The organism is Pectobacterium aroidearum (assembly GCF_015689195.1).
Classification (GTDB): Bacteria; Pseudomonadota; Gammaproteobacteria; order Enterobacterales; family Enterobacteriaceae; genus Pectobacterium; species Pectobacterium aroidearum.
The window spans coordinates 2,649,243-3,110,615 of sequence record NZ_CP065044.1; the positions used below are offsets into that span (position 1 = coordinate 2,649,243).

Below are 461,373 nucleotides of genomic sequence, written 5' to 3' on the forward strand. Positions count from 1 at the left end.
GACTGAACCCGATTAACCAGTTTAAGCAGATGTTTTCGATGCGTAAGCTGGTGGAAATGCTGACCAATATCCTGAAAGCCGTAGTGATCGGTACGGTCTTTTATAAAGTGGTGGTGCCGGAGCTGGAAGCGCTGGTCGAATTAGCCTATGGCGATCTACACGGCTTTTGGCAAGGGGTGAAAGCGCTGCTGACGCGTATTGCCCGCACCACGCTGACGGCGCTTTTAGTGCTATCTGCACTGGATTTCGGCCTGCAAAAGTATTTCTTTCTCAAACAGCAGCGTATGAGCCATGAGGATTTACGCAACGAGCACAAGGATTCCGAAGGCGATCCCCACATGAAAGGCCATCGTAAGTCGCTGGCACACGAACTGATGAACGAACCCGCCGCCCCGCGCCCCAAAGCCAAAGTCGAAGACGCCGATATGCTGCTGGTGAACCCAACGCACTATGCGGTGGGACTTTACTATCGTCCCGGCAAAACGCCGTTACCGCGCATCTTGTTTAAAGGGGAAGATAGTGCGGCGCAGGAACTCATCGCTCAGGCGAAAAAAGCAGACATTCCGGTGATTCGCTTCATCTGGCTGACCCGTACGCTGTATCGCACCACGCCGGAAGGCCAGTACATTCCGCGCGAAACGCTTCAGGCCGTAGCGCAGGTGTATCGCGTTCTTCGCCAGCTCGAAGACGAGCAAAAACGCGATATTATCGAGATGGAGTGAATGTAAAACAAAGGCATCGCGTTTCTGTCTGCACCGAGCAATGTTTCGTGCGCATCAGCCAACGTGGATTTCTTCAACTCTCCCAGTGTGCGCCCGACATGGGGCGGCTCACTCGCCGCCGCCCCATGGCCCCAGGCTTTTCACGGAAATCTCGTCGCTACGCGATGCTTTCGGCGTTCGTGACTGCTATTCGGGTTCGCCAGTGACGCGCTCCATGCGCGGCACTGACTTTCGCGGCGTCCTGCCGCTCACCCGGCAGTCACGCTCGCCTCAACGCGATTTTTTACGTGAAGGGAAAAACAAAAAACGAATACGTTGATAGCTATAGTCATTTATTCTAAGCAACGTCAATAAATCGTCTCTGTCGCCACCTGACTCAGGTAGTGCGCTTCCCCCTGACGCAGTTCCGTCATCATGAAATCCAGGAAAGCCTGCTGCTGGGGCGCATGGGCTTTCCCTGCCAGCGTTTGGATCTGAAGTGAGCGCTGGTCAAGCTGCCTGATATTCAGCGGTTTCAGGCGCATCGGTTCCTGTAAGCACTTGTACATCACGGAATAGAAACTACAGGCGGTAACCGCACCCGGCGTGCTCATCGCATAGTAATAAAGCGTGGTGAAGTTGTTGCAGCACAGCGTCGGTTCCAGAAAGGTGCCGTTCATGCGGCACGAGAGGTCGAACAGCTGGCGTAGCGTGGTCGAGGGTTCCGGCAGCGCCAACGGGAAAGGATGCAAATCGGCCAGTTGAATAGACTGCTGCGCCAGCGGGTGATCGTCGGACATCAGCAGCATCAGCGGCGCAGGCAGCGCCAGTTCCACATTCACGCCCTGCTCGGGCGCCAGCGCAAACTGGAGCGCGATATCCACTTCACCATTGCGAATCATCTGCGACACCTGCATCGCCGAGTCCACCTTCAGCGCAAAGGTGGTATCCGGGTCATGCTGACGAAAACGCGCAAACAGCGTCGGCAGCAGATCAAACGCCATCCCTTCCGTACAGCCGATGCGCAGCAGCGCTCGACGGCTGGCTTTCAGCCCCTGAATTTCCGCCACGGCGGCATCCATGTCCATCATGCTCTTGCGCACATGGTTTTCCAGAATGCGCCCGGCATCATTTAACACCATGCCGCGCGCATGACGCTCGAACAACGGCACGCCAATGCGTTCTTCCAGCCGCTGGATTTGACGGCTGATCGCAGAAACAGCCACAAACAAGTGCTGACTAGCGGCGCTGAGCGAACCGGTGGTGGCAACCACCAGAAAATAACGAATCTCGGTGCTGTGCATGACGGCGTTCCTTCCAGACATCGCGGGGGGATTGGCAGGTTTATATTAAAAGCAAAGCTTAATTGCAATTTTTATTATTGTTGCAAAGCTCATTTTTTCTTTAAATATCGGTAACTTCGGCACATTATCCAGCAAGGAAAGGCATGACCAGCGCAGACCTTATTCGTATCGCCTGTGAACGTTTCGATCGCGGAGAATTTAAACAGACGCTGGCACGGCGCATTGCCCATGCCAGCGAGAGTCAGAAAGCGGGTAACCAGCTCGCGCTGAACCGCTATCTGACGGAAGAAATCCAACCCGCGTTGCAGGCAATGGGGTTCAGCGTAAGACAGATTACCTCGTTGGATGAAGGCCATCCCCCTTTTCTGCTGGCCGAACGCATTGAAGATCCCAGCCTGCCGACCATGCTGTCTTACGGCCACGGCGATGTGGTTTTCGGTGATGAAGAAAACTGGCGCGATGGGCTCAAACCATGGGAATTGGTGGAAGAAGGCGATCACTGGTACGGACGCGGCAGCGCCGATAACAAAGGGCAGCACAGTATTAACCTGATGGCGCTGGAGCAGGTGTTTCAGGCTCGCGGGCAGCGTCTGGGCTTTAACTGCAAACTGTTGTTCGAGATGGGAGAAGAAATTGGCTCACCGGGGCTTGCCGAGCTGTGCCAACAGCACAAACAGACGCTGGCGGCCGATCTCTTTATCGCCTCCGACGGACCACGCCTCAGCGCAGAGCGCCCGACGCTGTTCCTCGGCTCTCGCGGCTGCGTGAATTTCCGTTTGCGCATCAAGGCACGCGATCAGGCCTACCATTCTGGCAACTGGGGCGGTTTGCTGAGCAATCCAGGCACCCAATTGGCGAACGCTTTAGCCAGTCTGGTGGATGGACAAGGCCGGATGAAGATCGACACCCTGCTGCCACCGCCGTTGACGCCCGCGCTGCGGGAGATTCTCAGCACCATCGATCCCGCTGGTGGCGAGGACGATCCAGCGATTGATGAAAACTGGGGCGCAGAGGGACTCACGCCTGCCGAGCGGTTATTTGGCTGGAACACGCTGGAAGTGCTGTCGTTCATTACCGGCAACCCGCGTAAGCCGGTGAACGCGATTCCCGCCGACGCGACAGCGATTTGCCAACTGCGCTTTGTGGTCGGCACCGACTGGCAGAATCTGGCACAACATGTGCGTCAACACCTTGACCAACATGGCTTTGCGCAGGTGGACATAGAGGTGCTTAACACCTCTCCGGCGACGCGCTTTAACCCGGAAGATCCGCTGGTGAACTGGACATTGGCATTGATGCAGCAAATCAGCGGTAAACAACCCGCGTTGCTACCAAATCTGGGCGGATCGCTACCGAATGACGTCTTCGCCGACATCCTCGGCCTGCCAACACTGTGGATTCCCCACTCTTATCCGGCATGCGGCCAGCACGCGGTCAACGAACACCTGCTGAAATCCGTCGCCCGCGAAGGATTAGCGATCATGACCGGGTTGTTCTGGGAACTGGGGGAGCAAGGACAGGCACTATTAGAAGAACACCGCGAATATGCGAATCAGAGGTGATGTTTAGAACCTGATCGTCATGCCGTATAAACGAAAAGTGGCCGTATTAAACGGCCACTGAACATAATTTATCTTTCATCACAGTAGCATCAGAGAATAGCACTTAACCCTTTTCTCTCAATTACCTCAAGTATTCGTAACGCCGCCCCAGTTGGTGAGCTTACTCCACGTTCCCACTTCTGAACGCTATTAGCCGACATATTAATGATACCCGCCAGTTGGCTTTGACTAATTTTTTCACGCTCACGAATGGCTCGAACTCTACTTGCATCCATGCTGGCGCGTGATTCCGTCTTTCGACTTTCCGCAACCAAGCGGTTGATAGCCTCAAGATCGACGTCGCTGACCGTACCTGCGGCATGTTGGCGCTGAATCATGCTCTGTATATTTAACAAGCGCTTATCAACCATTTATCACCTCAACAAGCTCTTTGTTTTTAAGGTCTATTTCAAGATCGGCATCAGATTTGTTTTTAAACACCGTTGACGCAATTTTAAAAGCAGCCAATACATCATCGGGGATTTCTTTCCCGCGCGTTGATACCGTGTTTTTCTCCCATCCCTCAAAGAAAAACACGTTACCTGCACGATGATAAGCCACTATTGTTCGTGCGCCACCACGTTTACCCAGACCAGTAGCAATTCGTTTCTTATACACACCGCCACCTAGACCCCCTTTATCTGGATTATCAATAATATCAGTCGCAATATCACGTAACTGCTGATCGGTTATGCCTGATTTTCTACGAGATTTATCGTAGTGACGCGCAACAAAAATCCTTTTTTGTCCCATTCTTTTCCCATAAAAGATTGCCCGATATTACTATGGTAATCACTACCATAGTAATATCGGGCAATCACGTCAATCAATGCAGGTATCGTTTACTCGGCGTGCGTGCCTTTCTTCATCCACTCAGGTTTCTGGAACGCGTGGAACATGGAGTTTTTATCTTCAAAGAACGCGGCGAATTCCGGAGATTGAACGGCGGCTTTCAGGTCCTGAGCAAACGGTTTGTCGGCATCTTCTGCACGCACGACAATCATGTTTTTCAGATCTTCCGGCAGCACATCTAACTGAATTGCGTCAGACAGATTCAGACCAGCAGAAATCGCGAAATTGGCGTTAATCAGCGAACCGGTTACGCCACCCAGCGCGCGCGGCAGCTGTGCGGCTTCCAGCGGTTTAAAGACCAGACCTTTCGGGTTTTCAGTGATATCACGCAGCGAGGCTTTAGTCGGTGTAATCTCTGGATTGATCTTGATCAGGCCGTATTTTTGCAGGAAATCCAGCGAACGTGCCAGATTGGACGGATCGTTTGGCAGCGTGACGATATCGCCCGCTTTCAGCTCATTCAGCGAGCGGACTTTATTGGAGTAAAAGCCCATGCTGGCCGTCGGTACGGTGATCACTTCCGCCAGTTTCAGCCCTTTATCCGCACTGAAGCGGTCAAGGTAGCGGCGGTTTTGGAACAGGTTGGCGTCGATACTTTTGTTCGACAATGCCAGGTTCGGCTGGATGTAGTCGCTGAATTCGCGCACTTTTACGTCGTAGCCTTTTTTCACCATCTCCGGTTTGATCGCTTTCGTGACCATATCACCGTACGGCCCCGGCGATACGCCGATGGTGATTTCTTTGCCTGAATCTGCTGCGTAAGCCTGAGAAATGCCCAACGCCAGCATGAGTGGAATAAGTTTTTTCAATCGCATCGTCGCGTTCCTGTCTGTCCGATTTAGTCAGTGTTTACCGTTTTGCTAACGGCATTCTCGTTATTGTTATATAGAGCGCCAGCACAGGGCTAAGCTCGAGATACCGGGAGCGGCCACAGTGTGAGGTATCCCTACGGGAACCTCATCACCGTGTTTCTCCCTAAATCCATACTCTTATGCCCTGTGTGGCATCGCTCATTATTTTTTTCTATTTTTATAACGTTATTCCCTGGTGTTGGATAACGTTTTACTGCTCACATGTTTTACTAAAAAAGCTTACTAAAAAATCGTTAATCAACATCCGTTAAAACAAAAAGGTTTCCTGTCCGTAGCAATATTTGTCATACAGTTCAGGGTTGATATCGAAGCCGATTCCCGGCTTATTTGGCACCGCAACACAGCTGTCTTTGTCTAATTCGACAAATGGAAGCATGAAGTCTTCATGCCAGTAGCGGGAAGACGGTGGAATATCGTGCGCGTAGATAAAGTTCGGCAGTGTTGATACCGCAATGTTGTGCGCTTTACCGACTGCCGTATCCAGCATGCCGCCGCACCACACCGGAATATTGTGCGCCTGACAGTAATCATGAATCAGCTTGGTTTCGGTAATACCACCGACACGAGCGACTTTAATATTGATAATCTTGGCGCTACCCAGCTCTATTGCCTTACGCGCGTCTTCTACCGACGCAATACTTTCATCCAGACAGATAGGCGTATTCACTGCGGCCTGAAGTTTACGGTGGTCGATAATATCGTCATGTGCCAGCGGCTGCTCAATCATCAGCAGATTGAATTTATCAATCCGCTTAAAGAAATCGATATCGTCCAGCGTGTAGGCGGAATTGGCATCCACCATCAGCGTAATATCACCAAACGTCTGGCGCAGCGCCGCAATATAGTCGTAGTCTTTTCCCGGCTTGATTTTTATTTTGATGCGTTTGTAGCCTTCCTTCAGGAAATTATCGACCACGCTGACTAATTTATCCGGCGTTTCCTGAATACCGATGCTGACACCCGCTTCGACTTTATCCCGTACGCCACCCAGCAGTTGATGTAGCGGTACGCCTTTTATTTTCGCGTAAGCATCCCAAATACCGCCTTCGATTGCCGCTTTGGCGCAGTTATTACGCTTTACCGGCGCGAAAATATCGCGCACCTGTGATGGGTGCTCAATATCTCCGGCCTGCTTAACCATCGGGATCAGGAAGTCACGCATAATATGCCACGCGGTGACGTTGGTTTCTTCGTTATAAAACGGCAGAGAAATTGCCGAGCAATCGCCGTAACCAATATGTCCACCCGCGTGAACTTCCGCGATGGAGAAGTGTTTCTCCGTCTGCGTCGCAAAGCTGGTAGTAAATGGCGTTTTCAGCGCCATTTTCATTTTTCTTAATACAATTTTGTCTATTTTCATGACATCTCTCTGCTGCCCTGAATACCCTATTCTGTCGTGGTTTAGCGGCGTTCGCGCTTATTCGCCCGTCGTGATAGCAAATCACCCAGCGTTTGTACAATCTGCACCAGCACCACCAACGCAATCACGGTCACGACCATCACTTCGGTTTCATAACGGTAATAGCCGAAGCGGATCGCCAGATCGCCCACACCGCCGCCGCCGACAATTCCGGCCATCGCCGAGTAGCCAATCAGGCTGACCAGCGTGATCGTCAGACCGCGTAATAACCCCGCCAGCGCCTCCGGCAACAGCACAGTGCCGATGATACGCGTTGGACTGGCACCAAAGGCCTCCGCCGCTTCCACAATACCCGGATCGACTTCACGCAGCGCGGAATCCACCAGTCGAGCATAAAAGGCAATCGCCGCCACGGACATCGGCACGGCCGCTGCCACTGGCCCTATCGTGTTCCCCAGCAGAAACTGGGTTAATGGCAACAGCAGCACCAGCAAGATCACAAACGGAATCGAACGGATAATATTTACCAGAACGGTCGAAACCAGATAGATAAAACGGTTCTGCCAGAATAAATGACGATCGGTCACATAAATCGCGATACCTAACGGTAGGCCGAATATCACCGCACAAAGCGTTGAAATACACACCATCGTGAAGGTTTCACCGAAGGCGAAAACTAATTCACCAAATAACTCAGCCATTGATGACCTCCACCCCAAAGGTATTCTGTCGAATATAAGCAATAGCGGCGGCGAGGTTATCCGCCGTCGGATCGTCACGGTATGAAATCTGGGCGATAATATGCCCCAGCGCGCGATCGTTAATGTATTCAATATTGCCGTGCAGAATATTTACCGATACCTGAAACTGCTGTGCCACATCGGATAATATCGGTTGTTCTACCGAATCATCGGCGAAGAGTATTTTCAGCAAGACGCCTTTATTATTCTGCTTAAAGCGTTCAGGTAATTCGACCGGACTGGTATGGCTAACCAGCTGTTTGGTGTAGGCATGCTGAGGCGAAGAGAAGATCGTAAAGACGTCGCCCTCTTCCACAATATTGCCGCCCGTCATCACCGCCATGCGCTGACAAATGCTTTTAATCACGCTCATTTCATGGGAAATCAGCACGATCGTGATGCCTAATCGAATATTGATACTTTTCAATAAAGCCAGAATTGAGGCTGACGTTTCCAGATCCAGTGCCGAGGTGGGTTCATCGCACAGCAGCACTTCGGGATGGTTAGCAATCGCGCGGGCGATGCCAACACGCTGCTTCTGCCCACCGCTCAGTTGCGCCGGATAAGATGTCCCTTTGTCCTGCAACCCAACCAGCGCCAGAATTTCCGGCACGCGTGAGGCAATCTCTTCTTTGCTCTTCCCCGCGGCACGCAGGCTGAACGCCACGTTGTCATACACATTACGGGTGTGCATCAGATTAAAATGCTGGAATATCATCCCGATACGCTGCCGATGCTGACGCAGTTCGCGGCCAGACGCATCGCTAATCAGCGTATCGCCCAGAAACACGCGTCCTTCAGTTGGACGCTGCAATAAATTGATTGTCCGCAGCAGCGTACTTTTCCCCGCGCCGCTGGTGCCGACAATCCCAAAAACTTCACCCTGTTGAATGGTCAGGTTGACGTTGTTTACCGCTCTGGACTGTGCTGCTTTGCCGGCGGGAAAATCAACGCTCACGTTTTCTAACCGAATCATTACCTGACTCACTCCTGCTGACTGACTATTTTAAGAGATATAACGGTGGCATACGCAAGGTAAGCCTGTTTGATGTAGGGAAGCCTGTGTTTGTGGGTAAAGTCATTTCTCATTAGCGGGCGTTAAGCCTATCCCACGGAACTGTTTCACTTGTTATGTTGAACAGAGATAGGCTCTTCATCGCCTTTTTGCATTGAGGAATAACCGGGCTATTTATGGCTGCCATTTTTGTTATAATTAGATTAATTCTTTATAAATCAATAAAATATTAAAAAATATTCGTCTGTTTAAGTTAGAGAGAAATGAGCTTTGCGTCAATGATAAAAAAAGCAAATCACCTTTCTGTTTTTTAGAAACTTTTTTATGTCTTTTTCTTCTATATAGGTTACCGCTGCCTTCGGTTATCGCCATACCCATCACGACATCACCAAACATAACAAATCATGATAATTCGTTGATAAGCATCTCAAAATATATCCTGAAACATTACTATCACAATCAGCGCCTAGCCTGATCCCGCACTGAAAACGTTTATCTTCCCGATTAAGGATGCCACCATGCGTTATCGCTCTATGCTGCTACCGGCGACCAAAACATTACCCGCGCTCAATATCTTATCGGCGTTCAAACGGCTGCCTGTTGCTGGCCTTTTTCTGTTCCCCCTCTATGGCGTGGCGGCTCCGGCTCAGCCAGATAACGCGAGTATCAGCGCCATTGTCGATACCACCACGCAGGCCAGTAACCGTCCTCACGTGATTGAACTGGAACAATCCATTCAGGCTGCGCTGCGCAAAGCGATCCAGGGAGAGGCGCCACAGCTTACCCGAGCGCAGTTAGAGCAGGCGAGAGAAACGCCACAAATGGCGGATATCGATTGGCTCAACAACAGCGGTTATGACTTCGCCGTGAAAGCCAACCAGCAGGCGGGCATTGCGCTACTGGAATCCTTCTCACACCTTTCCACCGATGTGTTACAACAAAACACCGCTATTGTGACGCGCATTAATCGCGAAGCCACCACCGGGCAGCGCGAACAGGCACTGGTGGATGCAGAGGGTCAGGGGTATCTCTATTATCTGGCTGATGCGCTGGGCCCACGCTTGGGCAAGGTCTTCATTAACGCGTATAACCACGGTGAAATACGCAAGGCAGCCGTTTTACTCAAGCTATCCGCCGTCAGTACGTCCGCGGCTAAACAGCATTTTAACTATCCGCGCCCTTTCCTCCAGCCGAACAACACCATTCATCTGGTGCCGGATACCGCCGTGATTGGCGATAATAAGCCCTACACGGCTTCCGGCGGCGCATTCCCGAGCGGGCATACCAACACCGGCTACACCGATGCGTTGCTCTTAGCGGAAATGATCCCTGAGCGTTTCGTCCCGTTAATCGATCGCGGCGCGCGCTATGGCTATTCACGCATCGTACTGGGCGTACATTATCCACTGGATGTAATCGGGTCACGGATGCTGGCCGAACGTAACGTGGCGCATTACCTCAACGATCCACAGTATCGCCGACTGTTTGAACAGGCGAAGACGGAGTTGCGCAGCGCGCTAGAGAAGGCCTGTGGTACGACGCTGAGCGCCTGCGCCAAGAGCGCTCCACAGGACGACCCCTACGCCGCGCCGGAAATGAAGACATTTTATCGCTACACGATGACCTACGGCCTACCGGCGCAACCCGGTAAAGCGTCTCCGATTAGCGTTCCCGAAGGTGCAGAAGTCCTGCTCGAGCCCGTGCTTCCACATCTCTCCGCCGCCGAGCGAAAAAACCTGATGGTGAAAACCGCGCTGGCTGACGGTTACCCACTTTCCGGTGCGCCGGGCGACAAAGGCACGCAAAATTTCTGGCAGCGCCTCAACTTGCATGACGCCGTGCAGTCAGCACAGCGCCGCTAACGGATCCCTCTTCTTCGCGTTTTCTAACGCGGGGAAGAGGAACGCCACAGGCAGATAATATTTAATTACGGAAATTCATTATCATTATTATCTTCACTCGGTGTCGTTTCACTTTTTTTAAAAATTAATGATTCTTTTTTTTAAAACCGCCCCTCTATGAAGAAATGATAACTCTACAGTCGTACCTTCATAGCGCATCTTCACGATTATTCCACGCTTTTAGCTGTAACGGTAACTTTCCAGGCAGGATAATATTTTAATGGTTATTTGCGTATCAGCATAGAATAGCGATCGCTTTGTAAATCAATGTAAATCGACGCTGTTACAAGTCCCCTAATGCCATTTTTTAATTTTAGTTCACCTCAATATAAACCTTATCTTTTCTCCGTCGATATAGAAATACCGCTCCTTATTCGGGAGTCATTTAGAGGTACTTATGAGCATTAAACTTAAATTAATTTCGGTTATGTTGTTAATGGCATTATTGCTTTTGGTTGTCTCTTTGATTGGGTTATTTGGCATGAATAATACCAACCAGTCGATGAAAACCCTGTACCAGGACAGGCTGATCGCACTGGGCTATCTGGATAATATCACCAGACAGGTGAACAACGTGATGTTTGAAATCGCCAGCATTGACCTCTCTCAACCGAACAATGTGAAGACCGGGCTAGCGCACATCGAAGACGCACAGAAAATTTATAATGAGCAATGGGACTTATACAGTAAGACGTATTTAACGGGCGAAGAAAAAATATTAGAAGAACAGTTTGCAGTATTATATAAGCAATACAATGATAAAGTCGTTGTTTCCGCCATCAATGCAATACATAAAAATGACAAAGATGCATTAGAATATATTATCAATCACACATTAAAAAGCTAATACGCGCCGCTACAAAAAACAGCAGACCAGTTGATTAAATTACAATCTGATGTGGGTCAGACACTCTATTCCGAATCACAAAGTAGTTTCAGTAATCTATTATTTTTCGTAGTCATTACGCTTCTTGTCGGCGTCGTTATCGTTGCCTTATCCGGCTGGCGGTTGATTATGTCGATTGCCGTACCGATAAAAAATGCGGTGGATTTAGCAAGAAAAGTCGCAAGCGGCGATCTGACGCATCGCATCGCGATTACCTCGCGCGATGAAATGGGACAATTGCAAACCGCACTGCGGGAAATGGTGCTGAACCTGACGGATATCGTTGAGCGTGTACACAGCAACGCAGACATCATTGCAACTGCATCAAGCCAGATCAGCAGTGGCAACATCGACCTCTCCTCCCGAACCGAGCAGCAGGCCAGTTCGCTGGAAGAAACGGCGGCGTCAATGGAGCAGATGACCTCCTCTGTTAAACAGAACGCCACTCATGCTGCCCACGCCAGCCAACTGGCAACGACCGCCTCGCAGCGCGCCGTTGATGGCGGCAAGATGATGGGCGATGTGACCAATGCCATGCAACAGATGGTGTCATCCGCAGAAAAAATCACCAATATCATCAGCGTGATCGACGGTATTGCGTTCCAGACCAACATTCTTGCACTGAACGCCGCCGTGGAAGCCGCTCGGGCGGGCGAACAGGGACGAGGCTTTGCCGTCGTCGCAGGCGAAGTCCGCACGCTGGCACAGCGCAGTGCCAGCGCGGCGAAAGAGATCAAAGAACTGATCGGGACGTCCGTCGAGCAGGCAAACCTCGGTCACACCGTCGTCATAGACGCAGGCGGCACGATTCAGAGCGTCGTAGAGGACATCAAACGGGTTGCATCGCTGGTGACCGAAATTTCCACCGCCAGCCATGAACAAAGTCTGGGCATAGGACAGATTAATACCGCGATTTCGCAGATGGAAACGGTCACGCAGCAGAACGCCGCACTGGTTAACGAGGCCGCCGCTGCCGCCGGTTCATTGTCCGAACGTGCAGGTGAACTCAGCCACGCCGTTGCGGCGTTCCGCATCTAACCTTCCCGCATTTTACTGCACCCGCGTAATCGGTTATCTCGGCGCGCGGGTGCTGTCGGTTAGCGTTAAGACATCGCTCAACGTGGTTAAAAACACATCGGCGTGTTCTTCCTGAAACACCAGCGGCGGGCGAATTTTCAGCACGTTCGCCGCGGGCCCTGTCGCGCTGATCAACACGCCGCGCTGGCGCATCGCATTCACCACCTGCAATGCAGATTCACTTGCTGGCGTTTTGCTTTCACGATCGTTGACTAGCTCTACACCGATAAACAGGCCGTAAGCCCGAATATCGCCGAGCAGTGGAAAGTCCTGCGCCAATTGCTGTAACCCTTGCCGCAGATAATGCCCCACTCGCTGAGCGTTCTGTTGCAACTGCTCTTCCCGAATCACTCTCAGTACCGCGTGCGCCGCCTGACAAGAAACCGGATTGCCGCCGAACGTATTGAAATAACGAACTTCTCGCCCGAATGCCTCGAACAATGCGGAACGCCCAACCAGCCCGGCGATAGGATGCCCGTTGCCCATCGGCTTCCCTAAACTCACCAAATCCGGGACGACACCGTGACGCGCAAAGCCCCACATTGACTCCCCGGTGCGACCAAAGCCCGGCTGCACTTCATCCGCGATAAACAATCCGCCAGCCTGGCGAATCAGCGCCGCCGCCTGTGCCATTTCGCCTTCCGGCGCACAGAACACCCCGTCGCTGGAAAAAATGGTATCCACCAGCAGCGCGGCAGGACGAATACCTTCCTGCTGCATCTGTGCCAGCGCCTCACGAATACTGGTAAGAAATGCGCCGGGCTGACGATAGGAATCTGGTGCGGTAATCAGCTTCACATGATTACCGCGCGCCACGCCATCCCCCAACGACGGCGACAGCTCCGCCAGCGCACTGGTCACGCCGTGGTACGCCCAGCGCGTCACCAGGACGCCCGTTCCCCCCGTGATGTGGCGGGCAATGCGCAACGCCAGATCGTTGGCCTCACTGCCGGTACAGGTCAACATCACGTTATTTAGCTCGGCGGGAAATTCGCTGAGTAAATCTTCCGCAAAATCGACAATGGCTGAGTGCAAATACCGCGTGTGGGTGTTGAGCTGAGCGCTTTGCCGTGCCATCGCCTCCACCACCACCGGGTGACAATGCCCGACCGAGGCCACATTGTTATAGACATCCAGATAACGTTTCCCCTGATGATCGAACAGCCACACACCCTCGCCGCGCACAACATGCAGCGGTTCTTCATAAAACAGGCGGTAACCGCTGCCCAATACCCGCTGACGACGTGCCAGCAACGCTTCTGTCGTTGTCATTTCAGGCGTGATATCTCTCTGACTCATAGCATGTCCTCCGGGCAAACCTGCTGTAGGCGAGTCACAAACTGCGCATGGGAATAGGTCGCGATGCGCTGCAAACTGTGCCAACAGCGCGGAACATTACGCAGCAGATATTCCCGATTGTCGGGATAGCGTGATGCTCGCCACTGGGCAATCGTCAGGGTCAGCGCCATGCGGGTCGCAATCAAATCCGGCAACAGTGCGATCTCCTCCGGTGCTAACGGCCTGTGCTGGTGATACGCGGCAATAAACGGCACCACATGTTCCAGCAGATCGGCGCCATCGCCAACCTGATACGCCAGCGCTGTCGCGACTTCGCAGATTAACGGGGCGAATACGGCGTCGCCAAAATCGATAATGCCGGTCACTCGTGTCGGTGACGCCCCATCGACCAGCACATTATGCGGATTCAGATCGTTATGAATGACCTGACGGCGCAACGTCATCAATTCGGGCGCGACGCGGCTGTCATAGCGATCAAAAATGCGCCGAAGATGCTGATGCTGCTGTCGTTCAGAAATAAAATCGAGGTAAGGACGCACCTGCTCTGCACGGCTGATATCCCACAGCAGCGAACGGTTCGCCGCCGGATGCGTAAAGCCGTGAAGCGCATTATCCAACTGCGCCAGTGTGCTTCCCAACTGCGGCATCAATGCCGTGGAAGGCTCAGCTAGGTACTGCGGCGTACCTGCCAGATAGCTCACCAGCCGCACGCGCAGCAGTACGCCACCCATTTCAACGCACGTTTCCGCCTGACCCGCGAGAGTCAGCCTGATTCGCGGCACGGGCAGCTCAGGTGCCTGCTGAGCAAGATGCAGCAGCAGCGCAGTCTGGAAATCGCTGACGTCGGCAGGTTCCGCCGCGTTGATCACCTTCAGCATATAGCGTTCATCTGGTGTGACCGTCAGGCAGAAATTCATATCGCGCTCTCCCTGAAGCAGCGCCATCTGCCCGGACAAACCATATTCTTGCTGGGCAATGGCCAGCGCCTGCTGGCAGGAAACCTGCGGCACGGCCTGCGTCATCAGGTCGTCGCTATGCGATACCGCCTCGGCAAACACCGGCTGATTGGACGCAGAAGATTGGAACATGGGAGAAAATGTCGTGAGCCGTCCGTCAGACATGCTGCCCTCCGTTAACGTGGATTTCCGCGCCGTTGACATAAGACGCACCGGAGGTGCAGAGAAAATAGATCAGGCTTGCCACCTCTTCGGGTTTACCTAAGCGTTGCATTGGCACCTGCCGTTCAATGATGTCATCCGTGCCGGGTGACAGAATCGAGGTTTCAATTTCCCCCGGCGCAATCGCATTCACGCGAACGCCATGCTGACCAAAATCAAACGCCATTTCCCGCGTCAGCGCGGACAGCGCCGCTTTTGAGGTGGCATAGGCAACACCAGCAAAAGGATGAACGCGCGATCCGGCAATTGAGGTCACATTAATCACACAGCCCTGTGATGCTTTTAGCTCGTCAAACAGGCCGTTTGCCAACAGTGCGCAGGAAAACAGATTGACGTTGAAGACCCGCAGCCAGGTCGCATAGTCCGTGTCGCGCACGCCCAAACGCTGCCCGCCTTCCCCCTTTGGAGAAATCCCTGCGTTATCGACCAACGCATCCAACCGTCCACCCAGTTTTTCCTTAATCAGCGGCAGCGTCTGTTGCAGGCTGTCGATATCTTCCAAATCGAGATGAATGTGGTTAAGCAACTTTTCCGCCCACGGGCACTCTTCCGCCCAGTTCTGACGCGACGCGGTAAAGATCCGCCACCCCGCCGCGTGGAAATGCTTAACGGTGGCATGCCCGATTCCCCGGCTGGCACCGGTCAGCAAGAGTGTTTTTTGTGCTGTCATACCGAACCTCCTGAGTCTTTGTAGACGATGCATCAAAACGGTGTTTGATGCATCATAAATTGAGTTTTAAAAAAAGCTGAAAAAATTTCAGCAAAAAACGATCGTTCCCCTTGACGAAATGCGCTCTTAAACACATTTTTATGCCGAATCAGAGAGCGTTTCGTGCGCGACAGCACTGCCATTTCATGCAACTTCGTAGCACGCGCCCGACGCAGGGCGGCTCAATCGCCGTCGCCCTGCGAACCCTGGCTTCCGGCTAAATTATGCCGCTGCGCGGTGCCATCGGTGTTCATGAGCACTATTCGAGCCACCAGTGACGCGTTCCCTACGCGACACTGGCTTTCGCGGCATCCATGCCGCTCACTCGGTACTCATGCCCACCGCTGCATAATTTCTTACGCCGGATAACTACTCCCCATTGTGCTGTGTATTACGTGTGCAAGAAACGACACACGAAGGGAGAAATAAGCTATCAACGCGCACGAAACACACCACCAACACTAAACAAGAATTACGGGGCACACCCTAGCGTGGTGTGGTTACCACCTTAGCCCCCACTCCGTAAACGCTCCGAGCGGCGGCGCAGGATTTCCATCACGATCAGCAGGATAAGCGCAGCACCCACCATCATGGTCGCGGCAGCGGCGATCGTCGGGTCGAGGTTCTCGCGGATGCCAGCAAACATCTGTAGCGGTAGCGTACGCTGGCGCGGGCTGGCGAGAAACAGCGTGACGATCACTTCATCAAACGACGTCGCAAAGGCAAAAAGCGCCCCGGAAAACACGCCGGGTGCAATTAGCGGAAACGTCACCTTGCGAAAAGCCAGCAGCGGCGAAGCACCTAGACTCGCGGCAGCGCGCGTCAGGTTGTGATCGTAGTTCTTCAATACCGCCGTGACCGTAATCACCACGAACGGCACGCCCAGCATCGCATGTGCCAGTACCAAACCCAGATAGCTGTTCAACAGCGACAGTTTGGCAAAGAAGAAAAACATCCCTACCGCAACAATCACCACCGGTGCAATCATCGGTGAAATCAGTACCGCCATCACCAGCGATTTACCGCGGAACTCACCGCGCACCAGCCCGACGGATGCCAACACGCCGAGTACCGTCGCCAATAGCGTCGCTAGCGGAGCAATCAGCAGACTGTTGCCCAGTGCACCCAGCCACTCGCTGGAGTTAAAAAACTCTCGATACCAGCGCAGGGAAAACCCCGTCAGCGGATAGCTCAGAAACGAACCGGCATTAAACGAAAGCGGAACAATCACCAACACAGGGACAATCAAAAACAACAGCATCGCCGCCCCGTAGAAATTAAAGAAGGTATTCCACAGACGGATAACCACTTCACCCTGCTGTCTCATTTGCTATCTCCCAATATAAAGTTACGGATATCGAGCCTAGTGCGCCGCGGCTTCCGCATTGGTGCGCGTTACCCGGATGTACACCACGTACAGTAGCGTCACGATAATCAGCAGTTGTGTCCCTAACGCGGCCGCCATTCCCCAGTTCATGGTGGTGTTAGTAAAGAACGCGACAAAGTAGCTCAGCATCTGGTCGCTCGGCCCGCCTAACAGCGCTGGCGTAATGTAGTAGCCAATCGCCATCATAAAGACCAGCAGCGCTCCTGCCGTCACACCGGCGTAGGTTTGCGGCACATAAACCCGCCAGAAGGCGATAAACGGATGCGCACCCAGTGAGACCGCCGCCCGCACATAGTTCGGGGAAATGCCTTTCATCACCGCGTACAGCGGCAGAATGAAGAACGGTAATAGGATGTGGGTCATCGAGATGTAGACACCGATACGGTTAAATACCAGCACCAGCGGTTCATCGATAATGCCGATATTCATCAGCGAACGGTTGATCAATCCACCGGACTGCAACAGCACAATCCAGCTCGCGGTGCGAACGATCAGTGATGTCCAGAACGGCAGCAGCACCAAAATTAGCAACAGATTGGCGCGATTAGAGGGCTGCTTCGCCAGCCAATATGCCAGCGGGTATCCGAGCCCCACGCACAGCAGTGTTACCACGCCCGCCATCAGCAGCGTGCGCAGCAGCACGTCCACATACAGCGCCTGATCGGCTGGCTGTGGGACGATTTGCTGCGTGGTGGCATCAACTTTATGGTCAAACACCGCCAACAGGTAATAGCTGGTAAAAGGCCGCGCCGCACGATCGAACGTTTTCCAGGTCGCTAATTCTCCCCACATCGGCTGCTCACGGATCAGTTGATCACGCACGTCGCTGCTGCCCTCTATGGGCAGCTTGCGCAATGTGCGGGTAATCAGCGTGCGGTATTCCGCGCCTTCATACCCTAGCCGTTTGGTAATCGTGCTTAACTTACCGCTGCTGCGGGCATCGCGCAGATCGCCGACCAGCGCCCGAAAGACGGTTTCATCCGGCACATCGTTGCCCGACCATTGCCGCATCGCGGCAATGGTCTGTGGCATATTGTCGCGCAATTCCGGATTGGAGACGCTTTTCCCCAAAATCGAGGTGATCGGGAAGAGAAAACTCACCACGATAAACAGAAACAGCGGTGCAATCAGCAGCAGAGAGCGTTTTTTATAGGCTTTCTGCGCTAGCCACAGTTGCTGCTTCAAGGTCGAATTTTCCTCGTTTCCGCCAGACGGCACAGCGGCGGCGATATCGCTCTGGGACATAGGCTCTTTCTCCATCATCACGTACGGTCAATCACTACGGCCTTACTGCGCGGCCCAGGCGTTAAAACGTTGCTCCAGTTCTTCACCGTGGTCGATCCAAAACTCTGTATCTACCTGCAAGGCCTGTGCCAAATTCTCAGGCGCAGTCGGAAGATTGGCGGCGACAGCTGGCGTTAGCAGACTGGTGGTTTTGATGTGCGTCGGGCCATAGGGAATGTTCTCGGCGAATACTTTCTGGTTTTCCGGCTGGTTGGCAAACGCAATAAACTGCTCCGCCAGTGCCTTATGCTTGGAGCCTTTGACGATTGCCCAGCTATCCAGATCGTAAATGCTGTCGGCCCAGACAATCTTGAAATCATGCCCTTCTTTCTGCGCCGCTGAGACGCGACCGTTATACGCGGACGTCATCACCACATCGCCCGACACCAGCCATTGCAGCGGCTGGGCACCAGATTCCCACCACTGAATATTGGATTTGATCTGATCCAGTTTCTTAAAGGCACGATCGACGCCCTCTGGCGTCGCCAGCACCTTATAAAGATCGTCACGTTTCACGCCATCAGCCAACAGCGCGATTTCCAGCGTAAATTTGGCGCTTTTACGCAGCGCACGCTTTCCGGGATATTCTTTTACATTCCAGAAATCAGCCCAGCTTTTCGGTGCCTGCTTCAGCTTCTGCGCGTTATAGGTCAAGACGGTTGACCACAGGAAAATTCCCGCGCCGCACTCGGTGACCGCCCCTTTGACAAACTGGGATTGATCGCCCAGCTTTGACCAGTCCAGCGGCTCAAATAATCCCTCGTTACAACCACGCATCAGCTCAGGACCTTCGACTTCCACGACGTCCCAGCCTACCTGCCCGGTTTCCACCATCGCCCGGATACGCGCCATTTCACCGTTGTACTCACCGGCTTCGACCGTACCTTTACCCGCAGCGGCGAACGGTTTGTAAAATGCCTTATCCTGCGCGTCCTTGTTTAATCCGCCGAATGAGATCACCGTGACGGACTCCGCCTGCGCCTGACAGGCCATCGTCACCAGAAAAGCCGTGGCCGCAATTTTCTTCAGCGCCTGACGTCCCTTTGCTTTGGGCGTGTTATTGAATGTGAACCTGTTATTAAATGTGAACATCATTTCGCTCCTGGAGTGGTAGTCAACGTAAAGGTCAAATGCGTATCACTATTAGCGCACGCTATTTCTTGCGCATCATTTTTGATGCATCATGTATCAAAATAATCATGCCAAAAAATATGAGCATAAATTGTGCCAATTCAAAAATTTTATTGATGTTTTACTACAGCGGCGGCGGGAACGGGGATGAGAAGCATCAGGAGGAGACGACCATCCTTTACACCTGATGAGACTTCGCCATTTTTGCCATATTGTGGTGCACGCTGATATTGCCTTGCACCACCTAAACGCATTGCGCGTTTGGTATCCGCGTGCCGATATCGACTATCGACACGCGTTTCTTACCGATGATCTAAGCGATGTGTTACCGGGAAAGATCGACACAGAGGTATTTCATTTCCAGATAGTCTTCGATACCGAATCGTGACCCTTCACGCCCCAGCCCAGACTGTTTCACGCCACCAAACGGCGCGACTTCGTTCGAAATCAGGCCGGTATTGATGCCGACCATGCCGTAGTCCAGAGCTTCCGGCACCGTCCACTGGCGCACGGCATCACGCGTGTAGACATAGGCTGCCAGCCCAAACTCGGTATCGTTCGCCATCGCAATCACCTCCGCTTCATCGCTGAAATGGAACAGCGGTGCCACAGGTCCGAATGTCTCTTCACGGGCAAAACGCATGTCGCGCGTCACCCCGCCGACGATGGTTGGTGTGAAGAACGTGCCACCCAGCTCATGGCGTTTGCCCCCCAGCAGCAGCGTTGCTCCGTGCGATAGCGCATCGGCAATATGTTGCTCAACCTTGCTAATCGCATCGGCATCGATCAGTGGTCCCTGCGTCACACCCGGCTGCGTACCCTCACCGACCTTCAACTTGCGCACTTCCTCTACCAGTCGTTCGACCAGCGCAGGATAAATACCCTCTTGCACGTAGATGCGGTTGGCGCAGACGCAGGTCTGCCCGCTGTTGCGGAACTTGGAGGCCAGAATGCCTTTCACCGCCAGATCCACATCGGCATCATCGAACACGATAAACGGCGCGTTGCCACCCAGTTCCAGCGACAGCTTTTTCACCGTTGGCGCGCTTTGCGCCATCAGGATGCGACCGACTTCCGTGGAGCCGGTGAAGCTCAGTTTGCGCACCACTGGACTATCGCAGAGCACCTTGCCGACCGACTGCGCGTCACCGACGATGACCTGCAACACGCCGCGCGGAATACCGGCCTGCTGCGCCAGTTCCGCCAACGCCAGCGCGGTAAACGGCGTCTGTTCAGCAGGTTTGACGATCATCGTGCAGCCCGCCGCCAGCGCGGGCCCGACCTTACGGGTAATCATCGCCGCCGGGAAATTCCACGGCGTAATCGCCGCACACACGCCGATGGGCTGCTTGATGACCAGCAGGCGCTGTTGCCCTTGTGGCGATTGCAGCACGCTGCCTTCAATACGTTTGGCCTCTTCCGCAAACCAGTCGATAAAGCTGGTGGCGTAGGCGATTTCACCCCGTGCTTCCGCCAGCGGTTTGCCCTGTTCCGCCGTCAGCAGCGCAGCCAGATCGTCCTGATTATCCATAATCAGGCGCGCCCACGCCTGCAACAACGCGGCACGTTCTTTCCCCGTCTTTTTACGCCACTCAACCAGCGCCTGTTCAGCTGCGGCAATCGCCTGCTCAGTTTGTGACACCGTCACTAACGGTACACTACCCAGCACCTCACCCGTCGCCGGATTCGTGACATCCAGACGTTCACCGTTGTGGCTGTCTTGCCACTCGCCGTCAATCAGGCAGTGTTGGCGGAATAACGCTTGCTGTTTTAGCGGTATAGTTGCTTTCTGTTGCATAGTTTCTCTTCTATCGTGTAAATACGCGCGTCAGGATGCTCATGGCCTTACTGAACTGATCGTCAGGCACCGTTAACGGATACAGGAAACGAATCACGTTGCCATGTACACCGCAGGTCAGCAGCAGCAGACCAGCTTCCAACGCACTTTTCTGAAATTGACGGGTCACCTCCGCCGACGGTTTTCCGGTGTGCGGATCGTTAAATTCCGCCGCCACCATCGACCCCTGCGCACGAATCGCTACCAAGGCCGGACACTGCGCTTTGATTTTCTCCAGCGTTTCCACCAGCGCAGCACCCAGACGCTGTGCCCGCTGGCACAATTTCTCTTCTTCAATCACGTCCAATACCGCCAGCGCGGAAGCCACCGACAGCGGGTTCCCCGCATAGGTGCCGCCCAGCCCACCCGGCGCAGGTGCGTCCATGACATCAGCACGACCGACGACGCCGGAGATCGGGAAACCGCCGCCCAGACTTTTTGCCATCGTGATCAGATCCGCTTTCTCCGTGTAATATTCCATCGCGAACAGCTTGCCGGTACGGGCAAAGCCCGTCTGAACTTCATCAGCAATCAGCAGGATGCCATGCTCATCGCACAGTTTACGTAGCCCGCTAATAAAGGCCGGTGGCGCGACGTTGAAACCACCTTCGCCCTGCACCGGCTCCAGCAGAATGGCGGCCACCTGATCGGCGGCGATATCGGTATGCATCAGACGTTCAACGCTTTCCAACGCCTGCTCAACGGTAATGCCGTGCTGTTCACTGGGGTAAAGCGCGTGGAAAATGGAGCCGGGGAACGGCCCGAATCCTGTAGAGTACGGTGCCACTTTGCCCGTTAGCGTCATGGTCAGCAGTGTGCGGCCGTGAAACGCGGCGTTGAAGGCAATCACGCCGGGGCGTTTGGTGTAGGCGCGAGCAATTTTCACCGCGTTTTCCACCGCTTCGGCTCCGGTGGTAAAGAACGTAGTCTTTGCCGCGCCTTCAATCGGCGCCAGCGCATTGATGCGTTCGGCAAGGGTAACGTAGCTGCCGTAAGGCACAATCTGGTAGGCCGTATGGGTAAAGCGATCCAGTTGCTCGCGCACCGCAGCAACAATTTTCGGATGACGGTGGCCGGTGTTCAGTACCGCAATCCCGGCAGCGAAATCGATAAATTCTCGACCTTCAACATCCCACAGGGTGCTATTTTCCGCACGCTCAGCATAGAAGTCACACATGACGCCCACACCACGCGGCGTGGCGGCCAGACGGCGTTGATTCAGTTCGCTATTCTTCATGGTCTGCTCCGGTATCCCAAACACATCGGTTAGTCGTTGAACGATGGTGAGTCGAACGATGATTGTTAGTGTAGTTGCAAGATGATGATGTCATTTAGACGCGAGATGGTTCTATAATCCAGTGCCAGTTTTGAATATTTGAAGGATCCACTTTTGCGCTCACTTCTGACCGACTTATTGCTTCAGCGTTTAGCCAACCAGCAAGACGGTGCGCTAAACAAGCGTTTGTACGACTGCATTCGGCTAGCGATTCTTGATGGCGCGATTGCCGCTGGCGAGCGTCTGCCGTCGTCGCGCGATCTGGCGCAGCAGCTATCGCTGTCACGCAATACCGTACTGACCGCTTACGAACAGCTCCTGGCAGAAGGCTATATTGATGCGCGCAAAGGAAGCGGGACATTCGTCACGGAACAGTTGCCCGATGGCAATATGCAACCGGTGAGCAGCGACAGCGCCGGAGAAATCCGTGAACCTAAACATGAATTATCGCGTCGCGGTATGCATCTGCTGGGTTATGCCGGCGCCTCCGCCCGCCAATGGGGCGCGTTTATGCCGGGCATCCCGGATATCGCCAGCTTTCCTCACGATTTGTGGCGACGGATTCAGACGCGACTGACGCGCCGCGTTCGTCCCGAACAGCTTTCCTATTCACCGATTGGTGGCTGTCCCGAACTGCAACTCACTCTGGTGGATTATCTGCGCGTCGCCCGCTCCGTCAAATGCACGCCGGAGCAGATTCTGATTACCGAAGGCACGCATCAGGCGATGGATCTGCTGGCTAAAATGCTGTGCAACCCCGGCGATTTGGCGTGGATTGAAGATCCCTGTTACTGGGGGATTCGCAATGTTCTGACGATTAACGGCCTGCGAGTCGCCCCCGTTGATGTCGATGAACAAGGGCTGGCACCGCCGGAAACGCTGGCACCCGACGCCGTTCCACGCCTGATTTGCGTGACACCGTCACATCAATATCCACTGGGCGCGGTGATGAGTCTGGCACGGCGTCAACGCCTGCTGGCACTGGCGCAGGAGCACGGTTGTTGGGTGGTGGAGGATGATTACGATAGCGAATTCCGCTTCTCCGGCAGCCCGATCCCCGCGCTGCAAGGGCTACAGGCGCAATCACCGGTGATCTACATCGGCACATTCAGCAAAACACTCTACCCCGGTCTGCGTGTCAGCTACATGGTGCTGCCTCCGCTGCTGGCGCAGTCGCTAAAGACTGCACATTCCGAACTCTATCGCGGCGGTCACTGGCTCACACAAGCGACGCTCGCGCAGTTTATCCACGAAGGCCACTACGCCGCACATATCCGCCGTATGCGCCTGCTCTACGCCCGACGCCGCGCGCTATTGACGTCGTTGATTGAACAACATCTGGGCGCGGATTACGTTGGAGACAACAGCAACGCCGGGCTGCATATGCTGCTCAGCCTGCCTCCTCATATCGACGATGTCGTGCTAAGCGCGGCAATCTTGCGCCGTGGCGTGATGGTTAAACCCCTCTCCAGCTACTACCTGCAACCGACGCAACAGCGTGGTTTATTACTGGGCTACGCCAGCGTGGAAGAGAGCCAAATGACGCAGGCGTTTTCCGTGATTGTGGCCTGTATTCAGGCGCTGAATACGCGCCATTCCGACGTCTGATCGCCCTCGTTTTCATCTGAGCCAGCACGCACCGTTACGGTGCCATTTGCGTCAACACGCCCCATCACAGGGCATCTGTGGTAGTGAACGATCGCGTTTTAGTGCATTGCGCGCGGTATTTTCTGTTCGCTTAGCATCCGGCATGGTTTATGCATTCTTATGAATAACAGTGACTGCCGGAGAGTGAAAAATGAGAAATTATGTCAGCTTCAGGAATGTTCAGAAGACCTATGACGGCGACCGCCTGATCGTCAAAAACCTCAATCTGGATATCCGTGAAGGTGAATTTCTGACCCTGCTTGGGCCATCCGGCTCGGGAAAAACCACCAGTTTGATGATGCTCGCCGGGTTTGAAACCCCGACGCAGGGCGAAATTCTGCTGCGCGATGCGCCGCTGCACCATCTTCCACCACACCAGCGTGACATCGGTATGGTATTTCAGAACTACGCCCTGTTCCCACATATGACCGTGGCAGAGAATCTCGCCTTTCCATTGTCCATCCGTCGCCTGAACCGCGCCGACATCAAAGAGAAAGTGGATCGGGTTCTGGATCGCGTGAAACTCACCAGCCTGGCCGACCGCTACCCCGCGCAGATGTCCGGCGGCCAACAGCAGCGTGTGGCGCTAGCCCGCGCGTTGGTTTTCGAGCCTAAACTGGTGCTGATGGATGAACCGCTGGGCGCGCTGGATAAACAGCTGCGCGAGCATATGCAGTTGGAAATCAAGGAGCTGCATCAGTCGCTGGAGTTAACCGTGGTGTACGTCACCCATGACCAGAGCGAAGCGATGACGATGTCCAATCGCGTCGCCGTGTTTAACGATGGCGTGATTCAGCAGATGGATAGCCCCAGCGATATCTACGAAAAACCGGAAAACGCCTTTGTGGCGCAGTTTATCGGCGAAAATAATACGCTGCTCGCCACACGCGCCGAGGCCGAAGGCGCATTCTACCGGGCAACACTGGACGACGGCACGTCACTGCGTGCGCTGAAAGTCCGCCCCAGTTCGCCGGGTCGAAAAATTACGCTTTGCATCCGTCCGGAACGCGTTCACGTCAACGCGCCCCACGTCGACGACGGCATGCAGCAGGTCAAAGCCCGCATTCAGCAGTTCATCTATCTGGGCGATCACGTCCGGATGATGACGGAAGTGGCTGGCCAACCGCAATTCATGGTGAAACTCCCCGCCAGCGAGATTCAGCCGCACTGGAAAGCCGGCACCGAAGTCAACTTGTCATGGCAGCCAGAGCACCTGCGCGCGCTGGATAGCATCATCACGCATTAACTGACAAAAGCACGGATATGAATCGCACGCAGTGCGCAAAAATGGGCGCACTGCTTTTTACCTCACCCCGTCACTCTTGCTCTCTGACCATCAGTATTAACCATAATCACCTTCCCCACGCCCCTTCATATACAATTTGAATAATGACCGATATTCTCTAAGGTTATTTAGACTCGATAATATACCTACTAAAAAAGCATTTTGTGGATAAAGAATTTAGCATATACGTCATAATATTTTCGGAAAAATGAATATTTTTAAATAAACTGAAGGAAAATCCCGGTAAAGAATAATATAAAAACCACAATAGAAGGTGCAATAAAATCGCAGGAAATACAACCATAAGTAAAATGATTAAAGGATTTCTCATTATGCTTTCAGCATATAATACCCCCCCCATTATAAAAACATTTTACCGCCCCATAGAGGTTGCTATTCGTTGGAGTCAATTAATGTCATCAGAGTCTGAAATACTTGATAAATTCGATAATAACCCGCTCACTTTCTTACATTCCTCTACTCAAACATGGCCAAACCTATCATTAAACCACGAAAGAGTGATTGATGGACTCATCAATGGAGAACTGCGGCATAGCAAACGCGGAATTACTAGTTCAACCCCCATAGACTTAAGCGATCCCGATTTATCAATTCGTCATGTCGATCTAAAAAACTGGATGATGTCATATTATCCAAATGAGAAACCCGACTTTTTGTTCTCTCCAGAGGAAAAAATCCCCGCGATAACTATAAATATAAATTCGGTGCAAATTCTTTTAGCCGAATTAGAGGTGATGCGTATAAAGAACAACAATCTTGAAACCCAGAATAATAATATACAAAACGATTACCTTTCACTAAAAGCTACTTGCGCATCAGCGATGTTGAATTCAACACAGTCCGCACTGGGAGAACGGAGCGAAAGTACATATCTGACAGTGATTGGGGCGTTAATTAGCTTATATAATCAACATTCACCTTCAGGCCAGGCATATACGCTTTTTACCTCTCAGGATGCGGTGATTTCCGCTTTAATTGCTCACTATGGCGATAAAAGGGGCATTTCCAAAAGCACGCTTGAAAACAAGTTCGCTCAGGCAAAACGTCTGCTCAATAACTCATAGTTTTTACCCTTACCGGGGTCTACTCCACCCCAGCTAAGGTGAAAACCACATACTCTTTTTACATAGTAGATGTCCGCATCATTCTATTACGTCTGAGGGATAATCTACTATCATGCATAAACAAGCTCGTTTTGCATTAGCGTATCTTACGCCATTCCATACCCAGCAGATCTCATCGCCCCGTAGAAAACCACGACCATCATCTTTTGCAAGTAGTCTGTGCAACATTCTCATTCTGCTGTGGACCCTCACATTCAGCACCTCAGGAATCGCCTTAACAATTGCAGAAACACGCCATCTGATCGACCGCACTGGATTTGGCACAACCCCACAGGATATTGAACGTTTCAAAGAGATGACGCGGGAACAAGCCGTGGATTATCTGCTAAGCACACTCGATGCGCCTTTTTACACTCTTCCCCCGGCTTTCGTACAGAAACCTTATCCAGATTACTGGCAGGAAGGCTGGCGAGAGCAAAATATGATTTTCTTCCGTATCAACGAAATTAACCAGTTGCAGGCGTGGTGGGTACAGGAAATGATTCTGACACCCACTCCATTTGCCGATCGCCTCACGCTGTTCTGGCACAACCATTTCGTTTCCCGGTTTGACAGCACCCTCATCACCGCCCCTTTTTTCGATCAGCTCACTCTATTTCGGCAGGTCGGTAGCCAGAGCTTTCGCCTTCTGATACGAAAAATACTCCAAGACCCCATGATGCTCAGCGGGTTGGATAACACCTCTAATACACGCCAGAATCCTAATGAAAATCTTGCAAGAGAATTGATGGAGCTCTTTACCCTGGGAGAGGGTAATTACAGTGAAAATGACGTCAAACAAGTGGCCCGCATTCTGGCCGGGCATGGTGTCAACGCCATGCAGCAATGGCGTTATCGATTTGACGCCAATGCGGCGGTATCTGGCGAAAAAACGCTGCTAGGCAAGAGAATTCAAGGAACACCCGATGAAGAACTCGATCAGCTTGTTGATGTTTTATTGTCGCAACCCCAAACGGCAACGCGTTTAGCAGGAAAGTTTTACCGCGCCTTTATTTCGCTAGAGGATGACCCAGAAACGGTATCCGGATTAGCACAAAATTTACGCAATAATGACTATGCGATGAAACCGTTCATACGTGAATTGTTGCTCAGTCCCGCTTTTTGGCACGAACGCAATCGTGGAGCATTGGTCAAATCCCCGCTGGATCTTATCGTCGGTTTTTCTCGCACGCTGTCGCTGGTGTTGCCTGATCAACACATCCTACTTGATTATCTTCAGACTCTGGGACAAAGCCCCTTTATGGCTCCCTCAGTGGCGGGATGGGAAGAGGGAATGGCATGGCTTGATGGCAAGACACTGGTCGATCGTACCAGAGTGTTAACCCGACTGTGGTCTGCTGTAGAAAATCCGCCGCCTGACAATGATGGGTTAATCGTGCGTTTTTCATCCGAAAATCGTGGGCTACCAGCTCGCTTTATCGTCACCGCCAATGGGCAAAAGCTTGCCAGAATTACTGCAAAGATCGGGGCAGATACCCGGCAAGAACAAGCTTCCAACGAGCCAGGAAATCTGAAACCCATGTGGGAAACCGTCGCTATTCCCTTACCCAGCGGATCCGCAACATTGGAAAATGTCACCATTACGATGGATGCAGATGAACCCGACACCCATTTATTTATCAATTGGATTTCCTTCAAGGGTTATCGTTTTTCTCCCCATCAAGCCAGTTGGATCATCCCGAAGGGTTCCTCCTGCCTTGCAGACTCACCGTTAGGATCTTTTTACTGCAACCTGAGTTTATCTTTTGACCTTACCACACCGATCGGGAGCGAAGAGGCCAGTCTGATCGATCGGAGCACCCCACTCAACGCCAACATCGAATACGGTACAGGTCGCCTAAAGCCGCAATTTAGTCAATCGGGAAGCGCGCTACCCACTAGTGTCACACCTTATGCCCGTATATCTCCTCATTCACTACTGGCTATCTCGCCTTTTAGACAACCCGTCAGTTGGGATAACAGTGCCGTGACCTTAAAGGCACTGACACTTGACCCTGCATTTAATCTGAAATAGATAAGGATATCCGCTTATGTCAGCACCGTTTATACCGTCACGGCGTTTACTTCTCGGTGGGCTTGCCGCAGGGATATTAACAACCATGCTTCCCCTGCGCGGGTTCGCCAAAAGCACCATTCCTATTAATAAGCATTTGATCGTCATTGAATTATTTGGGGGAAATGATGCGTTAAACACGTTGGTTCCCTATCGGGATCCGCTCTATCGACATTATCGCCCTATGCTAGCGTTAAAAGCGCACGAATATGCGCCTTTAAACGACGATTTAGCTTTTAACCTCGCCTGGAAAAAACTCGCTCATGTATTTCAAAAGGGGGAGTTAGCGGTAATACAAGACGTGGGTTATCCGTCGCCCAATCTGTCTCATTTCAGTTCCGCCGCAATATGGGCCAATGGCGCTGATACCCCGACGCTGAAATCAGGATGGGCTGGTCGCGTTCTGAGCACCTCTTCACGTGAGGAGCGGTATCATGATACCGATGGCATTATTCTCTCTGGCGATCAGTCTTTACTTATCCATCCGACGATCCAGGCGCTGACGCTTCAGGATAGTCGCGCCCTGCTTAGCACCGATTTAACCCTGGCCTCCTCCCAAACCAATGATAACCGCCCTCCCGCAGCACAACACATCCTGCGGTTAATGGAGAGTACCAGCACGATAAGTCGACGAATTCAAAATAAGCTGCGCAATCAGAACCATTTCACTCGTCGATTTACCCACGACGGCTACATTGAACCGCAAAATGCCCAAGCGGCAACAATACTCTGGCTTATAGAGAATAATGTCCGTTCACCGCTGTACAAAATCAGTTTGTCTGGCTTCGATCTGCATAGCAATTTGCGCGGTGAACATGAACGCCAACTCAGCAAAGTAGAAACGTTAATGCTGGGGCTACGGCAAGGACTCATCGATATTGGCGCCTGGCAGGACAGCCTGATTATGGTGCACTCAGAGTTCGGACGTCGGCCAAAAGAAAATGCATCGGGCGGAACCGATCACGGCACCTGTGGGCCAATGTTGTTATTGGGTGGTCAAGTCGAGGGGGGTATCTGGGGAGCCCGCAGCCCACTTGATAAGTTGGATAGCGATGGCAACCCTTATTTCTCTACCGATTTCCGCTCGATATACGCCGCCGTCGCCGAACGTTTTTGGAAACTTCCAGTGACTCAGGCTGGGGGAACGCCGCTCTCTCCTCTGAATATTCGCCTTTAACCGATCGCCTTATTTCTACGGGACACCCTTGTATGAAAAAAACCATGGCACTGAACCATCCGACTACGATCACCGATAGCGATAACTGGCAAATGCTGGCAAAAATCCGGCAATCCTGTCGTGATAATATCCGTATAAGCGGAGGCCTCCCCGCCGGACAAGCCGATATTCTCGTGTGCCTCACGCTGTATAACGAACCGGCTCCCATGCTTGCCGATACGCTGGCAGGGCTGGTTCGTAATCAGCAAGAGTTAACCACAACGTTTGCCAATCGTCCGCCCAACATCATCATTTGCATCCTACTTGATGGCACCGACAGCGCTCACCCATCAACCGTCTCGCTTTTAGCCTCGCTGGGATTACTGCCAGTGCAAACGCCCACATCGGACAAGCAGAGCAATTCATTGACGCTTCAGGTCAGCGAACAGTCCACCTCTCATATTCTGCGCTGCTGTGATCAATCTGGGATAGCTGAAAGCGCGGAGCAGAACATGACGCTACTTCTTGCCAACAAGCGCCATAATGCAGGAAAGCTGGATAGCCATGCCTGGTTTTTTTGGGGTGTAGGGCGTGTCGTTAAGGCAGAATTTGCCATGCAGATCGATGCGGGATCGGTCACTGAGTCAGCATGTTTGATACAGTTACTACAACATATGTGGCGAGATCCTTATTGTGGGGCCGTCACAACGCGCGTGATGCTCCCGGTTCCCACGGATGCAAACCTGGCACAAAATTGGCAATACGCCGATTTTATTTGGGAAAAAGTCAGTGATTGGGCCATCGGCAGTGCTCTGGATTATCTGGAAGTGGTTCCTGGACAATGCAGTATGATTCGATGGAGCCAATTTTGTGAAAATCACGGACATCCGCACGCGCCGATTGAGGCCTACCTGCGTGGGCTAATTCCCCAAGGTTTATTAGAGCGTAACCTGTTTCTAGCGGAAGATCGGGTTATGGGGTTTGAACTGGCCACACACCATCAAGGGAGCGGGGTACGTTATGAGCAAGGTGCCGTTGTACGTTCAGACCCAGCGCCTACTTTCATAGAACTTCTGCGCCAGCGACGACGTTGGGTCAATAGTACCCTTGCCGCTCGCTTACACTCGTTATCCCGATTGCCCGAGGTGATAACGCAGTCCTCTCTTTCGCCAATGCGACGCTGCAATGTTACGCTTTCTTTACTTTGGGGAATGTTACAGTTTATTTCTCAATTTATGATGCCCTCATTTAGCGCCATTTTGCTCGCGGCAGGTGTACACACATTTGTCAGCCGTATCCTGCCAGACGCCAATCCGTCACTTAACACCACTGCAGCCATAGGGGCGGCACTGCTTTTTATTGTCATCTGGATCGGAACGCTCTGTATGAACCGTAGAGCCACGTTGAATAATGAGGCTGGCACGTGCTACCACATCGCTGCGATGTCGGTACTCGGAGGATTACTGGGAGCGGCATGTATCCTGGCACTGTTGGAAACCTCCATAACGAACGTCAGCCTCATGGGCGTGGCTCTGTTACTGCTTTGCCTTGCCATTGGCCTGCATTCATGGAGTTATCTACGGCAGTTCCTACGCTGGATGCCCCTTTACCTCATTCTATTACCGATTTTCAGCGTCTATCTGACAACCTACTCTATCGCCAACATTAATGATGTCAGTTGGGGAACCAAAGGCTTGACCACTCATCAGTCTGGGGATAATAAACAAAAATCGTGGGCGGCCACTCGCGACAAACTGCTATTTATCTGGGGTGCCGGTTCACTGACCGTCGTGTTACTGTTCTTGCTGGCACTCCCTAACACGCAATGGATGTTCATTATCCAATGCGCTGCCATGTTTTTCTGTGTTCGTATAATACTGTCATCCATCACCAGCATCGGTGCCAGTCTCACCAAACGATTGCGCATGCGGCGTAAACACGCATCTGTTCCCTTTGTCGATAGCGTTGAATATCCCGTCTCCTCTTTGCTCCCTATCGTCAGGCCGGTTTTCCCACCTTTCGAGTCCTTCTCGTCGATCATAGAAGAGAGTCTTACCCGCGGTAATGTCACCAACAATGGCCCCTATGTTCGCCAATTAGAAAGTCGGTTAACTGAATATCAATCGGTTCCCACACGCGTATTCTGTAACGGTGAGCAGGCATTAATTACCCTGTTACTGGCAGCAGACATTAAGGGCAAAGACGTTATTGTTCCCTCATTTACCTTTGCTGGCACGCCTCATGCTGTCGTTATGGCCGGGGGAACGCCAGTTTTCGCTGATATTAAAAGCCAGGATTGTCCGCTGCTGGATCCCAACGATGTCATACGTCGCATCACTGCGAATACTACCGCGATTGTTGCCGTAGACGTGTATGGCTATGCCAGCGACTATGCTGTTTTACAACAAATTGCGCGAACCCACGGGCTGCGGCTGTTTATCGACAGTGCCCCTGCTTTTGGCACCACGGTTAATGGACAACGAATCGGAGGCTTCGGCGATGCGCAAATTTTCAGTTTTCACGCAACGAAGTCATATAACACCATTGAAGGTGGCTGCCTATGCAGTCATGACGCGGAGCTCATCAAACGTGCCGAAGCGATTCGCAATTTCGGGCAGGATGCATCTGGTATCTGTGTACTTCCTGGATTGAATGGCAAGATGAGTGAACTCAACGCGATTATCGGGCTGGCACAACTCCCTTATCTCGAATCCCAATTAACATGCCGTCGGCAAGCGGCGTCGCGTCTGATTACAGGTATGACTTCCATTCCCGGCCTGACCCCCTGCTTACCCCCCGAGGGGCAATCCCCTGTCTGGCAATATCTACCCATTTACGTAGATGCGAAGCGTTATGGTATGAGCCGTAATGACCTGCAACACGCGCTGCATGCACAAGGGATCATGGTACGCAGCTATTACGCACCAGCCTGTCATCTCATGCCCGCCTATGCAGGGAAGCCGCAGGCCTCACTCCCACAAACCGAACATCTGTCTGCATGTGTTTTAGCATTGCCAATTTACAACGACATGACGGAGAAAGAATGCGAACTCATCATTACCTCACTCAGAGCATTAGCCCTTTCTCCCCTCACTCACCACGTTGCTGAAGGAGTACACGCATGAAAAACACGATTCTGGTTGCTGGCGCAGGTGGCTACATCGGCATACCGCTATGCCATTTATTAATTAATCAGGGATACCGCGTGGTGGCCTTCGATCGCTTTTACTTCGGCCAGCCCGTATCAGAAATGCCACAATCTCCAAAATTCCATACGCTACGTGGCGATATACGCCACATCACCCCCGATATATTGCACAATGTTGAAGCCGTCATCGATCTCGCGGGATTAAGCAACGATCCTGCCGCACAGATATCGTCCACGCTCACCCATGCCATCAATTACGACGGCGCTTGTCATCTCGCCAATACGGCAAAAAAGGCGGGTGTTCAGCGCTACATCTATATGAGTTCCGCCTCGGTTTATGGTCGTTCTGGTGCAGAATCAGCAGATGAAGAAATGGAGTGCAAACCACAGAGCCTCTACGCGGAACTGAAACTCAATGTGGAACGTAAACTTCTCCAGTTGCGCGATACCACTTTTCACCCGGTCATTCTGCGCAATGCCACAGTATTCGGTCTCGCACCTCGCATGCGTTATGATCTCTCCGTCAATATCATGACGCGTATGGCCGTGCGGGAGAAATTCATTACCATTGATGGTGATGGCCTCCAGCACCGTCCGTTTATTCACGTTCAGGATGTCGCACGTGCCGTACTACTCGCCTTACAGCTTGATCTCCCACTTTCAGTGCCCCCCGTTTTTAATATTGGTGGCGACTCGTTAAATCACACCATCAACAGCATTGCTGCCATCATCACCGAGGAAATTCCCGAGGTGAAAATCGTTCATCACCCTCTATCTCTGGATACCCGTGATTATCAACTCTGTTTTTCCCATGCGAGAACTACGTTAGGTTTTTTACCTACACACAGCATTCGTGATGGAGTAAGAGAAATTGTTCATGTGCTAACTACCGATCAACTGGCGGGAACACAGCCGACCTGCTTTACCGCACAGTGGTACACGGATTTAATTGAGTGGGAGAAACGCTTACAACCTTTGCAGCTAGATGGGCATCTTTTTTAGGTTTATACAGATAACATTGATGGCGGCGGGGTTGTAAAACAATCCCGCCGCACAGTCACACCAACGCGGAGGTAACAATTAAAACGAAGAAAATAATTATCTTTATACTGAATAATTTTATTTAGGTAGTTAATGCGTAACTAATCACAACTCAAAAATATCCTGTTTATTAATGACAGAATATCGCTGGAGTTTTTTCCTGATATCTATTTAAACTCAATGCAGTTTCAAGTGCGATCCCTTCCTATTTCAAGTTTCAGGTACGTTATTCAATAATAACGTTTTATTCTGTAACACGAATTATTTAGGGCATATTCTAATGGATAGAAATCTCAATATAAGGGAATCGGTATGGATACGCCGCACTTCTTTGCCCTGTCTGGAAAAACCGCGCTCATCACCGGAGGATCGCGTGGGCTAGGGTTGCAAATTGCCGAAGCGCTCGGTGCACAAGGCGCTCATATTATCCTCTCAGCGCGCCACGCCGATGAATTACAGACCGCGCAGTCACACCTCTCCTCGCTGGGTATTCGTGCCGAATGGATTGTCGCCGACAATACGCAAGACAGTGATATTGAACGCCTCGCCGAGGAAGCCATCGCTAAAACAGGTCAGGTAGATATTCTCGTCAATAATGCCGGTACCGCATTTGGTTCCCCGGCGGAAGACCATGCGATTGCTGACTGGGATCGCGTCATGAACCTGAATATCCGCAGCCTGTTTTTATTAACGCAGAAAATCGGTAAAGGCAGCATGATCCCCCGCCGCTATGGAAAAATTATTAACGTGGCATCGCTTGCTGGTTTACAGGGTAATCTGCCCGGCTGGCTGGAAGGCATCGCCTACAGCACCAGCAAAGGTGCCGTGGTGAATTTTACCCGAGCATTAGCGGGCGAATGGGGAGAATTTAATATCACCGTCAATGCGCTCGCGCCCGGTTTTTTCCCTTCAACGATGACGCAGAACCTGTTGAATCGCCTTGGCGTCGATGAGCTGGCGCAAAAGTCCCCACTGCGACGCATTGGTGATGATGAAGACTTAAAAGGTGCTGCGATCTTATTTGCTTCCGACGCCAGTAAATATATTACGGGCCAAATACTTTCTATTGACGGAGGTATGAGCGCCATATAAATCCCTCCGCATTATTAGCTCTACCCTAAATAATTCGAGTTTCAGGCAGGTGGAAAATCTGCCGGCAACAGATTTGAACGCAGCTAACACCCATGCAGCGTGAAGTATGACGGATATAGATTCATGTACGGTGTTTTTCAGTCGAGCTAATTACAGGAGTAATAGCGATGAAAAGTTGCTTTGATGGATGGTCACCACAGGTTATTGATAGTGAAGATAAAGCGGCCGTTATTGCACATCTCGAAAAATATCGATTTGCCATCGTTACCAGCGAATGGGAATATGATGATACTGACTTCCAAAAAATATCAGCGCTTTATTCGCTGGGGGAGATTTATCAGTCAGCCTTTAACCGTCAGGAACATAAAGAAGGCGTTTCCACATCTGGGGTAAATCAGATTGGCGGGCTCTCACACGGCACGCATATGGTTTTCAATAGTACCTCACATCTTTCTCTTCATACCGATGGTTCTTATATCCCGATTGGGAGCATAAAAACGTCGATTCTTCTGTGTAAGCAGCATGCCAGCCAGGGCGGTGAAACCGTGCTGTTCGACAGCGTTTCCGCCTTTCAGCAGCTTCAGGCTGAACACCCTGATTTAGCGAATATTCTCCTCGAAGAACAGATTTTCCGTCGCCGTTCAACCGGCACACAGTCAGGGAAACAGTTCGCCCATATCGGCCCGGTTTTTCGTCGCGATCGCGACGGTGGGTTTATTGGTGGCTTTACGCTGGATGTGACCGCCGACTGGGAGTATTCGCGCGGCATCAACCCGCGCGTTGTCGAGGCCGTCGAGTATCTATCACAACTGGCCGCTGAAGGTAGCCGCTATCACCTGACATTCCCTCTTTATCGCGGGCAGGCGTTGATCATGCGTAACGATAAAATCTCTCACGGACGTCATGCCTACACGGACGATCCCGCCCATCCGAGAACGCTGCTGCGCGGTATGTTCACCCGCGAACCGACCCTGATCGCATAATCAAGGAGAGAGAATGACCGATCGTTCAATGACAGAATCTGTCTTAGCGGCACGTTGGAATGGCTGGCTGACGTGCCCGCAAGAGCACCTCCACGCTCGGATGCGGGATGAGTTAGCCGAGACGCCGATCAGCGATAAAACGCTGGCAGCCATGCTGGCCTTCGTTCATGAATACCGACTCAACGGCGTAAACTGGAGTGCTCAGGGTATACGCGGAGACGAAGTTCAGGATCAACTACAAGGCCTCCAGCACGATGCACCGCCGTATTTTGCGCTGTTTTGCGAGAAAATTGCCCTTGCTGAAAAATATAAATGGGTCGGCGGCAGCGTGGATGCAGACGTTCTGGCAGCACAAACCCGCTATCAGAAATTTGCTATCGTCTCCACGCCCAGAGCGGGCACCCACCTGCTCCGCACGCTGCTAGGTTCCCACCCGAACATTGAAATGCACGGTGAAGCGTTCAACCGCTTTGGTCAACATTTGTTGCCCTATTCCGTTAAAGACACCGCTATTGAAGCGATCCTGCATCGACACCTGTTCAAACCCTATTTTGAATACGTCGAGGCGGTTGGTTTCGTGCTGTTTCGGGATCTTGATACTACCTGGGGTGATGCGCCGATTTGGCCTGCCTTGCAGGCGATCCCCGACCTGAAACTGATCCTGCTGGAAAGACAAAGTCGGCTACAGCAATTCGTGTCGCTGAAGAAAAGCCTGCGCGACCGTATCTGGTACGTCGGTCAGCATGACAGCCGCCCGGTTTCTCACGATAAAATAGCGGTATCGCCCGATGAATTGACGGCGTTCATCGATAACAATCTGGAAAATCAGGCTCTATTTTATCAGGCTTTTCAGCATCACGACATCCTCAGCCTTGACTACGAAACGCTGATGTCAGCACCCGATCGTGTTGCCAGCACGGTACTGTCCTTTTTGGGAATTTCCGATTTCAGGCTCTGCGCCGGCACAGGGAAAAAAGAGACCCGATCTATTGATACGATCGTGAGTAACGTTGACGACCTCAGAACCACGCTGACAGGGACAAAATATGAATCCTACCTCTAACTCATACTGGCCGCCTTATACGGCTCTCGCAGAGAAAGACGAACGCCCGCTGATTCATCGTGGTGAAGGGGTTTATCTCTACGATGAACGCGGCCAGCGCTATTTTGACGGGATGTCCGGCTGCTATAACCACTGTCTGGGGCACTCTCACCCTGAATTCATTGCCGCCCTGCAACAGCAACTATCCACACTGATTCATGCCTGCAATATCTATTCAAATACCCAACTCCCCGCCGAACTGGCCGAGAAACTTGCTGCGAAGCTCACCGGTACGGGTCTGAGCAAGACGTTCATCGTCGGGATCGGCAGCGAAGGCGTTGAAAGCGCACTAAAAATGGCCTGGCAATATCAGGTCAACCGCTCCCGTCCGGCGCGAACGAAAATCGTGGCGATCAACGGCGCGTACCACGGCTGTACACTCGGCGCGATGATGGCGACAAGACGCCCGTTTATCAATGAAGGCATTTTACCGTCTCTGCTCGACAGCAATACAATCACGATGCCCCCGCCTGAACATCTCAGCGACATCCGCGTCTGGGAAACACTGCTGGAAGAACAGGAATCGAGCATCGCTGCCGTCATTATTGAACCGATTATGGCAATGGAAGGCACTCGACTCCTGCCGGGGGGCTTCCTGCAACAGCTCTCGCGGTTAACAAAGAAACACGACATTCCGCTGATCTGTGACGAGGTCTACTGCGGCGTTGGCCGCGCGGGGACATTCTGTGAATCAGTCTCACAAGGCGCACAGCCTGACATCGTCATTTTCAGCAAGTGTCTCGGCGGTGGCGTTCCTATCACCGCCGTACTCGCCACTGAAGCCATTAGCGACAGCTTCACCGGACAAGCGCCGCCGTTTTTCCGCCACGGTCATACGCAATCCGGCAACCTGCTAGGCTGCCGCGCGGCGCTATTTGTCATGGATTATCTGGAGGCACATCACCTCTACGATGCGGTCACGGCAAAGGGAAGGACGCTCCTCCAACTCGCCAAACAGCATTTCCCTCAAACCGAGGGACTGATCAGCCTGCAAGGCAAAGGCCTGATGCTGTCGATGACATTTGCCTCTCTCGAACAGTGCGGCCGCGCGCAGGCGGCGATACGTCAACAGGGTGTCATCGTTGGCGCAGCAGGCCCGTACTTAAAATTGGCACCGGCCTTCACGATTTCAGCCAATGAAACCGAGGAACTGATTCAACGTATGACTACCGCACTGGGAAGCCTCTGATGGGCGTTAGCCGCCGCTATCAGGTGTGATTAACACCCATCAGATATAATTAACGACAGGGAGTGAAAAATGTCCGACTATTTTGATCTTGAACGTATCATCCACGGCAAACGACATGAAACCCCGTTCCAGTGGGGTGAATTAACCCAGATATGGCGTAACAGCAGCATCGCCTCGGCGCTTGCCCATGAGTTCCCAACCGATGGATTTAACTACCGTGAACGTAACGGCGGTTACTTTTATCGTCGAACGCTGATTCCTTTAGCCTCCGGCAAAGTGAGCGATGCCACCACGCTCTCTGACGCCTGGCTGGGAATGTGTAACGAGCTGACCTCTGACGCTTTTACTGCCGCCCTGTCCGCCTTCTGCGGAGCCGACCTTTCCGAACTCAAAATGGAAGCGGTGGCTTTTCGCGGCGGCCGGGACACCCACTATCTCCCCCATGTCGATGCGTCGCTGAAACGCGGATTCCGCCTGATTATCTATTTCAACGCCGAATGGGAAGAAAGCTGGGGCGGCGCCTTTCAGATTCTCAACCCAGACAACCATGCTGACGTCTGTCATTCCGTCCTCCCGCTCATGGGCAACGCCAGCGTCATCATCCGCAACGGGTTTTATGAAACCTGGCATGCCGTCGTGCCACTAACCGGTGTTTCCGTCAAAACACGTAATGCGCTGAATATTACCTATTACGAACCCGGCACGACGAGTACGGCACAGTGAAGAAGCTTATTTTCCTCTACGGGCCACCTGCGGTGGGGAAACTCACGATCGGTCGCCTGCTGGCGGAGAAAATGGGGGCAACGCTATTCCATAATCATCTGACGTATGATTTAGCGATGGCGGTGCTCCCGCCTGATAGTGCATTTAGCACGCTCAGGCGCTTCGCTTGTCAGCTCAGGCTCTATGCCATCGCACTGCTTTTTGCAGAGGATGAGCGCGACCTGATCACGACCTTCTGCTATGAGGGAGCCAAAGACGACGGGTACATTGAGGCGATAAAGACACTGTGCGCGGAACAGGGCGTTACGCCATTTTTCGTGCAGCTCCGTAGCGACGAAGCGCATCTCTTAAATCGAGTGGAAAACGCGGATAGACAGCAGTTCGGTAAAGTAAATACGCAGGATAAGCTCAAAGAAATTCTGAAGAATTACAACTACGCGGATACGATCGATGCCGTCCATCATCGTTCACTGCACACTTCTGCGCTGACACCTCACGAGGCCGCAGAGCAACTGCTCGACTGGTTTTCTTCATATTGAAGCAATAAAAAGTCCGTTGCCCCTAAACCGGGGCAACGGGTATAGCACTAGTCTCGAATCTTGCGGTACACCCACAGCACGACAATCGCGCCGACAATCGCCACCACAAAACTGCCGAAGTTAAAGCCATCGACCCGGCCGAACCCAAAGAAAACGCTGATATAGCCGCCCACGACCGCACCAACAATCCCGAGCAACACCGTCAGGATAAAGCCGCCGCCGTCTTTACCGGGCATAATCCACTTAGCCAGAATCCCCGCAATCAAGCCAAAAATAATCCAGGACAGAATCCCCATACCTACTCCTCGCGTTTTCGTTTCACCACACCCGACGTTACCACTCATTGGCAAATCGGACAGTTAAGCAAGTATAGGTGAGGATTGAGGAAATGGTGGTTGGGTGCTACGTAGCTATCTAACACCTATCCAGTGATTGGATGGGGTAAGTGTTTATTCAAACCACTTTTCATATTACTTCTATACTTTAGTCGGACTACTTAAGTCACGGAAAAATGGTGAATCAGATTTTATAAATGGATTGACCCGTTGCGCTTATTACCACATACGGCAGCGCTTGGTAACAGGCTATTTTACCAAGCCGCCAAGCACATTGCTATTAAAAAATAAACCGTCCACTCAAAAAGGCAGAATATGATGGAGTTATTAATTGCATTAGATGTATTGAGAAAACAGGGCCATAAAGAACTCTGGATCTCTACTAATAGTCCCGTAGGGCGCATTCTCGCTGGGGGTCCTTATTCCAATATGGCTAATTGGAATAATCCGACCATTAACAGGACAGACGGCACCATTCTGGCACAGCGAGTGGCGCTTCCAGATGACTGGGAATTAGTTAATGGCCATCAAAAAATTGAAACAAGGGCTGGATCCCTCCCCAACCCGGTTTGGATCACACCAGAGCAGATCTACGAAGAAATCGCCAACATAGAAAGAATCAAGAAAGAACGAGATGAATTGATACGCCACCAAGAAAGCCAACGTGAAACCACAGGTAAACTTCGACTCTGAGCACCCAATGACCCCTACTTCGCATACAAATACACCGAAGCCCGCGATACGCCCAGGTACTGTGCGATGGTTTCCATCGATTTTTTGACTTCCAGCAGGCCGCTGTCTTTCAGTTCCTGAAGCAGGATTTTTCTGTCTTGCGCTTTTAGCGCCCGTGGCGTGGTGGCAAGCCGGGCGGCGAAATTGTCGATGTGTTGTCGGATTGCCGCTGCGCCGTTTGGTTCCAGATGCTCGGTCACAGAATCGGAAGCAAGTTGGGTGAACTGCGCTAGCGTATTCTGCATGCCACGAAATAGCGTCATGTCGACGTTCAGGCACAGCGCCGCGACGTAGTCACCGTCTGCATTTTTGATGCCGACCGAGGTGCTTTTTACCGGACGCCCATCGGCAAACTGGTTGGCGTAGTTCGCCAGAATGTTAGGAAATTCAGGCGAGGCGATGCGGGCAAGACCCAGTTCCGTCGCAGGAGCACCCACCTCCCGGCCAGAGAGGTTATTGTGAATGGAAAGTATCGCGTGTTCCGGGTTCTTCAGATCGTGCACGACCACTTCACAAAATGGCGCAAACGTCTCGCTCAGCCCTTTCGCGATGGCCTCTAACTGCGTCAGCAACAGACCTTCTCCAGATGCCGCCATATTCCTCTCCCCTACCAATATTTGCGCCAGCGCATTTTCTGGCGCTGAGTGTACTGTAAGTACACCCGATTTAGTACCGCGCCTTATCCCTACTCATTCTGCTCTTTTTCAGCAGCACACGATGAGTCTCACAGCAGCGAGAAGCTAAACATAAATCAAGTTAGACAATTTATCTAATTTTATATATTTTGTTTATTACGCATTCGACAGCATCGGGGTCAGCGGCCTCGGTATTCACAATCACGATTAGCAGGTGATCCAGACATGAGTGACTTACGCCTCCCCACTTTCGACGATGTGGTAGCCGCAGCGGAACGTATTGCTGGCTATGCCAATAAAACGCCGGTAATGACATCACGCACGGTCAATGACGTATTCGGCGCAGAGGTTTTCTTCAAGTGTGAAAACCTTCAGCGCATGGGCGCATTTAAGTTTCGCGGTGCCATGAACGCGCTGTTGCAGTTCTCCGACGAGCAGAAAGCCGCTGGCGTCGTCACGTTTTCTTCCGGTAACCATGCACAGGCCATTGCCCTTTCCGCCAAATTACTTGGTATTCCAGCAACAATTGTCATGCCGCACGATGCACCGGCAGCAAAGGTCGCCGCAACGCGCGGCTACGGCGGAAACGTGGTGGAATACAATCGATATACCGAAGATCGTGAGCAGATTGGTAGAGATCTCGCCGAAAAACATGGCCTGACTCTGATTCCCCCTTACGATCACCCACACGTTATTGCCGGGCAAGGCACGGCGGCCAAAGAACTGTTGGAAGAAACCGGTGAGTTGGATGCCCTGTTCGTCTGTCTGGGCGGCGGCGGGCTACTAGCGGGTTCGGCGCTTTCTGCCCGCCAGCTATCACCACATTGTAAAATTTATGGCGTCGAGCCTCTCGCGGGCAACGACGGACAGCAATCTTTCCGCAGCGGAAGCATTGTGCATATTGATACGCCCAACACCATTGCCGACGGCGCACAGACCCAGCATCTGGGCAACCATACCTTTCCTCTGATTCGCCAGAACGTCGACGATATTCTGACCGTGACGGATGACGACCTGATTGATGCAATGCGGTTTTACGCTGAACGCATGAAGATTGTCGTGGAGCCAACGGGTTGCCTCAGCTTTGCGGCAGCACGCAATCTCAGAGAATCGCTACGCGGTAAACGCATCGGCATTATTATCAGCGGCGGAAACGTCGATATCAGCCGCTACGGCGCTTTTCTGACCGGCAATGCTTGAGGAAAGCACCATGATTTTTATTTCTGAAGCAGAATCGGCATCACTCATCAGCCATGAGCTGGCCTATGATGCCGTTCACGAGGCGCTGCTCGCCGCCAGCGAACCGGAAGCTCGCAGTTTTCCAGTGGTACACGGCCAAGGCTCCGATCCAGGTAACACTTTCAGCATCAAAGCGTCCGCCACAAGTGAACTTGCCGGGCTAAAAGTCGGTTCGTTCTGGCCGGGAAACCCTGCTAACGGGCTGCCCCGTCATAATTCCCTGATTTTGCTGTTCGATCAGCAAATCGGGAAAATCGCTGTCGCGATTGAAGCCGGAAAGGTAAACGCCTTTCGTACCGCCGCTGCCAATGCCGTTGCCGCCGATTTGCTGGCAAGACCTGATGCCTCGGTTTTGGCCGTGTTCGGCACCGGCAATCAGGCGTGCTATGAGTGCGCCGCGCTGGCAAGAATTCGCCCGATTCGTACCGTGCTGATTGTCGGGCGCGATAGCCGCAAATCCGCAGAGATGGCACAAGAACTCAAGGCCGCCGGGCTGGATGCGCAAATCATCGATGCGGAAAGCGCGTGCCGCGCAGCGGATATCATCGTGACGGCAACGCCATCCCGCGCGCCGCTGTTTAACGCTGACTGGGTTAAAGCCGGAACGCATGTCGTCAGTATGGGATCGGACGCCGTCGGCAAGCAGGAACTGCCGCCAGAACTGTTTACCGCTGGCCGCCTGTTTTGCGATCTGCCTTCCCAGTCTCGCATGATAGGTGACTTCCAACACGCGCCAGCCCATGTGACGCTGACGGCCATCGGCGACGTGATTAGCGCAGGTGCAGCGGGACGACAAACGCCGGACGACATCACCGTGTTTGACAGTTCCGGCTTGTCCATTCAGGACTTATATATCGGCCAGCGCATTCTTGCCGCCTGGCAGCAGGCTCAACGAGACGAAGGTGCACAATGAACAATATTGCATGGCTTAACGCGCTGGAAACGCCCTTTTTACTGATTGATGAGTTCCGCTTTCAACGCAATATCGACAGGCTTTATCAGCGAACGGAAGCGTTGGGCAGCCGGGTTCGGCCGCATCTCAAAACGCTACGCTCGATTGAAGCAGGTCGCTATCTGCTCAAAGATGCCAATTCACCCGCGACGGTTTCGACGCTGGCAGAAGCGGACGCCTTTGCCGAGGCGGGTTATACCAACCTGCTCTATGCCGTGGGGATCGCCCCGCACAAACTGCCGCGCATCGCTAACTTAATCCGTAACGGCGTGAATATTCATATTCTGCTGGATAGCGCGGAACAGGCGCAGGCGGTGGTCGATTTTGCTCGCGCCAACAGCGTGACGTTTTCAGTCTTTATTGAGATCGACTGTGACGGGCATCGCGGCGGCATCCCGCCGGAAAGCGACGAGTTACTTGCGCTGGCGAAACAGATCGACGGCAACGGTGCAACACTCACAGGCCTGCTGACGCACGCGGGAGAATCGTACGCTTGCCGCACAGACGAGGCGATCAGGGCGGCCGCGCGTGCAGAATGTGAAGCCATCAACACCGCCGGACGGCGTGTTCGCGCGCTGGGGATTGCCTGCCCTGAACTCAGCGTCGGTGCCACGCCGACGGCACATTTTGCCGAAGATCTCACCGGCGTGACCGAAGTCAGAGCGGGCGTGTTCACCACGTTCGATCTGGTAATGAAAAATGTCGGGGTGTGCACATTGGACGATATCGCCCTGTCGGTTGTCAGCACCGTCATTGGTCACAACCGTGAAAAAGGCTGGGTGTTTATCGATGCAGGCTGGATGGCGCTTTCCCGCGATCGCGGCACAGCATCTCAGGCAAAGGATTACGGTTACGGGCTAGTTTGCGACCTGTACGGCAGCCCTTACAACGACCTCTGCGTGACGATCACCAATCAGGAACACGGCATTATCACGCTACCTGTCGACAGTGGACTTTCGGTCGATCATTTCCCCGTCGGCACGCGGTTGCGGATATTGCCTAACCACGCCTGCGCGACAGCCGCGATGCATCAACACTATCAGGTGCTGAAATCGCACAGGAATGCGCAGGAAACCTGGCAGCGCATTACCGGATGGTGATGACCGGCTACATGCAATCGCTCATCCCGCCCGATCTGTACGCGTCGGGCGGTGATTTCACATCACTCACGTTTATCTCTGCCCGCCGTCAACGCGTTCAGTTCAGTTGCTCGTCCCTAACGTCGGCTCGCAGTTCACCGGAAAATTCACCGAATGGGCGATGTAGCAGGCGTCATGCGCTAGTTCATGCAACTGGGCATATTGCTCAGCGGTAGGCTGCTTTTCGCCGCTGAATGTTACCTGCGGACGCAGCGTGACGTCCAACATCGCCGTTTTTCCTGCCGCATTCACGCCCATCGTGCCCACCGCGTGATCCTGATAATCATCCACGCAGAAACGTTTTTTGGCCGCAATGGAAAGAAACCACAGCATATGGCAACTGGACAACGAGGCCACCAGCGCCTCTTCAGGGTCGACTGCGTCTTCCAGCGAAAAAGGTAGCGGGACAACATGCGGTGACGACGAGGCACGCAGCGTAATACCGCCATCAAACCGCCACTGATGCAATCGGCTGTAGCGGTTATCAATAAAATCTTGCCCATCGCGCTGCCAGCAGATTAAAGCACGGTATTCAGACATGGCTCAGTTCCCTTTGTTATGGTTTTCCAGCCCTCGCAGTAGCGCCGCGAGGTTATCATCAAGCGCAGCCAGGACATCGGCAGGCAGTACCGAGAGCACCTGACGCTCGTTCTCAATGTGTGCCTCAACGGCACGGTTAATCAGTTCAAGCCCCGTACCAGTGAGTTGCACAAGCGTACTGCGCGCATCCTGTTCATTCTGCACGCGTTCGATAAATCCACGGGTTTCAAGACGCTTTAGGCGGTGAGTCATGGTACCCGACGTCACCATCAGCGTGGAGAACAAATCGGTCGGACTCAGGCAATGCGGCGCGCCCGCACGCCGCAGCGTCGCCAACATATCAAATTCCCAACTGCTGAGATCGAATCGGGAAAAACAGGATTCCAGACGCTGATCCATGAGCACGGCACAGCGTCGGAGACGTCCAATCGGTCCCATCGGGCTGGCATCCAGATCAGGCCGTTCGCGCCGCCACTGTTCAAGAATGGCATCGACCGCGTCGTATTCGCGCTCACGAGTTTGATTTTTCATTTATCTTGACTTCAAGGTAATTAATCAACACTATCATAATATCTTGAATTGAAGGTAAAGTCATGAACACTACATCCTCACCACACTATTGGCGTGACGTTCTACTCACGGCGCTGGCTCCCGCGATTTGGGGGTCTACCTACATTGTGACATCCGAACTCCTGCCACCGGATCGTCCCTTCACGGCAGCGCTTATCCGCGTGCTGCCTGCCGGTCTATTACTGCTTTTATTCACCCGCCGCTTTCCTGCCCGGCAAGACTGGTGGCACGTCGTCGTGCTCAGCGCTCTGAATATGGAGTTGAAAGCGGGAAGCCGCCAAAATTTTGCGGCTCACTATTTTTAGTGGTCTTTCGGAACCTCGATAACACCATCTGCAATCCCCTGAGCCAGTCGCTCCATCCATTTCGCAAAGCGAAAATATCCAGAATATTGCAGGCAAATATAGTCCATCTTCACCTTTGATGTGCTGTCTATCACCCGTTTAAACGCCTCCATGTAGTCATAACAACCCTGCAATAATTGCGCATCACTATCCTCTGTCAGAGGAAACTGGTCGGCGTAGTCATGAACTATTTTCGCTAATTGCCGCTGTTCTGCCGTCAGGTCGATCATTTTTATCCTCGCATTTGTGGCCCGGTCTTTAATGAAGCTTTTTTTCGACAGTATTATCTGCCCGAGTTTCAGATCCCACTGGCGTTTAACTCTGGTAGATAATTGTGGCGCTACATTCCAGCGGGCACCGCTTTCAGTGTGGACTGTCACCGTTTGCCCCTCTTCAGCCCGGAAGCTGACCACATCCCCGGGCAGATGTCCGGTAAAAGGTTTTGATACACGCGCCTTTTTGCAGGGCTGACAGGATAACCTGTTCCGGGATCCGCATATTATTCCTTATGATTCCGTGAAAATGTCCGGTAAGCCGTTGGTCGTGAGACCGAAAATAACTCAGCCAGGTCGCTAATCGAGTACTACCCGGTTTCATGCATCCGTCACAGCTCTTTCTGTTGTTTCTCAGACAGTTTGGGCGGCTTCCCCCGCAGTTTCCCTTTCGCTCGGGCAATCGCCATCCCTTCCCGGGTACGCAGGCGTATCAGATCGCCCTCGAACTCAGCGAAAGTGGCCAGCACCTTAAAGAACATTTTCCCCACCGGGTCTTCCGGATCGTAGAGGCTGGCTCCCAACGCCAGCTTCACGCCTCTAGCCTGTAATGCATCCGCAATTTCACGCGCATCAGGTACCGTTCGCGCCAGACGGTCAAGTTTCGGTACAACCAGGGGGTCACCGCGGCCAGCACTTGCTCCAGCCCTGGTCTCTGCTGGTATGACCCTGTCAGCCCTTTGTCGGTGTAAATCCGCGCCGGAGAGACGCTGAGTTTCACCAGCGCCTCCTGCTGGGCGGTCAAATCCTGTTTGTCAGTGGAGCAACGGGCATAGCCAATCCGTATTTCAGTCATAAAGTGTACGTTTAAGGGGCCATGAAAGAGATTGATACCGCACCAGTTATATGAGACAACGTCGCAGCGATTTTCTCTGAAGTGCAAATTTAATTTTTACCGTCCGCAGAGCGATCCACTTACGGACATATTCAGTGCGAGGTCAGGATGACATCCCGTCGTAAAGATAAAGGCAAAAGACTCTCCGTTTTAACGGATGCAGAAAAATTCGCACTGTATGGTCTGCCTGATTTTGATGAAGGCCAGCAACTGAAGTATTTCTCGCTCACCGCAGAGGAGCTGGCAACCAGTCGCCCCGGAATACTGGCACAGATTTATTGCATCCTGCAGATGGGTTATTTCAAGGCCAAACACGCTTTCTTTCATTTTTCTTTCACCGAAGGACGTGTATGTCGCTGTCGATGGGCAAAAATTCAGCGTCGAACGTCCGACGATCAAAGCCCGTGCATCAAAAAATATTTTGGACCTGGGAAGAGCGTGGTGGCTTACCCCCTATTGTGCAACCATATTCCACTAAATAGTTACCTCATCGGTGCCCATGAGTATGAAGCACACCACGTTTTCGATATCTGGTACAAGAATACCCGCGGGTATTGTACCCACGGCGATAACTGGCGACATGCACAGTATTAACTGGGCTAATTTTGCCATTCTTCACTGGTTCGGGCTGCGTTTTGAACCCCGCTTTTACCTCGACAGAGAACATGCTGAAAGAGCTATACTGCGCGGGCGATCCGGAACGTTATAAAAAATGTCTTATCCAGCCTGTAGGTCAGATAAATCAGAAAGTTATCATCGATTAAAAACCTCACCTGGACCAGATTGTCGCCACGCTGGGAATGAAAGAAATAACTCAGGGTGTCCTGACCCGTAAATTGTGTACCTATTCAGCAGAAAACCCGACAAGGAAGGCCTTGTTTGAGTTTGATAAACGAATCCGTAGCCTTTACATCCTCCGGTATCAGTGAAGGGAAAGAGCTCGATCTGGACGCGATGATTGAGGGGCTGACATTGTCATCAGGCTGAAAGCATGGGGACTGGCGACGGTTAGCTGCTCCCCGCTTACACAATCCATCCGATTTTTCTAAAACATAATCACAGGAGACCCTATGTGGTACTTACTGGCTATATCTCTACTCATACTTCAGTTCAATAAAAAACTATCCGTAGCCCTGCTAGTGGTTACCGCAGTAGTTGGAGGATACACACAGGTTCTTGACTGGCAGGCCCTCGCATTTTTGGCTGTGTTAACCTTCATCGCCGGTGTTTACTACAAATTTAGCGACAAAACACTGCGCACCATACTGGAAATCCTGCTGCTGCTGGCATCAGTTGGGTTGATGTTGCATCTGATACCCGGTTTCCATAACCTCAGAGTGCTGGATGGCGTCAGGGTGGGCCCAGAAAGCGCACCATTCACGATGTATTACAACTTTGATAAAGCGCTGGTGCCGTTTGTATTGCTTATCTGCCTGAAGTCTCTGTTCACCACTGATACTCGTCCACATACTAAGCCCTGGTACTGGCTGATGTTAGTCATTGCCGTACCGTTATTGCTGATGGTGGCAGTGGCGGTTGGTGGGTTGAAGATAGAACCTCACCATCCCGAATGGCTGTTCCAGTTTGTGCTGGCCAATATATTCTTCGTGTCACTGGCGGAAGAGGCCCTTTTCCGGGGTTACCTTCAGCAGCGTTTGTCTTCGGTGATGCATCCCGTACTGGCGCTAATAATCGCGTCGCTACTGTTTGGTGGGCTACATTACGCTGGTGGTAGTTTGATGGTCATCTTTGCTACGCTGGCCGGTCTGATTTACGGATTAGCATGGATGTTGAGCGGGAGATTATGGGTAGCGGTGTTGTTCCATGTCGGGCTGAACCTGTGTCATTTACTCTTTTTCACTTATCCGGTGTTGCAGCGACTGCCGTACACAAGCTGAAGTGCTGGCCAGATAAGCGCATCCTGACTGTGTATCTGGCTAAATAGTTCAGGAGGGTTTAATTCAGCCTCCTGAGTATCATTAACGGAACCCATAAGCAGGTAAGCTTTCGTGCTGATAAAATTTTGGCGGCTTCCCGCTTACAACCCCAATATCGGTGTTTTTCAGGCACTGCTGTTCGTCGCCGCTTACCGGCTGGCAACTTTTCATCGGCGGATTAATGCTGGCGCCGGTCGCATGGCTGGTTGATGCGCCGCTACCCGCGTTAACCCTGTCGCAGTGGGCCGCCTACGCCTATCTCTGCCTTGCGGGTGCCGTACTCGCTTATGGGCTCTGGTTTCGTGGCGTGACGCGCCTGCCGACGGTGGCCGTGGCATCATTGGGGTTGTTGAGCCCACTTACCGCCGTAGTGCTAGGCTGGGCGTTACTTTCCCAGTCGATAACTGGCACAGCGTTCTTAGGTTTGGCGATCGTACTAGCCAGTGTCTTTGCCGTGCAATGGACGACGTCGCGGAGCAAGTAACCGACTGAGCTGCCGGTGGTGAGTGCTGTCGGCAGCTCTTTTTACCCTTTTCCAGATCAACTCGAATGCGTTTTTATCAATTCCGCCATATCCGATGCAGAGCATATTACGAATATCATCACGCCAGAGTCTGAAACGCCTATTCAACCAAATTTACCTGCACTTAAAAATAAATTTTCTTTTTTTATAACCACGCCATTCATAAATTTATCCAGATAAACCTATCTCGCCTTATTCTTATGATGGATTTTCATACAAAATGAGGGCGAAGATCAATAACTATGCTTATAGCGTTATCGATATATTGACGATAGGCCATAAAAAACATAGAGTCATACCTCTACGGATAGAATAAATGGATGCTTCATGAACAATCAATCAAAATCCTTCCCTGAAAATTGTTTTTATTCCTGCAACATTCTCATTAGATATTCACTTGTTTTTTGATTATAACGTTTTTTCTTCCCCATAAAATAAAGAACAACAATGAATTCCCATACAGGAACTTTACTTGGCAAGTAGCTAATATGAAAAAACTAATAGACTTAAAAGAAAACTTGATTCCATTTATTGCGGAAAAAACACCATCTACTGTTATATGGAAAAATAAATCCTTACCTCTCGACTCTGAAGCGATAAAATCCAGCACAAGTTATCTTATCTCAGAAAGCGAAAAAATATCTATTTTTACCGGAAGAGAGCTTTCCCATAATGAGAAAATTTTTTATGCTGAACGGTATGGCGGTGGAGCGATATCTTATAATGGCGGAGGATCTCGATGTGGTTTCGATGGAACATGGCAAGTAAAAGGTATTGGCGCAAATCCACTACTGGGCCAAGGATCCGTTCATATCGATGGAGAGCTAACACTTACCGAAGCAATTCGTGAAGTATTATGGGGAAGTGTAATGGAGAAATTACTTCCTTTTGGCGCAGTTCCAACCATAGCTTTATTACTAACAGATAAATACCCCGATGGGCGCGTAAATCCTGGAGTGTTATCTTTCCCATTAGCTTTACTTGTTAGAAAACCCGCTATTCGGCCAGCGCATTTTTGTCGTGCACCTTACTATCGTTGTCATGAATCAATGCGTTCACAAAAACATGATGCGGAGAGAATTGAAAATGTGATAGGAGAGGTTATTAATTGTCTTCCACAGCCGATAGAAATAACAGAAAACCAATGGTTAAACATGCCAAAAGATGAAAAGGCAATTTGTGGACTTGCCGAATTATCGAAGAGACTTGCCACACAAATCGCGTTTTGTCAGTCACGCCATTTGTCGATCATGAGTTCGCCATCGAACTGTGATATGGAAGGAAGGTTTCTTGATTTTCATGGCGTGACCAGTATCTTTCCGACAGAAAGACAAGAACCAGGTTCCAGTTTTGTACAGTTGGCAAGGTCAAATGAAGATCCACCACTACTCCTTCAGGGATTATTAGACATTTGCTTTTATCTATATAAATATAAATTCGATTCTACTTTCCTTTTTAGCGCTCAAAAAACCATTTCCGAAACGTTTAATTACAATTACAATAAAACTTATTGGATAGAAAGTTTATGCATCGCTGGTTTTGAAAGAGAGTTCTTACATTCTATTTACAGTAACCCTGATTACGCCTCAATAGGGACAGATTGCCAAAAAATAATCAACATGTCCCCAGGTATATTCTCATTAAAATTAGGTATTTGCCAGGCAGGCGAACATCCTGCAATACCAATGCTATATAATTTAATCGAAGAGTCTGGCTCATTAATAAATAACTCATCACAAAACAAAAAAATGGTAAAAACTCATTCAAATAGCGCCTCTGAAAAATTCAAATATCTTTGCCATGATTACTTTAATTATAAATCATCCAGCAGCGAATCTATTAAAGATGTAATAGGGAAAATGAAACTAGAACTATCCAGACGGTTGCAGGCAAGAAAATTCATGGAGCGAAAATCAATTCAGCACGAAATATTAGAATTGGGAAAAAACATTAACGAAATATCAAAAAACATAGAAGAATATGAATCTCAATTTGTAAAAAAAACATTGAACATACTTAAATAGCCTGATGAGATAAAAATGGAATTTATAAAAAAAATCAGTAACGAGAAAATTAATACGTCAGATTATGAAAAACTGGGGTTTGCTGTAGCATGTATGTTGATGAACAGAAACTACAGTTTGTATCATATCAAAACACTTCAACAGTGGACGCAGAAAGCAATATCTCATAATCAATTTAAAGTTTTTTTTAACAATACTAATCACCCAATAGGTTATATGACATGGGCATTCCTGAGAGAAGACACTCTCTCACGGTTATCTCAGGACCCACTGTTTCTGCTGCATGATTCCGAATGGGATGAAGGCGGAACACTATGTATTATGGATTTTTGTTGTAAACCCGGCAGTGCCATTTATTGCATTAACGATTTAAAAAAATTACCGCCGATAAATACCGCAAAAAAAGTTGTATGGCGATCAAGAAAAACAGGTAAAATCCTTTGCAAGGATAATACTCGAATGCATGGATGATACTTGTTAATTCAAGAAGTATATTATTATAAAAAAGCCACTTTGATTAAAGTGGCTTAAGTAATCAATATTAAATAATCATTAAAAATTTTTTTAATAAAAGATATTAATTCGACCCTCTCCCCCCCAAAATTGGTCCTTCATTGCTATTAATACTACTGCCCCAAGGAATCCCAGAAGGCCCGACGGAACCTGGAGTTCGTTCTCCAGCCAGGTAATTTCCTACCGCGCCACCGACTATAGTACCAATAACTGCACCAGACGTACCGCCAACTGCGCCAAGACCAGCACCTATGGCACCACCGACAGTTTCTGGAGAAACTGTCAGCGTACCGTCGCGATCGCCAGCACCAGAAATATAAAAACACTCTTCTTGTGTAAGATTTCTCATAAACATCCTTTTCATTAAAAAATTATTTTTTCTCACTAAAAAAATGAGAAAGAATTTGATAAAACACAGCAGCAGTACTGGCTATAAATACGTATCGGATTACTCGCTCCATTTCAAAATAATCAGCCAGCATTCCCATTATAAAAACAAAAATGAAAATGAAAAACATTAAAAAAAACCTTTTCATAACGCTCCTTCATATGATTAATGACATTAAAGTAACTTTCATACCCCCCCCAAAAAAATCAGACTAAAGGAATAACCCTTTCGGCTAGAGAAATAGTCGATGGGCGATGAGAAATAATAACTCTAGTTATTTTTAACTCTGCAATTTCTTTATTAATGATCGCTTCATTTTCTAAATCCAAGTGGCTAGTTGCTTCATCCATAAAAATTACACTTGGCCGACGATACATTGCTCGAGCGATTAAAATTCGTTGTTTTTGCCCACCAGATAAATTACCGCCTAATTCTCCGATTAAAGTTTCATATCCCATGGGCATTTTTTTAATATCTTCATGGATATTACAACGGCTCGCACATTCTGTCATCCATTCGAGAGCGATATCAGGCGTAAACCCTGCTATATTTTCTGCAATAGATCCTGCAAGCAGCTTATCATCCTGCAACACACAGGCAATACATTGGCGATAATTATTAATACCGACATGGCTAATATCTAGATCATTAACCAGCAAGTTACCTTTTTCTGGTTCCAGAAGCCCACACATCAATTTCATTAGCGTGGTCTTACCCACTCCTGATGGCCCGATAATGGCGACGCTTTCTCCTGCTTGAATACTAAAGCTTAAATCTGAGATTATTGGTTTTGAAAGATTATCATAACCATAATGGAGATTACGGACTTCAATACTTACCGGCTCTCCAGAAGAAAATAATTGGCGAGGTGATATTTGTTTTTCTTGCGGTGTTAATACAATATCTGCCACTCTTTCATTATGTAAACTAAGCATCCGTAGATTTAATGCCATGTCGATGAGTCTACCTGCCCTTTCAGAAAACTGGCCACGGTAAGCATTGAATGCGACGAACATGCCGAGTGTCATTTGATTATTTATCACCATCGATGCGCCTAACCAAAGTATAATAATTTGATCACAAGTTGCAATAAATGTATTAACACCGCCAAAAAACATATTTAATTTTGTTAATTTTACGCCTGCGTTAATTGTATCGACATTTAAATTTGACCAACTCTGTGTTCGAGACTCGGATAAACCTAATGTTTTAAGGGTAGCGATACTGTACAATGTTTCCATAAAGTATGATCCTGCTTTAGCACCTTTTACCAGTTGCTCTTCGGAAACCTGGCGATAATACGAGTAGGTTAGCAACCGTAAAGCTACATATAGCGTGGTAAACCCAGACACAACCCAAACTAACCAGCCACCATAAAGTAGCATCATTATAAAAACACTAATCGACATTATGCTATCTATAATGCTATTAACAATGTTGGTAGTGAGTGTGGTACGGATCACATCCAAAGAACCAAATCTTGATTGAATATCGCCTAACTTTCTTTTCTCGAAATAAGAAAGCGGTAGTTTCATTAAATGTTCAAACACACCTGATTTCCACTGAATATCAATAAAGACGCCCATGACAATGGAAATCCAAGATCGCAGTGTTGATACACAAGCTCGAAATAAAATGAAGAAAAGAAGGCCAATACATATTAATGAAAGCAAATCATGATCGTTAGCGATAATGACGTGATCCATGACTAATTGTGTACCTACAGGTAACAACAAATTAACCGCCTCGATCACAATAGAAAGAAAAAATATTTTGGTTAATGAACCTTTCAACCCAGAAATATTTTTCATTAGCGTGCTGAGACGCAATTTGCTTTCCTGCGTTGCAGGGGAAAATTCGTTATTCGGCAATAACTCCAGAGCGATCCCTGTAAAATGTTTTGATAGTTCCTGTAATCCCATAACTCGGCGACCAAAAGCGGGATCATGAATCGTAACACACCCACGTTGGACACTGACCAAAACAACAAAATGATTCATATCCCAGTGTAAAATACACGGTTTTCTCAGTGCATTGAGTTCATCAATACTTAACGATAACGCTCGGGTTTGCAGATTAAGGTCACCTGCAATTTCAATAAGTCTGGCGAGAGTCGCACCACGGGAAGATAACCCGTACTTGCTTCGTAAATTAAATAAATCAACATTTAAGCCATAGTAGTGACACACCATTGCCAGGCTTGCCAAACCGCACTCTGTGACTTCTGTTTGCAATATTTTTGGTACACTTTTCCGAAATTTTAAATTTAATTTATTTTTAATTACACTAATTAAATCATTACTCATGAACAGGACCTTCAAGGCTCTTTTTTATGTCATAGAAAGGTGAAAACATCCATTGATAAAGAGGTCTTTTTTCAAGGAATAGCGTTGATTTCGCCCTCATACCATTCGATAATTTTAATTTTTTATTTTGATATTTAAATGTATTCGTATCCAAAGAAACCATGATTTTGTAATAGGCTTCTTTAGGCTCTGTAGTTTGGTATGCGGGTGAACTATTATAGGTCATCATTTCCTGGGATGATGCAGGTACATATGCAATGCTTTCAATATCCCCATGAAACTGGCCAAATTTCTCAAATGGAAACGCATCATAACGAATATTAATAGCATCGCCAACTGAGATGTAGGGAATACTATTATTAGGCACCCATAGCACCAAATTATAAACGGGATCTATTTTTGGAATTAATTGTGCCAGACTATCACCAATACTTACCATCTGCCCTGTGGTCACACTAAGGGATTCAATCCTTCCATCAGACGGAGAACTGATGATTAGCGTTTCACTGACATCAACTTCAGCAAGATTTTTTTTAAGCTCATTTTTTTGAAACTGAAATTGAGATATTTGATTATCGAAATCTGCGGCTTTAGTAACAATATCACTCTCCAGGCTGGCGATTTGCAGAGATTCCTGGATATTGCCACTATATAAATTTTGAAAGATGTTTTGTTGCTGATAATAAGAATAGGTTTGATTAATTAACTGATCTTTCGTAATTAACCCTCTTTGCTGATATTCCTCGTAGGACTGCATGTTTTTCTTTGCAAACTCAACACCTTTATAAGCATTATCCAAAACCTTACGCGACTGCGCATAGGCAATCTCATATTTAATCTTCTGATTTCTTATATTTTCAATGGCTATTTCTTTATTAGACTCTAACTTGCTAATAATAGCATCTATCTGTAATAGTTGATTATTCAACGCTATTCTTGTTGTGGCACTCACTTTACCAGAATTTGTAACACGACTTACATCAAGTTGGTAAATCGATTGCCCTTTTTTAACTACATCTCCTACATTAACAAACGATTCTGAAATGAATCCCTGCTGTGGAGAAAATAGATTAACAGGACGGGGAGTCGTTACAATTTCACCATAAATGTTAATTTTTCTGGTGTAATTACAAAAAATCAAAAAGAGCACCAAAACAATAACAAAAAAGAGGGATAACGTGGCGATTATCCAGGCAGGCGTTCCCGATATTAATAATGCTTTACCTATCCATTTTGTACGCTGGTGTTCAACGGCTTCCTGCCGAAACAGATCCTGCATGTAAGCCACTTCCCTTGTGAAATCAAAAAAAACTAATCCATCTCATGATTATAATTAATTATTATTTTTATGTCACTCGAATTAATTTTTAACCAGTAATATGTATCAACGAAATGATTGATTTTAAATCAGGATAGCGCGTCAATGAAATGTGCTGTTTTTTTCATCATTGAGAAGCATGCCCATCGTCGAAATAGAGGAAAAGTTAAAACGCAGAGGGAAAGGAAGAGATTAAAACGGCGGTGCCATTATAACACCGCCATTTTCTATCATGTCTAGCGGCGGTTACGCACGAGCTGGTAGCGACGCGTCAGATACTCGACCGGTGCGCTCCAGATGTGAACCAGACGGCAGAACGGAAACAGAACGAACAGCGTCAGCCCCAGCACGATGTGCAGCTTGAAGATCAGCGCAACCCCAGCCAAATGTGCAGACGCCCCGCCCTGGAAAAACGCCACGCTTTGCGCCCAGCCGACCAGCTTCAACATTTCACTGCCGTCCATATGCTGTGCAGAGAACGGGATGGTCAGCAGCCCCAGCCCCGCCTGAATCACCAGCAAAGACAGAATAAGAATGTCGCCAACGCTGGACGTGGCACGAATGCGCGGGTTGGTCAGACGGCGTTTTAACAACAGTACGCCACCGACAAACGTCAGCAGACCTGCCGCACCACCGCCAAACATCGCCATTTTCTGTTTTACTTCCATTGGCAGGAAGGCTTCGTACATCCAGTGCGGCGTCAGCATACCGAGGAAGTGCCCGGCAAATACGCCCAGAATCCCCAGATGGAACAGGTTAGACGCCAGACGCATCCCTTTCTTATCCAGCATTTGGCTCGAACCGGCACGCCAGCTGTACTGACCGTAGTCATAACGCAGCCAACTGCCAATCAGGAAAATAGCCATCGCCAGGTAAGGATAGATGTCAAAAAAGAATATGTTGAAATAGTTCGTGATTGCACTCATTAGCGTTGCCCTCCCGCCGATGTAGCGTCAAGATTCAGATATTGCGGCACCACCGCGCCAGCGAAGCGGCGTTGGTGTTGCGTTTGTTGGGCCGATGCGCAGCCTTCTTCACCGAGGAATTTAACCTGTTCCTCTTCCCACACGGCATCCAGCGCCTGCGGCGTATCGTCGCGCGCTTCGTCAGCGACCTGACGTGTGACATCGTCACTTTTCAGATCGCTACCGGACAGCGCCAGCAGCAGATCGAACAGCACAGCATAGCTGCTGTCACGCTGCTGCAAACGCGCGCCAATCAACGCCAGAATTGGCGCGATGTCGACTAAACCCGCGCGGCTCTGCGCGGGCTCCAGACGAGAAAGGTACTCAAGATACAGCGGCAGGTAGTCCGGCAGCTCACGGCAATCCAGCGCCAAGCCGGCATCCTGATATTGCTGCATCAGATCGACCATCGCCTGACCACGGTCACGAGATTCACCGTGAACATGCTCGAACAGCAGCAGCGAGGTTGCACGACCGCGGTCAAACAGGCCGCTGTACTCCGCCTGTTTGTCCAACAAATCTTGCGCACACAAGGTATTGATGAACTGCATCAGTTGATGGCTTTCACGCAGCGGTAAAGCATCGGCCTGCTCTACCGCCTCGATCAGCTCAGCCCGGTTTTCCCACAGTTCGCTATCGGGGTAGTCCAGCAGGCGGGCAATAATCCGCAGGCTAATCATGGTTCGTCTCCCGCATGACTTTGCTGTTCATATCGCGCGTTTTGCTGCTGACATCAATCGCATCAATACGCTTGCTGTTGAACAAGTTGAACTTGGTATCGCTGCCGTGGCAGCCATCGCCAAAGCTGAAGCCGCAACCTTTGCTTTCCGGGAAGGCTTCACGCGCCAGTTCACGATGGCTTGATGGGATCACGAAACGGTCTTCGTAGTTAGCAATCGCCAGATAGCGGTACATTTCCTGCGCCTGAGCTTCCGTCAACCCAACCTGTTCCAGCGCACTGGTATCAATCTTGCCTTCTACGCTTTCCGCACGTTTGTAGTGACGCATCGCCAGCATACGTTTCAGCGCCAGCAAGACAGGCTCGGTATCCCCTGCGGTCAGCAGGTTCGCCAGATATTGCACCGGAATGCGCAGGCTTTCGACGTCCGGCAATACGCCGCTGTGCGCCAGTTGGCCTGCATCCGCCGCAGACTGAATCGGAGACAAAGGCGGGACGTACCAGACCATCGGCAGCGTGCGGTATTCTGGGTGTAGCGGCAGCGCCAGCTTCCAATCCATCGCCATTTTATACACCGGCGACTGCTGTGCCGCTTCAATGACGCTGTTTGGAATGCCGTCTTTCAGCGCTTGTTCAATCACTTTCGGATCGTGCGGGTCAAGGAACACGTCTAGTTGGCTTTGGTACAGATCTTTATCGTTTTCCACCGACGCCGCTTGTTCGATGCGGTCGGCATCATAGAGCAGCACGCCCAGATAGCGGATACGTCCAACGCAGGTTTCCGAGCAGAGCGTCGGCTGACCGCTTTCGATACGCGGGTAGCAGAAAATACATTTTTCTGATTTGCCGCTCTTCCAGTTGAAGTAGATTTTCTTATACGGGCAACCGGTCAGGCACATACGCCAGCCGCGACACTTGTCCTGATCGATCAGGACGATACCGTCTTCGCCACGTTTGTAGATCGCGCCGCTTGGACAGGTCGCCACACACGCTGGGTTCAGGCAGTGCTCACACAGACGCGGCAGGTACATCATGAACGTGTTTTCGAACTGGCCGTACATCTCTTTCTGCATATGCTCAAAGTTTTTATCTTTGGCGCGTACGCTAAATTCCCCCCCCAGATCGTCTTCCCAGTTCGGGCCGTTCTCGATTTTCTTCATCCGCTGGCCGGTAATCAGCGAGCGCGGGCGGGCGACAGGCTGATGCTTACCTTCCGGCGCTTTACGCAGGTTCTGATAGTCGTAGTCGAACGGCTCATAGTAGTCGTCGATTTCCGGCACATCCGGGTTAGCGAAGATTTTGGACAACACGCTGACGCGGTTACCCATACGCGGCTCAAGCTTACCGCTGATTTTACGGATCCAGCCGCCCTTCCATTTTTCCTGATCTTCCCAGGCATGGGGATAGCCCACGCCCGGTTTGGTTTCGACGTTGTTGAACCAGGCGTACTCCATCCCTTCACGGCTGGTCCAGACGTTTTTACAGGTAACGGAGCAGGTGTGACAACCGATGCATTTGTCCAGATTCAGCACCATGCCCACTTGTGAACGAATTTTCATCAGGCTTTCTCCTGCTGTACCGATTTTTGTACTGTTTGTTGCTGAACCGTTTGTTGCTGAACATAGTCCTGGCCTTCATCATCCAGCCAGTCGATGCGTTTCATTTTACGAACCACGACGAATTCATCGCGGTTTGACCCGACGGTGCCGTAGTAGTTAAAGCCATAAGCCAGTTGGGCATAGCCACCGATCATATGGGTCGGTTTCGGGGTGATGCGGGTCACCGAGTTGTGAATACCGCCGCGCTGTTGGGTCACTTCCGAACCTGGCAGGTTAATAATGCGTTCCTGCGCGTGGTACATCATCGTCATACCCGCAGGTACACGTTGGCTAACTACCGCACGTGCCGTCAGCGCACCGTTGGCGTTAAACGCTTCTATCCAGTCGTTATCCGCAATGCCCAAATCGCGGGCATCCTCTTCGCTCAGCCAGATAATCGGGCCACCGCGACCCAGCGTCAGCATCAACAGATTGTCGCTGTACGTGGAGTGAATGCCCCATTTCTGGTGCGGCGTCAGGAAGTTCAGCGCTTTTTCCGGGTTGCCGTTAGGTTTCTTATTCATTACAGGTTCTGCCGCACGAGTATCGACCGGCGGACGGTAGACCAGCAGGCTTTCACCGAAGGCGCGCATCCACTCATGGTCTTGATACAGTTGCTGGCGGCCGGACAGCGTACGCCACGGAATCAGCTCATGAACGTTGGTATAACAGGCGTTATAGGAAACGTGTTCGTCTTCGAGGCCAGACCAGGTCGGGCTGGAGATAATCTTGCGCGGCTGCGCCTGAATATCGCGGAAGCGAATTTTCTCGTCTTCTTTATTCAGTGCCAGATGCGTGTGGTCACGCCCCGTGAATTTGCTCAGCGCTTCCCATGCTTTCACCGCTACCTGACCGTTGGTTTCCGGGGCCAGAGACAGAATTACTTCTGCCGCGTCGATCGCCGTTTCAATCTTCGGACGACCTGCCGCCGCACCTTCCGCTTTGGTGTAGTTCAGCTTTTTCAGGAAATCGACTTCGGTCTGCGTGTTCCAACCGATGCCTTTACCACCGTTGCCCAGCTTGTCCATCAACGGACCGAGCGAGGTGAAACGTTCGTACAGGTTCGGGTAATCGCGCTCCACGACCATCAGGTGCGGTGCCGTTTTGCCCGGAATCAGATCGCATTCGCCTTTTTTCCAGTCATCCACGCCAAACGGCTGTGCCATTTCCGCCGCCGAGTCGTGCTGAATCGGCAAGGTCACCAGATCGGTTTCCTGACCCAGATGCCCCTGACACACGCGAGAGAAGGCTTTCGCGATACCTTTGTAGATTTCCCAGTCGCTTTTGGAATCCCATGCGGGATCGACGGCCGCAGACAGCGGGTGAATAAACGGATGCATATCCGAGGTATTCATGTCGTCTTTTTCGTACCAGGTTGCCGTTGGTAAAACGATGTCGGAGTACAGGCAGGTGCTGGACATACGGAAATCAAGCGTCACCACCAGATCCAGTTTGCCTTCAACACCCTGATCGCGCCATTCCACTTCTTCCGGCTTCACACTGCCCGCCGTACCCAGATCTTGCCCCTGAATACCGTGCTCCGTACCCAGCAGGTACTTCAGCATGTATTCGTGGCCTTTACCGGAGGAGCCCAGCAGGTTAGAACGCCAGATGAACAGGTTGCGTGGGTAGTTTTGCTCACTATCCGGCTGTTCAGCGGCAAATTTGATTTCGCCTGATTTCAACGCGGCAACGGTATAGTCCTGCGGCGTTACACCCGCGGCCCGCGCTTTCTCCGCGATATCCAGCGGGTTAACGTTCAGTTGCGGCGCAGACGGCAGCCAGCCCATACGTTCAGCACGTACGTTGAAGTCAATCATGCTACCGCTAAAGCGGGATTTGTCCGCCAGCGGTGACAACAGCTCCTGCGGCGCGACGGTTTCATAACGCCATTGGCTGGAATGGTTATAGAAGAACGACGTGCTGTTCATGTGGCGCGGCGGACGCTGCCAGTCCAGACCAAACGCTAGCGGCGTCCAGCCCGTTTGCGGACGCAATTTTTCTTGTCCGACGTAGTGCGCCCAACCGCCACCGCTCTGACCGACACAGCCGCAGAAAATCAGCATGTTGATGATGCCGCGGTAGTTCATGTCCATGTGGTACCAGTGGTTGATACCCGCACCGACGATGACCATAGAGCGCCCGTGCGTTTTATCCGCGTTGTCTGCGAATTCACGTGCAATACGGATGATGTTCTGACGAGAAACGCCAGTAATCTTCTCGGCCCAGGCAGGGCTGTACGCTTTGACATCATCGTAATCACGCGCGCAGTTGTCGTCGCCCAGACCGCGATCCAGACCGTAGTTCGCCATCGTCAGGTCATACACGCAGGCAACCAGCGCTTCGCTACCGTCAGCCAGCGTCAAACGCTTAACCGGCAGTTTGTGCAGCAGAATTTCTTGTAGCTCAACATTGTTGAAATGCTCGCTGACCGCGCCACCAAAATACGGGAAGCCGACATCAACGACATCGTCGTGCGACCCCAGCAGGCTCAAGCGCAGCTTCACTTCTTCACCGCTCAGACCGTCGCGCTGTTCCAGATTCCATTTGCCCTGATCGCCCCAACGGTAGCCGATCGACCCTTGTGGTGCCGTCAGGTTGCCGCTTTCATCGTCAATCGCGATGGTTTTCCACTGCGGATTGTTGTCCTGACCGAGGTTGTCCACCAGATCGGAGGCTCGCAGCATACGACCCGCCGCGTAGTAACCGTCTTCGCGCGGCTCCAGCAGCACCAGCATCGGTAAGTCCGTGTATTGGCGCACGTACTCGCTGAAATACTGACTTGGTTTGTCGAGGTGGAACTCTTTGAGAATAACGTGGCCCATTGCCAGCGCCATCGCGCTGTCGGTCCCTTGCTTCGGGTTCAGCCACTGATCGCACAGCTTGGCGATTTCCGCGTAATCCGGCGTGACCGCCACGGTTTTGGTGCCTTTGTAGCGGACTTCCGTAAAGAAGTGGGCATCCGGGGTACGGGTTTGCGGAACGTTAGAACCCCAGGCAATGATGTAAGAGGAGTTATACCAGTCGGCAGACTCCGGTACGTCAGTTTGTTCGCCCCACGTCATCGGTGACGCAGGCGGCAAGTCACAGTACCAGTCGTAGAAGCTCAGGCATACGCCGCCGAGCAGAGAGAGGTAACGCGCACCAGCGGCGTAGGACACCATCGACATCGCAGGAATCGGGGAGAAACCGATAATACGGTCTGGGCCGAAGGTCTTGGCGGTGTAAACGTTAGAGGCGGCGATCAGCTCGTTGACTTCGTTCCAGTCAGAACGAACGAAGCCGCCACGGCCACGAATTTGTTTGTAGTATTTGGTTTTTTCGGGGTCGTTGACGATGGATGCCCAGGCATCCACCGGATCGCTGTGCGTCAGTTTCGCTTCACGCCACAGTTTCAGCAGGCGCTTACGCATCATTGGGTATTTCAAGCGGTTAGCGCTGTAAAGATACCAGGAATAGCTGGCTCCGCGCGGGCAACCGCGAGGTTCATGGTTAGGCAGGTCCGGGCGGGTACGCGGATAGTCAGTCTGTTGCGTTTCCCACGTCACCAGACCATTTTTCACATAAATCTTCCAGCTACATGAACCGGTGCAGTTTACTCCGTGGGTAGAACGCACGATTTTGTCATGCTGCCAGCGACTGCGATAGCCGTCTTCCCAGTCACGATTGGTATTGAGGGTCTGGCCATGACCATCGGAAAACGGTTCGGCCAGTTGTTTGAAGTAACGTAACCGGTCAAGGAATTTGCTCATCCGGACTCTCCTGCTGCGAAGCCTGCTGGCCCCTGTCGTTATGAAATGCTCGTAGCAGACATCTGTTTTTGCTTACGACACATCGCTCAAGTTGGCGCTAGGGTATCCAGCAACCACGTCGCCAAATTTGATAACGATCAAGAGTGTCCCCCGGTGAAAAACGGAGTACATCAGCAACTACCACTAAAGAATTATCACGAAAAAATAAGACAATATATTGATTTATAAAGATAAAAATAAAACCATTAATTTTGTGTTTATACTGAATTCATACACACGACTATTTAGAGGTAGTAGTCGGAAAGCGACGAAGAATCGTACAAATTCAGTAAAGGGGGTGCCAGATACGGCGCAAAAAAAACGCCTCCCCGAAAAGGAGGAGGCGTCGTAGTCACATTTTTATGTTTTATGCAGGTATTGCGAATATTTCGTGCGCGACAACACTGTCATTTTCATGCTACTTCGTAGCACGCGCTCCTTGACCTGTGGCTATTTGGCGCTAATTGTGTCGCTACGCGATACCTTCGGCGTTCGTGGCTGCAATTCGGGCCACCAGTGACGCGTTTACTCGCCCCATAAATGGAGCTCGCCCTTCGGGCCAGCACAAGTGCTGTTCAAAAACGTCTCTGACGTTTTTGTCAGACGCGGCACTGGTTTTCGTCGCATCCATGCGCCTCACCCGGCAACCACGCCCACCTCAGCACAATTTTTTACGCCGGGAAAAACGAAGGCAGTGGATATTTCGGAAATGTAGGCCGCTAACTTTTCTTTCTGGCATAGAACAGCCACGTCACCAGAATGCACACGACATAGCACACCACAAACACCTTCATCGCCCCCGTGGGTGAGCCAGTTAACTCCAGCGACATCCCGAAGGCTTGAGGAATGAAGAACCCGCCGATCGCGCCGATAGCCGAAATAAAGCCCAGCGCCGCCGCCGTGTCCGTCGCCGCGGTACTCTGTGCATCCGCATCGCTCCCGCCTTGTGATTTAACGCGATCCGCCGTTAATTTACGGAAAATCACCGCGATCATCTGGAAGGTTGAGCCACTTCCCAAACCTGCCGTCAGGAACAGCATCATGAAGATGCCAAAGAACATCTCGAATGAACCCGTAGAGTTCGCACTCGGCAGAGACAGGAACAGCAACACCGAGAAAATCGCCATCAGTATGAAGTTAATCAGCGTAACTTTCACACCGCCAAAACGATCAGATAGCATACCGCCAACGGGACGCGCCAACGCCCCCAGCAGCGGCCCGAAGAACGCGTAGTACAGAATCACAATGTCTGGGAACTGCGTTCTGGACAGCATGCCGAAACCCGCAGAAAAACCGATAAATGAGCCAAACGTGGACAAATACAGAAAACTGAGCACCCACAGGTGCATTTGCTTCAGAACTGGCAACTGCTTGCGTATTGACGCATTAGGAGCAGGAAGATCGTTCATGCCAAACCAGGCCGCGGTTGCAGCAATCACCAAAAACGGTACCCACATCCATGCCGCATGGTGCAACCAAATCTGATGGCCGTCTGGCTGAACAACACCATTGCCGGAAAATCCCAAAATTGGCAGGAAAATCACCACCGGCACCAGCAGTTGCATCACGCTCACGCCGAGGTTACCCAAGCCGCCGTTAATGCCTAGCGCGCTGCCCTGCCGTGATTTGGGGAAGAAGAAGCTGATGTTAGCCATGCTGGAGGCAAAGTTTGCGCCCGCAAAACCACACAGCAGGGAAATCGTCACGAAAATATTGTAAGGCGTGTGCGGGTCTTGTACGGCAAACCCGAGCCAGATACAGGGGATAATCAGAATGAAAGTACTCAGCGTCGTCCAGCGGCGACCACCAACCAACGGGATAACGAAGGAGTAAGGTACACGCAACAGCGCGCCGGAGACGGAAGGCAGCGCGGTCAGTAAAAATAACTGATCTGTGGTAAAACGAAACCCGACCTTGTTTAGGTTAACGGCTACAGTGCTGAATATCATCCAGACACAAAACGACAACAGCAAACAGGGAACAGAGATCCAAAGGTTACGCTGTGCTATCCGTTGGCCGCCAGATTGCCAGAATTTTGTATCTTCAGGGTTCCATTCCCTGATCAGCGTACTTTGCGATACTTTTTCGGGTGATGAAGGCTGCGTCATAAAAACCTCGATAAATAAAAACGCGGTAGAATTAAGGCGCAACATTAGGGATTACACCGCAGGTAAAGTTGATGCAAATCAACGCGCTGTCAGGTAAAAAAACCGTGTAAAAACAGCCACACTCCTTAATGAGTAATAAAAATAGAAAAATAAGCAGCGATAATTCAATCTGTTATATCTCCATTTTTTCTGACTGTCATATCCCCTTTCAAGGCATGGATATTCAGTGGTACTCACTAGTAGGTATAGGGTTATCATGCAGGATCGGGAAAAATGCCAAAAGGGTTATCCTTCCCGGTACTGATTTTCTACTCCTCCAGCAGAGGTCGCTGTTTATGTTGAAACGTTTCCTGCTGCCGCTGTCGCTCGTCAATCAGGTTGCACTATTGATGCTGCTACTCGGTTTGCTGGGTATTGCAGGTATGTCGGTTTCCAGTTGGATGTCTCAGAGCATCCAGGGGAACGCGCACGCCATTAATAAAGCGGGCTCGTTGCGCATGCAAAGCTACCGCCTACTCTCGATGGTGCCACTCTCTGCCGAGAATGAAATTTACCTGCAAGAACTGGAAGAGGACGAAATCAGCAGCGATCTGCAACAGGCGGTACGCCGGGAAGGGCTCAGCGAACAATTTACCGCGTTGCGTGTTTTCTGGCTGGAGAATCTGCAACCGCATCTGCGACAGGCAACGCATTCTTCCGATGCGTCGGCAGATGTCGCCCGCTTCGTGAGGCAACTGGACGATCTGGTTTCCGCCATCGATCATAAGACAGAACAGCGATTAATGATGGTCACGCTGGTGCAGCGCGTCTTCATCGGCATCATGCTTATTCTGCTGATTACCACATTCTTTTATCTGCGTCGCCGTCTGTTGACACCGTGGCGGCGCTTGGTGTCGATGGCGCAGGCCATCGGTCACGGCGATTTCACCCAGCGCGTTACCATTAACGGTCATGATGAAATGAGCACGCTGGGACAGGTGCTGAACAGCATGTCAGATGAACTGTCCGCCATGTACCACAGTCTCGAGCAGCGCGTGGCAGAAAAAACCGCCGACCTGCAACAGAAAAACGATCTACTCTCTTTCCTTTATCGCGCCAGTCGACGCCTGCATACTGGTGCGCCGCTGTGCAGTCGGCTAATGCCGATTCTGAACGAACTGTCATCGCTGACGCCGCTTCGCAATATTCAACTACGGCTGTATGAAGATAACAATCAGGAGCAGTTTCATCAGTTCAGTGATTTCAGCCAGTCGCAGCCGGATCACTGTCCGGACAACAGCTGCCAAAGTTGCGGTATGCAGGTAAAACGTGAAGAGATGCAGGGGGAGCCTCACTGTTGGGATCTGCACGATAAACACGGGCAGTACGGCGTCGTACTGGCCACCCTGCCGGGCAATACCGCACTAAGCCGCGATCAGAATCAGTTACTGAATACCTTATTGGAACAGTTGACCAGCACGCTGGCGCTCGAGCGGCAATCCAACCATCAACAGCAACTGATGCTGATGGAAGAACGCGCCACGATTGCCCGCGAACTACACGACTCTATCGCGCAGTCTCTCTCCTGCCTGAAAATTCAGGTGAGCTGCCTGCAAATGCAAGGCGGTGATTTGCCCCCGGCTTCACAGCAGCTGTTGACGGAAATGCGGGAAGAGTTGAACACCGCCTATCGCCAACTGCGTGAACTCCTGACTACGTTCCGACTGAAACTGTCGGAATCCGGCTTACTTGCCGCGCTGCGGGCCTCAGTCGATGAATTCAGCAAACGACTTGGGTACCCCATCGAACTCCATTACCGTCTGCCGCCGCAGTCGGTCTCCGCGCATCAGGGCATTCACGTCCTGCAAATTGTGCGTGAAGCACTGAGCAATATTTACAAACATGCGCAGGCCACACAGGTCGATATCACCCTGCAACTGCGTCAGGGCTACATCGAACTCAGCGTGGCCGATAATGGCATCGGCATTCCTGATGATGCCAGCCGCGCCAACCACTATGGACTTATTATCATGCGCGACCGTGCACGGGGTTTGCACGGCGAATGCATTGTTCGACGCCGGCCATCGGGGGGCACTGAAGTGAACGTCAGCTTCCTCGCCGAATACCGTCACCGGCTGCCATTAACAGGAGAAACTCATGATTAACGAAGATGCTGCCACCCTACTGCTGATTGATGACCATCCCATGTTGCGCAATGGCGTGAAGCAACTCATCAGCATGGATCCGGAATTACAGGTAGCAGGTGAAGCCAGTCACGGCGAACAAGGTGTTGAGCTCGCGGAGCAGTTGGATCCGGATTTGATTTTGCTCGATTTGAACATGCCCGGCATGAATGGCCTGGAAACGCTGAATCGTCTGCGGGAAAAATCGCTGTCTGGTCGTATTGTCGTATTTAGCGTATCTAACCACGAAGACGATGTTGTCAACGCCTTAAAAAATGGGGCCGATGGTTACCTGCTGAAAGATATGGAGCCAGAAGATTTACTGGCTGCGCTGCATCAGGCCGCTTCAGGAAAAATGGTGCTGAGTGAAACACTGACGCCGATTCTGGCCGCCAGCCTGCGTGAAAGCCGTCACAGCAGCGACCGGGATATTCAGCAGCTCACGCCGCGCGAACGCGATATTCTGAAACTGCTGGCTCAAGGATTGTCCAATAAAGTCATTGCCCGCAAACTCACGATTACCGAAAGCACCGTTAAGGTTCACGTCAAACACCTGTTGAAGAAGATGAAGTTAAAATCACGGGTTGAAGCGGCCGTCTGGGTATTACAAGAAAAAGTGATTTAATTAAATTGTCATAAAAAACAGCTATTGTCAGCGGTACGGATAAGGCGCTCTGGCGCCCTACCGTCCGAGATTATCCTCGCGCGAGCGAGGATGCAGCTACAGTTGGTGCAAATCCCACCAACGCCCCACAAAATGTAAACAGTTGCTAAACGAAACCGGCATTTATAGCCATTATCCTAATTAATGTGACGTTGCTCTCGTCTAAACTAGTTTGTAATCGCATTTTTCGGCTTTTACACCGAGTTTAACGTTGAGGAACAACATGAAGAAGGTCAATAAGGAGCGATTTATCGGCCTGGAATGGTTACGATTTTTGCTCGGCTGCTATGTGATGATCTATCACACGGTCCACGTTTATCCCCAGCGTGAGCGCATTCCTTTCTTAAGCGAACTCACCAGCATGGGATTCTTCGCGACCAGCACGTTCTTTGTTCTGTCGGGTTTTTTACTCGCGCATGTCTACATTAAAGACGGGCGTCTGCGTGAGCCGGTTCGTCAGTTCTGGGCCAAACGCTTCTTTAATCTTTACCCTATCCACATCATTGCCCTGCTGTCTTCTATTGCCGTCGTCACGCTCATGCAATGGCTGGCCGTGCCGCCGGAAGGGCAAGTCGCCAGTGCGCGTTTTGTTATTTATGACACCAACGACCCCGCTGCCGATCCCGAAACGCTGCGCCATTACATGACGAATGCGCAGTTGGCGTTCAACGGGTTATTGCAGGTACTGATGTTGCAGGCATGGAATCCTTACTTCCTGACCTTCAATGCCCCGTTATGGTCGCTTTCTACTCTGTTCTTTTTCTATCTGACCTTCCCGCTGCTGGCCCCGCGTCTGCTGAACAGCCGGCATCCGTGGTTGTGGATGGGGATCGTCTGCCTGTTGTACCTGCTGCCGCCGATTTGGGTTATCTGGCAACAGCAGTTCGGCATGCCGTACACCGGGTTATTGCAGCGCGGGCCGATCTTCCGTCTGCCGGAATTTTTGGCCGGGATTTTGGGGTATGCGCTATTCCGTCATTATCGTCAGAAAGATCGCTTGCCGCTGACCAAAGGCCAGCGCTCTGCACTCGCTCTCTTTATCAGTGTAAATTTCCTTGTCGCCACCTGGCTGTTCACAAAAGGTGAAGCCTATTGGTACTTCCTGTTGCATAACGGCTTGCTCCTGCCTGCTCAGGTCGGTTTGGTCTGCCTCAGCGCGTTGGCGCGTGAGCCTGACAGCGCGTGGCTGCGACATTGGTCCCCGCGTCTGGGTGCAGCATCGCTCTCGATCTTTGCGCTGCACGTTCCGCTTTTCAATCTGTTCCGTACGCTGGAACAGCTGGTGCGCGGTAATCCGATGGCCTGCTTCAGCGATTGGGATCAGTGCATTGCCGCCGCCGGTCAGGTGCAGCTTTCCATGACGGGCTATATTATTTTCCTGCTCACGACCGTGACGCTCTGTGTGCTCTTCCAGGAACGGATCGTGCTGCGCGTGAGGACGTTCCTGACCTCGCGTTTCCTGAACACCAACAGTACTTCACGAACGCAACGCGCCGCGTAGCATCAGTTCTCGCACACGCCTCTCTGGCCTGAAATCGCTCGGGCCAGAGAAACCTGCCCACATGACACATGCCTTTCTATCAGCCCCAAAATGTGACAGACATCGCGTTATAGCTGTTAATCATCAATAGCAACTTTTATAACTATTTACATTCTAATCAATTACCGTTTTCGGGTAGAGCATCACTTCGATTCCTGTTAATGTTTGCCGTTCCGGGCTAAACCGGTTCGTTTTCAACGGCTGTACGTCTCTGACGGACATCTCAATACATGTCACCACTGTTTACTTGGCAATAATGACACTATCCAAACACGCAATCTCTTCCCTCAGCCTGGTTATCGCCCTCTCTGCTGGCATTACACAGAGCCGCGCTGACACCATTTGGCTGAACAACGGCGACAAGCTCACAGGGAAAATCACGCTGCTCGACGGCGGTAAACTCTTTATCAACACCGACTATGCCGGCTCTATTTCTGTAGCCTGGGACAAGGTGAAAACCTTTGAATCCGATCATGGTCTGGTGATTCAAGGCGAACGCTACGAGAAAGGCGTCCTGTATCCGACGATCAAAGCGAGCGAAAACCGTGCCATCGTCGCGAACCCGTCACTTGCTAACGAAGCCGCAGGCCCGCAAACATTACCGCTTTCCGAGATCACGTCCATCGTCGCGCAGAAGCCGCTGGTGACCGATTTCGCCTGGAAAGGCAACATTGATGCCGGCATGTCGCACAAGAAAAGTTCGACTGAAACGGATAACTACGATGTGACGCTGAACACCAAAGCGCGTCACGATACGTGGCGACACAACCTTGATGCCAGTTACCATTTGGCAAAAGAGGATAAAGTCGAGAGTACCAAGAATGCGGCTGGCGAATATGCGCTGGACAAATTCGTAGATGAGAACTGGTTCTGGCAGGGCCGTTATCAGTACAAACGCGACTGGATCGAAAGTATTAAAATCAACCGTTCCTTCGGTCTCGGTCCCGGTTATCAGTTCTGGGATAACGATTTAGGCGCGTTCTCTCTGACCTCACTGGTCAACTCCCAAACGTTTGTGTACCGCGATCAGGGCGATGATGATTTCTACTCTGGTGCAATCAAATGGGCGTACAACCGCTATATGTTTAGCAAATCGGTTGAAGCCTTCACCAACGGTGAATTGGGGCGTTCATTTGATGGCACTGCGCCAATCTATCTGAAAGCGGATGCAGGTCTGCGTTTCAAACTGACAGACTGGTCTTCGATGACCATGAAAGTGTCACGTACCCGTATTGAAAGTAATCAGGGGAATGTTGACGACACGCTGTACACCATGGGTGTTGGCGTCGGCTGGTAATTCGGTCACTTCATAAGTCTCAAGGTGAACGGTGATGTTGTCGTTCACCTCAATTCTCACGCTCATCGCGCCGTTATTGTCCGTTCCCTGCTGCCGCAGAACACGACTGTTGCAGAATACGCACCCGCTGCGCCAGTTCGCTCACGCTTGCATCTTCCGTACCGTGATTTTTCAGCTCCTGCTCCAACGCAAACAGATATTGTGCATTGGTGCCGAGCGGGCCGCTCGCTCGGGCAATCAGCGGGGCAACGCTCTGAATACAAGTATCATTTTCATTCAAAGGGTGTTCCGGTTCGGATACAAACACCAGCGCCGTCAGCGGTGCGCCGTTTTTCCGATGCAGCTCACACCAGAGCGGACGATAGCAGCCCGTCAGCATTTCACGCTTCCACAGCAGCTCCAGATCTTCACGCAGAGACGCTTCCGGTAAACGGAAAGCCAGACCTGTCGTTTGTCCACCGGGCTGCAACGCCAGCATCCGTCCCGGCTGGGTTACCGTGCCGCGACCAATGGTGAGGCGCAGGCAAAAGGCACGCTGCCACCCTGTCAGCGTAGCAAGGCAGGTTTCTTCAGCGTCAAAAACCGGGTTCCACATCAGCGAACCGTAGCCAAATACCCAGACCGGACAGCTATTGGGCCGGAGCGCCAGCATCCTGTCCAACGAATCAGCCCGCTGTTGCGGCGTGAGCAGTAAGGTTTCCTCAATACAACCAAAAGACGTTCTACAATCTGCTTTCTGCAAAAAATCGCGTGTTAACACTACTTACCACCCCCAACCTTACTCTTTTTCTGCTCGTCAGATCGGCTTTCGCCCTGCGTTTAAAAACCTAACTGCTTCATCTGCTTAATTTTACAACACCATCAATATTGAGGTTATTCATTTATGGCTTTGCGATCAAGTTTGATAGTGGTCACAAAAACTAAAAAAGTTCGTGATAATGTTTCATCCACGCGATATTCCGATTTTATATCAACTAATCGGCAACGCGCCGCCAGACTTGACGTTTTCCTGATACAAACCTCATTTTTGTGACGTCAGCAACCTGCCGAAAATCGTACGTTTGCCGCTTACACGCCAGCGCTCGCAGAATATCGACGGAGACAAGATAATAACGGCCAGACATCAAATGATAACAATTATCATCTCGTGTTATTATCTTCTTTATTTTGGCATCGACTACCCACGGAGACACTGAATGGCAACGCCGCGTCAGCCTGTTTTAGTTCAGGTTAAACAGATCCACGATATTTCCCCTCATTTGCGCTGCATTACTTTCCAGCATGACGCGTTGCGCGATTACCCAGCCGAACGCTATGGCGCACATATTAAACTTTTTCTGCCACAGGCGGGACAGCAAAAACCGGTTCTGCCAGCCATTGGCGAACGCGGCCCGGTCTGGCCGGAAGGCGAAGCCCGCCCTATCGTTCGCACTTATAGCGTCCGCGCACTGCGGCCGGAAGAGGCGGAGCTGGATATGGTTTTCGCGCTGCATGATCACGCTGGTCCTGCCGTCGTTTTTGCCCGTCAGGCCAAACCCGGTGACTGGGTCGGTATTTCACAACCCGGCGGCCCGCTCCCTATGCTGCCGCCTGCCGCCGCTTATTACCTGGCCGCGGACCCGTCGTCGCTCCCCGCACTGATGGCGCTGTTAGAGAACCTGCCTGACGACGCCCAGGGACATGCCGTCATTCGTGTCGACAGCGAGGCAGATAAGCTCGATATCGTTAAACCATCACAGCTTCAACTGCATTGGATCGTCGGCGGAACAGACGCGACCGATACGCTGTTGCAACGTTTTCAGGCGCTTCCAACGGCTGAAAATGCATTTTACTGGTTAGCGGGTGAGGATCGTATCGTGGTTCAGCTTCGTCGCCATGTGCGTCGTGAACGTGGGTGTGAACGAAATCAGATGTATGCAGTGCCTTATTGGCGAGAGGGGTTAAATGAAGAGGATTATCATCATAAACGCCACGATATCATGGACAATCCTGACGAATAACCACAAAAAATACATTTGATATTATTATGATAGGGAGAAGATACACAAATTCTCCCTTTTCATTTGAATTTCATCTCAAAGCGTAAAAATCCGTAAAACTCCCCGCATTACGCCGACAATCTGTTATCATATTGTTCGTTTCATTACGTTATAACTACTTTTTAGTAACCTTTTGCTGTTCATTACCGTTTTATGCCCTGAATAATTCGAGTGTCCGGTATGCTAGCTTGAAGTATGACGGGGATATTTTGCCGTATCATTCCTCTGGATAAGGAGAACTCCCGCAATGAAGTCTCATGCTGAGGTGGTCAAAACTCGCCATCATGAATACTCACTCATTTTTCCTGTTATTGCGCTGGCCGTGCTCTACATGTGGGGCAGTTCACAAGATTTCATCGCTATTCTCGGCATCAACGCCCTTGCGTTAGCCGGAATACTTTTCAGCGCGTTCAGCGTGGTACGTCACGCCGACGTGCTCGCGCACCGTCTGGGTGAACCCTACGGATCGCTGATCCTCAGCCTGTCCGTCGTCATTCTGGAAGTCAGCCTGATTTCAGCGCTGATGGCAACCGGTGACGCTGGCCCAGACCTGATGCGTGACACCCTCTATTCGATTATCGTGATTGTCACCGGTGGCCTGGTGGGCTTCGCCCTCTTACTCGGCGGCCGCAAATTCGCTACACAATACGTCAATCTCAGCGGCATCAAGCAGTACCTGATGGCGATCTTCCCCTTGGCTGTGATTGTGCTGGTTTTCCCCAGCGCGTTGCCAGATGGTAATTTCAGCGTAGTGCAATCGCTGATTATTGCCGCTATTTCTGCGGCGATGTACGGCGTGTTCCTGTTGATTCAAACGCGTACGCACCAAAGCCTGTTTGTGTATGAGCACGAAGACGAAGGCGATGGCGATGACCCTCATCACGGTAAACCATCCGCACACAGTTCGCTATGGCACACTGGCTGGCTTCTGATTCACCTGATTGCCGTTATCGCGGTAACCAAAATGAACTCCATGCCGCTGGAAGCGCTGCTGACCGAAATGAACGCGCCGACGCAGTTTACGGGCTTCCTGGTTGCGTTGTTAATCCTCTCGCCTGAAGGGCTGGGAGCGATCCGCGCCGTCCTGAAAAATCAGGTGCAGCGTGCCATGAACCTGTTTTTCGGCTCCGTGCTGGCAACCATTTCACTGACGGTCCCTACCGTTACGATCATCGCCATGATTACCGGCCGTACGCTGAACTTCGGTCTGGATATGCCGCACATTGTCGTGATGCTGTCGGTGCTGGTGCTATGCCACATTACGTTCTCCACCGGTAGAACCAACGTATTAAGCGGCAGCGCACACCTGGCGCTCTTCGCCGCCTATCTGATCACCATCACACTGTAACCCCTCTGCCGACGCGGTTTTCGCCGCGTCGGCCCCGCAAGACTTCACTTCTCTTGATGTATATCTGGATCTTCTGAGCGTGTCCGGCGTATCGTAAGGCTGTCGTCGACGGACCGACAGGCCCGCCATATTGATCTATTTCCTTACTTTGGTTTCTGCTTAGATGAAAACGCACGGAATTAACGGTGTCAGGCCATTCAGCGCGCTGATTGACGCGTGTTGGCGCGAAAAATATACGCTGCAACGTTTTACCCACGACATTATCGCCGGCGTTACCGTCGGTATCATCGCTATCCCTCTGGCGATGGCACTGGCCATTGCCAGCGGCGTGCCTCCGCAGTACGGGCTCTATACCTCGGCTATTGCCGGGATCGTCATCGCCGTCAGCGGCGGTTCACGCTACAGCGTGTCAGGTCCGACGGCCGCCTTCGTCGTTATTTTGTATCCGGTTTCGCAGCAGTTCGGGCTATCCGGTCTGCTGGTTGCCACCTTGCTTTCCGGTGTGTTTTTACTGCTGATGGGGGTCTGCCGCTTCGGCCGCCTGATTGAATACATCCCGCTCTCCGTGACGCTGGGGTTTACCTCTGGGATCGCGATCACCATCGGTACCATGCAAATAAAGGATTTCTTCGGTTTGCAGATGGCCGTCGTCCCCGAGCATTACGTTGAAAAAGTGGCGGCGCTGGCGCAATCGCTGCCTACTCTGCATCTCGCGGATACGCTGATTGGGGCAACGACGCTGTTGGTTCTTATCCTCTGGCCCAGACTCGGTATTCGCTTGCCCGGCCATTTGCCCGCCCTGCTGGCAGGCGTCGCGGTGATGGGGATCATGTCGCTGCTCGGTGAGAATGTGGCCACCATCGGTTCACGGTTCAGCTATATGCTGGCGGATGGTTCGCAAGGGCAAGGGATTCCGCCTATCCTACCGCAGCTCATTCTGCCGTGGGATATTCCGTCGCCGGATGGCAAGACAATGACGCTGGATTGGCAAAGTATTTCTGCGCTGCTGCCTGCCGCATTTTCTATGGCGATGCTGGGCGCGATTGAGTCGCTGCTGTGCGCGGTCGTGCTGGACGGGATGACGGGCAAAAAACACAATTCTAACGCGGAGCTGATGGGCCAGGGTTTCGGTAACATCATCGCGCCCTTCTTTGGCGGTATTACCGCGACCGCCGCGATTGCCCGCTCCGCCGCTAACGTGCGCGCAGGCGCGAACTCACCGATTTCCGCCGTGGTTCACGCACTGTTGGTGTTACTGGCGCTGCTGATACTTGCGCCGTGGCTGTCTTATCTGCCGCTGGCGGCAATGGCATCACTGCTGCTGATTGTCGCCTGGAACATGAGCGAAGCGCACAAGGTGGTGGATTTACTGCGCCACGGGCCAAAAGATGACATCATCGTGATGCTGCTGTGTATGTCGTTGACCGTGCTGTTCGACATGGTGATCGCCATTACTGTGGGCATCGTGCTGGCATCCCTGCTCTTCATGCGGCGTATCGCGCAGATGACCCGTCTGAGTGAACTACCGGACACCAAAATACCGGACCATCTGGTGCTGCGCGTTAACGGCCCGCTGTTTTTCGCCGCAGCAGAGCGCATCTTCAACGATCTGACCGTGCGCAGCGAAGGCTATCAAAATATCATCTTGCAGTGGGATGCCGTGCCGGTGCTGGATGCCGGCGGGCTCAATGCGTTCCTGCGCTTTAGCGAAACGTTGCCTGAAGGCAAGCAGCTCATCATCACCGACATCCCCTTCCAGCCGTTAAAAACGCTGGCGCGGGCGAAGGTTCATCCGATTGAAGGGCGGCTTAGCTTCTACGGTTCATTAGCGCAGGCGATTGAGGCGACGACGACTCGCCCCAACGTAGCAAAAACAGAGTAGAAATACCGTGCAGGCTCCGCCGTACTAGTGCTGTACGGCGGGCATATTGAAGCGGACGGACAGACGTTCGTCCCTTAGCGTTAAATCCAGCGCGGCGTCACATTCGCCGCTAATGGTGCTCAGTTGCTCGTTCGTCAATGAATAAGGCAGTTGGATATCAAACGCGTTCAAGCCTTGCTGACGAGCCAGCGTAATCAACCTGATAATGTTGGTTTCGTCACTCACCTGCGTAGAAAGTACCTGTAGCGCAAGCATCTTCAGCCGCTCTTTCGGCGCACTTTGCCGAGACGGCGCCATCTTGGTCACCATCCCAAAAATCGGCATCACGCCGTACATCGCATCCATAAAGCGCCAACGTTTTTTGCACAGTGCCGCCAAATAATCCGTATAGTCCAGACAGAGTTGCTCACTGGAACTTGTAGACTCAGGGGATTTTTCCATATTCCCACCTCTCCTCTTCGCCAGTGTTGTGTGGCGTACTACCCTGACGGGTATAAAACCATAGCCTGTGTAGTAGTTAATTCAGGTATATTGTCACGGTTCGCCCCCTTTTGACTAGCGTGTTGAGGAGACCTAATTGTGACAACTTTTTCTTCTGCTCCCGTGTTAATTACCGGCGGCGCGCGGCGTATTGGGCTGGCACTGGCGCGTTCGTTTCTGGCGCAGTCGATTCCGGTCATCATCAGCTATCGTACGCCTTATCCCGAACTGGAGGCGTTACAGCAAGACGGCGCGATTTGTCTGGCCGCCGATTTTTCCACCACAGAAAATATCTATGCGTTTGCGGAGCAAATCCAGTCGCTCACGCCGCGGCTGCGCGCCATTATTCACAATGCCAGCCGCTGGGAACCAGAAAGTGCCACAATACCGCCAGAACAAACGCTGGCCGATATGCTGCAAATTCATGTCTATACACCCTACTTGCTCAACCAGTTACTGGAACCTTGTCTGCGTGGGCAAGGCACCGCGGGTGCGGATATTATTCATATGACGGATTACGTGGTAGAAAAAGGCAGCGATAAACACATCGCCTATGCCGCCAGTAAAGCAGCGCTGGATAACATGACGCGATCGTTTGCCCGTAAATTGGCACCGGAGGTGAAAGTCAACGCGATCGCCCCCGGTTTAATCCTGTTTAATGAACAGGATGACGACGCCTATCGTCAGCAGGCGCTGGACAAATCCTTGATGAAAATCGCCCCCGGCGAAGAGGAGATCGTCCAATTGGTGGCCTACCTGCTCAACAGCCGCTACGTTACCGGGAAAACGCTGGGCGTTGATGGTGGCCGGGCTTTGCGTTAACGCACTGAGTCTCACTGTGAGGATAAAAACATCACCACCAGCGACGTTCGCCAGCAGTTGACTGCACATTTGACGCGCCTATGGCGCTATGGACTGGTGCTGTCGCGTAGCCATGAAGTTGCCGAAGAGCTTGTCCAGTCTACCTGCGTTCGGGCGCTCGAAAAGAGCACGCAATTTATACCCGGCACGCGTATCGACAGATGGCTGTTCTCCATTCTCCATTCAATATGGATTTCCGAACTGCGTGCCCGCCGCGTGCGTCAGGGACAGGGGTTTATCGAAAGCGAAGCATTGCTGGCCCCGGATACCCATGAGCAGGATGACAATCGCCTGCATTACCAGAAAATAATGCAGCGCGTCAGCGCGCTTCCCGAAGCACAGCGCAACACCGTCTTTTTAGTTTATGTCGAAGGGTTTTCCTATCAAGAAGCGGCAGATACGCTATCGGTGCCGATCGGCACCATCATGAGCCGACTGGCAGCCGCGCGGGGTACGCTGGCTAAATCCATTGATACGTTGCCCTCGGCAAAGGAGAAACTGCCTTGAACACTATGCGTTTTACGCCTCCCTACAGCGACGAGGCCATCGTTGCCTGGCTGGATGGCGAGATGAATGAAGCCGATGCGCAACGATTCAAGGCATTACTTGAGGGAGATGCACAGCTTGCCGAGCGCGTCGCCGAACTGATGAAAAGTCAGCTTGATTTTGAAGCCGCCTTCGCCCCCTTGCTCAATAAAGCGCCTGAAGCAGCCATGCAGGCCAGACTTGAGACGTTAATGACGAACGCGCCGACATCAGCGCCCCCGTCACCTCATGCTGGTGTCAGCCGCCGCTCGCTTATTGCGGCATCACTCAGTTTTTTGCTGATTGGATCGGGGTTAGGTTACCTCGCGCGTTCGCCCCGGATGATTCTCAGCGACAGCGAGAAAATTCGCGATCTTGAGGCGCAGTACATGTCACTGTACCGCGCGGAAACCCTACTCGATGCGGATAATACCGCACAGACCTTGCAACGAGGACTCTCGCGCACGGCTCAGGACATGGGATTGCATCTCAATGAGCAACAGCTGACGCTTCACGACGCAGAGTTGAAAATGGTGCGTCTGCTGCGCTATGACAATATACCGATTGCGCAGATTACCTGGATGCATGCCGAATATGGACCGATGGCGCTGTGCATTTCCCCCGAGCGTCAGGCAACGTCCACGGCGCTTAACAATGAACAACGTCATGATATGCAGGTCGTCTGGTGGTACGCTCACCACTATCAGTTCGTCTTAATTGGCCGTAGCCCTGTTGCCTCAATGACAGAAAGTGCGCGCAGGTTACAAACGTCGCTGACATAGCCCGTGAACAGCCTTCCACACACGGACGACTCCACGTGTGGAAGGCCACTATTTATACGGCGTATCGGGTTAGACAGAATTTCGGGCTTTCGCCCGGATTTCAATATTAATCGCGACGCGATCGTCCACCACTCCGGTAAACCGATCCATGTTAAACGAAGAGCGCGAAATCGCGGTGGTAGCATGAAGAGACAGCACACCGTCATGCGATGACGTTCCGCCTTGTTCTTCAAGTGTGGCTTCCAGAATGACCGGACGTTGGACGTTTTTTACCGACAGTGAACCAAAAACCCGGAAGTGCCCCTGCCCCAGCGCCACAACCCTACTGCTGGTGAACGTAATATCGGGATAGTGTTCAGCATCAAAAAACAGGCTGCTTTTTAACTGATAGGTCAACAGGCCGTTGGAAGCCTGTAGCGTCGTGATGGGGATTTTCACATCAATACGGTCATTCATTTCCTTTTCAGCATCCAGTGTAATGTTGCCCGTCACGCCGTCGAGAGAGGCTTGTGACGGGTGCCCAAATGCTTGCCACGAAAGCCCAATAACGGTGTTATCAGTAGCAACGGTGTAGTTGAGCGGCATAGCATGTAACAGTGGGCTGATGAGCAGCCCACTGGCCAATACGGGAAGGATGCGTGTCATAACAGGATTCTCCTCAGAATAAACAACGCGTAAACGCTCAGGAGGAAGAATTTATTCGGTCAATCCTTATTATTTTTTTCGGTACGGAAAAAAACATCGGGCACTCATGGTGGACGGGCTTTGCGCTACAGTCCCGCCCAATAAGATCGCTGGCGCTATGTCACGCTTTGTTCTTCGCTCGCCCTTTGCGCTGGTACGCTTTATTGTCGGCGACATACGTCAGGTAGGCCGCACGCGTCATCCCACCAACATATTGAGCAAACGCATCGTAGGTGGTATCGGGCGGCAAATCGAACTCAGCCAACACCTGTTCCCATGCTTCACGGTGTTCTGGATTGAGTAGCGTTTTATCGTAGTGAGGGAAACCGCTATCGGCAAAGCATTCGGCCGACACGCTGCTATAGGCACCATTGTTCATGTAGCTGCGTCCGGCCCTGAAAACCGTATCCTGACTGGCTTTATTGACCGAACAAGGCCCCCATGACAGGCGATAGTCGCTTTTCTGTGCGCTGATACTGGATCCATAGCCCACCGGGAACAGAATGTCTTCTTCCGCCAATATCTTCGATCCCACAAATTCATAGTTACCGCGCAGAAAGGCGTCATCCATAACGATCCAGCATTTTTCAGACAAGGGCGACGCCACAATCTCCGACAAGGCGGGATTACGCACCGTGGTGCGAAACAGATAAGGCCGGACAAACAGCGGCATCGTCATCACATCATGCCAAATGCTGTGTTCAGCAAACAGCGCGTCCTTTTGCATCTGACGAAGGTTACCAATAACCAGAACATAGCCATCGGTATGTAAGTCTATTTCAACCCGAAAAATGTCGCCTGGAACCGTTTTATGCTGCTGGTTTTTCATCCTCATCAGCCGTTCCAGCTTATCCGCGTAATCAGTCGGTACACGCTCGGGGTAAGATTGTAGCCAGTCGACAAGCTCCTCTTTGCTGACCAAATGCCGACATTCCGGCAGCGGTAGTCGAATAGAGTTTCGGTAATTGCTGGCGTTGATGTAACCGTAGTTTCCCGAGTTCAGCGTTCTGACGCCCGCAGAAAACACAACGCCATCCGCCTTCACACTGGAAACGCTGGTGTAAGTCAGCTTTTTCTCTTTACCACGCGTCGTTCTCGGCAAAATCACCTCACGTCCACGCGTATGAATAATGACATCGTCTTCCTGATAATTTAGCACGGTGGCGGTAATGCGCTTGCGGATCGTGTCGCCATCAAAGCAGATAAAATAGTCATCGCGTACGGTCAAAATATCCCATTCAGACGATAACGGTTCCAGCCCAAAATAAGGGCGTAAGGCTTCCTGCATCCAGCTGTTTATCTGGTCAATCGGTTTCATCTTCAGCGCGGTTCCCAGTGGAATAATCGGTAATGGTGGCGTGGCCGTTCTTGATAAACGACGAAAATCCGGTGCGATATCGCCCCAAAAAGCACGCACCGCAGCTTATCTAATTTGGACAAGCAAACAAACACTTAACACCCATTTACGCTTCATATCTCGTTTATCATCTATCATCAGGCTATGCTATCAGCAGTGAGATGGGGATGACGTAGATACCATGCATAAGATTGTTTTTATAGAAGATGATACTGAAGTAGGAAAATTGATCGCGGCCTACCTCGGCAAGCATGACATTGATGTTCAGGTTGAAGCTCGAGGCGATCAGGCATTGGCCTTTATTGAACAACAGCAGCCCGACCTTGTGTTGTTGGACATCATGCTGCCCGGTAAAGACGGTATGACCATCTGTCGGGAATTGCGGCCACAGTATACCGGCCCAATTGTGCTGCTGACGTCGCTGGACAGCGATATGAATCATATTCTGGCGCTGGAAATGGGCGCCGATGATTACATCCTGAAAACCACACCGCCCGCCGTGTTGCTCGCCCGCTTGCGCCTGCATTTACGCCAGTACGCCACCGCGCCACAGGTTGTGGCGGAAAACGCCGCGCCTGCGGCATTACAAGTGCATAAATCACTGCACTTCGGCCTGCTTTGCATCGATCCGGTCAATCGCGAAGTGACATTAGGACAAGAGCACATCGTGTTATCCACCGCGGACTTTGATCTCCTCTGGCAACTGGCGACCCACGCCGGTCACATCATGGATCGGGATGCGCTGCTGAAAAACCTGCGCGGCGTTACCTATGACGGCATGGACCGCAGCATTGACGTAGCGATTTCCCGCCTGCGTAAAAAACTGTACGACAACCCGCTGGAGCCGTTCCGCATCAAAACGGTGCGTAACAAGGGGTATCTGTTCGCCCCCAATACCTGGGAGAGCGTCACGCTATGAGAAAGCTGTTCGTCCAGTTTTTTCTATTGCTGTTCGCCTGTTTTGTCGTCATGACGTTACTGGTCGGGCTGGTCTATAAAGTCACGGCCGAACGTGCCGGGCGTCAGTCCATGGATGACCTGATGAAAAGCTCGCTGTACCTCATTCGTAATGAGCTGCGCGCGATCCCGCCTCGCGACTGGCATAAAACCATCAACCAGCTTGATTTAAACCTGTCGTTCAAACTGCACATCGAACCGGTGAGCAAATATGCGCTGAGTCCCAAGAATCGCCAGCGTCTGAATCAGGGGGAGATTATCGCACTGGATGACGAATATACGTTTATCCAACGCATCCCCCGCAGCCACTACGTGCTCGCTGTCGGCCCTATTCCGTATCTGTTCTTCCTGCACGAAATGCGGCTGCTGGATTTACTGCTGGTGATGCTGATTGGGCTGTCGCTGGCGCTGCCGGTTTTCCTCTGGATGCGACCACACTGGCAGGCGATGCTAAAACTGGAGAATGCCGCACAGCGCCTGGGGGATGGTCATCTGGAAGAGCGCATTCACTTCGATAGCACCTCAAGCCTGTTCCGGCTTGGCGTCGCCTTCAACCGCATGGCCGATAACCTGAACCAGCTCATCAATAGTAAAAAACAGCTGATTGATAATATTGCACACGAGCTGCGTACGCCGCTGGTCAGGCTGCGCTATCGGCTGGCCATGAGCGACAATCTGACGGAAGACGAACAGCAGGCGCTAAACCGGGATATTGGCCAGCTTGAAGCGCTGATTGACGAGCTGCTGACCTATGCCCGACTCGACCGTCCGCAGGTGACGTTGCACCTTGCCAATATCGATATTCCCTCGTGGTTACAGGCAAAAGTTGACGATTTTCGTCTGATCCACCCTGACAAACATATTTCGCTGGACATGCCCCCTTCAGCACAGATTGGCGCACTCGATTTGCGCCTGATGGAACGGGTTCTGAACAACCTGATCGGTAACGGGTTGCGCTTCTGCCATAGCCGATTACACATCAGCCTGACGTCCGACGCCGAGCATATCGCCTGTCTGCAAGTCGAAGATGACGGCCCCGGTATTGCGCCCGAAAGCCGGGAAAGCGTGTTTGAACCGTTTATCCGTCTGGAAGCGGGTATCGAGAACAGCAGCGGCGGGTGTGGACTCGGGCTGGCCATTGTTCATGCTATCGCCCGCGCCTACGAAGGCAGTATTACCGTGGATGAAAGCCCACTCGGCGGCGCTCGTTTCCGCTTTTGTTGGCCAGTAAAAACCACGACAGCGCAGACGACCATCGCCATCCAGCACTAGCACAGAGGCGGCGGTAACCCCGCCGTCTCTCCCCTGTTACCCTCGTTTTCCCAGCTTGTACATTAGGTTACACGCCGAAACCAATCACTCACTGAAGCCGCTCTCTGTTTCTCCTATTCTCTCTTCACCGGCCCAACCGAGGGCTACGAAACGTGAATGAGATAACGAGGAAATGATGATGAATAAAGTATTAGTTATGATCGCAGGTGCGGCACTGGGTCTGTCCTCTGTAGCGTTTGCCGCGGATACCGTAACCACCGCACCAGCTCAGCCAACGGCGACCACGTCTGCTCCGGCTAAAGCCGTTCACCATAAAAAACAGGTGAAAAAAGCGAAACCTGCCGCTGAACAAAAAGCGCAGGCTGCCAAGAAACACGTGAAGAAAGCGAAACCAGCTCCTGCTCAAAAAGCGCAAGCTGCCAAGAAACACGTGAAAAAAGCTAAACCAGCGCCTGCTCAGAAAGCGCAAGCTGCCAAAAAACACGTGAAGAAAGCGAAACCAGCTCCTGCTCAGAAAGCACAGGCTGCCAAGAAACACGTGAAAAAAGCGAAAACTGCAAAACCTGCTACCACCACGCCAGCCGCGTAATCAATAAGTACCCGCTCCTTCCCCACGGGAAGGAGCCACTTTCGGTCAGTCCCAATTTGAATCAAATCGCTAAAGGATGACCAAAATAGAGCAACTATCAAACACTCGGTTTACCGGGTGTTTATTTCATCGGGGGACGGGAAAATGATGCGTCGTTATTCATTTGAAATTATGTTGTCCCTCGTTCTGCTTTGTGGCCTTATCACCCTGAGTTTTTTTCTCTAACCGCCAGTATTCCTCTCTCCTCCGACTATCCCCGTATTTTCAATATCGAAGCCATACGTAAAGAAAACCTCACGTCGTTTTGATAACAAGTCTCATTAACAGTATTATTTCTTGGTGTAATTTAATAATTTCTGTTCCCATCTGACAGGTCAAACCAGATAAAAACACCACCCAAACCAAATAATATCAATATCTTATAAATATACACCTGAGCTGAAATGACAAATAAGCCAATAACAATTGAATTATCGAAATCTTAAACTACAATTTCGAAATCAATAATAATTAACATTGGAACTCGAATTAAATTTATTATTAAAAATAAAGCACACTAACTACAAGGTTTAATTTCCTAAAATATCATGACATGAAAAACAACGCCGCACTGCGGTCTTGTTTGTCATTTCATGGTGCTAATGAAGCATTACCCATATAGTCATTTAAACTAATGAGGCCTCTATTGATTAAAAGACAATAATATATTTAGTCGAATATGGATTGACTTTCAAAACCACACAATTAATTACATACCTTTAAGGAATTTACATTCATCATAAGACGAAATGGACGCGTTATAACTCCATCATGCACAGGTTTTAAATGAAAGAATTAAATACATCTATTTTTCGCATCACAAAAATACTTTCTCCACACAGCAATATCGCAACCCCAACCAAAGTTATTAAAGGGAAACGGCTCTATTTCTTTTATCCATCAGGGGAGCAAGTTATTTACTTCCTGGATGAAGGAACATTCTTAATGAAGCAATCCATCGATGATAAGGTTATTTCTGTTATCTTATCACCCGCTATCGTTGGCTGGTCCATGGTGACACTTGATGGTGGCGAACTTTATCTGGAAAGGGTCGATTATGGGAAAATTCGTAGTATTCCTTTCAATACCGCCATGCGCATCATTACGGCTTATGAGCGTTTCGATGATGTCTTAACGATTGTTAATACCGGCTTTCATGCACTGATCGATCACTGTATTGGGAATCATGGCGATTCACTTTCTATCGTGCATAAAATGCTACGTTCGCTGAATCAACTTCCCCCCGATGTCAAACTCCGCTTTTCTGCTCTGTCCTATATTTCTCAACGAACATCACTATCAAAAAGCACGATAAAACGGGGGCTTAAACAACTACAACAACAAGGTTTACTCACGTTAGAACACGGTAAATTACGCCACCTCACTGAATGTAATTAAATAATCACTTATCACGACGGGTCACCTGACCCGTCACGTCTCTTCAATACCGTCTTCCAACGTTTACTGATAGGTTAGGGTAAATGTTGCATCCGCATTTGCAGAACCGGCCGTGACTGGCGTACCAATCGCAACATACTGCCCGTAAAACACCAGCGGCACGCGTGCAGCGTTTGCCGACAGCGCATAAACGGGTGTCGGTTGGCCAAGTGGCAACCGACGGCGTTCGCTATCCAGTATCGCCACGGCAACATTCGTCGCACTGCTACTGGCATTAAGCGCGAGCAGCGTACTATCCTCCGCTGGCGCGCTGCCATGAAACGTGATCTCGACGCCAGATGCCGCGACACCGCAGTTCTCCAGCACAATCTCGAAACGCGTAGGATTAGGGCTTTGCGATCCTACCGCAAACTGCTTACTTGGCCAGGTACCGAGTTCAACCGTTTGTTCCTGCGTCCCTGTGCTGACGCTACAGCTGTTCGCCAGCAGCGTCGCCGTGAGCCGCATATTGGTCAGCCCGAGATCGGCACGGACTGGCTGCACAGCACACGTCATAAAGAGCAGAGAAACCCAGCCGAAACGCGCGGCCCATGTTACTCGCGTACGCACCGCGCCAGCCATCACACCCTGAGATCGGTTCATCGATTCCCCCTTTTAGTAAAAATCGACGCGCAGATAAGCATTTGCTGTCGCGACGCCTTCCTGGGGCTTAGTCCCCGTCACGCTGACCGGATACGCAGTAATCGCCACATTGGCACTTGCTGCCTCATCCAGTGTAAAAGGAATCACGCTCGCTATATCATTGGGCGTCAATGGATTACTTCCACTGTCTGTAACAATAAAGCCGACGTCAGGATTGTCAGAAACCACCATATTGCCAGACGATTTATCAGCCTGAAGACGCATCGACATACTCGCCTGCGCATCGATACCGTTGCAGGCGATACCAATCGTCCGCGTCACCGGTGGAACCCCCTCCGGTTTTTCACCCGCCGTTTTAAACGCCCCTGATGAAATTCCGCCAAAATCAATGCTGATGATCTGACCCGCATTCAAAACGCAACTTTGAGGAACCGTGACCGAACCGCTCATGTAGCCAACCACCAGTGGCGACCCCACGCTTTGCCCACTACCTCCCTGATTGCCATAGAGGTAAAAAATGGGTGTCATCGGGATATTGGAAATCCCGACAAACTTGCGTTTGATACGGAAATTTACCTGAACCCGACTGCCCGTTGTCGCATTCCCACCGCACAGCCCATCACAGTTGTTGCTCACATCGGTAAACGGCACATTATGAAAAATGCCCGCCGCGGTGCGGTTATAAACAAAAATACGCGATGCCACCTGGAGATAATCATTGCCGGTAATATCAAACCAGTTCACGCCGCTTTCCGTTGATGCCAAAACCAACGATGGGCCGGACCGGGCGGAATAGTAGACCGTATCTCGGTTATTACATGGACCACTTATCGCATAGGAACCTGCATCGGTTTTTTCATTCCACCCGGTAACATATCCGACATTGTTCTGAGTGGAAGCCAGCGCGTAAGTGTAGTCATACGTTAAAGGTGAACCGCTTGAGGTCGTGCACTGTACCGCGCTGGCTTGGCTGGCAATCCCCAACAAGCCAGCCACGCTAACACCGCGCCACCACATCGTGCTCCGCGTCGCGCCACTTTTATTTTTCGTTAATAATTTCATTGACATACCGCCTTCGTATAGGATACCGGTTGGTTTTCACTTCCGTCTGGAAGAGCGTAGCGAAGTGTGCAGTGCTGCTGTGAACTACTTCCCCATGCAACCTTCAACTCGCCTTCAGGGGCTAACCCAGACAGAAAGACCTGCCCATCGTCACCAACAATACTGGTACTATCGCTGTCTACGCGGGAGACAAGCGCACCAAAAGGAATCGGTCGGCCATCACGCTGCTGTAACGAAATCAGCGCACGCCCACCTTGATAAGCCGTAAAGCTGGCACGAACTATCGCCCCTCGCGTCGGTACAAGGTTGGCTACCGTATTGTTGATTTCAGTGTTTTGATTTAACGAGTTGACGTCGAGGGCAATGCGGTTATTGCGATAAACGCTGGCGTAAGGAATAACGGCATAGCCACGCCAGTCAGTCTGGATACCGGTGGTATTCTCCACTTTGACACGGCTGGTACCGGGAACCTTAATCAATACGTTGGTATCGCCCAGCGGCTGACTAAACGTGACCCCATCGGCATGCGCCACCACACCGCCGCTTACCCCATAGTTAAGCTGACGGGTGTTGCGCGTATAGTTGTAGTTGGCGTTGCTGTTGCCATAGGTGCCCTGATAGCCAAGCCCCGCGTTCCCACTATTCCCAATGCCGCGATTACCATACCCTTGGGAGACGTTGTAGTTAAGATTGCCATCCGACAGCATCGTGCCACTGAGCCCTACCTGCTGTAACGTGCGCCCTTGATTGTCCGACGTCATGTTGTAGGAAGCGTAAGCCGTATTCTGTGAACGCCGCAGGTTAATCCCTTCACGGTGTCCACTGAGCCACTGACTCAGTGGAACAGAGAGGTTAAAAGCAAACAGCTGGTTCCGTTCTTCCAGTCCTTGATTCTTGTTATAGCTGTAACTCAGGTTATAACTCACACCGCGGTACACATTGCTGTAGCCGACCTGCAACAGATCGTTTGTACCCTTGGTATGCCAATAATCCTGTCGGCTTCCCGTTAAAAATAAGGACCCCATTCCCTTCCCTAACTGCTGGGTGATATTCATCTGCATCCTGCTTTTTTTCGCGTTATTCAGGTTGTAGTAGTCGCGTACCACAGGTTGAACATCGGTAAAGTCGACCGTATAACCACTCATGTTTTTATAGCTGGCTTCATCCAGCGTAAAAAAACCTTTGGTTGAATAGCGATAACCCAGGATCTGAAAATTCGTCCCCAGATCATTCAGCGATTTGGCATACAGGAAACGCAGTGACTGCCCTTTATGATCGCTACCATCCGACAACGTGCTATAAGCCTGCGTGAGATCGGCTGAAAATGCGCCCCAGTCGCCGAGGTTTTTCCCTGAACCTAGCGTCAGTGCCTGATAATCTTCAGCCAGTTGTGTGCCGCCATACAACGTCACCCCAGCCGAACGCCCCCAGATCAGCGTCCCCTGACCAAACAAGGGCTGATCCTGTTGTGGATTATTGCTACGGTATTTACCGACCATTGCGGAATATTTCATCCGGTTCTCACGCTGGAGCAGCGGCACGGCGGAATACGGCACGACAAAGCTGTTCGTCGAGTTATCGCTCTCAGTAATGGTTACCTGTAAATCGCCGCTGGATGACGTTGGGTAAAGGTCGGTAATTTCGAACGCACCAGGCGCAACATAAGCCTGATAAATCACATAGCCATTTTGTCGGATGGTGACGCGGGCGTTGCTTTTGGCAATCCCCCTGATCGTTGGTGCGAACCCTCTCAGGCTGTCCGGCAGCATCGCGTCATCGGACGCAATCTGTACGCCGCGAAATCCCAAACTATCGAAAACCTCGCCTACTGTATTGCTGTCACCGAGAGTCAATTCGCTGCGCCAGGGAATGATGGCACGCTGTAAATAAGTACTGACGTGCTGGAATTCGTTATAGCGCTGGTTTGCATAGCGGGAATAACGCCAGGTAGAGTAATCGCGCAACCGCCAGCCGTTCCAGTTCACTCCGCTATCAAGATTGAGAAAATAGCTGTCACTGCGAGCATCGCCGTGCGTATTACTGCCCGTGAACTGGTAATTAAATAACGCTGACGTGATGCCCTCATCCCACTCCTCCGGTGGAATATATCCTCGCCCGGCATTTTTTAGCGCAATTTGCGGCAAGCTGATGTTCAATCTCTGGAGTTCAAAGTCAAAGCGCACGCTGGCATCGGGAATCGACTGAGGCACGTTGATGCACGCGGAAGCCGGTTCATCACGTAAAGAAGGAAACGACTGCAGATTGACATTAAGTTGTTCCAGCAACGCTATCGGCAGGCAAGGCTCAAGACCCGTATCGTCACTGGACGGTTTATCGGATGGCGTGCGTAGTTGAAACGCAATATCACGAGAAAACGCATATTCCGCATTAACATAAATCTCTACCCGATAGATACCCGGTGGTTGCCCTTCACCTTTATCAAAGCGAGAGAGATCGGCAATAGCCGAAGGATCATCCGATAAAAATGTCGGATTAAAGAAAGTCTCAGCATCACCAGCGAGTGGGAATGCCATGTACAGCATCACGGCCGGGTACCAACGCAGGTATGGACGGACTGCGCGATAAGGGGCGGCGGAACGCTGCTGTTTCGTCGGTTCTGAACGCATACAAAAGTTCCTCATCTATGATGATGAAAAGCGCAGGCAATCGCTGCAATGCAGCTCGACGCCAGCCTGTACCTCACCGTTTCATAGCCCTTTACCTGTGACGCGCGGCGTCATGGCTCCGTAATCGTTAATGGTCTGGAAACTCACCGCACCGGATGCTCCCCCAGACAGCGTCAGTGATGTCGAACCTTTTGGCGGCACCATCGTGTTGGGAAGTTTCTGGCTGCCAGACTGGAGGTTGACCAGCGTAATAAAATAAGGAGAGGGGTTGGTGATCGTGAGCGCCGAGCCTGACTGCTGGAAACGCAGCGTCGCGGGTGCGCTATCGGCCCCCGTTGGAAGATTAGCGGGTCTAACAAAAAGTTTAATGCGAGATAATACCGCTAGTTGCAACGCGTTCTTATCCTCCAGCGATCGTTTCTCAACTGCCGGGATCGCTTTGACATTGACCCAATAAACGGATTCGCGATCGGTAGGCAAAGATGTGCCAACATGCATCAATCGCAATGTGTTCTCACCTTTGGGTTTCACCACAAAAAGCGGAGGTGTTGCGAGGAAATCTTTGGTTTTATTCCCGTCTTTATCTTCTACCCAGGATTGAATCAAAAAGCGGTTATTTTCATCACTGTTAATAATCGAAAGTGAAGCCTGATTGACCTCTGCGGGATAAATCACCCGCGTAGCGCCCAGCGCAATCCCACCCGCCTGTGCCTGTTGAGCAATAAATGAAGAAAAAGACAGTAGTCCAAATAAGAAAGATCGGAATAAAAGAGATGTATTCTGCACACACCACCTCACAATAACGTGTTGTTGAATGGGGTATAAGGACGGCCATCCTTGGCTTTATGGCCTCCTTGCTAACCGTTCTTATTGATAATCGATGGTGAACGTGGCATCGGCATCTGCCGCGCCCGGCGTCGGCGTAGCCTGCGTCGCTTTATAGCGTGCATTAAACGCCAGGACGTTGCTGCCATCGTTCAGTGTGTGCGTTGCAGAATAAACGGCGCCGTTTGGCGTCAGAACCGCACCAGTACGATCGGAGATTTCAATCCCCACGCCGCCTGCTGCGCCAGAGGCTCCACCACCAATGTTGCTGACGGCCAAAACGGTGTTGTCATTCGAATCAGCCGTACCGGTAAAGGCGACAGCTGCGGTGGTGGATACGGTGGAATCACAATCTTCGAGGTTGATGGTGAACGGCACTTTGCCAGAGTAGGTTCCCACGCCGGTAAAACGCGCGGTACGGTATTGGCCCAGATTCACAATCTGATCGGCCGTATTGGTACTGACTGCACAAGCCGCGTTAACGATCTCACCTTTAAAATGAACCGTTCCACCTGCAACGGTGGCCGCAAAAACGGTCACACTGGATGACAATAATGAGGCGCCAATCAAGGTATTGAGTAGAGATTTATGCATAACTTATATTTCCTGATAACAGATAAAAGTTAACGATCGCCTTAAAAACAATCGTGGCTCTGTCGCTAAAGCGACATCTCGATCTTTTTCCTCAGTGCATCAGTCAGGGTCTCTTCTGACGTCCTTAGACGCAGAAAAACGTCAGGCTAAGATGGCCTGCACACGTTCCGTCGTGATGCGTTAATAAATATTTTTCATGATGGTTAATTTGTAAAAGTTGGTTGCAGCCTGATAGAAAAAGTAAAAAACCAGCATTAAAAACCAACAAAATAAAAAATATTGAAATTTAAAATCACAAAATAAAAACAATCAGGAATATACGTTTATTTTTTTATTCAGCAGTGAATCCTCGCATAAAAAATACAGGCGCATGAAATGGGCCAAATGAGCCCGTATGTTTATTTTTTATGATGTTTCATGGTTGATTTCACAACGTAAAGCGGACCACTGCGATAAAAACGCGAATGCGTCATCGAGAGATAGGAAATAAAAAAACGGATCACACAGGAGAAAGAAAAAACGATGGTATTGAGGGTAAATAGCTAATGGAGAAACGATAGACATTGCGATGAAATACCCAATCACGCAGGGTAAAAGCGCTCAACCTTCGAGTGATGTAATTAACTGATTTAAAAAATGATTATTCACACTGGATGAACATCACTCAACAAAGGTTTAGGTGCAATAAAGTTTTATCATTTGATGCCGTTTATACCATTACACACCAGGCAATACCGAGAACACCATAATGAAAAAAATCCTGCAAAAAACAGCCATCTTGCTCTGCATTGTGGCTGCAACACCGTATACCTTCGCTTCATCCTCTTCGTCGACAGGCATCATTCGCTTTGTCGGTGCCATCGTCGAGCCCGTTTGCGATGTTACGACACAGTCAAGCAATGTGACTATCAGTTGTGAACGGCAAGGAAGAGTACAAACGCTACAAATGAAAAACGGCTCACACTATGCGGCTTTGCCACAAAGCATCGGTTCCGTGAGCGCAAAAACCTTAAGTTCAAATGTACGTATCGTGACCGTCAGCTACGAATAAGGCTGATGGCACTGCGAGATGTCATTTACTGATGTGAAAACGCTACGCCACGTAAGACTGCGGCGTAGCGTTTAACATATGAGGACATGGTGAAACAGTCGCAGAACGGTTTTTCGCAAATAATCTCGCCCCGCAACAACCCTTTTGACGTTCGTTAATACCCTGCCCGCTACCGTGCCGTGATGTCATACCGCACCTTTTACACTCAATAACATTTTAATTTTCAGTCCCTCACCAACAAATACATCTATAGTTAATCCAACGCGCTATATTTAGCGCCTCAAGATGGCTTTTATCATAAGGTTTATTCACTACATGCGCATATCAGCCTGGTTGTTATGTTCATTATCATTTATCGCCCCGCTAACTTGGGCTGAATCCTCATCCACAGATACCGACGCGCAGAAGCAGCAGCAAATTTTATTTTTCAATCACGACGATCGGGATGTGGTTCCTGATACGGCTGTCTGGCCGTGGCAGGCTATTGGGCAGTTGGAAACCGCCAGCGGTAACCTCTGCACTGCAACGCTGATTTCCCCGCATCTGGCGCTGACGGCCGGGCATTGCGTGGTCACGCCACCGAAAGGCGAGATCGATAAACCCGTCGCGCTACGCTTTCTGGCGACAGAAAATGGCTGGCGTTATGAAACGACGGAAATTGAGGCACTGGCGAATAAAACCCTCGCCAAAAAATTGAAAGCTGACGGCGAAGGATGGATCGTTCCGCCTTCAGCCGCACCGTTGGATTACGCCCTGATTCGGCTAAAGCAAACGCCGCCGGGAATTCGCCCACTCCCGCTTTGGCAAGGCAGTCGCCAAGAATTGATGCAGACGTTAAAGGATAACGGTCAGCGCGTCACGCAGGCTGGTTACCCGGAAGATCATCAGGAGACGCTTTACCGCCATCAAAACTGTTTGATCACTGGCTGGGTTCACACCGCCGTGATGGCGCACCAGTGTGATACGTTGCCTGGCGATAGCGGTTCCCCTCTGATGCTAAATTCAGCGACAGGCTGGGTGCTTATGGGCATTCAAAGCTCTGCGCCCGATGCCAGTGAACGCGATCGCGCCGATAACCGAGCCGTTTCCGTTACTGCGATTCGTCAGCAGTTAGAAATGTTGGCAAAACAACGTTAACGACTAGCAGATACGCCAGGTAGAAACCGTTATTCAGGGGTCACCTGGCGTCCCCGTCTTCCCATCCGCGTCACAGTATAAAAAAATATCTGTTCTATTCTTATCAGAGATATAGGTTATTCATCCATATTGTTACTGTAACAACGGAACAACAATTATCAGGATGCTATTTTTACCTTATTGAAAATGCCATTTTTTATAATTAGATTCTCATTTATTCGCAGAGCGTTTTCTCAGCTAAACGGTTTATCTGGACTCATAAGCCATGGGAAAATATCATGAATTTACAGCGGGCGTTGAAACATGAAAACATGACTTAAGACAAAAAATCGCCTGAACCTTAACGGAAAGATAAAGGTGGTATAATAAGTTACCTCAATTTTTAACCTCTATGTTATTGTGTCGCCGTTAAATTAAATTGATGTCGTCGCGATTATTATTGCGGAAAGGAAGAGTCTACATGTTAAAACATTTGAGCCATGACGAAAAAATACGCATGCAGACTCTCGACGAATTACAAAAAACCGATATATCTCAAGACGATATTCTTCACAAGCTCACAAAATTAGCCTGCCAACTGCTCGAAGCCCCGACGGCCCTAGTGACGCTAACCGGCACCAAATCTCTGCACGTTAAAGCAAAAACCCATTTCCCATTGGATGATATGGATAAAATCGGTTCATTCGACCATTTTACCGTACAAACGGGTCAGGCCTTTATCTGCCCTGATGCTATTCATGACGAGCGTTTTAAGGAAAGTCCTTACGTAAAAGGGACGCCGTTTATTCGCTCCTATGCGGGTGTTCCGCTTAAAACCAAAGAAGGTTACGCCATCGGAACATTCAGCATTATCGATTATGTTCCGCGCACGTTCAGTAAAATCCAGCTGCGGTTACTGCATGATTTAGCCGCCATCGCGATAGTATTAATGGAATACCGCAACGCGATTGGACTGATTGATGCCGTGACCCTATTGCCCAACCGCCAGCGCCTCATTGACGACATCAGCCGCATTACCGACATCCACGAGCGCTACCTGCTTATTCTGATTGATACCATCGACATTTCTTACGCCTATGAAATGGGATGCGCGCTGGGTATGCCGACGGTAGAAGGTCTGCTGAAAGATATCGGTATCTTCCTGCGCCTCAGTTTGAGCTCGCCAGAAAATATTTACTGCGCCGCGGTAGGACGTTTCGCCCTGCTGGTGAAGTCGGAAAATAAAGATCAGGTTCTGGCGGAGCTCGATGCCTGTGCCGAGCGGATTCATGAAAGCATCACCAGCCATATTCCGCTCAAGCTGGAATTTTTCGTTGGATATACCGAATTCCAGATCCCGGCCAATGATCCTCAGCGAATCCTGCGTGAATCTATGAGCGCGCTGCGTGCCGCTATCACGACCAATACTCGTCAGTTCGCCTACAACCAAGAGGCCGATAAGGCACAGCAAATCGCGTTTACCTTGCTCAATGAATTGGCCGACGTGTTACAGAACAACAAACCGGGTCTCTATCTGGTTTACCAGCCGAAATTAAGTATCAAGACCAACACCGTTATTGGCGCCGAAGCGCTGATTCGCTGGCGTCACCCTGATTTGGGTGAGATTTACCCTGACCAGTTTATTCCGCTCGCGGAAGGCACCACGCTGATGCGACCATTGACGGACTGGGTTACCCGAGAAGCGGCATGCCAGGTGAAGCAGTGGCGTCAGCAGGGGCTACACTTCCCGGTGTCAATTAACGTTTCTGCCAGAAATTTCTCCGAGAATGATTTTATCCCACGCCTCATCACCATTCTGGAGAGCCACGGTCTTACCCCTCAGGATATTGATATCGAGTGCGTCGAAACGCAGAAAATCATCGAAAGCACCGAAACGCTCGCCACCATTCAAACGCTGCAACAACTCGGATTTACCATCGCGCTTGATGATTTTGGCACGGGATATAGCAACCTAAGCTATCTGCGTAATATCCCCTCTACGGTGATAAAGCTGGATAAATCGCTGATTAAAGATATAAAAACAGACCATAAAAGCCGCGTCATTGTGGAATCGATTATCAGTATGCTGCACAAACTGAACTATATTGTGTTGGCGGAAGGCGTAGAAAATAAAGAAACGCTCGACTACCTGGCCTGTTTTGGGTGTGATGAAGTACAGGGCTACTATTTTTCCCGGCCCATTCCCCCCGAGGCATTCACCACCTGGTTAACAACGCGCTCGTCACAAACCTCGACATAACATCCCCGTCAGCGGGCTATTCAACAAACGGTATGGAGAACGCGCATGACTCTTCTTACTTCGCAGGATGAGCTCGCTATCAGAAACGCCATGGCGCTACTCGAAGCCCCCTCTTTTGCCATACAGGCGGCGAGTCTGGTTGGAAAACCGATTGAATGGAGCCTATCGAAATTACCCGCCCTGGTGAAAAACAAAATACAGGATGTGGTTCACACGGCGTTGTACAAAGCGGTAGACGCTGCGCTCTATACGCTGGACGATGCGCCCGCTCGCGTGGCGTCGCCAAAGACACATAAACTGGCCGTCGCCGCTTCCGGTGCGGTCAGCGGCTTTTTTGGTGCAGCCGGTCTGCTGGTCGAACTGCCTATCAGCACGACGATCATGATGCGTTCCGTGGCGGACATCGCCCGCAGCGAAGGTTTCTCCCTCAGCGATCTTTCCGTTAAAGCCGCTTGTGTGGAAGTTTTCGCGCTCGGTGGAACACAAGAAAGCGATGATGCTGCCGATTCGGCCTATTACACCTCACGCACCGTTCTGGCTGATATCACCAAACATGCCAGCCGCGAATTAATCGGCATTGCTGGCAAAAAAAGCGCAGGGAAAGCCTCTGCAAGAATGAGCACCTCACAGGCAGGAAAAACGCTGGCAAAGCTGATTGATGCCGTCGCCACCAGACTCGGTGTGACCATGACAGAGAAAATGGCCGCACAGATTGTCCCGGTGATTGGCGCTGCCAGCGGCGCCGCCATCAATACGCTGTTTATCCACCACTACCAAAACATGGCGAAAGGCCATTTCATCATAAAACGTCTGGAACAGACCTATGGTGAAGAGGCAATCAGGTCGGCTTATCTGGAGCTAAAAAACAACCGTCGCGACCTGATCGAATAACAAGAGATTAGCCTTCGACCTGCTCCATCGCCTGCAATACGCGCTTATCCGAGATCGGGAACGGCGTCCCGAGCTGCTGGGCAAAGTAGCTGACGCGCAGTTCTTCAAGCATCCAGCGCACCGCTTTCACGTCCTCATCGTCACGTCGCTCCGCTGGCAGCTTGTTCCACCACTGCTGCCACGCCTGTTGAACCTGCTCCACCTTCAACATCTGTGCCCGATCGCGGTGGACATCCTGTGCCAGTTTCTCCAGACGTCGTTCTATCGCTTGCAGATAGCGCAGCACGTCCGGCAGGCGCTGCCAGCCGTTTTCGGTCACAAAGCCACGGAACACCAGACCGTTCATCTGACTCTTGATATCGCTTAACGCCAGCGCCATCGCCATGTCTACACGCCCTTTCAGACGTTTATTAATGGTGAAAACGGCTGTCAGGATTTGCTCAACCTGTTTGGCGATATCCACCACCGTATCGTTCAGCTCCGCACGCACTTTTTCATGCAGTTGCTGGAAGGCTTCTTCCTGCCAGACCGGACCGCCGGATGTCTCAATCAGTTTATCCACCGCGCAGGCGATACAGTCATCGATGAGATCCAACACTTTGCCGTACGGGTTGAAATAGAGACCGAGCTTCGCCTTGTTCGGCAGCTTTTCATGCAGATATTTGATCGGTGATGGAATGTTCAACAGCAACAGGCGACGTAGTCCCTGCCGCATCACCTGCTGTTGCTGGTGCGGCGTATCGAACAGACGAATTGCCACGCTATCCTTTTCATCCACCAACGCCGGATAGGCTTTAACCGAGTAACCGCCGCGTTTCTGCTCATAGCAGTCCGGCAATGAACCAAAGCTCCAGACGTGCAGACCGCGCTGCTCCAGCCCATCATCCGCCACGGATGATAGCGTCTGCTGCACTTTATCTTTGAGCTGATCCTTCAGGGCGTTCAGGTCTTTGCCTTCCCGCTGCGTCCGATTCTTCTCATCGATGACGCGGAACGTGATTTTCAGATGATCGGGCACCTGATCCCACTGCCATGCCTCGCGCGGCACCGTCACACCCGTCATCAGCCGTAGCTCACGCTCCAGCGCATCCAATAGCCCTTTCTCTAGTGGCGTGGTGCGCGCTAGAAACGCTTCGGCGTAGTTCGGCGCGGGAACAAAGTTACGGCGTAATGGTTTGGGCAAGGATTTAATCAGCGCGATCGTCAGTTCGCGCCGCACGCCGGGGATCTGCCACTCGAAGCCCTCTTCACGCACCTGATTGAGGATGGGCAGCGGAATATGCACCGTGACGCCATCCGCATCCGCACCCGGCTCAAACTGATAGGACAGCCGTAATTTCAGACTGCCCTGATGCCAGAAATTCGGATAATCCAGCGCGCTCACCTTCTCCGCGCCGTCTTTAATCAACATGCTCTTTTCAAAATTAAGCAGGTCGGCATTATCCCGGCTGGCGACTTTCCACCACTTGTCAAAGTGGCGCGACGAGATGACATCGTGCGGCAAGCGCTGATCGTAGAAAGCAAACAGCGTCTCGTCATCCACCAGAATGTCGCGGCGACGCGATTTGTGCTCTAAATCTTCTACTTCCGCCAACAGTTTGAGGTTAGCGCGGAAAAAGGCGTGATGCGTTTGCCAGTCGCCTTCCACCAGCGCATGGCGGATAAACATCTCACGCGCCAGCGTTGGATCGATTTGGCTGTAGTTCACCTTGCGCGCCGCCACAATCGGCAGCCCGAAAAGCGTCACCTTCTCCTGCGCCATCACCGTGCCCTGCGCTTTTTCCCAATGGGGCTCGCTGTAGCTCCGCTTAATCAGATGCTGGGCTAGCGGCTCGATCCACTCGGGTTCAATACGCGCGGCAATACGTCCCCACAGGCGGCTGGTTTCCACCAGTTCAGCCACCATCGTCCACTTAGGCGGCTTTTTGAATAGCCCCGATCCGGGGAAAATCGCAAACCGGGCGTTACGCGCGCCGCTGAACTCCTGTTTCTCAATATCTTTCTGCCCGATATGTGACAGCAGCCCGGTGAGCAGCGAGCAGTGAATACTCAGGTAATCGGCCGGTTCGCTGTTGACCGGCAACCCCAGTTCTTTCACCACCTGACGCAGCTGTGTGTAAATATCTTGCCATTCGCGCACACGCAGGTAGTTAAGGAAATCGGTGCGGCACTGACGGCGGAACTGACTGGAAGACAGCGTTTTCTGCTGCTCACGCAAGTAGTCCCACAGATTGACGAAAGCCAGAAAATCGGAGTCTTTATCGGCAAAACGGCGGTGTTTCTCATCCGATGCCTGCTTCTTATCCAACGGCCTTTCGCGCGGATCCTGAATCGACAGCGCGGCAGTGATGACCATCACTTCACGCACACAGCCGGTTTTACGCGCTTCCAGCACCATTCGCGCCAAACGTGGATCGATCGGCAATTGCGCCAACTGCTGCCCCTGCGGCGTCAGGCGGTAATGCCCATTTTCCGCCAACGTAATGGCACCTAGTTCTTCCAGCAGCCGTACGCCGTCCTGAATATTGCGTTTATCCGGTGCTTCAACAAACGGGAACGCAGCGATATCGCCGAGCCCCAGCGACGTCATTTGCAGAATGACGGAAGCCAGATTGGTACGCAAAATTTCAGGATCGGTAAATTCAGGCCGCGACAGGAAATCCTGCTCGGAATAGAGGCGGATACATACCCCGGCGGCTACACGACCACAGCGCCCTTTACGCTGATTCGCCGATGCCTGTGAAATTGGCTCTATCGGCAGGCGTTGGACTTTGGTACGGAAGCTGTAGCGGCTGATACGCGCCGTGCCCGGATCGATCACATAACGAATTCCCGGCACGGTCAATGACGTTTCCGCTACGTTGGTCGCCAGCACGATACGGCGGCCATGATGTGACTGAAAGACGCGGTTCTGCTCCTGATTCGACAGACGCGCGTACAGAGGGAGAATTTCGGTATGCGGCAAGTCCAGACGGGTCAGCGCTTCTGCGGTATCGCGGATTTCACGTTCACCGCTCATGAAGACCAGAATATCCCCCGGCCCTTCGCACGTCAGCTCGTCTACCGCATCAAAAATGGCCTGTAGCTGATCGCGTTCGCTGTCGTCGGCATCTTCCACCACAGGACGATAGCGCACATCCACCGGATACGTCCGCCCGGACACTTCGATGATCGGGGCGTTATTAAAGTGGCGGGAGAAGCGCTGCGGGTCGATAGTAGCCGACGTAATAATCACTTTTAAATCAGGGCGCTTTGGCAACAGCTGGCGCAAATAGCCCATGATGAAATCGATATTCAGGCTGCGTTCGTGCGCTTCATCGATGATCAATGTGTCGTACTGCATCAACAGGCGATCCTGCTGAATTTCAGCCAGTAAGATACCGTCGGTCATCAGTTTGACCAACGTATTGTCACTCACCTGATCGTTAAAGCGGACTTTATAGCCGACGCTGCCGCCCAGCGGCGTTTCCAGCTCGGCAGCAATGCGGTCAGCGACGGTTCTGGCCGCCAGACGACGCGGCTGCGTATGGCCAATCAGGCCGTGCACGCCACGCCCCAGTTCGAGACAGATTTTCGGTAACTGCGTGGTCTTCCCCGACCCCGTCTCGCCCGCGACGATAATCACCTGATTATTACGCAGCGCTTCCAGTATCTCGTCTTTTTTCTGGCTAACGGGAAGCTGTTCAGGGTAGTGAATCGCCGGACGGCTTGCCCGTCGATTCTCGACTTTCTGACGCGCCGCGACAATCTCCCCCTCAATTTCCTGCGCGATCGCAGCCTGAGCCTGCGGGCTGCTAACCTTCGCGGCGCCCTGCAAGCGGCGGTGCAGACGCTGCCGATCGCGAAGCATTAGCTCACTTAACTGCGTAGATAATGCACTGAGAGGTGATTTCACGTTGCTCTTCCTTAATCGTTTCTCTAATTCTTTTCTCTGCCGGGACAATACGCGTCGCCGAATCTGGCTCAATTGAGCCTACCTGATTTCAAAACACGGCATGTTTAAACCGTGGAAATGCTTAAACCGTGGGGATTTTTAAGTCGTGGATAGTAACACATTGTCATAAGCGGCTCTAATCACCCCGCGCAGTCTTATTCAAACATCGTCTTATTCAAGAAAATCGAATAAAGACCTCGAATATTTGCACTTTTCACTTTCCAGAGCACCGCATAAGATGTGACACATCAAAGGGCGTTATGTTGTCGCCCACTTCAATCACTAAAGGAATTGGCAATGAGCAAAGTATTGGTTCTGAAATCAAGCATTCTGGCAGGTTATTCTCAGTCAAACCAACTGGCCGACCACTTCACCGCCGAGTGGCAGTCTGCACATCCAAACGACAGCATCACCGTACGCGACCTGGCCGCTCAACCGATTCCGGTTCTTGATGGCGAATTAGTCGGCGCACTGCGTCCTTCCGATGCTGCACTGACCCCACGTCAGCAAGAAGCGCTGAAACTGTCCGACGATCTGATCGCCGAGCTGCAGGCGCATGACATTATCGTGATCGCCGCGCCAATGTATAACTTCAACATTCCTACCCAGTTGAAGAACTACTTCGACCTGGTTGCCCGTGCTGGCGTCACGTTCCGCTACACCGAGCAAGGCCCAGAAGGTCTGGTGAAAGGTAAACGCGCTATCGTCTTAACCAGCCGTGGCGGTATCCATAAAGGCACAGCAACCGACCTGCTGGAACCGTACCTGCGCGTCTTCCTGGGCTTCCTGGGTCTGACTGACCTTGAGTTCGTGTTCGCAGAAGGTTATGGCTACGGCCCGGATGTGGCGCAGAAAGCGACCGAAGCAGCGAAAACCCAGCTGTCTCAACTGGTCACTGCATAACGAATCGTTATTCATATCATTGTTACCGACCTTGCCATTATATTGCTTTAATTGGCTTAATTATTGCGCGCCCTCCGGCGCGCTTTTCTTTATCTCATCACCGGCTGCATTATCCGATTTTTCGAGCAATTGCGTCGCTTCTTTATCCGCTTTGATGTGAATTTCATGCTCGATCTTCACGTTCATATTGATAGTGATGGGCTCTTTGGGCGCAGCCACTTCGATACGCGGCACACATCCTGTCAGGAAAACGACCGTGCACCATGCCACCAGCAATGTCTCGCTCTTGTTCATTGTTCTGCCTTGAATTTATTCATTTGCCTGTTGTTCCAGCGTATCCCGCAAGTTATCGCCAAAACGTAAGCTGCGCCATAGCTGGAAGATATTCTCCTGATGGCGATAGTTAAGAATAACCTGTCGATTCGCACTGAGCTGCGGATTTTTCCCCTGCACCTGCGAGGCTAATGTCAGTTCACCCTGATTACTCAGGTCAAGCGTGGCATAGGAACGCCCGATCTCCAGATAGCGCAACCAGCCAATTGCCGCACCGCCTGCCAGATTTTTACTCGCTAATTCATCGGCCAGTTGGTTATCCAATCGCAGCGTCAGGAAACCATCATTGGTAATGCGTCCACCTTCAATCAACATGGTGGGGTGATTAAAATTCAACGGAAGCGTGCCGCTCACGCGCCCGGACAGCGCGAACTGCTTTTGCTTCAACACCGTCAGCAGTTCGCTGAGATCCACGCTCTTAACGGTAAATAACGCGGGTTCCCGCTGTGGCCAACGCAGCGTCGATAGCCCAATATGCCCATCCAATACGTCCATATCCGCCTGAGACATAATCAGCGGTCGTCGTTCGCTGTACGGGTAAAAACCCTGAAGATCGACGCGGATATTGCTCATGCGAAACAGGTTATCCAGTACGTCAATTCGCAGCGTGACGGGCTGCCTGACGCCCAGTTGCCAGCGCTGATCTTTCAAGCGGTAAGGCAGAACAAAGTTTACGCCGCTGACTTCACCATCCTGTAACCACAGCCCGCCATTTTTCACAACCCAATGCCCACCCGCGCTGAACCCTTCTTTACGTGCAGCGGAGAAGGCCGCCTGTGCGTAAAACTGTCCGGCGCGAATGTTCATTTTCAACTGTGGGGAAAGCAGAGGCTGAAACACCTTAAGCGGCTGCGTCGGCCACCATGCACCACCTCGCAGTCGCTCACCATCCCAGCGCCCGCGCAGCCTGACCGGGCCGATATCCTCAGCCTGAAGCTGCCCCTGTAGCTGGAAATCATCCGGGCTGCGCCCCTGCATCGCCAGCGTTAACAACGAAGGAGGCAGATAGCCACCGTTGCTGAAATGTGTCCGCTCTGAGGCCAGTTGCAGCGCCCCTTGAAAGTACTCACCAGAACGGGCGCGCTGCCAGCGGATCGGCTCCGTAATCGTCAGCCGAGGCTGGTGCACCGTCACAATGCCATAACCCAATTGATCCAGACCGCTCGACAGTTGGCTGACCTCGAGCAAGGTGTCCTGCCACTGCCCACGCCCGGCTACGTCCCACTGACCTTTCAGCGGCGGCAGGTGGCCATTGCCCCAATAACGCCATTGCCATTGCCCTTGATCCGGCCAGAAATCCTGCGCCTGACCGTCAAGGTGCAGGTTAAAACGTCCCCAGTATGCTTCTCGCGCTTTCACAATCGCCTGTAGTCGTCCATTCACGCCGGTCGCACTGACACGAACGCCCGCCAGCGGCCAGCGCGCCTCTTCCAGATAAACCTGCGGCGCAGGCGTTCCCCAGGCACGCAGCAGCGCCCCCGGTAAAAGAGCGAGTTCAGGATTGAGGATCGAACCTTGCAACACCCCCGGTAGCGTCGCCGTCAGGGAGAGCGCCGGTAAATTAGCCTGCCCGGTAAGCTGAAAGCGCAATTCGCTGTTGAGCAGGCCAATCTTGCCCGGCCCCAGCACCAGTACAGCGTTCGCCTTGCCGTTATGTCCTTGCGTCAACATATTCAAACGCGCATTAATCGTGGTGGCATCCAGCCCTTGTCGCCAATGCTGTAACGTCATGGCGACCTGCCCTGAAAGTGGCTGATCGGCATAAGGCCAACGCCAGACGCCGTTAGTGACCTGAATTACCTCATCCGTCAGTTGCCACGGCAGCGATATCAGCGGCGTGTCATCATTCGCCGCATTCAGCACTAATTCACCAGCTTGATGATGCCAGTCCAGCAGGAGCGAAAGTGGATCCGGCGTCTGTCCTGAATCCAGTTTTCCGGTAAGTCGTCCCTGTATCGGCGCGGCATCCAGCGTATCGGCCAACGTCATGTCACCGCTGACCTGTAGACGTACAAATCCCGCGGGCGTGGCGAGCATACCTTCATGCAGGGTCAGCTGTGTCTCATTCAGTTCAGCCCTAACCACCAGTTGATCGCCCTGATAATCCAGCGTTTGTCGCCGTTTACCGTCACTACTGAGTCGCACCTGCCCGGCATAATCCTGCCAGGGCAGCAGCGTAAACGCTTTTATCTGAATATCGGCAGCAGGCAATCGCTGTTGCCACTGCGCCAGTTGCGCTGGGGATTCGGAACGGCTACTCGCTGGCACATGCTGCAGACAATCGCTGTTTAACGTCACGGCATCAATCGCAACATGCCATCGCCAGCCATGCCAACGCAGCGTCATATTCCGTACGTCAACGAGCTGGCACTCGCCAGCCATAATGCTGAACCCCGCGCTATATGGCCCACCGCCCTGCCAGCCAGGCACCCCATTCACGGCCAAAGACATCTCCGCGGGCAGCCAGATTGTGGCGATGCGTGGCAGCCACTGCGGCAGCGTTCGCCAGGAAAGAAACAGCAGCGCGACAAGCAGGAAAGCGATTGGAAGTGCATGTTTTTTAATCATTAGCGCGAATTAAGCATCCTGTTCAATAGCGGCAAAAATTCGTCCTATCTGTCTCTGTCGTTTATTCATTCACAAATCGCTCTTTTTGTTAACAAACAATCCTATCCAACTCACATTTACCACCATTGAGCGTACATGCTCATTACCCTTTCGTGGTAAAATGTTTAATTGAGGTTATATTTTGTAATGAACCACGTTATCTCATCATGAACAAAGCGTTTCGGGGTGAACATCAGGATTATCTCCGTCTGTCCGAACCGCCTTAAAAAAAGCAATGAGCAACCTGAACCATTACTGCTATCCACTCATTCATTTCCGTGGATACGCCTCAGTTAAATCAGTATTCGGACACAGCATATCAAGGACTGCTTCATGCGTAATAACACCCCTGTCACCGACCGCCAGCTCACTCTTTCTGAAAAAACCAGATTGATGTCGGTCACTACGCCAGAAAGCCATATTACCTACGCAAACAAAGATTTTATTGACGTCAGCGGCTATAGCACCGATGAGCTAATGGGGCAGCCCCATAATCTTATCCGACACCCGGATATGCCACCAGCCGCCTTCGCGGATATGTGGAAAACGCTGCGTGCGGGCAATATCTGGACAGGAATAGTGAAAAATCGGTGTAAAAATGGCGACCATTACTGGGTAAAATCCAGCACTACACCGTTGAGAAAAAGCGGGGAAATTACCGGTTATATGTCGGTGCGAACCGCCGCGTCGCCCGAAGAAATTCGTCAGGCCGAAGCGCTCTACGCCAATGCAAACGAAGGTAAACTGAAATACCGCACCTTCCATCACGGCCTGCTCATTTATACCGGGCCATTACGCATCCTAAGCCTGTTTAAAACCATGCCGCTACGCTGGCGCATCCGCAGCTACTTTCTGCTTTTTAGCCTGATCCCGTTGATCGCCGCCTATTCCCTGCTGGCGGGAACGGCATTGGCTTCCGTACTCTTTCCGCTGCTCATCGCCTGCTGTTTTGTCAGTGGCGAGCTTCTGGTGCACCATATCGCTCGCCCCATCGAAAAAATCCTGTCTCAAGCCATGCGTTCCGCTGCTGGTCAGGCAGACAACCTGACGCAGCTTAATCGCGTGGATGAAATTGGCATGCTAATGCGGGCCGTAAATCAGTCTGGTATGAATTTCCGCACCTTCGTGGACGATGTGAACACCAATCTGAGTGAGTTGAAAAACGCCTGTAATGAAATCGCGCAAGGCAACCAGACGTTGGCACAGTGCTGCGAGGAAACAGAAGAAAGTCTGCAACAAACTGCCGCCTCCGTGGAACAACTGACGGCGACGATAAAAAGCAATGCGGAAGCCTCACTTCAGGCTTCGATATATACGCAGGATGTCAATCAGGCGGTAAATTCTGGAGAACAGGCCGTCAGCCAGGTCTCTACTACCATGGAGACGATCACGCGTTCCAGCGAACGTATTACCGATATCGTCAGCGTGATGGATAACCTCGCGTTCCAGACCAATATTCTGGCCGTGAACGCCGCCGTCGAAGCCGCACATGCCGGGGAACAAGGTAAAAGTTTTGCGGTAGTCGCCAGTGAAGTTCGCTCGCTGGCACAGCGCAGCGCTTCCTCTTCCAGTGATATTTCGACCATCATTGACGAAACGCTGAATAGTATTCGTACTGGCGAACAGCAGGTTTCGCATACACACAAATCCATGAGCAATATTCTGCTTCAGGTTCAGCATGTCACCAACTTGATGAATGAGATCAGCCTCGCAACACAGGAACAATCTCAGGGGCTGGAACAAATCAATGAAGCAGTAAACCGCATTGATGAACTCACACATCAGAATACTGCACTGGCCAGTCAGTCACACTCGGCCACCGATCATCTGCAACAGCAGATATCAAGCATGGTACAGGCCGCGTCTGTCTTCAGCCTTTCCCGCTAAATCTCGTCTTCACGGGCGCTCACGTCAGAGCGCTCGTCGCCCCTCTTCTCGCCATTTCACCGTTATCTAGCATTCGTTGCCGCAGTGCAAATTCGCAGAGTCATAATATACTTAACAAACGAATGCTTTTGGTCATCGGCACGTGCGTTTATCGCGAGTCGGGTTAGATAACTACTTTCTCGCAGAAAAAATAACGGGCGAAATTAGTGACAATATATAAGTCTACCCGCTAATTATTTCGCAAATATTGCCGTTAATTAAATAGCATCAACCGCCTTTCTGTTCGCTAATAGATCTAAAAACATCATATTTATGCTTGCTTATACTAAAAGGATTAATAAATGCGTAAGAATTTTCCGGTCAGTGATATTCAGTATTTATTAGATGAAAAAGCCAAGCTAATGTCGGTTACCACTACCGATAGTCATATCACTTATGCAAATGACGATTTTATTGATGCCAGTGGTTACGACTTTGAAGAAATCCTCCACCAACCTCACAATATCGTGCGCCACCCAGACATGCCTCCGCAGGCGTTTGCCGACATGTGGGCGACGCTAAAGGCAGGTAAAATCTGGACTGCCGTCGTCAAGAACCGCCGCAAGAATGGCGATTACTATTGGGTAAAAGCCAGTACGACACCGCTGATGAAGGAAGGGAAAATAACAGGATATATGTCGGTACGAACTCGGGTTTCACAGGAAGAGATTCGGCAAGCTGAAGTACTTTACCGTCAAATGAATGAGAATAAATTAAAAAACCGCCGACTCTTTCAAGGGCTGCTGATTTATAAAGGACCACTAAAATTTCTTAGCTTATTTAACGTCATTCCCGTACGCTGGCGGATAAGAAGCTACGTATTCCTTTTTATGCTATTTGCGCTGCTTTTCTTACTTGCTACCCTTCCACTCACTACGCCGCTATTAATTTTTGCTTTGGTGCTACTCACTAGCGCGGCCATAACCAGCGAATTATTAGTTCAGCATTTGGCAAAGCCGCTGGAAAAAATTCTACGCCAGGCCATTAATTCCGCATCCGGGCAGGCAGACAACTCGTTTCAGCTTAATCGTGTGGATGAAGTCGGCATGTTACTACGCGCTGTCAATCAATCCGGTATGAACTTCCGCACGTTTGTCGATGATGTCAACGGCAAGCTGGTCGAACTGCGCCACGCTTGCGGCGAGATCGCCTCCGGGAATTACACACTGAGCCAGCGCTGTGAAGATACCGCCCAAAGTCTACAATCCACCGCGTCATCAATGGAAGAACTGACAGCGACGATTCAAAGCAACGCCTCTGCTTCTCAACTCGCGACGCGCTGTGCGAACGATGCCAATCAGGCCGTCGATGCCGGGGAGAAAGCCGTCAGCCAGGTCACAGACACCATGGCAGTCATGACGCGTTCCAGCAAAGAAATCACCGACATCATCAGCGTGCTGGATAATCTGGCGTTCCAGACCAACATTCTGGCGCTCAATGCCGCCGTCGAGGCCGCTCACGCGGGAGAACAGGGTAAGAGCTTCGCCGTGGTCGCAGGGGAAGTGCGTATTCTGGCGCAGCGTAGCGCCGCCGCCGCCAAAGACATCGCGGAAATTATCGATACCACGATCGCCAATATTCACACCAGCGATAAATTGGTCAATCACACCAGCCAGTCGATGAACAATATATTGACGCAGGTGCAGCAGGTTACGCAGCTTGTGAATCAAATAAGTCTGGCGACACAGGAACAATCGCAAGGGCTGGGGCAAATTAACTCAGCCGTGAACAATATTGATGAATTGACGCGTCAGAATACGATTTTGGCAACGCATTCCAGTTCTGCCATTAACAGCCTGGAACAGCAGATCTCCACGATGTCTGAAGCCGTGTCAGTTTTCAGTACGCCTCGCTAAACCCGCTCTTACTCTATTATTGCCCCGTCAATTTCAAACCGTTACTGTCAGTCAGGTAACGGTTTGTCACCGCCCTATTTTCTGATAGCTTAATCTAAGGATTTTTCGGAGAAACTATCAATGAAACTGGCAATTTACAGCACCAAGCAGTATGACCGTAAATATCTGGAGCAGGTCAATCAGCAGTTTGGCTATGAGCTGGAGTTTTTTGATTTCATGCTGACATCGCGCACCGCGAAAACAGCCGCGGGCTGTCAAGCTGTCTGCATCTTTGTGAACGATGACGGTGGTCGCGAGGTGTTAACCGAGCTGGCAGAGATGGGCATTAAAACGCTGGCGCTACGTTGTGCAGGCTTTAACAACGTCGATTTGGACGCGGCGAAGGAACTGGGCATCAGTGTGGTGCGCGTTCCCGCGTATTCCCCTGAAGCCGTCGCCGAGCACGCCGTCGGATTGATGCTGACGCTTAACCGCCGTATTCACCGCGCCTATCAGCGTACTCGCGATGCGAACTTCTCTCTGGAAGGGTTGATTGGATTCAATATGCACAACCGGACGGCGGGCATTATCGGCACCGGAAAAATCGGCATCGCCACCATGCGTATCCTGAAAGGTTTTGGCATGCGCCTGCTGGCCTTCGATCCCTATCCAAACCCGCAGGCATTGGAATTAGGGGCAGAGTATGTCGATCTGAAAACGCTGTATGCCAACGCGGATGTCATCTCCCTGCACTGCCCGCTGACGCCGGAGAACCATCACCTGCTGAATCAGGCAGCCTTTGCACAAATGAAAAACGGTGTCATGATCGTCAATACCAGCCGTGGTGGACTGATCGACTCACAGGCGGCTATCGACGCGCTGAAGCAACAGAAAATTGGTGCACTGGGTATGGACGTTTATGAAAACGAACGCGATCTCTTCTTTGCCGATAAATCCAACGATGTGATTCAGGATGATGTTTTCCGCCGCTTGTCCGCGTGCCATAACGTACTGTTCACCGGACATCAGGCATTCCTGACGGAAGAAGCGCTGATCAGCATTTCTCAAACCACGCTCCAGAACCTCAAAGACATCAGCCAGAACATGCCTTGTGCAAATCTGGTTACATCTTTACCTTGTATACCCTAAATAATTCGAGTTTCAGGAAGGCGGCAAGAGAAGGAATCCCGATGAGCTTACTCAGGTAAGTGATTCGGGTGAGTGAACGCAGCCAACGCACATGCAACTTGAAGTATGACGGGTATATTGCGGCAGTGCTGACTGCCGCACACTTACCCCGCCGGACAGCTTCCATTCATCAGCGACTGTTCGCTACAGCGCTTACCATTGGCTAACTGGCAGGCCCCTACGCTCGCACCGTCAAGCTGCCGTGAGATCCCCATTGTGCCGCCAATCAGCGTACAGTTGACGTCAACCGGAGAGCTGCTTTTCAGCAACACGACGGCATTCTTATCATCATTTTGCGTGGCATCTTGCTGGGTAGCCGCAGCGTTCTCACTATGATTACTGCATCCTGCCAGTAACAACACAGCGGCAGTACACAGCCATGGCAATAATTTCATGTTTTGGCCTCAGATCGGGTGGAGAGTCGGCTCTGACACCACATTTGGCATCAACACCTATCGAATAGATTTTTCAGACAAGGACTATATCTATCACACCTCGGGACGACAACACAGGGTTCAATGCGGGTAATCGGGAAAAGATCAAGGAAATGGTGGGTTATATGGGAAGTGGGGCAACTATAAAGCACAAGCATTATGGTCTGCCCCCAAATGTTTTTGTTTTGATAATGTCCCCTTCTTTATGAAGGGGACATATTTTTCCATTTTAAAGATACAAGCTTAAAAAATCCGCAATCAGTTCCATCTCTGCCAGTCTTCAAAGAAGACTTTGTGCGCTTTTTCTTCATCTTCCAGGAGCTCTTCTACCCCTGTTCGAATAATACAGTCACTTTGAGGATATGCTGAACAGGTTAATATAAATCTAACTTTCTGCTCATCGCTTAGAAACGTACCATCCGATTGATCAACGAGACCGCTAATCAGTAGCGCAGCACATGAAGAGCATGCTCCAGCACGACATGAATAAGGTGAATCAACACCAGCCTCTTCAAGTGAATCTAAAATATAAACATCATCAGGAGCCTGAATTACAGCCCCTGTGGTTAAATCTCTAATTGTATAAGTATGTCCCATCACTTTTATCCTTTTATAAAAATTGAAATTTTTTACCGTGCACAGAAACACTTCGCGCGATTACATCCAGGCCGTCTTTTATTTGAGTCATCGGCGTGACGCTCTTTATCAACGGTCTCCTCTTTTTTATTAACGTCTTCTGACGCATGTTCATTTTTCAAACGTTCATTGTTTTCTTTTTCCATTTTTCCCTCTTTATTAAATTGATTAGTGAGCATGGTGGAAATTTCCGCTCAGCCAATGACAGCTGTCACAGCGCGAGAGATATATTACGTCTAATGCCTATTTTTTTATTTTAAAGCACTTTACTAATCAGACGGTTGCAGGGCAGCATCGGATGCTCGGTTTGCGTTACCGAGCGAGTGAGCGGGTACATAAATGTACAACAGTATTCGATAGCAACATTACGATGAGGGATAAGGGAAATGCTCAGAACGCAAACGTGATTAATCTATACTTATTACATAATCGCCTCATATTAAAATCAAAAATATAATTTCACATGAAATAATTTTCATTATCACCAATATTTTTAAAACACTCTAGCCACTAGCAAAACACCTAAATATTCTTATTTTATTTTTTGATATACTTTCATCTTATTCATACAAAGAGAATGGCACTCTCCCTTGCCAAAGAAAATAAAATAACCTAGTATCACTTTACTGCCCTGTGAAAAATATTAATAGGGCAACACAGCAATTGAATTATCCATTAAATTAAATGAGGTGAAATAATGTCAGATCAACTTTCTGGTGGATGGACTGCTTTCCGTGATTTGAATGATGCTGATAAATCACTTTTTAAATCTACCGTACATTTGCTGGGTGTGGCTTACACACCGCTATTTGTTGCAACACAGGTGGTATCCGGCACGAACTACTCGTTCCTGACGAAAGGCACGGTAACGACCCCAGAAGCCCCGCTAAAAATTGTCAAAATTCATATTTATAAGCCACTGAGCGGCGATGCGCACATTACTAAAATTGAAGAAGTCTTACCGCAATAAATAGTTCATAGAAAAAATGACACTACGGCTAGGTTGCTTATCTCACTAGCCGTAGCGTTGTTTATATCTTCTACTTCCCTGCTTTGCCAGAACCACCTCCTGCCTTGCCTGAATTTCCGCCTGAAGATGAAGGAGCATTACCTCTATTTCCGCCCGATGGATTTCCGGTTGTGCTAGGCCAGTTTCCTCCCTGTTGAGGGTGACTGGACGATGATCCCCTTGATGTGCCTTTACTCATGATATCTTCCTCTCTTGGTTAAAGACTCCTCTATCAGGATAGTCATAAGCGGCACCGTTGCCAAAAATGGCTTCAGTTCGCGATAACATACAAACAGAATCGGTATTCTGTTTGTATGTCATCACTTTGAAAAAGTCAGTAAAAGTAGCGATCCCCCCTCGTCCATAGAGCCATTGTGGAACGCTGGTGTAAAACGATCTGGTATTCGTCGCCGTAATCCGTACCATACACGCCAGATAGCTGACCAGCTCACGCTTTATCGCTGGTTTTAAAGCCTTTTTCAATAACGTCTTTCAGTGCGCGGCACTCGAGATTCAGATCCGCAAACATCTGTTTCAGCCGGCGGTTTTCATCCTCGAGGCTTTTCATCTTTTTGATATCAGAGGCTTCCATACCGCCAAACTTCGCTTTCCAGTTGTAGTACGAAGCCTCAGAGATCCCGGCTTCGCGGCAGACATCTTTAACGGTGCGTCCGGCTTCGACGGACTTCAGAACAGCGATAATCTGATGTTCGGTGAATCGGGCTTTGTGCATGGCGATCTACTCCAGGGACATAATCAGTATGCCGGAAGATCTCTAAAAATGAATGGTCCGGTTTACCGGGATGCTTACGTAACTTGCTCAGTCTGTTCTCAATTGACTCAATCTGGGCAATGTTGCGATCAAGCCCTTGCTCAGCCTTGATGAACTTATCGTAAAGCTCAATGCGCGCTTCGATTGATTCCGCATTCTGCAAATCCTCCATGATTTTGTTCAGCGTTTTCGTCACTGACAGCGCACGGGCGCGGGTGAAAATCAGCTCATCACGCAACTCAGTTTCTTGCACCGCCTCAAAAAGCTCATCAGCGTCCAGATATTTTGCATAGGCAGAATGCTTGCGCGGGATTTGATTGCCAGGCTGGAACGCATTAGCTGGAACACCATAATTCCCGCCCAGCTTGTTCCCTTCCACTAGCATCCCGTTGCGGTTCCGTTTCAGGCTGCTGATCGCTGATGTCGCTGTCGTCTGCGTTTGCTGATTCCTCGCTATCGTTATCGCCAGAATCATCGCGCTTTTTCTCGCTTTTGCAATTCGTGCCTTTCTCTTTGCGAATCTGCGAATCACTTTTTTGCGAACTGCGAATTTGCGAATTCTGCTCAATAAAATCCGTCGCAGCCTTTATCGTAATATGACGCTTCGCAGAGCTATACGGAACTTCATTCTGAGCACACCACTCTACTGGGGAGATTCCCGTTGCTGAGTATGCCGTTGCATAATCGGCCAGCAGCTTTTTCCAATCGTACTTTGCCATAGCGTCCTACTGAGTAAGCATTATCGAGCCACCTCTGGGAAGTGACTCTGGAATGCCTTACTCACCGCACTCCGGTTGTGGCTTAACACATAGTACAGTTAGCCTTTGGCCTGAATCTTTTTCTCAATGTGTTGATCGGTGACTTGTGTCATGTACTTGCCTTTTGTTGGGACGATGAAAGCACCGACGGATGCTGACCGGTGCTTTTCATACTGTACTTCATCATTACAATTAGATTGTGATAACTGTTATTATCTTAAATAGATGATGCATAAGTATACTCAATAAGGAATGCAAACTATGGGATGGAAAAAAAAAGCAATATTCAGTGTCCTGATAACAGTGGTTTCGCTATCAGTGTATAAATATTACTCTCAGTTCATTGGACCTTCATGTGACGAGATCACTTATGAGCAAGTAGTAACTAATGTACAAGATGATCTAATCGAGCATCGCATACCACGTTGGCTAAAACTAAGACCAACCTCTCCCGACATTGCTCCACCTGATATCATCTTTGATAAAGAAAACACATCTAGAACAGTAGATGTTTATCTATTACCAGTAACCGTATCCTACCCAAAAAAATCTCATCAGTTGTTTGCTATGTATGAATGCAAAAGCGGTTCTGTTGAATATAGCGTCAAGAACTGAGCAAGTTTATAAACGCTGACCACGCCCAGAAATATCAAGTGTGCCAGGGATTTGAATTTCATAAGGAGTACCGTTGAATTTATCAAGTACTCCTGTTGACCACTCTCCTAACCTGTCACGATGGGTACTGGGATTGGCATCATAAAGATCATTATAAGCACGAATCCCACCATTATAACTCCATGCACCATCGGGTGAAATACTAAGAACCCCTTCTGTTTTTAGCGTAATATTGCCAAGATAGGAAGCAGGGATAATGCCGTCTAGCACAGTATTACGATTGAAATCACTGCTAATATCAAATCGACCAATAAAACCTTGATTGATAATATTCATGATCGGTGGGATTTGACTAACATCAATAGAAAGTCCTACGTCATTTATATTAATAGATTTATTAGTTCCATTACCAAACAAATAATGTCGGAAAGCATCTACTGGGGTAAACAACCCGTCTAAAAGTTCTGGAGAATCGTTGCCACCAAGTAATCCGAATAAATACTCAGACATATCACGATATGAATCATAACCCAATAGCATTTCCTCCACCCCAGTTTTAATAACACAATTGCTATTAGGGTATGCCGCACAAGTCAATACAAAATATTTCTGTTGCTCTTCGTCTAAAAAAGAAGCATCACGCTGATCAACACTCCCACTAATAAGTAGAGCTACACATGATGAGCATGACCCAGCACGGCAAGAATAGGGTAAATCAAGCCCTGCTTCTTCAGCAGCATCGAGTATATAAGTATCGTCAGAACATTCAAACTCAACATTACCTGTCAAATCTTTAATTTTATAAGTAGCCATACTCATTATCCTTTTATTTAAATAAAAATTTATCGTGCGCAGTGGCATTTCTTTCTATTACATCCGTTCTTCCTTTTGGCATTATCGGTGGGAATACTTACCGATTCATTTTTTTCCTCCTTCGTATCGAGTTTTTTAGAGTCTTGCTCTGATTGAACGTATTTATCTTTCAACATTTTTTCCTCTTATTGTAAAAAACTCTCTATCGCGAGTTTTGGTTTAAATTTTTCTCGTATAGCATCCAATTGTCTATTAACCTGCTCAATCGCCGTCAGTAACGGGTCAATCCAGTAAACGGCCTGCCCATACGTCAATCGGCACCCGGAGGCTGCGGTACTAACACTGGCTGCGTCAACTCCGCTGGCAGTGGCACGCATTGCGCTGGCACGTAGACGGTGCGCGTAGTCGAGCAACCCAGTAACGACATCATCAGACACACACTCACGACTAGCAGGACTACGTTTAATAATTGTCCTGTAAACAATCTGCTTTTCATTAGAATTCGCTTTAATAATTGCGCCGTGTTGATTCGCGTTGCGCGCGATTTCATTATAACGATGGAACTGAAGCGACTGCCCGGCGATAATAGCTTGCTGGCTTGTACTGATATCTTCCGACTACTGCTTATCCCGCTGCGCAATATCCTTATCCCACCGCAATCCTTGCACATACCAACCTGCGCCGAACGCAGCAGCCACCCCACCGCATAACAGCAGCGCTTTCATTTTCGTGGTTAACATGGTTTCTCTGTTAAAAAGTGAGAGGATTGATGAGGGTGAGGAATTCAGATTTCACGTAGCATCGCCAAAACAGCCCTAAAAAGGCTAATTTTTAGACAAATCAATCTGTTTTAGGACAAAGTGCCGAATTCCTATCATCGCAATACATAGCAAAATAATGCTATCGGCCTGTCTATCTGATCCACTTCCACCAATCAGCGCCCCCATGCACGAAATAGAAAGTGCCGAATACATTAGTTTGCCGACTACCCCATCTTTAACTTGATCACTGAACACGCACCACCCAGACCACAGAAGAATGGTGACGTAGGCGATGGTGAAAATCATTGGGCACCTCCACCAAATCGGGATCGGATAAGCCCCCACAGGTCGGCAGCTTCAATGGCCTTGATAACAGCGGCAATCAGCGAACCGCCGAACGCCCCCAGAAGAAAGCCAATGCCGCCTGCCGACGAAGGATTGATATTGAAATAATCGCCAACAATGCCTGTCAGATAGTGGGCGCAGGCGCTACCCGTGAAAACAAAGATCGCGATCCCACGTGCCGTTCTTAAGTCGCTCTGGAATGGTACAGATATCAGTGCACCAATGAGCCCGGCTACCGCCCATTGAAATTGCTCCCACAGTCGGGACAACCATTCCATTACGCTGCCCCTTGGTATTGCTATCAAGTTTGGTGTCATAGCGGTTTTTGGCATACGCTGGGCCGTTGTAAATTCGGGCGAAGGTTGCCCAATCCCGACTTTTCAGCGCCGATAGCAGTTTGTTATCCGCTTTAATAAAGCGCACGAACGTATCGAGTTGGCCGGCCGCTGTGTATTGGGCGTTAATGAAAGCCTGTAATGTCGGGTAGCCGCAAGTTTTCCAGTGGTAACCCATGACCTGGAATGCTCCCCATGATGCAGATTGCAACGCGCAGCCGCGATTAATAACTGTCGCAGCCCGGTCCATATCTTTATCCTCTTTATCGGTGGACTGATAACTACCAGGTTTACGAGCCACCAGATCAGGATGTTTCGCTAATTCAGCATTTGCCCGATCACCGCCGAAATGTTTCGTCAGTTGCTGATACATGACGTGCGGCTCATATTGCACTTTTACCCGACCATCCGGTAAAAATCCGCTGCCATTACTTTCTACTTCCGTCACAGCTTTAACCGTAGCAACCGGAACCCCCAAACCACTCGCGGCGACCCGGTAATCTAAAAGGGTGAGAATTTTGGACATAACACGCTCTATGTGCAGGAAATAAAAAAGCCTGCTGGGCGAACCATGCAGGCTTGAGGACTGACCAATAAAAAACCGGAGCAGCTTTTTAAGGCATACTCCGGTATCTTTCGCGAATTTAGCGCGTATCTGATGTGGGGTCAATCTGGCTCATGCTATTAATCAATTTCGTTATGAATTCTCTCGCTCAGGGTACTAACCGCCTGAGACTCTTCAACATACAACCAGCGCATACAGCGTTTAACCAGATCCAAATATTGTGGCCATTCACCGGCGGCTATCACAGCCCCTATGATAGCCAGCGATTTACGCAGATGCTCGAACGTCGGCGCAATATGCCCGTTACCACCACATTCATTACACACCACAATGGCTGGGCGTAGCGTTTTCCCCGTGCCGTTACAGCGTGGGCAGACATTCAATTGCGCCGCCTGGCGTTCCGACCATTCCCGTAACGCTTTACGCTCATAACCAATTCGCTCATTTAGCTCGGCGATTTCTATCCCCGCGCTGATGTAATCAGCGTGGCTCACCTTCTCGCGGCAGCGCTGCCTTTCAAGTTGCTTAATCTCTGAGCGCAAAGCATCAGTATTCTTGCGCGCCTGCGCTGCTTTAGCGCCGTATCTGCACAGTAGCCCGGCGATATGATCGATTTGCGCGGGAAGATTACGCTCAAGCACTATGCTTAGCGCCAACTGACAGGCAGGGACTGAGTACATAAGGTGAGTTCGAGTTTTTACCCAGTTAGAAATCGCAACTCGAATACGTTGTTCTGCCTGGCTATCGTGACGATATTTTGCCATTAGCACATCAAAGCCAATGGAATGGTATTGCTGTGTGACGGCAAAAGCACCAACGATCTGATCCTTGGAAAGAATACCTTGCCCGCGCTCAACATTTAGTGATTCAATGCTCATACAGCGCGGATCACGCATTCTGATAAGTTGCTCTATAGCTATGGCCATTTGGTCAGTCCTTCTTATTTTAACATTAAAAAATCGATTTCAGTGTAATCAAAACCAAGATATTTTAAGCTAATTAAATGATTTTTATTTTACTGATTTATTTAAAATACAAAAATCAGTTGCAAATGGAGATAATTGAATTGAGAAACACTTCATGGATTTTTAAGTTTATTTGTTACTCCTCCTTGGCTTTATCTCTATTTTTCTTATGGAAATGGATCGAGTTATCCAATCAACAGAATCGAGACCTAGTAGAAACAATAAGCAATGGAATTATAAGTGGAATAGTTACATCCTTGATTGTAGTAATATTTTCTTTCTTATGGCGTTCCAATATCACTCCTTGGTTAGAAAACATCCTATATAAAGACACTAAAGTAGAAGGAATTTGGGAGGGTATGCTAATTCCCTATATTGGAATTGATCAAATTGATAAAAGACGACAAAAAATAGTCATGGGGATAATATCAAAGAGAAAGATGGGGAGTAACGTAAATAGCAAAACAGAGATCAAAAAAGAAACAGGAGTTTCAGCATTACTAATTGACAGCAAGGGAAAAGAGGAAAAAGTTGATGCGGAATTGATTTTAAAAAATGATGGGAATGATAGAGAAGAAAGCAATCACGAATCATCAACTATAAAAATATCTATCGCTGTCGTACCTATTGAAATTAGGGCGGAAATAAAAAGATCAGGACATACAATAACCGCAAATATTATTGAAATAGGAGGGGCAAGTCAAATACATACATACTCAGTGAAAGGATCATTCAAAAACCTTATCTTTACGGGCGAATATGAGAATGATGATCCTTCCAATATAGATAGAGGTAGTTTAAGTTTAATGCTTATAAAGAACGGTCGTGTTTTTGAAGGTTTTTTTTCTTCATATGCAGATAATGAAAATAAAATGCACCCTTTTAAATGCATTTTACAAAGACAAAAAAAATAAATACTCTAACTACCTACTATATAGGATCATTGATGCCCTACTCAGTGAGGCATCAATGATCAGTTAGCACCTGTATAGTTATTCTCAGTTACTCCCTCCAACAAATCTCGTCGGAGGATCACCAATATCAGATGCAATTCCACTGGCAAGAGACTTGTACGTATTTCCCTTAGCTTTCATCTCAATCCACACACAGTGAGAAAAAGCCAGAAACAGATCTGGCACACCAGCACGAACACCCAACCGCTTTGCATCACGCGCTGCCTTCGGTCCACGTTTTCCCTCATTTGGGATATGCAGTAGATAATCGCCGATGCCAACACCATCAACAACGATATTATCTACCCACTCAATCTATAAGATTGCAGCTCGATAACTAACTGGGCTTAAAGTGAAATTCAGCTCCACCGCCCCTTTCTGGGTAAAAAGTTGGTATGTCTTATTCTTTACATCAAAATTATAAACACGATAAATAAAATACTTTTCTTCACAAGCTTTTGATACTTTCACTTCATTTTCAGAAATATAAAAAACCGTATTTTTACCACCCATAGTTGTTTTAACTTCAATATATTTCTCATTCCCATCAGAATCGAAGGAAAGGATATCATATCCAGCCGCACAGTTCATTTCCGATACTTGTTTAACTTTCTCTGCAAGATCTGCCCTTCCTGCTTTTATCAACTCGTTTTTTTCATAATGCAAAACCAACAACTCCCCCTGACTTCCTAAGTTCGAATTCCTTTCATCTGCTGCCGCTCGATCAATCTCTGATATCTCTCGTTGACTTTTATAAACGGTCGACGTTCTCTCTTTATATTTCCTGTTGTTTTCTTCCTCTTTAAGAAAAAAATTCGCAGGATCAAAATCATCGGCATCACTAACTAATGGAATGCTATGTACAAGATTGCTCGAATCAAAAAGATCATTTAATTTTCTACTAATAACCGAGTTTATTAACCGCCATTTAAAATGCACTGGATTAGAACTATTTCCGTTATGCCACTCATATCGAAGAAGTCCTAAATATGAGTACTTATCTTTCTTATTATATCTCAAAAATAGATGAATATTGCTAGTATTGTGATCATGTCCAATAAGACGTTGAACAAATTCATCGTTGATACTCATTTTTGTCTGGGTTTTCCAATTCAGTAAACCATCATCTGACAAAGAATCCCCATATGGATTACCTTCATGTGGTTTTTCCAAAGTTACAATAAAAACAACATCTTTATCAATTTTTACTATTCCAGACACTCCCCACTTCCCTGATTGTGGAGTGAACTTATAATTGGGCTCAAAAAGGTTACAAATTTCTTCCCTGTTGTATTTATTATTAACAGATAAACTTTCATTAGCAGTCTTAAGGATTATTTCAAATCCTAAATTTCTCAAAACTGAAAAGCTTATTGAATCATCCCCCCCACTAAATTCTGAAGATACTAATGGTCTATTTATAATGTGTTTCACTGAAAACCCTAAAACTTGTTTAGGTGCATACCGTTTCCCATCATAAATCAGATCATATGTACTTGAGTGTTTATAGCAATAATTTTCAAAACTTATATTAGGAAATTGATTTAGCGTTTGAATGACATGAGAATCAGTTAACTTAGAAAGAAATTTCTCAAAATCTGATACTCTACCAACTTTATCTTTTTTTATATTTATCACCTTATTGGCATCTAAATAAATAGAAGTGCAAGCCATAATGTATGTAGCCATATCAATATTTATCTTAGATATATAAGATCTTTGATGGGGGGTACCTTCAATAGTTATCGGCGGATAGTCTTTTCCCTTTATAGCAACCAAATGATTTTTATGTTCGGATTTTTTAGAAATTCTCATCGGGTTTTTAAGAGAATAAAACACAACGGACACACTGTAGTCATTATACCCATTAATTATTTCGTGCTTCGCGTTAGTTTTTGCAAAGCCGATATCACTAATGTAACCAGCATGACAAACAAAAATCACATCGTTTTCTCTTACGAGATTTAATGTTTCTCTATACCCATTCTTAGTCCCAATACCAACGACAGAATGTAGATATCCGCCAGGAATTTCCTTATGATAACTCTCATTATTTGTCACCCAAAAATATTGTCTTTCTTGACTGCCTTTTTTATTTTTCATATTCACTCTTATAATATTATTGTTAATATTGATTTCTTAATGTGTAATATAATGAGCTGAGAAATATTTCCTCCTTCTCCCCTGCCCGCCAATCATACGACACACGCCCATCAATCACATCGTGACAAGATGAACAGCCATAGACAGCCCAGAAATCGTCACCTTTATACCCCATCCCATGCGTAGGGCTGGGAAGATGGCACAATACCGTTGTTTCGAGATTAGCGTTACAGATGCCAGAGATCTGCAACCTACAAGCCTGCCCTCGGGCAGACTCACGTAGCGCTTTGCTTCTGAAAGCAGGAAATTTTTCTCATCATAATCAAAAGTTCATCAGTTGGCTAACAGCTTGTTCCATTTCATATTGATCAGCAAAATACTGGCTCAACGTCTCGTTCCAGATCACGCCAAATACGCCGCGGTAAACCTTGTCGAACTTCTCTTGCCCCATATTGACGAATGCAATGCTCCAACGCTGTTTAAGCGTGCCACCATCAGGATTAAGTGCCAAATCATAGAATCCGGCCTTTACCATGACGTGATTCAAGTAAGCATCTTTGGTTTTAACCGCTTCAGGATCAAAACGCTGGCGGCGTTGGGCTGCAATCCTTTCCAATACCCGCACCGCAATGCCCTTCGTCACGTTGTCATAGAGCGATAAATCGCCCGCTTCCTGCGCCAGCTCCTTGGCAACTTCCTGGGCTATCCATGCCTCCGATTTGCTGACAAACGCCCATTCTGGTTCCCAGTACGCAAAACCCAGCTCAAGTAATTTCCAGAATTTACGATGATGTTTGATATTACGCCGGTCGCCGATAGGTGTGAGCAAGATCGGAGTGCCGATTGGCACCCCTTTCATTACGTCACGATCGTGATCGGTACAATACTTGATGCCGCTGCCGGGCAGCAGAACGCCCAGCGCTTCGGTTTTGTGCTTCTTAGGTGATTTGGTGCGGGTAGCTATTGTCATGCGGCTACCTCTTCACGTTCGGCGCACATTTCCGGCAGATTTGCACGCACAAGCACTTCGGCAAACGGAGGCGGAACGGCATTGCCGCACTGCGCAACCTGAGCGGTTTTCGTATGCCGCACAACTATGGCGGCTGAAGCATGCGCAGGGTGATATTAGCCAAAATGATATTTTGGACTACAGAAGCCAGCTACTGCACGGGGAAACACGCTATCCCACTGCCCTGCTCTGCTCACTACTCCGCTTTACGCACCGCTCTGGTTTTATATCAGGTAGGCCATTTGTAGGGGATAAAGAAGCTGCAAAAAAGCCGCCCACGCCCCGCTCCGTTACTTAAGCATGAGTTTGACCAGCTTATCGGTAGTTTGTCGGGGCAAAGCAAGAACCTATGGCAATTGGCATTTTACACCGGGCTACGCCATGGTGAGTTAGCCGCATTAGCCTGAGAAGATATAGACCTGGATGCAGGTGTTATCCATATCTCACGTAATTTAACAATCCTCGGGCACTTTGGCCCTCCTAAAACTCAGTCTGGTATCCGTACAGTCACCTTGCTTAAACCGGCTCTGGAAGCACTTCAATCTCCAATGAAAATCGCGGGGAACAAGCGTACCAACGATATTATCTATCACCACAAAGAATATGGCCTCACTGAAATTCAGCGTTTACGCTTCGTTTCTCTATCCAGAACACGCACCGTGAGCAAAAAATCAGTTACACATGCGGCACCATAGAGCCATTGTGGAACGCTGGTGTAAAACGATCTGGTATTCGTCGCTGTAATCCGTACCATACACGCCATGATTACGCAGACCGTGTTAGCGTCTGCGCCGAACCGTTTTCCATCCGCAACGCCTTTTGCAACGAGCACAGATAAAAATGTCAGAAAAACAAGAGATTAACCCAAAAACTCAGTACAATTTAAACAAATTGCAAAAGCGCCTGCGGCGTAACGTCGGCGAAGCTATCGCTGATTTCAATATGATTGAAGAAGGCGACCGCATTATGGTGTGCCTGTCCGGCGGGAAAGATAGCTTCACCATGCTGGAAATTTTGCGCAATCTGCAACAGAGCGCGCCCGTTAATTTTTCTCTGGTCGCGGTGAATTTAGATCAGAAGCAGCCTGGATTCCCAGAGCACGTTCTGCCGCAATACCTTGATAGCATCGGCGTGGAATACAAGATCGTCGAAGAAAATACCTACGGGATTGTGAAAGATAAGATTCCAGAAGGCAAAACTACGTGTTCACTGTGTTCACGCCTGCGTCGCGGGATTTTATACCGTACTGCAACAGAACTCGGCGCGACAAAAATCGCCCTCGGCCACCACCGCGACGATATTCTGCAAACGCTGTTCCTGAATATGTTCTACGGTGGAAAACTGAAAGGCATGCCACCGAAGCTGATGAGCGATGACGGCAAACATGTCGTTATCCGCCCGCTAGCGTACTGCCGTGAAAAAGATATCGAACGTTTTGCTGAAGCTCGTCAATACCCGATTATTCCGTGCAACCTGTGCGGCTCGCAGCCAAACCTGCAACGCCAGGTGATTAAAGATATGCTGCGCGACTGGGACAAACGCTACCCTGGCCGTATTGAGACTATGTTCAGCGCTATGCAGAATGTTGTGCCTTCTCATCTCGCCGATCATGCGCTGTTTGATTTCAAAGGTATTCGTCACGGTAGTGACGTGGTGGATGGTGGCGATCTGGCTTTCGACCGTGAAGAGTTGCCATTACAGCCTGTTGGCTGGCAACCGGAAGACGATGAAGAAGCGCCGTCGCTCACCCGCCTCGATGTGCTGGAAATTAAATAAGCGTAACATTCTCGTCAGGAATAGCATTAAGACGCTGAACACGGTGGCAAGAAGCAGCAGTTGCTGTTTCGCCACCGTTTTTATTTCCGTTTTCTGTCGTGTACAGCGCCGTTATCGGCCTTGCGGTGGTTCAGTGACCGGTTCATGTTCCGGCCCTGTCGGTGGCGGGTCAGGAATGGGCGGTGGATCGGGAAGCGGACGAGGTGTCGGGTCATTCGGTATAATGGGAATCGGTTCAACCGGAACCGTATCGGCTTGCAGATAATCCGCTGCGCCTTGAGTGAGCATATTTTCCTCCTCGGTGTTGGATAATGTTAAAGCAAATCCAGCTACTGAAGCAGTACAGACATGCGTTACGGATGGTCAGTCAGTACCAACCCTTCCCCTTAAGCATAGTAAGCTAATGAATAAAATGCCAAAGGCATTTTATAACGTCGCTTGCGACGGCCCGAAGGGGGGTGGCGCGTAGCCCACCATAATAAAATGCCAAAGGCATTTTATAACGTCGCTTGCGACGGCCCGAAGGGAGGTGCGCGTAGCCAACCATAATAAAATGCCAAAGGCATTTGGCAGCATTGTGTGGGATGAACAGGCAAAAGTGGGATCGAAGGACAAAAAAAAGCCGACAAAACTGTCGGCATGGTGTGAATCAATTGTGCTATGCAGTAATTCAAAAAAGGAAGTAAGACAATATGGAGCGCAACGCCCATCGCTTGACGTTGCATTCACCTGCGAGAATGATAGTGCCGTACAACAGGGTAAAAAATGTTGATATTGCTCAATTTACGCGTGGTTTTTTAGCCGTTCGCGACAGTTTGTGATTATCTGCGCACCCACACACCGCAAGTCGCTATAGCCATTTACTGCGTTTTAACCACCATGCAACGCCGCCAACCAATATCACCAACATCAGGCAGAACGTGAAAAAACCAAACGGTGCATCGCCGCCAGGAATTCCCCCTAAATTGACGCCAAATAGACCGGTTAAGAACGTCGTCGGCAAAAAAACCATCGCCAAAAGCGACATCGTATAGGTACGGCGATTCATCGCTTCGGTCATCAACGCGGTGATTTCATCCGAAAGTACCGTGGTGCGCGCAATACTGGCATCCAGATCCTCCAGCCCACGCCCTAGTCGATCGGCAATTTCCTGCATTCTGCGGCGATCGTCATCCTGCATCCAGGGCAATTTCTCGCCGGAAATACGTGAGAACACATCGCGCTGTGGCGTCATATAACGGCGTAGCACAATGAGCTGTTTGCGGATCAGCGCCAGCTCACCGCGCGGTGGAATCTTTTGCTCCAGCAAATCGTCTTCCAGATCGATGATTTTCTCATGCAAATCATCAATAAACTCGCTGGTGTGATCGGTCAATGATTCCGCAATCGAAACCAACCAGCTTCCGCTGTCCGTTGGCCCATTGCCCTCCTTCAGGTCGGTAAGAATCTCATCAATAGCTAGAACTTTACGACGTCGGGTAGAGATAATCAGCTTGTCGGTAATGAATACCCGAACCGCCACCAGTTGATCTGGCCGTGCATTGGCATTCAGATTAATACTGCGCAGCGTAATTAACGTGCCATCCCCCAAACGCGTCACTCTGGGGCGAATGCTTTCCCCTGCCAGCGCATTGCGCACGCTATCCGGCACCAGAGTCGTTTTATTCAACCAGCGCGCGCTGGCAGGCAATGTAGAGTCCAGGTGCAGCCAACAGGGTTTCTCGCTGTTAACCACGTCCTGCTCGCCAATCGGGGTTATGCCCCCCTTTCCATCCAACTGATACGCATGAACCGCACCGCTGTGTTGCAACTCTTTTCCTGCAAAGGATTCCACGTCTTGCCTCCAACGGTGTTTGCTATCGCTCTTTTGCTATTAATTCTTTTACTATCAACTGTGCGATGGTCAGCCGGAATGACCATCATGACCACGCCGGCGTTATCGCCACATCATTCGATGTGTTTAATGCTTCTCGATGTAAAGCATATGGCTGTAGGCCACGTCTTCAGGGTTAGTAATGGGATAACCTTTCACCCACGGTTTGATCAAACGTCCGTTGGTATATTGATAGATCGGTGCAATCGGTGCTTCATCCATCAATATCTGCTCTGCCCGGTTATAGTCGGCATTCAGCGCCTGCGGGTTAGTTTGATTACCCGCTTCATCCAGTACGCGATCGTAATTCGCATTTTTAAAGCGCGCGATGTTACCGCTATGGTGCGAAGTCAGTAGTGAAAGGAATGTCGACGGCTCGTTATAATCCCCCACCCAGGACGCCCGCACGACATCAAAATTACCGCTATTGCGACTGTCGATGTAGGTTTGCCACTCTTGGTTGGACAGACGGACGTCAACCCCCAGCGTTTTCTTCCACATGGACGCCACGGCAATTGCGATTTTTTGGTGGCTTTCTGAGGTGTTGTACAGCAGCGATAATTTCAGCGGATTGTTTGGACCATAGCCCGCCGCCGCCATCAGCGCTTTTGCCTGCGCATCCAGTTCATCCTGAGAATACTGTTGCAACAGGCTTTCCGTCGGTTTGAAGCCTGCGGTGACATCCGGCGTGAAGTGCCAGGCCGGTTTTTCCCCCGTGCCCAGTACTTTTTCCGCAATCACCTTGCGATCGATAGCGTAAGACAGCGCTTTTCTTACTCGGGCATCGTTGGTCGGCGCCCGCTGGGTGTTAAATGCGTAATAATACGTGCCAAGCTGATCCGGCGTATAAACCTGACCGGGCAAATCTTGCAGCAGCTTTTGATACAGGTTTTTAGGGAACGATTCGGTGATATCAATATCCCCGGACAGGTAGCGTTTTGTCGCGTTCGATTCCTGATTGATAGGAACAAAGGTCACCTTTGTCAGGCGGGTGTTGGCGTTATCCCAATAATATTGATTCTGCGTCAGCACCAGTTTCTCATTCACCACGCGCTGATCCAGCTTAAACGCGCCATTGCCAACCAGGTTACCCGGTTTCGTCCAGTCGCTCCCGAATTTTTCTACCGTAGCCTGATGTACCGGAAACAGGCTGAAATTCGCCGTCAGGCTGACAAAATAAGGGACTGGCTTGCTGAGCTGCACTTTCAGCGTATGGTCATTGACCGCCGTCACGCCAAGCTGATCGGCAGGCAGTTTGCCCGCCAGAATCTGCTCGGCATTCTGAATTCCTGCAAGCCGGGCAAACCAGGAGAACGGCGAGCTGTTTTCAGGTGTCACCAGACGGCGCCAGCTGTAGACAAAATCGTTTGCCGTAACGGGGTCACCGTTAGACCAGCGGGCATTATCACGCAAGGTAAAAACAAACGTGCGGTTATCGGTCGTCTGCCAGCGTAGCGCTACGCCCGGAACGATGTTCCCCTTGGCATCCTGATTGACCAACCCTTCAAATAAGTCACGTGCCACCTGTGCTTCCGGCAGCCCCACCGCTTTTATCGGGTCGAGAGAAGCCGGTTCATCTTTAATGTGGCGGACGATTTCCTGTTTCTCGGCCAGAGCCGTTCCTGCCGGAACCTGTGCCGCGACGGCATTGCCCGCCATGGCCGCCATCAACGCGACATAAAATGCAGAATATCTAGAGTGCATGATGATTTGACCTGAAAGCATAATGAAATGATTGAAGAATATAATAGTCAGAAATCAGCGCTATCATCCAGCGATCCCCCGCAATTTGTCAGCTCACATCGCCGTTTGCGTCTCCAGGTCGATTTTTTTATGATGAAACGCATACGCAACCACAGGGCAATATCATGGAAAACACGATCATTCCTCTTCAGGCACGCCAGCAGCGAGGCAATTTGCCGTCGTTGGGCGAACCTTATGGGAAATCGCTGCTGGGCGCACCGCTGCTGTATTTCCCCGCCGAGCTAGCGCCCTCGGAGAGCGGGCTGATTATTGCTGGAACACACGGTGATGAAACCGCAGCGGTGGTGGCGCTTTCCTGCGCGCTGCGTACGCTCTTTTCTGGGCAGCGTCGCCATCACGTCATTCTTGCCGTTAACCCGGACGGGTGTCAGTTGGGTCTGCGCGCCAATGCTAACGGCGTCGACCTCAACCGCAATTTTCCAGCCAGTAACTGGCAGCCGGGGAAAACCGTCTACCGCTGGAATAGCGCGGCGGATGAACGCGATGTTGAGTTATCTACGGGTGAAACCGCCGGTTCAGAACCGGAAACGAAAGCCCTTTGCACACTGATTGAGAAACTTAATCCCCACTGGGTTGTCTCTTTTCATGAGCCACTCGCCTGCATTGAAGATCCACATCGTTCCGAACTGGGTCGATGGTTGGCGCAGCAATGCGAGCTGCCGTTAGTATCGAGTATCGGCTACGACACACCTGGCTCTTTCGGAAGCTGGTGCGCCGATCGTTCGCTCCATTGTATTACCGCTGAGCTTCCGCCAATCTCGGCAGACGCCGCCAGCGAGTGCTACCTTAACGCGATGGTTGCGCTGCTAAGCCAGCAATTTTAATGATAATTTTTATACCAATGTTGCTAATGTTGCCCTAAACTGAGCAGCGTGTTAATCACCTGTAATTAAGGACGCAAACATGTCACAGAACGTACATTTTCAAGGCAATCCTGTGCCAGTATCAGGGTCATTCCCAGCCAAAGGAAGCAAAGCCCCGGCATTTACCCTGGTCGCTAAAGATTTGTCAGATACCCCACTCAGCAACTATGCTGGCAAGCGCAAAATCCTGAACATTTTCCCAAGCATCGATACCGGTGTTTGTGCCGCGTCCGTGCGCAAATTCAACCAGCTGGGTTCTGAGCTGGATAACACCGTTGTTCTGTGTATTTCTTCCGATCTGCCATTCGCTCAGTCCCGTTTTTGCGGCGCGGAAGGTCTGAACAACGTCGTTGTGCTGTCTACCCTGCGTGGCGGTGAGTTCAAAGAAAACTACGGTGTTGCTATCGCTGATGGCGCGCTGAAAGGCCTGACCGCTCGCGCGGTTGTTGTACTGGATGAAAACGACAACGTGCTGCATAGCGAGCTGGTGAACGAAATCACCACTGAACCAGACTATGACGCCGCACTGGCTGTTCTGAAATAAACAACACTGACAGCTATTCGCACTGTCAGTATTGAAAAAACGGCTGCTTACGCAGTAATGCCGATCAGTTAAGGATCGGTTGACCGATCCAGTGGATGTGTAAAAATCCGGAAATGCTCACCCGTTTCCGGATTTTTTTATGCACATTGGACAGGCTCTTGATCTGGTATCCCATTACGACTCTTTGCGTAACCCACTGACTTCTCTGGGGGATTATCTCGACCCCGAACTCGTCTCACGTTGTCTCGCCGAGTCCGGCACGGTCACGCTACGCAAGCGGCGTCTCCCGCTTGAAATGATGGTCTGGTGCATTGTCGGCATGGCGCTTGAACGTAAAGAGCCCCTTCACCAGATTGTTAACCGTCTGGATATTATGCTGCCGGGTAACCGTCCCTTTGTCGCCCCGAGTGCCGTGATTCAGGCTCGCCAGCGCCTGGGAAGTGAGGCCGTTCGCCGTGTGTTCACACAAACTGCACAGCTCTGGCATAGTGAAACGCCACATCCACACTGGTGTGGCCTGACTCTGCTGGCCGTGGATGGCGTGGTCTGGCGAACGCCGGATACACCAGAAAATGATGCCGCCTTCCCGCGCCAGACACATGGCGGAAAACCGGGACTCTATCCACAGGTAAAAATGGTCTGCCAGATGGAGCTGACCAGCCATCTGCTGACGGCAGCAGCCTTTGGCACGATGAAAGAGAGTGAAAATGCGCTTGCAGAACAGTTGATAGCACAGACAGGTGATAACACGCTGACTTTACTCGATAAAGGCTATTACGCACTGGGTTTGCTGAATGCCTGGAATCAGGCGGGGAAACACCGGCACTGGCTGATCCCGCTGAAAAAGGGGGCGCAGTATGAAGAGGTCAGGAAGCTGGGTAAAGGTGATCATCTGGTAAAATTGAAAACCAGTCCACAGGCCCGTAAAAAGTGGCCGGGTCTGGGGGAGGAAATCACAGCACGGCTACTGACACTGACCCGCAAAGGAAAGGTCTGTCATCTGCTGACGTCGATGACGGATGCGCTGCGCTTCCCTGGTGGAGAGATGGCGGACCTGTACAGCCACCGGTGGGAAATCGAGCTGGGCTACCGTGAGATAAAGCAGACGATGCAACTGAGCAGGCTGACACTGCGAAGTAAGAAACCTGAGCTCGTGGAGCAGGAGTTATGGGGAGTATTACTGGCCTATAATCTTGTAAGATATCAGATGATTAAAATGGCAGGACATCTGAAAGGATACTGGCCAAATCAGCTGAGCTTCTCAGAATCGTGCGGAATGGTGATGCGAATGCTGATGACACTACAGGGTGCTTCACCGGGCCGCATCCCGGAACTAATGCGTGATCTTGAAAGCCAGGGACAACTGGTGAAATTACCGATAAGAAGGGAAAGGGCCTTCCCACGAATAGTAAAAGAAAGGCCCCAAAAATACAGTAAGGCCCGTAGATAAACTGCCAGTCAGTCGCTTAACTGACTGGCATTACTGCTTACGCAGCCGTTTTGTTATTTTGATATCTATCGATTCCCATACATATAATTGGGTTTTTTGTTAATCATCTTGTCTCTATTTGATATATTAATTTTTATTAATGATTTATTTCATCACGTTTATGATATGAATGTATCGTTTTTTGATAATACTCATCTTATACAGACTTTCTCGCCATACTTTGGCGTTTTCATCGCAGCAAGTACGATGCCAATAATAACTACTATTTTCTGTGTAGAATAATGAATGTGGAAAATAGAAAGTAATTGCACCATGACTAACTCTGGTATGTTAGTGCTATTCACAGGAGTGATGGCTGTTGAGAATATTATTACTTCCCCTTCAAATAGCGGCTTTATTTTCAGGCCTCGCTTTTAGCCAAAGCAGTGAAGCTGCATTCACGTTTGATCCTCTGAAATGCCATACCCCTGATCCAGAAGGCAAAGCCTATGTTGCCTTGCGGGATACGGTATTCCACATCTCTATCGATCAGCTCAGCATACTGCACGACCCTGTTTTACGCGATGGCGAAACCCTGCCACTCCCACCCGATCCTAGCGAGCCTCTCGGGTGTAAAGGCAATCCGCTGAGTCAGCAAAGTTTATTGTTCAGTCGCAATTTCAACGGAAAGCTGGGCGATCGTCCTGACTGGCCCAAAGCCTGGCCGTTACGGAAATTCCAGCTATTCAGCTCAACGCCGGATCATTGGGGATTTCGATTACATATGCTCTACGACAAAATGTGTGAAACGCGGCCAAAACAGACAGGTCTGGTTCCTAACATGACGGCCTGTTTATATGAGAAAAACCCTGCACGCCCGGATCGATATGATGTGGAGGAGGCAGGAAGCTGGCTGATTGATCCTGAGGTATATTCCGCCCCTTTTAATCAGAGACTCGCTATTTTTTGTATGTTTGCCATTTCTGGAGGAACCGACTGCGAAGTCGGTTATAAAATTTTCCCTACGGTGAACCTTCGCTATGAATTTAAACCCAAAGAATTTCCGCTGACAGAGGTTATTGATTTTGATAAACACTTGAGAGCGGAATTAGAACAGGCTGTGGTTAAAGATTATCCCTGGAAGAAGAGCCCCCCCTAATTTAATTTTATATATGGAAATAGATATATGGCGATCACATATGAATACCATTACGGAAATGGTGGATTTATCTTATCAACCCATCAACAAAAAGAGCTTGAAAAATTACTTATTGAACAGACAGCTCTGGCAAATTCAGGAGCGAAATCGCTCGCTGTCCCACTATATGATAAAATCCTCAGTTATCTTCCTGTACCCAGCATAAACATAGGTGAATACTTCAAGGTATATACTTGGTTACAGGGCGCTCGTGAAGTCAATAACGATTCAAGCGTATATTCCGTTTTTATTAGGAATTATACCAAGATACAGTATGAATTACGTTATGGAGAACTGAGCGACCTCGAATTAAGTATACTTAACAATAAAGTCAATGAGGCCTCTAACAATATAGGATTTGAGTTGGTTAGAAATATACTTAACCACAACGGCTTACTTCCCGGATTAGAAGGGCTAGGTGTATTAGACGGCGGTGAAGCGGCCAGAAAGGTATTTCAAGGTGACATTTATCCAGAAGGTGACTTTACAGGCTGGGCTGGTACAATGCTTTTCCCTTTCTTAGGCTATGATCGGTTTTATGAAGAGTGGTTATTAACCACAGAAGAAATTAATGCAGAAATCCGTACAGGGAGCGGTATTGTAGACCGCATAATAAAAGAACATAGCGGAACTTATGACTTGATTGCCGCATTGCAGGCTAACCAGGAAACCATTGATAGTTATAATTTGCTAGAGTCTATATACGCCGTTATTCGCAGCTTTGAAAATGTCGATAAATCACAGCAAGAGATTATCGAGCAAACCAATAATTTTATTAGCACAACCTACGCGCTGCCAGTTGACCATCCGTTTTTAGCCGGTAATAAATTACCTTATGATAAGGTTTTATTTCAAACTACAAATTTAGGATTCTCATCGGGTAGTCAAGGCGATGATGATTATAAGGACTTTTGGATAGGTGACAGAGCAAACTATCTTAATTACATCGTGCATGCTGGTATAGGAAATGACAACATCCTTGGTGTCCCTACGACTTATTTAGGTCTAATTCCCGGCAGTGCGCTTATTGATGGTGGGCCAGGTTACGATACCTTATCCTATCACGCTACTCGGGATGGTGGCGATAACGCAGTCCCTCTTAAACTCAGTATTAGTTTTGAAAAAATAGATAGCCCTTTGTATAACTGGAGATTCTCTGTCGATAAATCACCATCTGAAGGGTATAGTATTTATAAAGGACATGATTATGCTTATAGCATAGAAAAACTCGAAGGAACAAATAATTCTGACACGATTATTATAAAGGAACTCCCTGTATCTAATGAACACATCATTGTGGATCTATTAGGTTCTAAGTCCGGATATGGCGACACGATTGACCTTTCCCATATTAACCATGGAGTAGAAATTTCGTTAATCGGTAATGAAGTTGTATTTCCCTTTGAAGGTGACGGTTCCCTGACAATCAAAAATATGGAGAACATCATTGGTTCATCATTTAATGATGTATTATACGGAAATGGCGACAGTAATATTATTGTTGGCGGAAGAGGCGAAAATATTATTTACGGAAACGGAGGTGCAGATAAATTCGTTATTACCCAGGGGGTGAATACTATCAAAGATGCTGATAGCGATGACAAACTTTACATTAATCTTTCATCTATAAACCAGTTAACTAACCAAAAAGACCTTGGTTTAGAATTAAAAGGGGGATTTATTGTTCGCAGTAACTCGCCAAATCCCGGAGGAGAAGTGGCACTTCAAGATGGTGATACTGCTGTATTTTATCCTGCTATCCCTAACCCTATGAATTTTTCGCCTGCACTTGGGGGAAGCAGAGATATGATTGATGAAACGCTGGGCGATCAATTTATTGTTCGTTATACATTGTCCGGCACAACACTGCTCGTATCGGCTTCTTTTGCTAATCTGGATCCCGCAGAAGCTATCATTGAAAACTATAATGCTGGCGATCTTGGATTAAAATTCAAATCTCTTGTTGTTCCTAACTATTCCAATGCAGCTGCTTCACATGCCAGTAATATGGATCAGCTCGTTGACCAATATATTCAATTACACTCAGAAATGATTACAGACCGCTTCACGCTCCCTACATCTTCTGATTTATGGTATGCCTGAATCTGCTATCTTTCTTCTCATACTAAAACGGCTGCTTGCGCAGTAATGCCGATCAGTTAAGGATCGGTTGACCGATCCAGTGGCTGTGTAAAAATCCGGAAATGCTCACCCGTTTCCGGATTTTTTTATGCACATTGGACAGGCTCTTGATCTGGTATCCCATTACGACTCTTTGCGTAACCCACTGACTTCTCTGGGGGATTATCTCGACCCCGAACTCGTCTCACGTTGTCTCGCCGAGTCCGGCACGGTCACGCTACGCAAGCGGCGTCTCCCGCTTGAAATGATGGTCTGGTGCATTGTCGGCATGGCGCTTGAACGTAAAGAGCCCCTTCACCAGATTGTTAACCGTCTGGATATTATGCTGCCGGGTAACCGTCCCTTTGTCGCCCCGAGTGCCGTGATTCAGGCTCGCCAGCGCCTGGGAAGTGAGGCCGTTCGCCGTGTGTTCACACAAACTGCACAGCTCTGGCATAGTGAAACGCCACATCCACACTGGTGTGGCCTGACTCTGCTGGCCGTGGATGGCGTGGTCTGGCGAACGCCGGATACACCAGAAAATGATGCCGCCTTCCCGCGCCAGACACATGGCGGAAAACCGGGACTCTATCCACAGGTAAAAATGGTCTGCCAGATGGAGCTGACCAGCCATCTGCTGACGGCAGCAGCCTTTGGCACGATGAAAGAGAGTGAAAATGCGCTTGCAGAACAGTTGATAGCACAGACAGGTGATAACACGCTGACTTTACTCGATAAAGGCTATTACGCACTGGGTTTGCTGAATGCCTGGAATCAGGCGGGGAAACACCGGCACTGGCTGATCCCGCTGAAAAAGGGGGCGCAGTATGAAGAGGTCAGGAAGCTGGGTAAAGGTGATCATCTGGTAAAATTGAAAACCAGTCCACAGGCCCGTAAAAAGTGGCCGGGTCTGGGGGAGGAAATCACAGCACGGCTACTGACACTGACCCGCAAAGGAAAGGTCTGTCATCTGCTGACGTCGATGACGGATGCGCTGCGCTTCCCTGGTGGAGAGATGGCGGACCTGTACAGCCACCGGTGGGAAATCGAGCTGGGCTACCGTGAGATAAAGCAGACGATGCAACTGAGCAGGCTGACACTGCGAAGTAAGAAACCTGAGCTCGTGGAGCAGGAGTTATGGGGAGTATTACTGGCCTATAATCTTGTAAGATATCAGATGATTAAAATGGCAGGACATCTGAAAGGATACTGGCCAAATCAGCTGAGCTTCTCAGAATCGTGCGGAATGGTGATGCGAATGCTGATGACACTACAGGGTGCTTCACCGGGCCGCATCCCGGAACTAATGCGTGATCTTGAAAGCCAGGGACAACTGGTGAAATTACCGATAAGAAGGGAAAGGGCCTTCCCACGAATAGTAAAAGAAAGGCCCCAAAAATACAGTAAGGCCCGTAGATAAACTGCCAGTCAGTCGCTTAACTGACTGGCATTACTGCTTGCGCAGCCGTTTTGTTATTTATTCCTCGTCGTCCCCCGCCGCTTTACGTTGGCTAAGTCCATATTCCCGCAGTTTGTTGGCTATCGCCGTGTGCGATACCCCTAACCGCTTCGCCAGTTTGCGCGTGCTTGGATAGGATTGATAAAGACGGGTCAGTACGGAGCGCTCAAAGCGTTTGTTGATGTCATCCAGCGAGCCGTCAAGCAAGGTTTCATCTTGTGGAGCATCAATCGAAAACGCCGGGAGATCGATGTCCTGCATATGCAGTTCGTTGCCTTCCAACTGCGTTAGCGCTCGGTAAATGGTATTCCTCAACTGCCGAACGTTACCCGGCCAGCCATACTGCGGCAGGAAATGTTCCACATCTGGAGCCAGTTTAGGCCGTGGAATCCCCTGCTCATCGGCAAACCGCGCCACAAAGAGCTCGGCCAGCGGCATAATGTCCGCCGGACGCTCACGCAGCGGCGGTAACATCAGCGTGAGCACATTGAGGCGATAATAAAGATCCTCCCGGAACTCGCCGCGCTGCACCAGTTCCAACAGGTTTTTCTTGGTTGCGCAAATCACCCGCACGTCCACATGAACTTCGTGATCTTCGCCCACGCGACGAAATGTCCCGTCATTCAGGAAACGCAGTAACTTAGTCTGCATCTGCGCTGACATTTCACCGACTTCATCTAACAGAACCGAACCGCCGTTAGCCTGCTCAAAGAACCCTTTCTTACCTTCCTGCGCATTGAGATACGCACCGGGCGCATGGCCAAACAGTTCACTCTCCATCACATCATCGGGTAACGCCGCGCAGTTCAGCGCCAGGAAAGGATTCTTGCCACGTGGTCCGCGCAAATGGCACGCTCGCGCCAGCATATCTTTGCCCGTCCCCGTGTCGCCGACGATCAGCAACGGCGCATCCAGCATTGCCAGTTTGCGTGCCTGCTCAACCACCTGACGCATTTTCGGGCTAACGGCAACGATGTGATCAAATTCATTTTCATCATTTACGGTGAGATTCTGTAGTTGCCGCCCCATGCGAGCCGCCGATTTCAGCATCACCAGCGCTCCCGCCGTGGCGGTTTTACCGTCATCATCGTCCAGACGGACCGGCGTCATTTCCAGCAAGAAATCCTGACCGCGAATCACTACGCGCTCAGCGACGACGGTGCTACTTTTTTCCAGCCAGTTGGCAAAATTGAAACCGGGAATCATGCTGCCAATCGTCAAATCGCTGATGGTCTCTGCCGATTGCTCAAACAGCGCCAGCGCGGCGGGATTAAATAACTCCGGTTTCCCTTTCATATCCAGCGAGAACACCGGTTCCGGCATAGATTCCAGCAGCGCATTCAGCGCCCGATGTTCACGTTCAGACGGCATAAACGCCACAGTGCGCACATCGCTCACGTTTTCAATGCGACGGATTTCCGTCATCAACAGACGAAAAGCATCGAAATCGAGGGTGGCAAAATTGAGGTAAATACGACCAATGGGGGCAATTTCGATGCCGCGTAAATCAATATTGCGTGACGCCAGCAGATCTAGCAGTTCACGGACCATACCAATGCGGTCTTCACAAATCACTTCCAGATGCATCAACGGCTACCTTCTTCAAGAGACACGATATGGCTATTGCTGTTGATAATACCCTTTCGTTTGCACCGGATGAAGTCAGGTGGCAGCAAAAGTTGACACATCTGTACGTTTTTTCCACGTCAATAGCGAAACGGGATTATGGCAGCGGCGTCGTGGCCATCGTCACAATAGTTCGAACACCTTCCAGATAGTTACCGAGACGTAAATTCTCATCAAAACTATGCTGGTTATTATCGGCATTCACCAGAGGAACAATGACGTAAGGCACTTTCAACACGCTGACCGCCCCGCTCATTGGCAACGTTCCGCCCATCATACGGTTCTTCTCCGGTGCGATGCCGCGCGGCGCGGTTGTGGTCGCGACTGCCCAACGCCCCAGAGGAGAATCGATCTCGGTTCTGGCCGCATAGGCACTGCTCGGATATGCCGTCAGATGAAGGGAAATCAAATGCGGATACTGCTCGCGCTCAGCCTGCGTAGGGGCTTCGCCCGCAACGATATGAAAACCTTTGCTGGCGATATACTGACGTAACAGGGCATACATATCATCCGGCGACGTCTCCGGCACGGTACGAATATTCACGCTGGCCGTTGCGGTTGCCGGAATGGCATTAGCCGCTTTTTTTCCTGTATCGCCCGCTTTAATACCGAGAATATCCAGCGAAGGATATTGCACTGCCTCTGCCGCATTGCTGGCGACCTTCTCTAACTGAGCCACACCAAAGCGTTTTTCCAACGAACCCGCAGGTGGTGCCGTTTCCGCTACCTGTTTTTTATCGCTATCGCTAAGCGTGACGCGGTCATAATAGCCAGGGATCGTAACCTTACCGTCCGCATCCTTCATGCTGGCAAGCAGCGTAACCAGATTTTGCACCGGATTCGGAATGACATTGCCATAGCCGCCGCTGTGCGCTGCCGCGTTAGCACCGAAAACTGTCATATCGATTTGAATGGAACCACGGTTGCCGAAGTTAATGCCAGGGCGATTGCTGGATGGCATCGCACCGTCATAAATCACCATCCCATCGCTTTTCAGCAGCGTCAAATGTTCGTCCATCACCGTCGTCAAGCCGGGTGAGCCCTTTTCTTCTTCGGAGTCCAGCAGCACCTTGATGTTGACGGCGGGTTCAACGCCTTTATCTTTCATCGCATCCATAGCGGCGAGAAACATCGCAATCGGCCCTTTATCATCAGCAGACGCACGGGCAAAAAGACGCCATTCCGGGTTGATGTCTCCTTTCAGAAGACGTGATTCAGGCAGTGTCTGCCATTGACCCGCGGCATCTTTTTCTTTCAACACAGGCTGCCACGGCGGCGTTTGCCATTCGGTCGGATTCACAGGCTGTCCGTCAAAATGCATGTAAAACAAGATGGTTTTACGATCGGCTTTTGGCGTGCCTAGCTCAGCATAAACCAGCGGTTTATCACCATTCGCCAGTTGCTGCGTGGTGAAGCCGCGCTTCTGAAAGGCCTTTTCTAGCCAGCCAGCATTGCGCTGGATATCCGCCGGCACGGCGGCATCATTAGGCAGCGTGAGTAATTCGAGATATTCAGGAAAACTGTTTTGCGCGTAATGCTCAGCATCGGCAGGTGTCAGCACCAGCTGTGCGCTGGTAGGTAAGCAGAAAATGGCGGCCGACAGCGACAGTGCTGCCAGCGTCAATTTTTTATCGAGAATCATAAAAACGTCCTGTTATATAGCGATGAGGAGTTTTTATCCTACACACGATTCTGTCATAGCGGTACTATCTGCCAAAGTCGGACGCCGCTTGTGCTGTATTTCCCCGTTAAGCAGAAAGATAAATCACGATGGCACACGTCCAGCGCCATCGTCTTGATCGCTAACGCCCTTTTTGCAGCGTTTCTTTCACCTGACCAATCAGCTCGCGGCGGAAATCACCGAGGCGCGGTTTATCATCCAGCCACGGCAGCGGTCGGCACAGTTCCATCGCTTTGATGCCCAGACGTGCGGTCAGCAGACCCGCGCCAATGCCCTGTGCGGCACGAGTCGATAGCCGCGCGGCAAGATCCTGCGACATCCAGTCCATGCCAATTTCCCGCACCAGCTCCGATGCGCCAGCAAACGCGATATTGATCAGCACCAGCCGGAACAGGCGAATGCGACTGAAATAGCCCAGTTCGATGCCGTACAGCGCGGCAATACGGTTAATCAGGCGTAGGTTGCGCCAGGCGATAAATGCCATATCCACCAGCGCTAGCGGGCTGACGGCAATCATCAAGGTAGATTCCGCCGCCGAGCGGCTGATTTCACGCCGTGCCTGCGTGTCCAGTACAGGCTGAACCAGACGTGCATAAAGCTCTAGCACTTCGCGGTCATTGTGGGTTTCATGGAGCGAAGCCTGCCAACGCTGTATCGCTGGATGGCCGCTATCCAGCCCTGCCTGCCGCGCCAGCTTTTCACAGAACTCGCGCCCACACCCGACACCATGACTGTGTAACAGATCGCGAGCCACGTCGCGCTCTTCAGCACGTTCCCGCAAACGATAGAGCCGTCGCCACTCGACGGCCAGCGAACCGACGCCCGCTGCCACAATCAGGCTACCCGCGGTAATGCCGCCCAGCGCAATCCAATCCTGCTGTATCCAGGCGTTATGCAGCGACTGCACGCCCTGCGCCAGCGCGCTGACGCCAAACAGCCCTATTCCCGCCATCACCATACGCCGCCACAGGCTGCGCTTTGGCCGCAGCGCCGCGCTGATCGCCTCTTCCGCGGCCCCTTCTTCCGGCACTTCTTCTTCACGACTGATGGGGGAAAATGGCGTGCCGCTCTGATCGTCAAATGCTAATCCTGCACGCAGTTGCGGCAGCGGCTCTTGCGGTGAAGCATCATCGAACGTGACACGGGGTTTCAGTGGTTCGTTCATCGCAATTTATCCTTTAACAAAAAGTCCATGACCGTATCCAGCCGAATATGCGGCAACGGTGTGTCTACCGTCATTTCTCGCGGGCGGAACTGATCAAAGTGGAAGCCCTGCGTTTGCCAGAATGCCGCACCCGGCAAGCGAGCAGGCACTTCACCAGGGTAAACCGTCAGCGGCTGACCGTCGCTGAGTCGATGCCCCTTCAGCGCCGGAATTTTCTGTCCCTGATGATCGACGACGCCACTCTGCGTTGACTGGATCGACGCAATGCCTTCACAGCGCATATCAATGCCTTCAAACGCGGCGTTCTGCCACGCCTCTTGCACCAGTTGTTGGAGCAAAGACACCAGATTAGCGTGCTGATCGGCGGTAATGTGATCCGCTTTACTCGCCGCAAACATCAGTTTGTCGATGCAGGGCGAAAACAAACGCCGGAACAGCGTACGCTTCCCGTAGTGAAAACTTTGCATCAGTTGGGTCAGCGCCAGACGCATATCGTTAAACGCATGAATACCGCTATTGAGCGGTTGCAGGCAGTCAACCAGAACAATCTGTCGGTCGAAACGGACGAAGTGATCCTTATAAAACCCTTTGACGACCGACTGGCAGTAATAGTCAAAACGCTTGCGCAGCATGCCGATATTGGTTTTCTCATCCGCCTGCGCCAGTTTGGCTTCACCGATATTATTCACCTGCGGCCAGGGGAAAAATTGCAGCACCGGTGCGCCCGCCAGATCGCCCGGCAGCACAAATCGCCCCGGTTGAATAAAGTGCAGCCCTTCCTGTTTGCAGCGATGCAAATAGTCGGTGTAAGCCTGCGCCACCTCGGCAAGCTGATTTTCATCCGCCGGAGCCAGCGGATCAATTTTCTCACACAGCGCCAGCCAGGGCTTTGCCCACTCGGTGCGCCCCCCTTGCAGCAAGCCGCTCATTTGCTGCGACCAGCTCAAATAGGTTTGTTCCAGCAGCGGCAGATCCAGCAGCCATTCGCCGGGATAATCGACAATTTCCAGATAGAGCGTCGAGGTGTCTTTAAAGTGACGCAGTAATGAATCTTTAGAACGATAGCGCAGCGCCAGACGGATTTCGCTCACGCCGCGCGTCGGCGTCGGCCAGTCAGGCGGAGAGCCATACAACGCTGCCATGCCTTCATCATAGGCAAAGCGCGGCACGCCCAGATCGCGCTGCGGCACGCGTTTTACCCCCAGCAAACGCTCTTCACGCACGGGGGAAAACATCGGCAAATGTGCACCGCTGTGGGTATTCAATAATTGATTGACGAACGCGGTGATAAACGCGGTTTTGCCACTGCGGCTCAACCCGGTGACAGCAAGACGCAGGTGACGATCTACGCCGCGATTGACCAGTGAGTTAATTTCGTTCTGTAGTCGACTCATCGAATGAACCATCACTCCTTTGGTTGAGAGATATATCGTATCAATATAACAAAATCAGACAAACGCCTCACGCCGACATAAGTTCAACCACGATCATCTATCTCATACCGTATTTTTACCGCCGGAATGTAAAGAAACGATAAATTTAAGACAACTCTTAGTAAGCAATAAGACAACTCTTAGCAAACAAATTGTTAACGTATATAACCTGAAATTGTACTAAGTAACCAATTGTTTCTGGAAACGAATATTGTCCCAATTATAATCAATAATTCAGGTTAATTAATTATGCTACGGAATGCGTCATTCACTGACGGGTATCAACCTGCGCGTCTCAACCCGCTTGCGCTATTTATTTTATTGACCACCTCAGCAAGCAGCTGGGCGGCAGATAATAATCTGACGCCTCTTGCCGCACCGGACCGGGTGGATGAGCAGCTAAATATCAACCAGCAGGATCGCCAGCGTGCGATGCAGCAGCAACTAGCGCCGCAAACGCCCGATGTGCGTTTGCAGCCACCCTCCTCATTCTTTACTACGTTGCAATTTCCGCAGGAGCAACAGTGCTTTACGCTGTATCACATCATACTGACCGGCAAAGAAGACTTCCCCTCCTGGCTGCGTATGCCGCTGCAACAGCTGGCCGATCAGGGTAAAGGTCAGTGCCTGGGCGCTCAGGGTGTCAACCTGCTGATGAGCGCACTGCAAAACCGTCTGATCGACCATGGCTATGTCACCGCACGCGTAATGGCACCGCCGCAAAACCTGAAAACCGGCACACTGCATATCACCCTGATTCCGGGCAAAACGCGCCAGATCAAACGGACCAAAGAGAGCGATCGCTACGTGAGCCTCTGGAGCGCCTTGCCGGCGCGTGAAGGCGAACTGCTGGATTTGCGTGATATTGAGCAGGGACTGGAAAACCTGCAGCGCGTGCCCACCGTACAGGCAGAGATGGCGATTGTACCGGGCGAACAGCCCGGCGAAAGCGACATTGACGTCACCTGGAAACAGAAAAAAATGTGGCGTCTCGGCGCGACACTCGATGACTCTGGCACCGAAACCACCGGTCGTTATCAGGGCGGCCTGACGCTGTATATCGATAACCCCTTCGCACTCAGCGACCTGTTCTACATTTCCGGCAACCATGACCTTGAATCCGGCAGCGAAAAAGGCAGCAAGAACTATATGCTGCACTACTCCGTACCGTTCGGTTACTGGATGGCGGGCGTCACCGCCAGCGGCTACGACTACAACCAGAATGTGGCGGGCGCGTATGAAGACTACAACTACAGCGGCAACAGCAAAAACCTTAACTTCCAACTGAGCCGGGTGCTGTATCGCAGCGGCAGTCAGAAAACCTCAATGAGCTATGAAATTCTGACGCGCGAATCACAGAACTTCGTCAACGATACCGAAGTGGATGTGCAGCGACGTAAAACCAGCGCCTGGCGTCTGGGCCTCCAGCATCGCCACTACTTCGGCGCCACCACTCTTGATGCCGCCGTGAGCTACCAGCGCGGTACCCGCTGGTTCGGCGCTATTCCGGCGCAGGAAGAGTATTTCGATGAAGGCACCGCGCTGGCGAAAATTATCCAGTTGAATGCACAACTCGATGTGCCGTTTACGCTGGGCAATCAGACCTTCCGCTACAACGTGCAGTATCTGCGCCAGATCAACCATACCAAACTGACGCCACAGGATCAGCTGTCGATTGGTAACCGCTGGACCGTGCGCGGCTTTGATGGTGAACGCACCCTGACGGCTGATAACGGCTGGTTCGTGCGCAACGATCTGGCCTGGCGCACCCCGCTTCCTAACCAGGAACTGTATCTCGGCGCTGACTACGGCGAAGTGGACGGTACGCGTGATTATCTCGCCGGGAAACATCTGGCGGGCGGCGTGCTTGGTCTGCGCGGTAACGCCTTTAACACCGGCTACGACCTGTTTGTCGGTGTACCGTTCTCCAAACCGGAAGGTTTCCACACCAGCCCGGTCACTCTCGGTTTCAACCTCAGTTGGCAGTACTAAGGAGGCGCGTGATGAAGATTCCTGTTAATGGCTATCAGTTAACCGCCCCGCTGCTAGGCGGTCAGTTCAGTGAAGCGGAAGCGCTTGGCGCGGCGGTCTGGCTGTGGATGCATTCGGAACAGCACCGCGATATTCCGCTCAGTGTGCTGCCGACGCTGCTGCTGCCCGCCATCAAACATCAGCAGTTTGTTATTGCCAGCCGCGATGACAAACCCATGTTTTTCCTCAGTTGGGCGTGGATGGACGAAGAAGCGGAACAGCGCTATCTCACCGGCCCCGGCATCCTGGTGCAACCGCAGGACTGGACCAGCGGCAACCGCCTGTGGTTCCGCGACTGGGTCGCGCCATTCGGCGATCAGCAGGCATTTCGTCGCATCGTCGGCGGCACGCTGTTTCCCCACTTATGTGGCCGCGCGCTGTACCACAAAGGGGCGGAACGCGGACAACGGGTACTGCAATTCCGTGGCGATGACGTCACCCAGCAACAATTCAGACTCTGGCAGCAGAACACGCCGCTGGTTGCTTAACATCACTTTTAGCAGGGATAACTTTTCGTGAATAAGAACCTCTATCGCATCATTTTCAACAAGGCTCGCGGCCTGTTAATGGTGGTTTCCGAAATCAACCGCGGCCAGGGTAAAAGCAGCGCCAACGGCGTCGGCCATACGCTGAGCCAGCTGATTGGCAGCATGAAGCCCGCCGCCTTCCTGACCATGACCGCACTCGGCCTGGTCACGCTCGCGCCACAGGCACTGGCAGCCGGAATTGTCGCCGACAAGAGCGCCCCGGGCGGCCAGCAGCCGAATGTGATGCAGAGCGCCAACGGCACGCCGCAGGTCAATATCCAAACGCCGAGCGCCGGTGGTGTTTCGCATAACAAATACACCCAGTTTGACGTCGATAACAAAGGCGCAATCCTTAATAACTCGCACAAACAGGTGCAGACCCAGATGGGTGGCTGGGTGGCGGGTAACCCATGGCTGGCGAAAGGCGAAGCCAAAATTATTCTTAACGAGGTCAACTCGCGCGACCCGAGCAAGCTGAACGGCTATGTCGAAGTGGCAGGTCGTAAGGCGCAGGTGGTCATCGCCAACCCGGCGGGCATCAGCTGCGACGGCTGTGGCTTTATTAACGCCAATCGCGCCACTCTGACCACCGGCACGCCGCAGATGACCAACGGTGAACTGCGCGGTTACCGCGTGGGCAATGGTGAAATCGTGGTGGAAGGTGCTGGCATGGACAGCAGCCGTCAGGATTACACCGACCTGATTGCCCGCACCGTGAAGGTCAATGCCGGTATCTGGGCGAAAGATGTGACCCTCACCACCGGCAAAAACGAGGTGGCCGCCGATAACAGCACCGCCACAGCCAGCAGCACGACGGACAACGACGTCAAGCCGACGTTGGCGATCGACGTCGCCCAGTTGGGTGGTATGTATGCCGGTAAAATCCGCCTGGTGGCGACCGAGCAAGGGGTCGGCGTCAGCAACAAAGGGACTCTTGGCAGTCAGGCGGGCGACATCACCATTAACGCCAATGGCGATATCGTCAACAGCGGTACGGTCAATGCCGGTCAGGATCTGCTGCTGGGCGGTAAAAAAGTTGACAACAGCGGCACCCTGTTTGCCCAGCGCGATCAGAGCACGACCGCCAGCGACGCGGTGACGAATACCGGCCTTATCGCCGCCAAAGGCAACACCCGTGTGCGCGGCGCCAGCATCCACAACAGCAAAGGCGCGGCCATTGCCGCCGGGATGAAAACCGATGGCACGCTGGCCGATAGCGGCAATCTGACACTCGCCAGTGACGGTAAACTGACCAGCAAAGGTCAGGCGTTGGCCGGTGGCGATCTGAACGCCAGCGCCAGCCAGATTGATCTCAGCGGCAGCGATACCGCCGCGCATCACGCTACTCTGACCAGTAGCAGCGATATCATCACCGACGACGCGCAGCTGCTGGCGAGCGGCGATTTGAAACTCTCCGCCGCCGGTAAACTTAGCAACGATCGCGGCGTGATTAACGCCAATACGCTGCAGGTCAGCACGCCGGTTATCAGTAACCGCGGTGGCCAGTTACTGCAGAGCGGCGAGAGCGATCTGCAACTCAGCATTAACAGCATTGATAACCAGAATGGCCGCATCGCCGCCAATGCAAAAAAATTCAGCGTACAGAGCGCCAGCCTGAATAACCAGAGCGGCACGATTATGGCGGCCGGTTCCGGCTCGCTGGATGTTGCAGCCAACAGTGGACTGAATAACCAGAACGGTACGCTGGCCGCCGCCAGCGATCTGGCGATCGCCACTCCGGTGCTGAATAACAATCAAGGACAGATCTCCGCCAATAAGCAGTTGACGCTCGAGCAGCAAAACAGCAGCGCCCTCGCCCGCACCGCAGCCACCAGCAGCGATCTGCGTATCAGCAATGAAGGTGGCCGTCTGGTGGCAGGTCAGCAGTTGATCTTCCGCGGTCGCGAGATTAATGGCAGCGGTGAAATTCTGTCGCTTGGCGATATGGATCTCAGCTTCGCCGACGGCTTCAGCAACACCGGCAAAACGCTGGCGAACGGCGATCTGACGCTGAATGTTAACAACAGCCTGATCAACACGGCGCTGCTTGGCGCAGGCGGTAAGCTGAATGTGCAGGCCAGCAACATCGACAACCAGACCACTGGCGAACTGAGTTCCCAGCAGACCACGCTGAACGCCAGCGATACGCTGAACAACCGCGGCCTGATCGACGGCGTGCTGACCCGTATCAACGCCAGCACCGTCAACAATGTCGGCACCGGCCGTATTTATGGCGACGGACTGGCGATCGGCGCAACGACGTTGAATAACCTGGCGGAAAATAACAGCAACGCCACCATCGCGGCGCGTCAGCGTCTGGATCTGGGCATCGGTACGCTGAATAACCGCGACCACTCCCTGATCTACAGCAATGGTGATATGGCCATCGGCGGCGCGCTGGATGCGGACGCGCTGGCGACCGGCAAGGCTGGCGAAATTAACAACCACAGTTCGACTATCGAATCTGTGGGCAATATGGCGCTGAGCTTCACCGCGCTGAACAATATCAATGACAACTTCGTCACCAGTATGGTGCAGTTGTCCCAGCAGCAGAAAGAGGAGTACATGGTGGTGGACCTGAGGAATGGCGTCCACTACAGCCCTGACGACTACAACATCAGCTTCTACAAAGATGAAGTGCGCCATATCTGTATCGAAGGCGTGGTGTGTGGTCGCGACCATTACTATCAGTACAGCTATACCAAGACCATCAGCGAAGAGCAGATCACCCAGAGCGACCCGGCGAAAATCATCGCGGGTGGTCAGATTTCACTCTCCGGCGATAAGCTGCTGAACGACAAGAGCCAGATTATTGCCGGTGGCACCCTGCTGACGGCGGTGAAGGAACTGGTGAATACCGAAGTCACTGGCCAGAAACTGACGGAAAAAGTCGGTCAGGTCATCGAATGGGATCGTATCCATAAAAAAGGCAAAGACAGCCAGAAAGCACGCGCTTCAGCCTATACACCGCCAACGGAAATTCAGTCCATCAGCCTCAGCCCGAGCGTGATGAAGGAGAATACCCAGGCAACCAGCAGCGCACCATCGCTGGCTGAGTATGCCACGCAGCGCGTGGAAGTGGCCGGACAGAACACTGATGTGATTCGTTCCATGACGCCGGATGCTTCCCTGCCAACCGGCAGCCTGTTCACCACCCTGCCGGATGCCACCAGCAGCTATCTGATCGAAACCGACCCGCGCTTCACCAATCAGAGAACCTGGCTGAGCTCCGACTATATGCTGAGCCAGTTGCAGACCGATCCGTCGATCACGCAAAAACGCCTCGGCGATGGTTTCTATGAACAACGTCTGGTGCGCGAGCAGATCGTTGAGCTGGTCGGCCAGCGCTATCTCGCCGACTACACCAGCGATGAAGAGCAGTATAAGGGGCTGATGGAAGCGGGCGTCAGCTTCGCGAAGACATTCAACCTGGTGCCGGGCGTGGCGCTCACTGCCGAACAGATGAAACAGATCACCCAGGATATGGTGTGGCTGGTTGCGCAGGATGTGAAGATGCCGAATGGCACGACTCAGCGCGTGCTGGTACCGCAGGTATATGCACAGGTGCAGCAAGGCGATATGGACGGCAGCGGTGCGTTGCTGGCCGGTAAGAACGTTAGCATTGGCATCAGCGGCGGCATGCTGAACAGCGGACGCATCAGCGCCACACAGCTGGTTACTGTTTCCGGCGACGATATCGTTAACGTCGGCGGCATTATTGCTGGTAAATCCGTGTCGCTGCAGGCGACCAACGATATCACTAACACTGGCGGCACGGTGCGTGCCACCGATACCCTGCTAGCGCAGGCCGGGCGCGATATCACCGTTGCCAGCGAGACTAACCACGCGGAAAGTCAGAACGGCAGTAACCGCTTCAGCCGCGACAATATCGACCGAGTGGCAGGCATGTATGTGCAGGGTGACGATGGCAAACTGCTGCTGCAGGCAGGCCGAGATGTCAATCTGCAGGCCGCGCAGGTGGTCAGCTCCGGTGAAAACAGCCAGACGCAGATCGCTGCTAACCGCGATATCAATATGACCACCGTTACCACCGGCAGCAGCGACAAGGTGGTGTGGGATAAAGATAACCACGTCACGCAGACGCTGACTCAGGTACAAGGCAGTGAAGTCACCAGCGACGGCAATATCTCGCTGAATGCCGGCAATAATATTAACGCACAAGCGGCAAAACTGAATGCCGATCGGCAGCTTGCACTGACCGCCACCAATGATATCAACCTCGGCAGCGCCAGCAGCCAGGAATATCTGGATATGAATTCGAAGGTGAAAGGTTCCGGCTTCCTGTCGAAACGCACCACTACCACCCGCGCCGGTTACGATGCCACGCTGGCAAACGGCAGCAGTCTGGGCGGGGAAAATATCTCCGTCAGCGCGGGTAACAACCTGAATATCACCGGCAGCGATGTGGCGGCGGATCGGGATCTGGCGCTGCGTGCCGGTAATGACCTCAATGTCACGGCGGCAGAAGAGAGCCGCGACAGCTGGTCGATGAAAAAAACCACCAAGTCAGGCCTGATGAGCAGCGGCGGCATTGGCTTCTTTGTCGGTTCGATTAAAGAGAGTTCAACCTCCGATACTGTGGCGCTGACCCACAACAACAGCACGCTGGGCAGCGTCGATGGCGATACCAGTCTGGTAGCGGGTAATAATATCGCCGTGCAGGGCTCCGATGTGATCGCCGGTAACGACATCAATATGGTGGCGAACAATATCACCATTGATGCTGCGAATAACCAGAGCACCACCGATACCACTTACGAGCGTAAACAGACGGGTCTGACGCTGGCGCTGTCCGGCGCGATCGGCAGCGCTATTAATGCCGCTTACACCAGCGCGAAAGCCGCCGATGAGCAGCAGGATGGCCGTATGGCATCGCTGCAAAAGCTGAAATCAGGTCTGGCAGGCGTACAGGCCGCTCAGGCAGCGGTACTGGCAGCACAGAGCACTACCGATCAGAACGCCATTGGCGTCAGCCTGTCGCTGAGCACCTCGAAGTCGAAGAGCGAGAGCCACAGTGAAGCGGTTAACGCTTCCGGCAGTACCGTGCAGGCGGGCAACAATATCAACTTGGTAGCGACCGGTTCAGAGAATGGCACCGATGGCGATCTGACGATTGGCGGCAGCCAGTTGAAAGCGGGTAACGATGTGCTGCTGTCAGCGAACCGCGATATCAACCTGCTGTCGGCGCAGAATACCCAACTGCAGACCGGTAAAAACAGCAGCAGCGGTGGCGGCATCGGCGTGAGCATCGGCGCTGGTCAGGGCGGCGCGGGGATCAGTGTGTTTGCTAACGCCAGTAAAGGTTCCGGTAACGAAAATGGCGATGGCCTGACGCATACCGAAACCACCGTCGACGCCGGTAATAAGCTGACGGTTAACAGCGGACGTGACACCACCCTGCGCGGCGCACAGCTGAGCGCCGACCAGGTGGTGGCGAATGTCGGCCGTAACCTGACGCTTCAAAGTGAGCAGGACGTTAATAACTACGACTCGAAGCAGAAGAACAGCTCAGCAGGTGCCAGCTTTACCTTTGGCAGCATGACTGGCAGCGTCAGCGCCAACGTAGCGAAAGATAAGATCCACAGCACCTATAACAGTGTGCAGGAGCAGACCGGTATCTTCGCCGGTGATGGCGGCTTCGATATCACTGTCGGTAACCACACACAGCTGGATGGCGCAGTGATTGGCAGCACCGCCAGCGAAGATAAAAACCGTCTCGACACCGGCACGCTGGGCTTCAGCAATATCGACAACAGTGCCGAGTTTGAGGTGTCGCACAGCAGCGTCGGCATCAGCACTGGCGGACTGGGTGCACAGGATCTGCTGAAAAATGCCGTACAGAATCTGGCGGCCAATGGTCTGGGAGCGGATGGCAGCGATGGGAATGCTTCCGGTACGACTTATGCCGCCGTTTCGCCGGGATCGCTGATTATCCGTGACAAGGCGAACCAGCAGCAGGATGTCAGCGAACTGAGCCGCGATGTTGAGCATGCGAATCAAAGCATCAGCCCAATCTTTGATAAGGCGAAGGAACAGCAGCGTCTGAGCCAGTTGCGGTTAATTGGCGACGTTGTTAATCAGGGCGTGAATATCACCCTTACCCAAGGGCAGATCATGGCGAACAGTGCTGGGATCGAAGCTGCGGGTGAGTGGGATAAGACGAAAGAGACGCGCAAAGAGTACTGGGACCGCGTGCAGAATACTGCGGCTTATAAAGATATCAGCGAGCAGTATAAGGCAGGCGGCGACCTGGAAAAAGGTATTCGTGCCGCAGCGGCTGCCATCACTGCACTAGCGGGTGGTGATCCACTGAAAGCGCTGGCTCAGGGCGCTGCACCTTACATGGCGGGTGTGGTTAAAGACATGACTGTCGGGTTTGATGAAAATCCTACAGCCGGGCAAATTGCAGCGAACGCGATTGGCCATGCAGTGCTGGGTGGCGTGATCGCTGAACTATCCGGTGGTAATGCCACTGCCGGCGCAGTTGGCGCAGCAGCCGGCGAACTTGCAGCGCGCGCAATCAAAGACTATCTCTACCCGGATACCGCAACTGCTGATTTGGCCGATAGCGATAAGAGTAAGATCAGTAACCTGGCATCGCTGGCGGCAATGCTGGCAGGCGGCGTAGCAAGCGACTCTTCTGCTGGTGCGGTGAGTGGCCATGATGCTGGCAAAAATGCAGTGGATAATAACTATCTGACCGTGAAGCAGATCGATGACTGGGTCGCTGAAGTCAAATCCTGCCAGGCTAAGGGCGGCGATTGCGGCCCTATTATGAAGAAATATCAGCAACTCAGCATCGTGCAGCAGGAGCAGCTGATGAGCGACTGCGCTAACGATCCAGATAGTTGTCAGGCTAAATATGGCAGTGTTCTTGCCAATAGTCTGGCGGTTAAGCAGGCAATTGACCGGGCAATGGGCGAAGACCTTCCCTGGAGTATGAGTTATGATTTATCTGCTCTATGGATGCATCAGATGGATGCCGATGGTGTCGTTTCCAGTAACTTCGTATCGGAAAATCTGCGAGCTAAATATGGTCTGGATCAGGTACAGGCTGACCTGATTGCAAGTGCCGCACTGGGTGCCATTACTGGCGTAGGTAAAGCAAAGTACCAGCCAAATAAGGGTGCGGTTGGTAATATGGGAGAATTTTTCAAGCAGTCAGGCTTTGGCGGCCAGATGAAGACTAGCTCGCAAAAAACCAACCAAATATTTCAGGGACAAAGTGTTTATCAGGCGAAAGGAACTGTCGGCGACCATATTGCTAAAGGTGACAAGTACTACCTTGATGGCCTCCACAAAGATCATATTGAAGTTTTTGACAGCAAAGGAAAAGTCAAAGCAGTTCTGAACCTGGATGGCTCTTACAACGATTCGAAAACAGCTAGTGCGATTAAAGAAGGACGGAGGCTGCCTAAATGATAAATGATCTCTTTTTTGAGTTAATGAAGAACAATTTCATCGCGGTATTGAAGAAAAAAAACACATCTTCTATCGAAATAGATGACCTGTCGATTGACTACAATGGGCAACTGAATGAACAATTCCTGAATCAATTAAATTTTCTGAAAGTTCATACTGACTTACTACAAAAAGCCAGTACTGAACATGATGAACTGGCAATGCAATCAGCTTTGCTGAAGTTAAGGAGTCACGCAATGACTCTCTCAAGTTTCTTCGAGGCCATAGCTGAAGATAGTGAGGTGTTATTGAAAATGAATAGCTGGCCTGAGATCCCTGAAGGTTATCAATTACCAGCGCATTATGGTTTACCAGGGAAATAATACCTAAAACCGCTAAGATGTTACGATAAGGCAAGGACGCCTTATTTATAAGGAACATAAAGTGAAAAATATCTTAAAATTTAAACTTGCTATTCTTGCATCTTTGAGCTCTGCCTGCTCCATAATGCCAAATAATGATTTTTTTGTCCCCGCCTCTCAAGACGCTGATTCAGCATGGGTTCGTATTATAGACAATACTGAACAAACCAGCATTTACCAGACCCTAAATGGCAAACGCACTGGCGGTCTTATTCGTTCCAGTGAATGGGTTTTACAAAACACCCAGGATCGCGGAATGCCAAAAGTATCCGGAGAAAAATACGATATCGACTACTACGAAACACCATTAGTAGCAGGCGTTGAAACCGCGATAGTCAACGTTTATGTTGAAAGTAAATACTCATGCCTGATCACCACTCGCTTTATTCCAGAAAAAGGCAAAAATTATCAGTTCCAGTTGGAAGCCGATACCTTGAATTACCAGTGTCGCGCGCATGCCAGCGAAATCGTGAAGGACAGTAATGGTCAGTGGAAACTGGTACCGCTACAGAATGTGCGCTACAGCGCGAAAGAAGGAAATGGCTGGCACCCGATGCATAGTGGGATCGGATCATAGAGATTGCAGCGAAAAAGCAGCGTGACGTTATCCACTCTCGACACAAGTCGTACGGTGGATAACGTCAGCGAAAGCGTATAACTGATGACAAATTACAGGTGACGAAAGCGGTTCTGAACGCCAAACGTATCCGAGGTGACATAGCGCTCAATGCTGCGCAGGCGCTGTTCGCTGGCCTGCAATGTCGCATCCGCCTCATTCAGCAGTTGGCTGGGTGTGCGGGCCGTTTTTTCATCCTCAAATCCCATTCCCGCCGGAGCCGGATCGAGCATAAACGTCAGAATGATGTAAGCCACGATAGTGAAAAAGAACAGGCCGAAAAACATCGACAGCACCACGATTATCCGCAGGAGCTTCACCGGCACGTCAAAATAACGCGCTAAACCAGCACAAACCCCTTTCAGCATGCCTTCTTCCGGTATGCGGTATAACGTTTTACCTGACCACGTATTTTTCATTACGATTTTCTCCAGTCCGGGTGTTCTGCATCCAGAATATCTTCCAGCGCTCTGATACGCTCACGCATGCGGTTGGACTCTTCCGTTAAGCGTGTCAGACGTTGCATATCGTTTTGTCCCAGTTGAGCACTGTTTTTACGCTGGCTGTAATGTAGCCAAAGCCATATCGGCGCCACAAACAACATGAAAATGGTCAGCGGAATGGCAAGAAACAACGCACTCATTGTGTCTCCTTAGTTATTATTCGCACGCGGGTGGCTGCCGTTTTCTAACGACAGCCATCCGATGGCATCTACGCGTTTATTACTCTGCTGGCTTAACTTTAGCTTTAAGCGCCGCCAACTGCGCGCTGATTTCATCGTCCGCTTTCAGCTCGGCAAACTGCTGATCCAGCGATTTTTGTTTCCCCAGACCGTGGCTCTCCGCTTCCGCTTCCATCGTGTCGATGCGGCGTTCAAACTGATCGAAACGCGCCATCGCTTCGTCCAGCTTACCGCTGTCCAACTGGCGGCGCACATCACGCGACGATGCCGCAGCCTGATGACGCAGCGTCAGTGCCTGCTGGCGAGCGCGGGTTTCGCTTAATTTATTTTCCAGCTCACCGATTTCACGTTTCATGCGCTCCAGCGTTTCATCTACGCTTTCGGCTTCATGCTGCAACACCGCAATCAGGTCGGTCAGCTTCTGCTTTTCAATCAGCGCCGCACGAGCCAAATCGTCTTTGTCTTTACGCAGCGCCAGCTCGGCTTTTTCCTGCCACTGATCTTGCTGACCATGCGCTTGTTCAATACGGCGGGCAATCTGTTTCTTTTCTGCCAACGCCCGCGCTGAGGTTGAACGCACTTCAACCAGCGTATCTTCCATTTCCTGAATCATCAGCCGCACCAATTTCTGCGGATCTTCAGCTTTATCCAGCAATGAATTGATGTTGGCGTTCACGATGTCGGCAAAACGAGAAAAAATACCCATAATTACATCCTCTTCATGATTTCCAGCGTCTGATTACGCCTGATTTATCACCGTGACCAGCCGAGCCAGTCGCGATCTCCCTATAGGTATATCAATAAGCATGCCAACTTTTAATTTCCGTTAACTAATTGAAAATTAAGGAGTAGATAATTTTGACTATTTTTCTCTTTTCGTTAGATTAGTCAAATACGCTAACAGTTAGTAAAAATAACACGGTGGAACATCATGCTTCAGGAAAAAGAGAATCTGCTGGGCGAGGCCAACAGCTTTTTAGAGGTACTGGAACAGGTGTCACAGTTGGCACAGTTGAATAAGCCGGTGCTGGTAATCGGCGAACGCGGTACGGGTAAAGAGCTGATTGCCAGCCGCCTGCACTACCTTTCCCCCCGTTGGCAAGGGCCATTCGTTTCTCTGAACTGTGCGGCACTCAACGAGAACCTGCTCGACTCCGAGCTATTTGGTCATGAAGCTGGTGCCTTTACCGGCGCGCAGAAACGCCATCTGGGACGCTTCGAGCGCGCCGACGGCGGAACACTATTTTTGGATGAGCTAGCCACCGCGCCGATGCTGGTGCAGGAAAAATTACTGCGGGTGATCGAATACGGCATGCTGGAGCGCGTCGGCGGCAGAGATCAGCTACAGGTTGATGTGCGGCTGGTGTGTGCGACCAATGACGACTTGCCTGCACTTGCCGCCAGCGGTAAATTCCGTGCCGACCTGCTTGACCGTCTGGCCTTTGACGTTGTGCAGCTTCCGCCGCTGCGCGAACGCCAGCAGGACATCATGCTGCTGGCCGATCACTTTGCGATTCAGATGTGCCGCGAATTACATCTGCCGCTGTTTCCCGGTTTCACGCCCGCCGCGCGCCAGACGCTGCTGAATTACGGTTGGCCAGGCAATATCCGCGAGCTGAAAAACGTCGTTGAGCGCTCGGTGTATCGTCACGGCGACAGCGAACAGCCTCTTGATGCCATCATTCTGAATCCCTTCCGTCGGACTCCCGCCATTCAGGAAAAAACACAAGCCACATCTGGTCAGCCGGATTTACCGCTGGATATGAAACCGTGGCTACTGGAACAAGAAAAAAGCTTGATCGATCGGGCATTAACTCAGGCAAAGTTTAACCAGCGTAAAGCCGCTGAACTGTTGGGATTAACCTATCACCAACTGCGTGGATTGCTGAAGAAACACGATATCGCGGTACATGAGTGAGAAACGGGAAAGAAAAAGCGGGCGAATTCACGCCCGCGGAATCAGTAGATTAATAGGTCAGCGACGTGCTATTACGGCTCCACGCCCCATATCAGCTTACCTTTATCGTGTACGGTGATCTTATCCCAGTTGGTGTAGCTCGTGACGTTAGCACCGTATGAATAGTCATTCGTTTCATTCACGTTGCTCCAGTCTCCGGCGTGGATACGCACCTGCACTTCACCGGTTTCTGCACCCGGCTGAAGAGAACCGGCTCCGCTGCTGAAGGTCACAAGAACATAGCGATTGGCTTTATCGGTACTGGCGGCTGGCGTACCTGTGCTGGTCACAATGTTGTTAGGGCCGATATTCGCCCAGTCAACAAAGAGGTTCGCACCCGGTTTGCCATCATCATGGAAGTAGTAGCGCACTTGCAGATCGCTAAGTTTGATCGGCGTACTTCCGGTATTTTTGATGTTGACGGCCATGCGAATCGCATCATCGGAAGGATTGTTATCCACATTACGATATTGCAGTACGATGTCACCCGTGGTTCCGCTACCTGGATTGGTCGGTTCCGTTGGCGTGGTTGGCGTATCGCCACCGCTTAGATTCGCAGCCGCGCGAATCTGTGCTCTGACAAATTTTCCTGACGCCGACAAATTCTGTTCTGTCCAACCGCCAGATTTGCTCGCTCCCGGTGCCAGCGCCGCAGACGCCTCTGATTTATCGGTAAGCGACCAGTTAACCCAGCTCACACCACGGTTGTTCAGGAAATCGATCCAGGTCTGCGATTCAGGCAGGAACGGTCCACCATTGCCGGACGCATCGCTTGTGCCCCACTCGCTGACAAAAATCGCGGCACCGCGGCTTTGTGCATAATCAATGCGATCGCGCAGGAACTGCCCGTGCGTACCCGCATAGAAATGCAGCGCGTACAGCGTATTCGGATCGGGCAGCTGATTATCCGCCGCGTCATGAATATCCTGACTCCAGGTACCCGTGCCAACGATAATCAGATTATCAGGATCTTTACTACGGATAGTTTCAGTCACTTCGAGCGCATAAGGCCGAATTTGCCCGTTCCATGTCACGCCGCCGTTGGGTTCATTGGCGATTTCATAAATCACGTTCGGCGAATTACCGTACAGCCCCGCCATTTCGGCAAAGAAGGTTTTTGCCTGTGCTTTATAAATATTAGGATCGTTATCCGACAAAATGTGCCAGTCGATGATGATGTAGACGCCGAGGCTTTGTGCCGCCGCAACGGCTTCTTTGACCTTATTCGCAAGGGAAGGATTGGAAATATAGCCATCCGCTGCCGTGTACATGGCAACACGGAATACGTTAATCCCCCAGTCATCGCGCAGCCATTTCATCGAATCTTTGTTGACGTAGTCACCAAACCACTGCAAACCGTGCGAACTGACCCCTCTCAGTTGCACCCTTTTCCCCTGTTCGTCCACCAGTCGCCCATTTTCAATGGACAGTTGGCCATGCGTTTCCACCGGTGTGGCGGATAATGCAGAAAAACTGAGCGACATCCCCAGCACCGTTGTTACCACCCCTAACGTCAATTTCCTGACGATTTGATTCCTTCTTATCCACATATTCCTTATCTCCATTGTGAACACCCATGATCTTGGGTATAGGCATGATAAGGGAGATTTTTGTTCCCGCAAACAATTTAGGAAACATCTCAATCATTTTGATTTTATTAATTATTTATAGAGAAATAGTAAGCGTGTTATGTAGTCAGGGTTGATAAGAAGACAGCATGTATACTGGCGCGTGATCCTGATGTCCGTGGCACAACCTTGACGGGGACTCCTACCCTGAATTCCCCAGTCGCAATGATACATCTCCCAACAGGCGTACTTGCAAAAGAACAACAAAGCACCCGATGAGCGTTAATAAGCGATCGGCCTAATCGACCGACCTGCGATCGTGCATACCCGGCTCAACCAGCGGCCTCGTTGACTGTCGGAAATCTGGCCGCGGCACTCAGCACCGCCAGCACCGAAGCAGTGACAATGTTCGGGTGTCGCCCAACACCAAAGCGCGATCCTGATACGCCAGGCCTGACCGCTTCCACGATAGCGAGCGCTACGGCATCCGCCCCTGCTCCCAGGCTGCGTTCCTCGTAGCTGTCGATACGCAATGGCAGTCCCAGTGCCGCCACCGTCGCGGAGATTGGCCCGTTACCTTCCCCCCGGCAATGTCGTGGCTCACCATCAGCATCAATTAACGTTAAATCAATACCTTGCCCTTGAGGATTTTCTGACAGGCGATGCGCGTTGTAGATGAATCCAGGCTGCTCAAAAGCCGGTGCGAGGTAAGTTTGTTCGAAAATCTCCCAGATTCTCTCGCTACTCAGTTCAGTTTCGCTCGCATCAGCCAACGTCTGGACAATAGCGCTAAACTCTACCTGCATACGGCGCGGCATCACGATGCCATGGTCACGTTGCAGTAGAAAGGCAATTCCCCCCTTACCCGACTGACTATTGACGCGGATGATACTGTCATAGTTACGTCCCACATCCTGAGGATCAATGGGCAGATACGGTACGCGCCAGAGCGCATCCGCACGCTGTGTGGCGAAGCCCTTAGCGATAGCGTCCTGATGCGAGCCGGAAAATGCCGTGAAAATAAGATCGCCGACATAAGGATGGCGCGGGTGGATAGGCAGTGCGGTGCAATCTTCCGCCACACGTGCGACAGCGGCAATATCAGAGAAGTCCAGATGCGGTGGGATACCCTGGGTGTACAAATTCAGCGCCATCGTCACCACATCCAGGTTTCCGCTACGTTCACCATTGCCAAACAGACAGCCTTCGACCCGCTGAGCGCCTGCCAGCAGCGCCAGTTCCGCGCAGGCAATGCCGGTGCCGCGATCATTGTGCGGATGAACGGATAGCACAATATGTTCGCGACGTGCCAAGCGTCGGTGCATCCATTCGATCTGATCCGCGAAAACGTTAGGAGTAGATACCTCCACCGTCGTTGGCAGGTTGATGATCATCGGGCGCTGCGGGCCTGCATCCCAGGCTTGAATGGCGGCGTTGCAGACGGTCAGCGAAACCTCAAGTTCAGCCATACAAAAGGTCTCAGGGGAATACTGAAGAACCCACTCTGTTTGAGGATGCTCTGCCGTCAACTGTCTCAGAAGCGCAATAGCGTGTTCGACCTTTTCGATGATCTGCTCAACGCTCATGCCGAACACGATTTCGCGCCAGACCGGCGCAATGGCATTGTAAAAATGGACGATCACACGGCGTGCGCCGGCCACACTGCGCACCGTTTCTTCTATCAGGTCATCACGTAACTGCGTGATAACCATCGGTGTTACATCGTCGGGAATCAAATCGGCATCAATCAAGTGGCGTACAACCTCAAAATCAGTACGCGATGCGGAGGGAAATCCAACCTCTATCTCCTTGAAGCCAATACGCACCAATTCCTGAAACAGATGCAACTTACGTTCGTGGTTCATTGGCTCAAAGAGCGCCTGGTTGCCGTCACGCAGATCCGTGGACAGCCAGACGGGCGCGCGCGTCAACGTGCGCGATGGCCATTGGCGGTCAGCCAAATCAACGGCAGGAAAAGGACGGTATTTTTGAGAAGGATCGGTCAGCATAAAAGCCTCCAGGGGAATCAATAGAACCTGCCCCAGCACAGGAAAAGCGGCTAATTGTGGGGTCAGATGGAATCAGGATAGAGCTGACGCAAATGCATGCGTGCCGACCCCGGCCGAGAGACAATCGTCGTAGCCGCGCGCGAATGATGGCTGAACGGCAATACAGACGCGACGCTCAACGTTGTGATTGCGTTTTCATATTAGGTTTGCACACATCGTCCATCTACATGAAAATAGACATTTCATTGCTTGTTTTGGACAAAGTGAGTCGATATGGGTTTTTCCTCTCCCGGAGACGGCGGGCACGCGCTTGACTTAGACGCAACGGAGGCCTCAACGCAACCTGTCACGGGTGTCGCCATACGCTATCCACAAGGGCATATCGTTCCCATGCACGACCACCGCAGAGGTCATCTGATTTACGCGGACAGTGGCGTTTTACGCGTGGAGACGCCAACCGGACAGTGGCTGGTGCCACCGACATCTGCCGTCTGGTTGCGCCCCGGCGTCCCCCACCGTCTGGTCATCCCGGTTGCCTTACAGGCGCATGGCATTTTCGTGCGCGAGGATATTTGCACGATGCTGCCCACCGTGGATTGTGTGGTGCGAGTATCTGGATTGGCGAGAGAGTTAATCGGTAAGTTGACCGATAGAGACGGCCACGAAAGGACATCGCGCTATACGCAACTGCTCGGAGAACTGCTAATCGAGGAACTGCGCGCCCCTCCGCATCTCCCGTTTTACCTACCCTGGCCTCAGGACGTGCAAATGCAGACGGTTTGCCAGACACTCATGAACGACCCTGGCTATATCGCAACGGCTGATGACTGGGCTGGCAAGTTGGCTGTTAGCGGGAAAACCTTCCATCGTCGCTTTCTGAAAAGCACAGGTATGACGTTCGGCAAGTGGCGCCAGCAATTGCGCCTGATCTCATCATTGACCATGCTGGTGCAAGGCGCGCCCATCATTCAGGTCGCACTGAACAGTGGCTATGACAGCCACAGCGCCTATACGACAGCATTCAGAAAACAATTCGGTCAATCACCTTCGGCATTTGTGGGAGACAAACGTCGAAACACAGAGTGAGTTCGTCGAGGGGAGCCATTTTTCAGGCAAAAAAAAGCCAGCACATAGGCTGGCTAAAATAATACTGGAAGCAATGTGAGCAATGTCGTGCTCTCCTTCAGTGCCTGCGAGAAGCCACTGCCGAAGTGCGAAAGTGATGATAATAGTTATCAGTATCATCTGTAAAGCACTTTGTTGAGAATTTTTCTCATTTCCATACTAACGATAGGGTTCCTGACTGCATTATCGCTACCAATCGCAAGCTTAATGCCCCGTAGGGTTAAACAGCCTATGACTGTAAAAATCCGGGATCGCTTCAATCAGTCGCAGCTGGCTTACCGCCGGATGTAGCGGATTAATCAGCGCATTACGCATGCTGCCAAACGGCTTAACCGTGCTGGTCGGCACCCAAATCACCAGTGATTGCCCCGCATTCAGGCAGCGCGACCCCAGCGCCTGTACGTCAGGCATAAACGGGTAGCGGTGCCAATCCTCAGGCAGCATGTCCAGCGTAATGGACTCTTGCGGGACGTCGTCCGGCAGTTCATACACCCCCAGACGATAGCTGGCAGGCAGCAACTGCGGCGAAGGCAGATAATTACCCATTTCCAACATCGCGACCGCGGGCGTTTCACTAAAATACAGAACCGGCGTGTTGGGCTGATTGAAGCGAGCGCCGTGCAGGAAGCTCACGCCCGTCTGCCCTGAAAATGACTCCAGCCAGATCGCTTTGGTAATGCGGTACAGCCTCATATGAATTCGCCGTATTCGATCCGGCTCAGCGCATTATCAACCAGCTGACGCCCTTTGTGCGTATCCAGCATTTCCGCTGGCGTTTTCCCGCCAAAGGCCGGAATACCGCTCTCCATCCACAGCTGTGCCTTCGCTTCATCTTCAAATGTCGTCATGGCTTTCAGCCATAAACGAAACGTCTCCAGCGCGGCCTCTCCCTGCTCCAGTGTTAAATGCTTACGACGGAACAAACGGGAAATGTTCGAGGGATCGACGGACAGCGCCGAGCCAATTAACTTACGGCTTAGCCCGCTGGCATCCGCACCACGTTTCAGCATCGCGCCGGAAATCCCGCCGCGTACCACACTGACAAACATCAGCGGGTCATGAAACACGCCGTCAGGCAGTTCGGCTTCACGGGCAAAGTTTTCAACTTTAAGACTGATTTCTGCATTCATGGTTACTTCCTCGTCATTATGACTTAACTATAGCATTCATTATGACGTTTTCAATCGTTAGTCTGGTGACTCAACCGGTTGGAAAGTCGCCAGACGCGCATAACAAGAGTGGGGAGGATGCCAAGAGTGCGATACACTCTGTGTATAACCGTATTGACTGAAAAATCCCGTATGTTCGGAAAAACCTGTTTCGCACTGGCATTCACCTGGCTGGCATTACCTGCACTGGCCGCATCGCCGTCCGTGCCAACGTCACCTGCTCCGCTGGAAAGTATTCACCAGAGCGGCTTTGTCTATTGCGTCAATGATGTCCTGAACACGTTTAACCCGCAGATGGCGCGCAGCGGCGTCACCATTGATACGCTGGCAGCACAGCTTTATGACCGCCTGCTGGACGTCGACCCTTATACCTATCGTCTGATGCCAGAGCTGGCTCAGCGCTGGGAAGTGCTGGACAACGGTTCGACATACCGTTTCTACCTGCGCCGCGATGTGCCGTTTCAGCGTACCGCCTGGTTCAGCCCAACCCGAAATATGAACGCCGACGACGTAATCTTCAGCTTCCAGCGCATGCTGGACGAAAAGCATCCATATCATGATGTTAACGGCGGTGAATACCCCTATTTCGACAGCCTGCAATTCGCCGATTCGGTACAAAGCATCCGCAAGCTAGGTGAGTATAGCGTTGAGATCCGCCTCAATAGCCCGGATGCGTCTTTCCTCTGGCATTTGGCCACGCACTACGCACCGATCCTGTCTGCGGAATACGCGCAGCGTCTGGCAAAAGAGGACAAAAAGGAGCTGCTGGATCGCGAACCAGTCGGTACCGGCCCTTATCTGCTCAATGAATACCGCAACGGGCAATATATCCGGCTGACGCGCAACGACGATTATTGGCGCGGCCTGCCACGCATGCAGCAGGTCGTTGTCGATCTCGGTTCCGGCGGTACGGGTCGCTTATCCAAGCTGCTGACGGGCGAATGTGATGTTCTCGCCTATCCGGCGGCTAGCCAGCTAACGATTCTGCGTAACGACCCTCGCCTGCGTCTCTCGCTGCGCCCTGGCATGAACGTCGCCTATCTGGCTTTCAACGTACGTAAACCCCCGTTGGATGACCGCCGCGTGCGGGAAGCCATCGCACTGGCGATCAATAACGACAGACTGATGCAGTCGATCTATTACGGCACGGCGGAAACCGCAGCGTCGATTCTGCCTCGCGCCTCATGGGCGTACGACAATGAATCGCAAATTACGGAATATAACCCGCAGAAAGCGCGGCAAATCTTGCAGGATTTGGGGCTGACGAACCTCAACCTGCGCCTGTGGGTGCCCAGCGCCTCGCAGTCCTACAACCCCAGCCCGTTGAAAACGGCAGAGTTGATACAGGCCGATCTGGCGCAGATTGGCGTCACCGTAACCATTGTTCCGGTGGAAGGCCGTTTTCAGGAGGCGCGGTTGATGGAACTCAGCCACGATTTAACGCTGGCGGGCTGGGCAACGGACAGTAACGACCCGGACAGCTTTTTCCGACCGCTGCTAAGTTGCGCGGCGATTCGCTCCCAGAGCAACTACGCGCACTGGTGCGATCCCACGTTTGATGAAGTGCTGCAAAACGCGCTCTCATCACAACAGCTTTCTAAGCGGATTGACTATTATCAACAGGCACAGCGTATTCTGGCAGAACAATTACCCGTTCTGCCGCTGGCATCGTCATTACGACTACTGGCCTACCGCTATGACATGAAAGGGCTGGTATTGAGCCCGTTCGGCAATGCCTCGTTCGCGGGCGTCTTCCGCGAGGATCAGCAGGCGCAGCAGAAACCCTCTGCACCGGAAACCGTGGAGGAAGCACAGCCGTGATTATTTTTACCTTACGACGTCTGGTGTTACTGATAGTGACACTGTCACTACTAACATTGGTTGGCTTTAGCCTCAGCTACTACACGCCCAATGCGCCGCTCAACGGCGCAGCGCTATTTGATGCCTATCACTTTTATCTCACCAGTCTGCTTCAGGGAGATTTTGGCCGATCCAGCATTAACGGGCAGGCCATTAGCGAGCTGCTGAAAGAAGTGTTCCCGGCCACGATCGAGCTTTGTCTGCTGGCGTTTGCACTCTCGCTGCTGGTCGGCATTCCGCTGGGCATTACCGCCGGCGTGATGCAGAACCGCGGCGCGGATATTGTGATCAGTACGCTGGCGCTTATCGGTTTTTCCCTGCCAGTATTCTGGCTGGCGCTGCTGTTAACGCTCTTTTTCTCGCTGCACCTCGGCTGGCTGCCGGTTTCAGGCCGCTTTGACCTGCTCTATCAGGTGAAAACCGTCACCGGGTTTGCCCTGATTGACGCCTGGCTGTCAGATTCGCCACACCGTGGCGAAATGATCGTCAGCGCTATCCGCCACTTAATTCTGCCGATTACCGTGCTGGCCGTCGGGCCGACGACTGAAGTGATCCGCCTGATGCGCGTCAGCACCACGGAAATTATCAGCAAAAACTATATTAAAGCAGCGGCCACGCGCGGACTCTCGCGTTTTACGGTCATTCGTCGCCACCTGATTCACAATGCGCTACCGCCAATCATTCCCAAACTGGGATTGCAATTTTCCACGATGCTGACGCTGACGATGATTACCGAAGTGGTCTTTAACTGGCCGGGCATCGGCCGCTGGCTGGTGAACGCCATTCGCCAGCAGGATTATGCCGCGATTTCTGCGGGCGTCATGGTAGTCGGCGCGATGGTCATCACAGTAAACATCCTGTCCGATATTTGGGGTGCTATGGCAAATCCGTTGAAACACAAGGAATGGTATGCCCTTCGATAACGTTTATAGCGAAAAACGGCTGCCAAGCCGACTGGGCGATACCTGGCGGGCGTTCCATCAGGATATGCTCGCGATGATCGGGCTATACGGCTTTCTGATCCTGATTGGTCTGTGCCTGTTCGGCAAGTTTCTTGCGCCTTATGAAGTGGATCAGCAATTTTTAGGCTACCAACTGTTGCCCCCCTCCTGGTCTCACTATGGTGAAGTGTCGTTCTTTCTTGGCACCGACGATTTAGGCCGCGACCAGCTAAGCCGCCTGTTGAGCGGCGCGGCACCGACCGTCGGCGCATCGCTCATCGTCACCTACGCAGCGGCGCTGTGCGGCATCGTATTGGGCGTTTTTGCGGGCGTCACCCGCGGGCTGCGCTCTGCGATGCTCAACCATATTCTGGATACGCTGCTGTCGATTCCCTCGCTGCTGCTGGCGATTGTGGTGATTGCCTTTATCGGCCCCAAACTCGAACACGCGATGCTCGCCGTCTGGCTGGCGCTGCTGCCGCGTATGGTGCGCACCATCTACAGCGCCGTACACGCAGAAATGGACAAAGAGTACGTGATCGCCGCTCGTCTTGACGGCGCGTCCACGTTTTATTTGGTGTGGTACGTTGTGCTGCCGAACATTGCTGCTCTGCTGATTTCCGAGTTTACCCGCGCGCTGTCGATCGCCATTCTGGATATCGCCGCGCTGGGCTTTCTCGATTTGGGTGCACAGCTGCCGACGACCGAATGGGGCGCGCTGCTTGGCAACTCGCTGGAGCTGGTTTATGCCGCACCGTGGACCGTGATGCTGCCCGGCGCGGCTATCGCGCTGAGCGTGTTAATCGTCAACCTGCTGGGCGACGGCATCCGCCGCGCGCTCGTCGCGGAAACGGAATAAGAGGCAACGACTCCCTATGCCATTACTTGATATCCGTAACCTGACGATTGAATTTCTCACCGCCGACGGCCCCGTCAAAGCCGTCGACCGCGTCAGCATGACGCTGAGCGAAGGGGAAATTCGCGGTCTGGTGGGCGAATCTGGCTCAGGTAAAAGCCTGATCGCCAAAGCCATCTGCGGGATCACCAAAGAGAACTGGCGCGTAACCGCCGACCGCTTCCGCTTTGATGATATAGACCTGCTGCAGCTGTCGTCGCGCGAGCGGCGTAAGCTGGTCGGCCATAACGTCTCCATGATTTTTCAGGAACCGCAATCCTGTCTCGATCCGTCCGAGAGTATCGGGCGGCAGTTGGTGCAGGCGATTCCCAGTTGGACGTATAAAGGCCGCTGGTGGCAGCGATTCAACTGGCGCAAACGCCGCGCTATCGAACTGCTGCACCGCGTTGGGATTAAAGATCATAAAGATATTATGGGCAGCTATCCCTATGAGCTGAGCGACGGCGAGTGCCAGAAAGTGATGATTGCCATCGCGCTGGCGAACCAGCCGCGCCTGCTGATTGCCGACGAACCCACCAACGCGATGGAATCCACCACGCAGGCGCAGATTTTCCGCCTGCTTTCACGCCTGAATCAGAACAATAACACCACGATTCTGCTCATCAGCCATGACCTGCAAACCATGAGCAAATGGGCTGACCGGATCAACGTGCTCTATTGCGGGCAAACGGTAGAGAGCGCGACCAGTGAAGATTTGATCACCGCGCCGCACCACCCTTATACGCAGGCGCTGATTCGCGCAATGCCCGATTTCGGTCGTTCGCTGCCGCACAAAAGCCGGCTGAACACGCTAACCGGTGCGATCCCCTCGCTGGAGCACCTGCCGATTGGCTGCCGGCTCGGTCCGCGCTGCCCGTATTCACAAAAGCAGTGTATGCAAACACCGCCGCTGCTTTCGGTTAAGAACCACTTATATGCCTGCCACTTCCCGCTCAACATGGAGGAACCGTAATGGTTGAGATGCTGCTTGAAGCCCGCAACCTGACCAAAACGTTCCGCTATCGAACCGGACTGTTCCGTCGTCAACATGTCGAGGCGGTGAAATCCGTCAGCTTTACGCTGCGTGAACGACAAACGCTCGCCATCATCGGTGAGAACGGATCGGGGAAATCGACGCTGGCTAAAATGCTGTCAGGCATGATCGCCCCGACGTCCGGCGAACTGGTTATTGACGATCACCCGCTGCATTACGGCGATTACCGCTATCGCAGCCAGCGCATCCGTATGATCTTTCAGGATGCGAGTAATGCGCTCAATCCGCGCCAGCGTATCGGGCAACTGCTGGATGTCCCGCTGCGGCTGAATACCGACCTCAGCGCCGAAGCGCGCGAACGAGCGATTAATCAGGCGCTGCAGCAGGTCGGGTTACGCCCCGATCATGCCTATTATTATCCGCATGCGCTCGCGCCGGGACAAAAACAGCGTGTCGGTCTGGCGCGCGCGCTTATCCTGCAACCGAAAGTGATTGTGGCCGATGAGGCGCTGGCATCACTGGATATGTCTATGCGGTCACAGATTATCAATCTGATGCTGGAGTTACAGGAAAAGCACGGTATCTCTTATATTTACGTGACGCAGCATCTGGGCATGATGAAGCACATCAGCGACCAGATTCTGGTGATGCAGGCTGGTGAAGTGGTCGAGCGCGGCAGTACTGCCGATGTGTTGTCCGCCCCGCTCCACGACCTGACGAAACGTTTGATTGCCAGCCACTTCGGCGAAGCGCTCAGCGCCGACGCCTGGCGACGCGACGGCGCACAACGTTAATCTCCGCGCACAACGACGGTATCCCCGCTACGGCCGCAGGACGGTGAAAGAAGGGAGGATACTGCTCGGAGTACCGCTACCGTCCCCAACATGGTAGAATCGCGCGGTTTATTCATCTCGGTCGTCACTTGCCGCGTAGGTTTACCGGCACCGAAGTGGCGATCGCAGCAACAATGATCACAAGGATTACTGCTATGGGTTTTCTTACCGGTAAGCGCATTCTGGTAACAGGTGTTGCCAGCAACCGTTCTATTGCCTACGGTATTGCACAAGCAATGCAGCGTGAAGGTGCCGAACTGGCCTTCACGTATCAGAACGACAAATTGAAAGCACGCGTTGAAGGCTTTGCCAGCGAGCTGGGCTCCAGCATCGTTCTGCCGTGTGATGTCGCTGAAGATGCGAGCATCGAAGCACTGTTTACCGAACTGGCTAACGTATGGCCGAACTTTGATGGCTTCGTGCACTCTATTGCTTACGCACCGGGCGACCAACTGGACGGTGACTACGTTGATGCCGTGACCCGTGAAGGTTTCAACATCGCTCACGATATCAGCTCTTACAGCTTCGTCGCGATGGCGAAAGCCTGCCGTAAAATGCTGAACCCGAACTCTGCGCTGGTTACCCTGTCCTACCTGGGCGCTGAGCGCGCTATCCCGAACTATAACGTGATGGGTCTGGCAAAAGCGTCTCTGGAAGCAAACGTACGTTACATGGCGAACGCCATGGGTGCTCAGGGCGTGCGCGTTAACGCCATCTCTGCGGGCCCGATTCGTACACTGGCTGCATCCGGCATCAAAGACTTCAAGAAAATGTTGTCTCATTGCGAAGCCGTTACGCCAATCCGCCGTGTCGTTACCATTGAAGACGTGGGCAACTCTGCTGCGTTCCTGTGTTCCGATCTGGCTGCCGGTATCTCCGGTGAAGTTCTGCACGTTGACGGCGGCTTCAGCATCGCTGCAATGAACGAGCTGGAACTGAAATAAGTCATCAAAAGTAGCCTGTCCCTGATGGGCTACTTTCCTCTCTTTCTCAGTAGCGCTACGTCTATCAGATAACGCAGTATATTCTGGTCATAATCCAGATCGGTACTGGTGTATTGTGCCGGGTCTCTATTGACCCATGAGTCCGTGACCCGAACGCCGGCGGGTGAACCATCCAGTTTCACCGCATAGATAAAAAAGCCCGTCCAACTCCGATGAAAACGGAGCCAGCCGTCCTCAAAATAGATAAACCATTTATCTTCCATTTGCTTTGGAATGATGCCCTGCTTCATTGTTTCAGCTTCCTCATCCGTAAACAGCGCCTGAAAATTAAGCGGCGCAGTTTGCTGCGGTGCGGGAGCGTGTTTCCAGTCTTGTGCCTGAGCGTGCATAAATTTAGTCGTTTCCTTGCGGTAAACTGGTACGAATGTGCTGCAACAAGGTAATAAAGGCCTGTTTATCCGCCAGATTATTCAGATAACTGCTGGATATCACCGTGGTATCCAGTAAGGTTATTTGCTCAATGGCACGGTGTAGCATGTGACCAAGTTCTGGGGCGTCCAGCTTGCGGGCTGCGGCATAAAGTGTATCAGCAGAGAAATCAAACGCATCAAAGCCACAGCAGGCTGACACGCACTCGGTTTCAATAATCTGCCATAAAGGTAACAAGCCTTCGAGCACGTCATCGACATTAACAGCCAAATGATGCCGCCCGGTTAAATCGGGTAAGACAATACGTTCGTTATCCCCTATCGGGATAAAATCTTCCTTAATAAACGCCACGTTATTCACTTTCCGGCTCAGATCCAACCTTCACCGTATAGTCGCCGAATAATCCGTATCCAGCAATTCAAACGTATGATGTTGCTGAGAAGAAAAGATGATCTCTTTACTCTTTGTCACAAAGATGGCCTCAATGTCCGGCTGATGTTGTAGAAACTCAATGCCCGCGTTCACGCCCATACCGTAGAGCAGCGTGGTGTAGATATCACCGTCGAGAGAATCATTCGAGATAACCGTTACGCTGTGCAGTTCATTATCCAGCGGATAACCCGTCCGAGGATCGATAATATGATGGTAGATGCGATCGTCCACGGTAAAAAAGCGCTCATAAACGCCGGATGTCACCACGGATTTGTTCTTCACCTTAATGATGCCAAGCAGGCTATCGCGATCCGCAAAAGGCTTCTGCAACCCGACGCTCCATAGCCCTTGCTCATCCGTCAGCGCGCTGCCGATAGCCAGCACGTTTCCCCCCAGATTGATCAGCGCATCCTGAATCGCATGTTGATGCAGAACATCCCGGACGATATCGGCAATATAGCCTTTCGCAATCGCCCCCAGATCGATCTCCATTCCGGCGCTTTCTAGCAATACGGTACAATCCTGCTCTCTGAGAATAATGCGCTCGGGATGTGTCAATGCCAGCGCTCGTTGTATCGATTCGCTGTCAGGCACCGTGCTGCCGCTAAAACCGATTTTCCAGAGTTTGACGACGGGGCCTATCGCCACATTAAAGCCGCTATTTTCAATCAGACTCACCGCTTTAGCGCGCTTAATCAGCGCAAAGACAACCGGGCTGACCGGCACAGACGCTTTTCCCGCCTCGTGATTGATACTCATCACTTCCGACTGCGCCCGATTAACAGTTAGCAGGTCTTCAAGCTGCTTGATGCGCAGGAAAACTTGCCTGACAGCGGTTTCATCATGAACAAAGAGTTTGAGCAGAATGGGGCTACCCATGAGATGAACGGAATAGACGTAAGCATTATCGACAGAAGGCATACGGTAGCTCCAATGAACGAACGGCAATACAGAGAGGGAAGCATCGGAAAATCGCGGACGCCCTTTCAGACGCCCGCCAGTATACCTACTGTTTTATCACTTATTCCTCTACCAGCATCGACTGATTTTCCGCCGTTTTCACCGTTGTTTTCACAAACTTCGCCTTCCGTGCTTTCGTTGGGAAAATACCAGAACGACGCGGCATCCGCGCATAGGCCGCCGCCTGAATCCCCGCCTGAATACCGAAGATAATGATATCCGCCACGGCGTTGCCACCAATGCGGTTCGCGCCGTGAATACCGCCAACCACTTCCCCAGCGGCATAAGCCCCGGAGATCGTCTCTTTATAGCGGTTCAGCACTTCCGCTTTCTCGTTGATGGTCACGCCCCCCATCGTGTGGTGCACGCCTGGCGCCACCTTAATCGCGTAGTAAGGCGCCTGATTTAGCGGATCGCGCATCCCCGTCGTACGGCCAAAATCCTCATCCTGTTTATCGGCAATGAAGGCATTGTAGCGTTCGAGCGTGGTTTGCAGTGCAGCCGACGGCATATCGAGCTTATCAGCCAGGTCCGCGACGCTGTCCGCGCTGACGGTCAGCCCTTGCGCGACATACTCTTCGACCGCCCGATTACGGTTTCTCACCTGCTCGTCGAACAGGATGTACGCATAACCTTCCGGCAGATTCACGATGGCTGACGAGACGTTATCCCGCGTTTCCATTTCGTTAAAGAAGCGCTCTCCACACTGTGACACCAGAATAGCGCCACCGCCGCGAATGGATTCGGAAATCAGATAAGATGTCGTTTGTTCCACCGTCGGATGGGTCTGAATTTCGCCCATATCCACCGTATCCGCACCGATATGCTCCAGCAGCCGAATCCCGCCGCCCATCGCACCTTTGTGGTTGGTGGTGACGAAGCCTTTCAGGTCTGGGCGGTATGACTCCACCATCGCCTGATTGGCGCTAAAACCGCCTGTCGCAACAATCACCGCTTTTGTCGTAATCAGACTTTCTTCCTGCTCATCATTAACGACTTTGACGGCGGTAACCTTGCCCTTCTCCTGCACAATTTCGGTCACCGACGTTTCCAGCAGCACCTCAATATTGTATTTATTGAGATTTTTAATCAGCCCGCTGACCAGATAGCCGCCCACCGCTGCGCCGTTGGCAGGCCGATGCGTTCTGTCAACGCTCATGCCGCCCGTCGTGGTGATATCGCTCAGTTCAATATCGTGCTGCGCCAGCCAATTAATCGCGTCAGATGCGTGCTCGACGAAATAGTGCACCAGCGCGGGATTGTTCTTCTGTTTACCGCTTTTCAGGGTTTCGTTATAGAACAGCGCGTGGCTATCTTCGATGCCTTTATTTTGTTGGAAGACGGTTCCCGCCGCGTTCATACCAGCAGATGCCTTGATGGTATTCCCACCAATGACCGGCATCTTTTCAATCACGATAACGCGCGCGCCCTCTTCGCTGGCCTGAATCGCCGCCGCCAGCCCCGCACCGCCGCTGCCAATCACCACCACGTCCGCTTCGCGGCGCGCGTCAGGGTTACCGCCATCGGCAATAATGGCGTCTTTGCTGGATTTCACCATCGCCTTGGTGACAGCCTTTTTAATCGCTTCACTCTGTGCCGTTGCGCCCGTTACAGCATCAACATGTGGGCTATTGGTATCCAGAATGCGTTCGCGGATAATGTCAAAACTGATTTTCAGTGAATCATCGATCTCGCTATTTTCCAGCGCGATATCGGCGACCCGATTCTGCTCAAAATGAACATGAATTCGCAGCTCGCCACATTCATCCTGAACGCTTTCCTGATAAACCCCGGATTTAAATTTTTTTCCGGTTAAATTTACATCCCGAATCATGGCTTCCACTAATGAAAAACGCCACAGCGGTTCGGGAATCATTAATGCTTCACGTTTATCACTGGCAATATAAAGTTCGAGCTTTTCCTGCTCGGCAATACGATCTGTCCAGTCTGGATAAGCAATACAGGCTCTGCCGACGGCAATCAGGTCATAACCATTTTCCAGCGCCGCGTCGGCGTCTGCCTGATTCACAATATCCCCGACGCCGATAACCGGAATCGCGGCTAATGTTGCAGAACGACGGGAAACATATTTTTTAATCAGCGGCGTCGGGTCATTAATCTCAATAATGGATGAGCGCAGGATATTTCCCATAGAGAAGTGGACATAATCCAGCCCGCGTGCCGCTAATTTCTCCAGCAGATAGAGTGAATCATCAAAATGAATGCCCGGTTCTTCGATCTCTTCCGGTGAGAAACGATAGCCGATAATAAATGCAGGATCGGCGTATTGAGCCGCGACCTCATGGGTGATATCCAACACCGCCAGCGGAAATGCCGCTCGATTATCACGGCTGCCGCCCCATTTATCTGAGCGCTGATTAGAGTGTGGAGAATAGAACTGTTGGATCAGGTAGGTGTTCGCGCCGTGAATTTCTACCCCATCGAACCCCGCCTGAATAGCACGACGGACGGCATCGCCAAATTTACCGATCATGGCGTCAACCTCATCGCCCGACAGCGCGACCGGAACCGTCGCTCCTGCGCGCGGCGCGGCAATAGCGCTCGGAGCAACCGGTGTCGCACCGCCAATAAAACGCGGTTCGACCATGCGGCCACCGTGATAGATTTGCAGGATCGCCGTCGAGCCTTTTTCTTTAATCGCCGTCGCAATTTTAGCCAACCCGGCAATTTTATCGTCGTGGTCTATCCCTATCGCACCGGGAAACGCTAACCCTTTGTCATCAATAAAGCAGCATTCCACAATTACGGTGCCGATACTGCCAGCTCTGGCCTGATAATATTCCACCAGCTCTTTGGTAACACTCCCATCGTAAAACCCACTACAGGTGGTCATGGGAGCCATCAGTACCCGATTTTTCAGCGTCGCGCCGTTGGGGAGTGTAAAAGCGGCAAATAGATCATGGTGATTATTCTTCATAGCGAATACTCCACTTAAAATAAAAACTCTGTTTGCAAATAAATCGGAAGCTGCCGTATTTGTTTTTATTAATTTTTTTGGCTGATAATTTGCGAACTTATTACTTACCAAGTATCTATTTTTTTAACTGTTATAAAATGTTTTTTTACTATTTAAACTATTTTGTAGTTCCGCTTTTATTAAGGGTATTCGCACAACTCTTTTCTATATTTAATATTCCATTCACTTCATTAACATTTCCTTATCCTGAAAATAACTAATCGAATATTATTTATATTCTGCATAACAAAAAAACGCCCCGGTAAACAAATAAGACCGGGGCGCAACAGGAAATAAAATGGGATGGCTATTGGTGTTGATAGGTCTCCGTGTGGACACCGTTGATGTATAGCTGACGCTGCTCACCCGCCGGCAAGCGCAGCGTCGCGTGCCGCCAGGCAGGCTGATATCGCCCTTCCGATGTGAACGTCACGTCAATGCGCTGGTTATCCGTACGAATTTCCCAACGCAGCCACAGCGCGTTTCCTTCGCGCCATTGCCACGTTTCACCATCGTCTTCAAACAGTAGCCCGCTGTCTGTGCCGCCCGCCGCAGGCGGAAAGAGCAGAAATTCACGCTGTTCGTCTTCATGGGGGCTGACATATGCCGTTCGCTCCGACAGCGGGATCATCGCCCCCGCGCGGACCATCAGCGGAAGGCGCTCCAACGGGGCATCCAGCACAATGGTCTGTCCGCCGCTGAACCACTGACCGGAATGAAAATCGTACCAGCCTGACGTATTCGCTGGCAGATATACCGTACGCTGACGCTGCCCCGGTTCAACCACGCTGGCGACCAGAATATCGCGTCCCAGCATGAAATCGTCGGTTTCTGCCAGCGTCGCGCTGTCTTGCTCGTGATCGAGGAACGTCGGGCGCAGCATCGGCTCATCATCCGCGCTAGCCTGCCACAGCAAGGTATAAAAATACGGCAGCAAACGATAGCGAAGCTCAATGGCACTGCGTATCGCAGGCGTTACCGCAGGATACATCCACGGTTCGTTCACCGTATGATCGTCATTCCAGGAATGGATGGTGAAACGCGGATGCATCACGCCATTTTGTACCCAGCGTACAAAAAGCTCGGCGTCCGGTTTGTCACCGGAGAAGCCGCCGACATCATGCCCAACATTAAACAGGCCGGACAGACTCATTCCCACGCCCATTCGGGTGTTGTAGCGCAGTGTTTGCCAGTTGGTGCGATTATCGCCGCTCCAGGTTTGCACATAGCGCTGCATTCCCGCACAGCCGGAACGCGAGATCAGATAAGGGCGCAGCGTCGGGGCAAAACGCTGCTGTGCTTCCAGCGAGGCACGCATCATCAGCAACGGCATCAATGGCCGAATGTGTTTGATCACCATCGTGTCGCCGAATCCGTGGCAGCGGGCTTCGCCATCCCAGACTTCATATTCGTTATTGTCATTCCACGTCGAATCAATCCCTTTCTCCAGCAGTTGCCGAGTGACGTTCTCCTGCCACCACGCCACCGTTGCCGGGTTGGTGAAATCAAGGTGCGACCCTTCGTCGTCCCAAAAGCTGGAGCGTTCTGGCACATCGGACTCGGAATCGAGGATAAACAGCCCCTGCGCCGATACCTCTTCATATTTGGGGTGATCTTGCAGTAAACAGGGCTTGATATTGGCAGCCAGCTTGAGGCCCGCATCATGAAAAGCCTGCGACATCACCTCCGGTTGCGGGACTTTGTCGTAGTTCCAGTTAAACACATAGCGCTTATTGTTAATCGACGTGTAGCCCGACGAGAGTTGAAATGAATCACACGGGATATGGTGTTCGCGGCACAGCGCGATAAATTTCATCAGCTGCTGCTGCGCATCGGGCGCATCCGTGTAATGCATGGTGGAACCGCTATAGCCGAGGCTCCACTTTGGCCCAAAGAGCGTTTTACCCGTCAGGCGCACGAACGCTTTTGTCACATCCAGCACGCGCGGCCCGATGAACAGGTAATAGTCGAGATCGCCCGCTTCTGCCTGATAGCGCCGATAAGCCAGATGGTAGTTATCGATTTCATTACCGAGATCGAGCCAGGTCGTGCTCAGGTTATCGTAAAACAGGCCGAAACTGACATCATCGCGTCGGGTAATGGTAAACGGAACATGCTTATACAGCGGATCGGTGCTCGCCGCGTTGTAGCCCATCGCATCCAGATTGCGGAACTCAAACCGGCGTCCGGTGCGTTCCAGATCGCCCGCCTTCTCGCCCAGACCGTAATAACGCTCCGTTGGGAAACGGCGCTGATAATGCGCCACACCATCACCATGTGGATTCAGCAGATAGGCGCTGGTGGGTCTATCCGCGGCAAACGGCTGCCATTCACCCTGTTCATCACGGTATTCCCACGCCAGCCACAGCGGTTGATGAATCGTAATACGCATCCGCGTGGTGCTGACACGCAATGCATTGTCCAACTGTTCCAGCGAGAATCCCGGCAGGCTAAAGCCTTCGCTACTTTCGCGGCTGCGCCCTTGCCAGGGAACATCCTGCTGCGGTGCGATGCTCCAGGTGCGATTCAGCTTCAGTTTGCCATTTTGTTTAACCAGAACACGGGCCAACATCGGTTCCAGCACGTACAGGCGAAAAACATGTCTGTCATCCACCAGCAACTCAACATGGTCGGCGCTCTGATGACGGAACACCCAAGTTTTCAACGTTTTCATACAGCGTCCTTTTCAGGAAAAAATAAATTAGCCGTTACGCCTGTGGCCGCGCTTTCCCACGACGTTCAGCAATAAACGCGATCAGGAACACGGCACCGATCAGATCGAAGAATCCCATGGCGACAAACAACGGGTTAAACCCGATTTTGTCGGCGGTGACGCCAATCAACAGCGAGAACAGGAAGCTAGCAATCCAGGCGAATGAACCGCGCATCCCGTTCACCGTTGCCATCTGGCCTTTATCAAACGATTCCACGACCAGTGCGCTCAACATGCAGGAAATCACCTGATGGCCAAAACCGCCGATGGAAATCAGCAGAATCGCGACCCACGGATCTTTACTGATGGCGACCAACGCCAGCGACAGCATCAGAAACGCACCCGTTACCGAGCTGGCCACAATCGAGTTAACGCGCGAACAGCCGAACCAGCGGGTGTAGAGCCGAGTGAGGTAACCGCTGGCGACGCTGCCCAGATCGGCGGCAAGAAACGGCAACCATGCAAACATCGCGATTTGTTTCAGATCCATACCGCGTTCATTTGCCAGATAGAGCGGCACCCAAAAGCTGAGCACGGCCCACGCGGGTTCCGCCATAAATGCAGGAATCGCAATACCGTAAAAGCGTTTGTTTTTTGAGACGGTTTTCAGCGCGGTAAAGAAAGGCAGTTTGACAGGAGGCGCTTCGTTGTCCTGACGGATGAAATCCAGCTCCTCGCGGCTTAAATTGGGGTGATCTTCCGGGTTATGGTAGAACAACCACCACAGCATCACCCACAGCAGCGCCAGCCCACCGGTGAACATAAACGCGCCCTGCCAGCCCAGATAGGCATGCGCCACAACAATAATCGGCGGTGCCAGCATCGCACCGATGGAGAAACCGACACCAGCCCAGCCTGCCGCAATCGGGCGTTCCTTTTTCGGGAACCACTCGCCCAGCGTTTTGGCATTCGCCGGCGTCGCCGCTGCTTCGGACGCGCCCATAAAGAAGCGCAAGATCGCCAGATGCAGCCAGCTTCCCGCTCCCGCGTGGAAGATGCACATCAGCGCCCAGATTGTGGCACAAATCATAAAGCCCATTTTCAGACCAATGACATCGATCAACCAGCCGCACACCGGCTGGAAAATGGTATAGGCCAGTTGGAATGCCCCCACAATCCAGGAATATTGCTCGGTGGTGATGCCCATCGTGGTTTTCAGTTCTGGTGCCAGAATACCGAGCGAATTACGCGTGATGTAGTTAACAGTAACGCCCAGCAGAAACAGGTCAAGAACCCACCAGCGCAGATTTCTGAATGTCCGTTTACCTTTGGTAGCGATGGAGGACGAATTGATGTCGAGACTCATGGTGACTCCTATACAGGAAAGTAGGGTTACATTGGTCTGATATCTCAGCGGCATTTTTGTATTTATAGCCTACCGAACACTCAAACCATTTTTATATCATTGTATTTATTAACTTAAATCCTTTTTTATTGCCTCTAACCACTGAAATTGGTTTACCAAATTGAGAGTAGAACAATTGAAAATCGTGAAACACTCACTTTTTTGAAAACATTTTCATGCTATGGTCAAAATACAGGCAAAAAAACCTCTGTATCGCCTGAAAACAGGCAACAGGTGGCAATGAAAACTTTGTCATTTTCGAAGGTGAACGGGATCACAAAATGAAAGGAAACCTGAAAATACGTGAAATTGCGCAGCGGACAGGCTACTCGATCAGTACGGTTTCACGCGTATTGTCTGGTCAGTCCAATACCAGCGAGCACGCAAAAGCAGACATTCTCAACTGTGCCCGCCAGTGCGGCGTACTGGCCGATCTTGCCAACGGCCGCCTGCTCTTGAACGGGCTGACGATATTCGCCCCGCCGCGCGCTTTTGATATTCGGTCCGACATCTTCTATCACAAAGTGGTACAGAGCATCATTGATGCCCTGAAACCACACGATGTGCGAGTGCGGTACTGTGGACTGGAGGAAAATGACAGCGATGCGGCGCTCTTTTTAGACAAAATGCGCGATCCGGCCACGGAGGCGGCGCTACTGATCGGCATCGACGATCCCTATATTCACGCGCTGGCGGCAGACAGCGGTAAGCCCTGCATATTGATTAACTGTCTCGACCGTAAGATGCGATTACCGGGTGTGGCACCGGCGCACCGGTTAATCGGCGAGTTCTCCGCGCACTATCTCTTCGAGCAAGGACACCATACCGTGTTGACGCTGTTATGCCTGCGTCGCTACACAATGGAGCTACGTCTGGACGGTATCCGGGATGCCTATCAGTACCATAATCTGCCGTTTTCCAGCGGAGACAACTTGCTGTCGTTAGATAATTTCAGCACGGCAGATGCGGAACAGGCGATGACCGCCTTTTTGTCACGCTGTCCGCAGGATAAATGGCCTACGGCTATTCTGGCAGGCGGTGATTTCATCGCGGTCGGGGTGGTCAATGCGCTGCATAAGGCGGGATTACGCGTACCGCAGGATGTCTCGGTGATGAGTATGGATGGCTTCAATCTGTCGGCCATCCACGATGTACCGCTCACGTCGGTACATGTGCCACGTGAGGCGCTAGGCGAAGAAGCCGTCAGGCTGCTGCAATACCGCCTGATCCGTCCCGAAGCCCCGGTTGGCAACACGCTACTCAACGGTACACTGGTCGCGCGCCAGTCCGTCAGGCGGCTGCGCGCCAGTAAATCGGTAGCACCCGTACAGGACGAAAGCCTTTACGACTGAGCCTGCAACCACTGCTGCGCCGCATCAAAGAAGTTCTGCGCCAGCGGCGTTGCTCTGCCAGCCTGTGCGACAACAACCGCGGCGCGGCGGCGCATCGGCGGAAATTGCAGCGGCCGCAGCGTTAACGCGGGCGTCATTTCGGGGATCAAGCTACCGTGGGGAACAATCCCACACCCCAGCCCAACATAGGTACTTTGGATCAGTTGCAGGACAGAAGCGCTTTCCACCTTGACCCACGGCGAGACGCCCATTTCGCGAAAATGGCTATCCAGATAGCGGCGGAAATAGCGGCTGGCCTCCGCCAGGCAGAGCGGCACGTCGGAAAGTGCGGTGAGAGGCAGCGGCGTGTCACCCACTAACTGCGGGAAATGCTGAGGATGAAACAACAGATCGATACCCTGCTCCGTCAACGGCGATGCCTGAAAGTGCAGCTCCTGTAGCGTCGAAAACTCAAAAAAGCCGATACCGACATCTACCGAATGCGCATTCAGCGCTTCCAGCAGTTGATCCGCACTGAACAGCGAAATCTGAAAATCCAACTGCGGGTAAACCTCATTGACCGCGGCCAGCAGGCTCGATAACGCGATGCTGCTTTGCGGCACCGCACCGATGCGCAATACGCCACTCACGCCACGCTTCAGCGACGCCACTTCCAGCTTCAGCCCCTGATACACCGAGACGATCTCCCGCGCCCAGGCCAGCACGCGCTCACCTTCTGCGGTAAAGCCTTCAAAATTGTTACCCCGGTTGATTAGCGCCAAATCCAGCTCTTTTTCCAGATTCTTCAACCGCATGGAGAGCGTTGGCTGGCTGACAAAACTGGCTTCCGCTGCCCGGCCAAAATGGCGCTCTTTCTCCAGATTGCACAGGTATTGCAGTTGCTTAATATCCATCGTCAGACTCTGTAGTGGGTAAGCCACAAGTATACCCTAAATAATTCGAGTTTCAGGAAGGCGGCAAGTAAGGGAATCCCGATGAGCTTACTCAAGTAAGTGATTCGGGTGAGTGAGCGCAGCCAACGCACATGCAACTTGAAGTATGACGGGTATATACTCTGATAAATAGCCTCTATCCCACCATAGCCGCATTTGATTAGACGGGATCGCCGACGGCACCTAAACTTCCCTCAAGAGCAAATATTTAAAATTTTGTTCACATAAAAAAAACAAACCCTAGATAATTCGAGTTTCAGGCCGGCGGCAACGCAGCGAGTCCCCAGGAGCTTACTCAAGTAAGTGACTGGGGTGACAAATCTGCTGGGAGCAGATTTGAACGCTGCTTGCAGCGGCCCTTCAGGGCGAGGCCCACGACGGGCCGAGTATTTGAGGCGGCCAACACACCTGCAACTTGAAGTATGACGGGTTTATTCACCTGCGGAACATGCTATGAAATTCAAACCATCCATCAAGCCATACCGCAATGCGGCTGGCGGCTGGGGCTCATTGGAAGCCACCACGCGTTTTGTGCTCGACAGCAAGCAAGCGCTGAAAAATATCCGAAACTTGTTACGGGTCAATAAATCGAAAGGTTTTGACTGCCCCGGCTGCGCTTGGGGTGATGACAACAGCAGCACGTTCAGTTTCTGCGAAAACGGCGCGAAAGCGGTAAGTTGGGAAGCGACGCGCAAAGCGGTCGATCTGGATTTCTTCGCCGCCCATAGCGTCACGACGCTACGCCAGCAAAGCGACTATTTCCTTGAGTATCAGGGGCGTTTAACCCACCCGATGCGCTATGACCGCGCCAGCGACCGCTATGTTCCCATCGACTGGGACGCAGCGTTTGCGCTGATTGCTCAGCACATCAATAATATGGCTCATCCCGATCAGGTGGAGCTTTATACGTCCGGCCGTGCCAGTAATGAAGCCTCTTATCTGTATCAGCTTTTTGGCCGCATGTTGGGCACCAACAATTTCCCCGACTGCTCAAATATGTGCCATGAGGCCAGCGGAATTGGCCTGAAACAAAGTATCGGCGTGGGGAAAGGCACGATCCGGCTGGATGATTTCGAACACGCTGACGCGATTTTCGTTTTTGGTCAGAATCCCGGCACCAATCATCCACGCATGCTGCACAGCCTGCGCCACGCTGCCGATCGCGGCGCGCACATCGTTTCCTTTAATACGCTACGCGAACGCGGTCTGGAACGCTTTGCCAATCCGCAGAATCCGCTGGAGCTGCTCACGCCGCTGTCTGGCACCATTAGTGAAACCTACCTGCAGCCTAATCTGGGCGGCGATATGGCCGCCGTACGCGGCATGGTGAAAGCACTGCTGGAAACACATCGCCAGCGTCTGTCTGCCGGAGAAGCGGGTTTATTCGATCAGGATTTCCTGTCTACACACACCCAGCAGGTGGATGAATACCTCGCCGTGGTGGACGCCACCAGTTGGCAGAAAATCGAACAGCAATCCGGCCTGAGCGAAGCGCAACTACGCTATGTGGCGGCGATTTATCAGCAGTCTCCGCGTGTGATTTGCACCTGGGCGATGGGCATTACCCAGCACAAGCATTCCGTCGCTACCGTGCGGGAGATCGTCAACCTGCAACTGCTGTTCGGACAGTTGGGGAAACCGGGTGCAGGTCTGTGTCCAGTACGCGGCCACAGTAATGTGCAGGGTAACCGGACCATGGGGATCGATGAGAAGCCGACAGCGGCATTTCTCGATCGTCTGGCGGCGCATTATGACTTCACACCGCCTTACGCCGCAGGCCACAACACGGTAGAAGCGCTGGAGGCCATGCTGCGTGATGAGATAAAAGTGCTCATCGCGCTGGGCGGTAACCTCGCTGCTGCTGCACCGGATTCAGCGCGTACCGAAGAGGCGCTCAGCCGCTGCGATCTAACCGTGCATATCAGTACCAAACTCAATCGCAGCCATCTGGTTACTGGCAAGGTTGATGCGCTGATTCTGCCGACGCTTGGCCGAACCGATCTCGACATGCAGGCCAGCGGCCCGCAGTTTATTACCGTAGAAGATTCTTTCAGCATGGTGCATGCGTCACAGGGTGTCGGGCAGCCGCTTTCGCCGTTGCAGCGCTCGGAAACCGCGATTGTTGCCGGGATTGCTGATGCGGTCCTCGGTCATGAAAAGCTTGACTGGCTGGCGCTGGCGGACGATTACTCACGCATCCGCGATCACATCGCCGCGACCATTCCCGGCTTTACCGATTTCAATGCCAACTGCGACCTGCCGGGCGGATTCTATCTCGGTAACGCTGCCGCCGAATTGCGCTTCAATACCCTCAACGAGAAGGCGCAATTCAGCCAGGCCAAGTTGCCCGATACGCTGTTCCCACAACTACAAGGCAGCGACGTGCCTTTTACCCTGCAAACCCTGCGTTCACACGATCAGTACAACACCACCATTTATGGGCTGGATGACCGCTACCGCGGCGTGTACGGGCAGCGGGAGGTCCTGTTCATGCACCCGGATGATATCAGCGCGCTGGGGCTGGAAGATGGCGATCTGGTCGATATCGAAACGCTGTGGAACGATGGCATTACCCGTATCGTCAACGGCTTCAAGCTGGTGAGCTACGCCATTCCACGCGGCAATCTGGCGGCCTACTACCCGGAAACCAACCCGCTGGTACCGTTGTCCAGCTTCGGGGATGAAACGCACACGCCGACCTCTAAATCGGTGCCGGTTAGTGTTCGACGCAGTACGCAAGCAGAGCCTCTGCTGCGTATCGCCTAAGCATCTGCCCATTAGGCTGTAAATCATTCCGTCAACGCCCCTGCCGTGCCACAAACTCGATGATGTGCACGGCAGGTGAAGGCATTGAAATCAGTCCTGACTTTTCTCAGATTGATTCGCGCTTTCATCGCCACAATACACCCACACCATCCCCGATTATTCTTGCCGCCAGCACCCGATTCGAGTAAAACTGTGAACCGCTAATTGAGCCATTCACAACCGTATTTCTGGACGCTATGTTTCAAGATAATCCGCTGCTTGCACAGCTAAAACAGCAACTTCACTCTCAGACACCGCGTGTTGAAGGTGTCGTCAAAGGCACCGATAAAGGATTTGGCTTTCTTGAAGCTGACGGACAAAAAAGCTATTTCATTCCCCCTCCACATATGAAAAAAGTGATGCACGGTGACCGGATTACCGCCACCCTGCATACGGAAAAAGATCGGGAAATTGTCGAACCTGAAACGCTTATCGAACCCTTCCTGACCCGATTTGTTGGCCGCATTCATAAAAAAGACGATCGTTTATCCATTACGCCTGATCATCCACTGCTAAAAGATGCGATTCCCTGCCGTGCTGCACGCGATGTGACGCACAATTTTCAGGAAGGCGATTGGGCGGTGGCAGAAATGCGCCGTCACCCGCTGAAGGGCGACCGTGGATTTCATGCTGAACTGACGCAATACATTACTACGGGCGACGACCCGCTGGTGCCGTGGTGGGTGACGTTGTCACGTCATAATCTGGAGCGTGCTGCACCGGACGTTGAAGCAACGGAACGCCATGACGGTGAACTCGTCCGCGAAGATCTGACCGCGCTGAGCTTTGTCACTATCGACAGCGCCAGCACTGAAGATATGGACGATGCACTGTACGTACAGGACAACGGCGATGGTTCTCTACAATTAACTATCGCGATTGCCGATCCGACCGCCTATGTCGACGCGGGTAGCGAGCTGGACAAGATTGCGCGCCAGCGTGCCTTCACCAACTATCTGCCCGGCTTCAACATCCCGATGCTGCCGCGCTCTCTGTCCGATGATATCTGTTCACTGCGCCCGGACGAGCGCCGTCCTGTCCTCGCCTGCCGTGTGACGATTGCCGCCGATGGTGCGCTGGGTGACGATATTCACTTCTTTGCCGCCTGGATCGAATCCAAAGCCAAGCTCGCGTATGACAATGTCTCCGACTGGCTGGAAGAACAAGGCGAATGGCAGCCGCAAAATGACGCGATTGCTGAACAAATCCGTTTGCTGCACCGCGTCTGTCTGGCTCGCAGCGAATGGCGCACTACCCATGCGCTGGTATTTAAAGATCGTCCTGATTACCGCTTCCTGCTGGGTGAAAAAGGCGACGTATTGGATATCGTGGTTGAACACCGCCGCATCGCCAACCGTATCGTTGAAGAAGCCATGATTGCCGCCAACGTCTGTGCGGCCATTGTGCTGCGCGATAAGCTGGGCTTTGGTATCTATAACGTCCATAACGGCTTCGATCCGGTATCGATTGATCAGGCCGTTACCGTGTTGGACACCCACGGTGTTCAAGCCGACGCACAGACGCTGTTAACGCTGGAAGGATTCTGTAAGCTGCGTCGCGAGCTGGATGCCCAACCGACACAGTTCCTGGATAGCCGTATTCGCCGCTTCCAGTCTTTCGCGGAAGTCAGCATCACACCGGGGCCGCACTTTGGTCTGGGGCTGGAAGCCTATGCCACCTGGACATCCCCTATCCGTAAATACGGCGATATGGTGAATCACCGTTTGCTGAAAGCGGTTATCACCGGACAGGCAGCGGAAAAACCGCAGGACGATGTTACGGTACAGTTGGCAGAACGCCGTCGCCTTAACCGTATGGCCGAGCGTGATGTCGGCGACTGGCTGTACGCTCGCTACCTCAGCGACAAAGCGGGTACCGATGTGCGTTTCAACGCGGAAATCATTGATGTCACACGCGGCGGCCTGCGTGTCCGCCTGCTGGATAACGGCGCAGTCGCATTTATCCCATCCTCCTTTATCCACTCCGTGCGCGATGAGCTGGTGTGTAGCCAGGAAATGGGCACCCTCGCGGTGAAAGGCGATGTGGTTTATCGTCAGGGCGATACGCTGGACGTCGTCATCGCGGAAGTTCGTCTGGAAACCCGCAGCGTCGTGGCAAAGCCAGCCGCCTAAGCGTCATACCGCCGATTCATCTCGGCGGGCAGCATCTCCGCGCGGGCGTTCATAACGAACGACTCCGCGTGTCATCATCGTTTATTCCGCGATATGCTTTACCACCGACTTTTATCAATGATTTGTTTATCGAAATAGCCACGTCTGAACCGTTTTGAGCGTAGTCAACGGCAGGCGGCAACCCTACTAACAGGAGTGTTCCCGATGAAAAAAATAACAATCGGCACATCCGCGATACAGGCTTCCAACATTGCGCTGGGCTGTATGCGAATGGCGAAGAAAAGCACGAATGAAGCGGCTGAGATCCTCAATGCTTCCGTCGAGGCGGGCATCGATTTCTTCGATCACGCTGATATCTATGGTTCCGGCTTGTCGGAAGAGATTTTCGCCGCGGGTTTACACAAGACGTCTATCCGCCGGGAGTCGATTTTTCTGCAATCGAAATGCGGTATCCGCAAAGGTTTTTTTGATTTTTCCAAAGCGCACATCATCGCCTCTGTTGACGGCAGTCTGCAGCGTTTAAAAACAGACTATCTTGATACGCTCCTGCTGCATCGCCCGGATACGCTGTTTGAACCCGATGAGGTTGCCGCCGCCTTCGATGAGCTGGAAAGCAGCGGGAAAGTACGCCATTTTGGCGTCAGCAATCAGAACCCGTTGCAGATTGAGCTACTAAAACAATCCGTGCGCCAGCCGCTTATCGCCAATCAATTGCAGTTCAGTATCATGCACACGGGGATGATTGATGCGGGTTTTAACGTGAATATGACGAACTCGGCATCGGTGAATCACGATGGCGCCATTCTGGAATACAGCCGCCTGAATACCATGACCATTCAGGCCTGGTCACCCTTCCAGTACGGCTTTTTTGAGGGCGTTTTCCTCGATAATGAGAAATTCCCCAAGCTGAACGCGACGATTAATCACATCGCCGAGCAGCATGGCGTCACCAACACCGCGATCGCCACCGCGTGGATCTTGCGCCACCCTGCCGCGATGCAGGTGATTATCGGCACCATGAGCCCGGAACGTATTCGTGACATCGCTGCGGCGTCTACCCTGTCGCTCAGCCGCGAAGAATGGTACGAGATTTATCGCGCCGCCGGAAACGTTCTGCCTTAAGACACATGTTGTCTTAAGCGCACAGGCCCTGCGTCTCGGGTAACGGGAACGCGTTACAAACTAGGCATAGGGCCGCGTTCAACAAAGGTCGACAGGACAATATAGCTACGTGTGCTGTCGACACCTTCCACTTCCTGTAACTTACCTAACAGTTCCTCTAAGTCTTCCGTATCCCGGGCACGAACCTTGAGCATGACGCCACAATCTCCGGCAACGGTATGAAACTCCTCAATTTCCGGCAAATGACTTAGTGCCAGTAAACGTTTGGTACTCACGACATTTTGACGGCCAGCAGCCAGATTGCCTCGATAGTGTGCATATTCCTGATGGCGGCTTTTGGATTTGCGACCATCTCTCCCATTCAGAAACTGGTGATGGACAAGGCCAGAGCCGCAGGTGCGCCGACGCTGGCTTCCGCGGTCAATATTGGTCTCTTTAATCTTGGTAATGCCCTTGGTGCCTGGGTAGGCGGAAGCGTTATCGCCAGCGGCTTTGGTTTCACTGCGCCAAACTGGGCTGGCGGGATCCTGTCGCTGAGTGCACTGATCCTTGCTATCGCGGTTGGGGTGGTCGATAAACGAAGCAGCCCGTTGACAGCATCAGTAGAATGCCATTAATGAAATAGCTATAGCATGCAGAAATGCGCGGGCGATGTCCGCGCATTTCTAATGACATTGCCAGCATGGATCCACAACTTTCATCGCACGTCGGAACTGATTATTCATCAGACTGCGTCCTCTTTTTTGCCGCCCTTATTTTCTCCCTTTTACCGCGCCAGCACGTTAGCCCTTGTTTGGGCTTTAATTTTCTTTACAAAAATTCACCTTCGCTCACATTTTCTCATCCATTCCCTTCTCTTCGTCATTAAACCCACTATTGTTAAATTGCATTAACACTCGCGCCATATACCCCAAATAATTCGAGTTGCAAGACAAAACGTTGACGTTTTGAACAATGCAAAGCATTGGCCCGCGAGGGCGAGGCTCATTAATGGGCCTCGTAACGCGGCGAACGCATGAATCCCCAGGAGCTTACACAAGTAAGTGACTGGGGTGAGTAAGAGAAGCCAACGCACATGCAGCTTGAAGTATTAACGGTATACCCTTTCTGAATAACGAAGGAGCCGTTGTTATGAGTAACGTAAAGAGCATTGTGATCTGGCTGCTAGTCGGCCTGGCGGGCGCCTTTGCGTTCGCCACGCTGGCACTGAGCCGCGGTGAACACGTCAATGCCGTGTGGTTAGTCGTCGCTGCTGTATCGTGTTACAGCATTGCCTATCGCTTTTACAGCCTGTTTATCGCCAAAAAAGTTTTTGAGCTCGACGATCGCCGCCTGACACCGGCGGAGCGTCATAACGACGGTCTGGATTACGTTCCCACCAATAAATGGGTCCTGTTCGGCCACCACTTCGCCGCCATCGCCGGTGCCGGACCGCTGGTCGGGCCGATCCTCGCCGCACAGATGGGCTTCCTCCCCGGCACGATCTGGATTCTGGTCGGCGTTATGCTGGCAGGTGCCGTGCAGGACTTCCTGGTACTGTTTATCTCAACCCGCCGGGATGGTCGTTCTTTGGGTGAGATGGCGAAACAGGAACTCGGGGCATTCGCGGGTATCATCACCATGCTCGGTGCGTTGGGTGTGATGATCATCATTCTCTCAGCGCTGGCGCTGGTCGTCGTTAAGGCGCTGGCGGAAAGCCCGTGGGGGCTGTTCACCATCGCCGCCACCATCCCTATCGCGCTCTTTATGGGCGTTTACATGCGCTTTTTACGTCCGGGTAAAATCGCGGAAGTGTCTATCATCGGTTTTGTGCTGATGATGCTGGCGATTGTGTATGGCGGTAACATTGCCGCACACCCCTACTGGGGGCCGTTCTTCACGCTGAAAGGCACGTCGCTCACCTGGATTCTGGTGATCTACGGCTTCATCGCCTCCGTATTGCCGGTCTGGCTGCTGCTGGCGCCGCGTGATTACCTCTCAACCTTTCTGAAAATCGGGGTCATTATCGGTCTGGCCTTCGGTATCGTGTTCGCGATGCCGGAAATGAAAATGCCCGCCGTTTCCCGCTTTATTGACGGCACCGGCCCGGTCTTCTCCGGTACGCTGTTCCCCTTCTTGTTTATTACCATCGCCTGTGGCGCGATTTCGGGCTTCCATGCGCTGGTTTCCAGCGGCACCACGCCGAAACTGGTTGAACGTGAAAGCCACATCCGTTTCATTGGCTATGGTGCCATGCTGATGGAATCCTTCGTCGCCATCATGGCGCTGATTTGTGCCTCGGTCATCGAACCGGGCATCTACTTCGCCATGAACTCACCTGCCGCGCTGATCGGCACCACGGTTGAGAGCGCCTCGCAGGCCATCAATAGCTGGGGATTTGTGATTACCCCGCAGGAGTTGAGCGCGATTGCCAATGACGTTGGCGAAGCCTCTATTCTTTCCCGCGCTGGCGGTGCACCAACCTTCGCAGTGGGCATGGCCTACATCATCACCGAGATCTTTAACAGCCGGGCGATGATGGCATTCTGGTATCACTTCGCGATTCTGTTTGAAGCCCTGTTCATTCTGACCGCAGTAGATGCCGGGACGCGCGCCTGTCGCTTCATGGTGCAAGATCTGGTCGGTATTGCGATTCCCAGACTGGCCAACAGCCACTCCTGGTTAGGTAACCTGGCCGGTACAACCGTCGCCGTTTCCGGTTGGGGATTCTTCGTGTATCAGGGTGTCATCGATCCACTTGGAGGAATCAATACGCTCTGGCCGTTGTTCGGTATCGGTAACCAAATGCTGGCTTCAATGGCGTTAATTCTCGGTACCGTGGTGTTGTTCAAGATGAAGAAACAGCGCTATGCGTGGGTGACGATCGTCCCTACCGTGTGGCTGTTTATTACGTCGATGACAGCGGGCTGGCAAAAAATCTTCCATGAAAAACCTAGCATCGGTTTTCTGGCACAGGCGAAACGCTTCGCGGCGGGCATTGAGCAAAACACCCTGATCGCCCCGGCCAAATCGATTAAAGACATGGAAACCATCGTCTTCAGTAACCAGATCAACGCCGCGCTGTGCGGGTTCTTCATGCTGGTGGCGGTGACGATGCTGGTTTCCGCATTCTTCGTCATTCGTCGTGCACTGAACAGCGATGTCCCAACGGCAAAAGAGACGCCAGTTGTATTACGGGACGGCGTGCAACCTTAAACGCCACCGTCGCTCATTCCTCAATCCCTCCCTCGCGGAGTAATGCCAGTCAGTTAAGCGACTGACTGGCATTTTATCTACGGGCCTTACTGTATTTTTGGGGCCTTTCTTTTACTATTCGTGGGAAGGCCCTTTCCCTTCTTATCGGTAATTTCACCAGTTGTCCCTGGCTTTCAAGATCACGCATTAGTTCCGGGATGCGGCCCGGTGAAGCACCCTGTAGTGTCATCAGCATTCGCATCACCATTCCGCACGATTCTGAGAAGCTCAGCTGATTTGGCCAGTATCCTTTCAGATGTCCTGCCATTTTAATCATCTGATATCTTACAAGATTATAGGCCAGTAATACTCCCCATAACTCCTGCTCCACGAGCTCAGGTTTCTTACTTCGCAGTGTCAGCCTGCTCAGTTGCATCGTCTGCTTTATCTCACGGTAGCCCAGCTCGATTTCCCACCGGTGGCTGTACAGGTCCGCCATCTCTCCACCAGGGAAGCGCAGCGCATCCGTCATCGACGTCAGCAGATGACAGACCTTTCCTTTGCGGGTCAGTGTCAGTAGCCGTGCTGTGATTTCCTCCCCCAGACCCGGCCACTTTTTACGGGCCTGTGGACTGGTTTTCAATTTTACCAGATGATCACCTTTACCCAGCTTCCTGACCTCTTCATACTGCGCCCCCTTTTTCAGCGGGATCAGCCAGTGCCGGTGTTTCCCCGCCTGATTCCAGGCATTCAGCAAACCCAGTGCGTAATAGCCTTTATCGAGTAAAGTCAGCGTGTTATCACCTGTCTGTGCTATCAACTGTTCTGCAAGCGCATTTTCACTCTCTTTCATCGTGCCAAAGGCTGCTGCCGTCAGCAGATGGCTGGTCAGCTCCATCTGGCAGACCATTTTTACCTGTGGATAGAGTCCCGGTTTTCCGCCATGTGTCTGGCGCGGGAAGGCGGCATCATTTTCTGGTGTATCCGGCGTTCGCCAGACCACGCCATCCACGGCCAGCAGAGTCAGGCCACACCAGTGTGGATGTGGCGTTTCACTATGCCAGAGCTGTGCAGTTTGTGTGAACACACGGCGAACGGCCTCACTTCCCAGGCGCTGGCGAGCCTGAATCACGGCACTCGGGGCGACAAAGGGACGGTTACCCGGCAGCATAATATCCAGACGGTTAACAATCTGGTGAAGGGGCTCTTTACGTTCAAGCGCCATGCCGACAATGCACCAGACCATCATTTCAAGCGGGAGACGCCGCTTGCGTAGCGTGACCGTGCCGGACTCGGCGAGACAACGTGAGACGAGTTCGGGGTCGAGATAATCCCCCAGAGAAGTCAGTGGGTTACGCAAAGAGTCGTAATGGGATACCAGATCAAGAGCCTGTCCAATGTGCATAAAAAAATCCGGAAACGGGTGAGCATTTCCGGATTTTTACACATCCACTGGATCGGTCAACCGATCCTTAACTGATCGGCATTACTCCCTCGCGGAGGGATTTTTTATGGTGTGCCATCTCTGTCCGACATAAAAACGATAGCGCCGCAAATGCGGCGCTATGTAACTTAAATGGAAAGTGAAAGGAACCGCTGCGGTTTATTGTCCGTAATAGGCGTTCTTACCGTGCTTGCGTAAGTAGTGTTTATCCAACAGGGTTTGCTGCATCTCGCCCAGTTGAGGTTTTAGCTGGCGCGAGAAAATCCCCATGTAGGCAAGTTCTTCCAGAACAACAGCATTGTGCACCGCGTTGTCTGCATCTTTCCCCCATGCAAAGGGGCCGTGCGAGTTAACTAATACGGCGGGGACATCTACCGGAGAAATGCCACGCTGCTGGAACGTTTCGACGATCACTTGCCCGGTTTCCCACTCGTAGCGACCGTTGATTTCTTCATCCGTCATCAGGCGTGTACAGGGAATAGGACCATAAAAGTAGTCCGCATGCGTGGTTCCCCAAGCGGGAATATCTTTACCCGCTTGTGCCCAGATCGTGGCATGGCGGGAATGGGTATGCACAATACCGCCGATATCGGCAAACGCCAGATACAGTACACGGTGGGTATCGGTATCTGACGACGGTTTCTTCGTCCCCTCAACCACCTTGCCGCTTTCCAGCTCAACGACAACCATATCCTCTAGCGTCATGGCTGAATACTCCACGCCAGAAGGTTTGATCACCATCAGACCATGCTGCCGATCCACCGCGCTGACATTTCCCCAGGTGAATGTCACCAGATTGTGCTGCGGTAAGGCCAGATTGGCTTCCAACACCTGTTTTTTTAGCGTATCTAACATATCAGCCTCCCATCGACGCGATGACACCATTTTCGCGGCCTGGCGAGCGCGTCGCTATGGGCTAAATCGCTAAAGACCTAGCGGTGTTCTGCTATGGGAAAAAGAAAGAGACACCCCACATAATTGAGCAAAAAACAGCCAGATTTATCAATTATTGCTATCGTTAACATAACCGTGGGGGAATTAAGAGTTTTTACCTGTTGCAGTTTTTTCCGATGATTATACTTGTCATCAAGCGGTAAAAGGCTCGATTTCTTTATTTAATACCGTAAAAATCACGTTATTCGATATTTCCTCACAAGAAACGTGAGACAAAGAGCAGAAGGGGAAAAAGATGAAATTAAACAAACGTTTTGCGACAGCCGCCCTGGCGATTACGCTTGCTGTTACGCTCGCGGGCTGTTCAAACATGTCTAAACGTGACCGTAATACCGCGATTGGTGCCGGTGCCGGTGCGGTAGGTGGGGCTATCTTAACGGATGGCGGAACATTAGGAACGCTGGGCGGCGCCGCTATCGGCGGGCTGATTGGCCGTCAGGTCGATAAATAACGAATTGATAGCAGCAGGTTAACGGGAGTAAACCTGCTGCTTTCATCTTTATATACTTTAGCCACCGGCCAGCTTAACCTTCATTCCTTTCGCTTCCAGAAGCTGTTTTAGCAGATCTCGTTTATCTCCCTGAATTTCGATCACGCCATCTTTCACTGAACCACCACAACCGCATTTTTTCTTCAATTCAGCCGCCAGCTTATCCAAAGCAACATCGTCAAGATCGAGGCCGCTAATCAGGCATACGCCCTTTCCTTTACGTCCGCTCGTCTGACGCTGGATGCGCACAATCCCATCGCCTTTTGGCCGAACCACCTTTTCTTCTTCCGGCTTAATACGCCCGGTTTCCGTGGAGTAAACCAGTTGGCTATTTTCGTCACGACGCATGTTCATGATGACGCACCGTTTAACAGTGAAGCGCGAATCTCGCGCAGCGTCTGTGCCGGATCCGCAGATTGGGTGATCGGACGTCCAATAACCATGTAATCCACTCCCGCCTGCTGCGCCTGCACCGGCGTCATGATGCGGCGCTGATCGCCAACGTCGCTACCCGCAGGACGAATACCCGGCGTGACCAACTTAAATGCCTGACCGCATACCTGCTTCAATCGCTGGGCTTCATGTGCGGAACACACCACGCCATCCAGCCCGCTGTTATGCGTTAACACAGCCAACCTTTCCGCCTGCTCAGCCGGGCTGACGGTAATGCCAAGCCCGCGCAGATCGTCTTCATCCATGCTGGTTAACACCGTTACAGCAATCAGCAGCGGCGCATCGTTACCAAACGGCACCAGCGCTTCTTTCGCGGCCGCCATCATGCGCGAACCACCGCTGGCGTGGACATTCACCATCCACACGCCAAGATCGGCCGCTGCCGCAACGGCGTGAGCGACGGTGTTTGGAATATCGTGGAATTTCAGATCGAGAAACACATCAAAGCCGCGCTGTTGTAACGTCTGCACGAACTGTGGGCCGAACAAGGTAAACATCTCTTTGCCTACCTTCAAACGGCAATCCTGCGGATCGATACGGTCAACAAACGACAGCGCCGCCTGCTGACTGGCATAGTCCAGCGCGACCACAATCGGGGATGATACCGTTTGATGCTTTTGCTGTAGATTCTCGTTTTTCATTCGTCACCCAGTCTCTTGCGAAGCCAAAATTCCCGCCGCATTCTACATGCCCCGCCCCTGAAATCCCAGTCGCCTGTAGACCAATGCCGTTAAAGAGGCTGGCTGGAACAGAAATCATCGATAGCCATTAGTATGTTGTAACTAATCTATATTAGATGATATTCACCTGACATCAGGGTTTGAAGGTCAATGATGGAAGCAGTTGGATAAGGCCTCACAAAAAAATCAGGGAAAGAGATAAAAAATGGTTCTTTATTCGCCACCAGGAATAGACATGCTAAAGTTAAATAACCTTATGGTTTATTTAACGAATTCACGAGGCTAAAAAATGAAAGCAGCAGTATATGATGGCAATGGAAAAATTTCATGGAAAGAAGTGAAGGATGCAACACTAGAAGAAAATACTGACGCTTTAGTAAAAATAATAAAAACCACTATTTGTGGCTCAGACTTACATATATTGAAAGGAGATATGCCGTACGTACCCAGTGGTAGAGTATTGGGACACGAAGGTATAGGAATTGTAGAAGAAATTGGAGATGCGGTAACTCAATTCAAAAAAGGTGATAAAGTTGTTATTTCTGCAATTTCATATTGTGGCAAATGTCACCATTGTAAAAAAGGCCTATATTGCCACTGTGAGTCCAAAGATGGTGGATGGGTTTTAGGTAACTCTGTCAACGGTACTCAAGCTGAATATACTCGGATTCCGCATGCAGATAATTCGTTGATTAAAGTACCAGAAAACGTAGATGAAGAGTCAGCACTGATGTTAAGCGATATCCTGCCGACAGGGTTTGAAGTTGGAGTCCTGGCAGGCGAAGTTAAACCAGGTCAAAAAATTGCAATTATTGGTGCTGGTCCAGTTGGACTATCTGTACTCATCACATCTCAATTCTATTCTCCAGCCAAAATAATTATGATTGATATGGACAAATCCAGATTAGAAATGGCAAAACAGCTTGGGGCAACTCATACAATAAATCCCCAATCAGATGATTATGCATCCATATGTAAAGAGCTAACTGATGGATACGGTGTTGATGTCGCTATTGAATGTGTTGGCATACCAGACACGTTTGAAATGTGCCAAGAAATAATAGCCAAAGGTGGAAGAATCGCTAATATAGGCGTTCATGGTAAAAAAGTAGATTTACACATGGATAAACTATGGGGAAGTAACATACAGATAACGACTGGTTTTGTATGCACTCATAGCACACCAATGCTAATGGAGAGTATTTCTTCAGGAAAAATAGATCCCAAAAAGTTAATATCTCACCATTTTAAGCTGGACGAAATTGAAAAGGCATATCAGGTCTTTGGAAATGCAGCCAAAGAAAAAGCCATCAAAATAATATTGAGTAAATAAAGATAACCATTGTCTGAAAGTGGCGCTAACGGATGGTTACTGGCCGTCGAGCCCGCGGATCGGCTTTATGCTGGCCCAGGTGCGGCAGGAAGGACATTGCCAATAAAGTGATTGCGACGTGAAGCCACATTTGCGGCAACTGTAGCGGGGTTTGGTGCGAATCTGTTCGCCCACCATGTCGCGTAACCCCTGAAGATTTTCTTTTGTTCGTCCGTCTTCTGCTTCATGCAGGTGAAAATCCATCAGACGATGGAACACGCGCATTGTCGGGTGACGTTGAAGCTGACGGTTAATATAAGCCTGTGCAACCTCTGCACCCTCTTCTCTTTCGAGGATGTCGGCCAGCATCAATTCCGCCGTCGCACCGGTATTTTCTTCTACGCAGCGTTTGAGAAAATTCGCCCAATCCAAGGGCTTATCTAAATGCTGATAGCACTCCTGGAGCATCGGCAGTGTTTCACTGACCAGTTCTTTATCCTGATCGAGAACCTGTCGCAGCGCTTCCACGGCACGCGAATAATCCTGCTGTGCCATGTAGATGCGCCCCATCATGATAGACGCACGGGCGCACTGATTATCCGCCGCCGCGCCTTTCTTCAGGAGCGTTAACGCTTTATCCAGATCGTCACTGCCCATCGCCAGCAGCGCCAATTCGCAATAAAAATGGGCGATGTCCACGCGGAGCTGATCTTTTCCCATCTTGACCAATTTTTCCGCAACATCAATCGCCGCCGGCCAGTCGCTGGTCGCCTGATAAATCTGCAAGAGCTGCTGCAAGGCGCTGCGCCGGAAATCTTCTTCATCCACCAACTGATTGAAACTTTCTTCGGCGCGGTCGTACAGCCCCGCAGCCATGTAGTCACGACCCAGTTGTTGTACCGCCAACAAACGTTGTTCAAAGGTGAGCGATGCGCTTTCGGTTAGCGCCTGATGGATGCGAATCGCACGGTCAACTTCGCCGCGCGAACGGAACAGATTACCGAGCGTGAGGTGGGCTTCAAAAGTGTTGCTGTCATCCTTGAGCATGTCGAGGAACAGTTCAACCGCCTTATCCTGCTGATTGGACAACAGGAAGTTAACCCCGGTGACATACTCACGGGACAGGCGGTTAGATTCCTGCTCTTTGTCCTGCTGCGCACTTCTGCGACCCATGTACCAGCCGTACGCGGCGGCCACGGGCAGCAACAGAAACAGCAGTTCTAACATAGAGAGAATTCCTTAGTGGGTGACCGTCTGCACTGGCGCCACGTTCTCCTCGGTAGAGGTAGAAAGCTGTTGTTCCAGACGCTTGATTTTACGTTGTGCACGGCCAAGCGCAATGCGCTGACGCAGATAAAACAGACCACAAATAACCCAGCCAAGGACAAAGCCCAGGGCAAACAGCGTCGCAAGCAGCGTGGAGATACGGTAATCCCCCTGTGCCAGCAGGTAGTTAAATGTCACAACCTGATCGTTGTGCGCACCCAGTGTGACAGAAATGATGAATATCGCCAGCACGAGTAAAAAAATCAGCAAATATTTCACATTGTCCTTCCTGTGATATCCATTAACCGGATGAATTATGCCAAATTTTGGCGACAAACCCCATTAAATTACCATGTCCAGCGCAGACAGGGAAATCACGGCGTCAGCCCGATTTTTTGTCGCCGCACTTATCACCACACTTCCACTGTACAAAAGTCAAAAACAAGAACCCTGCTCCACCACCGTCTAAGCTTGTTATTTATTCTGTGCTGAATAAAAATGACAACAGCATGCCAGCAAGGGGAAAAGTCATGTCAAAGCAGGACGAACAGCGATTATTGGTCAAGATCGCTACGCTCTATTATAGCGAAGGGATGAAACAAGCAGAAATTGCCGCCTCACTCCATTTGTCACAGTCTTTTGTCTCCCGCGCCATCACGCGCTGTGTTAAAGAAGGTGTGGTCAAAATCAGCGTAATTCAACCCCCGAACATGTTCATGGGGCTGGAAGCGGCAATTCGCGGCACGGCAATCTGCCATTAATTTTATTTTTTATTAACAAAATCAAACCCCTACGCACGACATACATCGTACGTAGGGTGTCTACGAAGGAGACTATCTACAATAGGGACAGCGGGAGATTACTTATTTTCAGAGGCTATGAGGATTTATTGTCGGCGGCATCCTCTTCCGCCTGTTCTTTGATTTCTTCATACTGGAGCGAGAGCGGACCGCACCAGCGCTGTGCCAGCCAACTAGCTACCACCACCAGCAACCAGCTAATTAACGTCGCCACCACCAAATCCTGCGGCCAATGCATGCCGAGCACCAGACGACTCCCCATGACCCCGTTGGCCCAGAGCATCAGGATCACCACCGTTTTATAATGTCGGCGTGCCCACAGCAACCCAACACCCAGCAGCGCCCAGGTTGCGGCAAACATGGTGTGCCCGGAGGGAAAAGCAAAGCCAGTTTCAAACTGCCAATGGCTGCGCAGCCATTGTGGAATCTGCGTTTGGTCCTGCAACTGCGTTTTCACCAGTTCCGAACGTTCCTTACGCGGGAGTGAATAGAAATAGCTGTCGTCCACCTGATGGTTTTGCTCCAGCCAGACCACATAGGGCCGAGATTCCTGCACCCATTCTTTAATCGCCGATTTGATGCCCTGTCCAATCAGTACGGTAATCGCCATGATGACCAACAGACCGAGCGCAGGCTTCAGACGAAAACGCAGGCACCAGAGAAACCAGAGACTCAGCACAATGCTGGTCAGAATGCCCCACGGCGACGTCACCGTTTCTGTAATCCAGAAGAGTACGCGTAACCAGAGCCCGTTATACTCCGGTTGCCACTGCCAACCGCTCATCCAGATAATCATTGGCATAATCAGTAATAGTGCGGCACCAATGGTTGTTCGCTTGGCAATTTCGTACATAATTTCTTCCCATAATTCAGCATGATGCTTTGCAACAAAACTTTCACAATTCTATCAGAAAATCCGACACGAACTGTCAGTATGGCGTAAAATAGCGCTCAGTTCTGTCAACGAACCTGAAACCAGATGGCAGTCTGGCCACGTTATAATTCAATTTTTGTGATGTTCTTAGACAGGCTTTTTTGCTGGTCAAGCGCGATGGGTCGCAGTAGGATTCGTCTCAGCATTTTTTTGGACACAGCTTTTTGGATACAGCATTTTTGGAGGAAAGTATGCAACTAAAACGGGTGGCGGAAGCCAAGTTACCCACCCCGTGGGGCGATTTCCTGATGGTCGGTTTCGAAGAGATCGCCACAGGTCACGATCACCTCGCTTTGGTTTATGGTGATATTTCCGGTTCAGTTCCCGTACTTGCCCGTGTGCATTCCGAATGTCTGACAGGGGATGCATTATTTAGTCTGCGCTGTGACTGTGGTTTCCAGCTTGAGGCCGCATTGGGCCATATCGCCGAAGAAGGTCGCGGCGTGCTGTTATACCACCGCCAGGAAGGTCGAAATATCGGGTTACTGAATAAAATCCGTGCCTATGCGTTGCAGGATCTGGGCGCTGATACGGTAGAGGCCAATCATCAGCTTGGGTTTGCCGCCGATGAGCGTGATTTCACGCTGTGCGCCGACATGTTCAAACTGTTGGGTGTTGATGAAGTTCGCCTGCTGACCAATAATCCGCAGAAAGTGAAAATCCTCAACGAAGCCGGGATCAATATCGTCGAACGCGTGCCATTAATCGTCGGACGCAACCCGAAGAATGAGAACTATCTGGCAACCAAAGCTGCCAAAATGGGGCACATGCTGGATATGAAATAACGATCCCGCTTCGCGTCAGGATCGTTTCTTTAAATGACAACAGCCAATGACAACAGCCGGTTTCTCACCGGCTGTTTTATTGAGATTAGTGCTTAAGAATGTACATATCTTGCGTGTAATAATCGCCACGCACATTCGGCGAAAAACCACCAACATACGTCTTAACCATCTGTGGCTGAACATAATAGTAGATTGGCAACAATGGAATAGTGTTATCTAAAATATCCGAAGCCTGTTGATAAATAGCCTCTTTCTCCTGCTTATCCTTGACCGTCAGCGCCTTTTTCAGCAACGCATCATACTGGGCATTACTGAATTTACCGTTGTTGTTACTGTCATTGGTTTCCAACGTATTCAGGAACGTACTGGCTTCATTGTAATCCCCTGTCCAGGATTGTCTGACCACTTCAAAATCCCCCGTACGTACGGTATCCAGCATGGTTTTCCATTCCTGATTTTGCAGCGTCACTTCTGAACCAAGATTTTTCTTCCACATTGAACTCGCGGCGATCGCCACACGTAAATGTGATTCAGAGGTGTTGTAAAGCAGGTTGAATTTCAGCGGATGTTTTTCATCAAACCCGGCCTCTTTCAACAGTTTTTTCGCTTCGTCATTGCGCTGTTGCTGTGTCCAACTTGCCCATTGAGGATCCTTACGCTGGAAGCCCCCGATATTTTTAGGAATCAAACTGTAAGCAGGCGTCTGTCCCATCCCCAATACATTATTTGCGATGATGTCTTTATCTAAGCTGAGGTCCAGAGCACGACGGACACGAGGATCGTCAAAAGGAGCCTTTTTCGTATTGAAGCGATAGAAGTAGGTACCGATCTGCGGTGCCACCTTCACTTCCTGCGGGTATTCTTTTTTCAGTGATGCGAACTGAATCGGTGATAAAAGCCCCGTAATGTCAATTTCGCCCGATTTATAACGGTTTAATTCCGCCGCTTGCGAGCTGATCGGCAGGTACGTCACTTTGTTAATCACCGTATGCGCGTTATCCCAATACTGGCTATTGCGCTTACCGACAATGCGTTCGTTAACCACCCACTCGCTCAGCGTGTAGGGACCGCTGCTGACAAAATTACCGACCTGCGTCCAGTTTTCTGGATGTTTTTCAATCACTGCTTTCGGTAATGGCACCAGTACATGGTAAGCCGACATTTCCAGAAAATACGAAAGTGGATGCTCCAGCGTAACTTCAACGGTATGACTATCCAGTGCCTTGATACCCAAGGTGTCTGGCGCTTTCTTACCCGCCATAATATCCGCCGCATTCTTCACGTACATGCTAGCGACATAGCTGCCGTAAGGTGACAGCGTTTTCGGATCGCCAAGGCGTCGCCAACTGTAAACCACATCGTCAGCGGTAATCGGTGAACCATCGGACCATTTGGCATCAGGCCGCAGGTGGAACGTCCACACCGTGTTGTCTTTATTATCCCAGCGTTCAGCCAGTCGCGGCTGGATAACACCATCATCACCGACACGCACCAGATTATCGAAGAAATCATTGATAATGTGGCCTTCTACATCGCTTTCCACCTTGTGCGGATCCAACGAGGCAGGCTCAGAACCATTGCCGCGCACTAACTCTTGCTTATCCGCCAGCACCGCGCCGGCAGGAACCTGAGCTGCAAAAGCCGATGTCGCCCCCGCCGTACACAGCGTGAGAAACAGCAGCGAGTGTTTGAAACGTTTTTTGATCAACTCATTCATGTAACCTCCTGTTATATCCCCGTCATTCTTAGCAGCATTCACGCTGTATCCGGGGCATGGCTGGGCAATAATTTTTACTTATTCCCCATGTAGTTAGCGTCACTACAACCTAACCACAATTCACCTGAGGATTCGAGCATTTAATGTGGGAAAACGTGCGCCGGTGCATCATGATGGATATGTCCTGCCTAGTCGCCAGAAATCAAAGCGACGCAGTTTTGATTAACGCTTCATTTTTAATCGTCGATAGTCCAAGCTATAAACCCGCATGGCTATAACAAATGGAGATTGTTATGGACAATTCAAAAGAAGGAAGCTTACGACTGCTTACGTCTGGTGAAATCAGGCTAGCGAAATCTATTTTTGGCGATTCTATCCACTACCACAAAGTCTGGATTCATCACGGCAGTTACCTTCCATTCGGACTTCAGGATAAAAATACGGCGATGAGCCCAAATGGAGAACTGTACTTTCGGGCATGGTATAGCAACGATTTTTCCCTCACGAGTATGACCAGCCAACACCTCTTTATTCATGAAATGAGCCATGTCTGGCAGCGTGAGCGAGGTATGAATGTCATATTTAGAGGCTTAGTAAGCTGGGCTGTCAGCTATCGCTACAAGCTTGGTCGTCACGCATTAAGATGCTACCCAATGGAACAGCAGGCACAGATAATCGCTGATTATTTCGTTTTAAAAACCTATGGCTATCAAGCGTGGAAAATGTTGAGGGCGCGAGGGGATGTCACCCTTGATGGCGATATTTCTGAGGCTGTCATACGGCAACACTATCAAAAAACCATGCAGTTCTTTCCCTGGAATTAACGATGAAATTTACTGCAAAATTGCCTACGTTTCTGCTTATCGCGGCGAGCGCTCTTCTTGTTGGTTGCCCCGGTTCAGGCGATCGTCTGGAGCCAGATGAACTGACGTCGGTCAGACAAGCAGGAAGCGATCTCTGTTTTTTAGTGAGTGATGCTCAGGATTACCAACCGACTCTTATTACGATTAGCGCAAGAGCCACCCCGCCACAGGAATGGACGCTGTATGAAAATCCCAACATCGCCGTTACACAAGGCGAACTGTGCATTCCTTCTTCTTTTTACCGCTTTTCAGACGACAGAACATATGTTGTCAGGTATATCCTGCAATCGAAAAAATACAGCGATTCAAGAAGAAGTGTCGTATCTGCGATAGCCTTTACGCACGGCAGCGTCCGAAACGTACCGCTCAGGAAGGATGAAGCTGCTTATTATTGATGTACTCGTTATACGTTGAATTGATCTAGTCCACCGAGAGCAGGTTTTCTGCCCTCGGTGACCAGACATACAATTACAGCATATTGCGGATAACGTAATGCAGGATACCGTCGTTCTGGTAGTAGGTCAGTTCGTTACGGGTGTCGATGCGGCAGCGGGTGCTGATTGCCTGCGTGTTACCGCTGGCATCCGTGATGTTGACCTCAACCGTAGCACCCGGAGTTAGCTGATTTAATCCCGTAATCGAAATCTGCTCGTCTCCGGTAAGCTGTAGCGTCTTACGCGTCACCCCTTCAGGAAATTCCAGCGGTAGAATCCCCATCCCGATCAGGTTGGAGCGGTGAATACGCTCGAACGATTCGGCAATCACCACTCGAACTCCCAGTAAACGCGGGCCTTTCGCTGCCCAGTCGCGGCTAGAGCCTGAACCGTATTCTTTCCCCGCAAACAGCGCCAGCGGGACATTGTCGTCCTTGTAGCGCATCGCCGCGTCATAGATCGTCATCTCATTCTGCGACGGGATGTGGCGGGTATAGCCGCCCTCTTTACCCGGCACCATCTCATTACGGATACGGATATTGGCGAATGTCCCGCGCATCATCACTTCATGGTTACCACGCCGTGAACCGTAAGAGTTGAACTCCGCAGTTTCGACACCGCGCTCCAGCAAATATTTCCCAGCCGGACTATCGCGTTTGATATTGCCTGCCGGTGAGATATGGTCGGTGGTAACCGAATCCCCCAGCATCGCCAGAATACGCGCCTTGTGGATATCCTGAACCGGTTCAGGTTCTTTCCCCATATCCAGAAAGAAAGGCGTCTGGCGAATATAAGTCGACTCTTCCGGCCATTGATAGGTGGGATTGTCATCGACCTCAATGTCCTGCCACTCCTGTGTTCCTTCAAACACCGCCGCATACTGTTTATGGAACATACCCGCGCTGACGTTCAATACCGCGTCTGCCACCGCTTTGGTCGACGGCCAGATATCTTTCAGGTAGACGGCTTTCCCGTCACGATCTTCCCCCAATGGTTCTTGCGTCAGATCGACGTTCATATTCCCCGCCAGCGCATACGCGACGACCAGCGGCGGCGACGCCAGCCAGTTCGTCTTCACCAGCGGATGAATGCGGCCTTCAAAGTTACGGTTGCCTGACAGCACCGCGCCAACCGTCAGATCGCCGGCTTTTATCGCGGCTTCAATTGCATCCGGCAGCGGCCCGGAGTTACCGATACAGGTGGTACAGCCGTAGCCCACCAGATTGAATCCCAATGCATCAAGGTACGTCGTTAATCCCGCTTTGGCATAGTAATCGGTTACGACCCGCGAACCGGGCGCCAGCGAAGTTTTCACCCACGGCTTGGTTTTCAGACCGCGTTCTACGGCGTTTTTTGCCAGCAGCCCGGCCGTCATCAACACGCTCGGGTTCGAGGTATTGGTACAGGAGGTGATCGCAGCAATCACGACAGCCCCCTGCTGTAAACGGTGCGTTTCGCCTTCCAGCGTGAATTCTTCATAGTCAGAGCGGTTCTTCACCGTGCTGACATCCAGCTCCCGACTGGCTTTGAACGCTTCCGGTACACCCGCTAAAGGCACACGATCTTGCGGACGTTTCGGTCCTGCCAGACTGGTTTCCACCGTCGCCAAATCCAGCGCGAGCTGGCTAGTAAATACCGGCTCATCCCCAGTATTACGCCACAGCCCTTGCTGCTTACTGTAGGCTTCCACCAGCGCAATCTGTTCTTCCGCACGGTTGGTCAACCGCATGTAGTCCAGCGTGATGTGGTCGATAGGAAAGAAGCCACAGGTCGCACCGTATTCCGGTGCCATGTTGGCGATGGTTGCACGATCCGCCAGCGGTAGCGAATCCAGTCCATCACCGTAAAATTCCACAAATTTGCCGACCACGCCGTGTTTACGCAACATCTGCGTAACCGTCAGAACCAGATCGGTTGCCGTGATCCCTTCGCGCATCTTGCCGCTTAGCTTGACGCCAACCACATCAGGGATCAGCATCGAAACTGGCTGCCCCAGCATCGCCGCTTCGGCCTCTATCCCGCCGACGCCCCAGCCGAGTACGCCCAAACCGTTAATCATCGTGGTGTGTGAATCGGTTCCCACCAGCGTATCGGGATAGGCAAACTGTTTGTCGCCCTGCTTTTCATACCAGATGGCCTTAGCCAGATACTCCAGATTCACCTGATGGCAAATTCCGGTTCCCGGCGGCACAACGCTAAAGTGGCTAAAGGCATTTTGCCCCCAGCGCAGAAATTCATAACGTTCACGGTTACGCGCCATTTCCAACTGTGTGTTATCCGTCAGCGCCTGACGATCGCCGAAGTGGTCAACCGTCACCGAGTGGTCGATAACCAGATCGACCGGCGACAGCGGGTTAACCTTATTCACATCGCCGCCTAGCCGTTTCACCGCCGCTCGCATCGCCGCCAGATCGACTACGGCTGGCACGCCGGTAAAATCCTGCATTAATACACGCGCGGGACGATAAGCGATTTCCCGGTCAACGTGGCCTGTCTTTAGCCAGTCCACGACGGCCTGAAGATCGTCCTGCTCTACCGTGTCACCGTCCTGATAGCGTAGTAAATTCTCCAGCAGCACTTTGAGTGATTTCGGCAATTTATCGATGTTGCCAAGCGTTTTCGCCGCCTTTGGCAGGCTGTAGTAATGGTAAATCTGCTGTTGTACCGTCAGTGTGTCCAGACAAGTGTCGCGAAGGTGTGATGACATGCTTCCTCCCAAATTAACTTGCTATTCGTTATTCTGCATCGGGCGATTAATGAATAACCAGCCTGAGCTTGCGGTCTTATTTAAAGATAACACAAACAAAAAATAACGTTTTTGCAACAACACGATATGAATGCAGCAATAGCCGCTAACTATTGAAAAGCAGCGGCGCGGAACAAGCACAAAGAGGAAAGTGAAGACGGCAGAAAACAGTAGTAAGGGTGGCGTGGTGAGGATAGCGAAGGCAAAAAAGAAAGACGGCTCGGATGCCGTCTTTCTCTGCGTATTAACCTGAACTGGATTTAGACATTCCCGGTTGCCATCACAGGGGCTTCTTCCTCGGAATGCTCATGCTCGGGCTCTTCCAGATCGTGGTTGCGTTCCAGCTTGGCAACAACCGCGGTCGCCATGCCGTTACCAATCACATTGGTCGCCGTGCGGCCCATATCCAGGAACTGATCGATACCAATAATCAGTAAAATGCCGGCTTCGGGTAAGCTGAACATCGGCAATGTCGCCGCCACCACCACCACCGCCGCACGTGCTACACCCGCCATACCTTTACTGGTAATCATCAGCGTCAGCAGAATCAGCGTCTGCTGCGTCAAACTGAGGTGAATATTGTAAGCCTGCGCGATAAACAGAATGGCAAACGCCTGATATATCATGGAGCCGACAAGGTTAAAGGAATACCCCAATGGGAGTACAAAGCTGGTGATTTTTTTAGGAACGCCGAACTCGCTCAGCGCTTCCATTGTTTTTGGATAGGCCGCTTCGCTGCTGGCGGTGGCAAAAGCCAGCATACTGGGTTCACGCAACAGTTTGATCAAACCCCAGGTTGCTTTCTTGCCGAGGAACAGCGCACCGGCACCGAACATAAGCCCCCATAGCAGCGCCAACCCAAGGTAAAACTCACCGATGACCTTGCCAAAGTCGAGCAGAAGCCCCAGACCTTCAGTCGTAATAGACGACGCCAGAGAGGAAAATACGGCCAGAGGCGCTAACCGCATGACATAATCCGTCACCCGGAACATCACTTTCGCCAGTTCCTCGACCATCGATTCCATGGTAACCGCATGCTTGTTTTGGCCTTTCACAAAAGCCAGTGCAGAACCAAAAAACATCGAGAACACCAGGATCTGCAATATTTCATTATTCGCCATCGCCTCGACGATGCTGCGTGGAAATATATGGGCAATGAAGCTTTTCAGCGTAAATTCACCGGTACTTACGCCAGTATCTACCGCTATTGGCGTACTGGGAATGGCGAGGTTCATACCAACACCGGGCTCGAAGATATTTGCCAATAACATGCCAATAAAAAGGGAAACCATTGAAGAACAAACAAACCACACCATAGCCTTCAGACCTATTCGGCCGACGGAAGAAGAATTCCCCATACTGGCAAGACCAGATACCAGTGTGGCGAATACCAATGGTGCAATAATCATCTTTATCAGACGAAGAAAAACATCGGTCACTAAATTAAAGTAGGAGACGACTTCTTTAGTTTGTTGCTCAGTTAATAAAGAATGACAAACCCCGCCGACAATAATTCCGAGAACAATAGCCAAGGCGATAAAAAACAATAAGCTGTTCTTTTTCATAGTAACCTCATGGTAATAAATAGCACCAGACAATACGCATTATTAGTAAGAATTCACCGTTCGATACATCATCGCAATCACCTTACGGTTCATCCTGTTCTTGGTCGTAATATTGTCTGTATCTTGATACAAGAATAACTGGGAATGTTATTGATTCTTCATCATTAATAGAAAAATTTCAACAACGCGAGGGGATAATTGGAAACCTCATGACTCGCTAATTTCACGCCATTTTCACGAAAATCATTCAACATAGCTACTCCTTTTTTGTTACATGCAACAAATAAAGGGGTAATTTAATCGGCATGACAATAAACGACGTCCCTTCATACCCCCTCCTATTTTCATTTTTAAATATCCATGAGGCACTCGCCTTGGGGAAATAACTTAAATTGACGGTACCATGAAAAATACGAAACCTGTCACTAATGAAATTTTTCTTATCAACAAATTTAGTAATAATTAATTAACATCTATAAGTCATGCGCAGAAAAACATCACTCATGCCGCTGATTTAACCGCATGTGCTTAAAAAAACCACTGTGCCATTTTATTTAGCGTGTTCCCTGCGTTATCGCCTCTTCACCCTGTCTATCGCGATCATGTTTACCCTGAAGTCCCCTAACAAACCGTAACGCTGGTGAATCTGCCCAGCCAAAGATGGCATACGTCACGTGCGGCACGGCTTTACTCACCTCCGCGCCAAAACCAGCAAGACGGCCTCGAAATGACGTATAAAAATTTGACGTTGCACCGTCAAAATCGCCCAAATTTCATGCAACAATCATACATAAGGAGTATTTTGCAAGAGGCCTCACACTCTCCCGTTACGTTTTGTTGTAAAAAAACGACATGTAGCTATTCAACAATCATCAGCGCATGTGTTGATGGAAAAATAATAATAGAAAGGGGTTTTCATGAAACTGTTTTATCAAGCTGAAAGCAGTTCTCTTTTTACACACATCGTTTTGATCGAATCCAAACTGGAGTTCAAGCTGGAGAAGGTTAATCTGCGCACGAAAAAAACAGAGCGTGGAACCGACTATACGTTCATCAACCCAAAAGGGATGGTGCCAGCGTTAGAGCTAGATGATGGTTCTATCCTGACTGAGGGTGTTGCCATCGCTGAGTACATTGCCGATCTGGTTCCGCACTGTAACCTTATCGCCCCCACCGGCAGCATGGCACGCTACCATACTCTCGAATGGCTGAATTACATTTCTGCTGAGCTGCACAAAACGTTTACACCGATCTTCCGTCCTGGTACGCCGGAGACGTATAAAGAGCTGCTAATGGAATATTTGCAGGTCAAATTCCGTTATATCAATTTGGTGTTAAGTGAGCAGAATTATTTAGTCGCCAACCGTTTCAGTATCGCCGATGCGTATCTGTTTACCGTGATGCGCTGGGCACAGTCGCTAAAACTGGATATGTTCCGCTACCCTGCGCTGGCGGCTTACCTCGACCATATTGCCGAACGCCCTTCCGTCGCGACCGCGCTTAAGGTTGAAAGGTTGAAAGGTTGAAAGGATAGCACGCCATAACGCCCCGACATTCGGGGCGTTATACGTTTTACGACAGACGAACCGCCTGGAAATGATGACGTGGATTAGCAATCCCGTCCTGAGCGGCAACCAGTTGCAGCTCATATTCATTCATCTCTTTCGTCACCAGCATGACTTCATAAACAGCCGCCGTGGTATGCTCCAGCGCTTTATCCAACGCCACGCCTTTAAGCAAGTTCACCAGCAGTAATCCACTGGTTAAATCGCCCACGCCGACAGGTTGACGCTCGAACTCCACCAGCGGCCGGCTGATATGCCAGGCATCCGTCGGCGTAACCAACAGCATTTCAAAACTGTCTTCACGCGCGGCGGCTCGGCTAAGGTGCTTGACCAGAACGATTTTTGGCCCTTTTTCACACAAGGCGCGCGCGGTTGCCACAGCTTCCGCCACGTTATGCACGGTACGTCCACCCAGCAGTTCCAGTTCAGGCAGGTTCGGCGCGATAATATCGGCCGCTAGCAGCGACTGCTGACAATGAAAATCAGACACGCCGGGCGCGACGATGCAGCCTTTCTCTGGCGTACCCATCACCGGATCGCAGAAGTACAGCGCATCAGGATTAGCCGCTTTTACCTGCCGCACAATCCCCAAAATATGCTCACCTTGCTCCGCTGAGCCGATATAACCGCTCAGTACAGCATTACAGGTCTTCAGTTTGTCGATATTCGCAATCCCCTGCACCACTTCGGTCAGGTGGCTGGCAGGCATCACACACCCCGTCCAGTGGCCGTATTGGGTATGATTCGAGAATTGCACCGTATTCAACGGCCAAACGTTTGCGCCCATCCGACGCATCGGAAACTCTGCCGCGCTGTTACCGGCATGACCAAAAACGACATGGGATTGGATGGAAAGTATATTTTTCATTAGATACGACTCAAATCCTTGCCAGCGCCTGCGCGCCTCAACTTACAAGAAGAAAGGGAGCTGGCGCTCCCTTATCGGTAATGCTTATGCTTTCCAGCAGATCAGGCAGTAGTGCTTTTTACCGCGGCGCAACAAGGTGTAGCGATCAAACAGACGGTCAGACGCGCTGAAGGTGTATTCAGGATCGGCCTGTTTTTCGCCGTTAATGGTTACCGCATTCGAGGAGATCATCGTACGAGCCTGACCGCGTGACGGCACCAGTTCGGCACTCACCAACGCCTGTTGCAAATCGGCGCCGTTTTCCAGTTCGATAATCGGCATACCATCCTGCGCCAGTTGGGCAAAATCGTCCTGCGTCATATCCTGCAATGCGCCAGAGAACAGGCTTTGTGTAATACGACGAGCCGCTTCCAGACCCGCTTCGCCATGCACCATACGGGTCACTTCTTCTGCCAGCACATACTGCGCACGCGGAGCCTTACCGCTGTTTTTGTCTTCTTCTTCCAGCGCGTCGATGTCTTCGAGGCTCATGAATGTGAAGAATTTCAGGAAACGGTACACATCGGCATCTGACGTGTTGATCCAGAATTGGTAGAATTTGTAAGGGCTGGTCTTGCTGGCATCCAACCAGATCGCGCCGCCTTCCGTTTTACCGAATTTCGTCCCATCCGATTTGGTGATCAATGGCACGGTCAAACCGTAAACCTGTTTCTGGTTCATACGGCGTGTCAAATCGATGCCGGACGTGATGTTGCCCCACTGATCAGAACCACCAATTTGCAGCTCGACGTCATGCTGCTTGTTCAGCGAGGCAAAGTCATATCCCTGCAACAGGTTGTAAGAAAACTCGGTGAAGGAAATGCCCACGTCATCACGGTTTAAACGCTGTTTGACGGCTTCTTTGTTAATCATCTGATTAACGGAGAAATGTTTGCCGATGTCACGCAGGAAATCCAGCACGTTCATACCGCCAAACCAATCGTAGTTATTGGCTGCAATCGCGCTGTTTTTGCCGCAGTCAAAATCCAGGAATGGAGAAACCTGACGACGGATTTTCTCTACCCATTCACCCACGGTGTCGGCCGTGTTCAGCTTACGTTCTGTCGCTTTAAAACTTGGGTCACCGATCAGCCCCGTGGCGCCGCCTACCAGTGCCACCGGTTTGTGGCCAGCCAGTTGGAAGCGTTTCAGGCAAAGCAGTGGCACCAGATGCCCCAAATGCAAGCTGTCAGCGGTGGGATCAAAGCCGCAATACAGTGCAATTGGCCCTTGCGCCAGCCGCTCTGCTAACGCACCCTCATCCGTCACCTGGGCAATCAAGCCCCGCTCTTGCAATTGTTTAATCAGGTTACTACTCGCCATCGATAACTCCATTTTTATAAAAAACAGGCTGTTACGCACCCTCTTTGGGTGACGCACAACGCCGTGAGAAATGCGCAGCATACCTGCCTGCTGCCGCATGATGATTTCGCTGTCGCATTACCTTATGCAATAGGCTACGAACGCCATATTGCCGCGCAATGCCCAGTCAACGCGAAACTTCATAGGATAAAGTGCTGATGATAGGAGCGCCAGCGTTTAACACGGATATTTCGCGATTAAGGCGCTAAACGATCAATCTGCCAGCCTTCTTCCTGTCGCTGGTAAAAAAATCGATCGTGCAAGCGGTGTTCTCCGCCCTGCCAAAATTCGACAGAATCGATAACGACGCGGAAGCCTCCCCAGAAACTCGGCAAAGGCACCTCGCCATTCTGGAATTTTTGCTTCAATTCCAAAAATTTGCTTTCCAACACACCGCGCGCTGAAATCCGGCTGGACTGCTTGGATACCCATGCGCCAATCTGACTGTCTTTCGGGCGACTGTGGAAATATTTCAGCACCTCAAGCGCAGGGAGCTTCTCCACCCGTCCCAGCACTATCACCTGTCGTTCCAGCATATGCCAAGGGAACAACAAGCTGATACGTGGGTTGTTTTCCAGATGACGGGCTTTGCGACTGCCCATATTGGTATAAAACACCATGCCTTTCTCGTCATAGTGCTTAAGCAGAACGATGCGCTGGTAAGGTTGCCCGTGCTCATCAACGGTCGCGACGGACATTGCGGTAGGATCGGCCAGTTTCGCGTCACAGGCCTGCTTCAGCCAGCGTTCAAATAAGTCCAGCGGGTTAGCGGGAAGATCGCTACGACGAAGCCCACCACGCGTGTATTCACGGCGGATGTCGGCAATATCGGCGGATTGAAGAAGAGGAGTACTGTCAGAGGGCGTGCGTTCCTGAGTCATAATATCCTGCTGTCGCAATGTCGGGCCAGAAGCGGGCGAAAATCCCATTTTGCTCCCGTACCCGAAAAATCGCAATCAGCAGTAACACCGCAACCGTGCGGCGTAGTTACATCGGTGCCAATATGCAGTCATCCACGATAACCCGTTCACCACGTTGGATAAATGCACGATCGCCTTTGCTCCAGAATGTGTAGGTGTCATTGCTGTATCTGACGCCAGAAGCGGACACCACCTGAGGGAGAGCAAGGCGTTCGCCATCTAGCAGGAAACTCACCTGCGAAGGCGTTTCACCGCCCTGCTGTAGTGTCACCGTGAGCGGCATGGTGCCGCATTGATAATGCAGCGTTTCAACCGTTTGTTTATGACCGAAATAGCTGCATCCGCTCAGCAGAATCAGCGCTGTCCCTGTCAGCAATCGTTTCATTTTTTTCTCCTGTCATTCTTGTCGATGGCGGCAACTGACACGGCCGCATACTGAAGTTTAACAAGAGGATAAACATGAACCTCTCGGCAAAATCCGATTAATCCGCGTTGACCGGATAAATCGCGCCTAATACCGTTTCCTGACTCGCTCCCGTGACGGAAGGCAGATTGCCAGACAGTCCCGACAGCGTGCGTGAAGCTAGCCAGGCAAATGCCAACGCTTCCATGTCATCGCCGCTTACGCCACATTCATCCGTCGTACTGACTTCGATGCCCGGCAGCAGCGCCGAGAGACGCGTCATGATGAGCGGATTACGCGCTCCACCGCCACAAACCAGTAAACGTTCACATCCGCCGACCAGCAGCACCTGTTCGGCGATGCTCATCGCGGTTAACTCAACCAGCGTTGCCTGAACATCCTGCGGTGCCATCGGCGGCAGGCCAGCCAGCATTCTCTCCAGCCAGCTCAGGTTGAAATACTCGCGTCCGGTGCTTTTGGGCGCCCGTAACGCAAAATACGGATCGGTCAACATCCGACGAAGCAACAGCGGATTCACCTGCCCGCTCATCGCCCACACGGCGTCTTTATCATACGGTTGTGCACAATGCCGCCAGATCCAGGCATCCAGCAGCATATTTCCGGGACCGGTATCGTAACCGCGCACGGGCGCACCCGGCACCAACAGCGACAGATTGGCGATGCCTCCAATGTTGAGCACGATACGCCGTTCGACAGGATGTAGCAGCAACGCATGGTGGAACGATGGCACCAGCGGTGCACCTTGCCCACCGTAAGCCAAATCGCGGCGGCGAAAATCCCCCACGGTCGTAATACCTGTCAATGCGGCGACACGGTTATTATCACCGATCTGCAACGTGCAGGGCGCATCACCCGTGGGCTCATGCCAGACCGTTTGCCCGTGACAGCCAATCGCCGTAATATCCTGGGCTCTCAACTCCGTTTCTTTAAGCAGCGTCAGCACCGCTTCGGCAAACAAGATCCCCAGACGCGTATCCAACTGCCCCAGCGCCGACAGTGTCACCGCCTGCCCCTGACACATCCCCAGGATCGCCATTTTGATGTCCTGCGGTATCGGGTGACAGTAGCTGGCCTGCTGAGCAACCGTATGTTCGTCAATCGCGGCTAGCACAACATCCACACCATCGAGGCTGGTGCCGGACATTACGCCAATATATCTGCCTGATCTCATTATGTAGCCTTTGCCCTTGTGGGATAAAAAGAGAACACCGATAACAACCGTTATATCGAGAATAAAAGTAGCACGTTAACACGCTGAATTATTAAATTTTTTGCGTTTTTGCCACACGGGCTAGGTTTTAACCAAATGTGGGTTTTTGATAATATTTGCTACAAAAAAAACCACTTCTCGTGCTATTTACTTCTCTGTTTATACGAAATTTAAGCGCACTATTATATTCTGAAAAAAAGAGTAAAAAGAGTGGCATGCTACACTGAGCCAGACCATAATTTATTGGTATAACACTGCGTCGGCCGCGGCTGTGCCAGCCCGACATATTCGCGATTAAGGAGTTTGAATTATGATGAAGCGTTTACTTGTGGTTACCCTTGCAGGTATCACGCTGGCTGGTTGTGCTAATACCAGTACGCTTTCAGGTGATGTTTACAGTGCATCCGAAGCTAAACAGGTACAGACCGTTACCTACGGTACGATTGTTTCTACGCGCCCGGTTCAGATTCAGGCGGGAGAAGATTCTAACGTGATCGGCGCACTGGGTGGTGCCGTATTGGGTGGTTTCCTGGGTAACACTATCGGCGGCGGTTCCGGTCGTAGTCTGGCAACAGCAGCTGGCGCAGTCGCCGGCGGTGTAGCGGGTCAAAGCGCCACAGGTGCACTGAACCGCACGCAAGGTGTAGAACTGGAAATTCGTCGTGATGACGGTAGTACCATTATGGTGGTACAGAAACAAGGCGATACTAAATTCAGCGCAGGTCAACGCGTTGCTATGGCCAGCAATGGCCGCAGTATCACCGTTTCTCCACGCTGATGCTGTGTGACGCTCGCCACGGTCTGTGGCGAGCGTCACAACGAATAATCAACTCCCGGAATAAACAACCAATAACAGATACCGGTAATATTGCCGGGATTTAATTCTCCCTCTGCGTAACCCAAATTTAGCTACGCTTGATTTTCATGTAATGCCAATATATTTTTCTCAAGGCGCGCAACCAGCAGCGCTAATTCATCAACCTGCTCCGGCGTAATTCCAAATAATACTTCATTACGTGTATGGCTAATTACACCATTGACTGCCTGTATAATCGGCTCTGCTGATTCGGTCAGCATAATACGTTTTGCCCGACGATCGTGCGCACAAACGTGGCGAGTGATTAACCCTTTCTCCTCAAGCTGATCCAGTGTTCGGACTAATGAGGGTTGCTCAATACCTATCGCTTTGGCCAGCTGAATCTGCGACTGACCAGGGGGTAGATGGTATATGTTATGCAGCGTAACCCAATGCGTCTGGGTCAGTTCAAGTGGTTTTAATCGATGATCGACCAGCGCACGCCACACGCGCACCAGACGGGCTAAATCAGATCCTAATGGCAATTCCATCACCTCTCCTTATTGTTAGCACGCTAAGTTATATCCCTGGATTGCAATCAACTCTGATTTATAAAATAAGAAACGACTTTATTGTTGTAAAAATAGAACCATCGTGAAATGGATTCTATCAAATAAAAGTCTTCTAAAAATGATCTCAGGCTTATTTTATTCAATCGAACGCTCCTGCGTTGCTTAAACAAAATTTCACGTAAATAGATCATCTAAGACAAGATGACTTAAAACAACGATGGCTGACGGGATTCTGCTGGTGTATCGGTTTTCTCTGAACGCTGTGAGCGTTTCATTCTCTGCCGACACAAACGCAGCACATCCTGTTTCTGCGCATCACTCATTTGGCCCCAACTAAAGCGTTCATTACGACTGCGAAAGCAACCGCGACAATACCCGCCTTCATCCGCCTGACAAATACCACGGCATGGATTAGGGACAACAAAGAGTTCAAGTTGCTCTGGCACAACACCTCCTGCGACAACTCTATTTATTGAAGCCCTGTTCTTTACCGCTGGCAAGCCAAAACAGACAGTCATAATGAAAATAATTAGATAACCATTGTAATAACTGACGATTTTTTTACACGTCAGGCGTTCTAAAAGTGCTCCAACGCGCTATTTGCCCCTCCTGTTAGTACGTTTTAACACAAACCTCACCATCGTGTCGCATTTTTAGCATCATCCCAACAGCTTGGACTCGACAGAGCCACAACGCTATACTTCCCTTTTGTTGCACTTTTTAACGAGGACACTATGCGTTTACTTCACACCATGCTGCGTGTTGGCGATTTACAACGTTCTATCGATTTTTATACTCAGGTTCTGGGAATGCGCGTGCTGCGCACCAGCGAAAATACCGAATACAAATACACGCTGGCTTTCGTCGGTTATACCGAAGAGAGCGAAGGTGCGGTTATTGAACTGACCTACAACTGGGGCGTCGACAGTTATGATCTGGGCAACGCCTATGGTCACATCGCACTGGGCGTCGACGATGTTGCCGCAACCTGTGAGCGTATCCGCAAAGCAGGTGGCAATGTCACGCGCGAAGCCGGTCCGGTCAAAGGCGGCACCACCGTCATCGCGTTCATTGAAGATCCAGACGGTTATAAAATCGAATTGATCGAAAATGCCCACGCGGGTAACGGCATCGGCCGCTAATATCTCGCCTTATACAGGTGCTACAGCGGCACCTGTTCTCCCCCCTTCTTCTGCCATCACCCTCGTTTGAACGGCAACGGCATGCTGCATCTCCGGCCAAAATTTGCAATAATGCGCGCTGCATTTTGCTAACAATTAAGAGACAAATGGCTGATAAAAGTGATCTGAACGCCCTGAGCGGTCGTTTTCGTGGGTTTTACCCGGTAGTGATTGATGTTGAAACTGCCGGATTCAATGCGAAAACCGATGCCTTGCTGGAAGTTGCGGCGGTAACATTAAAAATGGATCAAGACGGTTGGTTGCAGCCAGATGAAACGCTACATTTTCATGTTGAGCCATTCGAAGGCGCGATCCTCGAACCCGCCGCGCTGGCATTTAACGGTATTGACCCCACAAACCCGCTACGCGGTGCAGTGAGCGAATATGATGCACTGCATGAAATTTTCAAAGTCGTGCGCAAAGGGATCAAGGAGCAAAACTGTAATCGTGCCATTATCGTGGCGCATAACGCCACATTCGATCACAGTTTCATGATGGCAGCAGCAGAGCGCTGTAGCCTGAAACGTAACCCGTTCCACCCTTTCGCTACCTTCGATACCGCCGCACTCAGCGGGCTGGTGCTGGGCCAAACCGTACTAGCTAAGGCCTGTATTACCGCAGGGATTGCGTTTGACTCCAGTCAGGCACACTCCGCGCTGTATGACACCAACCAGACGGCATTACTGTTCTGTGAGTTGGTTAATCGCTGGAAACGCCTAGGCGGCTGGCCGATTGCGCTGGAAGAAAATTCGCTGGAAGACGTGTCCGCCGAAGACTGAAAAAATGGGAAAGTCAGAAAACAAAAAACGGGTGCCATGAGGCACCCGCTGGAAGAGGATTTACGCTCGCATCGTAACAACATTACGCATCGTCATTACGCCAAAAGAAAGTATTACTCTTGATCGGCCTGCTGCGATTTGTATTTGTCTGCCGTTTCTTTGATCAGCGGTTGCAGTTCGCCACGCTGAAACATTTCAACCACGATATCACAACCGCCAATCAACTCACCATCAACCCACAGCTGCGGGAATGTCGGCCAGTTCGCGTACTTCGGAAGCTCAGCGCGGATATCCGGGTTCTGTAAAATATCAACATACGCAAAACGCTCGCCACATGCAGACAGCGCCTGAACGGTCTGTGCGGAAAAACCGCAGCTTGGCAATTTCGGGGAGCCTTTCATGTACAGCAAAATCGGGTTTTCAGCAATTTGGCGCTGAATTTTTTCAATTGTCGGTGTCGTCATCTTCTTGCTTCCTTAAACCTATAGGATGGCTAACGTCCAAAACGCTAGCCATGAGCCGCCGTCAGAGGTACTACGACAGCGACATTGACTCAGTGATATTGTACCGATGCCACTAGCCACAAAAAAACGCCATTTTTTGTAAGGGTATTTTCCCTGCAAGTTATTCACCATTGATGAAATCAACACCAGAATGCGTTGATAAATCAATCGAAAAAACAACTATTAACGTTTTTTCACTATTCTGTATGAATAAAGCGGTCATGCCCACTTTTTTATGACGACGTTTTCAGGAATACTGTGCGGATTGAGCGAGTTAAGGATTATGTTCGGTCACTTTTATTATGCGCTTATTTATTACTCTTTTTATATTATTTTTCAGTAATCTATCCCTGAACGTCGTTCAGGCTGCGCCGCATACCCCGCATTCTGCGCCGAAGAAAAGCGCCGTTGAAGAAACCAACAAAAAAAGCCGCCAAACAAAGGGTAATGCTAAATCACCGACACCGATCAAAAGCAAAAAACCAGAACCTACCGCAGCCAGCACGAAAACCAAGCCCCGTAGCGCGAACAAATCAACAGAGAAAAAGCCATCTCGGACGCAAAGCAGCACGCCCGCGCTAGTGAAAAAAAACCTCAAAAAGCTGAAGCCTGAAGAAGAGAAGCAGACGACCGCACAGGTCAGAGTCAAAACCGGGCTGAAAAAGACAGTGCTCAAGGGAAAGGTAGATAAAAACCCGTCACCCACGGAAAAAGGAATGGCGCTGAGCGCGGCACATAAAAAGCGTTATCAGCATGCCAAAACGACAGCGATGAATAAGTTGATGAGCCAGATAGGTAAGCCTTATCACTGGGGCGGTTCATCACCCTTTACTGGATTCGACTGCAGCGGGCTGGTCTATTACGCATACAAAGATGTCGTTAAGATTCAAATTCCGCGCACCGCTAACGAAATGTATCATCTGCGTGACGCCGCTCCGATTAAAAAGAGCGAACTGGAAAGCGGCGATTTGGTGTTCTTCCGCATCAATAATCGTGGCGCAGCCGATCACGTCGGAGTTTATCTGGGAGAAGGGAAATTTATTCAGTCGCCGCGTACCGGTTCAGATATTCGTATCAGCAAGCTGAGTGAAGATTACTGGCAGGAGCACTACGTGGGCGCGCGTCGCGTGGTCACACCGCAGACAATTCGTTAAGAGACAGACAACCTACATCGAATGGAAATGATTCAGACACGTTTTATGTAGCATCAACGTGTCTGAATACCTAGTCTGTGCAGAGCATCGTTCGGTTAATTCAGCACCGCAATAAAACTAAACGTGATGATGACAGCCAACGAGCCAACTGTTGTCAGCAAAGACATCTTCAGATCTGTATCCATAAACCACTCCTTTATTAGCGAACAAATTTTAGCTGAAAATTTCACCTGAAAGCGCTATCTGAAATAAAGACACCGCGATTCACAGCCGAACCCATTTAGGCAGTTAAATCTACAAATAATAGGGTTATTACGATTCTTTCATAATTCTAGTGAAAAATCTCGGACGTATGCATCACTAATAGTATAAATTACCCCTTTCACTTTCATGATAAATCGGACACAATCCGCTGTTTATGAAAGCGCTGCGTATCAGTCGAAAAACGTCAACCCAGATCCCTTCGGTATAACATTCGGCATTCTCCTTCTGAAATCCTGTTTTTTAGCTTAGAAGAAGAACATTAAACGTAGGCAAACGATTAACAATATACTTACGTCTGTAACAGGTAAGTTCAGGAGTCATTTTTAGATGGCAACGATTAAAGATGTGGCAAAACGTGCTGGCGTTTCCACCACAACCGTATCGCACGTGATCAATAAAACACGTTTCGTCGCCGAAGAGACCAAGGCAGCCGTCAGGGCGGCAATCAAAGAATTGCACTATTCGCCCAGCGCCGTCGCCCGCAGCCTCAAAGTTAATCACACCAAATCTATCGGTTTGCTGGCCACATCCAGCGAAGCGCCCTACTTCGCCGAAATCATTGAAGCTGTCGAAAACAGCTGCTACGCCAAAGGTTACACGCTGGTGCTGTGTAATTCGCATAACGACATCGATAAACAGCGCGCTTATCTCTCCATGCTGGCGCAAAAACGCGTCGACGGCCTGCTGGTCATGTGCGCCGAATATCCACCTGAACTGTTGGCGATGCTGAAAGATTATCGCAGCATTCCGATGGTCGTGATGGACTGGGGACAGATGCACAGCGATTTTACCGATACGATTATCGATAACGCCTTTGAAGGCGGTTATATGGCCGGTCGCTACCTGATCGAACGTGGTCATCGGGATATCGGTGCTATTCCTGGTATTCAAGAACGTAACACCGGCAGCGGACGCTACCTCGGCTTTTTAAAAGCGTTGAAGGAAGCCGACATCACCGTGCGTGAAGAGTGGGTTGTTCAGGGCGATTTCGAGCCGGAGTCCGGTTATAAAGCCATGCATCAGATTCTCGCGCAGAAACAGCGGCCAACGGCCGTATTCTGCGGTGGCGATATCATGGCGATGGGCGCGATCTGTGCAGCCGATGAATTAGGTCTGCGCGTGCCGCAGGATATTTCGGTGATCGGTTATGACAACGTGCGCCACGCGCGTTTCTTTACGCCGGCACTGACGACCATCCATCAGCCAAAAGAGCGTCTGGGTCAGTCTGCTTTCGCGATGTTGCTGGATCGCATTACCAGCAAGCGGGAAGATGCGCACGTCATCGAAGTGCACCCGACGCTGATTGAGCGCCGCTCGGTTGCAGACGGCCCTTACCTCGACTATCGCCGCTAACGGCAGCAATACCGTCCAAACGATTTTTCTATTCCTGTTCGCTTTCCCCTCTGCTTCAGCCCATTTTCTTGTATGCTGGCTGAAGCAGTTATAAATCTACTATCGCGTTTCATTTCCTCTGGTGACAGCCGATTACGTCGGCTGCGATAAGTGCTGTCCAGGTGTTTTACGATACTTTTACATAAAGTTAAGGAGACATGATGGGTTCACCTTATACAGAAGAATGGGATCACGATGCCACGCCTTGGTTCCGCATAATGCGGGATAAGTTGGCCGCTGCGGATATCATAATCAACGGTACCCGCCCTTTTGACATCCGCGTGATTAATCCCGGCATTTTTAAACGTGTCTTGCGAGAAGGTTCATTGGGATTAGGTGAAAGCTATATGGATGGGTGGTGGGAGTGTGAACGGCTGGATATGTTTTTCCATCGTGTCCTGCGCGCAGGGCTAGGGAACACCTTGCCTCACCGCCTGCACGATGCCATGCGAGTCGCCCTCTCTCGCGTCACGAATTTACAATCCCGTCGGCGCGCTCAAGTGGTCGGTGAAGTGCACTACGATCTGGGGAACGATCTTTTTACCCTCATGCTGGATCCTTACATGCAATACTCCTGCGCCTACTGGAAACAGGCACAAACGCTGGAACAGGCACAGGAAGATAAACTCACCATGATTTGTGAAAAACTCCAGCTTAAATCCGGCATGACGCTGCTGGATATCGGCTGCGGCTGGGGCGGGCTTGCCGAGTTCGCGGCGCGTCACTACGGCGTTTCGGTTTATGGCATCACCATTTCCAAAGAGCAGCAAATGCTGGCACAGCAGCGCTGTCAGAATCTGAACGTCACCATTGAACGACAGGATTACCGCGATCTCGATCGGCAATTTGACCGCGTGGTATCGGTTGGCATGTTTGAACACGTCGGGCCGCGCAACTATGACCGCTATTTTCGCGTCGTACAGCGTAACCTAAAGCCTAACGGGCTGTTTCTGCTACATACCATCGGGGCCAATAAGACCGATCCGCATGTCGATCCCTGGATTCATAAATACATCTTCCCCAACGGCTGCATCCCCTCCATACAGCACATTGCGCAGGCGAGTGAGCCTTACATGGTGATGGAGGACTGGCACAATTTCGGGGCCGATTACGATCGCACATTAATGGCGTGGCATACGCGCTTTCAGCAAAGCTGGCCACAGCTTGCCACACGCTACCCTATCCGTTTCCGCCGGATGTTCAGCTACTATCTGAACCTTTGTGCCGGTGCTTTCAGAGCAAGAACGCTCCAGCTCTGGCAAGTCGTGTTCAGCCTGGATGGGATCGAAGGTGGATTACGCGTTTCACGCTGACAGAAAAGAAAAAACCGGACGAGGCTATTCGTCCGGTTTGATTTACAAAAACAGGCAACGTAGAAATTACGCTTCGTTGGCGGGGTCGCTCGCCTGCTTGCTGGCCAACACGCGTTCAACGGTGTCCACTACGGCCTGTGTCTGCGGATCGATTTCAATGTTGATGCGATGCCCCAGACGTTTCTGTCCCAGCGTCGTGCGGTTCAGCGTTTCAGGAATTAAATGCACGCAGAAACGCCCGCGGGTGACTTCCCCTACCGTCAGGCTGATGCCATCAATCCCGACGAAGCCTTTATGCAGCACGTATTTCATCAGCGCTTCATCTGCCAGGCGGAACCAAATCTGATGGTTATTCTCTGAAACCTGAATCTTCACCACTTCAGCCGTACACATGATGTGGCCCGACATGACGTGTCCACCAATCTCGTCACCGAATTTTGCGGCGCGCTCAATATTTACGACATCGCCTTCATGAATATCGCCCAGATTCGTTAATCGCAGCGTTTCCTTCATGAGATCAAAACTGACGCGATCGCCGTCAATGGCAGTTACCGTCAGGCAGCAGCCGTTGTGCGCCACCGAAGCGCCGGGCACCAGCCCTGGCAACAGGTCGGGGGGGAGTTGGACAACGTGCGTACGAAAGTTGGATTTTTCTTCAATCGACACCACCGGCGCGGTGCCCTGAACAATACCGGTAAACATGCGGTTTGCCTCTTAAAAACAAAGAAATGACTTTGTGCAGTGTGCCCGATATTCCGCGGAAAACCAAACCGGAATACGGTACGCCAGTACGCTATCGAAACCACTGCGTAACAAAAAGAATATATTCTCTTTCAAGCTGGTTTACTTTTATTAAGTCGTTACAATAACGATCTCGTTTTATTCTTGACGTTTTTCATATCCAGATTATTCATCCTGCTAGCAAAATTAAGTCATTCAAGGAAGGTATCCGTGCAACAGTATCTGACAGAAGCGCGTAAATTATCGGCGCTTGCTGTTCCTGTCATTATTGCGCAAGTGTCTCAAACGTCGATGGGTGTTGTTGATACCGTCATGGCAGGTGCCTATAGCGCCACCGATATGGCCGCCGTCGCCGTGGGAACCTCTATCTGGCTACCCGCCATTCTTTTTGGTCACGGTCTGCTGTTAGCGCTGACGCCCGTTGTCGCACAGCTCAACGGTTCCGGTCGACGCGATCGCATCTCGCATCAGGTACGACAATCCTTTTTTCTGGCCGCCATTATCTCCGTATTTACCATGCTGGCGCTGTATCAAGGGGAATATGCCATCAATCTGATGAGCGACGATTCGCCTGAACTGGCCGCGAAGGCTATCGGTTACCTGCATGCGCTACTGTGGGGCGTACCCGGCTATCTGTTCTATCAGGTTTTACGCTGCCAGTGCGAAGGGCTGTCCAAAACCTACCCCGGCATGATGATTGGGTTCATCGGGCTGTTAATCAACATTCCGATTAACTATGTCTTTATCCACGGCAAATTTGGTATGCCCGAACTGGGCGGCGTAGGCTGCGGCGTCGCGACCGCGTCGGTTTACTGGATCATGATGCTGTTGATGATGTTCTATACCCGGCACGCCTCCTGGCTACGCGATATCCGCCTGCATCGCCCTGCATTCCGTCTGGACGGTGCCGTGCTAAAACGCCTCTTTGGCCTCGGTTTACCCATCGCGTTGGCGCTGCTTTTTGAAGTCACGTTGTTTGCCGTGGTGGCACTATTGGTGTTGCCGCTGGGCGTCGTCGATGTAGCTGGTCACCAGATTGCTCTGAACTTCAGTTCGCTGATGTTTGTTCTTCCGCTCTCGGTTGGCGTTGCCACTACCATTCGCATCGGGCATCGCTTAGGCGAAGGTTCAGTTGAGAACGCCCGCATTGCCGCGCACACTGGTATTATGGCTGGCGTGGCCTTAGCCAGCTGTACAGCCATTTTCACCACGCTGCTGCGTGAACCTATCGCCCTGCTCTACAATCAGGATCCGCTGGTTGTCGCGATGGCTTCTCAGCTCATGCTGCTGGCTGCCGTTTATCAAATCTCCGATGCCGTTCAGGCGATCGGCAGTGGCGTGTTACGCGGCTATAAAGATACCCGGTCGATTTTCTATATTACGTTCACCGCGTACTGGGTGCTGGGATTGCCGAGCGGCTACCTGCTGGCGTTGACGGATATCATCGTCCCACGCATGGGGCCGGCGGGGTTCTGGTGTGGTTTCATCATTGGCCTGACGGCAGCGGCCGTGATGATGGTGACGCGGATTCGTTTTCTCCAGCGCCAACCCGCCGCACGGATTTTAGCGCGCGCCGCCCGCTAGATAACGTTTCATCCAGTTTACGTCGAAAAAAACGACGGAATGGATACAACCCCAGCAATCGCGCTGGCAAGAGCACAAAATTGCATTTTTCCTCTTGCCAGCTTTCCCCTTGCTCGCTACTATTCGCCTCGCTGTCAGACAGGCAGCCCGGTATCTCAATGCGTTCATAGCTCAGTTGGTTAGAGCACCACCTTGACATGGTGGGGGTCGTTGGTTCGAGTCCAATTGAACGCACCATTCCTTGTTTTCAAAATACTTTATTTCCACTATTTCTACTGAAAACAATCTGCTCAATCCTCTGTTGAGTTTGCATTGATTATCTTCCCGTAATCTCAATTTCATTCCGGCTACATCTACGTTCGCTGCGTCTATTTGATCTGACTCAAAAGCAATGCACTGAATTTCCACAGGTTTGTATAGACACCTCGACGGTTATGATAGAATCCTTCCGCGAAAACGATATTAAAAGAGTAGATTGCAATGGATTGGTTACGTGATTACATACCGCTACTTCTCATTGGCGGTGGAATATGGGAAATTTTTCACGTCTATAACGGACTCAAATCTGGCGTGTTAGTCGAGAGAATTAATAGAAAAGACGTGACCTTTCATCGTGGCGAATTTTGGTTTAGTTTTTGGATCGGCTTTCATATTATTTTTTCAATAGGAACGTTCGCCGTTAGCCTCTTTCTCATCAGAAAATATGCGCTCCTTCCTGACTGGTTGCACGTGTATGTCTCTCACTTTTATTCACTCTGACAACCCCAGCGTCAGCAACGTCTCAATGTGACTTTGCATGGTGTCCACACTTATCACAGGTCGTTTCACGCCAGAGTATTACTCTGGCGCAAAGGCAAGCGCTCCGCCACTCTTACTACCCTGCTTAACCGTCTGCTCAACCCCACATGCCACTTGAAGTATGAAGGGGATATACGACAGTGCGCCACCGTTATTCCGTTAGCGGTTCGATCACCACCACGCACTGCCCAGCGCGCACGGATGCACCGGGCTGACAGCGGATATCCCGCACCGTGCCACGCTGTGGCGATACAATCGGAATTTCCATTTTCATCGATTCGAGAATCATCAGCGTTTCTCCCTCCGCGACCGTTTTGCCGACCTCCGTCGTCACCTGCCACAGATTGCCGGAAATCGGGCTTTCTACGCCGACCTGTCCCGGCAGGAGCGGCGCGTCGTCCGCCTCCTCAATCACCATGTCGACACTATCCGTCACCAATTGACCGGCAATACGCCAGCGTTCGCGCTCCGCCTCAAACGCTGCCCGCTGACGCACGCGGAATGCCTCGATGCCCTCCGCTTCCCGTGACAGAAAATCCTGATAGGCGCTTAACGCCAGCTCGCTTTGCTCGATCCGCAACGGATAGCGCCCCAGCGGGAAATCCCGTCGGATAGATAACAATTCGTCGGCCGACACCGGATAGAAGCGAATTTGGTCAAAGAAGCGTAGCAGCCACGGTTTACCGTCAAACGCGTCAACGCCGCGATAGCGATCCCACATTTGCAGCGTACGTCCGACAAACTGGTAGCCTCCCGGCCCTTCCATGCCGTAAACGCACAGGTACGCACCACCAATGCCCACCGAGTTTTCCGCCGTCCAGGTGCGCGCCGGATTATATTTGGTAGTGACTAAGCGATGGCGCGGATCCAGCGGCGTTGCCACCGGTGCACCGAGATAAACATCGCCTAACCCCATCACCAGATAGCTGGCGTCAAAAACCGTGCGGTAAACCTCATCGAGGTTATCCAACTCGTTAATACGCCGGATAAATTCAAGATTGCTCGGGCACCAGGGCGCATCGTTGCGTACCGTGGTCATGTATTTTTGAATCGCCAGTTGGCAAGCGGGATCGTCCCAGGACAGCGGCAGATAAACCACCCGCGACGGCACGGTCAGATTCTGCTGGGTGCAAACGTCCTGCCATAGTATGGACAGCACGTCCAACAGATGCGGCAACGACAGTGCTTCAGGACGATAGTGCACCTGTAATGAGCGGATACCCGGCGTCACGTCAACGATGCCATCGAGCGTCAGTTGTTCCAGCGCCAGCATCAGCGCATGGACGCGGAAACGCAGCGCGACATCCAGTTCCGCCGCCCCCACTTCCAGCAGTAAATGGGTATCGCCGGACAGTCGTGCAACCAGTCGTTTATCCGCGTCACCGATATCCAACACCACCGGAGAAATCAGCGCGGCAGGCGACCAGTCGATCGCAATCGGAGCAAGCTGCTCCACCTCCGCCTGACGTGCCAGCGCCAGCACGCGCGCCGTGGGGAGATCGACAGGAATAAAGCGTACGCGGTCACCGGCGTTGAGCTGCCCCAGCGCCCACAGATCGGCCTCAATCACCGTCACCGGGCAAACGAAGCCTCCCAGACTCGGACCATCCGGCCCCAGAATCACCGGCATATCGCCGGTGAAATCCACCGCGCCGATAGCATAAGGGTTATCGTGAATATTCGACGGGTGTAGCCCCGCCTCACCGCCGCTGTCGCGCACCCACTCCGGTTTCGGACCAATCAGACGCACGCCCGTGCGGCTGGAGTTAAAATGCACTTCCCATTCGGTGGTGAGAAACGTGTCCATATAGGCAGGCGTGAAATAATCCGGTGCTGCATGTGGGCCATAAATCACGCGCAGTTCACGTACGGTAGACAACGTGGTGCGCAACGCATCCGGCAGGCTGTCGCCGATACGTCGGTCAACCAGCGGCGCGAGGTGCAATACATCACCCGCCCGTAGCGCTCTACCCGCGTGACCACCAAATTGCCCCAGTGTGAAGGTGCTTTTACTGCCGAGATAATCCGGCACGTCGAGACCACCACGCAGACAAAGATAGCTGCGGACTCCCTGCGCATTCGCCGCACCTAAGCGCAGCGTGGCGCCCGCCGATATCGCAAAGACGCTATCCATCAGGACAGGCTTGCCGTCCAATTCGATAGCGATAGCCGCACCGGTGACCGCCGCCACCGCATCCGTATTAAAACGCAACGTCGGCCCGTTCATCGTGATCTCCAGCGCGGCCGTGCCCGCCGGATTCCCTACCAGACGGTTGCCTAAACGCAGCGCGCGATCGTCCATTGGCCCCGATGGCGGCACGCCGACCGCCCAGTACCCGAGACGTCCGGGATAGTCCTGTACGGTGGTCTGCGTACCCGCGCTCACCACTTCGCAGGTTGTCGCCTGATAGACCAGCGCATCCAGACAACGTGTCCACGGTTGGCCACTGGCAAAAGGCTCTGCCGCCAGAATCTGACGCAGATAGTCACGGTTGTGTTCCACGCCGTAGAGTCGCGTATCCGCCAGCGCCCGATCCAGCCCAGCCATCGCCTGCTCGCGGGTAGGTTCATAGGCGATAATCTTAGCCAGCATCGGGTCGAAAAACGGCGGGATCTCGCATCCGGCCGTCACCCAGGTATCGATGCGCAGGCGATGCCCCTCCGCGGCGGGAAACGCGACTTCCGTCAGTAACCCCGGCGACGGCTGGAACTGCTTGCCCGGATCTTCCGCGTACAGACGCGCCTGAATCGCATGCCCCTGAGGATTCAGTCCGACGGCCAATTCGCGCAGCGGCGGTAAATCCCCCGCCGCCAGTTCGATCATCCAGCGCACCAGATCCACGCCCCAGACCTGTTCCGTGACGCCGTGTTCCACTTGCAAACGCGTATTCACTTCAAGAAAGTAAAAACGGTCCGTCGCGCTGTCATAAACGAATTCCACCGTTCCGGCACTGCGGTAATTCACCGCCTGCGCCAGACTGATTGCCGCCGCGCACAGCGCATCGGCGACCCCGTCCGGTAGGTTGGGAGCGGGGGTTTCTTCAATCACCTTCTGGTTACGGCGCTGTACCGAACAATCCCGAACCCCCAACGCCAGCACGTCGCCCTGACCATCGCCAAAAATCTGTACCTCCAGATGCCGGGCGCGCTCGATATACTTTTCGATGAATACGCCTGCATCGCTGAAATTGTTCTGCCCCAGACGTTTTACCGTTTCAAACGCGTCGGACAATTCCGTGGCGCTATAGCAGACGCGCATCCCGATCCCGCCGCCGCCCGCCGTGCTTTTAAGCATGACCGGATAGCCGATCGCTACCGCCGCACCGAGGGCCGCATCAATATTTTCCAGCAGCTCGGTGCCTTCCAGCAGCGGCACGTTGTGTTTTTTCGCCAGCGCGCGCGCCGTATGCTTTAAGCCGAATACCCGCAGTTGCTGTGGCGTCGGCCCGACAAAGGCGATCTGCGCCGCTTCGCAGGCTTCGGCAAACGCCGCATTCTCGGACAGAAAACCGTAGCCGGGATGAATGGCCTGCGCACCGCTATGCCGAGCTGTAGAGAGAATTTTTTCTACATCCAGATAGGTGTGCGCCGCCGCGCCCTCGCCCAGGCTCATAGCTTCATCGGCGTCCTGAATATGCAGGCTACTGATATCGGCATCGGAATAGACCGCGACGCCACGGACGTTCATCTCGCGCAGCGAACGCAGAATACGGCACGCTATCGCGCCACGGTTGGCAATCAGAAGTTTGTCGAACATACGCTAGACTCATGCAAGGGCAGGTCGTCCCGCCAGAATGCGATCCGCATGATGGTCGTCCATCACGGTAACGGTCAAAGGATGTAGAGGCGTGCTACCACACCGAAATCATCAAGTTTTGTCAGTCTGAGAACGGCTCGTCGACGGCAGAAAATACCGGTTTGCCCTTGCCTCCAGCGCGCTCACCAGCCACATTTTCACTCGCTGCCAGCGCGTAGGTTTTTCACCGCCGCGATCCGGCGTCAGTTCCATACCAGCACCTCCGCTGGCGTTGGGTTCCAGCCGTTGCACGGGTTATTCAACTGCGGACAGTTGGAGATCAGCACGATGACATCCGTTTCAGCACGCAGTTCCACGTATTTCCCCGGTGCAGAAATGCCGTCCTCAAAGGTCAACCCGCCTTCCGCCGTCACCGGCACATTCATAAAGAAATTGATATTCGCGCCAATGTCCTTTTTATTCAGGCGGCCATCGTGCAGACAGGCGCAGAGAAAGTTATCGCGACAGCTATGCATGTAGCGTCGGTCGAGCGCATAGCGCACGGTATTGCTTTCCTGCGCACAGGCGCCGCCCAGCGTGTCATGGCGGCCGCAGGTGTCGGCGACAATTGTCAGCAGCGGATTACCAAGGTTGGAATACAGCACGCTGCCCGTCGTCAGATAGACGCTATTCTGGCGGCGCAGCGTACGTTGTGGATCGTAGCGTTCGCGCGGGTCGCCGACGCGATAGAACAAGGTATCCACCGCCTGATTGCCCTCCAAATCCAGCAGTCGCAGCGTCTGTCCCTGTTTCACCTCAAACAAATAAGGTTCACCGGCAGGAATTACATGGCGGAATACCGCGTCCTCGGGCGTTTTATTGCTGGCAATTAAGGTCATGTCCGGCCTCCTTACAGGTAAAAGCGTTCGGTATTGTGAAACGCACGCGCATTTTCCTCACGGAACGCACGGCAGTACGCGGCAACATCTTCGCCTTCCGCTCGGCTCCAGGTAAGCGCAATCGGGCGCGGCACATAAGTCGGGTTAGGATCCATCGGGTGTTGCAAGGCGGTCAGCACCACCAGCGTATCCATCGGCGCATACAGCTCGATGTAGTCCCCCGCCTGAGAATGATTGGCGTGAAAATGAAATTGCCCTTGCTCATCCACGGTGACTTTGCTGAACAGGTTGATCGTCATCAGCAGATCTTGCAGATTGAGGTTCCATTTCCCCATCTCGACCAGCAGATTATCCATCCCGTTACGAAAAAAGCCGTTGCGCCGTTCCTGATAACGCCCTTGCCCGTATTTCTCCTGTACTTCCTGCGCATTGAGCACGCCGCCAAAGCTGTCGTGCCAGCCGCACGTATCGGTAACGATCGCCGCCAGCACGCGCCCCATATCGGAATAGAGACAGTGCCCGACCGTCAGCCTGGCGGTATGTTGCCCTTTCAGGGTATCCGGTAGGTTCAGGCGTTCGCTGGTCTGGTGCGCATTGAACAACAGCAGGCCAACATTGCCGCCGCCTTCAACATCTTCGATGCGCAGAATCTGTCCGCGCTTGAGAATGAAAGAGGTATGCCCTCCGCCCGGAACGATTTCTTCATCAAATGGGGTTCGGCCTGTCGATGTGTTTGTCGATGTCTGTATCTCTGTCATCACAGAAAGCTCCTTAAAGGGGGGATATCGCCGCACTGACCACGGGAGGCACTGGCGTAAGCGCACGCTGGCGCGTAGCGAGACGCTCCTGATTAAGCGGGATGTCATAGGTAATGCGTGCGCCATAGGCTTCTGGCGCATGCGGATCGACACGGACTTTGTCGAACACCAGCAAACGCGTACCGAGGTGGAAACCTTCCGGCAAATCGTGGGTGACCATAAAAACCGTTAAGCGGGTTTCCCGCCACAGCTCCAACAGCAGCGTGTGCATATCGCCGCGAATACCGGGATCCAGCGCGCCAAACGGCTCATCGAGCAGCAGGATACGCGGCTGGACAATAAACGCCTGTGCAATCGCAAGCCGTTGCTGCATACCGCCGGAAAGCTGGTTGGGGTATTTATGCATGGCGTGTCCAAGCCCGACGCGCTCCAGCATCCGCGCGGCACAATCTCTTGCCGCTTGCTTATGCTGCCCGAATAACCTGCCAAGCCAGGGGGAACGCGGTATTTCCAACCCTATCACCACGTTTTCCAGCACGGTCAAATGTGGGAAAACCGAATAACGCTGAAACACCACGCCGCGGCTGGCATCCGGTTCTGCGGGCAGCGGCTTCCCTTCAAGCCGAACTTCGCCACGGCTGGGCGTTTCCTGTCCCAGTAGCAGGCGCAGAAAGGTGGATTTACCGCAGCCGGAGGCCCCAACCATCGTGCAGAACGCTCCTTCCTCAACGTTCAGGTTAAGCCGTTCCAGCACCACGTGGTCGCCGTATTCCTGCCAAATATTATCGATTTCGATAAAACTCATGCTTTGCTTTCCTCTGACCACGGGAACCAGCGGCGATGCAGCCAGCGCAGCGCCATATCCATGAGCCATGCCAGCAGCGTGATCCATACGACATATGGCAGAATCACATCCATCGCCATGTAGCGTCGTACCAGAAAGATGCGGTAACCCAGCCCGGCCGTTGCTGAAATCGCTTCGGCAGAAATCAGAAATAGCCACGCCGCGCCCAGCAACAGCCGCAGTGAAATCAGCAGCCGCGACAGCAGTTGCGGCAGAATGACACGCAGAACCACCACCCAACTGTTCGCACCTAATGTCTGAGCTTTAATCAACGTTTCCTGCGGTATGTTGCGGGCGCGCTGTTCGAGATCGCGCGCTAGCATCGGCGTAACGCCAATGACGATCAGCATCACTTTCGAAAGTTCATCTAAGCCAAAGACGATAAAAAGGATGGGTAAAATCGCCAGCGGCGGAATCATCGACAACACGGTCATCAGCGGCGAAAGCGACGCACGAAAGAGCGGGAAAGCCCCTGCCGCAATCCCGAACAGCAGGCTCAACAGGCTGGCGATCCCCAGCCCCAGCGCGAGGCGCACCAGACTGGCCTGCGTATCCAGCCAGAACAGGTAATCACCGCTGCGTTTGTCCTCGGTCAATGCCATGCGCTGCATCGCCTCGGCCATTTGCCCGAGACTCGGCAGGAGTTTGTCATTCGGGTTAGCCTCCAGCCGCAGCGCCGACCCAACGAGGTACAGCACCAGCAGCACGACAAACGGCAGCAGAACCAGCAACAGTCGTCCGCCCCGGCTGGGTGAGCGATTGATCAAGCGCACGGTAGTCTCTCCAGTCTGTGGGATCAGAGTTTGTGCTCTGCGGCCAGACGCACGAAAGTGTCGTCAAAGCGCAGTTTCACATTGGCACGGTCACCCTGTGTGACCTGTCCGGGGAATGTCATGCCGATAAAATCGGCACTCTGTGCGCCTGCACCGAGCAGCCCTTTATCGAAGGAGAAATCCGCGACGCGCTTCATGGTGTTAGGAAGATCCGAACTGGTCAGAAACGCCAGATTGTCCTGCGCGGAATAAAACAGATGGGTGGTTTTTAACTGGGCCTGATAGCCAGCCAAGTCGGTGCCGGAAGCAGCAGCCATTGACTCCAGCGCCGGTTTATCGCCCGCTTTCATTAGCGCCATCATTTCAAACCAGGCACCAGCCAGCGCTTTGCCCAACACCGGATTGTCCTGTAGCGTCTGCGTGTTCACGACCATCATGTCGATCAGCTCGCCGGGGATCTGACCGGACTGAAAGACTTCCGTGGTGTCCGGCTGGCTTTTGATTGCAGAAAGCTGCGGGTTCCAGGCGACAGCCGCCTGCACGCTGCGGGTAGCAAAGGCGGCGACAATATCGGCGTCCGACGTGTTGACGACCGTGACATCCCGTTCTCTCAAGCCAGCGGTTTCCAGACCGCGCACCAGCAGGTAATGCGAGACCGAGAGTTCAGGCAGGTTGACCTTCATCCCACGCAAATCGCTCAACGTTTTCCCTTTGCCTTTGAGCACAATACCGTCGTTGCCTGCGGAGAAACTGCCGAGCAGCAGCGCCGTGGTATCCACACCGCCCGCGGCTGGAATAGTCAGCGCATCCATGTTGGTCATCGTACAACCGTCAAATTGTCCGGCGGTGTATTGGTTGATCGACTCGACGTAGTCGTTGAGCTGGGTGACCTTAATCTTGATGCCGTATTTGTCGGCCCATTTATCGATAATGCCCTGCGTGCCGATGAACCCCCACGGCATCCATCCGGCATAGATAGTCCAGCACACATTGAATTGCGTTTTAGGCGCCGCCTGAGAAGGGAAGCTCAGCAAGGCTGAGAGACTGAGGACGCAAACGCCCAGTAAACGAGATAGGTTCATGCCAGACCTCCGGTTGAGTAGGAAAAAAGCGGGAACAGCGCGACACCATGGGTGTTGCTGTCTCCCGGGCTTTTGTCCCGCCGTGTAACCTCAACTGGAGGTCGCCAGCTCTCGGACCAGACATCCATATTGCATGGATCGGAACCCTAGCCAGCTATTCAGGTTGTTCAGCGCCCTATGTGGTGCTGTCCCGAATAGAGAAGAGCAAAATGCGTGCCAGCACCGAAAATGCCGGTACTGCGGTGGTTTATAGGGAGAATGATAGGGAGAAGTGCGCCGCTCTCGCGCCATCTCGGTGCAGTAGCACAGCGAGTGCGCTTCACAGCAGTGCAGTGAGGGTTAGCGGGCGTGGGGCTTAGCGTGCAGAACGGTTCTCCGCTATTTTTTCCAGCAGCGCGCTGAACGTGGCCTGTTCCTCAGGTGACAGTACCTGAAGCATCTGCGCCTCAATCTGTTTTTCCTGATGCAGAAAAACCTGCGTAAACGCGACGCCCTTCTCGGACAGACTGAGCCACACGCTGCGGCCATCATCCGGGTTATCGATCTTGCGGACATAATCGCGTTTGACCAGCTCCGCCACCATGCGGGTGATCTGCGCCTTATCTCGCCCCACCGTTTTCGCCAGCAACTGAGGCGTAATGCGCCCTTCCATCGCGATGATCTTACATAGCCGGATGTGCACCACATCCAGACTAATGTCGTGTGCTTTCATTTGTTCCTGCATCTGTGCCTTATAGCTTTCCAGTAAGGCAAAAAGAGCTTTCATCATGTTTTATTGACTCAGTCAACCAATGATCATATAGTTGATTTTATCAACTATCTATCATGAGTTCAATTTACCGAGGCTACGATGGGAAACGTCTACCAGATTACGGTGGAAGAAAAAGCAGAGCCGCAGCGCACGCTGTCGTTTGAATACTCGATTCACGATGACCTTTTCAAGATACTGGAAAAAGTTGATGGCAAGATGGACATGACGCCAGAACAGACTCAGGCCTTTATCGTCGGTTTGAAACTCTTCAGCGAAGTCATGATGCAGCAAAGAAAACACCCGCTGTTTAAGGAATTTGCCGCCCCGTTCAAAGAATTTATGCTGAACCTCAAAAAGCAGTGATCCACAACGGGGCCGCAGTGAAAATGCAGCTCCCCGCGCAGCATGAACAGCAGTACGGGGAGCCTTACCTCTTGTTACTCTGCCAGATCGAAGCGATCCGCATTCATCACTTTCACCCAGGCAGCAACAAAGTCATTCACAAACTTCTCTTTGTTGTCGTCCTGTGCATAAACCTCGGCGTAAGAACGCAGAATGGAGTTGGACCCAAAGACCAGATCCAGACGCGTCGCCGTCCATTTAACTTCACCCGTTTTACGATCGCGGATTTCATACAGGTCTTTACGGTATGGCTTCCACGTGTATTTCATGTCGGTCAGGTTGGCGAAGAAATCATTCGTCAGCGCCCCTTCACGATCGGTAAATACACCGTGCTTCGTGCCGCCGTAGTTGGTTCCCAACACACGCAGCCCGCCAACCAGCACCGTCATCTCTTTCGCCGTTAACCCCATCAGCTGAGTGCGATCGAGCATCAGCTCTTCCGGGCTCACGGCATAATCTTTCTTCAGCCAGTTGCGGTAGCCATCGTGGATCGGTTCAAGAACGTCGAAAGACTCCACATCGGTCAGGGCATCGGTGGTGTCGCCGCGTCCCGGCGCAAATGGCACGGTGATATTCACGCCCGCTGCCTTCGCCGCTTTCTCAATCCCGACATTACCCGCCAGCACAATGGTATCGGCCACGCTGGCCCCGGTTGCGGCCGCAATACTTTCCAGTACGACCAGCACTCGCGCCAGACGCTCCGGTTCGTTCCCTACCCAATCTTTCTGCGGGGCGAGACGAATCCGCGCACCGTTAGCACCGCCGCGCATATCAGAACCACGGAACGTGCGAGCGCTATCCCATGCGGTGGCTACCAGCTCACTAATGGACAGGCTACTTTCTGCAATGCGTGCTTTGACAACATCGACATCATAGTCGGTACGGCCTGCCGGAACCGGATCCTGCCACAGTAAATCTTCCTGCGGTACATCCGGGCCGAGGTAGCGCGTTTTCGGCCCCATATCGCGGTGCGTCAGTTTGAACCACGCGCGGGCAAACACTTCGGAGAAGTAAGCCTGATCCTGATAGAAGCGCTCGGAAATCTTGCGATATTCAGGGTCAACTTTCAGCGCCATATCAGCATCGGTCATCATCGGGTTGTAACGGATAGACGGATCTTCAACGTCCACCGGTTTGTCTTCTTCTTTAATGAAGACAGGTTCCCACTGCCATGCCCCCGCCGGGCTCTTTTTCAGTTCCCACTCGTGATTCAGCAGCATATGGAAGAAGCCGTTATCCCACTGCGTCGGATGCGTTGTCCAGGCACCTTCCAGCCCGCTGGTGACGGTGTAGCGTCCTTTGCCCGACCCTGTCGGGTTATGCCAGCCCAGACCCTGTTCACCCACATCCGTTCCTTCTGGCGCCTTACCCAGCAGGCTGGCATCGCCATTGCCGTGGGTTTTGCCTACCGTGTGTCCACCCGCCGTCAGGGCAACGGTTTCTTCATCATTCATCGCCATGCGGGAGAACGTCACGCGCATATCCTGTGCGGTACGCAGCGGATCGGGATTGCCGTCGACGCCTTCCGGGTTAACGTAAATCAGCCCCATCTGTACAGCAGCCAGCGGGTTTTCCAGCGTGGTACGATCGTCGCTGCCGTAGCGCCCGGTGCTTTTCGCCAGCCACTCTTTTTCGGAACCCCAATAGATGTCTTTTTCCGGGTGCCAGATATCTTCACGCCCAAAGGCGAAACCGAATGTTTTCAGCCCCATAGATTCGTACGCGATATTACCCGCCAGAATAATCAGATCCGCCCAGCTGAGTTTATTGCCGTATTTTTTCTTGATTGGCCACAGTAAACGACGCGCTTTATCAAGGCTGACGTTATCCGGCCAGGAGTTGAGTGGTGCAAAACGCTGGTTACCCGTTCCGCCGCCGCCGCGACCGTCGGCTGTACGGTAAGTCCCCGCCGAGTGCCAGGCCATACGAATCATCAGCCCGCCGTAGTGACCCCAGTCCGCCGGCCACCACTCCTGACTGTCAGTCATCAGTGCATGCAGGTCTTTCTTGAGGGCATCGACATCGAGGGTTTTGAGAGCGTCGCGGTAGCTGAAATCGCTGCCTAACGGGTTGGTCTTGGTATCATGCTGATGAAGAATGTCGAGATTGAGGGCATTTGGCCACCAGTCCGTGTTTGATGAGCCAGTAGCCGTATTTCCGCCGTGCATAACCGGACACTTGCCGGCTGGTTTCGTTTTATTCTCGTCCATCATTATCTCCCAGTATGTTGCATTGCCTTAATCGCTGCGCAAGAAGGTGGGTCGTCCTCCGATAACCTTACGGAGACTTCACCTATTCCCTCTTCTTGATGCAAGACAGTGCCAGAGTCTCCCTATAATTTATAATTGTATATGCTAACTTCTGCGATAGTTTAAGCTGATGAAAAGCGGCTCAATCGCACATTTTTCCTATCTGCATCAATAATCTTGCCGATAGCACAGTTTGCGATAATGAGCCGTCTTATCATTATGACAGTCTCTTTGAGGAAGCCGCTGACGCTATTCCCAAAAAACCTACAGCGAAGACGAACGGAGTATGAACTGGGTAATTTCGGCGCGTTTCCCTAAGCGGATCGGAAAGCCATTCCACAGCCCCGCACCATTGCTCACGTACAGATGCATGCCATCCACGTCATAGCTGCCTGACACATAGCCTTCATTCGCCAGCTGTGTCACCCAGTGCATGCCCAGCACCTGACCACCGTGCGTATGGCCGGAGAGCTGTAAATCCGCCCCGGCACGCGCATTTTCTTTCGCCCCCGTTGGCCGATGGCTAAGCAGAACAACGGCGCTATCTGGCGATACCCCGTTGAGCGCAGCGCCCGTATCCGGCAGCGGCTGTTGAAAATCGGCGGCAGTACGATCGGTGATGCCAGCCAGTACAAACGTGGCATTATCGCGACCGATCGACACATGTTCATTGAGCAACAGGCGCAAACCCAGCGCGTTCAGCCGCTGCACCCATTGTGTATATTCCACGTAATATTCATGGTTGCCCACGATGGCAAACACGCCGTGTGGCGCAGTCAGGTTACGCAACGGCTCCATATCCTCATGGCGAGCGCTCACGGTGCCATCGGCCAGATCGCCAGTAATCACCGTCAGATCGGGCTTAAGTGCATTGGTTTGGGCTACCACCGTCGCTATCCACGGGCGCTGTAACAGACGACTGGCATGTAAATCGGTTAGCTGCACCAGCCGGAAACCATCCAATTCGGGTGGCAGTTGCTTCAGTTTAACTTCTACCGTACGAACCTCAGGAACACGCACCGCCTCCCACACGCCGATAGCCGCCAGACCCATCGCCACAACAGCAATGCCGCCACGCAGCGCCATATTGTTCAGCAGAACATTCCCCGCCGAACGGAATAAAAAACGACTCGCTACGCCAAGAAGATCGATAGCCAACAGCAGAAATGCGGTTATCAACAGCGCGCCAAACGCCCAGCCCAGAAACATCAGGACAAACGCGGGCACTTCCGGCGACGCCATCGTGCCAAAAAACGTGCGCGTAATCAGATGATGCTGTGACGCCAGCAGCACTAGCACCGCCAGTATGCATTTTACGGACATACTGACACGCAAGCGCCAGACCAGACGCCAGATAACATAGAGGGCGATAAGCCCGGTAATGATATGAAACACGGATGTTTTTCTCTCTTTATCGGTGATATCGGTATAGTAACGCGTAAATTTTACACTATGACGCACACATTGCAGAGCAACGCGGCAGAGAGGTTGTGTTGCTGGAAGGGGCGGATTAACATGGCGCGATTCCATGCGTTACACAGCCCAGACAAAAGTGGCACCTGCTCGCTGACAGCAGGTGATGCATGATAGTGATTAACAAAGGACATTTATGTTCGATTACACCGACTTTCCCGAACAGCGGCAAGCCAAAATCCGGCAAATCCTCAGCGAGGAAGGCAAAGTCGTCTGCACGCAGCTCTCACGTGAATTGAACGTATCCGAGCACACCATACGGCGCGACCTGAAGGAGCTGGCGCAATCCGGTGCCTGTAAGCGCGTCTACGGTGGTGCGGTCATCATGCCCCCAGAAGCCATCGATTTTGCCAGCCGAGCGAGTATCGATGCCGTCCAGAAAGATCGTATCGCTCAGGCCGTTATCCCGCTGATAAAACCTAACAGTTGCGTCTTCTTTGACACTGGCACCACCAATCTGGCCGTGGCGAAGCAGCTTCCGCTGGGCCTGAAATTTACCGCCGTGTGTAATTCGCCCATTATCGCGACAGAACTGATGCAACATCAGGATGTAGAAGTGATTTTTCTTGGCGGACGAATCCAGAAAGAAGTCGGCGGCGCAATTGGTATCGATACGCTCAGACAGCTAGAGAAGATGTATTTCGATCAATGCCTGCTGGGGGGCTGTGCCTTTGACGCCAATGAAGGATTGACCGTTTTTGAATATGACGATGCAGAATTCAAAAAGTGTCTGGTCACCCGCAGCAGCGAAGTGATCGTCGCGCTGACCGCTAATAAGATCTCCGCTTTGGCGCGCTATCGCGTCGCTGGGTGTGAGGATATTACCGCGCTGGTGACCGATGATGAAATCGCCCCTGCCTGTCAGGACGCATTAAGCGAAAAAAACCTGGATCTGATTATTGCCAGATAACACGACGGTAGCCTCAATGGCTGCCGGTTTGCTTCCTGTGCTTCAATTCATGAAAGCAGCAGCTTTATCGTGTTGAGAACCCCATCCTCGTCATTGCTACGGGCAACAAAGTTCGCTGCGGCTTTGGTTTCCTCAAACGCGTTGTGCATCGCAAAGCTGTAAGCCCCGCGGCTCATTAACTCAATATCATTGTAGCCGTCGCCAAACACCATCGTTTCCTCTGCCGTCACCGCCAGTTTGTCCTGAAGGATGTCTACGGTATGCCCTTTGTGTACGCCGACATTAGCAATATCGATCCAAGCCGCTTCAGAGACCACGATATAGACATGATCGTGAAACGCATCGAGATACTTCGCCGTCTCATGACAGTGCCCTTCCGGGTCATAAACCGTGATTTTCACAAAGTCATCGGTGACGGCAGCAAAGCTGGAGATCAGCGTCACGTTGGTGTACGACTTCTTTACCTTTTCCAGTAAAGCCGGGTCGATCGTTTCCCTGACCATCGCACCATGTGGGGTACAACCGATGACCACGTATCGGTCATCCACACTTTCCAGCACGCCAATCAGACTCAAGGCCAGACGGTTTTTGATAAGCGATTGGTAAACGTAATCTCCCCGATATTTGATGCGCGTCGCGCTATCTCCCAGAATCCAGATGTCTTTTGCAGCATCACCAAAAAGCGCTTCGACCCGCTCGCACTGCTTACCCGTACAGGCGGCAAACTGCACGCCCTTATCTTTCATTAACGCATAAACCTCAGCAAACAGAGTCCTGTTGTAATCGCCATCGCTGTGAAGAAACGTGCCGTCCAGATCGGTAATTACCAACTTGATCATTCCACTCCCCCTTTCAGATTTTACGTATACAGATAGCCGTGAGTCAGGCTGTCATAGCCTGTCTGAACAAAGAAAATATCGCTTTGTGCGGCGAGTTAGATAGCTGACGCGGTGATTCGACGCCAATGCTCGATTAGGCTCGATAATGAGTTAGATATACGCAAAAGAGCACATAAAACACAACAACAACCCATTTACGCCAGATTCATTGAGGTATCACGCGAGGGCTAGCATAGCACTTATTGATAATGCGCAACAAGAATCAAAAACAATCATAAGTGAGCAAAGAAAGAGTTAAAGCAGTGGCAGAACCGTCAATGATCTCTGCAACACTTAAATATCCAACCGAGATCATGTTATTCACATTTCATTAGACCCCACCGTTGACAACGTCACTGCTACGCCATATTCATATGTACGGACAAGTTGAAATGTCCGTACATATGAATATGGCAGTGGCTACGACACATGACTCATCACGCGGGTTGTATCGCTAAAAATAAAAAAATCTTGTTAGTTCATGTCGTTAGGGACATTCACTGCATGATGGCGAGTTTTGCTGGTTCAGCCTTTATCCGTACTGTTCAACCTACAAGAGATCAACACTATGTCGACAAAAACACCTGTCTGGAAAGGTCTGACATTTCAGGTTCTGGCAGCGATGGCCCTGGGCATTGCCCTCGGTTTTGCCGCACCGGAATTGGCCGCAAAGTTTAAAATCCTCGGCGACATCTTTCTAAAACTCATCAAAACCGCCGTCGCACCGCTCATCTTTTTTACGGTGGTACACGGCATCGCCTCCGCAGGGGATATCAAGAAAGTGGGAAAAATCGGCGTGCGTGCGCTGATCTATTTTGAGCTGGTGTCAACCTTCGCACTCGCACTCGGTCTCGGCTGGGCAAACATCATTGATATCGGTTCAGGCATTCATGCCGGGAGTATCAGTCAGACAGCTACCGCTGCCGTTGACTCTGCGATAGCAAAAGGCCACATGCCTACCACCACCATGGATTTTATCTACGGTATTTTCCCCGATAACTTCATCGGCGCCTTCGCTGGTGGGCAGCTCTTACAAGTACTGGTGGTTTCACTGATTTTTGGGTTCGCGTTACTCGCACTCCCCCATGAAAAACGCAGCGTAATTGAAAATGGCATGAACCGCATCTCGGAATGCTTCTTCGAGTTCATCAACTTAATCATGAAATTAGCCCCGATTGGTGCTTTCGGTTCTGTGGCGTATGCCGTAGGAAGTAACGGCAGTAGCGTGCTGCTTTCGTTACTGAATCTGGTATTGATGTTTTATGCCGCCGTCGCCTTTTTCATCATTGTTATCCTGGGCGCTATCTGCCGATTTGCCGGGTTTAGCCTGACTCGCTTTCTTAAATACATCCGCGATGAGATCGTCATCGTGCTGGGTACGGCCTCGTCCGAAAGTGCCTTACCTCGGCTGTTACAGAAACTGGAACGTTTTGGTTGTTCACGCCAAAGCGTGGGGCTGATTCTCCCGACAGGCTATGCATTTAACCTCGACGGAACCAGTATTTACATGTCGATGTGTACGCTGTTTATCGCCAATGCCTATGGCGTCGACCTGAGCTGGCAACAGCAGATGGGCATCTTGCTCATCATGCTGGTGACATCAAAAGGCGCCGCAGCCGTCTCTGGTGGCAGCTTCGTGGTGTTCGCGGCAACGGTGGCAACAGTGGGTAATCTGCCGATAGAAGGACTGGCGTTAATTTTCGGTGTCTATCGCTTTATGTCTATGGCGATTGCGCTGTGCAATACCATCGGAAACAGCGTGGCCACCATCGTCGTTGCAAAATGGTGCGGTGAATATTCACCTCAGCCTGACAATGCACTGGACAGCACACCCCTTACTCAGGAAACCCGCCCCGCTCGCTAATCGCAAGCCAAACGCGGCAAAAACGGAGCATTACAGATATCAGCCAGGACGACTCACAGGGATTCTGGCTGAATAATTAACCTCAGGACGCAAATCCGGCTAAACATTCGACACTTGAAAGAAGATGATAAACAAAGCGCTTGCCACCAGCGTCGGAGCCGTCCATAATAGCGCCCATTCCAAACGCTGGAATGAAGAAAAGCATTCTAATCAAAACGTTACTGATTAAGATGTTATCTCCTGTACGACCGTAGCTCAGTTGGTTAGAGCACCACCTTGACATGGTGGGGGTCGGTGGTTCGAGTCCACTCGGTCGTACCAATTCATGTTCTATAAATATTACCCTACGCCCGTAGGTTAATGAATGTGAGTTGAAATTCCCCTTACTCGTATCCTGTTAGTCTCGCAAAACCTAATTCAATCCCGACGTTTTTCCCGTTGTACATTCTGATTAATTCAAATTCAGGTTACTGCGATAAATCGCGCTGGCTAAAACCCTTCTTCTTTTGGGCTCGATTCGTAAAAAAGCATTCGTCATTTATGCTCAAAGAATACCGGCCTATCATGGGACGATGAATCAAAGGAGTTACTGGCCTCGACAGTACGCCTATTGACGAACTGGTTACAAACGCCAAGGCAGACTAAAAAATCATCTCATCTACCAGACAACAACGCGGCCCTACTGGCCGCGCGTTTCCAGATACAGCACCGTGGCAGCGACGCGGGAGCGTACGTTGAGTTTGCGCAGCATGTTGCGAATATGCACTTTTACCGTCTCTTCTGAGATATACAACACTGCGGCGATTTGCTTGTTGGATAATCCTGACGCCACTTCCTGCAGCACATCCAGTTCGCGCTCCGTCAATACGGTAAAAGGCGACGGTGTTTCCTGTATGGCGATACGGTGACGTAGCACGTCCCTGACTTGATCGCTGAAAGCATCACTGCTGCGAATGGCATCCAGTAAGTGTTCTGGGGCGCTGTCCTTAAGCAGATAGCCATCGGCCCCCGCGTCCATCAGCGCATAAATATCGCTGGGCGCATCGGAGACCGTCAGCACAATCACACGGGCACAAATCCCATCGCGCCGCAGCGCGTGGAGCGTATCCAGCCCGCTCAATCCTTTCATGTTGAGATCGAGCAAGATGATATCGGGAGAATCCCGGTTCGCGAGGCTCAGCGCCTCCATGCCGTTACTGGCTTCCCCTATCACGTCAAAGATGGCATCGGTCGCCAGTAGCTGACGGATTCCCCGGCGCATAAGCGGATGATCGTCGACGATCAACACACGATAAGATGGTTTTTCTGACATGCCCAGCCCCAATGTAATATGGATCTTATTATTTTATTTATGATTATGATCTATGATTTATCGCCGTCATACTTCAAGCGACCTGCTTCCACTCGACTTATTCCGGGTAGAGAGTGTTCGTGTTATCGCGTTCACGCGCTGCCGTCGGCGTCGAGAAACAGACGCTAACCTGCGTTCCCCCTTCAGGGTGAAGGCCGATAGATAACTTTCCGCCTAACCGTTCGGCACGCTCCTGCATAATATTTAAACCGTAGTGCCCTGCGGGTTCCTCCTGATTGATAATGCCACAGCCGTTATCACGAATATCAACACAATGACGGCCATCAGGCTGTGTCCGACAGTTGACGGTAATCGCCGTCGCCTGCGCGTGTTTAATGGCATTCAGCACCGCTTCACGGATGATTTGTAGCAAGTGAACCTGCTGTGATGCATCCAGCGCTTGCGTAGGAATCCGGCAATCAATCGTGATTGCCGCCGAAGTCTGCGCGCGCAGCGGCGCGATCATTTCCTGCATCGCCGCAGGCAAATCGGCCTGTTGCAGCGTCAGTCGGAACGTACCCAGCAGTTCCCGCAGTTGGCGATAAGCATCACTGAGCGCCTGTTCAAAATCGGTGATGATCTGCCGGGCCTGCGCATTTTCTTCCGCGACCGCACGCTTTAACAACGTCATCTGGATATTCAGATAAGAAAGCACCTGAGCCAATGAGTCATGCAGTTCACGCGCGATGGTGGCGCGTTCCTCCATCAGTAATAGCTGCTGGTAATGCTTCTGCGCCTGATTAAAATAGAGGCCGCGACCTAGCATATTAGCAACGCTTTCCATCAACTGCGCCGACGGTTGCTGCGTTGATGCCTGCCAGCGCAGTTGACCAAACTCAACCTCTTGCAAACGGATGGGCAAGGTCTGCCACGCAGCCTGCTCATCCGGTTGGCCTTCACATAACCGCCAGTTCTCTCCTACCCGCATTTCCAGACAGCCGACCGTTTCATAGCGGCGAACAATTTGCAGAATCTGCTGGAAGCAATGTCTGTCGATGGTGCTGACATTCATCGCCTGAGAGCAGTTGTACAGCACCTTCAGCATGCGGTTCACTTCCTGCAAGCGCAGCGTTTTCTGCCGTACCTTGTCTTCCAGAGAACGATAAAGTTTTTGCAGTTCATCAGTCATACTACTGAAGGTTTGCGCCAGTAAGCCCAGTTCGTTAGGCAAATTGACGTCCAGCCGCGAATGGGTAAAACGCCCCTTTTCAATAGACGCACAGGCCGCCATCAGCTTATTCAACGGCACGACCACCTGACGACGGATGCGACGCAGCGTAAAGAAGATCAGTATATAGATAGTGATCGAACCAATTATTGATGTCACAACAACTATCATCATCTTGCGTTCGGAATAGTGCTGCAACGCCAGCACAAAGAGATCGATCTGCGTGACATAGCGAACAATGTTGTCCTGATACCACGCCCGATCCCCCGCGCTCAGGCGCTCATCCATCGTTTTCCAGCTTTGCAACAGCGCAGCGTAGCGATCGCGCACATCGCGCGGCACATACCAGCGATCCAACAGGTGAAAAACCGGGGAATCCAGCGTTTGCGCATAAAGGCGGCGATGTGATGCTAATTCTGCGCGATCGCCCTGCAAGTCATATCCCATACGATAGCTTTGCATACGCATGGAGCCAGCAACGTTGATCGCTTCTGCATCGCGTAAACCACTGGCCAGCGTTAGTAGTGCAATGCCGGTCGTCAGGAATGAAAGCAGCGCGATATAAAAAAACGCGCGAGCCAGGCTGGTAGAAACAGGACGTTTAACCATCACAACGAGCAATCCCCTTTAACGTCATACCTACTCTAAATAAGTAGAGCAGCGTCTCAGCGCCACTATCGCGATCCCCATCCAAACAGGCAAGCCAATGAGACGCGAATCCCACATAAGCTTGATCCGGCACCACCATTTACCTCTAAAGGGTGATTATCGCATACAGCCTAAGAGGAATAGTGTAACCCCTACAAAAACAGCGTGTTTCTTATTGGATATTTCATTGCGTGCCAGAGCGACAAACTGCCATGACTAACTTTTCCCGACGTTCCCTACTGACTGGTGGCCTACAGCGGGCAGACAACGCGTTGCGTCCGCCGTGGAGCGGCGTAGAAAGTCGGTTTCTGAGCCAGTGCATACGCTGCAACGCCTGCATTGATGCCTGCGATTCGGGGATCATTCAGCGCGGCTCGGGCGGTTTTCCCACCATCGATTTTCAGCACGGCGAATGCACGTTCTGCTACGACTGCGCGCGTGCCTGTCCACAAGCGCTGTTCGCGGAGAGCCACACCACGCCGTGGGAATACCACCTGACACTTCAGGACGCCTGTTTGTCGCTGCATCAGGTGGAATGCCGCAGCTGTCAGGATGCGTGTGAAACCGGGGCGATACGGTTTCGTCCCGCCATTGGGCGCGTTGCCGCACCGTCAATCGACGACGATGCCTGTACCACCTGTGGCGCCTGTATTTCCGGGTGCCCTGTCGGCGCTATATCGATGAAAAAGATCACTGCGGGACATCACCCCGCACCAACGCGTCTCCTGACGCAACAGGAAAACCGATGAGCACAGTCTGGCATGTTTGCAGTGTAGTGGTTCACGTGAATACGGCACAGATGGCGGCCGTGGGCGAGGTGTTAGCGACGCTGCCCAATGTCGAGGTGGGTGCCAGCGATAGCGATACCGGAAAAATGGCCGTGGTGCTGGAGTCAGATTCAGAAGACGCACTGTTAAAACAAATAGCGTCAATACGCGAACTTACAGGCGTACTGGCGGTTTCGCTGGTTTATCACCAGCTTGATGAACAGTCTTTTGATGAACAGTCTTTTACTTTCGATGAACAACCTCTTGATCAACAAGCTCAGGGTGAGGAAATACCATGAAACTCAGTCGACGACACTTTATGAAGGCGAACGCTGTCGCAGCGGCCGCTGCGGTCGCGGGCATCACCATTCCTATCGCGGTCCGCGCCGCGACCGAGCAGTCAGAAGCCATCCACTGGGATAAAGCACCCTGCCGTTTCTGTGGCGTAGGGTGTGGTGTGCTGGTCGGGACGCAAAACGGCCGCATCGTCGCCAGTCAGGGCGATCCTGACGCGCCGGTTAACCGTGGTTTAAACTGCATCAAGGGCTATTTCCTGCCAAAAATCATGTACGGACAGGATCGCCTGACACAGCCCTTGCTGCGGATGCGTGACGGCAAGTTCGATAAAGAAGGCGAATTTACCCCGATCTCCTGGGACAAGGCCTTTGACATCATGGCGGAGAAATTCAAAACCGCCCTGAAAGAAAAAGGTCCGAACGCAATAGGGATGTTTGGCTCTGGACAATCGACGATTTGGGAAGGCTATGCGGCCGCCAAATTGTTCAAAGCCGGTTTCCGCTCCAACAATATTGACCCCAACGCGCGCCACTGTATGGCATCGGCGGTCGTGGGCTTTATGCGTACCTTCGGTATGGATGAACCGATGGGCTGCTACGACGATATCGAGCAGACCGATGCGTTTGTACTGTGGGGCTCCAATATGGCGGAGATGCACCCGATTCTCTGGTCGCGCATCACCGACCGCCGCCTGTCGAACAGCAATGTTACCGTCGCCGTGCTATCCACCTATCAGCACCGCAGTTTTGAGCTGGCGGATAACGGTATGGTGTTTACGCCGCAAACCGATCTGGCCATTCTCAACTACATCGCTAACTACATTATTCAAAACAATGCGGTGAACGAGGCCTTCTTTACCCGCCACGTGAACCTGCGCAGAGGCGTGACCGATATCGGCTACGGACTGCGTCCGACGCACCCACTGGAGAAAGCGGCGAAAAATCCCGGCTCCGACGCGTCCGAACCCATGAGTTTTGAAGAATATAAAACCTTTGTCGCCGACTACACGCTGGAAAAAACAGTCGCCATCAGCGGCGTCCCTGCCGACCAGTTGGAAGCGCTGGCAAAACTCTACGCCGATCCGAAGAAGAAGGTGATCTCCTACTGGACGATGGGCTTTAACCAGCACACACGCGGCGTCTGGGCGAACAATCTGGTTTATAACATCCACCTGTTGACGGGCAAGATCTCCCAACCTGGCTGCGGGCCGTTCTCGTTAACTGGTCAACCTTCTGCCTGCGGTACTGCACGTGAGGTCGGCACCTTCGCCCACCGTTTGCCTGCGGACATGGTGGTAACCAACGAGAAACACCGCGCGATAGCGGAAAAACTGTGGCAGTTACCGACCGGTACCATTCCTGAAAAGATCGGTCTGCACGCTGTCGCACAAGACAGGGCGCTGAAAGACGGCACGCTGAATGCCTATTGGGTGATGTGTAACAACAACATGCAGGCTGGCCCGAACATCAATCAGGAGCGTATGCCAGGCTGGCGCGACCCACGCAACTTTATCGTCGTTTCCGATCCCTACCCGACCGTCAGCGCGCTGGCTGCCGATCTGATTTTGCCGACCGCAATGTGGGTGGAAAAAGAAGGCGCTTACGGCAACGCCGAGCGCCGGACACAGTTCTGGCGTCAGCAGGTGAAAGCACCGGGCGAATCAAAATCGGATCTGTGGCAGGTCGTGAGCTTTGCCAAGCGCTTCACCGTAGAAGAAGTCTGGCCGGAAGCACTTCTGGCGCAGAAACCGGCCTATCGCGGCAAGACGCTCTACGACGTGCTGTTTGCGAATGATGTCACCACGCGCTTCCCACTCAGTGAATTAGCGGAAAATCAGCTGAACGACGAATCCCGAGACTTCGGTTTTTATCTGCAAAAAGGCCTGTTTGAAGAATACGCCGCGTTTGGCCGTGGGCACGGTCACGATCTGGCGCCATTCGATGACTACCACAAAGCTCGTGGGCTACGCTGGCCAGTGGTTAACGGTAAGGAAACGCAGTGGCGCTATAGCGAAGGGCACGATCCTTACGTCAAAGCGGGAGAAGCCTACCGTTTTTACGGTAAACCGGATGGCAAGGCGGTGATTTTCGCACTGCCATACGAACCTGCCGCCGAAGCGCCGGACGACGAGTACGATCTCTGGCTCTCCACTGGCCGCGTGCTGGAGCATTGGCACACCGGCAGCATGACGCGCCGCGTACCGGAACTGCACCGCGCCTTCCCCGAGGCCGTGTTGTTTATCCACCCACAGGATGCCAAAGCGCGCGACCTGCGTCGCGGTGAGAAAGTGCGCATTATTTCGCGCCGTGGTGAAGTCGTCTCCGTGGTTGAAACGCGCGGCCGTAATAAACCACCGCGTGGACTGGTGTATATGCCGTTCTTCGACGCCGCGCAGATGACTAACGTCCTGACGCTGGATGCCACCGATCCGCTGTCGAAAGAAACGGACTTTAAGAAATGCGCCGTCAAGCTGGCTAAGGTGTAGCGCGCATGGCACGCCCGGAACATTCATCACCCGCTCGCCGTCGCTTTCTGCGTGACGCCGTCCGTGCCGTTGCGGGTTTATCCGCCGCGGTCACGATACTCGGCATTCAGCAGCGACGCGCTCAGGCCGACGCGATCCGGCTACGGCCACCGGGTGCGCTGTCGGAAGCGGCGTTTTCCGGTGCCTGCATCCGCTGTGGCCAATGTGTTCAGGCCTGCCCGTACGACACACTGAAACTGGCAACGCTGGTCTCCGGTCCCGCCGCCGGAAGCCCTTACTTTGTCGCACGCGATATCCCGTGCGAGATGTGTGAGGACATCCCCTGCGTCGTCGCCTGCCCCAGCGGCGCCTTACAGCCGCTGGACACCATCGATGACGCCCGCATGGGATTAGCGGTGCTGCTCGACCAGGAGAACTGCCTGAACTATCAGGGGTTACGTTGCGATGTGTGCTATCGCGTCTGTCCCCTCATCGATAGCGCCATCACGCTGGAGCCGGAGCGCAATGCCCGAACCGGAAAACACGCCCGTTTTCTGCCTACGGTGCATAGCGATGTCTGTACCGGCTGCGGCAAATGTGAAAAAGCCTGCGTACTGGAACAGCCTGCGATCAAGGTCTTGCCGCGCGCGCTGGCAAAAGGCGAACTCGGACACCACTACCGTTTCAGTTGGCTGGAGGCACGCAATGGCAAATCGTAAGCAGGACGCCGGACGAGAAGCCCGAGCGAAAAAAGGCTGGTGGCGTAGCCACCGCTGGCTGGTATTGCGCCGTCTGACGCAATCTCTGGTGCTGCTCATGTTCCTTAGCGGCCCGCTGCTAGGGTTCTGGATCCTGCGCGGTAACTACAGCGCCAGTCGTTTACTCGACACAGTACCACTTAGCGATCCGCTGATGGTGCTGCAAAGTCTGGCCAGTGGTCATCTGCCCGCCACGCTTGCGCTGATTGGTGCACTGATTATCGCGCTGGGCTATGCGCTGGCAGGCAAGCGCCTGTTCTGTAGCTGGGTCTGCCCGGTTAATCCGCTCACCGATTTAGCTGCCTGGCTACGTCGTCGTTTCGGCATCACTGCCTCGGCGACGATCCCTCGTAATCTGCGCTATCTGCTGCTGATGCTTATTCTGGCAGGAAGCGCACTGACGGGCGGGCTGCTGTGGGAATGGGTCAACCCGGTTTCACTGATGGGTCGCGGGCTGATTTTCGGGTTTGGTGCAGGTATCTGGCTGCTGCTGGCGCTATTTCTGTTTGATTTGTGGGTCGTGGAGCACGGCTGGTGCGGACACCTATGCCCAACCGGCGCGCTGTATGGTGCGCTTGGCGGTAAAGGCGCGCTGGCTGTGGATGCCACTGAGCGTGAACGCTGTACGCGCTGTATGGACTGCTTTCATGTCTGTCCAGAGCCACAGGTGTTGCGCGCCCCTTTACTCGATAAACACAGTCCGGCACAGGTTACTGACCGAGACTGCATAACATGCGGACGTTGTATTGATGTCTGCGCTGAAGACGTTTTTAAAATAACCCTTAGATGGAAATCGGGAGCAAAGTCATGAAAAGCCTGAGAATGGGATGGTTTCGCTGGATCACCGCCCTGGCGATACTGGGCAGTGCGATAGCCACTGCACAGGTCGATTTAAGCCAATCGCCGGAAGTCGCCGCGACACAGCCGGGAAATAGCCGGATGCCGAAGCAGCAGGAGCGTATGGCACTCAACTATGTCAACCAGCCACCGATGATCCCGCATAGCGTGGATGGCTATCAGGTCACCCCGACCTTTAACCGCTGCCTTCAGTGTCACGGCGTGGAGAACTACCGTTCCACCAGCGCCCCCCGCGTCAGCCCAACCCACTTTGTCGACAGAGACGGTAAAGTGCTGAGCAATGTCGCCCCTGCCCGTCATTTCTGCCTGCAATGCCACGTGCCGCAAGCGGATAGTTCACCGATCACCGGTAACACGTTCACCCCTTCTAAAGGCTTTGGACAGTGAGGTTTGCTATGAAACAGCCAGGAAAAGTGGGACGGTTGTTGCGCCAGCTATGGCAATGGTGGCGCCGCCCGAGTCGGCTGGCGCTGGGAACATTGCTCATTATCGGCTTCGCAGGCGGTATTTTCTTTCTGGCGACGTCCCAGAAAGGCATGGAAATGAGCAACAGCGAAGCGTTCTGCATCAGCTGTCATGAAATGCGTAATACAGTCTATCAGGAATATATGGAAACCGCGCACTACAGCAACCGCAGCGGCGTACGCGCCACCTGTCCCGATTGCCACGTTCCGCATGAGTTTGTGCCGAAAATGGTACGTAAGATTCAGGCCAGTAAAGAGCTGTACGGCAAAATAATGGGCACGATTGATACGCCACAAAAATTTGAAGCACACCGGCTGACGATGGCGCAGAACGAATGGCGGCGCATGAAAAACAACAATTCTCAGGAATGCCGCAACTGCCACAACTTTGACTATATGGACTTCTCAGGGCAAAAAACAGTCGCGGCGGAAAAACACAGCGAAGCGATAAAACTCGGTCAAACCTGTATCGACTGCCATAAAGGCATCGCCCACAAACTGCCGGACATGCACGGCGTCAAAAGCGGGTTATAACCCCCCTTCGTAACACCCGGGACGGCGTATGCCGTCCTATCGTTGCTGACAAAGTCCGTAGAGCGGTAGTAACGTATTCTTGTAAGTACCGTGAGGGTTTCGTGCGCAGTAAGCCACGTGATTTTCTGCAACTCGCGTCGCATGCGCCCGACGCGGGGCGGCTCAATTGCCGTCGCCCCGCGCCCCCTGGCTTTTCGCGGGGAATTACGCCGCTCCGCGGTGCCTTCGGCGTTCGTATCCGCTGTTCGGACCGCCTGCGACGCGTTCCCGGCACGGCGCAGACTTTCGCGGCGTCCATGCCGCTCATCCGGCGGCCACGTTCACCTCAGCGCAATTCTTTACGCTCGAAATCTTCACTGCAACAATTGCAAAGAGTTACCCTGCTTATTGCGCACGAAACCTTCACGGTAACAACAGAAATAATAGAAACAACAAAAGGGCGATATCTCGCCCTTCTGCTATTGATGATAAAGACAAAAGAATTTTTACTTCCCAGTGACCGCCTGCACCGACAGTGATGCTTTCGCCTGCGCGACGCTGCGCTCGATGACCGCACGGCGTGTGTCGTTTTGCGGGAGCAGTTTCAGCATCATTTGCCAGGCATCAATCGCGTCCTGATAGCGCTGGGCTTCATAGGCATTGAAAGCCAGCAGGCTCAGCACGCGCACATTGGTCGAGCCGGAATTCATCAGTTCACGCAGCATGTCTCCACCGCGCTGGCTATCACGCGGGTCGGTGGAGCGCGACAGCAGATCGGCATAATCCAGTGCCAGATCCGTATTTTTCGGATCGAGCTGGAACGCCCTGGCAAACGCCTGCACGGACATGTCGTAGTTGTTCAGCAATCCCGCAATGCGCCCCAGCATCCACCAGTCTTGGGGATTATCTGGCTGGGCTTCCAGTTGGCTACGCAGCCCCAGACCGAGACGCGCGACCTCTTCAATGGTCAGTGGTTCAGCGTCGGGATCCAATGCCCGCTTCATCAGGTCCGGCGTTAACGCAGCAACCTGCTGTAACGCCTGCACCCGATTAACCGCAGACGTCTTCCAAAACACGCCGAGGCTGACGATAACCAGCAGTAATACGCCCGGCAACAAAACCCAGCGGTTTAGCGGACGCTGCTGTGCCTTCGCGCCGCCGGGAATATCCTGCAACAGCGTATGCTGGAGCTCCTCAACCAGTTGAGCACGCTCCTGTTCATTGGCAACATCCGCAGTAAGCTCACGCAGCCGGTCGCGATACAGCGCCTGATTAATTGCATCACGATCGTATTCGCCCCGTGACGACCACGGCGCAAGCAGCAGAGCAGAAAGCGCAATCAGCGATAGCACAATGGTTGCTGTCAGTAGCATCATTCCGATTTCTCCTCACGTCCCAACAGCGTCTGCAAGCGCTTTTTATCCTGTTCGCTCATCGGTTCTTTGGTACTTCTGATGCGGTGCGCACGCCGAATAATCATCCATGCGCCCGCCGCCAGAAACAGTGCCGGCAGCAGCCATAATAGAATGGTAAACGGCGTGATCGGCGGCTCATACGTCACAAAATAACCGTAACGATCCACCATGTAATCGACAACCTGCTCTTTCGTTTGCCCCTGCTGCATCAGCTCGTACACTTTCTGCCGCATATCCGAAGCAATCATCGAATTGGAATCGGCAATGCTGTTGTTCTGGCATTTCGGGCAGCGCAGTTGCATGGTCAACTCACGAAACTGTTGCTCCTGCGTGTCGTTGTCAAAACGCAATACCTCGGAGGACGCCAGCACGCTGAACGACAGCAGTAATGCACCAAGGAAACTCAGCACTCTCATGCGCCGCCCTCCTTGCTGTATTTCTCCCACAGCGGTTGCAGCGTTTCTTGCCACACCTGCATATTGAGATCGCCCGCATGGCGATAGCGAATGATGCCTTTCCCGTCGATCAGGAAGGTTTCCGGTGCGCCATACACGCCCAGATCCAGCCCCAACATGCCGTCACCATCAAACAAACTCATCGCATAGGGGTTGCCTAACGTTTTCAGCCACTCAACCGCTTTGGGGCGTTCATCTTTATAATTCATGCCCACAACGCGAATCCCCTGCGCCGCCAGCGTGTTGAGGAACTGGTGCTCCGCGCGGCACGTCGGGCACCAGGTCGCCCAGACGTTCAGCAGCAGCGGTTTACCATCGCTCAGTTCAGATTGGTTATAAATCTTTCCCGGCTGATCCAGCGATTCAAGACGAAATTCGGGAATCGGTTTACCAATCAGAGCAGATTCCAACCGCATGGGATCATCGCCGTCGCTGTTGCGCACCAGTTGCCACAGCAAGGCAACGGCCAGCAGTAAAAACAGGGCGAGCGGAATTAACAAAATTTTGCGACTCATGATGCTGTCTCCCGAACGGCGCGACGCAGGCGATAGCGCGGGTCAAACATGCACAGGATGCCCCCTAACGCCATCAGCCCCCCGCCGTACCAAATCCAGCGGATAAACGGTTTGTAATACAGCCGCACCGCCCAGCTACCGTCATCCAGCTTTTCACCCAAGGCCGCATAGAGATCGCGCGTCACACCCGCATCAATGGCGGCTTCCGTCATGATCGCGCCGCTGGTGTTGTAGAAGCGCTTTTCCGCTTTCAGCGTCGCTTCCGGTTTGCCGTTGCGCGTCACTTCAATCGTCCCTTTTGCGCTTTGCCAGTTAGGCCCCACGACATCACGCACGCCTTGAAACGTAAAACGGTAATCGTGGATCGCGATGCTGTCGCCAGCCCGCATCCGCACATCCCGCTCGACGCTATAATTCTGGCTGAAAGCGATGCCTACCACCGTCACCGCCAGCCCAATATGGCCGCACACCATGCCCCACTGGCTCAGTGAGAGCTTGGTCAAACCGCGCAGCAGACCATGACGCCGAGTGGAATTGCTATGCAGCTCGTATACCGTTAAGAAGAACACCCACAGCGCCATCGACAGACCGACCACCGTCATGGCAACCAGCGAATCCTGTAACAGCCACGGCAGCAGCAACGACAATGCCGCAGTCACGGCCAGCGCAATCAGCAGTAGCTTACGCAGCTTTTGCGGTTCATCGCGTCGCCAGCGAACCAGCGGCCCTACGCCCAGCAGTAAGGCAAACGGTGCCATTAATAAGGTAAACATGGTGTTGAAGAACGGTGCGCCAATCGAGATGCTGCCTAAGCCCAGCTGTTTATGCACCAGCGGCAGCAGCGTTCCCAGCAGCACCACGAGCGTCGCCGCCATCAGGATCAGGTTATTGCCGAGCAGGAACGTTTCCCGCGACCAGAGTGAATTCGTTACTCGCGCCCGTACCCGGTTGCCTTTGATGGCGAACAGCAGCAAAGAACCGCCGATAACAATGACCAAAAACGCGAGGATAAACATCCCACGCGCCGGATCGGAGGCAAAGGCGTGCACCGATACCAATACGCCGGACCGAACCAGAAATGTCCCCAGCAGGCAGAGCGAGAACGCACCGATAGCCAGTAGTACCGTCCAGGCCTTGAAGCTGCCGCGTTTTTCGGTAACCGACAGCGAATGCAGCAGTGCCGTGCCCACCAGCCACGGCATCAATGATGCATTCTCGACCGGATCCCAGAACCACCAGCCGCCCCAGCCAAGTTCGTAATACGCCCAGCCCGAACCCAGCACGATACCCAGCGTCAGGAATGACCAGGCTGCCTGCGTCCACGGTCGGGACCAACGCGCCCACGCGCTGTCCAGTCTTTCCGCCAGCAGCGAAGCGACCGCAAAGGCAAACGCCACAGAAAACCCGACATAGCCCATGTAGAGCAATGGCGGATGGAAGATTAACCCGACATCCTGCAACAGCGGATTGAGATCGCGCCCGTCAATCGGGTAGTCCGGCAGCGTGCGCGTAAAGGGATTCGACGTCAGGATGATGAACAGCAAAAAACCGACATTTATCATCCCCATAACGGCCAGCACACGGGCAACCGCATCCAGCGACATCCCTCGACTGAATATCGCCACGGCGAAGGTCCAGCCGCTCATCAGAAGCACCCAGAGCAGCAGCGACCCTTCATGTGCGCCCCACGCTGCCGCCACGCGATACCATACCGGCAACGCACGGTTCGAGTTGTTGGCTACATAAAGAACGGTGAAATCATTGATCACCAGCGCATGCACCAGCACGAGGAAAGACGCCAAAATGCATGCAAACAGCGCCCAGGCAAGCGGACGCGCCAATGCCATCAGGCGGGTATCCTGACGCGACGCGCCCCACAGCGGATACACACTGAGCAACAGCGCAACACCCAGCGCCAGACAGAGCAGATAATTGCCCACTTCAGGCATCATAACCGTTTACCCTCTGTGGCAGTCGCCGGTGCATGGCCGTGCTGTCCTTCCATCGCCGCCTTGATTTCCGGTGGCGTGTAGTTTTCATCATGTCGGGCCAGCACTTCTTTCGCCATGATGTGATCGTCGGTATCCAGAATGCCCTGTGCCACCACACCTTGCCCCTCGCGGAACAGATCCGGCAACATCCCGTTGTAAGTCACCTCGACGGAACCCTGCGCATCATAAACGGTGAAACGCACTTCCAGACTTTGGCTGTCACGACGTACGCTGCCCGGCATCACCATGCCGCCGACGCGCAAGCGCTGCCCGATCGCCGGTTTTTCCTGCGTTTCGTTCTTGCCGTAAAGAATTTCGCTGGGCGTATAAAAGAGGTCGATATTTGAACTCAGCGCATAGAGCGTCAGCGCAATCGTCAACACCGCGCCGCAAATGACGGCGAGAATGGAATAAAGGCGAGTTTTACGCGGCGCACTCATGGCGTCACCTCCACCGCTTTCGACTGACGGGCCGTGCTCTTGCGCTGCTCGCGCGCCTGCTGGCGACGGATGTCGTTCATCAATGTACGACGATGCCAGAGGGTCTGCCCGACCAACGCACTCAGCGGCAGCAGCGTTAGCACCACGGCCAGCCAGACGTAAAAGGCATAGCCGCCCATCGCAAAGAAATCCTGCCAGCTTGTAAAAGCGATGTTCATCGTGCGACTCCCTCTTTATTGACCAGCGCCGCAACCCAAGGCGCACGACGCTGCTGCATCAGTATCAAATTACGCAAGCGCATGAGTGACAATGTCACGAAAAGACTCATGAAACCTAACATCATGATTCGCAGCGGAAGACGCATGGCGGGATCGATGGTCTTCTGCATTTTTGTCGATCCTTGATGCAGGGTATTCCACCACTCGACCGAGAAATGGATGATGGGTAAATTCACCACGCCGACCAGTACCAGAATGGCCGCCGCACGACCGGCAAGACGGCGATCGTCAAACGCGTTGTAGAGCGCGATGATGCCCACATACAGAAACAGCAGAACGAGTTCCGATGTCAGGCGCGCATCCCAGACCCACCAGGTTCCCCACATCGGTTTACCCCAGGTGGACCCCGTAGTCAGCGCAATGAAGGTAAAGACTGCCCCGACCGGCGCCATCGCCGCGACGGCAAGCTCTGCCGTTTTTGACTGCCGAATCAGTCCGATAAGCGCAAACATCGCCATCACGGCATAAACGCCCATCGACCATACGGCCGCTGGCACGTGCAGGTACATGATGCGATACCCTTGCCCTTGCTGATAATCCGCAGGCGCAAAACCAAATCCCAGCAGGCAACCGCCGATCAACAGCGCCGCGCTAATCAAGGCAAACCACGGGATAAGCCTGCCGCAAAGGCCATAAAGGCGATCCGGCTGCGTAAGCTGATAGTTTTTTTTCAACATAACGAGTGCTCACTCTGCTAAAACTCATCCCAACGGGACGATGAACGCGATCCTGAGATCGGAAAATTATTGTATGCTCACCCGCAACGCCGCCGCCGTGGCAAACGGGCTCAGGGTGGCGCTGCCCGCCAGAAAAGCGCCGAGGATCGCCAGATACCCACCTACCGGCAGTTGCATCATGGCGGCCTCGACCGCCGCCGTGGCAAAAATCAACAGCGGTATGGTGAGCGGCAAGACCAGCAGGCTTAACAGCACACCGCTGCGGCGCAATCCGACCGTTAATCCCGCCCCAATCGCACCCAGAAAACTGAGCGTTGGCGTGCAGAGCAACAGCGTTAACGCCATCACCCACCAACCGTGGCTGTCCAGTCCAAACAGCAGCGCCGCCAGTGGGGAAAGCAGTAACAGCGGCAGCCCGCTAACCATCCAATGCACCACGACTTTCGCCAGCACCACTAACGGCAGCGGCAAAGGCAGCAGCGTCAGCTGTTCCAGCGAACCGTCCTGATAGTCGTCACGGAAAAGCCGATCCATCGCCAGTAGAGAAGCCAGCAATGCCGCGACCCACACCACGCCCGGTGCCACACGCATCAATAGCTGTGGCTCCGGTCCAATGGCCAGAGGGAACAAAATGATGACGATCAGGAAGAACCACAGCGGGTTGAGAATTTCGGCGTTATTACGTAACGCGACGCGCAACTCTCGGGCCATCAGACGCCGCATGATAGTGCTCCTTCACTCGGCGTAAGCTGGATACAGCGAATAGCCTGAGCGAACGGACGCAGCGGCTGGTGAGTGGTTAAAATGATGATGCCGCCGCGCGCAATATGGTGTTCCATACGCAGTGTCAGCATGTCGACGCCCGCCACGTCGAGCGCGGTAAGCGGTTCATCCAGAATCCACAGCGGAACATCGGTAAGCCACAAACGCGCCAGCGCAACGCGCCGCTGTTGTCCTGCCGAAAGGCGCGCCACGGGTACGTCTTCATACCCAGCCAGCCCGACAGCGGCCAGCGCCTGCCAATGCGCCTCCTGATGCTGATGCGGATAGAAAAAGCGGAGGTTCTCCTCACCGGTCAGGACGCTCTTGATGCCCGGCTGATGACCTAGCCACAGAAGCTGCTGGTTAAACTGCTCACGCATGCGGTTGATGCGTTGCCCCTTCCAGAGAATTTCCCCCGACTCGGGCGTCGCCAGACCGCTTAAAATGCGCAGCAGCGAGGTTTTGCCCACGCCGTTAGCACCGGCAATCTGCACCATTTCACCGGGGCTCGCCGTAAACGACAACGCGCTGAACAGCACATGCTCATCGCGTATGCAAACCACATCGCGCGCTTCTAACATCGGGGTGTACTCCTGCTTTCTAATGCCATATACCCTTGGATATAGAATAACATGGTGCCCTTACTCCCCCCTCTCGGGGACCCTAACCATAAAGAGTTAATCTCTTTTATTGAGATCAATAAAACCGGTGATTCCGGTTATTCCTGTCATCGCACCGTATCGAAAACCACGCCGACATGCTTAAACCGGAAATCTATTGGGCATATTTTTATGCAGCCACCGAGACTATTTCGTGCGCCACAAGACCTTCATTTCATGCTACCGCTTAGCACGCGCCCGACGCAGGGCGGCTCAATCGCCGTCGCCCTGCGAACCCTGGCTTCCGGCTAAATTATGCCGCTGCGCGGTACCATCGGTGTTCATGAGCAAAACCCGAGCCACCAGTGACGCGTTCCCGACGCGGCACTGGCTTTCGCGGCATCCGTGCCGCTCACTCGGTGCTCACGCCCACCGCTGCATAATTTCTACGCCGTATAACAGTAAAACCAGTAATAAGCTGTAGCCGTACGGAATGAGAAACAACGAAAGCAAAACGTATCGCGCACTATTTCTGGCTGTTCTTCAGCAGCGTTGCGGTGTTGATTGCTTCGATCAACTGGACACGATTAACCCGCGGGCTATAGGTATCCAGCAAGCGCTGCCAAATCGCAATCGCGCGCGCATAGTCCGCTTTCAGGAACGCGTCCGACGCCAGCAGCATCAGCGCCGTCACTTCATTGGCATCCAGCGCCAGCGCTTTATCGACCATTTCCTGCATAGGCGGCGTGACGACCTGACCCGCCTGGTAATACAGCACCGTCGCCAGTGCCGAATACAGCTCCGCGCTGTCGCCCTTCAGCACAATCGCCTGCCGATAAGCGCGCAGCGCGTTGTCATACGCGTTGCGGTAAAGATAATATTCACCCAGTTCAGCCCAGAGGACGCTGTTACCCGGCGTTTTACGAATACGGTCCTGCAAGGTAGCCAGTTGCTTTTCCTGCTGCTGCGCGGCGCTAAAATCGTGTAGCGGATCGGCCAATCGCTGGCGTTCTGCCTGAACAAGCACACCGCGCTGGCTGAGCATGTAGAACGTCGTACTGGCCAACAGGATAGCGATGAGCGCGACCGCAACGGCGATAACAGGCATCGGGCGCGATGCAGAAACAGAAGATGACGCTAACGGCAGGTCATGAGACAGCTCGCGCCCTAGCATTCTGGCTTCATGTTCAGAAAGGGACTTCCCTGCCTGCTCGCACTGAAAATGCCAGATGCGATCTGCTAAACGCGGTAGCCTGTCCTCCTCCTCCGTCTTGCGCTGGGGCAACAGCGGCCATAACAGTCCGGCAGCCAGAGCAACACTCGCGGCAACGATGAACACGATATTTAACAGATTTAGGGTTAACAGGTTCATTGGCTCGCCCCACGGTTCTGTCGCCGTATCACCCGCCACGCGATAACCGCAATCGCTAGCAGCAAAAACAGCGGCGTGAGCCAGAGAATGCCCGTTTGCATTTTCATCGGCGGGTTGTACTGAACAAAATCACCATAGCGCTGATTCATAAACGCAATGATTTCTGACTTGCCCTTGCCCTGCTCCACCATAGAGAAGACCTCATGGCGCATGCTGACCGCCACGGGCGAATTCGATTCCAGCAGGCTCTGGTTCTGACATTGTGGGCAGCGTAATTCGCCGGCAATCGCCAGAGCAGCCTGACGCTGTGGCTGACTGGCAAACACCCAGGTATCCACCACCTGAGCCTGCACAGAAAAAGCCAGCAGAATAAGAAGAAACGTAATCTGCTTAGTCATAGACCCTTCTCCCTCTGAACCACCCCAGCAGTGCGCCTGCGACCATTAACATGCCGCCGCCCCATACCCAGCGAACACCGGTTTGTACATAGAACCGCATGGCATAGCGGTTTTCGCCGGTTTTCTCACCCATCACGGCATACCATTCTCTGATCGGCCCCCAGGCAATACCCGGTTCAACCATCTGCTGCTTGCGTGCGTTGTAATAACGACGTTCCGGCATGACGCGGGCGATCGGCGAGTCGCCGCGATAAATCGCAATCACGGCCTGCTCTGCGGTGTAATTCTGCGCCGCCACTAAATCCAGCTGTAAAAAGCGGAAATGGTAGTTGCCCAGCGAGACCTGTTCCCCCTGACCGACATTGGCGCTGATTTCCTGTTTGCTGCCCGCAGAGAACACAATCCCCAAGGCAAACAGCGCCACACCCGTATGCGCCAGCAGTGCAGGAAGCTGCTGACGTACCGCCGATAGCGGCTGCAACCACTGCGCGGCCATGACCCAGCCGATCAAACCCGCAGCCAGTGCGACGGCGACCCCATGCGGCCATAAGACCAGCGCGGTGGCGACGCCGACCGTCAGCGTTACGACTACGCGCCGGACAGGCCATCGCGCGCTGCGTTTCCAATAGCCTCCCGCCGCTGCCCCGATGAGCAACAGCATCAGGCCACCGAAGGGCAAGAGCACACGATTAAAATAAGGTGCGCCCACGGAGATCTTTCCCCACCCCGCTAACCCATAGATCATCGGGTAAAGCGTGCCAAGAAGCACCACCAGCGCGACGGCACTGAATAACAGCAGCACCAGCAGTAGCGCGATTTCCCGCGACCAGCCGGAAAAGCGGGCAGCGGAGCGGATAAGCTGAGCGCGCCAGCCGTAAACCGCCAGCGCCGCCATACTTAAGCAGGCAAACAGAATAAATAAAGGCACCGCACGGTCATGTTCGAGAGCGAAGGCATGGACGGAAACCAGTATCCCGGAACGCACGATCAGCGTTCCCAGCAAACATAAAATGAACGTCAGCAATGCCAATATGAGCGACCAGTGACGGAAGATGCCGCGCATGCGGGTAACCGACAGGCTGTGAAGCAATGCACTGGCCGTTAACCAAGGGAGCAGCGAGGCATTTTCTACCGGATCCCAGAACCACCATCCTCCCCAGCCGAGTTCGTTATAGGCCCACCACGATCCCAGGATGATCCCCAGCGTTAACAGGCTCCATGCAGGCAGCGTCCAGCGCCAGCAGATCCAGGCAGCAGGTGCCGTAAACTCACCGTGGATCAGAGCCGCTAACGCCAGCGCCGCACTCACGGTTAATCCGCCATAGCCCAGATAGAGCAACGGCGGATGGAGGATGAGGCCAATGTGTTGCAGCATAGGGTTGAGATCCCTCCCCGACACTGCAGGCGGGAAGAGACGCACAAAGGGATCGGAAAAAAAGACAATGAAGACCAGCAACGCGGTCGCTATCACGGCCAGTACCGCCAGCGTCAGCGGGAACAGGTCGCTCGTCGCCTTACGGTAGCGGAAGGCGAACGCAGCGCTCCAACCGGTTAAACATAACAGCCACAGCAGTAGCGATCCTTCATGCCCGCCCCAGACCGCGGCAATCTTTAGCCCTAGCGGTAAATCACGGTGGCTATGCTGAGCGACGTAATTAACAGAAAAATCATCCTGCACCACGCTCAGCGCCAACGCGACAAACGCGAACAGCACAAGGCCAAACAGCACCAACGTCCAGCACCGCGCCAGTCGGTATGTACCCGACCAACGCAGGGTGTAACCTGAAAATGTTAGCAATGCTGTCGCCACACCGACGCAAACCGCCAGCAACAGCGCCACATACCCACATTCTGGCAATAACAACATCAACAGGCCTCTTGCTGGGAATTAGACAACGGTTAACTGCCCCGCATAGAGGATAAAAAAGCGCAGTAGCAGGACGCCCACCAGACTCATGCCACACACCGCCAGCACACCATAAGGTGAATGCAACCGGCTAGCCCATGACTTGAGCAGCAAGGGAATGACTAATCCAATCCCGACAACGCCCAGCCAGAACCATACGGCCCAGAATCCCCCAGCCAGTGCGACCACCAGCGCGCGCTGCTTCCCATCATCCCCTAAGGCCAAGCCGATAAAAAACGCGAACAGCAAGAAGATCTCCAGCCACACGACCGGTGTTTCAACGCGGTGTACAAAGTGCGCTTCTTCGCTATGCGGATTATTACGATAGCGGCAGGCCATGGCGATCAACGCTACCGCGGCACCAGAGGACACCCCTGAAAACAGGAACAACGCCGGTAAGATCGGGTTATTCAGCAGCGGATAAGTCTTCAGCGCGGACAGTAAGAATCCGGTGTAAGCCCCTAACATCACCGCCAGCAGCAACATCACGATATCCAGCGATTTCTGCAGCGGCGCCAGCCAGCCGAGCACTTTGGGAACGAGCGTCAGCTTCGGTAGCCAGCGCTGTTGCAGCACGATAACCTGCTCGCTAAAAATATTGGCGAGCCAGACAGCCAGCGCTGCCATGTATACCTGAAACAGCATGACCCCGACCGACATCACCGAGGTAAAGCTGTAATGGAACATGAGCTTCCAGAACGTCCAGGGGCGCGTCAGGTGGAAGATCAGAATCAGCAATCCAAAAATGATGGTGCAGGGCGCGAGAATCAGCGTGGTGCGCATAAGCGTACTGTCGGCGGTTGCCTGTTCAGGATGGTAGCGCCGCAGCAGGGCCGACAGCGTCACCAGCCCCGCAGAAATGCCCACCAGAAACAGGTAAATCGCAATCGGCCAATCCCAGACCAACGAATCAAAATGGAATGCGCTTGAAGACACGGGCGTCATTGATGAACCTCCCCGTATTTAAACGGTACGCGATAAACCTTAGGACGAGTGCCGAGCGCGATTTTGTAGCGATACGTCGGCTGTTGACGAAGCAGGCGGGAAATCTCGCTGTCAGGGTCGTCAAGGTTACCGAACGTCAGCGCGTTGGTCGGACAAGACAACACACAGGCAGGCAGCTTTCCGGCTTTCAGGTTGGTCTTGCGGCAAAAATCGCACTTATCCGCCGTTTTCGTCTTCGGATGAATAAAGCGCACCTGATAAGGGCAGGCAGCAATACAGTATTGGCACCCTACGCACAGATCGGGATTCACATCCACAATGCCGTTTGCTGCATCGCGATACGACGCCCCGGTAGGACACACGTCAACACAAGGTGCATGATCGCAGTGCTGGCAGGAATGACGGAAAAAACGGTATTTCACGTCCGGGAACGTCCCTATCGGTTCGCTGCGAATGATCGTCAGGCGCGATACGCCCTCCGGCACCTGATTGACCTCACGACAGGCATCCATGCATGCCGTACAGCCGATACAGAGCGATTCATCGTGGATCATGCCGTAGCGGACGCCGTTGATATTCAGCGTCTGTGCGACAACCTGCCCCGCCGTGCTGGTGAGGGCAATCAGCCCTCCCATACGGGCAAGAAATTGACGACGAGAGCAACTCATGGCTACCTCTTATTACCCAGATGTACTGAGGCTGGGTTAAAATCGGGGTTATTACGCTGGTCGCTGTGGCAATCCACACACAGTTTGATGCGGCTCTTGTCGTTAAGCGTCTGCATACTATCCTGCACGGGGTGCATCTGATGACAGCTGGCACACGCTACTTTCGTCACATGCACATCGTGTGGCCAGAACGCTTTCTGCAACTGTTCGGGCGCATGGCATGACATACAGACGCCATTTTGTTCTTCCACCTTGTACATCGGGAAGTTAAAACGCATGACATCTTTCACACCTTCGCGGTGCAGCAGCGACGGCTTGCCGTGACAGTTAGTACAGGTCAGCTGTTTTTGATTATGCGGGTTGATGGCGGAAGCATGTTTCCCCTGCATGCCATCCTCTTCCGGTTTATGACACTGTAGACAAGCCTCATCAGGATTGCGCTGTGGCATAACCTCCCACCGCTCTCCTTTTTCCGCCTGAGGTGCGGGCTGCGTCAGCCCTGGCAATGCCCAAAGCATGCCTGATACCAGCACCCCGGCAGTCAATAACGAACGTAATACGCTCATATCCACTCCACTTTATGATCGCCCGCGTCCACGGGCGATGAGGGGTTATTAGTTCAGTCGTCCTGCTTTACGCGCTTGCTCATCCCACTGCGGCACTACCGTATTCAGGAAATCCTGTTTTTCGGCTTTGATTTGCTGCATGTTGAGCCCAATCGCCTGCTGCGCTTTTTCTTTCGTTGAGATATCCGGCAGCTTGACTTCGCCTGTCACGCCTTTTTGTGCCAACAGGCGCACCAGCTTGGTTCTCGCCTCAGCGGATTTACTCAGCGACGTGCCGAGCATCCGTAAGCCTTCATCTGGCGCATGCATGTGAATACCGTGAGAGGCAACCGCCAGATCCCAGCGCCACTGAGCATGGCGGATATCCATCAGAATCGGCTGCATTTCCGCTTCGGTTGCACCGGCATCCCAGGCCGCTTTGGCCTCAAAATGTGCATGAACCAGCTGTTCTTCCGCTTTCAGTTTTAATTCATGAATAGCCGTTTTACGTTCGGCGACAACCGCCTGCATCGCCGCTTTATCCTGCGTGTGGCAATTGGTACAGGTTTCGCCGTAATTATCGAAGGGGTTACCAATCTTGTGATCGGTGTACAGCTTGCCGTCTGCGTTTTTCACTTTCGGCATATGGCAGTCGATACAGGTCACGTTATTTTTACCGTGGATACCGACACTCCAGGTTTCATATTCTGGATGTTGGGCTTTCAGCATCGGTGCGCGGGAAAGGGTGTTGGTCCAGTCGGAGAAAGAAATGGCGTCATAGTATTTTTCCATGTCTTCGACTTTCGTGCCGTTATCCCATGGAAATTTCACCGCTTTGTCTTTACCAGAAAAATAATACTCAACGTGGCATTGTCCACAGACCATAGACTGCTGGCCGAACCGGCTAGCTTGATCAAACGGCTTACCAATCGCTTCCATCGCACGTTCCGCATAGGGGCGAGACAGCGTCAGCGCCGGTTTGCCCTGAGCAAAATCCGGCGACGCGGTATCATGGCAGTCTGCACAGCCGAGATCGTTAGTAATCTCCGGCCCGCCTCGCGCCCACTTACCTTTGAAGTAACCGTCCTCGCCTTCCTGCTGGATCAACCGTGCTACATCAGGGCTTTTACAGCTCCAGCACGCCATTGGCAAAGGGCCATCTTCTGCCGTTTTCGGTGCGCCGGTACGCAACGTTTCACGCACATCTGTTATTGCGTAAGCGTGGCCACGCGGCTTGTTATAGTCCCTGGAGAAGGGGTAACCCGCCCAGAGGATCACCATATAGGGATCTTCTGCCAGCGCATCATGACGTTCTGACTGTTCACTGGTGGCCTTCCACGAGTTGAACTGATCGGGGTGTTGAGCGGTGAAGACTGAATTTCTTGCCTCTATCGGCGCGGGAGGCGGTGACGCCGGAGCATCAGCGGAATAGGCGGGCATCATGAGAAAAAGACTGGCTACCATGCCCCACAGATAGGAGATTGACGTGCTTATCCTGACCATGCGTTTGTGTCCAATTTAAGCCGCCTACTGGCGGTCATTTTAGTTATCTATTTGACAGAAACCACAACAACTGTCGTGACATTACTCGCCGTATGAATAACAAAAAGATGCATTCAAAATATTGTTTTTGATCAAAGGTAAAGAAAAGTAATGAATCGTATCGAAAGTTATATGAGGTGTATCTCAGTCACAGAGAGCGGACATCGCCAGAATAAGGCGGGTACTTAAACGTTGAGGGCTTTAAAATTAAGCACTTAAAAAATGGGAGCTTAATTATCAAGGTGGTGGCAAGAGCACTGAGATGAAGTGTCCATGTCGGCAACTCATCCCAGTGTATTTTCTGATCAAGCGTGACGTTTTAATCCGGTAGAGAAAATTCTGTCGCTAAATAAGTGAGGCTTAAGTAGCAAACATCACCTCGTTGTCTCTAAATCCGTGTTTAAGTAAGCGTGATTAACCCTCCATACGCTTTACTTTTCCTGACCATAGGCCAACGCCAGCTTGGCGTAGAAATCTTCCAGTGTGAATCGGGCATCGACGGCGTTATATACCCGAATTTGACGAGCATTTTCCTGAGGCGCATAGGTTAGATCGTCGTTTAACTGTGGCGCATTAACCAGCGTGTAGTGATATTCGTGGTCATCCAGCAGCAGAGATACCGAGGGGTTATCGCCCAAGACCCACACTTCGCTTTTCGGCCAGGGAACATCCTTGATGGTTTCGGAAATCGCACGATTAAACTCGATCAACTGTTGCCACAGGTACTCTCCGACCTTCCCTTGTGGCTTAACGCGTACGGCAAGCTCAGACAGCGAGACGCGCACGGACATATAGACATTATGTGGAACCTGCCACAGCGGCACCTGAGACTTGAATACGCTGTTCGCCGCAACCGGATCGTTGAACATATTGTATTCCCAGCCGCCTTTCGGATAAGGCATGCCGCCAATCCACACCACCGTCATTTTGCTGGCGATCTTCGGTTCAGCCTGTAACGCGGCGGCGATATCCGTAATCGGCCCCATGACTAACACAAACAGCGGATGCGAATCGTCTTTTAATGCTTCCTTGATCAGCATTTGCGCCCCTTCACTCAGCGCAGGCGTGCCACCGTCAGCTTTTAGCGCCTGCGTCGCACCGCGATAAACGGGAATGTCAGCCTTTCCCATCACATTCATCAGGCGCTGAAGCTCATGATAGCTTTCCATCATGCTGTTTTCGCCATCGCGTTTCATCAACGGCGCGGTACGGGAATAATGGGCAGCAATCAACCCTTTAACCTGCATCGTCGGCGTCAACACCGCATGGGCAACGGCAAAATCATCATCAGCTTCGTTTTTCGCATCCGCGCTGATAATGACGCGAATCTGCTTATGATCGGCAACATCAAAAGGTGAGGTTTGAGCAGCCTGCACGGTAAACGTGCTGAAGAGAGGTAATGCCACGATCAACATGGCGAAACGGGAAAAATATCTACGGATAGACATGATTATCCTTAACGGTGCTTGGCAGTCGTTGATGTGGCAGCCCGCAGAATCAGGCTGCCATCAGAGAAAGCGGACATGCGACGAGGCTGCCCGCAGTACGAAGACGCTATTTAAAAAGTTTCTGAACAAATTCACTGTAGGCCGGTCGCCAGACATCCATTTCATGGCCGAGATTCGGATAATGGCGGTAGTCAAAACGGATATTCTTCTGCTCCAGTGTCGTTTTCAGCCCTGCAATATCCTTACCGGTGATGTTGTCGGTTTCACCAATCACGACCGTAAAGTTATTCAGTTGCTGATTGATCTGCTCAGGCCGTTCAAGCTGTGCGGCAACAGCCGTGTTTGGTACCGTTTCGGTGGTAACGCCGCTGAACGTTGCCAGCCAGCCGAAATGATCCAGATGGCTCATGCCAGATACCAGCGCCTGATAGCCGCCCTGAGACAGCCCGGCCAGCGCTCTGCCGTTCGCATCCTTACGGACGTTAAAACGTTTGCCGATTTCGGGGATAATGTCATGAATCAGCTCCCTGTCCGCCGCCAGCGCATTGCGCGGGTAGAAAACCTTGCGGCGCTCCTGCGGTGGATATTCTTCCGGGATGATGCCGGGAACGTCCGTTTCCGTATCCGGAATGACGACCAGCATCGGCTCAATCTTTCTCTCCGCCAGCAGATTATCCATTATCTGCGGTATCCGCCCTTGCACCACGGCCGATGCCCCTGTGTCGCCAAAGCCATGATAGAAGTAAAGTACCGGCAGCGGTTTTGACGATTCGCTATAGCCCGGTGGCGTCCAGACATACACCTGACGCTCAGATTTCAACGCGTTGGAATGATAGGTTAGCGTTCTTAGCTCACCGTGTGGCACCTGACGCACATCCAGAATACTCCCCGGTACCAGAATCAGGCTGGTATTCACCTGACGCTGCGGTTTAGTCAACGCCGTACCGGTATCAATGGTGCGAAAACCGTCCACGCTAAAAAAATATTCATACAGGTTCGGTGCCAACGCTGACGTTTTGAACGACCACACGCCAGATTCGTCTTTCGTCATCGCATGGGACACGATGCTATCGGGCGTCGAACCGGTAAAAACACTGACCTGTTTCGCCGTTGGCGCAAACAGGCGGAAGGTAATGCTGCTATCCGCATTAACCGCCGTGACGTATTCACTCACGGGGACAGTTGCCGCAGGCATAACAGGAAAATCGGCAGGTAGCGCAGACGCGTTGACAGAAACACCCGCCAATACACCCAGAGCCAATAATGATAAAGATACTTTCTTCATGTTCATTCGCATAATTCCATCCCGAATATCACGTAATCGAGCCTGTTTTTGCTAAATGTAGCGGCACCGCCGAAGCGATGCCGATGTGCTGACAGCGATTACCACCAAACTTCCGCTTGAACACCCACGGAGAATTGATCGCTCTTACTGTCGTTAAAGGTGGCCTTGCTGATATCGTTATCTTCAATTTTCAGGTAAGTACCATAAAAACGAATTTCCGGCCGTGACGTCAGGATACTGGTATTAACTTTGATGGCGTGATACAGCGTCGTTTTATACCCAGACTCATGGTAATTCACGCCGTTTGTTTTATTGGTCTGATTAAAGTACGCCAATTCCACCCCCGTCTGATTGAACTTATCCCAAATATAAGCAGGGCGAAGTACGGCACGAATACTATCGAAATCGGTATTTGCACCCGTGTCATAGCTATAGATGTCATTACCTTTTGAATAAACCAACGCATTCGCCATAATAATATCATCACGCAAATACATTTCCCCCTGCGAGATCACACGGAATGCATTTCCTGAGTGATTACCGTAGTAATCACCATTACGGCTATACGTTGGGTTAGCATTGGATATATTAGCAAAACCGCTGGCGATAGAGTTGCTGGCACCTTGTAGAGTGAATTCATTGAATCCGCCGTTATATAATCCCTGACGTAAAATGACGCCAGCGGTCCAGGCCTCTTTCAACTTATAAGACAAATCATCGTTTTCGTCATTTTTCTGTACATTATCTTTATTCGCCTGAGCATATTTACCCATCAGGGTCAGCGTTGCATTATCCCACAATGGGATGCCTTTATAGCGGATATCAATCGAATTGGTATTGACCTGATGTGTATCCTGAGGCGAACTGCTATCGTTCGGGTTATAGAGTGCATGGCGCGCGTTAACATCTTCCCGATTCAACGAGATATCCAACTGCCCTACACCCAGTTGCCAGTTTTCGATACCGACGCCGCCAGCTGCTTCAGAACGGTGGCTTTTCCAGTCCAGCATCTGGATTTCATAGACGGGTAAAGTGTTTTTACCAACCCAAAAATCAGCCTCTGGCGCGAATGGTAAAAACCCTTTCGTATTGACGTACATCTGGGAGAATTGCAGTTTATTTTCGTTAGTCGCGTCTTCACCAAACCAGGCACTGCTGTACTGCATCCCCACGTTGCCATCCAATTGAACCACGGCATCGACGCGTTTGTTGCCTTCTTCAAACACTTTCTGATTCAGAGAGAGATCAAACCAGCCGCTGTGCTCGTTGCCAAAACGTCCCAGCGAGCCGATCGCATAAGATTTTGGTGAACCATGATCGGCAGTTGCCCATCCCGAACGGAAATAGCCTGTGTAACTAAAACCGAGATCATTTTTGACGTATTTACTAATTTCAGCCAGCGTCAGTGATTTTGGCTGCGTATTTGCAGTCGCGGCAACATCGACCGTGTTTGTCGCAGATTGCGCAACAGGTACAGCAGCAGTCTGGTTAGCTGGAGAGCTGTCAACAGATGCAACAGCCAGTGTTTTATCCTTCGCCGTTGAATTTGCAGCTACGCGTGTTTTATTTTCCGCGATCGCCTTATATTCACGCAGCTCTTTTTTCGTTGACTGCAATTCGGCTTTATTTGCCGCCAGTTCTTTCTCCAATAGTTCCAGTCTTTCTTCTACGGTCAATTTTGCGGCCATAGCACCATTAGACAAAAACACTGATGACATCAGTAATACCATCATCTTTACAGGGAATTTTTTACGCATGATTATTATCCGAGTAGGGTACATGTTAACATTGGAAACAGCGGTTTTAAGTTGAAATAACCCCCTCGCGACGCTAGCCGCAAGTCCGCCTATTTATAAATTTTTTGTAAAACCCACATGACCGTTTATATGATTTAATGGCTAGCCTATTCCCTCCCGTTTCATCTTATTCCCCTGCCATCTTTCCCATGGATAGTAAAAAAGAGAATTCGCATTCATTCCAGATCTTATTTTTTCTGAGAATGAATGCGTAAATGACTCATCGATACGATGATTTATTTCAACGTTTCACCATTAGAGGAAATGACCTCTTTATACCAGTAGAAACTTTTCTTACGTCGACGTTCTAATGTGCCGTTCCCTTCATCATCACGATCGACATAAATAAAACCGTAGCGTTTCGACATTTCGGCTTTTGATGCACTAACCAGATCGATCGGCCCCCAGCAGGTATAACCCATAACCTCAACGCCATCTTCCAGCGCTTCACCCACTTGATACAGGTGATCGTTCAGGTATTTGATGCGATAGTCGTCGTTAATGCTGCCATCACTTTCAAGTTTGTCTTTGGCACCCAAACCGTTTTCCACAATGAACAGCGGTTTTTGGTAACGGTCATACAGATAGTTCAGCAAATAGCGCAGCCCTTCCGGGTCGATCTGCCAACCCCATTCAGAGCTTTCCAGATGTGGGTTCGGCACCATGTTCAAAATATTGCCGCGCGCTTTCAGGTTCACTTCTTCATCGGTGGTCACACAGCCCGTCATGTAGTAGCTGAAAGAAATGAAATCGATAGTTTCTTTCAACGACTGGCGATCGTCTTCCGTTACCGTCAGCGTAATCCCGTTCTGTGCAAAGAAACGCTTCATGTACGCCGGGTAGTATCCTCGGCTTTGAACATCGCCGAAAAACAGCCAGTCGCGGTTCTGCTGCATCGTTTCCATAACATCCGCAGGCTTGCAGGTTAATGGATAGAACATGGAACCCAACATCATATTGCCGATTTTGGCATCAGGGATGATGTCATGACACGCCTTCACCGCTTTAGCACTCGCAACGAGCTGGTGATGAATCGCCTGATAAATATCCTGCTTACTGCTCTCGGTCGGCAAACCAATTCCGGTAAATGGGGCATGTAATGCACAGTTGATTTCATTGAACGTCAGCCAATATTTCACTTTGTCTTTGTAGCGCTGGAATACCGAACGGGCGTAGCGCTCGAAGAAGGTGATCGTTTCACGGCTTCCCCAGCCGCCGTAATTCTTCACCAGGCCATACGGCATTTCATAGTGGGACAGCGTCACCAATGGCTGAATGCCGTATTTTGCCATTTCATCAAACAGGCGATCGTAAAATGCCAGCCCTGCCTCATTCGGCTGGGTTTCATCGCCCTGCGGGAAAATACGCGTCCAGGCAATCGAGGTTCTCAGGCATTTGAAGCCCATTTCCGCAAAGAGCGCGATATCTTCCGGATAGCGGTGATAAAAATCGATCGCAATATCTTTAATTCCGCTGTCGCCCGGCGTACGCGTGACGATCTCGCCAAAAATACCCTGAGGCTGTAAATCGGATGTTGATAGCCCTTTACCGTCCGTTAAATAGGCACCTTCAACCTGATTAGCTGCGATCGCGCCGCCCCACAAGAATGCTTCCGGAAACTGATGGCTCATCTTTTCTCCTCCCAATTGGGTCGTAAATTTCAATGTCAGCGAATTAACGTCAGTAAGGCGCCTTGCTCCTGCACGGTGTCTCCGGCAGTAGGCAGAACATCAACGTAATCTTCACTATTAGTGATAATGACGGGCGTCGTTGTGTCATAGCCGGCTTTCTCAATCGCCTGATAATCAAACTCCACCAGAAGATCGCCCTGCTTCACGACATCGCCGGTTTTAATGTGTGCGATGAAATACTGACCATCCAATTTCACCGTATCGATACCGACGTGAATCAGCACCTCGGCTCCCTCTTCAGATTCGAGTCCAATGGCATGGTTGGTTTTGAACAGCGAAGCAACCGTGCCACTCACGGGTGAAACCACACGCCCGGCCTGCGGTTTAATCGCGATCCCTTTCCCCATTAAGCCACTGGCGAAGGTTTCATCACCGACCTGCTCAAGCGGAAGCACCGTTCCCGCAATCGGGCTGCTTATCTCTTGCTTACGCGTAGTATCGCTCTGACGCGGTGTGGCTTGCGGCGTTGCCGTGGATGTATTGATTTCTTTCGTAGCTTCTTGAGATGGAATGCCGAAGGCCCAGCTCGCGGCGGCGGCAAAGGTAAAAGCAATCACCGTACCAATAATGGCGGCCCAGACCGTGTTATCAACACCTGACGGCGGGATAACCTGAGTAAAGGTGAAGATGCTCGGGAAACCAAAGGAATAGATAGTGGTATGGAAATATCCCAGAATGGCGGCACCCATTGCGCCACCAACGCAGCCAAAAATGAAAGGACGCTTCAGCGGCAGCGTAACGCCATACACCGCCGGTTCAGTAATACCAAAGATCGCAGCCGAGAAAGCGGAACCGGAAATCCCTTTTAGCTTCATATCACGTGTACGCAGCAACACACCCAGTACCGCTCCCGCCTGCCCTAATACCGCAGGAACCAGCAGCGGCATCATAGTGTCATGCCCCAATACGCTGAGGTTATTGATCATCAGCGGCGTTAGCCCCCAATGCAGACCAAAAATAACAAACACTTGCCACAGCGCCCCCATCAACGCACCCGCGATCATGGAGTTCAGCCCGTAGATTAACTGGTAACCGCTGGCCAGCATGTGCCCAAGCCAGGTTGCCGCAGGGCCAATCAGCAAGAACGTGACGGGAACCGTAATGCAGAGGCACAGCAGCGGCGTGAAGAAATTGCGGATATTAATATGCAAGATAGCATTCAGCGGTTTTTCCAGACGTGAAGCAAGCCAGGCCGAGAAAATAATCGGAATAACTGAAGAGGCATAATTGATGAAGGTAATCGGAATGCCCAGGAAATACAGCTGTTGATAACCTGTATTCTGCATGGCACCAAATTCGGCAATCATGGATGGATGCACCAGCGTGGCGCCAATTACCATGGTAACAAATGGATTGCCACCAAACTTTTTCCCTGCGGTATAACCTAATACTACCGGGAAGAAAAAGAATAATGCATCGCTTGCCGCAAACAGTACTTTATAGGTTCCGCTGGTTTCAACCATCCAACCACACGCCAGACTGAGCGCCAGAAAACCTTTTAAAATACCCGACGCTGCCATCACCCCAATTAACGGGGTAAATATTCCAGAAATAATATCAATGAAGCGCGAAAAGATATTTCCTTTTTTCTCCTCGCCGTCTTCATGATTCGCAGAATCCGTCCTGTCGGTCAATCCAGAAATATCCAACAAGCTGTTATAGACATCACTAACGTGATTGCCTACGACAACCTGAAATTGCCCGCCGCTTTCAACGACCATGATCACGCCTGAGTTATCCTTCAGCGTCGCGGCATCCGCTTTTTTGTTATCTTTTAATTTAAAACGTAATCGGGTTGCGCAGTGCATGACGCTAATGACGTTGCCGCGTCCGCCGACACCATCGAGTATCTCACTTGCTAATGCTTTGTATTCCATCGCCTATCCTTAATGCTATATCCGTCATACTTCAAGCTACATGTGCGTTGGCTGCGTTCGCTCACCCGAATCACTTACCCGAGTAAGCTCACCGGGATTCACTTTCTTGCCGCCTTCCTGTAACTCGAATTATTTAGGATATAAACAGACTTAAATATCAATAATTTAAGATTGCCAGTTCTGTTTGAGACAAAAAAAACCTAAATCGTTTTCCCAATACGCATTGAGAAAACGATTTAGGTTTTGCCTGCCCGCCGAGACTAGCCTGAACAGTAACAATCCTACTTGTTTGCCAGCGCGACTTACGCACTAACAATAAAAACGTACTTCATCTGATAATTTACTTTCCACATACTTTATTCTTTCACTTTCACCGTATGCAAGTACATTTACCTTGCCATACGGCTATTTTGTGACGAAAAGCAAATTAGCAGAAATTACTCCCCATCACCTGGTTCTATTTTATCCTGACCTTCTGTTCGCACGCGTTCAATATGAATCGTTAAGAACATCAACTCTTCTTTCGTTAACGTGTAGTGATACTTTTGAATAATGTGTGCCTGTATTTTTTCCGCACAGCGATAAGACAGTTGGTACCGTTCTTTCACCACATCATGTAATGACTCATCATCACTAAAGACCGTACTTTTTCCTATTAACCGCTGCGCAAAGAACTTCAAATGTGTCACAAAGCGATGATAACTTAACGCTTGTTCGTTATAATCCAGGTTAAGCTGATATTTTACAATATTCAGTATTTCCTGCATGATTTTAGTAATTTGCAGTACTTCCGGCATTTCACTGTCGAGCTGCGCGTTCACCAAATGCAAAGCAATAAACCCGGCTTCATCTTCCGGTAAGCGCACGGCCAAACGCTGCTCAATAATATCCAGCGCTTCCAGACCGACAGCGAATTCTTTTGGATACAGACGCTTTATTTCCCATAGCAGGACATTGCGGATATCCACGCCCTGTTTGTGGCGTTCTATCGCAAAGTGGCAGTGATCCGTTAAAGAGATATAGACGCTGTTTTGCAGTTTCCCAGGCAACCGATCCTTTGCCAACAGGATGATCTTGTCCGCTGTCGTGATGACATCCATCGGAATCTCTGACAATAACTCCTGTAGACGTGACGTCAGTTCCCCGGATTTCATCACAAACACGCGTTCAATCAGCGTTTCGTCCAGCAGATCGCCAGAGTGCTTTTTGAAGCCCAGCCCGCGTCCCATCACAACCGACTCATTATTGTTTTCGTCGATTACGGTAACGACATTATTGTTGAGTATTTTGGCAATCTTCATTTTTCAAACCCTGGAAACAAAAAAACCAGACACCCGTAGCAAGAACGAGCATCTGGTTTTGCCTGCTTACGCAGTAACAATCCGCAATGGCAGGTAAACTACCATCTGCCTTTATCTTCTCAAGAAGCATGACACAAAAACGTGATACGGATCGACAGAAAAGCGTGCGACTTACACGTATTTTCTTTATTTATTGCCAGCCGTTACAAGAATCGCACCCGAGCGCCCATTCACCGCAGTACTGCATTCATACTGCGTTTTTGTTAGGCAGTTGCGCAACAAAGTTGGGTAAAAACACCAAATCGCTCAATTTTTTGCGTAAACGCGACGAAATATTCAATTTCATACCTTTTACCACCTTGTTTCTCGTCGCTTAATAACTATAATACGGAACGTCGTTTCAATTGAATGGTTTCAGCTAAACAACGTGCCACTATCAATAACATTATTATCAACGGCATCGCCAACGCGACTCCCGCAAATCTTATGCGACGAGCGGTTGCGCACTTCATCACCCATTCATTACGACCATCTATACTTACCTTTTCTATACTGTTTCCTCATACATTCTTTCCAGCGGCTTGCCTCGCATCGCCACTGGTTCACTCGTTTTTTTATCCATCACAACTTGTAGAAACTATCGTATGAAAAAGACAAAAATTGTTTGTACCATCGGGCCGAAAACAGAGTCAGAAGAAGTGCTTGGCAACCTGCTGTCTGCCGGCATGAATGTTATGCGCCTGAACTTCTCTCACGGGGATTACGCAGAACACGGCCAACGCATCAAGAACCTGCGTGCCGTTACGGAAAAAACCGGCAAGAAAGCTGCTATCCTGCTTGATACCAAAGGCCCTGAAATTCGTACCATGAAGTTGGAAAATGGTGCTGACGTCACGTTGACCGCCGGTCAGACGTTCACGTTTACCACCGATCAGAGCATCGTCGGTAACAAGGATCGCGTCGCCGTCACATACGCGGGCTTTACTGAAGACCTCAGCGTCGGCAACACCGTTCTGGTTGATGACGGCCTGATCGGTATGCAGGTTACGGCAATCAACGGTAACGACGTCGTCTGTAAAGTGCTGAACAATGGCGATCTGGGCGAAAATAAAGGTGTTAACCTGCCTGGCGTTTCCATCCAGTTGCCAGCACTGGCCGAAAAAGACAAACGCGACCTGATTTTCGGTTGTGAACAAGGTGTCGATTTCGTTGCTGCCTCCTTTATCCGTAAACGTTCCGACGTTGAAGAGATTCGTGCTCACCTGAAAGCACACGGTGGCGAGCACATCCAGATCATCTCCAAGATCGAAAACCAGGAAGGTCTGAACAATTTCGACGAAATCCTGGAAGCGTCTGACGGTATCATGGTTGCTCGTGGCGATCTGGGCGTTGAAATCCCGGTTGAAGAAGTCATTTTCGCGCAGAAAATGATGATCGAGAAATGTAATCTGGCACGCAAAGTGGTGATCACCGCGACGCAAATGCTGGATTCCATGATCAAAAACCCACGCCCTACCCGCGCTGAAGCTGGCGACGTCGCTAACGCCATCATCGACGGCACCGATGCCGTTATGCTGTCTGGTGAAAGTGCTAAGGGTAAATACCCGCTGGAATCCGTTACCATCATGGCGACCATCTGTCAGCGTACAGATTCTGTGATGAAAAGCCGTCTGGATACCATCAAGACGCCTGGCGTACTGCGTATCACCGAAGCCGTCTGCCGCGGTGCGGTAGAAACTGCAGAGAAACTGGATGCACCGCTGATTGTCGTTGCAACCAGCGGCGGTAAGTCTGCCAAATCTATCCGCAAATACTTCCCAAATGCCCGCATTCTGGCGCTGACAACGAACGAAGTCACCGCGCGTCAGCTGCTGCTGAGCAAAGGCATTGATACGCTGCTGGTGAAAGAAATCGCGTCTACCGATGATTTCTACCGCATCGGTAAAGAAGCGGCGCTGAACAGCGGTTATGCGCAGGCTGGCGACGTTGTGGTGATGGTCTCTGGCGCACTGGTTTCCAGCGGCACAACCAACACCTCTTCCGTACACCGTCTCTGATCCCAACAATCAGATCGGAAAAAAGCGCCTTAATGGCGCTTTTTTTATATTTTGAAACGACTTCCTACAGCGCGATAACCTAATTAATGCGTTTGCGTAACACGCCATTTAATAGCCTAAAGCCTCGGAGTTATCCGATAAAAATAGCACTGTTTTCCTTACTTTTTTAATGAATAGGTAAAACTCGCTGTTTCTTTGAGCGAACGATCAAAATTAAGCATGTTCTCATCAAAAATTTATTCTCATTAGAAAAAAGTTTGTGTAATACTTGTAACGCTACATGGAGATTAACTCAATCTAGAGGGTATTAATAATGAATCGTACTAAACTGGTACTGGGCGCGGTAATCCTGGGTTCTACTCTGCTTGCTGGTTGTTCAAGCAACGCTAAAATTGATCAGCTGTCTTCTGACGTTCAGACTCTGAACGCTAAAGTTGACCAACTGAGCAACGACGTGAACGCAATCCGCTCTGACGTACAAGCTGCTAAAGACGACGCAGCTCGTGCTAACCAGCGTCTGGACAACCAAGTTCGTACTTACAAAAAGTAATCGAACTGGTTAAGTAGTGAAAATGGCGCACAATGTGCGCCATTTTTTTTGTCTGCGTTTTACCTTTTCAGCTTTCCCTTTCAATCTTTTTTCGCCTGAACAGACATCATCATCCTTCCGCACTATCCCTGGAACCAGCACAGATGCGCCTGAACGCATCTGGCCGATTTATTTCACGATTAACGCGAGGTAGTACTGATAGCCGTGATCGGTGCAGCCTGATGCGTCTCAGGCGCTTCTGGCGCTGATTCTACCGGTGGCTGGTAGGTATTGATATCTTGTCCTACGCTCACCACGATCGGCATGCCTGAACGGCGCACAATCGCATCAGCAACCGCTTTACTGTCCGTCTCCGCATCTTTAACAAACTTCTGCGTCTTCGCCGTCAGCGGAATCGGCATGGTTTGTGGATCGTCTTTATCGGTCTTCGACAGAGGCTGATGCACTTCAACGTAACGTTTGCCGTCCGGTTCAACGGAGGTTTTAATTGCATCGTTAAGAATCTGCACTCGCGTACCAACCGGCACGTTGTCGAACAACGCCTTAATGTCATCCGGACGCAGACGGATACAGCCGGAACTTACGCGCATACCGATGCCGAAGTCCGCGTTCGTACCGTGCAGCAGATAAACGCCGCCGTGCGCGGACAGACGCAGCGCATGCAATCCCATTGGGTTATCCGGTCCAGCCGGAACGACAGCTGGCAGCTTAATGCCCTGCTCTTCAAGATAATGCTTGCGGATGTTTGCCGTTGGCGTCCAGGTCGGGTTCTCACGCTTCTCACTCACGCTGGTCGTCATCAGTGGCGTATTGCGCCCCAACTGACCAATGCCGATCGGGTACACAATGACGGTATTCTTCCCTTTCGGGTAGTAGTAGAGGCGCAGCTCCGCCAGATTGACCACAATACCTTCACGCGGGGTATCCGGCAGCAGCATTTGCGTTGGGATGGTGAGCGTGGAACCCGCTTTCGGCAGGTAAGGATCCACGCCTGGATTCGCTTCCATCATGCCCAATAAACCAATCTTGAAATCCGCCGCGATAGCTTCCAGCGGACGACCATCATTGGGGACCGTATAAGCGATATTCTCGCCGATGAGGCGGCTATTTGGTGGCGGTAGCGGGTATTCCGTCGCTTTAGCGGCGGTGCTGGTCAGGTATGCCGCGAAAGCCATACCAAGTAAAGTTAACGCGCGTTTCATATTAGATTCCCTACAATCAATAACATCTGGCTATGTACCCAGAATGCAGTATCCGGCTATACCTCTTGATCTGGTGTCAATGCGACTATTACTGCCACTCTCCACCGAACGTGGGTATATATTAGCATTGTTGTAACAAAAGAATATTTTATTTAAAAATCAAAGCATTGATATTCAATTCTTTACAAAGCAGAGTCAGCATAAAATTTAATGGGAAATAAATATACGGGACGAATTCTGAAATATCAGCGAGTTAATAAATATGCCGGAAAACAATAACGTGCCGTTGGTAAAAAACCGTAAATGTAAAAAACAAAAAAGCGCTGGACGTTTTTTCCGTCACAGCGCTTTTTTACACTCTAGGAAAGCAGAAAACAGGGAAGAAAATTAAAGCAGTGCGGCGGCGTGCGCACGAATTGCGCGTAACATCGCCTCAAGCCCCTGAGAGCGGGATGGCGTCAGATGTTGATTCAACGCCAGCGATTCAAAGAAAGGCCGTACATCCAGCTCAACTATTTCCTGCGCTGTCAGCCCCTGATACAGGCTGAAAACCACCGCAATCAGCCCCTTCACAATAGCGGCATCGCTGTCGCCGTGCAGAACGATAACGCCCTGCTCGTCAGGCTGCGCCACAATCCAAACCTGGCTCTGGCACCCCGAAATCAGGTTATCTGGATTACGCCATTCATCGGGCAACGGATCAAGACGCTCCCCTAGCTCGATGATATAAAGATATTTTTCTTCCCAGTCATTACAGCGCGCAAAGTTGCGCGCCAGTTTCTGCGGTTCTGGCAGACTCGCCATGGTTTCCTCCCCGAACAGATTCGCGCGCGGCGCTTAACTGCCCAGCAATCGATGGATACGTTGCAATCCGGCAACCAGCCGGTCAATTTCTTCGCGCGTAGTATAAACTGCCAGCGAGGCGCGGCACATACTGGGAACACCGTAATGTTCCATCAGCGGCATCGCGCAATGGTGGCCGGTGCGAATCGCAATACCGTACCGATCGAGGAAACTTCCGACATCATAGGCGTGGTGTTGCCCAAGATTAAACGCAATGACGCCGTGACGCTCAGCAGGGCCGTACAACGTCAGATCGGGCACTTGCTTTAGTGCCTCCAGCGCATACTTCATCAGCGAGGATTCATAACGTTGAATCTCTTCCCGCCCCAACGCCGTCACATAGTCCAACGCCGCGCCTAAGCCCATGATACCGCCAGTATTGGGCGAACCAGCCTCAAAGCGCCACGGTGAATCCGCATAGGTGGTGCCTGTGCGCAGGCTAACCTGACGAATCATCGCCCCGCCACCTTCCCACGGCGGCATAGCCTGAAGCAGGTCACGTTTGCCGTACAGCACGCCAATACCCGAAGGGCCGTAGATCTTATGTCCTGAAAAGACAAAGAAATCACAGTCCAGATCCTGCACATCGACAGTCTGGTGCATAATCGACTGCGCACCATCGACCAACGTAACCGCACCAACTGCTTTTGCCTGTGCGATCATGGCCTTAACTGGGTTTAGCGCACCAAGTACGTTAGAGATTTGCGTTACTGCCAGCAGGCGAGTTCGCTCATCTAGTAATCCAGGAAGTTGCGCAACATCCAGTGAGCCATCTTCGGCCAGCGGCAATACGCGAACCTCAACGCCACGCGCTTCCGCCAGCATCTGCCAGGGAACGATATTCGCGTGGTGTTCCATCTCGGTGATGATCAGGTTATCGCCCGGCTGGATGAAGGTGCGGCCATAGCTGTTAGCCACCAGATTGATGGCCTCCGTCGTCCCGCGAACAAAGACAATCTCTTCCACTGAAGGCGCATTGATAAAGGCAGCCACCTGCTCACGAACCGCTTCCATCGCGCTGGTCGCCTGTGCGCTCAGCGTGTGAATGCCGCGGTGCACCGCGGCATATTCATGACGATAGAATTCGGCCTCACGTTCGATAACCGACTGTGGCTTTTGCGCACTCGCGGCGCTATCAAGATAGGCTAACGGCTGACCGTTAACCTCGCTTGCCAGCAACGGAAAATCGGCGCGAACCCGTTCAATAGGATAACTCATCATACCGCCTTGCCGGCATTCGCCAGCGCGTTTGGCAAACGCTGCGCGATACGTTGCAGAACCACATCTCGCAGAGACTCGTTTTCAATCGCTTCTGTGACTTCCGCCGCAAAGGCGAAGATGATCATCTGCTGCGCATCCTGCTCCGTAATACCGCGAGAACGCAGATAGAACAGTTGCTCTTCATCCATACGGCCAATCGTGGCACCGTGGCTACATTTCACGTCATCCGCGTAGATTTCCAACTGCGGCTTGGTGTCGACCTCAGCCAGTCTGCCCAACAGCAGGTTATTGTTGGTCATCTGTCCGTCAGTTTTCAGCGCGTGAGGGGCAACTTTGATCATGCCGTTAAACACCGCTCTGGCGCGATCGTTGACGATGACTTTATGCAACTGACGACTTTCACCATAGCCCTGATTGTGTTCCAGATACGTTCGCGTATCACACACTTCGCTGCCGACGGGCAGAATCAGGCTATTCATGGATAAATTGGTACCTTCGCCGTTCAACTGAGCGCTGGTATGGTGACGCGTCAGCCCAGCTCCCAGCAGGAAACTGTGGCTACGAACCCGAGCGTCGCGTGCCAGCACCAGATCGTTATGTGCGAAGTGGTAGCTCGCCGCCGCTTCAAACGCCAGCTTATAGTGACTAACCTGGCTATTTTCTGCCGCATTCACCGTCAGGCGTGCGCCAGTAAAGTGGGCATGCTCATCCAGACTGACATAGTGCTCGATAATTTCCGCACTCGCGCCACGTTCAACGTTCAGATGGTGGCGATGGTGAACCGTGTTCAATGCCGCGGCCTGGCTGCTGCTGATATGCAACAGGTAAAGCGGTTTTTCCGCCTGCTGTCCGGCAGCCAGACGAATCAGCGTGCTCGTACTAGCCAGACTTTCGGTCAGATGCAGGAACACCTCGGACTGGATCGCCGCAGGCAGTACGCCCTGCGCTCGCGACGCCTGTACGTCAACCTGATACGGACCCCAGGCGCTGTCGCTGAGTTCAGCATTGAATACGCCATCGACAAACACCAGACGCCAGCTATCTACCGCGAATGCCAAAGCATCCACCGCTGCACGATCGAGAGACGGGGCCTGCGGTGCGACAAATTCGTTACTCAGCAAACCATCCAGCGGGGTGTATTTCCAGTGCTCGTGCTTACGGTGCGGTAAGCCAAGACGCACCACGTCCTGCCAGTGTTGGTTCGCCGCTTCAGAACGGCGCGACGCATCACGTTCAAACAGACCTTGCCATTGCTGCAGCGCCTGTTCTTGTTTCTGTGCGATGCCAGTTTTACCCGTCGCGTTCTCGCTCGTCACATTATTGCCCGTCGGTAAGCCAGCCATAGCCTTGCTCCTCCAACTGTTTCACCAGCGAGAAATCACCGGATTTCACAATGCGCCCTTGATACAGAACGTGGACGTGATCCGGTTTGATGTAATCAAGAATACGCTGGTAGTGCGTGACGATGATGAACGAACGTTTGCCGTCACGCAGGGAATTCACGCCGTTAGAGACGATTTTCAGTGCGTCGATGTCCAACCCGGAGTCGGTTTCATCCAGAATGCACAGATCCGGCTCCAGCGCCGCCATCTGCAGAATATCGTTACGCTTCTTTTCACCGCCAGAGAAGCCCACGTTGACTGAACGGGTCAACAAGTCTTCTGGCATATTCAACAGCTTAATCTTTTCTTCGATAAAGTCGGCGAAGTCAAAGCGATCCAGCGGTTCCTGCTCGCGGTATTTACGCACCGCGTTAACGGAGGTTTGCAGGAAGAACTGGTTGCTGACACCGGGGATTTCTACAGGGTACTGAAACGCCATGAAGACGCCTTCGCCTGCGCGATCTTCTGGAGACAGTTCCAGCAGATCTTTTCCTTTGAAGTCCACCGAACCGTCGGTCACTTCATATTCTTCACGTCCAGCCAGCGTCGCGGAGAGCGTACTTTTTCCTGAGCCATTCGGGCCCATAATCGCGTGAACTTCACCCGGCTTAATGGTGAGATTAAGCCCTTTGATGATCTCTTTGCCTTCTACGCTGACTTTTAAATTTTCGATGCTTAACATGCTTATTCCTTCCAACGCCCAATGCGACGAGCGCTTAATGAATTCCGGGACCGATGATTCTCATTATTCGTCTGTGAAAATCCCGGTAACCGCCGAATTAACCCACGCTATGTTCCAGGCTAATCGCCAGTAACTTTTGTGCTTCTACCGCAAATTCCAGCGGCAATTCAGAGAAGACGTCCTTACAGAATCCGTTCACGATCATCGAGATGGCGTCATCTTCGCTGATTCCACGTTGCAGACAGTAGAACAGCTGGTCTTCACCAATTTTCGAGGTCGTCGCTTCGTGCTCCAACTGCGCAGTATTGTTACGCACTTCCACGTAAGGGAAGGTGTGTGCGCCGCACTCGCTACCGATCAGCATAGAGTCACACTGGGTGAAGTTACGGGCGTTGGTTGCACTCGGCATGATCTTCACCAAGCCACGATAGGTGTTCTCACTGCGTCCGGCGGAAATCCCTTTGGAGATAATGGTCGAACGGGTGTTTTTACCGATGTGAATCATCTTGGTGCCGGTATCGGCCTGCTGACGACCATTGGTCAGGGCAACAGAGAAGAATTCGCCGACGGAGTAGTCACCGCGCAGAATGACGCTCGGGTATTTCCAGGTGATCGCTGAGCCGGTTTCCGACTGCGTCCATGACATTTTTGAATGCTCGCCTGCACACAGCGCGCGCTTGGTCACGAAGTTCAGAATCCCGCCTTCTGCATCATCTTTACCAGAGAACCAGTTCTGCACCGTGGAATATTTCACTTCGGCATTCTTGTTGATGATGACTTCTACCACGGCGGCGTGCAGCTGGTAGGTGTCACGAACGGGCGCGGAGCAACCTTCGATGTAGCTGACGTAGCTGTCGTCATCGGCAATCAGGATCGTACGTTCGAACTGACCGGTTTTCGCCGCGTTGATGCGGAAATACGTCGACAGTTCCATCGGACAGCGCACACCTTTCGGGATGTATACAAACGTGCCGTCAGAAGCGACCGCCGAGTTCAGCGCCGCAAAGAAGTTGTCATTCGCGGGTACGACCGTTCCGAGATACTGACGCACCAGATCGGGATGATCCTGAATCGCCTCGCTGAATGAACAGAAGATAATGCCTTTTTCAGCCAGTTCGTGCCGATACGTGGTCGCAACGGATACGGAGTCGAAAATCGCATCAACTGCCACTTTCTTGCCTTCGCGGACAGGAACACCCAGCTGGTTAAACGCATTCTCCACTTCGCTGGTCAGGTAATTATTCACGTCCGTAATCCCGGATTGCTGCTTGGCGCCGGGCTCAGAGCCGCAGCTGTCGTCGCAGTTACCACAGGAAGGCGCGGAATAATAGCTATAGTCCTGATAGTCGAGTTTCTCGTAATGGGCTTTCAGCCAATGCGGTTCTTCCATCTCCAGCCACGCCTTGTAGGCGTTGAGGCGAAATTCCAGCATCCACTCAGGTTCATTACGCTTCGCCGAGATCGCCCGTACGACATCTTCATTGATGCCGCGCGCCAGCTCATCGGTTTCCAATTGCGTAAAGAAACCTTCTTTATAGCGTCCATCACCCATCCAGATCTGGACATCATCAGGTACATCTACCGTGCTACGTGCCATAATTTTTCATCACTTAAATGCCAAAGCTTTCGCCACATCCACAAGCATGTTGCGCTCTGGGATTATTAAACTTGAATATCTGATTCAGCCCTTCACGGACGAAATCAAGTTCTGTGCCGTCAATGAAAGGCATTGCTTTCAGTGGGACATACAGTTTTGCACCATCACGTTCGAATACCAGATCGTCGGTTTCGAACTCCTGTACCAGATCCAGCACGTAGCCAAACCCCGCACAACCTGATTGTTTAACGCTGAGCCGCAGTCCTTGCACGGCCTCATCCTGCTTCATCAGATTCTTAATCTGCTTCACGGCGCTCTCTGTCAGCGTCAATCCTTGCCAGACATTTTCATCCAGTGAAAACGTCCCTACATTTTCCGCTTGCATATGGAATACCTCATTGCGTGTGGTACCAGTTTTCGGCTGGTTTCCCCTAATGTTAGTGATAATGAAACTAGCTTCAACCTCTTGTTTCGCAGGGCTATTCGTAACATTTCGATTTTTAGCGAGCTAATAGCGTTATTTTACACGTCTCGGGCTCGCCAAACAACGCCGCAAAAAACCAACTAACTAATTGATAATAAATGAATTAAACTCCCTTCCCATACCTCTTATGGTCGGATAATAGTTATCATCTCGTTATCATTATTATAACATTTATCGGTGATACCTATTTATAAAACAGGGAAGGTATATGAAGATTTATGTGATTTCCGATCGTACTTTTTGGCGTTAAAGCACATTTTGCCCATTGATCGTGGCCTTTTTTATCAATATGATAATGATTATCATTTGATGTTCAGGATCGATCACCATGCTTTCCGTGAATGCCTGGCTGCACCACCAGATTGACGAATATAAATTTCAGATTCGCGATGCCACCGTTGATTTTTACATGGCGGAAGCTCGCCTGAACCGGCCTGGAAGCAATATTGACCATTTACGTCGCTATCATAACGCCTGCATGGATATGGTTGAACTCTGTCTGAGAAACGGCGATGACGACAGCTATCTACATGCGCTGGTCAAGTTGCATAATCGGTTGATTAAAGAGATTAATAATGAAGGGCGTTGCCATCTCTTTCGCGTGCAAAGCTACTACTTTGCCCGTAACACGCTGAAGTCGATTTGCCATCAGTTAAGCATGCAAGGTTCATGGGACAAAGCCACCGCGTTTCAGACCGATTTCGTTAAGCGCGTGCCTTTTCTGCCCTGACGAACACTGTCTTTTCAAAATAATGCCATTCCAGAAAAACAGAACCAGACCGGCCAGCAGTCTGGTTCAGCGCTTCATGTTTACGGCGTAATAACGGATGTTGTCAGACGTGAAATGCAGCATAGGCGATTCTGATTATCAAAAATCTCAATCTGCCACACCTGGCTACGGCGGCCAACGTGAAGCGCACGACACACGCCCCGCACTTCACCTTCACGCACGGCTCGCAGATGGTTGGCATTGATTTCAAGGCCCACCACCTGCTGATCGCCCTCAGAACACAGATAGCCCGCGACGGAACCCAGCGATTCCGCCAGCACAACGGACGCGCCGCCATGCAATAAGCCAAACGGCTGGCGTGTGCGAGCATCCACTGGCATCACCGCTTCCAGAGAATCATCCGCGATATGGGTATAATGAATACCGACATGACCAACCATGCACGTCTGGCTTTGTTGATTCAGTTGCTCAAGCGTAACCTGTCGTTTCCATAACATCAGATAATCTCCAGCAGGGCCTGTAGCGGATGGCGCAATGCGCTGCCTTCCATGCGTTTCACCTGACTGCGGCATGAATAGCCCGTGGTCAGGCAGCGTTTCTGAGGTAACTTCTGCAACACCTGTTGCCAGGATAGCGCATAAATGCCCTGCGAATTAGCGAGGTTTTTGGTTTCATGACCGTAGGTTCCCGCCATGCCGCAGCATCCGACGCTGATATTCTCCAATTTGGCACCAAAGCGCGAGAAGATATCGGCCCACTGTTTCGTGCTAATCGGCAACGCCGTGGTTTCCGTACAGTGCCCCAGCAGATACCAGGATTCGCCAGTGGCAGGCTGCGGCGAGCTATCTGCCAGTGCCGTCACCAGCCATTCATGCACCAGTTGCACCTGAAAATCACCACGTTTCTCACCCAGAATTTCACGATATTCGTCGCGATAGCACAGCACCAACGCCGGATCGACGCCCACCATCGGCATCCCCAGTTTCGCGACACGGTTCAGGAAATCTGCCGTCTTCGAGGCCGTTTTGGCAAAGCGTTGCAGGAAGCCTTTAATGTGTTGCGCCTTCCCGTTTGGCGAGAACGGCAGCAGCACCGGTTTCAGCTTCAGCTTTTCAATCAGATGGACGAAATCTGCCACCACCTGCGCATCGTAATAGCTGGTAAACGGATCCTGCACGATGAGCACGTATTGCTGGCGCGCCGCTTCCGGCAACTGCTCCAGTTGTTCCAGCGTGGTGTTGACGCCGCTATGCCCGGCAAACTGCTGGCGCAACGACGGCGATGACAGCAAGGGTAAATCAACCATGCCGATCTGGCTGCGGCTCAGGTTATTCAGCAGCGGCATTTTCAGGAAGAAGTTAAACGTCTTCGGGCTACGTGCCATCAGCGGCGCATAGCTTTCGACACCAGCAACCAGATAGTCACGAACCGGACGCAGATAGCGCGTGTGGTAAAGCTGTAGGAAGCGGGAACGGAAGCCAGGCACATCGATCTTGATAGGGCACTGCGTTGAACAGGCTTTACACGCCAGACAGCCCGACATCGCGTCTTTGACTTCGTGGGAGAAATCGTAATCCCCCTGCTTCGCCTGCCAGGTATTGCGCGTTTTCTGGATAAATGCGCGCAGGCTCAGCTTCTGCTGCGGCAATGCCTTCTCCAGCGCCACCGGATCGACGCCCTGCTCCGCCAGCAAGCGTAACCATTCGCGCACCAGCGTGGCACGGCCTTTCGGTGAATGAATGCGGTTGCCGCTGATTTTCATCGACGGGCACATTGGGCTACGGGCATCAAAGTTAAAGCACAGCCCGTTACCGTTACACTCCATCGCGCCACGGAACGCTGTGCGCACCGTCAGCGGGATCGTGCGATCGAACGTGCCACGCTTGACCGCATCGACTTTCATCATCGGCGCATCGACATCCAACGGCGCACAAATTTTACCGGGATTCAGGCGATTATCAGGGTCGAACGCCGCCTTGATGCGGCGCAGTTCGGCATACAGCTCCGGCCCAAAGAATTCAGGACTGTATTCGGCGCGGAAGCCTTTGCCGTGTTCCCCCCACAGCAGGCCGCCATATTTAGCCGTCAGCGCGACAATCTGGTCGGAAAGCTGTTTCATCAGCATTTCCTGTTGCGGGTCGCACATATCCAGCGCCGGGCGCACGTGCAGCACGCCGGCGTCCACGTGGCCGAACATCCCGTACGTCAAATTATGGCTGTCCAACAGCGCGCGGAATTCTTCGATATAATCCGCCAGATGCTGTGGCGGCACGCAGGTATCTTCCGCGAACGGAATCGGCTTCGCCTGCCCTTTGCTGTTGCCCAGCAGCCCTACGGCTTTTTTCCGCATGGCATAAATACGTTCGATTCCGGCCAGGTCGTTACAGGTTTGATAGCCAATCACCCCGCCTTCTCCGCTCGCCAGCAGCGTATCCAGCCCCTGACATAGCGCGTCGACCTGTCCGTTAATCAGCGTGTCATCATCACCCGCGAACTCAACGATATTCAGGCCGAGCATTTCCTGATTAGGCACATCGGTAATCAGCTCGCTAACGGAGTGCCAGACGATATCCTCGCGGGCAAGGTTTAATACCTTAGAGTCCACGGTTTCAACTGACAGCGCCTTCGCCTCTACCATGAACGGCGCATTGCGCAGCGCTGAATTAAAGGAGTCATACTTGATATTCACCAGACGGCGAATCTTTGGCAACGGCGTGATATCGAGTTTCGCTTCGGTGATAAACGCCAGCGTACCTTCGGCGCCAGTCAGAATACGCGTCAGGTCAAAAGTGCGGAGATCGTCGCTGAACACATGGCGCAGGTCGTAACCCGTCAGAAAACGATTCAGCTTGGGGAATTTATCGATGATCAACTCGCGCTGTTCGCGACAGCGGTGCAACACCGTATGGTAAATACGACCGATAGGTGAATCTTCTAACGCCAGTTTCTCTGCCAGCTCCACTGGCATCGCCTGCGTATCCAGCATTTCGCCGCCTAACAGTACCGCACGCAGCCCCAGCACATGGTCTGAGGTTTTGCCGTACACCAGCGAGCCTTGCCCCGAGGCATCGGTATTGATCATGCCGCCCAGCGTCGCCCGGTTACTGGTTGACAGCTCAGGCGCAAAGAAATAGCCATAAGGCTTCAGATATTGGTTAAGCTGATCTTTAATGACGCCCGCTTCGACACGCACCCACCCCTGCTCAGGGTTAATTTCCAGAATGCGGTTCATATAACGCGACATATCGACCACGATACCGCGATTCAGCGCCTGCCCGTTCGTTCCCGTACCGCCTCCGCGTGGAGTAAAGGTCAGCTCTGAAAAACGTGCTTCCCCCGCCAGGCGGGATAAGATCGCGACATCAGCGGTTGAACGGGGGAAAACCACCGCATCCGGCAAAAGTTGATAGATGCTGTTATCCGTTGCCATTGTCAGACGATCGGCATAATTGGTCGCCGTATCGCCCGTGAATCCATTTTTCTTCAATGCTTCCAAAAAATTAAGCACCGGCTGAACCAGCCCGGGAGATTGCGTGATCTGTGGGATCATTATTTTTTGACCCTGTCCGTACATGATGTGTTTGCCAATATGTCGTGATATGCCTGTGAAGCGCGGTATATAGCCTAATCTTGATCGCTTAAGGATAGAGATACCGGGGCTACCACGGTGTGGGGCATCCCTGCGGGAACCTCATCACAGTGCTTCCCCTAAAGCCATGCTTAAGTGACTAGCATTTGTATATAGCCGCCCTTTCATCGGGGACATCACGTTTTATCACATTTCGCAATCGTGTGCGCTCCCGGATCGGCAAAAACATACAGCGTGTTGGCTAATGGCCGTTTCACCAACAAAATGTTCAACAGGCTGTCAAAACCCCCGGAAATATCTCATGATGACGGGTGACAATAGGTTGTCACCCAAGCTACCTCGCCTTCAGCCTTTTCTTTTGTTATTGAGGAATGATTCGTTGAGCAAATATTCTCAGCCACCACGATTTGATCTGGCCAGAATCCTGTTCAGTCTGGCGTTTATTACCATCATGATTATTGCCTGCTTTTGGGTGGTACAGCCTTTTATTCTGGGATTTGCCTGGGCGTGTATGGTGGTCATTGCCACCTGGCCGATGCTGATTAAATTTCAGGCGTTATTGTGGGGTCGGCGTTCTCTGGCCGTCATCGTTATGACGCTGCTGCTCATTCTGCTGTTTATTGTCCCCATTGGCGTGCTGGTCAGTAGCGTGGTGGATAACAGCTCGGCGTTAATGAGTTGGGGAGCCCGGCAGGAAAACTTTTCGCCGCCCACGCTGGAATGGCTGACGTCAATTCCTTTAGTCGGAGAGAAATTGTTCAACAGCTGGCAGGCGCTGTTACAAAGCGGCGGCAGCGGCCTATTTGCCAAAGTGCAGCCCTATTTTGGTAAAACCGCAACCTGGCTGGTTGCACAGGCCGCCCATGTCGGGCGTTTTCTGATGCACTGCTCTCTGATGCTGATCTTCAGCGCCCTGCTGTATTACAAGGGAGAAGCCGTTGCGAAAGCCGTGCGGCATTTCGCTATCCGGCTGGGACAGGAGCGCGGCGATGCCGCCGTGATTCTGGCGGCGCAGTCAATTCGAGCCGTTGCGCTGGGCGTAGTGGTAACGGCCATCGTGCAATCGGTGTTAGGCGGAATCGGTCTGGGACTGTCCGGGATTCCCTATACCACACTATTAACCGTACTGATGTTTCTGTGCTGTCTGGCGCAGTTGGGGCCGCTGCCGGTACTCATTCCTGCCATTATCTGGCTGTATTGGACGGGTGATAACACCTGGGGCACCATCCTGCTGGTCTGGAGTTGCGTCGTTGGAACAATCGATAACATTATCCGCCCGGTATTAATCAGGATGGGTGCCGATCTTCCTATGCTGCTGATTCTTTCCGGCGTCATTGGCGGATTGCTGGCTTTTGGCATGATTGGCTTATTTATTGGTCCGGTCGTCCTCGCCGTTTCCTATCGCCTGCTCTTTGCCTGGATGCGTGAAATCCCCGAACCGCAAAACATCCTCTCCGTTAATACGTCCAGCAAACCCAACAAAGAATAAAGACGGTAAACACCGTTTCTCCTCCCCGTGGGTGGTGTGCCGCCCACGTATTGCTCATTCTCAGCATTATTGCTTCGTATCGATTTATTCCCTTACTTTTTCAATAGGTAAAAATAGCTAATGATTAACCCTCTATTCTTGGGGATTAGTCCTAAAAATTTTGATATCATTTCTCTAATGCATCAATATTATTGACAATATCAAAATCCCGAGAAACCAAACCTTAAAAGATAATTAACTATTAGGATGATTCTTAATGACTGAATAGCGCATAATCCATAGGATTAATACCGGAGCTAGTATTAACCTACTGTATGTCAATGAGGTTTCCTCCTCGTCAGAGTTAGTAACGAATTGCTGTGTGTAGTCTTTGCCCATCCCCTGAGATGGGCCTTTTTTTTTCCTCTCATTTCTCTTCCATTCAATTACGCGTCATTCCTTTTTTGTTACTCTCCTGTCTGCCTACTCTCAGTTCAGTTTTTCAGGAGTTTTTCATGACGCCTCTCGCCGCGAAGAGATTACTACTCTGTGGCTTATTCAGTCTTCTGACCGCCTGCGATAATCCAGCACCAACGGCACAGCGCCCCTTGTTGACCATTGAAGGTAAAACGATGGGGACGTTTTACAGCGTAAAAATTAGCGGCGACATCACCGAAGACAAAACGCAGTTGCAACGAGAAATCGATGCCCTGCTGGAGCAGGCCAATAACGACATTTCCACCTACCGTGACGATTCCGTGCTGTCGCGTTTCAATCAGTATCGGGGAACGGATCCACAGCCCATCAGCAACGGCATGGCGGATATCATTCTGGCTGCGCTGCGTATCGGTAAAGCCACTCACGGCGCGATGGATATCACCGTCGGCCCGTTGGTTAACCTCTGGGGGTTCGGCCCGCAAAAACAGCCTACGCGTATTCCCAGCCAGCAGCAGATCGATGTCGCACGGCAAAACGTTGGGTTGCGTCACCTGAAACTGATCGGCGACGAAAAAGGAGAATGGATTCAGAAAGATCTCCCGGATTTGTATGTCGATCTCTCCACGCTGGGCGAAGGATATGGCGCAGATGTTCTCGCACAGTTAATGGCGCGTAAAGGGATCACCAATTATCTGGTTTCCGTCGGCGGCGCCATTTCCAGCCGTGGCGTAAATGCAGAAGGAACGCCGTGGCGCGTGGCGATTCAGAAGCCAACCGACCAGGAAAACGCGGCACAGGCAGCGGTGAATTTGCAGGGCTATGCAATCAGCACCTCCGGCAGCTATCGGAATTATTTTGAACAGGACAACAAACGTTATTCTCACGTTATCGATCCCGAGACGGGCAGACCGATTACTCATCAACTGGTTTCTGCGACCGTGATTGCGCCGACAGCACTAGAAGCCGATGGTTGGGATACCGGTTTGATGGTGTTGGGAACAGAGAAGGCGTTGAAGCTGGCAGAACAACAGGGGCTAGCGGTTTATCTGATTACCAAAACGGATAAGGGTTTTAGCGCGGTAATGACGCCACAGTTTAAATCCTTCCTGATTGCGGCACCGTGATTTTCAGCACGACTTGCGATCAGCGGCGGTCGAGCGGTGGTAATGGATAGATCGTAAAGACGCTGTGAATACATCCCTGTACGCTCGGATTGCGCCATCCATGGCGCAAACGCTTTACTCTTCTATTCCATTACCACCGTTTTCATTCTGTGAATACTGTTTCAGTTGCCTGATGATTATATATCAGACATTCACCGAACTAATTACTTGTGCTCAGCCAGATTCAGCCAGGTTTGCACCACGGTATCTGGGTTGAGCGACAGGCTATCGATGCCTTGTTCCATCAGCCAGAGGGCGAAATCTTCGTGATCTGACGGACCCTGTCCGCAAATACCGACGTATTTACCCTGCTTCTTAGCGGCCTTGATCGCCATCGACAGCAGCGCTTTCACCGCATCGTTACGCTCATCAAACAGCGACGATACCACGCCGGAGTCACGATCCAGACCCAGCGCCAGCTGCGTCATGTCATTTGAGCCGATGGAGAAACCATCAAAGTGTTGCAGGAATTCGTCAGCCAGCAGCGCGTTGGACGGAATCTCGCACATCATGATGATTTTCAGGCCATCTTCGCCACGACGCAGCCCCTGATTCGCCAGTTCTGCAATCACCGCTTCCGCTTGCGCCACGGTACGAACAAACGGGATCATGATTTCCACGTTCTTCAGACCCATCACATTACGCACGCGTTTAACCGCTTCACATTCCAGCGCAAAACAGGCTTTGAAGTCCGGCGACACGTAACGACCCGCACCGCGGAAGCCCAGCATCGGGTTCTCTTCTTCCGGCTCATAACGCTCGCCACCGACCAGATTGGCGTACTCGTTGGATTTAAAATCGGACAGGCGGACAATAACGCGCTTCGGCGAGAATGCGGCTGCCAGCGTCGCGATCCCTTCCGTCAGACGACCGACGTAGAACTCGATCGGATCGTCGAAGCCCTGCATCAGCGTCTTGATCTCACGTTGCAGCTCAGGGGTTTGCTGGTCAAATTCCAGCAACGCACGCGGGTGCACGCCAATCATGCGGTTGATGATGAATTCCAGACGCGCCAGACCGACGCCATCGTTTGGCAGGCAGGCAAAATCAAACGCGCGGTCAGGGTTGCCAACGTTCATCATGATTTTCAGCGGCAGAGCTGGCATTTCATCAATCTGTGAACTCTTCACAGAGAAATCCAGCAGATCCTGATACACATAGCCCGTGTCGCCTTCCGCACAGGAAACGGTGACTTTTTGCCCTTTGCGCAAACGCTCAGTCGCATCGCCGCAGCCCACAACGGCTGGAATGCCCAGCTCACGCGCGATAATCGCCGCATGGCAGGTACGTCCGCCGCGATTGGTCACAATCGCTGCCGCCTTCTTCATGATCGGTTCCCAGTCCGGGTCGGTCATGTCGGTAACCAGTACATCGCCTGCGTTGATCAGGTGCATCTCGCTGATGTCCTGAATCACTTTGACTTCACCCGCACCGATGCGGTGACCGATCGCACGGCCTTCCACCAGCACCGTGCCGCTGGCTGGCAGGTGGTAACGCTCCATCACCTGACCGTTGGAACGCACCGTTTCCGGGCGCGCCTGCACGATGTAGAGCTTACCGGTGTGACCATCTTTCGCCCACTCGATGTCCATCGGGCGGCCGTAATGTTTTTCAATCAGCAGTGCCTGACGCGCCAGCGCCTGCACTTCATCATCCGTCAGGCTGAAACGCGTCGTTTGTTCTGCCGGCACATCTTCAATCCGTACCTGCTTGCCATGTTCCTGGCTCGCGGCATATACCATACGGATTTTTTTCGATCCCATGTTACGGCGCACAATCGCAGGTTTGTTGTTCTGCAAGGTCGGCTTGTGGACATAGAACTCGTCCGGGTTCACCGCGCCCTGCACCACCATTTCACCCAAACCGTAAGCCGACGTGATAAACACCACCTGATCAAAACCGGATTCGGTATCAATGGTAAACATCACGCCCGCGGAAGCCAGATCGGAACGCACCATGCGCTGCACGCCCGCCGACAGCGCCACACCGCGATGGTCGTAGCCCTGATGCACACGGTAGGAGATCGCACGATCGTTAAACAACGACGCAAACACGTGCTTCACCGCGACCATCACAGCATCAATACCCTGCACATTCAGGAAAGTTTCCTGTTGGCCGGCAAAAGACGCATCCGGCATATCTTCTGCGGTGGCGGAAGAACGCACAGCAAACGAGGCGTCTTTCTCGCCATCGGCCAGTTGCTGATAGGCGTCGCTTATCGCCTTCTCCAGCTCTGGCTGGAATGGCGTATCAATAATCCACTGGCGAATCTGCGTACCCGCGCTGGCCAGTTGATTCAGGTCGTCAATGTCGGTGAGATCGAGCAGCTCATAAATGCGCTGGTTAATCCCGCTTTGATTAAGAAAATCATTAAACGCCTGCGCCGTTGTCGCAAAGCCGTTGGGAACGGCTACGCCCAATCCTGAAAGGTTGGTGATCATTTCACCCAGAGAGGCATTTTTGCCCCCCACCCTTTCAACGTCGTGCATACCGAGCTGGTTATACCAAAGGACATTACGCAAATCAGGGCCGTTATTGGACATCGAAAATAATCCTTTCTGCATACAATTAGGGTATGAAAGAGTTCGGTTGAGAATCGCCTCAACGCAATCAGGTTAGCATAGCGTTTTGATGAACATGGACAGGTGAATCGATCAACCTATGAAAAAAAACTGATTTCACGGCGAATGATTGCCTAACACGGTAAAAATCCAATATCGTAGAAGATTAGCATTCTTTATCATAAAGATAATGAAATGGTGTTTTAATAAAAGTATTCGTAAAACACAATTTTTGACGAGGTTAACGTGTTCGAGCTGTCGGAAATATCACAAGGGGGTTATGTGGAAAGAAGCGTATTTTATGTCTCGGACGGTACGGCCATTACGGCAGAAGTACTGGGTCATGCGGTGTTGTCCCAGTTCCCCGTGAACACGGTTAGCTATACCTTACCTTTCGTTGAAAGTGAAGCGCGCGCTAAAGCCGTGTGTGAACAAATCAATACGTTATATCAGCAAACCGGTGTGCGTCCGCTGGTGTTTTACTCCATTGTCACGCCGACCGTGCGTAACATTATTATTAGTAGCGAAGGATTTTGCCAGGACATCGTACAGGCGCTGGTTGCACCCTTACAGGAAGAATTGAACACGCCGCCTACGCCAGTTGCTAACCGCACTCATGGCTTGACGGCCAATAATCTGAGCAAATACGACGCCCGTATCGCTGCCATCGACTACACGCTGGCACACGATGACGGTATTTCACTGCGCAATCTCGATCAAGCGCAGGTGATTTTGCTGGGAGTGTCACGCTGCGGCAAGACGCCGACCAGCCTTTATCTGGCGATGCAATTCGGTATTCGTGCCGCCAACTACCCTTTTATTGCTGATGATATGGACAACCTGCGCCTGCCGGATGCGTTGAAGCCCTTCCAGCACAAGCTCTTCGGACTCACCATTGATGCAGAACGGCTGGCGGCCATTCGGGAAGAACGCCGGGGAAACAGTCGCTATGCGTCACTACGCCAGTGCCGCATGGAGCTCAGCGAAGTTGAAGCGCTATTTCGCAAACACCAGATTAAATATCTCAATACGACCAATTATTCCGTTGAGGAAATTTCCGCCAAAATCATCGACATTCTTGGTATGAGTCGAAGAATGTACTAGTACATGATAGATTTTTTTGTCCTAATGCGGTTGTAATGTGCGCCATTTCGTTTATTGTGTGCTCCATCACTTCCCGGCATTTCGCCGCTGCGAAGCAACCTTTTAGTTGGAAACCTTGTCTGAAAACACCGGGATGTCCATGTTTTTTCGGTGATGACAGGTTTTCGACTTGACCGTATTCAGAGACAAAACATGCTACAAACAGATGAACTGCGGAGCGCGCGCATCGAGAGTCTGGTTACACCCCAAACGTTACTCGCCAGACTCCCGATCACCCCTGCCGTTGCCGAAAATGTCACCTCGTCACGCAAGAAAATTGAAGCCATCCTAACCGGTCACGATCCACGTCTTCTCGTCGTGATTGGCCCATGTTCGATCCATGACACCGACAGTGCGTTAGATTATGCACGCCGTCTTGCTGCGCTGCGCACGCAGTATCAGGATCGGTTAGAAGTCGTCATGCGCACCTATTTTGAAAAACCGCGCACGGTCGTCGGCTGGAAGGGACTCATTTCCGATCCGGCACTCAACGGCACCTTCCAGGTAAACGAAGGGCTGGAGATTGCACGCCGCCTGCTGTTGGACGTCAATCAACTCGGATTGCCGACCGCGACGGAATTCCTCGATATGGTCACCGGCCAGTATATTGCCGACCTGATTAGCTGGGGTGCGATTGGCGCAAGAACCACTGAAAGCCAGATTCATCGGGAAATGGCCTCGGCGCTGTCCTGCCCCGTCGGCTTCAAGAACGGCACAGACGGCAACACGCGCATCGCCGTCGATGCCATTCGTGCCGCCCGTGCCCAGCATATGTTCCTTTCGCCGGATAAGCAGGGCTTCATGTCGGTCTACAAAACGCAGGGCAATCCGTTTGGTCATATTATTATGCGCGGCGGGAAAACACCGAATTACCACGCGGAAGACATTGCTGCCGCCTGCGCTCATCTGCGTGAATTCTCGCTGCCCGAGCATCTGGTGATCGATTTCAGTCATGCCAACTGTCAGAAACAGCACCGTCGCCAACTCGACGTAGCCGATGACATCTGCCAGCAAATTCGTGCGGGCTCACGCGCCATCGCGGGCATCATGGCGGAAAGTTTCTTAATTGAAGGCAACCAGCCTGCTATCAATCCTCTGGCATTGACGTATGGGCAATCCATTACCGATCCTTGTCTGAGCTGGCAGGACACCGAAACGCTGCTGGCTCGTCTGGCAGACGCCGTCGACAGCCGTTTCTAATCTGATACGCGCTGGCACACTCACCTTCTCCGGTCGTGTGCCAGCCGTTTCCTCTTTTCCCGCCGCCTCTCCCACACTTTCGCAGCACGTAAATTCCTCTTACGATTTCTCTTATTCCACTTATTAAGAAAACTTCACTTGAGGTTGCGTTTTTGTTACATGAAAATGATTCTCATTCATTGCTATAATCAATACGACAACGATTAAGGGAACGAACGAGATGCAGACGTCTATTTACCAACAATACCTCCAGGCTAAAGTTGAACATCCGCGTAAATATGCTCGCGATCTGGCTGCGCTACTCGGCATCAGCGAAGCGGAACTGACTCACGCCCGTGTCGGACATGATGCACAACGCCTACAGGGTGATGCTAAAGTCTGGTTAAGCGCGCTGGAGCAGGTTGGTAATACCAAGTCGATCACGCGCAACGAGTACGCCGTGCATGAGCATACTGGCTATTATCAAAACCAGACGCTGGATGGACATGCTGGCCTTATCCTCAACCCGCGCGGATTGGATCTGCGTTTGTTCCTCTCTCAATGGGCTTCAGCCTTTGCGCTGCGTGAAAACACCGCGCGCGGAGAGCGTCAAAGCATTCAATTCTTCGATCATCAGGGCGATGCGATTCTGAAGGTCTACACGACCGACACCACGGACATGGCCGCCTGGCAGCTATTCGTTGAGAAATTCACCAGCAGCGAAAACCCTGCGTTGGCACTTCGTCCGGCAGGCAATGGCACGGCGGCCGAACAGACCATCGCCCATAACCCTCAGTTTGAAACAGACTGGCGTGCAATGAAGGATGTGCATGATTTCTTCATCCTGCTCAAGCGCTATAACCTGACGCGCCAGCAGGCGTTTAACTCGGTCGCTGACGATTTGGCCTACCGGGTAGACAACGATGCGCTGTCACAGATCCTGTTTGCCGCACGTGAAGATCAGAACGAAATCATGGTATTTGTCGGCAACCGTGGCTGTGTACAAATTTTCACCGGCACACTCGAGCGCGTAGAACGTATGGAACAACACGCGGAATGGATTAACATCTTTAATAAAGATTTTACTCTGCATCTGATCGAAGGCGCGATTGCTGAAAGCTGGGTGACGCGTAAACCGACGGTCGATGGTGTCGTGACCAGCCTCGAACTCTATGCCGCAGACGGCTCTCAAATTGCACAACTCTTCGGGCAACGTACCGAAGGAACACCGGAACAACAGCAATGGCGTAACCAAATCGATGCCCTGAAACCGCATAAGGATCTCGCTGCATGAAAAACTGGCTATTCCCCCTGCTATTGACACTCCCGCTGGGGGTGTCTGCTGCCGAACGTATCGTGTCTATCGGCGGTGACGTCACGGAAATCATTTATGCACTGGGCGCAGAGAAAGATCTGGTTGCGCGAGACAGCACCAGCCTGCACCCGGAAGCGGTGAAGAAGCTGCCTGATGTCGGCTATATGCGCCAGCTCAACACCGAAGGCATTCTGGCAATGAAACCGTCTCTGGTTGTCGCCAGCGATCTGTCTCAGCCGTCTCTCATTCTGCAGCAGGTTGCCAGCAGCGGTACCAAAGTCGTTCACGTTCCTGCTCAGCCTTCGTTGGATGTTGTGCCGCAAAAAATCGGCGTCATCGCACAGGCGCTGGGGAAAGAGACGGAAGGTAAAAAGCTGGCGGAAACCTATCAACAGCAACTGGCGGCAGTAAAAAACGCCCCGCTGCCGGTGAATGTGCTGTTCGTTCTCAGCCACGGCGGCATGACCGCGCTGGCAGCAGGCAAAAATACCCCGGCGGACACGATTATCCGCAGCGCGGGATTAAAGAATGCCATGCAAAACGTTGAGCGTTACCAGCCGCTGTCGCAGGAAGGTGTGGTTGCCAGTGCGCCGGACCTGATTCTGATCTCCAGTCAGGGGCTGAAAATATTGGGTGGTGAAGCGCAAGTCTGGAAATTACCCGGTCTGGAACTGACGCCTGCTGGCAAGCACAAACGCCTGCTCGTCGTCGATGACATGGCAATGCTCGGCTTTACGCTCGATACCCCAGCGCTAATGGCAACGCTGCGTCAGACAGCCGAAGCGATAAAATGACGTCACGGTTTCACCCGCGCACGTGGTTGCTCGCACTGCTGTTACTGATGGTGGCACTGATGGTCGGTGCCGCCAACATGGGCGCACTGAGCCTCTCGCTCAAAATGTTATGGCAAACGCCGCTTGACGATCCGATCTGGCATATCTGGTTGAATATCCGCGTTCCTCGCGTACTGCTGGCGATACTCGTCGGCGGCGCGCTGGCCTGTTCTGGCGCAATTATGCAGGGATTATTTCGTAATCCGCTTGCCGATCCCGGCCTGCTTGGCATCAGCAGCGGTGCCGCACTCTGCGTGGCGCTGACTATCGTACTACCGCTTGGCCTTCCCCCACTGCTGGCACTTTACAGCCCGATGTTTGCCGCCTTTGCGGGAAGTCTGGCGGTTACTGCCATCATTTTCATCCTCAGCCGTTCCGAACAAGGTGGATTAACGCGACTGCTGTTGGCAGGCATCGCGCTCAATGCGCTGTGTATCGCGCTGATCGGTGTCCTGACCTACATCAGCACCGACCAACAGTTGCGCCAGTTTTCACTCTGGGGCATGGGCAGTCTCGGACAGGCCCAGTGGCCGATGTTGCTGGTTGCCAGTACGCTGACTATCCCCGCCATGATCGTGACGCTGTACTACGCACGCCGTTTGAACCTGCTTCAACTCGGGGATGAAGAAGCGCACTACCTCGGTGTCAACGTGAGGCGTACCAAGCATATTCTGCTGTTGCTCAGCTCGCTGTTGGTAGGTGTCGCAGTGGCGGTGAGCGGTGTGATCGGGTTTGTCGGGCTTATCATTCCACATTTGATACGTTTGCATCTGGGTGCCGATCATCGCTGGCTCCTTCCCGGTTCTATTCTCGGCGGTGCCTGTCTGCTTCTGTTTGCCGATACGCTGGCACGCACGCTGCTTGCGCCAGCAGAAATGCCCGTTGGGCTGTTAAGCAGCCTGATTGGCGGGCCGTATTTCTTATGGCTGATCGTTCAGCATAAAGGACGTGGCAATGACTGACTCCGCGTTTGACCAGACGTTAGTCGCGCGCCATCTACGCTTTCAGACCAACGGTCGCTATCTGACGGATGATGTTTCTCTGGAACTGCACTGTGGGGAAATCGTCGCAATTATCGGCCCCAACGGCGCGGGAAAGTCGACCCTGCTCCGTTTGTTGACCGGTTATTTGACGCCCGATGACGGCGAGTGCTTGTTAGCCGGACAGCCATTTTCACACTGGCAGCCCGGCGCACTGGCAAAAACACGCGCGGTGATGCGCCAGCATAGCGGCATGGCGTTTGCGTTTAGCGTGCGGGATGTCGTCGCGATGGGGCGTTCCCCGCATGGGCGCTATCCGAAAAACGATGACGTCATTCAGCAGGTCATGGCGCAAACGGGCTGTCTGGAACTGGCTGCGCGCGACTATCGCCACCTGTCCGGCGGGGAGCAGCAGCGTGTACAGCTCGCTCGCGTGCTGGCGCAGCTGTGGCATCCAGAACCGACGCCAGGCTGGTTGTTTCTAGATGAACCCACGTCGGCGCTGGATCTGTACCATCAGCAGCATCTCTTGCGGCTACTCAAGCTGCTCACGCGTGAACAGCCGTTAGCCGTATGCTGCGTCCTGCACGATCTGAATCTGGCGGCACTGTATGCCGATCGCATTCTGTTGTTACACGAAGGAAAACTGGTCGCACAGGGTACGCCCGCCCAGGTGCTGCAGGCGGAGACGTTGACCCACTGGTATCGCGCCGATCTCAGCGTCGGTTCACACCCTGACTATCCCCTTCCTCAGGTTTACCTGCGGCAATAGCCATCCCCCTGCTCCGGCTCAGCTGGAGCAGGAAATCTCCAGATGTTTGCCCCACTCTGGTGGTAACGCCGCCAGATCGTTCTTATCCGGCTGTTCGTCAAACGGCTGACACAAAGCTTGATGCAGACGTGCCAGTACGCTGATGTCATCGTTTTCAGCCCGTTCAATCGCCATTTGCGCCAGATAATTACGCAGAATAAATTTCGGGTTCGTCGTATTCATCAACCGACGTCGCTCTTCATCACCTTGCTCTTCCTGCATCAGCCTCTGGCGATAAGTCGCAAACCAGCTATCGAACGCAGCCCTATCGATGAATTCATCACGGAGCGGCGAGTGCGATGCCTGCTTTTCACTGTCTGCCAGCAAACGGAACGTGCGGGTGTAGTCGCTGCCTTCCTGCTGCATCAGACGTAACAGCCCGACCAGTACGTCATTATCTTCCGCGCTCGCGGTAAACAAGCCCAACTTGGCGCGCATCAGCATGCCATAATGCTGCATCAACGCCGGTTCATAACGGGCAAGCGCGCGCTCCAGCGTGTCGGTATCCATCAACCCCGACAGCGCCTGCGCCAGACGATGTAGATTCCATAGCCCCACCGCAGGCTGATTATCAAACGCATAGCGCCCGCGATGATCGGAGTGGTTACAAATAAAGTTGGGTTGATAGGCATCTAAAAAGCCATAAGGACCGTAGTCGATGGTCAGCCCCAGAATCGACATATTATCCGTATTCATCACGCCGTGTGAAAACCCCACCGCCTGCCAGTGCGTAATCAGACGGGCGGTGCGTTCTACCACATCGCCGAACCACAGCTCATAGCGACGCTCGTCGTTTTCCCACTGCGGCCAATGGCGGGCAATGACATACTCCACCAGTTGACGCACCTTTTCCGGCTCACGGCGATAGTAGAAGTGCTCAAAATGGCCGAACCGCACATGGCTTTCCGCCACGCGCATCAGCATGGCGCCCTTTTCTTCCTGCTCACGCTGTACCGGATGCGTGCTGGTGACAATCGTCAACGCCCGCGTAGTGGGGATCCCCAGATGGTGCATCGCTTCCGAGGCCAGAAATTCGCGTATCACCGAGCGCAGCACGGCACGACCGTCCCCCATGCGCGAATACGGCGTCAGCCCTGCGCCTTTCAGGTGCCAGTCCATGCTGCGACCATCTGCCAGCTGTTGTTCTCCCAGCAGGATGCCGCGCCCGTCACCCAATTGGCCGGCCCACATGCCAAACTGATGGCCGCTATACACCTGCGCCAGCGGCTCCATTCCCGGCAACAAACGCTCGCCGCTCCAAACAGCATCCTGTTCTGGCGTAAACCAGTCAGAAGACAAACCGAGTTCGGCGGCTAACCCCTCGCTATGGTAAAGCAAGCGAGCGCCATGTAGCGGTTTGGGCTGTAGCGCGGTATAGAACTCCGGCAGTTGGTGAAAATAGTGATTTTTGAATAACGGTGTCTGCTGCATTCTGTCTCCCTAATACCACCCTGTTCAGGTGAAGAGAGCCACACGCTCACCACACATCGACTAACGGGTATGCAGAAAGTGTAGAGGGATGATAATGAAATTAACACGGAGGAAACATAAGGGTATTCGCTTCACAAGCGAGATCCAAAAAACCCTCACGTCCGAAAAGTAGTTAGACCGATTGAATTAGCCAATAAGCGCCGTGTGTGGCTCAAGTTCGTCAAAATGTACGGCAGGCCACATTTGCCCCTGAACGGCATCAATGTCCAGTAGTCTCATTGTGTTCAGAACCGCCACGGTGTTGATCTCCTTGGCGACAATGCTGATGCCTGAATAGCTGTTTTTAATCGTCCGCAGCAGCGGCTCCATCATCAACGTATTTGCCGGACGCGATAAAAGTTGCCCAATGAACTGGCGATCCAATTTTACACCTTGTACCAGGCCATCATACAAAGGCTTAAGCGTTGTCTTTCCAGAACCAAAATTATCCAGCCATAAAGGAAAGGCCTGACTCAGATTCAGCAACATGGCGTTTTCTTTTCCCTGCGAGAGCTGCGGGAAAAACTCATTAATTTCCAACAGGACAAAGTCGAGACGTTTGATTTCGCCGCGCAGCACTTCAGAATTGATTAAAATTTCTGCTATTTCACGCCCCACCTTCAGCACCAATTGAATGTGGTTATCGATAAACCATGCTGATTTTTCTTTGATAAAAAGCAGCTGTTCATGAACCAAATCATGCTTCTGGCGTGGATTTAATTGCATGAGAAGAATATCGGCAGGCATGCTCAGCTTGCCCGAAAGACCATTAAAATGGCTTATCATTTCGACTGCCAGCAACGTTCCATCCAACCTGAATATCGGCCAGAAAACGTAGTCACTGGTGTAGTCAACAGCAAGGTGGATGCGCATGATCCTGTACTACATGGAGATTAATAATAATCACATTACGTTATTATTATAGATGAATCTACAGCGCTTATTCGCATAACGCACGAAAAGCGTCTGTCTGCCATGCAACAGGACTCATTTAGCAGCGAATTTCACGTTTTAACGCAAACTCTGCTCCAGCCACTCAGCCAGTTCCTGCAATTCGTTTTGCTGTTCAGGGAAAGCGGTAATCAATGCCTGACACGTTGCCGCCATATTTTCCGGGCGATATGCCGTTCCCTGTAATGCGCAAGCGAGTGCTTCTAACGGCGCAGGGTTCAGGCTATCGGTATAAACCTGCGCGCGGACAATCACGCCGCGTTCCACATCAAAATGCAATTCAATCCCGCCCCAGGTAAATCGGTTATCAAGTAAATGCGAGAAGTCCGGCGCCTGACCGAAATTCCATTCCCAGCTACTTTGACGCGCAAACTGTTCGCTGAACCCCGGTAAATCGGGGTAAGCAGAAGGCGAGATAATTTCCGGTTCGCACTGTTCGCCGAAATAATCGAAGAAGGCCTGCGTCACCGCCTGACAGATCACCTGATGATCGACAGAAGGCAGCAACTCCACCAGATTGGCAACGCGAGAACGCACAGACGTAATCCCTTTTGCCTGTAGTTTTTTAATGTCTGGGTTCAAGTAATCAGCTAAACGATTGAGGTCTGCGTTCAGCAGCAGCGTGCCGTGATGAAAGCCGCGATCTTTCGTTTCGCGATAGGCGGAACCGGACACCTTGCGCACGCCGTCTGTGGTTTCCACCACCAGATCGTTGCGGCCTGACGCGCTGGCTTTTAACCCAAGAGCACTGAGTGCATCCAGAACGATCTGCGTTGAGACGCTTTTATCGTACTCCGGTTTGCCCGCCATAAAGGTAAAGCAGGTATTCCCGAGATCGTGAAAAACCGCCCCGCCGCCGCTGCTGCGTCGTGCCAGCTTGATGCCATCCTCTTCCATCCGCCGCGTATTGCACTCTTTCCACGGGTTTTGGGCACGACCAATGACCACAGTTTCCGCATTACGCCACAAAAACAACACCCGCTGCGTAGTGGGCATCTGGCGAAAGATGCATTCCTCAACGGCCAGATTAAACCAGGGATCGTAAGAGTCAGAGATCAATAAACGCAGAGAGGACATGAGCAGCTCCGTGCTGTAAGTACGCTAAATAAAAGGGGGGAAATCAGATGCGGCGGGCCTGCCAGTAAGCCCGTTTCCAGTACACGTTATCCAACGACGAACGGATTACGCCCTGACTGGTGGAGGCATGAATAAACTGGTCGTCTTTGTCATAAATGCCGACGTGCAACCCGCTGCTGCCGCTGCCGGTTTTGAAAAAAACCAAATCGCCCGGTAACAGATTCTCGCGATCAATGCGCTCGCCCAATTCGGTTTGTTCTTCGGTGGTGCGCGGCAGCTGCATGCCAAATTTATCGCGGAACGTCAGGTAGACAAAGCCGGAACAATCGACACCGTTACGATCCAGCCCGCCATAACGATAAGGCGTTCTGTACCATTGTCCCAGTTGATCGTTTAGCTGCACCATCACCATGATCGAATCGCTCAGACGCGCGTTCGGCGGCGGATTATTATGTCGGCTACTGCTACAGCCGACCAAAATCAGGCTGGCGAGAATCAAAGCGTGTCGTAAACGTATCATCGCGATTACCATAAAACCGCCCAGGCCATAGACCTCTGGCGTTTGAAAATGCTAGGTATTGGATTAATTTAGCGTTTAATCGGGGTGACTGGCAAGTAAAGGCGATTTTTCCTATTTTCTAACGACGCAGATTTTCTCTCGGCATCAGGCACTGCGAGTGATGATCCAGTTTTTGCCATCGACCACGTGCCGCTGAAACGCGACACCGAATACCGGGGACAGCACCTCCGGCCGCATGACCTCGGCCGTTTCGCCCTGTGCCACCAGAGCACCTGCCGACAATAGCCATACGCGATCCGCATGGTGGGCACTGTGGTTCAGGTCGTGTGCGCAAACCACAACCGTGATGCCAGAACGGCAGAGTTCACTCAGTAACGCATCCAGCGCCACCTGCTGCGCCACATCAAGGCTATTGGTCGGTTCATCCAGCAGCAACAGACGCGCGTGCGGATTGAGGGTCGGCCAAATCTGCAACAGCACCGCCGCCAGCCGAACGCGCTGCCACTCGCCCCCCGACAGTTGCGTAAGCGGACGCGCCAACTTGTCGGTTAACATCAGGCGTTCCGCCAGAAGATGCACTACTTTTTCAACCGCGTATTCCTGAGCCAGAGGCGGTTGATGCAGTTGCCAGTATTGGAATACCGGCATCAGCGCCAGCGGCGGTTGCTGCTGTGCCAGATAGGCACGCCGTATGGCCAAATCTGCCGCCGTATACTGCGACAGCGACGTGCCAGCCAGCAAGACTTCGCCTTCTCCCGCCAGCAACCCCGCTGCCCTTGCCAGCAATGTGCTCTTTCCGGCGCCGTTCGGGCCAATGATATGCAGCAGTGCGCCACGACGACACTCCGCCGTCGTCGGTGACAAACGCGGCGAGGCACCAGCCTGCCGCAGCTCCAATACCGGAGAAGTCTGTTGCGTCAATTATTTTGCCAGCGCATCGTCGATCGCTTTCACGATAGTGTCATGGTCAGGTGCCATATCCGGCGCAAAGCGATCAATCACACGCCCTTCGCGATCCACCAGGAATTTTTCGAAATTCCACAGAATGTCTTCCGGGTTCTTAGGCTTACGTCCCTTATTGACCAAACGCGCAAAAAAGTCACTTTTCCAGGTTCCGTTGGCTTCTGGCTGTTCACGAATTAACAACTGGTACAGCGGATGACGATTCTCGCCATTCACTTCAATCTTGCTGAACATCGGGAACTGAACGCCAAATGTCCCACGGCAGAACGCCTGGATCTCTGCTTCCGAGCCCGGTTCCTGCCCGGCAAATTCATTGGAGGGGAATCCCAGCACGACCAAGCCTTTGTCACGATAGGTTTCATAGAGTTTTTCCAGCGCGTCGTATTGCTTCGTCAGGCCGCATTGAGAGGCGACGTTGACGACTAAAGCAACCTGCCCTTTAAACGCCTCAAACGTTGTCGCTTTCCCGTCGATAGTAGTCAGTGGAATAGCGTAGATTTCAGTGCTCATCGTTTTGCTCCCTTTAATGATCAATAAGAATGGATAAAACAAGACATATCGCTACAACCGATTACGTAATAACAGCCAGATAAACCATGGCGATCCCAGCGTAGCGGTAACCACGCCTATCGGCAACTCGGCTGCACTCAGCGCAACGCGCGCGACCGTATCCGCCAGCAGCAGAACCCCGCCGCCAGCCAACGCACAGCCGCTCAATAAATAGCGCTGATCGGTCAACCCGCACAGCCGCAACATATGCGGGATCACCAAGCCAATAAACGCGATGATGCCAGCCAGCGCTACGCTCAATCCGACCTGTACGCCCATGACCAGCACGAGCATCGTGCGCCAGCGATAGACCGGAATGCCCAACTGACGCGCCTGAATCTCGCCGAGCGTCAACCCGTTCAGCACCGTCCCCTGACGGCTTAACCACAGCAGTAGCGGCAAGAGCGCCAACATCAGCCAGCCGTGCCGCCAGTCAATGCCGCTGAAGCCGCCCATCATCCAGTACATTAGTTGGCGTAAATCGAGACTGGTACTGAAATAGACGGCCCAGGTCATCACCGCACTACAGATAATGCCGAGCGCAATGCCGATAAGTAATAGACGGGTATTGGAAATATGACGACGGGCAAAATGAAGTAACAGAAAGGTAATCAGCAGCGCGCCAGCTATCGCGCTCAGACTTAACGTCCAGACGGGCAACAGTCCCTGCCCCAGCAGCACCGTCAGCACTAAGGCCACGCCTGCGCCGTTCGCCACACCCAGCAGCCCCGGCTCCGCCAATGGATTATCAAAGACGGCCTGCATCACGGTGCCCGACATTGCCAGACTGGCCCCCACCAGCATCACGGCCAGCGTTCTGGGCAAACGCAACTGCCAGACAAAGAGTTGCTGAGCCTCATCCAGCCAGGCCGTCGGCCAAATCCAGCGTTCTCCGGCACACAAACTGACGACCAGCGTAAGCGCGAGAAACGCCAACAGCAGTACCAGACTCCGACGATCGCGTCTGTACTGCTGTTGTTTTAGCTGGCTGTAGTGAGGCAACTGCGTCGCGTGCTTTAGCGGGATATCACCCGGCGATAATGGCTGCATTGTTCACCGTAACAAGGGATCCAGCGCAATGAAAAAGCGCAGTTAAGATAACGTCCTGTCACATATGTTAAACGATTTCGCCCGCCTTACACGCTTTTTCCTTGTTATCGCAATGCAATCAAAATGAATATGAACGCTACTTCGTGCTGCATACCGCAATATAGTTAAGCTGGTTGCGATTGCGGCGGAAGGTATGAAACATGTTGAAGAACATGCCACGGTTTTCTTTCTTCAGCGCATTTTTTACGATGCGCGCCGCGCCAGCCAAACCTTCATCATAAATCAGCCCTTGTGGCGTCAGCAGCGTCATTGCACCGTTATCGTAGCTAACCTTGCTAAAACCACACTCCTGAAACAGCGTCACCCAGCGCTCACGCAGCATCGGCTGAGCATGTACGTTGATCGCTTTATGCATCTGTTCCACCGCCTGCAATGCCCCGGTATCTTTCTCGGAGAGCAGCATAATATCGTGAGTAATCAGGCGGCCACCCGGTTTCAGCACGCGATAATATTCAGCAATAATCCGGCTTTTGGCCTTGTCGGCATACATCGTCAGCATGGCTTCGTTAATCACCACGTCAAAGTGATTATCGGGAAACGGCAGTTCCAGCGCATTCGCCTGCATAATCGTGACCTGCGAAGCCAGACCGTTCGCCGCGACATTTTCCTGCGCCTTCTCTAGCGCGGCTTTATCCATATCCGCACCGATGACCTGGCAGCCAAAACGACGAGCGATCTCCATCGCCGTAGTGCCCATATTGCAGGCAACTTCCAGCACGACGCTGTCCTGCCGGAACCCAGCCTGACTGAGCAGCCACTCGGTTGCTTTCCTGCCGCCGGGACGCAGACGTTTTTTCCCCAATCGAGCTAAAAATTTATGCCCTGCTTCATGATCGCTCATACTCTCACTCCTTAATTCTGTTTATCGCGTTAGCCGTTTATGAAATAGCTGTTTAGTTCGTTTTCAGCGTCTTCAACATGGTCAGCAACATACGCGACGACTGCTGCGCATCAACGGCATGTGGGATATTGGCTGGCATACGCACCAACGTGCCAGGCTGCGCGACAACGGGTTCGCCACCGATCGTCAGCAATAATTCACCTTCAAGTACCATAACCAGTGCATCATAAGGCGCACTGTGTTCACTCAACCCCTGCCCCTGATCGAAAGCAAACAGCGTGACATTGCCGCCGTCGGTACGGGCCAATACGCGACTGGCGATACCGTGTTCGGTTGGGGTAATCAATTCATGGAGAACCAGCGCCTGTGCCGCCGGAAGGGTATTTTCTTTCATAGAAACGCTCCGCTATTCTCGATTCGGCGTGCCGTGATTTTGCTTGCCGAATCCATGCAAGTGATTATTATTTTCATTTACTGACTTGATGGTAATACCAGCCTCTGGGAGGGCAAATGACATTTGTCAAAAAGGCGCTGTCGCCCGATGAATACGGCGAGGTGCTGTTTCAGCATGACTGGATGCGCGGTGAACCCAGCAATGTGGTGTGTGAGTTATTGGCAAAAAGCGAGCGCCTGTTTTTCCGGCAGGATGACGTCCTGTTTCGTGAAGGCGACAAAATGCAGCACTGTTTGCTGGTTGAAACGGGAAAGTTACAGGCTTTTCGCCATACCTATGGCGGGGATGAAAAGATCTTCGGACAATTTGAACGCAGTGAGTTTGTCGCCATCGCGGCGGTGTTTATGGATCACGGCCGTTTCCCGATGAATATCCGCGCGTTGAGCGATGGCCATACGCTGATGATTCCACGGCAGGATATTCACCAGTTCTGTTTACAGCGCCCGGAGCTGGCGCTGCGTTTGCTCAACTATCTGGGCAAAAAACTCTATTCGACGATCAACCAAATCGACTGGCTGACATCCAGCTCTGCGCCACAGCGTCTGGCTGATTATCTGCTGCGGCAGCACCACATTCAGCAAACGCAGCAGCTGACATTACCGGTGAGCCGAGGGCAGCTCGCAACGTCATTAGGGATGCGCGGCGAAACATTGAGCCGATTGATGTCCGACTGGAAGCGGCAAGGCTACATTGCCTATCGGGGTCATCAGGTGGAATTGTGCGATATGAATTATCTGAAAGAACTGGCGGCCGAGGCCAGACGGACATTCTGATCGTTCTAAGTCTTTGTCGATTCAGGCATGACGGGTGGATAGAACAACGGTGGTTATACTCTAAATAATTCAAGTTTCAGGAAGGCGGCAAGGGAAGGAATCCCGATGAGCTTACTCAAGTAAGTGATTCGGGTGAGTGAACGCAGCCAACGCACATGCAACTTGAAGTATGACGAGTATATACATTTTGACAATTGTCATTCCCTCATCACCGAATTATCAACTACGCTTAGCCTACATTGATGAGAATCACTCTCATTAACATAATTATCTCATGCCTATCGTGATGAGATACCGTGAGGGTAACGCTATGCTGGACTTTTTCCGACGAACCTTATCTCTTCATGGAACATCGTCACGCCATGACAGCCAACAGCCACGGCATCCACAGGCGGCCTCGCCGACAGACACCGCTGCTCATGCTCGCTGTAGCGAGAGTGAATATTGTTTCTTTAACCACACAGCCATGTTGCCATTCGATCAGCTTGACGAATGCTGCTGCGGCAACGATAGAAATAAACAAGAGAAAACGTCGTCCTCATACGATTCATGACGTTTTCACTTTTTGCTGGCGTTTAAAACTTGATGCTTTGACCACGCGTCAGCCAGGCCGCGACAAATTCGGGCACGACTGTACTGGCGGGACCGTAGATTTTTTCATCAAACTGGCTTTCTACCTGGCTGGGCTCCAGATTCAGCTCCAGCGTGTAGGCACCGTGCGAATGAGCCTCATGGACAAAGCCGGCAGCGGGATACACATGCCCCGATGTGCCAATCGCAATAAAGTAATCTGCCTGCGATAGCGCATGGTAAATCTTGTCCATGTGCAACGGCATTTCACCAAACCACACTACATGCGGGCGTAAAGGCGCGGGAAATTGACAGCAGTGGCAGCGTTCGCCGACGGCGAGATCGTCCGTCCACTCAACGATCTGTCCACTTTGGCTACAGCGTATTTTCAGCAGCTCACCGTGCATATGAATGACACGCTGGCTACCGGCACGCTCATGCAGGTTATCGATATTTTGCGTAATCAGCAGGAAGTTATCTTCCAGCATCGCTTCCAGGTTGGCCAATGCCAGATGTGCGGCATTCGGCACAATTTCCGGCTGCTGTAGCTGACGGCGGCGAGCGTTATAAAACGCCTGCACCAGCTCAGGGTTACGCTGAAAGCCTTCCGGCGTGGCGACATCCTCGACGCGGTGTTCCTCCCACAGGCCATCGGCAGCGCGAAAGGTACGAATACCCGACTCCGCTGAGATACCAGCCCCCGTCAGTACCACCACGCGCGGTTTTTTCACTTCGCTTGCTGCCAGATAATCACGATGGAAAATACGCGCACGAAGACGCTGTTGCCGCATACGCTTTCCCTTATGAAAACGCCCTAATCGTTGACGCGTATACATACGTTCTCCAGCTAGTTATCCATTAAGTGTAGCAACGCCGCGCCACGTACGCCGCCCGCATCACCGTGACGCGCTTTCTCTATCCGTGGCAGTTTCGCAATCGGTAAAAGTCGTGAAGGAAGACGCGTCGGCAGAATCTGATAAATTTCATCAAAATTCGACAGGCCGCCGCCTAGCACCAGCAGATGCGGATCGAATAGGGTCAGCAGGTTACCCAAACAGGCCGCCAGCAAATCCATAAAACGGTCGACAAACTCTCGCGCTTTTTCCTCTCCACCACGATAGTGCCGGATGATGGTTACGGCAGGCAGAGCTTCACCATACATATGCTCATATAGCCATTCAAAACCACGACCGGAAATATAATTCTCGATGCAGCCAGATTGCCCGCAACCGCACTTCACGCGGGGAATGTCCACCCCGATGATATCCAGCGCGTCGGACGGCAGGCGGAGATGACCAAATTCACCGGCGATACCGTTGCGCCCGTCCACCGGACGCCCGTTAATCACCAGTCCACCGCCCAGCCCCGTCCCCAAAATTAGGCCCAAAACGACAGGATAGGAGCGAAATTCCGCGTCCCACGCTTCCGACAGCACAAAGCAGTTGGCATCGTTGTTGATACGAACATCTCGCTGCAAACGCTGCGACAGATCCGTACGCAGTGGTTTTCCCATCGCCGCAGGCAGGTTAGCAGTAAATAGCGCGCCGTTATCGCCCGTTTGTATTCCCGGTATACCGATACCGACCTTCCCCTGTACGCCGACCTGCGCGTCAGCCTCATGCACCAGATCAACCAGCGTGGCGAGCAGCTCATCGTAATGCATGCGCGGTGTCGGCACCCGCTTTTGCCACACCTTGTTCAACGCCGCGTCGAACACGCCCAGCTCAATTTTCGTGCCGCCCATGTCAAAACCGTAGTACATGACTGCTCCTTAGGGTGTGATCGCTTTCCCACACGATAGGGACTATCCCCGTCATATCTCAAGCCGCATGTGCGTTGGCTTGGCTTACTGTCCGCTCAACACGCGGGCAGGGTCAATCCGGCTGGCGCGCCGTGCCGGATACCAGCTGGCAATCAGGCTTAACACCAGCGAGGTTCCTAATACGATAAAGACATCCATCAGATGCAGTTCCGACGGCAGGAAATCAATAAAATAGATGTCGCCGGACAGCAGCTTATGGCCGATGAGTGCCTCAATGCCGTGAATAATCGGCGTCAATTGCAAGGTCGCGATCACGCCAATCACCGCGCCTATCACGCTACCCAGCAGCCCGGCCAATAGCCCGTACCAAATAAAGATAGCCCGAATCAGGCCGTCTGACGCACCCAGCGTACGCAGGACCGCGATATCGCTGCTTTTGTCTTTCACCGCCATCACCAGCGTTGAAACAATATTAAAACAGGCCACGCCGATCACCAGGATCATCGCTAAATACATGATGGTTCTCACCATCTGGATGTCCCGATACATATAGCCATAGGTGCCAATCCAGCTGCGAATAGTGACATAAGACTTCGTGACTAAACCTGCATCCCGCACCAGTTTATTGGCGGAGAACACGTCGTTAGCTTTGATGGCGATCCCCGTTACACTCTGCCCCATATCCAGATACTGTTGGGCATCCGCAAGTGGAATCAGCGCTAAACCGTGATCGAGCTGGCCGCTCAATTGTAAGATGCCGCTGATGTGCAGCCGGATGCGTTTAGGCTGCATCAGCTTCATTTCCGGGTCGCTGTTCGGGATCATCACCGTGACCCAGTCCCCTTGCGCAACATTCAGCGCCTTTGCCACACCTTGCCCAATGATGACCTGCTGTTCGCCCGCGTGAAACCGCTGCCATGCATCATTGAGAACATAATTAGGCAGCGCGCTAAGACGTTTCTCCTGCTGAGGATCGACGCCTTTTACCTGAACTGCCTGAAGTTTGGCACCGTTCTCCAGCAGACCGGTGAAATTGATATAAGGCGCTGCGGCTGCAACACCAGGCACCTGTTCGATTTTAGGCAGGATGTCCTGCCAGCCGTCGAAAGGCTGATTGACCGGCGCGATCTCGCCATGTGGCACGACGGCGAGGATGCGGTTATTCAGTTCACGTTCAAAGCCATTCATCGCACTCAGACCAAGAATCAACACCGCCACGCCGAGGGCAATCCCTAACGTCGAAATAACTGAAATCAGCGAAACCATGCCGCCACGCCGACGGCCACGGCTAAAACGCAGGCCAATCAGCAACGAGAGCGGAGGAAATGTCATTGCCGCGCTCCCATCAGGGTCAGCTCTTGCTGCAATTGACCATCACGCATTTCCAATTGGCGGTTCAGTCGGCTAGCCAGTTGCAGATCGTGCGTCACCACCAGAAACGCAGTACCCTGCCGGACGTTCAGCTCTCCCAGCAGTTCGAAAATGGTATCCGCCGTGCGCTGGTCGAGGTTACCCGTCGGTTCGTCCGCCAGCACCAGAGACGGACTGTTAACCAGCGCTCGTGCAATAGCGACACGCTGCCGCTCACCGCCGGACAGCTCCGACGAACGGTGGTGGCTGCGCGCCTCCAGCCCGACAGCCGCCAGCATTTCCCGTGCTTTATCCTGCGCCTGCGAGGTTGGCACTTTACCAATCAGCAGCGGCATCGCCACATTTTCCAGCGCGGTGAAATCCGGCAATAGATGGTGGAATTGATAAATAAAACCCAGCTCGCGGTTGCGTAAATCTGCCTTTGCCGCCGCCGAAAGTGTATTCAGCGACTGACCTTTAAAGATAACCTCGCCCGACGTCGGCGTATCCAACCCGCCCAACACATGCAGCAACGTACTTTTGCCCGAACCGGAACTCCCGACGATTGCCATCATCTCCCCGCTGCTCATCTCAAAAGAGACGTCGCGCAACACGTCAGTCGACAGCTTGCCGTCCTGATAGCGCTTGGACAGGTTGTTGCACTGCAATAACGATAAATTACTCATAGCGTAAAGCCTCAGCGGGTTGAACGGCGGCGGCGCGCCATGACGGGTAAAGTGTTGATAAGAGAGCAATCACCATCGCGGAAATGGCAATGGTCACCACCTGCGCGGGATCAATATCCACAGGTAACGCGGCGCCATCGAGCAAGACGCCCAGTATTGGCATCAGCGTATTCAGTTGGCTGGCCAATAGCGTCCCCAGCAATGCCCCTAACAACGCGCCAATCACGCCAGCGCTGCCCCCCTGCACCATAAACACCGCCATAATCTGGCGTTGAGTCAGCCCCTGCGTTTGCAAAATGGCGACTTCACCCTGTTTTTCCATCACCAGTAAACCCAGCGAGGTAATAATGTTGAAAGCGGCCACGGCCACGATCAGGCTGAGCAGCAACCCCATCATGTTTTTCTCCATGCGCACGGCCTGAAACAGCTCGCCTTTACGTTCGCGCCAGTCTTTCCAGACCGTGCCTTCCGGCAGCGTTTGCGTGCTCAACGTATCAACCGATAGCGGTTTTTCCAGCCACAAACGCCAGCCGGTAATGTGGTTCGCCGGATAGCGCATCAATCGAGAGGCATCCTGCTGATTGACCAACAGCTGATAGCTATCCACTTCGCTGTTCGCGGCAAAGGTGCCGACAACGGTGAAGATACGCTGGCTGGGAATACGCCCCATCGGCGTTAGCTGGCTGGCACTCGTGACCATCATGCGAATCTGATCGCCAGCTTTAACCTCTAGCTGTGCGGCCAGTTTTTCGCCCAAAATGACCTGATACTGACCGGGTTGCAGCTGCTGCTGTTTGACGTTGACCAGATAGCGCGACAGCGGCTCCTGCTCGTCAGGATCAATCCCTAACATCACGCCCACGGCAACGCTGCGGGCGCTTTGCAGCACCACATCGCCCGTCGTCAACGGCGCAATGCGCGTCACGCCGTCCAGCGAGTCTAAGGAGGAAGCAGGAATCAACGCCGGGTTCAGCGAACCTTGCGGTGTAGAGATGACCGCTTGAGGCATCACGCCCAGAATATTGTCTTCCAGTTCGCGCTCGAAGCCATTCATCACGGAAAGCACGGTGACCAGTGCCATCACGCCCAGCGTGATACCAATGGCGGATAACCAGGAGACAAACCGGCCGAAGCGGTCTGATGCACGCCCACGCATGTAGCGCAGGCCAATAAATAAAGCGACAGGTTGATACATGAAATCCGTCTGGATAAGGTTGCCAAAGCAAAGTGATCAAGGATAATAAAGGGTAGTACTGCTTTATGGAACCCTAACACCCTCACTCTACGGCTTTTTCTTATTCTTGGCCGGATGCAGGGAGGCGAGACCCGATAATCAGATGATGCCTGAAAATTACCGTTATTCGCTGCCATCCAAAGCCGGTGAGCAGCGCCTGCTGGGCCAGTTAACCGGCGCTGCCTGCGCCGTTGAATGTGCAGAGATTATTGAACGCCACGCCGGGCTGGTGGTGCTTATCGCTCCCGATATGCAAAATGCCCTGCGCTTACGCGATGAGATTCAGCAATTTACCGACCAGCACGTCACCACGCTGCCTGACTGGGAAACGCTGCCCTACGATAGTTTTTCTCCGCATCAGGAGATTATTTCGACTCGCCTTTCCACGCTCTACCAACTCCCCAACATGACGCGCGGTGTTCTGATTCTGCCGGTTAACACGCTCATGCAGCGCGTCTGTCCGCACAGTTTCCTGCACGGCCATGCGTTGGTGTTGAAAAAAGGCCAGCGCCTCTCGCGCGATAAGCTGCGTTCGCAATTGGAGCAGGCGGGCTATCGCAGTGTCGATCAGGTCATGGAACACGGTGAATATGCCACGCGCGGCGCGTTGTTAGATCTGTTCCCGATGGGGAGCGAAGAACCCTATCGTATCGATTTCTTTGACGACGAGATCGACAGTCTGCGTCTGTTCGATGTGGATACGCAGCGCACGCTGAATGAAGTGCCGCACATTAATCTGCTGCCTGCGCACGAGTTCCCAACGGATAAAACCGCCATCGAACTTTTTCGCAGCCAGTGGCGCGAACAGTTCGAGGTACGGCGCGATGCCGAGCACATCTACCAACAGGTCAGCAAAGGCGTCTGGCCCGCAGGGATCGAATACTGGCAGCCGTTATTCTTCAGTGAGCCGCTGCCATCGCTGTTCAGTTACTTCCCTAATAACACGCTGATCGTCAACACGGGGAATATCGAACAGAGCGCCGAGCGCTTCTGGCAGGATATTCAGCAGCGTTTTGAAAGCCGCCGTGTCGATCCCATGCGCCCATTACTGCCGTCAGATTCACTCTGGCTGCGGGTAGAAGGTCTGTTCACGGAGCTGAAAGCGTGGCCGCGCGTGCAGTTGAGAACCGATACATTGCCGGAAAAAGCCGCCAACGTGAATCTGGCCTATCTGCCATTGCCAGAGATGGCGATTCAGCATCAGCAGAAATCCCCGCTGGATGCACTGCGCCGCTTCATCGAACAGTCCGAAGGTCAGGTCATTTTCTCCGTCGAGAGCGAAGGCCGTCGCGAAACGCTACAAGAGCTATTGGCACGCATCAAACTGAATCCTACGCTCATCAGCACGCTGGAACAGGCTCAGGAGCGTGGCACCTACCTGATCATCGGTGCCAGCGAGCACGGTTTTATCGACACGCTGCGCCAGCGCGCCTTAATCTGCGAAAGCGATCTGCTGGGAGAACGCGTTAGCCGTCGTCGTCAGGATAATCGCCGCACGATCAATACCGATACGCTGATCCGCAATCTGGCGGAACTGCGACCGGGGCAGCCCGTCGTCCATCTTGAACACGGCGTTGGTCGCTATGCTGGGCTGACAACGCTGGAAGCCGGCGGCATCAAGGCTGAATACCTGATTTTGACCTATGCGGGCGAAGACAAACTGTACGTCCCCGTTTCTTCATTGCATTTGATCAGCCGCTACGCAGGCGGTGCCGATGAAAATGCACCGCTGCATAAACTGGGTGGCGATGCGTGGTCACGCGCACGGCAAAAAGCGGCGGAAAGAGTACGTGATGTCGCCGCCGAACTGCTGGATATTTATGCCCAGCGCGCAGCGAAAAGCGGTTTTGCCTTTAAACATGACAAAACGCAGTATCAGCTTTTCTGCGAAAGCTTCCCCTTTGAAACGACCCCCGATCAGGCGCAGGCCATCAACGCCGTGCTGAGCGACATGTGCCAGCCGCTGGCGATGGATCGTCTGGTGTGTGGCGATGTCGGTTTTGGTAAAACCGAAGTGGCGATGCGCGCCGCGTTTCTGGCGGTTGAAAACCACAAGCAGGTTGCCGTTCTGGTGCCAACGACGCTGTTGGCTCAACAGCATTTTGACAACTTCCGCGATCGCTTTGCCAACTGGCCCGTGAAGATTGAAATGATCTCTCGCTTCCGCAGTGCGCGTGAACAAACTCAGGTGCTGGAGGAAACACAGGAAGGCAAGGTCGATATTCTGATCGGCACCCATAAGCTGTTGCAGAGCGACGTGCGCTGGCGCGATTTAGGGCTGTTGATTGTGGACGAAGAACACCGCTTCGGCGTGCGTCACAAAGAGCGCATCAAAGCGATGCGGGCGGATGTCGATATCCTGACGCTAACCGCTACGCCGATTCCGCGCACGCTCAACATGGCGATGAGCGGGATGCGCGATCTGTCGATCATCGCCACGCCCCCTGCCCGTCGTTTAGCGGTAAAAACGTTCGTGCGCGAATATGACAATCTGGTGGTACGCGAAGCCATCCTGCGTGAAATCCTGCGCGGCGGGCAGGTGTATTACCTCTATAACGATGTCGAAAATATCGAAAAAGCCACTCAGCGACTGGCGGAACTGGTGCCGGAAGCACGTATCGCTATCGGGCACGGCCAGATGCGTGAACGTGAGCTGGAACGGGTCATGAACGACTTCCACCACCAGCGTTTTAACGTGCTGGTGTGTACCACCATCATCGAAACCGGGATCGACATCCCGAGTGCCAACACCATCATCATCGAGCGTGCCGATCACTTCGGTCTGGCGCAGTTACACCAGTTGCGTGGCCGCGTCGGGCGTTCCCATCATCAGGCTTATGCCTACCTGCTGACGCCGAACCCCAAAGCGATGAGTACCGATGCGCAGAAACGTCTGGAAGCGATCGCTTCGCTGGAAGACCTCGGCGCAGGCTTTGCGCTGGCAACGCACGATCTGGAAATCCGCGGCGCGGGCGAGCTGCTTGGAGAAGACCAGAGCGGACAGATGACCAGCGTCGGTTTCTCGCTGTATATGGAACTGCTGGAAAGCGCTGTCGATGCTCTGAAAGCGGGTCGGGAGCCGTCGCTGGAAGATCTGATCAACAGCCAGACCGACGTCGAACTACGGTTACCGGCCCTGCTACCCGATGATTTCATTCCCGACGTCAATACACGCCTGTCGTTATACAAACGTATCGCCAGTGCGAAAACCAGCGACGAGCTGGATGAGCTGAAGGTCGAGCTGATCGATCGTTTCGGCCTCCTGCCCGATGCAAGCCGCTATCTGTTGCAGATTGCTGCCCTGCGCCAGCAGGCGCAAGCGCTGGGTATTCGTCGTATTGAAGGCAATGAGAAAGGTGGATTTATCGAATTCAGCGAGCAAAATCGCGTCGATCCCTCTCACCTCATCGGCTTGTTACAGCGCGACCCGGGCACCTACCGTCTTGATGGCCCAACCCGCCTGAAATTTATGAAGGATTTAAGCGATCGCCCGCAGCGCATTGAGTTTATCGGTTCGCTGCTGGGGAACATGGCGCAGCATACGCTGGCGGCGTAATTCGCTTTGACGAGTATAAACGGGAACCTTTAGGTTCCCGTTTATACCAACCGCTCCCGTGCTGTAGCCATATCACGCCAGTGGCCGGCCACGCTACGTCGGAATTCATCTCACTTCCTTTTTATCTCATTTAGTTGAGCGAGAAATACCGGTCGCCATACGCATGAAGCGGTCAAAGGCACGGTCTGATAGCAGCCGACGTATACACATTATCGGCTTTGCACCAAAACCGACGGCATAGCGTGTTTTGGGCCGACGAGCGCTCACTGCCAGAGCGATAGTGTCAGCAATCACATGCGGGGAAGACTGGCGTTTCCGGCTACTTTCACTCACCATGGAATCGGCCATCGCCTGTGCCTGTTTTGCATAGGCTCCGTCCCCTGATACACCCAACAGTTTCGCGGCGGCAATATCTGCCCACTCGGTTTTAATGCCACCGGGTTCAATGACCACGACATCAATACCGAAAGGCTCCACTTCCAGACGCAGGCAGTCGCTGATCGCTTCCAGTGCAAATTTGGTTCCGTGATACCAGGCACCGAGAGGTGTATAAATCTTCCCTCCCATCGAGGTAATGTTAATCACGGTGCCAGAACGTTGTGCTCGCATATGCGGCAGTGCCCGTTGCGTTAGCTGTACTGCACCAAAGACGTTCACCTCAAACTGGGCGCGTCCTTCCTCTAGAGACACCTCTTCCACAGCGCCATAGGAACCATAACCCGCATTGTTTACCACAACGTCGATACGTCCACATTCGGCAATGATGGTATCCACCACCGTCTGTATCGAGACACTCTCTGTCACATCCAGCGGCAGTACCCGTATCCCCGCCTCTGCCAGTTTCTGCATCTTCTCGACCCGACGAGCAGCATAAATAGTATGGCCGGCGGCCTTTAAACGCATAACGGTCGCTTCACCAATCCCCGAGGAGGCGCCAGTCACCAGAATAACTTTTGATTTCATACATTGGCCCTTATTGCTGACATAACACGGTGACGCACGCGATGTGCTCATCATCGTCCTTGTGATGTACTTTAGGCGACAATATCAACCACGGGGATAGCGTATTGCGCCATGTCACTTGCCTTATGCGCCAATCATCAAAGCCGGTATTCAAATAGCGTGGCGTTGTTACGGTAAGGCGGTTTGTCAGTGTAAGCGTGCCGTATTGCGAACGCTGTCCGGCGTCTGGCCCGTCCACTCATGGAACGCGCGGTAAAAAGAGTTCGGATCGTCAAATCCGAGAAGAAAAGCGATTTCGCCTGCGGGCATTGATGTGCTCTCCAGATAATGTCGCGCCAGTTTTTCACGCGTACCGTTTAGCAGTGAGCGAAAGCTTTCTCCTTCTTCTTCCAGACGCCGCTGGAGTGTCCGCCTGCTCATCGCCAGTCGGCCCGCAACCACATCGACACCTGCGCTATTACCGGGCAGCAATTCCAATAGCAGCGCCCGAACACGCTCGGTAATACTGGCCTTCTCATCCAGTTCACTCAGGCGGCGACGAAGTTCAGGCTCGAAAATCTTCCACATTCCATCACTGGCAGTCAGGAATGGACGCAGGCTGTCGGTTGATGAAAAAGTAATTAACGGCTGTGGGCCATGAACAATGTCACACCCAAAAAAATAGGTGTAATGGCGGGAATAAGGCGACGGCGGGAGCACCGGCAGAGCAACATGAAGCGCATTGACAGATTCACGCGTACCCAGCTCCGCCAAACGAATAAAAAAGGCAAGCTCAGCAATCTGCAATGAGAATGGCACCTCACTCTGTGCATACAGCCAGACAGGTGCCAGCGTCATATTACCATCCTGACCTACCCGGATATCCAGACGCATCGGAGCCATCAATTGCTTGTACTTTGCCAGTCGTTGAGCGGCCTGCATCAGGCTGGTGCTGCACAGCGCGGCAAAAAGTGGAGGATCAAAAAAGTCAGCGGAAACCTTTTTCACGATATCCAGAGGAAATAACGGTGCACCGACCTCCTCTTCAAGCCCCTGCCAAAAGCGAAAATATTCTGCCGTCGAGAGCCCCACTGCGCTTCTCGACAATAAATCATCCGGCAGACCAGCCCTGCGCATTACATTCACAGGCCGAACACCCAAATCCTTCAACAAGATCTTCCAGCCCGCGTTGAGAAAAAATATTTCGCTGCGTGTCATCTTCACTTCTCAGACCATCTGGTGATGGAATCATCGGTTGATAAGCAAACTGTCATTCTAGGGTAAAATAAGGACAGAAAACTTGCTATATGCGCCAGAATGGTGGTAATTCATGCCATCGCCGGGCGATACATCAGACTTTACAAGCCCTGCCAGAACGCAGTAAAGTCGCCACCTTTTTTTATGGCCTGCCATTTCTGGCGGCCTCCCTTCCGGGCCGTCGCCGGTGCGACGTTAAACGTTTTTCCCGGAAATTTTTATGGCATGGGGCACGACGATGTTTATCGGTTTTGACTACGGCACGGCGAACTGTTCCGTGGCAGTGATGGATTCAGGTACACCACGGCTCCTGTCGCTGGAAAAGGATTCTCCTTATCTTTCTTCTCTGCTGTGCGCGCCCGTGCGTGAAGCCGTGAGCGAGTGGTTATGGCGGCACCATCAGGTCAGCGCTGAGGGCGAGAACGCGCTGTTGCTCAAACGTGCCATCAGCTATAACCGCGAGGAAGATATTCGCGTACAGCCCGATAGCGTGAAGTTCGGGCGCGAGGCGTTACGCCACTATATGGATGACCCGGAAGAGACGTGGTTCGTTAAATCGCCGAAATCTTTCCTCGGAGCTGTCGGGCTGAAAGCGCAGCAAATCGCGCTGTTTGAAGATCTGGTTTGCGCCATGATGCTGCATATCCGCAAGCAGGCAGAAAGCCAGCTTGACCAGCCTATTCGTCAAGCCGTTATCGGTCGCCCGATTAACTTCCAGAGCATCGGGGGCGAAGAAGCCAACCAGCAGGCGCAAGGGATTTTAGATCGTGCGGCACACCGTGCCGGATTTGAAGACGTTGTCTTTCAGTTTGAACCCGTCGCCGCCGGGCTAGATTTCGAATCGACATTGACGAAAGAGACACGCGTGCTGGTCGTGGATATCGGCGGCGGAACCACCGACTGCTCCATGCTGCTGATGGGGCCAGAGTGGCATAAGCAGCACGAACGCGCGCAAAGTTTGTTAGGGCACAGCGGCTGCCGCGTTGGCGGTAACGATCTGGACATCATGCTCGCGTTCAAACAGCTCATGCCGCTGCTTGGCATGAATAGCGAATCAGAAAAAGGCATCGCTCTGCCGATCATGACCTGGTGGAATGCCGTCGCGATTAACGATATTCCGGCGCAAAAAGAGTTCCATAGCACCGCCAGCCGCGCGTTAATCAACGAAATGATCCGCGATGCCCGCCAGCCCGAGCTGGTGAAAAGGCTGCTGACCGTGTGGCAACAGCGCCTGAGCTACCGTCTTATCCAACTGGCGGAAGAGAGCAAGATTGCCCTGTCCCATCAGTCCGAGACGACGGCCGATTTGCACTTTATTGAATCAGGTCTGGCAACGTGCATTCATGCGGATGAACTCAACGCCGCCATCGATAATCCACTGACTCGCATTCAGCAGCAGGTAACGCTGGCGTTAGAAACCAGCCAAACCCGCCCGGAAGTCATTTATCTGACCGGCGGTAGCGCACGCTCTCCCCTATTGCGTCAGGCCATTCAGCAATTGCTTCCCGATATTCCTATCGCCAGCGGTAATGATTTTGGTTCTGTTACCGCCGGACTGGCGCGCTGGGCAGAGATTATCTTTCGCCGTTAAGCCAAAGACGAGACGTAAGCTATGCGTCTCGTCAGGCCATCGTGTTATTTATTTTTGATTAACTAGTGTGGCTTGACTAACAGCCCCCGTAGCAGCAATTCCAGCGCGGCAACACCTTGTGTCAGCCGCGCATTACCATCCTCTCCGTCCGCAATCCAGAATGCCGCTTCGGCCAGACTGCCGTAGATTAAGAACGCCAGCGCCTGTGGTTCGGCTTCAGCCACTACACCTTGCCGGATAAGGTTATCGATCAGCCGCTGCATCGACTCAACGCAATGGCGCTGTGAATCCGGTGAGGCCCCCCCCAGCACGGCACGGGCATCGCGCAGCACAATCCGCTGAATCTCCGGTTCCAGCGCCATTTCCAGATAGGCACGGCAACGACGGCGAAAACCGTCCCAAGCATCCTCGGCGGTATCGGAAATGACTTGCAGTCGTTCATCCATCTCGGCATCGATCTGTTCCACCACTGCCGCGAGCAACCCCTTTTTATCACCAAAGTGGTGATAAAGCGCCCCACGGGTCAGGCTCGCCTGCGCGGTAAGATCGTCCATTGAGGTATCCGCATAACCGCGTTCGCTGAAGACCTTACGGGCGGTCGCCAGCAGCGTAGCACGGGTTTCTTCCATTTCAGCACGGGTACGACGAACCATCGACACTCCTTTACATACACATAGTATGATTATTTACATTCACCCCGTATGAATATATGCTTTTATTCATACGCCTTGTATGTATTGTCGCTGTGCCGCGATGTGGTGGCAAGCGGATTCACTTTGGAGAACAAGATGGTTAACCCATATCGCGAGCTTTTCTCTGCGCCCGGCACAAAAGGCTTTGCGCTGGCTGGCCTGTTGGCGCGGATGCCGCTGCCCATGACAGGCATCGGCATTATCACCCTGTTGTCGCAACTGCACGGCAGCTATGCGCTGGCTGGCGCAGTCTCTGCCACCTTCGTCCTGACCTACGCACTGCTGTCACCGCAGATCTCCCGTCTGGTCGATCGTTACGGGCAAAGCCGCGTGTTGCCCATCGCAACCGCCGTCAGCGCGATCGGCATGCTGCTTCTGCTTGCCTGTTCCTGGTTACAGGCACCGGAGTGGACCTTATTCATCGGTGCCTTGCTGGTCGGTTTCATGCCCAGTCTATCGGCGATGGTGCGCGCGCGCTGGACGGCGATCTATCGGGGAGATCCCCGCCTGCAAACCGCCTACTCGCTGGAAACCGTGCTCGATGAAGTCACCTTTATCGCCGGACCACCTCTGGCTGTCGGGCTGTCCGTCGCCGTTTTTCCACAGGCTGGCCCGCTGGCGGCAGCGCTCTTGCTGGCTATCGGGGTGTTTGCGCTGGTGACACAACGCAGCACCGAGCCAACTGTGGCAGCAATGAGTACCAGCACCGATCGTTCCGGTTCGGTGTTCAAACAGGCCAACATACGCCTGCTGACGCTGTTGATGGTCGCGATGGGCATCATCGTGGGCACCGTAGATATCGTCAGCGTAGCCTTCGCCGCCCAGCGTGGTCAGCCAGTGGCGGCCAGTCTGGTCTTGTCAGCGTATGCCGTAGGTTCCTGTCTGGCCGGACTGCTGTTCGGCGCTCTCAAGCTGCGAACCGCACTACACCGCCTGTTGTTGCTGGGCGGTTTGGCTACGGCAATCACCACGCTCCCTCTGCTATTCGTTGGCAGCATTCCCGCACTGGCAATGGCCGTCCTGATCGCCGGACTATTCTTCGCCCCGACCATGATCGTGGCGATGTCGCTGGTCGAGCGTCTGGTGCCCGAGCACCGTCTAACCGAAGGCATGACCTGGCTGCTGGCAGGGCTGAATATCGGCGTAGCGCTAGGCGCAGCGGTATCAGGTCACGTTGTTGATAACGGAGGCGCGCGGGTTGGGTTCACCGTGGCACTGTGCGCTGGCGCGTTGGTGCTGCTGGTCGCGCTGTGGGGCTATCTGCGTCTGCGGGCAAACGCCGCTTCGCTTGCCAATGCCGCCTGACGGTGACATCACGCTCTTCCCCCGATTAAGGACTGAACTATGAATACGTCTTCATCTATCCCGATGAACGGGCCTGCACAGCATCTCTGGCTGGCCGTCGTCGCCGTCGGCCTTGCAACCTTCTCTGTGGTCACGACGGAAATGCTTCCGGTCGGCCTGCTGAACCCGATTGCCGATACGTTGCATACCTCTACCGGAACTGCAGGCTCAATGATCTCCCTGCCCGCCCTGCTGGCTGCGCTGTTTGCCCCGCTGGTGGTGATCGTGTCCGGCGGCATAGATAGACGCCGAATTCTGTGTGGGCTGTTGACACTACTGGTTATCGCCAACATCGCCTCGGCACTGGCACCGAATATAGGTTGGATGCTGGCTGCGCGCGTGCTGGTGGGTTTTTGCATGGGCGGCATCTGGGCGATTGCCGGCGGTCTGGCTGCCCGACTTGTTCCCGAGCACGCCATCGGACTGGCAACATCGATTATCTTTGGCGGCGTCGCAGCGGCTTCCGTACTGGGTGTACCGTTCGGCGCACTGATCGGTGATGTCGTCGGGTGGCGCTGGGCTTTCGGCGGCATGGCTATGTTTAGCGGGCTGGTACTGATGCTCCACCTCGCGGTCATACCTGCGTTGCCCGTTGCCCATTCAGTCACCATACATCAGTTCGCCAAACAGCTAACCAACCGTAAGTTACAAGTCGGATTGATTCTGACGCTGCTACTGGTCGCCGGACACTTCATGGCCTTTACCTTCGTGCGCCCGCTTCTGCTCTCGGTATCAGGATTTGAGGCGCGATGGATTGGCGCACTGCTGTTCGCTTATGGCATTGCTGGTATCGTCGGCAATTTTCTGGCGGGCCTCATCGCAGCAAAGCGCACCGCACTGGCCTTGATGGCGATCGCACTGGGGCTGCTGTTGACCCCGATATTGTTCCTGACCATCGGTGCCTCACACATCGGTGGCGGCGTGACGCTGCTGGCCTGGGGGCTGGCCTACGGCGGTGTGTCCGTCGGGTTGATGACATGGATGATGAAGGCGGCACCCCACGCCGTAGAAATTGCCGCCGCACTGTATGTTGGCGTTTTCAATATTGGCATCGCGCTCGGGTCATGGACTGGTGGCCAAGTCGTAGATAGCTCAGGGCTAATCACAACGCTTTGGCTCGCAGGTGGATGTACCGCTGTCGCCCTGCTGTTATCCCTGAGCATGACGCGGATCGAAAACAACAAAATAGGATAATGAAAAAAACCGCGAGCACCTTATTCAGGCGTCTCGCGGTTTTTAGAGATGGTGTCAGCGCAAAAACGTAGACGTAGGGTAAATCAACTCTGCTGATTCAGAATCAACTGACCGTTCCTGTCCACTGGAATTTGTGTGCCAGGATCGCGATCCATGCGGATTTTACCCTGCTGGTCGCCGATTTTATAGGTGACATCATAACCCAAAACTTTTTGTGATTTGTCGTACACCGTCTGACAACGCTGCTGCTGTGTCGTGTACGTATCATTTTCCTGCATACCGCTTTGTACGCGGTTACCGGCATAACCGCCCGCCAGTGCACCCGCTACCGTCGCGATATCTTTACCGCGTCCGCCACCAATCTGGTGCCCCAGCACACCACCCGCGACAGCACCCAGCACCGAGCCAGCAATCTGGTTTTCATCCTGTACCGGACGACGATGCGTCACGTTTACGTTACGGCACTCCTGACGAGGCGTTTTGACCGTCTCTTTAATCGGTGTTGCCGTTAGCACCTGTGCAAACTGAGGTTTAGAGGAGAACACGTCCATACTCGCCACCGCCGCCACACCCAATGCAGCAGCCACACCAATACCTACACCCGCTAACATTGATTTGTTCACAGGATACCTCCCGAATCTATTCTCACGCATTCCCCATCTGCAACCCCGTCGTAAGATTTGCTTTACGCCAGCTCGCGTTTAACGCGATGAGTCCGATGGTTCCTTCTGAATATCAGCATTCAGAATTTTCGACGTGCGTGCTACGCCATCTGTAAACAGTGGAAAGTCTGCACAATGTTTCACACTCTCGCAATAAGACTAATTAACCAAAAGTGTCAGATTCGTAACATAAAAGCGTCATTTGGGAATTATCTTAACTGGAATTGCTAATAGGACGATATTTTATACTGTTATTTCAGGGACTCAGTAACACGGCGAATAGAGGTACGGCTAAGGGACAAAGTCTTGTGAACGTACTGATGGGGAGGCACGTTTTTTCGAGAGAACCAAAGCAGGCCGATGAGAAAAACAATACGGGCGCAAACTCACGTTCACGCCCGTATCAGAAGGATGTCAGCCGTTGTGGATTAATGCAATTTGAGGCGCGGGCGAATCACCCGGTTGATCCCACCGACCAGCATCATCAGACCCGTTTTCACATAGCCATGCAGAGCAACCTGGTGCATACGATACAGGGAGATGTAAACGAAACGCGCAATCCGCCCTTCTACCATCACCGATCCCCGCATCAGGTTCCCCATCAGGCTACCCACTGTACTGAATTTAGACAGCGAGACCAGAGAACCGTGATCTTTATAGACGTATGGTTTCAGCGTCTGTCCGTTCAGCAACGCAATGATGTTACTGTGGCAGCGAGACGCCATCTGGTGCGCCGCTTGCGCGCGTGGTGGCACGAAGCCACCGCCTTCCTGCGGGCAGGAGGCACAGTCACCGATAGCGAAAATGTTGGGATCGCGCGTCGTCTGTAGCGTCGGTTCAACCACCAGTTGGTTAATCCGGTTTGTTTCCAGACCAGCAATCTCTTTCATCGCATCCGGTGCTTTAATCCCTGCTGCCCAAACCATCAGGTCGGCTTCAATAAATTCACCGTCCTTCGTATTCAGGCCGCCACTTTCCGCGCTGGTCACCATGGTTTTTGTCAGCACACGGACGCCAATATTGTTCAGTTCCTGATGTGCTGCCGCGGAAATACGCGGCGGCAGCGCAGGTAAAATACGCTCACCCGCTTCCACCAGCGTGACGTTCAGCGTTTGGTTATCAAGCCCGTCAAAGCCGTAACTGTGCAACTGTTTCACCGCGTTATGCAGTTCCGCAGACAGTTCAACCCCCGTCGCACCGCCGCCCACAATCGCGATATTCACCCGCTCTTTTTCATCCTGATTCGCCGTGAATTTCAGGAACAAATTCAGCATTTCATTATGGAAACGACGGGCCTGTTTCGGGTTATCCAGGAAAATACAGTGATCTTTCACGCCCGGCGTACCGAAGTCATTTGAGGCACTGCCTAACGCCACCACCAAAATGTCATACGGGATACGACGCGCCGCAACCAGAACGTCGCCTTGCTCGTCACACACTTCGGCCAGTTGGATCTGCTGCTGCTCGCGGTCGATATCCGTCAGCATGCCCAGTTGGAACTGGAAATAGTGATTACGGGCGTGCGCCAGATAGCTTAGCGCATCCATGTCGTCGTCCAGCGAGCCGGTTGCTACTTCATGCAGCAGCGGTTTCCACAGGTGGCTATGGTTACGATCCACCAGCGTGATCTCTGCTTTTTTCTTGCGTCCTAACTTGTGGCCCAAACTTGTAGCAAGTTCAAGTCCGCCAGCTCCCCCGCCGACAATGACAATTTTTTTGGTTGGTGATGTCAAAATGACCCCCTAAAATGTGAACCAATGGTTAATAAAGAGTAAAAAATAATATCCTTATATAACATAGGGTTCGCGTAAGTTAAGCCTGATATATGCAGCAAGAATAGCACGCTAGGTTATTTGGTCATACCAAAATTGATATATATCAATTTATTTTGTCACCCAGGTTTTTACCGAAAAAATTCCATCTTTATTTCAGTGAATTAGCGGAAGTCGGTGTGAAGAAAAAATGCTGAATCGTGTGCAAATGCCTCACGGCACGCACTAAGAAAAGTAAATAAATCGCGTTATTCCTCCCAATCCCCCAAACGAGGGCATCAGAAGGAATGATGAGCAGCGATTAACATATTATCGCTAAAGTGGCTTAACCCAGCGTTTTGAAGGCTTTGATCCGCTGCAAATGGGGGGAGATACTTTTGAATTTATGCGTCTGAATGTCGTCCCAGACAATCTCGTAATACGCTCCCAACATCTGCGCACTGCGCTGGCTGTCGAGCATTTCATCATGACGGGAAAGCATCACCATGCAGCGATCGCGATTCTTTTCACGAAAATTCGCCACGCACTTGGTGGCGATATCTACATACTCTTCCGGGCGATCGATTTTCCCGCCCATGTTTTCCTGCGGGAACAGGTTAGGATTGACGATGACTTGCCGTATGTCACACAGGAAACCGACCCGTTCTGCCCAGAACCCCCCCAATCCCACGCCGCAGATCAGCGGACGATCGTCGTCAGAATGCTGAATCATCTTGTCCACCTGCTTTAGCAGATGTTGCATGTCATGACGCGGATGCAGCGTGCTGTAGCTAATCAGCCGTACATCTTCATCAATAAACTGAAGCTGTAAGACCTTTTCATGGTTACCGGGACTGGTTGAGTCAAAACCGTGTAAATAGATAATCATCTTTCATCCTCACCACTGACTGGGTTGCCTATTTCTCGCCATTTTTATACCCGTCATACTTCAAGCTGCTTGTGCGTTGGCTTCCCTTACTCACCCCAGTCACTTACCTAAGTAAGCTCCTGGGGATTCGCGCAGTTGCCGCCTTCACGCAACTCGAATTATTTAGTGTATATGCGCCTGCCAGCGCTCGCTGAGTGATGTGAGCGCTTGATTAACCAGCTTCCAGCGCGGCGAATCCAGCAGTTCCCGACGAGAAAACGAACCCTGATGATATAAGCGCGTCAGTTGCTCCGCTTTGACCGGGGACAGGTTATCCAGCACGCTGACCGCACCTTCCCGATGATTGCAGACCAGAATCATGTCACATCCCGCCTGCAATGCCGCCTGCGCCCGCTCGGGGTAACTGCCCATCACCGCCGCACCTTCCATCGAGAGATCGTCGGAGAAAATAATGCCATCAAAACCCAGTTCTTCACGCAACACCGTTTTGAGCCAATAGGGCGACCCACTTGCCGGACGCGGATCGGCCTCCGTATAAATCACATGGGCAGGCATGATCGCATCCAACTGTTGACGCTGGATCAGCGCTTTAAAAATCAGCATGTCGTGTGCGCGAATCTCCGCAAGTGGACGCGGATCGCGCGGCGTTTCTTTATGTGAATCGGCGCTAACCGCCCCATGACCGGGGAAGTGCTTACCTGTCACCTTCATTCCCGCACTGTGCATGCCGCGAATAAAGCTTTGTGCCACCGCCAGCGCGGTCTCTGGATTGGCATGAAATGAGCGCTCGCCAATCGCAGCGCTTTGGTGGCCAATATCCAATACAGGGGCAAAGCTAATGTCGATATCCATCGAGATCATTTCTGCCGCCATCAGCCAGCCGCCCTCTTCCGCCAGACGCAGAGCGTCTGATTCGCTATTTAACGCCGCGAAGGCCTGTGCGGCAGGCAGGCGAGTAAATCCATCACGAAAACGCTGAACGCGCCCGCCTTCCTGATCGACGGAAACCACAAGACGTTCACGCGACGCCGCGCGGATTTGGCGCACCAGTTCACGCAGTTGCGCCGCATCATGAAAATTGCGGGTAAACAGAATAACGCCGCCAACCAGCGGGTGTTCCAACACTTCACGATCTTCCGCATCCAGCTCATAGCTGGCGACATCTAACATTACCGGACCCACAAAAACCTCATTCTTTAAAGTGTACTGCTGAGTAAAATGACCACGACAACAAAAGCTATACCATCAGTCTGGCTGTAGCCGATGACCCAATTGTAGCCGATGATAGATCGCGGGAATGTCCGCTAAAAATTCGGGGTTCTTCGTTTGCTGCCAGCGTATCTCGAACCACATCAATACCAGATAATCGACCCAAGGGAACCACTGCCTCATCTGTTGCTGAAGGCGGTTCACGGAAAACCCTCGCCGATGCCTCTGGTAGCTCTGCAGAAAATACCTTTGCGCCATACTGTCCATCTGGCTGGCTCGCACAATAAACGCCAGTTCAAAGGCAATATCGCCATCTGAGGCATATTCCCAGTCAATCAGCATCGTTCCTTGTGGCGTGATTAGCAGGTTTTCAGCATGCACATCCAGATGGAGAGGCGCCAGCGCCAAAGGCGTGGGCAATGGCGCTCGCTGAAAATAATGATGGGAGCGCAGTAGCGCGGGTGAACGGCGGTGCGGATCCATCAGTTGCCAGTGTTGAGCGAATAGCATTTTGATATCGAGAGGATGGCCGCAACGCGGCAGGCGATGAAGCCGAGACAAGACACGCGCCACTTCGCCATTAGCCAACATCATCAGGAACTCATCAGATGTGGCAATGCGCCCCGGCACCCACTCGACAATCAGCCAGTCGTCGCGCCACAGCAGCGGCCGTGGCGCAAGCCCTATCGCGGACATCCGCCGCAGCAGGGAGAACTCTCGCTGGCGATCGACGCCCATCTTCCGCTCGGTTGGCGACTGCCGACGAGCAAGCCATTCGATACCCGGGCCACGAATACGCCAGCTTTTACTACTTAGCCCACCAACCAGCTCAAAGCGAATATCCGCTATCTCTACAGCGGGGAAATGCTTCTGGATCGCCGCCGTCAGCTGTTGCTGGATACCTGCCTGCTTAATGCTGAACGGCGCCATTGCCTGACCATACAATTTCACCGGTCTGCACCAGCATCAGTTGCATGTCGATCTGTGGCGATTTCACATCACCGCTGACGTCGCTATACAGCACATACTGTGCGCTGACATAACGCGCCAGGCCAATCGCCTTGCTGCGCGACCCTAAACTGTCATCAACCGACAAACCCAGCGTTTGTTTCGCGGCGGCCAACTGCTCACGCGGCACCAGCGTAAACGCTTTGCCTGAAGATAACGCGCTGTACAGTGCGCCTGTCGCTTTCGCAATCGGCAATGAACCGTTAGTGTTGTTTTTCACACTATCCACCAGCAGGATACTGCCCGGCGTGACGCCATCGGCTTGTAGCATCTGCGCCACCAGCGGATTAATGCTGGCTTCCCAGTTCAACGTCTGGATTTTCGGCGGTTGCGGTACAGATTCACCCGGCGGTAGCGTTGGCGTGGTTGGCACTTGAGGCTCAACGGGCTCAATCGTCGCTGGCGGCTCAGTCGGTTCCGGTGGGCGGCTGGGGCACCCTGTCAGTACCAATGCCGCCAGTATCACACCTAGATACTTTTTCATATTTTCTCTCTCTGCACACCATTACAAAAACAGATGAAGGCGAACCTGGCGCGCAGTGGGACTACTGCGCGTTGAAAACACCGTCATTTCCGTCTGTGGCGGGAGTTCAATGGACTGCACGTCTTCGAACGGCAGCACATCCAGCCCATTTTCATCATACCAATAGAAACGGTAATGTACGGTCACCGCCTGTGAGGCGTCGTTGCTGACGACGGAAGAAGCACGCAGCCGACCCTTTTCTGAATCCAGCGACGGATTCCCCGCCGTAATGCCCGCCGACAGCACGGGTGCATCCAATACCAGCGTTTGCCGTTCATTGATGGTCAGCACCTTTGGCGCGCTACAGCCCGCCAGCAGTCCGGCGATCAAACACGCGGATAGAAAAAGCATCGGGTTACGCATGATGTTCTCGCATGATGGTTTTCTCGCACGATAGTCTACCCATGACCATCGAATCTGGTTCTATAGGATCTAGTTTGCCAGTAAAGGCCCTAATGCGCGGCCACCAAGCAGATGCATGTGGATGTGATAGACTTCCTGCCCGCCGTGTCGGTTGCAGTTAATGATCAGGCGATAGCCGTCCTCGGCAATACCTTCCTGCTGCGCAATTTTGCCCGCAACCGTCACCATCCGTCCCAGTGCCGCTTCATGCTCCGGCGCAGTATCGTTAACGGTAGGGATCAAGACATTCGGGATAATCAGGATGTGAGTGGGTGTGCGAGGAGCAATGTCACGGAAGGCGGTGACCAGTTCATCTTGATACACGATATCGGCAGGGATTTCCCGGCGGATGATTTTACTAAAGATGGTTTCTTCAGCCATGATTGATTTCCTTGTTAAAGCTGGCATTGAACGACGTCATGTAGGCAGTATGAGTGACATATTCCATTTCTTTCAACCTTCTTCGTCTATTTCTGGTGCGGGTGGTCAAAATACGACTCCCAGTAAAAACCAGAAATACGCCGCCTTCTCCCGAAAACAGCGACGCTATCGCCCCTGCGATCAGGATTTCGCATCATCCATCGAAAATTCGTGTGTGTGCCTGCCCATCAACCGAATGACCGCTGCGTTCTCACCAGCATCAGCAACAGGATGCAGACCAGCAGCGCAGCAATCAGGTTGTAGAGCATTCCCGCCACAAAGGCTGAAACGTATTGGCCCGCTTGTGCAACTGTGTCATCGCCTGTCGCCAGTGCAGTACCAAACAGGATGCCCACCACGGCCACACCCAACGCCGCCCCAACCTGCTGAACCGTCGAGATCACGCCCGATGCCATACCCGCCTGAGCCTCATCCACAAATCCCAACACCAGATTTAACAGCGGCGTCATGATGAAGCCCTGACCTGCCCCTACCACCACCAACACAGGGATCAGCCGAACAGCCACCAGATCGGCCCCCGCTAGCTGCACCTGCATAATCAGCAGGCCGATCGAGACAGCATAAACCAGCGCCCCCACGACGATAGCAACCGTACCCCAGCGAGCAACCAGACGAGGTGCAGCCAGCGATGCCAGAACAAAACCCACGCTGCACGGCGCGAAAATACTTCCGGCAAGGAAAGGATCAAGTCCCAGCCCTGTTTGCACCAGCAAAGCAAAACACAGGAAAAATGAGCTGGATGTGGAATACACCAGCAGCACCAGCAACACACCCAGCAGGAAACGGCGCTGTACGAGCAGACGCATATCCACCAGCGGAAGATGCCCCGCTCGCTGTCGACGTTCCTGCTGACGGTAAAACATCGCTAACAAGAGCGTTGCTGTGGTCAACATCCACAGGCTCCATTCTGGCCACCCTTGTCCCGGCCCTTCAATCAGCGGCACCAGCAGCAGCGTCAGCCCAACGCTGATCAACGCCACACCCATCCAGTCCAGCGAAGGGCGCTGCGGCGTCCGAGACTCAGGGATAAATCGTGCCGCGGCGATAGCAAGCAGGCCAATCGGTACATTGATAAGAAAGATACTGCGCCAGCCCAACCCAAACAGATTGGCATGCACCAGCCATCCTCCCAGTATCTGACCCGCGATAGCGGCGAGCCCTAGCGTCATGCCCAGCAGACCGAAGGCACGGCGGCTATCGTCACCGTCGAAATTGACGCGGATAGAGGCATAAACCTGTGGAAACAGTAAAGCGGCCGCCAGTCCCTGTAAGATGCGAGCACCGATCAGAAACCCCGCACTGGGCGCTAAACCACACAGCGCAGAGGCAAGCGTAAACCCGGCCATGCCCACCACAAACAGGCGGCGTCGACCAAATACATCCCCCAGCCGCCCACCCGTAATCAGCAGTACGCCGAAAGCCAGTTCATAACCCGCTACGATGAAACCGACTTGCGCGAAGCTAGCACCCAGATCGACCTGCATGCTGGGAATAGCGACATTGACCACGAACAGGTCGAAGATCGTGACAAAACCGGCTATCAGCAGCACAGAGAGGCCAAGCCACGGCGGGCTGTTGACGGCTGGCGCAGGCAATGCCGACGCGCGATAATTTGAGTTCATCTTGTGTCTCCTTGCATATCGAGAAGTTGCGTATCGAAAATAATGACGCCGCCATTCTCAAATCCTTTTTAAACAATTACAATTTAACCATTTATGCTATTACTAAAAGCAATGCGGTAAACGATGCGAACATTGGAAAGAACTCGCCATGATCTGGCTGAATTTTTGCGCGCGCGCCGTGAACGGGTGTCACCCGCCGACGTGGGCTTGCCTAGCGGAGGAAGACGGCGCACGCCGGGGTTAAGACGCGAAGAAGTGGCGGCATTGGCTGGCGTTGGCCTGACGTGGTACACCTGGCTCGAACAGGGACGCGATATCGGTGTGTCGGCAGCATTTCTGGACAGCCTGGCACGGGTGCTAAAACTCGATGCCGCTGAACGTCGCCATCTGTTCCTGCTGGCGCATGAGCGACCGCCGGCCGAACCGGGTAAGACGTGGTGCGTCGTGCCACCGCTGGTACGGCGTCTAATGCACGATCTGGCTCCGCATCCGGCCTATATCCTCAACCTGCGCTGGGATGTGTTGACCTTCAATGAACCGGCAAATCAGCTTTTCAGCTTCGATGCCCATCCTTCCGAAAGACGTAATCTGCTCTGGCTCTTGTTCACCAACCCGTTACTGCATGAGCGATTCATCGGCTGGGAGCAACAGGCTCCGCAGATGCTGTCGAGTTTTCGCCGCGATTTCGCACGTGCGACGCAGGAAGCAGACATTCATGAACTGGTGGACGAGCTCGAGCGAGTATCGCCAGATTTCAAAACGTGGTGGCGGCAGCATGAAATACACGCCCCATGTAGCGGCGTGCGGCAACTGATGATCGACGGCAAGGCTGAAGTTTTCGAACATACTTCGCTAACCATCGATGAGGATCGCCATCTGCGTCTGGTGGTTTACGCCCGTCAGTCTCAGAAAGAGGAATAAGACGGTTCTGACCATAAAAAAAGGGGCTTTCGCCCCTTTTTATCACTCCCCAACAACGCATCAGTGGTTACGGATGTAGTCGTCCATGTCAGTTTTCAGGTTATCGGATTTGGTACCGAAAATGGCCTGAACACCGGAACCTGCCACAACCACACCTGCTGCGCCCAGTTTTTTCAGGCCAGCCTGATCAACTTTAGCCACATCGCCTACGCTAACGCGCAGACGGGTGATGCACGCATCCAGGTTAGTGATGTTTTCTTTACCACCAAACGCGCTAACCAGTGCGGCAGCCATTTCAGTGCTGTCCTGTGACGCTTGCTCAGAAGAGCTATCTTCACGGCCTGGCGTTTTCAGGTTCAGTTTCGCAATCAGAACGCGGAAGATGGTGTAGTAAATCAGCGCATAGCACAGACCCACAATCGGGAACAGCCACAGGTTGCTACCGTTACCGCTCAGTACCACGAAGTCGATCAGACCGTGAGAGAAGCTCGTCCCATCACGCATACCCAGCAGGATACAGATTGGGAACGCCAGACCCGCCAAAATCGCATGGATCACATACAGGATTGGCGCAACAAACATGAATGAGAACTCAATTGGCTCAGTGATACCCGTCAGGAACGAGGTCAGTGCCGCAGAGATCATGATGCCGCCCACTTTCGCGCGGTTTTCTGGCTTAGCAGAGTGCCAGATAGCGATAGCTGCAGCCGGCAAACCGTACATTTTAAACAGGAAACCACCAGACAATTTACCCGCAGTCGGGTCACCAGCGATGTAACGTGGGATATCACCGTGGAAAACCTGTCCCGCTGCATTGGTGAATTCACCAACCTGCATTTGGAAAGGTACGTTCCAGATATGGTGCAGACCAAACGGCACCAGAGAACGTTCAACGACCCCATAGATACCGAATGCCAACATCGGGTTCTCATTCGCAGCCCAATGTGAAAACGTTTGGATAGCGCTACCGACCGGTGGCCATATGAAAGACAACACCGCACCAGTAACGATCGCCGTCAGACCGGAAATAATCGGCACAAAACGTTTACCGGCAAAGAAACCCAGATACTCAGGCAGTTGAATGCGGTAGAAGCGATTAAACATATACGCGGCAATCGCACCGGCAATGATCCCGCCCAGAACACCGGTATCCGCCAGGTGCTTCGCTGTAATCTCAGCAGCCGGTAGATTAAGAACCAGCGGTGCAATCGCAGCCATGGTTTTTACCATGATGCCATAAGCTACCACCGCCGCCAGTGCGGAAACACCGTCGTTATTGGTGAAGCCCAGGGCAACACCAATAGCAAAAATCAGCGGCATGTTGGCAAACACCGAGTCACCGGCCTGCGCCATGACGCTGGAGACAATTTCAGGCAACCAGCTAAAATTGGCCGAACCGACACCCAGCAGAATACCTGCAATAGGGAGTACGGATACGGGCAGCATTAGCGACTTACCTACTTTTTGCAGGTTTGCGAATGCATTCTTGAACATAATTGAGTGTGCTCCTGAGTAATAGTGCTTTTACTTCTGATACTTCATATAAGCAAAGACGGGGAGGATGGCCTTTGCGAGTTGGGGTGTCTTAGCCCCCTTTAATTTTTACGCAGAGTAAAATAAATAGCGGTCACAATGTTTGATTGCTATCACGTTTCCACAAGCCAACAGGCTGAGTTCGAACAGATATTGCACTTTTCTGTGATATATCGCTAAAAAACACGCCCCTCTGAAGAGGAAAAACCTAATCAGAGGGATTATGCAGTGCTATTAATTACACGGGTAAAAAAAACTCGGCTATTCTCAGCCACTATTGCGTAGCGGTCAACCGAGTCGGATCGATGTGAAACAGGCGGGAGAAGTTTTCTGTCGTGGCGGCAGCGAGGGTTTCCAGCGATGTGCCTTTCACTACGGCAAGATATTCCGCAACATCACGTACATACGCAGGTTGATTTTCCTGACCCCGGAATGGAACCGGCGCTAACCAAGGGGAATCAGTCTCAATCAGCATCCGATCCAGCGGCACGTAACGCGCGACATCACGCAATTCCTCGGCATTACGGAACGTCACGATGCCAGAAAACGAGATATAAAATCCCATATCCAGCAAAGACTTTGCCGTCGCCAAATCTTCCGTAAAACAGTGCAGCACACCGCTGCATTTCTCCGCGTGTTCGTCACGCAGAATAGCCAGCGTATCTTCACGGGCAGCACGCGTATGCACGATGACCGGTTTGTTCAAGTCATTGCCAATACGAATATGCTCGCGAAACGATTCTTGCTGCTGGTTTTTCGTCTCCTGCTGGTAGAAATAGTCCAGCCCCGTTTCCCCCATCGCCACCACGCGACTGGCGCTGGCTAGCTCGCGCAGCTCGGCATAATCATAAGGGGCTTCCTGATTAAGCGGATGAACGCCGCAGGAAAACGCCACATTATCGCGCTCGCCGATTAACTCTACCATGGCACGATAACCGGGCAGCGTAGTTGCCACGGCCAACAGGAAGCCGACATCGCGACGTTTCGCTTTCTCCAGAACATCGGAGACATCTTTATGCAATGACTGATAATCCAGACCGTCAAGGTGACAGTGGGAATCCACTAACAACATGATATTTACTCAATAATAATTAAACAGAAAAAGGATGGCTGTCGCGCTTAACCGACGAAGCAAACGTACGTTCCCCATCAAGCAGGCGTTCTGTCAGCAATAGTTCACGATTTACGCCCGTAACGGTTAGCAATTTTTGCCGACAAACCAGCCACTGTTGCAGCTCATACTGCAAATGCACGGAGGGTTCACGCGCCAGACGCTCAACCAGTTCGATCTGATCCTGATTCACCAAATGCTCGCTCGCCCCCCGCTGCCATTTCATGGCATCCAACAGTAGCGCGGCCAACCAGTGAATGCGGGTATCTGCATCGTCATGATTCAGCTGCGGAATCAACGAGAGCTGATCCCGTGAAGTCAGCGCGGCAGAAAATGCCTGACACAGCCCGCTACGCTGCTTCCACTGCTCTGGCTGCAATAACGCTTCGGCGGCTAATGGCGCGCCCGATTGCAGTCTCAATGCCGTGCGCAACGCCTTGCTGTCATGACGATGGCGGGCATTCAGCCACAGCACGCTCTGCGTCTCAGTCGGGACATCCAGATAGTGATACAGGCAACGGCTGCGCAACGTTGCCAGCAGCCTGCCCGGTTCGCGGCAGCCAAATAAAAAGAAGGTATTCTGTGGCGGTTCTTCCAGCGTTTTTAGCAGCGCATTCGCGGCCGCTTCTGTCAGTTGCTCTGCGGCAGACAGCCAGATCACTTTTGCTCCGCCTTGTCGGGCGTGTTGATACACTTTTTCCACGACGTCACGCACCGGATCGACGCCCAAACTTTGCTTGCCTTTCTCAGGGCTCAGCACATGCCAGTCTGGATGCGTTCCCGCTGTCATCAGGTTGCAGGAATGGCAGTGGCCACAGCTTTTCATGCCATCAGGCCGCTGGCAGATCAGCCAGCGACTCAGTGCATAAATCAGCGATTCATCGCCCATACCCGGCAACGCATGCAATAACACCGCATGATGACCCCTGCCCGCCTGATACTGACCGATAAGCTGCCGATAGGATGCATTCAGCCACGGATACCACTCCATCAGTCCTGCCCCTGCGCGACAGGTTGCAACCCTTGTTGCTGCAACCACTGCTGTAGCGCCGCCTGAATATCCGCACTAACGGCCTCAATCGATTGTGAAGCATCGATCGTCAGGATACTGTCATCCTCCGCTGCCAACTCCTGATAACGGGAGCGAGTGCGTTCAAAGAAAGCCAGCGATTCCTGTTCAATCCGATCCAGTTCGCCTCGCTGACGCGCGCGCTGCAAACCGATAGCTGGCGGTAAATCCAGATAGAGCGTCAGGTCAGGGCGAAAATCGCCCAGCACGGTATCGCGTAGTGAACGCAGCAGTTGCTGATCGATCCCACGTCCACCGCCCTGATAGGCCTGTGAAGAAAGATCGTGACGATCGCCGATCACCCATTGCCCGTTAGCCAGAGCGGGTTTGATAACATTATCCACCAGTTGAACTCTGGCGGCGTACAGCATTAGGACTTCCGCTTTATCGGTGACCTTCTCATCGGTCATACCTTGCTTGATAAGCTCACGCAGCTTCTCTGCCAGCGGCGTGCCACCGGGTTCTCGCGTGAAAACCACCTCTTTCACGCCATGCAACCGCAGCGTTTCCACCACGATATGACGCGCGGTAGTCTTCCCTGCGCCTTCCAACCCTTCAATGACGATAAATTTACTGTTCATCCCGTTCCTTTAACGCTGAGCGGTATACCCTCACAGCACGATTGTGGTCTGCAAGGTTAGTGGTAAAACTGTGTCCGCCTTTTCCATCTGCCACAAAATACAGGTACGACGTTTTGGCTGGGTGCGCTGCGGCATCTAATGAGGCTTTTCCCGGCATCGCGATTGGCGTCGGCGGCAAACCGGAAATAACATAGGTATTGTACGGCGTCGCTGTGTCTAATGCTTTACGGGTTATCACGCCTTTATAGTCATCGCCCATGCCATAAATCACCGTAGGGTCGGTTTGCAAGCGCATGCCGAGCCGTAACCGATTGATAAAAACGGAAGCAACCTGCGTACGTTCTTCATTGATCGCCGTTTCCTTTTCAATGATTGACGCCATCGTCAGCAACTCGTCTGGCGCTTTATACGGTAACCCTTCTTCACGCCCTTTCCATACTTCATCCACCGTTTTTTTCATACGCTGATGTGCACGCTGCAACAAAGTACTGTCGCTCGTACCCGCCGTGTAGGCGTAGGTATCAGGATAAAACCAGCCTTCTGGGTTTGCCTTATCTTTGATTTCCAACAGCGCTGCGATGTCCTGTTCAGTTTTATCAGCCAGTGCATGCTTAATGTAGGGCGCCTGTTGCAACGTGGTTAGCCATTCTTTCAGGCGTGAACCCTCGACAAAACGGATGGAGAATTGTGCTTCCTTTCCGCTGGACAGTAATGCCAGCATCTCACGGACGGTCATTCCCGTAGTAAAGCGATACGTACCCGCTTTGAATTTAGCCAACTCAGGCTCAAGACGCAGCAGCCACGGAAAAAATACGCCATCCGTAATAATTTTCTGATCGAGCAGCAGTGTTTCCAGCCCTTCTCTTCCCGTACCGGCCGGAAGCGTAAAAATAGTTTCCTTTTCGATAGCCAATGGAGAACCAGCAAAACGCTGCATTTTCTGCCACGCTACCAACAACATCAGCACAACGGCAGCGATAATCAGCAAACCAATTTTCTTTTTCTTCATAAATCAACCATCTACTAGCAGTCAGAACTCAGGAATCGATAAAGCTCTCGGGAGTGGTAACGCCAGACATGCGCCTGATTCACGGGGACTATCGGCATTAATGCATTACAAACCAGCACCTCATCCGCATCGGCCAATGCAGCCACAGGTTCACTGACGATCTGTAGATCGAAGTCAGAACCTGCCAGCGAGGCAATAATATGCTGCCGGGCAACGCCATCTACACCAGACTGAGATACATCCGGCGTATAGACATGATTTCCTTTGCGCCAGAATAAATTAGCGGCACAGCATTCCACTAGCGCACCGGAAGTGTCAAGCACGAGGGTCTCATCGGCTGATGTCTGGTCAAGATGCGCGCGAATCAGCACCTGCTCAAGACGATTCAGATGTTTTATGCCCGCCAACAGCGGATTTTTAGCTAGCGCCACCGGGCTAAGATTCAGGCTAATCCCTTGTGCGCGCCAATTGGCATAGTGCGCAGGATAGCCTGCCTGCATGACGATCCGGGTTGGCTGCATGCAGCCTTGGGGACTATAGCCACGCCCGCCAGCACCGCGCGTTAGCATCACTTTCACTACGCCGTCCGCCCGTCCCTGTGCTGCCAGTTTCATTTCCGCAATCAGGCCTTCCCAGTCAACAAGTGGGAATAACAGGCGTGTCGCGGCCTGTTGCAGGCGCGCGATATGTCGATCAAACCAGACAACCTCTCCAGCACTGACTCTGGCTGTCGTAAAGCAGCCGTCACCATACTGTGTCGCCCGATCGAGCACCGAGAGCTGTTCCTGTAACTGGCCATTAATCCACAGCATAATAAGCTCCGCATCATTCATCATCGTCAGCTTGCCAGTAAAGCTGCGTTGCAGACAAGCAGGTGTGTCTGATTTTATGCAGGCAAAAAAAAACCCGGAAACCGGGTTTTTTAAAACACTATTGCGATCAAATCTTACGGAAGATCAGAGAACCGTTGGTTCCGCCGAAGCCGAAAGAGTTACACAATACATATTCCATATTGCTAACCTGGCGCGCTTCATGCGGCACGAAATCCAGATCGCAGCCTTCATCTGGGTTATCCAGATTGAGCGTTGGCGGAACGGCTTGATCGCGCAGAGCAAGAATACTGAAAATTGACTCCACTGCGCCTGCCGCACCGAGCAAGTGACCTGTCATGGATTTTGTCGAGCTAACCAGCACGCTGCTAGCATCCGCACCAAACACGGATTTCACAGCCTGTGTTTCAGCCTTATCACCCGCAGGCGTAGAAGTACCATGCGCATTGATATAGCCGATCTGGTTCGTTGACACACCCGCATCACGCAGGGCGTTTTCCATCGCCAGCGCTGCACCTGAACCGTTCTCCGGCGGAGACGTCATATGATACGCATCGCTGCTCATGCCAAATCCAACAACTTCTGCATAGATTTTCGCACCGCGCTTTTTCGCGTGTTCATACTCTTCCAGCACCATGATGCCAGCACCGTCACCCAGCACAAAACCATCACGATCTTTATCCCACGGACGGCTTGCCGCCTGAGGATCGTCATTGCGTGTAGACAACGCACGAGCAGCGCCGAATCCACCAACGCCTAATGGCGTACTGGCTTTTTCTGCACCGCCGGCCAACATCACATCCGCATCGTTGTAAGCAATAATGCGAGCGGCATGACCAATATTATGCACGCCAGACGTACAGGCTGTAGCAATGGAGATGCTCGGGCCACGCAGTCCGTACATGATAGTAAGATGCCCAGCCACCATGTTGACGATGGTTGACGGCACGAAGAACGGACTGATTTTACGTGGGCCACCGTTCACCAGCGCTGTGTGGTTCTCTTCAATAAGACCCAGACCGCCGATGCCGGAACCAATCGCTGCGCCGATACGCGGTGCGTTCTCTTCCGTTACTTCCAAACCGGAATCCTGCATGGCCTGAACGCCAGCAGCAACACCGTATTGAATAAAGGCATCCATTTTGCGAGCTTCTTTACGCGAAATGAATTCCTCAGAATTAAAATCCTTTACTAGGCCAGCAAAACGCGTTGCATAGGCACTAGTATCGAAATGGTCGATCAGGCTGATACCACTCTGACCGGCAAGAAGAGCACTCCAGGTAGACTCAACTGTATTGCCGACAGGAGATAACATGCCCAGTCCGGTCACAACTACTCGACGCTTAGACACGCTTATCCTCCAGGGAGGGAAAAAAAGACACTGCGGGACAAAAAAACTTAGGCGGTCGAATGACCGCCTAGATATGTTCGCTTACTGCTGGTTAGCCTGAATGAAATCAATGGCTGCCTGAACAGTCGTGATTTTTTCAGCTTCTTCGTCTGGAATCTCAGTATCAAATTCTTCTTCCAGAGCCATTACCAGCTCAACAGTGTCAAGAGAATCAGCGCCGAGGTCATCAACGAAAGAAGCATTGTTTACGACTTCTTCCTGCTTAACACCAAGCTGTTCAACGATGATTTTCTTAACGCGTTCTTCGATAGTGCTCATACTCTTAAATTTCCTATCAAAACTCGCTTTCGCGATGGTTTTCGTAGTGTATAAAATGTTTGAAAAGATGCAACAAAATCTCGGCTGGTCGAACCACGATTTTGTGCTATTTTGCGGTTATCACCGCAAATAATGCAAATAGTTTTCGAGCTTTTTAGATCATATACATGCCGCCATTGACATGCAATGTTTCGCCAGTAATGTAAGCAGCTTCATCAGAGGCTAAAAATACAACAGCACTGGCGATTTCTTTAGCATCACCGAGACGGTTAGCTGGAACCGACGTCAAAATGCCTGCTCGCTGTTCTTCTGTCAATGCCTGAGTCATATCTGTTTCGATAAAACCAGGTGCGACGACGTTGACCGTAATACCACGAGAAGCCACTTCACGCGCGAGGGATTTGCTGAACCCAATCAGCCCCGCCTTCGCTGCCGCATAGTTAGCTTGCCCTGCATTGCCCATCGTTCCCACAACAGAACCGATGGTAATGATACGACCAAAACGTTTCTTCATCATGGCACGCATTACTGCTTTAGACATGCGGAATACCGACGTCAGATTGGTATCCAGAATATCGTGCCATTCATCATCTTTCATACGCATCAGCAGGTTATCACGCGTGATACCAGCGTTATTGATAAGGATATCAACTTCCCCGAATTCCGCGCGAATTTCTGCCAATACGCTTTCTACTGATGCTGCATCGGCAACATTCAGCATATAACCTTTACCGTTCTCACCCAGCCAGCCGCTAATTGCTTCAGCACCTTTTTCGCTGGTTGCGGTACCAATGACTTTTGCCCCGCGGGCAACCAACGTCTCGGCGATGGCACGCCCTATACCACGGCTTGCACCGGTAACCAGTGCAATTTTCCCCTCAAAACTCATTGTCTTCTCCGTTCTTATTTCTCAATCGCCGCTGATAGAGAAGCAGGATCGTTCACCGCAGCTGCTGTCAGGGTATCGACGATTCGTTTGGTTAAGCCAGTCAATACTTTACCCGGCCCGACTTCTAACAGTGACTCAACGCCCTGAGAGGCCATAAATTCAACACAGTCAGTCCAGCGCACGGGGCGATAAAGCTGGCGTACCAACGCATCGCGAATCGCTTCCGGCGTCGTTTCGATGCTCGCATCAACATTATTGACCACTGGAATGACCGGTGAATTAAAGGTCACGGATTCCAGCGCAACAGCAAGTTTCTTCGCCGCTGGTTCCATTAACGCACAGTGTGACGGCACACTGACAGGCAGCGGCAGTGCACGCTTCGCGCCAGCGGCTTTACACGCTGCACCAGCACGCTCAACGGCGTCTTTATTGCCCGCAATCACCACCTGGCCCGGTGAATTGAAGTTTACCGGAGAGACCACTTGCCCCTGCGCGGATTCTTCACACGCTTTGGCAATGGCATCGTTATCAAGCCCGATAATCGCAGACATCGCGCCCGTTCCTTCCGGTACCGCTTCCTGCATCAGCTTGCCACGCAGTTCAACTAAACGGACAGCCTGTTGAAAATCGAGAACACCAGCACAAACCAGTGCGGAATATTCACCCAGGCTATGGCCGGACATCAGCGCTGGCGTTTTTCCGCCCTGCTGCTGCCAGACACGCCAGATAGCAACAGAAGCGGTCAGTAACGCAGGCTGAGTCTGCCAGGTTTTATTCAACTCTTCAGCAGGCCCTTGTTGGGTGAGTTGCCATAAGTCATAACCTAACGCTTCGGAAGCCTGAGCAAACGTCTCGGTGACAATTGGGTATTCTGCCGCAAGCTCGGCCAACATCCCTACCGTCTGCGATCCCTGACCGGGAAACACCATTGCAAATTGCGTCATATCACAATCCTGTTAATTAAAAACGAACCAGCGCGGAACCCCAGGTAAAACCGCCGCCGAAGGCTTCAAGCAGCACCAGTTGCCCTGGTTTAATGCGCCCATCGCGCACGGCTTCATCAAGCGCTGAAGGCACGGAAGCCGCGGAGGTATTACCATGACGATCCAACGTCACAACCACCTTGTCCATCCCCATACCCAGCTTTTTCGCCGTGGCGCTAATGATTCGCAGGTTAGCCTGATGAGGCACCAACCAGTCTAATTCACTTTTGTCCAGTTGAGCCGCTTGCAGCGTTTCTTCAACGATATGTGCCAGTTCAGTCACCGCCACTTTAAAGACTTCATTACCCGCCATCGTCAGGTAAGCAGGCGTCTCCGCATGGTTACGATCCTGATGCGGCAGCGCCAGCAGTTCGCCATAGCGCCCATCAGCATGCAGATGGGTAGAAAGAATACCCGGCTGCTCTGATTGCGTTAACAGCACCGCACCCGCTCCATCACCGAATAAAATCAGCGTGCCGCGATCTTCAGGATCCAATGTACGAGACAGCGTATCGGAACCAATCACCAGTGCGTATTTCACCGCACCATTTTTAACATATTGATCGGCAACGCTCAGCGCATAGGTAAAACCTGCACAGGCAGCCGCCAGATCGAAAGCGATCGTATCTTTGATCCCTAACAACTGCTGAACCTGACAGGCAGAGCTCGGGAAAGCATGGCTTGATGATGTTGTCGCAACAATCAGAAGACCGACTTCAGAAGGATCGACATTTGCCATTTCCAGCGCTTTCTGCGCGGCACGGTATCCCATGGTCGCAACGTTCTCATCCGGCGCAGCAATTCGGCGCTCACGGATTCCAGTACGTGTGACGATCCATTCGTCCGTCGTTTCCACCATCTTTTCTAAATCAGCGTTCGTCCTGATTTGTTCAGGCAGGTAGCTGCCCGTTCCGATTATTTTTGTATACATGTACGCTTAGTCACTCTTGGGTAATACCGCTTCTAGACGGGCGGCAATCCGGTCGGGAAGCTGCCGCCGTACCGTCTGCATTGCCTGTTCAATAGCAACCGCAAACGCTCTCTGGTTTGCTGCACCATGGCTTTTGATTACAGTTCCCCGTAATCCTAGCAGACATGCGCCATTATATTGATCGGGGTTCAAATGACCGAAACGCTTTGATAAGCGCTTTTGTAACAAACGTCCCAGCCATTTCAACCACCAGGACCGTTTTTGTTTTTGCCCCGGGCCTGAGGCTGGCGATTTCAGCAGTGACAGAAACATCCTTACCACGCCTTCCACCGTTTTCAGTGTGACATTACCCACAAAGCCGTCACAGACCATCACATCCGTTTTCCCAGTCAGCAGATCGTTGCCTTCCAGATAACCGATATAATTTATTGATGGTGCCTCTTTTAACTGTGCCGCTGCTTCACGGATAGTGCTCAGCCCTTTGCTTTCTTCTTCACCAATATTCAACAACGCGACCCGAGGGTTCTTCAGTTCCAGCACTTCTTCCGCCATGACTGAACCCATCACGGCAAACTGAACCAGCATTGTGCTATCACAGTCAACATTCGCTCCCAGATCCAACACGACGGTCTTTCCGTGCTGCTGGTGAGGTAAGACCGACACCAATGCGGGTCGCTCAATACCTTCAAGTGGCTTAATCAAAAGCTTGGCCAGCCCCATGAGCGCACCCGTGTTGCCTGCACTCACACAGGCCTGTGCTCTGCCGTCTTTAATCAACTCAAGCGCTATGCGCATTGAGGTACCACGGCTCGCACGAATAGCCTGCGACGGCCTCGCATCACTAGCAATAACCGACTCCGCCGGAACAACTTCTAAGCGGGAAAGTAAATCAGAATCGACTTTGGCAAGTAATGGTGTAATCGCAGCAGGATCGCCGACTAATAACAAATTGAGAGCTGGATTAGAAGCCAGTGCCTGCAATGCAGCAGGCACTGTTACGCAGGGACCAAAATCCCCGCCCATCGCATCTAACGCCAGAGTTAGGCGTGTCAAGGTATTGCCTTGCAAATAATTCGCAAGAATTACTTAGCAATGACCTTGCGACCGCGGTAGTAACCATCCGCAGTGATGTGGTGACGCAGGTGAGTTTCGCCAGAAACTTTATCTACGGATACAGAAGAGGTAGTCAGCGCATCGTGTGAACGACGCATACCACGTTTGGAACGGCTAGGTTTGTTTTGTTGTACGGCCATGGACCTTACTCCTTAATTACTTACGCTTTAAACTGGCTAATACGGCAAACGGATTTGGTTTTTCCGCCTCTTCAGGCAGTTGGCCAAACACCATGTCCGCTTCGGACACTTCACAGTGTTCAGAATCATGCACCGGGGCGATAGGCAACATCAGAATAATTTCATCTTCAATCATTGCCAGCAGATCGACTTCGCCAAACTCATCAACGCCGATCGGCTCATACGCTTCCGGTAACGCTTCGGCCTGCTCATCATTGACGACCGGGCTAAAACAGAATGTCGCATGGACTTGATGCTCAAACGGCTTTCCGCAACGTTGACACATCAGTGTGACCGTAACATCGGCGTTACCGTCAATCACTGCCAGACGCTGATTATCAATATTGAAAGATAAAGAGGCCTGAACATCACTATCCACACTCACCACTGATTCGGCAACACGCTCTACTTGTTCTGGCGAATAGATACCAACGTAGTCTAAACGCTTCTGAGCAGTGCGGACCGCATCAAGGGTTAAGGGTAATTTTACCTTTTGCATAGGGCGCGCATATTAACGTCGTAACGACATAGAGTCAAAGAAAAAGGCAGTGGTACACCACCTTTCACCAATATTCGCTTCCAGAGCGGCGCACAGTTTAAAATGCCTTTCATCATTACGCTACGGTTTATCAAAAAATTATGCAGCAGATCGTTCTCGCTTCAACTTCACCTTATCGCCGGGCCTTATTGGAAAAGCTGGGCCTCCCCTTTGTTTGCGCGTCGCCAGACATCGATGAAACCCCACAGCCGGGTGAAGATGCCGTCGATCTCGTGCTTCGCCTTGCTGAAAGCAAAGCCCTAACGTTAGCCGCACACTACCCCAATCACCTGATTATCGGCTCCGATCAGGTTTGCGTTCTGGGAAATACCATTACGGGAAAACCCCATAATAAGGAGAATGCAACGCGACAGTTACAGCAGGCCAGCGGGAAATGCGTTTCCTTCTTTACCGGTTTAGCGCTTTTCAATAGTGCGACCCAAGAAATACAACGCATCGCGGAACCATTTGACGTGCATTTTAAAACGCTAACGGATGCGGAAATTGACGGCTATCTGGAGAAGGAACAGCCGTGGAACTGCGCGGGCAGTTTCAAAAGCGAAGGGTTGGGTATTGCCCTCTTTGAACGATTATCCGGGCGCGATCCTAATACGCTCATTGGGTTACCACTGATCGCGCTGATTCAGATGCTACAAAAGGAAGGCGTTAATCCTTTGACGGAGTAATACAAATCGGGATAGCACGATGACGCGCTATCCCGACAGATAAAGGCGTGATAAGCGATACGCGTCGTTATGCTTTTGTCTTACGCAACGCCTGAAGACAGCGACGTAGCCCATTATCCAAAGGCGCTTCGATTCTCAACGTCTCGCCAGTATTCGGATGCTCAAAACGCAGTGCCTGCGCATGCAGGAACAGACGTTTTAAACCGGTGTCCGCCAGTTGCTCATCGAATTCACGATCGCCGTAACGGTCATCAAATGCTATCGGATGCCCAGCATATTGAGTGTGTACACGAATTTGATGCGTACGTCCGGTGACAGGACTCGCCCTTACCAGAGTTGCATGCTCAAAACGCTCTTCTACCTTAAAGCGCGTTTCCGACGGCTTACCTTCGCTGTTAACCCGCACAACGCGCTCACCGCTTTGTAGAATATTTTTTAGCAACGGTGCCTGAACAACCTTGCAATGGGATTGCCATTGTCCGCGAACCAGCGCCAGGTAATCTTTTTGCATGCCTTTCAGCCGCAGCTGTTCATGCAGAGAACGCAAAGCCGAACGTTTTTTCGCTACCAGCAAAACGCCTGACGTATCGCGATCGAGGCGGTGTACTAGCTCCAGAAAACGCGCTTCCGGACGTAAAGCACGCAGGCCTTCAATTACGCCGAAGCTCAGACCGCTCCCGCCATGCACAGCGGTACCCGAGGGCTTATTCAGCACCAGCAGGTAGTCATCTTCGTAAATAATGCACTCGGCCAACGCCGCGACTTTACCAAGACTCGCAGAAACAGGCGTTTCATCACGTTCTGCCTGCCGAACAGGCGGAATACGAATGACATCGCCGTCGAGCAATTTATACTCAGGCTTGACCCGTTTCTTATTTATCCTTACCTCGCCTTTACGCAAGATACGGTAAATCATGCTTTTAGGCACACCCTTTAAGTGGGTATGCAAAAAGTTATCGACGCGCTGCCCCGCTTCATCTGCGGAGATCGTCACAAATTGTACTGAAGGATTATCTGTTTTCATGATGCGCGATTCTAAATAGAGCAACCCGATAGCGCCACTTCTTTTTCTGTGCTTAACTGTGTGTCTGACTTATGAAGATATTGTTGCACTATCGGGTAAGTAACGCGGGTAAGTGACGCGAGTATGTAACGGGCGAATTGCGTTGTAGCATCAAACCCTGTCCGTTTTGGCGATAACGACACAACTATCTTTATACAGACAGGCAAAGTCACCTTGCTATAACGGTATCAGCAGTGGAATAATGCTTTTGCGTTTCCCACGCGGATTTCCGATAAAACAAGGGGAAATTGCGAAATTATTAAATTTGCCTGATGACGCACACACGCAGCAATGGCGTAAGACGTAATGCGAAATCAAGCAGTTAGCGGGCTGCGGATTGCAGCTTGGCCGGCAAATGGAATCAGATCTGGCGACATTATTCAGAAGCTGTTCCCTCAGTAAATGCGCTGTTTTCCATCAGGAAACACAGGCTACCGAAACATGCGTCTCTATGCAGGCGACAACCGGGAGGTTGACGTCCCTGCGATAAGCCACGAGGCCATCGGTTCACTCCGGTCATGCGGTTCTTTTGTCCGCAGCTCTATCAATAATGCAAGTAAAAATAACGAGTAAGTTGAAGATGAAAAGAATGTTAATTAACGCAACTCAGCAGGAAGAGTTGCGTGTTGCCTTGGTTGATGGTCAACGGCTGTATGATTTGGATATCGAAAGTCCAGGTCATGAGCAGAAGAAAGCAAATATCTACAAAGGTAAAATCACTCGTATCGAACCCAGTCTTGAAGCGGCTTTTGTTGATTACGGCGCAGAAAGACATGGTTTCCTCCCTCTTAAAGAAATCGCCCGCGAATACTTCCCCAGTAACTATGCTTCCCATGGTCGTCCTAACATTAAAGACGTGTTACGTGAAGGTCAGGAAGTCATTGTTCAGGTAGACAAAGAAGAGCGTGGCAACAAAGGCGCAGCGCTGACTACCTTTATCAGTCTGGCGGGTAGCTATCTGGTCTTAATGCCGAATAACCCGCGCGCCGGTGGAATCTCCCGTCGCATCGAAGGTGACGATCGCACCGAGCTCAAAGAAGCGCTGGGTTCGCTGCAACTGCCTGATGGCATGGGTCTCATTGTTCGTACTGCTGGTGTGGGTAAATCCGCTGAAGCCCTGCAATGGGATCTGGCTTTCCGTCTGAAACACTGGGACGCGATCAAAAAAGCCGCCGAAGGCCGCCCTGCACCATTCCTGATCCATCAGGAAAGTAACGTGATTGTTCGCGCCTTCCGTGACTATCTGCGCCCAGATATTGGCGAAATCCTGATCGACAATCCGAAAATTCTCGATCTGGCGAAAGAACACATTTCTGCGCTGGGTCGTCCTGATTTCAGCAGCAAAATCAAATTGTACAGTGGTGAAATCCCGCTTTTCAGCCACTACCAGATTGAATCGCAGATCGAGTCGGCTTTCCAGCGTGAGGTGCGCCTGCCGTCCGGCGGTTCTATCGTTATCGATACCACCGAAGCACTGACGGCGATTGATATCAACTCCGCCCGTGCAACACGCGGTGGCGATATTGAAGAAACCGCGTTTAATACTAACCTTGAAGCCGCAGACGAAATTGCTCGCCAATTGCGCCTGCGTGACCTCGGTGGCCTGATCGTTATCGACTTTATCGATATGACTCCGGTTCGCCACCAGCGTGAAGTGGAAAACCGCCTGCGCGACTCCGTACGTCAGGATCGTGCACGTATCCAGATTGGCCGCATTTCCCGCTTCGGTCTGCTGGAAATGTCGCGTCAGCGTCTGAGTCCGTCACTGGGTGAATCCAGCCATCACGTCTGCCCACGTTGTAGCGGTACAGGTACGATTCGTGACAATGAATCACTTTCTCTGTCTATTCTTCGCCTGATTGAAGAAGAAGCGCTGAAAGAAAACACCAAAGAAGTCCACGCGATTGTTCCAGTCCAGATTGCTTCTTATCTGCTGAACGAGAAGCGTGATGCCGTTAACGCCATTGAGAAACGTCAAGGCGGCGTGCGTGCGGTCATCGTGCCACACGATGGCATGCAAACGCCTCACTACTCCGTTGTCCGCGTCCGTAAAGGCGAAGAAAAGCCAACGCTTAGCTATCTGCTGCCTCAGCGTTTGGAAACGGAAACACAGCAACAGCAAGACGAACAGACGATTGAACGTAAACAGCCTGAGCAACCGGCTTTAGCAACGTTTACTATGGCCGAAATGCCAGCGGAAACCGCACCGTCGGTAGCCAAAGCGACGCCTGCTGCGGCGAAACCTGCGGAAGCCGCTCAACCAGGCCTCATCAGCCGTTTCTTCACTGCCTTAAAAAGCGCCTTTGCTTCTGAACCTGCGGTAAAAGCAGCGGATAACGTTGGCGAGAAGAAGGCAGAAGAAGAGAAATCGGCTGATGGTCAGCGTTCTGAGCGCCGGAATTCTCGTCGTCAGGGCAATAACCGCCGCGATCGCAATTCTCGTGATGATCGTGGTTCTCGTGACAATCGTGAACAGCGTGATGAGCAGCGCCGTAATAAGCGACAGAACGAGGAAGTGGTTGCGGAAAACGCGGAGAAAACCAGTTCAGAAGAACAACCGCGTCGTGAGCCGCGTGCTGAGCGCCAGCGTCGTCGTCAGGATGAGCGCCGTCAGGCTCCTGCTGAAGCAAAAACTCAGGCAACTGTTGATGATTCCGATGACAACGTAGCCGAGCAGGATAAACCGACTCAGATTATGCCACGTCGTCAACGCCGTCAGTTGTCGCAGAAAGTACGTGTTCAGTCTGACACTCAGCAGGATACCCTCTCCGATAGCACAGTGCCTGTCGCTGTTCCATCTGAGCAGGCTCAATCCTATGTCAAGTCAAACGAGGCTGCGGTAGACAACAACGAGGTCGATAGCGAGCAAAACGACGCAAATCGTGCGAACGCCGAGAATGGGGGAATGCCACGTCGTTCACGCCGTTCGCCGCGTCACCTACGCGTCAGCGGCCAGCGCCGTCGTCGCTATCGTGATGAACGCTACCCGTCTCAGTCTCCGATGCAGTTGGAGTTTGCCGCCGCATCACCGGAAATGGCATCAGGAAAAGTGTGGATCAGCTATCCTCTTGCCCAGACACAGCAGGCTGAAGGCCAACCGCAGGACGAAAACGTTGCGGCGATTGAAACACCGCTGTTGCCAACCGTCGTCGAAACGGCAGTGACTACGCAAATCGATACCGCAGAATCCAACCTAGCTGAAAATGTGGCGATTGCTGAAACCGCGGTTCAGGAAAACGCTGTTGTCACCGCAACAGCACAATCTGCCGACGTGATTCAGGATAGCAATGTCGCAAATGTCGAGGTGAGTGCCGCAGACGAAGATACCGTCGTCGAGCCCGTTACCGAGAACACCGCTATCGACGATGCTATCGCTGCAGTTGCCGTAAGTGCCGTTGAGGAAGCAAAGGCTGCTGATACGGCTCTGGCTGCTGAAGACGCACAGATCGTTGAACCTGTTGCGACTGAAACTGTAATTGCTGAAACTTTAGCTACTAGCGATGTCGCTACGGAAGCATCCGTAGAAGACAAGCAGACGGATAGCATTGTTCATGCAACCGAGAAAGCTGATGTGGCAGAACCTGTTTCTACTCCAGCAGTTTCCGCAGTACAGGAAACTGTCCCGCCACAGCGCGCTCAGGATGAACCTGTCACCGCGACCAGCGCACAGCCGATAGTGGAAGAACCTGTATCGAGCGTAGCAAAAGCAGCAACCGTTGCTGAGCAACCTCGCTATAAGTTCCATGCGACAGCGCCGATGACCAAGGCTCCTGCGCCGGCATACCACGCGGAACCAGCTCGACAGAGTGATTGGGTTCGTCCTGCCTATCCGTTCTCAGGAAAAGGTTCGGCAGGCGGTCATGCGGCAGTTAACCAGTCAACTGCGCCAGCAACCAAGCCTACACCTGTCAGCGAATAATCCTGACTTCTATAGACAAACACCCGCCAATTGGCGGGTGTTTTTTTATGTACTAACGCTTGTTAGCCTAAAAAACGCAATAGCTTGATATCTACGCTGTCCGTTTTGCCATCCAGTTCAGCCAGCAGGTTCTTGAAGTGATCGCTCTGCTCATGTGATGTCAAAGCCTCTCGATCTTTCCAGCGCTCGAAGAACACGAACGAGCCGGCTTTATCTACGACTTCATGCAGATCATACTGCACATTACCCGCTTCCTGTCGGCTGGGCACCACCACGCGCTTTAGCGTTGCGGTAACGTCTGCAATGAACTCTGCTTTTGCCTGAATGGTGGCGACAATACGAATTTCCATATACATCCCTTATTTATCAATGAAAAGATAGTGCTATCAGATGCCAATCCACGGTTAATTTCAAGCATTCATCAACAAACGGATGCATTCGAATGGCTTTACGCTTATCCTTATCCCCCGCCGTATCAGTCCCAAAACCAACCGAAAGACGATGTTTTTCTACTGACCGCCGGAGCGCAATTCCATGACCGCACAGCCCACTATTCTTAAAATCCGTCGTCCTGACGATTGGCACATTCACCTGCGTGACGATCGGATGCTGGAAACCGTTCTCCCCTATACCAGCCGTTTCTTTGGCCGTGCGATTGTTATGCCTAACCTGACGCCGCCGATTACCACCGTGGCCAGCGCTATCGCGTATCGCCAACGTATTTTAGCCGCGGTTCCGCAGGGTGATGACTTTCACCCGCTGATGACGTGCTACCTGACCGATGCACTTGATGCCAATGAAATCGTGAGTGGTTTTGAGCAAGGCGTCTTTACTGCTGCCAAATTATACCCGGCCAACGCCACAACAAACTCCAGCCATGGAGTAACCAGTGTCGCCAATATCTCCGGCATTTTGGAGAAAATGCAAGAAATTGGCATGCCGTTGCTCATCCACGGTGAAGTTACCGACGCTGCCGTGGATATTTTCGATCGGGAAGCGCGCTTCATCGAAACGGTACTGGAACCATTGCGCCAACAATTCCCTGAGCTGAAGGTCGTCCTCGAGCACATTACGACGAAAGAAGCCGCGCAGTATGTGGTTGAAGGTAATGATTATCTCGCCGCAACCATTACACCGCAGCACCTGATGTTTAACCGCAATCATATGCTGGTTGGCGGCGTTCGCCCTCACCTGTATTGCCTGCCGATCTTAAAACGCAATACGCATCAGCAGGCACTACGTGAAGCCGTAGCCAGCGGTTGTGAACGCCTTTTCCTCGGTACTGATTCAGCGCCTCACGCGAAACACAGGAAAGAATCCAGCTGTGGCTGTGCTGGAGTATTCAATGCCCAGGCGGCATTAAGCACATACGCCACCGTTTTTGAAGAAATGAACGCGCTTGATAAACTCGAAGCATTCTGCTCCCTGAACGGCCCACGTTTTTATGACCTGCCAGTGAACGACAGCTGGATTGAGCTTTACCGTGAAACGGTCACGTTCCCGGAAGAAATCTCGCTTGGCGATGAGTCGTTAATCCCCTTCCTTGCCGGACAAAGCCTCAACTGGTCAGTCCGTTAATCGACAAGCCCATCCGCATTATGCCGATGGGCTAAATTTTGTTGCGTGTCTTGTTCTTCACTTGCAATAACTGTATAAATAAACAGTTTAAAATTTGGAGGTCATCATGCGCGTAGAAATCACTCTTGCAAAGACAACGCCTTTACCCGCCGGTGCGATTGATGCACTCAGGCATGAGCTGGAAAAACGTATTCACAAAATTTATCCCGATACGCCCATTCAGGTTCGTTATGCATCTGCAAATAACCTGACGGTAATGGGTGCAGGCAAAGATGACAAAGATCGTATCTCTGAAATTTTGCAGGAAACGTGGGAAAGTGCCGACGACTGGTTTACAGCAGAGTAATCTAAAACTTGAAAGATAACGAAGATATGGGCTGTAATGGCAGTTTAAAGCGGCATTTCGCCATATGCTATGACCGAGGGTATCTGTTATGACGGTAGAAAAACCAGAAGAGGCAATGACATTCGGGGAACTGCTGGAGCTGATTGGCGAGCAACAACGCAAAATCGATGCTCTGGAACTCGCCTTTTCGTCTCTGGCATTCTGCCTCGATGAGAAAGCAAACACACTGATGATTCATAACCTGACTCTCGAATCTCAAAATGAGAATCGAGATCCAGCGATGAAAAAATACCTTGCCAAGCTTGCTGCCGCATTGGAGAAAAATGCAGGTTCTGGTGTGGAATAATGTCCTGCCACCCCTGCTAACCACACCTTCGGGATGAAAGCCTATTCGTCCCGATATTTTATCTGACGCATCGCTTACCCCCTTTCTCCATACCGTCTGTGTAATATTTTTTACGAAAAACTGAAAATATTTCCCATAAATTAAATAAGCAGCAGTATACTGATAATGCTCATTTAAAAATAATGAGCCACCTGAAGCCTCGTTAGTCACTCATGTTAGTAACTAGTCAATAAGGGGTATTTATGGATAGAAAAAATGAAGTTATTCAGACACATCCTCTTGTAGGTTGGGACATCAGCACCGTTGACAGTTATGATGCCATGATGATCCGTTTACACTACTTATCCACCTCGGATCAAGCACCAGATGAAGCACATGTAGACCGCACGCTTTGGCTAACGACCGATGTTGCACGGCAACTGATACACATACTCGAAGCCGGTATTGCAAAAATCGAATCAACAGACTGTGACGTCAGTGATTATCGAAAACATTAGTAATTGATAACGTTATTAATAGTATATTCAATACCCATTAGTTTTGCCTAAAACGACAACACCGCCAATTAAGGCGGTGTTGTCGTTTTAGGGCTATTCTCATTTCTTTTTATATTCACCAATAAATTAATTCGTACCGTCTACTTTTATACTAATAATCACTTACTGCATCATTATTCAACTAATAGAGCCTCTTTGCAGTGCCGCACATTTATTTCTCTGCCAGCTTATTCATTCTTCATTTGCCAACAGACATCAGAAATAGTTATTGCTATTAAATAACTTCCATAACCAAACTGAATAAATTATGAATTTAAATTCAAAAAAACTGCTCATGTTTATGATAATGTTACAATTTGAAAGTTTATATTGATTTTATGTTTCATCCTGTTAAATTTCGCCGAATTGACAGCGTTATCGTTTTGATAAGGAGTTATCACTATGCTTTGGCGTAATACCTCTTCTCGTTATGGCCATATCAGCATTCTTTTGCACTGGATTGCAGCGTTAACCGTTTATGGCATGTTCGCTTTAGGCCTGTGGATGGTCACATTAGGCTACTACAATATCTGGTATCACCGTGCTCCGGAGATCCACAAAGCGATTGGCGTATTGTTCTTTGCCATCTTAATTTTTCGCGTGGTGTGGCGCTTTATTTCTCCACCGCCTCCACCGTTGAAAAGCTACTCCACATTGACCCGCGTCAGCGCGACGCTGGCTCACATTGCGCTTTATGTCATTCTTTTCGCCATTCTTATTAGTGGATATCTCATTTCCACTGCCGAAGGGCATTCCATCTCAGTTTTTGGCTGGTTTTCTATTCCGGCCATTGTCAGCGGCTTGACGGATCAGGCCGATATAGCAGGCGACGTGCATCTTTATCTTGCATGGGCGGTGGTTGCCTTATCAGCGCTGCACGGTTTAGCCGCATTAAAACACCACTTTATCGATGGTGATAACACGTTGAAACGGATGTTGGGTAGCAACGTTCCTTAACTTTCTGGATTTATGGAGAAATACCAATGCTGAAGAAAACACTACTGAGCCTGACCGCAGTATCCATGCTTGCCTCTGCCGGTTCTGCACTGGCGGCAGAGTACAAGTTCGATAAAGAAGGCCAGCACGCGTTTATTGAATTCCGCATTAAACACCTCGGTTACAGCTGGCTTTACGGCAGCTTTAATGACTTCGATGGCGCCTTTACCTTTGATGAGAAAAACCCATCAGCGGATAAAGTGAATGTCACCATCAACACCAACAGCGTTGACACCAATCATGCTGAGCGTGACAAGCACCTTCGCAGCGCAGAATTTTTAAACGTTACCAAGCATCCGCAGGCGACGTTTACGTCAACGGAAGTGAAGAAAGACGGTGAAGATTACGATATTACCGGCAACCTGACCTTAAATGGCGTCACCAAGCCCGTTAAGCTTGATGCCAAACTTATCGGCCAGGGTGATGATCCGTGGGGTAACTATCGTGCCGGTTTTCAAGCCGAAGGGACTATCAAGCTGAAAGACTTCAACATTACGACTGATTTAGGTCCAGCCTCGCAAGAGGTGGAACTGATTATTGCCGTTGAAGGCGTTCGCCAGAAGTAAGGCTAGGCATTGACTGTACGAAGCCCTTTCCTTTGGAAAGGGCTTTTTATATTACGCGCTTAACCGCTAATTATTCGGCCTTGTCTTTCACTGCAGGAGCCGGAATGTGCAACGTTGACTGTAATAGTCCTTTAGATTTATTGAAAATCTTCATTCCATTCTCACGCCCGCTGCGTATCGCTCTTTGCTCTTCCAACGGCAATTTCATTTCATCCAAACACTGTGTGCTACAGCAACCTTCGTATTTTGCAGCGCAGGCTGGGCATTGGATAAACAGCAGATGGCACCCTTCATTACGGCAGTTAGTATGGCTATCACACGACGCACCGCACTGATGGCAATGCGCGATAACGTCATCAGAAATGCGCTCTCCCATTCGTTCATCAAACACGAAATTCTTGCCGATAAACTTCAGCGGTAGCCCCTGAGCTTTAGCCTGGCGCGCATACTCAATAATACCGCCTTCTACGTGATACACATTCTTGAAGCCATGGTGCAACATGTAGGCGCTGGCCTTCTCGCAGCGAATACCGCCCGTGCAGTACATGACAATATTTTTGTCACGCGCCTCATCAAGCATCTCAACCGCCATTGGCAACTGCTCACGAAACGTATCCGACGGTACTTCCAGCGCATTCTCGAAGTGTCCGACTTCATATTCGTAATGATTACGCATATCGACAAACACGGTGTCAGGATCGTCCGCCATGGCATTAACCTGAACGGCTTTCAGGTATTGCCCAACATTCGCTGGGTTAAATGTCGGATCATCTATCCCATCAGCGACAATCCGTTCGCGCACTTTCATACGCAATACCCAGAACGATTTCCCGTCATCTTCCAGAGCGATATTTAAGCGAATCTGATCGAGCGCCGGGTGCGCACTGAACAATACCGCCTTAAAGGCCTCGAACTGATTATTGGGCACGCTGATTTGCGCGTTAATTCCCTCAGTAGCAATATAAATGCGACCGAAGACCTTACATTGCTCAAGCTGAATATACAGACGATCGCGAAAGGCTTTTGGATCGTCAATGGTGAAATATTTATAGAAGGAAACTGTGGTACGCGGCTCGGTTTCCGCAAGCATACGCGCCTTCAGTTCCTCATTAGAAATCCGGTTATGTAACACTGGCATGGTGTACGTTTCCTGTCTTCATTGAGGTTAGCGTGTGACGTTCATCATCGAATCAGAGATCGATATATTGAATCGCCCGGCATCATACCTGATAGAGCTGAGGCTGTCAGGGCATGAAATGAATAGCGCGGCAACAAAGAGTGATCTACCGTAAGCCAATAGCCTCTGGGATTCATTTCGCTTTCATGAAGTATCATCGAAGGATCTGTCATTATGAGTCAGCTTTTCTCCCCCGTATCTCTTGGTAAACTCGAACTACCTAACCGAATCATCATTGCCCCTATGTGCCAGTATTCGGCTGAGGACGGCAAAGCGACGGCCTGGCATACCATGCATTTAGGTAACCTGTCACATTCCGGTGCAGGATTACTCATTATCGAGGCTACCGCAGTTTCCCCAGAAGGCCGGATTTCCCCACGCGACCTTGGCTTGTGGGATGACGCGACAGAACAGGCCCTTGCTGGCGCGGTTAACGCGGTCAAAACCTATTCTGCCATGCCTCTCGGCATACAATTGGGTCACGCAGGTCGTAAAGCCTCAACGGGAGTTCCTTGGAGCGGGCGAGCATTTCTGCGTCCGGAGCAGGGAGGCTGGCAGACTATTGCACCATCAGCGATCCCCTATAATGACAGCGATGCTGCGCCGCTAGCGATGTCAGAACAACACATCCGCGCGTTAATTGATTCATTCGTTTCGTCTGCTAAACGTGCGGATCGTCTGGGCTTTGACCTGATAGAAATTCATGCTGCTCACGGCTATTTGCTGCATCAGTTCCTTTCACCGCTGACAAATCAGCGCACAGATAACTACGGGGGGTCACTTCAGAACCGGATACGCCTCATCGTCGAGATTTACCGTGCAGTACGCGAGGTTTTCCCGGCGCACAAAGCCGTTGGCGTGCGCATTTCTGCGATAGATGGCGTTGAGGGCGGTTGGGATCTGGAGCAATCGGTACAGCTTAGTCAAACGTTGCACGAATTAGGTTGCGATTTCATCCACGTATCCAGTGGCGGACTATCGCCATTGCAACAAATCCATCCTGCACCCAATTATCAGGTGCCGTATGCGCAGCGGATTAAGCAAGAGGTAGGCATCACCACCATCGCCGTTGGGCTAATAACCGAGCCGGAACAGGCAGAAGCGATCGTCGCAACCGGTGAGGCAGACGCTATTGGACTGGCTCGCGCCATTCTCTTCGATCCTCGTTGGCCATGGCATGCGGCCGCCAGACTGGGCGCGCAGGTATCCGCCCCAGCGCAGTACTGGCGTAGTGAACCACGCTATGCCAGAGGCATTTTCAAACAGTAGCGGTAGATACACTGTGTCAGGCGATCCTATCTGGGTCGCCACTTTCCTATATCGCCAGACACCATGCCATCAAAGGTCAAAACTCATTCTCTGAAAATGATAGGATAAAAGCCGTTTTTTGCATAAAAATCAGTCAATAACGCAGCGGTAATTTGTGTTATTGGCAAAGCGCCGCAATAATCTATCTTGCAGTTAACCATTAACTCGTTTTTTAACGGTTCGCGTGCTGACCAGCACCCAAATATTGATACTGAGGCCATGACACAAATCCCTTCTTTTAATCGTTCATTGCTACATCCACGCTACTGGCTCACCTGGTTGGGCATCGGCATCCTTTACCTTATCGTTTTGCTTCCCTATCCCGTTCTGTATCGTATCGGTACCGCACTTGGTCATCTGGCTATGCGTCTATTGCCAAAGCGCGTCAACGTTGCCATCCGTAACCTTGAACTGTGTTTCCCCGAGATGTCGCAGGCTGAACGTGATGAATTAGTCAGGAAGAATTTTGAATCTGTCGGCATGGGAGTGATTGAAACCGGTATGGCCTGGTTTTGGCCAGACTGGCGTATCGAGCGCTGGTTTACGGTGACGGGCGTTGAGCACATTCGTCCTGAGAACGAACGGGATCAAGGAGTACTGCTCATCGGACTGCATTTTTTAACATTGGAGCTCGGCGCACGAGTTTTTGGCATGCACAATCCGGGGATCGGTGTCTATCGTCCGAATGATAACAAGCTGATTGATTGGTTACAGACATGGGGAAGAATGCGGTCCAATAAATCCATGTTGGACCGAAAAGATCTTAAGGGCATGATTCGTGCTCTCAAACAGGGCGATATTATCTGGTATGCCCCAGATCACGACTATGGTCCACGAAGCAGCGTATTCGCCCCTCTGTTTGCCGTAGAAAAAGCGGCGACAACCCGCGGTAGCTATATGCTGATCAAGACCGCGCGCCCTGCCGTCATTCCTTTTGTTCCACGCCGTCTGCCTGACGGAAAAGGCTATGAACTGCTGATCCAACCTGCAGAACAGGATGCACCTGTAGATAATGAAACCGAGACAGCCGTTTGGATGAATAAGGTTGTTGAAAAGAATATTCTGCTCGCACGGGATCAATATATGTGGCTGCACCGTCGTTTCAAAACCCGCCCGGAAGGCGAACCGTCCTTTTATTAAGGAACGTATTTTAACTAACACGTTCGTTCCGGTTACTCCTTTCAGGAACAGCCACTCTTGTGACAGACGAAAAAAAAGCAACGGCGATTGATTGCCGTTGCTTTATCTTTCATGCCAACGCGAAGTTAGCTTTTGATATGCGGTACGGGAAGTTTCTGGTAAGACTCAACCCACGCAGCATAGGTCTCCGGTTTTTGCCACACATGGTAGTGCAAGCGCGATATCGTAACGGGATCGCTAAGCAGAACCAGACGCTGATTATTACTCACCTCTTCCGGCTTACGGTTCAAGGCATCACGCACATTCTTCTCACGTACGTCTTCAATCGCTTGGCTGAAGCGATGACGCGCCGTTGCCATTGCACTGGCGAGAGCGTTAATTGACGGATCAAAGACAGCCTGCATAAACCCATTATCCAGCCTACGCTGATGGTTCAGTCGGCAATATTCATCCGTAGCAACCAACTCACGTGGTGGATTGAACTCTTCCGGTATCATCAACAGCTTGGCACGTTTACAGCCCAGCCCTAATGACGCGCGGCTCGAATAAACCGAAACAAACGGCGACAAAATCAGCGAGAAGACTATCGGAGCCAGCCACCACAGGAAGCGCAGATCCAACCATGCCATGCCAATCGCCCAGACCAGCCCCAGAATCAACTGGGAACCGTGGCGCACAAACGCCTCGCTCCACGGAGTTGCATCGTCGTCACGCTGCGGAGAATTCCACTGCACCGACCAACCGAGAAACGCACTGACAACAAACACGGTGTGGAACAGCATACGAACCGGTGCCAACAGGACTGAGAACAGCATTTCCAGCAGCAGCGAAATAAATACTCGTAAAGCACCGCCGTACTCTTTTGCGCCTTTTGCCCACACCAGAATCACGCTCAACAGTTTTGGCAAGAACAGCAAGACCAATGTCGTCGAGAAGAGTGCGATCGCCAATTCCGGCCGCCACTGTGGCCAGACGGGGAACAGCTGTCGGGGTTGCAAGAAGTACTGAGGTTCCATGAGCGTATGCACAACCTGCAACGCTGTAGAGAGCATCAGGAACATAAACCACAGCGGTGCCGACAGATAAGACATCACACCGGTAAGGAAAACGGCGCGATGAACGGGATGCATACCTTTAACCAGGAACAACCGGAAGTTCATCAGGTTGCCATGGCACCAGCGGCGGTCACGTTTCAGTTCATCCAACAGGTTAGGCGGCAGTTCTTCATAACTTCCCGGCAGATCATAAGCGATCCACACGCCCCATCCTGCGCGACGCATCAGCGCTGCTTCGACAAAGTCGTGCGAAAGAATCGCACCGGCGAACGACCCCTCACCTGGCAGCGGTGCCAAAGCACAGTGCTCGATGAACGGTTTAACGCGGATAATCGCGTTATGCCCCCAGTAATGCGATTCGCCCAACTGCCAAAAGTGCAAGCCAGCGGTGAACAGCGGACCGTAAACACGCGTTGCAAACTGCTGGCAGCGCGCATACAGCGTATCCATGCCCGATGCTTTCGGTGAAGACTGGATGATACCGGCGTTCGGGTTCGCTTCCATCAGTCTGACCAAAGACGTCAGACATTCGCCACTCATGACGCTATCGGCATCCAGAATGACCATATAGCTGTACTGGTTGCCCCAACGGCGGCAGAAATCATCAATATTGCCGCTCTTACGTTTGACGCGACGACGACGACGACGATAGAAAATGCGACCTGTACCGCCGACATCACGACACAGTTCCATCCAGGCTTTTTGCTCTGCCACACAGATGTCGGGATCGTTACTGTCACTCAGTACGTAAATATCAAAATGTTCAAGATTGCCCGTTGCTTCAACCGACTCATACGTCGCACGCAATCCCGCAAACACACGCTCTACGTCTTCGTTACAAATCGGCATGATTAACGCCGTGCGGTGCTCTGGATTCAGCGGCTCGTTACCTACCGTCGTGGAAGAGATGCTGTATTTATCTCGACCAATCAACAGTTGCAGGAACCCCATCAGTGCGGTCCAGAATCCAGCCGACACCCAGCAGAACAACACTGCAAACAGAACCAATATGCCGCTTTGCAGCACATAAGGAAGCAGTTGCATCAGCGAACGCGTCCACGGTTGACCCGCCATTTCAAACGGATCGATGAGCGCCCATCCCTGATAAGGCAGGATGGTTTTCATATACCAGGTTGCGATCGCCGTCTGAAACAGCGTTAACACCAGCAGAATATAGCGGCGGATTGTTCCCACCAAGCGCCAACGGTTTTCGGAAATTTTCTCTTCCGGGCTGTAATGAGGGCGAGGCGGTACGGTGCGTCCCAGTAAGCTTTCCCACCAGCGAACCAAAGGATTGGTTCGCCAGACGTCAGGAAACATAGAAGCGCGGGTAATGACGGGCATCGCTTTTAATGCCGTCCGCCCTTCTCTGTCAGTGCCGAGTTGTTTACCGTTGTCCAGCCCTTCTGCCCAGGCCATTTCAAGACGAGCCTGCACAGACTGCAGCGTAGCATCATCTTCAGACTGAACATTAACCTGATGCTCTTCAGACGGACTACCTTCAGACAAAGCCTGATGCAAAACGGCCTGATCGTTCCAGGCCGCTTGCGGTAATTTTTCGCGAAGAACCTCTGCCTGCTCGGCAGGCAGAGGTAGTTTCTCAATATAATCGAGAGAAGAAGTTGACTTATTCATTAGCAGGTAGCTGATTGCTCCAGGTTTCAGTCAATGTCGTCTCGCCATTAACCAATGCAGCTCTCATTTCAGTCGGCTGTTTCGCATCTTTCACACGCAAACGCAGCGTCAGACGCCAGCCATGAGTCACTGGGTTATAGCGAACATTATTTTCTACAATCTCGCCGTTATCACCAATGCTGACCTGAGAGGCCACCGGAGTGCTCTCATCCAACTCTTTTAAATTCGGTCCAACAAAATCCACAATATACGCGATCGTGCCGTCAGGCTGGCGGATCAGGTTAGATTGCTTAACATCACCGGCAGAACGGCGAGTTTGTTGAACATAGGCAATGTTCGGAGAATGCAGTTGATCTTCGTCGCGCGTAAAGTGCAGACGATATTTAATATCCAGCGGTTTGCCCGTTTCAGGCAATACATCAGGCGTCCAGAAAGCGACGATATTGTCGTTGGTTTCATCCGCAGTAGGGATTTCAACCAGCTCAACTTTTCCTTTGCCCCACTCGCCTTTCGGTTCAACCCAGCCGCTTGGACGCAGATCGTAACGATCGTCGAGATCTTCATAGGCAGTAAAATCACGACCGCGTTGCAGTAGACCAAATCCTTTCGGGTTTTCTACCGCATAGGTGCTGACGGACAGGTGTTTTGGATTATTCAGCGGACGCCAAATCCACTCACCATTGCCGGCATGAATTGACAGGCCATTAGAATCGTTCAGCGCCGGACGATAATTCAGCGTCGGAGAAGGCTGGTTCGGCCCGAACAGATACATGCTGGTCAGCGGAGCAATACCCAGTTTGCCCACTTTATCACGCAGGAAGACTTTAGCTTGAACGTCTACGACGCTGTCACGCCCCGGATAAACGGTAAAGCGGTAAGCCCCTGCGGCACGCGGAGAATCCAGCAGCGCATAAATAACCAGATGTTTATCATTTGGTTTTGGACGTTCAATCCAGAACTCACGGAAACGAGGGAATTCCTCACCGGAAGGTAATGCGGTATCGATAGCCAAGCCACGGGCAGACAAGCCATAAATCTGGCCTTTTCCTACCACACGGAAGTAGCTGGCACCCAGCATGCTGACAATTTCATCGTTCTTATCAGCTTTATTGATCGGATAGAGAACTTTAAAACCCGCAAAACCGAGATTTTTAACGGCTTCAGCATCGTGGTTGACGGAACCAAAATCAAAATACTCAGGAGAGTATTTAATCTCATCAACCGTTGTCGCTGTGACTTCATTAATTTTCACCGGGGTATCGAAATACATCCCCTGATGGTAAAACTGGAGTTTGAATGGCGTCTGTACATTATTCCAGTATGACTTATCGTTATTGAAACGAATTTGCTGATAGTCCGCAAATTTCATATCACGGAATTGCGCAGGAAGATTACTTTTCGGCGCTTCAAAACCCTTTTGTGACAGCTTTTCAGCCTGCTGTGCCACATCATCAATAGAGAATGCCCAAGCAGGCACTGCGCTTACAGACAGCATAATGGCGGCGGACAGCCAGCGAAGGCTGGCAACCCGCTGTTTAAACCCAAATTTATTATCCAGCACAGCTCCCCCTGTTGGTGTGCTTCAATCAACTAAAATCCATATTAATGGATAAGTTAGCTTTCCTACAACTTGATAAAGATATTGTTCATCATAATAGGTCAGCGTTTAAACAACGAGAACGCTAAAGCATGATAAACCGGGTTGTAAAAATGCAAAACAGCCACGGACTATAGCGAATATCGACCTGCACGTGCGTAGGATTATTCCGTTTGCGCCCATACCGTTTCCCATTGCCCACCGATAAAAGATCTGACGAACAGTGACATTGATTCACATACCGTTTGAAGTATGGCGGGTATAAACATTTGTGTAACAATGCAGGGGCAAGTAAAGTACACTCCTCGACTGAACCCGGTATTGTTGAATTAAGACTGCTATGCTTTTGTCCGCGCTTCGACGGCGAAGTTTCCCAGCCTGGGTCGGCATCTTCGCTATTTTGACCATCTTCGTTGCACCAGTGATTTCACAAACACGGGTGCTTTACGAGCGTGAGCATAACTTTCATGAACACGGGCACAATGAAAATAGCGCAACAGCGCACGCCAGCCACAACGGCAATCTAGCGGAACAACAGCATACCGGACACGCAATGTCCGGTCACCACACGACCCCATCACACCATTCTCCCTCATCACCGTCGATGATGATGGATCATGCCGCTTGTGGTTACTGCGTACTCTTTTCGTATACGCCAGCGCTGTTCGCAACAGGTTCACTCAATCCGATACTGACCGCGTCTTTATCTGAAGCGCTGGTTATTCATTTTATCTCCCGCATTGTCCTTCCCGAACGTTACGCTTCCCCAGTAGTGCGCGCCCCACCTTTCTGAATCGTGCATCATCACGCCATGTGCATTTATAACGCATCGCGCTATATCCTTTCAGGTATGGCGTTTGATCATTTTTTTGCTAAATGATTTCAGAGGGTTTTATGTCACACCCTAATCAGGCATCAGCCACTGCTGCCGCCTCCGGCACGCGCTCAGCCGGAGAAACCGCGCCGGTTCAACACGCGGTAGACAACGTATCGCCACGTGCCGCGATCGTCGCTCTCTTCATCCGTCTGCATTTCTATATTGGTATTTTTGTCGGCCCTTTTATTTTCGTCGCCGCCCTGACGGGTACGCTGTATGTCCTGACGCCGCAGATTGAAAATCGACTGTATTCACACCAGCTTTTCACCCAGAGTCAGGGCGCTCCGCATTCACTGGCTGATCAAATTCGTGCCGCACAGGCAGGGCTTGTTCACCATCAGGATGCAAAATTACTGGCAATACGTCCTGCGCCTGCTGCCGGAGAAACCACGCGCGTTATGTTTGCCTTGCCGGAACTGGGGCCATCAGAAAGTCGCGCCGTTTTCATCGACCCTGTCTCGCTGGAAAATCGCGGTAGTGAGATTGTTTACGGCACCAGCGGCATTCTGCCATTTCGTACCTGGCTTGATTACCTGCACCGCGGGCTGCTGCTAGGCGATATCGGGCGTAATTACAGCGAGCTGGCGGCATCCTGGCTGTGGGTCGCGGCACTGGGCGGCATTGTCATTTGGTGGTCAACCCGACATGTATCGTCAGCGGCCAAACGACGGAAATTGAAAAATAGCCAGACGACGGCGGCAAAGACGCAGCGCCTGCGCCACTGGCATGCCACGATGGGGCTAAGCCTTGTGCTTGGTTTGCTCTTTTTCTCCGCGACGGGGCTAACCTGGTCACAGTGGGCAGGCAGCAACATTTCTGTCGCGCGTACCGCGTTAGGATGGCAGACCCCATCAGTCAAAACCCAATTGCCCGCACCGATGTCTCATCACGACATGATGCACGGTCACGATATGGTGATGGCCACGGATGAGCACGCGGAACATCATGCATCAATGCCAATGGGGGATGTCGGCGCCTCTTCACCCACGTTATTTGATGAGGTACTGGCTGCCGCACGTCATGCAGGGATTGATGCCAATAAAATCGAAATCCGCCCCGCCACTCAGCCGCACCGCGCCTGGACAGTCAGTGAGATCGACCGTGCCTGGCCAACGCAGGTTGATGCCGTATCAATTAACCCTGATACGCTGGATGTTGTGGACAAAACCGATTTCAACACCTTCCCGCTGGCCGCCAAGCTCACGCGTTGGGGCGTGGATGCGCACATGGGCGTGCTATTCGGTTTGCCAAATCAGCTCATCCTCGCGGCATTTGGACTTGGGCTCTGTGCAATGATCGTCTGGGGCTATCGGATGTGGTGGATACGTCGTCCAAAATCTCGTCATAGCGTGAATCCGGTCAACACGCTGACGGCAGCATGGTTAGCGGTTCCCGTCTTTCAGCGTGTGCTTATTGCGCTTATCACGCTGCTACTGGCAGTCAGTTTACCCGTCATGGGGATCAGCCTGCTCATCTTCCTGCTGATTGATACAGTTCGGTGGTATATGGGCAACCCCAAGCAGGCTATCGCCAAAAACTGATTGTCAGACTGCCATCATCGTTAGATCCAGACATAAAAAACCGCCACTGTGTGACACAATTTGTGCAACACAATGGCGGTTAATCAGCAATACAGCTTAATGGCGGATGTTAGAACGTCGTCCAGTCCGCTAACTCACCTTTAGCAGCGGTTTTTTCTGCACGGTTATTTTTAGGGGCTGACAGCGCAGGTGTTTCCACTTTTCTACTCAATGCCGCACTTTTATAAGATGCACCAAGATTGAATACGCTGACCGTACGCGCGAGGCTATTTGCCTGATCCTGTAAAGAGAGCGCGGCAGCAGCAGATTCTTCAACCAACGCGGCGTTTTGCTGGGTTGTCGTATCAATCTGCCCCACGGCCAGGTTGATCTGGTTGATTCCATCGCTTTGTTCACGGCTGGCCTGCGCAATTTCGCTGATAATTCCTGTTACGCCCTGCACATTCGTCACCAGTGAATTCATCGTGACACCCGTTTCTTCTACCAGCCCCATGCCGTCCTGCACTTTCTTGAATGAATCATCGATAAGCTCTTTGATTTCTTTTGCCGCCGTAGCGCTTCGCTGAGCCAGCGCACGTACCTCACTGGCAACAACGGCAAACCCTCTTCCCTGTTCACCGGCACGTGCCGCTTCAACGGCCGCATTCAGCGCCAGAATGTTGGTCTGGAAGGCAATACCATCGATCACCCCGATAATTTCTGCCATACGCTGTGAAGAATCACGGATTCCACGCATTTCCTGCGTGACTGTTTCCATCATGGCGCCGCTTTTCTTCACCGTTTCAGACGCGCTGGCCGCCAGATCTGTTGCCTGCGTCGTATTATCGGCGGTATTTCTGATCGTTGACGTCAGTTGTTCCATCGATGACGCTGTTTCTTCCAGCGAGCTTGCCTGTTCTTCCGTTCTGGCCGATAAATCCTGATTCCCTGCTGCAATTTGCGATGCAGCGCTGGAGATCGTTTCTGCGCCATCGCGCACCTGGCTAACAATCTGCCGTAGACTGCTGTTCATATTGTTCAAGGCAGATAACAGTTGGCCGGTTTCATCTTTACGATCGGTATAAATCTCAGAGGTCAAGTCGCCTTTCGCGACATTTTCAGCAACGCCCAGCGCTTCCTGTAGCGGCTGGGTCACGCTGCGGGTAATCAGTGAAGCAATAATCAACCCAGCCAGCGCACTGATGAGAATAATCGTGGCGAGAACCATCAGCGCATTTTTATAGCTTTCCCCCACCGCTTGCGCAGAGGATGACATCTTGTCATCCTGTATCCCGATAAATTCATTGACTTTGTTGGTGTATTTTTCCTGTGTCACACGCGTTACGTTGAAGTACTCTTCAGATGCGGCTTCGGTGTTCCCTGCCGAGATCAATGACGAAAGTTTGTTCGCTGAACCAAGGAAATCGCGGCGGATATCACCAATATCACGCAGTACCGCAACCGATTTATCGTCACTGACGGACTGATTCAGATACTCCATGAGTTCAGATATTTTTCCTGAACGCTCTTTGTTCAGCGCCAACTGTTTATTGATTTCACTTTCTGATTTAAGTAATAACAACAGTTGCTGATTATTGAGGTAACCATTCAATTCATCAATCAGCTTATTACTTTTGACGGTCAATGGATAATTTTGCGAAACAATCTCATCCATTTTTTCGTGAAAGTCACTTAATTTTGAAATGGCAACGCTGCCAATTACCAAAAGCATTAATACCAGAAAAGAGAACCCCGCCCCTAATCGATACCCTATACGCCAGTTGGATAAACTCATTAACATCTCCTTAATTAATTTTTTCTATCTGTATAAAAATATATAATTGAAAAATTAATATTTATTCAATAAATACAGATAGCTCCAATACTCTTTTTCATAACAAAAAATACACATTTCTGGACAGATAATTTATATGCCCTGGTGAGAAACATGAACAATATGTAGGTAGACATGCGCATCAAACCATATTCATGGCGGTACGGTCGAATTGGTCTAACCAGATACGGCGCGCGATAGCAGACTTCTGCACATGCTGGCAGTAGAAAAAACGTCATCCTTTACACCTCATCTTTCACCGCATTTCTCCGTACCATAACCTGACTTTTTACGTTCCCATGACTCACAGAATCCAGGAGAATTACCGTCACTAAAATTATGGTCTAATAGCAGCGGCAAGGAACGAATACACACCAGAACAACTTTTCCTGACGCCGAAGGCAGTATCGGCTTTTTGTAGATAATCTTTATATTTTCTAACTTATGGCACTAATATCTATTTAATCGATCATTTTTTTAAAATCTATCTATTTATAAGATATATGTTTCCAGATGAAATGAATATGGCATTCAGGATGTAACAATAAACTCAAAAACAAATAATAACAATTTGTTATATTTTTAAATAAATACCTTCTGCGTTTATATTATGTCGCGAATGCGAAGTAGGAATATGAAGAGTTAGGTGAATGGATATGGGACTGGACACTTCCAGCCATTTTCTCGTTCGACACGAGCAGTGTGGATTGAGCGAAAAATATTCACCCAGATGCATTTTCATCAATGCGCCTGGGTGATTTAATTTTGTTATATATTTTTTGAATCAATCAGAGATTCAGAACCGCATTACTTTTTCTTGGAAGCCGCTTTAGATTTACCTTTCAGTAATTCCCGGATTTTCTTTAGCTCTTTCTGCGTTAACGGCACTTCCGCACCAACTTCTTCTGTACCCTGACTGTCCACCAGCTCAGGAGACAATTCAGAGGCATGGTGGCTTTCATCAAAGCTCTTCAGTAACCGAGCGCTGACTTCTGCACTGATAGAGACTTCATTTTCCAGGGCAGCCGCTTTGATTTTTTCTTTCAGCTCTGAGGAAATCTTCAGGGACAGGCTAGATATCTCACTCATTTTATTACCTTTCTCATGGGGTAAAATAGTAAGCTATGACAGCCAGCCAGTAATGTCCATACTGAAATAAAAATTTAATATTTCTGTCACAGAAATAGCGTAATTAATTTCTTAGCAAAGAGATTATTATTTCGCTATTTTTATTTCCCTGCCAAATGTTATGTATTCCCATTTTTCATTCTCCAGTCATCAATCATTTTCTGGGTCACTTCGTCTTTGTAACAGATCGGCGTATATCCCCCTGCCCGACTCCATGCGCTACGTTTGCCACACTTGCTGCCATTACGCGCTGAATTATAAGGACAAGGACAATTACCGGAATAAGTAGAAATTGATTCCTGAATGAGCCGTTCTTTGATCTGCTCATCAGAAATTCGGGTATTTTTCGCCATACTGGGTGTAGAAAAAGAAAGCAGAGCCACAGCACACACCATCGCAACAGACAGCGTCGTTTTCATACGAGGGCCTTATTTTAACCAGAAGATAATCACTGTAGTACAAAATACGCACCGCAGAACACGGTCTCACGGCTACCCACTATGGGTTAAAAAATTGATCATGAAATATTAACAACATAAAATGCAGGCGCTCCGAGGATAAAAGGAAACAAACGTGCCACATCACTCCCTATGGGAACTTATTAAGCTTACCTACACGATCGGTTTTGTCATCGCCCTGATCGTTACTTTCTTGTTAAGTAAAGATAAATCCTTGTTCATCCGATTCTTCGCGTCGTTAATTATCGGGCTAACCTGGCCGCTGAGCTTTCCTGTTGTCCTGTTGTTCTCCATTTTTTGAAGCGACGCTTCTCTTCCAGATAACCGACAGGGTGAATCAACGCAGCAGCGCCTATTCGCGCCTTTTAAGAGAGAATGCCCACAATGAGTAACATTCTGATCAGCGCCTGTCTGTCCGGCTTTCCCGTCCGCTATAACGGCACCGAAAAGAAATCGGTTGGCGGCTATCTTGCCCAGTGGCGCCAACAGAAGCGACTCATTACGTTTTGCCCGGAACTGGCGGCAGGTTTCTCAACGCCCAGACCTTCAGCGGAAATCATCCCGACTACTGGCGGCAATTCTGTCATCACGGCTGGCGCTAAGGTAGTCGAAGCAACCGGTGCCGATGTGACCGAACGTTATATTCTGGGTGCCTGGCTAGCGCTGCAAATGGCGCAACAGCATAACTGCCGCTTCGCGCTCCTCACAGAAGGGAGCCCATCTTGCGGCAGTCGCATTATATATAGTGGGCGGTTTGATGGTTCACAAACAGCAGGAAGTGGCGTTACCGCAGAGCTGCTGCGTCGCCACGGTATCGACGTGTTTTCCGATCGTGAGATCGAACAGTTAATTGAACGTGTTGAATACTTCGATCGTCATTCTGATGCGTAGCATCGCAACTGCCCCATCGGACAAACCCTAATGCGGCAGTTGCGTTATGCAAAACTAACGGACAACTAATACAGACATTTTCGCATGGCGAACGATGGCTGCGGCATTTGAGCCAAGCAGATAGGTTTTCACATCTGGCCGCCGCGAACCGATGACGATCAAATCCGCATTCATCTCCTCCGCCAGCGCCAGCACCTCGTCTCTGGCCGAACCAAAACTGACGCTGCATGACAACCGTGATGCCGGCAGATCGATCGTTTTCATCAGCGATTTGAGCTTGTCATTTGCTTTCACCACCGCCTCATTCTCAAACTCTTTTATGCCAAAAGAATACGCAGATAAGAACGCCGATGCATCCGGGAGGGAATGGAAGAGGTGTATTGCGGCGCCTGACATTTTAGCCAACCTAACTGCATGCGTAATCGCGTGTTGGGTGAGTTCATCTTCTTCTATATCTACTGGCACTAGGATGCTCGTGTACATAATCACCTCTCCTCTGCATGGATAACTGATTACCTGTCAGTATGTAAGAAGCGTAGTCTGCTCGTCGTCAGCAGAATATGATCCCGTTCACTTTTACACATGTTGCCCGCTATTTTTAACCTGCCAAGTGTCCGTTAGCTCACCGCCAACTTTTCTTTAAAGCGGTCGTGAATAGATACGTGAAGATTCCCCCCAAGGGTGATAACCCATTCCGGTAAAGTGGAAACCATAGTGTTCATAAAAACCGAGCAGCTCAGTGCATAAATGCAGCGTAGAAAAACCAGCACGACGGGTTTCCTGAGCAAGGTGTTCAATCAATTGCCCCGCATACCCATTGCTACGATGATTCTCTTCAACATAAAGCGCGCATAGCCAGGGATAAAGATCCATACGGCTGATGAAATCATTGGTAATTAACCCGGCACCACCAATAATATGCCCATCCTTTTCCAGCAAATACCAATCAGGCAATGGGTTTTCTGCACCAATACAATGGTTGATACAGTCTTCGTAAAGCATCAACGTCTCGTCAGATGCCCAGTGGCGTTGGAAATAATGAATCGCCCTTTCTTTGTATTCAGGGCTCTTTCTGACAGAAATAATATTCAACATAGGGCTAGCAACTCATCTTCCATGAGGCAACGATGTGCCCCGTTGTTTCTACCGTAATCGTGTTGCCTGGAATAATAAAATTCCGCCACACCTCGTTGTAATGCGTGATTAATTGTTCTGCTTTCAGTTCACCGCGATTAGCCGTCGTGTGTGCATCGGCGGCGATCGTCAACGCGTAGCCTCGGCTGGCCGCATTCTTAATGGTGGCATCAACACAATAATCCGTCGCGCATCCGCAAATCGTCAGGTGGTTAACACCCAACTCTGCCAACACATCGGCTAACGGCGTACGGTAAAACGCATCGCACGCCGTTTTGGTAATAGATAAACAACCCTCTGGCTGGTTCAGCTCAGGCAATAACTGCCACCCTTCGCTACCTGACAACATGCCGTCTTCTTCATGCTGAATGAAAATCGTCCGATCTGCTGCGCCTGAAAGCTGATTTATCAATGCGACCGTCTGTGCCTGTCGTGCTCTTGGTGTTGCAAACACCGCATTCTGCATATCAATCACTATCAAAACCCGCATCTTTTTTCCTTATTTTGGCACTTAACATCGGCAGTCATGATCCTCAGGGAAGCAACGGCTTGTCTCACTCCAACCAGACTGACCGTGACTAGATCATGTCCACTATACCATGAGGATAAAACTTGATTTCCCCTGACCGCAGCCGATCAATATCAAACCAGCGGGTAACAATCGGAACACCATTTGTCTCTATACCATGGATAATCTCCTGCTGGTAAAGCGACTCGTCCTGAAAGCGCGCCTCATAAACAAAGACAATCTCATGCCCAGGTTTGCCATTGTAGGAAAAAATATTCTCTGAAACGCCTAACAGTGAGAAATCCTTGGTCGCTGCACTAATTTCCTCCTGGACTTCCCTCTCCGCTGCCGCCTGCGACAATTCGCCAAAATCGACGCCACCACCGAGCGGCAACACATAATGCTCATCTTTTATAGGGTCATACCCTTCTGCTAACAGAATCTTTCCATGGTTTCGGAAAAGACAAACTGCTTTTGCTCTGATCTTTTGCATGTCAACGCTCCAGGTAAACTACAACTCTCTAAACTACAGCACTCTTTTGATAAAAAGACATTTATTGATAAGCGACATGTAGCACAGAAATATGTCATCTTTTTTTACAGATAAAAATCTGTTAAAATTTAATCAAAATGCATTAATAGTTTTTATGTTCAGTGAATGTTTTTCTCTGCCCCCTTTCATTTCTTCGTGTTTAACTTATTGAAGTCATGCGTCTCACATAACTATTCCAGACATAATATTGGTGGAGAACGATAAATTCATATTTATCAGCCTGACCATTGATCGGCGTCATCCTTTCGCATCCAGGTACGTCGCCGAATCACGCTGTGTTTATTTATCTTACCGACTGGTTTTATGCGTACGATCGACTAAAGTTAACTAACCATTTCTTCATGTCTGGCGGACAGCGAATGCGTGCTGTCTGGCAAGACGTGCATTAATCACGTCAGAAAACGCACAAGGTAAGGGAGGAAAAACAATGCATTCAGAGGTACCCCCAAATGAGCTCCCGATATCTGACACTCTCGGCCTTGACTCTCAGGTCAACGACATGGAAATACTCGGCAACATTGTGGAAGAGATCATTCAGTCCGGCCATTCCGTCAGTAACAAGGCCATCATCGCTAAATTAATTCACAAGATTGAAACAGAGGCTAATGCCGCTTTTCAGGAGAAATATCGAGCATTGCTGGAACTGATTGTTTATAAAACTCAGGACGACTTCCTGATTTAATGCCCGATGAAGACACTATTCTCTCGTTTTCCAGTAGCGTTTATACGTTATTGGCCAGAGTTTTATTTAATGCGTACAGTCAGCGATAAATAACACAGGTATTTATGTTGTTATTATTCCTGACCCGCGACTATCAATTTATTAATACCGAACAGCGCGAGACCTGCTTATTTTACCAATCGTTAATATTCATTTCTGAATGAATGATGTAAGGGAAAAAATTCGTACCGCAACGTCGCTATACGTCCACACCTGCTCAACACGAACGTCATTATGAACAACACTCACATCAGCAGTATGAGATAAAAATACGATTGGTTAGATAGCAGAAACGAAAACGGGCTAGCCTAAGCTAACCCGTTGAATTTTTTGGCGGAGGAGTAGAGATTCGAACTCTAGAACACTTTCGCGTCGCCGGTTTTCAAGACCGGTGCCTTCAACCACTCGGCCACTCCTCCGCAATGACGCGAACTATAAACAGTGAATGAGAGCTTGTAAAGCATCACAGCGCTCAATTGCCTGAAAAATAATCTAACGTAGCGCATTTGAACGCAAAACCGCCATGCGGCAGATGAAAGAGCGCAATTTATCTCCAGCACCCGACAAATTGCAGAACAAAGCACGAGCGAAGACCTAAGGATGAATAATTTGCAGCGTAAAGAAGGGTAAACCACCTTTAATAACGTCCTGCAACTATTTACTCTTTGACATTGGATAATAGCACCCTGAAGAGAGAGTCGCTGATATGGATCGTATTGTTGTTTCTTCTACCCGTGAAAGCTCGCTACTCAGCACGCACAAAGTGCTGCGCAACACCTATTTCCTGCTGTCGCTGACGCTGGGTTTTTCCGCCGTTACCGCAACAGCAAGTACCGTACTTAACCTGCCCGCTCCGGGATTAATTCTGATGCTGGTTGGGTTTTATGGCCTGATGTTCCTGACGCACAAACTGGCGAACAGCCCTGCGGGTATTCTGGCAGCGTTCGCACTGACCGGATTTATGGGTTATACGCTAGGCCCGATTTTAAGTTCGCTGATTTCCTCAGGCGCAGGCGACATTGTCATGCTGGCGCTGGGCGGCACGGCACTGGTGTTCTTCTGCTGCTCAGCTTACGTCTTAACGACACGTAAAGATATGTCCTTCCTGTCAGGTATGATGATGGCAGGTTTTGTTGTTCTGGTTGTCGCCGTCATCGCCAATCTGTTCTTGCAGATTCCGGCCTTGCATCTGGCGATCAGTGCCCTGTTTATTCTGTTCTCTGCGGGTGCCATCCTGTGGGAAACCAGTAACATCATCCACGGTGGCGAAACCAACTACATCCGAGCAACAGTTAGCCTGTATGTCGCGATCTACAATATCTTCGTTAGCTTGTTGAGCATTCTGGGCATCATGCGTAACGACTAAGTTTTATTTATCGCCACACCGAGAAAGCCCCAACCGGGGCTTTTTTTATTTCCAGCACAGACAGAAATATTTGTTAAACTGCGGGCTGATCTATCGCAGGCGGAGAAAAGATGTTGGAGTTTGAAGGACAAACAATCGAAACAGATGCGCAAGGTTACCTAATGGATAGCAACGCGTGGAGTGAAGCATTGGCTCACGTGTTAGCAGAGCAGGAAGGCATCACGCTGACCGAACCGCATTGGGAAGTCGTCCGGTTTGTGCGGAATTTTTATCAGGAGTTCAATACGTCACCCGCGATACGCATGCTGGTTAAAGCGATGGCGCAAAAGTATGGCGAAGAGAAAGGGAATAGCCGCTACCTGTACAAACTTTTCCCCAAAGGGCCAGCAAAGCAGGCGACTAAAATTGCCGGCTTGCCCAAACCAGTAAAATGCATCTAGCATTGCCCAGTTTCAATAGCGGATCGTAAAACCTTCATAGTCCGTCTTGCCATGTGGCTCAATAAGCACCTTATCCACTCTGGCGCTTCGTGGGCCTCCTTGTTTCAGCCACTCAATTAACGCCTCTACCGCTTGAGCGTCGCCGTTTGCCACCACTTCCACGCTGCCATCATCACAATTGCGCGCATACCCATTGAGTCCGAGTCGCACGGCCTGATGTTGCGTGCTGTAGCGAAACCCGACGCCCTGAACCAGGCCATAGACATAAGCGACAGTCGCTATCTTTGCCATCTTCTCCTCCTTCCCAGTCTACGAGGCTAAACAACATTTCATTAGCAGGGCTGTATCTTCTAAAAATTTACACCATACTGTTAATAATGTGTTCAGGCACTGATTCATCGACGAACACATCGCTTGAAAAACGCTGTACGCTAAAAAGCGTTGTCGGATGCGGTTGTCCTCCTCCACGTAATCCGCAGCGAGTAGAAAGTGTAATCTATTTCCAGGGGGTTATATGATCATCTGTAAATTTGGCATCGGACAACAGATTCGTCATAAGCTACTGGGGTTTCCGGGGGTCGTTATCGATATCGATCCCGAATACTCATTAGAAACACCCACTTGGGAAGAGATTAGCGGCAACGATACGCCACGTTCCGAACCGTGGTATCACGTTGTGATGGAAGATGACGAAGGCCAACCGATACATACTTATCTGGCAGAAGCGCAGTTGATGAAGGAAGAACTGTCGGAACACGAACACCCTTCACTCAACGAGCTAGCCGAGGTCATTCAGCGCCGTGCACCACAGCTGCGCCATTAATTTTTCCCTACGTTCAATATTGGCGGCCGAAAACAAACATTGGCGATGTTGTGATACTCAGCATCGCCGAATGTCTGTGACTTCTTTACCTGAGCGCTTATTTATCCAGACCCAGCCGTGGGATTTCAATTTTCGGGCAACGATCCATCACCACTTTCAACCCGGCATCATGAGCCAAAATTGCCGCTTGTTCATTAATGACGCCGATCTGTAGCCATAAAACACTAGCGCCAATGGCAATGGCCTCTTTGGCAACCTCGTAAGCCGCTTCCGGCTGGCGAAAGACATCGACCATATCAATCGGTTTAGGGATATCCGCTAAACTGGCATACACTTTTTGACCCAGCAGCGTTTGTCCAGCAAGTTTGGGGCTAACGGGAATAACGTCGTATCCCTGCTCTAGCAAATATGCCATCACACCATAACTCGGGCGGGACGACTTATCGCTAGCCCCCACGAGTGCAATGGTTTTGACCGTTTTTAGTACAGATTCAATATCACTGTCATTCATGCTATTCAGCCTCTCTTGCGTGATTTATTACAGTGTATCGCACATTTTACGGATCGCAGAAAATGGCTTGAAGACCCGCCGTCTGTATCTTATAGAACGAAAAATGCCATAACAGCCTGTTTCAAATTGAAACCTTTGACACATTCAGACAATTCCTCAACAATACTCGGATTGCGTGCTATTTGGGAAAAATATGAAATTCGGCTTCATCACTGTCTGCCTTTTTATTGCAGGGTTCAGTACCTCAGTAATTGCGGCAACAACGTTGAAATTAGATCAGAAAATCGATCTCCTGATGGTTGACGGGCAAAAGATGTCAGGCTCGTTGCTAAAGGGTGCCGATAGCCTCGAACTTGGCAGTGGGCAACACCAGATTTTGTTCAAAGTTGTCGACACCGTCGATGCCCAAACCGGTGCGCCAGTGACCTATTTTCCTTCCACGTTTATTGCGACCTTTAATACGGCAAAAGTGGCATCGGTGTCATTTAAACTACCGCCGCTGCATACCCTTGAAGATCGAAAAAATTTCACTGCTCAGCCTCAGTATCAATTGCTTGATGAAAAAAATCAGGCTATCCCCGTGCGTACCGATGCGCTTGTCATTGCTGACAATGAGCTGCTCGATATAGAACGAAAAATGTCGGAGTACAATGCAGCGGCGAAAGGCGCGTCCGTTGCTGGCTTTTCTGCCGCGCTGAATGAATCTGTAACCTGGTGATTTTACGCGCAGTCGCATCAGATTTTTGATACCCGTTCGCCTTTTCCTGCTTTTATCGCTTTGCACCGAAACAGCGTTTCCGTAATCTGTCTGTACACTAGCGTCAGCTTTACTACACCAGATTGAAGGACGTAACCATGGAGTTCACCACCCGTACCATCGCCGCGCAAAAACATATTGCGCTGGTAGCACACGACCACTGTAAACAATCCTTGCTGGATTGGGTTGGTACGAATAAAGAACAGCTCAAAGAGCACACGCTTTACGCCACCGGAACCACCGGGAACCTGATTCAGTTGAATACGGGGCTGCCCGTAAAAAGCATGCTGAGCGGGCCAATGGGAGGCGACCAGCAGGTTGGTGCGCTGATCTCCGAAGGGAAAATCGATTTGATGATCTTCTTTTGGGATCCACTGAACGCCGTACCACACGATCCCGATGTGAAGGCGCTGCTGAGGCTGGCTACGGTTTGGAACATTCCCGTGGCCACCAACCGTGCAACGGCGGATTTTCTGGTCAATTCTGCGCTATTTAAAGAACCCGTACAGATCGCCATCCCCGATTATCAACGCTATCTGCAAGACCGCCTGAAATAGTCACGCACATCATCATGGACCAGCGGCGTGCCACACCGTCGCTGGTCTACTCTCCTACTTCTCTCTTCTCTGCTTTCGCTTTTCATTATCCCGGCTTACGCTGCGTCGGCACACCTAAGCGATGAAGATGTTCAATAAACACCGATGGATTCTCCGCATCCTGTAGCAACCAAACACGATGTTTCGCTCTCGTCAATGCCACATACAGTAAGCGACGTTCTTCCGCATCGGGGAAATCTTCAGGTTCAGGTAACAGCACGGCCTCAATCACGGACTCTCTAGCCGGCGCCGGGAAGCCGTCTCTCCCTTCATGCATACCCACAATGATGACGTATTCCGCCTGCTGCCCTTTACTGGCATGTACAGTCATAAAATCAATGTGCAAATTCGGCCATTTGGTTGCGGCTTTATCCAAAATAGCAGGGCGTAAATGATGGTAGCGAGCAAGCACGAGAATGCGCTCATCCGCTTTCACAAAGCCGCTCAGTTTATCCAAAAGTGGCTCAAGCTGATCCTGAGGCAGGATAGTCACCGCTTTTTTATCTCCTTTACTCAGGCTATTAAGCGGTTTCTTCAACTGATACGGGTTCTGCTGTATGAACGTATTGGCGATTTCACCAATGCGTTCATTAAAACGATAGGTGGTATCCAGCGCACACTGCTCACCTACACCGAAATGCTGTTCAAATGCTGTCGTCAACGTCAGCTCTGCGCCGCTAAAACGGTAAATCGCCTGCCAGTCATCCCCTACGGCAAAAAGACAGGTACGGCTATTTTGACGACGCAGTGCTGCCAGCAGACTCGCACGCTGTGGCGAGATATCCTGAAATTCGTCAACCAGAATGTGCTTCCAAGGGCTAACAAAACGCCCCTTATCCAGAAGATTGACAGCCTGATGGATGAGGCCGGAGAAATCGACCGCATTTTCATCCTTAAGCGCTTTTTTCCAGGCTTTCAACAATGGTGCCATCAGGCGAACACGTTGCTGAAATTCTGTCCGAAGGGATTCTGGTGCCAGCTCAACCATATCGCTCTGGCTGCCGCCGTGCATACGCATCAACCCTAGCCAGCGCTCCAGTCGCCCGGCCAGCCGCCCCGCCAGCTTTGGGTCATTCCAAAAATCGCCTTCAGGAATCTCCCATTCCAGCTCTTCTGTTAACCAACGCCTCCACCCGTTAGCCTGCGTTTTTTTCTCGGCACACTGCTGCTGCCAGTGAGAAATCAGCAGTTCCCGACGCTGTTTCGCATCACTTTCCAACTGGCTTATCATCGGTGCCTTGCGACTCGCCTGCTGAATGATGTGCAAGGCCAAGGCGTGGAACGTCTTAGCCTGAATTTCATCCATGTGGAGCCGTTCTTGAATGCGTTCGTTCATCTCTTCTGCCGCTTTACGACCAAACGCCAGTAGTAAAATCTGATCGGGCGCAGCTTCCTGCCGATGCATTAACCACGCCGCGCGGGCCACTAGCACGGATGTCTTCCCGCTGCCAGCACCCGCCAGCACCAGTACGCCCTCTTCGCCATTTATCACGGCTTTACTCTGCGACACGTTTAATGGCGAACTCTCCACCGTTTCAAAGAAAGGCTGTTCTGCCGCTAACGTGCGATCCATCCATCCCTGATTCACCGCAGTGCGCATCTCTTCGCCCTGTTCAAGCCAGCGCAAGCAGTCCCGGTAGTTATCACGGCAGTTGTCAAAGGTTTCAAGTCTGGGAACAGGCAAAGGCAGCGCTTCCAGAGAATCGCGGACGGCTTTCTGCAACGTTGACAGCGCCTGTCGGCTAAACCATTTATCCTGCTGCGTCAGTGTTTGAATGCTGTCCGTTTGGCGCTGTAAAACCTCCGCGCTAATCAGACTCATCTCCTCACTCCAGTCAAGCCAGGATTTAAGCAGATGGCGGTAAAAAGCCTGTGTTTCCTGCCACTCAGTGCCGTGCAAGCGCACCACTTTCCCGGCAGGCAGCTCAAATTCCAGTTCTCCCCACACCAGGCCTCTTTTACAGTGAATACCCAGCAGTTGATTAAAGGGAATCAGGTATTGATGTTTATCGCCACTCACTTCGACACCGGCATTCAATAACCGCACCCGATTGTAAGGATGCTGGGCCAGATGTTTACCTAACGAGGTAGATTTCAGTTCCATGATGTTCGCGCCATGACTATGTGAGAGGTTATTCGTCCATACTTTGTCGTTTATCTGTTCCTAGTTTACCCGTTATCGGACTTCACGCTCTAGCCTTAAAAACAGGTTAGGATATCCTGATGCTTAATGTGATAATTCTTTTACCATCAGCAAGTTTGGTTACTTTATCGGGTTACCTTACAAGTACAGGAGAGACTATGCGTACTGTGTTGAATATCCTTAATTTCGTATTAGGTGGTTTTTTCACCACACTGGCCTGGCTTCTGGCGACTGTCGTCAGCGTGCTGCTGATTTTTACCTTACCGCTAACACGCTCATGTTGGGAAATCACCAAGCTGTCGCTCTTCCCTTATGGCAATGAAGCCATCCATGTTGATGAACTACGCCCGGATGAAAAGAGCACGATTCTCAATGCAGGCGGTTCTCTGCTGAATATCTTCTGGTTCATTTTCTTTGGCTGGTGGCTCTGCCTGTCGCACATCATTACCGGTATCGCGCAGTGCATTACCATCATCGGCATTCCTGTTGGCATCGCTAACTTTAAAATTGCTGCCATCGCGCTGTGGCCAGTAGGGCGTCGCGTGGTTTCCGTCGAACTTGCACAGGCTGCGCGGGAAAACAATGCCCGCCGCCACTTTCGCTAACGGCATCTAAGGATATTACGTTGCTCACCTTTGCCCCAGGAATTCGTCGCTATGTGTACAACAGCAGTTGGCTGTACACCATTCGTATCCTCATTGCGCTCAGCGGTGCAGCGGCAGTTCCCTGGTGGCTAGGTCAGCCAACATCAACCATTCCGGTCACACTTGGCGTCGTCGCGGCTGCCCTCACTGACCTTGACGATCGCCTCACCGGACGTCTGCGTAATCTGTTCATTACGCTGGCCTGCTTTTTTGTCGCTTCCGTCTCGATCGAACTGCTTTTTCCCTATCCCTGGCTATTCGGGTTTGGTCTGGCTATATCGACCTGCGGCTTTATTCTGCTCGGCGCATTAGGGCAGCGCTATGCGACTATCGCCTTCGGCGCACTGCTGATTGCGATTTACACCATGCTGGGAATCTCTCTTTACGACAACTGGTATCAGCAGCCCATCATGCTGCTGATCGGGGCATCGTGGTACAACCTGCTTACGCTGTTCGGCCATCTGATATTCCCTATCCGCCCGTTACAGGACAACCTCGCACAGTGTTATCAGCAGTTGGCCCGCTATCTGGATGCAAAAGCCAACCTATTCGATCCCGATATTGAAGAAGAAACCGACAAGCCCTTGATTGACGTCGCGATGGCAAACAGCCAGTTGGTCGCGATCCTCAACCAGACCAAATCCTCGCTGTTAACGCGTCTGCGTGGCGACCGCGGACAGCGCGGGACGCGTCAAACGCTGCACTACTATTTTGTCGCTCAGGATATTCACGAACGGGCCAGCTCATCACACGTTTACTACCCACAACTACGCGAGAAACTGCGCTATAGCGACGTCTTATTTCGCTTTCAACGCCTGCTCAGCATGCAAGCCAAAGCCTGTCAGCAACTATCGCAATCCATTCTGCTACAGCAAAAATATCAGCATGACAGCCGCCTTGAACGGGCTTTCGTGCATCTCGAGTCCGCGATTACGCGCATCGCGGCCAACAACATGGCAGATGCTGCACAACTTAAGGCGCTCACATATTTATTAAATAATCTGCGCGCCATTGACGCCCAGTTGGCGACTATCGAATCCGAACAGGCCATCGAGCAAGAAAATAACCCGGAAAACACGCTGGCAGACGACAAAATAACGGGTTGGAGCGACATCCGCTTGCGTATTAGTCGCCACCTGACGCCCCAGTCAGCGCTGTTTCGTCATGCTATCCGCATGTCCGTACTCCTCTGTAGCGGCTACGCGTTGATTCAGATAACGGGTTTGCAACACGGTTACTGGATCCTGCTGACCAGCCTGTTTGTTTGCCAGCCCAACTATAACGCCACCCGGCGACGGCTGACGTTGAGGATTATTGGCACATTGACCGGTATTTTACTCGGCTTGCCCATTTTGTATTTCGTCCCATCGCTGGAAGGGCAGCTCACGCTCATCGTCATTAGTGGCGTACTGTTCTTCGCCTTTCGCAACGTGCAGTACGCGCACGCAACCATGTTTATTACGCTGCTTGTCCTGCTCTGTTTCAATCTATTGGGCGAGGGCTTTGAAGTCGCGGTGCCACGTATTATCGATACCTTGTTGGGGTGCGCCATCGCGTGGGCTGCGGTGAGCTTTATCTGGCCGGACTGGCGTTTTCGCGGTCTGCCCACCGTTATCAATAAAACTCTGGACGCCAACTGCCGTTATCTTGATGCGATTATGGTGCAATATCATCAGGGGAAAGATAATAGCCTGCCTTATCGCATTGCCCGCCGAGATGCGCATAACTGTGATGCAGAGCTGGCATCTGTCGTGTCGAATATGTCTTCAGAACCTCACGCGACCAGAAATAAGCTGGACAGTGCATTTCGCTTCATGTGCCTGAATCATACGTTGTTAAGCTATATTTCAACGCTCGGCGCGCACCGTGGGAAAATTACCTCATCGGAAACGCTGCAATTGCTGGATGATGCCGTGTGTCATGTTGATGACGCGCTACACTGTAGCGAAGAGGAAAGCTCACGCATCAATCAGGGATTGAAAACTATTACCGCCAGCATTCAATCCCTTTCGCCTGAGTCAGACAGTAAAGAATCATTGATTATTCAGCAAATCGGTCTGCTGCTCGACCTTCTGCCTGAACTCGTACAGCTAAAAAATGACATGATGAGACAGTGAGAATAAAGCTTATTTTTTAGTGCTTTGATCCTTTAGAGACAGCATTGTTTTTATACCACTCCAGCAGTTCGTTGCGGATACCGCGAGGGAGTGCCGCCTGATGCGTGCCACAAATGGCGCCAGCAAGCGCCAACAGCACGTTAACACTCAGATTAGCGCGAACCTTCCTCAACTCGAGATAGCTATTTTTAGCGCCATAATGCTGTAATTCATCCACATTCCTTATCCCCGCTTTCCACAGTAGTCGTTCAATATCGTGGTTAAGATTCGGGAGATCTTTTAAACGCCCGCTCGTACATTTGAGGACCTGATCATGCTGCGCGCCGGCCAACGCCAGTCGGGCAAAATATAATAGCGTTTGCGGTTCTTGCCATAATGCTTCATCGACAAGGAAGTAGTTCAGCGGTAACGGCATTCCGCGTTTGGTATAAATCAGATGAGGCATATCGCGCTGCTGAAAATATCTTTCATCTTTCTTACTGGCACGCAGATAAAGCTCCCCTTCCGAGACCAGTCCAAAAATCGTTTTATTTGCTGCGATGCTGTAGCCACCAAATTGGGAACGTGAAGTGATGTCCCCCAAAGATGAAAAAGAATGCTGAGATTGCAAAATCCTTTTTTTGCATAATTGCTTCATTGCCATAATCCTTAGTATTGAAATGATCTCTTCCTGAACAATTAAAAATATCTGTAGCAGGAACAAATAATTAAACACAGCCCCGATGCGGCTTCAAACAGTAAATGTGTTTACTGTCTCTTGCATAAGGAATATGCGAAGCGCTTTCAAAAAAATCAGGTTGATTTTCACGCACACAGCAGATACTGTATACCCATACAGTAACACTATGGGTAGCACTCATTATGCGTACGCAATCAATCAGCTCTCACAACGTTCAGTCGTCATCGTTTTCTGCAAATCAGCATGCTGCGGAAAGCTCGATCAGCGCGGGCGGAATTATCAGCGAAATCGTGTACAACGCCGATCAGCCCATAGTCACACACCTGCTATTACCGCTTTTACAGCAGTTAGGTACACAATCTCGTTGGCTGCTATGGCTTTCTCCTCAGCAAAAATTGAGCCGCCCCTGGGTACAGCAATCTGGGTTACCGCTGGATAAAATGGTACAACTCCACCATATCAATCCGTTGTTCACGGTTGATGCAATGGAGAGAGCGTTGCTGACAGGAAATTACAGCGCGGTGTTGTGCTGGTTACCGCACGAATTAACGGAAGAAGAGAAAGTTCGGCTACGGCACGCAGCCCAGGCAGGAAATACGTACGGCTTTATTATGCGGCCAGAAAGCACTGGCGGTGACGCCTATAGACTATTTCCCAGCCTTAAAATTCATTCGACATTGTATCATTAAGTAAATTAAGAATTTTCTCAGCTCTATCTGGTTATGTACTGTACAGATCGCCGCAGAGCGGTATTCTGCGGGCTTTTGGCGTGTATTTAGCACAGCTAAAAGGCGTAAGATCTGTCAAAAGCATCTACTATTTGTTAGCAAGTATGTATGAATCGTGCGGTTTTCTTATGACGCAAATCACATCATACTTGTAACTTTCTCATCACGTTGTAGACTTTAACTCGCTGGAGTTGCTCTTTTATAACGTCAGTTGACTGACAGTAAGTCATAAATAAGGGCAAAGTCTCCAACCAAAGGATTTTAACCAAAGGTTTATTAGCCCATCAGGTTAATTACCGATTTGGATGATAATGAGGCGTAAAATGAAAAAAACAGCTATCGCAGTTGCAGTGGCACTGGCTAGCTTCGCGACTATCGCGCAAGCAGCTCCTAAAGACAATACCTGGTACACCGGTGGTAAACTGGGTGTGTCTCAATTCCACGATACTGGTTTCTACGGAAATGGTTACACCGGTGTCAACAACAACCCAATCAAAAGCAAGTTAGGCGCTGGTGCATTTCTTGGTTATCAAGCCAACCCGTACCTAGGTTTTGAACTGGGCTACGACTGGCTGGGCCGCATGAAGTATGCAGGTTCTACTTCTAACGCAGCAGACAGCGCGAGCTTGAAAGCACAGGGCATCCAACTGGCTGCTAAACTGAGCTACCCAGTGCTGCCAGATCTGGACGTTTATACTCGTCTGGGTGGTATGGTATGGAGCGTTGACACTCACGCTGACAGAAGCGGCAACCACCTCAACAACGACGACACTGGCGTTTCTCCGCTGGCTGCGATCGGTGTTGAATACGCTATCGACAAAAACTGGGCTACTCGTGTTGACTACCAGTGGGTAAGCAACATTGGTGATGCTGGTACCGTTGGTGCCCGTCCAGACAACATGCTGATGAGCGTTGGCCTGTCTTACCGTTTCGGCCAAGATGACCGTGTAGCTCCAGTTGTTGCTCCGGCGCCAGCTCCAGCTCCGGCTCCAGTTGTTGAAACCAAGCGTTTCACGCTGAAATCTGACGTCCTGTTCAACTTCAACAAAGCAACGCTGAAAGCAGAAGGCCAGCAATCACTGGATCAACTGTACACTCAGCTGAGCTCTCTGGATCCAAAAGATGGTTCCGTTGTTGTTCTGGGCTTCACTGACCGTTTAGGTTCAGAGCAATACAACCAAGGCCTGTCTGAAAAACGTGCACAGAGCGTCGTTGATTACCTCGTTTCTAAAGGTATCCCTGCGAACAAAGTCTCTGCTCGTGGCCTGGGCAAATCTCAACCTGTTACCGGTTCTACCTGTGACAACGTGAAACCTCGTGCTGCGCTGATCGACTGCCTGGCACCGGATCGTCGCGTAGAGATCGAAGTTAAAGGCATCAAAGACGTTGTAACTCAGCCTCAGGCTTAAGTTATTAACGAAAAAAAACCTCGCTCCGGCGAGGTTTTTTTTATGGCAAACATACTTGTCCGTCACCCTGCTGGCCGTTGCTGCGCAACGTTGAAAAACGCTCCCTGCGTTTTTATGCCTGTTTATCGGCAAGATAAAGATAACTGGCCGATCACATCTCGTCGTTATTCAGAATGGCTTTAAGATCCTGCTTGAACAACGACATCTGGCTGGCATATTTTTCTTTATGCTCGGCATCTTCAATTAACTGTACAATCGTTTCTGACAAGGTCACTCCGCGTCTCTGAGCCAGAGCCGCAAGGCGCTGCCAGACCAAATATTCCAGATCGATTGATTTCTTGCGCGTATGTTGGTGCTCTGCATTGAAATGACGTTTACGCCGTGCCCGGATCGTCTGCTTCATCCGATTTTCTAAGGTCGGGTTCATACATTGCGCAATCCACTCCAGCACTTTCACTGGCTGGTTTTCCATTTTAAGCAATGCCTGTACCGCCTCATCCGCAGCACTCTGCTCCAGGAAGCGCGTAATCTCTTCACCCTCCCGGTGTTTTTTCACCAGGTACTTCCATTTCCATCCGCACTCAAGATTTTCTAGTTGTTGATATTTCATATTAAATTCTTCAGTGACCGCGTAACGTTACTTTCAGCATAACAGTTTTCCCTGATTTTGACCCCTTTCTGGCGGTTTTTTGGCGGCTTTTAAGACAATCAGCCAAGCACCGTCCCGCTTCAACATGTTAAAGATGACGGAGAGATGACTCTCCTTATGCGCACTCGTCATTATTCTTGTATAATCACGCTTTTCCTTTAGACGATTACATTGATACTTTGACCAGTAACCGACTCTCATGGCAGCATTTACTGCCCAATAATACGCCTTATCAAACGCTATTCACTCAGGCAGCTCAGCTTGCTCCTGCTGAATTCTCCGCTATTCAGTCGCGTCTGGCAGACAGTCTGACGCTCTTTTGCCACCCTCGCTCTCCTTCTCGCTTTATGCTGTTGAAAGCGCAAGAGAACGATGAATATATGGCATTGATCGCCCGTGCGTTAAGCGCAATCAGGCCAGACTCCGGGGCGATACATGGCAGTAAATATATCATTGAGGGTCGTCATATCCGGGTCGAGCCAGCCACACAGCCTGCAGATAATTTTGCCGCACAGCAGTCCTGTGGCTATCAGGAATGGATCGAACCTGAACAGCTCTTCGGCTGCGTGCGCAGTTTTCACGACGAAATTACGCTACATCCAGGACTGATTCATCAGGTTAATGGCGGTACGCTGATCCTGTCGGCCAGAGCGCTATTGGCTCAGCCTTTAATGTGGCTGCGTCTGAAGCAGATTATGGCAGAAGGAATCTATCGTTGGCTCTCACCAGACGAGCGCAAGCCTCTGCCCGTGGACGTGCCACCGATGCCGCTTGATATCCGCTTGATTATTCTTGGCGACCGAGAAAGTCTGGCTGATATTCATGATATGGAGCCGGAATTAGGCGAGCACGCCATTTACGGTGAATTTGAAGCGCAATTGCAGTTGATTGAAACGGATGACATGGCGCGCTGGTGTGCCTACATCAATGCATTATGTAGCGAGAATCAACTACCGCTGCTGGATGCCGATGCCTGGCCAGCCTTAGTCAATGTCGCAGTACGCTACAGCGGCGATCAGGGCAATTTACCACTGTGCCCACGGTGGTTAACCAGCCAGTTAAAATATGCCTCGCTGTATGCCAGAGATGGCCAGATTACGGAACAGGCGCTGGTTGACGCCGTTGCCGCTCGCCAATGGCGTGAAGGCTACCTTCGTGAACGTATGCAGGATGAAATAGAATTAGGTCAAATCCTGATCGAAACGGAAGGTGAAGTCGTCGGTCAGGTTAACGGCCTGTCCGTACTCGAATTCCCTGGCTACCCTGTTGCTTTTGGCGAGCCGGCACGCATCAGCTGCGTCGTTCACGCTGGCGACGGTGAATTTACCGACGTCGAGCGCAAAGCCGAACTGGCGGGCAATTTACACGCCAAAGGCATGATGATCATGCAGGCGTTCCTGATTACGGAGTTAGAGCTTGATCAACAGCTTCCCTTCTCCGCTTCCATGGTCTTCGAGCAATCATACAGTGAAGTTGACGGTGACAGTGCCTCTTTGGCAGAGCTGTGTGCGTTAGTCAGCGCCCTCTCCTTACGGCCAATCAATCAGCAGTTCGCCGTAACCGGCTCCGTCGATCAGTTTGGTCGCGTACAGCCAATTGGTGGCGTGAATGAAAAAATCGAAGGTTTCTTTGAGGTCTGCCAGCGTCGCGGATTGACGGGAACGCAGGGCGTGATTTTACCTGTGGCTAACCTGCGCCATCTCTGTTTACAGGACGATGTCGTTGAAGCCGTACGCGAAGGGAAATTCCATTTGTTCCCGGTAGAAACGGCGCCAGAAGCGTTATCATTATTGACTAATTTCGCTTATGACGATGAACAGCAGCCCAATCTGCTGAGCACGATTCGTGAGCGAATTGGACAACTTACACCGCAGGAGCGTAGACGCTTCCCTTGGTTTTTCCGTTAAACCAACTGGTTCAACCAGACGCAACAGACTTGCCCAGCGTACAGGTGTACGCTAACCTGCGTGCTTCATTAAAATAAGGCTTACAGAGACCATGGTAGATAAACGCGAATCCTATACAAAAGAAGACCTCCTTGCCTCCAGTCGTGGTGAGCTGTTTGGTCCGCAAGGCCCTCAGTTACCCGCCCCTAACATGCTCATGATGGACCGCGTCGTTAAAATGACGGAAGACGGCGGTAAATATGGCAAAGGCTACGTGGAAGCCGAATTGGATATCACGCCTGACCTGTGGTTCTTCGGTTGCCATTTTATCGGCGATCCAGTGATGCCAGGTTGCCTCGGTCTGGATGCCATGTGGCAGTTAGTCGGCTTCTATCTGGGCTGGTTAGGTGGCGAAGGTAAAGGCCGCGCACTCGGTGTGGGCGAAGTCAAATTCACCGGACAAGTACTGCCGACAGCGAAGAAAGTGACTTATCGCATTCACTTCAAACGCGTGATCAATCGCCGTTTGGTGATGGGTATTGCTGATGGCGAAGTACTGGTTGACGGTCAGCAGATCTATACCGCTGACGAACTGAAAGTGGGTCTGTTCAAAGACACCAGTTCTTTCTAAGCGTCAGATAGCACTGCGGGCGAAACCCTTTTCGCCCGCGTTATTCGTTTATTTCTCCGACGCACTCTCACCTTGACTTAAATCACTCGCCTTATCATGACGGGCTTTTCAACTCATTGGTGATCGATTGCCGAACATCTTGCGGTATCTTCAACTCGGTCGCTAACGCATCCAGATAGCTCTTCTCCATGAAGTGATCGACATCAATGACCGCACAGCTCAGGAAGTAGATCTCAAGTGCTTCTTCCTCATTCTTCACGTCTTTAGCCAGCAGCACCGGGTCAAGCGGTTGCTCTATCGCTTCCTGTACCCAGTGATGTGCCTCACTACCCAGTTGCAGTTGCTGGATATTCTCATCAATACGCTGCTTTTCCGACGCATCAATATGACCATCACTCTTAGCTGCAAAAACCAGCGCCTGAATCAAACGACGCGCACGAATATTATCGCTCGAAGACTGAGTGCCAAACTGTGGATCGTCCTGATGCGTATCGCGAACCCGTTTCTTATACTGGTTCCACAACACCACACCCGCCGCTGCGCTGCCACCAATGATCAACGCGTTTTTCCCTAATGAGCCCATGATCTTCCGAGCGGATTTATTCGACAATAATACGCCAGCCAAACCGCCCAGCGCAGCGGGCTTCAGCATGTCGCCCAAATTGCCGTTTTTACCCCCTTGATGATGATTCCCCTGCTTGCTACCGGAGTTTAATAAGCCCTGAATCTGTTGCAGCCAATTATTCATTTTCATTCCTCAAGGAAAAGTGACATCACTGATGGTGTTGTCACCCATAGTAATGGTGCGGAAGGCGTTTGTTTGTCAGATTGTGTATAGCAATGAAAAGTATGGACCGCGCTTTCTGGGCGGTCCATCTGGCTATGCGGAGAATGTTATGAGGCTGGTTTCAGCGGCGCTTTTCTGACCGGAGTATTTCCCGACACGTAGTAACGCGCCCTGCTACGCGGCAGCGGCTGGCGCCGGCGGATTCGATCGGCAATTTTCTCCGCAATCATAATAGTTGTCGCATTCAGATTGCCGGTAATAATTTGCGGCATGATGGAAGCATCGACAACACGCAATCCTTCCATCCCGTGGACACGGCCTTGTCCATCGACCACTGCCATCTCGTCCTCTCCCATTTTGCAGGAACAGGAGGGATGGAATGCCGTCTCAGCGTGAGTACGGATAAACTCATCCAGTTCCTCATCGGTCTGCACTTCCAGGCCAGGGCTGATCTCTCGCCCACGGTATTTATCCAGCGCAGGCTGCGCCATGATTTCACGCGTAATGCGGATCGCATCGCGAAACTCCTGCCAATCCTGTTCTGTCGACATATAGTTGAACAGGATGCTGGGGTGCTCACGAGCATCTTTGGAGCGCACCTGAACGCGCCCACGGCTGAGCGAACGCATAGAGCCCACATGCGCCTGGAACCCGTGCTCTTTTACCGCATTACTGCCGTTGTAGTTAATCGCGACCGGGAGAAAATGGTATTGAATGTTCGGCCAGGCGAACTCATCACGACTGCGAATAAATCCCCCCGCTTCAAACTGATTGCTGGCACCAATACCTGTGCCGCTGAACAACCATTCTGCCCCGATCTTCGGTTGATTAAACCACTGTAGCGCCGGATACAGAGATACCGGCTCTTTGCAGGCGTATTGCAAATACATCTCCAGGTGATCCTGTAGATTCTCACCGACACCGGGCAAATCGTGCACAACGGGAATATCGAGCCCCTGGAGCAGATCTTTCGGCCCCACGCCGGAGCGTTGCAAGATCTGCGGCGAGGCGATCGCACCAGCACATAGCAGTACTTCACGACGCGCCTGCGCTGTTTGCGGGCTTTCGCCTTTAAAGTAAGCGACACCAACGGCACGTTTTCCCTCAAAGAGAATTCTATCGGTTAAGGCGTGCGTCACGATGGTCAGATTTTTACGACCTTTCGCCTGATCCAGATAACCTCGCGCGGTACTGGCGCGACGCCCCTTCGGCGTGACGGTTCTGTCCATCGGCCCAAAGCCTTCCTGCTGATAGCCGTTAAGATCGTCGGTACGCGGATAACCCGCCTGTACGCCCGCTTCAACCATAGCGTGAAACAGTTCGTTGTTTCCCATCTTCGGCGTGGCCACGGAAACCGGCCCCGTCGCACCATGATAGTCATTCGAGCCCACATCCCGCGTTTCCGCTTTGCGGAAATACGGCAGGCAATCAAGATAGCTCCAGTCTTCCAGGCCCGGCATCGTCGCCCAGTTATCGAAATCCATCGCATTGCCACGGATGTAGCACATGCCGTTAATCAGCGATGAGCCACCCAGCCCTTTGCCACGGCCGCATTCCATACGGCGGTTATTCATGTGCGGTTCCGGGTCGGTTTCATAAGCCCAGTTATAACGCTTCCCTTGTAGTGGGAACGCTAATGCGGCAGGCATTTGCGTGCGAAAATCCAGCCGATAGTCTGGACCACCTGCCTCAAGCAGCAGCACGCTGACGTCGCTTTCTTCTGTTAAACGCGTTGCCAGCACATTACCTGCGGAACCGGCTCCGATAATGATGTAATCATATTCCATTAGGCTTTCTCCCCTTCGTTTAAAATACCGAGCGGAATTCACCCAGTTCAACCTGCACAGATTTAATTTGCGTATAGTGTTCCAGTGTTGTTATGCCGTTTTCACGGCCAACACCCGAATGTTTGTAGCCGCCCACAGGCATTTCAGCCGGAGATTCGCCCCAGGTGTTGATCCAGCAAATCCCCGCCTCAAGCTGATGGATAACCCGATGTGCCCGATTCAAATCACAGGTCACAATACCGGCCGCCAGCCCATATTCGCTATCATTGGCACGGCGGATAACCTCATCCTCATTTTGATACGTCAGAATACTCATGACCGGGCCAAAGATTTCTTCCCTCACAATCTTCATATCGTCCCGACAATCCGTGAACACCGTAGGGGCAACGAATGCACCTTGTGCATATTTCTCGTCAGCCATCGGTTCGCCGCCCACCAGCACGCGAGCACCTTCGCGTTTTCCACTTTCGATGTAGCGCAGTACAGATTCTCTGTGCGGGAAGCTAACCAGTGGACCAAAATTTACGGCTTCATCAGTCGGGTTACCGATACGAATGCGCTGAACGCGCGCCAGAATTTTTTCCTCAAACTGCGCCTGCAATGCCTGCGGAACGAAGACGCGTGTACCGTTGGTACACACCTGCCCTGAGCTGAAAAAATTCGCCATCATGGCGATATCCGCCGCCTTATCCAGATCGGCATCCTCAAAAACGATCAGCGGCGATTTCCCACCCAGCTCCATTGTAACGTCTTTCAGCGTCGAGCCTGCGGCATTGGCCATTACCGTTTTCCCGCTGGCAATCCCCCCAGTGAAAGAGACTTTGGCAATCCCAGGATGCGTGGTCAGCGCCTGACCAACGGATTGTCCCGTTCCCGTCAGCACGTTGAATACGCCAGCCGGTAATCCAGCCTCGGTGTAGATTTCTGCCAGTTTCAGCGCGGTAAGCGACGTGACTTCGCTGGGTTTGAAGATCATTGCATTGCCCGCCGCCAGCGCAGGGGCCGATTTCCACAATGCGATCTGAATGGGATAGTTCCAGGCACCGATGCCGGCGACCACACCAAGCGGTTCCCGGCGGGTATAGGCGAACGAGGTATCACGCAGGGGGATCTGCTGCCCTTCGAGCATGGGAATCAACCCCGCATAATATTCCAGAACATCCGCACCAGTCACGATATCGACGGTGCGTGTTTCTGAGAGCGGTTTGCCAGTGTCGTGCGTTTCAAGTAACGCGAGCTCATCATTGCGTTCACGCAGGATATCCACGGCACGGCGTAAAATACGCGAGCGCTCCATCACCGTCATCGCCGCCCATATCTTCTGCCCTGCGGCGGCGGTGCTGACCGCACGATCAACATCAGCAACAGTGGCCGACTGGAGCTGAGCGATGATGTCGCCATTCGCGGGATTTACTGCATCAAACGTATCGTCACCCGTGCTATCGACATAAGCGCCGTTGATATAAAGCTGTTGTAAACCGTAGCGAGACATAAATTCTCCTGTCTGATGGCTACCCGGTACGCACTCCGGGCAGAAAAGGCAAAATGATAAGGAAGGATTACGTGCGAGTGAGCTGCTGCTCGATATAGTCATAGGCAATGCTCAATGCTTCTTCGCGGTTGAAGGCGTCGTGACTTAGCGCACTGCGCAGCCACAGCCCATCAATCAGCCCCGCTAGCCCTTTTGCCGCAATACGCGCGTTATCTTTCGGCAAGCAATGGCTAAACTCGACGCACAGGTTGGAGTAAAGCCGCCGATCGTTAACCTGCTGTAGCCGATGGAGCATGGGGGAATGCAGGCTACTAGCCCAGAACGCTAGCCAGGTTTTCATCGCCGCGCTATTCGTCTGGCTATCATCAAAATTTCCCTGAACAATCGCCCGTAAACGTGCACGAGGCGTGTTTTCTGTCAGGCTCAGTAGCCTTGATTTCACCGCCAGCCCCAGATGACTTATCAGGTAGCGCATCGTCGCTTCCAGTAAGCCATTTTTATCGCGGAAGTAATGGCTGATGATCCCATTCGACACCCCCGCACGTCGGGCAATCTGTACGATCGAGGCATCATGCATCCCCACATCGTTAATCGCGGCCAGTGTCGCTTCGATGAGCTGCTGCCGTCTGATGGGCTGCATTCCGACTTTAGGCACTGCACTTCCCCTTCATTTCCTTCCCTTCATTTTTGCGTGATGAATCACGGTAAAAAACGATGATTCATGATCCGATTTGTCCCATTAAACTTTTTTTTGATTGAACGTTCAATAAAAAATGAATATCTTTTATTGCTGAAAGGTTAAAAATCTGTATCAATTATCACGAAAAACAGTTTGAGTTCAGACGATAACTCCAACTTAAAAAGAATAATTTCTTTTTTGTTCTGACGACGATCTTCAACGGAAAGCGTACTCAGCGGATGTCCTGCGTCCCGTTCTTGGTATGCGCTAAGCACGCTTCGTGGAGAGAGGAATCAGAGTATCTGTTCACGTAACGCAAGGGATAACCATGCCAGCATCAGAAACGACCACCCAGCAGGATCGCCTGAATCCTGTCGTGTTCTACACATCAGCGGGACTTATCCTGACCTTCTCGCTGATGACCATGTTGTTTAACAAAGAAGCAAATGCCTGGATTACCCACGCGCTCAACTGGGTTTCCGCCACCTTTGGTTGGTATTACCTGCTAGCCGCCACGCTCTACATCGTTTTCGTCATCTTCATCGCCTCGTCTCGCTTTGGCTCGATCAAGCTCGGGCCGGAGCAGTCGAAACCTGAATTTAGCTTGATGAGCTGGGCTGCAATGCTATTTGCGGCGGGGATCGGCATTGATTTAATGTTCTTTTCCGTCGCGGAACCCATTACGCAATATATGATGCCGCCGGAAGGACAAGGCCAGACGATGGAAGCAGCACGGCAGGCTATGGTCTGGACGCTGTTTCACTATGGGCTCACAGGCTGGTCAATGTACGCGCTGATGGGCATCGCGCTGGGCTACTTCAGCTACCGGTATAATTTGCCGCTGACCATTCGCTCCGCCCTGTATCCCATTTTTGGTAAACGCATCAATGGCCCGATTGGACACAGCGTCGATATCGCGGCCGTACTCGGAACCATCTTCGGTATCGCCACCACGCTGGGTATCGGCGTCGTTCAGCTTAATTACGGGCTGAAAGTCCTGTTCCAGATTCCCGAGAACCTTACCGTTCAGGCCTCACTCATCCTGCTTTCCGTAATCATGGCGACCGTTTCCGTGACGTCTGGCGTCAATCGTGGCATTCGCTTCCTTTCCGAGCTGAACGTCCTGCTTGCACTCGGTTTGATTCTCTTTCTGCTCTTCTGGGGTGATACCGAGTTTCTGCTAAACGCGCTGGTGTTGAACGTCGGGGATTACATCAACCGCTTTACCGGTATGACGCTCAACAGCTTTGCGTTCGATCGCCCGACCGAGTGGATGAATAGCTGGACGTTGTTCTTCTGGGCGTGGTGGGTCGCATGGGCACCGTTTGTCGGGCTGTTTCTGGCACGTATCTCGCGCGGCAGAACGATTAGGCAGTTTGTCGTCGGCACGCTGATCATCCCGTTTGTCTTTACCCTGCTGTGGCTCTCCATTTTTGGTAACAGTGCGCTTTATCAGGTAATTCACGGTAATCTGGACTTTGCGAACGAAGTCATGCAGCACCCGGAACGTGGGTTCTACAGCCTGCTGGCACAGTACCCCGGCTTCAGCCTGAGCGCCTCTGTCGCGACCATTACCGGCCTGCTGTTTTATGTTACCTCTGCCGATTCCGGTTCGCTGGTACTGGGCAATTTCACCTCTCGCCTTGGTGACATCAACAACGATGCACCAAACTGGCTGCGAATTTTCTGGTCAGTCGCGATTGGCCTGTTGACGCTGGGTATGTTGATGACAAACGGCGTGTCAGCATTACAGAACACGACCGTCATCATGGGATTGCCGTTTAGCTTTGTGATGTTCTTTATTATGGCGGGGTTATATAAATCACTGCGGGTTGAGGATTACCGTAAAGCCAGCTCCTTGCAAACCTCAGCGCCGATGCCAATTTCAGGCGACGATCGCCTGAACTGGAAACAACGCATCTCACGCGTCATGAATTTCCCTGGCACAACGCATACACAGAAAATGCTGGATAACGTCTGTAAAGCGGCCATGGAGGATGTTGCACGTGAACTGCGCCTGCGCGGTGCCAATGTTGAAGTCAACGAATTACCGCCAGTCGAAGATGAACGTCTGAATCACCTCGAACTGTTGGTGGATTTGGGTGATGAGCAGAATTTCCTCTACCAAATTTGGCCACAGCGCTATAGCGTCCCAGCGTTTACCTACCGGGCCCGCTCGGGGAAATCGGATTATTACCGCCTTGAAACCTTCCTGTTGGAAGGAAGTCAGGGAAATGATCTGATGGACTACAGCAAGGAACAGGTGATTAACGACATTTTGGATCAGTACGAACGCCACCTGAATTTTCTTCATCTTAATCGAGAAGCGCCCGGCAATACGCTAACCTTCCCGGATGCATAACTTTCCTCTATGGCGCTGAAATACAGCGCCATTTTTCAATGTGTTATGTCTTTATTGTCCCTTTTCCGTTCATTGTGTTTTTCCTGAATCTATGGGCTATGCCGCATTCTTTGCTTCCACGATTTGCGCTTTATTTTTGAAACGGTATACTGCACACATCAAATTGAAATACAGTTTTAAAAAATGTATTTGTCCGTCACAGAAAAGGAACGAACATGAAAATTGCACTGATTAACGAGAACAGCCAGGCTGCCAAAAACGCCATCATCGCCGAGTCTCTGACCAAAGCGGTTGCACCGTTGGGCCACACTGTACACAACTACGGTCAATACGCCGTTGAAGATGCCGCACAGCTGACCTACATCCAGAACGGTATTCTGGCTGCTATTCTGCTGAACTCTGGCGCTGCTGATTTCGTTGTGACTGGCTGCGGTACTGGCCAAGGCGCCATGCTGGCTTGTAACTCTTTCCCAGGCGTAATCTGTGGTCTGGTTGTTGACCCATCTGATGCTTACCTGTTCTCTCAGATCAACAACGGTAACGCCGTATCCGTTCCTTACGCTAAAGGCTTTGGCTGGGGCGCTGAACTGAACCTGGAAAACCTGTTTACCCAGCTGTTCAAAGAAGAAGGCGGCCGTGGCTATCCGAGCGATCGCGTTGTTCCTCAACAACGTAACAAAAAAATCCTGGATGCCGTAAAAGCAGTGACCTACAACGACCTGATCACCATTCTGAAAGGTCTCGATCAGGATCTGGTTAAAGGTGCTGTTGCTGGTCCTAAATTCCAGGAATACTTCTTCGCTAACAGCAAAGACGAAGCACTGACCAGCTACGTCAAAACGCTGCTGGCGTAATTGTCCTACAGCTGATAAAAAACCACAGGCCATCGCGGTCTGTGGTTTTTTTATGCCTATTCCCCACCCATTTTTCCTGCATTTTCATGACACCGTAGCGCTGACTATCCGTTACCGTTCAATGCTTAGCCAGACGCACCATTCGCGCTAAATACTGCTTGACCGAAGCTAAGCGACTCCCTATAGTAGCGCCCCGTTGCCCCTTGTAGGTAACCCCCGGTGAGGTGTCCGAGAGGCTGAAGGAGCACGCCTGGAAAGTGTGTATACGTGAAAACGTATCAAGGGTTCGAATCCCTTCCTCACCGCCATATAAAAGAAAACGCCCCTGACACAAGTCAGGGGCGTTTTCTTTTATATGCTGATGGCACAGGAGTTTTCACTCCCGCACCATACAGACATCAGCCATAGGCATGGAGCGTGCGCTGGCACAGCGCCGAACGCACACAGTCCTCTTTACCGAAAGAGACCACGCCAATCATGTCATCCTCAACAAAGCGCTCCAGCGCGTCGCGCAGGCCGGATTTCACACCAGCCGGCAAGTCGCACTGCGTCACATCACCATTGACGATAACCGTGACATTCTCGCCTAAACGTGTCAGGAACATTTTCATTTGGTTCACCGTCACGTTTTGCGCCTCATCCAGAATCACAACTGCATTTTCAAATGTCCGCCCGCGCATATACGCAAAAGGCGCAATTTCAACTTTGGCAATTTCCGGCCGCAAACAATATTGCATGAAAGAAGCCCCCAGCCGACGCAAAAGTATGTCGTAAACCGGACGGAAATAAGGCGCAAATTTCTCCGCAATATCTCCAGGTAAAAAGCCAAGATCCTCGTCGGCCTGTAATACCGGCCGCGTAACAATAATACGCTCAACCTCTTTATGGATTAGTGCCTCCGCCGCTTTCGCAGCGCTCAGATACGTTTTACCGCAGCCAGCTTCGCCTGTGGCAAAAATCAACTGTTTGTTTTCTATCGCAGACAAGTAATGTTCCTGGGCAGCTGTACGAGCTTGAATAACGGAATTATCGCGATTCTCACGCGCCATGCCGATTGCTTCAATCCCGCCCATCTGTACCAGAGAAGTGACCGATTCTTCCTCACGCTGACGATGGCTACGCGACTCACGACGAATAACGCGTTTTGCTTCACGACGAGCTTTGATCACTGCTTTTTGTCTTCCCATAGTGGCACCTTACAGTTTGTTTCACTTACCGCACTGTTCTACAGCGCGTGACGTTTAACTCACTAACGAGGTTAGGCTTCCTTATTAAGCCAATAGCGGACAGAAAATACACATGATTCATCCACGAACCGAGTGAAAAATGGATAACGCGTTCATGGATAGAAAACGAAAATAAACGGAGAGTTTGGGTAACAAGAGAATGGTGTAGCGTTGAAAATAAGTGGGAGGAACATCCCTCGCATCGGCGAGTCAGCAGCGTAGAATCTTGACATCGACTACAAAGTCCAAAAAAGGACATTACCATTCGCGTTCCTCACTGTGACAACGACTATTCCACTGAATAATGATTGATCGCATCGTAGAACTACTGCTAACCATTGCCTAAAAATTAGTGCCGAATGATTTCAGTAGTATGACAGTGCAATAATTTGCCCCTACAATGCAAGCATTTTTTACACTGTCATAACATTTACGTATAGTCAGTATCCCATGGTTTGGCAATGTCAGCCTGAGAACGACGCATTATGTACGTCAGAAATGCCGCTGCCAGTCCAGATATTGATCGTATTTTCGTAAGGCACTGCGGTAAATATTTTGCTCAATATCGGGAAGGTAATCACAAACGCGCTGCTGTACCCCATCGCGGTGACGGGAAAAGGTTTCCGCGGGGTAATTATTTGCAGCCAGCAACTCGTCCAGCCGCCGCAGGCGAATGACATACTCGCGCATCGTGCTATGGCGGACTTCAGTCTGTTCGATCAGATACTGCGTGAAAGCTTTAATATCGAAATAGCTAGCAGTCGTATTGCATAATATTTCGCTACAAAAGCGGCAAAGTGGGATTAATTCCTGTTGCAGGCCGGACCATATTTCGTCATCAATAAGCCTGTCGATGCTGCCAATCGATTTTTTATTGATAAGCTGATTGCGAAATACCAGTGAAACGCGGTCGAGCTCTTTATCACACTGGGAACAGTTGGTCTGTCTGTGTTTGAAGTCTTTCAGATAACGGCTTAGCAGCTGTTTCTTCCGAATTGATGGGTGCATGAATCCATTCCATGACGATATATAACTTCAATATGAAGCAATAGCACCTTTCATTACGCCAGAAAACCTGGGGTGCTAACAACAGGCAGTATTGATCACGTAAATACTGATGCAAAAACACCCATCAATATTCAAATGCTGCCATGTTTTTGTGCTTCAGAGACTGAAGATATATTTGATAACAGTATTCCTACGCAGCGCAATTAAACATCGTTCATTAATTTCACGCGCAGGCGCTTTATCGCCTGGCTATGCAACTGACTGACCCTCGACTCCCCGACTTCGAGAACGGCACCGATTTCTTTCAGGTTCAACTCTTCCTGATAGTAAAGCGTCAATACCAATTTCTCACGCTCTGGCAGGCTTTCAATCGCGTCCATCACACGATGGCGCAAATTGCCTTCCATCAATTGATGCAATGGATTCGCATCTTCATTGCCTTCCAGTAGAGCCTCTGCGCTATCACCATGTTCCTCACGCCATTCATCGTAAGAAAAAAGCTGGCTGTTGTTCGTATCCAGCAATATCTGACGATAATCCTCAAGCGTGATATTCAGGGCCTGCGCAACCTCCTGCTCTGTTGGAGTACGACCGAGCTGTTGTTCAGCCTGCTGCATTGCTTGTGCCACTTCCCGCGCATTACGCCGTACACTGCGTGGAGCCCAATCACGACTGCGTAATTCATCCAGCATCGAACCGCGGATTCGTTGAACGGCATAGGTAGTAAACGCCGTACCTTGCAACGAATCATAACGCTCGACTGCACTGAGCAAGCCGATACCACCAGCCTGTAGCAGATCGTCAAGCTCAACACTCGCGGGGAGACGAACCTGTAAACGCAAGGCTTCATGGCGCACTAGTGGAACATAGCGCTTCCAAAGGGAATTTTTATCCATTGTGCCTTCGGCGGTATACAAATCGCTCACAGTGACAAATACCTACGATGATAATGTTATCGACACTATTATGCTTTTAGGTAGGGTAGCCAATCGTCTGAATAGCGTCAAAAAAGAAGGGTTATTCCTGCCATGTATGACAGGATTAGGTAAAGACTCTGCGATGAGGGGCAAAAATGGTAAGCGCGTAGCGAGCTTATCGATTTCGTTGGGAGATTTCTCGCCCCAACACGGTTTCAAAATCAACGCCAAGTACATACTGCTCAGGGGGAGTTCCGATGACAATTTGTGTGCATAGAGCCCCCCGGAAACGCTACCTCTGAATAATCGCTCCTCTATTACTTCTGACCTTACGAAAATACTGGAGACTACAGATGCCTGCATATCTTCCGAGAAGCAAGCCCACTATTCTTAACATCCGTCTTGTATGGCAACTAACGCTTAACTACTGGTTTTTCATGTGGTTCACTCACCTGTTATAATCACATTCGAGATAATTAACGCTATCGTTCACATGTCTTGCCATGTGAGCAACCTCTGATTGGGCGTTCATTCACTTAGCTACGTGCTCATTATGGTTGGATAAAATCAGACCCCGAATATTTATCAGCAAGTTGTCTTTTATATGTAAAGTACTTTCCTTCACTACTCTTAACCGTTGTAACAACCCACATAAAAGAATGGTCATTGTGATCGGTATCACACACAATATCTGAGTCAACCCTGCACACAAGAGGGCTTATCTTAACAGCATCCAAAGATGCTGAAAGTGCGACTTGATCTAAAAACCAGACATTATTCCCATTTACCAAGTTAACACTTATAAATGACGCAACTTTACTTATAAATTGCTTAGATACTTCTCCTCCATCAAGATAGACAAATCCGGCTAAAGCCTTTTCCCAAAAAGGCGCACTTTTAGTTTCAGTTAAAATTAAATCACATGGTTTTTCAGGTGAAATGACTGAAGATAAATCTTTCCTCATTAAACAGTCTGCATCAATAATTAATACAGGACCATCCCATACAGATAAGGCATAGTGAGAGAATAAAAATCGCCTTGAAGCAAAATGTACATTTACTCCACTCACCATAGGAACACTTTCCGCTGTGCATGATATATTTAGCTCAGGAAATTTTTTTTTGTTCTTCTTTATATCAACTAAAACATCATCGGTTATATTGTAAATATGAAAATGAACATTGAAATTACTCTTGTTTGTTTCGTAAATTGAATATAGGGCATAAACCGCATGTTGGAAATAGTATTTTTCATCACAGGAAACAACAACATTTACTTTTTCATTTTTGCAGTCTTTATCAATAAGCCAAAGATATTCTTCAATAGGAAAATAATCATCTTCATTTAATAAAGGACGAAAGTCTATATAAGAATCTGGATATCCACCGAGTTTGTAAATTGCACAAGTCACCATTAACAACACGAGCCAATGCTCACCAACAAGCTTTTGATTAGAAGTCATTTCTTTTATTAAAGGCAAAGCCATATCGAAATTTTCTTCAATCATACAGATTATCAATAATATTCTAAACGCAGCCGGAGAGTCCGCAAGCACAGAAAAATTATTATTAATTAATTCAACCACTGGTTCTACATCACCAACTCTAAACAATAACTGAATAGCGACCACAAGGTATTCTACAGATGGCCATAATTTTATTATCTCAACCAGTGAAGATCGTATATTATTAATATACTCGTCTGGAAGTTTTACTTTCTTCCCTTCAAACTTTTCGTCAAGTGCCAGATTTGCCAAAGATATAGTGAGCAACAGTTGTTTTAATGCAATATCATGATTATTTTCCAAGCCACTATCATATGTAAGAATAGTTTTATAAATTGATAACGTATCTAAACTACCTGCCACAATAGATGCTATAAATTCTTTGGGGAAATTGCCTATATTACCCAATTCAAGATCTCGAGAAAATATATCACGATAAAACTGATGCATTGACTTTGTATGGTTATATTCAAACATTACATTCCCACCTAGATATACATTTATCCAATCAGTATGAACTACATAAATACTCTTCTTTTATTGTTTTCTCTTACTATCTTCGCTGGATTTCCTGCTACAACCATTCGATCAGGTACTGATGATAGTACGTTAGATCCCATTCCAACTATAACATCATCACCTATATGAATCTTCTCTTTAATTAACGCCCCCATTCCTATAAATGTTCTAGAACCAATAGAAACAGCACCGGCCATCGCAGAATACGTCGACGTTACTGAGTGGGGACCAATATAACAGTCATGACTGAGACTAGAAAACGCTTGCATAACAACATTATTTTCTATACGAGTATCGCAAGATATATTAACCCCCTGAAAAATAACGATTCCCTCACCTAATTGACTATAAGGTGAAATATAGACTGATGGAGCGATTAGTGTCGCCAGATTAATACCATTCTCTCTGATTTTTTCAGACAACATAGCTCTTAGTGATGGTTCACCAATAGCAATAACTATTTCAAGTGATTTAAGACTCTTTATCTGCTCAAAACATTTAACAGATAGATTATGTAAACAACGATTATAATCCATATCATCAATAAAAATAATATCATCCCATTTTTTAGATGTACAATTAATAAGATGAGCTAATGTTAATATTTCTCGGCCTAACCCACCAGTACCATAAATTCCTAATATCATCTGTATCACCTATGATAGACAAGAAAGATTTCGTTAATACATTATAAAAAAGAAAGAATCTCATTAATAACTTCATCCTGTTCTTCATCTGTCAAATCAGCGTATATTGGCAAACACAAGACCATCTCAGATATATTATTTGCAATAGAAAGATTATTTCCCATCGCACTATCTAATCCACGATACATAGGAAATGAACTTATTAAAGGATAAAAGTAACGGCGGGTATAAATATTCTTTTTCTTCAAGTTTTCATATAAAATCTCACGATCCACAGGGAAGTTAGAGTCGACAAAAATAGGACAATAGGCATAATTCCATGTAACATTATGAGGAACGCTAATGAGTCGAATCCCTGAAATACCACCTAACCGCTCACAATAAGTCTGATATAGTTTTTTACGACAGTGTAAAGCACCATCAATGTAATTTAACTGCAACAAACCAAAAGCAGCTTGTACTTCATTCATTTTTCCATTGATACCCGGTGCAACTACGGTAAGTTCATCAGCAAAACCAAAATTTTTTAAATAATCTATTCGTTTTTTTGCCTTTTCATCTGGACAAATAATTGCCCCCCCCTCAATAGTATTGAAGACTTTAGTCGCATGAAAGCTAAGAATGGACAAGTCTCCATGATTCAAAATACTCATATCATCTTTCTTGACACCAAAAGCATGTGCTGCATCATAAATAATACGTAAGCCGTAATTGTCAGCAATGCTCTGGATTTTATCTACATTCGCTGGAATCCCATAGCAATGCACTGGCAATATAGCAGAAGTAGCCGGTGTAATTGCTTCTTCAATTTTATTCTCATCAAGATTACAGGTTACAGGATCAATATCGACAAACACAGGCTTCAAACCATTCCATAAGAGAGTATGGGAAGTGGCCACAAAAGAATAAGGTGTAGTAATAACCTCACCGGTAATACGCAGAGCCTGTAACGCAGTTAATAATGCCAGCGTACCATTTGAAAAAAGGCTGATATAATTTACGCCAAGATAATCAGCTAATTCTTGTTCTAATTTTTGATGGAAAGGACCACCATTAGTCAGCCATTTGTTCTGCCAAATCTCTTCAAGATACGGTGTGAACTCTTCTAACGGTGGAAGTAATGGACTTGTTACATATATTGGTTTTTTCATATCACTCTGCTCCACCTATAACCACGTCATATTAACATAAAAGGAATATTTTATTTTTCTAATAACTGCTACGTGTACATCCGACATTGGTCTTAGTCAAAAAACAGAAATTCAATACCCAATCGAATAACTTTTATTTTTTTCGCTGGCACACCAAGCTTTCCAAATTACTCTGAGCGTTTTTTCAAAATAAGTTGCAGGCGTAACACCATCAGCATCAATATCACGACCAATTTTATTACGTAAATCATGACGAATCTGATTAAGCTCATCCAGTCTATCACTCCAGCCAATTGCTTTATTTATATAATCAGTTTGAGAAGAAACAATAAACTCATTCAAACCCACCTGAGATAAGTTCGAAACACCTTGCCTCGTAGCTAATTTTTCACCCGCCAAAGTTAAAGTCGGCACCCCCATCCAAAGTGCATGATTCGTCGTTGTGCCCCCTGTATAAGGAAATGTGTCTAACAACAAATCAATCTCATGGTGCATAGCCAAATAGTTTATTATATTGGTTCTCTCGCGGAAAATGAGCTGTTCAGGTTGAACCCCCTGCGATTCCAGAGTATTACGTATTTTTTCCCTCGCCTCATGATTAGGTAATGCACCGATAATCATTTTGCTCGTGGGCAAGGCTAGCAAAATTTTAGCCCATGCGGATAAGACGTCGTTATTGATTTTAGTCGGTCGGTTAAAACTTGCGAAAGTGAAATACTTGTTTTTTAATGCGGGAAGATCATTCACGGGTGGACAACCAGATACAGGATCAAACTGACGACTAAATGGAACGTAGAGTAGTTTTTCGGTAAATTGACAATCCAAAACCTCAGGAAGTGGCTTATGGTTCATAATCAAATAATAATCCATCGATTTTAATCCAGTCGTCCCTGGATAGCCAATCCAACTTATCTGAATCGGTGCTGGCTTCATAGCAAAAACAGGTAAACGGTTATAGGCAGTATGTCCAGAAAGATCGAATAGTATGTCAATCTCATCGCGCCGAATGATTTCAAACAACTCAACATCACTTGTACCAGCTACATTACGCCATACAGTCGCACCTGTTTCCAATAAACGAGAGGTATTATCGTAATGATTTGATGTCGAATAGGCATAAAGAGAGAAATATTCACGATTAATAGCATTCCATACCGGAGCCAAAAAACTGCTGACTGGATGTGACCATAAGTCGCCAGAAACAAAACCAATGCGCAATACACGTTCGGGATTTTTATCCTGCTGATGGTATATGCTCACAGAAATATCCGAGTCAATACGACTTTCAACCAACTCACCATAGCGACGATGTTCTGCAAATAATTCAGCCGCACTAATATTTGCATTATGCAACAATGCAAACAGCAGATTACTATACAAATTTAAATCATCAGGCGCAGAGGCAATAGCACGGCGATAATATTCAATAGCACCTTCAACATTCGACTGCTTATCCAACACCATCGCCATCGAATTTAATATTGCAGAATCATTAGGCAGAAGTTGCATTGCTTTATTGAGACAACTTTCCGCCCCCGTCATATTTTCAGTTCTTAGATAAACAAGAGCAGCTACGTTCCATGCAATTGCATTATTGCCATCACAGCGGATTACCTTATAAGCTAAATTAATCGCGTGCCAATAGTGATAGGTGCTATGCAATAAACTGGACAGTTCGCTGTATACCAACCATGCATTGCTGTACATAGAAATGACTTTCGCCAGAGAAAAGATCGCCGCATTTTTATCACCAGTGACAAAATTTATTCTTTCTAATGCAATCCAACTCTGAAGATTGTGCGGCTGTGCCACGGTAAGCTCTTCTGCCAGACGTCTAGCCTCTGTATATTTTTGTTCTTTTAGTAGCTCATATAAGCGGCTTTTGATTTTCACATCAATAGGGCTGTTGATAAATCTTTTTCTGCTTTTTTCAACTTTTTTAACATCGCTGGGCTTAAACATTCCCCCGCCAGTTATATCGCTGGAATACATAATCATTGGATTAATGTTGTGGATCACATCAGCAACAGATGTTGCTAGCGCCAGACGTTTTTGGAAATACCGTTGCCAAGCAACAGCACTCCCAATGAGTAATCCCTTGCTATGTAACTCATCGAGTAGCGCTAACGAATCAGGCCCTGATTCCAACGCTTCCAACTGAGCGAGAAGTGATTGACTACCCTGTACAGATGGCGGTAAAGAGACAGACTCATGCCAATAGTTGAATGAGCCCCATCCTCCCTCAATGCCAGGTAAAAATCTTAATACACTAAAATCACTTTTCCGATAAACACATTCACCAACACAGTAATGAAGACTCGGTAAACCTTGTTTTAACAGAGCATATAGAGAGTCGCGGACATTTTTTTCATGTTGGTCATCTTTCTTTTCTGGAAAATGCGTATTAAAGATAAGCTGCTTGAAGGTAACGCTAGCCGGCCAGGCTTCACCCAGAACATCGAGAATCCTCTGAGTCAGCTCATGATCCGTGGAAATCTGTATACCGTCATTCGCAATGTGTGCATTAGAGGCAAACCCTTCCGCCAGCATGACACGCCGGAAGCTGCCCGCCCAGGAAAGTTTGTCCAATCGCGAGACATCAATTTCCGATTCCAACTTTTCCGCCCGTTCAGCAGCGACCAGCAGACTAAACCGACGTTTGCGTCCAACGTTAAAATCCAGATACTGCTGTTTCAATATCTTATTGCCAGTCGGACAGATTGTGCGCAGTAAGTTATCTACCTGGTCACCATAGTGAGAGGCAATCTCAGTATGAGGCTCAATTTCGCCAACATAAGCCAAGCCTTCTTGCGTAATCAGTGCATTAAAGTCGAGCAGATAGCAGGGTTGATTCAGGCCTTGTAGATAGTTGAGCGCTAGCGACACATCGCCCAGTTGTTCGGCTTCTTCAACCAGAGTCGCAATAGCGGCTCTTTGAGGGTTATTTGCCGACATGCCCAGCGATAAATAGCTCAACATGGCTCTTGCACTGGCTTGCTGTTGTTCCGGTGTTTCTGCCAGACTCGCGTGCAGGTTTAAAGCATCCTGCAGAATTTCCTCTGTCTTCCCGCCAGGATAGGTCGAATAGGAAAAACACACCACGCCTTTTGCACTTAAATGACGGTGGCAATATGCTAACAACGCCGAGCGAGCTTCGCCGCTAACCAGTCCGAAAACACCATGAACAATGATATAATCAAATTTGCCAAGATTGCTGTCCAAAAGCGATGCTAAATCCATTGCCTGGAGTTGCAGATTGGTTAATCCATATTGCTGAACCCACATCTGCCCTTGCGCAATTTTTTCCTCATCAAGATCGATACCAATAGCCTGCGCCTGCGGATAAGCAGTAGCAAATGGCAACAGGTTCGCGCCACTCATGCATCCCAGTTCCAGTACCCGAGCTCTATCAGGGTCCGCTGCCACAATGCCATGCAAGTATGCTACTGCCTGCAAATGCGTCGGTGAGGTATAAGGCAAAGGACAGCGCTCAGCAGCGCTCGTTGTTGGATGGCTGGCGGCAGTATCTAGAGTCATCAGAAGGGAAAACCTTTCATGAGAGGAAAAAGAAATTACTACTATCGTATCAACTATTAAGATACGCAATCTTATAAATAGAGGGAAATATTAGGCGTATAACATACGTTAGGGAAGAGTGATATCGCTTCACAACAGTGTGATACATGGGGCATTCATCATAAAAAAACCAGCCCCGAAGGGCTGGTTATCATATAAGCTACAGCGTTTGTCTGGCTGAGAATTAACGCAGCAGAGACAGAACAGTCTGTGGAACCTGGTTTGCCTGAGACAGTACAGATGTACCAGCCTGCTGCAGAATCTGGCTACGGCTCATGTTTGATACTTCGGTCGCGTAGTCAGCGTCTTCGATACGGCTACGAGCAGAAGACAGGTTGTTAATAGAGTTGTTCAGGTTAGTAATGGTAGATGAGAAACGGTTCTGAATCGCACCCAGGTTACTACGAGCAGTGTCGACAGCAGACAATGCAGTATCAACTGCTGTGATCAATGCCTGAGCAGCAGAGTTCGCAGAACTACCGGCAGCAACAGACCCCAGAGAGGAAATGTTAGCTGAAACATCACTCATTGAACCGCCAGTCGTTGCGTTGATCAACGCAGTGCTGTCAATTGTAATGGTTTCAGTTGCACCAGTGTTAGCACCAACCTGAATAATGATACCACCACTTGCAGAACCGTCCAGCAGTTTAGTACCGTTGAAAGAAGCACTCTGCGCAACACGGTTAACTTCGTTAATACGCTGGGTCATTTCCTTAACGATAGAATCACGGTCAGTCTTGCCGTTAGGATCGTTCGCTGCTTGAGTTGCCAGCTCACGGATACGCTGCAAGTTGTTGTTGATTTCGTTCAGGTTGCCTTCGGCAGTTTGAGTCAGAGAGATACCATCGTTGGCGTTACGAGCGGCCTGGGTCATACCCTTAATCTGAGCGCTCATACGGTTAGCGATCGCTTGGCCAGCTGCGTCATCTTTCGCGCTGTTGATACGCAGACCAGAAGACAGACGCTCGATAGCGGTACCCAGAGCAGACTGAGATTTGTTCAGGTTGTTCTGAGTAGTCAGAGACATGATGTTAGTATTAATAACTGCCATAATAGCGTTCCTTAATCAGTGGTTATCAGTTTCGGGTTAGACCCACGGGTTCATCCCCGTCGCTAACATTTATCGGAACGCTTTTCAGAAGCTTTAATTTTTTTTTTAGCCTAAATTCATTTTTATTGCTCAAAGGGCGATTCTGACCGCCCCCCTATCCTGCGACAATATCAGCCATAAAGAGAGGTGTTCTTTACTGCTAAACTTATTCTCTATTCTGCCGATAATGGCTTCATAGCGCATCGCACTCTGAATAAAAGGATTCTATCATGGCAAGCATTTCTGCATTAGGTTCGGGTTCTGGACTACCTTTAGACACATTGCTAACGCAGCTTAGAACCGCTGAAAATCAAAAACTTGTACCGATAACAACCCAACAGTCGAGTTTCAAGGCCCAACTGAGCGGTATCAGTGCCCTGAAAAGTGCGCTTGATAAACTCAAAACAGCGAACGATGCTTTAGCAATCTCTGAATCTTTCGGCATTGTTAAAGGTTCAATTGATGGCATCACATCAACCAAAGTTTCCAGCACAAACAAAGCATTCTCTACCACCGCCGATAGTAAAGCGGTGGCGGGTACCTATAGCATTGACGTGAAACAATTAGCACAGGCACATTCAATAACGTCAACGGCCAAGACTAGCGCCACAGAGCCCTTGAGTACAACAGATACAAAGCTCGTTATTGCCCAAGATAACGGTAAATTCACTAAAGTCGGTGATGATTACCTAAAATATCTGGAAATAGATATCAAAGCGGGCGAAACATCGTTGAACGACGTTCGTGACGCTATTAACAAAGTCAATGGCACCGTAACAGCAAGCGTCGTCAAAGCCAAAGATAATGAGTACTACCTGATGCTGACCGCCAAAAACAGCGGTACTGAGAGTAAAATCTCTATCGGGGGAGACGACACGAGCGTTTTTAATGGTACGCCGACAGAAAAAGTCGCGGCCAAAAACGCACAAATCACGGCAAACGGCATTGAGATCGAAAGACAAAGCAACGCAATCTCTGATGCTTTCGAAGGCGTCACGATCAATCTTCTGGCTCAAACAGAGACAGGCAAACCGGAAACGCTGACGATTGAGCAAGATATCACCGGGATGAAGGATACGATCAAAGCCTGGGTTGATGCTTACAATGCGCTGCAAGACACCATTTCAGCTCAAACAAAATATACTGCAGTTGAAGCAGGCGAATCGCAAGTAAGCTCCAACGGCGCGTTATTAGGCGATTCTACGGTTCGTGGTATCCAGAGCAAGCTCAAGGCGCAGCTAACAACGGTACAAAGCGGCGGTGACGAATTCCGTATTCTGGCAGATCTTGGTATTACGCAAAACTTCAAAACAGGGAAGTTAGAAATCAGTGATACCAAGTTAGAAAAAGCGCTGAAAGAAGAACCCGGTAGAGTTCGAGACTTTTTCGTTGGTGATAATGATAAAACAGGATTTGCGACACAGACTCGTACATACCTGAAGGAAGTCCTTGATACGTCAGAAGGTCTCATTAAAACCAAAGAAGATGGTATTAATAGTTCGCTGAAAAAACTGGATACTCAGGCTGCGCGTGTCCAAGATGCAATAGAAAGTACAATTGCTATTTATCAAAAACAATTCGTCGATCTTGATAAAGCGATGACTAACATGAATAGCACCATGAGTCGTTTAACGAGCATGTTCTCTAAACTCTAAATTTTCGATTAAAGATAGGTAACGTGATGTACAACATGAAAGGCAGCCAAGCCTATGCTCAGGTAGGCCTTGAAAGCAGCGTGATGAGCGCAAGCCCTCACCAGCTTATCGTCATGCTGTTTGATGGTGCGCGCAGTGCGATGATTCGCGCGCGCATCCTCATGGAACAGGGCGATATCCCAGGCAAAGGCATGGCGTTATCTAAAGCAATCAATATTATCAATAACGGACTCAAAGCCGGGTTGGATATGGAAGCCGGGGGCGAACTCGTTGAAAACCTGTCCGCTCTGTACGACTACATGTCCCAGCGTTTGTTGATTGCCAATTTACATAACGATGCAAAAGCGATAGAAGAAGTTGAAGTGTTGTTGGAAAATATCGCTGATGCCTGGCGGCAAATCGGTCCTAATTACAAACCAGAGCAGGAAGTACGTTAATGGCCTCCCCCCATCGGCTTCTAAAAGATTACCAACAGCTTTTGTCTCTGAGTCAAAAAATTCTTCATTTGGCAGTCAACGGCCAATGGGATACGTTGGTTGAGCAAGAGATTGTTTATGTTCAGTCCGTTGAAGGCTTAGTTAACATGCCAATTCCTGACGAAATTGACAGTGTGATGCGTCTGCATCTGCGACAAATTTTGCAGGAAGTGATGGATAATGAAGCGAAAGTAAAACAACTTCTGCAGAAGCGGATGGACGAGTTAAGTTCGTTAATGGGACAGTCACTGAAGCAAAAGTCAATTAATACGACTTATAACGAATTTGCGGGGCAGAGAATGCTGCCTGGTGATGCCTTACCTGATGAAACACGCTCATAGTAGCATCACACATTATCGGTATACCGAGCTCACCGCGCCTCTATTATTGGGGCGTTTTTTTTGACTGTTTTTCGTCAACATGGTTAGACTGTAAGCACACCCGTTTTAGTTCCACGCACTTTTTGAGATTTCCGGGTTTTCAGCCATCAGACGGTACTCTTCCGGCGTCAGGTTATTCAGGGATTCATGGGGCCGCTCACCGTTATATTCAGCCAGCCAGCGCTCTGTAATTTCCCGTGCTTCATTCAGTGTTCTGAACAGATAAAAATCCAGTATTTCGGTCCGGTACGTCCGGTTAAAGCGTTCGATAAATGCGTTTTGCGTCGGTTTACCCGGCTTGATAAAGTCCAGCATCACGCCATGCTCTTCGGCCCATTGAGCCAGCGCCAGCGATATAAGTTCTGGCCCATTATCCATCCTCATCTTCAGCGGATATCCACGGTTTGCCACGATCCTATCCAGTACCCGGACAACACGCTGGGCCGGGATATTCAGGTCAATTTCAATGGCCAGGGCTTCCCGGTTAAAATCATCCACCACATTGAAGGTTCTGAAGCGTCTGCCGCAGACCAGCGCGTCGTGCATAAAATCGATGGACCAGCTCTGGTTCAGCGCCTCTGGGGTCGCCAGTGGAGCCGGATTACGCACCGGCAGACGTTGCTTTCCTTTGCGACGAAAATTCAGTTTCAGAAGACAGTAAATTCGGTGAACACGCTTGTGATTCCAGGTATTCCCCTGCCTGCGCAATACCTGAAAAAGCTTCTTAAATCCGTATCGTGGATAGCGTTCAGCCATCACTAGCAGCCCCTGGATCACCGATTCATCACGCCGGGTATCTGGCTGGTATAAAAACACCGTCCTGCTCAACGATAACGTCCTGCATGCCTGACGTATGCTCATCGCAAACTGCGAGGTCAGATAACTGACGAGCTCACGTTTTATCGCTGGTTTTAAAGCTTTTTTTCAATAACATCTTTTAGCGCCCGGCATTCCAGACTGAGGTCGGCAAACATCTGTTTGAGCCGCCGGTTCTCGTCTTCCAGATCTTTGATCTTTTTAATATCAGCCGCTTCCATCCCGCCGTATTTTGCTTTCCAGTTGTAATAGCTGGCTTCGGATATAGCGGCTTCGCGGCAGACATCTTTGACGGTTCGTCCGGCTTCGACGGACTTCAGAACGGCGATGATCTGGTGTTCAGTGAATCGGATCTTGCGCATAGCGATCTCCTCAGGGGACATAGTTAGTATGTCGGAAGATCTCTAAAAGTGAATGGTCCGCTTTACAGGGATACTTACAAGACTATCGGCAGAAGGAAATCTGGAAATCTGTAGGCGCTAAAAAGATTGAAGACTAACTGCGTTGATAAGCAGGAAGAAACTGGCAGGAAATCAGCACAAATAAAAAATTGCGCGCAATCTCATCAGCATTAACAGTGAGATCGCGCACAATAATGTTGATAATTACAGCCTGATGCCATGAAGTGGCATCAAACGGACATATTCATCACTTCCTGATACGCAGAGACCAGTTTATTACGTACCTGAATGCCCATTTGCATTGAAATGGATGACTTCTGCAAATCCACCATTACATCATTCAATGCTACGCCTGGCACACCCAAGGTGAATTTTTCAGCCTGCGTACGAGCCGTCTGTTGCGTGTCGCTGATCTTATCGATCGCAGCCTTCAACTCACTGGCAAAACCAGGTTCTACCGATGGTCTGGCTATTGGCGTACCAGATGCCTGCAGGGCTTTGACCTGCATTTGCTGTAAAACGCCATCAATACCTTGAACCGACATAATACCTCACTAAACCATGCTAATTAGGCTTTTTCATACACATTTATGACAGCGATACCCTATCACACCACTCTTAGGCTAAATGGGGTAATTAGCGTGAAAAATGCCACCTTATCGACCCATCGATTTTTCTTTTACGGAAAATAATGACATGCCGATAAATGTAGGCGAAATGTTTTATTGATTGCGCAATCAGGGAGTTCTGTTTTGTCACGTCACAACGTTAAGTATATCGTTCAACAACCAAGCAGAGATAGAGTATGAACGCCTCATTAACCGGCGCCGCTACCGGTAAAAATAGCTTTGGCGAAATACTCAACCGGTTACGCGCCAATCCGAAGATTCCGCTATTGATCGCAGCTGCTGCGACCATTGCCATTGTCGTCGCGTTAACGCTATGGGCTAAAGGTCCAGATTATCGGGTTCTTTATAGCAATATAAATGACCGGGACGGCGGTGCGATTGTCGGCGAATTAACAAAGCTGAATATCCCTTATCGCTTTGCGGAGAGCGGCGGCGCGATCATGATTCCCGCCGAAAAGGTCTATGAGACCCGACTCCGACTTGCTCAACTTGGCCTGCCAAAAGGTGGCGCAGTTGGTTTTGAATTGCTCGATCAGGAAAAATTTGGCATCAGCCAATTCAGCGAGCAGATTAATTATCAGCGTGCGCTGGAAGGTGAGCTGTCCAGAACAATAGAAACGCTCGGCCCTGTTCAGAATGCGCGAGTTCACCTTGCCATACCGAAGCCTTCACTGTTCGTTCGTGAGCAAAAAGCCCCTTCTTCTTCTGTCACCCTAACGTTACAGCCAGGCCGTGCATTAGATGAAGGCCAAATCAACTCCATCGTTTACATGGTTTCCAGCAGCGTTGCTGGCCTGCCGCCAGATAATGTTACGGTCGTTGATCAGACCGGACGTCTGTTGACTCAGGCGGGTGGAAGCGGTCGCGATCTGAATGCAGCGCAACTTAAGTACAGCAACGAAGTCGAAGCTATGTACCAGCGCCGCATAGAATCAATCATCGCCCCCATGGTCGGTATGGGTAACGTGCATGCTCAGGTCACCGCACAAATTGATTTCTCTGCCCGCGAACAGACTGACGAGCAGTATCAACCTAACCAACCGCCAGATAAAGCGGCCGTTCGCTCTCAGCAAACCAGCCAGAGTGAGCAACGAGGCGGTCCTAACGTAGGTGGTGTTCCTGGTGCCTTGTCCAATCAGCCAGCGCCTGCTCCAACCGCGCCTATCGCAACACAGCCAAACAATGCTAATGCCAATGCGAACAATCAGGCTGGCCAACAGAACCAGAACCAAAACAATGCAGCGGGTGCGCAAGCCAATGCGGCAAACGCGAATACCGTCATTCAAACATCAAATATTCGTAATGATGCAACAACCAACTATGAAGTTGATAAGACGATTTTACATACCAAACACAGTACGGGTGGTGTAAAGCGTTTGTCTGCTGCCGTTATCGTTAACTACCAGCCACCTGGTGAAGATGGCAAACCGGTTGCACTAACGGAAGAACAGATTAAACAGATTGAAACAGTAGCACGTGAAGCAATGGGCTTTTCTGCTGAACGCGGTGATACATTGAATGTCGTTAATACGCCATTTATGGACAGCACCGACGGTTCTGGCGAACTCCCCTTCTGGCAAAAACAGGCATTCTTCGATCTGCTGATGGAAGCTGGCCGTTGGCTGCTGGTTCTGATCGTTGCCTGGATTCTGTGGCGTAAGCTGGTTCGTCCACAATTGCAGAGAAAAGCACAGCAGCAAGAAGCGGCACTGGCAGCGGCTGCCCTGTCTCAAGGTGCAGACAACGATGTTATGGTCAACCTGAGTAGCTCGGAAGTTGAACAGCAGCGGAAATCACAACAACGCGTCAATGCAGAAATGCAAAGTAACCGCATACGTGAAATGGCAGAGAACGATCCACGCGTTGTCGCTCTGGTAATTCGTCAATGGATGAGTACTGAACTATGACCCTGACAGGAACAGAAAAAAGCGCCATCTTATTGATGACCATTGGTGAAGACCGCGCCGCAGAGGTGTTTACTCACCTTTCGACCAAAGAAGTACAGCATCTCAGTGCTGCGATGGCGAACATGCGACAGGTATCACAACAGCAGTTGCTCGAAATCCTGAGAGAATTTGAGGCGGACTCAGAGCAATATGCTGCGCTCAGCGTGAATGCCGGCGACTACCTTCGCTCAGTGCTTGTCAAAGCGCTTGGTGAAGAACGAGCATCTAGCCTGTTGGAAGATATTCTTGAAAGCCGCGACTCTACGAGTGGGATGGAAACACTCAACTTTATGGAGCCGCAGATTGCCGCAGACCTTATTCGCGACGAACACCCACAGATTATCGCAACAATTTTGGTGCATCTGAAGCGTGCTCAGGCTGCCGATATCTTAGCTCTGTTTGACGAACGCCTTCGTCATGACGTCATGCTACGTATTGCGACCTTCGGCGGCGTTCAGCCTTCGGCACTGGCAGAATTGACAGACGTTCTGAATGGCTTGCTGGACGGACAGAACCTCAAACGCAGCAAGATGGGTGGTGTTCGTACTGCGGCTGAAATTATCAACCTGATGAAAACTCAGCAGGAAGAAGCGGTTATTGATGCCGTACGCGAGTTCGATGGCGAATTGGCACAGAAAATCATCGACGAAATGTTCCTGTTCGAAAACCTGGTGGACGTGGACGACCGCAGCATCCAGCGTCTTCTGCAAGAAGTCGAGTCCGAGTCTCTGCTGTTGGCATTGAAAGGTGCCGAAGAGCCTTTGCGCGAGAAATTCCTGCGCAACATGTCTCAACGTGCGGCAGAAATTCTTCGCGACGACCTTGCAACCCGTGGCCCGGTACGTATGTCGCAGGTGGAAAACGAACAGAAAGCCATTCTGCTTATCGTTCGTCGACTGGCAGACAGCGGCGAGATGATTATCGGTGGCGGCGAGGATGCTTATGTCTAACGCCCCCAAGAACCTGGCCTGGCAACCCTGGAAGCTTAACGATCTGGCTGAGCCCGTTTCGAAACCAGTCCTCCCAACCTATCAGGTAAATGATGAGCCTGAGATACCTGACATGGAGCGTTTCGCTGAAGAAAACGCTCTTTCAGCAGCCGAGGACGAGTTGGCTTCTCTGCGCGAAAGCACACTGCAGCAAGCGCGAGAAACAGGTTTTGCGCAAGGCCACCAACAAGGCTATGACGCAGGCTATCAGGAAGGTTTAGCCAAAGGGCAACAGCAGGGTCTGCAGAATGCCCTGCAGCAGCAACAGCCGATCATCGAACAGATGCAGAATATGGTCACCGAATTTCAACAGACGTTGGATACACTCGACAGTGTGATCCCAGCTCGTCTGATGCAGTTGGCTTTGACCGCAGCCAAGCAGATTTTGGGACAACCTCCGGTATGCGACGGCAACGCGCTGCTCGGTCAGATACAGCAATTGATTCAGCAAGAACCTATGTTTTCGGGTAAAACGCAACTGCGCGTTCACCCTTCAGATCTGGAACGCGTTGAACAGTATTTGGGCCCAACACTCAGTTTGCATGGCTGGAGATTACTTGCCGATAGCCAACTTCATCCTGGTGGCTGTAAAGTCAGCGCGGAAGAAGGCGATCTGGATGCCAGCTTGGCAACGCGCTGGCATGAGCTTTGCCGTTTAGCTGCACCGGGAGAGCTATGATGACTTCACGCCTCGGACGCTGGCTTTCTTCTCTCGATTCATTTGAGAAGCGTATTGACGACACGCCGTCGGTGCGTCGTTACGGCCGCTTAACCCGGGCGACAGGTTTAGTATTGGAAGCGACAGGGTTGCATATGCCACTGGGCGCCACCTGCCTCATCGAACGACAGAATGGCTCTCAGGTTGAAGAAATCGAAAGTGAAGTGGTCGGGTTCAACGGGCAAAAACTCTTTCTCATGCCGCTGGAAGAAGTTGAAGGCATTACCCCCGGCGCACGCGTTTATGCCCGCGTCGGCCAAGACAGCAGCAGTCAGGGAAAACAATTACCATTAGGCCCTGAACTACTTGGCCGGGTGCTGGATGGTAGCGCAAAACCGCTGGATGGCTTACCCGCACCGGATACAGGCTATCGTGCACCGCTAATTACGCCGCCATTCAACCCATTACAAAGAACGCCAATCGAAAGTGTTCTGGATGTAGGTGTCCGAGCCATCAACGCCTTGCTTACCGTGGGCCGGGGGCAGCGAATGGGTCTGTTTGCTGGTTCAGGGGTGGGTAAAAGTGTGCTGTTGGGCATGATGGCGCGTTATACTCAAGCTGACGTCATCGTTGTCGGCCTTATCGGTGAACGTGGCCGAGAAGTAAAAGATTTTATCGAGAATATTTTGGGCACAGAAGGACGAGCGCGTTCCGTCGTTATTGCTGCGCCAGCGGATGTTTCTCCATTATTAAGGATGCAGGGCGCCGCTTATGCCACGCGTATTGCGGAAGATTTTCGCGATCGTGGATATCACGTTCTGCTCATCATGGATTCGCTCACGCGTTATGCCATGGCACAGCGTGAAATTGCTTTAGCAATTGGCGAACCGCCGGCAACCAAGGGTTACCCCCCTTCTGTCTTTGCCAAATTACCCGCGCTGGTAGAACGCGCAGGCAATGGTATTCATGGAGGTGGATCAGTCACCGCCTTCTATACTGTTCTAACAGAAGGTGACGATCAGCAGGATCCAATAGCCGACTCCGCTCGCGCCATCCTGGACGGACATATTGTGTTGTCTCGTCAATTGGCTGAGTCTGGTCACTATCCAGCAATTGATATCGAAGCCTCGATTAGCCGTGCGATGACCGCGCTGATAGATGAAGGCCACTACGCTTCTGTGAGACAGTTTAAACAGTTACTATCCAGTTACCAACGTAACCGTGATTTAGTCAGTGTTGGTGCCTACGCCGCAGGCAGTGACCCTATGCTCGACAAAGCTATTCGGCTCTATCCGCACCTGGAAGCCTTCTTGCAGCAGGGTATGTTTGAACAAAGTAACTATGAAGAATCTTGCCAGGCGTTGCACACTATTTTCCCTCGTAACGAGTAGGAGAGCAGATGAAAACCCAGTCACCGCTGGTTACACTACGCGAACTGGCGCAGAAAGAGGTTGAGAAAGCAGCAGGCCAGTTGGGACAGGTGCGTCAGGCGCATCAACAGGCAGAACAGCAGCTCAATATGCTGTTAAACTATCAGGATGACTATCGTCAAAAATTGAACTCGACGATGTCTGCTGGTATGGCGAATAATAGCTGGCAGAATTATCAGCAGTTCATCCGAACGCTGGACAGTGCAATTGAGCAACACAGACAACAGCTCTCGCAGTGGACATCACGTTTAGATTTAGCAATGAAGACCTGGCAAGAAAAGCAGCAGCGATTGAACGCCTTTGAGAAACTGCAAGATCGTGAGTTGACAAGACAGCTTGCCAAAGAAAACAAAATAGAACAAAAACAAATGGATGAATTTGCCCAACGGGCCTCACAGAGGAAAGCAGAATCATGAATCTGTCCGCGTTACCCATAGCGACTACTGTCAGTGATACGAGCAGTTCTTCTGCTTCTCTGCTGACACAGGGCGAGCTGCCAAAAGATTTTGTTGATCTGTTGAGCAAACGCATATCGCAAATAGCCGATACATCGGATAAAAAAACACTCGAAAAAGTGGACGAAGAAGCGCTGCTAAACGCTTTAGGGAAAGATGCTGCTTCCCTCAGCCGCGATGATTTAAACGCGCTGCTTTCTTCGTTCAGTTCACTTACTGGCGCAGCCATTACTGCGGGTAAGCAAAATCCAGACATTGCCGAACAGGCGAAGCTTAAGGGCCTGGACAAGAAAGACAGTGCCAGTACGTCAGATGACGCCATCGCGATGCAGGCGCTGCTTGCTATGTTGCAGACAACGCCACTTGCGACGCAGCCTGCCACTGATAGCATTGCCGCAACTGCCGTAAATGCGGGATTAACGATTCCGGGGCTCATTGACGCAAAACGCCAGAATGAGGCTCCTACTTCTGTACTGAACAGTACGGGTGAGAATGCCAAAAGTACCTTGGCAAAGCTGCTAGACACATCAGTAATGCCTGATAAAGATGCGGGTATATCACGCGATCTGCGCCATGCAGCCAAACAAACCTCATCTCCTGCGACAGAGTCAGCAGATGACGCAGCCAAGTTTGCGCTAACGACGCCAAATTCCCTAGCAGGCGATCGCAATGCCTCTGAATCGGTGTCCACCTTAAGCAACAGCGTGTCTCAAACCACACCGCCTGTCGCACAGGCTATGCATATTCAGCCAACAGCAGTGGGGACGACCACACCAGCACCTCAGGCAGCAAGCGCGCAGTTGAATGCACCGTTTGGCTCACCACAATGGCAAGACGCATTGGGACAGCAGATAGTGATGTTCAGCCGTAATGGACAGCAGACTGCGGAACTACGTTTGAACCCGCAGGAACTGGGCGCTCTGCACATCAGCCTAAAAATTGATGATAATCAGGCACAGATTCATCTGGCATCAGCAAGCAGTCAGGTTCGTTCAGCACTGGAAGCTGCACTGCCCCACCTGCGTAATGCGATGGCAGAAAGCGGAATTAACCTTGGCCAAAGCAGCGTAGGTAGTGATTCCTCTGCCTGGCAACAGCAAATGGCCAGTAATAATAACGACGGCAATAACCGTGGCCCGTCTTATCAGCAGCAATTTGGTCATTCAGCAGAAGGCACGGGTGAATTACTAAATGTACCAGAACAGTTAAGATCAATGGCGTCATCGGTCAACGGCGTTGATATCTTTGCCTGAAACTGAAGTAAACGAATAAGTTAGCACGGTTTTCCCTGCCTATTCTCTGTATTGAACATAGCAATAGGCAGGATAATCATCGACATTACGCATTTATTTACTGCTGGTTTCATCCAGCAGTAAATATCGATAAGTAACGGGAACTATCTTTGGCTATGTCTGATATGCAAGTTCGACCAGGACGTAAACGGTCTATTTGGCTAATACTACTGATTATCGTTGCTCTCGCTGCGACTGGTGCTGCGGGCGCCGCCTGGTGGCTATTAAATCAGAAAAACTCAGCAACGGCCGAGCAGGAGGCACCGCCACCGCCAGAGCCTGTTTTCATGCCGCTGGATACCTTTACCGTTAATCTCGTCAATGCAGATAACGATCCTGACCGCGTGCTGTATGTTGGCTTCACTCTGCGTTTACCAGATGAAGCAACGCGCACACGGTTTACTAATTATCTGCCAGAGGTTCGCAGCAGACTGTTATTATTACTTTCTCGTCAGGACGCGATTGCGCTCGCTAATGAGCAAGGCAAACAGAAGCTGATTGAGCAAATTAAGCAAGTGCTAAGCCCACCATTAGTTCCTGGTCAACCTAACCAGGTCGTTACTGATGTTCTGTTCACGGCCTTTATACTGCGGTAACCATTATGGGCGATAGCATTCTTTCACAAGCAGAAATTGATGCATTATTAAATGGCGACAGTGGCGATAGCGACGCTGATGCCAATGCGTCGTCAAAAGTGGATGGGGGCGTAAAACCCTACGATCCGAATACGCAACGACGTGTTATCCGCGAGCGTTTACAGGCATTAGAAATCATTAATGAGCGTTTTGCGCGCCAATTCCGTATGGGATTGTTTAACCTGTTACGCCGCAGCCCTGATATCACCGTAGGTGGAATCAAGATCCAGCCGTACCATGAGTTTGCCAGGAACCTTCCTGTACCGACAAACCTGAATCTGATTCATTTAAAACCACTACGCGGCACGGCTCTGTTTGTATTTTCACCAAGCCTGGTGTTTATCGCCGTAGATAACCTTTTCGGCGGCGATGGGCGCTTTCCGACGAAAGTCGAAGGACGTGAATTTACCCATACCGAACAACGCGTAGTTAAGCGTATGTTACGCTTGGCTCTGGAAGCCTATGGCGAAGCCTGGAATGCGATTTACAAACTTGACATCGAATACGTACGTTCAGAAATGCAGGTCAAGTTTACCAACATCACAACGTCGCCTAATGATATCGTCGTGACTACACCGTTTCATGTTGAAATCGGTTCACTAACTGGCGAATTTAACATCTGTATTCCTTTTTCGATGATCGAGCCGCTGCGCGAACTGCTTGCGAATCCACCATTGGAAAACTCACGTCAGGAAGACCAGAGCTGGCGAGACACCTTAGCCAAGCAGGTACAGCATTCCGAATTGGAGCTGGTCGCAAGCTTTGTTGATATCCCGCTGCGCTTGTCCAAGATTCTGAAGCTCCAACCCGGCGATGTGTTACCGATCGACAAACCTGACAAAATCATTGCCCATGTTGACGGTGTGCCAGTGATGACCAGCCAATATGGCACATTGAACGGGCAATATGCTCTACGCGTTGAACATTTGATTAACCCTATATTGAATTCTCTGGATAACGAGGAACAGCCCCATGAGTGACACCAAGAAACCGTCCGACGACAAGGAATCAGTGGACGATCTGTGGGCTGATGCATTTAACGAGCAACAGGCTGCAGAAAAACCGGCCGCGACAACCGAAGGCATTTTCAAATCGCTGGAAGGTCATGATCCGCTGGGTGCCTTACAGGATATCGATCTTATTCTGGATATTCCTGTCAAACTCACCGTTGAGCTTGGCCGGACAAAAATGACGATAAAAGAGCTTCTGCGTCTCACCCAAGGTTCTGTTGTCGCACTTGATGGCTTGGCTGGTGAACCGCTGGATATCCTGATCAATGGTTATCTCATCGCTCAGGGGGAAGTTGTTGTCGTATCTGACAAGTATGGTGTGCGTATTACCGACATCATCACACCATCCGAACGTATGCGCCGCCTGAGTCGTTAATGGCAATAGCCTCGGTATCACCTCCGACTCCAGTAACAAGTCAGCAGTCGACGCTTGTTACTGAGCCACCACTTACCGGCAGCATGCTACTGACACAGGTTGGTAGTGTGCTCGCTGGTATTTTATTATTTATTCTGCTGATTGCCTGGTTCGTTCGCAAGCTGGGTTTTGTACCGCAAGCCAAGCAAAATAAGTTGCTAAAAGTGGTATCCAGTTGCCCTGTTGGGCAACGTGAACGTGTAGTTATTGTAGAAGTTGATAATACCTGGCTGGTGTTAGGTGTTACTGCTCAACAAATCACACCTCTGCATACGCTCCCAGCACAACCAACCAACGACAGTTCATCTGCTGGCGGTAACAAGCCGGTCGATTTCAACCAACTGTTAAAGAAAGTTTTAAAGCGTCCGGAAAAGTCGGAATGAGTGCCTTGCCTAATTATTTTCGTATCACCGCTTTGTTACGCACGCTACGCTATGGTTTAGCCATCAGCTTATTGCTTCTGGCTCCATCGGTGTGGGCCCAGCTTCCTGGAATTGTGACTCAACCGCTACCTAACGGTGGACAGAGCTGGACGCTATCAGTACAAACGCTGGTTTTCCTCACGTCATTAACGTTTATTCCTGCCGCATTGTTAATGATGACCAGCTTCACCCGGATCATCATTGTACTGAGCTTGTTACGCAACGCGCTGGGTACGCCAACCGCACCACCGAACCAGGTCTTGTTAGGGTTGACGCTTTTCCTGACGTTTTTTGTTATGTCGCCAGTATTAAACCGCGTTTATGAAGAAGCCTATCTTCCCTTCAGTCAGGATCAAATCAGTATGGAGGTCGCCATCGAACGCGGGGCAGAGCCTGTGCGTGAATTCATGCTGCGGCAAACCCGAGAAACCGATCTGGCATTGTTTACTCGGTTGGCCGAAATTCCTGAAATTCAGGGGCCTGAAGCGGTTCCCATGCGTGTGCTTCTCCCTGCATTTGTGACAAGTGAACTAAAAACCGCTTTCCAGATTGGCTTTACTATATTTATCCCTTTCCTGATCATTGACCTCGTTGTTGCCAGCGTATTGATGGCACTAGGGATGATGATGGTTCCTCCGGCAACCATTTCCTTGCCTTTCAAGCTCATGCTTTTTGTATTAGTCGATGGCTGGCAGTTGCTACTCGGTTCATTAGCCCAAAGTTTTTATAGTTAGACGGATAGAGGAATGCGACTATGACACCAGAATCGGTGATGGCGCTTGGCTATGAAGCAATGAAGATAGCATTGGCGCTTGCAGCCCCTCCATTGATAGCGGCACTGCTCAGCGGGCTGACGATCAGCCTCTTGCAGGCGGCGACTCAGGTAAACGAAATGACACTGTCGTTTATCCCTAAAATCCTCACCGTATTCTTCACTTTAGTGATCGCTGGCCCTTGGATGTTAAACCTCATGCTGGACTACATGCGTACGCTATTCGGCCAGTTACCTAATATTATTGGGTAAGCATGCTGACGTTTAACAGTTGGGACATGGTGAATTGGGTCAGCCAGTTTTTCTGGCCTTTTGTCAGAATTCTTGCGTTGATTAGCACTGCGCCTGTCTTTAACGAAAGAGCGATTGGGAACCGGGTGAAAATTGGTCTGGGTGTGCTGATCACCCTACTGGTTGCGCCCTATTTGCCATTAAACACCACGCCTATCTTTTCCGTCGCTGGTGTATGGCTGTTAATACAGCAAGTTCTCATCGGCGTTACTCTTGGCCTGTCAATGCAGTTAGCATTTGCCGCTATTCGCCATGCCGGCGAACTTATTGGTTTACAGATGGGACTCGCCTTTGCGACCTTTTTTGATCCCACTGGCGGCCCGAATATGCAGGTAATAGCGCGTTTTCTGAATATTCTTGCCATCTTATTGTTCCTGACATTTGATGGTCATCTCTGGATGATTTCGTTATTAGCAGATAGCTTCTATACTCTGCCCATCAGCACCAATCCTATTAACAGCCATGCCTTTCTCGCGCTTGCACGTGCCGGTGGACTGATTTTTATTAACGGATTGATGCTGGCGCTGCCAATCATCACCCTGCTGCTAACTATTAACCTGGCCTTAGGCATGCTTAACCGCGTTGCCCCACAGCTCTCGATATTTGTCGTGGGTTTCCCGATAACCCTTACCGTGGGTATCATGACGCTAGGTTTATTAATTCCGTTAATCCCACCATTTGCAGAGCACTTATTCAGCGAAGTTTTCGATTTACTCGCTGATATCCTTACCCAGCTATCCAGCCCCTAATTTCCTATAAGCAAACATAAGTCGATGTGACTGACTAGTCAGGGATGTGCTTGTTTATCGCTCATGCCCTATTTCACTTTTTATATAATTAGCCCCGTCGCGATCGTGGGGAATCGCATGTAGTACACATGCCATGTCAAATATCGATGCGCTAACAAGTGAGGGTAAGATAAGGAGAATTAGAATTAACAGGGAAAATATAGGGCAATGACGGTAGGATAAAAAATGGCATGTCATCCAATATAATAAAGAGAATGACACGCCCAAAAAATACGCCCGGTTTAAGCGTATTCAAACCGTACAGTAGAATAGATAAATGTTCTCTATTACTACTATTTCATCTGGAATAACGACATACCCTGCATGTTCTGGAAAGCCGTATAAGAAGCCTGCAGAGAAGACTGCTGCATGATGTAAGACGAGATCGCCTCATACCAATCGGTGTCCTGCAACTGCGACAATGTCGTTTTATTCGCTACATCACGATCTTTACCAACCGCATCGAGATTATCAATCTCATTAAGCTGAATACCCAATTCGGCCCGAACGGATGAGATGTTATTAAGTGAATTGTTTAAACCACGGTTTGCCGTTTCTAACGCTGCAGCAACATTGGCTTTTGTTACATCATCAGCATCCGCAAGTGGGGTTTCAAGCGCTTTAATTGCAATGTCTAGCGTTTCAAATAAGTCCGACTGGATACTCCCATCCGGTTCTTTTCTGGCATCACCAGTTACACCATTGAAAACCGCAGAGCCAGTATGGCCGACTGTCATATTTCGAGCGGAATCAACACGCTGTGAAATGGCCTGATTTCCGCCGACGTACTGAATTCCCGTCGCACCGTCAACAAAAGGAGGATTATCGGTTTCATAACCAGAAAAAATATAGTTACCATTACCATCGGTACTGTTAGCCATATTCAACAATTCAGCTTTCATACCGCGCAGAGAAGTCGCGACCGATTTACGGTCGTCGTCATTCAAAACACCGCCGCCTTTGATGACTTCAGTCAATGCGCTGGTAATTGTGGTCGAGCTCTTATTAAGAATAGATTCTTCCAAAGACATACTTTGCTTAGCAAACGTACGCGCCAACGTATACTGACTGTTTTCTGATTGAGCCTGGCCAAGCATAATGGCGCTCGCCGCCGCAATCGGATCGTCTGATGGATTTACGACGCGTTTACCGGTTGATAACTGCTCACCCGTTTTTTGCCACGTTGCCTGACCATTAATAATGCCTTGCATATTTTGCTGGTACATCATGCTGGTACTTAAGCGCATGGTATCAATTCCTCTTTCTTAAATGGTCAAACTAGCTACGAGCCGCCAACAGCGCATCAAATATAGATTGTGCAGTCTTTATTACCTGAGCATTTGCCATATAGTATTGCTGGTAACGCATCAGATCGCCGTATTCTTCATCGAGGTTTACACCAGATACGGACTGCTGTTCTGCCGTTAATTGCTTAACAACGTTTTGCTGCGATGTATTGTTTATTTTCAGGGTGCTGGTTTGGTTACCAATCTCTCCGACCAAGCCCGCGTATGCGCCGGAAATACTCGCTTTACCGCCCACAATTTTTTCATTTTGCAGTGCAAGTAACGCTTTAGCATTCGTGTTATCGCTAACACCACCAAACACAGGATTACCGCTTCCATCTACTACAGGATTGCCAGCATCATCAAGCTTCACGGACGCCGCAGCAATTTTACTAGGATCGGAAATAGCCACCGACATATCGATAATCACGTCGTTAACCGGCTTGAGCAGGAAAGTATCGTTTGTCGTCGGCGTACCCGTAATCGTCATTTTGATGCCATCAAAATTCAGGCTGCTCTCAGGAGGAGTCCCCGCTGTCGTCACTGCCGCAGTGAATTTTGAATTGTCAGACAAACGGGTCACTTGCCAGTTAGCGCCATCGTATTTGATCGAATAATTGGTTGCCTGCACATCTTTGGAATTGGTGTAAGACGGCGTTAACACGGCATTGCCAGCATTCTTGCTATCATTCAGAACGACCGCTTTACCAAAAGAGAAAAAGTCGCCGCCTTTAACACCATCACGGTCATAACCTTGCTGATGTTGAGCATTAAATGCATCGGCAAATGCCAACGCGAGCTGCCCAAGCTGATTACGTGCCTCATCCAGCGTTTCTGTACGGAAAGAGAGCAACCCACCTAATGAACCACCTGTTAAAGTACTCTCATTCAGCGAGACAACATCATTTGTCTGGTCTCTATATCCAACGGTCAGGCGAGTCGGATCGCCGCTAGAACCAATGGCGACCAGTTGGTTGCTCGTTCCAGCCTGAACCAGGTTAGTACCATTTTTCAATGCAACGTTGTAAACAATGCCATCCTGGACAGTAACATCAACACCCACCAGCTTATTGAGCTGATCGACCAGAAGATCCCGCTGATCGAGCAAATCGTTAGGCATCGTGCCGCTATTTGCTCCCATTAGCTTCGTGATTTCATTGTTTAAAGACGCAATTTGTTCAGTATATGTATTAACCTGACCAACGGTGCTTTGAATCTGCGTATTCAGACCGCTGTCCATATCACGCAAATATTTATCTGTAACTTTAAACTGGTTTACCAGCCCTTCTGCCTTACCCAGCACGGTTTGGCGAGTCGATGAATCGCCGGCGTTACTGGTCAGGTTTTGCAGGTTAGAAAAGAAGCCCTGAATCGTTGATGAAAGGCTTGTTGTGCTGCTGGCCAGCAAGTTATCAATCTTGGAGATCTGCTCGTAGTACGCCGTGACAGAGCTGCTTGTTGTTTGCGCAGCACGCAGCTGATTGGTGATAAATTCGTTGTATTGGCGGTTGATACTAACAACATTGACACCGTTACCAATATATCCAGCCGATGTGCTGCTGCTAGTCGCCTGCTCAAGTATCGCATTTTGCCGGCTATAGCCAGTAACAGCCTGATTACTAATGTTGTTACTCACCGTACTGAGCGCAACCTGTGCACCTTTTAAGCCACTCATCGCGGTGTTAATTAAATTGGACATAGGGTGTTGTTCCTTTTACACAGGCTCTTTCGCCCTGCGCGATTAACCAAATGCTGAAAGCAGCAAATACGCTACATAAGTTAATTACTTTATCGGTCAGGAAGCGCAAATCTTGAATAAAAAAATTAAAATAGGCCGCTCAAATCGTGCGTATATGCCTTCGCCACTTTCTCACCTGAGTTCTTCATTTGCTGGATCATGCTCACCAGCTTCTGAGCATATTGTGGATCCGTTGCATAACCCGCTTTTTGTAACGCATGAGCTGCCTGCTCAGCCGTTCCAGCGCTCATCACCGCTGAATAACGTGGGTTGTTGGTGAGCAATTTCACATAATCGCCAATCGCTTCAATATAGGAATCGTACACCCGGAAACTCGCCTTGACCTTCTTGGCTACGCCCTGCTCATACTCTGTCGTGGTGATCTCAGTTGTCGGCCCATTCCAGCTACTACCAGCTTTGATACCGAACAGGTTGTGACTAGGACGCCCATCTTCGGTAGGAATTTCACGCTGGCCCCAACCAGACTCAAGCGCCGCCTGAGCAATAATAAGATGGTGGGGTATACCGCTATGCTGGCTAGCAATCTGAGCGGGCAAAGAAATCTGCGACACAAAGTTACTATTGGATAGCGGCAAGGCTGACCCCGTAGTGGGCAGTTTAGGCAGCGCTTTACGCACCATCTGCTCGACGGCCGCCGTTGGCATGGTTTTTAGCACATCACCATCGAATGTTAATGGAACAGAAGGAACCGGTGCTTTAGCTGCTGTCGCATCGGGAGATTGACGAGTCAATTGCTCAACCATGACATCCGCGAGCCCCAATCCCTTGCCCTTCGTTGAGATCTCCTGGGCAATTTGCTGGTCATACATTGAGGTATACAGACGCGTCTGATCGCTGTTGAAGAGCCCGTCCTGCGGAATCGCAGAACGCATGCTTTTCATCATCAATTGCACAAACACGCCTTCCATCTGTTGCGCAACCGCCCTGATACCCTCTTTACTTTGGGGATTACCTGAAACTTCACGTTTCAGCGTATTCAGGGACTGCGCATCATAGGCCGCATTATTCAGCGTCTGTATATCGCTCATTAGATAATTTCCAGTTTGGCACGCAAGCAGCCAGCGCTTTGCATCGCCTGCAGAATAGACATCAGCTCCATCGGCGTCGCCCCCAAAGAATTCAGTGCACGCACGACATTGTTGAGGTTGGCGCTGGAATTGACTCGCTGCAGAGCCCCACCCGCCTGCTGAACCGAAATCTCTGTTTGCGGAGTCACAACTGTCTGTCCGCCGCCAAATGGGGTATTGGGCTGACTGACGTTAGCCTGCTGATTAATCGTCACAGAAAGGTTGCCCTGAGCGATAGCGCAGCTATCCAGCGTGACATCACGGTTCATCACGACAGAACCTGTGCGAGAATTGATCACCACCTTGGCATCCTGAATACCGACGTTAACTTCTATATTCTGGACATCGGCCAAGAAGCGAACCTGAGAACTGTTGCCATGTGGAGCAAGCACCTGAATGGTACGAGAATCCAGCGGAGTAGCCGTGCCACCATATCCAGAGCGGTTGATGGCATCGCTCACTTTCTGCGCCATGGAGAAGTCGTCATTTTTCAGTTGCAGCATAATGGTATTCGATGCACCAAATGTGCTGGGTAACTCTCGCTCGATAACCGCACCATTACTGATCCGGCCGCCGGCAAGCTGGTTAACCTGAACACTACTTCCGCCAGCGGATGCACCAGCACCGCCAACCAGCACATTACCTTGAGCAAGGGCATAGACCTGATTATCGACTCCTTTCAATGGGGTCATTAACAGTGTCCCGCCGCGCAGGCTCTTCGCGTTACCGAGTGAAGAAACAACAACATCAATATTCTGGCCAGCTCTACCGAAAGGCGGAAGCTCCGCCGTGACCATCACCGCAGCAACGTTTTTCAGTTGCATGTTGGTTCCGGCTGGCACGGTAATACCTAATTGGGAAAGCATGTTAGTTAAGCTTTGCGTGGTAAACGGCGTCTGCATCGTCTGGTCACCAGAACCATCCAGACCAACGACTAAACCATAACCAATCAACGCATTACCACGTACGCCCTGGATGTTTACCAGATCGCGAATTCTCTCTGCCGACGCAGGGGCAATATTCAGCGTCAGTAACGTCAGCAGTACAGTGAAAAATGATGCAATCCGCATGGCAGGCCTCTTAAGCTTAGAACGGAGAAACATTGAGGAAGAACCGCTGTAACCAGCCCATGTTTTGCGCTTCGTTAATATAGCCATTGCCGACATATTCAATACGCGCATCCGCAACCTGGGTTGATGGCACCGAGTTATTACCACTAATGGTTCTCGGATTAACTACCCCAGAGAAACGTATAAACTCTGTTCCCTGATTAATGGCAATTTGTTTTTCGCCAACGACCTGTAGGTTGCCATTGGCCAGCACTTGCCCCACAGTAACGGTAATCGTGCCGCTGAACGTATTGTTGGCGTTAGCGCCACCTTTCCCGGTGAAATCATTTGTGCCTGTGGCATCTAATGCAGCACGGTTGTTACCCAGAGGTCCTTCGAGATAGCGTGGTGTCGTCGTCACACCAAACGTCGACGATCCATTACGAGCGGCATTAGCAGATGAACTTTTACTGGCGCTGACATTCTCCTGCAACACGATCGTCAATGTGTCGCCAATATTACGTGGGCGACGATCCTCAAACATCGGCTGGTAGCCATAATTCATCGGCTGCACAGTCTGGAAAATAGAACCATTAGGGCCCGCTAACACTGGTGATGCAGGCTGGGCAGTTGTAGGCCCAGTGACAACTTTATCATGCGGAATATAGGCGCAACCGTTAAGTGCTAACATCGCGATCAATGCCAACAGACGGGGTCGGCGGAGTGGTTTGATAACCGACTTTGCATTTATTATCACTGCGGATATCGCCTTAAATTAATCTATTTCACATATTCACGGGGTAAATCAAAACCATATCGGCCCCACTTATCTGGTGCTTATGGCCATCATTACCCCGTTAAACACTGTCTACATTGCTAACATCAGACCACCAGAGCACCCGCTCTCGTTCCTGAAAGTAGCGAGTTACCTATTACAGCTGAGTCAATTTCTGCAACATTTGGTCAGAAGAAGAAATTGCCTTACTGTTGATTTCATAAGCACGCTGCGTCTGAATCATCGATACCAACTCTTCCGCCACATTGACGTTGGAGGTTTCGACATATTTCTGATACAGCAAGCCTGCGCCATTCAAACCAGGGTTTGTTTCATTTGGCGCACCAGAGCTTGCGGTTTCCAGATACAGGTTCTCACCCATGCTCTCAAGGCCGCTATCATTAATGAAGGTCGTCAACGTCAGCTGGCCGATCTGGTTTGTTGCCGCCTGCCCTTGAACTTTAACGCTGACAATACCGTCACGGCCAATGTTCAGTTCTGTTGCATTCGCCGGAACAGTAATCGCGGGCTGAACCTGATAACCGCTGGACGTCACTAACTGACCGTTACCGTCAAGCTGGAAAGCACCGTCACGCGTATAAGCCGTTGTCCCATCAGGCAGCTGAACCTGAAAGAAACCCTGTCCTTTAATGGCAACGTCTTTAGAATTACCGGTTTCGGAAAACGTCCCCTGAGTATGAATACGCTCCGTTGATACCGGACGAACACCGGTGCCTAACTGCAAGCCGGACGGTAGCATCGTTTGTTCTGAAGACTGAGCGCCAGGCTGACGAACTGTTTGATACATCAAGTCTTCAAATACCGCACGCTGACGCTTGAAACCATTGGTGCTGACGTTTGCCAAGTTATTGGAAATAACGTCCATATTGGTTTGCTGAGCATTCAAGCCGGTTTTTGCAATCCACAAAGAACGGATCATTTATTCACTCCTGTGCGCACTCGGCGCTTAACCCATTGCTAATATCTGATTAGCGCGTTGTGCATTATCGTCGACGCTGCTAATGACTTTCATCTGCATTTCAAAGCGGCGAGCATTGGCAATCATATCGACCATAGTATCGACCGTGTTCACATTACTGCCTTCAATCACGCCCGGCATAATGCGCACGGTGGGATCGTTTTGCAGAACATTACCACGTTGTTGCTGAGCCTGTTGCGTCAAGCGGAATAAACCGTCATCAGACCGCTCAACTTCTTGTCCTGTAGCCTTAACGAGCTTCAAACGCCCCAACTGGGCAATCGTATTCGGTGGATCCCCAGGGTTAAGAGCAGAAATCGTACCGTCAGCAGAAATACTGATCTGGGCCTGCGGCGGCACGTCAATCGGCCCACCGTCGCCCATCACTACACGCCCCTGGATAGTTAACTGCCCATCAGCGTTGATCTCCATATTACCATTACGGGTGTACGCCTCACCGCCGTTAGCTGTTTGTACTGCCAGCCAACTCTCTTTCGGTAAGGCGACATCCATTGCACGGCCAGTATAATTCATCACGCCTTCGGTCATATCAGCACCAGGCGTTGAAGCAACAACCAGCGTTCGGGTGGGCAGTGTCAACCCATTCACCGGCACAGCGCGCAGTGCAGAAAGCTGTGCCCGGAAACCCGGCGTTGAGGCGTTAGCCAAGTTGTTCGCAGTAATCGCCTGCTTTTCCAATGATTGGCTCGCGCCGCCCATTGCCGTATAAATCGCGTGATCCATGCAATGTCCCCGTTAGGATAATTAACGCAGGCTAACCAGCGTTTGCAGAATGGAATCCTGCGTTTTGATGGTTTGCGCATTCGACTGGTAGTTACGCTGCGCAACAATCATGTTGACCAGCTCTTTACTCAAATCAACGTTCGACATTTCGGTGGATTTACCCACTAGCTTACCCAAGTTTCCGCTCCCAGCGAGACCGACAACAGCCTGACCAGAGCTTGCCGTTTCAGACCACGCGTTATCGCCTTCAGGCGATAAACCTTCTGGGTTAGCAAAACCAGCCAGAAGAATCTGACCCAGAGCCTGTTTCTGACCATTACTATAGCTACCCACGATAGTACCGTCGTCATTGATAGCATAACCAGTCAGCGATCCCGGGCCGAAACCATTCTGAGTTGGGCTCTTGTAGCTATATTCGGTATTTTGCTGCACGCTCCCCGTCAAATCGAGAGTGAACGTACCACCTGCCGCGCCATTCGTCCCAGTCATATTGATAGTAAAAGGCGTATGAGCAGTGGCACCGGTGGAACTTAAAGCACCATTTGCTTCAAAATTCAGCGTTCCAGCATTTTGATAAGTAGCAGGGGTAACTGCGTCATCTTTCGCATACGTCTGCCACGTATTATTCGCCGTTTTGACAAAATACAGCGTGTAGTTATGCACGTTACCCTGACCATCATAGGTTGTTAGTGCAGTCTTGCTGTTATAGGTACCTTCTCCACCAGGTGTTGTCGCCCAGGAGTTTGCTGGAACTGAGTCTGAAGATTTCAGGTTGGCTTTAATGGACGCAGTTGTCGTACGGTTCGCTAACATGTCGCCATCAGGAATCGTCAACGGAACGGGATCGGCACCCGTTTGAACAACTGGAGGCGTCCCCGCTACCGGGTAACCCGTCAGTTGCATACCTTGTGCGTTGACAATATTACGGCCGTTCAGCATGAATTGACCATTACGGCTGTAATAGACGGAACCGTTGGTATCCTGCAGACGGTAAAAACCACCGCCGCTAATCGCAATATCCAGGTCTCGTGAAGAGGAGGTGACGGTACCATTACCGAAATCCTGCAATACCGATGCAACCTTCACACCCATACCCACTTTAGAGCCTGCAAACATATCGGCAAATGTGACAGTACCGGATTTAAAACCTACTGTTGCTGAGTTAGCGATGTTATTACCGATAACATCCAGGTTATTAGATGCCGCGTTTAAGCCACTGACCGCCTGAGAAAAACCCATGTCGTTCTCCAGATGAATTGATTAAGTCATATTCCCGGTAATGCGTTTCACCGGAATACTGTGAAATTTATAGCGTTACAGAATCTGCCGGACATCGTCCATGGTGGCTCTGCCACGCAGTCCTAAATCCAGCAATGCACCGCTATCGCCGCGAACGACACTATTTACAACCGCATAGCTCAATGGCTGAACAACTTGCTGCGCGCCGCCCGTGCTGGCAGCGACAGTGAAGGTATAAGCACCATCAGGCGCAACCGTGCCATCAGAAAGCTTACTATCCCAGTTAAACGAGTGAACACCGGCAGAAAGCGTCCCCAGTTCGATCGTGCGAACGGCTTTACCAGTCGCATCATTGACGGTGACAGTAACGACTTCTGCGGCTTTCTCCAGTTCCACACCAAAGGGGGTACTGGTTTCTTTACCCACAAGAATGTCTTTCCCAGGGATCATGACACTATGACCAATCAGCGTCGTTGCCTGCATGGATTGGTTGTTATTGAGCTGGCCGGAAATAGAACCCAAGGTGGTATTCAGTTTTTCAATACCACTCACTGTATTGAGCTGAGCAAGCTGGCTAACAAGCTGATCGTTGCTCATCGGATTCGTTGGATCCTGATTCTTCAACTGCGCAACCAAAAGCGTCAGAAACTGATTCTGTAGGTCGGCACTACTATTTTTCTCTACCGCCGTTGTCGACGAGACACTCGATGTACTCTGTGCCGAGGAAGTATCATTAATAGTTACAGACATTTATTCGTCTCCCGATTATTGCCCGATCGTTAACGTCTTCAGCATCATCGATTTTGTCGTATTCAAAACTTCGACGTTTGCCTGATAGCTGCGTGATGCAGAAATGGTGTTTACCATCTCAGCCACTGGGTCAACATTCGGCATGCGAACGTATCCCTGTCCATCAGCCAGCGGATTGCCCGGTTCGTAAACCAGACGTGCAGGTGACGGGTCTTCGATAACATTAGCAACGCGCACGCCGCCAGTTGACTGCCCCGGGGCCGCATTCACTTCGAATACAACCTGCTTGGCGCGATAAGGTTCGCCATCAGGGCCCGTCACGCTGTCTGCGTTAGCCAGGTTACTGGCGCTCACATTCAGACGCTGAGATTGCGCAGAGAGCGCTGAGCCTGAAATTTCGAATATATTTAATAACGACATGAATCTTTACCTTCTCATCGCGCTACGATCACGAACCTGACTGCAAGACCGACATCATGCCTTTAATCTGCCCGCCCAGAACGGTCAGGCTGGTTTGATATTTCAGGCTATTATCGGCAAAATTAGTGCGTTCCCGGTCCATATCGACCGTATTACCGTCCAATGCAGGCTGATCGGGTACGCGATAGAGCAAATCAAGTTCCGGCGGCTGAAAATTCTGTGCCGGTATATGCCGTACAGATGTGGTTTTCAGCGCGATACCTGTACCGTTCACCCGCCCTTGCTCCATCGTTTTACTGAGCTGGCTGGCAAAGTCGATATCCCTGGCCTGATAGCCTGGCGTATCCGCATTAGCAATATTCGCGGCCAGAATTTCCTGCCGCTGGGCACGCAAGTTCAACGCTTCCTGCTGGAACCGCAACGAGGCGTCTAATTTATCAAGCATGCTCCCTCCGCAAGTTAGAATTTGGAGTGGGTAGGATAATTCTCATTATGGCTATGTCATCGAACGAATAGGCACCAAATGCAGCGCTATTTATTGCCTTAACCTTGCGCTGACATCGTTACACTTATTGCCCGACATAATCGGAATCAGGAGCGCTGAACTGGAATGAAAACAATATATTATTACCTTTGTCTGGCGACATCCTGTTTTTTTACCCTATGCGCTCCTGTCAATGCCAATGACCTTCCCGCGCAAATCAATCAATTCTTTGCATCACGCTTTCAGGGAAGCCCAAATACCGTTAACGTTGTGATAAAATCGCCGGAATCACAGTGGCCACAGTGCGAAGCGCCCCAAATCACGCTGCCCGGGAATACGAAAATGTGGGGTAATGTGAGCCTGTCCATACGTTGTGGACAACAGCGCCGCTTCATTCAAACTGAAGTGCAGGTAACAGGGAACTATGTCACCAGTTCACGGCCGATAAACCGTGGAACAACGCTGACAGAAAAAGACATTAGTTTGACCAAAGGCAGGCTCGATTTATTACCGCTGCGCCCTATACTGACGTTACAAGGCGCACAGGGTGCAGTCCTTTTACGCGATCTCACTCCGGGCCAGGTTATTACCGCTTCTATGATCAGGCGTGCATGGGTCGTCAAGGCTGGTCAGTCGGTGCAGATTATTGCCCAGGGAGAAGGTTTCACGATTAATGGCGAAGGAAAAGCCATGAACAACGCGGCAGTTGGGCAAGCAGTCAGAGTTAGAACGGCAAATGGACAAATAATCAGCGGAATCACAAACGAAGATGGGATTATTCTGATCTCACAGTAATTAATTAAAGATTTGCTCATGTTTGCCGATGATAGTTACAGAGTCATTACTGACGACGTTTTAAAATTGAACACCAATGTGATGAAGATTCTGTAACACATTGATGATTAACTTTTTATCCTCAAATTAGAGGGATGTATTATGAGTATTGATCGCACCCAGTCACTGAAGCCGGTCAGTCAAGTGCAACAACGCGAGTCTGGCGATATCGCTAAAACCAAACGCAAACAGGCTGAGGCTCAGTCTGAAGTCAGCGCAACACAGGTAAAACTGAGCGACGCGCAGGCAAAATTGATGCAGCCTGGTACGCAGGACATCGACATGAACCGTGTTGAAACGCTGAAGCAGGCAATTCGTGATGGCTCACTTAAAATTGATGCCGGAAAGATCGCGGATGCATTGCTGAAAGAAACACAGGATTTTTTAGCAGGTAAGTAATATCTATGGAAAATCTGCAATCGATTCTGGAGCAACTGCTGCATAACCTGCGTGAGCTTGATGCTGTCATGTCTGACGAGCAAACGTTACTTTGCGCAGGGCATATCAATAGTATTGCTCTACAACAGGTGACGGAGAAAAAAACCTCTTTGCTGGCAACGATGCAGCATTTGGAAACTCGACGTCATGACATCGAATCAACGCTTAAGCTACAAGCACCTTATGATGGTATTGAAAAGTTGTCTGCTTACTGGCAGCAGGTTCAAGAGCTAACCAGACGCTTGAACGATCAGAATAAGCACAATGGTCTTCTGCTGAGTCGGCATATTGCCTATACCAATGAAGCCATCAATATACTGAAGCCTCGTCATGGTCAGGGATTGTATGGTCCTGATGGTCAGTCGAAAGGTGTAACAGTGGGCGGTAGAAAAATCACGTTCTAAAAGTCTCTGTATTTCAGCAGAGACTTTTCATCATTTAAAACTGCTACTTTTTTAAAAACTACTTATAGTTCACCGCGATATCTATCGTGCGAACGCTGAATGTATGATTTATACGTCCATTTCCTGCAATGTAGTAGACAAAGCGAAACTCATTGTTAGCCGCCAGTCCCTCAAATGCCTGAGTTTGTCCGTCACCACTTCCGCCTAAGTCAACACAACGCTGCGGTGTTTGTGAACAGAGCTTAACCGCAAGCCCTGTCGGTATCTCTGAATCAATAAGATGCCGCCAATATATTGTTGTGATAGTTTCCTCTGGCTTAACGGCAATGTTAGGCGTGAAAGCCGACGTGGTAACCATTTCACCACGGTAATCCAGCTTTATTCCGGCCATACTTCCGTTCCAACTGCCAGGTGTCGCAATAGCATAGAACGGAAGCGCCAGCACGGCGACCGACAAAAAACGCATCACCGTCCTCATTTCTGGGCTTCCCCTATAATCGATGTCATACGGATCTGGCGATGATCGCTGATTTCCAAATTAGACAGCACCGCCATGTTTGGCAGGCTGCGATGCAGGAAGCGGGCGAGCAAAGCGCGTAAGGCATGGTTCACAAGCAGAACCGGTGGAGCACCTAGCATCTCCTGCCGCTGTAACGCTTGTTTCGCCTGTTCGAGCAGGCGATCGGCAAGCCCAGGCTCAAGGCCACCGCCCCCCTGAAGTGCCTGTAACAGAAGGCGTTCCAACGATCCTTCAAGGCCTATAACCTGAAGTTCGCTGTCTCCCGGGAACCACTGCTGAGTGATAGCACGTCCCAGAGCCACCCTCACTACCGTGGTGAGTTCATAAGGATCCGGTTGAACAGGCGCATGTTCAGCCAATGTCTCCATGATGGTACGCATATCCCTGATAGATACTCTCTCGCTAAGCAGATTTTGCAAGACCTTGTGCAAAGTTGTTAGCGTCACGACACCAGGAATGAAATCTTCTGTCAGTTTTGGCATTTCCTGCGCAACGCGGTCCATCAATTGCTGCGCTTCTTGTCTTCCAAACAACTCACTGGCATGTAATGCAATTAAGTGGTTCAAATGTGTTGCCACCACCGTACTGGCCTCTACGACCGTAAACCCTTGAGCTTGGGCCTGTTCTTTCAGGGCATTATCAATCCAGACTGCCGGCAACCCAAACGCAGGGTCTTGCGTGATATCACCAGACAAAGAACCAACCGCATTGCCGGGGTTGATCGCCATCCAACGTCCAGGATGAGCTTCACCGCTACCAACCTCAACACCTTTCATCAATATGCGATAGCTGGCAGGCTGAAGCTCCAAATTATCCCGGATATGAACCACCGGCGGTAAATACCCCATTTCCTGAGCAAATTTCTTCCTGATACTACGAATCCTACCCAGCAGTTCGCCATCTTGCTGTGCGTCGACCATTGGAATCAAGCGATAACCCACTTCCATACCTAGCGGGTCTTCAAGCTGTACATCAGACCAGCTGGCTTCAATGACCTGATGTTTCTCCATTGCTGCGGGTGTTGGCTGCAATACAGGTTCTTTTTGCTGCTCACCGCGCATCCACCAGGCTAGCCCTAACAAAGATGCCGTGAATAACAGAAAGACAAAATTAGGCATACCGGGAACCAAGCCAATAAGCCCGATAACCGCCGCACTCAGTACCATAACCCGTGGATTGTTGAACAACTGCGTGACCATCTGTTGGCCAACATCCTGATCGGTACTCACACGAGTAACAATAACACCCGCTGCGGTAGAAATAATCAGAGCAGGAATCTGGGCAACCAGGCCGTCACCGATGGTAAGTAGCGTATAGCTTTCCGCGGCCTGCCCTACCGGCATGTTGTGCTGTACAACACCGACGATCAACCCACCAACAATATTGATGACCATGATAATCAATCCGGCGATAGCATCACCGCGCACGAACTTACTGGCACCATCCATTGAACCGTAAAAATCTGATTCCTGCGTCACCTCAGCACGGCGTTTTTTCGCCTCTTCTTCACCAATTATCCCAGCATTAAGATCAGCATCGATCGCCATCTGCTTACCTGGCATACCGTCCAGTACAAAACGCGCGCCGACTTCGGCGATACGTCCGGCACCTTTGGTGATAACCATGAAGTTGATTAAGACAAGAATGATAAAGACCACAATACCTATGGCAAAATTTCCGCCAACCAGAAAGTGGCCAAATGCTTCAACGACCTTACCGGCAGCAGCGGTGCCCGTATGGCCTTCCAGTAAAATAATACGGGTAGACGCGACGTTGAGTGACAAACGCAGCAACGTAGAAAACAGCAGGATCGTAGGGAATGCCGCAAATTCCAGCGTCCGCTGCGTGAACATCGCAACCAGCAATACCATGATTGACAGTGCGATGTTAAAGGTAAATAGCAGATCCAGGATAAATGGCGGCAGCGGCAATACCATCATGGAAAGTATCAGCAGGATCAGTATAGGTCCGGCTAATATTTGCCATTGGGTACCTTTCATATTACTCGGTAAACGAAGCAAAGAGGCCAAATTAGCCATCAGTAGTATTCTCTTTAGCAAAATCCAGTGCATCAGGCACTGGCAAATGTTTCGGTTTTCTAGGAATTAATCCACCTTCGCGCTTCCAGCGTTTCAGTTGATAAACCCAAGCTAAGACTTCTGCAACAGCCGCATACAACGCAGCGGGAATGTGCTCTCCGATCTCTGAATGACGAAATAGCGCTCGAGCCAACGGGGGCGCTTCTAAAATAGGGACGCGATGCTCGGTCCCCAACTCACGAATACGCAAAGCGATCTCTCCCGCACCTTTAGCCAACACTTTCGGTGCATTCATTTTTTTCTCATCATAACGTAATGCTACCGCATAATGCGTCGGGTTAGTGACTATCACATCAGCCTTAGGAACATCAGCCATCATTCTACGCTGAGCAATTGCTCTCTGCTGCTGACGAATACGGCCTTTAACATGAGGATCGCCTTCACTCTGTTTATGCTCGTCCCGAATTTCCTGCTTGCTCATCCGTAATTTTTTGATGTGGCTCCAGACTTGCCAAAACACATCAAAAGCGACCATCGGAATCAGGCCCATGATGATGAGAAAGCCACACATTACGGCCAACTCTAACGCATCACCTAACGCCGCAATCGGCGATTCGGATATTAAATGCAATATTTTTGGCCAGTTATGAATCAAGAACAGCGTACTAATGATCCCAACCATGACTGATTTTAATATTGCTTTAAAAAGCTCAGCCAGTGATTGAGCAGAAAACAACCGCTTCAGTCCAGAGATAGGATCTAATTTTTTAAAATTAACTTTTAATGATTTGGTACTAAATAGTACCCCGCCGAGCAGCAAAGGCGCAGACAGTGCCACCAACACAGCCCCAAACATAATGGGTATTAACGCCGACGCAGCCTGACGCAGTAATGAGCCAACATGCCGTAGCATTTGGGTGTCATCACCGATCGTTGCGTAATCAAAATTTAACGACTGTGAGACAATTCTGGCCAATCGGCCAGCCATAGCATCGCCACCTATCCACAGAATAGCCAATCCTGCGACCATCATCAGAACAGAAGTCAGCTCTCGAGATCGTGGGATCTGGCCTTCTTCACGCGCCTTTTCCTCCTTTTGGGGAGTGGGGGCTTCTGTTTTTTCTAGATCGCTATCATCAGCCACTATGGCGTTCCTGTTACGACTTTCGGGATAGGAATTTGCTGCCTAGCATGACAAATACGGAAAAATTTTATGGCTGGAACAACGAGAAAAACCAACGCTTCTTTAACGAATAGTAAGGGGGAAAGGTGGGGAATATCGAATTTAGCTATTTATGGCCATAAGTACTGGCCATAAATAACCAGGCGATGGTGTTCATCATTGTTTCAAAAAAGGAATCACTCCCTTTCTTGAAACAAGATGGATTAGAACCCAAGGCTATCCAGAAGATCATCAACCTGATCCTGATTGGCGACGATACCTGCTGCACCTTTATCCAACTGAGGCCCATTCAGCAGACCATCATTTGCACGCTTAGGCGCATCTGGTTTTTCTGGGATATTTTCCAGCAACACCATCAGCAGTTGTTTTTCAATCTCCTGGACAACATCCATCATACGCTTGATGACCTGACCGGTAAGGTCCTGGAAATCCTGCGCCATCATGATTTCCAACAGTTGAGCGTTGGTAAATGAGGTATGCTGCGGTACATCTTCAAGATAGCTACGCGTATCCGTCACTAATTCACGCGCATCAGCCAGCTCGATTGGATTTTCAAACCACTCATCCCAACGAGCTTTCAGAGACTTAGCATCAGCTTCTAGTTGGTTTTGACGTGGCTGTGCAGCTTCTACGCAACTCAGAGCGCGCTCTGCCGCTTGCGCAGTCATCTGGACAACATAGTCAAGGCGATCGCGGGCATCAGGAATAGCTTCTGCGGCTTCTGCTATCGCATTATCTAGACCCAGCTCTTTCAAGCTGTCGCGCAGCATACGAGTCAATTGGCCAATACGCGAAATGATCTCGGTTGCTGAAGCAGTGTCGTTCACGGACGGCATATGTGGCGTCATAAGATCCCCTTACATACCCAATTTTTCGAAAATCTTATTCAGTTTTTCTTCAAGGGTAGCTGCAGTAAATGGTTTAACTACATAGCCGCTAGCACCCGCTTGTGCTGCAGCGATAATGTTCTCTTTCTTCGCTTCCGCAGTTACCATCAGCACCGGAAGGCTGGAAAGCGAACCGTCAGCACGAATAGTCTGCAGCAGCTCCAGTCCATCCATGTTAGGCATATTCCAGTCAGAAATGACGAAATCAAAAGCACCAGCACGAAGCTTGTTCAGCGCATCAGCGCCATCCTCTGCCTCTTCTACGTTATTAAAGCCCAGTTCCTTCAGCAGGTTACGGACAATTCGGCGCATCGTCGAAAAATCATCCACTACCAGAAATCTGAGTTCTTTATCGGCCATACCTACTCCTAAAATATTTATTGCTCACCGAGAGCTGCTTATATACGTAATGCCTGTCCGGCAGAGATTTGTGCCAACATACGCTGGCTCACCTGGTGCAAATCCACCACTTCATCAACGCCACCCATAGCAATCGCTTCACGTGGCATCCCGAAAACCACACAACTTGCTTCATTTTGGGCCAGAGTATAAGCGCCAGCCTGATGGAGTTCCAACATACCAGCCGCCCCATCATTCCCCATTCCAGTAAGGATTACCCCTACGGCATTTCGCCCGGCGTATTGTGCAACCGAACGGAATAACACATCGACTGATGGACGATGTCGATTCACCGGAGGTCCATCATTTAAACGTACTTGGTAGTTTGCTCCACTACGCGCCAGTTCAAGATGGCGTGCTCCTGGGGCAATGTAGGCATGACCAGGAAGAACACGTTCCCCGTCTTCCGCTTCTTTCACCGTAATCTGGCACAGTTTGTTCAACCGCTCGGCGAAAGATTTCGTAAAGCCTGGCGGCATGTGCTGTGTAATCAGTAATGCGGGGCTTGTCGGCGGCAGAGGCTGTAATACATGCCGTATCGCTTCCGTTCCCCCTGTTGATGCACCAATCGCGATCAATTTCTCACTACTGAGCAGAGGCATATGCTGAATAATTTTTGTCGGCTCAGCCGCTGCACTCCGCTGCGGCAGGCGTGCCTTCGCTGCCATGCGAATTTTTTCCGCAATCAGCTCGCTGTACGCCAGCATCCCCTCACGAATGCCTAACTGAGGCTTGGTGACAAAATCAATCGCACCAAGCTCCAAAGCACGAAGCGTGATTTCCGAACCTTTTCCCGTCAGGGACGACACCATGACGACAGGCATCGGGCGCAAACGCATCAGCTTTTCAAGAAAATCCAATCCATCCATACGCGGCATTTCAACATCCAACGTTAATACCTGAGGATTGAATTTTTTAATCAAATCACGAGCAACTAATGGATCTGGCGCAGTCGCGACAACTTCCATATCAGAATGGCTATTAATTATTTCAGTCATGATCTGACGCATGAGGGCAGAATCATCAACGCATAATACTCTTATCTTGCTCATTATCTTTCCTTAGCCAGCCCGTATACAGTTTGCCCACGCAAATAGAATTCGCGACTGATCTGGCTGAAATTCTCTGAATGCCCGGCAAATAACAATCCCCCCGGCTTAAGCATCGGGACGAATCGGCGGAGAATACGCTCTTGAGTTTCTTTATCGAAATAAATCATTACATTACGACAAAAAATAGCATCGAATGGCGCAGGAACAGACCAATCAGGAGCGAGTAGATTTAGTTGTTGGAAATGCACCATTGACGCAAGCTCAGGACGAACACGAACCAAACCACTGTGTGGCCCAGTACCGCGTAAAAAGAATCGCTGTAGTTGCTGTGGAGAAAGAGAGCGCAACTCCTCCTGACGATAGATGCCAGCCGTTGCCTTTTCTAATACCTGGGTATCAATATCACTGGCCCATACCTGACATCCACTTGCTTTATTACCCAAAACTTCGGCAAGTGTCATGGCCAGCGAATAGGGTTCTTCCCCTGTAGAAGCCGCTGTACTCCAGATAGTGTAACCGTTTGGACGTTTTCTGGCATGCTCAGCCAATATAGGAAAATGGTGAGCTTCACGGAAAAATGCCGTTAGGTTAGTGGTTAACGCATTAACAAAGGCTTGCCATTCTGCGCTGTTAGGATCTGACTCCAACAACGCTAAATACTGACCGAAATCATTAATCCCAAGCAAACGGAGACGTCTAACCAAACGGTTATAAACCATTTCGCGTTTGTGATCGGCCAGAACAATGCCGGCTCGCTGATATATTAATTGGCTGATGCGTCGGAAATGAGTGTCCGACAACGGCAACCGATCAACCATCTGCGTCAGAATAGAGGCAGATTCAGGGCGATTTTGCGATGGTGTACTTTTCATATCAAACCGCTCGAATAGTGTTTTTTGCTATGGTTTTTTTCAATCTGAACTTTCCTTTACAGCTAACGCAGGTTTTTTATTGTCATTCGTCAATTGCTCATCGCATGGCGATTAAAACTGACACTGTATTGGTAATACACCCTACAAGTTCTGCAAACAAAACCAGTCAGTGTGTTAGTTCTACCAAAGCCACATGCTGTCGGGTGGCATTCTCCCTCTCATCACAGCTGCGCTACCTGCTTTATTCTTTGGCTTTAATACCAAAGCCAGCCTCACCCCATCATATCCATAACATAAGTTACAGATTGAACAATACCATGAATTATCCTGCTTCAAAGCACCAAGTGCTATATCACTTATAAAACCCCAAGCATGCGGAGATAAATTACTCGCCTATTCATTTTTTAAATTATGGCGAGTAAGAGAGCACCCAGCCACCTACTCGTAAGCGGCTGGGAATTGGCTCAGTAACACGTCCTACAGCTTGGTTATTTATAGCCTATAGACGGTTCTTTATCAGAACGTTTCCCAATTATCATTGGATAAACCTTCTTTTGCTTTCTTGCCGCCACCCGCTGATGGCGCCAGCAATACAGGTTTTTGCCCCGAAGCTGCCGGTGTCGTTCTTCTAAAAGAACCCGCATCTTCAGACAGGCGGAATACCGCAACAGCCTGATTCAGCACTTTCACTTGTTCTTCCAGAGCAACCGCTGCGGCCGCAGACTCTTCAACCAAGGAGGCGTTTTGTTGCGTTACGCGATCCATTTCAGTTACAGCCTGACCAACCTGATCGATCCCTTTACTTTGCTCATCTGAAGCTGAGGCAATTTCGCCCATGATGTCTGTTACACGAGTCACCGCACTGACGATTTCTCCCATCGTCTCGCCCGCGCTCTCAACCAGCACAGAACCTTCATCGACCCGGCTGACAGAATCTTCAATCAGACTTTTAATTTCTTTCGCAGCTTGTGCACTACGCTGTGCCAAATTACGCACTTCGCCTGCAACAACCGCAAATCCACGGCCTTGTTCCCCTGCTCTGGCCGCTTCAACCGCCGCATTCAGCGCAAGAATGTTGGTTTGGAAAGCAATACCATCAATCACACTAGTAATATCGGCAATTTTTTGCGAACTTCCAGCGATATTGTGCATGGTTTTGACAACATTATCGACGACCTTGCCGCCCTTCTGTGCCGTCTCTGACGCACTCAGAGCCAACTGGCTGGCCTGACGGGCGTTTTCCGCATTCTGTTTAACGGTTGCGGTCAACTGTTCCATACTTGCCGCTGTTTCTTCTAACGAAGCAGCTTGCTGCTCGGTACGTGAAGAAAGGTCGTTATTTCCAGCACTAATCTCTGTTGCGCCAGTATAAATCGCATCAGCGCCTTGTCGAACAGCACTAACCGTTGCAACAAATTCACTTTGCATATGACGAATACTGTCAGCCAGAATTCCCATTTCATTGCTGCTGTGAAAGTGGGTGGTTTTTGTCAAATCACCTTTTGCAATATGACGAATGTGTTCAACAATATTATTTAGTGGCCTAATTAGTAGTTGTTGAATACCAATCCAGGAAACCAGAGCTACCGCAAAAACCAGCACAACAATGAAACCAAGGATCCAAAGTGCCGAGTCATAAGCTTCGTTGTTTTTCGCTATACCGGCCTGATAAAGTTTATCGCTTTCCGCTTTATAGGCGTAATACGCTTTTTCAAAGTTATCCTGGAAACTTTGTGTCGGTTGCTCAACAAACTTCTTAAATTCCCCTGCATTCAAAAACTGAATTAATTCCGTTAATGCGCCATTCAAAGCCACATAATTCTCTTTTACGCCCCGAGTAACGGCCTCATCCTGGCGTGCGTCCTGCGGCACTTTCTCATAGCGAGAGAAAAAATCGTTTGCCACAACCAGTTGTTTTTGAGCTGAAACCAGAAGCTCTTTACCACCGGCACCAGCACCGGTACCACTCGCATCAAGAGCAAAACGCGTACCTGCCCGATTAAGGGTATTACGGGTCTGTAATAAATATGACCATGCTGAATCCAGTTCAGAACGCTTTTGGTTAATAATCTGCGTTGAGCTGAAGATATCCTTATCATTTTTTAATGCACTAAAGAATAAACCACCAGAAATAAGCTGAAGTGCCCCAAACAACACCAGTACAAGCATCAGACCTGTAACAACTTTTATACGGTTAAACATATAACGCCTTTTGAGTAGACCAACCACCGATGATATCGGCACTATTCTGGATATCTTTACGAATTTCTGAACTGACAAGGATATGACTAAGGAAGGTTTTCGGGGCCACTTTCGTAGCCCCTGAAGGCCGATGGATTAGACTTTTAATACGCTATCAACCAGCGCCATTTCTTCGCTGCTCAACAGTTTTTCGATATCAACCAGAATCAGCATTCTCTCGCCTAAAGAGCCCAAACCAGTCAGGTATTCCGTTGACAGAGTTACGGCAAACTCCGGTGCAGGGCGAATTTGATCTGCGGTCAATGACAACACATCAGACACGCCATCGACGACAATACCTACGACACGCTGACCAAGATTCAGAACAATAACAACCGTGTTGTCATCGTATTCAACATCCTGCTTGGCGAATTTAATGCGCAAGTCAACGATCGGTACAATGACACCGCGTAGATTGGTGACACCTTTGATGAAGGAAGGCGTGTTGGCAATGCGCGTTACCTGGTCATAACCGCGAATTTCTTGTACTTTTAAAATATCAACGCCGTACTCTTCGTCACCCAGCGTAAAAATCAGGAATTCCTGTCCTACTGTTTCGCCAGTTAATTTCGTGACGCTTGCAAGTCCAGTCATGTTTTCCACCCTTTATTAACGATCTGTTTTATTAAGCTGCAGTTTCAACCACACGCTTTTCACGATTAAGCGCTTGTAACGCTGAAACATCCACAATCAGCGCAACGCTACCATCACCAAGAATGGTAGCGGCTGAAACGCCTGGCACCTTGCGATAATTACTTTCCAGGTTTTTAACGACGACCTGATGTTGCCCAATCAACTGATCGACCAACAAGGCGTAACGCCGTCCCGCACTCTGCAGGATAACGACGATTCCCTGCGTAGCATCCGTTTTAGCGCCATCCACATCAAAAATATGGAATAGCTCAACGAGAGGTAAATATTCACCACGAACCTGTAGTACACGCTCGCCACCGGCTAATGGATACAAATCCTCCGACTGAGGCTGCAGGGATTCCATCACAGCATTAAGCGGCAGAATAAAGACTTCATTGTTAACTTTAACGGACATACCATCGAGGATGGCTAACGTTAATGGCAACAAGATTCTGATAGTTGTACCTTTTCCAGCCTGGAAGTGGATTTCGACATGCCCACCCATTTCCTGGATATTTCGCTTAACCACGTCCATGCCGACACCGCGGCCAGAAACGTCTGTGACCTTCTCAGCCGTGGAGAAGCCAGGAGCAAAAATCAACATGCCGACTTCTTCATCAGACATTGTGTCGCTTACGGCCAATCCTTGAGACAGCGCCTTAGCCAGAATTCTTTCGCGGTTGAGCCCTGCTCCATCATCGATAACTTCAATGCAGATGTTACCGCCCTGATGTTCCGCTGAAAGCGTCAGGTTACCTACCGCAGATTTACCTGCAGCAACGCGTTTATCTGGCGATTCGATACCGTGATCGAGGCTGTTACGCACCAAGTGAGTAAGAGGATCGATAATACGTTCGATCAAACTCTTATCCAATTCAGTCGAACTCCCCATGAGCGTCAGCTCGACCTGCTTATCCAATTTGGCAGCCAAGTCACGAACCAAACGAGGGAAACGGCTAAACACATATTCCATCGGCATCATACGGATAGACATAACCGACTCTTGCAAATCGCGAGCGTTACGTTCCAACTGCCCCATGCTGTTAAGCAGATCGCCATGCGCCACAGGATCGAGTTCGCTTGAGCGCTGTGCCAGCATCGATTGCGTAATGACTAACTCTCCAACGAGGTTGATAAGCTGGTCAACTTTCTCAACCGCTACACGAATACTGGTATCACCGGTTTTTGCTTTATTTTTTCCATTTTCCGGTGCAGCTTGCGGTTTTGCAGCAGTTGGCGCAGACGGTGCAACTGGAGCTACCGGGGCTGGTGCAGGCGCTTCAACAACAGCCAATGTCTCTACAACTTCAGCAACGACAGGCTGGCTAGCTACGGCAGACTTGAAACTGATTTGCTCAGGTTCAAGAACAAAACACAGCACGGCACTAATATCGTCTTCACTTTCCGAAGTAACCAATGTCACTTCTACGCTAGTGTCGGTCTGGTGAGGATCTTTAACGGTTCCCAGATTACCAAGCTCTTCCAGCATTTGAGGTATTTCCTGGGATTTCAGGCCGGTTAATGCGATACGCATTTCACCTTTACCTACAGCGTTAGATGCCGGGCTGGTAGTGTGCTGTGTTCCAACTGGTGCCTCAGCCTGAGTGACGTCACCATCAGCTTTAGACTCCAGGGCGAGCTGGCGCAGAGCCTGACAGATATACTCAAAGCTTTCGGCATTGGGCTCCTGCGCGGTTTTATAAGCGTCCAACTGATCCTGCATAATGTCTTTTGTTTCCAGAAACAGGTTGATGATATCAGTGCTAAGACGCATTTCTCCACGTCTTGCCCCATCGAGTAGGTTTTCTAAAATGTGTGTAGTTTCTTGTAATACTTTAAAACCGAACGTACCCGCGCCCCCTTTTATGGAGTGAGCCGCTCGGAAAATTGCATTCAATTGCTCTGTATCAGGCTCCGACGGATCCAACAATAATAAATGTTGTTCCATATCTGCCAGTAATTCATCTGCTTCATCAAAGAAAGTTTGATAGAAAGCACTCATGTCCATGCTCACGTGGTCACCTCTGCTGTGAATCGCGGCTTATTGAGAAGGCGTCGCCTGACTATCGGGCGCAGCAGGCAACGCAGTGGTTGGCTGTTGACGCTCTGGAGCAGGAACTCCATTAGTTGGTTGTGGCGATGCCCCACCACTCCCACTCGTATTATTATCACTATTTTCGGCAGCCGGAGTGGTAGGTTTAGGCTTATCCAACTCCATATTTTGTAAATTTTCCGCCTTGTCTATATTTACAGCAGAGCTTTCTGCATTTTCTTCTTCAATATCCTTTTGAGCTTGTCTGCTCAATACCAGCAGACTGATGCGTCGGTTAATCGCATCATTTCCACCTGCCGCCTGTTTGAGGTTCATTGTCGCAGCCATGCCCACAACGCGCAAAACTTTTCCATCAGACAAACCACCAAAAATAAGCTCTCGGCGCGATGCATTGGCACGATCTGCGGACAGTTCCCAGTTACTATAACCACGTTCCCCCGTCGTATACTGAACATCATCGGTATGGCCTGAAATACTCAGTTTATTGGGGAAATCGTTCAGAATAGGCGCTATAGCACGCAGAATATCGCGCATATAAGGTTCAACCTGTGCGCTTCCGGTTTTAAACATTGGGCGGTTTTGACTATCGATGATTTGGATACGTAGCCCTTCATCGATCATTTCAATTAACAGATGTGGACGAAGTGCGCGCAGCCGTGGATCGGCCTCAATTAACTGATCCAGACGCTCACGCAATCTGTTGAGTCGAACCTCATCCAGCTTCTTTTCCACGTTATCTGTTTTGATGGCCTTTTTCACTTCACCATCTTGCTGGGTTGGATCGTTTCCTCCACCAGGAATCGGGCTGGAACTGTCGCTTGATTTAGAGCCTGACGTTAGCGCAACCTTTAGTGGGGTTCGAAAATACTCTGCGATTTGGGCCAGCTGCATTGGCGTAGAAATTGCGATAAGCCACATTACAAGAAACAATGCCATCATTGCTGTCATGAAGTCAGCGTAGGCAATCTTCCAGGAGCCACCATGGTGGCCCCCATGTCCAGACTTACGCTTTTTGCGAATAATGGGATGCTGATGTTTCATGCGTTACTGTCCGACGCTTGCTGAGTCGGCGATTTCACACGACGAATGTGTTCTTCCAATTCGGTAAAGGAAGGACGCTCCGTTGAGTACAGCGTTTTACGACCAAATTCAACGGCAATTTGCGGAGCATAGCCATTAAGGCTCGACAGTAAAGTGACTTTAATACACTGTAATACTTTGATTTTTTCTGCATTCTTCTGGCGCAATAAAGCCGCCAATGGCGAAACAAAGCCGTAAGCAAGGAGGATACCCAAGAAGGTTCCCACCATAGCATGAGCGATCATCATCCCCAGCTCAGCAGCAGGTCGATCAACATAAGCTAGTGAGTGAACAACACCCATAACAGCGGCTACGATACCAAATGCTGGGAGACCATCCCCCATTAGCGTCAAGCTCGTCGCCGGCACTTCGCTTTCATGTTCAATCGTTTCGATCTCTTCATCCATCAGCGTTTCAATCTCAAACGCATTCATGTTGCCGCTGACCATCAAACGCAAATAATCGGTAATAAATTCAACGACGGTGTTGTCAGCAAGGATATTCGGGTAGCTTGAGAAGATTTCGCTCTCACGAGGATTATCAATATCAAATTCCAGCGAAAGCATGCCTTGCTGGCGGGATTTGGCCATTACACGAAAGAGTAAGGCCATGAGATCCATATACAATGCTTTATTATACTTGGAGCTTTTGACCAAAAGAGGTAATGCGCGTAGTGTTGCTTTTATCGCCTTTCCATTGTTACCAACGATGAAAGCACCTACCGCCGCACCACCGATAATCAACAGCTCCGAAGGTTGATAAAGCGCACCCAAGGCCCCACCGACCATGAGATAACCGCCGAGTATCGAGGCCACAATTACGATATAACCCAATATAACCAGCACAAGAAATCCTTATAATAAAAAAGGTGGGCGGAGAGTGAGATAAAACTGCGGAGCCGTAGCCAGGACGTTCTTGAAGGAGAAATCTATCACTGCCTTCACAACCAACAGTGATAGATTCACAAATCGCTACAGGCTCAGACTGCGTGTTTTACCTGTTCATCCAGCAGTTGAGGTATTATATCGGCAAGATTTTGCGAAAGTTTACGCTTTTTTACTGCTCTGGAAGGGGGTTGGCACAAACTACAAACAAAGCTGTTTTTAGGTTGATGAGCGTGAGTAATGAACATCCCTTTGCAGCAATTGCATGACGACAGTTGCAGCATACCGCTGTCAACAAACCGGACTAATGTCCAGGCTCGCGTCAATGCCAACAGTGGAGAATCGCTCTGCGGCGCACACTGTTCGAGATAAAGCCGGTAAGATTTAATAACCGCTTCAACACCACTGCACTGCCCATTCTTGATTAAAAAGCTGTATGCATTGTAGAACATTGATGAATGAATATTCTGTTCCCAGGTCATAAACCAATCCGTTGAAAAAGGTAACATTCCCTTTGGCGGCGGACTTCCTCTCAGTTCTTTGTACAGTTTAATCAAACGTCCGCGGCTTAACTGAGTTTCACTTTCTAACATCTGTAAACGAGCACCAAGCGAAATGAGCTCCATTGCTAATTGGATATCTTTCGCTTCCTGAACAATACTTTTCTCCGCCATTACTTATGCCCTTTTCTTAGGCAGGTTTTCTTCTTTCGAAGTTAACTGTTGTAATAAGTGACTCGACAACAGAATCCCGGTATGAATTTGCTGTAAATCATCCACACGTGATTCCTGAGTCAACACTTTGATTGTATTGTGATCGTTAAAACGGAAATGGCATATCAATTGGTTAGTTTCTGCCAACTTCACCATCTGCGGTAAAGTCAGTTGCATCAAGGTATCTGCCATCTCGTCATTGATTCCAAGACGGAACATCGCAGAAGCTTTTTCATCATTAATTAAGCGTTGCGCCAGTAACAAATAAGACAGATTAATGTCATAAATGTGTTTGAGTAATTCAGAGGTACCCATATTTCCCATCCCGACAGGCTATGTTTAAAACATAAGTTAGGTGATAGACCATATCGCCCAGTTCGAAAATCACTCTCCATTGATGGCATAAAAAACTATCGGTGCCAGATACTGCGAGTTACTACTTTATCATTTCTTATTCGGGCAATCGTTACTTGCCAACTTTACGCATCACGCTGCGAATCCGTTCATCCGTTGCTTTTTAGTCACATCCTGAAGACCCACTCCAACCAAAGCATAGGATTAATCCTAAAACAGCGCAACTGTACCGCCTAATCCGTAGCACATACAACGCGGCTGAAGAATGATTTTGGCCATTATGTGATACAGATCACACAAATGAAAGCATTATGAGCCAAAGTCCGTCTGGTCAGATCACTTTTGCGCCTATTTTTACGCCAAAAACGCGCACCAAACGTTACAAAAAAGATCATTGAAAAGGATCAAAAAGAAACGATTTGCTTGCTATATAAATGATAGATATACAAAAAATCCATTACGCCTAAGATGCATACCGCTATGTAAGTTTATACCTTTCACGAAAAACTTACACTTTTTACCCAAAAAACTCTTAAACGCATGTTCTGAAGCAAAATTTATCTATCTTCTGCCGAAGCACAGCCGCAATGACAACAAAGCATAGAAGTATGACATAAAAAGGAAGGAAATAAGATATTTCATTGATATTAAAGAAATTAATGAGACATTGGGATTAGTTGCAGACGCGATAGCGTGAAGTCGTTCTACTCTCAAACTTCACGCTACAGGCAGCGTCTTTAGGACAATATGCGGACTGGATGACGGAGGTACTTAGCGAGCGCTTTTCACCACTCGGTTAACCAACCAAATACCTGAACAAACCAAGACAAGTGCAAAGAAATATTTCCACTCCAGGATGCTTTCATTAAGGAACAGGGCTGAAAGCAGCGTACCAGATACCGGGATGAGGAAATTAAATGGTGCGACCATACCAACTCGATTATATTTCAGCAATTGGCTCCATAATGAAAAAGCGACAGAAGAGAGCAAAATAAGATAGCCCAGCATCAGTACAGCTTTCCAATCAGGTATGATGAGTGTTCCACCTGTACAGTACCCCGATATCGTTAAAATGATCCCACCAATAGCCAATTGATAACCTGTCATTACAGTTGGATCCATGGTTTGCGATATCCGCTTACCATATATAGTGGATGCAGACAAAATAAATGCGGCAATAACAACGAACCCATCACCTAACAACGTAAAACTGGTACTCATGCCGTTGCTGTTGATATTAACGACCATCACACCGATAAAGCCTAATATACAACCCACTAGCTTGTTGATATTTAATTTATCATTCTGGTACAAATAATGAGCAAGCAGCACGCTGAAAAAAGTACTAGTTGCATTCATGATCGAGCCTTTAACGCCAGTGGTATAAGCTAGACCGATATAGAAAAAAACATACTGCAATGATGTCTGGAATATTCCTAGGATGCTTAACTGGACTAACTGCCCACGCTGAAAGCGCCCGATAGACCGCCCGCTTAACACAGCCAGCACTAGCAGCAACAGCCCGGCGAAGGCGAACCGGTAGCCTGCAAAAACGAGTTTTCCAGGAATATCATTATCTGCAATGTGAAACAGTTCATAACCATTTTTAATTGCCGGATAAGCACTTCCCCAGAGCAAACAGCATAATGTGGCGACAAAAAAAACAATTTTTTTATCAGAAAAAAAATGCGTGCGCTTTTCCAAGAAAAATTCCTCCGAAGATAGAGCCGACATAATAGCGTTGAACCCCAGACAAATAAAGTTAGGAAACCAGACTCTTTATTTTTTATTATCAATCTGTATGATTTCGCATCACGTATTTCTCTTTTCTTTTTAAAGAGTTAAAAACGTGATCGGGATCGCACCGAATTTGATTAAGGTTTCTCAATATATGCCGATTATCTTTTACATTGGTTGTTTAGCTAATGGCTTGTCATTAATGTAGACACTAAAACCTAAACGCCAATGCCACTACTAGTGGCATGGTAAATCATAAATTCCTGAGAATGAGCGAATGGATATGAAAATAACTTCAAGGTCTGAGCAGCACGTCGAGGCTGGCATGCTGAGCAATTTACGGCTAGTTCCCTTATTCGTCATTATTCTGGGTGGAATCATGCTGTTATTTGCAGCATCTATCGGCACATCCAGCTACTTTCTGCAAAGCAGCAATCAGTCATTAGACGACGTTACACAAGAAATTGATACCCGAATGGGGATCTCAAACAGCTCCAACCACCTTCGTACTGCGCGTCTGTTGCTCATTCAGGCTGCGGCAGCTGCACGTATCGGTGACTCTCAGGTCTTCAATGACAACCTGAAGCAAGCTGAACAGCGGCTGGAACAGTCAAAAAAAGCATTCCTTGTCTATGAAGAGCGTCCAGTTAAAACGCCGCAGGATATGGCGTTGGACGACGAACTGCGCAAATCTTATGATGCTTATGTGAATCAAGGTCTTATGTTAATGCTCACTGCAGCAAAACAGGGGCTATTTGAAGAAGTCATCACTCTCGAATCCGAAGAAACCCGGGTTTTGGATTTGGCCTATAACAAATTTCTGTTAGAGGCTGTCGCTTACCGTACACAAAGAGCGAAAGAATTAAATGAAACTGCGCAGAGAAACGCGCTACTCGGATATTCGTTGATGGGGGGCAGCTTTGCTCTGGCGACGATTTTAACACTTCTGACCTTCTTCCTGCTGAGAGGTATTCTCATCAAACCAATGAATCAGTTGGTCGCGAGAATTCAGCGTATTGCGCAAGGCGATCTGACTCAGATGTCAGATCGTTATGGTAGGAATGAAATCGGTACGCTAGCCAGCAACGTTCAGCAAATGCAATCTTCTCTGGTAACAACCGTCACTACCGTCCGGGAAAGTGCAGATTCTATTTATCAGGGTTCAACGGAGATCTCATCCGGTAACACGGACCTTTCCTCACGAACCGAGCAGCAAGCCGCCGCGCTTGAGCAGACCGCAGCCAGCATGGAGCAATTGACGGCAACGGTGAAGCAAAACTCAGAAAACGCACATCACGCAAGCCAGCTCGCAGCCAATGCATCTGGAAAAGCCAAACAGGGTGGCGAGATCGTTGCAAACGTCGTCAATACGATGAACAGTATTTCGGGTAGTTCAAAGAAAATCTCTGAAATTACCAATGTCATTAACAGCATTGCATTCCAAACCAATATTCTCGCGCTAAATGCCGCAGTTGAAGCTGCCAGAGCGGGAGAACAAGGTCGCGGTTTTGCCGTTGTCGCCAGTGAGGTTCGTAGCCTCGCACAGCGTAGTGCACAAGCCGCAAAAGAGATTGAAACGCTGATTTCCGAATCCGTCAACCTGGTCAACAGTGGTTCTATTCTGGTTGATAATGCGGGTCAGACAATGAAAGAAATCGTCGATGCGGTCACTAACGTCACTGATATCATGGGGGAAATTGCCTCTGCCTCTGACGAACAAAGCCGGGGAATCTCTCAGGTTGGCCAGGCGATATCTGAAATGGACAGCGTGACACAGCAGAATGCTGCGCTTGTTCAGGAAGCCAGTGCAGCAGCAGCCTCGCTGGAGGAGCAAGCCGCACTACTGACCCGCGCAGTTGCGACATTTAAGCTATCTAGCCATTTATCAGGCGCTCCTTCAGCACCTGGTCGGCCGAACGCTCTGGCCGCAAAGGATCGTTCCTCACTCGCCCTCCCCCGTAAAACCAATACGGAAAACGGCAACTGGGAAACGTTCTAATACTGGATACAGCAATCACAGCGAGCATTGTTAACTCGGACAATGCTCGTGTGTGTTCTTTTTACTCTTCGTCCGGCAACGTCTTTGGCTCAACAAACGTACCATCTTTGCTGTCAGCCTCATTGAAAAACCAGATACCGGCTGGGTAATCTTTTAATGCAACTAAATACATTATCCCTTCCTGAAACGTTTCCACAGCCAGAATCGTCCCTTCCCGGCGCGTTTTCCCATCGGTTTTAACCGTAACCAGATCGTTCACTTTCATAAAATTATCTCAAAATAGCTTCTAACATCAAAAAAACAGCATTATCATTTACAGCAACGGCAGTAATAGTACCTATATGAAATGATTAATTTTATTTGTTTTTAACAACGCCATATTGACCCTCTCTGTCATTAAATATCGATTATTCAGGCAAAAAATTGATCGTTTCTATCCTAGTACATCCGACAGACTCGCAAAAGAGATTAAAAGTTGAACGAACTATTGAACGTTAATGAACAGAGAGATAACGATGAGTTGGACTACAATCAAGTCATAACATCAGAATGGACGCAATTAATAGCTACAACCTCACAGAAATCTTTTAATCTACTGCGCACTATCTCCGAGCAGAAAGCGTCCGACTTTGCTGACAAGTTCTACTCCTACATGCTCAAAGATCAGGAAGCTTCACTTTTTCTTTCCAGTCAGCAAGTTCACGATCGCCTCCATGGGTCTATGAGTAAATGGATAGCAGATATTCTGACGAATACCGGAGAGCACCTGGCTGACCTGATTAATCATCAAAAGAAAATTGGCCAGATTCATGCACGTATTGGCATTCCCGTCGATTTGGTTGAGCGCGGAGCCCGGCGTCTAAAATGGCACCTTTATGAAGACATTGCGCAGGTCGCCGAGGATAAAGCGCTGTGTTTTGATGCCATGCGTTTTGCCTCTATCTCTATGGATATTGCCATAGAGATCATGAGTAAAACCTATTCACAATCGCACGAGCTCGCCGCCAAAAATGAAGAATCCTATCGGCTATTTTCCATTCTAGAAAATGCCAGTATGGAAAGAGAGCGTCAGAACGCATCGCTACTCAACTGGGAAAATGCTTTTATTTTCAGCGTTGCAACAGGTACGCCTCTTTCCAGCATCCAGGACCTAAGTGATTCAGAGTTCGGTCTGTGGTTTAACCATAAGGGAAAATCCAGTTTCAGTAACATTCAGGGAATACGCACTATCGCCTCGATCATAACGGAAACGGATGAGTATATTCGCGGCTATAGCACTACCGCACTACTGACGCAGCAGGATTATGCTCCGCTGCTTAAAGCAGTCAGAAGCAAGATTTATAAAATAAACATGCTTTTGGGATCGCTATTTGACGAAGTCCAAAAGCTGGAAAGTGGTAAGGATACGTTGACCCTTCTGCTAAACCGTCGCTTCCTGCCAACCATTCTTCGGCATGAAATATCGCTGGCAATGCACTCAAGTACTCCGCTCAGCATCGCCATGATTGATATTGACCATTTTAAAACCGTCAATGACACCTATGGCCATGCTGCTGGCGATAACATCCTGAAAAGGATTGCAGAAGTGCTGTATGAAAGTACGAGAAACAGCGACTATGTTTTCCGTTACGGCGGGGAAGAATTCATGATCGTGCTTATTGAGACGCCCAAAGTCGCCGCCCACACCATCATCGAGCGACTGAGAAAGAAAATTCAGGATCACCCTATTCATCTTCAAAACGGCGAAAGCATTACAATGACCATAAGTGCAGGTATCGCCGTGTACAACGGTCATCCGGATTATGAATGTCTGATAAAGGCAGCGGACGATGCACTCTATCAGGCCAAGGCCAACGGCAGAAACAGGATCGAATACGCGCAAGAGGAATAACTATTTTTCCTTGTTGCAAGCCTGCGTTTCTGGACACCGCCGGAAAAGAATAGCCCGCTATTCATCATCGCAGGTTTGCATCCTCCTCTAAGCAAGCCGTGTCCCCCTCAACTGAACAAATTCACAGCATAAAAACGATAAACTACCGATTTTACTAACCAACCCGCCAAAAATTTGATACATATTCAATAAATAAGCATGATCGTCGACAATGCATCATGTAGTGAATCTTTGATAGTTTGAACTTATTTTATGCAGGGGAGGAATGAGCATTGCAGCGACAGCAGGTTTCATCGTCACGAATTCATTCGATTGGGTACGATACAAAAACGCACAGCCTTGAGATAGAATTTCATAATAAAGAGATCTATCAATATGTTGGCGTGCCTGAATCTATCTATAAAAAATTTATGTCTGATGCTGTCGTCTCTAAAGGTCGTTTCTTTGATGGCGTGATAAAAGATAAATTTTTATGCCGAAAAATCAGATAGATGAAAATGTAACCATCACATCCTCGGTATTTGTCGCCGTTTCTTAACGGCGATGTGGCGATGTAAAGTGTCGCGTTGCGCCATATCAATTTGCCATTTCCGCCCTCAGTCGCCTTCCAGCATTACAACTCATCATGTGAATTAAACATATATCTAGGTGGTATCTTTTCGATAACATCCCTTCAGTTCGTGTGAGTATCTATCCTGTCTAACTACGGAGAATTCATATGATCGCATCGGATATCCAGGGGGCTAATTCTTTATTTGCCCAGACCAACAAGCACGCTATTGTGCCAGATGAAGATACTTTCAAAATGGCACTTGAGAAGGCAAAGGAAAGCGGACAGATCTCCAGACACGAGCACAGCGCTAAAGTTGAACCTCAGCGTTCAAAAGCAGCGCAAGAATTTATGGACTGGGTATCTATGTCCCATGAAGAAAGATTATTTTTCTCCGTACTTGCATCCATGGGAATATCCAAGGAGCAATATGAGGCAATGCCGTTAGAAGAACGCATGGCGTTAGACCTCAAAGTACAAGAGCGTATAAAAGAAATGGCGGAGCAAGACCAGCAGCTTGCGTAATGGCAGCAAATGAGCCAGTTAAAGCGATACGGGTGACATCTTAGCGTCATTGACGCTTATAGCCCGTTACATTATGTAGAGGAAAGCAGCAGCCTTTTTAGATAAGAGCGATTAGCCGAAAAACAGGAAATAGTAAGTTCCTGACTATCAGCCAGACGACATGATATCTGCCGCAAAGCTCCGATGATTGATGGTCAGAATAAAAGGTCAAAGTCGTACCGACCTAGCACTGACAAAAAATCATATTAGGAAAGCGATTTTCAGGCACAAAAAAACCGCCTCTCGGCGGTCTACGACATTGCACATAATGTGCTTGTTTTAATTCTTTTTAAAACAATGGTGCCGGGACGGGACTTGAAAAATCAACCCATCTTATTGAAAATAAAGACACATCACAAGTGAAAATAGACGATATATCCTCATTTGTATACTCAGTCTTTTTCCCTTCACACCAGCGACTACTCGCCACACAATTCAACAGTGATGTTAAAAATGTTGCGATGCAAAATCTGATGTATAAATAACATCGGTACAACTTCATTCAGCGGTTAGATGCTATCGTGGTTTAATGTAGATAGCAAAACCATTATCAAGACAGCGAGTGCATTTCTGGCAATCGGTTCACCGCTATCATCAGGTCTGGGGGGCTTTAGGTTGCTCCCTGTCCTCCATAAAATCAGAAGTGGCATCCTCGGTAGCAAACCAACCATCCCAGCCCTCCCCCGATGACGTAGTGATACGCGAGTGATCGATCACAGTTGTATCTGCGTCTTTCACATCATCGGTTAATGCAGCAGTTTTTGAGATACTACTATTCCCTTTTTTCATCATCGCCCTTCTTCCGCCAAACGACACGTGACATGCCGCATCCTCTTTTACATTACCAGATTAGCACTACAGGCATCGTAGCCAAGAGATGAGTAATCTCCATCCCACATCCAACCGGTCGATCACTACCTCGCAGCCAACATCCCTGGATAATGTTTGGCGATAATGTCGTTCATCTGATCGATCAGGTCGAGACGCTTAAAGGCGAGATGCCCGGTTCCTTTCTGAAAGTAACGCACGCTAAAATACTCATCCTCGTATTCCTGCTGATGGGGATGATCGCGGATATGGTCCATCAGCCGGATGGTGACATCGACACGGTTGTCGGGGATCGGTTTACCATCCAGCAGATACAGCATACGCTCCAGATCGGCCAGTTGATCGCGTCGCCAGCCCCAGTTCAGACCAAAGCCCCAACGGTTGTATGTCACCAGATTGCTGATGATGATTTTCTTGCCGAAGTAACAAGGGTGATTGGTCTTGTAATCCCACGATAACCCTTTGAATACGTTAATCACACCTCGCTCAAATACCTCCTGCTTGCTCTGATGAAGTTGCTCAAAGGTGCTGAGGATATTGGCTTCGCTGATGGTCGGTAACGCACCCTCATCCAGATTTTTATGCCACTGGCTACGCGCTTCAGCATCCATAAGCGACAGCATGCCGGATTTCAGCATCAGGTCGCGCCAGATATTTCGATCCAGCGTGCGGGTGATGGCTGGCATCGCCTTGTTGGGTACTTCTGTTAGCCAGCAGTCGTAGCGATGCCCCTGCTTTAACGCCCAGTCTTCAGCGGTGCCGCCACCAATAGTCGCTGTTAGTATTGAGATCGCCCGTAGCTGGTTGAGGAGCTGTTCTATCTGTTGCAGCGCAGTATCACGTCCGGTAACGATACGTTCGATATTGGTCGAGCAAATCAGCTCGGTATGTTCGGTCAAAACCTCGGGTTCAATTTGCATCATTTGTGGTCCATACATAAAAGCAAATGCGCCAGCCGCTAAGGACTGGCGCATTATGCATCGGGGAGAGGAATAAACAGGTTTGGCGTGGTGTGACTGGAAAGTGACTCGCAGTCTTTATGCTTTAAGCAAGCCGGTAGCGCGTCTGGCACGGAGAATATCAACGGCGGTGAGAAACGGTGATTGCTCCTGCCAGTTAAAACCGTCGCGATCGATACGCACCAGTTCGTATTTCTCCACCAGAAAATTGACGGCATTGACCAGCGTGACGCCAGCATCGATATGCGCCTGAATGACGTTTTCCTCACAGAACGGTGTGTCGTTCAGCGTCAGGCCGTAGTGCTTTTCTAACAGGTAGGTAAGCAGTTGCTGCCAGACGGCTATAGGTGACGGGCAGGATTGCTCCTCCCGTGACGGGATTTCCGGTATGGTTTGCATGGGAATATTCTCTTCAGATTAAGTCGATAAAATCAGGGAGGCGTTCAGGATGGCGAGAGAAACAACGGGTTATTCTGCTGCCGCAGCAGAGGGATAAATAGCAATATACACGTAACCAAAACTACCCAGCGTATCGGCTTCACAGGTCCATTCGTTGCAATGCAGCGTGATGCAGCCCTGCTGGCGGGGATTCAACTCACCCGAGCACAGTTTTTGTTCCAACTGCTTAATCATCTCCGGGAAGCAGCGTTCCAGATGACGGGCTTCCGTTTCGCTAAACGTACCGACAATGCTGGCCCGGTCTGCCAGATAATGCAGATAGTGACCTTCCTGCACCAGCCTGGCTCCGAATTGCGGCATGACGGCACGTTTTAGTCCCCATTCCGGGGTCTCCGATGATGGCATGATGGTTTCCTTATAAAAGAGCGGTAGTAAATGTGAGCATCACAACCAGCCACGTTCAGCGAACGACACTACCTCAGTACCGCCGACAACCAGATGATCGAGGACTCTGACGTCGAGTTGTGACAGTGAGTCCTTCAGCTTGTCGGTGATATGGCGGTCAGCCTGACTGGGCTCGGCACAGCCGGAAGGATGATTGTGTGCCAGTATCACGGCGGCGGCATTATGGCGCAGTGAGGCTTTGAGGATTTCACGTGGATGCACTTCGGTACTGTTGATACCGCCCAGTGCGATAACTTCCTTTTCTATCAGACGATGCTGGTTATCCAGATACAGCACCATAAAGACTTCACGCCCCAGACTGCTGAGTTCCAACATCAACCAGCTTTTGGTGTCCTCCGAGGTTTTAAACTGTCGCGCATTTTTTCGTACCCGTTTTTCCAGCAAGCACAACGCCATCTGGATGATGCGTTGCTCTCTGGACGCAACGTGGCCTGCCAATGAATTACATGACATGGTGGTTCCTTGTAATTGAACAGAAAGAGAGGAATGAATAGAAAAAGAGCAGGTCAGAGTAGCAATCCTATTCTTTTCAGTAACTGATATCCCTTGGCGTACTCATCGCAGCCTGTGACTGTTATGGGGCAAGGGAAAGCACGTGAGTTGGCCCATCAGATAACCTGTGGGCCAGTCATTTTCAGAGCAAATAAACAACACAACGTTAGGGGGCGGCAAGCGCAGAAAGCGAGCTATATCCACGTTTGATATCACAGTGCTTTGCATTGGCATCAATCAGGGACTGACCCAACTTTTTGGCAAGCAACGTTGCTGGATACTGATAGCTCCACCCCATTGGGTTATGATCAAAGGTGCCATCGTTATAATAGAAATGAAAAACAAATGAGCCTGTTCGATAATCCAGCATATTGGAAATCGCTTTTGCCAGATTAGCCGAGTGGAGGCTATCCATGAGCGTTTTAGCATGGTCAGCATTGTTATTCATTTGATGAATACCACCAGGATAATACTGCACGGTCATTCCTGTTGCGCCTTCGACGTTGTCACCGTAAATCCCTTTCAGGTAGTACCGTATATTTAGCTGATTGTCTTTGGCATAACACGTCAGAACGAATTTCTCCGTGTTACGTCCCTTTTTACCGATAATGATAAAATCATCAACACCTGCCGCTATTTTGTTGTGTCTAACATCAACGGTGTCAACAACCGCATTCTTATAGCTAATTGGCTTGGGATCATAAGCAGCGGCATACAACTGAGAACTCCATAGCGATATAGCCAATAGCGTGGTTATCATTATATTTTTCATATAAATAGTCCTTTATGATGCCCTGTTGTTATTTTTCATCTGCGAGCGTGACATAGATGGCGTTGTCTGCTCGTACCTCAATCGTTAACGGTTGTTTAAAACCAGAATTCATCAATGCATAGGCCTGATAAAAGCGCCCTTTAACTTCTTCTTTTACATCAGTAACACGAATGCAATGTTCTTCAATTCCCTGACGTTTCATAATTTTTGTAACAACAGGGCAGGCACTTTGCGCCAGAAGATCTGTCCCTGACTGACTTTTAAAATGATTACCAACCAACACGGAGAGGACAGTACAAAGCAGCCATACCTGCAATAAACGCCACGGTTTTCCTTGCCTTTCATCACGCTGACGTAGATAGACCATTGGCAATACAAACCACCAGACTGCCGGTGCCTCTTTTTCCTGTTTCATCAGTTGCAGACGATCCAGTAATACCCAAATTAGAGAAAAGACGGTATAGAGCGTTAGGGCTACTTGTTGTGGCAGAAAAATTGCGGAAATGGCCCAGATGGCGGGAAGCCCGATAGCCATAGACCAGGCGTGACTATCATATTTGGAAAGCGGATACGGTTTAAACATAGTGAAGTTACCCTTTAAAAGTGAAGAAATGAATGAAATAGGAAAATAATCCTTATTAACCAGTTAATTGGATTGAGTGGCAGAAGGAGTGGCTTTAGCTGGCTGATGAAAGATCGTATAGGGATAGCGCAAGGAGAGATAATCGTTAATTCAGATCGATATGTATAAATCGATCGTCATTATCTATCATAAAAACGATCGATAATTATTTATTAATCGACATAAACTATCATAAATCAATGTTCGATCGTTAAAACAGATCATAACGAAAGTGATAACGCCACCACAGAAAAGGAATTAAAAGAAGATATGCCAAAGTGATTTAGCCAGTGAAATCAGACGTTCTCTTACTGTTAATAGAACTGTTGAAAATGCCTTGGAAGTGAGTATGTTGCCGATTGTCTCATCAAATATGTCGCCAACCGCATCGGCAAAACGCTCACGTGCACTGCCAATCACTTTTTCTGTTCTATACACGGTTCCCAGTCGGCCGACAACACCACCACTGGCTCTGGCTGGTAATGCCATTATGAATGTTTCCACCCACTGGTGCAGGTTGTACCCTTCCGAAGCAGAAACAGCCAAAACAGGGTGTACAGGTTTAAAGGTTGATTCCACTCGTTCTGTCTTGAGCGTCAGATTTTTATACTGACTCTCAGAAGGGCGATTGTTCTTCCACTCGCGACAAGGTTCAATTTTGTCAGCCTGGCTGAGTACAAAAAGAAATCTGGCCGGGTCAGAACCAGCCTGAAGGAGTTTTCGGTAACATTGGATATCCTCATTCCAGGCGCGTTCATCTGCTTTCAGCACCCAGATAATCAAATCCAACTTCTCAGCCCATTCCTGATAAAGACGAGAATAGACTTTGTCGAGCCCTGGCGTTTCACCCACACCAGGAAAATCAATAAGGCTAAGGGTATGTGACTTGTAACTTACCTGATAACGTTGAATGCGCCGGGTACATCCGTTGACGGCATCCACTTTGGCAGGAGGAGGACTGAAAAGCGTATTACACAGGCTGGACTTGCCAGCGCCACTTTTGCCCATCAGGCCAATAACAGGTGAATAATGAATGGCCTTATCAAGCTGGTTAAAAATTCGGTAGGCGATATCGTCGGGCATCGATGACAATACGGGAGCCAGTAATAGGTATAGTTGAGATTTCTGTTTCATTTTATATCCTGTAATAATCACATTATCGAATATCACAGGAATAATGTATTTCTATAAAATAATGCAACTGTAATCAGGATAATTGGTAGGGCTCTTTAAGTAATTTACGGTCTTTTAAATTAAATCTCTCCTGGCTGAATGCTGTCGTAATACCCCGAATAACAACCCCTCCCGGAAATAGACCTTCCTTTTCTGCTTTTTTGTTTACTATTTCGTTCCAGGATACAGGCTCTCGTAACACAGGAATGAAAAAACCATTTTTATCTTTACAAAACTTTTTTCTATCATCAATGGGAGCAAAACCAGTATATCTTTTAGCAATACCTTGCTGCCAATTTTTACTGATGAGGTTGGTCTGCCTCAAATAGTTAATGTTGAAAAAATCATAATAACCACCATGTTTTATCCATAGTTCTTGAGTGATGATGATAGGGTGATAGTTCACATAATAAATTATATTAAATAAATTTTCATTGCGTATAAAAACCCGCCCCTCAAGCTCCGTTTTTAGTAGGATAACGAAATAATCAAGTCTCGGCAGTGATATGTGCTTTATTGTAACCTCGTTATTAAAATCATTATATATAGAGGCATCTATATCACTATTAAGTGTTTTGTTATGATACTCTTCTCTTTCTTTCACAGAACGAAATGGCATAACGTTAATATTGCATTGGCTCGCTAATATAAAATGTTGACCTTGAATCTTATAGGGTTCATAAATCATTATCCCTGATTTTATTATCGTTTTTTCCTGATTGCGTTCCATCTCCTGCCTGATTAATCCTTCGAGATATCCCGACTTTGTTACCCCT

The 461,373-nt window shown here is 51.0% G+C and carries 416 protein-coding genes, 4 tRNA genes, 1 other RNA gene, 9 pseudogenes and 1 riboswitch (2 of these 431 running past the window's edge); of the genes and pseudogenes, 177 read left to right on the forward strand and 253 right to left on the reverse strand.

Annotated features, from left to right (window positions below):
- Positions 1–722: the 3' portion of a type III secretion system export apparatus subunit SctU gene (gene sctU, locus I2D83_RS11845; protein ID WP_015840442.1), read on the forward strand. The gene continues 358 nt to the left of window position 1, outside the view; 722 of the gene's 1,080 nt are visible here — the last part of the coding sequence; its start codon lies beyond the left edge, outside the window; its stop codon occupies positions 720–722.
- 347 nt (positions 723–1,069) lie between these two features.
- Here sctU and I2D83_RS11850 read toward each other — a convergent pair whose 3' ends face one another.
- Complete coding sequence (locus I2D83_RS11850; protein ID WP_205946573.1) at positions 1,070–2,005, reverse strand: LysR family transcriptional regulator; 936 nt, start codon at positions 2,003–2,005, stop codon at positions 1,070–1,072.
- Between the two features lie 143 nt (positions 2,006–2,148).
- Here I2D83_RS11850 and I2D83_RS11855 point away from each other — a divergent pair, with 143 nt between their 5' ends.
- Entirely contained in the window at positions 2,149–3,567 is a 1,419-nt protein-coding gene (locus I2D83_RS11855) for a M20 family metallopeptidase (RefSeq protein WP_205946574.1), read from the forward strand.
- 89 nt (positions 3,568–3,656) lie between these two features.
- Here I2D83_RS11855 and I2D83_RS11860 read toward each other — a convergent pair whose 3' ends face one another.
- The 6 genes from I2D83_RS11860 to I2D83_RS11885 form a co-directional block, all read right to left on the reverse strand.
- Positions 3,657–3,977: a helix-turn-helix domain-containing protein gene (locus I2D83_RS11860; protein WP_181846864.1), complete on the reverse strand. Its 321-nt coding sequence runs from the start codon at positions 3,975–3,977 to the stop codon at positions 3,657–3,659.
- Positions 3,970–4,359 (reverse strand): type II toxin-antitoxin system RelE/ParE family toxin, encoded by a 390-nt coding sequence (locus I2D83_RS11865; protein WP_205946575.1) that lies wholly within the window; start codon positions 4,357–4,359, stop codon positions 3,970–3,972. The genes I2D83_RS11860 and I2D83_RS11865 overlap by 8 nt, the downstream gene beginning before the upstream one ends.
- A gap of 89 nt (positions 4,360–4,448) precedes the next feature.
- The gene (locus I2D83_RS11870) at positions 4,449–5,273 is read right to left on the reverse strand and encodes a MetQ/NlpA family ABC transporter substrate-binding protein (protein WP_181846866.1); all 825 of its coding nucleotides are present in this window, start codon (positions 5,271–5,273) and stop codon (positions 4,449–4,451) included.
- Positions 5,274–5,577: 304 nt separating this feature from the next.
- On the reverse strand, positions 5,578–6,690 hold the full coding sequence (menC, locus tag I2D83_RS11875) for an o-succinylbenzoate synthase (RefSeq protein ID WP_015840446.1): 1,113 nt from the start codon (positions 6,688–6,690) through the stop codon (positions 5,578–5,580).
- 41 nt (positions 6,691–6,731) lie between these two features.
- Positions 6,732–7,391, reverse strand: coding sequence for a methionine ABC transporter permease (locus tag I2D83_RS11880; RefSeq protein ID WP_015840447.1), 660 nt, complete (start codon positions 7,389–7,391; stop codon positions 6,732–6,734).
- Positions 7,384–8,406: a methionine ABC transporter ATP-binding protein gene (locus I2D83_RS11885; RefSeq protein WP_180779657.1), complete on the reverse strand. Its 1,023-nt coding sequence runs from the start codon at positions 8,404–8,406 to the stop codon at positions 7,384–7,386. The genes I2D83_RS11880 and I2D83_RS11885 overlap by 8 nt, the downstream gene beginning before the upstream one ends.
- 557 nt (positions 8,407–8,963) lie before the next feature.
- Between I2D83_RS11885 and I2D83_RS11890 the strand changes: the two genes are divergently transcribed.
- The 3 genes from I2D83_RS11890 (at position 8,964) to I2D83_RS11895 (ending at position 12,270) form a co-directional block, all read left to right on the forward strand.
- Entirely contained in the window at positions 8,964–10,307 is a 1,344-nt protein-coding gene (locus tag I2D83_RS11890) for an acid phosphatase (RefSeq protein ID WP_205946576.1), read from the forward strand.
- Positions 10,308–10,743: 436 nt separating this feature from the next.
- Positions 10,744–11,193 (forward strand): MCP four helix bundle domain-containing protein, encoded by a 450-nt coding sequence (locus I2D83_RS22365; RefSeq protein WP_241007217.1) that lies wholly within the window; start codon positions 10,744–10,746, stop codon positions 11,191–11,193.
- Positions 11,194–11,223: 30 nt separating this feature from the next.
- Positions 11,224–12,270 carry a methyl-accepting chemotaxis protein gene (locus tag I2D83_RS11895; protein ID WP_241007218.1) on the forward strand — a complete coding sequence of 349 codons (1,047 nt, stop codon included), beginning with the start codon at positions 11,224–11,226 and terminating at the stop codon, positions 12,268–12,270.
- A 33-nt stretch (positions 12,271–12,303) separates the two neighbouring features.
- On the opposite strand, the gene I2D83_RS11900 is transcribed toward I2D83_RS11895, so the two are convergent.
- From I2D83_RS11900 to I2D83_RS11935, 8 genes are all read right to left on the reverse strand, one after another.
- Positions 12,304–13,608, reverse strand: coding sequence for an aspartate aminotransferase family protein (locus I2D83_RS11900; RefSeq protein ID WP_205946577.1), 1,305 nt, complete (start codon positions 13,606–13,608; stop codon positions 12,304–12,306).
- Entirely contained in the window at positions 13,605–14,729 is a 1,125-nt protein-coding gene (locus I2D83_RS11905) for a phosphotransferase (protein ID WP_205946578.1), read from the reverse strand. The genes I2D83_RS11900 and I2D83_RS11905 overlap by 4 nt, the downstream gene beginning before the upstream one ends.
- The gene (locus I2D83_RS11910; protein ID WP_015840453.1) at positions 14,722–15,456 is read right to left on the reverse strand and encodes an SDR family NAD(P)-dependent oxidoreductase; all 735 of its coding nucleotides are present in this window, start codon (positions 15,454–15,456) and stop codon (positions 14,722–14,724) included. The genes I2D83_RS11905 and I2D83_RS11910 overlap by 8 nt, the downstream gene beginning before the upstream one ends.
- Positions 15,457–16,003: 547 nt before the next feature.
- The gene (locus I2D83_RS11915) at positions 16,004–16,822 is read right to left on the reverse strand and encodes an ABC transporter permease (RefSeq protein ID WP_015840455.1); all 819 of its coding nucleotides are present in this window, start codon (positions 16,820–16,822) and stop codon (positions 16,004–16,006) included.
- Positions 16,823–16,858: 36 nt separating this feature from the next.
- A complete protein-coding gene (locus I2D83_RS11920; protein WP_205946579.1) occupies positions 16,859–18,127 on the reverse strand; it encodes an ABC transporter permease in 1,269 nt (422 codons plus the stop codon).
- 42 nt (positions 18,128–18,169) lie between these two features.
- The gene (locus tag I2D83_RS11925; protein WP_205948179.1) at positions 18,170–19,258 is read right to left on the reverse strand and encodes an ABC transporter substrate-binding protein; all 1,089 of its coding nucleotides are present in this window, start codon (positions 19,256–19,258) and stop codon (positions 18,170–18,172) included.
- Positions 19,259–19,622: 364 nt separating this feature from the next.
- A complete protein-coding gene (locus I2D83_RS11930; RefSeq protein WP_205946580.1) occupies positions 19,623–21,095 on the reverse strand; it encodes an NAD-dependent succinate-semialdehyde dehydrogenase in 1,473 nt (490 codons plus the stop codon).
- A gap of 10 nt (positions 21,096–21,105) precedes the next feature.
- Positions 21,106–22,371: a 4-aminobutyrate--2-oxoglutarate transaminase gene (locus I2D83_RS11935; protein WP_205946581.1), complete on the reverse strand. Its 1,266-nt coding sequence runs from the start codon at positions 22,369–22,371 to the stop codon at positions 21,106–21,108.
- 153 nt (positions 22,372–22,524) lie between these two features.
- On the opposite strand from I2D83_RS11935, the gene pdxR reads away from it, so the two are divergent.
- The 13 genes from pdxR (at position 22,525) to I2D83_RS12000 (ending at position 39,513) form a co-directional block, all read left to right on the forward strand.
- A complete protein-coding gene (gene pdxR, locus I2D83_RS11940) occupies positions 22,525–24,018 on the forward strand; it encodes a MocR-like pyridoxine biosynthesis transcription factor PdxR (RefSeq protein WP_205946582.1) in 1,494 nt (497 codons plus the stop codon).
- Positions 24,019–24,208: 190 nt separating this feature from the next.
- On the forward strand, positions 24,209–25,303 hold the full coding sequence (locus tag I2D83_RS11945; RefSeq protein WP_180779666.1) for an ABC transporter ATP-binding protein: 1,095 nt from the start codon (positions 24,209–24,211) through the stop codon (positions 25,301–25,303).
- A gap of 371 nt (positions 25,304–25,674) precedes the next feature.
- Positions 25,675–26,427, forward strand: coding sequence for a hypothetical protein (locus I2D83_RS11950; protein WP_181838222.1), 753 nt, complete (start codon positions 25,675–25,677; stop codon positions 26,425–26,427).
- A gap of 112 nt (positions 26,428–26,539) precedes the next feature.
- Positions 26,540–28,501, forward strand: a complete 1,962-nt coding sequence (locus tag I2D83_RS11955) for a DUF1800 domain-containing protein (protein ID WP_205946583.1) — start codon at positions 26,540–26,542, stop codon at positions 28,499–28,501.
- Between the two features lie 16 nt (positions 28,502–28,517).
- Positions 28,518–29,717, forward strand: a complete 1,200-nt coding sequence (locus I2D83_RS11960) for a DUF1501 domain-containing protein (RefSeq protein ID WP_180779669.1) — start codon at positions 28,518–28,520, stop codon at positions 29,715–29,717.
- A gap of 32 nt (positions 29,718–29,749) precedes the next feature.
- A complete protein-coding gene (locus I2D83_RS11965) occupies positions 29,750–32,821 on the forward strand; it encodes a DegT/DnrJ/EryC1/StrS family aminotransferase (protein WP_205946584.1) in 3,072 nt (1,023 codons plus the stop codon).
- Positions 32,818–33,846, forward strand: coding sequence for an NAD-dependent epimerase/dehydratase family protein (locus tag I2D83_RS11970; protein WP_205946585.1), 1,029 nt, complete (start codon positions 32,818–32,820; stop codon positions 33,844–33,846). Before I2D83_RS11965 ends, I2D83_RS11970 begins: the two co-directional genes overlap by 4 nt.
- Before the next feature lie 351 nt (positions 33,847–34,197).
- Positions 34,198–34,977 (forward strand): SDR family oxidoreductase, encoded by a 780-nt coding sequence (locus tag I2D83_RS11975; protein ID WP_205946586.1) that lies wholly within the window; start codon positions 34,198–34,200, stop codon positions 34,975–34,977.
- A gap of 167 nt (positions 34,978–35,144) precedes the next feature.
- Positions 35,145–35,960 carry a TauD/TfdA family dioxygenase gene (locus I2D83_RS11980; RefSeq protein WP_205946587.1) on the forward strand — a complete coding sequence of 272 codons (816 nt, stop codon included), beginning with the start codon at positions 35,145–35,147 and terminating at the stop codon, positions 35,958–35,960.
- Between the two features lie 13 nt (positions 35,961–35,973).
- Positions 35,974–37,023, forward strand: a complete 1,050-nt coding sequence (locus I2D83_RS11985; protein ID WP_181846880.1) for a sulfotransferase family protein — start codon at positions 35,974–35,976, stop codon at positions 37,021–37,023.
- Complete coding sequence (locus I2D83_RS11990) at positions 37,007–38,251, forward strand: aminotransferase family protein (protein WP_205946588.1); 1,245 nt, start codon at positions 37,007–37,009, stop codon at positions 38,249–38,251. Before I2D83_RS11985 ends, I2D83_RS11990 begins: the two co-directional genes overlap by 17 nt.
- A gap of 69 nt (positions 38,252–38,320) precedes the next feature.
- On the forward strand, positions 38,321–38,974 hold the full coding sequence (locus I2D83_RS11995; RefSeq protein ID WP_194430279.1) for a 2OG-Fe(II) oxygenase: 654 nt from the start codon (positions 38,321–38,323) through the stop codon (positions 38,972–38,974).
- Complete coding sequence (locus I2D83_RS12000; RefSeq protein ID WP_181846882.1) at positions 38,971–39,513, forward strand: P-loop NTPase family protein; 543 nt, start codon at positions 38,971–38,973, stop codon at positions 39,511–39,513. The genes I2D83_RS11995 and I2D83_RS12000 overlap by 4 nt, the downstream gene beginning before the upstream one ends.
- 47 nt (positions 39,514–39,560) lie before the next feature.
- On the opposite strand, the gene I2D83_RS12005 is transcribed toward I2D83_RS12000, so the two are convergent.
- A complete protein-coding gene (locus I2D83_RS12005) occupies positions 39,561–39,809 on the reverse strand; it encodes a GlsB/YeaQ/YmgE family stress response membrane protein (RefSeq protein WP_005972245.1) in 249 nt (82 codons plus the stop codon).
- Between the two features lie 354 nt (positions 39,810–40,163).
- Here I2D83_RS12005 and I2D83_RS12010 point away from each other — a divergent pair, with 354 nt between their 5' ends.
- Positions 40,164–40,541, forward strand: a complete 378-nt coding sequence (locus tag I2D83_RS12010; protein ID WP_205946589.1) for a hypothetical protein — start codon at positions 40,164–40,166, stop codon at positions 40,539–40,541.
- Between the two features lie 14 nt (positions 40,542–40,555).
- Here I2D83_RS12010 and I2D83_RS12015 read toward each other — a convergent pair whose 3' ends face one another.
- A complete protein-coding gene (locus I2D83_RS12015) occupies positions 40,556–41,176 on the reverse strand; it encodes a helix-turn-helix transcriptional regulator (protein ID WP_205946590.1) in 621 nt (206 codons plus the stop codon).
- 264 nt (positions 41,177–41,440) lie between these two features.
- Between I2D83_RS12015 and I2D83_RS12020 the strand changes: the two genes are divergently transcribed.
- Genes I2D83_RS12020 through I2D83_RS12030 form a run of 3 tightly spaced genes read left to right on the forward strand, consistent with a single transcriptional unit; the run spans position 41,441 to position 44,506 of the window.
- Complete coding sequence (locus I2D83_RS12020) at positions 41,441–42,415, forward strand: threo-3-hydroxy-L-aspartate ammonia-lyase (protein WP_205946591.1); 975 nt, start codon at positions 41,441–41,443, stop codon at positions 42,413–42,415.
- 10 nt (positions 42,416–42,425) lie between these two features.
- On the forward strand, positions 42,426–43,367 hold the full coding sequence (locus I2D83_RS12025; protein WP_205946592.1) for an ornithine cyclodeaminase family protein: 942 nt from the start codon (positions 42,426–42,428) through the stop codon (positions 43,365–43,367).
- Positions 43,364–44,506, forward strand: coding sequence for a DSD1 family PLP-dependent enzyme (locus tag I2D83_RS12030; protein ID WP_205946593.1), 1,143 nt, complete (start codon positions 43,364–43,366; stop codon positions 44,504–44,506). The genes I2D83_RS12025 and I2D83_RS12030 overlap by 4 nt, the downstream gene beginning before the upstream one ends.
- A 102-nt stretch (positions 44,507–44,608) precedes the next feature.
- Here the strand turns inward: I2D83_RS12030 and I2D83_RS12035 are convergent, their stop codons facing one another.
- The gene (locus I2D83_RS12035; RefSeq protein WP_180778053.1) at positions 44,609–45,085 is read right to left on the reverse strand and encodes an OsmC family protein; all 477 of its coding nucleotides are present in this window, start codon (positions 45,083–45,085) and stop codon (positions 44,609–44,611) included.
- Positions 45,086–45,088: 3 nt separating this feature from the next.
- Positions 45,089–45,616, reverse strand: coding sequence for a MarR family winged helix-turn-helix transcriptional regulator (locus tag I2D83_RS12040; protein ID WP_015840479.1), 528 nt, complete (start codon positions 45,614–45,616; stop codon positions 45,089–45,091).
- A gap of 62 nt (positions 45,617–45,678) precedes the next feature.
- Here I2D83_RS12040 and I2D83_RS12045 point away from each other — a divergent pair.
- Positions 45,679–45,912 (forward strand): annotated as a pseudogene (locus tag I2D83_RS12045) (EamA family transporter); the annotation flags it as partial.
- 44 nt (positions 45,913–45,956) lie between these two features.
- On the opposite strand, the gene I2D83_RS12050 reads toward I2D83_RS12045, so the two are convergent.
- Entirely contained in the window at positions 45,957–46,229 is a 273-nt protein-coding gene (locus I2D83_RS12050; protein WP_205948180.1) for an arylsulfatase regulator, read from the reverse strand.
- Between the two features lie 374 nt (positions 46,230–46,603).
- A pseudogene (locus tag I2D83_RS12055) lies at positions 46,604–47,067 on the reverse strand (recombinase family protein).
- A 147-nt stretch (positions 47,068–47,214) separates the two neighbouring features.
- Here I2D83_RS12055 and I2D83_RS12060 point away from each other — a divergent pair.
- From I2D83_RS12060 to I2D83_RS12090, 7 genes and pseudogenes are all read left to right on the forward strand, one after another.
- Positions 47,215–47,373 (forward strand): annotated as a pseudogene (locus I2D83_RS12060) (hypothetical protein); the annotation flags it as partial.
- A 79-nt stretch (positions 47,374–47,452) separates the two neighbouring features.
- A pseudogene (locus tag I2D83_RS12065) lies at positions 47,453–48,029 on the forward strand (Tn3 family transposase); the annotation flags it as partial.
- Between the two features lie 147 nt (positions 48,030–48,176).
- Positions 48,177–49,004 carry a CPBP family intramembrane glutamic endopeptidase gene (locus tag I2D83_RS12070; RefSeq protein WP_181844866.1) on the forward strand — a complete coding sequence of 276 codons (828 nt, stop codon included), beginning with the start codon at positions 48,177–48,179 and terminating at the stop codon, positions 49,002–49,004.
- 111 nt (positions 49,005–49,115) lie between these two features.
- A complete protein-coding gene (locus I2D83_RS12075; protein ID WP_181829179.1) occupies positions 49,116–49,253 on the forward strand; it encodes a hypothetical protein in 138 nt (45 codons plus the stop codon).
- Positions 49,192–49,527 (forward strand): annotated as a pseudogene (locus I2D83_RS12080) (EamA family transporter); the annotation flags it as partial. The gene I2D83_RS12075 and the pseudogene I2D83_RS12080, both read left to right, overlap by 62 nt.
- 527 nt (positions 49,528–50,054) lie before the next feature.
- Positions 50,055–51,590, forward strand: a complete 1,536-nt coding sequence (locus tag I2D83_RS12085; protein WP_181828668.1) for a hypothetical protein — start codon at positions 50,055–50,057, stop codon at positions 51,588–51,590.
- Positions 51,591–51,605: 15 nt separating this feature from the next.
- On the forward strand, positions 51,606–52,061 hold the full coding sequence (locus I2D83_RS12090) for a toxin-activating lysine-acyltransferase (protein ID WP_181828669.1): 456 nt from the start codon (positions 51,606–51,608) through the stop codon (positions 52,059–52,061).
- 106 nt (positions 52,062–52,167) lie between these two features.
- On the opposite strand, the gene I2D83_RS12095 is transcribed toward I2D83_RS12090, so the two are convergent.
- The 8 genes from I2D83_RS12095 to I2D83_RS12130 all read right to left on the reverse strand — a co-directional run bounded on the left by I2D83_RS12095 (position 52,168) and on the right by I2D83_RS12130 (position 65,256).
- Positions 52,168–52,452 (reverse strand): colicin V family bacteriocin, encoded by a 285-nt coding sequence (locus I2D83_RS12095; protein WP_205946594.1) that lies wholly within the window; start codon positions 52,450–52,452, stop codon positions 52,168–52,170.
- 245 nt (positions 52,453–52,697) lie between these two features.
- Positions 52,698–54,797 (reverse strand): peptidase domain-containing ABC transporter, encoded by a 2,100-nt coding sequence (locus I2D83_RS12100; protein WP_181844865.1) that lies wholly within the window; start codon positions 54,795–54,797, stop codon positions 52,698–52,700.
- Positions 54,790–56,076, reverse strand: coding sequence for an HlyD family secretion protein (locus tag I2D83_RS12105; protein ID WP_181828672.1), 1,287 nt, complete (start codon positions 56,074–56,076; stop codon positions 54,790–54,792). Before I2D83_RS12105 ends, I2D83_RS12100 begins: the two co-directional genes overlap by 8 nt.
- 275 nt (positions 56,077–56,351) lie before the next feature.
- The gene (gene narI, locus I2D83_RS12110; protein ID WP_205946595.1) at positions 56,352–57,041 is read right to left on the reverse strand and encodes a respiratory nitrate reductase subunit gamma; all 690 of its coding nucleotides are present in this window, start codon (positions 57,039–57,041) and stop codon (positions 56,352–56,354) included.
- Entirely contained in the window at positions 57,041–57,760 is a 720-nt protein-coding gene (narJ, locus tag I2D83_RS12115; RefSeq protein ID WP_205946596.1) for a nitrate reductase molybdenum cofactor assembly chaperone, read from the reverse strand. The genes narI and narJ overlap by 1 nt, the downstream gene beginning before the upstream one ends.
- Positions 57,753–59,318, reverse strand: coding sequence for a nitrate reductase subunit beta (narH, locus tag I2D83_RS12120; protein ID WP_205946597.1), 1,566 nt, complete (start codon positions 59,316–59,318; stop codon positions 57,753–57,755). The genes narJ and narH overlap by 8 nt, the downstream gene beginning before the upstream one ends.
- Positions 59,318–63,109 (reverse strand): nitrate reductase subunit alpha, encoded by a 3,792-nt coding sequence (locus I2D83_RS12125; RefSeq protein WP_180778048.1) that lies wholly within the window; start codon positions 63,107–63,109, stop codon positions 59,318–59,320. The genes narH and I2D83_RS12125 overlap by 1 nt, the downstream gene beginning before the upstream one ends.
- 758 nt (positions 63,110–63,867) lie before the next feature.
- Complete coding sequence (locus I2D83_RS12130) at positions 63,868–65,256, reverse strand: NarK family nitrate/nitrite MFS transporter (RefSeq protein WP_194430286.1); 1,389 nt, start codon at positions 65,254–65,256, stop codon at positions 63,868–63,870.
- Positions 65,257–65,591: 335 nt separating this feature from the next.
- Here I2D83_RS12130 and narX point away from each other — a divergent pair, with 335 nt between their 5' ends.
- The 4 genes from narX to I2D83_RS12150 all read left to right on the forward strand — a co-directional run bounded on the left by narX (position 65,592) and on the right by I2D83_RS12150 (position 70,919).
- The gene (gene narX / locus I2D83_RS12135) at positions 65,592–67,400 is read left to right on the forward strand and encodes a nitrate/nitrite two-component system sensor histidine kinase NarX (RefSeq protein WP_205946598.1); all 1,809 of its coding nucleotides are present in this window, start codon (positions 65,592–65,594) and stop codon (positions 67,398–67,400) included.
- On the forward strand, positions 67,393–68,043 hold the full coding sequence (narL, locus tag I2D83_RS12140; protein ID WP_010276892.1) for a two-component system response regulator NarL: 651 nt from the start codon (positions 67,393–67,395) through the stop codon (positions 68,041–68,043). Before narX ends, narL begins: the two co-directional genes overlap by 8 nt.
- A gap of 262 nt (positions 68,044–68,305) precedes the next feature.
- On the forward strand, positions 68,306–69,583 hold the full coding sequence (locus I2D83_RS12145; protein ID WP_180778045.1) for an acyltransferase family protein: 1,278 nt from the start codon (positions 68,306–68,308) through the stop codon (positions 69,581–69,583).
- 295 nt (positions 69,584–69,878) lie between these two features.
- On the forward strand, positions 69,879–70,919 hold the full coding sequence (locus tag I2D83_RS12150; protein ID WP_015840488.1) for a DUF481 domain-containing protein: 1,041 nt from the start codon (positions 69,879–69,881) through the stop codon (positions 70,917–70,919).
- Between the two features lie 73 nt (positions 70,920–70,992).
- On the opposite strand, the gene I2D83_RS12155 is transcribed toward I2D83_RS12150, so the two are convergent.
- A complete protein-coding gene (locus tag I2D83_RS12155) occupies positions 70,993–71,679 on the reverse strand; it encodes a gamma-glutamylcyclotransferase (RefSeq protein ID WP_181844860.1) in 687 nt (228 codons plus the stop codon).
- Positions 71,680–72,115: 436 nt separating this feature from the next.
- On the opposite strand from I2D83_RS12155, the gene I2D83_RS12160 reads away from it, so the two are divergent.
- The 3 genes from I2D83_RS12160 (at position 72,116) to dauA (ending at position 76,188) form a co-directional block, all read left to right on the forward strand.
- The gene (locus I2D83_RS12160; RefSeq protein ID WP_182100176.1) at positions 72,116–72,919 is read left to right on the forward strand and encodes a siderophore-interacting protein; all 804 of its coding nucleotides are present in this window, start codon (positions 72,116–72,118) and stop codon (positions 72,917–72,919) included.
- A gap of 286 nt (positions 72,920–73,205) precedes the next feature.
- Complete coding sequence (gene chaA / locus I2D83_RS12165; protein ID WP_205946599.1) at positions 73,206–74,306, forward strand: sodium-potassium/proton antiporter ChaA; 1,101 nt, start codon at positions 73,206–73,208, stop codon at positions 74,304–74,306.
- Positions 74,307–74,469: 163 nt separating this feature from the next.
- Positions 74,470–76,188 (forward strand): C4-dicarboxylic acid transporter DauA, encoded by a 1,719-nt coding sequence (dauA, locus tag I2D83_RS12170; protein ID WP_015840492.1) that lies wholly within the window; start codon positions 74,470–74,472, stop codon positions 76,186–76,188.
- 24 nt (positions 76,189–76,212) lie between these two features.
- Here dauA and I2D83_RS12175 read toward each other — a convergent pair whose 3' ends face one another.
- Positions 76,213–76,629 (reverse strand): hypothetical protein, encoded by a 417-nt coding sequence (locus I2D83_RS12175; RefSeq protein WP_015840493.1) that lies wholly within the window; start codon positions 76,627–76,629, stop codon positions 76,213–76,215.
- 138 nt (positions 76,630–76,767) lie between these two features.
- Between I2D83_RS12175 and folM the strand changes: the two genes are divergently transcribed.
- Genes folM through I2D83_RS12190 form a run of 3 tightly spaced genes read left to right on the forward strand, consistent with a single transcriptional unit; the run spans position 76,768 to position 78,836 of the window.
- On the forward strand, positions 76,768–77,490 hold the full coding sequence (gene folM / locus I2D83_RS12180) for a dihydromonapterin reductase (RefSeq protein ID WP_205946600.1): 723 nt from the start codon (positions 76,768–76,770) through the stop codon (positions 77,488–77,490).
- 57 nt (positions 77,491–77,547) lie between these two features.
- On the forward strand, positions 77,548–78,036 hold the full coding sequence (locus I2D83_RS12185) for a sigma-70 family RNA polymerase sigma factor (protein ID WP_219607090.1): 489 nt from the start codon (positions 77,548–77,550) through the stop codon (positions 78,034–78,036).
- Positions 78,033–78,836 (forward strand): anti-sigma factor family protein, encoded by an 804-nt coding sequence (locus tag I2D83_RS12190; RefSeq protein WP_205946601.1) that lies wholly within the window; start codon positions 78,033–78,035, stop codon positions 78,834–78,836. The genes I2D83_RS12185 and I2D83_RS12190 overlap by 4 nt, the downstream gene beginning before the upstream one ends.
- 69 nt (positions 78,837–78,905) lie before the next feature.
- Here I2D83_RS12190 and I2D83_RS12195 read toward each other — a convergent pair whose 3' ends face one another.
- Positions 78,906–79,481, reverse strand: a complete 576-nt coding sequence (locus I2D83_RS12195) for a YceI family protein (RefSeq protein WP_205946602.1) — start codon at positions 79,479–79,481, stop codon at positions 78,906–78,908.
- Between the two features lie 160 nt (positions 79,482–79,641).
- Positions 79,642–80,937: an immunity 26/phosphotriesterase HocA family protein gene (locus tag I2D83_RS12200; protein WP_241007219.1), complete on the reverse strand. Its 1,296-nt coding sequence runs from the start codon at positions 80,935–80,937 to the stop codon at positions 79,642–79,644.
- Between the two features lie 121 nt (positions 80,938–81,058).
- Between I2D83_RS12200 and rstA the strand changes: the two genes are divergently transcribed.
- From rstA to I2D83_RS12220, 4 genes are all read left to right on the forward strand, one after another.
- On the forward strand, positions 81,059–81,796 hold the full coding sequence (gene rstA / locus I2D83_RS12205) for a two-component system response regulator RstA (protein ID WP_015840499.1): 738 nt from the start codon (positions 81,059–81,061) through the stop codon (positions 81,794–81,796).
- Positions 81,793–83,106 carry a two-component system sensor histidine kinase RstB gene (gene rstB / locus I2D83_RS12210; protein ID WP_181828683.1) on the forward strand — a complete coding sequence of 438 codons (1,314 nt, stop codon included), beginning with the start codon at positions 81,793–81,795 and terminating at the stop codon, positions 83,104–83,106. The genes rstA and rstB overlap by 4 nt, the downstream gene beginning before the upstream one ends.
- Before the next feature lie 178 nt (positions 83,107–83,284).
- Positions 83,285–83,695, forward strand: a complete 411-nt coding sequence (asr, locus tag I2D83_RS12215; RefSeq protein WP_180778038.1) for an acid resistance repetitive basic protein Asr — start codon at positions 83,285–83,287, stop codon at positions 83,693–83,695.
- An 825-nt stretch (positions 83,696–84,520) separates the two neighbouring features.
- Positions 84,521–85,132 carry a helix-turn-helix domain-containing protein gene (locus tag I2D83_RS12220; protein WP_015840502.1) on the forward strand — a complete coding sequence of 204 codons (612 nt, stop codon included), beginning with the start codon at positions 84,521–84,523 and terminating at the stop codon, positions 85,130–85,132.
- A gap of 63 nt (positions 85,133–85,195) precedes the next feature.
- Here the strand turns inward: I2D83_RS12220 and I2D83_RS12225 are convergent, their stop codons facing one another.
- The 5 genes from I2D83_RS12225 to fimA all read right to left on the reverse strand — a co-directional run bounded on the left by I2D83_RS12225 (position 85,196) and on the right by fimA (position 90,882).
- Positions 85,196–85,774: a fimbrial protein gene (locus I2D83_RS12225; protein ID WP_205946603.1), complete on the reverse strand. Its 579-nt coding sequence runs from the start codon at positions 85,772–85,774 to the stop codon at positions 85,196–85,198.
- A gap of 12 nt (positions 85,775–85,786) precedes the next feature.
- Positions 85,787–86,836: a fimbrial protein gene (locus I2D83_RS12230; RefSeq protein ID WP_205946604.1), complete on the reverse strand. Its 1,050-nt coding sequence runs from the start codon at positions 86,834–86,836 to the stop codon at positions 85,787–85,789.
- Positions 86,833–89,463, reverse strand: coding sequence for a fimbrial biogenesis usher protein (locus tag I2D83_RS12235; RefSeq protein WP_205946605.1), 2,631 nt, complete (start codon positions 89,461–89,463; stop codon positions 86,833–86,835). The genes I2D83_RS12230 and I2D83_RS12235 overlap by 4 nt, the downstream gene beginning before the upstream one ends.
- A gap of 81 nt (positions 89,464–89,544) precedes the next feature.
- Positions 89,545–90,249 (reverse strand): fimbria/pilus periplasmic chaperone, encoded by a 705-nt coding sequence (locus tag I2D83_RS12240; RefSeq protein ID WP_181846903.1) that lies wholly within the window; start codon positions 90,247–90,249, stop codon positions 89,545–89,547.
- 81 nt (positions 90,250–90,330) lie between these two features.
- Positions 90,331–90,882 carry a type 1 fimbrial major subunit FimA gene (gene fimA, locus I2D83_RS12245; protein ID WP_181828689.1) on the reverse strand — a complete coding sequence of 184 codons (552 nt, stop codon included), beginning with the start codon at positions 90,880–90,882 and terminating at the stop codon, positions 90,331–90,333.
- A gap of 748 nt (positions 90,883–91,630) precedes the next feature.
- On the opposite strand from fimA, the gene I2D83_RS12250 reads away from it, so the two are divergent.
- From I2D83_RS12250 to I2D83_RS12265, 4 genes are all read left to right on the forward strand, one after another.
- Complete coding sequence (locus I2D83_RS12250; RefSeq protein ID WP_205946606.1) at positions 91,631–91,933, forward strand: type 1 fimbrial protein; 303 nt, start codon at positions 91,631–91,633, stop codon at positions 91,931–91,933.
- A gap of 315 nt (positions 91,934–92,248) precedes the next feature.
- On the forward strand, positions 92,249–93,070 hold the full coding sequence (locus tag I2D83_RS12255; protein ID WP_205946607.1) for a trypsin-like serine peptidase: 822 nt from the start codon (positions 92,249–92,251) through the stop codon (positions 93,068–93,070).
- Positions 93,071–93,530: 460 nt separating this feature from the next.
- Positions 93,531–95,309: a sensor domain-containing phosphodiesterase gene (locus I2D83_RS12260; RefSeq protein WP_205946608.1), complete on the forward strand. Its 1,779-nt coding sequence runs from the start codon at positions 93,531–93,533 to the stop codon at positions 95,307–95,309.
- Positions 95,310–95,354: 45 nt separating this feature from the next.
- Positions 95,355–96,200, forward strand: coding sequence for an EcsC family protein (locus tag I2D83_RS12265; RefSeq protein ID WP_205946609.1), 846 nt, complete (start codon positions 95,355–95,357; stop codon positions 96,198–96,200).
- Positions 96,201–96,207: 7 nt separating this feature from the next.
- Here the strand turns inward: I2D83_RS12265 and hrpA are convergent, their stop codons facing one another.
- Positions 96,208–100,095, reverse strand: a complete 3,888-nt coding sequence (hrpA, locus tag I2D83_RS12270; protein ID WP_205946610.1) for an ATP-dependent RNA helicase HrpA — start codon at positions 100,093–100,095, stop codon at positions 96,208–96,210.
- A 336-nt stretch (positions 100,096–100,431) separates the two neighbouring features.
- Here hrpA and I2D83_RS12275 point away from each other — a divergent pair, with 336 nt between their 5' ends.
- A complete protein-coding gene (locus I2D83_RS12275; protein WP_015840513.1) occupies positions 100,432–101,037 on the forward strand; it encodes an FMN-dependent NADH-azoreductase in 606 nt (201 codons plus the stop codon).
- 60 nt (positions 101,038–101,097) lie between these two features.
- Here the strand turns inward: I2D83_RS12275 and I2D83_RS12280 are convergent, their stop codons facing one another.
- On the reverse strand, positions 101,098–101,331 hold the full coding sequence (locus I2D83_RS12280) for a YnbE family lipoprotein (protein ID WP_015840514.1): 234 nt from the start codon (positions 101,329–101,331) through the stop codon (positions 101,098–101,100).
- 15 nt (positions 101,332–101,346) lie between these two features.
- Positions 101,347–103,938, reverse strand: coding sequence for a YdbH family protein (locus I2D83_RS12285; RefSeq protein WP_205946611.1), 2,592 nt, complete (start codon positions 103,936–103,938; stop codon positions 101,347–101,349).
- Between the two features lie 372 nt (positions 103,939–104,310).
- On the opposite strand from I2D83_RS12285, the gene I2D83_RS12290 reads away from it, so the two are divergent.
- The 3 genes from I2D83_RS12290 to I2D83_RS12300 all read left to right on the forward strand — a co-directional run bounded on the left by I2D83_RS12290 (position 104,311) and on the right by I2D83_RS12300 (position 108,887).
- The gene (locus I2D83_RS12290; RefSeq protein ID WP_205946612.1) at positions 104,311–105,864 is read left to right on the forward strand and encodes a methyl-accepting chemotaxis protein; all 1,554 of its coding nucleotides are present in this window, start codon (positions 104,311–104,313) and stop codon (positions 105,862–105,864) included.
- A 341-nt stretch (positions 105,865–106,205) separates the two neighbouring features.
- Complete coding sequence (locus I2D83_RS12295) at positions 106,206–107,759, forward strand: methyl-accepting chemotaxis protein (protein WP_180778026.1); 1,554 nt, start codon at positions 106,206–106,208, stop codon at positions 107,757–107,759.
- A 120-nt stretch (positions 107,760–107,879) separates the two neighbouring features.
- On the forward strand, positions 107,880–108,887 hold the full coding sequence (locus I2D83_RS12300) for a 2-hydroxyacid dehydrogenase (protein ID WP_015840518.1): 1,008 nt from the start codon (positions 107,880–107,882) through the stop codon (positions 108,885–108,887).
- 143 nt (positions 108,888–109,030) lie between these two features.
- Here I2D83_RS12300 and I2D83_RS12305 read toward each other — a convergent pair whose 3' ends face one another.
- From I2D83_RS12305 to I2D83_RS12315, 3 genes are all read right to left on the reverse strand, one after another.
- On the reverse strand, positions 109,031–109,321 hold the full coding sequence (locus I2D83_RS12305) for a putative hemolysin (protein ID WP_181828698.1): 291 nt from the start codon (positions 109,319–109,321) through the stop codon (positions 109,031–109,033).
- 297 nt (positions 109,322–109,618) lie between these two features.
- Positions 109,619–109,957: a 2Fe-2S iron-sulfur cluster-binding protein gene (locus I2D83_RS12310; RefSeq protein WP_180778023.1), complete on the reverse strand. Its 339-nt coding sequence runs from the start codon at positions 109,955–109,957 to the stop codon at positions 109,619–109,621.
- 32 nt (positions 109,958–109,989) lie between these two features.
- Positions 109,990–110,175, reverse strand: a complete 186-nt coding sequence (locus tag I2D83_RS12315; protein ID WP_205946613.1) for a hypothetical protein — start codon at positions 110,173–110,175, stop codon at positions 109,990–109,992.
- Positions 110,176–110,693: 518 nt separating this feature from the next.
- On the opposite strand from I2D83_RS12315, the gene I2D83_RS12320 reads away from it, so the two are divergent.
- Positions 110,694–110,966: a hypothetical protein gene (locus I2D83_RS12320; protein WP_014915626.1), complete on the forward strand. Its 273-nt coding sequence runs from the start codon at positions 110,694–110,696 to the stop codon at positions 110,964–110,966.
- 471 nt (positions 110,967–111,437) lie between these two features.
- Here I2D83_RS12320 and I2D83_RS12325 read toward each other — a convergent pair.
- From I2D83_RS12325 to I2D83_RS12335, 3 genes and pseudogenes are all read right to left on the reverse strand, one after another.
- Positions 111,438–111,738, reverse strand: a pseudogene (locus tag I2D83_RS12325) (transposase); the annotation flags it as partial.
- Positions 111,665–112,156, reverse strand: a complete 492-nt coding sequence (locus I2D83_RS12330) for a hypothetical protein (protein WP_155116474.1) — start codon at positions 112,154–112,156, stop codon at positions 111,665–111,667. The pseudogene I2D83_RS12325 and the gene I2D83_RS12330, both read right to left, overlap by 74 nt.
- Entirely contained in the window at positions 112,113–112,496 is a 384-nt protein-coding gene (locus I2D83_RS12335) for a hypothetical protein (protein WP_155116475.1), read from the reverse strand. Before I2D83_RS12335 ends, I2D83_RS12330 begins: the two co-directional genes overlap by 44 nt.
- A gap of 300 nt (positions 112,497–112,796) precedes the next feature.
- Between I2D83_RS12335 and I2D83_RS12340 the strand changes: the two genes are divergently transcribed.
- A complete protein-coding gene (locus I2D83_RS12340; protein WP_015840524.1) occupies positions 112,797–113,150 on the forward strand; it encodes a YebF family protein in 354 nt (117 codons plus the stop codon).
- A 6-nt stretch (positions 113,151–113,156) separates the two neighbouring features.
- Here the strand turns inward: I2D83_RS12340 and I2D83_RS22495 are convergent, their stop codons facing one another.
- The 6 genes from I2D83_RS22495 to I2D83_RS12365 all read right to left on the reverse strand — a co-directional run bounded on the left by I2D83_RS22495 (position 113,157) and on the right by I2D83_RS12365 (position 116,847).
- Positions 113,157–113,963: a lipid II-degrading bacteriocin gene (locus tag I2D83_RS22495; protein ID WP_015840525.1), complete on the reverse strand. Its 807-nt coding sequence runs from the start codon at positions 113,961–113,963 to the stop codon at positions 113,157–113,159.
- Positions 113,964–114,148: 185 nt separating this feature from the next.
- On the reverse strand, positions 114,149–114,400 hold the full coding sequence (locus I2D83_RS12350) for a hypothetical protein (protein WP_205946614.1): 252 nt from the start codon (positions 114,398–114,400) through the stop codon (positions 114,149–114,151).
- A 180-nt stretch (positions 114,401–114,580) separates the two neighbouring features.
- Complete coding sequence (locus I2D83_RS22500; protein WP_264041744.1) at positions 114,581–114,703, reverse strand: hypothetical protein; 123 nt, start codon at positions 114,701–114,703, stop codon at positions 114,581–114,583.
- Positions 114,704–114,787: 84 nt separating this feature from the next.
- Positions 114,788–115,030, reverse strand: a complete 243-nt coding sequence (locus tag I2D83_RS12355) for a hypothetical protein (protein ID WP_015840527.1) — start codon at positions 115,028–115,030, stop codon at positions 114,788–114,790.
- Between the two features lie 183 nt (positions 115,031–115,213).
- Positions 115,214–115,930: an N-acetylmuramidase family protein gene (locus I2D83_RS12360; protein WP_071821000.1), complete on the reverse strand. Its 717-nt coding sequence runs from the start codon at positions 115,928–115,930 to the stop codon at positions 115,214–115,216.
- Between the two features lie 158 nt (positions 115,931–116,088).
- Positions 116,089–116,847 (reverse strand): TIGR02642 family protein, encoded by a 759-nt coding sequence (locus I2D83_RS12365; RefSeq protein ID WP_230458218.1) that lies wholly within the window; start codon positions 116,845–116,847, stop codon positions 116,089–116,091.
- 125 nt (positions 116,848–116,972) lie between these two features.
- Between I2D83_RS12365 and I2D83_RS12370 the strand changes: the two genes are divergently transcribed.
- Entirely contained in the window at positions 116,973–117,848 is an 876-nt protein-coding gene (locus tag I2D83_RS12370) for a hypothetical protein (protein ID WP_205946615.1), read from the forward strand.
- 354 nt (positions 117,849–118,202) lie between these two features.
- On the opposite strand, the gene I2D83_RS12375 is transcribed toward I2D83_RS12370, so the two are convergent.
- The 4 genes from I2D83_RS12375 to I2D83_RS22505 all read right to left on the reverse strand — a co-directional run bounded on the left by I2D83_RS12375 (position 118,203) and on the right by I2D83_RS22505 (position 121,082).
- Positions 118,203–119,990, reverse strand: a complete 1,788-nt coding sequence (locus tag I2D83_RS12375) for a DUF3427 domain-containing protein (RefSeq protein ID WP_015840531.1) — start codon at positions 119,988–119,990, stop codon at positions 118,203–118,205.
- Between the two features lie 22 nt (positions 119,991–120,012).
- Positions 120,013–120,240, reverse strand: a complete 228-nt coding sequence (locus I2D83_RS12380) for a nuclease domain-containing protein (RefSeq protein WP_071821001.1) — start codon at positions 120,238–120,240, stop codon at positions 120,013–120,015.
- A 72-nt stretch (positions 120,241–120,312) separates the two neighbouring features.
- Entirely contained in the window at positions 120,313–120,960 is a 648-nt protein-coding gene (locus tag I2D83_RS12385; RefSeq protein ID WP_015840532.1) for a DUF1367 family protein, read from the reverse strand.
- Positions 120,957–121,082: a hypothetical protein gene (locus I2D83_RS22505; RefSeq protein ID WP_264041736.1), complete on the reverse strand. Its 126-nt coding sequence runs from the start codon at positions 121,080–121,082 to the stop codon at positions 120,957–120,959. The genes I2D83_RS12385 and I2D83_RS22505 overlap by 4 nt, the downstream gene beginning before the upstream one ends.
- Positions 121,083–121,839: 757 nt before the next feature.
- Here I2D83_RS22505 and ttcA point away from each other — a divergent pair.
- Positions 121,840–122,775 carry a tRNA 2-thiocytidine(32) synthetase TtcA gene (gene ttcA, locus I2D83_RS12390; protein WP_194430309.1) on the forward strand — a complete coding sequence of 312 codons (936 nt, stop codon included), beginning with the start codon at positions 121,840–121,842 and terminating at the stop codon, positions 122,773–122,775.
- 111 nt (positions 122,776–122,886) lie between these two features.
- Here ttcA and I2D83_RS12395 read toward each other — a convergent pair whose 3' ends face one another.
- From I2D83_RS12395 to I2D83_RS12405, 3 genes are all read right to left on the reverse strand, one after another.
- Positions 122,887–123,063, reverse strand: a complete 177-nt coding sequence (locus I2D83_RS12395) for a hypothetical protein (RefSeq protein ID WP_015840535.1) — start codon at positions 123,061–123,063, stop codon at positions 122,887–122,889.
- 562 nt (positions 123,064–123,625) lie between these two features.
- Positions 123,626–124,609 carry a zinc transporter ZntB gene (gene zntB / locus I2D83_RS12400; protein WP_015840536.1) on the reverse strand — a complete coding sequence of 328 codons (984 nt, stop codon included), beginning with the start codon at positions 124,607–124,609 and terminating at the stop codon, positions 123,626–123,628.
- A 126-nt stretch (positions 124,610–124,735) separates the two neighbouring features.
- Positions 124,736–126,352, reverse strand: coding sequence for a peptide ABC transporter substrate-binding protein (locus tag I2D83_RS12405; RefSeq protein WP_205946616.1), 1,617 nt, complete (start codon positions 126,350–126,352; stop codon positions 124,736–124,738).
- A gap of 164 nt (positions 126,353–126,516) precedes the next feature.
- Between I2D83_RS12405 and mpaA the strand changes: the two genes are divergently transcribed.
- The 6 genes from mpaA to I2D83_RS12435 all read left to right on the forward strand — a co-directional run bounded on the left by mpaA (position 126,517) and on the right by I2D83_RS12435 (position 133,987).
- Complete coding sequence (gene mpaA, locus I2D83_RS12410) at positions 126,517–127,236, forward strand: murein tripeptide amidase MpaA (RefSeq protein ID WP_181828704.1); 720 nt, start codon at positions 126,517–126,519, stop codon at positions 127,234–127,236.
- 79 nt (positions 127,237–127,315) lie between these two features.
- Positions 127,316–127,819, forward strand: a complete 504-nt coding sequence (gene tpx / locus I2D83_RS12415; protein WP_015840539.1) for a thiol peroxidase — start codon at positions 127,316–127,318, stop codon at positions 127,817–127,819.
- A gap of 139 nt (positions 127,820–127,958) precedes the next feature.
- The gene (locus I2D83_RS12420; protein WP_182101296.1) at positions 127,959–129,269 is read left to right on the forward strand and encodes an IS4 family transposase; all 1,311 of its coding nucleotides are present in this window, start codon (positions 127,959–127,961) and stop codon (positions 129,267–129,269) included.
- A 358-nt stretch (positions 129,270–129,627) separates the two neighbouring features.
- Positions 129,628–130,407, forward strand: coding sequence for a hypothetical protein (locus I2D83_RS12425; RefSeq protein ID WP_181844832.1), 780 nt, complete (start codon positions 129,628–129,630; stop codon positions 130,405–130,407).
- 27 nt (positions 130,408–130,434) lie between these two features.
- Positions 130,435–132,549 (forward strand): calcium-binding protein, encoded by a 2,115-nt coding sequence (locus I2D83_RS12430; RefSeq protein WP_181844831.1) that lies wholly within the window; start codon positions 130,435–130,437, stop codon positions 132,547–132,549.
- Positions 132,550–132,676: 127 nt separating this feature from the next.
- Positions 132,677–133,987: an IS4 family transposase gene (locus I2D83_RS12435; RefSeq protein ID WP_182101296.1), complete on the forward strand. Its 1,311-nt coding sequence runs from the start codon at positions 132,677–132,679 to the stop codon at positions 133,985–133,987.
- Positions 133,988–134,044: 57 nt separating this feature from the next.
- Here I2D83_RS12435 and tyrR read toward each other — a convergent pair whose 3' ends face one another.
- The 4 genes from tyrR to I2D83_RS12455 form a co-directional block, all read right to left on the reverse strand.
- Positions 134,045–135,613 (reverse strand): transcriptional regulator TyrR, encoded by a 1,569-nt coding sequence (gene tyrR, locus I2D83_RS12440; protein WP_181848709.1) that lies wholly within the window; start codon positions 135,611–135,613, stop codon positions 134,045–134,047.
- 136 nt (positions 135,614–135,749) lie between these two features.
- The gene (locus I2D83_RS12445) at positions 135,750–137,294 is read right to left on the reverse strand and encodes a M20/M25/M40 family metallo-hydrolase (protein ID WP_205946617.1); all 1,545 of its coding nucleotides are present in this window, start codon (positions 137,292–137,294) and stop codon (positions 135,750–135,752) included.
- A 160-nt stretch (positions 137,295–137,454) separates the two neighbouring features.
- On the reverse strand, positions 137,455–138,498 hold the full coding sequence (locus I2D83_RS12450) for a YcjF family protein (protein WP_205946618.1): 1,044 nt from the start codon (positions 138,496–138,498) through the stop codon (positions 137,455–137,457).
- Positions 138,495–139,892, reverse strand: a complete 1,398-nt coding sequence (locus tag I2D83_RS12455) for a YcjX family GTP-binding protein (protein ID WP_180778010.1) — start codon at positions 139,890–139,892, stop codon at positions 138,495–138,497. The genes I2D83_RS12450 and I2D83_RS12455 overlap by 4 nt, the downstream gene beginning before the upstream one ends.
- A gap of 288 nt (positions 139,893–140,180) precedes the next feature.
- Between I2D83_RS12455 and I2D83_RS12460 the strand changes: the two genes are divergently transcribed.
- From I2D83_RS12460 to I2D83_RS12480, 5 genes are all read left to right on the forward strand, one after another.
- Entirely contained in the window at positions 140,181–141,923 is a 1,743-nt protein-coding gene (locus I2D83_RS12460) for a ShlB/FhaC/HecB family hemolysin secretion/activation protein (RefSeq protein WP_205946619.1), read from the forward strand.
- An 11-nt stretch (positions 141,924–141,934) separates the two neighbouring features.
- On the forward strand, positions 141,935–142,450 hold the full coding sequence (locus tag I2D83_RS12465; RefSeq protein ID WP_010295854.1) for a toxin-activating lysine-acyltransferase: 516 nt from the start codon (positions 141,935–141,937) through the stop codon (positions 142,448–142,450).
- A gap of 27 nt (positions 142,451–142,477) precedes the next feature.
- Positions 142,478–149,932, forward strand: a complete 7,455-nt coding sequence (locus I2D83_RS12470) for a hemagglutinin repeat-containing protein (protein WP_241007220.1) — start codon at positions 142,478–142,480, stop codon at positions 149,930–149,932.
- Positions 149,929–150,294 carry a hypothetical protein gene (locus tag I2D83_RS12475; RefSeq protein ID WP_180778008.1) on the forward strand — a complete coding sequence of 122 codons (366 nt, stop codon included), beginning with the start codon at positions 149,929–149,931 and terminating at the stop codon, positions 150,292–150,294. The genes I2D83_RS12470 and I2D83_RS12475 overlap by 4 nt, the downstream gene beginning before the upstream one ends.
- A 61-nt stretch (positions 150,295–150,355) precedes the next feature.
- Positions 150,356–150,910, forward strand: coding sequence for a hypothetical protein (locus I2D83_RS12480; RefSeq protein WP_225182457.1), 555 nt, complete (start codon positions 150,356–150,358; stop codon positions 150,908–150,910).
- A gap of 92 nt (positions 150,911–151,002) precedes the next feature.
- On the opposite strand, the gene pspC is transcribed toward I2D83_RS12480, so the two are convergent.
- From pspC to pspA, 3 genes are all read right to left on the reverse strand, one after another.
- On the reverse strand, positions 151,003–151,368 hold the full coding sequence (gene pspC, locus I2D83_RS12485; protein ID WP_015840550.1) for an envelope stress response membrane protein PspC: 366 nt from the start codon (positions 151,366–151,368) through the stop codon (positions 151,003–151,005).
- Entirely contained in the window at positions 151,368–151,592 is a 225-nt protein-coding gene (pspB, locus tag I2D83_RS12490) for an envelope stress response membrane protein PspB (RefSeq protein WP_010276759.1), read from the reverse strand. The genes pspC and pspB overlap by 1 nt, the downstream gene beginning before the upstream one ends.
- A gap of 79 nt (positions 151,593–151,671) precedes the next feature.
- The gene (gene pspA, locus I2D83_RS12495; protein WP_010276756.1) at positions 151,672–152,337 is read right to left on the reverse strand and encodes a phage shock protein PspA; all 666 of its coding nucleotides are present in this window, start codon (positions 152,335–152,337) and stop codon (positions 151,672–151,674) included.
- A 225-nt stretch (positions 152,338–152,562) separates the two neighbouring features.
- On the opposite strand from pspA, the gene pspF reads away from it, so the two are divergent.
- On the forward strand, positions 152,563–153,549 hold the full coding sequence (pspF, locus tag I2D83_RS12500; RefSeq protein WP_205946620.1) for a phage shock protein operon transcriptional activator: 987 nt from the start codon (positions 152,563–152,565) through the stop codon (positions 153,547–153,549).
- Positions 153,550–153,620: 71 nt separating this feature from the next.
- Here the strand turns inward: pspF and I2D83_RS12505 are convergent, their stop codons facing one another.
- Entirely contained in the window at positions 153,621–155,138 is a 1,518-nt protein-coding gene (locus I2D83_RS12505; RefSeq protein WP_205946621.1) for a cellulase family glycosylhydrolase, read from the reverse strand.
- Between the two features lie 350 nt (positions 155,139–155,488).
- Positions 155,489–157,165 carry a 2-isopropylmalate synthase gene (locus tag I2D83_RS12510; protein WP_205946622.1) on the reverse strand — a complete coding sequence of 559 codons (1,677 nt, stop codon included), beginning with the start codon at positions 157,163–157,165 and terminating at the stop codon, positions 155,489–155,491.
- A 273-nt stretch (positions 157,166–157,438) separates the two neighbouring features.
- Between I2D83_RS12510 and I2D83_RS12515 the strand changes: the two genes are divergently transcribed.
- Positions 157,439–158,251, forward strand: a complete 813-nt coding sequence (locus tag I2D83_RS12515; RefSeq protein ID WP_205946623.1) for an AraC family transcriptional regulator — start codon at positions 157,439–157,441, stop codon at positions 158,249–158,251.
- A gap of 243 nt (positions 158,252–158,494) precedes the next feature.
- On the opposite strand, the gene I2D83_RS12520 is transcribed toward I2D83_RS12515, so the two are convergent.
- Together I2D83_RS12520 and I2D83_RS12525 are read right to left on the reverse strand one after the other, a co-directional pair.
- The gene (locus I2D83_RS12520; RefSeq protein ID WP_040032173.1) at positions 158,495–158,983 is read right to left on the reverse strand and encodes an RES family NAD+ phosphorylase; all 489 of its coding nucleotides are present in this window, start codon (positions 158,981–158,983) and stop codon (positions 158,495–158,497) included.
- Positions 158,980–159,420 carry an antitoxin Xre/MbcA/ParS toxin-binding domain-containing protein gene (locus I2D83_RS12525; protein WP_015840556.1) on the reverse strand — a complete coding sequence of 147 codons (441 nt, stop codon included), beginning with the start codon at positions 159,418–159,420 and terminating at the stop codon, positions 158,980–158,982. Before I2D83_RS12525 ends, I2D83_RS12520 begins: the two co-directional genes overlap by 4 nt.
- 171 nt (positions 159,421–159,591) lie before the next feature.
- On the opposite strand from I2D83_RS12525, the gene sapA reads away from it, so the two are divergent.
- The 6 genes from sapA (at position 159,592) to fabI (ending at position 165,926) form a co-directional block, all read left to right on the forward strand.
- Positions 159,592–161,280 carry an ABC transporter substrate-binding protein SapA gene (gene sapA, locus I2D83_RS12530; RefSeq protein WP_180778001.1) on the forward strand — a complete coding sequence of 563 codons (1,689 nt, stop codon included), beginning with the start codon at positions 159,592–159,594 and terminating at the stop codon, positions 161,278–161,280.
- Complete coding sequence (sapB, locus tag I2D83_RS12535; protein WP_015840558.1) at positions 161,277–162,242, forward strand: putrescine export ABC transporter permease SapB; 966 nt, start codon at positions 161,277–161,279, stop codon at positions 162,240–162,242. Before sapA ends, sapB begins: the two co-directional genes overlap by 4 nt.
- Positions 162,229–163,119 (forward strand): putrescine export ABC transporter permease SapC, encoded by an 891-nt coding sequence (sapC, locus tag I2D83_RS12540; protein WP_205946624.1) that lies wholly within the window; start codon positions 162,229–162,231, stop codon positions 163,117–163,119. The genes sapB and sapC overlap by 14 nt, the downstream gene beginning before the upstream one ends.
- A 16-nt stretch (positions 163,120–163,135) precedes the next feature.
- Positions 163,136–164,128: a putrescine export ABC transporter ATP-binding protein SapD gene (gene sapD, locus I2D83_RS12545; protein ID WP_205946625.1), complete on the forward strand. Its 993-nt coding sequence runs from the start codon at positions 163,136–163,138 to the stop codon at positions 164,126–164,128.
- The gene (gene sapF / locus I2D83_RS12550; protein ID WP_015840561.1) at positions 164,128–164,943 is read left to right on the forward strand and encodes a putrescine export ABC transporter ATP-binding protein SapF; all 816 of its coding nucleotides are present in this window, start codon (positions 164,128–164,130) and stop codon (positions 164,941–164,943) included. The genes sapD and sapF overlap by 1 nt, the downstream gene beginning before the upstream one ends.
- Positions 164,944–165,137: 194 nt before the next feature.
- The gene (gene fabI, locus I2D83_RS12555; RefSeq protein WP_015840562.1) at positions 165,138–165,926 is read left to right on the forward strand and encodes an enoyl-ACP reductase FabI; all 789 of its coding nucleotides are present in this window, start codon (positions 165,138–165,140) and stop codon (positions 165,924–165,926) included.
- Positions 165,927–165,955: 29 nt separating this feature from the next.
- Here the strand turns inward: fabI and I2D83_RS12560 are convergent, their stop codons facing one another.
- The 6 genes from I2D83_RS12560 to I2D83_RS12585 all read right to left on the reverse strand — a co-directional run bounded on the left by I2D83_RS12560 (position 165,956) and on the right by I2D83_RS12585 (position 174,743).
- Positions 165,956–166,315, reverse strand: coding sequence for a hypothetical protein (locus I2D83_RS12560; protein WP_205946626.1), 360 nt, complete (start codon positions 166,313–166,315; stop codon positions 165,956–165,958).
- Between the two features lie 4 nt (positions 166,316–166,319).
- Positions 166,320–166,706, reverse strand: a complete 387-nt coding sequence (locus I2D83_RS12565; RefSeq protein WP_205946627.1) for a DUF6331 family protein — start codon at positions 166,704–166,706, stop codon at positions 166,320–166,322.
- Positions 166,707–166,736: 30 nt separating this feature from the next.
- A complete protein-coding gene (locus I2D83_RS12570) occupies positions 166,737–167,708 on the reverse strand; it encodes an FAD:protein FMN transferase (protein ID WP_205946628.1) in 972 nt (323 codons plus the stop codon).
- A gap of 100 nt (positions 167,709–167,808) precedes the next feature.
- Entirely contained in the window at positions 167,809–170,685 is a 2,877-nt protein-coding gene (locus tag I2D83_RS12575) for a flavocytochrome c (protein WP_205946629.1), read from the reverse strand.
- A gap of 346 nt (positions 170,686–171,031) precedes the next feature.
- The gene (locus I2D83_RS12580) at positions 171,032–173,398 is read right to left on the reverse strand and encodes a glycoside hydrolase family 31 protein (RefSeq protein WP_205946630.1); all 2,367 of its coding nucleotides are present in this window, start codon (positions 173,396–173,398) and stop codon (positions 171,032–171,034) included.
- Between the two features lie 34 nt (positions 173,399–173,432).
- Positions 173,433–174,743 (reverse strand): MFS transporter, encoded by a 1,311-nt coding sequence (locus I2D83_RS12585; RefSeq protein ID WP_205946631.1) that lies wholly within the window; start codon positions 174,741–174,743, stop codon positions 173,433–173,435.
- Positions 174,744–175,063: 320 nt separating this feature from the next.
- On the opposite strand from I2D83_RS12585, the gene I2D83_RS12590 reads away from it, so the two are divergent.
- Positions 175,064–176,134: a LacI family DNA-binding transcriptional regulator gene (locus tag I2D83_RS12590; protein WP_205946632.1), complete on the forward strand. Its 1,071-nt coding sequence runs from the start codon at positions 175,064–175,066 to the stop codon at positions 176,132–176,134.
- Here I2D83_RS12590 and I2D83_RS12595 read toward each other — a convergent pair.
- Positions 176,125–177,027: a LysR family transcriptional regulator gene (locus I2D83_RS12595; protein ID WP_180778084.1), complete on the reverse strand. Its 903-nt coding sequence runs from the start codon at positions 177,025–177,027 to the stop codon at positions 176,125–176,127. The two genes, I2D83_RS12590 and I2D83_RS12595, sit on opposite strands and share 10 nt — an antisense overlap.
- 492 nt (positions 177,028–177,519) lie before the next feature.
- Between I2D83_RS12595 and I2D83_RS12600 the strand changes: the two genes are divergently transcribed.
- From I2D83_RS12600 to I2D83_RS12610, 3 genes are all read left to right on the forward strand, one after another.
- Positions 177,520–179,832, forward strand: coding sequence for an FdhF/YdeP family oxidoreductase (locus I2D83_RS12600; RefSeq protein WP_181848724.1), 2,313 nt, complete (start codon positions 177,520–177,522; stop codon positions 179,830–179,832).
- 236 nt (positions 179,833–180,068) lie between these two features.
- Positions 180,069–182,003: an exoribonuclease II gene (locus I2D83_RS12605; RefSeq protein ID WP_205946633.1), complete on the forward strand. Its 1,935-nt coding sequence runs from the start codon at positions 180,069–180,071 to the stop codon at positions 182,001–182,003.
- A gap of 204 nt (positions 182,004–182,207) precedes the next feature.
- Entirely contained in the window at positions 182,208–183,125 is a 918-nt protein-coding gene (locus tag I2D83_RS12610) for an aldo/keto reductase (protein WP_181828724.1), read from the forward strand.
- Positions 183,126–183,178: 53 nt separating this feature from the next.
- Here the strand turns inward: I2D83_RS12610 and I2D83_RS12615 are convergent, their stop codons facing one another.
- Complete coding sequence (locus tag I2D83_RS12615; protein ID WP_241007221.1) at positions 183,179–183,400, reverse strand: Lrp/AsnC ligand binding domain-containing protein; 222 nt, start codon at positions 183,398–183,400, stop codon at positions 183,179–183,181.
- A 9-nt stretch (positions 183,401–183,409) separates the two neighbouring features.
- On the opposite strand from I2D83_RS12615, the pseudogene I2D83_RS12620 reads away from it, so the two are divergent.
- Positions 183,410–183,742, forward strand: a pseudogene (locus I2D83_RS12620) (MFS transporter); the annotation flags it as partial.
- A gap of 514 nt (positions 183,743–184,256) precedes the next feature.
- Complete coding sequence (locus tag I2D83_RS12625; protein WP_015840575.1) at positions 184,257–186,320, forward strand: carbon starvation CstA family protein; 2,064 nt, start codon at positions 184,257–184,259, stop codon at positions 186,318–186,320.
- A gap of 53 nt (positions 186,321–186,373) precedes the next feature.
- On the opposite strand, the pseudogene I2D83_RS12630 reads toward I2D83_RS12625, so the two are convergent.
- Together I2D83_RS12630 and araD are read right to left on the reverse strand one after the other, a co-directional pair.
- Positions 186,374–187,704: pseudogene (locus tag I2D83_RS12630) on the reverse strand (IS4 family transposase).
- A gap of 198 nt (positions 187,705–187,902) precedes the next feature.
- On the reverse strand, positions 187,903–188,598 hold the full coding sequence (gene araD / locus I2D83_RS12635) for an L-ribulose-5-phosphate 4-epimerase (RefSeq protein WP_205946634.1): 696 nt from the start codon (positions 188,596–188,598) through the stop codon (positions 187,903–187,905).
- Between the two features lie 334 nt (positions 188,599–188,932).
- On the opposite strand from araD, the gene osmB reads away from it, so the two are divergent.
- Positions 188,933–189,148 (forward strand): osmotically-inducible lipoprotein OsmB, encoded by a 216-nt coding sequence (gene osmB / locus I2D83_RS12640; RefSeq protein ID WP_010276685.1) that lies wholly within the window; start codon positions 188,933–188,935, stop codon positions 189,146–189,148.
- A gap of 57 nt (positions 189,149–189,205) precedes the next feature.
- Here the strand turns inward: osmB and yciH are convergent, their stop codons facing one another.
- Both yciH and pyrF read right to left on the reverse strand, forming a co-directional pair.
- Positions 189,206–189,541 (reverse strand): stress response translation initiation inhibitor YciH, encoded by a 336-nt coding sequence (gene yciH / locus I2D83_RS12645; RefSeq protein ID WP_180777988.1) that lies wholly within the window; start codon positions 189,539–189,541, stop codon positions 189,206–189,208.
- Positions 189,538–190,281, reverse strand: a complete 744-nt coding sequence (gene pyrF, locus I2D83_RS12650) for an orotidine-5'-phosphate decarboxylase (RefSeq protein ID WP_182100139.1) — start codon at positions 190,279–190,281, stop codon at positions 189,538–189,540. The genes yciH and pyrF overlap by 4 nt, the downstream gene beginning before the upstream one ends.
- Before the next feature lie 328 nt (positions 190,282–190,609).
- On the opposite strand from pyrF, the gene I2D83_RS12655 reads away from it, so the two are divergent.
- Positions 190,610–191,653 carry a zinc-dependent alcohol dehydrogenase family protein gene (locus I2D83_RS12655; RefSeq protein WP_181848733.1) on the forward strand — a complete coding sequence of 348 codons (1,044 nt, stop codon included), beginning with the start codon at positions 190,610–190,612 and terminating at the stop codon, positions 191,651–191,653.
- Positions 191,654–191,689: 36 nt separating this feature from the next.
- Here the strand turns inward: I2D83_RS12655 and lapB are convergent, their stop codons facing one another.
- Both lapB and I2D83_RS12665 read right to left on the reverse strand, forming a co-directional pair.
- Entirely contained in the window at positions 191,690–192,859 is a 1,170-nt protein-coding gene (gene lapB / locus I2D83_RS12660; RefSeq protein WP_181828730.1) for a lipopolysaccharide assembly protein LapB, read from the reverse strand.
- Between the two features lie 12 nt (positions 192,860–192,871).
- On the reverse strand, positions 192,872–193,177 hold the full coding sequence (locus tag I2D83_RS12665; RefSeq protein ID WP_015840581.1) for a LapA family protein: 306 nt from the start codon (positions 193,175–193,177) through the stop codon (positions 192,872–192,874).
- A 251-nt stretch (positions 193,178–193,428) separates the two neighbouring features.
- On the opposite strand from I2D83_RS12665, the pseudogene I2D83_RS12670 reads away from it, so the two are divergent.
- Positions 193,429–193,638 (forward strand): annotated as a pseudogene (locus I2D83_RS12670) (MarR family transcriptional regulator); the annotation flags it as partial.
- Positions 193,639–193,774: 136 nt separating this feature from the next.
- On the opposite strand, the gene pgpB reads toward I2D83_RS12670, so the two are convergent.
- The gene (gene pgpB / locus I2D83_RS12675; protein WP_181828731.1) at positions 193,775–194,551 is read right to left on the reverse strand and encodes a phosphatidylglycerophosphatase B; all 777 of its coding nucleotides are present in this window, start codon (positions 194,549–194,551) and stop codon (positions 193,775–193,777) included.
- Positions 194,552–194,823: 272 nt separating this feature from the next.
- Between pgpB and ribA the strand changes: the two genes are divergently transcribed.
- Positions 194,824–195,417, forward strand: coding sequence for a GTP cyclohydrolase II (ribA, locus tag I2D83_RS12680; RefSeq protein WP_107167579.1), 594 nt, complete (start codon positions 194,824–194,826; stop codon positions 195,415–195,417).
- Between the two features lie 85 nt (positions 195,418–195,502).
- Here the strand turns inward: ribA and I2D83_RS12685 are convergent, their stop codons facing one another.
- Positions 195,503–197,134, reverse strand: coding sequence for an ABC transporter substrate-binding protein (locus I2D83_RS12685; RefSeq protein ID WP_181844803.1), 1,632 nt, complete (start codon positions 197,132–197,134; stop codon positions 195,503–195,505).
- A gap of 293 nt (positions 197,135–197,427) precedes the next feature.
- Here I2D83_RS12685 and I2D83_RS12690 point away from each other — a divergent pair, with 293 nt between their 5' ends.
- Both I2D83_RS12690 and I2D83_RS12695 read left to right on the forward strand, forming a co-directional pair.
- The gene (locus I2D83_RS12690) at positions 197,428–197,958 is read left to right on the forward strand and encodes a type IV secretion protein Rhs (protein WP_180777982.1); all 531 of its coding nucleotides are present in this window, start codon (positions 197,428–197,430) and stop codon (positions 197,956–197,958) included.
- Positions 197,959–197,960: 2 nt separating this feature from the next.
- Positions 197,961–198,392 (forward strand): putative T6SS immunity periplasmic lipoprotein, encoded by a 432-nt coding sequence (locus tag I2D83_RS12695; protein ID WP_181848467.1) that lies wholly within the window; start codon positions 197,961–197,963, stop codon positions 198,390–198,392.
- A 73-nt stretch (positions 198,393–198,465) separates the two neighbouring features.
- Here I2D83_RS12695 and acnA read toward each other — a convergent pair whose 3' ends face one another.
- Positions 198,466–201,138, reverse strand: a complete 2,673-nt coding sequence (gene acnA / locus I2D83_RS12700) for an aconitate hydratase AcnA (RefSeq protein ID WP_205946635.1) — start codon at positions 201,136–201,138, stop codon at positions 198,466–198,468.
- A gap of 299 nt (positions 201,139–201,437) precedes the next feature.
- Positions 201,438–202,742 carry a dicarboxylate/amino acid:cation symporter gene (locus tag I2D83_RS12705; RefSeq protein WP_205946636.1) on the reverse strand — a complete coding sequence of 435 codons (1,305 nt, stop codon included), beginning with the start codon at positions 202,740–202,742 and terminating at the stop codon, positions 201,438–201,440.
- Between the two features lie 917 nt (positions 202,743–203,659).
- Here I2D83_RS12705 and gstA point away from each other — a divergent pair.
- Complete coding sequence (gene gstA, locus I2D83_RS12710; RefSeq protein ID WP_015840588.1) at positions 203,660–204,268, forward strand: glutathione transferase GstA; 609 nt, start codon at positions 203,660–203,662, stop codon at positions 204,266–204,268.
- A gap of 46 nt (positions 204,269–204,314) precedes the next feature.
- On the opposite strand, the gene pdxY is transcribed toward gstA, so the two are convergent.
- The 5 genes from pdxY to anmK form a co-directional block, all read right to left on the reverse strand.
- A complete protein-coding gene (gene pdxY, locus I2D83_RS12715) occupies positions 204,315–205,175 on the reverse strand; it encodes a pyridoxal kinase PdxY (protein WP_015840589.1) in 861 nt (286 codons plus the stop codon).
- 84 nt (positions 205,176–205,259) lie between these two features.
- Positions 205,260–206,537: a tyrosine--tRNA ligase gene (tyrS, locus tag I2D83_RS12720; protein ID WP_205946637.1), complete on the reverse strand. Its 1,278-nt coding sequence runs from the start codon at positions 206,535–206,537 to the stop codon at positions 205,260–205,262.
- A 236-nt stretch (positions 206,538–206,773) separates the two neighbouring features.
- Positions 206,774–207,457: a pyridoxamine 5'-phosphate oxidase gene (gene pdxH, locus I2D83_RS12725; protein ID WP_205948182.1), complete on the reverse strand. Its 684-nt coding sequence runs from the start codon at positions 207,455–207,457 to the stop codon at positions 206,774–206,776.
- Between the two features lie 106 nt (positions 207,458–207,563).
- Positions 207,564–207,881 (reverse strand): MliC family protein, encoded by a 318-nt coding sequence (locus I2D83_RS12730; protein WP_015840592.1) that lies wholly within the window; start codon positions 207,879–207,881, stop codon positions 207,564–207,566.
- 97 nt (positions 207,882–207,978) lie between these two features.
- Complete coding sequence (anmK, locus tag I2D83_RS12735; RefSeq protein WP_181844799.1) at positions 207,979–209,091, reverse strand: anhydro-N-acetylmuramic acid kinase; 1,113 nt, start codon at positions 209,089–209,091, stop codon at positions 207,979–207,981.
- 349 nt (positions 209,092–209,440) lie between these two features.
- On the opposite strand from anmK, the gene I2D83_RS12740 reads away from it, so the two are divergent.
- Positions 209,441–209,908 (forward strand): outer membrane lipoprotein, encoded by a 468-nt coding sequence (locus tag I2D83_RS12740; RefSeq protein ID WP_015840594.1) that lies wholly within the window; start codon positions 209,441–209,443, stop codon positions 209,906–209,908.
- 131 nt (positions 209,909–210,039) lie between these two features.
- Here the strand turns inward: I2D83_RS12740 and slyA are convergent, their stop codons facing one another.
- Together slyA and I2D83_RS12750 are read right to left on the reverse strand one after the other, a co-directional pair.
- On the reverse strand, positions 210,040–210,477 hold the full coding sequence (gene slyA / locus I2D83_RS12745; RefSeq protein WP_015840595.1) for a transcriptional regulator SlyA: 438 nt from the start codon (positions 210,475–210,477) through the stop codon (positions 210,040–210,042).
- A gap of 227 nt (positions 210,478–210,704) precedes the next feature.
- Positions 210,705–210,944, reverse strand: a complete 240-nt coding sequence (locus I2D83_RS12750; protein ID WP_015840596.1) for a DUF1289 domain-containing protein — start codon at positions 210,942–210,944, stop codon at positions 210,705–210,707.
- A gap of 288 nt (positions 210,945–211,232) precedes the next feature.
- Between I2D83_RS12750 and gloA the strand changes: the two genes are divergently transcribed.
- A complete protein-coding gene (gloA, locus tag I2D83_RS12755) occupies positions 211,233–211,640 on the forward strand; it encodes a lactoylglutathione lyase (RefSeq protein ID WP_015840597.1) in 408 nt (135 codons plus the stop codon).
- A 146-nt stretch (positions 211,641–211,786) separates the two neighbouring features.
- Positions 211,787–212,458 (forward strand): ribonuclease T, encoded by a 672-nt coding sequence (gene rnt, locus I2D83_RS12760; protein WP_015840598.1) that lies wholly within the window; start codon positions 211,787–211,789, stop codon positions 212,456–212,458.
- 113 nt (positions 212,459–212,571) lie between these two features.
- Here the strand turns inward: rnt and I2D83_RS12765 are convergent, their stop codons facing one another.
- The gene (locus I2D83_RS12765; RefSeq protein ID WP_015840599.1) at positions 212,572–212,922 is read right to left on the reverse strand and encodes a Grx4 family monothiol glutaredoxin; all 351 of its coding nucleotides are present in this window, start codon (positions 212,920–212,922) and stop codon (positions 212,572–212,574) included.
- 341 nt (positions 212,923–213,263) lie between these two features.
- Here I2D83_RS12765 and I2D83_RS12770 point away from each other — a divergent pair, with 341 nt between their 5' ends.
- On the forward strand, positions 213,264–214,115 hold the full coding sequence (locus I2D83_RS12770; protein WP_015840600.1) for a C40 family peptidase: 852 nt from the start codon (positions 213,264–213,266) through the stop codon (positions 214,113–214,115).
- A gap of 95 nt (positions 214,116–214,210) precedes the next feature.
- Here I2D83_RS12770 and cydH read toward each other — a convergent pair whose 3' ends face one another.
- On the reverse strand, positions 214,211–214,300 hold the full coding sequence (gene cydH / locus I2D83_RS12775; RefSeq protein ID WP_129706256.1) for a cytochrome bd-I oxidase subunit CydH: 90 nt from the start codon (positions 214,298–214,300) through the stop codon (positions 214,211–214,213).
- Between the two features lie 406 nt (positions 214,301–214,706).
- Between cydH and purR the strand changes: the two genes are divergently transcribed.
- Both purR and cfa read left to right on the forward strand, forming a co-directional pair.
- Complete coding sequence (gene purR, locus I2D83_RS12780; RefSeq protein WP_205946638.1) at positions 214,707–215,732, forward strand: HTH-type transcriptional repressor PurR; 1,026 nt, start codon at positions 214,707–214,709, stop codon at positions 215,730–215,732.
- A gap of 200 nt (positions 215,733–215,932) precedes the next feature.
- Complete coding sequence (gene cfa, locus I2D83_RS12785; RefSeq protein ID WP_205948183.1) at positions 215,933–217,084, forward strand: cyclopropane fatty acyl phospholipid synthase; 1,152 nt, start codon at positions 215,933–215,935, stop codon at positions 217,082–217,084.
- Positions 217,085–217,150: 66 nt separating this feature from the next.
- Here the strand turns inward: cfa and I2D83_RS12790 are convergent, their stop codons facing one another.
- A complete protein-coding gene (locus tag I2D83_RS12790) occupies positions 217,151–217,786 on the reverse strand; it encodes a riboflavin synthase (RefSeq protein ID WP_015840603.1) in 636 nt (211 codons plus the stop codon).
- A 249-nt stretch (positions 217,787–218,035) separates the two neighbouring features.
- On the opposite strand from I2D83_RS12790, the gene I2D83_RS12795 reads away from it, so the two are divergent.
- Together I2D83_RS12795 and I2D83_RS12800 are read left to right on the forward strand one after the other, a co-directional pair.
- Positions 218,036–219,409 carry an MATE family efflux transporter gene (locus I2D83_RS12795; RefSeq protein WP_205946639.1) on the forward strand — a complete coding sequence of 458 codons (1,374 nt, stop codon included), beginning with the start codon at positions 218,036–218,038 and terminating at the stop codon, positions 219,407–219,409.
- Between the two features lie 160 nt (positions 219,410–219,569).
- A tRNA-Val gene (locus I2D83_RS12800) sits at positions 219,570–219,646 on the forward strand.
- Positions 219,647–220,358: 712 nt separating this feature from the next.
- Here I2D83_RS12800 and uca read toward each other — a convergent pair.
- The 8 genes from uca to I2D83_RS12840 all read right to left on the reverse strand — a co-directional run bounded on the left by uca (position 220,359) and on the right by I2D83_RS12840 (position 229,068).
- Positions 220,359–223,964 (reverse strand): urea carboxylase, encoded by a 3,606-nt coding sequence (uca, locus tag I2D83_RS12805; RefSeq protein WP_205946640.1) that lies wholly within the window; start codon positions 223,962–223,964, stop codon positions 220,359–220,361.
- 111 nt (positions 223,965–224,075) lie between these two features.
- Entirely contained in the window at positions 224,076–224,216 is a 141-nt protein-coding gene (locus I2D83_RS12810; protein WP_181848474.1) for a hypothetical protein, read from the reverse strand.
- Complete coding sequence (locus I2D83_RS12815; protein WP_015840608.1) at positions 224,207–224,842, reverse strand: urea amidolyase associated protein UAAP2; 636 nt, start codon at positions 224,840–224,842, stop codon at positions 224,207–224,209. Before I2D83_RS12815 ends, I2D83_RS12810 begins: the two co-directional genes overlap by 10 nt.
- Before the next feature lie 11 nt (positions 224,843–224,853).
- On the reverse strand, positions 224,854–225,600 hold the full coding sequence (locus I2D83_RS12820; RefSeq protein WP_205946641.1) for an urea amidolyase associated protein UAAP1: 747 nt from the start codon (positions 225,598–225,600) through the stop codon (positions 224,854–224,856).
- A gap of 13 nt (positions 225,601–225,613) precedes the next feature.
- The gene (locus I2D83_RS12825) at positions 225,614–226,405 is read right to left on the reverse strand and encodes an ABC transporter ATP-binding protein (RefSeq protein ID WP_194430335.1); all 792 of its coding nucleotides are present in this window, start codon (positions 226,403–226,405) and stop codon (positions 225,614–225,616) included.
- Positions 226,402–227,217: an ABC transporter permease gene (locus I2D83_RS12830; RefSeq protein WP_015840611.1), complete on the reverse strand. Its 816-nt coding sequence runs from the start codon at positions 227,215–227,217 to the stop codon at positions 226,402–226,404. Before I2D83_RS12830 ends, I2D83_RS12825 begins: the two co-directional genes overlap by 4 nt.
- Before the next feature lie 23 nt (positions 227,218–227,240).
- Complete coding sequence (locus tag I2D83_RS12835) at positions 227,241–228,299, reverse strand: putative urea ABC transporter substrate-binding protein (protein ID WP_205946642.1); 1,059 nt, start codon at positions 228,297–228,299, stop codon at positions 227,241–227,243.
- Positions 228,300–228,358: 59 nt separating this feature from the next.
- Positions 228,359–228,460: riboswitch (guanidine-I (ykkC/yxkD leader) on the reverse strand.
- Between the two features lie 194 nt (positions 228,461–228,654).
- Complete coding sequence (locus I2D83_RS12840) at positions 228,655–229,068, reverse strand: MarR family winged helix-turn-helix transcriptional regulator (RefSeq protein ID WP_205946643.1); 414 nt, start codon at positions 229,066–229,068, stop codon at positions 228,655–228,657.
- An 81-nt stretch (positions 229,069–229,149) separates the two neighbouring features.
- Between I2D83_RS12840 and I2D83_RS12845 the strand changes: the two genes are divergently transcribed.
- Positions 229,150–229,413 carry a DUF3861 domain-containing protein gene (locus I2D83_RS12845; RefSeq protein ID WP_181828748.1) on the forward strand — a complete coding sequence of 88 codons (264 nt, stop codon included), beginning with the start codon at positions 229,150–229,152 and terminating at the stop codon, positions 229,411–229,413.
- A gap of 74 nt (positions 229,414–229,487) precedes the next feature.
- Here the strand turns inward: I2D83_RS12845 and katG are convergent, their stop codons facing one another.
- Together katG and I2D83_RS12855 are read right to left on the reverse strand one after the other, a co-directional pair.
- Positions 229,488–231,662, reverse strand: a complete 2,175-nt coding sequence (katG, locus tag I2D83_RS12850) for a catalase/peroxidase HPI (RefSeq protein ID WP_180777968.1) — start codon at positions 231,660–231,662, stop codon at positions 229,488–229,490.
- A gap of 303 nt (positions 231,663–231,965) precedes the next feature.
- Positions 231,966–233,231, reverse strand: coding sequence for a metallophosphoesterase (locus I2D83_RS12855; protein ID WP_205946644.1), 1,266 nt, complete (start codon positions 233,229–233,231; stop codon positions 231,966–231,968).
- Between the two features lie 79 nt (positions 233,232–233,310).
- Here I2D83_RS12855 and I2D83_RS12860 point away from each other — a divergent pair, with 79 nt between their 5' ends.
- Entirely contained in the window at positions 233,311–234,084 is a 774-nt protein-coding gene (locus I2D83_RS12860) for a DeoR/GlpR family DNA-binding transcription regulator (RefSeq protein WP_015840617.1), read from the forward strand.
- A 47-nt stretch (positions 234,085–234,131) separates the two neighbouring features.
- Here I2D83_RS12860 and I2D83_RS12865 read toward each other — a convergent pair whose 3' ends face one another.
- Positions 234,132–234,923, reverse strand: coding sequence for an HAD-IIB family hydrolase (locus tag I2D83_RS12865; RefSeq protein WP_205946645.1), 792 nt, complete (start codon positions 234,921–234,923; stop codon positions 234,132–234,134).
- Positions 234,924–235,530: 607 nt separating this feature from the next.
- On the opposite strand from I2D83_RS12865, the gene I2D83_RS12870 reads away from it, so the two are divergent.
- Together I2D83_RS12870 and I2D83_RS12875 are read left to right on the forward strand one after the other, a co-directional pair.
- Complete coding sequence (locus I2D83_RS12870; protein WP_205946646.1) at positions 235,531–236,826, forward strand: cation:dicarboxylate symporter family transporter; 1,296 nt, start codon at positions 235,531–235,533, stop codon at positions 236,824–236,826.
- A gap of 244 nt (positions 236,827–237,070) precedes the next feature.
- A tRNA-Val gene (locus tag I2D83_RS12875) sits at positions 237,071–237,147 on the forward strand.
- Positions 237,148–237,505: 358 nt separating this feature from the next.
- On the opposite strand, the gene narP is transcribed toward I2D83_RS12875, so the two are convergent.
- Positions 237,506–238,138 carry a nitrate/nitrite response regulator protein NarP gene (gene narP / locus I2D83_RS12880; protein ID WP_015840619.1) on the reverse strand — a complete coding sequence of 211 codons (633 nt, stop codon included), beginning with the start codon at positions 238,136–238,138 and terminating at the stop codon, positions 237,506–237,508.
- A 97-nt stretch (positions 238,139–238,235) separates the two neighbouring features.
- Positions 238,236–239,954, reverse strand: coding sequence for a nitrate/nitrite two-component system sensor histidine kinase NarQ (narQ, locus tag I2D83_RS12885; RefSeq protein WP_205948184.1), 1,719 nt, complete (start codon positions 239,952–239,954; stop codon positions 238,236–238,238).
- 251 nt (positions 239,955–240,205) lie between these two features.
- Between narQ and napF the strand changes: the two genes are divergently transcribed.
- From napF to napC, 7 genes are read left to right on the forward strand one after another with little or no spacing between them, the layout of a single operon-like run.
- A complete protein-coding gene (napF, locus tag I2D83_RS12890; protein WP_205946647.1) occupies positions 240,206–240,742 on the forward strand; it encodes a ferredoxin-type protein NapF in 537 nt (178 codons plus the stop codon).
- Positions 240,739–241,059 (forward strand): chaperone NapD, encoded by a 321-nt coding sequence (gene napD, locus I2D83_RS12895; protein ID WP_194430342.1) that lies wholly within the window; start codon positions 240,739–240,741, stop codon positions 241,057–241,059. Before napF ends, napD begins: the two co-directional genes overlap by 4 nt.
- Entirely contained in the window at positions 241,056–243,542 is a 2,487-nt protein-coding gene (napA, locus tag I2D83_RS12900; RefSeq protein ID WP_205946648.1) for a nitrate reductase catalytic subunit NapA, read from the forward strand. The genes napD and napA overlap by 4 nt, the downstream gene beginning before the upstream one ends.
- Positions 243,543–243,547: 5 nt before the next feature.
- Positions 243,548–244,240 (forward strand): ferredoxin-type protein NapG, encoded by a 693-nt coding sequence (gene napG / locus I2D83_RS12905; RefSeq protein ID WP_205946649.1) that lies wholly within the window; start codon positions 243,548–243,550, stop codon positions 244,238–244,240.
- Positions 244,227–245,090, forward strand: a complete 864-nt coding sequence (gene napH, locus I2D83_RS12910; RefSeq protein WP_181848485.1) for a quinol dehydrogenase ferredoxin subunit NapH — start codon at positions 244,227–244,229, stop codon at positions 245,088–245,090. Before napG ends, napH begins: the two co-directional genes overlap by 14 nt.
- A complete protein-coding gene (gene napB / locus I2D83_RS12915) occupies positions 245,087–245,524 on the forward strand; it encodes a nitrate reductase cytochrome c-type subunit (RefSeq protein ID WP_015840627.1) in 438 nt (145 codons plus the stop codon). The genes napH and napB overlap by 4 nt, the downstream gene beginning before the upstream one ends.
- Before the next feature lie 8 nt (positions 245,525–245,532).
- A complete protein-coding gene (napC, locus tag I2D83_RS12920; protein ID WP_015840628.1) occupies positions 245,533–246,135 on the forward strand; it encodes a cytochrome c-type protein NapC in 603 nt (200 codons plus the stop codon).
- Between the two features lie 485 nt (positions 246,136–246,620).
- Here the strand turns inward: napC and ccmI are convergent, their stop codons facing one another.
- From ccmI to licT, 22 genes are all read right to left on the reverse strand, one after another.
- Positions 246,621–247,490, reverse strand: coding sequence for a c-type cytochrome biogenesis protein CcmI (gene ccmI / locus I2D83_RS12925; protein WP_194430344.1), 870 nt, complete (start codon positions 247,488–247,490; stop codon positions 246,621–246,623).
- Positions 247,487–247,945, reverse strand: a complete 459-nt coding sequence (locus tag I2D83_RS12930) for a cytochrome c-type biogenesis protein (protein WP_039498966.1) — start codon at positions 247,943–247,945, stop codon at positions 247,487–247,489. The genes ccmI and I2D83_RS12930 overlap by 4 nt, the downstream gene beginning before the upstream one ends.
- On the reverse strand, positions 247,942–248,499 hold the full coding sequence (locus tag I2D83_RS12935) for a DsbE family thiol:disulfide interchange protein (protein WP_205946650.1): 558 nt from the start codon (positions 248,497–248,499) through the stop codon (positions 247,942–247,944). The genes I2D83_RS12930 and I2D83_RS12935 overlap by 4 nt, the downstream gene beginning before the upstream one ends.
- Positions 248,496–250,451, reverse strand: coding sequence for a heme lyase CcmF/NrfE family subunit (locus I2D83_RS12940; RefSeq protein WP_205946651.1), 1,956 nt, complete (start codon positions 250,449–250,451; stop codon positions 248,496–248,498). Before I2D83_RS12940 ends, I2D83_RS12935 begins: the two co-directional genes overlap by 4 nt.
- Entirely contained in the window at positions 250,448–250,930 is a 483-nt protein-coding gene (gene ccmE, locus I2D83_RS12945; protein WP_205946652.1) for a cytochrome c maturation protein CcmE, read from the reverse strand. The genes I2D83_RS12940 and ccmE overlap by 4 nt, the downstream gene beginning before the upstream one ends.
- Entirely contained in the window at positions 250,927–251,148 is a 222-nt protein-coding gene (gene ccmD, locus I2D83_RS12950) for a heme exporter protein CcmD (protein WP_015840634.1), read from the reverse strand. The genes ccmE and ccmD overlap by 4 nt, the downstream gene beginning before the upstream one ends.
- Positions 251,145–251,885, reverse strand: a complete 741-nt coding sequence (locus tag I2D83_RS12955) for a heme ABC transporter permease (RefSeq protein ID WP_180777951.1) — start codon at positions 251,883–251,885, stop codon at positions 251,145–251,147. The genes ccmD and I2D83_RS12955 overlap by 4 nt, the downstream gene beginning before the upstream one ends.
- 66 nt (positions 251,886–251,951) lie before the next feature.
- The gene (ccmB, locus tag I2D83_RS12960; protein ID WP_180777950.1) at positions 251,952–252,608 is read right to left on the reverse strand and encodes a heme exporter protein CcmB; all 657 of its coding nucleotides are present in this window, start codon (positions 252,606–252,608) and stop codon (positions 251,952–251,954) included.
- Positions 252,596–253,228: a cytochrome c biogenesis heme-transporting ATPase CcmA gene (ccmA, locus tag I2D83_RS12965; RefSeq protein ID WP_205946653.1), complete on the reverse strand. Its 633-nt coding sequence runs from the start codon at positions 253,226–253,228 to the stop codon at positions 252,596–252,598. Before ccmA ends, ccmB begins: the two co-directional genes overlap by 13 nt.
- A 544-nt stretch (positions 253,229–253,772) precedes the next feature.
- Entirely contained in the window at positions 253,773–254,618 is an 846-nt protein-coding gene (nrfG, locus tag I2D83_RS12970) for a heme lyase NrfEFG subunit NrfG (protein WP_205946654.1), read from the reverse strand.
- Complete coding sequence (nrfF, locus tag I2D83_RS12975) at positions 254,615–255,016, reverse strand: heme lyase NrfEFG subunit NrfF (RefSeq protein WP_205946655.1); 402 nt, start codon at positions 255,014–255,016, stop codon at positions 254,615–254,617. The genes nrfG and nrfF overlap by 4 nt, the downstream gene beginning before the upstream one ends.
- A complete protein-coding gene (locus tag I2D83_RS12980) occupies positions 255,009–256,883 on the reverse strand; it encodes a heme lyase CcmF/NrfE family subunit (protein ID WP_181828766.1) in 1,875 nt (624 codons plus the stop codon). Before I2D83_RS12980 ends, nrfF begins: the two co-directional genes overlap by 8 nt.
- Positions 256,884–256,904: 21 nt before the next feature.
- Entirely contained in the window at positions 256,905–257,867 is a 963-nt protein-coding gene (gene nrfD / locus I2D83_RS12985; RefSeq protein ID WP_181828767.1) for a cytochrome c nitrite reductase subunit NrfD, read from the reverse strand.
- Positions 257,864–258,535: a cytochrome c nitrite reductase Fe-S protein gene (nrfC, locus tag I2D83_RS12990; protein ID WP_138254960.1), complete on the reverse strand. Its 672-nt coding sequence runs from the start codon at positions 258,533–258,535 to the stop codon at positions 257,864–257,866. Before nrfC ends, nrfD begins: the two co-directional genes overlap by 4 nt.
- 2 nt (positions 258,536–258,537) lie before the next feature.
- Positions 258,538–259,101, reverse strand: a complete 564-nt coding sequence (gene nrfB / locus I2D83_RS12995) for a cytochrome c nitrite reductase pentaheme subunit (RefSeq protein ID WP_205946656.1) — start codon at positions 259,099–259,101, stop codon at positions 258,538–258,540.
- Positions 259,102–259,149: 48 nt separating this feature from the next.
- Positions 259,150–260,523: an ammonia-forming nitrite reductase cytochrome c552 subunit gene (gene nrfA, locus I2D83_RS13000; protein WP_225182606.1), complete on the reverse strand. Its 1,374-nt coding sequence runs from the start codon at positions 260,521–260,523 to the stop codon at positions 259,150–259,152.
- A 530-nt stretch (positions 260,524–261,053) separates the two neighbouring features.
- Complete coding sequence (locus tag I2D83_RS13005) at positions 261,054–262,070, reverse strand: nucleoside hydrolase (protein WP_181844769.1); 1,017 nt, start codon at positions 262,068–262,070, stop codon at positions 261,054–261,056.
- A gap of 106 nt (positions 262,071–262,176) precedes the next feature.
- A complete protein-coding gene (locus I2D83_RS13010; protein WP_205946657.1) occupies positions 262,177–263,361 on the reverse strand; it encodes an esterase in 1,185 nt (394 codons plus the stop codon).
- Between the two features lie 92 nt (positions 263,362–263,453).
- The gene (locus tag I2D83_RS13015) at positions 263,454–265,112 is read right to left on the reverse strand and encodes a carbohydrate porin (protein WP_205946658.1); all 1,659 of its coding nucleotides are present in this window, start codon (positions 265,110–265,112) and stop codon (positions 263,454–263,456) included.
- A gap of 275 nt (positions 265,113–265,387) precedes the next feature.
- Complete coding sequence (locus I2D83_RS13020) at positions 265,388–266,782, reverse strand: glycoside hydrolase family 1 protein (RefSeq protein WP_205946659.1); 1,395 nt, start codon at positions 266,780–266,782, stop codon at positions 265,388–265,390.
- A 35-nt stretch (positions 266,783–266,817) separates the two neighbouring features.
- Positions 266,818–268,719, reverse strand: a complete 1,902-nt coding sequence (bglF, locus tag I2D83_RS13025) for a PTS beta-glucoside transporter subunit IIABC (RefSeq protein ID WP_205946660.1) — start codon at positions 268,717–268,719, stop codon at positions 266,818–266,820.
- Between the two features lie 437 nt (positions 268,720–269,156).
- Entirely contained in the window at positions 269,157–270,020 is an 864-nt protein-coding gene (gene licT / locus I2D83_RS13030) for a BglG family transcription antiterminator LicT (protein ID WP_015840653.1), read from the reverse strand.
- Between the two features lie 644 nt (positions 270,021–270,664).
- Between licT and pykF the strand changes: the two genes are divergently transcribed.
- Positions 270,665–272,077 (forward strand): pyruvate kinase PykF, encoded by a 1,413-nt coding sequence (gene pykF / locus I2D83_RS13035; protein ID WP_181828775.1) that lies wholly within the window; start codon positions 270,665–270,667, stop codon positions 272,075–272,077.
- A 313-nt stretch (positions 272,078–272,390) separates the two neighbouring features.
- Positions 272,391–272,627, forward strand: a complete 237-nt coding sequence (locus tag I2D83_RS13040) for a major outer membrane lipoprotein (protein ID WP_005970385.1) — start codon at positions 272,391–272,393, stop codon at positions 272,625–272,627.
- A gap of 179 nt (positions 272,628–272,806) precedes the next feature.
- Here the strand turns inward: I2D83_RS13040 and I2D83_RS13045 are convergent, their stop codons facing one another.
- The 7 genes from I2D83_RS13045 to sufA form a co-directional block, all read right to left on the reverse strand.
- The gene (locus I2D83_RS13045) at positions 272,807–273,829 is read right to left on the reverse strand and encodes a L,D-transpeptidase family protein (RefSeq protein ID WP_015840656.1); all 1,023 of its coding nucleotides are present in this window, start codon (positions 273,827–273,829) and stop codon (positions 272,807–272,809) included.
- A 387-nt stretch (positions 273,830–274,216) separates the two neighbouring features.
- A complete protein-coding gene (gene sufE / locus I2D83_RS13050; RefSeq protein ID WP_015840657.1) occupies positions 274,217–274,633 on the reverse strand; it encodes a cysteine desulfuration protein SufE in 417 nt (138 codons plus the stop codon).
- 33 nt (positions 274,634–274,666) lie between these two features.
- On the reverse strand, positions 274,667–275,890 hold the full coding sequence (gene sufS / locus I2D83_RS13055) for a cysteine desulfurase SufS (RefSeq protein ID WP_205948185.1): 1,224 nt from the start codon (positions 275,888–275,890) through the stop codon (positions 274,667–274,669).
- Entirely contained in the window at positions 275,890–277,236 is a 1,347-nt protein-coding gene (gene sufD / locus I2D83_RS13060; RefSeq protein ID WP_194430359.1) for a Fe-S cluster assembly protein SufD, read from the reverse strand. Before sufD ends, sufS begins: the two co-directional genes overlap by 1 nt.
- On the reverse strand, positions 277,211–277,957 hold the full coding sequence (sufC, locus tag I2D83_RS13065) for a Fe-S cluster assembly ATPase SufC (RefSeq protein WP_015840660.1): 747 nt from the start codon (positions 277,955–277,957) through the stop codon (positions 277,211–277,213). The genes sufD and sufC overlap by 26 nt, the downstream gene beginning before the upstream one ends.
- A 97-nt stretch (positions 277,958–278,054) precedes the next feature.
- The gene (gene sufB, locus I2D83_RS13070; RefSeq protein WP_205946661.1) at positions 278,055–279,554 is read right to left on the reverse strand and encodes a Fe-S cluster assembly protein SufB; all 1,500 of its coding nucleotides are present in this window, start codon (positions 279,552–279,554) and stop codon (positions 278,055–278,057) included.
- A 13-nt stretch (positions 279,555–279,567) separates the two neighbouring features.
- Positions 279,568–279,939, reverse strand: coding sequence for a Fe-S cluster assembly scaffold SufA (gene sufA / locus I2D83_RS13075; RefSeq protein ID WP_015840661.1), 372 nt, complete (start codon positions 279,937–279,939; stop codon positions 279,568–279,570).
- 427 nt (positions 279,940–280,366) lie between these two features.
- Between sufA and I2D83_RS13080 the strand changes: the two genes are divergently transcribed.
- Positions 280,367–280,768, forward strand: coding sequence for a hypothetical protein (locus I2D83_RS13080; RefSeq protein WP_015840662.1), 402 nt, complete (start codon positions 280,367–280,369; stop codon positions 280,766–280,768).
- Between the two features lie 80 nt (positions 280,769–280,848).
- On the opposite strand, the gene menI is transcribed toward I2D83_RS13080, so the two are convergent.
- Together menI and ydiJ are read right to left on the reverse strand one after the other, a co-directional pair.
- Positions 280,849–281,265, reverse strand: a complete 417-nt coding sequence (gene menI, locus I2D83_RS13085; RefSeq protein ID WP_015840663.1) for a 1,4-dihydroxy-2-naphthoyl-CoA hydrolase — start codon at positions 281,263–281,265, stop codon at positions 280,849–280,851.
- Positions 281,265–284,318, reverse strand: coding sequence for a D-2-hydroxyglutarate dehydrogenase YdiJ (ydiJ, locus tag I2D83_RS13090; RefSeq protein WP_205946662.1), 3,054 nt, complete (start codon positions 284,316–284,318; stop codon positions 281,265–281,267). The genes menI and ydiJ overlap by 1 nt, the downstream gene beginning before the upstream one ends.
- Positions 284,319–284,736: 418 nt before the next feature.
- Between ydiJ and ydiK the strand changes: the two genes are divergently transcribed.
- From ydiK to apbE, 3 genes are all read left to right on the forward strand, one after another.
- Positions 284,737–285,846 carry an AI-2E family transporter YdiK gene (ydiK, locus tag I2D83_RS13095; protein ID WP_043881786.1) on the forward strand — a complete coding sequence of 370 codons (1,110 nt, stop codon included), beginning with the start codon at positions 284,737–284,739 and terminating at the stop codon, positions 285,844–285,846.
- Positions 285,847–286,136: 290 nt separating this feature from the next.
- Positions 286,137–286,248: antisense sRNA RprA (gene rprA / locus I2D83_RS13100), an RNA gene on the forward strand.
- A 92-nt stretch (positions 286,249–286,340) separates the two neighbouring features.
- Positions 286,341–287,387 carry an FAD:protein FMN transferase ApbE gene (gene apbE / locus I2D83_RS13105; RefSeq protein WP_205946663.1) on the forward strand — a complete coding sequence of 349 codons (1,047 nt, stop codon included), beginning with the start codon at positions 286,341–286,343 and terminating at the stop codon, positions 287,385–287,387.
- 203 nt (positions 287,388–287,590) lie between these two features.
- Here the strand turns inward: apbE and ppsA are convergent, their stop codons facing one another.
- Positions 287,591–289,969 (reverse strand): phosphoenolpyruvate synthase, encoded by a 2,379-nt coding sequence (ppsA, locus tag I2D83_RS13110; protein ID WP_205946664.1) that lies wholly within the window; start codon positions 289,967–289,969, stop codon positions 287,591–287,593.
- 300 nt (positions 289,970–290,269) lie between these two features.
- Between ppsA and ppsR the strand changes: the two genes are divergently transcribed.
- From ppsR to I2D83_RS13140, 6 genes are all read left to right on the forward strand, one after another.
- A complete protein-coding gene (gene ppsR / locus I2D83_RS13115; protein ID WP_043881787.1) occupies positions 290,270–291,091 on the forward strand; it encodes a posphoenolpyruvate synthetase regulatory kinase/phosphorylase PpsR in 822 nt (273 codons plus the stop codon).
- 192 nt (positions 291,092–291,283) lie between these two features.
- Positions 291,284–292,330, forward strand: a complete 1,047-nt coding sequence (locus tag I2D83_RS13120; RefSeq protein WP_181848507.1) for a 3-deoxy-7-phosphoheptulonate synthase — start codon at positions 291,284–291,286, stop codon at positions 292,328–292,330.
- 220 nt (positions 292,331–292,550) lie between these two features.
- Positions 292,551–293,603 (forward strand): hemin-degrading factor, encoded by a 1,053-nt coding sequence (locus tag I2D83_RS13125; protein ID WP_181828783.1) that lies wholly within the window; start codon positions 292,551–292,553, stop codon positions 293,601–293,603.
- Positions 293,600–294,418, forward strand: coding sequence for a heme/hemin ABC transporter substrate-binding protein (locus I2D83_RS13130; protein ID WP_205946665.1), 819 nt, complete (start codon positions 293,600–293,602; stop codon positions 294,416–294,418). The genes I2D83_RS13125 and I2D83_RS13130 overlap by 4 nt, the downstream gene beginning before the upstream one ends.
- Positions 294,415–295,419, forward strand: a complete 1,005-nt coding sequence (locus I2D83_RS13135; RefSeq protein ID WP_205946666.1) for a FecCD family ABC transporter permease — start codon at positions 294,415–294,417, stop codon at positions 295,417–295,419. Before I2D83_RS13130 ends, I2D83_RS13135 begins: the two co-directional genes overlap by 4 nt.
- Positions 295,412–296,209 carry a heme ABC transporter ATP-binding protein gene (locus tag I2D83_RS13140; protein ID WP_205946667.1) on the forward strand — a complete coding sequence of 266 codons (798 nt, stop codon included), beginning with the start codon at positions 295,412–295,414 and terminating at the stop codon, positions 296,207–296,209. The genes I2D83_RS13135 and I2D83_RS13140 overlap by 8 nt, the downstream gene beginning before the upstream one ends.
- An 18-nt stretch (positions 296,210–296,227) precedes the next feature.
- Here I2D83_RS13140 and I2D83_RS13145 read toward each other — a convergent pair whose 3' ends face one another.
- The 9 genes from I2D83_RS13145 to I2D83_RS13185 form a co-directional block, all read right to left on the reverse strand.
- Positions 296,228–297,679 (reverse strand): protein adenylyltransferase SelO, encoded by a 1,452-nt coding sequence (locus I2D83_RS13145; protein WP_205946668.1) that lies wholly within the window; start codon positions 297,677–297,679, stop codon positions 296,228–296,230.
- 186 nt (positions 297,680–297,865) lie between these two features.
- Entirely contained in the window at positions 297,866–298,591 is a 726-nt protein-coding gene (locus I2D83_RS13150) for an EAL domain-containing protein (protein ID WP_205946669.1), read from the reverse strand.
- Between the two features lie 138 nt (positions 298,592–298,729).
- On the reverse strand, positions 298,730–299,746 hold the full coding sequence (locus tag I2D83_RS13155) for a lipoate--protein ligase (protein WP_205946670.1): 1,017 nt from the start codon (positions 299,744–299,746) through the stop codon (positions 298,730–298,732).
- Between the two features lie 43 nt (positions 299,747–299,789).
- The gene (locus I2D83_RS13160) at positions 299,790–300,266 is read right to left on the reverse strand and encodes an NlpC/P60 family protein (RefSeq protein ID WP_219607087.1); all 477 of its coding nucleotides are present in this window, start codon (positions 300,264–300,266) and stop codon (positions 299,790–299,792) included.
- A gap of 144 nt (positions 300,267–300,410) precedes the next feature.
- A complete protein-coding gene (btuD, locus tag I2D83_RS13165) occupies positions 300,411–301,187 on the reverse strand; it encodes a vitamin B12 ABC transporter ATP-binding protein BtuD (protein WP_205946671.1) in 777 nt (258 codons plus the stop codon).
- Positions 301,188–301,739, reverse strand: a complete 552-nt coding sequence (locus I2D83_RS13170; RefSeq protein WP_182100086.1) for a glutathione peroxidase — start codon at positions 301,737–301,739, stop codon at positions 301,188–301,190.
- 51 nt (positions 301,740–301,790) lie between these two features.
- Positions 301,791–302,828: a vitamin B12 ABC transporter permease BtuC gene (btuC, locus tag I2D83_RS13175; protein WP_205946672.1), complete on the reverse strand. Its 1,038-nt coding sequence runs from the start codon at positions 302,826–302,828 to the stop codon at positions 301,791–301,793.
- Positions 302,829–302,964: 136 nt separating this feature from the next.
- Positions 302,965–303,729 (reverse strand): class I SAM-dependent methyltransferase, encoded by a 765-nt coding sequence (locus tag I2D83_RS13180; RefSeq protein ID WP_015840681.1) that lies wholly within the window; start codon positions 303,727–303,729, stop codon positions 302,965–302,967.
- A 52-nt stretch (positions 303,730–303,781) separates the two neighbouring features.
- Positions 303,782–304,123, reverse strand: a complete 342-nt coding sequence (locus I2D83_RS13185) for a cupin domain-containing protein (RefSeq protein ID WP_039532204.1) — start codon at positions 304,121–304,123, stop codon at positions 303,782–303,784.
- Between the two features lie 116 nt (positions 304,124–304,239).
- Between I2D83_RS13185 and I2D83_RS13190 the strand changes: the two genes are divergently transcribed.
- The gene (locus tag I2D83_RS13190) at positions 304,240–304,956 is read left to right on the forward strand and encodes a Crp/Fnr family transcriptional regulator (RefSeq protein ID WP_205946673.1); all 717 of its coding nucleotides are present in this window, start codon (positions 304,240–304,242) and stop codon (positions 304,954–304,956) included.
- Between the two features lie 355 nt (positions 304,957–305,311).
- Here the strand turns inward: I2D83_RS13190 and I2D83_RS13195 are convergent, their stop codons facing one another.
- From I2D83_RS13195 to lolC, 6 genes are all read right to left on the reverse strand, one after another.
- A complete protein-coding gene (locus I2D83_RS13195; RefSeq protein WP_205946674.1) occupies positions 305,312–305,479 on the reverse strand; it encodes a hypothetical protein in 168 nt (55 codons plus the stop codon).
- Positions 305,480–305,531: 52 nt separating this feature from the next.
- A complete protein-coding gene (cobB, locus tag I2D83_RS13200; protein WP_015840684.1) occupies positions 305,532–306,362 on the reverse strand; it encodes a Sir2 family NAD+-dependent deacetylase in 831 nt (276 codons plus the stop codon).
- An 11-nt stretch (positions 306,363–306,373) separates the two neighbouring features.
- Complete coding sequence (gene nagK, locus I2D83_RS13205; protein WP_205946675.1) at positions 306,374–307,288, reverse strand: N-acetylglucosamine kinase; 915 nt, start codon at positions 307,286–307,288, stop codon at positions 306,374–306,376.
- 84 nt (positions 307,289–307,372) lie between these two features.
- Positions 307,373–308,620: a lipoprotein-releasing ABC transporter permease subunit LolE gene (lolE, locus tag I2D83_RS13210; RefSeq protein WP_205946676.1), complete on the reverse strand. Its 1,248-nt coding sequence runs from the start codon at positions 308,618–308,620 to the stop codon at positions 307,373–307,375.
- Positions 308,617–309,324 (reverse strand): lipoprotein-releasing ABC transporter ATP-binding protein LolD, encoded by a 708-nt coding sequence (gene lolD, locus I2D83_RS13215; protein ID WP_015840687.1) that lies wholly within the window; start codon positions 309,322–309,324, stop codon positions 308,617–308,619. Before lolD ends, lolE begins: the two co-directional genes overlap by 4 nt.
- Entirely contained in the window at positions 309,317–310,519 is a 1,203-nt protein-coding gene (lolC, locus tag I2D83_RS13220; RefSeq protein ID WP_015840688.1) for a lipoprotein-releasing ABC transporter permease subunit LolC, read from the reverse strand. The genes lolD and lolC overlap by 8 nt, the downstream gene beginning before the upstream one ends.
- A gap of 142 nt (positions 310,520–310,661) precedes the next feature.
- Between lolC and mfd the strand changes: the two genes are divergently transcribed.
- Positions 310,662–314,114: a transcription-repair coupling factor gene (gene mfd, locus I2D83_RS13225; protein WP_181828793.1), complete on the forward strand. Its 3,453-nt coding sequence runs from the start codon at positions 310,662–310,664 to the stop codon at positions 314,112–314,114.
- Positions 314,115–314,240: 126 nt separating this feature from the next.
- Here the strand turns inward: mfd and I2D83_RS13230 are convergent, their stop codons facing one another.
- Positions 314,241–315,077: an oxidoreductase gene (locus I2D83_RS13230; RefSeq protein ID WP_205946677.1), complete on the reverse strand. Its 837-nt coding sequence runs from the start codon at positions 315,075–315,077 to the stop codon at positions 314,241–314,243.
- 186 nt (positions 315,078–315,263) lie between these two features.
- A complete protein-coding gene (locus I2D83_RS13235; protein WP_205946678.1) occupies positions 315,264–316,274 on the reverse strand; it encodes an AraC family transcriptional regulator in 1,011 nt (336 codons plus the stop codon).
- A 277-nt stretch (positions 316,275–316,551) separates the two neighbouring features.
- Here I2D83_RS13235 and yegD point away from each other — a divergent pair, with 277 nt between their 5' ends.
- On the forward strand, positions 316,552–317,904 hold the full coding sequence (gene yegD / locus I2D83_RS13240) for a molecular chaperone (protein WP_205948186.1): 1,353 nt from the start codon (positions 316,552–316,554) through the stop codon (positions 317,902–317,904).
- 62 nt (positions 317,905–317,966) lie between these two features.
- Here the strand turns inward: yegD and I2D83_RS13245 are convergent, their stop codons facing one another.
- On the reverse strand, positions 317,967–318,557 hold the full coding sequence (locus I2D83_RS13245; RefSeq protein ID WP_205946679.1) for a TetR/AcrR family transcriptional regulator: 591 nt from the start codon (positions 318,555–318,557) through the stop codon (positions 317,967–317,969).
- A gap of 135 nt (positions 318,558–318,692) precedes the next feature.
- On the opposite strand from I2D83_RS13245, the gene I2D83_RS13250 reads away from it, so the two are divergent.
- Together I2D83_RS13250 and I2D83_RS13255 are read left to right on the forward strand one after the other, a co-directional pair.
- A complete protein-coding gene (locus I2D83_RS13250) occupies positions 318,693–319,901 on the forward strand; it encodes an MFS transporter (protein WP_205946680.1) in 1,209 nt (402 codons plus the stop codon).
- A gap of 39 nt (positions 319,902–319,940) precedes the next feature.
- Positions 319,941–321,134 (forward strand): MFS transporter, encoded by a 1,194-nt coding sequence (locus I2D83_RS13255; RefSeq protein ID WP_205946681.1) that lies wholly within the window; start codon positions 319,941–319,943, stop codon positions 321,132–321,134.
- Positions 321,135–321,217: 83 nt separating this feature from the next.
- Here I2D83_RS13255 and I2D83_RS13260 read toward each other — a convergent pair whose 3' ends face one another.
- The 9 genes from I2D83_RS13260 to I2D83_RS13300 all read right to left on the reverse strand — a co-directional run bounded on the left by I2D83_RS13260 (position 321,218) and on the right by I2D83_RS13300 (position 329,641).
- Positions 321,218–321,757, reverse strand: a complete 540-nt coding sequence (locus I2D83_RS13260; protein ID WP_039505960.1) for a glycine zipper 2TM domain-containing protein — start codon at positions 321,755–321,757, stop codon at positions 321,218–321,220.
- Between the two features lie 467 nt (positions 321,758–322,224).
- Positions 322,225–323,529, reverse strand: coding sequence for an NAD(P)/FAD-dependent oxidoreductase (locus tag I2D83_RS13265; protein WP_180777881.1), 1,305 nt, complete (start codon positions 323,527–323,529; stop codon positions 322,225–322,227).
- A 364-nt stretch (positions 323,530–323,893) separates the two neighbouring features.
- Positions 323,894–324,436 carry an alpha/beta hydrolase YcfP gene (gene ycfP / locus I2D83_RS13270; RefSeq protein WP_015840698.1) on the reverse strand — a complete coding sequence of 181 codons (543 nt, stop codon included), beginning with the start codon at positions 324,434–324,436 and terminating at the stop codon, positions 323,894–323,896.
- Between the two features lie 162 nt (positions 324,437–324,598).
- Positions 324,599–325,618: a beta-N-acetylhexosaminidase gene (gene nagZ / locus I2D83_RS13275; RefSeq protein ID WP_205946682.1), complete on the reverse strand. Its 1,020-nt coding sequence runs from the start codon at positions 325,616–325,618 to the stop codon at positions 324,599–324,601.
- A 63-nt stretch (positions 325,619–325,681) separates the two neighbouring features.
- A complete protein-coding gene (thiK, locus tag I2D83_RS13280) occupies positions 325,682–326,575 on the reverse strand; it encodes a thiamine kinase (protein ID WP_205948187.1) in 894 nt (297 codons plus the stop codon).
- The gene (lpoB, locus tag I2D83_RS13285; protein ID WP_015840701.1) at positions 326,556–327,137 is read right to left on the reverse strand and encodes a penicillin-binding protein activator LpoB; all 582 of its coding nucleotides are present in this window, start codon (positions 327,135–327,137) and stop codon (positions 326,556–326,558) included. The genes thiK and lpoB overlap by 20 nt, the downstream gene beginning before the upstream one ends.
- 21 nt (positions 327,138–327,158) lie before the next feature.
- The gene (locus tag I2D83_RS13290; RefSeq protein ID WP_181828800.1) at positions 327,159–327,539 is read right to left on the reverse strand and encodes a YcfL family putative periplasmic lipoprotein; all 381 of its coding nucleotides are present in this window, start codon (positions 327,537–327,539) and stop codon (positions 327,159–327,161) included.
- A gap of 69 nt (positions 327,540–327,608) precedes the next feature.
- A complete protein-coding gene (gene hinT / locus I2D83_RS13295; RefSeq protein ID WP_010276226.1) occupies positions 327,609–327,959 on the reverse strand; it encodes a purine nucleoside phosphoramidase in 351 nt (116 codons plus the stop codon).
- Positions 327,960–328,186: 227 nt separating this feature from the next.
- Positions 328,187–329,641 (reverse strand): MFS transporter, encoded by a 1,455-nt coding sequence (locus tag I2D83_RS13300; RefSeq protein ID WP_205946683.1) that lies wholly within the window; start codon positions 329,639–329,641, stop codon positions 328,187–328,189.
- Positions 329,642–329,764: 123 nt separating this feature from the next.
- Here I2D83_RS13300 and I2D83_RS13305 point away from each other — a divergent pair, with 123 nt between their 5' ends.
- On the forward strand, positions 329,765–330,562 hold the full coding sequence (locus I2D83_RS13305) for a helix-turn-helix transcriptional regulator (protein WP_205946684.1): 798 nt from the start codon (positions 329,765–329,767) through the stop codon (positions 330,560–330,562).
- A gap of 60 nt (positions 330,563–330,622) precedes the next feature.
- Here I2D83_RS13305 and ptsG read toward each other — a convergent pair whose 3' ends face one another.
- The 14 genes from ptsG to yceD form a co-directional block, all read right to left on the reverse strand.
- On the reverse strand, positions 330,623–332,056 hold the full coding sequence (ptsG, locus tag I2D83_RS13310) for a PTS glucose transporter subunit IIBC (RefSeq protein ID WP_015840705.1): 1,434 nt from the start codon (positions 332,054–332,056) through the stop codon (positions 330,623–330,625).
- 313 nt (positions 332,057–332,369) lie between these two features.
- Complete coding sequence (locus I2D83_RS13315; RefSeq protein WP_205946685.1) at positions 332,370–333,167, reverse strand: metal-dependent hydrolase; 798 nt, start codon at positions 333,165–333,167, stop codon at positions 332,370–332,372.
- A 19-nt stretch (positions 333,168–333,186) separates the two neighbouring features.
- Complete coding sequence (gene holB / locus I2D83_RS13320) at positions 333,187–334,197, reverse strand: DNA polymerase III subunit delta' (RefSeq protein WP_205946686.1); 1,011 nt, start codon at positions 334,195–334,197, stop codon at positions 333,187–333,189.
- Positions 334,197–334,856, reverse strand: a complete 660-nt coding sequence (gene tmk, locus I2D83_RS13325; RefSeq protein WP_205946687.1) for a dTMP kinase — start codon at positions 334,854–334,856, stop codon at positions 334,197–334,199. Before tmk ends, holB begins: the two co-directional genes overlap by 1 nt.
- The gene (mltG, locus tag I2D83_RS13330; RefSeq protein WP_205946688.1) at positions 334,846–335,865 is read right to left on the reverse strand and encodes an endolytic transglycosylase MltG; all 1,020 of its coding nucleotides are present in this window, start codon (positions 335,863–335,865) and stop codon (positions 334,846–334,848) included. Before mltG ends, tmk begins: the two co-directional genes overlap by 11 nt.
- Positions 335,866–335,879: 14 nt before the next feature.
- Positions 335,880–336,677, reverse strand: coding sequence for an aminodeoxychorismate lyase (pabC, locus tag I2D83_RS13335; RefSeq protein WP_205946689.1), 798 nt, complete (start codon positions 336,675–336,677; stop codon positions 335,880–335,882).
- A gap of 127 nt (positions 336,678–336,804) precedes the next feature.
- Positions 336,805–338,046, reverse strand: a complete 1,242-nt coding sequence (gene fabF / locus I2D83_RS13340; RefSeq protein WP_180777864.1) for a beta-ketoacyl-ACP synthase II — start codon at positions 338,044–338,046, stop codon at positions 336,805–336,807.
- Positions 338,047–338,127: 81 nt separating this feature from the next.
- Positions 338,128–338,364, reverse strand: a complete 237-nt coding sequence (acpP, locus tag I2D83_RS13345) for an acyl carrier protein (RefSeq protein WP_005970506.1) — start codon at positions 338,362–338,364, stop codon at positions 338,128–338,130.
- 154 nt (positions 338,365–338,518) lie between these two features.
- The gene (fabG, locus tag I2D83_RS13350; protein WP_010297224.1) at positions 338,519–339,253 is read right to left on the reverse strand and encodes a 3-oxoacyl-ACP reductase FabG; all 735 of its coding nucleotides are present in this window, start codon (positions 339,251–339,253) and stop codon (positions 338,519–338,521) included.
- Positions 339,254–339,267: 14 nt separating this feature from the next.
- Positions 339,268–340,197 carry an ACP S-malonyltransferase gene (gene fabD, locus I2D83_RS13355; RefSeq protein WP_015840712.1) on the reverse strand — a complete coding sequence of 310 codons (930 nt, stop codon included), beginning with the start codon at positions 340,195–340,197 and terminating at the stop codon, positions 339,268–339,270.
- A 16-nt stretch (positions 340,198–340,213) separates the two neighbouring features.
- Positions 340,214–341,167: a beta-ketoacyl-ACP synthase III gene (locus tag I2D83_RS13360; protein WP_181828847.1), complete on the reverse strand. Its 954-nt coding sequence runs from the start codon at positions 341,165–341,167 to the stop codon at positions 340,214–340,216.
- Positions 341,168–341,173: 6 nt separating this feature from the next.
- The gene (plsX, locus tag I2D83_RS13365) at positions 341,174–342,220 is read right to left on the reverse strand and encodes a phosphate acyltransferase PlsX (RefSeq protein ID WP_015840714.1); all 1,047 of its coding nucleotides are present in this window, start codon (positions 342,218–342,220) and stop codon (positions 341,174–341,176) included.
- A gap of 29 nt (positions 342,221–342,249) precedes the next feature.
- A complete protein-coding gene (gene rpmF / locus I2D83_RS13370; protein WP_011093369.1) occupies positions 342,250–342,420 on the reverse strand; it encodes a 50S ribosomal protein L32 in 171 nt (56 codons plus the stop codon).
- A gap of 16 nt (positions 342,421–342,436) precedes the next feature.
- Positions 342,437–342,958: a 23S rRNA accumulation protein YceD gene (gene yceD, locus I2D83_RS13375; protein WP_015840715.1), complete on the reverse strand. Its 522-nt coding sequence runs from the start codon at positions 342,956–342,958 to the stop codon at positions 342,437–342,439.
- A gap of 140 nt (positions 342,959–343,098) precedes the next feature.
- Between yceD and I2D83_RS13380 the strand changes: the two genes are divergently transcribed.
- A complete protein-coding gene (locus I2D83_RS13380; RefSeq protein WP_205946690.1) occupies positions 343,099–343,683 on the forward strand; it encodes a Maf family protein in 585 nt (194 codons plus the stop codon).
- A gap of 67 nt (positions 343,684–343,750) precedes the next feature.
- Here the strand turns inward: I2D83_RS13380 and rluC are convergent, their stop codons facing one another.
- Positions 343,751–344,707: a 23S rRNA pseudouridine(955/2504/2580) synthase RluC gene (rluC, locus tag I2D83_RS13385; RefSeq protein WP_205946691.1), complete on the reverse strand. Its 957-nt coding sequence runs from the start codon at positions 344,705–344,707 to the stop codon at positions 343,751–343,753.
- A 619-nt stretch (positions 344,708–345,326) separates the two neighbouring features.
- Here rluC and rne point away from each other — a divergent pair.
- Positions 345,327–348,665 (forward strand): ribonuclease E, encoded by a 3,339-nt coding sequence (gene rne / locus I2D83_RS13390; RefSeq protein WP_205946692.1) that lies wholly within the window; start codon positions 345,327–345,329, stop codon positions 348,663–348,665.
- Between the two features lie 62 nt (positions 348,666–348,727).
- Here rne and I2D83_RS13395 read toward each other — a convergent pair whose 3' ends face one another.
- Positions 348,728–349,015, reverse strand: a complete 288-nt coding sequence (locus tag I2D83_RS13395) for a putative quinol monooxygenase (protein ID WP_181828851.1) — start codon at positions 349,013–349,015, stop codon at positions 348,728–348,730.
- A gap of 184 nt (positions 349,016–349,199) precedes the next feature.
- Between I2D83_RS13395 and pyrC the strand changes: the two genes are divergently transcribed.
- From pyrC to I2D83_RS13425, 6 genes are all read left to right on the forward strand, one after another.
- Entirely contained in the window at positions 349,200–350,243 is a 1,044-nt protein-coding gene (pyrC, locus tag I2D83_RS13400; RefSeq protein WP_205946693.1) for a dihydroorotase, read from the forward strand.
- Positions 350,244–350,349: 106 nt separating this feature from the next.
- On the forward strand, positions 350,350–350,589 hold the full coding sequence (gene dinI, locus I2D83_RS13405) for a DNA damage-inducible protein I (RefSeq protein WP_015840721.1): 240 nt from the start codon (positions 350,350–350,352) through the stop codon (positions 350,587–350,589).
- An 88-nt stretch (positions 350,590–350,677) separates the two neighbouring features.
- Positions 350,678–350,935, forward strand: a complete 258-nt coding sequence (locus I2D83_RS13410; protein ID WP_181828853.1) for a hypothetical protein — start codon at positions 350,678–350,680, stop codon at positions 350,933–350,935.
- 242 nt (positions 350,936–351,177) lie between these two features.
- Positions 351,178–351,432: a biofilm formation regulator BssS gene (bssS, locus tag I2D83_RS13415; protein ID WP_005970542.1), complete on the forward strand. Its 255-nt coding sequence runs from the start codon at positions 351,178–351,180 to the stop codon at positions 351,430–351,432.
- A gap of 441 nt (positions 351,433–351,873) precedes the next feature.
- The gene (locus tag I2D83_RS13420; protein ID WP_205946694.1) at positions 351,874–352,428 is read left to right on the forward strand and encodes a cytochrome b; all 555 of its coding nucleotides are present in this window, start codon (positions 351,874–351,876) and stop codon (positions 352,426–352,428) included.
- Between the two features lie 29 nt (positions 352,429–352,457).
- Positions 352,458–353,033 carry a YceI family protein gene (locus tag I2D83_RS13425; RefSeq protein ID WP_155116510.1) on the forward strand — a complete coding sequence of 192 codons (576 nt, stop codon included), beginning with the start codon at positions 352,458–352,460 and terminating at the stop codon, positions 353,031–353,033.
- 70 nt (positions 353,034–353,103) lie between these two features.
- Here the strand turns inward: I2D83_RS13425 and trhO are convergent, their stop codons facing one another.
- Entirely contained in the window at positions 353,104–354,171 is a 1,068-nt protein-coding gene (trhO, locus tag I2D83_RS13430; protein ID WP_205946695.1) for an oxygen-dependent tRNA uridine(34) hydroxylase TrhO, read from the reverse strand.
- Between the two features lie 213 nt (positions 354,172–354,384).
- Here trhO and I2D83_RS13435 point away from each other — a divergent pair, with 213 nt between their 5' ends.
- Positions 354,385–355,479, forward strand: coding sequence for an NADH:flavin oxidoreductase/NADH oxidase (locus I2D83_RS13435; protein ID WP_205946696.1), 1,095 nt, complete (start codon positions 354,385–354,387; stop codon positions 355,477–355,479).
- A 258-nt stretch (positions 355,480–355,737) separates the two neighbouring features.
- On the forward strand, positions 355,738–356,658 hold the full coding sequence (locus I2D83_RS13440) for a Kdo(2)-lipid IV(A) acyltransferase (protein ID WP_181844726.1): 921 nt from the start codon (positions 355,738–355,740) through the stop codon (positions 356,656–356,658).
- Between the two features lie 125 nt (positions 356,659–356,783).
- Here the strand turns inward: I2D83_RS13440 and mdoH are convergent, their stop codons facing one another.
- Positions 356,784–359,348 (reverse strand): glucans biosynthesis glucosyltransferase MdoH, encoded by a 2,565-nt coding sequence (gene mdoH / locus I2D83_RS13445; protein WP_205946697.1) that lies wholly within the window; start codon positions 359,346–359,348, stop codon positions 356,784–356,786.
- On the reverse strand, positions 359,341–360,843 hold the full coding sequence (locus tag I2D83_RS13450) for a glucan biosynthesis protein G (RefSeq protein ID WP_155116511.1): 1,503 nt from the start codon (positions 360,841–360,843) through the stop codon (positions 359,341–359,343). The genes mdoH and I2D83_RS13450 overlap by 8 nt, the downstream gene beginning before the upstream one ends.
- A 442-nt stretch (positions 360,844–361,285) precedes the next feature.
- Here I2D83_RS13450 and I2D83_RS13455 point away from each other — a divergent pair, with 442 nt between their 5' ends.
- Both I2D83_RS13455 and I2D83_RS13460 read left to right on the forward strand, forming a co-directional pair.
- The gene (locus tag I2D83_RS13455; protein ID WP_015840730.1) at positions 361,286–361,738 is read left to right on the forward strand and encodes a DUF2946 domain-containing protein; all 453 of its coding nucleotides are present in this window, start codon (positions 361,286–361,288) and stop codon (positions 361,736–361,738) included.
- Positions 361,739–361,839: 101 nt separating this feature from the next.
- Complete coding sequence (locus I2D83_RS13460; RefSeq protein WP_205946698.1) at positions 361,840–363,363, forward strand: PepSY-associated TM helix domain-containing protein; 1,524 nt, start codon at positions 361,840–361,842, stop codon at positions 363,361–363,363.
- Between the two features lie 109 nt (positions 363,364–363,472).
- Here the strand turns inward: I2D83_RS13460 and I2D83_RS13465 are convergent, their stop codons facing one another.
- From I2D83_RS13465 to I2D83_RS13475, 3 genes are all read right to left on the reverse strand, one after another.
- The gene (locus tag I2D83_RS13465; protein WP_181848540.1) at positions 363,473–365,137 is read right to left on the reverse strand and encodes a methyl-accepting chemotaxis protein; all 1,665 of its coding nucleotides are present in this window, start codon (positions 365,135–365,137) and stop codon (positions 363,473–363,475) included.
- A gap of 846 nt (positions 365,138–365,983) precedes the next feature.
- The gene (locus tag I2D83_RS13470; RefSeq protein ID WP_205946699.1) at positions 365,984–366,265 is read right to left on the reverse strand and encodes a hypothetical protein; all 282 of its coding nucleotides are present in this window, start codon (positions 366,263–366,265) and stop codon (positions 365,984–365,986) included.
- 158 nt (positions 366,266–366,423) lie between these two features.
- Complete coding sequence (locus I2D83_RS13475; protein ID WP_181828862.1) at positions 366,424–366,723, reverse strand: hypothetical protein; 300 nt, start codon at positions 366,721–366,723, stop codon at positions 366,424–366,426.
- Between the two features lie 154 nt (positions 366,724–366,877).
- On the opposite strand from I2D83_RS13475, the gene I2D83_RS13480 reads away from it, so the two are divergent.
- Both I2D83_RS13480 and I2D83_RS13485 read left to right on the forward strand, forming a co-directional pair.
- Entirely contained in the window at positions 366,878–367,063 is a 186-nt protein-coding gene (locus tag I2D83_RS13480; RefSeq protein ID WP_015840736.1) for a GhoT/OrtT family toxin, read from the forward strand.
- An 83-nt stretch (positions 367,064–367,146) separates the two neighbouring features.
- Entirely contained in the window at positions 367,147–367,653 is a 507-nt protein-coding gene (locus I2D83_RS13485; RefSeq protein WP_205946700.1) for a 2-thiouracil desulfurase family protein, read from the forward strand.
- Between the two features lie 54 nt (positions 367,654–367,707).
- Here the strand turns inward: I2D83_RS13485 and I2D83_RS13490 are convergent, their stop codons facing one another.
- The 4 genes from I2D83_RS13490 to I2D83_RS13505 all read right to left on the reverse strand — a co-directional run bounded on the left by I2D83_RS13490 (position 367,708) and on the right by I2D83_RS13505 (position 369,788).
- Positions 367,708–368,136 carry a universal stress protein gene (locus I2D83_RS13490; protein WP_015840738.1) on the reverse strand — a complete coding sequence of 143 codons (429 nt, stop codon included), beginning with the start codon at positions 368,134–368,136 and terminating at the stop codon, positions 367,708–367,710.
- 156 nt (positions 368,137–368,292) lie between these two features.
- A complete protein-coding gene (locus I2D83_RS13495) occupies positions 368,293–368,748 on the reverse strand; it encodes a GNAT family N-acetyltransferase (RefSeq protein ID WP_205946701.1) in 456 nt (151 codons plus the stop codon).
- A gap of 4 nt (positions 368,749–368,752) precedes the next feature.
- Complete coding sequence (locus tag I2D83_RS13500; RefSeq protein ID WP_181828864.1) at positions 368,753–369,277, reverse strand: isochorismatase family protein; 525 nt, start codon at positions 369,275–369,277, stop codon at positions 368,753–368,755.
- A gap of 88 nt (positions 369,278–369,365) precedes the next feature.
- Positions 369,366–369,788 carry an NUDIX hydrolase gene (locus I2D83_RS13505; protein ID WP_015840741.1) on the reverse strand — a complete coding sequence of 141 codons (423 nt, stop codon included), beginning with the start codon at positions 369,786–369,788 and terminating at the stop codon, positions 369,366–369,368.
- A gap of 559 nt (positions 369,789–370,347) precedes the next feature.
- On the opposite strand from I2D83_RS13505, the gene I2D83_RS13510 reads away from it, so the two are divergent.
- The gene (locus tag I2D83_RS13510) at positions 370,348–370,530 is read left to right on the forward strand and encodes a biofilm/acid-resistance regulator YmgB/AriR (protein WP_228483929.1); all 183 of its coding nucleotides are present in this window, start codon (positions 370,348–370,350) and stop codon (positions 370,528–370,530) included.
- A 370-nt stretch (positions 370,531–370,900) separates the two neighbouring features.
- On the opposite strand, the gene I2D83_RS13515 is transcribed toward I2D83_RS13510, so the two are convergent.
- Positions 370,901–370,988 (reverse strand) — tRNA-Ser (locus I2D83_RS13515).
- Positions 370,989–371,275: 287 nt separating this feature from the next.
- Here I2D83_RS13515 and yccA point away from each other — a divergent pair.
- Positions 371,276–371,935, forward strand: coding sequence for an FtsH protease modulator YccA (gene yccA / locus I2D83_RS13520; protein ID WP_015840743.1), 660 nt, complete (start codon positions 371,276–371,278; stop codon positions 371,933–371,935).
- Between the two features lie 110 nt (positions 371,936–372,045).
- Positions 372,046–372,375 carry a sulfurtransferase TusE gene (gene tusE, locus I2D83_RS13525; protein ID WP_180777838.1) on the forward strand — a complete coding sequence of 110 codons (330 nt, stop codon included), beginning with the start codon at positions 372,046–372,048 and terminating at the stop codon, positions 372,373–372,375.
- Positions 372,376–372,387: 12 nt separating this feature from the next.
- Here tusE and yccX read toward each other — a convergent pair whose 3' ends face one another.
- A complete protein-coding gene (gene yccX / locus I2D83_RS13530; RefSeq protein ID WP_180777837.1) occupies positions 372,388–372,666 on the reverse strand; it encodes an acylphosphatase in 279 nt (92 codons plus the stop codon).
- Positions 372,667–372,889: 223 nt separating this feature from the next.
- On the opposite strand from yccX, the gene hspQ reads away from it, so the two are divergent.
- Positions 372,890–373,198, forward strand: coding sequence for a heat shock protein HspQ (gene hspQ, locus I2D83_RS13535; RefSeq protein WP_015840746.1), 309 nt, complete (start codon positions 372,890–372,892; stop codon positions 373,196–373,198).
- Positions 373,199–373,295: 97 nt separating this feature from the next.
- Here hspQ and I2D83_RS13540 read toward each other — a convergent pair whose 3' ends face one another.
- Positions 373,296–373,709 carry a CoA-binding protein gene (locus tag I2D83_RS13540; protein WP_015840747.1) on the reverse strand — a complete coding sequence of 138 codons (414 nt, stop codon included), beginning with the start codon at positions 373,707–373,709 and terminating at the stop codon, positions 373,296–373,298.
- A 193-nt stretch (positions 373,710–373,902) separates the two neighbouring features.
- On the opposite strand from I2D83_RS13540, the gene I2D83_RS13545 reads away from it, so the two are divergent.
- Together I2D83_RS13545 and I2D83_RS13550 are read left to right on the forward strand one after the other, a co-directional pair.
- On the forward strand, positions 373,903–374,427 hold the full coding sequence (locus I2D83_RS13545; protein ID WP_180777836.1) for a DUF2057 family protein: 525 nt from the start codon (positions 373,903–373,905) through the stop codon (positions 374,425–374,427).
- A gap of 137 nt (positions 374,428–374,564) precedes the next feature.
- Positions 374,565–375,023: a methylglyoxal synthase gene (locus I2D83_RS13550; protein WP_015840749.1), complete on the forward strand. Its 459-nt coding sequence runs from the start codon at positions 374,565–374,567 to the stop codon at positions 375,021–375,023.
- 85 nt (positions 375,024–375,108) lie between these two features.
- Here the strand turns inward: I2D83_RS13550 and helD are convergent, their stop codons facing one another.
- Complete coding sequence (gene helD, locus I2D83_RS13555; RefSeq protein ID WP_205946702.1) at positions 375,109–377,166, reverse strand: DNA helicase IV; 2,058 nt, start codon at positions 377,164–377,166, stop codon at positions 375,109–375,111.
- Between the two features lie 197 nt (positions 377,167–377,363).
- On the opposite strand from helD, the gene I2D83_RS13560 reads away from it, so the two are divergent.
- Positions 377,364–377,810 carry a YccF domain-containing protein gene (locus tag I2D83_RS13560; RefSeq protein ID WP_015840751.1) on the forward strand — a complete coding sequence of 149 codons (447 nt, stop codon included), beginning with the start codon at positions 377,364–377,366 and terminating at the stop codon, positions 377,808–377,810.
- A 20-nt stretch (positions 377,811–377,830) separates the two neighbouring features.
- Positions 377,831–379,966: a YccS family putative transporter gene (gene yccS, locus I2D83_RS13565; RefSeq protein WP_205946703.1), complete on the forward strand. Its 2,136-nt coding sequence runs from the start codon at positions 377,831–377,833 to the stop codon at positions 379,964–379,966.
- A 16-nt stretch (positions 379,967–379,982) separates the two neighbouring features.
- Here the strand turns inward: yccS and I2D83_RS13570 are convergent, their stop codons facing one another.
- On the reverse strand, positions 379,983–380,603 hold the full coding sequence (locus tag I2D83_RS13570; protein WP_015840753.1) for a TfoX/Sxy family DNA transformation protein: 621 nt from the start codon (positions 380,601–380,603) through the stop codon (positions 379,983–379,985).
- Positions 380,604–380,827: 224 nt separating this feature from the next.
- Here I2D83_RS13570 and sulA point away from each other — a divergent pair, with 224 nt between their 5' ends.
- Together sulA and ompA are read left to right on the forward strand one after the other, a co-directional pair.
- Positions 380,828–381,334: an SOS-induced cell division inhibitor SulA gene (gene sulA / locus I2D83_RS13575; protein ID WP_205946704.1), complete on the forward strand. Its 507-nt coding sequence runs from the start codon at positions 380,828–380,830 to the stop codon at positions 381,332–381,334.
- Between the two features lie 362 nt (positions 381,335–381,696).
- Positions 381,697–382,782, forward strand: coding sequence for a porin OmpA (gene ompA, locus I2D83_RS13580; protein WP_181844714.1), 1,086 nt, complete (start codon positions 381,697–381,699; stop codon positions 382,780–382,782).
- A gap of 151 nt (positions 382,783–382,933) precedes the next feature.
- Here the strand turns inward: ompA and matP are convergent, their stop codons facing one another.
- Entirely contained in the window at positions 382,934–383,392 is a 459-nt protein-coding gene (gene matP / locus I2D83_RS13585) for a macrodomain Ter protein MatP (RefSeq protein ID WP_181844713.1), read from the reverse strand.
- A gap of 176 nt (positions 383,393–383,568) precedes the next feature.
- Between matP and I2D83_RS13590 the strand changes: the two genes are divergently transcribed.
- Together I2D83_RS13590 and fabA are read left to right on the forward strand one after the other, a co-directional pair.
- The gene (locus tag I2D83_RS13590; RefSeq protein WP_181844712.1) at positions 383,569–385,338 is read left to right on the forward strand and encodes an AAA family ATPase; all 1,770 of its coding nucleotides are present in this window, start codon (positions 383,569–383,571) and stop codon (positions 385,336–385,338) included.
- Positions 385,339–385,429: 91 nt separating this feature from the next.
- Positions 385,430–385,948 carry a bifunctional 3-hydroxydecanoyl-ACP dehydratase/trans-2-decenoyl-ACP isomerase gene (gene fabA, locus I2D83_RS13595; protein WP_005970620.1) on the forward strand — a complete coding sequence of 173 codons (519 nt, stop codon included), beginning with the start codon at positions 385,430–385,432 and terminating at the stop codon, positions 385,946–385,948.
- 94 nt (positions 385,949–386,042) lie between these two features.
- On the opposite strand, the gene I2D83_RS13600 is transcribed toward fabA, so the two are convergent.
- The 4 genes from I2D83_RS13600 to betI form a co-directional block, all read right to left on the reverse strand.
- Positions 386,043–386,696: a tellurite resistance TerB family protein gene (locus I2D83_RS13600; protein WP_015840758.1), complete on the reverse strand. Its 654-nt coding sequence runs from the start codon at positions 386,694–386,696 to the stop codon at positions 386,043–386,045.
- A 146-nt stretch (positions 386,697–386,842) separates the two neighbouring features.
- The gene (gene betA, locus I2D83_RS13605) at positions 386,843–388,522 is read right to left on the reverse strand and encodes a choline dehydrogenase (RefSeq protein WP_181844711.1); all 1,680 of its coding nucleotides are present in this window, start codon (positions 388,520–388,522) and stop codon (positions 386,843–386,845) included.
- Positions 388,523–388,541: 19 nt separating this feature from the next.
- Positions 388,542–390,014, reverse strand: a complete 1,473-nt coding sequence (gene betB / locus I2D83_RS13610) for a betaine-aldehyde dehydrogenase (RefSeq protein ID WP_205946705.1) — start codon at positions 390,012–390,014, stop codon at positions 388,542–388,544.
- Between the two features lie 67 nt (positions 390,015–390,081).
- Complete coding sequence (gene betI, locus I2D83_RS13615; RefSeq protein WP_180777817.1) at positions 390,082–390,669, reverse strand: transcriptional regulator BetI; 588 nt, start codon at positions 390,667–390,669, stop codon at positions 390,082–390,084.
- A gap of 352 nt (positions 390,670–391,021) precedes the next feature.
- Between betI and I2D83_RS13620 the strand changes: the two genes are divergently transcribed.
- The 3 genes from I2D83_RS13620 to I2D83_RS13630 all read left to right on the forward strand — a co-directional run bounded on the left by I2D83_RS13620 (position 391,022) and on the right by I2D83_RS13630 (position 394,217).
- A complete protein-coding gene (locus tag I2D83_RS13620) occupies positions 391,022–393,055 on the forward strand; it encodes a choline transporter (protein WP_015840762.1) in 2,034 nt (677 codons plus the stop codon).
- A 215-nt stretch (positions 393,056–393,270) separates the two neighbouring features.
- The gene (locus I2D83_RS13625; protein WP_015840763.1) at positions 393,271–393,909 is read left to right on the forward strand and encodes an RpiB/LacA/LacB family sugar-phosphate isomerase; all 639 of its coding nucleotides are present in this window, start codon (positions 393,271–393,273) and stop codon (positions 393,907–393,909) included.
- Between the two features lie 218 nt (positions 393,910–394,127).
- Positions 394,128–394,217, forward strand: a tRNA-Ser gene (locus tag I2D83_RS13630).
- 90 nt (positions 394,218–394,307) lie between these two features.
- Here I2D83_RS13630 and phoH read toward each other — a convergent pair.
- The 8 genes from phoH to I2D83_RS13670 all read right to left on the reverse strand — a co-directional run bounded on the left by phoH (position 394,308) and on the right by I2D83_RS13670 (position 405,509).
- Positions 394,308–395,096: a phosphate starvation-inducible protein PhoH gene (gene phoH, locus I2D83_RS13635; protein ID WP_015840764.1), complete on the reverse strand. Its 789-nt coding sequence runs from the start codon at positions 395,094–395,096 to the stop codon at positions 394,308–394,310.
- Positions 395,097–395,627: 531 nt separating this feature from the next.
- Positions 395,628–396,143 (reverse strand): flagella biosynthesis regulatory protein FliZ, encoded by a 516-nt coding sequence (gene fliZ / locus I2D83_RS13640; protein WP_015840765.1) that lies wholly within the window; start codon positions 396,141–396,143, stop codon positions 395,628–395,630.
- A gap of 203 nt (positions 396,144–396,346) precedes the next feature.
- Positions 396,347–397,069, reverse strand: a complete 723-nt coding sequence (locus tag I2D83_RS13645; RefSeq protein ID WP_015840766.1) for an RNA polymerase sigma factor FliA — start codon at positions 397,067–397,069, stop codon at positions 396,347–396,349.
- A 542-nt stretch (positions 397,070–397,611) separates the two neighbouring features.
- A complete protein-coding gene (locus I2D83_RS13650; protein ID WP_205946706.1) occupies positions 397,612–399,042 on the reverse strand; it encodes a hypothetical protein in 1,431 nt (476 codons plus the stop codon).
- A gap of 41 nt (positions 399,043–399,083) precedes the next feature.
- On the reverse strand, positions 399,084–399,731 hold the full coding sequence (locus I2D83_RS13655) for a NeuD/PglB/VioB family sugar acetyltransferase (protein ID WP_205946707.1): 648 nt from the start codon (positions 399,729–399,731) through the stop codon (positions 399,084–399,086).
- A 41-nt stretch (positions 399,732–399,772) separates the two neighbouring features.
- Positions 399,773–400,882: a DegT/DnrJ/EryC1/StrS family aminotransferase gene (locus tag I2D83_RS13660; protein WP_181848696.1), complete on the reverse strand. Its 1,110-nt coding sequence runs from the start codon at positions 400,880–400,882 to the stop codon at positions 399,773–399,775.
- A 111-nt stretch (positions 400,883–400,993) separates the two neighbouring features.
- A complete protein-coding gene (locus I2D83_RS13665) occupies positions 400,994–404,419 on the reverse strand; it encodes an O-linked N-acetylglucosamine transferase family protein (protein ID WP_205946708.1) in 3,426 nt (1,141 codons plus the stop codon).
- A 223-nt stretch (positions 404,420–404,642) separates the two neighbouring features.
- The gene (locus I2D83_RS13670; protein ID WP_205946709.1) at positions 404,643–405,509 is read right to left on the reverse strand and encodes a flagellin N-terminal helical domain-containing protein; all 867 of its coding nucleotides are present in this window, start codon (positions 405,507–405,509) and stop codon (positions 404,643–404,645) included.
- Between the two features lie 269 nt (positions 405,510–405,778).
- On the opposite strand from I2D83_RS13670, the gene fliD reads away from it, so the two are divergent.
- Genes fliD through fliT form a run of 3 tightly spaced genes read left to right on the forward strand, consistent with a single transcriptional unit; the run spans position 405,779 to position 408,020 of the window.
- Positions 405,779–407,203 carry a flagellar filament capping protein FliD gene (fliD, locus tag I2D83_RS13675; protein ID WP_205946710.1) on the forward strand — a complete coding sequence of 475 codons (1,425 nt, stop codon included), beginning with the start codon at positions 405,779–405,781 and terminating at the stop codon, positions 407,201–407,203.
- 26 nt (positions 407,204–407,229) lie between these two features.
- A complete protein-coding gene (fliS, locus tag I2D83_RS13680; protein ID WP_015840777.1) occupies positions 407,230–407,640 on the forward strand; it encodes a flagellar export chaperone FliS in 411 nt (136 codons plus the stop codon).
- Entirely contained in the window at positions 407,640–408,020 is a 381-nt protein-coding gene (gene fliT, locus I2D83_RS13685) for a flagella biosynthesis regulatory protein FliT (protein ID WP_181848692.1), read from the forward strand. Before fliS ends, fliT begins: the two co-directional genes overlap by 1 nt.
- Before the next feature lie 105 nt (positions 408,021–408,125).
- Here the strand turns inward: fliT and I2D83_RS13690 are convergent.
- Positions 408,126–409,237 (reverse strand): IS3 family transposase gene (locus I2D83_RS13690; protein ID WP_205946711.1). Its coding sequence is split into 2 segments (ribosomal slippage): positions 408,126–408,976 and positions 408,976–409,237, totalling 1,113 coding nucleotides; the frame shifts between segments, so codons are not numbered across the junction.
- 269 nt (positions 409,238–409,506) lie between these two features.
- Positions 409,507–409,821 carry a flagellar hook-basal body complex protein FliE gene (fliE, locus tag I2D83_RS13695; protein WP_015840779.1) on the reverse strand — a complete coding sequence of 105 codons (315 nt, stop codon included), beginning with the start codon at positions 409,819–409,821 and terminating at the stop codon, positions 409,507–409,509.
- A gap of 260 nt (positions 409,822–410,081) precedes the next feature.
- On the opposite strand from fliE, the gene fliF reads away from it, so the two are divergent.
- The 13 genes from fliF to fliR all read left to right on the forward strand — a co-directional run bounded on the left by fliF (position 410,082) and on the right by fliR (position 420,969).
- A complete protein-coding gene (gene fliF / locus I2D83_RS13700) occupies positions 410,082–411,812 on the forward strand; it encodes a flagellar basal-body MS-ring/collar protein FliF (RefSeq protein ID WP_205946712.1) in 1,731 nt (576 codons plus the stop codon).
- Positions 411,809–412,801, forward strand: a complete 993-nt coding sequence (fliG, locus tag I2D83_RS13705; RefSeq protein ID WP_015840781.1) for a flagellar motor switch protein FliG — start codon at positions 411,809–411,811, stop codon at positions 412,799–412,801. The genes fliF and fliG overlap by 4 nt, the downstream gene beginning before the upstream one ends.
- Entirely contained in the window at positions 412,794–413,519 is a 726-nt protein-coding gene (gene fliH, locus I2D83_RS13710; RefSeq protein ID WP_181844699.1) for a flagellar assembly protein FliH, read from the forward strand. The genes fliG and fliH overlap by 8 nt, the downstream gene beginning before the upstream one ends.
- On the forward strand, positions 413,519–414,889 hold the full coding sequence (gene fliI / locus I2D83_RS13715; RefSeq protein WP_015840783.1) for a flagellar protein export ATPase FliI: 1,371 nt from the start codon (positions 413,519–413,521) through the stop codon (positions 414,887–414,889). The genes fliH and fliI overlap by 1 nt, the downstream gene beginning before the upstream one ends.
- A gap of 8 nt (positions 414,890–414,897) precedes the next feature.
- Complete coding sequence (gene fliJ / locus I2D83_RS13720) at positions 414,898–415,344, forward strand: flagellar export protein FliJ (protein ID WP_015840784.1); 447 nt, start codon at positions 414,898–414,900, stop codon at positions 415,342–415,344.
- Positions 415,341–416,636, forward strand: a complete 1,296-nt coding sequence (locus tag I2D83_RS13725; protein WP_205946713.1) for a flagellar hook-length control protein FliK — start codon at positions 415,341–415,343, stop codon at positions 416,634–416,636. Before fliJ ends, I2D83_RS13725 begins: the two co-directional genes overlap by 4 nt.
- 155 nt (positions 416,637–416,791) lie before the next feature.
- Entirely contained in the window at positions 416,792–417,271 is a 480-nt protein-coding gene (fliL, locus tag I2D83_RS13730) for a flagellar basal body-associated protein FliL (RefSeq protein WP_015840786.1), read from the forward strand.
- Between the two features lie 5 nt (positions 417,272–417,276).
- A complete protein-coding gene (gene fliM, locus I2D83_RS13735) occupies positions 417,277–418,290 on the forward strand; it encodes a flagellar motor switch protein FliM (RefSeq protein ID WP_015840787.1) in 1,014 nt (337 codons plus the stop codon).
- Entirely contained in the window at positions 418,283–418,696 is a 414-nt protein-coding gene (gene fliN / locus I2D83_RS13740; RefSeq protein ID WP_015840788.1) for a flagellar motor switch protein FliN, read from the forward strand. Before fliM ends, fliN begins: the two co-directional genes overlap by 8 nt.
- Positions 418,696–419,118: a flagellar biosynthetic protein FliO gene (gene fliO / locus I2D83_RS13745; protein ID WP_015840789.1), complete on the forward strand. Its 423-nt coding sequence runs from the start codon at positions 418,696–418,698 to the stop codon at positions 419,116–419,118. The genes fliN and fliO overlap by 1 nt, the downstream gene beginning before the upstream one ends.
- Positions 419,115–419,891, forward strand: coding sequence for a flagellar type III secretion system pore protein FliP (fliP, locus tag I2D83_RS13750; protein ID WP_015840790.1), 777 nt, complete (start codon positions 419,115–419,117; stop codon positions 419,889–419,891). The genes fliO and fliP overlap by 4 nt, the downstream gene beginning before the upstream one ends.
- 20 nt (positions 419,892–419,911) lie before the next feature.
- Positions 419,912–420,181, forward strand: a complete 270-nt coding sequence (gene fliQ / locus I2D83_RS13755; protein WP_015840791.1) for a flagellar biosynthesis protein FliQ — start codon at positions 419,912–419,914, stop codon at positions 420,179–420,181.
- Between the two features lie 2 nt (positions 420,182–420,183).
- Positions 420,184–420,969, forward strand: coding sequence for a flagellar biosynthetic protein FliR (fliR, locus tag I2D83_RS13760; RefSeq protein ID WP_181828889.1), 786 nt, complete (start codon positions 420,184–420,186; stop codon positions 420,967–420,969).
- A gap of 332 nt (positions 420,970–421,301) precedes the next feature.
- Here fliR and flgL read toward each other — a convergent pair whose 3' ends face one another.
- The 11 genes from flgL to flgB form a co-directional block, all read right to left on the reverse strand.
- A complete protein-coding gene (flgL, locus tag I2D83_RS13765) occupies positions 421,302–422,255 on the reverse strand; it encodes a flagellar hook-associated protein FlgL (protein WP_181848689.1) in 954 nt (317 codons plus the stop codon).
- Between the two features lie 31 nt (positions 422,256–422,286).
- Positions 422,287–423,993 (reverse strand): flagellar hook-associated protein FlgK, encoded by a 1,707-nt coding sequence (flgK, locus tag I2D83_RS13770; protein ID WP_181828890.1) that lies wholly within the window; start codon positions 423,991–423,993, stop codon positions 422,287–422,289.
- Between the two features lie 125 nt (positions 423,994–424,118).
- Entirely contained in the window at positions 424,119–425,081 is a 963-nt protein-coding gene (flgJ, locus tag I2D83_RS13775) for a flagellar assembly peptidoglycan hydrolase FlgJ (protein ID WP_180777793.1), read from the reverse strand.
- Positions 425,081–426,190: a flagellar basal body P-ring protein FlgI gene (locus I2D83_RS13780; RefSeq protein WP_015840796.1), complete on the reverse strand. Its 1,110-nt coding sequence runs from the start codon at positions 426,188–426,190 to the stop codon at positions 425,081–425,083. Before I2D83_RS13780 ends, flgJ begins: the two co-directional genes overlap by 1 nt.
- A 16-nt stretch (positions 426,191–426,206) precedes the next feature.
- Positions 426,207–426,920 carry a flagellar basal body L-ring protein FlgH gene (gene flgH / locus I2D83_RS13785; RefSeq protein ID WP_043881944.1) on the reverse strand — a complete coding sequence of 238 codons (714 nt, stop codon included), beginning with the start codon at positions 426,918–426,920 and terminating at the stop codon, positions 426,207–426,209.
- 181 nt (positions 426,921–427,101) lie between these two features.
- Entirely contained in the window at positions 427,102–427,884 is a 783-nt protein-coding gene (gene flgG / locus I2D83_RS13790; RefSeq protein ID WP_010301659.1) for a flagellar basal-body rod protein FlgG, read from the reverse strand.
- Positions 427,885–427,911: 27 nt separating this feature from the next.
- Positions 427,912–428,667: a flagellar basal body rod protein FlgF gene (locus I2D83_RS13795; RefSeq protein WP_015840798.1), complete on the reverse strand. Its 756-nt coding sequence runs from the start codon at positions 428,665–428,667 to the stop codon at positions 427,912–427,914.
- Between the two features lie 21 nt (positions 428,668–428,688).
- Positions 428,689–429,906 carry a flagellar hook protein FlgE gene (gene flgE / locus I2D83_RS13800; RefSeq protein ID WP_015840799.1) on the reverse strand — a complete coding sequence of 406 codons (1,218 nt, stop codon included), beginning with the start codon at positions 429,904–429,906 and terminating at the stop codon, positions 428,689–428,691.
- Positions 429,907–429,981: 75 nt separating this feature from the next.
- Positions 429,982–430,656 carry a flagellar hook assembly protein FlgD gene (gene flgD, locus I2D83_RS13805; protein WP_205946714.1) on the reverse strand — a complete coding sequence of 225 codons (675 nt, stop codon included), beginning with the start codon at positions 430,654–430,656 and terminating at the stop codon, positions 429,982–429,984.
- A 15-nt stretch (positions 430,657–430,671) separates the two neighbouring features.
- Complete coding sequence (gene flgC, locus I2D83_RS13810) at positions 430,672–431,076, reverse strand: flagellar basal body rod protein FlgC (RefSeq protein ID WP_015840801.1); 405 nt, start codon at positions 431,074–431,076, stop codon at positions 430,672–430,674.
- A 28-nt stretch (positions 431,077–431,104) separates the two neighbouring features.
- The gene (flgB, locus tag I2D83_RS13815; RefSeq protein WP_015840802.1) at positions 431,105–431,521 is read right to left on the reverse strand and encodes a flagellar basal body rod protein FlgB; all 417 of its coding nucleotides are present in this window, start codon (positions 431,519–431,521) and stop codon (positions 431,105–431,107) included.
- A gap of 165 nt (positions 431,522–431,686) precedes the next feature.
- Here flgB and flgA point away from each other — a divergent pair, with 165 nt between their 5' ends.
- The 3 genes from flgA to I2D83_RS13830 all read left to right on the forward strand — a co-directional run bounded on the left by flgA (position 431,687) and on the right by I2D83_RS13830 (position 433,236).
- Entirely contained in the window at positions 431,687–432,355 is a 669-nt protein-coding gene (flgA, locus tag I2D83_RS13820; protein ID WP_205946715.1) for a flagellar basal body P-ring formation chaperone FlgA, read from the forward strand.
- Positions 432,356–432,496: 141 nt separating this feature from the next.
- Positions 432,497–432,793 (forward strand): flagellar biosynthesis anti-sigma factor FlgM, encoded by a 297-nt coding sequence (flgM, locus tag I2D83_RS13825; RefSeq protein ID WP_015840804.1) that lies wholly within the window; start codon positions 432,497–432,499, stop codon positions 432,791–432,793.
- Between the two features lie 5 nt (positions 432,794–432,798).
- Positions 432,799–433,236, forward strand: a complete 438-nt coding sequence (locus I2D83_RS13830; protein WP_015840805.1) for a flagella synthesis protein FlgN — start codon at positions 432,799–432,801, stop codon at positions 433,234–433,236.
- A gap of 58 nt (positions 433,237–433,294) precedes the next feature.
- On the opposite strand, the gene I2D83_RS13835 is transcribed toward I2D83_RS13830, so the two are convergent.
- The 15 genes from I2D83_RS13835 to I2D83_RS13905 all read right to left on the reverse strand — a co-directional run bounded on the left by I2D83_RS13835 (position 433,295) and on the right by I2D83_RS13905 (position 449,850).
- Positions 433,295–433,714: a flagellar protein FlhE gene (locus I2D83_RS13835; protein WP_043881791.1), complete on the reverse strand. Its 420-nt coding sequence runs from the start codon at positions 433,712–433,714 to the stop codon at positions 433,295–433,297.
- Complete coding sequence (gene flhA, locus I2D83_RS13840) at positions 433,711–435,795, reverse strand: flagellar biosynthesis protein FlhA (protein ID WP_180777790.1); 2,085 nt, start codon at positions 435,793–435,795, stop codon at positions 433,711–433,713. Before flhA ends, I2D83_RS13835 begins: the two co-directional genes overlap by 4 nt.
- Positions 435,788–436,939 carry a flagellar biosynthesis protein FlhB gene (flhB, locus tag I2D83_RS13845; protein ID WP_180777788.1) on the reverse strand — a complete coding sequence of 384 codons (1,152 nt, stop codon included), beginning with the start codon at positions 436,937–436,939 and terminating at the stop codon, positions 435,788–435,790. Before flhB ends, flhA begins: the two co-directional genes overlap by 8 nt.
- 242 nt (positions 436,940–437,181) lie before the next feature.
- Entirely contained in the window at positions 437,182–437,826 is a 645-nt protein-coding gene (gene cheZ, locus I2D83_RS13850; RefSeq protein ID WP_015840808.1) for a protein phosphatase CheZ, read from the reverse strand.
- A 9-nt stretch (positions 437,827–437,835) separates the two neighbouring features.
- Positions 437,836–438,225 (reverse strand): chemotaxis response regulator CheY, encoded by a 390-nt coding sequence (cheY, locus tag I2D83_RS13855; RefSeq protein ID WP_015840809.1) that lies wholly within the window; start codon positions 438,223–438,225, stop codon positions 437,836–437,838.
- Between the two features lie 38 nt (positions 438,226–438,263).
- Positions 438,264–439,316 (reverse strand): protein-glutamate methylesterase/protein-glutamine glutaminase, encoded by a 1,053-nt coding sequence (locus tag I2D83_RS13860; protein ID WP_015840810.1) that lies wholly within the window; start codon positions 439,314–439,316, stop codon positions 438,264–438,266.
- Entirely contained in the window at positions 439,316–440,188 is an 873-nt protein-coding gene (cheR, locus tag I2D83_RS13865; protein WP_014915918.1) for a protein-glutamate O-methyltransferase CheR, read from the reverse strand. Before cheR ends, I2D83_RS13860 begins: the two co-directional genes overlap by 1 nt.
- A gap of 516 nt (positions 440,189–440,704) precedes the next feature.
- On the reverse strand, positions 440,705–442,390 hold the full coding sequence (locus tag I2D83_RS13870) for a methyl-accepting chemotaxis protein (RefSeq protein ID WP_181828893.1): 1,686 nt from the start codon (positions 442,388–442,390) through the stop codon (positions 440,705–440,707).
- 135 nt (positions 442,391–442,525) lie between these two features.
- Complete coding sequence (gene cheW / locus I2D83_RS13875; protein ID WP_010279509.1) at positions 442,526–443,023, reverse strand: chemotaxis protein CheW; 498 nt, start codon at positions 443,021–443,023, stop codon at positions 442,526–442,528.
- Between the two features lie 31 nt (positions 443,024–443,054).
- On the reverse strand, positions 443,055–445,070 hold the full coding sequence (gene cheA / locus I2D83_RS13880; RefSeq protein ID WP_228484003.1) for a chemotaxis protein CheA: 2,016 nt from the start codon (positions 445,068–445,070) through the stop codon (positions 443,055–443,057).
- Positions 445,071–445,103: 33 nt separating this feature from the next.
- A complete protein-coding gene (gene motB, locus I2D83_RS13885) occupies positions 445,104–446,156 on the reverse strand; it encodes a flagellar motor protein MotB (RefSeq protein WP_205946716.1) in 1,053 nt (350 codons plus the stop codon).
- Positions 446,153–447,040 (reverse strand): flagellar motor stator protein MotA, encoded by an 888-nt coding sequence (gene motA, locus I2D83_RS13890; protein ID WP_015840814.1) that lies wholly within the window; start codon positions 447,038–447,040, stop codon positions 446,153–446,155. The genes motB and motA overlap by 4 nt, the downstream gene beginning before the upstream one ends.
- A 134-nt stretch (positions 447,041–447,174) precedes the next feature.
- On the reverse strand, positions 447,175–447,753 hold the full coding sequence (gene flhC / locus I2D83_RS13895) for a flagellar transcriptional regulator FlhC (RefSeq protein ID WP_015840815.1): 579 nt from the start codon (positions 447,751–447,753) through the stop codon (positions 447,175–447,177).
- Positions 447,754–447,756: 3 nt separating this feature from the next.
- A complete protein-coding gene (gene flhD, locus I2D83_RS13900) occupies positions 447,757–448,107 on the reverse strand; it encodes a flagellar transcriptional regulator FlhD (RefSeq protein ID WP_015840816.1) in 351 nt (116 codons plus the stop codon).
- A gap of 810 nt (positions 448,108–448,917) precedes the next feature.
- Positions 448,918–449,850: a DMT family transporter gene (locus tag I2D83_RS13905; protein WP_370374909.1), complete on the reverse strand. Its 933-nt coding sequence runs from the start codon at positions 449,848–449,850 to the stop codon at positions 448,918–448,920.
- 310 nt (positions 449,851–450,160) lie between these two features.
- Here I2D83_RS13905 and I2D83_RS13910 point away from each other — a divergent pair, with 310 nt between their 5' ends.
- The gene (locus I2D83_RS13910; RefSeq protein ID WP_180777778.1) at positions 450,161–451,882 is read left to right on the forward strand and encodes a methyl-accepting chemotaxis protein; all 1,722 of its coding nucleotides are present in this window, start codon (positions 450,161–450,163) and stop codon (positions 451,880–451,882) included.
- Between the two features lie 61 nt (positions 451,883–451,943).
- On the opposite strand, the gene dsrB is transcribed toward I2D83_RS13910, so the two are convergent.
- A complete protein-coding gene (gene dsrB, locus I2D83_RS13915; RefSeq protein WP_015840819.1) occupies positions 451,944–452,147 on the reverse strand; it encodes a protein DsrB in 204 nt (67 codons plus the stop codon).
- 210 nt (positions 452,148–452,357) lie between these two features.
- On the opposite strand from dsrB, the gene I2D83_RS13920 reads away from it, so the two are divergent.
- The 3 genes from I2D83_RS13920 to I2D83_RS13930 all read left to right on the forward strand — a co-directional run bounded on the left by I2D83_RS13920 (position 452,358) and on the right by I2D83_RS13930 (position 454,848).
- Entirely contained in the window at positions 452,358–453,773 is a 1,416-nt protein-coding gene (locus I2D83_RS13920) for a diguanylate cyclase (protein ID WP_205946717.1), read from the forward strand.
- Between the two features lie 272 nt (positions 453,774–454,045).
- Entirely contained in the window at positions 454,046–454,264 is a 219-nt protein-coding gene (locus I2D83_RS13925; RefSeq protein WP_180777774.1) for a KTSC domain-containing protein, read from the forward strand.
- A 227-nt stretch (positions 454,265–454,491) separates the two neighbouring features.
- Positions 454,492–454,848, forward strand: coding sequence for a hypothetical protein (locus I2D83_RS13930; RefSeq protein WP_205946718.1), 357 nt, complete (start codon positions 454,492–454,494; stop codon positions 454,846–454,848).
- 633 nt (positions 454,849–455,481) lie between these two features.
- Here the strand turns inward: I2D83_RS13930 and I2D83_RS22510 are convergent.
- From I2D83_RS22510 to I2D83_RS13975, 9 genes are all read right to left on the reverse strand, one after another.
- Positions 455,482–455,679: an AbrB/MazE/SpoVT family DNA-binding domain-containing protein gene (locus I2D83_RS22510; RefSeq protein ID WP_205946719.1), complete on the reverse strand. Its 198-nt coding sequence runs from the start codon at positions 455,677–455,679 to the stop codon at positions 455,482–455,484.
- Between the two features lie 122 nt (positions 455,680–455,801).
- Positions 455,802–456,635: a DUF4942 domain-containing protein gene (locus tag I2D83_RS13940; RefSeq protein WP_205948188.1), complete on the reverse strand. Its 834-nt coding sequence runs from the start codon at positions 456,633–456,635 to the stop codon at positions 455,802–455,804.
- A 117-nt stretch (positions 456,636–456,752) separates the two neighbouring features.
- Positions 456,753–457,073 carry a TA system toxin CbtA family protein gene (locus tag I2D83_RS13945; RefSeq protein ID WP_181838212.1) on the reverse strand — a complete coding sequence of 107 codons (321 nt, stop codon included), beginning with the start codon at positions 457,071–457,073 and terminating at the stop codon, positions 456,753–456,755.
- Between the two features lie 69 nt (positions 457,074–457,142).
- Entirely contained in the window at positions 457,143–457,478 is a 336-nt protein-coding gene (locus tag I2D83_RS13950; protein ID WP_205946720.1) for a type IV toxin-antitoxin system YeeU family antitoxin, read from the reverse strand.
- A gap of 39 nt (positions 457,479–457,517) precedes the next feature.
- Positions 457,518–457,991, reverse strand: a complete 474-nt coding sequence (radC, locus tag I2D83_RS13955) for a RadC family protein (RefSeq protein WP_205568484.1) — start codon at positions 457,989–457,991, stop codon at positions 457,518–457,520.
- Positions 457,992–458,196: 205 nt separating this feature from the next.
- On the reverse strand, positions 458,197–458,802 hold the full coding sequence (locus I2D83_RS13960; protein WP_205568485.1) for a hypothetical protein: 606 nt from the start codon (positions 458,800–458,802) through the stop codon (positions 458,197–458,199).
- Between the two features lie 28 nt (positions 458,803–458,830).
- Positions 458,831–459,385 carry a hypothetical protein gene (locus I2D83_RS13965; protein ID WP_094431875.1) on the reverse strand — a complete coding sequence of 185 codons (555 nt, stop codon included), beginning with the start codon at positions 459,383–459,385 and terminating at the stop codon, positions 458,831–458,833.
- A gap of 297 nt (positions 459,386–459,682) precedes the next feature.
- A complete protein-coding gene (locus I2D83_RS13970; protein ID WP_205568487.1) occupies positions 459,683–460,558 on the reverse strand; it encodes a GTPase family protein in 876 nt (291 codons plus the stop codon).
- A 73-nt stretch (positions 460,559–460,631) separates the two neighbouring features.
- Positions 460,632–461,373 carry the 3' portion of a hypothetical protein gene (locus I2D83_RS13975; protein WP_205946721.1) on the reverse strand. Its footprint extends 116 nt past the window's final position, so only the last 742 of its 858 coding nucleotides appear in the window; the start codon falls outside the window, past its right edge — the gene reads right to left on this strand; its stop codon occupies positions 460,632–460,634.

Excerpts from the sequence above, each read along its gene's own strand:
- I2D83_RS11850 (WP_205946573.1), bottom strand. The coding sequence starts at position 2,005 with ATGCACAGCACCGAGATTCGTTATTTTCTGGTGGTTGCCACCACCGGT.
- I2D83_RS11855 (WP_205946574.1), top strand. The coding sequence starts at position 2,149 with ATGACCAGCGCAGACCTTATTCGTATCGCCTGTGAACGTTTCGATCGC.
- I2D83_RS11860 (WP_181846864.1), bottom strand. The coding sequence starts at position 3,977 with ATGGTTGATAAGCGCTTGTTAAATATACAGAGCATGATTCAGCGCCAA.
- I2D83_RS11865 (WP_205946575.1), bottom strand. The coding sequence starts at position 4,359 with ATGGGACAAAAAAGGATTTTTGTTGCGCGTCACTACGATAAATCTCGT.
- I2D83_RS11870 (WP_181846866.1), bottom strand. The coding sequence starts at position 5,273 with ATGCGATTGAAAAAACTTATTCCACTCATGCTGGCGTTGGGCATTTCT.
- menC (WP_015840446.1), bottom strand. The coding sequence starts at position 6,690 with ATGAAAATAGACAAAATTGTATTAAGAAAAATGAAAATGGCGCTGAAA.
- I2D83_RS11880 (WP_015840447.1), bottom strand. The coding sequence starts at position 7,391 with ATGGCTGAGTTATTTGGTGAATTAGTTTTCGCCTTCGGTGAAACCTTC.
- I2D83_RS11885 (WP_180779657.1), bottom strand. The coding sequence starts at position 8,406 with ATGATTCGGTTAGAAAACGTGAGCGTTGATTTTCCCGCCGGCAAAGCA.
- I2D83_RS11890 (WP_205946576.1), top strand. The coding sequence starts at position 8,964 with ATGCGTTATCGCTCTATGCTGCTACCGGCGACCAAAACATTACCCGCG.
- I2D83_RS22365 (WP_241007217.1), top strand. The coding sequence starts at position 10,744 with ATGAGCATTAAACTTAAATTAATTTCGGTTATGTTGTTAATGGCATTA.
- I2D83_RS11900 (WP_205946577.1), bottom strand. The coding sequence starts at position 13,608 with ATGAGTCAGAGAGATATCACGCCTGAAATGACAACGACAGAAGCGTTG.
- I2D83_RS11905 (WP_205946578.1), bottom strand. The coding sequence starts at position 14,729 with ATGTCTGACGGACGGCTCACGACATTTTCTCCCATGTTCCAATCTTCT.
- I2D83_RS11910 (WP_015840453.1), bottom strand. The coding sequence starts at position 15,456 with ATGACAGCACAAAAAACACTCTTGCTGACCGGTGCCAGCCGGGGAATC.
- I2D83_RS11915 (WP_015840455.1), bottom strand. The coding sequence starts at position 16,822 with ATGAGACAGCAGGGTGAAGTGGTTATCCGTCTGTGGAATACCTTCTTT.
- I2D83_RS11920 (WP_205946579.1), bottom strand. The coding sequence starts at position 18,127 with ATGTCCCAGAGCGATATCGCCGCCGCTGTGCCGTCTGGCGGAAACGAG.
- I2D83_RS11925 (WP_205948179.1), bottom strand. The coding sequence starts at position 19,258 with ATGTTCACATTTAATAACAGGTTCACATTCAATAACACGCCCAAAGCA.
- I2D83_RS11930 (WP_205946580.1), bottom strand. The coding sequence starts at position 21,095 with ATGCAACAGAAAGCAACTATACCGCTAAAACAGCAAGCGTTATTCCGC.
- I2D83_RS11935 (WP_205946581.1), bottom strand. The coding sequence starts at position 22,371 with ATGAAGAATAGCGAACTGAATCAACGCCGTCTGGCCGCCACGCCGCGT.
- I2D83_RS11945 (WP_180779666.1), top strand. The coding sequence starts at position 24,209 with ATGAGAAATTATGTCAGCTTCAGGAATGTTCAGAAGACCTATGACGGC.
- I2D83_RS11950 (WP_181838222.1), top strand. The coding sequence starts at position 25,675 with ATGCTTTCAGCATATAATACCCCCCCCATTATAAAAACATTTTACCGC.
- I2D83_RS11955 (WP_205946583.1), top strand. The coding sequence starts at position 26,540 with ATGCATAAACAAGCTCGTTTTGCATTAGCGTATCTTACGCCATTCCAT.
- I2D83_RS11960 (WP_180779669.1), top strand. The coding sequence starts at position 28,518 with ATGTCAGCACCGTTTATACCGTCACGGCGTTTACTTCTCGGTGGGCTT.
- I2D83_RS11965 (WP_205946584.1), top strand. The coding sequence starts at position 29,750 with ATGAAAAAAACCATGGCACTGAACCATCCGACTACGATCACCGATAGC.
- I2D83_RS11970 (WP_205946585.1), top strand. The coding sequence starts at position 32,818 with ATGAAAAACACGATTCTGGTTGCTGGCGCAGGTGGCTACATCGGCATA.
- I2D83_RS11975 (WP_205946586.1), top strand. The coding sequence starts at position 34,198 with ATGGATACGCCGCACTTCTTTGCCCTGTCTGGAAAAACCGCGCTCATC.
- I2D83_RS11980 (WP_205946587.1), top strand. The coding sequence starts at position 35,145 with ATGAAAAGTTGCTTTGATGGATGGTCACCACAGGTTATTGATAGTGAA.
- I2D83_RS11985 (WP_181846880.1), top strand. The coding sequence starts at position 35,974 with ATGACCGATCGTTCAATGACAGAATCTGTCTTAGCGGCACGTTGGAAT.
- I2D83_RS11990 (WP_205946588.1), top strand. The coding sequence starts at position 37,007 with ATGAATCCTACCTCTAACTCATACTGGCCGCCTTATACGGCTCTCGCA.
- I2D83_RS11995 (WP_194430279.1), top strand. The coding sequence starts at position 38,321 with ATGTCCGACTATTTTGATCTTGAACGTATCATCCACGGCAAACGACAT.
- I2D83_RS12005 (WP_005972245.1), bottom strand. The coding sequence starts at position 39,809 with ATGGGGATTCTGTCCTGGATTATTTTTGGCTTGATTGCGGGGATTCTG.
- I2D83_RS12010 (WP_205946589.1), top strand. The coding sequence starts at position 40,164 with ATGATGGAGTTATTAATTGCATTAGATGTATTGAGAAAACAGGGCCAT.
- I2D83_RS12015 (WP_205946590.1), bottom strand. The coding sequence starts at position 41,176 with ATGGCGGCATCTGGAGAAGGTCTGTTGCTGACGCAGTTAGAGGCCATC.
- I2D83_RS12020 (WP_205946591.1), top strand. The coding sequence starts at position 41,441 with ATGAGTGACTTACGCCTCCCCACTTTCGACGATGTGGTAGCCGCAGCG.
- I2D83_RS12025 (WP_205946592.1), top strand. The coding sequence starts at position 42,426 with ATGATTTTTATTTCTGAAGCAGAATCGGCATCACTCATCAGCCATGAG.
- I2D83_RS12030 (WP_205946593.1), top strand. The coding sequence starts at position 43,364 with ATGAACAATATTGCATGGCTTAACGCGCTGGAAACGCCCTTTTTACTG.
- I2D83_RS12035 (WP_180778053.1), bottom strand. The coding sequence starts at position 45,085 with ATGTCTGAATACCGTGCTTTAATCTGCTGGCAGCGCGATGGGCAAGAT.
- I2D83_RS12040 (WP_015840479.1), bottom strand. The coding sequence starts at position 45,616 with ATGAAAAATCAAACTCGTGAGCGCGAATACGACGCGGTCGATGCCATT.
- I2D83_RS12050 (WP_205948180.1), bottom strand. The coding sequence starts at position 46,229 with ATGATCGACCTGACGGCAGAACAGCGGCAATTAGCGAAAATAGTTCAT.
- I2D83_RS12070 (WP_181844866.1), top strand. The coding sequence starts at position 48,177 with ATGTGGTACTTACTGGCTATATCTCTACTCATACTTCAGTTCAATAAA.
- I2D83_RS12085 (WP_181828668.1), top strand. The coding sequence starts at position 50,055 with ATGAAAAAACTAATAGACTTAAAAGAAAACTTGATTCCATTTATTGCG.
- I2D83_RS12090 (WP_181828669.1), top strand. The coding sequence starts at position 51,606 with ATGGAATTTATAAAAAAAATCAGTAACGAGAAAATTAATACGTCAGAT.
- I2D83_RS12095 (WP_205946594.1), bottom strand. The coding sequence starts at position 52,452 with ATGAGAAATCTTACACAAGAAGAGTGTTTTTATATTTCTGGTGCTGGC.
- I2D83_RS12100 (WP_181844865.1), bottom strand. The coding sequence starts at position 54,797 with ATGAGTAATGATTTAATTAGTGTAATTAAAAATAAATTAAATTTAAAA.
- I2D83_RS12105 (WP_181828672.1), bottom strand. The coding sequence starts at position 56,076 with ATGCAGGATCTGTTTCGGCAGGAAGCCGTTGAACACCAGCGTACAAAA.
- narI (WP_205946595.1), bottom strand. The coding sequence starts at position 57,041 with ATGAGTGCAATCACGAACTATTTCAACATATTCTTTTTTGACATCTAT.
- narJ (WP_205946596.1), bottom strand. The coding sequence starts at position 57,760 with ATGATTAGCCTGCGGATTATTGCCCGCCTGCTGGACTACCCCGATAGC.
- narH (WP_205946597.1), bottom strand. The coding sequence starts at position 59,318 with ATGAAAATTCGTTCACAAGTGGGCATGGTGCTGAATCTGGACAAATGC.
- I2D83_RS12125 (WP_180778048.1), bottom strand. The coding sequence starts at position 63,109 with ATGAGCAAATTCCTTGACCGGTTACGTTACTTCAAACAACTGGCCGAA.
- I2D83_RS12130 (WP_194430286.1), bottom strand. The coding sequence starts at position 65,256 with ATGACGCAGCCTTCATCACCCGAAAAAGTATCGCAAAGTACGCTGATC.
- narX (WP_205946598.1), top strand. The coding sequence starts at position 65,592 with ATGTTGAAACGTTTCCTGCTGCCGCTGTCGCTCGTCAATCAGGTTGCA.
- narL (WP_010276892.1), top strand. The coding sequence starts at position 67,393 with ATGATTAACGAAGATGCTGCCACCCTACTGCTGATTGATGACCATCCC.
- I2D83_RS12145 (WP_180778045.1), top strand. The coding sequence starts at position 68,306 with ATGAAGAAGGTCAATAAGGAGCGATTTATCGGCCTGGAATGGTTACGA.
- I2D83_RS12150 (WP_015840488.1), top strand. The coding sequence starts at position 69,879 with ATGACACTATCCAAACACGCAATCTCTTCCCTCAGCCTGGTTATCGCC.
- I2D83_RS12160 (WP_182100176.1), top strand. The coding sequence starts at position 72,116 with ATGGCAACGCCGCGTCAGCCTGTTTTAGTTCAGGTTAAACAGATCCAC.
- chaA (WP_205946599.1), top strand. The coding sequence starts at position 73,206 with ATGAAGTCTCATGCTGAGGTGGTCAAAACTCGCCATCATGAATACTCA.
- dauA (WP_015840492.1), top strand. The coding sequence starts at position 74,470 with ATGAAAACGCACGGAATTAACGGTGTCAGGCCATTCAGCGCGCTGATT.
- I2D83_RS12175 (WP_015840493.1), bottom strand. The coding sequence starts at position 76,629 with ATGGAAAAATCCCCTGAGTCTACAAGTTCCAGTGAGCAACTCTGTCTG.
- I2D83_RS12195 (WP_205946602.1), bottom strand. The coding sequence starts at position 79,481 with ATGACACGCATCCTTCCCGTATTGGCCAGTGGGCTGCTCATCAGCCCA.
- rstA (WP_015840499.1), top strand. The coding sequence starts at position 81,059 with ATGCATAAGATTGTTTTTATAGAAGATGATACTGAAGTAGGAAAATTG.
- rstB (WP_181828683.1), top strand. The coding sequence starts at position 81,793 with ATGAGAAAGCTGTTCGTCCAGTTTTTTCTATTGCTGTTCGCCTGTTTT.
- asr (WP_180778038.1), top strand. The coding sequence starts at position 83,285 with ATGAATAAAGTATTAGTTATGATCGCAGGTGCGGCACTGGGTCTGTCC.
- I2D83_RS12220 (WP_015840502.1), top strand. The coding sequence starts at position 84,521 with ATGAAAGAATTAAATACATCTATTTTTCGCATCACAAAAATACTTTCT.
- I2D83_RS12225 (WP_205946603.1), bottom strand. The coding sequence starts at position 85,774 with ATGAACCGATCTCAGGGTGTGATGGCTGGCGCGGTGCGTACGCGAGTA.
- I2D83_RS12230 (WP_205946604.1), bottom strand. The coding sequence starts at position 86,836 with ATGAAATTATTAACGAAAAATAAAAGTGGCGCGACGCGGAGCACGATG.
- I2D83_RS12235 (WP_205946605.1), bottom strand. The coding sequence starts at position 89,463 with ATGCGTTCAGAACCGACGAAACAGCAGCGTTCCGCCGCCCCTTATCGC.
- fimA (WP_181828689.1), bottom strand. The coding sequence starts at position 90,882 with ATGCATAAATCTCTACTCAATACCTTGATTGGCGCCTCATTATTGTCA.
- I2D83_RS12250 (WP_205946606.1), top strand. The coding sequence starts at position 91,631 with ATGAAAAAAATCCTGCAAAAAACAGCCATCTTGCTCTGCATTGTGGCT.
- I2D83_RS12255 (WP_205946607.1), top strand. The coding sequence starts at position 92,249 with ATGCGCATATCAGCCTGGTTGTTATGTTCATTATCATTTATCGCCCCG.
- I2D83_RS12260 (WP_205946608.1), top strand. The coding sequence starts at position 93,531 with ATGTTAAAACATTTGAGCCATGACGAAAAAATACGCATGCAGACTCTC.
- I2D83_RS12265 (WP_205946609.1), top strand. The coding sequence starts at position 95,355 with ATGACTCTTCTTACTTCGCAGGATGAGCTCGCTATCAGAAACGCCATG.
- I2D83_RS12275 (WP_015840513.1), top strand. The coding sequence starts at position 100,432 with ATGAGCAAAGTATTGGTTCTGAAATCAAGCATTCTGGCAGGTTATTCT.
- I2D83_RS12280 (WP_015840514.1), bottom strand. The coding sequence starts at position 101,331 with ATGAACAAGAGCGAGACATTGCTGGTGGCATGGTGCACGGTCGTTTTC.
- I2D83_RS12285 (WP_205946611.1), bottom strand. The coding sequence starts at position 103,938 with ATGATTAAAAAACATGCACTTCCAATCGCTTTCCTGCTTGTCGCGCTG.
- I2D83_RS12290 (WP_205946612.1), top strand. The coding sequence starts at position 104,311 with ATGCGTAATAACACCCCTGTCACCGACCGCCAGCTCACTCTTTCTGAA.
- I2D83_RS12295 (WP_180778026.1), top strand. The coding sequence starts at position 106,206 with ATGCGTAAGAATTTTCCGGTCAGTGATATTCAGTATTTATTAGATGAA.
- I2D83_RS12300 (WP_015840518.1), top strand. The coding sequence starts at position 107,880 with ATGAAACTGGCAATTTACAGCACCAAGCAGTATGACCGTAAATATCTG.
- I2D83_RS12305 (WP_181828698.1), bottom strand. The coding sequence starts at position 109,321 with ATGAAATTATTGCCATGGCTGTGTACTGCCGCTGTGTTGTTACTGGCA.
- I2D83_RS12310 (WP_180778023.1), bottom strand. The coding sequence starts at position 109,957 with ATGGGACATACTTATACAATTAGAGATTTAACCACAGGGGCTGTAATT.
- I2D83_RS12315 (WP_205946613.1), bottom strand. The coding sequence starts at position 110,175 with ATGCTCACTAATCAATTTAATAAAGAGGGAAAAATGGAAAAAGAAAAC.
- I2D83_RS12320 (WP_014915626.1), top strand. The coding sequence starts at position 110,694 with ATGTCAGATCAACTTTCTGGTGGATGGACTGCTTTCCGTGATTTGAAT.
- I2D83_RS12335 (WP_155116475.1), bottom strand. The coding sequence starts at position 112,496 with ATGGCAAAGTACGATTGGAAAAAGCTGCTGGCCGATTATGCAACGGCA.
- I2D83_RS12340 (WP_015840524.1), top strand. The coding sequence starts at position 112,797 with ATGGGATGGAAAAAAAAAGCAATATTCAGTGTCCTGATAACAGTGGTT.
- I2D83_RS22495 (WP_015840525.1), bottom strand. The coding sequence starts at position 113,963 with ATGGCTACTTATAAAATTAAAGATTTGACAGGTAATGTTGAGTTTGAA.
- I2D83_RS22500 (WP_264041744.1), bottom strand. The coding sequence starts at position 114,703 with ATGTTAACCACGAAAATGAAAGCGCTGCTGTTATGCGGTGGGGTGGCT.
- I2D83_RS12355 (WP_015840527.1), bottom strand. The coding sequence starts at position 115,030 with ATGATTTTCACCATCGCCTACGTCACCATTCTTCTGTGGTCTGGGTGG.
- I2D83_RS12360 (WP_071821000.1), bottom strand. The coding sequence starts at position 115,930 with ATGTCCAAAATTCTCACCCTTTTAGATTACCGGGTCGCCGCGAGTGGT.
- I2D83_RS12365 (WP_230458218.1), bottom strand. The coding sequence starts at position 116,847 with ATGAGCATTGAATCACTAAATGTTGAGCGCGGGCAAGGTATTCTTTCC.
- I2D83_RS12370 (WP_205946615.1), top strand. The coding sequence starts at position 116,973 with ATGATTTTTATTTTACTGATTTATTTAAAATACAAAAATCAGTTGCAA.
- I2D83_RS12375 (WP_015840531.1), bottom strand. The coding sequence starts at position 119,990 with ATGAAAAATAAAAAAGGCAGTCAAGAAAGACAATATTTTTGGGTGACA.
- I2D83_RS12385 (WP_015840532.1), bottom strand. The coding sequence starts at position 120,960 with ATGACAATAGCTACCCGCACCAAATCACCTAAGAAGCACAAAACCGAA.
- ttcA (WP_194430309.1), top strand. The coding sequence starts at position 121,840 with ATGTCAGAAAAACAAGAGATTAACCCAAAAACTCAGTACAATTTAAAC.
- I2D83_RS12395 (WP_015840535.1), bottom strand. The coding sequence starts at position 123,063 with ATGCTCACTCAAGGCGCAGCGGATTATCTGCAAGCCGATACGGTTCCG.
- I2D83_RS12405 (WP_205946616.1), bottom strand. The coding sequence starts at position 126,352 with ATGCACTCTAGATATTCTGCATTTTATGTCGCGTTGATGGCGGCCATG.
- mpaA (WP_181828704.1), top strand. The coding sequence starts at position 126,517 with ATGGAAAACACGATCATTCCTCTTCAGGCACGCCAGCAGCGAGGCAAT.
- tpx (WP_015840539.1), top strand. The coding sequence starts at position 127,316 with ATGTCACAGAACGTACATTTTCAAGGCAATCCTGTGCCAGTATCAGGG.
- I2D83_RS12420 (WP_182101296.1), top strand. The coding sequence starts at position 127,959 with ATGCACATTGGACAGGCTCTTGATCTGGTATCCCATTACGACTCTTTG.
- I2D83_RS12430 (WP_181844831.1), top strand. The coding sequence starts at position 130,435 with ATGGCGATCACATATGAATACCATTACGGAAATGGTGGATTTATCTTA.
- I2D83_RS12435 (WP_182101296.1), top strand. The coding sequence starts at position 132,677 with ATGCACATTGGACAGGCTCTTGATCTGGTATCCCATTACGACTCTTTG.
- tyrR (WP_181848709.1), bottom strand. The coding sequence starts at position 135,613 with ATGCATCTGGAAGTGATTTGTGAAGACCGCATTGGTATGGTCCGTGAA.
- I2D83_RS12445 (WP_205946617.1), bottom strand. The coding sequence starts at position 137,294 with ATGATTCTCGATAAAAAATTGACGCTGGCAGCACTGTCGCTGTCGGCC.
- I2D83_RS12450 (WP_205946618.1), bottom strand. The coding sequence starts at position 138,498 with ATGAACGAACCACTGAAACCCCGTGTCACGTTCGATGATGCTTCACCG.
- I2D83_RS12455 (WP_180778010.1), bottom strand. The coding sequence starts at position 139,892 with ATGAGTCGACTACAGAACGAAATTAACTCACTGGTCAATCGCGGCGTA.
- I2D83_RS12460 (WP_205946619.1), top strand. The coding sequence starts at position 140,181 with ATGCTACGGAATGCGTCATTCACTGACGGGTATCAACCTGCGCGTCTC.
- I2D83_RS12465 (WP_010295854.1), top strand. The coding sequence starts at position 141,935 with ATGAAGATTCCTGTTAATGGCTATCAGTTAACCGCCCCGCTGCTAGGC.
- I2D83_RS12475 (WP_180778008.1), top strand. The coding sequence starts at position 149,929 with ATGATAAATGATCTCTTTTTTGAGTTAATGAAGAACAATTTCATCGCG.
- pspC (WP_015840550.1), bottom strand. The coding sequence starts at position 151,368 with ATGAAAAATACGTGGTCAGGTAAAACGTTATACCGCATACCGGAAGAA.
- pspB (WP_010276759.1), bottom strand. The coding sequence starts at position 151,592 with ATGAGTGCGTTGTTTCTTGCCATTCCGCTGACCATTTTCATGTTGTTT.
- pspA (WP_010276756.1), bottom strand. The coding sequence starts at position 152,337 with ATGGGTATTTTTTCTCGTTTTGCCGACATCGTGAACGCCAACATCAAT.
- pspF (WP_205946620.1), top strand. The coding sequence starts at position 152,563 with ATGCTTCAGGAAAAAGAGAATCTGCTGGGCGAGGCCAACAGCTTTTTA.
- I2D83_RS12505 (WP_205946621.1), bottom strand. The coding sequence starts at position 155,138 with ATGTGGATAAGAAGGAATCAAATCGTCAGGAAATTGACGTTAGGGGTG.
- I2D83_RS12510 (WP_205946622.1), bottom strand. The coding sequence starts at position 157,165 with ATGCTGACCGATCCTTCTCAAAAATACCGTCCTTTTCCTGCCGTTGAT.
- I2D83_RS12515 (WP_205946623.1), top strand. The coding sequence starts at position 157,439 with ATGGGTTTTTCCTCTCCCGGAGACGGCGGGCACGCGCTTGACTTAGAC.
- I2D83_RS12520 (WP_040032173.1), bottom strand. The coding sequence starts at position 158,983 with ATGAGGCTGTACCGCATTACCAAAGCGATCTGGCTGGAGTCATTTTCA.
- I2D83_RS12525 (WP_015840556.1), bottom strand. The coding sequence starts at position 159,420 with ATGAATGCAGAAATCAGTCTTAAAGTTGAAAACTTTGCCCGTGAAGCC.
- sapA (WP_180778001.1), top strand. The coding sequence starts at position 159,592 with ATGTTCGGAAAAACCTGTTTCGCACTGGCATTCACCTGGCTGGCATTA.
- sapC (WP_205946624.1), top strand. The coding sequence starts at position 162,229 with ATGCCCTTCGATAACGTTTATAGCGAAAAACGGCTGCCAAGCCGACTG.
- sapD (WP_205946625.1), top strand. The coding sequence starts at position 163,136 with ATGCCATTACTTGATATCCGTAACCTGACGATTGAATTTCTCACCGCC.
- sapF (WP_015840561.1), top strand. The coding sequence starts at position 164,128 with ATGGTTGAGATGCTGCTTGAAGCCCGCAACCTGACCAAAACGTTCCGC.
- fabI (WP_015840562.1), top strand. The coding sequence starts at position 165,138 with ATGGGTTTTCTTACCGGTAAGCGCATTCTGGTAACAGGTGTTGCCAGC.
- I2D83_RS12560 (WP_205946626.1), bottom strand. The coding sequence starts at position 166,315 with ATGCACGCTCAGGCACAAGACTGGAAACACGCTCCCGCACCGCAGCAA.
- I2D83_RS12570 (WP_205946628.1), bottom strand. The coding sequence starts at position 167,708 with ATGCCTTCTGTCGATAATGCTTACGTCTATTCCGTTCATCTCATGGGT.
- I2D83_RS12575 (WP_205946629.1), bottom strand. The coding sequence starts at position 170,685 with ATGAAGAATAATCACCATGATCTATTTGCCGCTTTTACACTCCCCAAC.
- I2D83_RS12580 (WP_205946630.1), bottom strand. The coding sequence starts at position 173,398 with ATGAAAACGTTGAAAACTTGGGTGTTCCGTCATCAGAGCGCCGACCAT.
- I2D83_RS12585 (WP_205946631.1), bottom strand. The coding sequence starts at position 174,743 with ATGAGTCTCGACATCAATTCGTCCTCCATCGCTACCAAAGGTAAACGG.
- I2D83_RS12590 (WP_205946632.1), top strand. The coding sequence starts at position 175,064 with ATGAAAGGAAACCTGAAAATACGTGAAATTGCGCAGCGGACAGGCTAC.
- I2D83_RS12595 (WP_180778084.1), bottom strand. The coding sequence starts at position 177,027 with ATGGATATTAAGCAACTGCAATACCTGTGCAATCTGGAGAAAGAGCGC.
- I2D83_RS12600 (WP_181848724.1), top strand. The coding sequence starts at position 177,520 with ATGAAATTCAAACCATCCATCAAGCCATACCGCAATGCGGCTGGCGGC.
- I2D83_RS12605 (WP_205946633.1), top strand. The coding sequence starts at position 180,069 with ATGTTTCAAGATAATCCGCTGCTTGCACAGCTAAAACAGCAACTTCAC.
- I2D83_RS12610 (WP_181828724.1), top strand. The coding sequence starts at position 182,208 with ATGAAAAAAATAACAATCGGCACATCCGCGATACAGGCTTCCAACATT.
- I2D83_RS12625 (WP_015840575.1), top strand. The coding sequence starts at position 184,257 with ATGAGTAACGTAAAGAGCATTGTGATCTGGCTGCTAGTCGGCCTGGCG.
- araD (WP_205946634.1), bottom strand. The coding sequence starts at position 188,598 with ATGTTAGATACGCTAAAAAAACAGGTGTTGGAAGCCAATCTGGCCTTA.
- osmB (WP_010276685.1), top strand. The coding sequence starts at position 188,933 with ATGAAATTAAACAAACGTTTTGCGACAGCCGCCCTGGCGATTACGCTT.
- yciH (WP_180777988.1), bottom strand. The coding sequence starts at position 189,541 with ATGAACATGCGTCGTGACGAAAATAGCCAACTGGTTTACTCCACGGAA.
- pyrF (WP_182100139.1), bottom strand. The coding sequence starts at position 190,281 with ATGAAAAACGAGAATCTACAGCAAAAGCATCAAACGGTATCATCCCCG.
- I2D83_RS12655 (WP_181848733.1), top strand. The coding sequence starts at position 190,610 with ATGAAAGCAGCAGTATATGATGGCAATGGAAAAATTTCATGGAAAGAA.
- lapB (WP_181828730.1), bottom strand. The coding sequence starts at position 192,859 with ATGTTAGAACTGCTGTTTCTGTTGCTGCCCGTGGCCGCCGCGTACGGC.
- pgpB (WP_181828731.1), bottom strand. The coding sequence starts at position 194,551 with ATGTACGAAATTGCCAAGCGAACAACCATTGGTGCCGCACTATTACTG.
- ribA (WP_107167579.1), top strand. The coding sequence starts at position 194,824 with ATGCAACTAAAACGGGTGGCGGAAGCCAAGTTACCCACCCCGTGGGGC.
- I2D83_RS12685 (WP_181844803.1), bottom strand. The coding sequence starts at position 197,134 with ATGAATGAGTTGATCAAAAAACGTTTCAAACACTCGCTGCTGTTTCTC.
- I2D83_RS12690 (WP_180777982.1), top strand. The coding sequence starts at position 197,428 with ATGGACAATTCAAAAGAAGGAAGCTTACGACTGCTTACGTCTGGTGAA.
- I2D83_RS12695 (WP_181848467.1), top strand. The coding sequence starts at position 197,961 with ATGAAATTTACTGCAAAATTGCCTACGTTTCTGCTTATCGCGGCGAGC.
- acnA (WP_205946635.1), bottom strand. The coding sequence starts at position 201,138 with ATGTCATCACACCTTCGCGACACTTGTCTGGACACACTGACGGTACAA.
- I2D83_RS12705 (WP_205946636.1), bottom strand. The coding sequence starts at position 202,742 with ATGAAAAAGAACAGCTTATTGTTTTTTATCGCCTTGGCTATTGTTCTC.
- gstA (WP_015840588.1), top strand. The coding sequence starts at position 203,660 with ATGAAACTGTTTTATCAAGCTGAAAGCAGTTCTCTTTTTACACACATC.
- pdxY (WP_015840589.1), bottom strand. The coding sequence starts at position 205,175 with ATGAAAAATATACTTTCCATCCAATCCCATGTCGTTTTTGGTCATGCC.
- tyrS (WP_205946637.1), bottom strand. The coding sequence starts at position 206,537 with ATGGCGAGTAGTAACCTGATTAAACAATTGCAAGAGCGGGGCTTGATT.
- pdxH (WP_205948182.1), bottom strand. The coding sequence starts at position 207,457 with ATGACTCAGGAACGCACGCCCTCTGACAGTACTCCTCTTCTTCAATCC.
- I2D83_RS12730 (WP_015840592.1), bottom strand. The coding sequence starts at position 207,881 with ATGAAACGATTGCTGACAGGGACAGCGCTGATTCTGCTGAGCGGATGC.
- anmK (WP_181844799.1), bottom strand. The coding sequence starts at position 209,091 with ATGAGATCAGGCAGATATATTGGCGTAATGTCCGGCACCAGCCTCGAT.
- I2D83_RS12740 (WP_015840594.1), top strand. The coding sequence starts at position 209,441 with ATGATGAAGCGTTTACTTGTGGTTACCCTTGCAGGTATCACGCTGGCT.
- slyA (WP_015840595.1), bottom strand. The coding sequence starts at position 210,477 with ATGGAATTGCCATTAGGATCTGATTTAGCCCGTCTGGTGCGCGTGTGG.
- gloA (WP_015840597.1), top strand. The coding sequence starts at position 211,233 with ATGCGTTTACTTCACACCATGCTGCGTGTTGGCGATTTACAACGTTCT.
- rnt (WP_015840598.1), top strand. The coding sequence starts at position 211,787 with ATGGCTGATAAAAGTGATCTGAACGCCCTGAGCGGTCGTTTTCGTGGG.
- I2D83_RS12765 (WP_015840599.1), bottom strand. The coding sequence starts at position 212,922 with ATGACGACACCGACAATTGAAAAAATTCAGCGCCAAATTGCTGAAAAC.
- I2D83_RS12770 (WP_015840600.1), top strand. The coding sequence starts at position 213,264 with ATGCGCTTATTTATTACTCTTTTTATATTATTTTTCAGTAATCTATCC.
- cydH (WP_129706256.1), bottom strand. The coding sequence starts at position 214,300 with ATGGATACAGATCTGAAGATGTCTTTGCTGACAACAGTTGGCTCGTTG.
- purR (WP_205946638.1), top strand. The coding sequence starts at position 214,707 with ATGGCAACGATTAAAGATGTGGCAAAACGTGCTGGCGTTTCCACCACA.
- cfa (WP_205948183.1), top strand. The coding sequence starts at position 215,933 with ATGGGTTCACCTTATACAGAAGAATGGGATCACGATGCCACGCCTTGG.
- I2D83_RS12790 (WP_015840603.1), bottom strand. The coding sequence starts at position 217,786 with ATGTTTACCGGTATTGTTCAGGGCACCGCGCCGGTGGTGTCGATTGAA.
- uca (WP_205946640.1), bottom strand. The coding sequence starts at position 223,964 with ATGTTCGACAAACTTCTGATTGCCAACCGTGGCGCGATAGCGTGCCGT.
- I2D83_RS12810 (WP_181848474.1), bottom strand. The coding sequence starts at position 224,216 with ATGGAACTGACGCCGGATCGCGGCGGTGAAAAACCTACGCGCTGGCAG.
- I2D83_RS12815 (WP_015840608.1), bottom strand. The coding sequence starts at position 224,842 with ATGACCTTAATTGCCAGCAATAAAACGCCCGAGGACGCGGTATTCCGC.
- I2D83_RS12820 (WP_205946641.1), bottom strand. The coding sequence starts at position 225,600 with ATGACAGAGATACAGACATCGACAAACACATCGACAGGCCGAACCCCA.
- I2D83_RS12825 (WP_194430335.1), bottom strand. The coding sequence starts at position 226,405 with ATGAGTTTTATCGAAATCGATAATATTTGGCAGGAATACGGCGACCAC.
- I2D83_RS12835 (WP_205946642.1), bottom strand. The coding sequence starts at position 228,299 with ATGAACCTATCTCGTTTACTGGGCGTTTGCGTCCTCAGTCTCTCAGCC.
- I2D83_RS12840 (WP_205946643.1), bottom strand. The coding sequence starts at position 229,068 with ATGATGAAAGCTCTTTTTGCCTTACTGGAAAGCTATAAGGCACAGATG.
- I2D83_RS12845 (WP_181828748.1), top strand. The coding sequence starts at position 229,150 with ATGGGAAACGTCTACCAGATTACGGTGGAAGAAAAAGCAGAGCCGCAG.
- katG (WP_180777968.1), bottom strand. The coding sequence starts at position 231,662 with ATGGACGAGAATAAAACGAAACCAGCCGGCAAGTGTCCGGTTATGCAC.
- I2D83_RS12855 (WP_205946644.1), bottom strand. The coding sequence starts at position 233,231 with ATGGAATCGCGCCATGTTAATCCGCCCCTTCCAGCAACACAACCTCTC.
- I2D83_RS12860 (WP_015840617.1), top strand. The coding sequence starts at position 233,311 with ATGTTCGATTACACCGACTTTCCCGAACAGCGGCAAGCCAAAATCCGG.
- I2D83_RS12865 (WP_205946645.1), bottom strand. The coding sequence starts at position 234,923 with ATGATCAAGTTGGTAATTACCGATCTGGACGGCACGTTTCTTCACAGC.
- I2D83_RS12870 (WP_205946646.1), top strand. The coding sequence starts at position 235,531 with ATGTCGACAAAAACACCTGTCTGGAAAGGTCTGACATTTCAGGTTCTG.
- narP (WP_015840619.1), bottom strand. The coding sequence starts at position 238,138 with ATGTCAGAAAAACCATCTTATCGTGTGTTGATCGTCGACGATCATCCG.
- narQ (WP_205948184.1), bottom strand. The coding sequence starts at position 239,954 with ATGGTTAAACGTCCTGTTTCTACCAGCCTGGCTCGCGCGTTTTTTTAT.
- napF (WP_205946647.1), top strand. The coding sequence starts at position 240,206 with ATGACTAACTTTTCCCGACGTTCCCTACTGACTGGTGGCCTACAGCGG.
- napD (WP_194430342.1), top strand. The coding sequence starts at position 240,739 with ATGAGCACAGTCTGGCATGTTTGCAGTGTAGTGGTTCACGTGAATACG.
- napA (WP_205946648.1), top strand. The coding sequence starts at position 241,056 with ATGAAACTCAGTCGACGACACTTTATGAAGGCGAACGCTGTCGCAGCG.
- napG (WP_205946649.1), top strand. The coding sequence starts at position 243,548 with ATGGCACGCCCGGAACATTCATCACCCGCTCGCCGTCGCTTTCTGCGT.
- napH (WP_181848485.1), top strand. The coding sequence starts at position 244,227 with ATGGCAAATCGTAAGCAGGACGCCGGACGAGAAGCCCGAGCGAAAAAA.
- napB (WP_015840627.1), top strand. The coding sequence starts at position 245,087 with ATGAAAAGCCTGAGAATGGGATGGTTTCGCTGGATCACCGCCCTGGCG.
- napC (WP_015840628.1), top strand. The coding sequence starts at position 245,533 with ATGAAACAGCCAGGAAAAGTGGGACGGTTGTTGCGCCAGCTATGGCAA.
- ccmI (WP_194430344.1), bottom strand. The coding sequence starts at position 247,490 with ATGATGCTACTGACAGCAACCATTGTGCTATCGCTGATTGCGCTTTCT.
- I2D83_RS12930 (WP_039498966.1), bottom strand. The coding sequence starts at position 247,945 with ATGAGAGTGCTGAGTTTCCTTGGTGCATTACTGCTGTCGTTCAGCGTG.
- I2D83_RS12935 (WP_205946650.1), bottom strand. The coding sequence starts at position 248,499 with ATGAGTCGCAAAATTTTGTTAATTCCGCTCGCCCTGTTTTTACTGCTG.
- I2D83_RS12940 (WP_205946651.1), bottom strand. The coding sequence starts at position 250,451 with ATGATGCCTGAAGTGGGCAATTATCTGCTCTGTCTGGCGCTGGGTGTT.
- ccmE (WP_205946652.1), bottom strand. The coding sequence starts at position 250,930 with ATGAGTGCGCCGCGTAAAACTCGCCTTTATTCCATTCTCGCCGTCATT.
- ccmD (WP_015840634.1), bottom strand. The coding sequence starts at position 251,148 with ATGAACATCGCTTTTACAAGCTGGCAGGATTTCTTTGCGATGGGCGGC.
- I2D83_RS12955 (WP_180777951.1), bottom strand. The coding sequence starts at position 251,885 with ATGTTGAAAAAAAACTATCAGCTTACGCAGCCGGATCGCCTTTATGGC.
- ccmB (WP_180777950.1), bottom strand. The coding sequence starts at position 252,608 with ATGCGGCGTCTGATGGCCCGAGAGTTGCGCGTCGCGTTACGTAATAAC.
- ccmA (WP_205946653.1), bottom strand. The coding sequence starts at position 253,228 with ATGTTAGAAGCGCGCGATGTGGTTTGCATACGCGATGAGCATGTGCTG.
- nrfG (WP_205946654.1), bottom strand. The coding sequence starts at position 254,618 with ATGAACCTGTTAACCCTAAATCTGTTAAATATCGTGTTCATCGTTGCC.
- nrfF (WP_205946655.1), bottom strand. The coding sequence starts at position 255,016 with ATGACTAAGCAGATTACGTTTCTTCTTATTCTGCTGGCTTTTTCTGTG.
- I2D83_RS12980 (WP_181828766.1), bottom strand. The coding sequence starts at position 256,883 with ATGTTGTTATTGCCAGAATGTGGGTATGTGGCGCTGTTGCTGGCGGTT.
- nrfD (WP_181828767.1), bottom strand. The coding sequence starts at position 257,867 with ATGACGCCCGTGTCTTCAAGCGCATTCCATTTTGATTCGTTGGTCTGG.
- nrfC (WP_138254960.1), bottom strand. The coding sequence starts at position 258,535 with ATGAGTTGCTCTCGTCGTCAATTTCTTGCCCGTATGGGAGGGCTGATT.
- nrfB (WP_205946656.1), bottom strand. The coding sequence starts at position 259,101 with ATGAGCGTATTACGTTCGTTATTGACTGCCGGGGTGCTGGTATCAGGC.
- nrfA (WP_225182606.1), bottom strand. The coding sequence starts at position 260,523 with ATGATGCCCGCCTATTCCGCTGATGCTCCGGCGTCACCGCCTCCCGCG.
- I2D83_RS13005 (WP_181844769.1), bottom strand. The coding sequence starts at position 262,070 with ATGTCTATCCGTAGATATTTTTCCCGTTTCGCCATGTTGATCGTGGCA.
- I2D83_RS13010 (WP_205946657.1), bottom strand. The coding sequence starts at position 263,361 with ATGAACATGAAGAAAGTATCTTTATCATTATTGGCTCTGGGTGTATTG.
- I2D83_RS13015 (WP_205946658.1), bottom strand. The coding sequence starts at position 265,112 with ATGCGTAAAAAATTCCCTGTAAAGATGATGGTATTACTGATGTCATCA.
- I2D83_RS13020 (WP_205946659.1), bottom strand. The coding sequence starts at position 266,782 with ATGAGCCATCAGTTTCCGGAAGCATTCTTGTGGGGCGGCGCGATCGCA.
- bglF (WP_205946660.1), bottom strand. The coding sequence starts at position 268,719 with ATGGAATACAAAGCATTAGCAAGTGAGATACTCGATGGTGTCGGCGGA.
- licT (WP_015840653.1), bottom strand. The coding sequence starts at position 270,020 with ATGAAGATTGCCAAAATACTCAACAATAATGTCGTTACCGTAATCGAC.
- pykF (WP_181828775.1), top strand. The coding sequence starts at position 270,665 with ATGAAAAAGACAAAAATTGTTTGTACCATCGGGCCGAAAACAGAGTCA.
- I2D83_RS13040 (WP_005970385.1), top strand. The coding sequence starts at position 272,391 with ATGAATCGTACTAAACTGGTACTGGGCGCGGTAATCCTGGGTTCTACT.
- I2D83_RS13045 (WP_015840656.1), bottom strand. The coding sequence starts at position 273,829 with ATGAAACGCGCGTTAACTTTACTTGGTATGGCTTTCGCGGCATACCTG.
- sufE (WP_015840657.1), bottom strand. The coding sequence starts at position 274,633 with ATGGCGAGTCTGCCAGAACCGCAGAAACTGGCGCGCAACTTTGCGCGC.
- sufS (WP_205948185.1), bottom strand. The coding sequence starts at position 275,890 with ATGAGTTATCCTATTGAACGGGTTCGCGCCGATTTTCCGTTGCTGGCA.
- sufD (WP_194430359.1), bottom strand. The coding sequence starts at position 277,236 with ATGGCTGGCTTACCGACGGGCAATAATGTGACGAGCGAGAACGCGACG.
- sufC (WP_015840660.1), bottom strand. The coding sequence starts at position 277,957 with ATGTTAAGCATCGAAAATTTAAAAGTCAGCGTAGAAGGCAAAGAGATC.
- sufB (WP_205946661.1), bottom strand. The coding sequence starts at position 279,554 with ATGGCACGTAGCACGGTAGATGTACCTGATGATGTCCAGATCTGGATG.
- sufA (WP_015840661.1), bottom strand. The coding sequence starts at position 279,939 with ATGCAAGCGGAAAATGTAGGGACGTTTTCACTGGATGAAAATGTCTGG.
- I2D83_RS13080 (WP_015840662.1), top strand. The coding sequence starts at position 280,367 with ATGCTTTCCGTGAATGCCTGGCTGCACCACCAGATTGACGAATATAAA.
- menI (WP_015840663.1), bottom strand. The coding sequence starts at position 281,265 with ATGTTATGGAAACGACAGGTTACGCTTGAGCAACTGAATCAACAAAGC.
- ydiJ (WP_205946662.1), bottom strand. The coding sequence starts at position 284,318 with ATGATCCCACAGATCACGCAATCTCCCGGGCTGGTTCAGCCGGTGCTT.
- apbE (WP_205946663.1), top strand. The coding sequence starts at position 286,341 with ATGACGCCTCTCGCCGCGAAGAGATTACTACTCTGTGGCTTATTCAGT.
- ppsA (WP_205946664.1), bottom strand. The coding sequence starts at position 289,969 with ATGTCCAATAACGGCCCTGATTTGCGTAATGTCCTTTGGTATAACCAG.
- I2D83_RS13120 (WP_181848507.1), top strand. The coding sequence starts at position 291,284 with ATGCTACAAACAGATGAACTGCGGAGCGCGCGCATCGAGAGTCTGGTT.
- I2D83_RS13125 (WP_181828783.1), top strand. The coding sequence starts at position 292,551 with ATGCAGACGTCTATTTACCAACAATACCTCCAGGCTAAAGTTGAACAT.
- I2D83_RS13130 (WP_205946665.1), top strand. The coding sequence starts at position 293,600 with ATGAAAAACTGGCTATTCCCCCTGCTATTGACACTCCCGCTGGGGGTG.
- I2D83_RS13135 (WP_205946666.1), top strand. The coding sequence starts at position 294,415 with ATGACGTCACGGTTTCACCCGCGCACGTGGTTGCTCGCACTGCTGTTA.
- I2D83_RS13140 (WP_205946667.1), top strand. The coding sequence starts at position 295,412 with ATGACTGACTCCGCGTTTGACCAGACGTTAGTCGCGCGCCATCTACGC.
- I2D83_RS13145 (WP_205946668.1), bottom strand. The coding sequence starts at position 297,679 with ATGCAGCAGACACCGTTATTCAAAAATCACTATTTTCACCAACTGCCG.
- I2D83_RS13150 (WP_205946669.1), bottom strand. The coding sequence starts at position 298,591 with ATGCGCATCCACCTTGCTGTTGACTACACCAGTGACTACGTTTTCTGG.
- I2D83_RS13155 (WP_205946670.1), bottom strand. The coding sequence starts at position 299,746 with ATGTCCTCTCTGCGTTTATTGATCTCTGACTCTTACGATCCCTGGTTT.
- I2D83_RS13160 (WP_219607087.1), bottom strand. The coding sequence starts at position 300,266 with ATGATACGTTTACGACACGCTTTGATTCTCGCCAGCCTGATTTTGGTC.
- I2D83_RS13170 (WP_182100086.1), bottom strand. The coding sequence starts at position 301,739 with ATGAGCACTGAAATCTACGCTATTCCACTGACTACTATCGACGGGAAA.
- btuC (WP_205946672.1), bottom strand. The coding sequence starts at position 302,828 with ATGCAGCCATTATCGCCGGGTGATATCCCGCTAAAGCACGCGACGCAG.
- I2D83_RS13180 (WP_015840681.1), bottom strand. The coding sequence starts at position 303,729 with ATGAGCGATCATGAAGCAGGGCATAAATTTTTAGCTCGATTGGGGAAA.
- I2D83_RS13185 (WP_039532204.1), bottom strand. The coding sequence starts at position 304,123 with ATGAAAGAAAATACCCTTCCGGCGGCACAGGCGCTGGTTCTCCATGAA.
- I2D83_RS13190 (WP_205946673.1), top strand. The coding sequence starts at position 304,240 with ATGACATTTGTCAAAAAGGCGCTGTCGCCCGATGAATACGGCGAGGTG.
- cobB (WP_015840684.1), bottom strand. The coding sequence starts at position 306,362 with ATGTATACGCGTCAACGATTAGGGCGTTTTCATAAGGGAAAGCGTATG.
- nagK (WP_205946675.1), bottom strand. The coding sequence starts at position 307,288 with ATGTACTACGGTTTTGACATGGGCGGCACGAAAATTGAGCTGGGCGTG.
- lolE (WP_205946676.1), bottom strand. The coding sequence starts at position 308,620 with ATGACATTTCCTCCGCTCTCGTTGCTGATTGGCCTGCGTTTTAGCCGT.
- lolD (WP_015840687.1), bottom strand. The coding sequence starts at position 309,324 with ATGAGTAATTTATCGTTATTGCAGTGCAACAACCTGTCCAAGCGCTAT.
- lolC (WP_015840688.1), bottom strand. The coding sequence starts at position 310,519 with ATGTATCAACCTGTCGCTTTATTTATTGGCCTGCGCTACATGCGTGGG.
- mfd (WP_181828793.1), top strand. The coding sequence starts at position 310,662 with ATGATGCCTGAAAATTACCGTTATTCGCTGCCATCCAAAGCCGGTGAG.
- I2D83_RS13230 (WP_205946677.1), bottom strand. The coding sequence starts at position 315,077 with ATGAAATCAAAAGTTATTCTGGTGACTGGCGCCTCCTCGGGGATTGGT.
- I2D83_RS13235 (WP_205946678.1), bottom strand. The coding sequence starts at position 316,274 with ATGACACGCAGCGAAATATTTTTTCTCAACGCGGGCTGGAAGATCTTG.
- yegD (WP_205948186.1), top strand. The coding sequence starts at position 316,552 with ATGTTTATCGGTTTTGACTACGGCACGGCGAACTGTTCCGTGGCAGTG.
- I2D83_RS13245 (WP_205946679.1), bottom strand. The coding sequence starts at position 318,557 with ATGGTTCGTCGTACCCGTGCTGAAATGGAAGAAACCCGTGCTACGCTG.
- I2D83_RS13250 (WP_205946680.1), top strand. The coding sequence starts at position 318,693 with ATGGTTAACCCATATCGCGAGCTTTTCTCTGCGCCCGGCACAAAAGGC.
- I2D83_RS13255 (WP_205946681.1), top strand. The coding sequence starts at position 319,941 with ATGAATACGTCTTCATCTATCCCGATGAACGGGCCTGCACAGCATCTC.
- ycfP (WP_015840698.1), bottom strand. The coding sequence starts at position 324,436 with ATGATTATCTATTTACACGGTTTTGACTCAACCAGTCCCGGTAACCAT.
- thiK (WP_205948187.1), bottom strand. The coding sequence starts at position 326,575 with ATGGCGCCGTTCAGCATTAAGCAGGCAGGTATCCAGCAACAGCTGACG.
- lpoB (WP_015840701.1), bottom strand. The coding sequence starts at position 327,137 with ATGAAAAAGTATCTAGGTGTGATACTGGCGGCATTGGTACTGACAGGG.
- I2D83_RS13290 (WP_181828800.1), bottom strand. The coding sequence starts at position 327,539 with ATGCGTAACCCGATGCTTTTTCTATCCGCGTGTTTGATCGCCGGACTG.
- hinT (WP_010276226.1), bottom strand. The coding sequence starts at position 327,959 with ATGGCTGAAGAAACCATCTTTAGTAAAATCATCCGCCGGGAAATCCCT.
- I2D83_RS13300 (WP_205946683.1), bottom strand. The coding sequence starts at position 329,641 with ATGAACTCAAATTATCGCGCGTCGGCATTGCCTGCGCCAGCCGTCAAC.
- I2D83_RS13305 (WP_205946684.1), top strand. The coding sequence starts at position 329,765 with ATGCGAACATTGGAAAGAACTCGCCATGATCTGGCTGAATTTTTGCGC.
- ptsG (WP_015840705.1), bottom strand. The coding sequence starts at position 332,056 with ATGTTCAAGAATGCATTCGCAAACCTGCAAAAAGTAGGTAAGTCGCTA.
- I2D83_RS13315 (WP_205946685.1), bottom strand. The coding sequence starts at position 333,167 with ATGTTGTTAGTGGATTCCCACTGTCACCTTGACGGTCTGGATTATCAG.
- holB (WP_205946686.1), bottom strand. The coding sequence starts at position 334,197 with ATGGAGTGGTATCCGTGGCTGAATGCATCCTATCGGCAGCTTATCGGT.
- tmk (WP_205946687.1), bottom strand. The coding sequence starts at position 334,856 with ATGAACAGTAAATTTATCGTCATTGAAGGGTTGGAAGGCGCAGGGAAG.
- mltG (WP_205946688.1), bottom strand. The coding sequence starts at position 335,865 with ATGAAGAAAAAGAAAATTGGTTTGCTGATTATCGCTGCCGTTGTGCTG.
- pabC (WP_205946689.1), bottom strand. The coding sequence starts at position 336,677 with ATGCTGTGGATTAATGGCCAGTTACAGGAACAGCTCTCGGTGCTCGAT.
- acpP (WP_005970506.1), bottom strand. The coding sequence starts at position 338,364 with ATGAGCACTATCGAAGAACGCGTTAAGAAAATCATCGTTGAACAGCTT.
- fabG (WP_010297224.1), bottom strand. The coding sequence starts at position 339,253 with ATGAGTTTTGAGGGGAAAATTGCACTGGTTACCGGTGCAAGCCGTGGT.
- fabD (WP_015840712.1), bottom strand. The coding sequence starts at position 340,197 with ATGACGCAATTTGCAATGGTGTTTCCCGGTCAGGGATCGCAGACGGTA.
- I2D83_RS13360 (WP_181828847.1), bottom strand. The coding sequence starts at position 341,167 with ATGTATACAAAAATAATCGGAACGGGCAGCTACCTGCCTGAACAAATC.
- rpmF (WP_011093369.1), bottom strand. The coding sequence starts at position 342,420 with ATGGCCGTACAACAAAACAAACCTAGCCGTTCCAAACGTGGTATGCGT.
- yceD (WP_015840715.1), bottom strand. The coding sequence starts at position 342,958 with ATGCAAAAGGTAAAATTACCCTTAACCCTTGATGCGGTCCGCACTGCT.
- I2D83_RS13380 (WP_205946690.1), top strand. The coding sequence starts at position 343,099 with ATGCAGCAGATCGTTCTCGCTTCAACTTCACCTTATCGCCGGGCCTTA.
- rluC (WP_205946691.1), bottom strand. The coding sequence starts at position 344,707 with ATGAAAACAGATAATCCTTCAGTACAATTTGTGACGATCTCCGCAGAT.
- rne (WP_205946692.1), top strand. The coding sequence starts at position 345,327 with ATGAAAAGAATGTTAATTAACGCAACTCAGCAGGAAGAGTTGCGTGTT.
- I2D83_RS13395 (WP_181828851.1), bottom strand. The coding sequence starts at position 349,015 with ATGGAAATTCGTATTGTCGCCACCATTCAGGCAAAAGCAGAGTTCATT.
- pyrC (WP_205946693.1), top strand. The coding sequence starts at position 349,200 with ATGACCGCACAGCCCACTATTCTTAAAATCCGTCGTCCTGACGATTGG.
- dinI (WP_015840721.1), top strand. The coding sequence starts at position 350,350 with ATGCGCGTAGAAATCACTCTTGCAAAGACAACGCCTTTACCCGCCGGT.
- I2D83_RS13410 (WP_181828853.1), top strand. The coding sequence starts at position 350,678 with ATGACGGTAGAAAAACCAGAAGAGGCAATGACATTCGGGGAACTGCTG.
- bssS (WP_005970542.1), top strand. The coding sequence starts at position 351,178 with ATGGATAGAAAAAATGAAGTTATTCAGACACATCCTCTTGTAGGTTGG.
- I2D83_RS13420 (WP_205946694.1), top strand. The coding sequence starts at position 351,874 with ATGCTTTGGCGTAATACCTCTTCTCGTTATGGCCATATCAGCATTCTT.
- trhO (WP_205946695.1), bottom strand. The coding sequence starts at position 354,171 with ATGCCAGTGTTACATAACCGGATTTCTAATGAGGAACTGAAGGCGCGT.
- I2D83_RS13435 (WP_205946696.1), top strand. The coding sequence starts at position 354,385 with ATGAGTCAGCTTTTCTCCCCCGTATCTCTTGGTAAACTCGAACTACCT.
- I2D83_RS13440 (WP_181844726.1), top strand. The coding sequence starts at position 355,738 with ATGACACAAATCCCTTCTTTTAATCGTTCATTGCTACATCCACGCTAC.
- mdoH (WP_205946697.1), bottom strand. The coding sequence starts at position 359,348 with ATGAATAAGTCAACTTCTTCTCTCGATTATATTGAGAAACTACCTCTG.
- I2D83_RS13450 (WP_155116511.1), bottom strand. The coding sequence starts at position 360,843 with ATGCTGTCTGTAAGCGCAGTGCCTGCTTGGGCATTCTCTATTGATGAT.
- I2D83_RS13455 (WP_015840730.1), top strand. The coding sequence starts at position 361,286 with ATGCTTTTGTCCGCGCTTCGACGGCGAAGTTTCCCAGCCTGGGTCGGC.
- I2D83_RS13460 (WP_205946698.1), top strand. The coding sequence starts at position 361,840 with ATGTCACACCCTAATCAGGCATCAGCCACTGCTGCCGCCTCCGGCACG.
- I2D83_RS13465 (WP_181848540.1), bottom strand. The coding sequence starts at position 365,137 with ATGAGTTTATCCAACTGGCGTATAGGGTATCGATTAGGGGCGGGGTTC.
- I2D83_RS13470 (WP_205946699.1), bottom strand. The coding sequence starts at position 366,265 with ATGAGTGAGATATCTAGCCTGTCCCTGAAGATTTCCTCAGAGCTGAAA.
- I2D83_RS13475 (WP_181828862.1), bottom strand. The coding sequence starts at position 366,723 with ATGAAAACGACGCTGTCTGTTGCGATGGTGTGTGCTGTGGCTCTGCTT.
- I2D83_RS13485 (WP_205946700.1), top strand. The coding sequence starts at position 367,147 with ATGAGTAACATTCTGATCAGCGCCTGTCTGTCCGGCTTTCCCGTCCGC.
- I2D83_RS13490 (WP_015840738.1), bottom strand. The coding sequence starts at position 368,136 with ATGTACACGAGCATCCTAGTGCCAGTAGATATAGAAGAAGATGAACTC.
- I2D83_RS13495 (WP_205946701.1), bottom strand. The coding sequence starts at position 368,748 with ATGTTGAATATTATTTCTGTCAGAAAGAGCCCTGAATACAAAGAAAGG.
- I2D83_RS13500 (WP_181828864.1), bottom strand. The coding sequence starts at position 369,277 with ATGCGGGTTTTGATAGTGATTGATATGCAGAATGCGGTGTTTGCAACA.
- I2D83_RS13505 (WP_015840741.1), bottom strand. The coding sequence starts at position 369,788 with ATGCAAAAGATCAGAGCAAAAGCAGTTTGTCTTTTCCGAAACCATGGA.
- I2D83_RS13510 (WP_228483929.1), top strand. The coding sequence starts at position 370,348 with ATGGAAATACTCGGCAACATTGTGGAAGAGATCATTCAGTCCGGCCAT.
- yccA (WP_015840743.1), top strand. The coding sequence starts at position 371,276 with ATGGATCGTATTGTTGTTTCTTCTACCCGTGAAAGCTCGCTACTCAGC.
- tusE (WP_180777838.1), top strand. The coding sequence starts at position 372,046 with ATGTTGGAGTTTGAAGGACAAACAATCGAAACAGATGCGCAAGGTTAC.
- yccX (WP_180777837.1), bottom strand. The coding sequence starts at position 372,666 with ATGGCAAAGATAGCGACTGTCGCTTATGTCTATGGCCTGGTTCAGGGC.
- hspQ (WP_015840746.1), top strand. The coding sequence starts at position 372,890 with ATGATCATCTGTAAATTTGGCATCGGACAACAGATTCGTCATAAGCTA.
- I2D83_RS13540 (WP_015840747.1), bottom strand. The coding sequence starts at position 373,709 with ATGAATGACAGTGATATTGAATCTGTACTAAAAACGGTCAAAACCATT.
- I2D83_RS13545 (WP_180777836.1), top strand. The coding sequence starts at position 373,903 with ATGAAATTCGGCTTCATCACTGTCTGCCTTTTTATTGCAGGGTTCAGT.
- I2D83_RS13550 (WP_015840749.1), top strand. The coding sequence starts at position 374,565 with ATGGAGTTCACCACCCGTACCATCGCCGCGCAAAAACATATTGCGCTG.
- helD (WP_205946702.1), bottom strand. The coding sequence starts at position 377,166 with ATGGAACTGAAATCTACCTCGTTAGGTAAACATCTGGCCCAGCATCCT.
- I2D83_RS13560 (WP_015840751.1), top strand. The coding sequence starts at position 377,364 with ATGCGTACTGTGTTGAATATCCTTAATTTCGTATTAGGTGGTTTTTTC.
- I2D83_RS13570 (WP_015840753.1), bottom strand. The coding sequence starts at position 380,603 with ATGAAGCAATTATGCAAAAAAAGGATTTTGCAATCTCAGCATTCTTTT.
- sulA (WP_205946704.1), top strand. The coding sequence starts at position 380,828 with ATGCGTACGCAATCAATCAGCTCTCACAACGTTCAGTCGTCATCGTTT.
- ompA (WP_181844714.1), top strand. The coding sequence starts at position 381,697 with ATGAAAAAAACAGCTATCGCAGTTGCAGTGGCACTGGCTAGCTTCGCG.
- matP (WP_181844713.1), bottom strand. The coding sequence starts at position 383,392 with ATGAAATATCAACAACTAGAAAATCTTGAGTGCGGATGGAAATGGAAG.
- fabA (WP_005970620.1), top strand. The coding sequence starts at position 385,430 with ATGGTAGATAAACGCGAATCCTATACAAAAGAAGACCTCCTTGCCTCC.
- I2D83_RS13600 (WP_015840758.1), bottom strand. The coding sequence starts at position 386,696 with ATGAATAATTGGCTGCAACAGATTCAGGGCTTATTAAACTCCGGTAGC.
- betA (WP_181844711.1), bottom strand. The coding sequence starts at position 388,522 with ATGGAATATGATTACATCATTATCGGAGCCGGTTCCGCAGGTAATGTG.
- betB (WP_205946705.1), bottom strand. The coding sequence starts at position 390,014 with ATGTCTCGCTACGGTTTACAACAGCTTTATATCAACGGCGCTTATGTC.
- I2D83_RS13620 (WP_015840762.1), top strand. The coding sequence starts at position 391,022 with ATGCCAGCATCAGAAACGACCACCCAGCAGGATCGCCTGAATCCTGTC.
- I2D83_RS13625 (WP_015840763.1), top strand. The coding sequence starts at position 393,271 with ATGAAAATTGCACTGATTAACGAGAACAGCCAGGCTGCCAAAAACGCC.
- phoH (WP_015840764.1), bottom strand. The coding sequence starts at position 395,096 with ATGGGAAGACAAAAAGCAGTGATCAAAGCTCGTCGTGAAGCAAAACGC.
- fliZ (WP_015840765.1), bottom strand. The coding sequence starts at position 396,143 with ATGCACCCATCAATTCGGAAGAAACAGCTGCTAAGCCGTTATCTGAAA.
- I2D83_RS13650 (WP_205946706.1), bottom strand. The coding sequence starts at position 399,042 with ATGTTTGAATATAACCATACAAAGTCAATGCATCAGTTTTATCGTGAT.
- I2D83_RS13655 (WP_205946707.1), bottom strand. The coding sequence starts at position 399,731 with ATGATATTAGGAATTTATGGTACTGGTGGGTTAGGCCGAGAAATATTA.
- I2D83_RS13660 (WP_181848696.1), bottom strand. The coding sequence starts at position 400,882 with ATGAAAAAACCAATATATGTAACAAGTCCATTACTTCCACCGTTAGAA.
- I2D83_RS13665 (WP_205946708.1), bottom strand. The coding sequence starts at position 404,419 with ATGACTCTAGATACTGCCGCCAGCCATCCAACAACGAGCGCTGCTGAG.
- I2D83_RS13670 (WP_205946709.1), bottom strand. The coding sequence starts at position 405,509 with ATGGCAGTTATTAATACTAACATCATGTCTCTGACTACTCAGAACAAC.
- fliD (WP_205946710.1), top strand. The coding sequence starts at position 405,779 with ATGGCAAGCATTTCTGCATTAGGTTCGGGTTCTGGACTACCTTTAGAC.
- fliS (WP_015840777.1), top strand. The coding sequence starts at position 407,230 with ATGTACAACATGAAAGGCAGCCAAGCCTATGCTCAGGTAGGCCTTGAA.
- fliT (WP_181848692.1), top strand. The coding sequence starts at position 407,640 with ATGGCCTCCCCCCATCGGCTTCTAAAAGATTACCAACAGCTTTTGTCT.
- fliE (WP_015840779.1), bottom strand. The coding sequence starts at position 409,821 with ATGTCGGTTCAAGGTATTGATGGCGTTTTACAGCAAATGCAGGTCAAA.
- fliF (WP_205946712.1), top strand. The coding sequence starts at position 410,082 with ATGAACGCCTCATTAACCGGCGCCGCTACCGGTAAAAATAGCTTTGGC.
- fliG (WP_015840781.1), top strand. The coding sequence starts at position 411,809 with ATGACCCTGACAGGAACAGAAAAAAGCGCCATCTTATTGATGACCATT.
- fliH (WP_181844699.1), top strand. The coding sequence starts at position 412,794 with ATGTCTAACGCCCCCAAGAACCTGGCCTGGCAACCCTGGAAGCTTAAC.
- fliI (WP_015840783.1), top strand. The coding sequence starts at position 413,519 with ATGACTTCACGCCTCGGACGCTGGCTTTCTTCTCTCGATTCATTTGAG.
- fliJ (WP_015840784.1), top strand. The coding sequence starts at position 414,898 with ATGAAAACCCAGTCACCGCTGGTTACACTACGCGAACTGGCGCAGAAA.
- I2D83_RS13725 (WP_205946713.1), top strand. The coding sequence starts at position 415,341 with ATGAATCTGTCCGCGTTACCCATAGCGACTACTGTCAGTGATACGAGC.
- fliL (WP_015840786.1), top strand. The coding sequence starts at position 416,792 with ATGTCTGATATGCAAGTTCGACCAGGACGTAAACGGTCTATTTGGCTA.
- fliM (WP_015840787.1), top strand. The coding sequence starts at position 417,277 with ATGGGCGATAGCATTCTTTCACAAGCAGAAATTGATGCATTATTAAAT.
- fliN (WP_015840788.1), top strand. The coding sequence starts at position 418,283 with ATGAGTGACACCAAGAAACCGTCCGACGACAAGGAATCAGTGGACGAT.
- fliO (WP_015840789.1), top strand. The coding sequence starts at position 418,696 with ATGGCAATAGCCTCGGTATCACCTCCGACTCCAGTAACAAGTCAGCAG.
- fliP (WP_015840790.1), top strand. The coding sequence starts at position 419,115 with ATGAGTGCCTTGCCTAATTATTTTCGTATCACCGCTTTGTTACGCACG.
- fliQ (WP_015840791.1), top strand. The coding sequence starts at position 419,912 with ATGACACCAGAATCGGTGATGGCGCTTGGCTATGAAGCAATGAAGATA.
- fliR (WP_181828889.1), top strand. The coding sequence starts at position 420,184 with ATGCTGACGTTTAACAGTTGGGACATGGTGAATTGGGTCAGCCAGTTT.
- flgL (WP_181848689.1), bottom strand. The coding sequence starts at position 422,255 with ATGCGCTTAAGTACCAGCATGATGTACCAGCAAAATATGCAAGGCATT.
- flgK (WP_181828890.1), bottom strand. The coding sequence starts at position 423,993 with ATGTCCAATTTAATTAACACCGCGATGAGTGGCTTAAAAGGTGCACAG.
- flgJ (WP_180777793.1), bottom strand. The coding sequence starts at position 425,081 with ATGAGCGATATACAGACGCTGAATAATGCGGCCTATGATGCGCAGTCC.
- I2D83_RS13780 (WP_015840796.1), bottom strand. The coding sequence starts at position 426,190 with ATGCGGATTGCATCATTTTTCACTGTACTGCTGACGTTACTGACGCTG.
- flgG (WP_010301659.1), bottom strand. The coding sequence starts at position 427,884 with ATGATCCGTTCTTTGTGGATTGCAAAAACCGGCTTGAATGCTCAGCAA.
- I2D83_RS13795 (WP_015840798.1), bottom strand. The coding sequence starts at position 428,667 with ATGGATCACGCGATTTATACGGCAATGGGCGGCGCGAGCCAATCATTG.
- flgE (WP_015840799.1), bottom strand. The coding sequence starts at position 429,906 with ATGGGTTTTTCTCAGGCGGTCAGTGGCTTAAACGCGGCATCTAATAAC.
- flgD (WP_205946714.1), bottom strand. The coding sequence starts at position 430,656 with ATGTCTGTAACTATTAATGATACTTCCTCGGCACAGAGTACATCGAGT.
- flgC (WP_015840801.1), bottom strand. The coding sequence starts at position 431,076 with ATGTCGTTATTAAATATATTCGAAATTTCAGGCTCAGCGCTCTCTGCG.
- flgB (WP_015840802.1), bottom strand. The coding sequence starts at position 431,521 with ATGCTTGATAAATTAGACGCCTCGTTGCGGTTCCAGCAGGAAGCGTTG.
- flgA (WP_205946715.1), top strand. The coding sequence starts at position 431,687 with ATGAAAACAATATATTATTACCTTTGTCTGGCGACATCCTGTTTTTTT.
- flgM (WP_015840804.1), top strand. The coding sequence starts at position 432,497 with ATGAGTATTGATCGCACCCAGTCACTGAAGCCGGTCAGTCAAGTGCAA.
- I2D83_RS13830 (WP_015840805.1), top strand. The coding sequence starts at position 432,799 with ATGGAAAATCTGCAATCGATTCTGGAGCAACTGCTGCATAACCTGCGT.
- I2D83_RS13835 (WP_043881791.1), bottom strand. The coding sequence starts at position 433,714 with ATGAGGACGGTGATGCGTTTTTTGTCGGTCGCCGTGCTGGCGCTTCCG.
- flhA (WP_180777790.1), bottom strand. The coding sequence starts at position 435,795 with ATGGCTAATTTGGCCTCTTTGCTTCGTTTACCGAGTAATATGAAAGGT.
- cheZ (WP_015840808.1), bottom strand. The coding sequence starts at position 437,826 with ATGACGCCACATATGCCGTCCGTGAACGACACTGCTTCAGCAACCGAG.
- cheY (WP_015840809.1), bottom strand. The coding sequence starts at position 438,225 with ATGGCCGATAAAGAACTCAGATTTCTGGTAGTGGATGATTTTTCGACG.
- I2D83_RS13860 (WP_015840810.1), bottom strand. The coding sequence starts at position 439,316 with ATGAGCAAGATAAGAGTATTATGCGTTGATGATTCTGCCCTCATGCGT.
- cheR (WP_014915918.1), bottom strand. The coding sequence starts at position 440,188 with ATGAAAAGTACACCATCGCAAAATCGCCCTGAATCTGCCTCTATTCTG.
- I2D83_RS13870 (WP_181828893.1), bottom strand. The coding sequence starts at position 442,390 with ATGTTTAACCGTATAAAAGTTGTTACAGGTCTGATGCTTGTACTGGTG.
- cheW (WP_010279509.1), bottom strand. The coding sequence starts at position 443,023 with ATGACTGGACTTGCAAGCGTCACGAAATTAACTGGCGAAACAGTAGGA.
- cheA (WP_228484003.1), bottom strand. The coding sequence starts at position 445,070 with ATGGACATGAGTGCTTTCTATCAAACTTTCTTTGATGAAGCAGATGAA.
- motB (WP_205946716.1), bottom strand. The coding sequence starts at position 446,156 with ATGAAACATCAGCATCCCATTATTCGCAAAAAGCGTAAGTCTGGACAT.
- flhC (WP_015840815.1), bottom strand. The coding sequence starts at position 447,753 with ATGGCGGAGAAAAGTATTGTTCAGGAAGCGAAAGATATCCAATTAGCA.
- flhD (WP_015840816.1), bottom strand. The coding sequence starts at position 448,107 with ATGGGTACCTCTGAATTACTCAAACACATTTATGACATTAATCTGTCT.
- I2D83_RS13910 (WP_180777778.1), top strand. The coding sequence starts at position 450,161 with ATGGATATGAAAATAACTTCAAGGTCTGAGCAGCACGTCGAGGCTGGC.
- dsrB (WP_015840819.1), bottom strand. The coding sequence starts at position 452,147 with ATGAAAGTGAACGATCTGGTTACGGTTAAAACCGATGGGAAAACGCGC.
- I2D83_RS13930 (WP_205946718.1), top strand. The coding sequence starts at position 454,492 with ATGATCGCATCGGATATCCAGGGGGCTAATTCTTTATTTGCCCAGACC.
- I2D83_RS22510 (WP_205946719.1), bottom strand. The coding sequence starts at position 455,679 with ATGATGAAAAAAGGGAATAGTAGTATCTCAAAAACTGCTGCATTAACC.
- I2D83_RS13940 (WP_205948188.1), bottom strand. The coding sequence starts at position 456,635 with ATGCAAATTGAACCCGAGGTTTTGACCGAACATACCGAGCTGATTTGC.
- I2D83_RS13945 (WP_181838212.1), bottom strand. The coding sequence starts at position 457,073 with ATGCAAACCATACCGGAAATCCCGTCACGGGAGGAGCAATCCTGCCCG.
- I2D83_RS13950 (WP_205946720.1), bottom strand. The coding sequence starts at position 457,478 with ATGCCATCATCGGAGACCCCGGAATGGGGACTAAAACGTGCCGTCATG.
- radC (WP_205568484.1), bottom strand. The coding sequence starts at position 457,991 with ATGTCATGTAATTCATTGGCAGGCCACGTTGCGTCCAGAGAGCAACGC.
- I2D83_RS13960 (WP_205568485.1), bottom strand. The coding sequence starts at position 458,802 with ATGAAAAATATAATGATAACCACGCTATTGGCTATATCGCTATGGAGT.
- I2D83_RS13965 (WP_094431875.1), bottom strand. The coding sequence starts at position 459,385 with ATGTTTAAACCGTATCCGCTTTCCAAATATGATAGTCACGCCTGGTCT.
- I2D83_RS13970 (WP_205568487.1), bottom strand. The coding sequence starts at position 460,558 with ATGAAACAGAAATCTCAACTATACCTATTACTGGCTCCCGTATTGTCA.